Genomic DNA, 458,347 nt, shown 5'->3' with positions numbered 1-458,347 from the left:
CCGAGGCGGCGGACCCGGCGCGCCCGGCGCCTGCGGAGACGGACCGCTAGCGCCGCGCTGGCTCGGCCGGCAGCACGAGCCCGACGAGCTTCACGAGGAACCGGTCCGCCTGCTCCGTGAAGGGCGGCCACGCGACCTCGGGCTCGTTGATCCGCAGCGACAGCATCCCGACGACGGCCGTCCGCAGGTCGAGCGCGACGGCCGCGGCGTCACCGGGCGAGGCGACACCCGCGGACATGCACCGCTGCACCGCAGCGACCGTGCGGGTCAGCAGCACCTCCTTGAAGGGCATGCCGACCGTGCTCTCGTGCATCACCTTGTACAGACCCGGGTGCTCCTGCACCCACGCGGCCTGCGCGAGGACCCTGGCGCGCAGCGCGAGAGCTGGATCGGCCTCGGCCGCCTCGGCGTCGTCCGCCGCCTGCACCATCTCCGCGTGGCACCGCTCCATCGCCGCCGCCACGAGCGCGTCCCGGTCGGGGAAGTACAGGTAGACGGACGTCGGCGAGATCGACACAGCTCGTGCCACGGCGCGCAGCGACAACGACTCGTCGTCGGCGAGGTCGCCGAGCATGCGCACGGCGGCGGAGATGAGCTCCTCGCGCAGCCGGTCTCCCTGGCCGCGCGCGTTCGGGCGTCGGGGGCCGGAGTCGGGCCGGGTCGGGTGGTCCACCGGCTCATCATCCCAGTGGATACCGCAGCGTCCGCAGGAGTACGGTCGTCCATGCAAGGACATCTGTCCACCTAACGAGGAGTCGTCATGCCGCTCACGCTCCAGGACGCACAAGCCGCGATCGCGGGCGGGCACGAGCGCGCCGCCGCGATGGGCATCCAGGTCACCGTCGCCGTCGTCGACGAGGGCGGCCACCTGCAGGCGCTCGGCCGCATGGCGGGCGCGCCGCCGATGTCGGCCCCGGTCGCCGAGACCAAGGCGTCCAGCATCGCGCTCTTCCGCCGGGACGGTGCCGCGCTGTGGAAGATGCAGGAGAGCTCACCCGGCTTCTTCGCGCAGCTCGACCGGGTGGCGCGGATGCCGATCCTGGCGGGCGCCGGCGCGGCGCTGGTCCGCCGGGATGGCGAGGTCGTGGGCGCGCTGGCCGTCAGCGGCGGGTTCGCGCCCGGGCAGGACGACGAGTGCGCCGAGGCCGCACTCGCGGTCCTCGCCGATTAGGTCGCACACCGCGCCGCCCGCCCGGCCCGGTCGAGCACCAACGAGCGGCGCAGCACACCACGAACCCCAAGGTCACGACGACCCAGATCGGCCGGGCGTCCCGGGTCGAAGCGTCAGGGCCGCGCCGCGCGCGTCGACTGCCGCACGATCAGGTGCGTCGGCAGCGGCGTGTCGACCGTCGCGCTGTCGGGCTCCTCGACCGCGACCAGCACCTTCTGCATCATCAGCTCGCCGAGCGCCGCGAAGTCCTGCCGCACGGTCGTCAGCGCGGGGTACAGGTACCCCGCCTCGGGGACGTCGTCGTAACCGACGACGCTCACGTCGTGCGGGACGCGCAGGCCCCGCTCGCGGAGCGCCGAGAGGACGCCGATCGCCATGTGGTCGTTCGCGACGAACACGGCCGAGCCCGGATCGACGTCGAGCTCGGCACCCAGCCGGTACCCGCTCGCCGCGGACCAGTCGCCGTGGATCGGGGCGACGACCTCGAGACGGCGCTCGTTGAGCTCGTCGCGCCAACCGCGCACGCGCTCGATCGCGTCGGGCGCCCGCTGCGGGCCGGCCAGGTGCACGATCCGTTCGTGCCCGAGCTCGGCCAGGTGGCGGACGGCTGCGCGGGCGCCGCGGTACTGGTCGATCGACACGAACTGCGGGCTGCGTCGGGCGGTGGAGGCGGCGGCGACGACGGGGATGCTGAGGTCGAGCCCGCGGACCAGCTCGAGCACCTCGACGTCGACCACGACGAGGACGATCGCGTCGACGCGCTGTCGCAGCAGGCTCTCGACGATCGCGCGGATGTTCGCGGGGTCGGCGTCGAGCGAGCTCACCGTCTCGACGCTGTAGCGCGCGGCGCGCGCGGCGACGTTGAAGTGCATCGCGATCGACGTCGGGCCGAAGTCCGCGGCCACCGGCGTCACGAGCCCGATCGTGCGCGTGCGGCGCGTGACGAGCGCGCGGGCCGCGGGCGACGGGCTGTACCGCAGCTGCGCGATCGCCTGCTCGACGCGCGCGCGGGTCGCGGGGCGCACGTTCGGGAGGTCGTTGAGCACGCGCGACACCGTCTGGTGCGACACACCCGCGAGCCGCGCCACGTCGAGGATGTTCGCGGTGCGCGAGCCCCGGTCGCCGCTCACGACTCGTCCTCCTCGGGACGCGCCACCAGGGCGAGCAGCGAGTCGGTGGTGAGCCCGTCGGACGGCAGCACGTCGACCACGCGGCCGTTCTGCAGGATCGCGACGCGCGTGCCGACGCGCAGCACCTCCTCGAGCTCCGCCGAGATGAACACGACGGAGAGCCCGGTGTCGGCGAGCTCGCCGACGAGGTTCTGGATCTCGACCTTCGCGCCCACGTCGATGCCGCGCGTCGGCTCGTCGAGCACGATCACGCGCGGCGACAGGGCGAGCAGCCGCGCGAGCAGCACCTTCTGCTGGTTCCCGCCCGAGAGCGTCCCGACCGGGCGGTCGATGTCGGGCGGCCGGATGTCGAGCGCCTCGACCCAGCTCGCCGCGAGCTCGCGCTGGCGCGCCGACCGGATGCGGCGCAGGATCCCCCGCTGGGCCTGCAGCGCGAGCGTGATGTTCTCGAGCACGCTCAGCTCGCCGATCAGGCCCTCGGTGCGCCGGTTCTCCGACGAGTAGACGACCCCGACGGACAGCGCGCGCCGCGGGCTCGACAGCCGCGTCGCCTGCCCGTCGATGCGGATGATGCCCGCCTCGAGCCGGTCCACCCCGGTGAGCGCTCGCGCGAGCTCCGAGCGCCCCGAGCCCAGCAGGCCCGCGACGCCGAGCACCTCGCCCTCGACGAGGTCGAGGTCGGCGTCGGCGATGCCCGGCAGGACCGTCACGCCCCGGGCGCTCAGCGTGACCGACGGGTCGGGGTCCTCGTAGCCGTCGAGCCGCGGCCGGGCCGCGAGCGCCGCGGCGGAGCGTCCCAGCATCTTCTGCACGAGGTCGATGCGCAGCAGCTCGGTCGTCAGGTACTCGCCGACGAGGCGGCCGTTCCGCAGCACGGTGATGCGGTCGCAGATCTCGTAGACCTGGTCGAGGAAGTGCGACACGAACAGGATCGCGACGCCTCGCGACTTGAGCTCGCGGATGACGCGGAACAGCTCGGCGACCTCGTCGAAGTCGAGGCTCGAGGTCGGCTCGTCGAGCACGAGCACCTTGACGTCGGTCGAGATGGCGCGCGCGATCGCGACGAGCTGTTGCACGGCGAGCGGGTGCGTGGCGAGCACCGACGCCGGGTCGATGTCGAGCCCGAGGTCCGCGAGCGCCTCGCGCGCGAGCCGCCGCATGGCCGGCCAGTCGATCGAGCCCAGCCGGCCACGCGGCTCGCGGCCGAGCGCGATGTTCTCCGCGACGGTGAGGTTCGGCAGGAGGTCGATCTCCTGGTACACCGTGCTGATGCCTGCGAGCTGCGCGTCGTGCGGGGTCGCGAACTGCACGGTCCGGCCGTCGAGGGTGATGACGCCTGCGTCGAGCGGCAGAGCGCCGGTCAACGCCTTGATGAGCGTCGACTTGCCCGCGCCGTTCTCGCCCATGAGCGAGTGCACCTCACCCGCGAACATCCGGAAGTCGACGTCGTCGAGCGCGGTGTCCGACTGGAAACGCACGGTGGCACCGGTGACCTGCACCAGCGGCAGCGCGTTCTCCATGGCGCTCATCATGCCGTGGGAGGGGCGGCGTCCCCGCTCACGGCACTGGTCTACCGCCGTCGTGCCGACCTCGCGACGATCACGCGCTGCACGACGACGAACAGCAGCAGGAGCCCACCGATGGTGATGCGGGTCCACGACTGGTCGACGCCGAGGAAGTTGATGATCGTCTTGATCATCCCGTAGACGAACACGCCGATCATCGAGCCGACGACGAACCCGCTGCCGCCGATCAGCAGCGTGCCGCCGATGACGACCGCCGCGATCGTGTCGAGCTCCGTGCCGATGCCGTTGAGCGGGTACGCCGCACCCGTGTACGCGGTGAAGACGACGCCCGCGAGGCCCGCGCACGTGCCGCTGACGACGTACGCGAGGAGCTTGGTCCGCGCGACGGGCAGACCCATGAGCCGCGCCGACTGCTCGTTGCCGCCGACCGCGTAGATCGTCCGGCCGAACCGCGTGTACGCGAGCAGGAGGGCGCCGACGGCGACGACCAGCAGCGCGAGGATCCCGGTCGCCGTCACGTACCAGTCGCCGAAGTGCCAGCGGGTCCGCTGCAGCCAGAGGATCGACGAGTCCGTGACCTTGATCGAGTTGAGGCTCACGACGAAGCCGAGGCCGCGCGCCAGGAACATGCCCGCGAGCGACGCGATGAAGGGCTGCACGTCGAAGTACTGGACGAGGACGCCGATGCCGAGCCCGATGAGCGCGCCGCACGCGAGCATCACGGGCGCGACGACGCCGGAGGGCAGGCCGTCCCGGAGCAGGCTCGCACCGAACATGCCGGTGAACGACATGACCGCGCCGACCGACAGGTCGATGCCGCCCGTGAGGATCACGAACGTCATGCCCACGGCAAGGATCAGCAGGTACGAGTTGTCCAGCAGGATCGACGAGATCAGCGGCGGCGACAGGAAGTCGCCGTCGAAGTAGATCTGCGCGCCGATCACCATCGCCACGAGGATCGCGATCGCCGCGAAGACGGGGATCCACGAGGCGTGACGCGTCATGAACCGGTGCCGGCTGCTGACGACGTGCGACTCGCGCGCCGGCGCCACCTGGGTGCTCGTCACGACGCGGCCTCCGCTCCGTCGGGCGTGCGGGACGTCCAGGTGCGTAGTCGCGCCGGAAGCCGTCCCATGAAGCGCCGGAACCGGCGCGACTGGACCAGGACGACGACGACCACGACGGCCGCCATGAACACGGGAGTGACGGCCGGCGGCACCCCGAGGAAGGTGATCGTCGACTTGAGCGTCTGGATCGTGAACGCGCCGACGACGGTGCCGGCGATGCTGAACGTGCCGCCGGCGAGCGACGTCCCGCCGAGCACGACCGCGAGGATCGCGTCGAGCTCGATGTAGAGGCCGGCGGCGTTCGCGTCGGCCGCCATGATGTTCGAGCTGTAGAGGATGCCGGCGAAACCCGCGAGCAGGCCGCTCGCCGCGTACGCGCCCCAGATGATGCCGCGGGCGCGCACGCCTGCGAGCCGGCTCGCCTCCGGGTTGATGCCGACCGCCTCGGTCAGCATGCCGAGGGCGGTGCGCCGCTCGATGAGCGCGACGATCGCGATCGCCACGAGCGACACGTAGAACGCGAACGGCAGCCCGAGCACGTACCCCTGCGCCATGAACTTGTACGGGTCGCTGTTGATCGTCGTGATGAAGCCGCCCGTGATGAGCAGCGCGATCCCGCGGCCCGCGAGCATCAGCACGAGCGTCGCGATGATCGGTTGGATGCCGAGCACCGAGATGAGGAAGCCGTTCCACAGGCCGCACACGAGGCCCGCGCCCACCGCGGTGCCGATCGCGACGGCCAGCACCGCCGGGTTCGCCGGGTCGCCCGAGTCCTGGATGATCGTCAGCGCGACCGCGCCGGACACCGCCATGATCGCGCCGACCGACAGGTCGATGCCGCGGGTCGCGATGACGAGCGTCATGCCGAGCGCCACGAGCATCAGCGGCGCGCTGTTCCGCAGGATGTCGATGAGCGAGCCGTACAGCCGCCCGTCGTGCACGGTGATCCTGACGAACGACGGCCGCGACACCGTGTTGAGCAGGATCAGTGCAAGCAGCACCACGAGGGGCCAGAACAGCCGGTGCTTCATGACGGCGCTCACGCCGCTCCCTCCTGGCCCTCGTGGGCGATGAAGTCGATGACGGCGTCGACGTCGACGTCGTGCGACGCGAGCTCGCCGATCTTGCGCCTGTCGCGCATGACGACGATCCGCTGCGAGAGCCGCAGCACCTCCTCGAGCTCCGAGGAGATGAACACCACCGCGAGGCCGCGAGCGGACAGCTCGGCGACCTTGCGCTGGATGTCCGCCTTGGCGCCGACGTCGATGCCGCGCGTGGGCTCGTCGAGGATGAGCAGGGCGGGGGCGGTCGCGAGCCAGCGGGCGAGCAGCACCTTCTGCTGGTTGCCGCCCGAGAGGTTGCGGATCAGCGTGCTCGGGCTCGCGGGACGGACGCCGAGGGCAGCGATGTACTCGGCCACGACGGCATCCTGCTCGGCCTTGCGCAGCTTGCGCCATCCCCTGCGGGCCTGGATCCCGAGCACGATGTTCTCGGCGACGGTCAGGTCGCCGAGGATCCCCTCGGCGCGGCGGTCCTCGGACGAGTAGGCGATGCCGTGGTCGATCGCGCTGCGCGGGTTCGCCAGCCGGGCCGCCTTGCCGGCGACCTCGATCTGGCCGGAGTCCGCGTGGTCGGCGCCGGCCAGCAGCCGGGCCAGCTCGGTGCGGCCCGAGCCGAGGAGGCCGGCGATGCCCACGACCTCGCCGGGGTAGACGTCGATGTCGGTGGGCTCGATGACGCCCTTGCGGCCCGTGCCCGTCGCGCGCACGACCGGCGCGCCCGAGCGGTCGACGTGCCGGTCGGCGACGCTCGACAGCGCCTCGAGGTCGTCGAGCTCGCGCCCGAGCATGAGCTGCACGAGCGAGCCGGGCGTCAGGCTCGGCAGCGGGTACTCCCCGACGAGGCGACCGTTGCGCAGGACCGTGCACCGGTCCGCGATCTCGAAGACCTGGTCGAGGAAGTGCGTGACGAACAGGATCGCGACCCCGCGGGCGCGCAGGTCGCGCATGACGCTGAAGAGCTGCTCGACCTCGCTGCGGTCGAGGCTCGACGTCGGCTCGTCGAGCACGAGCACCTTCGCGTCCGTGACCATCGCACGGCTGATCGCGACGAGCTGTTGCACCGCGATCGAGTGCGTGCTGAGCGACGTGCGGGTGTCCAGCTCCACGCCGAGGTTCTCGAGGTGCTCGGCGGCCGCGCGGTGCGTCGCGCGCCAGTCGATCCGGCCGCCGCGGCGCAGCTCGTGGCCGAGCATGACGTTCTCGCCGACCGAGAGGTTCGCGCAGAGGTTGACCTCTTGGTACACGGTCGAGATGCCGGCCGACTGCGCGTCGGCGGTGCCGTGGAACACGCGGGGCTCGCCCGCGACCGTGATGGTGCCGGCGTCGACGGCGTACTCGCCGGTCAACGCCTTGATGAGCGTCGACTTGCCCGCGCCGTTCTCGCCCATGAGCGCGTGGACCTCGCCCGCGCGCAGGACGAGGTCGACGCCGTCGAGCGCCTTGACGCCCGGGAACTGGATGGTGATGCCGCGCATCGCGACGAGCGCGTCGCTCGCCGTCTCGGCGTCGGAGTGGGACATCGTTGCTGCTTCCTTCACGCGGACGGGGCGGGGGCCGGCGTGGCGCCGACCCCCGGCCCGTCGACTGCGGGACCGAGCGGACTCAGTGGTTCGAGCGGACTCAGTACTTGCGGTCGGGCAGGGCTGCCTTCGCCTGCTCCTGCGTGAAGGACTGGTCGGTGGCGACCTGGGTCTTCGGCACGGACTCGCCGGCGACGACCTTCTTGACCAGGTCGGCGACCTGGGGGCCAAGCAGCGGGTTGCACTCGACGACGTAGTTGAACTTGCCGTCAGCGAGGGCCTGCAGGCCGTCGTGGGTCGCGTCGATCGTCACGATCTTGATGTCCTTGCCCGGCGTGAGGCCGGCGGCCGTGATCGCGTCGAGCGCGCCGAGACCCATGTCGTCGTTCTGGGCGAACAGCATCTGGATCTTGTTGCCGTACTTCTGGAGGAAGCCCTCCATCACGGTCTTGCCGTCGGCGCGCGTGAAGTTGCCGGTCTGCGAGTCGAGCGTCGTGATGGGTGCGCCCGTGGCGCCGGCCTTGAAGCCGGTCGCGCGGTCGAGCGCGGGGGCCGAGCCCGTCGTGCCCTCGAGGACGACCATGTTCGTCGGGCTCGTCGCGGTCTGCTTGGCCCAGGCGCCCGCGGTCTCGCCCTCCTTCTTGAAGTCGTCGCCGACCCACGCCGCGTACAGGCTGTCGTCCGAGACGTTGATCGTGCGGTCCTCGAGGATGACCGGGATCTTGGCGTCCTTGGCCTCCTTGAGCACGTCGTCCCAGCCGTCGACCGTGATCGGCGCGATGACGATCGCGTCGACCTTCTGGTTGATGAAGCTGCGGACGGCCGCGATCTGCGCCTCCTGCTTGTTGTCCGCGGCGTTGAAGATCAGCTTGAAGCCGTTCGCGTCGGAGAACGCGTCCTTCATGGACTGCGTGTTCGCCGCGCGCCAGCCCGACTCCGACCCGGTCTGGGCGAAGCCGACCGTGAGGGTCTTGCCGCCACCCGAACCGCCGGTGCCGGACGAGCCGGCGTTGTTGTTGGAGCTGGAACATCCGGTCGTCGCCAGCGCGAGGGCCCCCGCAAGTGCGAGCCCAGCGAGCAGTCGCTTCCTCATCCTCAAAACCTCCTCGTTTTGAGTCCGGCCACGCTGCCGGACAGAGCCCCGAACCGTGCTGAGCCAGGTCCGTGTGCGCCGATGTTAACGGTCACAATCTCCCGGCCGGAAGGATGTGAGCGGTCACATTTCCGTAACGCCCGGGTTGTGAGGCGACTTCGGCGAGCGCCGCGGCACTCGTGGTGCCGCGTTGGTGTGATCGTTCACATCGCTCGCTCGGGCTACTGACGGGCAGCGGACCGACGGCGAGGGAACGCGGTGCGACTACCGTGCGTCCGCGTCGTGCAGGTTCGCCAGCAGCGCCTCGACCGTTCGCGTCAGGTCGCGGGCGTCCAGGTCGCCGACCAGCGCGGCGGACACGCGGTCGAAGATCGGTGCCAGGCGGGGCACCAGAGCCGCGCCGGCGGGGGTCGGCGAGACCCGGACGGCGCGACGGTCGTCCGGATCGGCTGCGCGCGTCACGAGGCCCTTGCGCTCGAGCCGGTCGAGCATCCGCGTCATCCCCGCCGTGTCCACGCCCAGCAGGCCGGCGAGCTCCTTCGGGCTCGTGGCGCCGGTGACCATGTGGATGAGCAGTGCCGCCTGCTGCGAGGTGAGGCCCAGGTCGTCGAACGCCCGGTCGAGCGCTGCCCGGAGCTCGCGCGCGAGGCGCATGACCGCGGTGGAGACGGCGACGGACGGCCCGGGCATCGGCGGCTCCCCTCTGGTGACCAGCGCCTCGCATGGTGTCACGCCGCGGTGGTTCACTTTAGTTGTCGCAACAGTTACTGTCGTAGCCCTCAATCGACCGGAAGCAGGGAGCTGACATGTCGTCGTCGCACACCGCCGCGGAGGTCAGAGCCGCTCTCGAGACCATGTCGGGCAGCCGATCGACCGACGTGTTCCACGACCAGTTCCTTAGCCTGGACCCCGCGGCCGTGGCACTCGTCAGCCGCGACCAGCTGGCGCGTGCGCTCCCGGCGCGACAGGCGATGTTCGCCGCGATCGGCGCGACCGGCACCACGCTCCGCCACCTCGACGTGCACGAGCTCGACGACCGGCACGTGCTCGCCACGACGACGTGGGACGTCGACCTGGTCGACGAGGCCGCCGAGCCACTCACGCTCGAGTCCAGCTACCTGATGCGCCGCATGGACGGCGGCTGGCGCGTGCTCGTCTACCTGAACCACCGCGACATCGCCGCCGTCGTCGCCGAGCGGCGCCCGTGATCCGCGATCGACGCGGTCCGACGCCACCCGGCGACCCGCACGGCACGACGAAGGCCCCGTTGCGGCGTGACGCCGGGACGGGGCCTTCGTGGTTGCTGAGCCGCCTAAGGGAATCGAACCCTTGACCTTCTCATTACGAGTGAGACGCTCTGCCGACTGAGCTAAGGCGGCATCGCCGCGGCACCGGCCGGGCGAGCGCGCCTACTGTACCTGCCCCAGCCGCCGGGCTCCAAAGCGGCCGCACGCCGGCCCGGACGGCGTCAGCAGCGCTTGCCCTCGGCGGGGAGCGAGCCGGTCAGCAGGTAGCGGTCGACCGCGCCGTTCACGCACGAGTTGGAGCTCAGGTACGCCGTGTGGCCGTTCCCGACGTACGTCAGGAGCCGTGCGGACGAGAGCATCTCCGCCATCTGCTGAGCCCACGGGTACGGCGTCGCCGGGTCGCCCGTCGTGCCGACGACGAGGATCGGCGGGGCGCCCTGCGCGGCGTACGACGGCAGCGGCCCGACGGCCGGCACGGGCCAGTGCTTGCACTGGAGCGCGCCGTAGGAGAAGTACGGCGCGACCGTCGGCGCCACCTTGGCGAGCTCGGCCGCCTGGGCCGTCATGGCCGCGGGGCTCGAGTCGGTCGCCGTGTCGGTGCACGAGATCGCCGGGAACGCCTGCATGGTGTTCGTCGTGTACGTGCCGTCCGGCGCACGGTCGGTGTAGAAGTCGGCGAGCGCCAGCAGGATGCGCCCGGTGCCCTGCTTGATCGCCTCCGTGAGGCCGCGGGTCAGCGTCGGCCACAGCTTCGTCGCGTACAGCGCCTGTCCGATGCCGTTGTACGCGAGCGAGCCGGTGAGGTTGCGGCTCGTACCCGTCGGCAGCGGGCTGGCCGTCGCATGGTCGAGCAGCGACGTGATCTGGTCGAGGCCGTGCTGGACGTCGCCCGTCAGGGGGCAGCCCTTGCCGCCCTGGCAGTCCTCGACATAGGCGCGCAGCTCCTGCTCGAAGCCCTTCGCCTGGCCGATCGTGATCTCGTCGGACGTCAGCGTCGGAGGCATCGCGCCGTCGAGCACCATGCGACCGACGCGCTGCGGGAACAGCGCGGCGTACGTGGCGCCGAGGTTGGTGCCGTACGAGAAGCCGAGGTACGCGAGCGACGCGTCGCCGAGCACGCCGCGGAGCACGTCGAGGTCGCGCGCGGCGCTCACGGTGTCGATGTGGGCGAGCTCGGCACCCATGTTCGCGCGGCAGCCGTCGGAGAACGACTGCCAGGACGCCTCGAACGCCTGCAGCCCCGCCGGGGTCGACTTGTCGACGTCGTCCTCGATGAGGTGGTCGAGCTCCTTGTCGTCGACGCAGTGCACCGGCGCCGACCGCTGTACCCCGCGCGGGTCGAACGAGACCAGGTCGTACGCCGCCCGGATCTCCTTCGGGATCTGGGGCGTGACGTCCTTGAGGAAGTCGACCCCCGAGACGCCCGGCCCGCCCGGGTTCATCAGCAGCGAGCCCACGGGGTGCTTGCCCGTCGACGCCTCGCGCGCGACAGCGAGGTTGATCGTGTCGCCCGTCGGGTTCGCGTAGTCCAGCGGCACCTCGACCGTGCCGCAGCTGCCCTGCGCGCACTTCTTCCAGCTGATCGTCTGGTCGTAGAAGCGCGCGAGGTCCGGGCTCGGGCTCGCCGCCGTCGCGCTCGGCGTCGGGATCGGCGACGGCGCGACGGTGTGGCCGCCGCCGGTGCACCCGGCGAGGGCGAGGACCGCGGCGAGCAGGCCGGCGACGACGCCCGCGCGCGCCGCGGACGGACGAGTCATCGGCATGCCGCCACGGTAACCGGTTCGCCCGATCCGCCGGGCCCACCGGCCACCATGCGAGGCCGTCGCCCCGGCCCGCCGACCCGCACGCGCCCGCGGACCGCCACCCACCCCGCGGCCGCTCCACGCGTCAGACCCGCGGGCCGCACGCCCCCGCGCGTCAGCCCGACGCGTCGCACGCCTCACGCGCGTCAGCCCTGCGGCCGCAGCGCCACCGCCATCGCCTCCACGGCCAGCAGCGGCGCGACGTTCCCCGACAGGCGGGTGCGCGCCTGCCCGACGGCGTCCATGCGGCGCAGGGTCTGCTCGGGCGTGCTGTCCGCGGCGAGCGCGCGGACCGCCTCGGCGTGCTCGACGTTGACGAGCTCGACCCCGGCACCCAGCTGGACCACGAGCACGTCCCGGTAGAGCGACAGCAGGTCGACCATCGCGCGGTCGAGGACGTCGCGCTGCGCCCGGGTCGCGCGGCGCTTCTGCTCCTCCTCGAGCCGCCGGACCTCGCCACGCACCGCGGGCGGCAGCGTCGCCGCACCGTCGGCGCCGAGCTGGTGCAGCAGCGCGGCGCGCTCGGCGGCGTCGCGCTCCTCGGTCGCGGCCTTCGCGTCGGCCTGCGCGGTCTCGACGAGCTTCCCCGCCGCGAGCACCGCGTCGCCGACGCCGCGGATGCGCGACGCGATCGCGAGCACCGCCGACCGCCGGGCGCGAGCCTCCGGGTCGCGAGCCAGCCGGCGCGCGATGCCGACGTGGCTCTGCGCGGCCCGCGCGGCGACCTCGGCGACGTGCGCGTCGACGCCGTCGCGCGTGACGAGCAGCTGCGTCACCGCCTCGACCGGGGGCACGCGCAGGGCGACCGACCGCGAGCGCGACCGGATCGTCACCAGCACGTCCTGCGGGCTCGGCGCGCAGAGCAGCCAGACCGTGCGCGGCGCGGGCTCCTCGAGCGCCTTGAGCAGCGCGTTCCCGCTCGTGTCGTTGAGCCGGTCGGCGTCCTCGACGATGATCACGCGCCACCGACCCTGCGACGGCGACCGCTGCGCGAGCTCGACGAGCGGCCGCGCGGTCTCCGCCCGGATCACGACGCCCTCGGTCGCGACCACCGTGACGTCGGGGTGCGTGCCGCCCAGCGTCGTCGTGCAGTCGTGGCACTCGCCGCAGCCGCCGCGCGTGCACTGCAGCGCCGCCGCGAAGGCGCGGGCCGCGTTCGACCGCCCGGAGCCGGGCGGGCCCGTGAGCAACCACGCGTGCGTCATGGCGCCGGGGTGCTCCACCGCGTGCCGCAGCACCTCGACCGCCGGCTCCTGACCCACGAGGTCGTCCCACACGCTCATGCCGCGACCCCCAGCAGCGCCGCGACGCGTGCGCGGACCGCGCCGGCGAGCTCGTCGGCGGGCCGCGTGCCGTCGAGCACGAGCCAGCGAACGGGGTCCGCCTCGGCGCGCGACAGGAACGCGGCGCGCGTGCGGCGGTGGAACTCGTCGCCTGCGCGCTCGAGCCGGTCGGGCTCGCTCGTCAGCCGCGCCTTGCCCAGCACCGGGTCGACGTCGAGCAGCACGGTGACGTCCGGCAGCAGACCCTCGGTGGCCCAGAGCGAGAGCCGCTCGACCTCGTCCGCGCCGAGGTCGCGGCCGCTGCCCTGGTACGCGACCGACGAGTCGAGGTAGCGATCGGTGACGACGACCGCGCCGCGCTCGAGCGCGGGCCGCACGAGCGACGCGACGTGGTGGGCGCGGTCCGTCGCGTACAGGAGCGCCTCGGTGCGCGCGTCGACGTGGTCGCCGTGCAGCACCGCGTCGCGCAGCAGCCGGCCGAGCTCGGTGCCGCCCGGCTCGCGCGTCAGCACGACCTCGTGCCCGATGCGCGTCAGCCACTCGCCGAGCAGGCGCGCCTGCGTCGACTTGCCGGCGCCGTCGCCGCCCTCGAACGAGACGAAGAGCCCGCGGTGCGGCACGGGCTCGGCGGCGGGGACCTCGGTCACGGCGTCAGGGTAGCCGCGGGCGCCGACACGTCCGACCGTCACTCCCCCGGGTAGACGACCCCGACCTGCCGGCGCACCTCGTCCATCGTCGTCATGACGTCGAGCGTGCCCTGCCACGACATCCGCTCCGACTCGTGGTCGCCCGCGGCCACGCGCCGCGCCACCTCGGCGGCCTCGTACTGCAGGCCGTTCGCGTACCGCTGGTCGAAGGTCCAGACGCGGCCGTCGCGGCGCTCGAGGCGGAACGACGTGGGCCGGTAGAACTCGCCCTCGACGAAGACGCGGCCCTCGGTGCCCGCGATCGCGGCGGTGGTGGGCGTCTTCGCCCAGAGCGTCGTGTGCAGCGTCGCCTGCCGCCGCTCGCCGTAGCCGAGCACGATCGAGACCTGCCCGTCGACCTTGGTCTCGGTCAGCGTCCCGACGGCCGTCACGGTGTCCGGGACGCCGAGCACGTCGTGCGCGAACGCCACCGGGTAGACGCCGAGGTCCAGGAGCGCACCGCCCGCGAGCGTCGGGTCGAACAGCCGCGAGTGCGGGTCGAACGCCATGAACTGCCCGTGGTCGGCAGCGAGGCTGACGATCTCGCCGATCTCGCCCGCCTCGATCACCTGGTGCAGCGCGGCGACGTGCGGCAGGAACCGCGTCCACATCGCCTCCATGACGAAGACGCCCGCCTCGCGCGCCGCGTCGAGGACCTCGCGGGCCTCGGCGACGTTGCGCGTGAACGCCTTCTCGACGAGCACGTGCTTGCCGGCGCGGATGGCGAGCAGCGCGTGCTCGCGGTGCTCGGAGTGCGGCGTGGCGACGTAGATGGCGTCGACCCGCTCGTCCTCGACCAGGCGCTGGTAGCCGACGTGCACCGTCGGGATGCCGTGCGCCGTGGCGAACCGCTCGGCGCGGTCCTTGTTCCGCGAGCCGACCGCGACGAGCTGGGCGCGGGTGAACTGGTTGACGGCCGACGCGAACTGCGCGGCGATGCCACCGGCGCCGAGGATGCCCCAGCGGATCGGCGGTGCGGTGCGGGGGTCCTCGGTGCGAGCCATGGCCGCCAACCTAGTGCCGCGCCGCCCACCGCGCGGCCGGGCCGCAGGGGGCGGGCCGCAGGCGGCCGGGCGGGTGGAGCGGGTCGAGCCCGCGCGGCGAACCCGGGGGCCGTGAGTTCCGCCAGGTTCCGTGAGTCACGACTCGCGGGATCGAGCGAGACTCACGGTTTCGGCAGGAACTCGCGGTGCCGCGCGGGAACGCCGGCGGGGGTGCGGCCGTGCGCTACTTCTTCGATGCCGCCTTCGTGCGGGTCGTCGCGCGGCGGGCGGGCGCCTTCTTCTTCGCCGGGGTCGACGCGCGCTTCTCCGCGAGGAGCTCGATCGCCTGCTCGCGCGTGATCGACTCGGGCGTCGTGTCGCGCGGGAGGGTGCGGTTCGTCGTCCCGTCCGTCACGTAGGCGCCGAAGCGGCCGTCCTTGACGACGATCGGCTTGCCGCTCGTCGGGTCGTCGCCCAGCTCGCGCAGCGGCGGGGTCGCGGTCGCGCCGCGGCCGCGCTTGGGCTGCGCGTAGATCGCGAGCGCCTCGTCGAGCGTCGTCGAGAAGAGCGCGTCCTCCGACGCGAGGGTCCGCGAGTCCGTGCCCTTCTTGAGGTACGGGCCGTAGCGGCCGTTCTGCGCGGTGATCTCGGCACCCGTCTCGGGGTCGACGCCCACCACGCGCGGCAGCGACAGCAGCTTGAGCGCGTCGTCGAGCGTGACCGTCGGGAGCGACATCGACTTGAACAGCGACGCCGTCCGCGGCTTCGGCGCGGCCGCGAGGGCCTTCTTGCGAGCCGCGGCCGAGAGACCCTCGTCGAGCTCGGGCTCGGGCAGCAGCTCGGTGACGTAGGGACCGAACCGCCCGTTGCGGGCGACGATCGTGGTGCCGGTCGACGGGTCCTCGCCGAGCACCTGGTCGCCGTCCGGCTGCGTCTCGAGCAGCTCGCGCGCCTTCTCGACCGTCAGCTCGTCGGGAGCCAGCTCCTCGGGGACCGACGCGCGCCGCGGCTCGTCGTCCGGCTGGAGCCCCGGCGCCTCGAGGTAGGGGCCGTAGCGGCCCACGCGCAGCACGATGCCGTCGCCGATCTCGATCGAGTTGACCTCGCGGGCGTCGATCTCGCCCAGGTTCTCGACGAGGTCGCGCAGGCCCTCGCCCGACTCGCCGCCCGAGGCGTCGCCGAAGTAGAACTGCGTGAGCCAGTCGACGCGGTCCTTGTCGCCGGACGCGATGGCGTCGAGGTCCTCCTCCATCTCGGCCGTGAAGTCGTAGTCCACGAGCCGGTCGAAGTTCTCCTCGAGCAGGCGGGTCACGGCGAACGCGAGCCACGACGGCACGAGCGCCTGCCCGCGGCTCGTCACGTACCCGCGGTCCAGGATCACGGAGATCGTCGCCGCGTACGTCGACGGGCGGCCGATGCCGCGCTCCTCGAGCGCCTTGACGAGGCTCGCCTCGGTGTAGCGCGGCGGCGGTGACGTGCGGTGGCCGTCGGCCTGCAGGTCGGACGCCGTCAGCGCGTCGCCCTCCGCCATGCGGGGCAGGCGCGCGTCCGGGCCGCCCTCGCCGGACCCCGAGCCGGGCTCGCCCGACTCGTAGCGCTCGACGTCGCGGCCCTCCTCGTACGCCGCGAGGAAGCCGCGGAACGTGATGACCGTGCCGGACGCCGAGAACACCGCGTCGCGACCGTCGGCCGTCGCACCGATCCGGACCGAGGCCGTCGACCCGCGCGCGTCGGCCATCTGCGACGCGACCGTGCGCTTCCAGATCAGCTCGTACAGCCGGAACTGGTCGCCGCTGAGCTCGCGCGCGACCTGCGCCGGCGTGCGGAAGTGGTCGCCCGCGGGGCGGATCGCCTCGTGCGCCTCCTGCGCGCCCTTCGCCTTGCTCGTGTAGACGCGCGGGGCGTCGGGCACGAACTCGGGTCCGTAGAGCTCGGCGGCCTGCCGGCGCGCGGCGTCGATCGCCTGCGTCGAGAGCACCGGCGAGTCGGTACGCATGTAGGTGATGTAGCCGTTCTCGTAGAGCGTCTGCGCCGTGCGCATCGTCTGCCGCGAGGCCATGCGGAGCTTGCGCGACGCCTCCTGCTGGAGCGTCGAGGTGGTGAACGGCGCGGCCGGGCGGCGCGTGTACGGCTTCGTCTCGAGGCTGCGGACGCTGAAGTCCGCCTGCTCGAGCGCCGTGACGAGCGCCTGCGCGGCGGCCTCGTCGAGCTGGACCGCGTCGCCCGTGAGCCGGCCGGCGTCGTCGAAGTCGCGCCCGGTGGCGACGCGGCGTCCGTCGAGCCCGGTGAGGCGCGCGGGGAACGTGGGCTCACCGGCGTCCTCGACGGCGAACGTGCCGGTGACGTCCCAGTAGTCGGCGGCGACGAACGCCATGCGCTCGCGTTCGCGCTCGACCACGAGCCGCGTCGCGACGGACTGCACGCGGCCGGCCGAGAGGCCCTGGCGGACCTTGCGCCACAGCACCGGGCTGACCTCGTATCCGTAGAGGCGGTCGAGGATGCGGCGCGTCTCCTGCGCGTCGACCAGCCGGTCGTCGAGCTCGCGCGTGCTCGACAGCGCACGCTGGATCGCCTCGCGCGTGATCTCGTGGAAGACCATCCGCTTGACGGGGACCTTGGGCTTGAGCTCCTGGAGCAGGTGCCACGCGATGGCCTCGCCCTCGCGGTCCTCGTCGGTGGCGAGGTAGAGCTCGTCGGAGTCCTTCAGCAGCTTCTTGAGCTCGCTGACCTTCTTCTTCTTGTCCGCGTCGACCACGTAGTACGGCGCGAAGCCGTTGTCGACGTCGACCGCGAACTTGCCGAAGGGGCCCTTCTTCATCTCCGCGGGCAGCTCCGACGGCTGCGGGAGGTCACGGATGTGGCCGACGCTCGCCTCGACGTCGTACTGGTCGCCGAGGTACCCGGCGATCGTGCGCGCCTTGGCGGGCGACTCCACGATCACCAGCTTGCGGCCTGCCATGCCCAGTCCTTCGCTCGTCGGGGGGAACCCTGCGGACTCTACGACCTGTCGTCAAGCACGTGGCAATCGTCCCGGCGCGGCCCGGCCGGGCACCGCCCGCGCCGGGACCGCCGAGTCGGACACCGCCGTGCGCAGCGCGAGCATCGCGGCGAACGTCAGGCAGCTCGCGGCCGTCGCACCCGCCGCGCCGCCCGCGTACGCCACCAGCAGGTCCGCGCGAGCGAGCGAGAAGTCCTGCGCCCAGGTGTGCCCGAGCGCGAGGACCGCGACGGCGCCGGCCGCGACGCCGAGCGTGACGAGCACCACCATGACGCCGCGACGCTGCCGGCGCGCGGCGTCCCGCGTGTCGTCGGCCGCCGCGCGCGACACCGCGGCGGCGTCGACCGCGCCCGTCGCCGGCCCCGAGAGCCGCGCGGGGGTCAGCGCCACGAGCGCGCACGTGATGGCCATCCAGCCGAGCACGACGAGCGTCGCGGCCACGACGTCGGACGGGCGGTGCCACTGGCCGATGAGGGTCGAGACGCCCGTCGCGGTCGTGTACGCCGCACCCGCGGCGGCCGCCCAGGGCCGGGCGCGCGCCGGGACGACGAGCAGCAGCGCGGCCGAGACGGACGCGGCGGCCGTGGTGTGGCCGCTCGGCAGCGTGTTCACGGACGGCGACGGGATGCCGAGGTGCGGGCGGTCGAACACGTCGTACTTGAGGACGTGCGTGGTCAGGTTGGCGCCCGCCATGAGCACCGCGACCTGCACCGCGAGGGACCATCGCCGACGCAGCACCGCGATGAGCATCGCCGCCACGAGCACCGCCGCGATGAAGCCGACCGAGACGACGCTCAGCACGCGCTCGGCGACGTGCCACAGGTGCGTCTGCCCGTAGGCCGCGCCGCGCAGCGCGGAGCGTTCGACCCGCTGGCCCCGCGTCGAGCCGACGAAGACCGCCCAGATCAGCCAGATGCCCAGGCCCGAGGCGGCAGCGACGGCGACGCAGACCGCGACGACCGGGCCGCGCGACCGCGTCCGGCGGGAGGTCACGTGGGCCGTCGGGTGCCCGGCGACGGGCCGGCCCGCCGGGTCGGCATCGGCGGGCGCGGTCGGTCCCGGACGCACGGGCACCGGGCCCGGCCAGGGCGTCTCGGTCCGCGGCTCGCTCACCCGCACCACCGTAGGTCACCCGTCCGGGCGCGCCCCCGCGTCGGCGGCTCCCTCACAGGCTCCGGCGAGGTTGCTCGCCGGTTCGTCACGCGTCACGCGGGTGCGCCCACCGGACGCGGCGCGCCCTGTCCGACGACCACCGCGTGCCGGCAGCCCGACAGGCGGGCGCAGGTGTCGTCGTCGGCGTTGACGCACAGCAGGCAGCCACCGCGCGCCTCGAGCTGCGCCGCGGCGTCGTCGATCGCGCCGGCCGCGCCCACCGCGCCGGCCGCCCGGAGGCTGGTGGCCGCGAGGTCGAGCACGATCATCGACGCGCTGGCCGAGAGGGCGTCGAGCAGCGCGCGCAGGCGGTCCACGTCGTCGCGGCCGAGCCGGCCGGCCGGGCGGACGTTCGCGGTGAGCCACGTGGTCTCGTCGATCGCCTGCACGGTCATGGCCGTCTCCTCAGGGTTGGTGCGCCGGCCCCTCCGCCGGCGCGGTACCCACGTCACCGGCCAGGTCTGTGCGCACGCTGGACGTGGCCGCCGGGCAGGCTATGAACCGGCGCCGGCGGCGCGCGGGCTGCGCCCCCGGCGCGATCGGTCGGGGCACCGGGCGGCCCTAGGACCCCGGGCGCCACTGGCTCGGTGCGACCCCGTGCTCGCGGCGGAACGCGCGGCTGAACGCCTCCTCGGACTCGTACCCGACGCGCCGCGCGACCGCGGCCACGCCGAGCTCGCGCGCGGCGAGCAGCTCGCGCGCCCGGTGCATCCGCCAGCCGAACACGTAGCGGATGGGCGCGACCCCGAGCACCTCGCGGAACCGCTCGTCGAGCGCCGACACCGAGACGTGGCTCGTCGCCGCGAGGTCCGCGACGGTCCAGCGGCGGCCGGGGTCGGCGTGGATCGCCGCCAGAGCCGGCCCGAGCACCGGGTCGTGCAGGGCGCGGACGAGCCGCGCGCCCGGTGCGCTCGACGACGTCAGGTGGATGCGGAGCATCTCGACCAGCAGCAGCTCGGGCAGGCGCGGCGGGGCCGCGATGCGGCCCTCGTCGTCGAGCGTGGTCCGGGCGAGCGCGTACTCGATGCTCGACCGCACCCAGTCGACCGCTCCGCCCTCGGCCGGCCGGACGACGAACGCCGGCGGCAGCAGGCGGGTCCGCCGGTCGAGCAGCGGGTCGTCCGACCGCAGGTACCCGCACACGACGCCGGTCGTCGGGCCGGGGCCGCCGTGCCGGATCACGGGCAGCTGCGTCCACGGGGGCGGCGCGAGGAGCCGCTCGATGGGGACGAGCTCCGCGTCGGCCGTGCCGCCCATCCGGTGCCGGTCGCCGTACGGGATGACGATCACGTCGCCGGCGTCGGCCCAGAGCCGCTCGCCGCCCTCGACCTCGATCCAGCAGCGGCCGCTCGCCACCACGTGGAACAGCACGAGGTGCTCGGGCTCGACGTCGAGCACCCGGCCCATGCCCTGCGTCGACATCGACTCGTACGCCCAGGCCTCGCCGTACTCGGCGCGCAGGAAGATCGCGCCGCTCAGCCGCAGGCCCGACAGCACGGCGTCGACGACGGCGGCCTGGTCCGCGGCGGCGTCCCGGTCGGGGGCGGCGGCGGGGCCGCGGTCAGGCACGGCGGCGACGCGGTCATGGTCGTGCGGGACGACGGGCACGAGTCTGAGTGTGTCAAACCGGACACATCCACCCGAGGGGGAAAGACCATGGCTCTCTACATGGACATGCACGACGCGCTGCCCGAGGGCGCGACGATCGACGACGTGCGCGCGGCGCACGCGCGCGACCTGGAGGTGCAGGGCGACTACGGCGTCCTCTACCACCGCTACTGGGTCGACGAGAGTGCGGGCAAGGTGTTCTGCCTCGTCGAGGCGCCGGACCCCGCGACGGCCGAGCGCGTGCACCGCGAGGCGCACGGCCTCGTCGCCGACCGGCTGTTCCCGGTGACCGAGGGCAGCTGACGCGCGGACGACCCGGACAGCGAGGCGCCGCCGGACACGAACGACGCCGCGACCACGTGACTGTGAAGTGACGTGGTCGCGGCGTTGTTCGTCGCCGGGCGGGCCGGCGTGGCGGGGGCGGCGTGGCGGGGGGGTCAGAGGGCCAGGCGGTCCGGGGCCGGGAGGGGTTCGAAGCCGCCGTAGCGGACCGCCTGCGGGTCGTGGCGCAGGCAGGCGACGAGCCGGCCCGGGGAGTCGCCGGGGACCGCGGGCGGCACGAGGCGCGGCGGGATGGCGGCGCAGGCGTCCCACGCGAACGCGCAGCGGTCGCGGAACGGGCACCCGGACGGCAGGTGCGCGAGGTCCGGCGGCGAGCCCGGGATGCCCGCGAGCTCGCGGCGCGGGCCGCGCAGCGGCGGGAACGAGTGCAGCAGGCCGTCCGAGTACGGGTGCCGCGGCCGCCGGTACACGTCCTGCGCGGGCGCGTCCTCGACGATCTCGCCGGCGTACATGATCGCGATGCGGTCGGCGATCTCGATCAGCAACGAGACGTCGTGCGTGATGAAGACGACCGCGAACCCGAGCCGGTCGCGCAGCTCCATGATCTGCTCGAGGATCTGCCGCTGCATGACGACGTCGAGCGCCGTGGTCGGCTCGTCCATGATCAGCACGCGCGGCTCGAGCGCGAGGGCCATGGCGATCATCACGCGCTGGCGCATGCCGCCCGAGAGCTGGTGCGGGAACGAGCTGATCCGGTTCGGCGCGATGCCGACCATGCTCAGGAGCTCGCGCGCCCGCTCCTCACGCTCGGGGCGCGTCATCTCGGGCCGGTGGGCCGCGATCGTGTCGGTGAGCTGCCGCCCGATCCGGTACACCGGGTTGAGCGAGTTCATCGCGCCCTGGAACACGATCGCCGTGTCCTGCCAGCGCGCGGCGCGCAGCGACCGCTCGTCCTGGCGCAGCACGTCGATCGGCTCGCCGCCGCCCTCGGGGTGGAACAGCACCTCGCCCGCCGAGATGTACCCGGGCGGCGCGAGCAGGCGCGTCGCGGCGTAGACGAGCGTCGACTTGCCGCAGCCGGACTCGCCGGCCAGGCCGAGCACCTCGCCCTCGTGGAGCGTCAGGTTGACGCCGCGCAGCGCGTGCACGCGGTCCTCCCCGTAGCCGTAGTCGACGACGAGGTCGCGGATCTCGAGGATCGGGCGGCGCTCGCGGGCGGCGGACGCCGGGAAGGCGGCGCTCGTGGTGGGGGCGGTCATCGCGCGGCCTCCTCGTGGTCGGCGGGTCCGGTGCTGTCGGGGGTCGCGCTCCGCCGCAGGGACGCGGGCGGCTCGAAGCCGGTCGGCGCGTCGACCGCGTCGGCGGGCAGCGACTCGTCGGCGGGCTCGTCGAGCTCCGTCACGGGCACGACGGCCGGCCGGGCGACGGCGCGCGGCGCGTCCTTGGCGACGACCGTGAACCCGATGCGCGGCCGGATCTTGCGGCGGCGCATCTCGCGCGGCGTCAGGCCGGCGAGGCGCAGCCGCGGGTTGACGAACTCGTCGATGCCGAAGTTGACGAGCGAGAGCGCCATGCCGAGCAGCGCGATCAGCAGGCCGGCCGGCACGAACCACCACCACGCGCCGCGAGCGAGCGCCTGGTTGCCCTGCGCCCAGTAGAGGATCGAGCCCCAGCTCCAGTCGCTCACCGACGTGACGCCGATGAACGCGAGCGTGGTCTGCGACAGCACCGCGAACGTCACGGTCGAGATGAAGCTCGACGCGATGATCGCGGTGAGGTTCGGCAGCGTCTCGAACCAGACGATCCGCCACGTCTTCTCGCCGCTCGCGCGCGCGGCCTCGATGAAGTCGCGCCTGCGCAGCGACAGCGTCTGCGCTCGCAGCAGCCGCGCACCCCACGCCCACCCGGTGAACGCGAGCACCAGCGCGACGACGAAGTTGCCCGCGTCCGAGAGCTGGCTGCAGATGATGATGATCAGCGGCAGCGCCGGGATCACCAGGAAGATGTTCGAGAGCGACGACAGCACCTCGTCGCCGACGCCGCCGAGGAACCCGGCGCTCACACCGACCGCGATGGCGAGCACCGTGGCGATCACGCCGGCCACCAGGCCCACGATCATCACGCCGCGGGTGCCGACGATGAGCTGCGAGAAGATGTCGCGGCCCAGGTGGTCGGTGCCCATCAGGTGGTGCCATGACGGGTGCACGAGCAGGTCGGCGGTCATCTCGTCGGGGTCGTACGGCGCGATCCACGGGCCGACGATCGCGATGACGGCGAAGACGCCGAGGATCACCAGCCCGGTGATCGCCTTGGCGCCGCGCAGGAACACGAACCGCTGGCGGCTCGGGACGACCGTGTCGACCTGCGCCGACTCGGCCGCGGCTGCGGCGTCGACGGGGACGACGTCCAGGGGCATGTTCGACATCTCAGGCCTCCTGGCGGGTACGCGGGTCGAGGATCACGTAGACGATGTCGGCGAGGATGTTCATCGCGAGCACCGAGAACGTGATGACGAGGAAGATGCCCTGCATCAGCGGGTAGTCCTTGCCGCCGATGGCTTGGAAGAGCTCGTAGCCGATGCCCGGGTAGCTGAACACCATCTCCATGACGAGCGTGCCGGAGACGACGAACCCGAGGCTCAGGGCGAAGCCGGACACCTGCGGCAGGATCGCGTTCCGCGCGGCGTAGCCGAACATCACGCGCCGCTCGGACAGGCCCTTGGCCTGCGCGACGGTCACGTAGTCCTCGCTCGTGACGGTCACCATCATGTTGCGCATGCCGAGGATCCAGCCGGCGACCGACGAGAGCACGATCGTCAGCGCCGGCAGGAGCGCGTGCTGCAGCACCGACCCCACGAACGCGGGCGTCCAGCCCGGCGTCAGTGCCGTGTCGTAGCCCTGCCCCGGGGGCAGCCAGCGCCACGTCACAGCGAACAGCGAGATGAACAGCAGGCCGAGCCAGAAGTACGGCACCGACGAGAAGAAGGTCGTGACGGGCACGATGCCGTCGGCCCACGAGCCGCGCCGCCACCCGAGGTAGACGCCGACCAGCGAGCCGCCGACCACCGAGATGATCGTCGCGATGCCGACCAGGCCGATCGTCCACGGCAGCGACTGCGCGATGACCTCCGAGACGGGCGTCGGGTAGTGCACGAACGACAGGCCGAGGTCGCCGTGCAGGATCTGCTGCCAGTACTCGACGTACTGCTGCCAGAGCGACTTCTTGGTGTCGAGGCCGAACAGCACGTAGAGCGAGTGGACCGCGCTCGACGGGATCGACCCCTGGTAGCGGTTGATCAGCGACTGCACCGGGTCGCCCGGGAGCATGCGCGGGATCAGGAAGTTGAGCGTGACGGCGGCCCACGCGGTGATCGCGTAGAAGCCGACGCGGCGGGCGAGGAACTTCATCGGGCCACCTCCGGGGCGCCGCGGCGGACGGGGGCCGCGGCGGCGCGGAGGTCGGGTAGGTCGGCGCGCGCCGGCGCGTCCGCGGGCACGCCGTCGAGCGCGCCCGGCACCCGCGCGGCGTAGCCCCAGCACGCCACCGTGCGGTCGGCGCCGATGTCGAGCAGCGGCGGGTTCTGCGTGCGGCACAGCTCGGTGGCGAACGGGCAGCGCGGGTTGAACCGGCAGCCGGCGGGCGGGTTCACCATGTTCGGCGGCTCGCCGCGCGCGCCCGTGTGGGCGGGGGCGCCGAGGTTCTCGGCGTCGGGCGCGGACCGGACGAGCAGCTGCGTGTACGGGTGCGCGGGCTGCTGCGTCACCGACTCGCTGTCGCCGGTCTCGACCGTGCGGCCCGCGTACATGACGTGCGTGCGGTCCGCGAAGTACCGGGCGGACGCGATGTCGTGCGTGATGTAGAGGATCGCGATGCCGAGCCGGTCGCGCAGGTCCTTGAGCAGGTTGAGGATCCCGATGCGGATCGACACGTCGAGCATCGAGATCGGCTCGTCGGCGAGCAGGACCTCGGGGTCCGCCGCGAGCGCGCGGGCGATCGCGACGCGCTGGCGCTGACCGCCGGACAGCTCGTGCGGGAACTTGTCGATGAACCGGTCGGGGTTCAGCTGGACCCGGTCCAGCAGCGCGCGCAGCTCGGCCTCGAGGGCCGCGCCGCGCAGCGTCGGGCGGTGGATCCGGACCGAGCGCGTCAGCACGTACCGCACCGTGTGCACGGGGTTCAGCGACGCGAACGGGTCCTGGAAGATCATCTGGGCGCGCCGGCAGTAGGCACGGAAGGCACGACCCTTGCGGGCCGTGACGCGCTCGCCGTGCAGCAGCACCTGGCCGTCCGTCTGCGTGTACAGCCGGGCCAGGAGGCGCGCGACGGTCGACTTGCCGGAGCCGGACTCGCCGACGAGCGCGAGCACGCGGCCGGAGTGCAGCTCGAGGTCGACGCCGTCGACGGCGTGCACGACGCCCTTGCTGCGCAGGCCGCGCACCGGGAAGTGCTTGGTCAGGCCGACGGCGGCCAGCACGGGGGCCGACGCGGGGGCCGCGGGGCGGCCGGGGTTACGGGGAGCTTCGTCGCTCATCGGTCACCTGGAGGTTCGTGGGGGCGGCGGTCGGTGGTCCCGCCCGGAGCGCGTGGCTCGCGCGGGACCACCGGGGCGGCCCGGCGCGGCGGCCCGAGGTGGGAGCCGCCGCGCCGGGTCGTTCGTCAGGAAGCCGGCTTGAGCTTCGTGAGGATCAGCGCGACGTTCGCGACCGTCGGCTGCGGGTTGGCGTACGGGTTGTCGTCGCTCGGCCACCCGTCGTAGTACTTCGACGAGAACTCGGCACCCGCGGGGCGGGCGTCGATGCCCAGCGCCGGCACCTCCGAGACGTAGATGTCCTGGAGCTTGTCGAGCGCCGTCTTGCGGCCCGCGTCGTCCGTGGCGTCGGTGTACGCCTTGAACGCCGCCTTCGCGTCGTCGTTCTGGTAGCGACCGTAGTTCCACGCCGCGACCTTGCCGACCGGCTGGTAGTACGCCGGGTCGAACATGTTGGAGTACATCTCCCACGGCGTGACGCCCGCGTTGGTCCAGTGCAGGGCCGCGTCGAAGTTGCCCTTGTTGACCGCGTCGGTCCAGGTGTCGGCGTTCGGCGTCTCGACCGAGGCGTTCATGCCGATGGACTTGGCCGCGTCCTGGATGAGCTTGAGCGACGTGATGTAGTCGTTCCAGCCTGACGGGTCCTGCAGCACGAACGACACCTGCTTGCCGTCCTTGCCCATGAGCTTGTCGCCCGAGTACGTGTAGCCGGCGTCCGTGAGCACCTTCTTGGCGCCCGCGACGTCGACCGCGTAGCTCTTGTCCTTGTACGCGTCGGCGATGAACGAGTCACCGGCGGGCGTCGGGATGGCCGTGACGCTCTTGAGCTCGGGGAAGATGCCCGCCTCGGCGATCTCGGACGCCTTCTTGCGGTCGACCACCAGGTTGAGCGCCTTGCGGACGGCGACGTCGTTGAACGGCGCCTTCGTCGTGTTGAGCACGAGCTGGTCGATGCCGAGGCCCGCCGGGAAGAACGCCTTGTTGTGCGCGGGGTCCTTGGCGACGTAGACGTTCTGGTAGTCCGAGATGAACGTCCAGCCCCACTGCGCGTCGCCCGTCGAGAGGGCCGTCGTCAGGGTGTCGTTGCCCGAGTACGACGTGTAGCGCAGCTGCGGCACGGCGAGCTTGCCGCCCCAGTAGGTCGGGTTCTGGTCGAGCGTCACGGCCTGCGGCGTCCACGTGGTGAGCGTGTACGGGCCCGTTCCGACCGGCTTCTGGTTCGTGTCGTGCTCCGGGTCCGCGATCGTCGACCAGATGTGCTTCGGCACGACGAACAGCTGGAGCACCTTGATCTGGTTGACGTACTGCCCGGAGTCGAAGTCGACGGTGACGGTGTCGCCGGCGACCGCGATGTTCTTGTAGGGCAGGCCCTCGTTGTTGAGCGCCGCGTGGTCCTTGCGGAGCTGGAGCGAGTAGGCGATGTCGTCGGCCGTGAACGCCTGGCCGTCCGACCACTTGACGCCGTCGCGCGCGACGATCTTGATCTGCGTGTAGTCCGTGTTCCAGGTCCACGACTTGGCGAGCCACGGGATCGGGTCCTGCGCGGGGCGCGTGTCGTTGACCTCGGCCAGCGGCTCGTAGATCGCGAACGCGTAGCCGAGCGAGCGCGCGGCGGACGTGTTGAGGAACGGGTTGCTGTTGTTGGTCTGCGTGCCGTTGGGCATGCCGATCGTCAGGGCCTGGCCGGACGCCTTGCCACCGTTGGTGCCGCCGCTCGTCGTGGGGTTGCTGGACGAGCCCGACGAGCAGGCCGTGGCGAGCATCGCCACCGCCGCCACACCGGCGACGAGCGTTGCGAGCTTGCGCGTTCTCACGAGTGCCTCCTTGCACTGCTGGGTACTTGCGGGATGGGAGCCGTGCGGGTGGTGCGGTGCTGCCGTTGTGCTTCGTGCTCCGCGGCGACTGCGGACCGCCGCGGTGTTACGCGGGACTGACTCCGGGTCCGGACGGCGGGGACGCGGGGTCCACGTCGACCACGAGGCGTAGGTCGTCCGACGAACGACCGACGCGGATCGGATACGTCCCGGCCGGGGTGACCCAGCCGTGACGCGTCGTGTCCCAGGTCCGGAACGCGCGCGCGTCCACCCGGACCCGGACCGTCGTGCGGGCGCCGGCCTCGGCGTCCACGACGGCGAACGCGCCGAGCCACCGCACCGGGCGGTCGCCGACGGGCGACTGCGCGGGGGGCTCGACGTACACCTGGACGACCTCGCGGCCCGCGCGAGGTCCGTCGTTGACGAGCGTGACGTCGAGGTCGACGCCGTGCTCGCCGGTGCCCGCGACGACCACGTGCTCGTACGACCACGTGGTCCAGCCGAGGCCGTGACCGAACGGCGCGGCGGGCGTGCGGCCGAGGCGGAGCCACGACCGGTACCCGACGTGGACGCCCTCGTGGTACTCGACGACGCCGTCCGCAGGCACGGCGTGCGGCACGGGGACGTCGGCCTCGTCGGCCGGGAGCGTCCACGGCAGGCGGCCGCTCGGCTCGGTCACGCCGGTGAGGACGTCGCCGAGCGCGTCCGCCCACTCCTGCCCGCCGAGCCACGACCACAGCACGGTCGGGGCCTCGTCGAGCCACGGGAGGACCACGGGTGCGCCGGCGTTGACGACGACGACGGTGCGGGGGTTCGCGGCGAGCACGGCGCGCACGAGCTCGTCCTGCGTGCCCGGGAGCGCGAGGCTCGTGCGGTCGTACCCCTCGGACTCGATCTCCTCGTTGGTGCCGACCACGACGATCGCGAGGTCGGCGTCGCGCGCCACCGCGACCGCGTCGGCGAGCAGCTCGTCCGGCGTCGCGCCGGGCAGGCGGTGGACCAGGTCGGCGCGCGCGAACGAGCGGTAGCCGACCGGGTGGGCAGCCTGCACGGTGGCGTCGATCTCGACCGTGCGCGGCTCGGTGGCGTCGATCGTCAGGAGCGCCGGGACCGGCTGGTTGACGCTCGAGTCGAGGATGACGTCCTCGCCGACCACGCGGTCGCCCGTCGAGACGACCTGGCCGTCGACGACGATGCGGTGCCGGCCGACCGTGCCGACGCCGACCTCGTGCCGGCCGGGCTCGTCGAGGCGGACCGTGGTCCGGATGCGGAGGGCGACCGCGTGCTCGGGCACGTCGCGGCGCCAGCCGTCCCAGCTCGTCACGTCCCCGCCCTCGACCACGGCGCCGTCGGCGTCCAGCAGCTCCATCAGCGCGCCCGGGCGGCCGTCGGGCGTCGAGCAGCGGGAGACGAGGTCGAGGGCCGGCGGGACGAACCGCGAGACGGCGCCCGCGCGGAGGTCGACCTGCGCGCCGCCGAACGCCGCGGCGATCGCGTCCGGGAGGCTCGCGGTGCGGTCGGGGCGCACGTAGCTCGAGCCGCCGCCCTGCACGAAGGGGGCGACCGCGTTCGGACCGAGCAGCGCGATGCGGCGCGCGTCGCCGTCGGCCGCGGCGAGGACGGGCAGCGCCTGCGCGTCGTCACGGAGCACCACCATCGACCGGGCCACGAGCTCGCGCAGCGTCGCCGCGACGTCGATGCTCGCGACGTCGTCCCGCTCGGCACCCTCGGGCGCGAAGCCGTCGAGCGCACCGACGCGCTGGGCCATGCGCAGCACGCGCAGCACCTTGTCGTCGAGCACGGCCGCGCTCACGGTGCCCGCCTCGACCGCGGCGAGCAGTCCCTCGCCCCACGGGCCGTCCGGCCCGGGCATCTGCAGGTCGAGACCGCCCTCGGCCGCCTCGACCACGGAGTTGGTGGCGACCCAGTCGCTCACGACGACACCGTCGAAGCCCCACTCGTCCTTGAGGACGCCCTGCAGGAGCGGGGCGTGCTCGAGCACCGGAGCGGCGACCGCGCCGTCGTCGACGCCGGAGTACGCGCCCATGACGGACCACGCGCGCGCCTCGTCGACCAGGCGCTCGAACGGCGCGAGGTAGACCTCGCGGAGCGTGCGCTCGTCGACCCGGGACAGGTAGGTGGTCCGCTCGGTCTCGGAGTCGTTGGCGACGAAGTGCTTGACGCACATGCCGACGCCGCGGTCCTGCGCCGCCTTGACGACGTGGACCGCGATGCGGCTCGTCAGCTCGGGGTCCTCGGAGTAGCACTCGAAGTGGCGGCCGCCGACCGGGGTGCGCTGCAGGTTGACCTGCGGGGCGAGCACCACGTCGACGCCGTGCCGGCGGGCCTCCGCGGCGAACGCGCGGCCGACCTCGTCGGCCAGCCGGACGTCCCACGTCGCCGAGAGCGCGCTCGGCGCGGGGAAGGACGCCGACGTCTCGACGCCGTCCTCCGAGACGCCGCGCACGCCGGCGGGGCCGTCGGACAGGTGCATCGCGCGCAGGCCGATCCGCGGGATCGCCGTCGTCGCCCACAGACCCGCGCCGACGACGAGGGACACCTTCTCGGCGTCGGTCAGCTCGGCGACGAGCGCCTCGAGCGACCGGGGCCGCACCGCTCCGCGGCGCGAGGCGCCGACCACGTCGGTCACGTCGGGCGCGGCGGCGGGCTGCGCGTCGGCGGCGGCCGGCCGCGGGTCGGCGTCGGCCGACGGGCGGGCGGTGGCGGTGGTCGACGCGGCTGGCGCGGTGGCCTCGGTCGGCAGGTCGAGCGGCACGGGGTGGAGCTCCGATCGGGACGTCGTCGTTGTCGTCTGACGTCGATCTAAGCACGACTTACTAACTTGTCAGTAAGTCCGTAGATCACGATATGGTTTCGGCCATGGACGACGCCGTGCCATCGACGCCCGCGACCGGGCGCACGCCGCGCAAGCCCCGGCAGGCCACGGTCGAGCGCCGCCAGGAGATCCTGCGTGCGGCCGCGAACACCTTCGGCTCGAAGGGCTACAAGACGGGCTCGCTCGCGGAGGTCGCGGAGCAGGTCGGCATCACGCACGCCGGCGTCCTGCACCACTTCGGCTCCAAGGAGCAGCTGCTCATCGAGGTCCTCGAGTACCGCGACAAGGAGGACGTCGAGAACCTCGAGGGCAAGCACATCCCCGGCGGCCTCGAGCTCTTCCGCCACCTCGAGCGCACCGTCCGCGCGAACGCGCACCGCCGCGGCATCGTCCAGGGCTACTCCGTGCTGACCGGCGAGTCCGTCACGGAGAACCACCCGGCGCGCGGCTGGGTGCGGAACCGCTTCACGATCCTGCGCGGCGAGATCGCCGGGGCCGTGATGGAGGTCGGCGAGGGGCGCGTGCCGGAGTCGCTCGCGGCGCTCGCAGCCAGCGCCATCATCGGGGTCATGGACGGCCTGCAGGTGCAGTGGCTGCTCGACGACAGCGTGGACCTGCCCGAGTCGACCGCGTTCGCCATCGAGGCGATCCTCGCGGCCGCCGTCGCCGGCTCGCCCCGCCCCTACCCGCTGGACTGACCCCTCCCCCGCCCGAGTGACGGCCCGGGGCCGTCCGCGTCGCCCGGACGCCCCGCCGCGGCGTCACCCGGACGCGTGACGGCCGCTCCGTCTTCCGGGCGAATGCCGGGTCGGGCTCAGACGAGCCGCACCCGCGCCACCCGCCGCGCACTCAGTGCTTTCCCAGGTTCGCTCCAGGCGCACACCAGGATCCGCGCCGACCCTGGGCGGCATGACGACCTCGACCATCCGCCGCCCCGACGCCCTGCTGCGCGCGGACGGCTCCCCGGTTCGCGCCCTCGTGGTCGACGACGAGCCGACTCTCGCCGAGCTGCTGTCGACCGCGCTGCGGTACGAGGGCTGGCAGGTCGACCACGCGCTCACCGGGCACGCCGCGCTCAAGCAGGTCAAGACGCTGGACCCGGACGTCATCGTGCTCGACGTGATGCTCCCCGACCTGTCCGGCCTCGAGGTGCTGCACCGGGTCCGCGCGACGCACCCGCACGTGCCGATCCTGTTCCTCACGGCCAAGGACGCGGTCGAGGACCGCATCGCGGGCCTGACGGCGGGCGGCGACGACTACGTGACGAAGCCGTTCAGCCTCGAGGAGGTCGTCGCGCGGCTGCGCGCCCTGCTCCGCCGGGCCGGCGCCGTCTCCGCCCGTGACGAGGCCGTCCTCGTGGTGGGCGACCTGATGATGGACGAGGACAGCCACGAGGTGACGCGCGGCGGCGACGACATCCGCCTGACCGCGACCGAGTTCGAGCTGCTCCGCTACTTCATGCGCAACCCCAAGCGTGTGCTGTCGAAGGCGCAGATCCTCGACCGCGTGTGGCAGTACGACTTCGGCGGCCAGGCCAACATCGTCGAGCTCTACGTCTCGTACCTGCGCCGCAAGATCGACAAGGGGCGCGCGCCGATGCTGCACACGCTGCGCGGCGTGGGGTACGTCCTCAAGCCGGCCTGATGGGCTCGCGACCCACCGGGGCGTCCGGCCCGCGCGACGACGGTCGCCGGGACGGGCGCCCCGCGGCGCGTCGGGCTGGCGCGGCGCCGGCGTCCCTCGCGAGCGCGTCCCCCCGGCGCTCGCGCTGGACGCTGCGCCGCCGGCTCGTCGTCGGCGTCGTCGGGCTGGTCGCCGTCGTGGCCGCCGCGATGGGCGTCGTCTCGACGCTCGCCCTGCGCTCGTCGCTGATCGCGCAGATGGACTCGCGGCTCTCGGTGGCGAGCAACCGCGCCGCCAACGCACCCGACGGGTACGGCAACCGGGGCACGCCGGGCCGTCGGCCCCCGCCGGCGAGCCTGCAGCTCGGGCAGGCGAGCGGGACGGTCAACGTGTTCGTGCCGGGGTCGTCGTCCGGCGACACGACCGCCCGCGCCGGCTACGTCGACGAGTCCGGCCGGTTCCGCACGCTCACGCCCGCGCAGACGCAGACGCTGCTCGACGTCCCCACCGATGGTGAGGCGCACGGGGTCCACCTCGACGGTCTCGGTGCGTACCGCGCCGTCGCTATGGTCACGCCCGACGGCGCGCACCTCGTCACCGCGCTCCCGACCGAGCCCGTCACCAACACCGTCACCGGCTACGTCGCGGTGGAGGTCGTGGTCGCGGCCCTCGCGCTCCTCGTCGCGGGCACCGTCGGCCTCGTGCTCGTGCGTCGCGAGCTGCGGCCGCTCGACCGCGTCGCCGCGACCGCGCGCCGCGTGGCCCGCCTGCCGCTCGACCGGGGCGAGGTCGTCATCGCCGAGCGGGTCCCCGTCGCCGACACCGACCCGAGCACCGAGGTCGGGCAGGTCGGCGCGGCGCTGAACACGATGCTCGGGCACGTCGAGTCGGCGCTCACCGCGCGCCACGAGTCCGAGCTCCAGGTCCGCCAGTTCGTCGCCGACGCGAGCCACGAGCTGCGCACCCCGCTCGCGTCGATCCGCGGCTACGCCGAGCTGGTCCGCCGCCTGCCCGAGGAGCTGCCGCCCGGCGCGCTGCAGGCGATGGCGCGCGTCGAGTCGGAGTCCGAGCGCATGACGGGCCTCGTCGAGGACATGCTGCTGCTCGCCCGCCTCGACGCGGGCCGCCCGCTCGCGTCCGAGCCGCTCGACGTCGCCGTGCTCGCGATCGACGCCGTCACCGACGCGCACGCCGCCGGCCCGGAGCACCGCTGGCAGCTCGACCTGCCCGAGGACGACGAGCTGCTCGTGGTCGGCGACGACCACCGCCTGCGCCAGGTGCTCGCCAACCTGCTGTCCAACGCCCGGCTGCACACGCCCGCCGGCACGACCGTCACCGTGCGCGCCCGTCGGGTGCGCGGCGACATCGTGGTCCACGTCGCCGACGACGGCCCCGGCATCCCGCCCGAGCTGCGCGACCGCCTGTTCCAGCGGTTCACGCGCGGCGACGCGTCCCGCGCGCGGACGTCCGGGTCGACCGGCCTCGGGCTCGCGATCGTGCACGCGGTCGTCACGGCCCACGGCGGGACGATCACCGTCTCGTCCTCGGCGCGCGGCGCGACGTTCACCGTGACGCTGCCGGCGGCGCGCGTCGCCGCGCCCGAGCGCCCCCTGCCGGTCCGCAGCGCCGCGCCGACCGATGCCGCCGGCGTCGCGTGGCGCGCGGTCGGAGCGACGAGCGCCTAGCCCGACCCGCTGGCAGCGCGGAGGGCCGGCGTCCCGCTCCGGCATCTCGTCCGGCCGTGCGCGGGCCGCGGCGGCGTCGCAGACTGGGCCTCCTACCCCCGGCACGGAGGCGTGACGCATGACGGACCTCGGCACCAGCTTCAGCGGCTTCTCGGTCGACGACGTCGAGAAGGCGCAGGCGTTCTACGGCGACACGCTCGGGCTCGACACCTCGGTCGACCACGGCATCCTGACGATCCGGTTCGCGGACGGCTACCACGTGATCGCGTACCCCAAGGGCGACGCGCACGTGCCCGCGACGTTCACGATCCTCAACTTCCCGGTCGACGACGTCGCCGCGACGGTCGCCGAGCTGCGGGGGCGCGGCGTGCCGTTCGAGCGCTACGAGGGCACGCCGACGCAGACCGACGACGACTACGTGTTCCGCGGTGGCGGGCCGCTCATCGCGTGGTTCACCGACCCCGCGGGCAACGTCTGCTCGATCATCGCCGCCGGGTAGGTCGGGCGGGGTTCGTCCGCCGACGCGCTGCCGGGTGCGTCTACTGCTGCTGCCCGAAGCCCGTCGGCCCGGGACCGGCTTGCACCTGGCCGTAGCCGGGCGGCGTCTGGCCCTGCTGGCCGTAGCCGGGCTGCCCAAACGCCGGCTGGCCGTACGCCGGCTGACCGTAGCCGGGCTGACCGTAGCCCTGCGGCGCCTGGCCCTGCGTCCCGAGTCCTTGCGGCGCACCCACCGGCGCCGGCGGCCCCCACGACGGCCCGCCGCCCAGGTCGAACGGCGGCAGCGCCGCCGGGTCCTCGTCGTGCGACCGGCGGTGGCGACGCCGCACCAGCAGCAGCACGACGGCGAGCACGACGAGGAGCGCCACGCCGCCACCGATCCCGGCGAGCAGCCACGGGAACGGCTTCGCGCCGTGGTCCTCGGCGGTCGCGGTGAGCTCGAGCTTCGACGTCGCCGAGCCGCTCCACTCGACCGTGTTGCCGTCGATCTTCCCGTTCGACTCGAGCACCTTGCCCGGGAAAGTGAAGGCGACGTGGACCGACCCCATGCCGGCGGGCAGCGTGGTGCCGGACTGCCCCGCGTCCTGCGCGCCCGACGCGAAGTCGAGCAGGCCCGTCAGCACGTACGTATCGCCGACATGCTCGAGCGCCATCGAGTCGTCGCCGTCGTCCTGCTTGTTGAACTGCGCGAGCGTCATGCCGTGCGCCGTGAACGTGCGGCCCACGTACTCGCCGTCGTCGTAGGGCGCGGAGGACTGGTCAGCCACGCCGTCGAACGGTCCGTCGCCCTCCGAGAAGCCCTGGGCGAACACGTCGGCCGCCGACTGCCCCGTGCTCTCGAGCAGCGCCTTGCTGAGCCCGATGGTCATCGAGCCGTCGATCGTCTCGTCGGCATTGACCGTCATGGTGATGTCGGCCTTGAGACAGCCGGACAGCGTGAGCATGGCGACGGCGGTCACGGCGGTCGCGGCGAGGGCGCGACGGAGGCGGGTCGTGGTCGGGCGCATGCGCGTGTGCTCGGCAGGCGCACAGCGCGCACTGAGGAGACTCCCAGCCGGTCACCCGCCCGGCTGCGCCGCAACCCGGGACGAACCGCGCGCGGCGTCCGCCGAGCGGGCCACCCGGACGGGTGACGCGGACCCTCAAAGGCGCAGCACAGACGCGCCACATCGCGCGGCTGGGCAGGCCGCGCAACGTCGAGGCATGGACACGACGACCCGCGACCCGATGCCCGAGACACCCGCCCCCGCCACCGGCGCGCCGCCCGTCGGCCCGGTGCTCGACCTCGTCATCCCCGTGCACGACGAGGAGGTCGGTCTCGAGCGGGCCGTGCGCGCCGCGCGCTGGTTCCTCGACACGCAGTTCCCCTACACCGCGCGGCTCACGGTCGCCGACAACGCGTCGACCGACGGCACGTGGGCGATCGCGACCCGCCTGGCCGACGAGCTGCCCGGCGTCAGCGCCGTGCACCTCGACGCGAAGGGGCGCGGGCGGGCGCTGCACACCGCGTGGCTCGGCTCGGACGCCGCGGTGCTCGCGTACATGGACGTCGACCTCTCGACGGACCTGTCGGCGCTGCTGCCGCTCGTCGCGCCGCTCGTCAGCGGGCACTCGCACCTGGCGATCGGCACGCGGCTGACCCGGACCGCGCGGGTCGTGCGGGGGCCGAGGCGCGAGGTCATCTCGCGCTGCTACAACCTGCTGCTGCACGGCGCGCTCGCGGCGCGGTTCTCCGACGCGCAGTGCGGCTTCAAGGCGATCCGCGCCGACGCCGCCCGCCGGCTGCTGCCCCTCGTGGCGGACAACGGCTGGTTCTTCGACACCGAGCTGCTCGTGCTCGCCGAGCGCGCCGGGCTGCGCATCCACGAGGTGCCGGTCGACTGGGTGGACGACCCGGACTCCCGCGTCGCCGTCGTCGCCACCGCGACCGCCGACCTTCGCGGCGTCGCGCGCCTGGCCCGGGACCTCGCGGCCGGCCGCCTGCCGCTCGACGAGATGCGTGCCGCCCTCCCGCTGGTCGGGGACGCGTCCGCCGACGCGTCCGCGAGCGCGCGGCACGTGCTGCTGCGACAGGTCGTGCGGTTCGCGCTCGTGGGCGCCGCGTCGACGCTCGCGTACGTCGCGCTCTACCTGCTGCTCGCCGGCCCGGTCGGCCCGCAGTGGGCCAACCTGCTCGCCCTCCTGATCAGCGCCGTCGGGAACACGGCCGCGAACCGGCGCCTCACGTTCGGCGTGCGCGGCCGCTCCCGCGCGGTGCTGCACCAGGGCCAGGGGCTCCTCGTCCTCGGGCTCGCCTGGGCCCTGACCTCCGCCTCGCTCGCGGCGCTCCACGCCGTCGCTCCCGGGGCGTCGCGAGCCGTCGAGCTCGTCGTCCTCGTCGTCGCGAACCTCGCGGCGACCGTCCTGCGGTTCGTCCTGCTGCGCGGCTGGGTCTTCCGCGCCCGCACGTCGACCGCCCCCACCGAGGAGGTCGCCCGATGACCACGACGCACGCCGCGTTCCTGCCTCCGCCGCCGAGCGCCGCGAGGGACGACGTACCGACCGGGCCGCTGCCTACCGAGCCGACGGTCCCCGACCCGCCCGCTCCCGCCGACGGGGCACCCGGCCGGCACGCCCGGCCCCGGTGGGAGTGGCCCGCGCTCGGCGGGCTGCTGCTCGTCACCGCGGCGCTCTACCTGTGGGACCTCTCGTCCTCCGGCTACGCGAACCAGTTCTACGCGGCAGCGGCGCGGGCCGGCGCGGAGTCGTGGAAGGCGTTCCTCTACGGCGCGTCGGACGCGGGCGCGTCGATCACGGTCGACAAGCCACCGGCGTCGCTGTGGGTCATGGGTCTGTCGGTGCGGATCTTCGGCCTGTCGTCCTGGTCGGTCCTCGCTCCGCAGGCGCTCATGGGGGTGGCCACGGTCGGCGTCCTGTACGCGAGCGTGCGACGCCGGTTCTCGGCCGGTGCCGGCCTGCTCGCGGGAGCGGTCGTCGCGCTGACGCCGGTCGCGGCGCTCATGTTCCGGTTCGACAACCCGGACGCGCTGCTCGTGCTGCTGCTCACGGCGTCGGCGTGGGCCACGCTGCGCGCGGTCGAGGGTCCGCGCACCACGCGCTGGATGGTCCTGGCCGGGGTCCTCGTCGGGCTCGCGTTCCTCACCAAGCAGCTGCAGGCGTTCCTCGTGCTGCCCGGCATCGCCGTCGCGTTCCTGTGGGCGGGCCCCGTCTCGCTCGGCAGGCGCGTGCGTGACGGGCTGCTCGCGGTGCTCGCCACGGTGGCCTCAGCCGGGTGGTGGGTCGCGCTCGTCGAGCTCGTGCCCGCGTCGGCCCGACCGTACGTCGGCGGGTCGCAGAGCAACTCCTTCCTCGAGCTGACCTTCGGCTACAACGGCCTGGGCCGGATCAGCGGCGACGAGGTCGGCTCGGTCGGCGGTGGCGGCCGAAACGGCGGCGGCGGCTGGGGCGCGACGGGCATCACGCGCATGCTCGGCGCCGAGGTCGGCGGCCAGATCGCCTGGCTGCTGCCCGCGGCGCTCGTGCTGGGCGCGGCGGCGCTGGTGCTGCTCGCGCGGGCGCGGCGGACGGATGCCCGGCGTGCGGAGGTCGTCGTCTGGCTCGGGTGGCTGCTCGTCACCGGCCTGACGTTCTCCCTCATGGCCGGCATCTTCCACGCGTACTACACGGTCGCGCTGGCCCCGGCGATCGGTGCGCTGGTCGGGATCGGCGGGTGGCTGCTGTGGCAGCGGCGCGCCGAGCTGTGGGCGCTCGCGCTGCTCGCGGCTGTGACGCTGCTGACGAGCCTCTGGTCGTTCGCGCTCCTCGACCGGTCCTCGCAGTGGCTGCTGTGGCTCCGGTGGATCGTGCTCTCGACCGGCATCGCGGCGTCGGTGCTGCTGCTCGTGGCGTTCGCCGGCGGCGCGGCGGTGGCGCGGGTCGGCGCGGCCCTGGCCCTCGTCGCGGGGCTGCTCGGGCCGGCCGCGTACACGCTGCAGACCGTCGCCACCGCGCACGCCGGTTCCATCCCGTCGGCGGGGCCGACCGTCACGGGAGCCTTCGGCGGGCCGGGCGGCGGGGGTCCGCGCGGCGGGTTCGGCGGCGCGGGCGGCCCGGGCGGCCCGCAGGGAGCGCGGGGCGGCCCGAACGGGACCACGCAGAACGGTGGCGGCCCGGGCGGCGGCGGGATGCGCGGCCTGCTCGACGGCGCGTCAGTCAGCGCCGAGCTGACCGCGCTCCTCGAGCGCGACGCCGGCCGGTACACGTGGGTCGCCGCGACGGTCGGCTCGCAGAACGCCGCGAGCTACCAGCTCGCCGCGCAGGAGTCCGTCATGGCGATCGGCGGCTTCAACGGCTCCGACCCGTCACCGACGCTCGAGCAGTTCGAGGCGTGGGTCGCCGACGGCAAGGTGCACTACTTCGTCGGCGGCCAGGGCGGTGCAGGCTTCGGCGGCGCGAGCGGCGGCGCGGACGTCGGCTCGCAGATCGAGGAGTGGGTCGCGGCGCACTTCACGGCGCAGACCGTCGGCGGGGTCACCGTCTACGACCTCACGCAGCCGTCGTCCTCGTCGAGCTCGACGACCTCGGCCGCCTGAGGGGGTCGCGCCGGGCTGCCTCCCCGGCCGACCCGGTGCGACGAGCGGGACGCCATCCCCTGGGCGTCCCGCCCGTCGTCGCACCGAGGCGCGGCGAGCCGACGTCCGTCAGAGCGGGTACGCGGCGTAGACGTTCGCGATGTCCGCGACCGGCGCCGTCGCGCGGAAGACCGTCGTGCCGTTGTTCCAGACCGCGACGCCGGTGCCGTCGCCGGCGTCGACGATCGTGTAGGCGCCGGCCTTCTTGCCGCCGACCGTGACGTCCCCGGACACCGGCAGCGACGGTGCGGGAGACGCCGTGGGCGCGGCCGACGACGTCGCCTGGGGCAGCGCGGCCACCAGGGTCTGCGCGAAGGCGCTCGCCGCGTCCGTGGTCTCGAACTGGCCCGCGGTCACCGTGACGGTGCCCGACCCGCCGTCGGTGTACGTGTCGGTGTACGCCTCGATCGCACCCGCCTTGACCCACTCGTCGTTCGGCACGGACGTCTTGAGCGCGTACTGCAGCACCGAGCTCGGCAGGGCCTTGGCGAACGGGGTCGACGCCTGACGCGACGCTGCCGGGACGGTCGGCGTCGGCGAGGGCAGCACGATCGTCGCGGCGTCGGTCGGCGTCTCCTCGGCACTCGCACTGCCGTGGCGGGTCGCGATCGCGACGACGACGACCGCGACGAGCAGCACGACGACGACCGCCACGAGCGGCACGAGCCAGCGCGGGCGTGACGAACCGCCGCCGCGCGAGCCAGAACGCCCGCCGCGCGACCCGCCGGACCCGGCGCCGCCGGGCGCACCCGCGCCCGTGGCACCACCTCCAGGCGCGCCACCCCCAGGTGCCGCGCCACCACCGGGCGCGCCACCCGGGCCACCCGGGCCAGGCGGTGTCGCGCCGCCGCCCGTCGGGCCGGCACCCGAGGCGGCCACGCCGACGGCGCCGGCCGCGGCGGCGGACCACGAAGCGCGGGCGTCGGTCCCGTCGGACCCCCCGGCGCGGGACCAGACCTGGCCGGGCTCGGACGTCGCCGCACGCTCTGCACCCGCGCGCGCCCACGCGCCGGGCGGCGTGCCGCCGCCCGTCGGCCGCGCCGCACCTGCGGCGCTCGCCGCGGCCGCGGGGCCCGCCGCGGTCGGTACGCGCACCACGGCGGGCGGCGGTGTCGCGGTGGTCGTCGCGTACGTCGACGAGTACGGCGACACGGGGGCCTGCGGCGAGACGCCGCTGGGGGCTGCGGGCGCCGGCGGCGGGACCGGGCCGGGCGCCGTGGGGGTCTGCGGGGCGACTCCTGGCTGCGCGGCCGGGGGAGCGCCGTCGGCCGCCGCGCCGGGCGTCTGCCCGGTCGGTGCCCAGGCCGGCCGGTACGCGCGGTCGGGCTCGGGCCGTCCGGTCTCGCTCATCGGGCTCCCCTCGTCGCACGACCGGCCCCTGCCGGACGCGCGCCACCCTATCGACGCGGCCCATGCCCGCGGCGGCACGCCGCACCGGCCGAGCCGGTTCGCCCGCGCTCGTCGCACGCGTGCCCACCACGGGCCCCCGACCCGCGACTGACGGGCGACCGGAGCGGGTCGCCGACGCTCGTCGCGGGGCCGCGCCACCCTGGCCCACCGACGGCCGCGGGGCCACGCTGGGCGCATGACGATCTCTGACGACGAGATGCGCGCGATGCTGACCACGACGGCGCCGTACACGGCCGTGCTGCTCCGCCACGGGTCGGCGTACGGCAGCCCCGAGACCCCTGCCGTGGTGTGGGAGCACGGCCGCCGCAACTTCGAGCTGCGCGCGGACGGTCGCCTCGCGATCGTGCTGCCGGTGCGCGACGACTCGGACCTCGCGGGCATCGGCATCTTCGCGCTCGACGAGCCCGCCACCCGGGCCGTGATGGACGACGACCCGGGCGTGCGTGCGGGCGTCTTCACCTACGAGGTGCATCCCACCCGGAGCTTCCCGGGCGACGCGCTGCCGCCGGCTCGCGACTGATCCGACCGCCGCTCCACGCGTCGCCCGCGTCGTGTCGGTGGCCGCGTCTAGCGTGCAGCGCGTGAGCACGACGACCGTCAAGCGCGACCGCAACGCCCGCCCGCCCTACCGGTGCTCGGAGTGCGGGTGGACGGCCTCCAAGTGGGTCGGCCGCTGCGGCGAGTGCCAGGCGTGGGGCACGGTCCTCGAGGACGCGGGGCCGGGCGGCGGCGCCCCGCGCACGGCGGCCGTCGCGCCGACCCGCGCGCCCGCACGGCCGATCAGCGAGATCTCGGTCGACACCGCGCTCGCGCGCCCCACCGGGGTCGAGGAGCTCGACCGCGTCCTGGGCGGGGGCATCGTGCCCGGCGCGGTGGTGCTGCTCGCGGGCGAGCCGGGCGTGGGCAAGTCGACCCTGCTGCTCGACGTCGCGGCCCGCGCGGCACGCACGGGCCGGCGCGTCCTGTACGTGACGGGCGAGGAGTCGGCCGCCCAGGTCCGGCTGCGCGCGGGCCGGATCCGCGCGCTCGACCCGAACCTCCTGCTCGCGGACGAGACGGACCTCGCCACCGTGCTGGGCCACGTCGAGGCGGTCGATCCCGACCTGCTCGTGCTCGACTCGGTGCAGACCATCGCCTCGGCGCAGGTCGAGGGCACGGCCGGCGGCGTCGCGCAGGTGCGCGAGGTCGCGGCCGCGCTGATCGCCGCCGCCAAGTCCCGCGACCTGCCGGTCGTCCTCGTGGGCCACGTGACGAAGGACGGCTCGGTGGCCGGTCCGCGCACGCTCGAGCACCTCGTCGACGTCGTGTGCCAGTTCGAGGGCGACCGCCACTCGCGGCTGCGCATGCTCCGCGCGACCAAGAACCGCTACGGGCCGACGGACGAGGTCGGCTGCTTCGACCTCTCGGAGCAGGGCATCGTCGGCCTGCCCGACCCCAGCGGCCTGTTCGTCTCCTGTGCGCAGCACCCGGTGCCGGGCACGTGCCTGACCGTCACGCTCGAGGGGCGCCGTCCGCTCGCCACCGAGGTGCAGGCGCTCGTCGCGCCGTCCGCGGTGCCGAACCCGCGCCGCACCACGAGCGGCGTCGACTCGAGCCGCCTCGCCATGGTGCTCGCGGTCCTGCAGCGGCGGCTCGGTGCGCGGCTCGCGGACCAGGACGTCTACGTGTCGACGGTCGGCGGTGCGCGGGTCGTCGAGCCCGCCGGCGACCTGGCCCTCGCGCTCGCCGCGATCAGCTCGCGCGAGAACGTCGCGCTGCCGCGCGGGCTGGTCGCGGTCGGTGAGGTCGGGCTCGCGGGCGAGATCCGCACGGTCGCGGGCGTGGGCCGGCGGCTCGCCGAGGCGGCCCGGCTCGGCTTCACGCGCGCGGTCGTGCCCGCCGGTTCGCTCGACGGGATCGCGGCGCCGGACGGCATGACCGTGCTCCTGGCGGCCGACCTCCGGGAGGCGGTGGCGGCTGCCGGCGCGGGCCAGGACGAGCGCCGCTGACCGCACCGCCGGCTCGTCAGCCGCTCATGCCCGGACGGCCAGCGCGTCCACCGGCACGGTCGCGCGCAATCGGTCCCGCGCCGCCGCCGGCGCACCCACGGCGTCGAGACCCAGCAGGGCGGCGCCGACCACGGGTCGGTCCACCACGACGACCGGCCGCGCGCCGGGCGCGCCGTCCGCGAGCCGCGCCGCGATCGCGTCGAGCAGCACCGCGTCACCGGACGCGAGCACCCCGCCGCCGAGCACCACCGGCACCTCGGCGCCGCGCAGCCCGAGCCGCTCGATCGCCACCAGGGCGAGCGTCGCGACCTCGTCGGCCTGCCGCAGGACGACGTCCCGCGCGACGGCGTCGCCGTCGGCCGAGGCGGCGAGCACCACGGGCGCGAGCGCCGGGATGGTCCGCACGGGCAGCCGGCCGAAGTGCAGGTCGGCCGTCACCTGGTCGATGTCGTCGCGCCCCAGCGCGGCCGGCACCAGGTGCTCGAGCCGGGTCGCCGGACCGCGACCGTCGTGCGCGCGCACGGCGTGCCAGATCGCGAGCTCGCCGAGCTCGTAGCCGCCACCCCAGTCGCCCGAGATCCGCCCGAGCGCGGGGAACCGCGCCGTGGTCCCGTCGGCGCGTCGCCCGACGCAGTTGATCCCGGTGCCGCAGACCACGGCGACGCCCTGCGCGGCGTCGGTGCCCGCGCGCAGCAGCGCGAACGTGTCGTTGTCCACCTCCGTCGAACGCGCGCCCGCGAACCAGTCGAGCCCCGCGAGCGCGGCGGTGAACGTCTCGACCTCGACGGGCAGGTCGAGGCCGGAGAGGTAGACGCCCGCGCGCGCCACCCCACCCGCTCCGACGTCCCGGAGCACGCCCCGCACGAGCCGGTCGACCACCGCGAGCGCCGCGTCCACGCCGATGACCTGCGGGCACGACCCGCCGTCGCGCGCGTGCGCCAGCACGGTGCCGTCGGCGGCGAGCGCGAGCACGTCCGTCTTGCTCCCGCCGCCGTCGACCGCGACGAGGACCTCGCCGCTCACCGCGCCCACGCCAGGTGGCGCGCGTTCGCAGCGAGCAGCAGGTCCGCGAGCCGCGAGGCACGGTCGTGCTGCCCGACCAGGGGGTGCGCGAGCAGCGCGCGCACCACCCGGTCGCGTCCGCCGTGCACCGCGGCCTCGAGCGCGAGGCGCTCGTAGCCCGCGACGTGGGCCACGAGCCCGGCGGCCCCCGCGTCGAGCGGCGCGACCGCGACCGGCCGGATCCCGTCCGGCCCGACCACCGCCGGCACCTCGACCACGTGGTCGTCGGGCAGGAACGGCAGCGTCCCGTCGTTGCGCACGTTCACCACGCGCACGTCGCCGTCGCCCGCGGTCAGCGACGCGAGCAGGTCGACCGCAGCCTCAGAGTAGAACGCGCCCCCCCGGCGGGTGAGCGGCTCGGGCTTGGTGTCGACCGCGGGGTCGGCGTAGAGCGCGAGCAGCTCCGCCTCGACGTCCATCACCGCCTGCGCGCGCGAGCGCGCCCCGGGCGCGAGCTGCTCCGCGAGCACCTCGTCGTGCGCGTAGTAGTAGCGCAGGTAGTACGACGGCACGCACCCGAGCAGCGCGAGGAGCGACGGCGCGAGCTCGACCTCCGCCGCGAGCTCGTCGAGGTGCCGCGCGAGCAGGCCGGGCAGCCGGTCGACGCCGTCCACCACGGCCGCCCGCTCCCACGTCAGGTGGTTGAGCCCGACGTGGTCGAGGGCGACCTGGTCCGGAGCGACCCCGAGCAGGGCCGCGAACCGCCGCTGGAACCCGATCGCGACGTTGCAGAGCCCGACCGCGCGGTGTCCCTCCGAGAGCAGCGCACGCGTGACGATCCCGACGGGGTTCGTGAAGTCGACGATCCACGCCTCGGGAGCGGCGTGCCGCCGCACGACCTCGGCGATGTCGAGCGCGACGGGCACGGTCCGGAGCGCCTTCGCGAGGCCGCCCGGGCCGGTCGTCTCCTGGCCGAGGCACCCGCACGCATGCGGGAACGTCTCGTCGCTGTGCCGCGCCGCCTGGCCGCCGATGCGGAGCTGCAGCAGCACGGCCGCCGCGCCGTCGACCCCGGCCGCGAGGTCGGACGTCGTCGTCACGCGCACCGGGTAGCCGGCCCGCGCGAACATCCGCTGCGACACGCCCGCCACGAGGGACAGCCGCCCCGCGTCCGGGTCCACCAGGCAGAGCTCGTCGAGCGGGAGCACCGCGCGCAGCCGCGCGAACCCGTCGACCAGCTCGGGCGTGTACGTCGACCCGCCGCCGACGACGGTGAGCCTCATCCCTTCACCCCCGTGAGCGTGACGCCGCGGACGAACGCGCGCTGCGCGAGCAGGAACACGAGCACGACGGGCACCATCGCGATCAGGGTGGCGGCCATGGTCAGGTTCCAGTCGACCGACCGCGACCCGCGGAACTGCGCGAGCGCGTACGACACCGGCCACGCCGACTCGTTCTCCGACGTGTACAGCAGCGGCCCGTAGTAGTCGTTCCACGACGCGAAGAACAGGAAGATCGACGTCGCCGCGATGCCGGGGCGGGCCATGGGCAGGATGACGCGCCACAGCGTGCGCAGCTCGCCGCACCCGTCGATCCGCGCGGCCTCGCTGTACTCCGCGGGGATCGTCAGGAAGAACTGCCGCAGCAGGAAGATCGAGAACGCGTCGCCGAGCAGGTTCGGCAGGATCAGCGGCCACAGCGACCCGGTGAGCCCGAGCCTGGACCACATGACGTAGAGCGGCACCGACGTGACCTGCGGCGGCAGCAGCATCATCGCGATGATCGCGAAGAAGTACAGGCGCGAGCCCCGGAACCGGATGCGGGCCAGCGCGTACCCCGCGGGCACCGAGGAGACGAGCATGAACAGCGTCGCGAGCCCGGCGTAGAGGAACGAGTTGCCGAAGTACTTGAGCATCGGCAGCTTCTCGAAGACCTGCGCGAAGTTGTCCCAGTGCCACGACGTGGGCCAGCTGAACGAGGTCCCCGCCTGCTCGGGCGACATCACGGCGGTGAGCAGCACGAAGACGAACGGCGCCACGAACATCACCGCGAGCGCGATCAGCAGCGCGTGGTCGGCGACGAACACCAGCGGAGAGCGCCGCCGCCACGGGGTGCCCTCGACCACCCGAGTGCGCCGCCGCGGTGCCGCACCCGACGCCTGCGGCCGGGTCAGGGTCGACGCGCTCACGCCGCGACCTCCGGCGTGAAGGACGAGAACCGCCGCAGCAGCACCGCCGTCACGACGCCCGCCGCGACGAACAGCACGACGGCCATCGCGGAGGCGTACCCGAACAGGTTCGCGCCGAACGCCTTCTGGTAGAGCAGCTGGCCGTACGTCAGGGTCGACTGGTCGGGCCACCCGAGCATGCCGGACGCGCCCTCGCCGACCGCCGCCTTGCCCATCGCGGTGGACGACGCGACCGCCGGCTCGGTGAAGTACTGCAGCGCGGCGATGATGCCGGTGATCAGCGAGAACATGAGCACCGGCGCCATGTTGGGGATCGTGATGTGGCGGAACCGCTGGGCGCCGTTGGCGCCGTCGAGCTCGGCCGCCTCGTACTGCTCGACGGGCACGTCGAGCAGCGCCGCCAGGAAGATGATCATGATGTCGCCGAGCACCCAGAGGCCGAGCAGGACGAGCGACGGCTTGGCCCACGCCGGCGACGTGAACCACCCGGGCCCCTCGATGCCGACGGCGCCGAGCAGCTTGTTGACCGGCCCGGTCGCGGGGTTGAGCAGGAAGACGAACGCGATCGTCGACGCCACGGGCGGGATGAGCGCGGGCAGGTAGTACAGCGTGCGGAGCGCGCCCGACGCCGTGCGGGCGCGGGTCAGCGCCCAGGCGACGAGCATGGCCCCGGCGATCCGGACCGGCACCAGGATGGCGACGAACCACAGCGTGTTGAACGTCGCCTGCCCGATCAGCGGGTCCCCGCCGAACAGGAACTTCCAGTTCGCGAACGAGTTCCACCGCGGTGGGTTCGACAGGTCGAAGCTCGTGAACGAGTAGTACACGGTCATCACCAGCGGGAACACGAAGAACACCAGCATGCCGAGCACCGACGGGCCGAGGAACCCCCAGGCCACGCGGGTGCGGCGGCGGCCGATCGCCGAGGCCATGCGCGTCAGCTCCCGGCCTGGAGCTTGACGGCCGCGTCGATCTCGGAGTCGACCTGCTTGAGCATGCCCGGCAGGTCGGCGACCTTGCCCTGCTGCCACTTCGCCGTGTGCGTGCCGAAGATCGTCTGGTACTCCGCGCCGATCGAGCTGGGCGGCGTCGTCGAGGAGTGCTCGTTCTCGAAGATGTCGAGGAACGTCTTGAACTGCTCGGGCAGCTGGAGCTGCGGCGACGTGATCGCGTCGTGCGTCGTCGGCACGTTCTTGAGCCCGTTCGCGAGCTTGACCTGCGCGTCGGTGTCCGTCGTCAGGTACTTGATGAACGCCCACGCGGCCTCGGGGTTCTTCGAGCCCTTGCCGATGCCGACGATGTTGCCCGTGATGTACCCGCCGCCGTAGGTGCTCTCGAAGCCCTGGGCCGACGGGAAGGGCGCGGTGCCGTAGCTGAGCTTCGGCGCCTGGTCCGCGATGAACGCCGTCCGGTACTCGCCGTCCAGGTTCATGGCGACGCGGCCCGTCTGGAAGTCGTTCTGCGCGGAGAACTCCTCGCCGAGCGCGGCCTGGAACTTCGCGAGCTTGGCGTACCCGCCGAGCCGCTCGATCAGGTCCTTCTGCCAGGTGAGCAGCGTCTGCCAGCCCGGCGACGAGCCGATGGCCGACGTCCCGTCCTCCTTCAGCCACTGCGCGTCGGCGGAGGGACCCCAGTGCGCCTCGGCGTTCTCGTAGTAGCCGAGCAACGGCATGAACCCGAGCTGCTTGATCGAGCCGTCGGCGTTGTACTTCGTCAGCTTGACGGCCATGTCGGACAGCTCGCTCAGCGTCTTCGGCGGCTGGGTGTAGCCCGCGGCGGAGAGCAGGTCCTTGTTGTAGTAGAGGCCGTAGACGTCCGCGAGCGCCGGCATCGAGCACCGCTTGCCCGCGTACGCGGTGTAGCCGAGCACGGTCTTCGGGATCTGCGTCAGGTCGACCTTGTCGCGCTCGATGAACGGCGTCAGGTCGGTGAAGTCGCCGGAGCTGCACAGCGGACCGACCTGGTCGGTCGAGTACGACAGCGCGACGTCGATCGGCTGACCGGCGGAGATCGCCTGCCGCATCTTCTGGTCGTCCTGTCCGCTCTTGACGACGACCTTGACGCCGGGGTTCGCCTTCTCGAAGTCGTCGACGACGCCCTGGATGACGGTCGCCTCGCGGTCGGTGAAGAAGTGCCAGAACTCGATGGTCCCGGACACGGTGGGCGGCGCGCTGGCGGCGGCGGTGGGTCCGCCACCACCGGACGAGCCGCCGCACGCGGCGGTGCCGACGGCGACGGCGGCGACGAGCGCGGGGATGACGATGCGGGTGCGCGTTCTCAACGGGTGCTCCGATCACTGGTCGAGGCCGCGACCGCTCCGAGGGTGTGCTGCAGGAGCGTCCGTCGGCCGTGGTGGTGCCGGGACGTGGCTGTGGTGCGTGTGGGGTCAGGTGACGAGGTCGAGGAACCGCTGACGTAGCTCCGCCGCGACGAGCGCACGCGCGCCGCGGAGCACGGGCTGGTCGGGGACGGCGCTCGCGACGACACGCGGCGCCCACCGGGTGGCCCGGCGCACGTGCGCGCGGACGAGCTCCGCGAGGGCGGCGCCGCCGGACGCACCCGTCGCGCCGCCGAGCACGACGAGCTGCGGGTCGAGCACGGCGAGCAGGGGCAGCACCCCCACCGCGACGCGCGGCGCGATCTCGGCGAGCACCGCGTCGCGCGCGGGGTGGTCGCCGAGCGCCTCGAGGACCGCGCCCAGCGTCCGGCCGTGCACGCCGTGCGCGCGCGCGATCCGGGTCACGGCGATGCCGCCGACGAGGTCCTGCAGGTCGCGAGCCTCGGCGTCGAGCGCGATGGCGGCGGTCGGCACCGGCAGGTACCCGATCTCGCCCGCGCCGCCGGACGCGCCGCGGTGCAGCCGCCCGCCGAGGTCGACCGCGACACCGAGGCCCTCGCCGATCCAGAGGAGGCAGAAGTCCGGGACGTCGCGCCCCGCGCCGAGGTCGCGCTCGGCGACCGCCGCGAGGTTGACGTCGTTGTCGATGGCGACCGGCACGCCCAGCCCCTCCTCGAGGCAGGCGCGCACCCGGCGGCGCGGCCACCCGGGCAGCAGGCCGGTGAACGTCAGGTCGTCGGTGCGCGGGTCGACGGCGCCCTGGAGCCCGACCATCACGGTGACGACGCCGTCGGGCCGCACGCCGGCCGCCTCGCACGCCGCCTGGATGGCGGCCGACACGTCGCCGACGGGCGAGCGCTGCGCCGCGACGCGCGGCAGCGCGACCTCGACCATCGGGTGCTCCGTGCCAGCCGCGTCGACGACCGTGGCGCGCGCTTCCTGCGGCCGGACGTCGACGGCCACGCCGAGCACGTGGCCCGGTGTCGCGCCGTAGGTCACCGACTTCGGCCCGCGCGCCGGCGAGTGCTCGCCGACCTCCCCGACCAGCCCCGCGTGCTCGAGCCGGCCGACGACCTGCGACACCGTCGGCTTGGACAGCCCGGTGAGCTCGCCGATGCGCGCGCGGGTCAGCGGCCCGTGCTCGAGGAGCAGCGCGAGGGCCGCGCGGTCGTTCATCGCGCGGAGGAGCCCCGGCGTGCCGGGCTGCTGCACGGACATCGGCCTCCGCTCGGGTCGGTCGCACCCGGTCGCCCTCGACCGGGTGCTCGGAAATTAACAGTTAGGTTTCCTAACAGTCAACGCCCTCGACGTCTCCGCGGTGTTGCCGCAAGGTCACGATCACGCATCACCCGCTCGGCGCGCGCGGCACCCCTGCGCGGCCCACCACGATCGATACGATGCGAGGCGTGGCGCACCCGCACTCCCCCGACGACCTGCTGCGATCGACCCTGGCCGCGGTCGCCCCCGGCGGCGAGCTGCGCGACGGGCTCGAGCGCATCCTGCGCGGCCGCACCGGCGCGCTCATCGTGCTCGGCTTCGACAAGACGGTCGAGAGCATCTGCTCGGGCGGCTTCGCGCTCGACGTCGAGTTCTCCGCGACCCGGCTGCGCGAGCTCGCCAAGATGGACGGCGCCGTCGTCGTCGACCGCGACATCAGCCGCATCGTGCGCGCCGGCGTGCAGCTGACGCCCGACGTCACGATCGAGACGTCCGAGTCGGGCACCCGCCACCGCACCGCCGAGCGCACCGCCAAGCAGACGGGCCTGCCCGTCATCTCGGTGTCGGCGTCGATGCGGATCGTCGCGCTGTACGTCGGCTCGACGCGCTACGTGCTCGAGGACTCCACGACGATCCTGTCGCGCGCCAACCAGGCGCTCGCGACCCTCGAGCGCTACAAGTCCCGCCTCGACGAGGTCAGCGGCACGCTCTCGGCGCTCGAGATCGAGGACCTCGTGACGGTCCGCGACGTCTCCGCCGTCGTGCAGCGCCTCGAGATGGTCCGCCGCATCTCGGAGGAGATCGAGGGCTACGTCGTCGAGCTCGGCACCGACGGCCGCCTCCTGACCCTGCAGCTCGACGAGCTCGTCGGCGGCATCGGCTCCGACCGCGAGCTCGTGATCCGCGACTACGTCGACACCAGCAAGCGCGACGTCGACGCGGTGCTCGCCGAGCTGGGCGCGCTCGACTCGACCGAGCTGCTCGACATCGCGCACATCGCGCGCGTGCTCGGGCTGCCCGGCGGCGGCGACGCGCTCGACGCCGCGGCCGGCCCGCGCGGCTACCGCCTGCTGTCCAAGGTCCCGCGCCTGCCCGGCGCGATCGTCGACCGGCTCGTCGCGCACTTCGGCGGCCTGCAGAAGCTGCTCGCGGCGGGCATCGAGGACCTCATGGCCGTCGACGGCGTCGGCGAGCAGCGCGCCCGTGCGGTGCGCGAGGGCCTCTCGCGGCTCGCCGAGTCGAGCATCCTCGAGCGCTACGTCTGACGCTGTCGGGCCGGTGCCGGCCTACGCCAGCCGGAACTTCGCCGCCTTGGCCGTCGCCCCGCCGACCGTGAACGCCACCTTGTAGGACCCGACCTTGGGCGCCGGCAGGTTCGCGGGGCAGCCCGCGGCGGTCCGCACGCGGTTCCACACGACGCGCTGCGCGTCCTTGCCGCCCGGCGGCAGCAGCAGCACGCGCGACGCGGTCGTCGACCTCGAGCAGTCCTGGCTCGACCACACCCGGTCCTTGCCCGAGCTCACGACGACCGCGCGGTGCGCGTCACCCGCGTCCACGAGGCACGCCTGCGTGCCCACGTTGGTGATCGTCACGGTGAACGCCGGGCTGACGCCGGCCGCGTACCTCGTCGCACCCGGCACCACGGTCACCGCGAGCGCCGCCGCCCCGCAGTCGGTGACGCCACCCGCGGTCGCAGTCGGCGTCGGTGACGAGCTCGGCCGGGACCCGCCCGACGTGCTCGCGTGCGCGGTCGTCGACGGGTGGGGGCTCGACGCAGCGCCGGGGTCCGCCTTGGCGTCGGACGATCCGCGGCCCGCGACCAGCCAGACGAGCAGCGCCAGCACGAGCACCGGCACGCCCAGCACCACGAGCCGCCGCCGCCAGTAGACGCGGCTCGGGAGCGGGCCCGACGGTCGCACCACGCCCACGTCGCTCCCCCTTCCGGCCGGATCCACCCGTCGGCGCACACGCTACGAGCCGCCCGGCCCGCACCGGCCGACCTCTCCCGGCGTGCCGGGGATCCGCCGTGCGACCCGTTGCCCGACGGCGCCGTCGGTGGGACAGGGCAGGATGACGCGGTGCCCTTCGTCGACCCCGCCGCGTCCACAGTCGCCGGCGCCATCGTCGAACCCGTCCTCGACTGGTACGACGAGCGCGCGCGTGACCTGCCGTGGCGCGCGGCCGACCGGACGCCGTGGGGCGTGCTCGTCAGCGAGGTGATGCTGCAGCAGACGCCGGTGGTCCGCGTCGAGCCCGCGTGGCGCGCCTGGCTGGCCCGCTGGCCGCGCCCCGTCGACCTCGCGGCCGCGAGCCCCGCCGACGTGCTGCGCGCCTGGGACCGGCTCGGCTACCCGCGGCGCGCGCTGCGCCTGCAGGAGTGCGCGCGGGCGATCGTCGAGCGGCACGGCGGCGAGGTGCCGGACGACGCGGAGGCGCTCCGCGCGCTGCCCGGCGTCGGCGAGTACACCGCCGCGGCCGTCCTGGCGTTCGCGTTCGGGCGGCGCGCGGTGGTGCTCGACACGAACGTGCGTCGCGTCCTGGCGCGCTCGGTCGGCGGCGAGGCGCTCCCGTCGCCGAGCCAGACGCGCGGCGAGGTGGCCCGCGCGGACGCGGTCGCGCCGCACGATCCGGCGCGCGCCGCCCGCTGGGCGGTCGCGTCGATGGAGCTCGGTGCGCTCGTGTGCACCGCTCGCTCGCCGCGCTGCGACGCGTGCCCGGTGGCTGCGGCCTGCGCATGGCGCGCCACCGGCTGCCCGCCCGACGCGCACGCGCACCGCCGCCGCACGCAGGCGTGGCACGGCACCGACCGGCAGGCGCGCGGTCGGATCATGGCGCTGCTCCGCGAGGCGATGGGTCCCGTGCCCGCCGCCGCGGTCGAGGCCGTGTGCCCCGACCGGGAGCGACGCGAGCGCTGCCTGGCCTCGCTCGTCGCGGACGGCCTCGTCGTCAGCCACCCGGCGAGCGGCCCGGACGAGGACCCGACGTACGCGCTCCCGACCTGACACCCCCCCGACCGTCCGCCTCGCACCCGCGCGCCACCCCGTTGACCCCGCGCCGGCGCGCCGTCCCTGTGGCCGCACGCGTGGTCAGACGCCGCGCGCCGCAGAACACCCCGTGGCGTCCAACCATGCGTACGACGACGCCCCCGACCCGGAGCGCCACCGCTTGACCCCGCGCCCGCGCGCCACCCCCTTTGACCCCGCGCGGGCGCCCCGTCCCTGTGGCCGCACGCGTGGTCGGACGCCGCGCGCCGCAGAACACCCCGTGGCGTCCAACCATGCGTACGACGACGCCCTCGACCCAGTTCGTCCGCGACCGAGGCGAACGCTCGGCACACCGCTAGTCCAGCTCGATGAGCATCCGCGTGTTGCCGAGCGTGTTCGGCTTCACGCGCGCGAGGTCGAGGAACTCCGCGACGCCGTCGTCGTGCGAGCGCAGCAGCTCGAGGTAGACGTCGGGCGTCACGGGGGTGCCCTCGATGGCGTGGAACCCGTGACCGACGAAGAAGTCGACCTCGAACGTCAGGCAGAACAGCCGGCGCAGCCCCAGCTCGCGCGCCCGCTCCATGAGCGCCGAGAGCAGCGCGTGCCCCACCCGGCGTCCCCGGTGCGTCGGCGCGACGGCGAGGGTGCGGATCTCGGCGAGGTCCGACCACAGCACGTGCACCGCGCCGCACCCGACCACGTCACCCGTCTCGACGTCCTCCGCGACGAGGAACTCCTGCACGGCCTCGTAGTAGCCGACCCACTCCTTGGGGAGGAGGATGCGCTGCTCCGCGTAGGGCTCGACGAGGTCGCGGATCACGCGGACGTCGGCGGGCAGGGCGGGTCGGATGCGCACGGCGGCGGGGGTCACGCGCCCACGCTAGCGACCGCCGACCCCACCGCCGCCCACCCGGGCCGCGCCCGCGATGCGCGTGCGAGGACATCGGGCTGTCGGTCGCGGCGAGCGACGGTTCGCTCAGATTCCTGCGAGGCGCGCGGCGGGAGGAGACGCGGCCCGCGCCGCCCTGCGTCAGGCGTGCGCGCGGGTGCGCCGGTGCACGTGCATCGGCTCGACCGCGTCCAGCAGGCCCGTCGCCGTGATCTCGTCGACCACGAGGTCCGTGACGACGCCGGCGCGCAGCGCGGCCAGGAGGGGAGCGACCTTGTTGTCCCCCGCGACCACGCACACGCGTCGCGCGATGCGCTGCAGCTCGACGGGCGTCGGGCCGGTCGCACGTTCGTTCAGGGGCACGTCCTGCCACGACCCGTCGGCCCGCAGGAACACCGTGCAGACGTCACCCACGACGCCCTCGTCGTGGAGCACGCGCACGTCGGCGTCGTCGAGGTAGCCCGCCGCGTAGACGTGCGACGGGACCGCGCCGGCCACCGCGCCGACCGAGAACACGGCGATGTCGGCCCGCCGCTGCATGTCCAGCACGCGCCGCACGGACCGCTCGCGCCACATGGCGGCCTTCGTGTCCGAGTAGTCGAAGAACGCGGGGACCGAGAAGTGGTGCACCGCGGCGCCGAACGCGGTCCCGAACGACGAGATGAGGTCCGACGCGTACTCGATGCCGCTCGTGCGCATGTTCGCGGCGCCGTTCAGCTGCACGACGTGGGAGCCGCGCGTCGGCTTCGGCGACAGGAACCGAGAGACCGCCGCGAGCGTGGTCCCCCAGGCCACGCCCAGCACCATGTTCGAGTCGAACCAGGACGAGAGCAGCTTCGCGCCGGTCATCGACACCTGGTCGAGGCGCTCGATGTGCGAGGCGGAGTCGGGCACGGGCACCACGTAGGTGTCGATGCCGAACGCCGACGCGATCGAGCGGCCGAGCCCGGGTGCACGCGTGCTCGCGGGGCGCAGCGTGATCTCGACGAGCCCGGCCTCGCGCGCCCTCTTGATGAGCCGCGACACCGTGGACCTCGAGGTGCCCAGGTGGCGCGCGATGACCTCCATCTTGAGGTCCTGCAGGTAGTACATGGACGCGGCACGCAGCACGTCCTGCTCCCGCTCGACGTACATCGACCCTCCCGTCGGGACCGCGTTCCCACTGCACGTTCGTGCAGTCCGGTTGCGCGTCCGTTCGCCCCGTGATGACGATAACCACGCCGCCGAAAAGCGGCGAGACGGACGAACGGGGGACCCCTCCATGAGGACCGCGCCGCTGACGGCCCAGGCCCGCACCGACGCTCTCGACGTACTGAGGGCATCCGCACAGAAGGGGAACGAGCTCGACGTCCTCGTCATCGGCGGTGGCGTCACCGGCGCCGGCATCGCGCTGGACGCCGTCGCGCGGGGACTTTCCACGGCCATCGTCGAGGCGCAGGACTGGGCGAGCGGTACGTCGTCCCGCTCCTCGAAGCTGGTCCACGGCGGGCTGCGGTACCTGCAGATGCTCGACTTCCACCTGGTGCGCGAGGCGCTCACCGAGCGCGACCTGCTGATCAACAAGCTCGCGCCGCACCTGGTGAAGCCCGTCAGCTTCCTGTACCCGCTCGAGAACCGCGTCTGGGAGCGCGCGTACGTCGGCGCGGGCGTCGCGCTCTACGACACGTTGGCCAGCGTCTCGGGCTCGAAGCGCGCGATGCCGATCCACCGGCACCTCACCCGCAAGGGCATGGAGCGCCTGTTCCCCGACCTGCGGCACGACGCCGCGATCGGCGCGGTCCGCTACTGGGACGCGAGCGTCGACGACGCGCGGCTCGTCTCGACCCTCGTCCGGACGGCCGTCAGCTACGGCGCGTACGCCGCGAGCCGCACGCAGGTGCTCGGGCTGCAGCGCACGACCGGCGGCCAGGTGACGGGCGCCGAGCTGCAGGACCTCGAGACGGGCGAGCACATCGACGTCCGCGCGAGCCACGTCATCAACGCCACCGGCGTCTGGACCGAGCAGACCGAGGCGCTCGCGGGCTCGGAGGGCGGCCTCCGCGTGCTCGCCAGCAAGGGCATCCACATCGTGGTGCCGCGCAGCCGCATCGCGGGCGACACCGGCCTGATCCTGCAGACCGAGAAGTCGGTGCTGTTCATCATCCCGTGGAGCCGCTACTGGGTGATCGGCACGACGGACACGCCCTGGGAGCAGCAGCTCGTGCACCCCGTGGCGACCGCGGCCGACATCGACTACGTCATCGAGCACGCGAACACCGTGCTCGCGCGGCCGCTCACGCGCGACGACGTCATCGGCACGTGGGCCGGCCTGCGGCCGCTGCTCCAGCCGGGCACCAAGGAGGGCACGAGCTCGGCCAAGGTGTCTCGCGAGCACACCGTCGCGAGCCCGGCGCCGGGGTTCACCGTGATCGCCGGCGGCAAGCTGACGACGTACCGCGTGATGGCGAAGGACGCCGTCGACTTCGCGATCGGCTCGCGCGCCACCTCGCTGCCGTCGCTCACGCACGACATCCCGCTCGTCGGCGCCGAAGGGCTCAACGTCATCCAGCGCCAGGCGCGCGCGATCGGGTCGCGGTTCGACTGGGACCGGCCCCGCATGGACCACCTCCTGCACCGGTACGGCTCGCTGCTCGGCGAGCTCATCGACCTGTGCGAGGAGCGCCCGGAGCTCGCGAAGCCGCTGCCGACCGCGCCCGCGTACATCGGGGCGGAGATCGTGTACGCCGCGAGCCACGAGGGCGCGCTGCACCTCGACGACGTGCTGCTGCACCGCACGCGCCTCAACTACGAGCAGGCCGACAAGGGGGTGGGCGCGCTCGACGAGATCGCCGACCTGGTCGGCCCGGTGCTCGGGTGGGACGCGCAGACGCGCAGCGCCGAGATCGAGGCGTACCGGGCGCGTGCCGAGGCGGAGCACGCCGCGGCGCTCGAGCAGGACGACGCGTCGGCGGAGGCCGTGCGGCTGCGGGCAGCAGAGCTCGCGCCGATGGTCGACATCGGCGACGACACCGCGGGCTCCGGCACCAAGCCGGGCTCGCCCGCGGGACACGGATCGTCAGGTCCCGTGGGGACCTGACCAGCGGGGGCAGCGATACCCCCGCGAGGGTGCGGGGCGCACGTGACAACGGAGTCCGTCAGAAGGGGTTGATCGTGTCCACACTCATGTCCCACGCATTCATCTCCGAGATCCTCGGAACAGGGATGCTCGTCATGCTCGGCACAGGCGTGGTCGCGAACGTGATCCTGCCGCGGAACAAGGGGTTCGACGGCGGCTGGCTGCTGATCAACTTCGGGTGGGGCCTCGCCGTGTTCTCCGGCGTGTACGTCGCGTTCAAGTCGGGCGCGCACCTCAACCCGGCGGTGACGATCGGCCTCTGGGTCGCCGACCAGCCGTTCTACAAGGTGACGGGCCCGGGCGGGCAGGTCACAGCGACGCTGAACCCGACGGCGGGCAACGCGGCCTGGTACATCCTGGCCCAGATGATCGGCGCGATCATCGGCGCGACCCTGTGCTGGGTCGCGTACAAGAAGCACTTCGACGAGCCGGCCGACCCGGCCACCAAGCTCGCGGTGTTCTCGACCGGTCCGGCGATCCGCTCCTACGCCTGGAACTTCATCACCGAGGTCATCGCGACCTTCGTGCTGGTGTTCGTCATCCTCGCGTTCGGCCCGACGCCCTCCGGCCTGGGCCCGCTCGCCGTCGCGCTCCTCGTGGTCGGCATCGGCGCCTCGCTCGGTGGCCCCACGGGCTACGCCATCAACCCGGCTCGTGACCTCGGCCCGCGCATCGCGCACGCGTTCCTGCCGATCCCCGGCAAGGGCAGCGGCGACTGGTCGTACGCGTGGGTCCCGGTGATCGGCCCGATCGTGGGCGGCGTCCTCGCCGCGCTCCTGGCGAACGCCTACATCTTCTGAGGCACGCCCCGCAGGTCCGGCCGGCGGGGCCGCGCGCACGGCGCGACCCCGCCACCGGGCCCGTCTCCCGAGGCCACGCGCCGGACGGGAGCACCCGTCAGTTCCACCAGCCATTTCGGAGGTAGTTCGTCATGCCCGACACCCAGTACGTCGTCGCCATCGACCAGGGCACGACCAGCTCGCGCGCGATCGTCTTCGACCACGGCGGGCAGATCGTGGCCGTCGGCCAGAAGGAGCACCAGCAGATCTTCCCGAGGGCCGGGTGGGTCGAGCACGACCCGGCGGAGATCTGGACGAACGTGCGCGACGTCGTCGGCCAGGCCCTCGGCCGCGCGAGCATCACCGCCAAGGACGTCGCGGCCGTCGGCATCACCAACCAGCGCGAGACCGCGGTGGTGTGGGACCGCAAGACCGGCAAGCCCGTCTACAACGCGATCGTCTGGCAGGACACCCGCACGCAGAAGATCGCCGACGAGCTCGGCGCGCTCGGCGGGGGCGCGGACCGCTACAAGTCCAAGGTCGGCCTGCCGCTCGCGACGTACTTCTCGGGCCCGAAGATCCGTTGGATCCTCGACAACGTGGACGGCGCGCGCGAGGCGGCCGAGCGCGGGGACCTCGCGTTCGGCAACACCGACTCGTGGGTGCTGTGGAACATGACGGGCGGCGTCGACGGCGGCGTGCACGTCACCGACGTCACCAACGCCTCGCGCACCATGCTGATGAACCTCGACTCGCTGACGTGGAACGAGGAGATCGCGGGCGAGATGGGCATCCCGCTCTCGATGCTGCCCGAGATCCGCTCGTCGTCCGAGATCTACGGGAACGACCGCGAGGGCGGCCTGCTGGCCGGCGTGCCGATCTCCGGCATCCTCGGCGACCAGCAGGCGGCGACGTTCGGCCAGGCGTGCTTCGAGGTCGGCCACGCCAAGAACACGTACGGCACGGGCAACTTCATGCTGCTCAACACCGGCACGTCGCCCGTGCCCTCGAAGAACGGCCTGCTGACGACGCTCTGCTACAAGATCGGCGACCAGGCTCCCGTGTACGCGCTCGAGGGGTCGATCGCCGTCACCGGGTCGCTCATCCAGTGGCTGCGCGACAACCTCGGGCTGATCACGTCGGCCCCCGAGGTCGAGGAGCTGGCCAGGAGTGTCGACGACAACGGCGGCGCGTACTTCGTGCCGGCGTTCTCGGGCCTGTTCGCGCCGTACTGGCGCGCGGACGCGCGCGGCGCGCTCGTCGGCCTGACGCGGTACGTGACGAAGGCGCACATCGCGCGTGCCGCCCTCGAGGCCACCGCGTTCCAGACCCGCGAGGTGCTCGACGCGATGAACGCCGACTCGGGCGTCGACCTCTCCGAGCTCAAGGTCGACGGCGGCATGGTGCAGGACGAGCTGCTCATGCAGTTCCAGGCCGACATCCTCGGCGTGCCCGTGATCCGGCCGAAGGTGGCCGAGACGACCGCGCTCGGGGCCGCCTACGCCGCGGGCATCGCCGTCGGCTACTGGTCGGGCGAGCAGGACGTCATCGACAACTGGGCCGAGGACAAGCGCTGGGAGCCCTCGATGGAGGACGCCGAGCGCGACCGCCAGTACCGGCTGTGGAAGAAGGCCGTGACGAAGACCTTCGACTGGGTCGACGACGACGTGAGCTGATCCCACGCTGCCGCCCTGCAGAGGGGCGGGGCGGCAGCACCACGGCGGGGGCCGGGGCTCTGGAGGGAGGGTTCCGGCCCCCGGCCGCGCCCCGGGGGGTCTGGGGTCCGTGCCGCGCGCGTGCGGGCGGTCCGTGGCGGGCGCGGCGTCAGGAGAACCAGGCGCCGCCGTTGACGTCGAGCGTCGCGCCCGTGACGAAGCCCGCCGCGTCGCCGGCGAGGTAGACGACCGCCGCCGCGACGTCGTCCGGGGTCCCCGCTCGCCCGACGGCCGACCCCGCGACCGCCGCGCGCTGCGCCGGTTCCGGGGTGTGCAGCGCGTGCAGCGGCGTGCCCGTGACGAACCCCGGGGCGACCGCGTTCACCGTGATCCGCCGGGAGCCGACCTCGCGCGCGAGGGCGCGGGTGAACCCCTCGAGCGCGGCCTTGGCGGTGGTGTACGCCACGAGGCCCGTCCCGCCGCCGGAGCGCGCCGCCTGCGCGGAGATGGTGATGATCCGGCCACCGTCCGGCATCGTGCACAGCGCTGCGCGCGTCGCGTAGAACGCGGTGGTCAGGTTGAGCTCGAGCACCGCGTGCCACGCCGCGTCGTCGAGCTCCGGCACGGTGCGGCGCTCGATGATGCCGCCCACGTTGTTGACGAGCACGTCGATGCCGCCGCCCAGCGCCTGCGCCGCGTCGCCGACTGCGTGGTCGACGTCCCAGCTGTGCCGCGTGTCGACCTGGAACGCGAACCCCTTGCTCCCCGCGTCGCGGATCTCGGTGAGCACGGGCTCGGGATCGTGCGACAGGTGGGTGATCGCGACGTCCGCGCCGGCCCCCGCCAGCGCGACCGCGACGGCACGGCCGATCCCCGAGGCGCCGCCCGTCACGAGCGCGCGCCGACCGCTGAGCTCCGACGTCACCGTCGACCTCCGGTTCGTCCCAAGGGCGCCGGACCGCACCCTGGTTGGGGCGGACGCTAGCCGCGGGACCTCACCGTTCTCAAGAGCAACCTGTGCGCGGAACGTCCGATTCGTCCGTCCGGGTGTGTCGGCGGCGGCCGGTAGCGTTCCGGCCATGCGGCTTGCCACCTGGAACATCAACTCCATCCGAGCGCGTACGGAGCGGGCGGTGGCGTTCGTCGAGCGGTCCGGCGTCGACGTGCTCGCGCTGCAGGAGACCAAGTGCAAGGACGACCAGTTCCCGCGCGAGCCGTTCGAGGCGCTCGGGTACGAGGTCGTGACGCACGGCTTCAGCCAGTGGAACGGCGTCGCGGTGATCTCGCGCGTCGGCGTCGACGCCGTCGAGCAGGGCTTCCCGGGCATGCCGACGTGGGGCGACCCGGCGGCCGCCGAGGCGCGCGCGCTCGGCGTCACCGCGGGCGGCGTCCGCGTCTGGAGCCTGTACGTGCCCAACGGCCGCGAGATCGGCGACCCGCACTACGTCTACAAGCTCGACTGGCTCGCGAAGCTGCGTGACGCGGCGGCGGGCTGGCTCGCGGCCGACGCCGGCGCGCAGGTGGCGCTCGTGGGCGACTGGAACATCGCGCCGCTCGACACCGACGTGTGGGACCCGGCCTTCTTCGCGGGACGCACGCACGTGACGCCCGCCGAGCGCGAGGCGTTCGTCGCGATCGGCGGCGCCGGGTACACCGAGGTGTCGCGCGAGCACGTGCCCGCCGAGCACACGTACACCTACTGGGACTACCAGCAGCTGCGGTTCCCCCGGAACGAGGGCATGCGAATCGACCTGACGTACGCCTCGCCCGCGCTCGCCGCCCGCGTGACGGGCGTGACGATCGAGCGCAACGAGCGCAAGGGGAAGGCGCCGTCCGACCACGTGCCCGTGGTGCTCGAGATCGCCGACTGATCTCGCCCGTTCGCGCGGCGGCGAGGGCGCGCGGCTTGGGTAGCCTCCGAGCATGAGCGACGAGCCCGGCACCAACCCGTTCGCGGCCCCCGAGGACCGGCCCAAGGAGCAGCCCGCGGGCCCGGGCGGGGCGCAGCCTGGCGGCGCGCAGCCTGGCGCTCCGGCGCAGCCGTACGGGTCCGCTCCCGCGCAGCCGTACGGGTCGACCCCGACCCAGCCGTACGGGTCCGCTCCCGCGCAGCCGTACGGGACGACCCCGACCCAGCAGTACGGGTCCGCGCCCGCCCACCCGTACGGGACGACCCCGACCCAGCCGTACGGGACGCCGCAGGGGCAGGCGGCGGCGAGCCAGCCCTACGGCGCGGCGCCCGCGCAGCACTACGGGTCAGCGCCGGCCCAGCCCGCCGCGCCCTACGGAGCCTCGTCCGGTCAGCCGTACGGTGCGCCGCCCGCGTACGGCTCGGGGAGCCAGTACCCGCCCCCGCCCGGCTACTCCGCCTATCCCGGCGCGTACCCCGGGAGCTACGGCGGCTACGCGCCGCCGCAGAGCACGGACCCCGTCGCGGTCGCGGCGCTCGTCACGGCCATCGCCGGTCTCGTGACGCTGGGCATCGCGTCGCTCGTCGGCCTCGGGCTGGGGATCTGGGGGCTCGTGCGCACGCGCCGGTCCGGGCGGCCGGGCAAGGGTCTGTCGCTCGCGGCGGTCATCATCTCCTCGGTGATCATCGGGGTGGGCGCACTCATCACCGTCGTGATCGGCATCGCGGCGTCGAACGGCGACTTCGACGAGTCCTCCAGCAGCTCCGCCGAGGCGCCCTCGTCCGACTACGACCTGCGCACCGACCTCACCGCGGGCTCGTGCCTCGACGTCTATCCGACGACCTTCCCGATGAGCGACGCACGCGTGGTCGACTGCGCGGTGCCCCACGGCGCCGAGGTGATCGCGCGCACCACCCTGCCCGGGCCGGTCGAGCTCGACGGCGAGGGCCAGCCGTCCGGCACCGTCTTCGAGAACGCCCTCGACCAGTGCGAGCAGAAGATCACCGTGCTGTCCCCCGACGCCGAGGAGGCCGGCGTGAGCGACGTCTTCTTCTCGGACCCTGACCACTGGCCCACGCAGCGCGCGGCCTACTGCGTGCTGGCGTCGCCGGACACGGACCTGACCGGCTCGGTCGTCGCGCACACGCTGACGGGCGCGGGCCTCTCGTCCTGACCGCACGCCGGCGGCGGCAGGGGCTCCGTCAGCGGGTCGGCCACTGCGTCGGAGCGGCGACCGCGGGCGTCGGTGCGGGGCCGGCGGCGACCGGCGCTGCCGGCGTCGCGCAGGCCTCACCCGCACGGGGCACGAGGTGGGTGGCGCGCTGGCGCACCACCAGCGTCTGCACGCCGAGCGAGACGGCGAGGTACAGCATCAGGCTCGCGCTCGCGAGGCCCGCGGCAGCCGCGTCGACGTGCTTCGCGTACTCGTCCGCCGCGAGGTGCAGCGCGACCGCCACGAGCCAGAGCCCGGCGGTGACTGCCGTGCCGCGTCGCAGCACGCGCCCGTCGGCCGCGCGCCACACCGGCTGCAGCCGCCCGCGCAGCACGCCGAACGCCGCCGACACCGCGAGGCTGCCGACCAGCACGCCGATCGCGACGGGCCGCACCGTGTGCGCGCCCAGGAACGAGACGACCTGCCAGAGCCCGACGCCGGCGATGATCGCGAACCCTCGCGGGCCGCGGTCGAACCGCACCTCGCGCGTCTGCGTCTGTCGCCAGAGGATCCAGGCGAGGACGAGGAGACCGAGCAGGGCGTCAGCAGCGGGGTTCATGACGACGATGCTGGCCGGGCGCGCGCCGCGGGACCGATGCGATCCGCCACTGCTGCGACCTGACATCTGTCACGCGCCGTGGCCGGATCCGGCGCGCGGCCACCCGCACGGCGAGCCGTCCCGCGCCCGTCGCTCACTCCCCCGGGTAGCGCACCCCCACCTGGCGACGGAGCTCGTCGGCCGTCTCGAGGATCGTCACGGTCTCGTCCAGCGGCAGCAGCGGCGAGTCGCGCCTGCCCTCGGCGGCCCACGTGGCGAGCGCGCACGCCTGGAACGCGAGGCCGCCGTATCCCTCGACCCGGTTCGCGTCCCACGTGCCGACCGCGTCGCCGATCGTCACCGTCAGCCCTGCGGGCGTGTAGCAGCGCTCGTCGACGTCGATGCGCCCCGCGTCGCCGAGCACGTGTGCCGTGTGTCCCGAGGGCGCGACGATCGACGTGAACAGCTGCGCCTCGGCGTCGCCGTACGCGAGCTGCATGCTGAGCTGCGCGTCCACACCGGTGTCGGTCAGCGAGCCGGCCCCCTGCACTGCCGTCGGCGCGGCGCCGAACCCCGCATGCCGCGCGACGAACGCCGCGAACGACAGCGGGTAGATGCCGATGTCGAGCAGGGCTCCTCCCGCGAGCGCAGGGTCGACGAGCCGCTGCGGCCGGTCGGGTCCGGCGAGCACGCCGTAGTCCGCGACGACGCGGCGGACGGTCCCGAGCGCGCCGTCCTCGAGCAGCTGCCGGATCACGTCGGTGTGCGGCAGGTAACGCGTCCACATCGCCTCCATGACGAGCACGCCGGCGGCGCGCGCGGCGTCGACCACGGCGCGCGCCTCGACGGCGTTGCGCGTGAACGCCTTCTCGACCAGCACGTGCTTGCCGGCGGCGATCGCGAGCAGCGCCTGGTCGCGGTGGTGGCTGTGCGGGCTCGCGACGTAGACGGCGTCGACCTCCGGGTCGTCGACCAGGGCCTCGTACGAGTCGTGCACGCGGTCGACGCCGTACCGCGCGGCGAACTCGGCGCCGCGCTCCGCCGACCGCGACCCGACGGCGACGACCCGCTGGCGCGTGTGGTCGCGCAGCGCCTCCGCCATCTTCCCGGCGATGTGCCCCGGGGCGACGACGCCCCAGCGCAGCGGCGGCGCGTCCGCCGGGTCGGGCGTCCGGGGCTCGGGCAGGCGGAGGTCGCGCGTCATGCGCGCCACCCTGTCACGCCCCGCCGCCGTCGGCGCCGCTCCACCGGTGGCCGAGCCCGGGACGTCGCGAGCCACCCAGCGGCGAACACCGAACAACGCCGCAGACCCGTGACTGCGCAGTGCCGTGTCGGCGGCGTCGTTCGTACTTCGGCGGCCGGGCCGCACGGGCCGTCGGGCCGCCGGGGCCGTCAGGCCGCCGTGACCGTCAGGCCCTCGTCGCCGCGGTCCACCTCGACCGTCTGGCCGTCGCGGATCTCGCCCGCGAGCAGTCGACGAGCGAGCCGGTCGCCGATCTCGCGCTGCACGAGGCGGCGCAGCGGCCGGGCCCCGTACGCGGGGTCGTAGCCCTCGAGCGCGAGCCACTCGCGCGCCGCGGGCGAGACGGACAGCGTGAGCCGCCGGTCCTCGAGCCGTCGGGCGAGCGCCTCCACCTGCAGGTCCACGATCCGCCCGATCTCCTCGAGCGACAGCGGGTCGAACAGCACGATGTCGTCGAGCCGGTTGAGGAACTCGGGCTTGAACGCCGTGCGCACGGCCGCCATGACGGCCTCGCGCTTGTCCGCGTCGGACAGCAGCGGGTCGACCAGGAACTGCGAGCCGAGGTTCGACGTGAGCACCAGGATCACGTTGCGGAAGTCGACGGTCCGCCCCTGGCCGTCCGTCAGCCGCCCGTCGTCGAGCACCTGCAGCAGCACGTCGAACACCTCGGGGTGCGCCTTCTCGACCTCGTCGAGCAGGACCACGGAGTACGGCCGACGGCGGACCGCCTCGGTCAGCTGGCCGCCCTCCTCGTAGCCGACGTACCCGGGCGGTGCACCGACGAGCCGCGCGACCGAGTGCTTCTCGGCGTACTCGGACATGTCGATGCGGACCATGGCGCGCTCGTCGTCGAACAGGAAGTCCGCGAGCGCCTTGGCGAGCTCGGTCTTGCCGACGCCCGTGGGTCCGAGGAACAGGAACGAACCCGTGGGGCGGTCGGGGTCCGAGATGCCGGCGCGCGCGCGGCGCACCGCGTCGGACACGGCGGCGACGGCTCGCGACTGCCCGATCAGGCGCTCGCCGAGCACCTCCTCCATGCGCAGCAGCTTCGCGGTCTCGCCCTCGAGCATCCGGCCCGCGGGGATGCCGGTCCACATCGAGACGACCTCGGCGATCTCGTCGGGCCCGACCTTCTCGGCGATCATCGGGGTGTCGTGCGCGACCACGTCGCCGTCGGTCTCCGCCTCGTCGGCCTCGGCCGCGGCGATCTCCTTCTCCACCTGCGGGATCTCGCCGTACTGGAGGCGGGCGGCACCCGCGAGGTCGCCCTCGCGCAGCAGGCGCTCGGCGTCGGCGCGCAGCTGGTCGAGCCTCGCCCGCAGGTCGCCGACCCGGTTGTGGCCCGCCTTCTCCTTCTCCCACCGCGCGGTGAGGCCCGCGAGCTCCTCGCGGCGGTCGGCCAGGTCGGCGCGCAGGCGCTCGAGCCGCTCGCGCGACGCGGGGTCGTCGGACTCGGAGAGCACGACCTCCTCCATCTCGAGGCGCGTGACGGCGCGCTGCAGCGCGTCGATCTCCACGGGCGACGAGTCGAGCTCCATGCGCAGGCGCGACGCGGCCTCGTCGACGAGGTCGATGGCCTTGTCGGGCAGCTGGCGGCCCGTGATGTACCGGTCGGACAGCGCCGCGGCGGCGACGAGCGCGGCGTCGGAGATCGTCACCTTGTGGTGCGCCTCGTACCGCTCCTTGAGGCCGCGCAGGATCGCGACGGTGTCCTCGACGGACGGCTCGCCGACGAAGACCTGCTGGAACCGCCGCTCGAGCGCGGGGTCCTTCTCGATGCGCTCGCGGTACTCGTCGAGCGTCGTCGCGCCGACCAGCCGCAGCTCGCCGCGGGCCAGCATCGGCTTGAGCATGTTGCCCGCGTCCATCGCGCCCTCGCCGCCGGCACCCGCGCCGACGACGGTGTGGAGCTCGTCGATGAACGTGACGACCTCGCCCTCCGAGCTCGTGATCTCCTCGAGCACGGCCTTGAGGCGCTCCTCGAACTCGCCGCGGTACTTGGCGCCCGCGACCATCGCCGCGAGGTCGAGCGCGACGAGGCGCTTGCCGCGCAGCGACTCGGGCACGTCACCCGCCACGATCCGCTGCGCGAGCCCCTCGACGACCGCCGTCTTGCCGACGCCGGGCTCGCCGATCAGCACCGGGTTGTTCTTCGTGCGGCGCGAGAGCACCTGGATGACGCGGCGGATCTCGGAGTCGCGGCCGATGACGGGGTCGAGCTTGCCGTCCCGCGCGCGCTGCGTGAGGTCGACGCCGTACTGCTCGAGCGCCTTGAACGTGCCCTCGGGGTTGGGGCTCGTGACGCGGCCGCTCCCCCGGACGGCCGGCAGCGCCGCGAGCAGCGCCTCACGCGAGGCACCCGCCGCGCGCAGCGCGTCGGCGACGCCCGACTGGCCGGACGCCAGGCCGATCAGCAGGTGCTCGGTCGAGACGTAGTCGTCGCCGAGCGTGCGCGCCTCGTCGGACGCGGCCTGGATGGCGGCGGACATCGCGCGGCTGGCGCTCGGCTGTGCCACGGAGGAGCCGGACGACGACGGCAGGTTGACGAGCACGGCGCGCACCGACCGGCCGAGCGCGGCACGGTCGGCGCCGACGGCGTCGAGCAGCCCGTTCGCGACGCCGCCCTCCTGCTGGAGCAGGGCGTTGAGCAGGTGCGCGGGCTCGAGCTGCGGATTCCCCGCAGCGGACGCCTGCTGGATGGCGTCGCCCAGGGCCTCCTGCGACCGGGTGGTGAACTTGGGATCCACATGGCCTCCTGATCGGGTCCTTGGTTGGCTGCTCATCCCAACCGCGACCGAAGTTGAGTCTATTCCGCTCAAGTCTTGCCCGCGCGGCGCGCCGGCGATCGTGGTCGCACGCAGCGCGGGAACGCCGGCGGCAGGGCCGCGCGCCGGATCTGACCGTCGGTGCGGAGGGCGCCGGCGCGCACGGCGTGTCGGCGCCCCGCGCGTCGATCCTCCGCACCGACGGCACCGACGGCTCCGACGGCTCCGCACCCCCGGACACCGGGGACCGCGCGCACCACCGGAACCGCCGCGCGCTCCCGGCCCACCCCGGTCGCCGTCACCCCGGCGCGCAGACGGCGACCGAGCCCACGCGTCGCGTGCGCGCGCGCCGCGCCGGGCGGCCCGTGGCAGCATCGCCTCATGGATGAGGAGGACGTCCTCGGGCCCGGCTGGACCGCCCGCACGCTGCAGCTCCGCCCCGACGGCCGCGATCCCGACCCGGTCGCGACGCTTGTCCACCGCACCCCCGACGGCCCCGCGCCGCGACGCGCGGTCCTCTACCTCCACGGCTTCGTCGACTACTTCTTCCACGCGCACGTCGGCGACGCGCTCGCCGCGGCCGGCCACGACGTGTACGCCCTCGACATGCGCGACTACGGCCGCTCGATCCGGCCCGGGCGCGAGCCCAACTACACGACCGACCTCGCGACCTACGCCGAGGAGATCGACGCCGCGTTCCGCATCCTGCTGCGCGACCACGACCAGATCGCGCTGCTCGGCCACTCGACGGGGGGCCTGATCGCGGCCCTCTGGGCCGACGCACGGCCCGGCCTGCTCACCAAGGTGGTGCTCAACAGCCCGTGGCTCGACCTGCAGGGCCCGCGCGCCGAGACCGCCGTCGCGGGTCCGCTCGTGCAGGTGCTGGGCCGCGTCGCGCCGCGCGCCAAGGTCCGCGACCTGCCGAGCCACTACGCCGGCGCGCTGCACGCCGACTCGGGCGGGGAGTGGCGGTTCGACCTCTCGTGGAAGCCGGCCGCGAAGTTCCCGGTGCGCGCGGGCTTCGTCCGGGCGGTGCTGCGCGCACAGGCGCGCGTCGCGCGCGGGGTCGACATCGACTGTCCCGTGCTGGTGCTGGCGTCCGCCGAGCGCGGCGACGGCACGCGCCCGCACGAGAACCTGCTGACGACCGACGTCGTGCTCGACCCGCGCCAGATGGAGGCGCGCGCGCCGCTGCTCGGCTCCGACGTGCGGTTCGTCTCGATCCCGGGCGGCGCACACGACCTCGCGCTCTCGCCGCAGCCGGCACGGGACCAGTACCTCGACACCGTGCTGAGGTTCCTGGACGAGCCGTGACCACGACGACCGATCGGTGGCGCTCCTGGGGCCTGCGCCGGTGGGCGCAGGTGCGCCGGACGTCGGTCGGGCGGCTGCTCGAGGACTGCGCGCTCGCCCTCGCCCGGATCGAGCTGTTCGACCGGGCGATGACGCTCGCCGCGCAGGCGTTCACGTCGATCGTGCCGATCATGCTCGTCACCGCCACGCTGCACCCGCGCGACGGGGGCAGTCTCGGGTCGGCGCTCGCCGAGAGCCTGGACCTCCCCCAGTCGGTGCGCTCCACGCTGCAGGCGTCCATCCCGTCCGACGCGACCGTGGAGAGCGGGATCGGCGTGTTCGGCGTCGTCGTGGCGATCGTCAGCGCGACGTCGTTCTCGCGCGCGCTCGAGCGCATCTACCTGCGCATCTGGCAGGTGCCGCGGCCGAGCCTGCGGTCGTGGTGGCGGTGGTTCGCGGCGCTGATCGCGATCCTGCTCGCGGTCGGGCTGATCGGGCTCACGCGCCGGGCGTCGCGCGGCGAGGTGTGGTCTGGCTGGCTGCCGCTGCTCGTGCAGCTCGTGCTCTGGACGGCGGTCTGGACGTTCGCGCCGTGGGTGCTCGTGCAGCGCGAGGTCCGGTGGCGCCCCCTCCTCTTCTCCGGCGTCGCGACATCGGTGTGCCTCGCGGGGCTGACGCTGGCGGGGTCGGTCTACCTGCCGATCGTGCTCGTACGCGGTGCCCGCGAGTTCGGGGTGCTGGGCCTCGTGTTCTCGTACATCTCGTGGCTGTTCGCCATCGCGTTCGTCGTCATCGGGGTCGCGGTGATCGCCCGGGCCTGTGCGCAGGACCCGGGCCCGCTGGGCCGGTGGGTGCGCGGACGCGGGCACGCGTCGGTGTTCAGCGATCCTGAGACGGTGGCGGAGCCTGACCGGCGTCGCTGACGCTCGCGGGCGCGGGCGTCCCGGCGGGCCCGGGAGCGTCGGTGTCGGTCGCGCGCAGCTCGGGGCGGTTCGTCACCAGCAGCCAGGCCGCGAGCGTCGCGAGCAGGCAGGGCATCAGCAGCAGCGTGTCCGGCACGAGCGCGACGCCGAGGAACAGCGACAACCACCCGGACCGCGTCGCGGCGACCACGATCCCGACGACCGAGCACGCGACCGCGAGCGAGACCGGGACACCGGGCAGCCACGCGTGGATGCCGAACCCGATCGCCGCACCGGCGAACGTCGCCGGGAAGATGCGGCCGCCGCGGAACCCGGACGCGCTCGCGACGAGCAGCGCGGCGAGCTTGACGAGCGCGATGCCGAAGAACCACCCCGCGCCGTGCGCATCCGCGAGCCCGGGCAGCTGCTTCATCTGCTCGAGGCCCTTGAACAGCGTGATCGAGCCGCCCAGCGCACCGAGCCCGGCGAGGACGACACCGCCGAGCACGATCGCGACGAGAGGCCGCCCGGTCCGGCGGAACGCGCGGTGCAGCGGCGTGAACACGTACGCGCCGAGGAGGCCGAGCGCCGCGGTCGCCAGCGCGATCACGACGGCGAACCCGAGGTCGCGGAACCGCAGGTCGGTGTACTGCGGCAGGTCGAGCTGCATCGACAGGTCGGACGCGACCTGCGACATCGTGAGCGCGCCGGCGGTCGCCGCGACGAGCGGTGCGAACAACCGGTCCCACAGCGGGATGCGCCGGTCGCCGAGGTCGAGCTCGGAGAACATCAGCGCTGCCGCGACGGGCGTGCCGAACATGGCGCCGATCGTGGCGGCGGTCGAGAGGCTGATCCACAGCATCGCCGGCGTACCCCGTGCCACGCGCGCGCCGAAGACGGTCACGAGCGCGGCGTTGATCGCCATGATCGGGTTCTCGGGCCCGAGCGAGACGCCGCCCGCGAGCATCAGGACGAGCGCGACCGCGAGGCCAGGCAGGACGCGCATCGCGAGCGGCTTCTCGACGAGACCCGTCGTCGCCGGGTCCGGTCCCGCGTGCCCGGGCGCGTACGTGACGACCAGGCCGACCAGCACCGCGGTCAGCACGAGCATGATCGCGATCCACAACCGCGAGTCCTTCGTCAGGCCGAAGACGCCCGACAGGTCGTCCCACAGCACGTGCTCGAGCGCTCCCGCGAGGGACGACAGGCCCCACAGCGTCAGCGCGCAGCCGACCCCGACGACGACCGCCGGGACGGTCAGCTTGAGCAGACGGCGGACCGGCACGTGGAACTCGCCCGTCGGCCCGGGTCCGGGCGCGGGTGCCGCGTCGGGCGCGGTCGGTGCGACGGGGACAGGCCCCGGCTCGACCCCGGGTTCCTCCTGCTGCGTCATGGCGTCCCCTCCTGGCTGCGTGGCACGAGCGACGGCTCCTCGGGCTCGGACAGCGAGAGCACCGCGCCGACGATTCCGGGCGTGCTCGCGACGCGCCGCTCGAGCATCGCGAGCAGGTGCGACGCCTCGACCTCGTCCGGCGAGCCGGGCAGGTCGACCGCGCCGACGAGGAACATCTGCATCGCACCGACGACCTCGATGCGCAGCGACGTGACGCGCTCGACCTCGGGCAGCGCGAGCAGCGCGCGCAGCGCCGCGTCCCGCAGCGCCGGGTCCGCGCTCTGCCCGACGAGGAAGCGGCGGTTCCGCTCGATCAGCACGACCGCGACCACGCCGAGCAGCAGCCCCACGAGGATCGAGCCCACCGCGTCGGGCACGACCGAGCCTGTGACCTGGTGCAGCGCGATGCCGGTCCCGGCGATCACGATGCCCACGAGGGCCGCGGCGTCCTCGAAGAACACCGCGCGCACCGTCGGGTCGGACGTCGCGAGGATGTGCTCGAACAGGTCGCGGTCGCGCCGCGCCGCCGCGCGCCGGGCCTGCCGGTTGGCCTGCATGAACGAGACGCCCTCGAGCACCGCGGAGATCGCGAGCACCACGTACGCGATCACGAAGTCGCTCGCCGGCTCGGGGTGCAGCAGCTCCTGGATGCCGTGCGTGATCGACACGCCCGCGCCGACCGCGAACAGGCCGATCGCCGCGAACAGCGACCAGACGTAGACCTCGCGCCCGTACCCGAGCGGGTGGTCGTCGTCGGGCGGCCGCGCGGCCTTGCGCTGCGCGAGCAGCAGGAAGACCTCGTTGCCGGTGTCGGCCCACGAGTGCGCGGCCTCGGCGACCATCGACGCCGACCCGGTGACGGCCGCCGCGGCCGTCTTGGCGACCGCGATCAGCGCGTTCGCGGCGAACGCGACGACGACGGTCAGCATGCTCTCGCCGCCGGCGGGCGCGCCGCCGGGCCCCGTGGGCACGACGCCGTCGAGCGGCTGCGAGTCCTCCGCGGGCCGCGGCGTACGCGGCGGTCGCGGCTCTGGCACGAGGGGCCGGAGCGCGTCGCCCGGCCGCGTGCCGTCGTGCGGACGCGACGGCTCGTCCGGCCTCGGGCTCGCGGGCGCGTCCGCCATGGTCCGTGACTAGCACACGCCGCGACGCGTCGCGCGGGCAGGCTCGCCGTGCCGGTCGTCGTCGCGAGGTATGGGATGGGCACATGACGACCCGCGACCACCCGTGGCCCGCCGGCTCCCCGTGCTGGGCGGACATCGTCGTCGCCGACCTCGACGCGGCCCGCGCGTTCTACGGTCCCGTGCTCGGCTGGGAGTTCGAGGTCGGCCGGCCGGACAACGGCGGCTACCTCGTCGGGATGCTGGACGGCCGCCGCGTCGCGGGGCTGACGACGCCCGCGGCCGACGGCCCCGTCCCCGCCGCGGCCTGGTGCGTCTACCTCGCGACCCCCGACGTGGCTGCGTCCGTCGCGCGGGCGGTCGAGCTCGGCGCCGGCGTGCTGATCGAGCCGACCGCCGTCCTCGACCGCGGCACCACCGCGCTGCTCGCCGACCCGACCGGTGCGGTCGTCGGCCTCTGGCAGTCGGACACGAACCCGGGCTGGACGCTCGTCGACGCGCCCGGCGCCCCCACCTGGTCCGAGGTGTTCTCGCACGACCAGGCCGCCTCGCTGGCGTTCTACACCGGCCTGTTCGAGTACACGGTGCGCGACCTGTCGGGCGGCGGACTGACGTACGCGGTGCTCGACGTCGGCCACCATCCCGCGGCGGGCGTCGGCGCGTACGGCGCCGGCGCCGGGGGCGGCGCTCCCGCCGCGTGGACGCTCTACCTCGCGGTCGACGACACCGACGCGACGGCCGACCGCGTCGGCGCGCACGGCGGGAAGGTGCTCCAGGAGCCGGTCGACACGCCGTACGGGCGGGTGGCGATCGTGTCGGGCCCGTCGGGCGAGGTGTTCGCCGTGATGCACCCCGTGGCGTGACGCCGGACCTGGCGCAGCGCCGCCGCGCCCACGCCGCACCCCTCCACCGGCGGGATCACCGCGCGGCGACCCGGGGCCCGCGCGGTTCCGTAGGCTGGCTGACCGTGAGCCAGCCGTCCGACGCGTTCCGCCACGTCGCCGCGCGGCCGCACGCGCCGCTGCGCACCTTCCACCCGCGCCGCATCGCGCTCGGCAAGGACCGCCAGGACGCGCTGCGCCGGCTGTTCCCGCAGCTCGGGTTCTCGGTGCACGACGAGCCCTCGTTCCCGAGGCGCGCCGACGGCACGCTCGACGCGGAGGCGCTGTTCGGGCGGCGCGCGCCGCTCGTGCTCGAGATCGGACCCGGCATGGGCGACGCCACGGTCACGATGGCGGCGGCCGACCCGACCCGGGACGTGCTCGCGGTCGAGGCGCACGTGCCCGGCATCGCGAACCTGCTGGTGCTCGTGCGCGACGCGGGGCTGACCAACGTGCGCGTCGGCCACGGCGACGCGCTCGACCTCGTCCGCGACGCCATCGCGCCCGGCTCGCTCGACGAGGTGCGCGCCTACTTCCCTGACCCCTGGCCGAAGGCGCGCCACCACAAGCGCCGCCTCGTCCAGCCGGTGCACGTCTCGCTGCTCCGCTCGCGGGTGCGCGTCGGCGGCACGCTGCACGTCGCGACCGACTGGGCCGAGTACGCCGACCAGATGCTCGAGGTTCTCGTCGCCGACCCGGATCTCGACTGCTCGGGCTTCTCGCCTCGGCCCCCGCACCGGCCCGTGACGAAGTTCGAGGCCCGCGGCCTCGACCTGGGCCACGAGTCCCGCGACCTGATCGCGACGAGGGTCCGATGAGCGCACCGGAACCCGCCACGACTCCCGGGACCGGTGCCGGGGGCACCGCAGCGTTCCGCGTCGGCATCGTCCCCGGCGTCAACCCCGACCGCTGGCTCCGCGTCTGGCGCGAGCGGCTGGCCGACGTCCCGCTCGAGCTCGTGCAGCTCGAGGCCACCGACGCGGAGGCGCGCCTGCGGGCGGCCGACGCGGACGTCGCGCTCGTCCGGCTGCCGGTCGACCGCGACGGCCTCGCGGTCATCCCGCTCTACACCGAGGCGACCGTCGTGCTGGTGGCGCGCGACAACGTGCTCACCGCGGCGGACGAGCTGACGCCCGGCGACCTCGTCGACGACACCGTGCTCGTCGACGCGACGCTGACCTGGGACGACGCGCCGGGCGAGCGCTTCGCCGGCGCCGCGCCCGCCACCACCGAGGAGGCGGTCGACCTCGTCGCCGCCGGCCTCGCCGTCCTCGTCGCGCCCCAGTCGGTCGCGCGCCTGCACCAGCGCAAGGGGCTCGCCGTGCGTCCCGTGCCCGACGCGCCCGGCTCGCAGGTCGGCCTCGCCTGGCTCGAGACCCGGTACGACGACCTCGTCGAGGAGTTCATCGGCATCGTGCGCGGCCGCACGGCGGCCTCGTCCCGCGGACGCGGCGCCCCCCCGGCCGACGAGAAGGCGCGCACCCCCCGTCCGACGGGCGGCGGTCGGGCGCCGGCCCAGGGCCGCGGCGCGGGCAAGGGCCGCGCACCGGGCAAGGGCCGCGGCGACCAGGGCCGCGGCCGCCGCCGCTGACGCCGTCGCGCGGCCGACCGGCGTCACGATCGGCCGCCGGCCCTGCGAGTGCCCGTCCCCGTGCAAGCGCCGCGTCACGGACCCGGCGCCGCGGGGCGATTGTCACCGCCCGGCGTCGTCGCCCCAGGGGCCGAACCACCACTCGTGGTCGTCGGTGCTGATCGTCGGCGCCCCGAACGAGCCGAACCCGCCCGTCATCTCTGCCGACGTGCCGTCGGCCGCCCGGCTCACCGTGATCGTGAGGGAGATGATCCCGTCGCCCGGGTCGCCGCCGTTCTGGACCACCGACACCGCGTCGCTGGCGGTGTGGAACCGCCACTCGCCGTCGCCGCTGGTCGGCGCGCCGGGCAGGCAGACGACCAGCCGCGCGCTCGAGCCGAACGGGTGCCGGGCCGCCTCGTCGTAGTGGAAGCCCGCCCCGAGGCCGGGATCGCCGTGCACCGAGATGTGGTTGCAGTCGTCCAGCGTGGTGGGCAGCGCGGTCACCGGGACGCCGACGTGCCGCGGCTCGCCCGAGCAGCCGGCGCAGCCCACGACGACACCCACCAGCAACCCCGCGGTCAGCACGCGTCCACGCATGCGCATCACGGTGTCACCGCGGGCGGCGTCCCGACCGCGCGCCCGGTCGCGACCGCCCGTTCGCGCGCCCCTTTCACCCGCAGTCACGCCGAGCGGGAGCGACGTCGCCGGTCAGGAACGACCGCCCCTGTCCCCCGACGGCGCACGGTCGGCGCCGCCGGCTCAGCCCTACTCGGCCGCCGTGGCGCGGCGGGCCGCGTCGCGCTCCGCGATCCGCTTCTCCTCGCGGCGCACCTCGTCGAACGTGTGGCGCTCGCGGATCAGCCACTCCGGCGGGTCGGCGATCAGCGCGGTGATCTCGTCGGTCGTCAGCGGGTCGGTGATGCCGGCGCGCGCGAGCCCGCTCGTCGAGACCCGCAGGCGGGCAGCGATGACGCCGCGCGGGTGCGGGCCGTTGCGCCGCAGGTCGACGAGCCACTGTGGCGGGTTCGACTCGAGTGCCGCGAGGTCGTCACGCGTGATCGGCGACTCCTGGAACTCGGCCGGCGTCGCCGGCAGGTACACGCCGAGCTTCGCGGCGGCGGTCGACGGCTTGAGCTCCTGCGGCTTCTTGGGCACGCGCCCAGCCTAACGAGCGCCTGACGACGCGCCCGCGCCGCGACCGTCGGGCCGCAGCGCGCACCCGGCGGTCGTCGGCGGACGTCAGGGCCTCGTCGCCACCTGGCGCGCGTGCCAGATGCGGTCGAGGTAGTCGCGCATCGACCGGTCGGACGAGAAGAACCCGGCCCTGGCCACGTTGATCACCGCGGACCGTGTCCACCCCTCGGTGTCGGCGTAGGCGACGTCGACCCGGGCCTGCGCGTCGACGTACGCCTGGAAGTCCGCGAGCACCAGGAACCGGTCCTCCGAGAGCAGGTTCGACACGATCGGCTCGAAGACCGAGCGGTCCCCGCCGGAGAACGTGCCGCGCGCCACCAGGTCGAGCGCGTGCCGCAGGTTCGGGATCGACTCGTAGAACGACGTCGGTCGGTACCCGGCGGCCACGACCTTCTCGACCGCGGGCTCGTCGAGCCCGAACAGGAAGAAGTTGTCGTCGCCGACGAGCTGACGGATCTCGACGTTCGCGCCGTCGTCGGTGCCGATCGTCAGCGCGCCGTTGAGCATGAACTTCATGTTCCCGGTGCCCGACGCCTCCTTGCCCGCGAGCGAGATCTGCTCCGACAGGTCGGCGGCCGGGATCAGGCACTCGGCGAGCGTCACGTTGTAGTTCGCGGGGAAGACGATGCGCAGCCGGCCCTCGAGCGCGGGCTCGTCGTTGATCGTGCGGCCCACCGCGTTGATCAGGCCGATGATCTGCTTCGCCATCCGGTAGCCGGGCGCCGCCTTCGCACCGAACGCGAACGTGCGCGGCGTGACGTCCGCGATGTCGAGGCGACCCCTCGTCACCTGCTCGTAGAGCGAGATGACGTGCAGCAGCTTGAGCATCTGGCGCTTGTACTCGTGCAGCCGCTTGACCATGACGTCGAGCATCGTGTCGGGGTCGATCGTGCTGCCGTCGCGGTGCGCGAGCATGTCGACGAGGCGCAGCTTGTTGGCCGCCTTGACCTCGCGGAACCGGCGGCGGAACTCCGCGTCGTCCGCGAGCGGGAGCAGGCCCTCGAGCCGGTCGAGGTCCGTGACCCAGCCGTCGCCGATCGCCTCGGTGATCAGGTCGGAGAGGCCCGGGTTCGCGAGCTTGAGGAACCGGCGCGGCGTGATGCCGTTCGTCACGTTGGTGAACTTGTCGGGCCAGAGCTCGGCGAAGTCGGCGAGCACCTTGTCGCGCAGCAGCTGGCTGTGCAGCTCGGCGACGCCGTTCACCTTGACGCCGGCGACGGTCGCGAGGAACGCCATGCGGACCGCGCGCTCGGGGTGCTCGGCGATGATCGACATGCGCCGGAGGCGCAGCTCGTCGTCGGGCCAGCGTGTGCGGACGACCTCGAGGAACTCCTCGTTGATCCGGTAGATGATCTCGAGGTGCCGCGGCAAGAGGCGGCCGAGCAGCTCGACGGACCAGACCTCGAGCGCCTCGGGCAGCAGCGTGTGGCACGTGTAGGCGAAGACGCGCTGCGTGACGGCCCACGCCTCGTCCCACTTCCAGCCGCGCTCGTCGACCAGGATCCGCATCAGCTCGGGCACCGCGATGACAGGGTGGGTGTCGTTGAGCTGGAACGTGACGCGCTCGGGCAGGTTGTGCAGGTCGAAGCCGCGCAGCAGCACGCGGTCGAGGAAGTCGCGCAGCGAGCACGCGACGAAGAAGTACTGCTGCTGCAGGCGCAGCTCCTTGCCCTGGGGCGTCGAGTCCTCGGGGTAGAGGACCTTCGAGATGTTCTCGGCGAACGTCTGGGCCCGCACGGCCTCCTCGTAGTCGCCCGAGTTGAAGATCTGCAGGTCGAACGCGTGCGTCGCGCGCGCGCTCCACAGCCGCAGCGTGTTGACGCGGCCGTTCTCGTAGCCGGGGACCATGTAGTTGTACGGGACGCCGAGCACGTTCCAGGCGGGCACCCAGCGGCGGCGCTTCTCGCCGTCGACCTCGTGGTCCTCGGTGGTGCCGCCGAAGCCGACCTCGACGGCGGCCTCCGGGTGCGGGAACTCCCACGGCGAGCCGAGCCGCAGCCAGTCGTCCGCCTTCTCGACCTGCCAGCCGTCGACGAACGTCTGCTCGAAGATGCCGTACTCGTACCGGATGCCGTAGCCGACCGCCGGGATGTTCATGGTCGCGAGGCTGTCGACGAAGCACGCGGCGAGCCGGCCGAGGCCGCCGTTGCCCAGTCCCGGCTCGATCTCGGCGTCGCGCAGCTCGTCGAAGTCGATGCCGAGGCTCTCGACCGACGTGCGCGCGATGTCGGTGAGGTCCGAGGCCAGCAGCGCGTTGTCGAGCTGGCGTCCCAGCAGGTACTCGGCCGAGAGGTAGGCGACCGACTTCGCCTGGTGCTCCCACTGGTGGCGCAGCGTCTCGATCCACCGCGTCATCAGGTAGTGGCGCACCGTGCGCGCGAGCGCGAGGTAACGGTCGTTGACGGAGGACCGTTCGACGTCGACCCCCTGCCCGAAGTTGAGCTCCCGCAGGAACTCGCGGGTGAAGGCGTCGACCGTGCGTTCACGAATGGCGATGGGTGCCGTCTGCTGCGTCACGCTTGCCACCGTAGTAGGCGCCGCAGGGACGGTCATCACCAGGCGACCAGTCGTCACGTGCACGCATCGAGCCGGACACACGACGCGCCGCCCGCCGCCCCCGAAGCCGGACGCGCGTCCGAATCGTCCGGTCCCGTTCTCCTGCGCATCACGCCCGGCTCACCCGCTCGTCACGTCGGCTCGGTCAACTTCCGGTGCGCGGCACGTGCCGCGACTGAGACCCGACGAAGGGGATGCCATGAGGACTCGAGCCGTCCGTCCGATCGCCGCGGCCGCCGCAGCCGGCGCGCTGGTGCTGGTCGGCGCCACCGCGTGGGCCACGAGCAGCGACCTCACCGGCAACGGCGACGCGCGCCGTCTGCACGGTGACCAGACCTCCGCCGTGCGCAAGGCCATCGACGGGTCCGCGGCCCGCAACGTCATCCTGTTCATCGGCGACGGCATGGGCGACTCGGAGATCACGGTCGCGCGCGACTACGCCAAGGGCGCCGCGGGCCGGTTCGCCGGCATCGACGGGCTGCCGCTGACGGGCCAGTACACGACGTACGCGCTCGACAAGAAGGACGGCAAGCCCGACTACGTCACCGACTCGGCGGCCTCCGGCTCGGGCTGGTCCACCGGCACCAAGACCTACAACGGCGCGATCTCGGTCGACGTCGACGGCGACCCGCAGCGCACGATCCTCGAGATCGCGAAGGCCAACGGCCTGCGCACGGGCGACGTGACGACCGCGGAGATCCAGGACGCGACGCCGGCGGTGCTCGTCTCGCACGTGACCGACCGCTCCTGCTACGGCCCGTCGGTGACGACCACCAAGTGCCCGACGAACGCGCTCGAGAACGGCGGCCTCGGCTCGATCACCGAGCAGCTGCTGAACACCCGGCCCGACGTGACGCTCGGCGGCGGCTCGAAGACCTTCGACGAGACCGCCAAGGCGGGCGCGTGGTCCGGCAAGACGCTGCTGCAGCAGGCGAACGCGCGCGGCTACCAGGTGATCGGCGACGCCGCGGGTCTCGCGGCCGTGACGAAGGCGGACCAGAAGTCGCCGGTGCTCGGCCTCTTCGCGACGGGCAACATGCCGGTGCGCTGGACCGGTCCGCTCGCGACCCACACCGGTGGCGCCGAGGCGCCCGCCACGTGCACGCCCAACCCGGCGTACTCGTCCACGCGCCCGAACCTGCAGGCGATGACGAGCAAGGCGATCTCGCTGCTCGACGACAAGCACGCCAAGAAGGGCTTCTTCCTGCAGGTCGAGGGCGCGAGCATCGACAAGCAGGACCACGCCGCCGACCCGTGCGGCCAGATCGGCGAGACCGTGGACCTCGACGAGGCCGTCAAGGCTGCGCTCGACTTCGCCAAGAAGGACGGCAACACGCTCGTCGTCCTGACGGCGGACCACGGCCACTCGAGCCAGATCATCTACCCCGGCACGACGACGCCCGGCCTGACGCGGACGCTGCTCACGGCCGACGGCAAGCCGATGACGGTCGCGTACGGCACGGCCGACACCGGTGGCTCGCAGGACCACACCGGCACGCAGGTGCGCATCGCCGCCTACGGCCCGCGCGCCGCGAACGTCGTGGGCCTGACGGACCAGACGGACCTGTTCTTCACGATCCGGGACGCGCTCAAGCTGAAGTCGAACGCGCCGGCGCCGTGGGGGCAGCACGGCCACCACTGACGGCCGGCGCGCCTGCGGGCGCCCATCGAGCGAGGGCTCGTCGCTGCGGCGGCGGGCCCTCGCCCCGTCCCGAGTGACGCACCCCCACCGAACCTCGGGTGCGCGATCGCCGGCCGCGCGACGTCAGTGCGGAGCGGGGACCGTGATCTCGCCGGGTGCGGCGACCACGATCTCGCCCTCGCGCCGCACGACGAACCCGAGCGCCTCGTACAGCCGCAGCGCCCCGCCGTTGCCGGCCTCGACGTGCAGGAACGCGCGGTCGCCGCGCTCGCGCACGCCGCCGACGACCGCCCGCACCGCGCGCGCGGCGTACCCGCGGCCGCGGTGGTCCGGGTGCGTGCAGACGGCGCTGACCTCGGCCCATCCCGCGGGGTGCACGCGCTCGCCCGCCATCGCCACCAGCCGGCCGTCCACCCGGATGCCGACGTAGCCGCCGAGCTCGATGGTGCGCTCGGCGAACGGACCGGGCCGTGCGAGGTCGACGAGCTCGCGCATCTCCGGGACGTCGGCGTCGCCGAGCGGCACGACGCCGTCGGCGGCGGCCTCGACCGACACGTCGACCAGCTGGAGCACCCGGTAGACCCCGAGCGCCGACCAGCCGGCCGGAAGCACCGGGTCCGCGAGGCCGACCGCGTCGCCCGCGGGGACGAGCGCCGCCAGGTCGCGCCACGCAGCATCGTCGTCTGCGGCCGGTGTGGCGGCGAACGGCGAGACGTCGGTGCGGTAGCGGGCCGCCGCACCGTTGCGGATCGCGAACCGCGCGTCGGGGCCTGCGAGCGCGTGCGCGGCCGGGTTGTCGAGCACGCTCGGGTCGGCGTCGGGCATGCGGAGATCCTTCGCGTTCGGGGACGCGCTCATCGTCTCAGCCGGTACCGACACCTTTCCCGGGTGCTCGAGCCCGGGCTCAGGCCGCCGCGGGCTCGACCTCGCGCTCCCACCCGCCGGCTGCCTGCCGGAACCCGACGCGCTCGAGGTACTCGCGGTCCGCGCGGACCGGGCTCGTGACGAGCCGCCGCAGGCCGTGCGCCGCGAACACCCCGCTGCGCCGGTAGACGAACTCGCCGGGCGTGAAGTCGCGGAACCGCGGCGTCACCCAGTCGAGGTCGACGCGACCGACGCCGCCGCCCTCGTCGCTGACCAGCACCACACCGACGGTCTCGTCGCCGCGCACGACGAGGAACGCGGCGCCCGCGTCGCCCGGGGCCGGCGCGCCGGTCGGCGTGCCGCGGAACTGCGCGATGTCGTCGGCGTGCACCGCGAGGACATGGGCGAGGTACGCGTCGTCACGCGCCACCTCCACCACGCCGTACGCGCGGTCGTCGTGCCGCTCGCGCAGCAGCCGGACCAGCCAGTACACGTCGATCACGGCGATCGCCCCGTTCATGGCCGCGAACGGCCACACCTCGATGACCGCGTTGTAGACCGTCGCGATCGCGGCCCCGGCGAGGTTCATCACGCGGAACCGCAGCACGCGCGCCTGCATCAGCGACACGACGACGAGCACGGAGCCCGTCCACCCGACGACCTCGAGCCAGCCCATCAGGTGAGGCTATCGAGCCGGCGTGGCCGGTCTCACACCACCGTCGGGACCTCCGGCGCCGATTCATGGGACGACAAGACGCATGCTTGAAGCAACCGTCCGACACCCGGAGGTGACCGATGACGATGCTCGACCAGCTGCGCGCCGCCCGGCACCGGCACGGCGCCCGCCGTCCCGCCCCGCGCCCCGATCCCCGGCCGGCCCGCCCGGTTCGCCCGGCCCCGCGCCCGGGACCGGCCGTTCCCGCCGCGCTGCACCAGGTGGTGCGCACGACGTACGACCGCCGCCAGCTCTCGACGCTCCTGGCGTCCGACCACGGCCACCGGCCGCTGCGCGAGCTGACCGAGCACGACGTCCGCCTGCCCGGCGAGGACGAGCACCACATGGCCGAGGTCGTGGCCTCGATCCGCCGCCACGGGCTGCGCGAGCCCCTGCTGGTGCGCGTCCGCCCGAACGGCGAGCGCGTGCTGATCGACGGCCACCACCGCGCGGTCGCGGTGCTGCGCGAGCACCTCGCCGACCGCGTCCCGGTGATCGCCGTCAGCTGCCCGTGCACGATGGGCTGCGCCGTCATGTGGCGCGAGCTCCAGACGCTGCACGACCACGCGGTGGCCGACGGCTGGGCGTAGCGCGCCGCTCGAGTCCGCCATGCGGCAAACGCCTTGCGGGCGGCCGCGTGCGATCGATAGGAAGCGACGGTGCGTCGACGCCCGTTCCGAGTCGTCGCCGCGTGCGCCGTGACGGCCGCAGCGGCGCTGCTGAGCGCCTGCTCGAGCAGCACGGCGGGCGCGCACGGCTCGACGCCCACGCCGAGCCCGACGCCGTCCGTCGACCCGTTCCTCGCGGTCGAGCCCCTCGGCTGCCTCCCGTCGGGCGCGCAGGCCGCGCGGCTCGGCGAGCACGGGGCGCACACGGTCGTCGCGTGGTCCGCCCCGACCGGCACGCGCGGCGTGCTGCTCGCCCCGCAGATGGGCGACACCGCGTGCGAGTGGTCACAGGAGTGGATCGCGCTGCGTCAGCAGGGGTACGTGGTCGGCTCGTTCGACTGGGGGCCCGACGACCAGGACTCGATGCGGCTGGCGGCGCAGAAGCTGCGCGACCTCGGCGTCACGCAGCTCGCGCTCGTCGGCGCGTCGAAGGGCGGCACGTTCGTGGCCGCGATGGCGCGCGACCTCGACGCCGTCGCCGTCGTCGCCCTCAGCCCGCCCTCGGTGTTCGGCACGGGCGACGCGGTGAACACCGGCTACACGGGCCCGCTGCTCGTCTACGCGTCGAAGGACGACGGCGCCGTGCCACCGAGCGACTCGCGCCTCGTCGCGCGCGACCCCGCGACGCAGTTCCACGTGCTGCCGGGCGACGCGCACGGCGTCGCGTTGCTGCAGGGGCAGTACAACACCGACGTGCAGAAGGGCATCGACGCGACGCTCGCGGCGGGCTTCGGCGGCTGAGCCCCCCGCAGGCGGCGCGGCTGCGCGCGGACCGTCCGGTGGGCCAGCCGCGCGCCTGCTGACGATCGCGCCGGCGGGCGCACGTTGGTCGTACCGGGTGATACCGACCGGGACCCTCGTGGATCTGAACGTTTGTCCAGTACGCTGCGCGGCACCATGGCCGACCAGACATCGCCGTCTTCGCCGGGGCGTACGCCGCTGCGCCGCCCCGAGGTGCGCGCCGCCGTGTCCGGGACGCTCACCCTGCTCGCGCTGGTCGTCCTGCTGGCCGTCGTGGACCCGTCCGCCGGTCTGCTCGCGCCGGTCGGGGGCCACGGGCTACCCGTCGTCGCCGGCGGAGCCGCGTTCCGGTGGTCGGGGTTGGCCGTCGGGCTGCCGGTGCTCCTCGCGGCGACGGCGCTGCCGATCCTCGCGCTGACGCGCGCCGGACGGTCGGGCCGGGTGCTCGTCATCAGCGGGGTCGTGGTCGGCGCGGCGGGGGCGGTGTCGGCGGCCGCGGCCGGGTTCGTCACCGCGCTACCCCTCGTCGGCGCGCACCTGAGCCTCGGTGCCGCGCTGCACTACGCGTTCGTCACCTGCGGGTTCGCGGGGGCGAAGCTGCTGCTGGTCGGGCCGCTCGTCGGCGCCGCCGCGGCCATCGCCCACCGGACCGCCTCATCGCCGGCCGTCGCGGTTCCTCCCCCCGGGGCCGCGGCGGTCGGCCTCCCGCCGGCGCGGTCCGACGACGAGCCCCGCCGCGCCCGATCGGTCACGTCGCCGTCGCGGCACGCGGCGCTCGTCATGCTGGTCGTCGCCTGCGTCTCGGCCGTGACGCTTGCCGCCTCGTCGTGGCGGGGTGGTCCGCTCGGGTACGCGTTCACGGGGCCGCTCGTCGCGCCGACGGTCGCCGCGGGCCCGCTGGGCGCTCTGGCGGGGCTCGCGGTGTACCTCGGGGTCTTCGTGCTGGCGGTCCGCGCGCTCAGCGGGCGGCTGGGCGAGCCCGTCGCGGGCCGTCATGTCGCGGCCGCGTCGTGGGTGGCCGCAGCGGTCGGCGGGCTCGCGCTCGGCGTCGTCGACGCGCTCGTGGCGGCGCTGGGACCGTCGGCGCACCTCGCCGACGCCGGACCCGACTCGTGGTGGATCGCGACGTCGCTGCTGTCGCTCGCGGCGGGCCTCGGCTACGGCGTCACGGTCGGTCTCGTCGGTGCGGCCGTGGCCGGGCCGACGTGGACGTGGCTCTCGCACCGCGCCGATGCCGCCGTGGCTCGAGCCTCGGCCGATCGACGTCGCGGCCTCGTCGCCGTCGGCGCCGCGGGTGTCGTCGCGCTTGTCACGCTCCCCGTCGTCGTCGCCGCGCCCGCGCCGGCGGCGCCGCCTGCGCCCGTCGTCGCCGACACGACCGGCACCCTGACGCGGCTGCAGCTCGTCCCGGCGCACACGCAGGGCGGCCTGCCGACGATCGGCGACGCGGCAGGCCGCGAGGTCCTGCTCCGCGGCGTCGACGTCAACCAGCTCGTCGACTACTACCTCCGCGACCTCGCCGTCCCCGCCAACGGCGCGCTGACCGACGCAGACTTCGCGCAGATGGCGTCGCTGGGGTTCGACGTCGTGCGGCTCGGCATGTCGTGGTCGCGGCTCGAGCCGGCGCGCGGGCAGTTCGACGACGCGTACCTCGCGCAGGTCCGGGCCGCCGTCGACTCCGCCGCGGCGCACGGCATCTACACGGTGCTCGACATGCACGAGGACGCGTGGGGCAACGCGCTCGCCGCCCCGCACCAGGCCTGCACCGGCGGCACCTCGCCGACCACGGGCTACGACGGCGCGCCGTCCTGGGCGACGACCACCGACGGCACGCTGCACTGCCAGTTCCTCGCGCGCGACCTCGCGCCCGCCACGGCGACCGCGTTCAGCAACTTCTACGGCGACCGCGACGGCATCCAGACCGAGCTCGTCCGCACGTGGGCCCACGTCGCGCACGAGTTCGCCGACGAGCCCGCGGTCGCCGGGTACGACCTGCTCAACGAGCCGGGCATCGGCGCGACACCCCCGATCAGCTCTGGCCTGCTGCTGGGCCGCTACTACGACGCCGCGATCACCGCGATCCGCGCGGCCGAGTCGTCGGGCGGCGGCTTCTCGCACCTCGTCTTCTTCGAGCCGAGCGTGCTCTGGTCCGGCCTCGGCTTCGACGCCGCCCCGCCGCCCGGGTTCACGCACGACCGCCAGCTCGTCTTCGCGCCGCACCCGTACTCCGAGTCGATCACGATGGACCAGAGCTTCGGCCTGACGATCGCGTCGATCGAGCGCAACCTCACCGTCTCGTCCCGCGCCGCGGCCGCGTACGGCGCCGCGCTCTGGGCCGGCGAGTGGGGCTGGTTCGGCGACCCGTCGGTCGACGGCGCGAAGGTCCAGCGGTTCGTGGCCGCGCAGAACCGGCTCCGCGTGGGCGGCGCGTTCTGGGTCTGGCGGCAGGGCTGCGGCGCGCCCGAGACGGACGCCGACGCCACGTCGTCCGGCAACTTCGTCAAGGTCGACTGCGCGACCGGCGAGCTGACGCAGCCCCCCGCCGGGTTCGCGGGGCCGCTGAGCAGCGCCTACCCGCGCGCCACGCCCGGGCGGCTGACGGCGATCGAGCCGACCGACGCCGGCCTCGTCGTGACGGGGACCGTCGACGGCGTCGGGTGCGGGCTCGACCTCTGGGTGCCCGGCTCCGCCCGGCCGGCGGTCGAGGCGAGCGGGGCGAAGGACACCGTGGTGCAGCAGGTGCCGGGCGGGTGGCGCGTGACCGGCTGCCTGACGGGCGCCTACCGGCTGACGATCACGCGCTGACGACCCTGGCGCCCGAACGCCGCCTGCACCACAGCCCGCATCGGACCGTGCGACTCCGTGAGTTCTGGCAGCTTGCGTGACTCGCGACTCACGGAAACCAGCCGAACTCACGGTGTGGGCGCGCGGGGCGGGTGCCCCGGAAACAGCAACGGCACCCCGTGGGGTGCCGTTGGTCTGTGCGCGCGAAGGGACTCGAACCCCCAACCTTCTGATCCGTAGTCAGATGCTCTATCCATTGAGCTACGCGCGCAGGTTGTCGACCCGACGAGGCGGGCCGCAGACGAGGATACAGGCCGCACGGTGCCCGCCCAAACTGGATGGCCGTGACGCGGCGCACGTCGGCCGGGTGTCGCCGCCGTCTGCCAGGATCGCGCGCATGACGACGGCGCGGGACGCGGCTGCACGGTGGCTCGCGCGGGTCGGGCTGCGCACCGACCTGCTGCGTGACGACACCCGCGACGACTCGGCGCGCGTCGGGTACGTCGAGCTGTTCTTCGACCTCGTGTTCGTCTTCGCCATCACACAGCTGTCGCACACGCTGATCCACCACACCGACGCGACGCACCTGCTGCGTGTGCTCGTCCTCGCGTGGGCGGTCTGGTGGCTGTGGATCGACAGCACGTGGGTGACGAACTGGCTCGACCCCGAGCGGGTGCCGGTCCGGGCGATGCTCGTCGTCATGATGGCCCTCGGGCTGCTGATGTCGAGCGCGATCCCCGAGGCGTTCGGCGAGAAGGCGCTGCTGTTCGCGATCCCGTACGTGACGATCCAGGTGGGCCGGACGGTCTTCACCACGCTCGCGATGGGCCGCGTCTGGACGGACAACGCGGTGAACTTCCTGCGCATCACGACCTGGCTCGTCGCGTCGGGCGTGCTGTGGGTCGCCGGCGCGCTGGTCGACGAGCAGGCGCGCACGGTGCTCTGGGTGCTCGCGGCGCTGATGGACCTCGCGAGCCCGCGAGCGCTGTTCTGGGTGCCGGGCCTGGGCGCGTCCGACGTGCACACGTGGGCGGTGCGGAGCGGGCACATGGCGGAGCGCGTGTCGCTCTTCGTCATCATCAGCCTCGGCGAGTCGATCGTCGTCACCGGGGGGTCGTTCTCGGAGCTCTCGGTGTCGGCGGCGACGGTCGCGGCGTTCCTCGCGGCGTTCACGAGCACGGTGCTGATGTGGCTCCTGTTCTTCGACCGGTCCGAGCGGTCCGCGACGCGGTTCTTCTCGCGGCAGTCCGAGACGGGCATGGTCGCGCAGACGGCGTACACGTACGTCCCGTACGTGCTGGTCGTCGGCATCGTGCTGACGGCGGTGGGCGACGGGCTGGTGCTGGCGGGCGAGGACGCGCACCGCGGCTGGACCGCAGCGATCGTGTGCGGGTCGGCCGCGGTGTACCTGGTGGGCAACGCGCTGTTCCGGCGCACGACCGGCGGCGGGTGGTCGGTGCCGCACCTGGTCGGCGCGGCGGTGGCCGTCGCGCTGGTCGCGCTGGCGGGCGTCGCGACGGCCGTCGAGCTCTCGTGGGCGGCCAACGTCGTGATGCTGGCGGTGCTGGTCGCCGACGTGGCGATCGCGCGACGTCGCGTCGCCGCCGAGCCGCCCGCCGACGTCTACTGAGCGAGCAGCTCGCGCACGCGCGGGACCACCCGCGTGCCGTAGAGCTCGATCGCCGTCACGAGCTGCTCGTGCGGCATCGTGCCGTTCGCGTACTTGAGGTCGAACCGCTGCACGCCCAGCGAGCGGACCGTCTCGGCGATCCGGCGTGCGACGGTCTCGGGCGACCCGACGTGCAGCGCGCCCGACGCTGCCTCTCGCTCGTACTCGCCGCGGGTGACGGGCGGCCAGCCACGCTCGGCACCGATCCGGTCGCGGTTCGCCTTGAAGTGCGGGTACAGCAGCTCGAGCGCCTCGTCGTCGGTCTCGGCGACGAAGCCCGGCGAGTGCACGCCGATCGGCGGGACCACCGCGTCCGGGCCGTGCAGCTCGCGGACCGCGCGCCCGAACAGCTCGACGTACGGCCGGAACCGCGACGGAGCGCCCCCGATGATCGCGAGCATCAGCGGCAGGCCGTGCCGCGCGGTCCGGACGACGGACTCGGGGCTCCCGCCGACGCCCACCCAGATCGGGATCGACCCGCGCTCCGTGGTCGGGTGGACGCGCTGGGCGGTCAGTGGGCCGCGCGTCGTGCCGGTCCACGTCACAGTGCCCTCGTGGCGCAGCTGCGCCAGGAGCTCGAGCTTCTCCTCGAACAGCACCTCGTAGTCCGCGAGGTCGAAGCCGAACAGCGGGAACGACTCGACGAACGAACCGCGGCCCACCTGGATCTCGGCGCGGCCGCCGGACACCGCGTCGACCGTGGCGAACCGCTCGTAGACGCGCACCGGGTCGTCCGAGCTCAGCACCGTGACGGCCGAGCCCAGCGAGATCCGCTCGGTGCGCGACGCGACCGCCGCGAGCACGACCTCGGGCGCGGAGACGGCGAAGTCGTCGCGGTGGTGCTCGCCGACGCTGAAGTGGTCGACCCCGACCCGGTCGGCGACGACCGCCTGCTCGACGACGTCGCGGATCACCTGGTGCGCGGGCAGCCGCTCGCCGTCGGGACCTGCGGTGACGTCGCCGAACGTGTCGAGGCCGAAGGTCACCTGCTGCGGGGTCTCTGCGGTCACAGCCTCGACAACGCCCGTTCCGCCCGGGCTGTTCCGGCGGCGAAGTGGCACGTCGAAACGCCCTCCGAGGCACGAACCAGAGCGCTACCTTGCCGTCGACACGAGGCGCACCGACGGGGGCAGTGATGACGACGACGGAGCTGCCCGCGGCGGAGCTCGCGCCGGCGTCGCCGCGGCGCCCGCGTCGCTCTGTGGCGCGCGCGGTCGTCTGCGCGCTGGTGGTCCTCGCACTCGCCGCGCTGACCGGGTGGCAGGTCGTCGGCCGCCGACCGCATCTCGACTCGGGCTACGCGACCTGGGCAGATCCGCGCGCGGTGCACGAGCGGGGCGACGTCACGGGCAACGACATCGGCAGCACCTGGTCGATCGACGCGGGCGACGGGACGTACTGGTCGTTGGTGCGGAACAAGGGTCGCGTTCCCGTCACCCTCCACGGCGGGACTCGCCCAGGCGGGCTCAAGCAGACGATCACGTTCGCGCCGATCGTCGAGGCCTACATCCGCTTCGGCGCACCGGTGAGCTCGATCACGGTGTCCCCGGGGCACGAGGTTCAGGTGCTCATCCGGCTCGAGCTCTGCGGCGACGACTGGGCCGCGGGTCCCGGGAGCTCGACCTCGATCGAGGGGGTGGACGTCGAGGCGACCACGTGGGGCCTGAACCGCAAGGTCCACCTCGACGTCGGCGGTTCGTACGGCTTCTACGACAAGGTCGGCGCGACGCTCCCGCCGTCGCCCGACTGCCCCACCTTCCCCTGAAGAGCGACGCCGTGAGCGTCACCGCGCCACCTCCGCGCCGCCGCCGTCGCCAGGCCGTGCGGTGGCTCGTCGCGATGGCCGTCGTGGTTGCGCTCGTGATCTGCACCTGCCGGCCTGATCGGTCGGGATCAACTAGCTGAGGGGTGCAGGAACCCCCCGGACCCTTTCAGTCCTGGTCAAACGCCCCGAACACGTCATCACCGCCGCTACTGTGCGCACCGAACGTGCAGGCCAGAGCACCGCCACCCCGAGAGGCGACGATGACGACCACGCGCACCGACCCGTCCGACACCACCGAACGATCGACGCCACGGCGCCTCGGCCGGCGCGGCTGGATCCTCGTCGCGGTCGCGGTCGTCGTGGCTGTCGCCCTCACGGTGTGGCTGTCGATCGGCCTCCGGCCCGACGTCGCGAACACCGGCAGCGGCGGAGTCCTCGACAAGGTGTCGGTCCCGACCCGTGACGGCGACACCGACCGGCTCTGGTGGGTGGGGAAGTCGGACGGCGGGTTTTGGGTCGCGGTGCGCAACGACGGCCCGGCCGCGGTGACGCTCCGCGGCGCCGAGACGAGCGGAACGCTCGACGTCCGCATCCAGTTCGCCCCGGTGGAGCGCGAGTACGACCGGTTCGGCACCGCGGTCGACTCGTACACGCTGCAGCCCGGTGCCGAGGTGCAGGTGCGAGCGTCGCTGCACGTCTGCGGCCCTGTCGTCAGCGGCAGCAGCGTCTCGGTCGACCAGGTCGACCTGCACGCCACCACGCTCGGTGTCACCCGGACCGTGCACGTCACGTCGCTGCAGCAGTACGGGTTCTACCCCGACGCCGTCGGCGGCCTGCCGAGGTCCAAGGCCTGCTGAGCCGCGGGACGCGGGCAGTCAGCCGGCCGTCAGCGCGCGCAGGTCTCGCACGCCGGAACGGATGAGCTCGGCCAGGCTCGTCGCACCGCGCTGCGCGACCCACTGCGCGAACGCGACGCGGAACACGGCGACGCCCGAGTCCGCGGCGAGGCTCGCGCCCGGTTCGGCGACGCCCCGCTCGCGCAGCGCGCCGGCGGCGGCCGCGGCGAGGTGCGCCATCTTGAGAAGCTCGCGCTCCTGCAGCTCGGGGTGCGCGGCGACCACGGTGGCCCGCCGCATCGCGATCTCGAGTCGGTCGGCGAACAGGCCGGTGGCGAGCCGGTCGAGGCCGAGCGCGACCGCGTCGAGGGGCATGGTGCCCTCGGGCGCCTCCCGGATCGCGGCCACGAGCTCCTGCTCGAGCACGGCTCCCCCGGCGAAGAGCACCTCGCGCTTGTCGGCGAAGTACCGGTAGAACGTGCGCTCGGTGACGCCGGCGCGGGACGCGATCTCCGCGACCGTCGTCTGGTCGTACCCGCGCGTGACGAACAGCTCGAGCGCCTCGCGTTCGAGCCGCGCCTGCGATCCGGGCTGCCACCGTGCCATGGCCCACATCGTAGTGATGTCGCATTCTGACATCGACGGGCGTACGGTGATGTCACAACCTGACATCAAGGAGCTCCCCATGCGCGTCTTCGTCACCGGTGCCTCCGGGCACGTCGGCTCGGCCCTCGTCCCCGAGCTTCTCGCCGCGGGCCACGAGGTCGTGGGCCTCGCCCGCTCCGACGAGTCCGCCGCCGCGCTCGCCGCCCTCGGCGCCGAGGTGCGACGTGGCGACCTCGCCGACGTCGACGGGCTGCGAGCAGCCGCGACCGACGCCGACGGAGTCGTCCACCTCGCGTTCCGCCACGACCTGATGCAGCAGGGCGACGGCGCCGGTGCGGCGTCCGCCGACCTCGCGGCGGTCGGAGCGATCGGCGACGCGCTCGCCGGGACCGGCAAGCCGTTCGTCGGCACGAGCGGCACGTTGCTGCTGGTCGCGACCGCGCAGGGCCGCGGCGGCACGGAGAAGGACACGCTGCCCGGCGGCTACCGGATCGACGCCGAGAACCTCGTGATCGGCCTCGCCGACCGCGGCGTGCGGTCGTCCGTCGTGCGGCTGCCCCCGACGGTGCACAGCGACCTCGACCACCACGGGTTCGTGCCCGGCCTGGTCGCGCTCGCGCGCCGGACCGGCACCTCGGGCTACGTCGGCGAGGGCGCCAACCGGTGGCCCGCGGTCCACACGCGCGACGCTGCTCACCTGTACCGGCTCGCGCTCGAGAACGCACCGGCGGGCACGCGGCTGCACGCCGTGGCCGACGAGGGCGTGCCGTTCCGCGAGATCGCCGAAGCGATCGGCCGCGGCGTCGGCGTGCCCGCGACGAGCGTCGCGCCCGAGGCTGCCGCCGAGCACTTCGGGTACCTCGCGTTCGCGGTCCAGCCCGACAACCCGACCTCCGCCGCTGCGACGCGCGAGCTCATGGGCTGGGCACCAGCGCACCCGGGACTCATCGACGACCTCGCCGCGGGGCACTACTTCACCGCGTGAGGCGGGGCGTCGTCGCGCCCACCTCGTCGGGCGTGACGCTTGGCGCCGTCGTGGGGCCGCGCCCGCGCGCGGGCGATCAGTCCGCGGCCGTCGCGGCCTCCGACCGGCGCGCGGCCCCCGACGGCCGGGCCTCGAGGAACCGCGGCGGCGCGAACCCCTCCGCCGCGTAGGCGCCCTCGACGGCACCGGCCACCGCGTCGACGCGGTCCGCCCGCACGAGCGCGATCGCGCAGCCGCCGAACCCGCCGCCCGTCATGCGCGCCCCGAGCGCCCCGGCGTCGAGCGCCGCCGAGACTGCGACGTCGAGCTCGCGGCACGACACCTCGTAGTCGTCGCGCAGCGACGCGTGCGACGCCACCATGAGCGCGCCCGCTGCGTCGAGGTCGCCGCGCTCGAGCGCCTCGACGAACGCCTCGACCCGCGCGATCTCGGTGACGACGTGGCGCACGCGCCGCCGCACGACGTCACCGGCCGACGAGCCTCCGTCCGCGAGCGCGACGCCACCGGCCAGCCGCTCGAGCGCCGCGTCCAGCCCGTCGCACCCGACCTCGCGCAGCGTCGCGACCCCGAGCTGGACCGCCGCGGCCTCGCACTCGGCCCGGCGGCTCGCGTACTCGCCCCCCGCGTGCGTGTGCGCGACACGGGTGTCGATGACGAGCAGCGTCAGCCCGTGCTCGTCGAGCGCGAACGGGACGTGCCGGTGCGAGCCGTCGCGCATGTCGAGCAGCAGCGCGTGCCCCTCGCGCGCCAGGAGCGAGGCCGACTGGTCCATGCCGCCGGTGCGCGCGCCCGCGACCTCGTTCTCGCCGCGCACGCACGCCTCGACCAGCTCGGCCCGGCCCCCGTCGGACGCGCCGAGCCCGAGCGCCGCGACCTCGTCGAGCGCGACGGCCGTCGAGCACTGGATCGCCGCGGACGACGACAGCCCGCTCCCCAGCGGCACGCACGAGTCGAACACCGCGCGGAAGCCGCCGGGCAGGACGTCGTGGTGCTCGCCGAGTGCCCACAGGACGCCCGCCGGGTAGGCGGCCCATCCCGCGACCGCGCCAGGGCACGCGTCGCCGCGGGGTGCGCGCCACGGCTCGGGGGACGCGCTCGAGGCCAGCTCGACCACCCCGTCGGCCGCGGCGCCGAGTGCCACGTACGTGCGGTGCCGCAGCGCGAGCGGCAGGCAGAGACCGCCGTTGTAGTCGGTGTGCTCGCCGATGAGGTTGACGCGGCCGGGCGCGGACCACACGCCGTCGGGCTCCGCTCCGAACCGCGCGCGGTACGCGTCGGCGACGCGGCGGGCGGCTTCGTGCTCGTCCCAGCCGGCGTCGAGCGTCATCGGGCGTGCTCCTCGGCGGTCGCGTCGTCCTCGCGGGCCAGCTCCTGCAGGCGCGCGGCGATCCGCTCGGGGGTGGTGTCGCTGATCCACGCGGCGAGGCCGGACTCGATGCCGGCGAGGTACTTGAGCTTGCCGGGGGCCCGCAGCACCGAGAACACCTGCAGGTGGAGGCGGCCGAGCTCGCGGCCCTCGCCGACGACGGCCTGGTGCCAGCCGGCGATGTAGGGCAGCGGGATGGGCCGGCCGCTGTCCGGGTCGACGAAGAACCGGTCGAGCCGGCGCAGCAGCGTGAGGTACACGTGGGCGAGGTCGTCGCGCTCGGCGTCGTTCAGGCCCTCGAAGTCGGGCACGTCCGCGCGCGGCGCGAGGTGCACCTCGACAGGCCAGCGCGCCGCGGCCGGCACGTACGCGACCCAGTGCTCCGACTCGAGCACCACGCGGGTGCCGGCGCGCAGCTCGGCGGCCAGCACGTCGGCCAGCAGCGAGCGGCCGGCGGTGCGGTCGCGGTACCGCGCGGCCTCCCGCAGCATCGCGTCGGTGCGCGGCGGCAGGTACGGCAGCGCGTAGATCTGGCCGTGCGGGTGCGGCAGCGTCACGCCGATCTCGCGGCCGCGGTTCTCGAACGGGAAGACCTGCCGGACGCCGGGCAGACGCGACAGCTCGGCGGTCCGGTCGGCCCACGCGTCGATGATCGTGCGGGCGCGCTGCGGGCTCAGTCCGGCGAACGACGCGTCGTGCCGCGACGAGAAGCAGACGACCTCGCACCGGCCCGCCGCCGGGCGCGAGGGCCACAGCGGCTCGTCGTCGACGAACGCCGTCTCGTGGGCGACGCCGGGCACGTCGAGCAGCGCCGGGAACCGGTTCTCGAACACGGCCACGTCGTAGTCGGTGTCGGGGATCTCGCCGTCGGAGTACTCGGCGCCGGGCCGCGCCGGGCAGAGCGGGCACGCGTCCGCAGCCGGCAGGAACGTGCGGTTCATCCGGTGCGACGCCATCGGGATCCAGTCGCCCGTCAGCGGGTCGCGGCGCATCTCGGGGCCCACGGCCGGCGCGTCCGGCGCGAAGCGCGGGCCGAGCGGGCGCGGGTCGTCGAGGCGGCGGGTCGACGCGCCCGAGACGTACGGCTCGGAGTCGTCGAAGTAGAGGAGCTCGCGGCCGTCCGCGAGCCGGGTCGACGTGCGACGCACCGGCGTCAGCTCCCTCCACTCCGCGCCGACGCGCCGCCGTCGGGCGTCGAGGATGTTGACGTTAACATGCCGTGACCGTGCGCGGCCAGTACCGCTGCTCGGCGCGGGGACCGACGCCTATGCTGCACAGATGACGGACGCGACCTCTCGACGCGGTGCGGGACCAGGCCGTGTCGCCTCCTCGATTGGCGACGTCGCCAGGCTCGCCGGTGTGTCGACCCAGACCGTGTCCCGCGTCGCCCACGGCGCACCCTCCGTGCGGGACGAGACCCGTCGCCGCGTGCTCGACGCGATGGACCGGCTCGGATACTCGCCCAACGCCGCGGCGCGTGCGCTGCGGTCCGGCGCGTCCGGCACGATCGGCGTCATCGCGCACCAGCTCGCGCGGACCGGCGAGTCCCGCACGGTCGAGGCGGTCGTCGAGGCCGCACGCCGCGAGGGATACACCGTCAGCCTCGTCGACGTGCAGACTCCCGGCTCCGACGACGTCTCCGCCGCCGTCCAGCGGCTCAGCCACCAGACCATCGACGGCCTCGTGATCATCCGGGCCGAGACCGCGACCCCCACGACGCTCGCGCTGCCCCGGCGGCTGCCGGTCGTCGCCGTCGACTCGCGCTTCGTCGGCCACCACCCCGCCGTCGGTGCCGACCAGGCGGGCGGCGCGGCAGCCGCGGTCCAGCACCTGCTCGACCTCCGCCACGCGACCGTGCACCACCTGGCGGGGCCGGCGGCGTCGGTGCCCGCGTCGAGCCGCGTCGACGGCTGGCGCGACGCGCTGGTTCGCACCGGCCGCCGCGTGCCCCCCGTCGTGGTCGGCGACTGGTCCGCCGAGTCCGGGTACGCGCTCGCGTCCGAGCTGCTCGCCGACCCCGAGCTGACGGCCGTCTTCTGCGGCAACGACGAGATGGCGAGCGGCCTGCTCCTCGCGCTCCACGAGCGCGGCGTGCGCGTGCCGCAGGACGTCTCCGTCGTGGGGTTCGACGACATCCCGCTCGCGCGGTTCCTGTGGCCGCCGCTCACGACGGTCCGGCAGGACTTCGCGGCGATCGGAGAGCGGCTCGTCGAGCTGCTCCTGGCCCAGGTGCGCGACGGGGCCGTGCTGGCCAACCGGCACGTGACGGTGCCGGCGCCGCTCGTCGTCCGGGCGAGCACGGGACCCGCGCGGGCCTCCGGCGCTTCCTGAGGCGGCCGCAAACAAGAGCTCCCGGCCAGGACGCCCTGGACCGGGAGCTCGACGCGGAGACGGTGGGATTTGAACCCACGGAAGGCTTGCGCCTTCACGACCTTAGCAGGGTCGCGCACTAGACCTGGCTATGCGACGTCTCCAAGTGCGGCCCCAGGGTACCTGGGCTCGGGCCGCCGTCCAAAGCGAGCGTCAGTGCTCGAACCCCCAGTCCCGATCGGTCAGCATCCGGGCCACCGCGAGGCCGATCGAGAGGGCCACCACGACCAGCGCGGCCTGCACGCCGTAGACGAGCGCGTCGGCCGTCTCGCCCTCGGAGAGCGCGAAGACGGCGCGGTACGCGGTGACCCCCGGGACCATGATGACGACGGCCGGGACGGAGATCGTCACGCGCGGCACGTCCAGCCGCGGGCCCGCATAGGTGCCGACGAGGCCCACCAGGAGCGCCGCGATCGCCGCCGCCGCCTGCACCACGACCCCCGCGTCGACGAGCTCCAGCCGCACCACGTTCGCGACCATGCCGACGGTGGCCGCGCCGACGGCCATGCGCCACGGGCTGTTGAACATCAGGGCGAACCCGAGCACGCCGAAGAAGCTCGCGGCGAACCGCAGCAGCAGGAGCACGCCCCACGGCAGCGCGATCGGCCGCAGCGTCCCCGGCTCGAGCCCCACCACCGCCGAGACTCCCCAGAGCGCGAGCGCCGCGGACGTCAGGATCATCAGCGCGTACGTCAGGCGCGCGAGACCCGCGGAGAAGTCGAGACGCGCGAGGTCGAGCGCACCGGTGACGAGCGCGAACCCCGGGATGAGGAAGAGGACCGCGGACACGTAGCCGGCCTCGTGCCGCGTGGTGATCACGTCCAGCGCGTGCAGCGCCTCGACGAAGCCGAGGTAGGTGAACGCGGCGGCTGCGGCGGCGAGCATCGTGACGCCGAACTGGTTCCAGCCGCGGTGCAGCAGCTGACGACGCACCGCCTGGCCGAGCGTCGCACCGATGAACACGCCGAGGATCTCGATCCCGCCGCCGTTGTTGAGGAACGCGAACGCGGCGCACGCGATGCCGGACCACAGCGCGTTGCGCACCGCGCCGTAGAGAGCAGGGGTGGCGGCCAGCTCGTCGAGACCCGCCTCGACCTCGTCGACGGGCACCTCGCGTCCCGTGTCGTCGTGCTCGCGCTCGTAGCGCGTGACGAACCGCTCGATGCGCGCCAGCCGGTCGGCGTTGATGCCGACGGTGCGGACCTCGGTGACCTCGGTGCGGAAGCTGTGGCCGCGGTGGCTCGTCGCGGTGATCTCGGTGAGGGTCACGTGCGCCTCGTGCCGGTCGACGCCGAGCGCGCGGGCCAGGCGCGCCATCGACGCCTTGACGCGGTACGAGCCGGTGCCGGCCGCGAGGCTCAGGCGTCCGACGCGCAGCGCGGCTCCGGAACGGCGGATGAGCGCGAGCTCGTCGGCGTCGGGCTCGCGCGGCACGGTCGGCACCCGCTCATCATGGCGGGACGCCGCAGGTGGGCGCAGGACGTCGGGCCCGGGTGCGGACACCCGGCGGAGGTTCGCCCTGGGCGCAATCCTCTTGACCAGGCCCGACGCGTCGCGTGTGCTGGCCGAACGGCCCCCGGGTGACGGACGGCCGGCCCCCAGGAGGCGTGTCAGCGGCGTGTCAGTGGTCGCCGATAGCGTCCTGGCGCAGCACTTCTTCCCGGCGATGACGCCGAACCCAGTCCCTGAGCACCCAGGAGATCGCCGTGTCCGAGCCCGTCGTTGCCCCCACCACATCCCAGGCGGCAGCGCCGCCACTCGACCCGCACCGCTGGCGGGTCCTCGCCGTCATCGCCGTGACGCAGCTGATGATCATCCTCGATGCGTCGATCATGAACATCGCGCTGCCCTCGGCGGCGAAGGACCTCGGCATGGCCGACGCGGACCGTCAGTGGGCCGTGACGGCGTACACGCTGGCCTTCGGCGGTCTGCTGCTCCTGGGCGGGCGCATCGCCGACTACGTCGGCCGCAAGCGCACGCTGCTCATCGGCCTCCTCGGGTTCGCGCTCGCGTCCGCGCTCGGCGGCGCGGCTCAGAGCGCGGGCATGCTGTTCGGGGCGCGCGCGCTGCAGGGGGCGTTCGGCGCACTGCTCGCACCGGCCGCGCTCGCGATCATCACCGTGACCTTCACCGAGCCGCACGAGCGCGCGAAGGCGTTCGGCGTGTTCGGCGCGATCTCGGGCGGTGGCGCGGCGATCGGTCTGCTCGCCGGTGGCGCGCTGACCGAGTACCTCAGCTGGCAGTGGTGCCTGTGGGTCAACCTGCCGATCGCCATCGTGACGTTCTTCTTCGCCGTGCCGATCCTGCGCGAGTCGCGCGCGGGCGGCGACCGACGGCTGGACATCCCGGGCGCGATCCTGTCGAGCGTCGGACTCGTCGCCCTCGTGTACGCGTTCACCGAGGCCGCGAAGCAGAAGACCGGCGCGGACGGCCTGCCGCACGCCGTCGGCTGGACCGACCCGCTGGTGCTCGGCCTGCTCGCGTTCGCGGCGGTCTGCCTCGTGGCGTTCGTCGTGCTCGAGACGCGTGTCGCGAACCCGCTCCTGCCGATGCGCGTCGCGCTCGACCGGAACCGTGGCGGCGCCTACCTGATCTTCCTGCTCGTGGGCGCGGGCCTGTTCGGCATGTTCCTGTTCATGACGTTCTACTTCCAAGGCGTCCTGGGATACACGCCACTGAAGGCCGGCTTCGCGTTCCTGCCGTTCAGCCTCGGCATCATCTTCATGGCCGGCCTCGTCGCGCGGTGGCTCCCACAGGTCGGTCCCCGGCCGCTGCTGCTCGTCGGTCTGACCATGGCCGTCGTCGGCATGCTGCTGCTGATCCGGACCACCGAGACGTCGCCCTACTGGACCACGGTGTTCCCGGCACTGGTCGTCATGAGCGTGGGCCTGAGCATGGTGTTCATCCCCGCGGCGAGCACGTCGCTGATCGGCGTGCAGGGCCACGACGCGGGCGTCGCGTCCGCCCTGCTGAACACGTCGCAGCAGGTGGGCGGCTCGCTCGGTCTGGCACTGCTCAACACGTTCGCGCTCACCGCGACCGCGAACAAGGTGACCGACCTCGTGCAGGGCGGTGCGAGCCCGAAGGACCCGGCCACGATCGTGACCGCGCAGCTCGCCGGGTTCCACGTCGCGTACCTGGGCGGCGCCATCATCCTGGCGCTCGGGCTGTTCGTCACGTGGCTGCTGATCCGGGCCAACAAGGCGGACATCCCGGCTCAGGGCGGTGGCGCGGCGGTTGCCGCCTGACGCCTCCGCCTGACGCGTCACCGCGTGGCGCCGGTCCCTCGGGCCGGCGCCACGCGCCGTTTCCGCGGCTCGCCCGGCGGGGCCGCGGCCGGTCAGCGCGGTTGCTGGTGCGCGGGGACGCCTTGCTCCGCGAGGCGTGCTGTCTCGTCGATGCGGGCGGCGCGGGTCGCCGGTCGTCTGGCCTCGAGCAGCCAGCGCAGGATCGTCCGTCGTGCTGCGGGGCGGAACGCGTCCCAGCATTCCCGGGCGCCGGGCCGGGCTGCTAGTGCGGCCGCCAGGTCGGCCGGGACCACCAGGTTCTCGACGTCGTCGAGCACGGTCCACGAGCCGTCGGCCTTCGCCGCCTCGATCGCCGCGCGGCCCGGAGCAGCCAGCCGTCCGGCCGCGTCCACCCGCGCCGCACGCGCCTTGTTCGTGCCCGACCACGGGCTGCCCGGCCGCCGCCGCGTGAACCACAGCATCGAGCGCTCGGCGTCGAGGCTCGCGCTCTGCGAGTCGACCCAGCCGTAGGCGACGCCCTCCTCGATCAGCTGCTCGTACGTCACGACCGGCCGGCCGCTCGTGGCCCGCCACAGCACGACCCACACGCCGGGCTCGGGGTCGTCGTGATGCTCGGCCAGCCACGCACGCCACTGCGCCGCCGACTCGACCGCGACCTGCGGCGCGTCCGTGCGCATCACGCGCCGCTCGGCGCAGCGGGGGTCGCCGAGGCGAGCTCGAACCGCACGGACCGGTCTGCAGGCGACGCCGCGACGAGGCGCACGCTCACGTCGGAGCCGAGCGGCAGGCCCTCGCCGTCGATGCGTGCCCGCACCACGGGGTCATGCAGCTGGACGACCCCGCGCCCCTCGCGCGCGTCGACCACCATGCCGTCGAACACCTCGCCCTCGCGGCCCTGCAGCAGCACGGCCTCCACCAGGTCGAGGCAGCCCCGCTCGTACTCGGCGGCGCGGCGGTCGGCGCCGGCCATCAGCTCGGGCACCGTCGGCAGCGCCGCGCGCACCCAGTCCGGCACCTCGCGACCCGCGCACAGGGCGACGCAGGCCTCGCCGACGAACCGGTCCACGAGCCGGCGCAGCGGCGCCGTCGCGTGCGCGTACGGAGCGGCGATCGCAGCGTGCTCGACGTAGTCCGGCACCTGCCCGTCGAACGCGACGTAGGCCGCGCCCCGCAGCAGCGTCGTCGCCTCGGTCAGCAGCGCGGCCTGCGCCGGGACCGACGCGTCGAGGCGGCGGATCACATCCGCGTCGGGACCGTCCCACGGCACGCCGAGCGCCGCGGCGGTCCGATGCAGGCGCGCGACGTCGCGTGGGTCGGCCTGCGGCAGCGTGCGCAGGATCCCGACGCGTCCCTCGAGCATCGTCGCGGCGGCGCGCATCCCCGTGAGCAACGAGATCTGCGCGTTCCACTCCTCGACCGGAAGCGTGCTGCGTGACGCGAGGGTCCACCGGTCGCCGACGCGCTCGACCACCTGCTCGGGCATCGGCAGCGTGATGCCGCCGCGGGCGCGCTCTGCCGCCTGCCGCAGCGTGCCGATCTCGCGCAGGAGCACGAGGACGTCGTCGGCCGTGCCGGCGTCCAGCGCGCGCTGGACCTCGTCGTACGCGAGCTTGGCGCGGCTGCGGACCGTCGCGCGCTCGACGCGCGCCGAGTCGGGCTCACCGTGCTCGTCGAGGTCGATCGTCCACAGCAACGCCGGTCGATCGCCGTCGGGCAGGAGGCTCGCGGCGCCGTCCGTCAGCACCGGCGGGTGCAACGGCGTGCGCTCGTCCGGCGCGTAGAGCGTGACGACCCGCCGGCGGGCCTCGCCGTCGATCGCGCCGCCCGCCGCGACCCACGAGGCGACGTCCGCGATCGCGTATCGCACGCGGTAGCCCGAGCCGCGCCGTTCGAGGTGCAGCGCCTGGTCCAGGTCGGTCGAGGTCGCGGGGTCGATCGTCACGAACGGCACGTCGGTCGCGTCGACGGGCTCGCGACCGTCCGCTGCCCGTCCGGCCACGGCGGCCGCCTCCGAGAGCACGTCCGGCGGGAACTGCTCGGGGACCGCGAGCTCCTGCCGTAGCCGCTCGAACCCCGCGCGGATCGCGCCGTCCTCGGTGGGGACGGGGAGGCGCACGCGACGACGGGGCACGGACCGAGCGTACGGGCGGCTCGCAGCGCTCGCGCGGAGTCACCGGAGGCTCGACGTCACCCGTCCGGGTGGCGCCGGTTGCCCGACGCACCCGGCAGACTTCGCGTCACACAGCCGGCCCACAGGGATGGATCAGATGTCTCGCTCGCCCCGCCTCCGTTCCGCCTTCCTGACCGGGGCCGCCGTCGTGACGATCGCCGCTCTCGCCGGCTGCGGTGGCGGCAAGCCGGCCGCGAGCGAGAAGGAGCCCGCCGCCTCTCCGTCGGCGTCCGCCGCGGCCGCGCCGTCGACCGCTCCGACCGACCCGGCACCGGCGGGTACGTCGGACGCGCCGCCGAGCGCGCCGCCGAGCGCCGCGAGCACGCCCGCGACGACGAAGGCCGCCTCCGGGAAGCTCTCGCTGACGTCCGCACAGATCAAGAAGGCACTGCTCAAGCCGTCCGACCTGGGCTCGGGCTGGGTCAAGGACACCTCGGGCCTGGACCTCTTCGGCGACGACGGGGGCGACGACGGCGACGCACGCATCACGCCGACCCGCTGCGAGAAGCTCGGCGACGCGCTCGACGCCTCGAGCGGCAAGCCGACGGGCCGCGGGCACGTGTCGTACATGACGGCCGACGGCTCGGCGATCGTCGGCGAGTCCGTGGAGACGATCAAGGGCACGTCGCCCGCGGACATCGCCGCGCTCGAGGCGCTCTTCACGCAGTGTCCCCAGATGATCGAGACCGACTCCGACGGCACGACCGTCACGATGCGGATCACCCCGCTGGCGTTCCCGAAGATCGGCGACGCGAGCACCGCGATCCAGCTCACGATGACCGCCGGCGGCATGCAGCTGCCGTTCACCATGGCCTTCGTCGCCAAGGGCAACGAGCAGATCTCGGTGATGGCGCTCGGCGCCGACGCGGCGACCGTGGCCAAGGCCGCGAAGGCGGCGACGAAGCGGATCGCCGCCGCGGGCTGAGGCAGGCGTCGGCGCCGCCACGCCGCACGCGAGGCGCGACGGTGGCTGTGGGAGACTCGTCGCCGCGCCGCGTGCGGCGTTGGAGGGCTGGCTGAGCGGCCTAAGGCGCTCGCCTTGAAAGCGAGTGAGGCGCAAGCCTCCGCGGGTTCGAATCCCGCGCCCTCCGCCGGTTCGGTCGACTCCGGTCGAGATGCGGGGCCTCGGCCCGCGAGCCCCCGCCCTCGCCGGCCGGCCGACACGCTCGGCCGGCGCGGCGCGTCAGGCGCCGAGCAGGGCCTCCGCGCGTCGGGCGAGCCGCTCGGCGGCTCCTCCGCGTCGGCCGGGTCGCTCCGCGGCGCCGGGCGTCAGACGCCGAGCCGGGCCTCGACGCGGCCCTCGTCGATCGCCGCGGTGAGCCCGGCGTGGTCGCGCTCGGTGCGGTCGGCGTACGTCGCGGCGAAGTCGGCGAGCGCCTCGTCGGCTCCGTCGCCGTGGCCGAGGTAAGCGGCGATCGCGATGCGGTCGCCCGACCTCGCGTGCGCGCGTGCGAGCGTCCAGCCGCACAGCCGCCCGTACGCGAGCAGCCCCGCGGGTGCGAGCTCCTCGACCGGCACGGCGCCCTTCCAGTCGCGCAGCTGCCGGACGTAGAAGTCGCGCGAGACGCCGTCGAGCCCGGTGACGCGCCGCCACCCGAGCAGCACGTCGCTCGCCGCCTGCATCAGGCGCTGACCCTGCACCACGCGCTCGCCGTGGTTCTCGTAGCGGCTCGCACCGACGTACTGCTCGAGCACCGACGCCTGCGCCTCCTTGGCCTGCAGCAGCAGGCAGTCGTCGGCGTCCTGGCCCTGCATCAGCAGCACCCACGCCCGCGTGCCGACGCTCCCCACGCCGACGACCTTCCGCGCGATGTCGACGAGCCGGTAGCCGTGGAGCAGCTGCTGGCGGTCGTCCTGGAGCGTGGCCTGGTACGCGACGACGAGGCTGTCCATGCCGGCCTCGAAGAGCGCGGCCTCGTCGGCGGACAGCATCTCCGGCGCACGGACGACGAGCGGCGGGTCGTCGACGAACACGCGCCGGCCGTCCACCACGGTCGTCAGCTTCTCGACGGAACGGAGCTGGTCGCGTCGGCGCGCCTTCTGCACGGCCTCCCGTGTGAGCCGCGCGTCCAGGTCGTCGCGCCGGGCGAGGCTCTTCGCGGCCTTCTCCGCGTCGATGTGCGCGTACCAGACGTCGATCAGCCGCTGTCCGGCGAACTCCGCCATCGCCTCGCGGTACGCCGCGACCGCGCCGACCGTCAACGAGCGGCGCACCTTCCGCTTGAGCTCGTGCTCGCGCGCCGAGACCTCGATGCTCGCGACGAGCCGCTTGAGGTCCCACTCGAACGGGCCGGGCAGCGTCTCGTCGAAGTCGTTGACGTCGAACAGCAGCCGCCGCTCCGGAGATCCGTAGACCCCGAAGTTCGCGAGGTGCGCGTCGCCGCACAGCTGCGCGTCCACGCCCGTCCGCGCGGTCGCGGCGAGGTCGGCGGCCATGACGAGCGCCGCGCCGCGCAGGAACGCGAACGGCGACGCGGCCATCCGGCCGTGCCGGATCGGGAGCAGCTCGGGGACGCGCGAGCCGGCCTGCGAGAGCAGCAGCTCGACGGGGTCGGGGCGACCCTCCTCCGGGCCGGCGTCGGCGAGCCTCTCGTGCGGGACCTCCCGGCGGGCAGCGTGACCGCGCTCGTGGCTCTCCTCGCGGCTCGGCGGCCCGGCGGACGCGCCGACCATGGCGTCGTCCCACGGACGACCGGCTCCCGGGGCTGGCGGTGCGACCTCGGGCGGCGAACCGGCCGGCGCGGACCCGCTCGCCACGGGCGGTGGCGCGGTCTCGGGCGTGCCGACGGTGGTTCGTGCGGGCTCGGCGGCCATCCTCGGACCGTACGTCGCACGGGTTCAGGCGTCATCACCCGGTGCGGGTCAGGGGGTCGTGCCACCCACGAGGTGCCGGGGGCCGGGCGCCCTCGGGCACCGACCAGCTCCCTCCTCAGCGCGCGTGGCACGCGCCCCGGCGTCAGCTCCAGGGCGTCGGGTCCCGCTCCCACCACTTGTCCGGCCAGCCGGGGGTGACGACGCGCAGGCCGTAGATCGCCGCGACGCGGGCGAGCTTGACGTCGTACGTCGCGACCGCGACGACGTCGGGGTGCGCGAGCGCCGCGCCGAGGTGGAGCGCCAGGAACGGTGAGAGCACGCTCGTGACGGAGCTCGCCTTGCGCAGGGTCTGGTCGGAGAACCGCGCGACCTCGATGCGACTCGACACGTCGTGTGCGGTGCCGTGCGCGTCCATGCCTCGCGGCTGTGCGATCCGGCGGAGCTCCGTCAGGCCGAGCGGCGTCGTCACGAGCTCCGCCTCGTGGTCCTCCGTCCACGCGAGCCAGGCCTCGCGCGCGGGAGCGCCGGCCAGGTAGCGCGACAGCGCGGAGCCGTCCGCGTACACGCGGGGCGTGGCCGGAGGCGCTAGGTGGCCGCTCGGCGGCGTCGGGACGTCGGCCGAGACCGGCGTGCCGGCCGCCGGCGTCGCGGCGTCGTCGGGCTCGGTGGGCGATCCTGGCCCCGGCATCGCGGGGTCGACGATCGGCGGGCCCGCTGGAGGTGTCACGGGGTCGGTCGCGATCGGCGCACCGGGCTGCGGCGGCGGCGACTCGGCGGCGACCGCTTGGCCCGGCGGTCCGGTCACGGGGTCGACGGCGGTCGGCACCCGCACCGACGAGGCCCCAGGCTTGCCGGACGGCGGCGGGCTGGCCGGCGGGCTGGCCGGCGCGGCGGTTGCCGGTGCCGTACGCGGCGGGCCAGCGGGCGCCTCGGGTGCTGGCGGCGCACTGGTGGTCGGGGACCACATCGGCGTCACGCTGGGTGCGGCGGCCACGGTGACGGGTGCCCACGGAGGCGCGGCGGCCGGCGGCGGCGCGGCGGCCGACGGAGGCGCTACGGCTGGCGGTGGCGCTGCGGCCGGCGACGGCGGCTCGGCGGCTGACGGTGGCTCGGCGGACGACGACGAGGGCGCCGCGGACGGGAGCGCCGCCTCGGCGGGCGCCGGGTCCTCGGCCTCGTCGCGCACGACCGGGATCTCGGCCGTGTCGTCCATCGCGGCCTGCGGGTTCGGCACCCGAGGAGCACCGTCCGACGGCCCCGCCCCCGGTGCGGGAACGGCGTCGGACGTCATGCGTCCATGATCCACCACCACGCGAACGGCGACCGGCCCCGAGGCAGGGGAGGGGCCGGTCGCCGTCGTCGTGGGAGCCGTCGGATCAGCGGTTGCGCAGACGCTCCATCGCGAGCTGCACGAGCGAGATCAGGGCCTGCTTGGTCGCGGCACGCGAGCGCGCGTCCGTGTAGAGCACCGGGACGTGCGCCGGGATGGCGAGCGCCTCGCGGACGTCGTCGAGCTGGTGCTTGGCGACGCCGTCGAAGCAGTTGACGCCCACGACGAACGGGATGCCACGGCTCTCGAAGTAGTCGACCGCCGGGAAGCACTGGTCGAGTCGGTCGGTGTCCACCAGCACGACGGCGCCGATGGCGCCGCGGACCAGGTCGTCCCACATGAACAGGAAGCGGTCCTGGCCCGGGGTGCCGAACAGGTACAGCCACAGCTGGCCCGGCAGCGCGATGCGTCCGAAGTCCATGGCGACCGTGGTGGTGGTCTTGCGGTCCGACACGCCACCGGCGTCGTCGACGCCGACGGAGTGCTCGGTCATCGCGGCCTCGGTGTTGAGGGGCTCGATGTCCGAGATGGAACCGATGAAGGTCGTCTTGCCGACGGCGAACCCGCCGGCGACGACGATCTTGACGACGGTAGGGGCGACGGACGGGGCGGTGCCGGCAGGAGCGGCCACCGCGGCGTCAGAGGGCGGAAATGCCATTGAGAACACTCTCCAGCACGCTCAGGGACAGGGCGGGGGACTCACCGGTGTTGACCTCGACCGGCTGTGAGGTGTGCACGCGCACGAGCTGCTGGTCGGCCATGTCGGACACCAGGATCCGGATGACGCCCAGCGGCAGGTGGAGCAGGGCGGAGAGCTCTGCGACGGAGATGTAGGTGTGCGCGGCGTGCTGCAGGATCGCGCGCTTCTCAGGCGTCAGACCCGTGCTCGTGACGGCGCTCGGCATCGCCTCGACCAGTGCCTCGAGAGGGAGGTCGCTGCGCGCGGAGCGCACGCGGCCCCCGGTCACGGCATACGGCCGGACCGTGCGGGCCTCGTACTCGATGTGCTCGCTCATGTGTCGGCTCAGGCCACCGGGGCTCGGGTCGAGCCGTCGACGGGCAGCTGGCCGCGCATCTCGGAGATGAGCTGCGGGGTCAGCGTCGCCTCGGTGCGCGAGACGAGCATCGCCATCTCGTAGCCGATGAGGCCGACGTCGCAGCTCGACTCCGCCACCACGGCGAGGACGGAGCCGTTCGAGACGCTCATCAGGAAGAGGAACAGGTTGTCCATCTCCGTGATCGACTGCCGCACCTCCCCCGCACGAAGCTGTCGGGCGGCACCGCGAGTCAGGCTCGACATGCCGGAGACGATGGCCGCGAGCTGGTCGCCGCTGGTGCGGTCGAGCTGCTCCGACATCGCCATGAGAAGACCGTCCGCCGACACCACGAGGGTGTGTCGAGTGCCGGGCACGGTCCGGACGAAGTTGTCCAGGAGCCAGCCGAAATTGGCTGCCTCGGTGCTGAGCGCGGTCACACTTCCTCCTTGCTGGTGCAGCTCGGATTGGCTGCGGTTTGGGTCGTCGCCGGGGCGTGGACGACGGTGCTGACGGTGGCGTTGATCATGACTGCTGACCCTCCTCCGGGGCGTCCGTCGCGGCGCGGCGGCCGCGGGCGGAACCGGACTGGAAGCTCGACAGCCGCGAACGGAGCTGCTCGGCGTCGCGCGGCGCGGCGCCGGCGGCCTGCTCGGCGACGGGCTCGGCGGCCGGCACGGCCGTCGGCACGCGCTTCGTGAGCCGCTCCGACTCGCGCACGGCGCTCGGTCGGTACGTCGAGAGCTGGCTCAGCTCGGCGAGCGCCTGCTCCTGGATGTCCGAGCGGAGCGCGAGCATCGCCGCGACCTCGTCGTCGAGGGCACCGACGCGCGGCGCCTCCGACGGCGGCATCGCGGGGTGCGGCACCGTCGAGATCGCGGGCTGGCCCGCCGGTCCGGCGGTCCACTCGGGCGGCGTCCAGCTGCCGGCGACGGGCGCGGCCGGCTGCGGGGCCGGGGCGACCGGTGCGGGCGCGGCCGGCGCGGGGGCCTGCCAGCCGGCGGCGGGCCTGCCGGACGACGCGGCCGGAGCCGCGGGCGCCTCGGCGGGCGCGTCGGCGACCCACGCCGACGTCCGCACGGGCAGCGAGGCCTCGGGGGCGGGAGGCGTCGGCGTGTAGGCCGGAGCGACCTCCGCCTTCTCCTCCTTGCGACGGCCGAACAGACCGCGACGCTTCTTCTTGCCCGACTCCTCGGGGGCGGGAGCGACAAGCTCGTGGAACGCGACGTCGGCCTGCGGAGCGGCGGGCACCGTGCTCGGCGCCCACGACGGGACCGCGGCACCGACCGGAGCCGGCGCCGGGGGCTCGACCGGCTCGGGCTGAGCGACGGGCTCCGGTGCGACCGGGGCGGCGGCCGCGATCTCGTCCGCGACGGGCACGAACAGCTGCGTCGGCGACTCGACGTCGGACTGGGCCGTCTCGGGCGTCGGCCACGCCGGCGCGTCCCACGCGGCGACGGGCTCGGCGATCGGCTCGGCCTCCAGCGCCGGGACCACGAGCTGCTCGGGCTCGGGCGCGGGGAGCGCCTCGGGCGCCTGCTCGGGCTCGGGCGCCTGCTCGGTCTCGACCGCGACGGCCGCGTCCTGGGGCTGCTCGGCGGGCTGCTCCCACGTCGGGGCCTGCCACGTCGGCGGCTCCCACGTCGGCCTCTCCCACGAGGCGACGGGCCAGGCGGTCTCGGCGTCGGCCGGGGCGGGCTCGGCGGACTCGGCGACGGGCTCCGGCGTCGGCTCGACCTCGACCGGCTCGACCGGCGCCGGCGCGGCGTAGGCGGCCTCGGGCTGCACGGGCGCGGGGACGAACGGCAGCGACGCGGACGCAGCCTCGGCGGCGCGCGAGTCGGCGCCACCGCGGACGACCGGGATCGCGCCCGTGTGCCAGGCGCGCGCCTCGTCGAGCGTGCGCTCGAAGTCGTGGCCGGTCAGCGGTGCGCCGCTGAACGCGCGGGCGGCCTGGCCCGACCATCCGGCGTAGCCGCTGTAGCCCGTGAACGCCGTCGGCGCGGGAGCCGCCGCGGGAGCCTGCTCCTCGACGACGGCCTGGGCGGCGAACGGCTCGGCGACGACCGCGGCCGGCTCCTCGAACGACGGGTCCCAGGCGGGCTCGGTGGCGGCCTCGAAGCTCGGCGCCCAGGCGGGCTCGGCCTCGGCCTGCGCCTCGGCGGCGGGCTCGAACGACGGGGCCTGCTCGGCGACGAACGCCGGCGCTGCCTCGAAGGACGGGGCGGCCTCGAAGGACGACGCGGCCTCGTAGGACGGGGCGAGCTCGTGGGACGGCGCAGCCTCGGAGGACGGGGCGGCCTCGTCGGTCGGCACGGGCTCGTACGACGGCACAGCCTCGGAGGACGGGGCCTCGAACGACGGCGCCCACACGGGCTCCGCGTCGGGCTCGGGCTCCACGACAGGCGCGGCCTCGGCGACCGGCGCGGCCTGGCCGGCATCGAACGACGGCACCCAGGCGGGCTCGGCAGGAGCGGCGGGCTCGTCGACCTCGACCGGCGCGGCGACCTCGAACGACGGCGCCCACGCGGGCTCCGCGTCCCCGACCGGCGCGGGCTGCGACCAGGTCGGCTCGTCGGCGACGTCCGCCTGCTGGACCGGCTCGGCCACCGGCGCGTCCTGCTCGGTGGCGAAGGTGGGAGCCCACGCCTCGGCGACCGGCCCGGCGGGGGCCGCGTCCCACGCGGACGCGGGCTGCGGGACGTCGACCGGCGCGGACGCGGCCTCGGCGGCCTGCGGCGACCACGGCTCGTCGGCGGCGGGCTCGGCCGGCGCATCGGCGTCGCCGTTCTCCGCGAAGCCGGGCACCCAGACGTCCTCGGCCGCGTCGGCCGGGACCTCCTGCGCCGCCGCGTCGGACACGACCGACTGGTCGGCCTCGTCGTCGTCCGGCGCGAAGCCGGGTACCACCACGGGCTCGACGGGTGCGGCGTGCGCACCGCCGAGCGCCATCCACGGCGCACGGACCTGGCTCGCGGCGTCACCGTCGGGAGCGAGACCGGGGACGGCCTGCTGCTCGCCCGACGTGCCGTCGGCGAGGTCGCTGCGGCCGCGGAACCCGGAGAACAGACCGGCGCGCGCAGCGGGGGATGCGGGGGCGGGCTGCGCCGGGGACTCGTCGGCGGGCGCCTGCCACGCCGACGTCGAGGCGCGGCTGCGGCTCGGCAGACCGCTCGGGGCGGCGGCGACGACCGGCGGCGTCCACTCGGGCGCGGACGACGAGAGGTCGGGCGACAGGTTCGGCGCGGGAGCGTCGGGCAGGACGATGTTGTTCTCGTCGAACGTCTTGCGCGGGCGCGTGGGCAGGCCGCTGTCCGGGGCGGAGAGCGCGTTCGGCACCGGGATCGCGCCCGAGTCCGTGTCGTCGCCGTCGCCGCGACGGCGGCGGGGCAGGCCCTGGGGCGTCTGGCCGTCGGTCAGCGCGGCGAGGTCGACCTCCTCGACGACCGGCACGTCGACCTGCGGCAGCTCCTCGGCGACCGGACCGACCGCGGAGATCGCGGGCGGCGCGCCGAAGTGCGACGTCTCGGCCGACGCGAACAGCGTGGCGGGGAAGCGCACGACCGTCTCGGTGCCGGTGCCGCGCGAGCTCTTCATGAGCGTGACGTCGGCGCCGAGGCGCTGGGCGATGCGGCCGACGACGAAGAGGCCCAGGCGCTGGGCGCCCAGCGCGTCGCTCGCGCTGGTCGACACGATCTTGGTGTTGGCGGCCTCGATCTCGGCGTCCGTCATGCCGAGGCCGTGGTCGATGATCCGGACGACGACCGACGGGCCGGAGATGCCGGTGGTGACCGTGACGGGCGTCTCCGGCTCGGAGAAGATCGTCGCGTTCTCGAGCAGCTCCGCGAGCATGTGCGCGGCGCCGAGGGCGTTGAAGCCGAGCATCGGCGGGTCGGCCTGCAGGTCGAGCTCGACGCGGTCGTACTGCTCGATCTCGGACGACGCCGTGCGGATCACGTCGGAGAGCGGCATGGCGTCGCGCAGACGACGGCCCGTGTCGATGCCGGCCAGGACGAGCAGCGACTCGGCGTTGCGGCGCATCCGGGTGGCGAGGTGGTCGAGGCGGAAGAGGTTCGCCAGGGTCGACGGATCCTCCTCCGCGCGCTCGAGCGAGTCGATGAACGACAGCTGGCGGTTGAGGAGCACCTGGTCGCGGCGGGCGACGTTGACGAACATCTCCGCGATCGAGCCACGGAGGGCCGCCTGCTCCTGCGCGACCTGCACGGTCGTCGCGTTCACCGCGTTGAACGCCTCGGCGAGTCGACCGACCTCGTCGCGCGAGCGGACGGGGATCGGGTCGAGCGCGATCTCGGGGCCCTGACCGGGGACGGCCATCTGCTCGACGAGGCGCGGCAGCTCGTCACGCACGTCGGCGGCGGCGCGGGTGAGGCGGCGGAGCGGGTTGACGATCGCACGGGAGACGGTGAACGCCACGAGGATCGACAGGGCGGCGGCCAGCGCCGCGAGCGCGATCGTGAGGAGCGCTCGGCTGCGGGCGTCGCTGGCGGCCTGCGACGCCACGTCGATGCCCGTCGCGAGCGACTGCTTCTGCAGCGCGTCGAGGCTCGCGAGCTGCGTCTGCATGTCCTTCGCGTAGCCCTCGAAGTCGACGAGCGCGAAGGACGCGGGGTCACCCGACGTGAGCTGGATGCGCCAGTTCAGGAGGTTGTTGCTCGGGTCGCCGCTCGGCAGGACGAGCTCGTCGCTGTCGAGCGAGTAAAGCGCGCCCTTGGCCTGCGTGCGCGCGAGCTCGGTCGCCGCGGCGAGCGCCGCGTACTGCTGGCCCTCCTGGACCGGGGCGACGCTGAGCGGCAGCTGCACACCCGAGATCAGCTCGGTGACGATGCCCGCGGAGAGCGAGCCGAGCGAGTTGATCGCGCTCAGGTAGGCGGCGGCGTCGCGGTTCTTGAGGGCGTTCGCGAAGGCGACACCGACCTGCATCTGCGGGTTGATCGCGGCGAGGTACGCCTCGTCCTGACGCTTCTTGTCGGCGGGCAGCAGGCGGGCGACCTTGGTGTTCGCGGGGCCGGCCTGGAGCGCGTTCTTCAGGGCGGTCGTCACCGACGGCGGGAACTCGCCCTGGCTGACCTTCTGGGCCTCGTCGGCCCAGGCTGAGTACGCGGCGTCGACCGTGCCCTCGGCCTGCTTGAGGTCCGCGTCCTTGGCGCCCGTGAGCGCGGCGATGCGCTCGGCCATGAGCGCGTCGGTGTAGTCGATGAGCTGGTGGCCGGACGAGATGGCGACCTTCGACGCGGCGGCGTACCGGTAGTCCTGGATGGCGCTGTAGGAGATGTACACGCCGGCGCCGAACAGCACGAGCATGGGCACGGCGAGAACCGCCAGCACCTTGGCGCGGATGCCGAGCCGTCGCAGCATGTCGTTCCCTTCGTCACCCGGCGCCCCAGGGGCTCCGGGTGTGGTGTGTGCCGCACGCCGTGGCGAGGCGCAAGGCTTCCCGTTCGCACCTCATCGGCTGTTGGACGCTAGACCATTAGCCCGCCGCAGAGTTTGCCATGGACGTCACCCGCCCGGAACCGGCCTCCTCAGGCACAGATGTCCCGTTTGCGGCGGCCCGCTAGCGTCGCGCTGTGCGAGCTGTCGTGGTGAGGGAACCGGGTGGGCCGGACGTGCTGGCGGTGCAGGACGTCGCGGCGCCCGAGCCAGGCCCCTCCGACCTGCTCGTCGCGGTCGCCGCCGCCGGCGTCAACCGCGCTGACCTGCTCCAGCGGCAGGGCCACTACCCCCCGCCCGAGGGCGCTCCCGCGTGGCCGGGCCTCGAGGTCAGCGGCACGGTGACGGCCGTCGGCCCGGACGTCGCGGGGTGGCGGGTCGGGGACCGGGTGGCCGCGCTGCTGGCCGGCGGCGGGTACGCCGAGCAGGTCGCCGTGCCCGCCGACCTCGCGCTGCGCGTGCCCGACGACCTCGACCTCGTCTCGGCGGCCGGGCTGCCCGAGGCGCTCGCCACGGTGTGGTCGAACCTGCGTGCGGCCCGGCTCGCCCCCGGCGAGTCCGTGCTGGTGCGCGGCGGCTCGGGCGGCGTCGGCTCGATCGCCGTGCAGCTCGCGCACGCGCTCGACGCGCAGGTGCTCGCCACGGCGGGCGGCGCGGAGCGCGTGGCGCGCGTGCGCGAGCTCGGGGCCGACGTCGTGCTCGACCACCGCGCGCCGGGGCTCGCCGACCGTGTGCTCGCCGCGACCGACGGGCGGGGCGTCGACGTCGTGCTCGACGTGCTCGGCGCCGGCGGCCTCGCGCAGAACCTCGCGGTGCTGGCCGACGACGGCCGACTCGTCGTCATCGGGCTCCAGCAGGGCCGCCGCGGCGAGCTCGACCTCAGCCTGCTCCTGGCGAAGCGCGCGGCCGTGATCGGGACGATGCTGCGCTCACGGCCCCACCACCAGAAGGCAGCGATCGTCGACGGCGTGCGCCGCCACGCCTGGCCGCTCGTCGGGTCGCGGGCGGTGCGGCCCGTGGTGCACGCGGTGCTGCCCTTCGACCGCGCGCCCGAGGCGCACCGGCTGCTCGAGACCGGCGAGGCCTTCGGCAAGGTGCTGCTCGTCCCCGCGGCGGAGGACTCGTGACGCCGACGCGTCGTGCGCCCCTGCGGATGTCGGACCCGCGGGTCAGACTGACCGCATGACGGAGGACCGCAGCACGCACGCCGCCGACGGGGACACCGCCGGGGACACCGCCGAGACGCCGACCCCCGACGACGAGCACCGCCAGCGGCCGTACGGCGGGCCGACGACCGGCCCGCACATCGTGGTGGTCGAGCAGCCGGGCCGCAGCGCCGACGCCGAGCCGGACGACGACGCGCCGGAGGCCGAGGGTGAGGACGCCGCCGACCGCAGCGAGGACCCCACGACGCTCGTCGGCCAGCCGGCGAAGGTGATGCGGATCGGCACGATGATCAAGCAGCTGCTCGACGAGGTGCGCAGCGCACCTCTCGACGATGCCGCCCGGGCACGGCTCGCGGCGATCCATGAGCGCAGCCTCCACGAGCTCGAGGAGGGCCTGTCGCCCGAGCTCATCGACGAGCTGCACCGCATCACGCTGCCGTTCGTCGACGACTCGACGCCGTCGGACGCCGAGCTCCGGATCGCGCAGGCGCAGCTCGTCGGCTGGCTCGAGGGCCTGTTCCACGGGATCCAGACGGCGCTCGTCGCGCAGCAGATGGCGGCCCAGGCGCAGCTGTCGCAGATGCGCCGCGCGCTCCCGCCCGGCGCGCAGCCCGGCCCCGGCGGCCCGCAGCGGGGGTTCGTCATCCCGGTCGGGCCGGGCGACGACCAGCAGCCGACGTCCGGCACGGGTCAGTACCTGTAGCGGTCCGCCGGTCCACGTCTCACGCCGGCGGGGGCGCCTCCTCGGGTGCCGACGCGGGCTGCTCGCCGGCGGTCAGCGCGATGGCGCCCGAGACGAGCACCAGGCCCAGCACCTCCAGGCCGTGCGGCACCTGCTGGAGCATGACGGCCCCGACGACCGCCGCCGTCGCGGGCAGCATCGCGAGCAGCACCGCGAACGTCGCGGGCCGCACCCGGCGGAGCACCACCTGCTCGATCGCGTACGGGACCACCGACGAGCACACCGCGATCGCGACGATCTTCGCGGCGAGCGCGCCGTCGTCCAGCACCGGCGCGGCACCCGCGGCGAGGAACGGCGCGAACACGACGGCACCCGCCGCCATCGCCACCGACAGCCCCGTGACGCCGGGCACCGCTGCGCGCGCCACGCGCCGCCCGAGCAGGATGTACGCCGCCCAGCAGGCGGCCGCGACGCCGATCGCGACGAGTCCCGCCTTCGCCTCCGGACCGGCGTCGAGCGAGACGCCCGCGAGCAGCACCACGCCGACCGCCGCGACGCCGATCGCGACCCGGTCGCGCCAGCCGCGGCCCGTCACCGCCGCGACGGCGACCGGGCCGATGAACTCGATCGCGACGGCCGTGCCGAGGGGCAGCCGGTCGATCGCCGCGTAGAACGCGACGTTCATCGCCGCGAGCGTGACGCCGAACAGCGCGGCCGTCCCGAGCGCGCGCCGCGTCCACGACGATCGCCACGCCCGGCCCCACGGTCGCCGCCACAGCAGCAGGACGACCGCCGCGACCGCCACCCGCAGCCACGCCACGACCGCCGCGGGCAGGACGCCGAACACCCGCACCGCGATCGCCGCACCGACGTACTGCGTCAGCCCGGAGACGACGAACAGCAGCGGCGCAGGCACGGCCGTCACGCTAGCCCCGCCACGGCCCGGGCCCGAGGTCTGCCCGGGCCCGAGCCCCGCGTCAGCCCTTGACCGACCCCGCGAGCAGACCGCGCACGAAGTACCGCTGCAGCGACAGGAACACGATCAGCGGCACGAGGATCGACACGAACGCCCCCGCCGTCAGCAGGAACCACTGGTTGCCGCGCTGCCCGGTGAGGTTGAACAGCGCGACCGTCATCGGCGCCACCTCGTTCGACGAGCCCGCGAACGTGAGCGCCACCAGCAGGTCGTTCCAGACCCACAGGAACTGGTAGATGCCGAAGGCCGCGAGCGCCGGCTTGAGGATGGGCAGCATCAGCCGGAAGAAGATCGTCACGTGCCCCGCACCGTCGACACGCGCCGCCTCGACGAGCTCGCCGGGGATCTCCCGCATGAAGTTGTGCAGCAGGAACACGGCGAGCGGCAGCGCGAACATCGTGTGCGAGATCCACACCGACCAGAACGACCCCGCGATCCCCGCCTTCACGTACAGCGAGAGCAGCGGGATGAGCGTCACCTGGATGGGCACGACCTGCAGCGCGAACACCCCGATGAACAGCAGGTTCTTGCCGCGGAAGTTCATCCAGGCGAACGCGTACGCCGCGAGCGACGCGATGAGGATCGGGATGATCACCGCGGGCACGGTGATCACGATCGAGTTGACGATGAACGGCGCGAGCGACGAGCTGGAATCGCTGCCGAGCACCGCCTTGTAGTTGTCGAGCGTGAACACCGGGTTGGACAGGACCGTCCACCAGCCGGTGGTGTTGATGTCCTGCTCGGGCCGGAACGAGCTGACCAGCAGCCCGAACGTCGGGAGCGTCCAGAGCACCGCGAGGATCACGGCGGACAGCGACGCCCACGGCCGGCTGAGCCGCTTGTGCGCGGCGTCGGCGGCGTGCAGCGCGCTCGGGCCGGCCTTGGGGGCCGCGAGGCCCGTCGGGACGGTGTCGATCGACAGGTCGGTGGGGTCGACGGTGCTCATCGCTGCTCCGCCTTCCGGAGGGTCCGCACGTTGTACACGACGATGGGGATGACCAGCACGAACAGCAGCACGGCCAGCGCCGCGCCCAGGCCGACGTTGCCGGCGCTGAAGCTCTGGTCGAAGAACTCGTTGGCGACGACAGACGTGCCGTAGTTGCCGCCCGTCATGGTGCGGACGATGTCGAAGACCTTCAGGCAGCCGATGGCGATCGTGGTCAGGACCACCACGAGCGTCGGTCGGATCGACGGCACGGTGATGAACCGGAACATGCCCCACGTCGAGACCCCGTCGAGCCGCGCCGCCTCGACCATGTCGGACGGGATGGCCTTGATCGCGGCGGAGAGGATCGTCATCGCGAAGCCCGCCTGGATCCAGATCATCACGACGATCAGGAAGAGGTTGTTCCACGGGCTGTTGATGAGGAACTGCTGCGGCGTGCCGCCCAGCCACACGATCACCTGGTTGACGAGCCCGATCTGCGCGGGGTTGTTCTGCACGCTCGGGTCGTAGAACCGGTACTCGTACATGAACTTCCAGATGATCGACGCGCCGACGAACGAGATCGCCATCGGCAGGAAGATCAGCGCCTTCGCGAACGCCTCGCCGCGCGCGCCGTCGACGACGAGCGCGTAGACGAGGCCCACGAGGGTCGCGACGACCGGTGCCACGAGCACCCACAGCACCGTGTTGCGCAGCACGATCAGGTCGTCGCTGGACGTGAAGATCGTCGTGTAGTTGTCGATCCCGACGAACTTCGTGCCGTTGGCGTCCTGGAACGAGGTCCAGATGGTGCGCAGCGCCGGGTAGATGAGGCCGACCAGGACCAGCAGCACCGTCGGCCCGACGAAGTACCACGCGACCCGCTTGGTCCCGCGGCGCTCGACGAACGAGACGACCAGCAGGACCGCACCGATCACGGCGGCGAACAGGACGAGCGAGGCGACCATCAGGCCGAGCTTGTCCGCGTAGTTCATGGCGACCTCCGTTGGTCGACGAGGACGTTCGGCGCGCAGCCACGCGCGCGGCGAGCGCGGCTCGGACCGCGCACCGCTCCGTGCCGGGCGGTGCGCGATCCGAGCCGCGGTGTCACATCAGGACTTCGGCCACGCGGCCTCGATCTTGTTCACCGTGTCCTGCGTCGACTGCCCCGTGATCCAGGCGGTCGCCTGCTTCCAGAAGGCGCCCGAGCCGACCGCCGCCGGCATCTGGTCCGACCCGTCGAAACGGAAGACCGTGTTCGGGTCCTTCAGGATGTCGACCGACAGCTTGTCGATCGGGTTGACCAGGTTCGACGCGTCGAGACCCTTGTTGGCGGAGATCCAGCCGCCCTCGGTGTCCGCGGAGCTCGCCTTGGCCTTGAGGTTCGCCCACGTGTCGGTCGACCAGAAGGTCTGGAGCGCCTTGACCTCGGGCGCGTCGCGGAACGCGAGCACGAACTCGCCGGCGCCGAGCACCGGGTGGTCCTGCGCCGTCTGACCCGGCAGGTAGAACGCGAACACGTTCTTGTCGGACGTGGCGTCGGGACCGATCGTCACGTTCTTGTCCGCGTCCTTCCAGTTCGCCGCGTAGAACGACGCCTGGCGGTGCATCGCGCACTGCTGCTGGAGGATCGGGAACCCGCCGATCTGGAACGCGGTCGAGGCGATCGACTTCACGTCGCCGTACCCGCCGTTCACGTACTGCGGGTTCTTCAGGTACCCGCCGACGCCGTCGAACGCCGTGACGACCGACGGGTCGTTGAACGGGATCTGGTGGCCGACCCACTTGTCGTAGTTGTCAGGGCCGGAGAGCCGGAGCATGAAGTCCTCGACCCAGTCGGTGACCGGCCAGCCGGTCGCGGTGCCGGACTCGATGCCCGCGCACCACGGCTTCATCTTCCCGGAGCTCGCGATCTGGTCGGACAGCGCCTTGAGCTCGTCGAGCGTCGTCGGGACCTTCCAGCCGTTGTCCTGGAACGTCTTCGGCGAGTACCAGACCAGCGACTTCACACTCGCGCCCGAGGGTGCGGCGTAGAACTTGCCGTCGACCGTGCCGTACTTCTTCCAGTCCGGCCCGAAGAACTTGTCGACGTTGTCGGACACGGCCTGCGGCGGCTCGACCGCCTTGCCGGTCGCGACGAGCTGGGCGAGCAGGCCGGGCTGCGGCACGATCGCGAGGTCCGGCGGGTTGCCGGCCTTGGCGCGCACGAGCACCTGCTGCTCGAAGTTCTTGTCCGCCTGGTAGTTCACCTTGGCGCCGGTGCACTGCTCGAACGGCTTGAACGAGTCGATGTACGGCTTGTCCTCGGGCGTCGTGATGCCCGCGTAGATCGAGATCGTCTTGCCCTTCAAGCTCCCGAACTGCGAGTACGGGGCGCAGTCGGCAGCCGCCGCGGTCCCCGTGCTCGTCCCGCCGCCGCCACCACCTCCGCCCGAGCATGCCGAGAGCACGAGAGCGAACCCCGCCCCCGCCGCTGCGATCGCGATCCCGCGACGCCTGCGCGTGCCGTTCATGAGACCTCCACGTCGTCATGTCGGAGGTACGCGAGGGGGTCGCCCCGCGTCCTTGCTGGCCAGGCAATCCCGGACCGGAACAAGACGCAACCGGAGCAACCGGGCAAGTCGGTCACAGTTGGGTCACATCCCGGGCACTGCCACCGGCGGGACCGGTGCGCGGGCGGACCGCGTCAGGCCAGGAGGCTCCGGAGCACGGCGACCACGCCGTCGTCGTCGATCGTGCCCGTGACCTCGTCGGCCGCGAGGCGAACCGCGTCGGCCGCGTGGCCCATCGCGACACCGCGCGCCGCCCACGCCAGCATCTGCACGTCGTTGCCGCCGTCGCCGACGGCCATCGTCGCGAACGGCTCGACGCCGAGCCGTCGGCGCACCGCCTCGAGCGCGCTCGCCTTGGTGACGCCCTCGGGGGAGAGGTCGAGCCAGGCCGTCCAGCCGATCGCGTACTCGACCTCGTGCAGGCCGACGCGCTCGACGATCTCGCGGAACTCGTCCGGCGTGGCGCCGGGGGCCCGGATGACGACGCGCGTCGCCGGGCCGTCCGCGAGCTGGTCGAGCGTGACGACCGTGTGCTCGCCGGACAGCTCGCCCGGCGGGAAGTCGCCCGAGACGCGGAACCCGACGCCGAGCTCCTCGACGGCGTAGAGCGCGTCGGGCAGCTCGACCGCGAGCGCGCGCAGCGCCGGGCCGGGGTCGAACGTCACGACGTCGACGACCTCGTACCCGTCGTCGAGCTCGGGGTCGAGGCGCACGGTCACGGCGCCGTTGGAGCAGACGACCCACCCGTCGGTGAGTCCGAGCTCGCCGGCCACCGGCACGGCGGAGTGCACGGACCGGCCGGTCGCGAGCACCACGTGCAGCCCCGCGTCGCGCACGTCGGCGACCGCCCTGCGGGCGTCGTCCGAGATCACGCCGTCGTAGGACATGAGCGTCCCGTCGACGTCGAGCGCGACGAGGCGGCAGCGGCTCATGGCGTCAGCACCTCCAGGCCGCCCAGGTAGGGCCGCAGGCCCTCGGGCACGCGCACCGAGCCGTCGGCCTGCTGGTGGTTCTCGAGGATCGCCACGATCCAGCGCGTCGTCGCGAGCGTGCCGTTGAGCGTCGCGACCGCGCGCAGCGACCCGTCGGCGGTGCGCTCGCGGACCCCGAGGCGGCGCGCCTGGAAAGTCGTGCAGTTCGACGTCGACGTCAGCTCCAGGTAGCGCTGCTGGCTCGGCAGCCACGCCTCGCAGTCGAACTTGCGCGCCGCGCTCGAGCCGAGGTCGCCGGCCGCGGTGTCGATCACGCGGAACGGCAGCTCGGCCAGCGCGAGCATCTCCTTCTCCCAGCCGAGGATGCGGCGGTGCTCGTCGGCCGCGTCCTCGACCGTCGTCCAGCTGAACGCCTCGACCTTGTGGAACTGGTGGACGCGGATGATGCCGCGCGTGTCCTTGCCGTACGACCCCGCCTCGCGCCGGTAGCAGGCCGACCAGCCGGCGTACCGCTGGGCGCCGCCGGACAGGTCGAGGATCTCGCCGCTGTGGAAGCCCGCGAGCGCGACCTCGCTCGTGCCGACGAGGTACAGGTCGTCCGCCTCGAGCCGGTAGATCTCGTCGGCGTGCGCGCCGAGGAAGCCGGTGCCCGCCATCACCTCGGGCTTGACGAGGGTCGGCGTCATCACGGGCGTGAAGCCGAGCTGCACGGCCTTGTCGAACGCCGCCGTGAGCAGCGCGAGCTCGAGCCGGGCGCCGACGCCGGTCAGGTAGTAGAACCGCGCACCCGAGACCTTGGCGCCGCGCTCCATGTCGATGGCCTTGAGGCGCTCGCCGAGCTCGAGGTGATCGCGGACCGCGAAGTCCGGGCCGTACTCGGCGGCGAAGTCGCGCGGCGTGCCGACGTGCTCGAGCACCACGTAGTCGTCCTCGCCGCCCTCGGGGACGCCCGGCTCGACGACGTTGCCGATGCGGCGGGACAGCTCGTCGGCGCGGCGCTCCGCCTCGTCGGCGTCGGCCTGCAGCGCCTTGACCTGGTCCGCGAGGTGCTTCGCCCGGGCGAGCAGCGCCTGCTTCTCGTCACCCTGGGCCTGCGCGACCTGCTTGCCGAACGCCTTCTGCTCGGCGCGCAGCGTCTCGAACTCCGTGAGCGCGGACCGGCGGCGCGCGTCGGCGTCGAGCACCTCGTCGACCAGGTGGGGGTCCTCGCCACGAGCCTTCTGGCTCGCCCGGACGACGTCGGGGTCCTCGCGGAGCAGCCGCAGATCGATCACGGCGACAACCCTACCGACGTGCCGCCGACGGCTCCGTGCCGAGGCGGGCGCGGGCGCCGCACGCGGGCGGGACGAACCGGACACGTCCCCGTCTGCCGGGCAATGAAGGCCCCGGTCCGGGTCCCGGGGCAATAGATTGCCGAGCATGTCGTGGCAGGCCTGGGTGGGCGTGCTCGTCCTCTGGGTCCTCGCGCTGGCGCTGCTGGCCGCGGGCTGGGTGCTGCTGCACCGGACGCGGCTGCGCCGGAGCATCTACCGGGCGCGGGGCCGGGGGGCGGGCTCGGAGCGTGCGGTGCGCGACGCCCGCCGGCGCGGGCACGTGGTGGCGTTCGTCGCGAACCCGACGAAGCCCGACGTCGCGCAGCTCGGCGCGCTGATCCGTCGGTACCGCGCCGAGCGCGGCCAGCCCGAACCCCTGTGGCTCGAGACGACGGCCGCGGACCCGGGTGTCGGCCAGACGCGCGCCGCGGTCGAGGCCGGCGCCGACCTCGTGGTCGCGATCGGCGGCGACGGGACGGTGCGCGCGGTCGCGGAGGGTCTCGTGGGCACGAGCGTGCCGATGGGGCTCATCCCCCTCGGCACCGGCAACCTGCTGGCCCGCAACCTCGACATCCCCGTCGGCGATCCGGTCACCGCGCTCGAGATCGCGCTCGCGGGTCGCGACCGCGAGATCGACGTCGGCTGGCTCCGCGTGCTGCGCTGGGAGTCCGACGTCGACGACGACGTGGCCCGCGCGGCCGAGCCGGGGCCCGACGACCAGCCCCGCGACCACATCTTCCTGGTGATCGCCGGGGTCGGCTTCGACGCCGCGATGGTGGCCGACACCGACGAGCACCTCAAGGCGCGCGTCGGCTGGGTGGCGTACTTCTTCTCGGGCATCCGCCACCTGCACGGCTCGCGGGCGCGCGTGCACGTGCGGCTCGACGACGGCGCGACGCAGACCACGCGGCTGCGGAGCCTGCTGATCGGCAACTGCGGGCGGCTGCCCGGCGGGATCACGCTGCTGCCGGACGCCGTGGTGGACGACGGCTGGCTCGACGTCGCCGCGATCGACACCCGCATCGGGCTCGCGGGGTGGGCGCAGCTGTTCGGCGAGGTCGTGCTGCAGGGCGTCGGGCTGCGCAACGACCTGCCCGCCAAGATCGGCCGGATCGACCACACCCGCGCCCGCACGGTCCACGTCGTGCTGCCCGGCGGAGAGCACGTGCAGGTGGACGGCGACGTCGTCGGGCGCGTCACCGAGGTGGCCGCGCGGGTCGACCCCGGCGCGCTCGTCGTCCGGGTCGCGGCGGACGCGGCGGCAGGCTGACGACGACCCCCGCGCGCGGCGTCAGGTCGCGGCGCCGCCGCGGATCGCGTCCAGCCACGCGCGGGCCGTCACGAAGTCGTGGTCCGACGTGCCGACGTGCACCTCGGTCTGCTGCGCGTCCGCCCGCGGGTACGAGCCGAGGAACCGCACGTACGGGCACCGCCGGTGCAGGCCCATGAACGCCTCGCCGACCCGCTCGTCGGCGATGTGGCCCTCGGCGTCGATCGAGAACGAGTACCGCCCGAGCGCGTCCCCGATGGGCCGCGACTCGATGCGCGACAGGTTGACGCCGCGCGTCGCGAACTGCTCCAGCATCGCGAGCAGCGCGCCGGCCTCGTTGTCGGGCAGGTGCACGACGAGCGTCGTCTTGTCGGCGCCGGTCGGGGCCGGGACCTCGCCGGGGTGGCCGACGACGACGAACCGCGTCTGCGCGTCCGGGTTGTCGCCGACGTGCTCGGCCAGCGGCGTCAGCCCGTACGTCTCGACCGCGGGCGGCGGCACGAGCGCGGCGTCGAACCCGAGCGTCAGGGGGTCCTCGCCCGCCGCGAGCCGCTCGGCGATCAGCGCCGCAGGCGCGGTGTTCGACGTCGCGGGCACGTGCACGACGCCCGGCAGGTGGCGCGCGAGCCAGCGCCGGCACTGCACCCACGCGTGCGGGTGCGCGCTGATTCGGTGGACGTCGTGCGGCGTGACGCCCGGCGCGGCGGCGAGCGTGAACTGCACGGGCACGAGCACCTCGCGCAGCAGCACGAGCGGCTCGCCGACCGCGAGGCTGTCCAGCGTCGCGGTGACGCCGCCCTCGACGGTGCTCTCGATCGCGACGACCGCGTAGTCGGCCTCGCCGGTCCGGACCGCCTCGATCGCCGACGAGACGTCGGCCTGCGGCAGCTCGACGCACGCGTCGGGGCCGACCACCTGGCGCAGCGCCGCCTCGGTGAACGTCCCGGCCGGCCCGAGGTAGGCGTAGCGGGGCAGCGCCATGGTTCCTCCCGTGGGTCGGTGCGGGCCGGTGCAGGCCCTGTTCGTGCAGGTCGCGTGCGCGCGGCGTGGACGACGCCCGAGGACCGGTCACCGCCGCCGGGTCGAGGGTAGTGCGCCCGTAGGCTGGTTCGGTGCCGAGCCCCGCCCTGACGCGCCCTGACCTGCGCGCCCGCACCGCCGTCGCGTCCTCGAAGCGTCCGGCCGCGGTGCGCGCGCTCGTCGCCGTCGTCGCCGCGGCGCTCGTCGTGCTCGCCGGGCTCTGGCTCGGTGGGCCGGCACGGGCCGACGGCCCCGGTGGATCCACGTCGGCCGGATCCCCGGGCGCGACCCCCGGCGGGTCGAGCGCCCCCGTCGTGTTCGTCGGCGTCACCGGCCTGCGCTGGGACGACGTCTCGACGCTGACCACGCCCACGCTGTGGAACCTCTCGCGCGACGCGTCCGTCGGGCTCGTCACCACGCGCAGCGTCGCGGCGCGCGGCTGCCCCGCGGACGGCTGGCTCGCGGTCAGCGCGGGCGATCGCGCGGCCGACCAGCGCGGCCCCGGTGGGGTGTGCCGCACGCTCGTCGAGCCCGGCACCGACGGCACGGTGCCCGCGTGGTCGGACTACGCGGCGGCGGTCGCCACGCAGCCGTACGACGCGCACCTCGGCCTGCTCGGCGATGCGCTCGCGAAGGGCGGCACGGACGTGACGGGCATCGGGCCGGGTGCCGCCATCGCGCTCGCCTCGTCGTCCGGCACGGTCGTCGGCACGCACGTCGACGCGCCGTCCGCCGCGACGACGCTGACCGCCGAGGTCGAGGACGCGCTGACGCACTCGCGGCTCGTCGTGGTCGACGCGGGCGTCATCCGCGACACCGGCTTCGCGACGCAGGCGCGCGCCCCCGGCGCCACGAGCTCGCCCGACGACACCGACCAGCAGGGGCTGATCCCCGGCGACACCGTCGAGCCCCCGCCGCTCACGACGCCCGAGGTCATCACGCAGCCGGCGCGCGCCCAGCAGGTGCAGGACGTCGACGCGCGGATCGGCGCCGCGATGGCGGGCGCACGGGCGTCGGGCGCCACCGTGCTCGTCGTCTCGATCGCCGACTCCGGGCGCACGTCGCTGCAGCTCGCGGCCGCGACGGGCGTCGCGCCGAACGGCGGCACGTACGCGGAGAACCTGCTGACGTCGGGCTCCACCCGGCAGAGCGGACTGATCCAGACCGTCGACGTGACTCCGACGCTGCTCGACGCGATGGGGCTCGACGCCGCGGCGGCCGACCTCGGCGGCGCGACGATCGTGCCCGTCGCGGGTGCCGCGTCGGCGACCGCGCGCATGGCGGGGCTGCTGAGCATGCAGCACCGCTCGTACTGGATCACCAAGGTGTCGGGCGCGTTCACGACGCGGATCGTGCTCGGGCAGGCGCTGCTCTTCGTCGTCGCCGCGATCGTGCTGACGCGGCGCGGGCGCGCCGACCGACGGCCGCTGCGCCCGGCGCTGCGCGTCGTCCAGGTCGCGGGCATCGCGCTCGGCGCGGCACCCGTCGCGTCCTTCCTGACCGGGCTCGTGCCGTGGTGGAACGTCGACCACCCGATCCACGCGTTCTGGTGGACGCTCTACGCCTGGGTGGCCGTGATCACGCTCGTCGCCTTCGCGGGCCCCTGGCGCCGGTACGTGCTCGGGCCCGCGGGCGTCGTCGCGCTCGTGACCGTCGCGACGTTCGTGATCGACCCGTTCACCGGCTCGCACCTCGTGATCGACTCCGCAATGGGCGCGCACCGCCTGCTCGCCGCGCGGTTCTACGGCATGAGCAACCAGTCGTTCGCGCTGCTGCTCGCGGCCGGCGTGCTGCTCGGCGTCGTGATCGGCGACGTCCTGCTGCGCCGCGACCGTCGCCGGCTCGCGGTGGTCGCGGTCTCGCTGCTCGGCCTGCTGTGCGTCGTCGTCGACGGGACGCCCGGGCTGGGCAGCGACTTCGGTGGGCCGCCCGCGCTGATCCTCGCGTTCGCGATGCTCGCGGTCTCGATCAGCGGGCGGCGGGTCAACTGGAAGGTGCTCGCGATCATCGTCGGCGCGGGCGTGCTCGTCGTCGGCGGGTTCGCCGTGATCGACTACCTCCGCCCGCCGGCCGACCGCACGCACCTCGGGCGGTTCGTCGCCTCGTCCCTCGACGGCGGCCTGGGCGACACGATCGGCCGGAAGCTCTCCGCCAACCTGCGCGTGCTGACGTCGTGGCGCTACCTGCTGCTCGCCATCGCCGGAGTCGGGCTCACCTGGATCGTCGTCGCGAACCCGCGCCCCCGGCGCGGTGCGCTGCTCGGGCGCGGGAGCCCGCTCGCGGGGCTGCGCCGGGCGGTGCCCCTGCTCCGGCCGGGCGTCGCCGCGATGGGCTGCGGCCTGCTCGTCGGGTTCCTGATCAACGACTCCGGCATCGTGGTGCCCGCCACCGGGATCGCGGTCGCGGTGCCGTGCCTCGTCGCCGCCGCCGCGCAGTGGCGGCTCGACCACCCGACCGAGGACCCGGACGACGAGGAGCCCGCGCCCGACGCCGCGCCGGTCGAGCTGACGACCTGAGGCTGCCTGCCGCGCTACAGGTGCGTCTGCGGCGGGCGCTTGCCAGGCTGGACCGTGCGCTTCACGGCCGAGGCCGCGCCGCGGATGCGTCGCGCGTTCGCCGCGAGCTGCACGTCGCGGTACTGCGCGGCGCGGTGCATCTGACCCTTCAGGTCGGTGCCCGACGGGCGGTGGCGCAGGTCGCACGGCACCTCGACGACCCGGAAACCCTGGCGGAGCAGGTCGATCGTCATGCCGGTCTCGACGCCCCAGCCGTGCGCGAGCGGGGTCGCGGCCTCGAACGCCTCGCGGGTCAGGCAGCGCATGCCGGAGAGCGGCTGCGTCGGCGTCCAGCCCGTCAGCGACTGGATCGCGCGGCGCGCGGCGCCCACCACGAAGCCGTGACCGCCCGCGCCCGGCTGCGGCGGGATCAGCGCGATCGCCAGGTCCGTGTGGCCCTCGAGCACCGGCGGGACGAGCGGCGCGGTGTTGACCGCCGTCTCGCCGAGGTCGCCGTCGATGAACAGCAGGATGCGCGGCTGACGGTCGGGCGCGTCGCGCATCGCGACGACGGCGGCACCCGTCTCCATCGCCGCGGCCTTGCCGCGGTTGTGCGAGTGCCGGACGACGACCGCACCGGCCTCGCGCGCGACGTGCTGCGTGTTGTCCTCCGAGCCGTCGTCGACCACGAGCACGAGGTCGACGTGCGGGATGGCCTTCGCGCTGCGGACGGTGGCCGCGATACGGCGGGACTCGTCCTTCGCCGGGATGATCACCGCGACGCGCTGGCGCGTGCGGTGCGGCTGCGGGTCGGTGTGGCGGTCGGCGGGCGTGGCGTGCGACGACTTCGCGGTCTCTGCCCGCGCGTGGGCCGCGGCGACGGTGTCGGCGGCGAGCTGTGCGGTGTCGGTGACGTCGCGGACCGGGTCGGCCGCGGCGGCCTTCTTCCTGCTCGAGGTCGTCCGGGAGCGCGGCTTGCGGGTGGACGGCGCCTTGGCCTCGGCCGGTGCCTCGGGGGTCGTGTCGCCGGCGGCCTGGGAGCCGTCGGGCTCGGCGGGCGCGGTGCCGGTGGGCGCGGTGCCGGTGGGCTCGGTGGGCTCGGCGCCGGTGGGCTCGGCGGGCGCGGTGCCCTCGGGCTCGGCGGGCGCGGTGCCGGTGGGCTCGGCGGCCAGGCCCCGAGCGGCCTCGGCGGCCGCCGGCGCAGCCGCGACGTCGGCGTCGTGCTGCCCCTCGGGCGCGCCCGATTCCGCCGGCTGGTCGGTGGCCTTGCCACCGCGTCGTGTCACGGCCTGAACCCTATCGACCCGCGGGGGCTCGTCAGCGCAGCGTGACCTGCCGAGCCACCAGGCCCGCACGGGCGCGTCGCTCGTTCGCGTCGAGCGGGGCGTCGTTGGCCAGCGCCTCGGCGAACGCGGGCGCGAACGCGGCGACGGGCGCCTCGATGTCGTCGGCCTCGCTGCCGCGCGCCAGCTCCCAGACCGGCACGACGATGCCGCTCGAGCGGAAGTAGCCGACGAACTTCGAGCCGTCGAAGCCCGACGCGCGGCGCGCGTGCAGCCGGGCCAGCGCGTCGAGCACGACCTGCTCGTCGTGCGGCTGCGCCCAGCGCAGGAACTCCTTGGCGCCGAGCCGCGCCCAGTACGCGGCCTCGACCCCGCCGAGCTTGACGGTGTCGATGATGCCGGCGTCCGCCTCCTCGATCGCCGCGTCGAGGTCGGACGTGCGCTCGACGTCGGACGCGAGCCAGTAGTCGAACGACTCGCGGACCGTCACCTCGAACGGGACCGACGTGTCGAGCACGTCCTGCAGCCGCGGGCCGGCGGTCGGCAGCCCGATCGACTCGATCGCGGTGCCCGGCTCGGCGTCGAGCGCGGCCAGCAGCGCCTGCGAGAGGTCGCGGCTCGAGTCGCCCGAGCTGGTGCCCGTCTGGAGCGCCAGCAGCACGACCCCGTCGGACCGGTGCAGCGCGGGCCACGCCTGCGGCAGGACCGTGGTGACGACCACGTCGCGCGCGCCGTGCCCCTTCGTCGTGCGCGCCGTGGCGGTCGCCGCGGGGACGAGCTCCTTGAGCGCGACCCAGTCGGGCTCGCCGGGGAGGCCCTCGAACGGGCGCAGCACGAAGTCGGTCGGAGTCTTGGCCATGCGCGCAAGGCTACCGGCGGCGTGCGGTCCGCTCCCGGCGTGGACCGAGGGCGGTGTGCGGCCGGAACGGGGCTGGAACGCCGCCGCGACCGGACCGTCCGTGCGGACCGCTGCGCGCCCAGCCGCGACACGCCGTGCGGCAGCGGCACTCTCCGCACCGACGGTCCGCACGCCCCCGCGCCCCGCGCGCGGGACGTTCGCACCCGTGCGTCCGGCGCGGCGTTGGGGGAGGATCGCGGCATGCACCCGCGCGCCGGAACCCCCGCCCTGCCCGAGGACCTGGTCGACGTCGATGCGCTGACCAGCGCCTACTACGACCGCGAGCCCGACCTCGACGATCCCGCGCAGCGCGTGGTGTTCGGCACGAGCGGCCACCGCGGCTCCGCGCTCGACGGCGCGTTCAACGAGGCGCACATCGTCGCGATCACCGCGGCGATCGTGGAGTACCGCCGCAGCCAGGGCACCGACGGCCCGCTGTTCATCGGCCGGGACACGCACGCCCTGTCGCGGCCGGCGTTCGACTCGGCTCTCGAGGTGCTCGCCGCCGCGGGTGTCGAGGTCCACGTCGACGCGCGCGACTCGTGGACGCCGACGCCGGCCGTCTCGCACGCGATCCTGCGGCACAACGGCGCGGGCACGTCCGAGGGCGTCCGGACGCACGGCCCGGGGCTCGCGGACGGCATCGTCGTGACGCCGAGCCACAACCCGCCGCGCGACGGCGGGTTCAAGTACAACCCGCCGCACGGCGGCCCGGCGGGCTCGGACGCGACCGGCTGGATCGCGGACCGCGCCAACGAGATCCTGCGCCAGGGCTGGCGCCACGTGCCGCGCGTGACGGTCGAGCAGGCGCTCGCCGCCGACACCACGGCGAAGCACGACTACCTGACGAGCTACGTCGACGACCTCGTCAACGTGCTCGACGTCGAGGCGATCCGCGCGTCGGGCGTGCGCATCGGAGCGGACCCGCTGGGCGGCGCCTCGGTCGAGTACTGGGGCGCGATCGGCGAGCGATACGGCCTCGACCTCACGGTCGTGAACCCGACGGTCGACCCGCAGTGGGCGTTCATGACGCTCGACTGGGACGGCAAGATCCGCATGGACTGCAGCTCGCCGTACGCGATGGCGTCGCTGGTCAGCCGCATGACGGGCCATGGCGACGACGCGCCGTTCGACATCGCGACGGGCAACGACGCGGACTCCGACCGGCACGGGATCGTGACGCCCGACGGCGGGCTGATGAACCCGAACCACTACCTCGCGGTCGCGATCCGGTACCTGTACGGCGGCGCGCGCCCGGGCTGGCCGGCCGGGACGGCGATCGGCAAGACGCTCGTCTCGTCGTCGCTGATCGACCGCGTGGCGCGCGACCTCGACCGCCGCCTGCTCGAGGTGCCGGTCGGGTTCAAGTGGTTCGTGCCGGGGCTCGTCGACGGGTCCGTCGGCTTCGGCGGCGAGGAGTCGGCGGGCGCGTCGTTCCTGCGCAAGGACGGCACCGTCTGGACCACCGACAAGGACGGCATGCTGCCGGCGCTGCTCGCCTCGGAGATCCTCGCGACCACCGGCAAGTCCCCGTCGCAGCACCACGCGGAGCTCGTCGACCGGTTCGGCGAGTCCTGGTACGCGCGGGTCGACGCGGCGGCCACGCGGGAGCAGAAGGCGACGCTCGCCGCGCTCTCGCCGGACCAGGTCAAGGCGACGACGCTCGCGGGCGAGGAGATCACGGCGCGGCTCGTCGACGCGCCCGGCAACGACGCGCCGATCGGCGGCCTCAAGGTCGTGACGGAGAACGCGTGGTTCGCGGCGCGGCCGTCCGGCACGGAGGACGTCTACAAGATCTACGCCGAGTCGTTCGTCTCGGCCGAGCACCTCGCGCAGGTGCAGGCGGAGGCGAAGGACGTGGTGTCCGCCGCGCTCGACGCCTGACGACGCCGCGACCCGGCCGGCCCCGGCCGGGTCGCCACGTCACGCGTGGTGCAGCAGGTCCGCGTAGTCGGGGTGCCGGCCGATCCAGGCCTTCACGTACGGGCACAGCGCGATGACGTCGCGCCCGGACGCGCGGACCGAGTCGAGCGCCGCGCGGACGAGCACGCCCGCGATGCCCTGACCCTCGTACGCCGGGTCGACCTCCGTGTGCGTGAACGCGACGCTGCCGCCGACCAGGTCGTAGTACGCGGCGCCGAGCAGCGTGCCCTCGGGTGACCGCGCCTCGTACCGGTCGCCCGCGTCGTGCACCTGGATCTCCGTCATGGGCCGATCGTGCCGCGTGCGAGAGTGGGGCGCATGCTCCAGCCGTACCGTGGCGTGCTGACGCGCCCGGGCACCCTCGCGTTCTCCGCCGCAGCGCTCGTCGCGCGGCTGCCGATCTCGATGATCGGGATCGGCATCGTGCTCGCCGTCTCGTCGCTGTACGGCTCGTACGGGCTCGCGGGGCGCGTCTCCGCCGTCTACCTCGTGGCGCAGGCGGTGTGCGCGCCGCTGCTCGGGCGGTGGGTCGACCGACGCGGCCAGGCGCGGGCCATGCGACCGACGCTCGCGGTGTTCGCGGTGGCGCTCGTCGGGCTGGTCGCCGCGGCGCAGGCGCACGCCGACCCGCTCGTTCTCGACGTGGCGGCCGCGGTGACGGGTGCGACGCTCGTGCCGTTCGGGTCGCTGGTGCGCGCGCGATGGAGCCACGCGCTCGGTGACGACGCGCACGCGATGCACACCGCGTACTCGCTCGAGTCGGCCCTCGACGAGGTCGTGTTCGTGGTGGGACCCGTCGCGGCGACCCTGCTGGCCACGAGCGTGTCGCCCACGGCGGGGCTCGTCGTGCCCCTGGTCGCCGCGATCGCGGGCGGGCTGTGGTTCCTGCAGCAGCGCGCGACCGAGCCACCCGCGGCGGCACCGGGAACCGTCCGCGCGGGCGGCTCCGTCATGCGCAACCCCGGCATGGTGGTGCTCGCGGTCGTGTTCGTCGCGATGGGCGCGATCTTCGGCGCGACCGACGTCTCGACCGTCGCGTTCGCCGACGAGGCCGGCCACAAGGGGCTCGCCGGGCCGCTGCTCGCGGTGTTCGCGGCGGGGTCGCTCGTCGCGGGGCTCGCCTACGGGTCGCGGCAGTGGCACCGGCCGCTGCACCTGCGGTTCGCGGTCGGCATGGTGGGGCTCGCGGTCGGGTCGAGCCTGCTCGTGCTGGCGCAGACCCTGTGGATGCTCGTGCCGATCATGTTCGTCGCGGGGCTGGCGATCGCACCGACGCTGATCAACGGCAACGGGCTCGTGCAGCAGCTCGTGCCGGCCGAGCGGCTCACCGAGGGGCTGACGTGGGTGACGACGGCGCTCGGCGTCGGCGTCTCGGTCGGCTCGTCGGTCGCCGGCCAGCGGGTCGACGCGGACGGCGCGCACGGCGGGTACCTCGTGGTGGTCGGCGCGGGGGCGTTCGCGCTGGTGGCGACCGTCGCGGCGTACCGGACGCTGCGGGCGCCGACCCCGGGTGCGCGCGCTGCGGCGGGGCCGGGTGCGTGCGAGGACGAGTCCCCGTCGGCGTCCGCGGGCGCCGCGGTCGCGGCCGTCGAGGTGTCCCGCGTCGCGGAGCCACGGGACCGCTGACCAGCCCTTACGCTCGCCCGCATGACGACCACGCCCACCGACGTGTCCGTGCCGCTCGACGCGTTGCGGGCGGTCGTCGCACCGGTCGGCCGCGCCACGTCGGCCGAGCGCCTCACCGGCGGGCTGTTCGCCATGACGTACCGCGTGCACCTCGACGACGGGCGGCGCGTGGTCGTCAAGACCGCGCCGACGGGCACCGACCGGCTGCTGTCCCACGAGCACGACCTGCTGCGCGCCGAGGCACTCGTCTACGAGCTCGCCCACCCGCGCGGGATCGCGGTGCCGCGCGTGCTGCTGACCGACTGGTCGCGCACGCACCTGCCCGGTGACGCGGTCGTCGTGACGCACCTCGACGGCGTGCCGCTCGACGGCGCGGACCTCGAGGGGGACGCGGCGACGACGGCCCGTCGCGGCGTGGGCGCGGCGATGGCGCAGCTCCACGCGATCGAGCGCGCACCGTTCGGGTACCCCGACAAGCCCGAGCTCGGCGGCGCCACGTGGCGCGAGGCGTTCGGCCGCATGGTCGAGGCCCTGCTCGCCGACGCCGGCCGGTGGGGGGTCGCCCTGCCCGCCGACGAGATCCGGCGCGAGCTCGTCCGCCACGGTGCGGCGCTCGACGACGTCACGCGCCCGTCGCTCGTCCACACCGACCTCTGGCCCGGCAACGTGTTCGTCGACCCCGTCTCCGGCCGGCTCACGGGCGTCATCGACCCCGAGCGCGCGATCTTCGGCGACCCGCTCGTCGACGTCGTGGGGTGCGACCCGTTCGGGCGGTCGCAGGACGACGCCACCCTGCTCGGCGGCTACGCCGAGGCGGCGGGCGCACAGCTCGACGTCACGTCGCCGTCGGCGTGCGCCCGGCTCGCGCTCTACCGGTTGTGGCTCGCGATCGTCATGAGCGTCGAGCGCGTGCCGCGCGACTACCAGGGCGACTGGGTGGCGGGGTACGACGCCGAGGTGGACCGGATGCGCGCGGTGGCGTTGGCCGAGATCCGCAGCTGATCCCGACGGGGCCCTCGCCCGTCAGCTGCCGTCGGCGAGCGCCATGCGCATGACGGTCCGGACGATCCACGGGTGCGCCGTGTCGTCCTCGACGCGCGTCATGCCGAGCTTCTCGGCGACGCGCACCGACGCCGCGTTCTCGGGGTGCGGGATCGCGTAGAGCTCGGGGAAGCCGGCGGCGCGAGCCAGGTCGCGGCACGCGGTGGCGGCCTCGGTGGCGTACCCGCGGCCCTGCAGGTCGGCGCGCACGTGGTAGCCGACCTCGAGCACGCGCCGGCCGTTGACGCTCTGCCACGTGAGCCCGCAGTCGCCGACGAACTCGCCGTCGTGCGTCTCGACGAGCCACAGGCCGAAGCCGTTCTCGGCGTAGCTCGCGCGCGACCAGCCGATCCAGCCCGCCGCCTCGTCGCGCGTCTTCGGCGCGGGGTAGAACCGCATGACGTCGGGATCGCCGAGCAATGCGGCCATGGCGTCGAGGTCGTCGGGCGTCAGCTCGCGGAACCGCAGCCGCGCGGTCGGGCCCGGGATCACGGCACCGGGTGCTTCGCGTCGTACGCGAGGAACGACCGCTGCACGCGGACGAGCACCCACAGCAGGACGACGCACAGCAGGCCGCCGAGCGTCACGGCCCACGCCTCGCCGACCCACCGCGACAGCGTGCCGACCCACAGGTCGCCGAGCCGGGGGCCGCCCGCGACGACCACGATGAACACGCCCTGCAGGCGGCCCCGCATGTCGTCCGGCGTCGCGGTCTGCAGGATCGTCTGCCGGAACACGGCGCTGATCGCGTCCGCGCCGCCCGCGACCACGAGCATCAGGAACGCCGCCGCGAGCGCCCACCAGATGACGTGCGCGGGGCTCGTCTTGCCCACCGCCACGAGCACGAACCCGAACGCCGCGACGGCGAGCCCCCAGCCGGTGATCGCGAGGGCGATGACGCGGCCCTGCCAGCGCACGCGCGTCAGCGCGCCGGAGAACAGGCCCGCGAGCATCGACCCGACCGCGATCGCCGCGGTCAGTGCGCCGGTGGTCGTCGCGCCGCCGCCGATGTAGAGCAGACCGACCGCCGGGAACACGACGCGCGGCATCGCCGTGATCATCGCGATCAGGTCGACCGCGAACGTCATGCGCACGTTCCGCTGCGTGCCGAGGTAACGGAGCCCGTCGACCACCGATCCGATGCCGACGCGCTCGCGCCGCCCCGCCGACGGCTCGGGTGGCACGGGCGGGAGCCGCAGCAGCGCCGTGAGCGCGAACGTGAACAGCACCGCGTCGACGGTGTACGCCCACCCGAAGCCGATGGTCGCGACGAGGGCCGCGCCGACGAGCGGCCCGATGGTCAGCGCGACGCTGAACCCGATGGTCTGCAGCGCGTTCGCCGCGGGCATCAGCCGGGCCTCGAGCAGGCGCGGGATGATCGCGGACCGCGCGGGCGAGTTCACCGCGTTCGCGCCCGACTGGATCGCGACCAGCGCGAACAGCCACCCGACCCGCTCGTTGCCGGCGAACGCCTGCACGACCAGGCCGAGCGTCGCGCACCAGCTGACGACGGACGCGACGAGCGCGACCCGGCGGCGGTCGTAGTGGTCGGAGATCGCGCCGCCGTAGAGCCCGAACACGACGAGCGGCACGAGCGCGAACATGCCGAGCACGCCGACCGAGAACGTCGATCTCGTGAGGTCGTAGACCTGCAGGCCGACCGCGACGACCGTCAGCTGCGTGCCGAGGTTGGCGATCGACAGTCCCGCCCACAACCGGCGGAACGGGGGGCTGACGCGCAGCGGCGTCGTGTCGACGACCAAGGAGGGCATTGCTCGGATTCTAGTTGCCCCGGCGGACGGTCCCGCCGCATGGAAAGGTGCTGCCTGTGAGCGAGGCGGAGCACATCGTCGTCATGGGCGTCTCAGGGACCGGCAAGACCACCATCGGGCGCCTGGTGGCCCGCAAGCTGCACCGGGACTTCATCGAGGGTGACGACCTGCACCCGACGGCCAACGTCGCGCAGATGCGCGCCGGCGTCCCGCTCACGGACGCCGAGCGGCTGCCCTGGCTGCGACGCGTGCGCGACGCGATGTCCGAGGCAGCGGCCGACGGCCGCTCGACCGTGGTGGCGTGCTCGGCGCTGCGTGCGTCGTACCGCGACGTGCTGCGCACCGCCGAGGGTCGCGTCCGCTTCGTGCACCTCGCCGTGCCGCGCGCCGTCCTCGAGCACCGTGTCGAGCACCGCGAGGGGCACTTCATGCCCGCGTCGCTGCTCGACTCGCAGCTCGCGACGCTCGAGCCCCTCGGGGCCGACGAGGACGGGGTCGAGGTGCCGGTGAGCGGGCGCGCAGGGCTGACGGTGCGCTCGGTGCTGGCCGCGCTCGGCTGACCGCGCGGCGCCGCGCCCCGTTCAGCCCGCCGCGGCGTCGATCGCGTCGAGGTCTCGCACGGCGTAGCGGTGGTGCTCCCACTCCTCCTCGAGGATCGTGTGCAGGCAGCTCAGCGTCGTCTCCGGCGCCTCCGCGGACCACGGGTTCGGCCGCGGCACCGCGAGCACGTCCGGCGTGACGCCGGCGAGGAAGTCCCGGACCATCGCGACGTGCGCGGCCCTGACCTCGAGCACCTCGGCGTAGCTCGGGGCCCGCGTCGCGAACACCGCCATGTCGTTGCCGTCGAGCGCGTACTCGGCGTTCGGCTGCCCGAGCGGGTGGAACGGCCGCTCGACGCCGAGCACCGACCCGCGCAGCCACGCGTCCGTCGCCATGACGAGGTGCCGCAGCGTCTGCGCGAACGACCACTCGCCGTCGACCTGGACGTCCGGCGTGCCCGCCGGCATCGAGTCGACCCGCGCGAGGGTCGCGGCCCACGTCCGCTCGACGGCCGCCCACGCGTCGCGCAGCCCTTCCGGGTCGTCCGCCCGCCGGAGCTCGCGACCCGGGAAGCGGCGGTCGAGCTCCGCGTCCACGAACGGCACCACGTCGACGCCGTTGACGAGCAACGAGCCCCCCGGCTCGAGGAGCCACGGCGCGTCGATGTCGGCCCCGTCGACCACGACCCCGCGCATGACGACGCCCGGCAGGAACGACCGCACGAACCGGGCACCCGCGAGGTCCGCGTCGACGAACGACGTGCCGCGCAGGTCGCCCGACTGCTCGGCCACGGCGGCTACAGCTCGCCGAGGATGCGGATGCGGGCGGCCGCGTACTCGTCGGCGTTGACGACGCCGCGACGGTGCAGGTCCTCGAGGTCGGCGAGGCGCTGCTCGACCGAGCGCGCGCCGGCCGAGGCCCCCGTGGCTGCGCTCGGCGCCGCGGCGTACCCGGGCGGGATCCCGGTAGGACCGCCCATCGGGTCGGCGCCGGGGTACGCGGGCGGCACGGAGTAGCCCGGGTGCTGGCCCGGGTCGGCCGGCGCCGGGTATCCCGCCTGGCCCGCGTAGCCGGCGGGCGGCCGACCAGATCCGCCCGGGGGCTGTCGGCTCGCGCTCGTGACGAGCGCGACCACGAGCACCACGACTCCCAGGACGACGAGCGCGAACACCCCGAGCAGGCCGAGGTGCCAGATTCCCAGCCCGTTCACGTACACGGCGCCTCCCGTCGCATGCCACCAGCATGGCCCCTCGGCCGCGGCGCTGCGCGGAGGTGTGGAGGGTCAGGCGTCGGGCGCCGGGTCACGACGCCGGGGTCGACGCACAGCGTCCGCGGGACTCCCGCGGTGGCCGGCAGGCGGTGCGGAGCAGCGACGTCGTGGCCCGTCAGGCCGTGCGGAGCACGGACGCGACCGTCGCCGGGCCGGGTGCGGCGACCTCGATCCGCGCGCACGTCGTCGCGTCGAGCGCGAACCGGTCCGCGCCGACCGCGACGACGCGACCGCCGAACGCGGCCCGGTGGGTGATGCGCACGAGCGATCCGGGTCGGACGCCGAGCTCGCCGAGCCGAAGTCGATGGCGCCGGTCGAGGTCGACGCTGACGACTCGGCCGGCTGTGGCCACGGGCCACTCGCCCAGGTTCATGCTCGCGAACCTACGACTGAGGCGAGGCTCCCCTCCTGGGACCGAGGTCCCGCCTGCTCCGGCTGGCGGCGGCCTACGGCCGGCTCGGCGCGAGGGGGAGGACGCGGCTGCCGAAGTCGTCGATCGTGTACGTGCCGCAGTCGACGCGCCGCGCGTCGGCGGTCGTCGCGCCGCCGGGCAGCACCCACGGCGCGGTGCGCGGCCCCGAGACGAGGAACGTGACGTCGGCCCCGTCGCGGTCCGCGCGGTTCGTCAGCCACGGATAGACGCCCAGGTGCGCGTCGACCTGGACGAGCCGGCGCGGGTCGGCGATCTCCGCCTTCGGTGCCCGGACGGTCCAGTACTGGCCGGCGCCGGTCCGCCCCGACGCGTCGACCCAGCGGACGACGCAGCGGACGTCCGCGTCGGCGGCCGGCGCGGGAGCGAGCCGCGGGACGGCGAACGCGGCGGCGACCACGAGCCCGAGCGCCAGCGCGGAGACGATGCCGATCGCGGCGATCGCCGGCGACTCGCGCGGCAGCGTGCCGGGCGCGCCCGCGCGCCGCTCCTCGGGTACGAGACCGGGCACCGCCGTGAGTGCGACCGCCGGGAGGAAGACCCACGGCTGCAGGTACCGCTCGGGGGACGCCCCGGCGGCCACGACGGCCATCAGCACGACGACCGGCGCGACGACCGCGACGAGCGCGACGAGCGCCGCGCCCGCCGACGGTCGTCCGCGGCGCAGCAGCACGACGCCCAGCGGCACGCACGCGAGCCACGCACCGACCGTCAGCACGAGCGAGGCGATGCCCGCGACCGAGCCGGCGGTCTGCGTGACGAGCCCGCCGTAGTGCGCCAGCGACCGTGTCCAGTGCGAGAACCCGACGTAGTCCGAGTCGTCGGCGACGATCCAGCGGCCGAGCGGCAGGCGGGCCACGCCGCCCACGGCCGTCGCGCCGACGAGCACGAGGCCGAGCGTCAGCGCGTCCCGCCGCGCGATCCGGCGGCGCAGCGCGAGCCCCGCGAGCACGAGCGCGGCGGGAGCGGTGGCCCACCCGGCGTACAGCGGGTTGGTCAGGGTCGAGAGTGCCGCGACCAGCGCGAGCGCGACCTGGGTGCCGCGGACCGGCCCGCGCGGCCGTCGGGGGTCGGTCGCGTCGACGACGCGGCGGAGCAGCCCGACCGTGAGCACCGTGGCGATCACGGTCCCCGCGTAGTACGTCGTCGACGCGAGCATCGACGGGAGCTGGTAGCCCGCGCGGCCGGGCCCGCCGTCGAGCAGGGCGAGCAGGCAGAAGAACCCGAACCCCGTCAGCGCGCCCGCCACCGGTCGCCTCACCCGGCCGCGCGCGCCGGCGGCGACCCGGATCGCGCCGTACAGCGCGACGAACGTGACGAGGGCCGCGAGCGTCAGCGTGGTGCGAGCCGACTGGCCCAGCAGGGAGAGCAGCCCGTACTCGGCCGTCTCGGGCAGGAACAGGACGGGCGACATCGCCCAGTCCTGCGGCTGGCCCACGGCGAGCGAGCGCGTGATCAGCGCGGTGGTGAACGCGTCGCCGTTCTCGAACAGGAACCACGCCCGCGCGTGCACGAGGTGCGCGACGACGACGACCGCCATCAACGCCGCGGCCGCACACCCCGCCGCCTCGACGCCGACGACGCGCCACCGCGCGCGGGCGCCCGAGCGTGCCGCCGCCTCCACCCCCGCCGCAGGAGTCACGGCGAGCCAACGTACGCGAGTGCCCTGCGCATTCGCTCGCGGCGCCGCTCGGGCGGGACGGCGACGGCGGGCCCGGTCTCCCGAGGCCCGCCGTCGTCGTGGAACCGTCCTGATCGACCCGTCAGTCGACGAGCGCGTCCTCGCGGCGGACGACGCCGACCGGCTGGTCGCGCTGCTCGAGCTGTTCGTCGCCGCCTACGGCCGCGCCGTGCACGCCGACCAGGCCGAGCGACCCGGGGTTCCCTGAGCCGGTGCTCCCGGAATTGGTGCTCCCTGAGTCGGTGCTCCCTGCGTCGATGCTCCCGACTCGGCGCCCCCCGGCCCGGTGTTCCCGAGTCGGCGGTCTCTGACTCGGCGCCGGCTCGCCGTCAGAACGGCGGGGGTGGGTCCGCGCCCTTCGAGGGGTTCGAGAGGGCGGGGAGCGCGCCGTGGGCGGCTCGCGGCAGGGCGCGCTCGAACGCCCCGCGGGTCAGCAGGACCGTCGTCGCGAGCCGGACGTAGGTGATGCCGTCGGGGCTCGTGGTGTGGACGTCGCCCGTGACGCGGTCGCGGTGCATGTGCCAGTCGTGGTGCGTCTTCGAGCGGTGGTGATGTCGGCACAACGGTTGCAAGTTCGCGGCGATCGTCTGCTCGACCGCGCTGCGCTCCCCGTCGAATGGCTCGACGTGGTCGAGGTCGCAGCCGTCGGCGGGCCGGCGACAGCCCGGGAACATGCACGACTCGTCGCGCGCGACGACGAACCGCCGCAGCTCGGCGCCGGGGCGGTACCCGGTCGAGGGCGGTGGCGGACGGAGCGGCGATGCCGCCGGCGGCGCGCCGGGCGATCGGGTCGGCGCGGGACGATCTCGGAACGGGATCGCGTGCGTCCCCAGCCCCAGGAGGTGGCCGTCCTCGTCCATGAGCGCCGGGCGGTAGCGGTCGGCGCCGGCGGCGAGGTCGCGCGCGATCGGCGCGGGGATCGGGCCGTACCCGGCGAGCTCGCCCGGCAGGTCGTCGTGCCCGGCCAGCGTCGAGGCGGCGAGCGTCAGGTGCACGCCTGCGGCGCGGCCCTGCCGGGTCGGCACGCGGGTCCCGTCCGGGGTGCCGCCCGTCGCGAGGATCGTCTCGAAGATCCCGGAGAACGCGTCCGCGCGCCGCTGCGCGAGCGTGCGGTCGTCCTGGGCGGCGGCTGCGACATCGGCCAGGAGGTCGACGACCGAGAACACCGCCACGGCCTCGGCTGCCGGCAGCAGCGCGGCCACCCACGCCATCGAGTCGGAGGCCCAGTCGAGCCGCACGCAACGCTCGGCGCGGGACTTCTGCGCCCGCTTGGCCGCCGCGTCCGGGTCGACCGCGGAGACCAGTCGTCGCGTCGTCCGACGTAGCAGCGGCGCGGTGAGGCCGTCGGCGTCGGCCACCGCTGCGCGGAGCACGTCGTCGGCGTCGTCGCGCGGCAGGCGCGCCATCTCGTCCAGCAGCACGTCGACCTTCCGCTGGTCCAGCACGCCCGACCGCAGGCCGTCGGCCAGCACCGGGTGGGTCGCCAGACCGTCGGCCCGGGACACGAGCGCGCTCGCCGCGTAGGACGTCGTCGACAACCTGCAGGCGAGGTCGTCCACCGGGCGGGACGGCGTCCGGGGCCGACGCGCGACGAGCTCGCTCACGACCGCGGCCTGGGCAGCCGTCGCCATGCCGATCAGCTGCTGCCACCCGGCGACGACGCCGAGGACGTCGGTCTCGGGCAGGTCCGCGACGTCGAAGGCGAGCAGGAGGTCCAGCAGCGCACGTGGTCCGACGTCAGACGCGGGGAGGTCGCGCGGCCGGGGTGGCACGAGCCCGGGCGCCGACGACCGGTCCGGTGGAGACGCCGCGAGCGCGAGCCGCGCTCGGGACGCCAGGCGCGGGACATGCGGGCGGTCGGCGCCTGCCGTCCCCAGCCGGTCTGCCAATGCGCCCACCCGCCCTTCCTTGGTATCGAACAAATGTACCAAATCGGGCGCTGAACTGCACCGGCATCACGTACGCCCACGGCGAACAGGTCGCCGGGCCAGCGGCGTCACCCCTCGATCGGGCGCTGCTCGACGAGCCCGACCAGGTTGCCCTCGCTGTCCCGGAAGAACGCCTGCCACTCGGCCGTCCCGGCCGGCCCGAGTCGCGTGTCCAAGTGCTCGAAGATCACGTGCGGCTCGCTCTCCACGGGCACGCCCAGCCCCCGGACGCGCTCGACGGCCGCGTCGATGTCGGCGACCGCGAGGTAGAGGACCGACGGGGGGGCGCCACGCTCGAGCAGCAGCCGCACGCCGTCGAGGTCGAAGAACAGCAGCCCGGGCGGGTCGAACATCCCGCGCGGCGTCGCTCCCGTCAGCTGCTCGTAGAACGCTGCGGCGCGTTCGAGGTCGTCGGCGTGCTGGGCGATCTGGACCAGGCGCACGGCTCGCTCCGTTCCGGACGGGTGGCGGACGCTCACATCGTCCTCGCCGTCAGCCCTGGTGGGGAGCCCCTTCGGGCGGCAGATCCCGGACGACCACCGGCGACGGCTCGCGCGCCGGCCGCCACATCGCGTACGGCGACGCACCCGGCCACACCGTGATCGGCCGCAGCGTCCCGAAGCCGTGGCGCCGGTACAGCGCGCCGGTGCGCGCGGTCGACGACTCCAGGTACGCCGCCTGCCGCGCGGCGTCGACGGTCGCGAGGCGGTGCGCGAGCAGCGCGGACCCCACGCCGGCCCCGCGCGCCGTCGGCAGGACACCGATCGCCTGCAGGTACCAGTGCGGCACGTGCGGGTGGTACGCGGCGACGTCGGTGGTGACACGCGCCGCGTAGCGGATCCGGCCCGCGCCGAACGCGCGCAGGTACCAGCGGAGCTGCGGCAGCTGGCGCAGCACCGACGGGCCGCCCCGGCCGGGCGCGTACCAGATCGCCGCGCCGACCGGCCCGTCGTCCGTCCGCGCGACGTCGATCGTCCCGTCGCGCAACGGCGCCGCGAGGAGCATCCCGCGGTACAGCGACTCGGCGCGCTCCCGCAGGTCGTCACGGGCGCCCACGAGCGCGCGCATCGGCGGGTCGTCGAGGAACGCCTCGGCCAGCAGCGCGGCGAGCTCGCCGACGTCCGATCGTCGGGCGGGCGTCACGGTGGGCGCGGTCGGCATCGGCTCTCCCTCGCAGCGGCGGCGATGCGACGCTCCCAGGCCCGAGCCCCGCGCGCCTGGGACCTAGGGCTCGACACGTTCGCCCAGGTCGCGGGCCCGACGACGGCACGCGGCCCGCCGCGGTGCACGCCGCGGCGTGCGATCCGTGCGAGGCTCGGCGTCGCACCCACCAACGACGGAGGAGCCGCCATGCCCACCGAGTACCACGTCGCCGTCACCGGCTCGGACCAGGCCGCGGGCACCGCGGACGCACCGCTGCGCACCATCGACCGCGGCGCGCAGCTCGCGCAGCCGGGCGACACGGTGACGGTCCACGCCGGCGAGTACCGCGAGTGGGTGCGGCCGCGGCGCGGCGGCCTCAGCGACGCACGGCGCATCACGTACCGCGCGGCGCCGGGCGAGCACGTGGTGATCAAGGGCTCGGAGCGCGTCACCGGCTGGACCCACGTCGACGGGGGCGTGTGGGAGGTCGCGGTGCCGAACGCGCTGTTCGGCGACGTCAACCCGTTCGCGCAGCCGATCTGGGGCGACTGGGTGGTGCGCCCCGGCCGCGGAGAGCCCGTCAAGCACCTGGGCGACGTCTACCTCGACGGCCGCTCGCTCGACGAGGTCACGACGCCCGACGAGGTCACCGACCCGCCCCGCCGCACGGAGCTCGTCGACGACTGGACCGGCACGACCGTCGCGCACCCGGACCCCGATGCCACGCGCTACGTCTGGCACGCGTCGGTGGGGGAGGCCGCGACGACGATCCGCGCGAACTTCCAGGACTCCGACCCGAACGAGGCGCTCGTCGAGATCAACGTGCGCCGCTCGGTCTTCTCCCCCGAGCTGCACCACTGCGACTGGATCACCGTCCGCGGCTTCGAGCTGGCACAGGCCGCGACGCCGTGGGCGCCCCCGACGGCCGACCAGCCCGGCCTGATCGGCCCGAACTGGGCCAAGGGCTGGATCATCGAGGACAACGAGATCCACGACTCGAAGTGCTCGGGCGTCTCGCTCGGCAAGGAGGCCTCGACGGGCGACAACTGGTCGGCCGTCCGCGGCGACAAGCCCGGCTACCAGTACCAGCTCGAGTCCGTCTTCGCGGCCGAGCAGATCGGCTGGGACCGCGAGCACGTCGGCTCCCACGTCGTGCGCCGCAACCACATCCACCACTGCGGCCAGACGGGCGTCGTCGGCCACCTCGGCTGCGTGTTCTCGACCATCGAGGACAACCACGTCCACGACATCGCGACGCGGCGCGAGTTCTACGGCCACGAGATCGCGGGCATCAAGCTGCACGCCGCGGTCGACGTGACGATCGCCGGCAACGACATCCACGGCTGCTCGCTGGGCATCTGGCTCGACTGGCAGACGCAGGGCACGCGCGTGACGCGCAACCTGCTGCACGGCAACAGCCGCGACCTGTTCGTCGAGGTCTCGCACGGCCCGTACGTCGTCGACCACAACGTGCTCGCGTCGCCGGTCGCGATCGAGATCTTCAGCCAGGGCGGCGCGTACCTGCACAACCTCGTGGCGGGCACGGTGCGGCTCGAGCCCGTGCTCGACCGCGCGACGCCGTACCACGTGCCCCACTCGACGCAGGTCGCGGGGTACGCGAACATCCCGGGCGGCGACGACCGCTGGGTCGGCAACGTCTTCGTCGGCGGCGACCGGCTGCCCTACGCGCCGGGCCACGAGCCGGCGACGTTCGGTCACGGCACCGCGGGCTACGCGGGTCGCCCGGCGTCGTGGGACGAGTACCGCGCCCGCCTCGAGGCGGCCCCCGCGGGCGACCACGCGCGGTTCGCGGGCGTCGCGCAGGCCGTCTACCTGCACGACAACGTATACGCGGGCGGTGCCGCACCGTTCGAGGGCGAGGCGCGGGCCACGGTGCTCGAGGGTCCGGCGTCGGTCGAGGTCGTCGTGGACGGCGACGGCGACGGGCGGCGGCTCGAGGTCACGCTGCCGGACGGCTTCGACGCGGTGCGGCTCGCACCCGTGGGTGGCCTCGACCTGCCGCCGGTGCGGTTCGTCGGCGCGGAGTTCGAGGAGCTCGACGGCACGCCGCTCGTCGCGACGACGGACCTCGTGGGGACGACCAAGGACGCCGACGCGACCTACCCGGCCGGTCCGCTGGCCGGGCTGGCGAGCGGGACGACGCGGCACCGGGTGGGCTGACCCCGGGCACCGGCACGGCCCCGCGGGCACAGTGGGCGGATGGAGACGCCGCAGGACTACCTGGACACGCTCGACGACCCTGCGCGCAGCTGGGTCGCCGGGCTCGTCGCGTACGCCGAGCGGCGCTCGGGCATCGACGCCGTGCTGTTCCGGTCGCGTCCGATGGTCAAGCTGGGCCGCACGTACCAGGACGGGTACGTGCTGGTGACGGCGGCGAAGGCGCACGGCACGGTGCACGCCATCGACTTCGACCTGGTCGACGAGATGCGCGAGATCCTGCCCCGCGCGGCGTTCGGCAAGGGCAGCGTCAAGGTCCCCTACGACGACGCGGCCGCGCTGCCCGAGCTGCGCGCGTTCATCGACCGCGTGCTGGTCCGGCACGGTGTCACGCCTCGGGACTGACCGGGAGGCACCGGAGCGGGACGTGACGAACCCGACCTCCCGCCGGCGCCCCGGCGGGACCTCGGCGGGTCCCCACGGGCTCCGCGGGACGTAGGGTCGAGACGTGGCCACGTTCTCTGCGGTGACTCGTCAGCACCTCCTCCAGGCGATCGCGGAGTACGACGCCCGCGGCGCCGACGACTTCCGCGGCGTGTACGGGTTCGCCGCCTCGACCGCCTACCCGCTGGTCCACGAGGGCCGCGAGTACGACTCGCTCGCGGTGCTCGGCGTCGCGCACCGGTACGCGACCGGACGGCTCGCGACGGCCGACGAGTTCGGCGACGGACCGGCCGCGCTCGCCGCCCTGCTGCGCCGGCGCGGCTTCGAGGTGAACGAGCCCGCGGGCGTGGCGGTCGCCGCGCCGGCTCGCACCCCCCGGGCCCCGCGAGCGCCGCGTGCTCCCCGCCAGACGGCGGCGCCCACCCGGCGCGCGGCCGCACCCGAGCGCGAGGCAGCCATCTGCCCCACGTGCTCGACGGCGCTGCCCGCGACGGGGGTCTGCGACTACTGCGGCTGACACCTGCGGCTGACGCGCCCGCGGCGGCGCGCGCAGCGTCCGGCGGGCGTCGTCAGCCGCGCGCCGCGCGCCTCGCCCGGAGGCCCTTGAACAGGAGAAAGCCGCCGACGCTGATCTCGCCCGCGCGCACGATGAACGTCCACAGCGACAGGACGAACACGAGCCCGCCCGCGCCCGCGAACACCCAGAAGATCATCTGGAGCATCTTCTCGGGCGCGATGCGCGCATCGGCGGGGTTCGCGAGGTTGTAGATCACCTTCACGTGCGTCCCGACCGCCGGGCAGGTGCTCGAGCTGCCGTTGCTGCCCGCCGAGTACACCTGCCCGCCCACCACGAACTGCGCCTCGGGGGAGCACATGCGGCCGTCGTCGCCGACGTGCGAGTGCTGGTCGACGACGGTCCCCTGGATGGAGGCCTCGCCGGGGTGCGTGGACCCCGGCTCGAGCGCGATCGGTCGGATGACGACCATCGAGATCAGCACGAACAGCGCGCCGAAGACCATGCCGCTCAGCGCACCCCCGATCCCCTGACGGTTCCGGCCGATACCGATGACACCGTCGGCGACGAGTGCGCCGCCGACGGCGGCCGTCCCGGTCGCGCGGCCCTCGTCCGTCCCGGCGTACTGGCGCACCTGACCCAGGACCTGGCCGAGCTGCTCGGCGAGGTCCGGCGTGTGGGGTCGCGGAACCCCGGTGTGCGGGCCGCCGAACGACCAGCCACCCGCCTGCCCGTAGGACGCGTCCGGCTGCGGGTAGGCGGTCCCGGGCTGCGGGGACGTCGTCGGCGGCTGGGGCACCCACCCGCCGGCGCCGACGGGCGCGGGCTGCGGTTGCGGCGCCGCCGGCACGGGCTGGACGTGCTGCGTCCACCCGGTCCCGTCCCAGTAGCGCACGCTCCCCGGACCCTGCGGGTCCGGGTACCAACCGGCCGGTGCGGCCATGTCGTCGTCCTTTCGCGGTGGACGCGCACGCCGAGCGGCATGCCCCCGCCTCTTCCTCGTCACGAAGGCTCCTCGGCATGAGCGCCCACGCCAGCTGCCCGGCGCCTCCGCCGTTCCACCGGGCGATCAGGTGAACGGCTGCTCTGCCGGACGGGTGACGACCCGAGCCCAGACGTCCGGGACACCCGTCGCGGGGTTCGCGGGATGCCGACCACGCACGCGACGCGCGGCCCCCCGGTTCGAGGTCGGGTGATGGCAGGCGCATGCGACACACGCGCGGCGGATGTGGGTGGCGGCTGGCACCCTCCGGGCATGCCGATCACCGCCGACGAGCTCCGCCGCCACTTCCTCGCCGCCTGGGGGCCCGACACGTGCTACCCGAACGCGAGCGCCGAGTGGACGCCGGACAACCCGTCCCGGGACCAGTGCGGCATGACGGCGCTCGTCGTGCAGGACGTCCTCGGCGGCGATCTCGTCCTCGCCGCGGTGCACGTGGACGGCGTCAAGGTCGGCCACCACTACTGGAACCGCCTGCCCGACGGGTCCGACGTCGACCTCACGGGCGACCAGTTCCGGCCGGACGAGGTCGTGGTCGGTGGCGAGGTGGTCGTGCGGCCGCCCGACGCCCCGCGGTACCACCGCGAGCAGTACGAGCTGCTGCGCGGGCGGGTGCTCGCGTCGCTGGCCGCGGAGCCGAGCGCCTGACCCGCCGGCAGGCCCGTGGACCGGGCACCCGTGCGCGTCGAGGCGATCCCGCGCGCACGACGCCGCGGACCAGCGACGGCTCTGGGACCTGTCCGAGGGGCTGACGGGCGTCCGATACCCGGTCGGCACCGGGTCGAGCACCATCGGCGAGGGCCCCGGACGTGCAGCGCCCGGACAGGGCCTGCCAGAGGGGTAGACGCACAGCGGGCCGAACGCTCACGGCACGAGGACCGGCCCCGCGGCGGTCTACCGGCGCAGTCGCGCCGCGAGCGCGTCGAGCGTCGCGGCCGCGGGCGCGAAGCCCACGAGGTCGAGGTGCCCGTGCGGCACGCCCGCCCGCGTCACCACGTCCACCTCGACGCCCGCCGCCCGCAGCTGCTCGGCGAACAGGTCGCCGCTCGCGCGGAAGCCGTCGAACTCGCCGTTCTCGACGTACGTCGGCGGGAACACCGACAGGTCGTCGGCCAGCCCGGCGTACGCGTACGGCGTCGCCGTCTCGGGACCGCCGCCGAGCATGTTCCGGTCGACGGCGCCCGACATCTCCGGCGGGAAGGCCAGCGCGGGCGGGGCCGCCGCGAGCGCCTCTGCCAGCTCGGCGTCCGGCGCCGGCACCCGCGGGTGCAGCAGCGCGTACACGAGCAGCGCCTGCCACGGCGCGCGCCCCTCGGACCCGCGGCGCCAGGCCACGCCCGCGGCGAGCGCCGCCCCCGCGCTCGCGCCGCCGATCGCGACCCGCGCGGGATCGACGCCGAACCGCTCGGGCTCGGCGCGCACCGCGTCGAGGACGGCCGCGCAGTCGTCCTGCGGCACGGGGTAGCGCACCGGCAGACCCCGCTCGTCGACCCGGTCGCCGACCGTGCCGCCCAGCTCCGCCGGGACGGGGCACAGGTGGTAGTCGACCGAGACGACCACGGCGTCGGCCCGGCCCGCGACGCCGCGCGCGACCTCGTGCGCCTCCGGCATGTCGAGGTCGCCCCACGCGAACGCGCCGCCGTGCATCCACACGAGGCACGGCCGGCCACCGCTCGGCGCGGGCGTGCGCGGCGTGTAGACCCGGACGGGCACGTCGCCGTGCGGGCCGGGGATCGCCACCTCGGTGATGTCGAGGTCCCACTCCTCCGCGGGACCCAACGGCGCCTTCCACTGCGCGTTCACCTCGTCGGGCATCTCGCGGAAGTTCGCGTAGCCCTCGAGGAGGTGCCGGCGAGCCTCGAGCTCGGGCACGAACGTGCGCGCCGCCGGGGTCATGCGCGCGCCAGCCGGATGACGGACCACGAGACGGGCGGCAGCTCGATGCCGAGCCGGCCGTCCGTGATCGTCGCGGTCGCGTTGGCCTCGGGCAGCACCGACGTCGAGTCGTCGGCGGTGGCGGTCCACGTGTGGTCGGGGTTCGCCAGCGTCAGCGCCTCGGTCACCGCCAGGTCGCCGAGCCGGGACAGGTCGACCTCGAGCGCCGTGGGCTCCGACGTCGACCGGTTGACCGCGAGCACGACGAGCCCGCCGGTCTCGGCGTCGTGCGTGACGACGGCGTCGAGCACCGGGACCTCTCCGTACTTGGCCGTCTCGACCGTCGGCGAGTCGATCGCCGCGCGCAGCACCTGGCCCGCCGCGTGCCGCGCCGTGAGCGCGAACGGATGGAAGATCGTCTGCTTCCAGACGCGCCCGCCCGGCTCCGTCATGATCGGCGCGATCACGTTGACGAGCTGCGCGAGCGACGCCGCGTGCACGCGGTCGGCGTGCCGGAGCAGCGAGATCAGCAGGTTGCCGACGACCACGGCGTCGGCCACGTTGTAGCGGTCCTCGAGCAGCACCGGCGCGATCGGCCAGTCGTCGCCCGACGGCGGCTGCGACTCGGCGCGGTGGATGTACCAGACGTTCCACTCGTCGAACGAGATGTTGATCCGCTTCTCGTGCTTGCCGGCGGCGCGCACCGCGTCGGCCGTCGCGACGACGTCCTCGATGAAGCGGTCCATGTCGACGGCCGAGGCGAGGAACGACGTGAGGTCGCCGTCCTCCTCCCAGTAGTAGGCGTGCGCCGAGACGAGGTCGACCTGGTCGTAGGCCTCCGTCAGCACGACGTTCTCCCACGTGCCGAACGTCGCCATGCCGCGGCCCGACGACCCGCACGCGACGAGCTCGATGCCCGGGTCGATCATCCGCATGGCGCGGGCCGTCTCGGCCGCGAGACGCCCGTACTCCTGCGGCGTCTTGTGGCCCGTCTGCCACGGGCCGTCCATCTCGTTGCCGAGGCACCACAGGCGGATGCGGTACGGCTCCTCGGCGCCGTTCGCGCGGCGCAGGTCGGAGAAGTGCGTACCGCCCGGCACGTTGCAGTACTCGAGCAGGTCGAGGGCGTCCTGCACGCCGCGGGTGCCGAGGTTGACCGCCATCATCGGCTCGACGCCCGCCTTGCGGCACCACCGCATGTACTCGTCGACGCCGACCCAGTTCGGCTCGGTCGAGTGCCACGCCAGGTCGAGGCGGCGCGGCCGGTCGGCCACGGGACCGATGCCGTCCTCCCACCGGTACCCCGACACGAAGTTGCCGCCCGGGTAGCGCACCGTGCTGACGCCCAGCTCGCGGGTCAGCTCGATGACGTCCTCGCGGAAGCCGTCGGCGTCCGCGGTGGGGTGGCCGGGGTCGTGGATGCCCGAGTAGACGCAGCGGCCGAGGTGCTCGACGAACGAGCCGAAGAGCCGCGGACGGACGGGACCGAGGGCGAACGCGGGGTCGATCGTGAGGACTGCCGAGTGCATGTGATCAAGCCGTTCGGTGGTTCGGGGACGGGTGGAAGTTGCGATTCGACGCACGCAACTTAACGCGCCGGCAGGGGTGCCCCGCGCACGGGCCGCTCGCGGCGCGGCCCGACGGCTCGGGTCGCCGCCGCGCCGTCCGGGTCAGCTGCCGTAGAAGCTCTTGAGCAGCTCGAAGACGACGATCGCCGGCCAGACGATCGCCTTCGGGATCGCCAGGACGAACTCCCAGAAGGTGTCGGCAGCCCAGAAGTAGTAGACCGCCCCGCCGATCAGGCCGAGGCCGTAGACCGCCCCGCCGCCGGCGCCGGCGCGCGCGTTCCCGCTCGTCATGGCGTCTCTCCTCGTCGTCGACCGCCGGGGACACCGTTCACCCGGGGGAGGGCCGGGTCAAGGGACCTGGTGCCCGCACCGGTCGACAACGCCCCACCCGCGGTGCATCGTCGGCGCAGAGCCAAGGGAGGTTCGCGTGTTCACCAGCCCGCTCGGCGACGTCGACATCCCCGCGGTCAGCGTCTACGACTACCTGTTCGGGTCGCTGACGGACGACGAGCTGGACGACGTCGCGCTGATCGACCCGGCGACCGGCGCCGAGACGACGTACCGCACGTTGCGCGGGCAGGTGCTCGCGCTGGCCGGGGCGCTCGCGGCGCGCGACGTCGGGATCGGCACGACCGTCGGCCTGCTGTGCCCCAACGTCCCCGCGTTCGCGACGGTGTTCCACGGCGTGCTGCGTGCGGGCGCCACCGTCACGACGATCAACTCGCTGTACACCGCCCGCGAGATCGAGCAGCAGCTCCGGGACGCGCGGGCCTCGTGGCTCGTCACCGTGACCCCGCTCCTGGCCGCCGCGCGCGCGGCGGCGGACGCGGCGGGCATCACCGACGACCGCCTCGTCGTCCTCGACGGCGCCGAGGGCCACCCCGACCTGCGCGAGCTGCTCCTCGAGGGTCGCGCCGCGCCCGACGTCGTGTTCGACCCGGCCACGCACGTCGCGGTGCTGCCCTACTCGTCGGGCACGACGGGGGTGTCGAAGGCGGTCATGCTGAGCCACCGCAACCTCGTCGCCAACGTCGAGCAGTCGCGCGCGGTCATCACGCTCACGCCGGCGGACCGCGTGCTGGCGGTGCTGCCGTTCTTCCACATCTACGGCATGACCGTGCTGCTGAACCTGGCGCTGCGGCAGCGCGCGAGCCTCGTCACGATGCCGCGGTTCGATCTGACGGAGTTCCTGCGGGTCGTCCAGGACCACCGGTGCACGTACCTGTTCGTCGCGCCGCCGATCGTCGTCGCGCTCGCCAAGCACCCGCTGGTCGACGAGTACGACCTCTCGTCCGTGCAGACGGTCCTGTCCGGCGCGGCGCCGCTCGACGGCGACACCGCGGAGCTCGCCGGCCGCCGGGTGGGTGCCCGGATGCTGCAGGGCTACGGCATGACGGAGCTCAGCCCGGTGTCGCACGCTATCCCGCGCGAACGGCACGACATCCCTGTCAGCTCGGTCGGCATCGCGGTGCCGAACATCGAGTGCCGGCTCGTCGACACCGAGACCGGCGACGAGATCACCGAGCTCGGCCCGGACGGCCGGACGGCGCCGGGAGAGCTCCTGGTGCGAGGCCCGAACGTGATGCTCGGCTACCTCGACGACTCGGAGGCGACCGCGCGCACGATCGACTCCGACGGCTTCCTGCACACCGGCGACGTCGCGGTGCTCCACGCGGGCGGCTGGTTCGCGATCGTCGACCGCGTCAAGGAGCTCATCAAGTACAAGGGCTACCAGATCGCGCCGGCCGAGCTGGAGGCGGTCCTGCTCGGGCACCCGCAGATCGTGGACGCGGCGGTCATCGGCGTGCTCGACGAGGACCGGCAGGAGATCCCGAAGGCGTTCGTCGTCGCGGCACCCGGCGCCACGCTGACGGCGGACGACGTCATGGCGTTCGTCGCGGGGCAGGTGGCGCCGCACAAGAAGGTCCGCCGGGTGGAGCTCGTCGAGGCGATCCCGAAGTCGGCGTCGGGGAAGATCCTGCGCAAGGAGCTCCGGGCCCGCGAGGCACCTGCGACCTAGAGCGCGTGACCCACCCCGCGCCCGCCGCGCGCCGGGCCGACGCGACCGGATCACCCGCGCGTCCCGTGGCTCTGCTCTCGAACCGACCGCGAGCGCGCGTCCCCGTCGTTAGGCTCGCGACGCGCACCCGACCGGGACGAAGGAGCCGACATGCGCGTCCTGATGCTCGCCGGTGCCATCGCTGTCGCGTCGGTCCTCGCCGGGTGCACCGCGGCCCCCACGCCGCACCCCGACGCGCTCGAGCCGGCCCCGTCGCAGTCACCGTCGCCGACGGTGAGCACGTGCGCACCGGACGCCGGCAGTGCCCGGCTGGCTGGCAAGGCCGTGCTCGGCCCGCGCACGATGATCGCCGTCGACGTCGACACGTACCGCCACGGCCGGCTCGTCTCGACGACGGGGCACACCACGGACGTGACGCCGATGCACGTCACCTGGGACGGCAGCGACCTCGCGCTCGGCGCGGACGACCTCCTCGGCGGGGACACGCTCAGTGAGCAGCTCTCCGCCGCCCACCTCTGGCTGAGCACACCCGACACGGGTCACCCGCACGACGGCCTGACGATCGAGGACCCGGGCAGCAAGACGTACGTCGCCTACCGGACGGCGCAGACCGTGAGTGTCCCCGTCACGGTGACGTGCGACGGGCGCACGTGGCACGGCACCATCGAGGCGTACACGATCGTCGGCGACGGGATCGCGGAGTGCGGGTACCGCCCGCCGCAGCCGACCGACGGCTCCCGCCTCGCGCAGAAGGCGTGCGCCGACGCCTAGCCGGACGCCGTCACGCCCCGAGGCTGCCGCCGGTCGGGTCGTACGTGACGGACAGGGAGACCTCGGTGTCCCCGGCGGGTCCGCGGCGTGTGCTCGCGCCCCACGTGTACTTCCCCTGGCCCGTGTCGTCATCGTGCGCCCCGGTGCTCAGGATCCCGCCCTCGCCGCCGGTGCTCTCGGCGAACGCGACGCATGCCCGCACGATCTCCTGCGGGTCGGCAGCGCCCGACGACAGGCCCGCGTCGATCCAGTCGAACCAGGTCCCGGCACCTTCGCAGAGGCTGCGGACGTCCGCCGCGGACGCGTCGCCGTGCACGTGCCGGTCGTATCGGACCGTCACGACCTCGTCGTGGTGGCCGTCGCCGTGGTCCCGGAACAGCACCGGCACGCCGTTGACGTCACGCACGTGCGCGTTCGTGTCGTCGGCGCCGTCCTCGGCGCCGATCATCGCCACCCACCCCGCCGGTCGGTACGTCGAGGTCAGCACGTCGGCCGCCCGGTCCGAGGCGCTGGGGCGCGACGAGCACGCCGACGCGAGCAGCACGGGCAGTGCGACGGCGACCACGCCGGCTCTGCGGACGTTCCCCACGATGCCTCCGTCGTACCGCCGCTGCTTGGGTGGTCGTTGTGTACCACCACGACGCGACGCGCATACGGTGAACGACGATGCGGTTCTCCTGGAACCGCGGCCACACCGGCGTCAGACCAGCTCCGGACGCCCCTCGCGCCAGTAGCCCATGAACGCCACGGCCTTGCGGTCGACGCCGCACTCCTTCACCAGGTGGCGCCGCAGCGTCTTGATGACGCCCGCCTCGCCCGCGAGCCACGCGTAGAGCTCGGCGTCCGCGCGCAGCGGCTGGTTGTGCGCGTCGACCGGCACCTCCCACAGGAGCGAGCGCTCGACGTCGACGTCCTCCAGGTCCGCGTCGCGCGCGACGCCGGCGAGCGGCAGCAGGCGGGACGTCGCCTCGCGGACCGCGGGGACGAGCACCGAGCCGTGCGCGCGGCCGTCACGGGCGAGCCAGCGGACCGCGACGCCGTCGGGCGCGTCGATCGGCAGGTGGTCGTCCGGGTGCGGCATCTCGATCAGGGCCTCGCCGCGGGCGTCGCGCGGCAGGCGCTCGAGGATGCCGGCGATCGCGGGCATCGCCGTCTCGTCACCGGCGATCAGCAGGCGGTCGGCGTGCGCCGGCGGGACGAAGTCGACGCCACCGTGCGGCGCTGGGTGGGCCGCGTCGGGGCCGAGGATCAGCAGCCGGTCACCGACGGCGGCCGTCGCCGCCCACCGGGACGCGGGGCCACCGTCGCCGTGAAGCACGACGTCGACGTCGAGCTCGCGCAGGTCCTGGCGGACGGTGCGCGCGGTGTACGTGCGGAGCACGGGGCGGACGTCGTCGGGCAGTGCGCGCCAGGCGGCGTACCAGTCGGTGACGTCGATCTCGGGGACGTCCTGGCCGACCGGCAGCACGAACTTGATGCGCTGGTCGAAGCCGTTGTCCGCGAAGCGGTCGAGGTCCGGGCCGCGGAACGTCACGCGGAGCACGCTCGGGCACAGGCGGACGCTGCGCGCCACCTGCACGTCGAACAACCTGAACGTCATGTCGGACTCCCTCTCGGGCGCCAGAGTAGACGAGTGAGGTTAGGCGTGCCTCATTCGTGGCAGACGTCTCAGCGCCGGGCCGTCAGGGTGAACGTCGCCGGCATGCGCTCCGGGCGGTCGCGGAGCCGGAACTCGCCGGTCGCCTGGTCCTCGACCATCAGCCCGGGGAGCGCGTCCCAGGGTGCGCTGTCGTGCTCGACGAGCGACGTGAGCTCGAGGCCCGCGTCGAGCACGGCCGTGACGATCTCCGCGAGGCCGTGGTTCCACTCCATCGAGCGCGGCTGCGCGACCTTGTCGACGCCCGCGTAGCTGTGCTCGTCGTGCCAGACGAGCGGCTCCGGCTGCTCGAAGTACGGCAGCTCGAGCGCCGGCGTCAGGCCGCGCGGGCCCGTGATCCACGGCTGCTGTGCGCGCTCGTCGTGGTCGGTCGCCACGGTGACGGCGAGCGCGGAGAGCATCACCGGGTGGCCGTCCCGGATGAACAGCCGGCCACCGGGCCGCAGCGGCGTCGCGACCGTCTCCGCCCAGCGTCGGATGCTCGGCAGCCAGCAGATCGCGCCGATCCCCGTGTAGACGAGGTCGAACGTGCGGCCGTCGAGCGCCTGCGGCGCGGAGTAGACGTCCGACTGGACGTACTCGATGGCCGCGCCGGCGCGTTCCGCCAGGTCGCGGGCCTCCGCGAGCGACCCGCCCGACAGGTCGACCCCCGTGACGCGAGCGCCGAGCCGGGCCAGGCTCAGGGTGTCGGTGCCGATGTGGCACTGCAGGTGCACCACCTCGAGGCCCGCGACGTCGCCGAGCCGCGGGACGTCGAAGCGGACGACGTCGGACAGGCGGTCGGGGTCCGCCAGGAGCGCGTCGAGGCCGTACGCACGCGCGTGCACGGTCGCGCGGCTGTCCCAGTTGGCGCGGTTCGTCGTCAGGTACTCGTCCTCGGCCACGCGCCCGCACGCTACCGGCGAGGCGGCGGATCGGCCCGACGGCCTGGCCCACCGGCGAACGGCGGCCCGGGCTCGTTCAGGGCCGGCGGATCACGGCCCGGCGCAGCCGCGGATGGCGGTCGATGAGCCGGGCGCGCCGCTCCGAGACGCGCCGCCACACGGTCTGCTGCAGCAGCAGCGTCGCCCACCCCGCCACCGCCATGCCGGTCAGGTTCACCACGAGCTGCAGCGCGCTGCCGCGCACCTCCGCGAACGCGCCGAACGCGAGACCGAGCGCGACGTTGCCGGCGGCCGGGATGGTCGTGACCGAGATGAAGACGCCCGTCAGCCCGCCCATCCGCGCCGAGGTCAGCGACAGCACGCCGGCCGCCCCCGCCACCACGGCGACGATCACGGACCACTTGTCGGGCTCGTAGATGAACGCCGTGCCGGGCCGGGAACCGCTGACGTCGGCGGGCGTCACCCAGCCGAGTCCCCGGCCGACCAGCGCCGCCACGCAGGCGAACGCGATCGCCACGACGAAGCCCACCACCAGCGCGCGCACCGCCAGCCGCAGCAGGTTCACGCGGCGCCGCACCAGCGCGACCCCCAGCGCAGCGACCGCGCCGAACTCCGGGCCGAGCACCATCGCGCCGACCACGAGGATCTGCGAGTCGACCACGATCGCGATGCTCGCCATCAGCGTCGCGAGGCACATGAAGCTGACGAACGTCCAGTTCAGCTCGGTGTCGGAGTACGCGCGGAGCGTGACCTCGGGCCACACGACCGCGTCGGCGGACGCGCCCGGTGTCCGCGTCTCGGCGTCGCGCCCGGCGCGCGACATCCACGTCTCGACGTTCTCGACCTGCAGCGTCCCGACGCGGTGCAGGTCGAGCGCGAGCAGCCGCTCGACGACGGCGTTCGTGCCCTCGCGCGCGACGTCCGCCGTGACGACGTCGCCCGCCGGGGTGATCGACGCTCCGCGCATGCGGGCGAGCGCGCTGACCGACGGGTCGTCCGCGAGGGTGGCGACCACCTGGTCGCTGAGGTCGGCGGGGACCGACATCCGCAGGCGCAGCACCGCGTCAGTCTGTCGCGCGCGAGGCGGCCGCCGCGGGCAGCGCGCCGCGCGGCCGCCCGACGCCGCGCGTCCGGACCGCTGGACCGTGTCGCTACACCGTGCCGCCGAACGCGAGGCCGAGCACGTAGGTCGCCGCCGCCGCGCCGTACCCGATGGCGAGCTGGCGCAGCGCGCGCTTCGCCGGGGACGCGCCCGACAGGAGGCCGACCGTCGCGCCGGTGCCGAGCAGCGCGACACCCACGAGGGCCGCGGACCAGAGGATCGCGGTGGTTCCGGTGGCGCCCAGCAGGTACGGGACGACCGGCACGAGGGCACCGGAGGCGAAGAAGCAGAAGCTCGCGACCGCGACGTTCATGGCCTGCCCGACCGTCTCGTGCTCGTCGACGGACTCCTCGTCCGGCTCGGCCACCGACGACGGCACCCCCGCCAGGCCGCCCGCCTCGACCGGCAGGGACAGCGCGCTCGACGGCAGGTCCCGGCCCGCGCCGATCGCGGTCAGCGACGCGAGGACCCGGTCGGCGCGCGCCTGCGCCTCGTCGGCCGCCATGCCGCGCGCCCGGTAGACGAGCGCCAGCTCGTTCGCGTCGACGTCGAGGTCCGGCAGCGCGGCCCGCGCCGCCGGGCTCGGACGCGACGCCTCGAGCAGCTCGCGCTGCGAGCGCACCGACACGTACTCGCCGGCACCCATCGACAGCGCGCCCGCGAGCAGCCCCGCGAGGCCCGTGAGCAGCACGAGCTTGGCCGACGCGCCGCTCGCGCCGATGCCGAGCACGAGGGCGAGGTTCGAGACGAGCCCGTCGTTCGCGCCGAACACGGCCGCGCGGAACGTGCCCGACATGCGGTTCCGGCCGCGCGTCGCGAGGCCGCGCACGACCTCCTCGTGGATCCGCTCGTCGGCGGCCATCTGCGGGGTCGCGTCGGCGTCCTCGCCGTACTCCGAGCGCGCCTCGGCGCGCTGCGCGAGCGCGAGCACGAACACCGAGCCGAACCGCCGGGCCAGCCAGCCGAGCACGCGTGTGCGGACGTCCCCACGGCGCGGCTTGCCCACGCGGTCGCCGAGGAGGTCGAGCCAGTGCTGCTCGTGCCGGCCCTCGGCGTCCGCGAGCGCGAGCAGGATCGCGCGCTCCTCGCCCGTCCGGCGGCCGGCGAGGTCGCGGTAGACGGCGGCCTCGGCGCGTTCGTCGGCCAGGTACTGCCGCCAGCGGCGGATCTGCGCGGGGGTCGGCGTGCTCGTCACGCGTCCATGCTGGCAAACCCGAACGGGACGAACGCGACATCGGGCCGGTTTCGGGTTCCCGAATCGCGGGATGCCGCTGCCCGTGCCGCGAGACGCCGGGCGACCACCGGCGACCACCGGCACCGACCACGAACAACGCCGCGAGTCCGTGAGTGCGCAGTCACGTGGTCGAGGCGTCGTTCGTGGTCAGAGGTCGCCGGCGCGCGGTCCGCGTGGCGGCTCAGGACTCCCAGGGCGGCGTCTCGTCGAGCTTCGCGTAGTACTTGGCGAGGTGGCTGCGGACGCGGTCGCGGTCCTTGTCCGGCAGGTCGACGCCGCCGCGCGAGCCCTGCATCACGGCGGCCGCGGCGAACACCCCACGAGGAACGGCCTCGAGCCGGCCGCCGACGACGTCGGCGATCAGCAGCTTGTACGCGGTGAAGTTGTCCTTCGCGTCGGCGTCGTACCAGACGTGCGCGTCGCGGTACTTCTCGTTCGGCTCGTCCTGCGCCTTGGCCCACGCGCGGACGCGCTTCTCGGCGGCGGCACCGTCCCACTCGCGGTCGCGGTCGGCGAGCGGCAGGTCCTGGAACGCGGTCACAGCCATGGGGTGCTCCTTCCGATCGGGTCTCGTCTCGACCCTCGCGCGGGCCGCGCGTCGGCGCATCTCGGGCGGTGGCGGCGACGCGGGCGCTCGCGCCCTTGACGGCGTCCGGTCTGGGCGTCTATGCCTGGTTTGTCCCTCGTCCGGGTGAAGACGCTCCGAGGGTGGCGGCGACGCGGGGGGCAGCGATGGCAGGGCTGTGGGACTCGATCCCGGGCGGGTCGCAGGGTGCGCTCGGCGCGCTGGAGCCGCTGCTCTCGTCGGTCCCGGGTACCACCGAGTCGCAGCGCACCGAGAGCGACGGCGACTGGAAGATCTGGTCGAACACGCTCGGCGGCGACAAGCCGATGGACCTCGACATGTCCACGGGCGCGTTCACGCACGGGATCGGGTCCGGCGCCGGGAACGACGGCGTCCTGGAGCTCTCGGGTGGCCTCGGCGTCGAGCTCGGGCTGCACCTCGACTCCGGAGGCGACCCCGACGGGCCGGTGCGCGTCGTCCTCACGGTGCCGTCGTCGTCGCTCCGGCTGCCGTTCCTGCGCGGCGCGGCGCTCGACGGGCAGGGCCAGCTCCGCGCCGACCCGGCCCACGCGACGGTGAAGTTCCTGCTCCCGTCGCTCAAGGTCCGGCTGCTGCGGCCGGCCGACGGCGGCCTCAAGGTCGACCTGCTCGACGCGAGCGGCGCGGTCGACGACGACCCGGTGCTCAACCTCGTCCGGATGGACCCGCCGTACGCGCTCGTCGGACCCGACGACGTCGTCGGCTTCGCGTTCCGCGCCGCGGTGCTGGACCTCTCCGGCACGGCCGGACCGACCGGTGTCCCCGACGGCGCGCGCACGATGCCCGACGAGTGGCAGGGGCTCTACCTGCCCGAGATCCGGCTGTTCGTCTCGCCGAACGGCCTCTCCGGCCTCGCGGTGAGCGCCGGCGTGCGCGACCTGTGGATCGGCTTCGGGCGCTTCGCCGGCGTCACGGGCGTGTTCAACGCCGAGGTCGTCAACCGGGGGTCCGCGCCGAACCTGCGGCTGCGGTTCCAGACCGCCGCGGGCGAGTGGATCGGCGTCAGCGACACGGACCCGATCGGCGACGTGGATCTCCCCGAGCACGTGACGCTGTACGCCGACGGCGGCGGCGGGGTCGCGCCGCTGTCGTTCAGCCTGACCGTCGACGGGACCGTGACGGCCTCCGACCGCGCGCCCGTGACGGTGCCGGCCTCGGGGAGCGTCAGCATCTCCGCGAGCTGCACCGACGCGGGCTCGCACACCACGACGCGCACGCTCACGGTGTCGCGCCGCAGCGCCGCCGCGATCACGGACGGCACGAGCCAACCGGTGACCCCGGCGACGACGTCGTCCACGGGGTACGTGCTGCTCACCGCGCCGTCGACCGCCACGGCCGTCACCGTCAGCCTGTCGCCCGACCCCGGCGGCACGGTGGCCTGGACGTGGGACGGGCAGACGACGCCCGTCACCGGGGCGACGGCCGACATCCCGGTCACCGCGGGCACGCCCGTGCACGTGACCGCGACCGTCACGCGCACCACGGCCGAGACGACGACCGTCGACGCCTACTTCGAGTTCGACCACCCGTCGCCGCAGGAGCTGACCTCCGGCCCGTCGACGCGCTGGACCGACAACCCCGACAGCACCACGTCGAGCCAGTGGGCGAGCCGGCACGACAAGGGGTCCGCGCCACCCCTGCTGTCCGCCGAGGGGCTGCAGCGCCTCGCGGCGCTGCCCAAGTCCACGGTGTTCTCCGTCGAGGGCTGGGCGTCCGCCGAGCTCCCCGGCAACACGACCAAGCAGGAGTACAACCTCCACCTGTCCGAGCGTCGGCGAGACGCCCTGATCGCGATCCTCACGTCGACCGCCTACCCGGAGCTGGGCTTCGCCGCGCCGACCGCGGTCCCCGGCCACGGCCAGACGGACGCCGAGGGCGCGTCGGGCCAGGCCGCGCAGCAGTCGCCCGGCTGGTGGCACGCGCGCGCGACCGCGCACCTGAACGAGACCGTCACGGTGACGGGCACGCTGACCCGCTCCGCGAACCCCCCGGACCCGCAGCACACCGACCCGCGGCCGACCCCACCGCCCACGCCGGACTGCTTCCGCAAGATCGGCGTCACGGTCGAGCTCGTCCGGTCGACCTTCGTACGCGCCGAGATCTACGGCGAGTTCGACATCCAGACGGCCGCCGAGCAGCGCCTGTCGGCGTCCGACCCCGGCGCGACGATCCCGCCGCGCGACAACCCGAGCGACGGCATCTGCCAGTTCCTGCTGCGGCTGCGGATCGCCGAGGACCGCTCGTCGTGGGAGGTCGACGCGCAGTTCAAGGCGATCGACGCCGACAAGGACGGCCTGCTGCAGAAGACGGGCGACGGGACGGCGACGGGCCTCAACATCCTCGGCGCGCTCGCGGTGCTGTCCCCGCTGCTCGCGACCGCGACGCCCGCGAGCCCGACGGCCGGCGAGCTCGTGCCGATGGCGCTCGCGACGGGCGGCGTCGTCGCGCTCGGGGCGACCGGCGTCATCAAGACGATGAAGCTCACGCTGCACGGCGGGCAGCTCGTCGTGACGAGCGGGCTCGTCGACCCGTCCACCGGGGACGGGCCGCGGGCGACGTCCATCAGCATCCTCATCGACGTCGAGACGTCGTTCACCTTCGACGTCTCGCCGCTGCTCAAGGTGGACCCCGCCAAGCCGCTCACCGCGCGGTACAAGGCGGTCGGCATCCGCTCGTCCTGGCGCTCCGACCCGCAGCCCGACGGGACCGTCCAGTACGTGCCGCTGCCCGTGTTCGACCCCAGCCAGGGGTACTCGCTCGACATCCCGACCGGCTCGCTCATCGGGCCCAACGCGCTCAAGGACATCCTGCGCGTGCTCGGCGGCAAGATCAGCAAGGACAACCCGACCTACCTCGAGGTCGAGGTCGGCCTCGGCGTCGACCTCGGCATCGTCACCGTCGACACCGCGCGCGTCCGCGTCCGGCTCGACCAGCCCGACGTGCCGCAGCTGACCGCGCTCGGCGCGCACGTGACGATCCCCGACGTCCTGCACGGCGGCGGCAGGGTGTCGATCGACCCGGGCGGCTTCTCCGGCTCGTTCGACCTGACGATGGACTCGCTGAACCTGCGCGTCGCCGCCCAGCTCGCCGTGCACCAGGAGGGCGGCGTCACCGGCGTTCTCGTCGGCGCCGAGGTCCAGTTCCCCGTCGCCATCCCGCTCGGCAGCTCGGGCCTCGGGATCATGGGCTTCCTCGGCGGCGTCGCCGTCAACTACGCCCGCAACGAGACCCCGTACGCGAGCGAGCAGGTACCCGCGCTGGCGTGGATGAAGGCGCAGCTCACGGACCCGAACGGCTCGATCATGAAGCCGGACGGGTGGCGGTTCCAGGCCGGCGCGTACGCCGTCGCGGGCGGGATCCTGCTCGGCACCGCCGAGGGCGGCTTCATCGTGCACCTCAAGGGCATGGTGCTCGTCGAGGTCCCCGGCCCGCGGCTGCTGTTCGCGATGAAGGCCGACGTCATCTCGCCGCCGCCCGTGCTGTCCGACGCCAACGCCGAGGCCACGTTCGTCGCGGTGCTCGACATCAACATCGGCGCGGGCACGATCACGCTCGGGCTCGTCGCCGACTACACCGTGAAGTCCCTGGTCAAGGTGCACGTCCCCGTCACGGCGTTCTTCGACACGAACCACGTCGACGAGTGGCTCGTCGACCTCGGCACCTACGACGTCCCCGTCACCGTCAGCGTGCTCGACGTCTTCACCGGCACCGGGTACCTGATGGTCCACGGCGACGGCAGCACGGTGCACATCCCGACGCTGCCGATCGTCGCGAACGGCCTGGTCATCGCCGTCGGGTTCCACATGCAGGTCGTCCTGATGGGGAGCAAGGCCGTCGGCCTGTACCTCGAGGTCGACGCCGGCTTCGACGCGCTCGTGTCGTTCTCGCCCCCGGGCATCGCGGGGTTCATCCACGTCAAGGGCGAGCTGCGGCTGTGGATCATCGGCATCTCGGTGAGCGCGTCGCTCACCGTGGTCGTCGGGACGATGCTCGACGCGCACGGCGCGCCGCAGGACGTCGTCTACGTGCACGGCGAGGTCTGCGGCGAGGTCGACTTCTTCTTCTTCAGCGTCAAGGGCTGCGTCTCGCTGACCATCGGCGACCCGGACGTGCCCGCGCCCGTGCCGCCGCCGCTCGTCAAGGGCGTGAACCTGGTGTCGCGGTCGCCTGCGCTCGTGCTCGGCAGCGCCATCGACCGGTCCGTCGACGGCGTCATCGGCACCGCGGTCGAGGTCGGCGCGGCCGGCGACCTGCCCAGCGTCCCGCTCGACGCCATCCCGGTGATCGGCTTCGAGACGCCACCTCTGGTCAAGGGCGGCGACATCGTGCTCGGCGGCGTCGCGAACGGCAGCAGCGGTGCGCCCGCGAACCCGTGGGTCAAGCACGGCGACACGTGGTGGCGGTACCGGCTGACGAGCGTCCAGCTCAGCGGCGCGCTGCAGCCCGCGGCGCCGGACGGCAAGACGCCCGCCACGTGGTGGGCCTCGGCCTCGCCCGACCCGAGCCACGGCGCGTCCCTCGCGCTGCTCTCGTGGATCCCCACCGCGACCCCGCGCGCCGTGACGCTCGGGCAGTCGCTCACGACGACGGTGACCGAGACGTGGGGCACGGTCTGCACCCCGGTCGCGGACGCCGCGCCGGTCCTGTGGACCTTCGACGACCAGGCCACCGGGCCGTCCGCCGCCGGCTGGGACCTCGTCGGCGTGCCGTGGCCCGACGAGCCCGGGACGCAGCGGTCGGTGCCGGCCGACCTGCGCGCGCACGTGTCCGAGCCCTGGCGGACCGGGGACGCGCTCGCCGACCTGCTGCAGGGCACCAGCCCGGCGCTGGTCGTCGGCGACCTCGTGCGGTGCGGCCGCGAGCGGGGGCAGACCCGGCTGATGGCGCTCAGCGCGGCGTCCAGCGTGTCCGGCGCGGGCGCGTCGTTCGGGTCGCTCCCGATCGCGGGCGCCTCGTCGCAGGACGTCGTCGACCTGCTCGCTGCCGGCACGTCGCTGCAGGACCTGCCCGCCGCGTGGGCGCTCGCGACCGTCGGGGGCGCCACGGCCGGCGCGCCGTCGTGCCGGGGCGCGATCCTGCGCTCGCCCGTCGGCGACGAGCCCGAACCCGCGCCGCACGCCCTGCCGCCGCAGCGGGACGTCGTGAAGAAGGTCTGGGACGCGCAGGGGTTCGCGCCGTCGGACCTGGGCGATGCCGTGGTCCTGCACGCGTCAGGCGGCTTCGCGTCGCTCGACGCCCTCGTGCTCGTGCCGCGCAAGGCTCTCGAGCGCGGGCTCGTGGTGCACTTCCGCGACGCGAGCGGCGCGCTGCTCGACGAGTACCGGGCCACGGGCGCCGACCTGCTCTCCGCGTCGCACAGCGTGCCGCCGAGCTGGGTCGACGCGTCCGGCCCGTGGCTCGACCCGGTGCTGCGCGCCGCGCAGGTCGGCGCGCGCGTCGTCGGCGGGTCCGGCGCCTACGCGTACGCCGTGCTGTCGCCGAAGGTGCCGCACGGGACGGTCGACGTCGAGATCGGCTGGGACCGGAAGCTCACGGCGTTCACCGGGATGGCGTTCTGGCTCGTCGCGTTCGGCGCGACCACCACCGCGGAGGTCGACCGCCAGGACTGGGACACCCAGACCGTCGACAGCGACAAGAGCAGCGTCACGAACGCCGTCGAGCAGGACCCGGACGACCACGCCCTGCTCGTCCCGGGCCAGACCTACACCGTGCACGTCGAGTGGGAGGCGCAGAGCAAGCAGCAGGACGACCAGCCGTCCGCCGCCGAGCCCGAGGCCTACGCCGCGGGCGACCCCCAGGAGTTCCAGTTCGTCGCGGACGGGCAGGCCGACGCACCGCAGCGCCTCGACCCGTGGCTCCTGTCGACCGCGCCCGACGTGGGCGAGACGGGGTTCCTGCTCGGTGAGCCGCTCCAGGTGGCGCTCGCGACGCAGAAGGTGTCGGACCTGTTCGACGCGTACGGGCTCGAGATCCGGATCGTCGTGCGCGCCGCCTCCGGGCGGCACCCGAGCCCGCCGGGCGGCGGCGCACCGGGCCAGTTCGTCACGGTGCCCGTCGGTCTCGGGGGCGTCCTGCAGGCCGCCGACCCGGGCCTGCAGGTCATGACGCCGTGGCAGCAGACGGTCACCGCGCTGCTCGACGAGCTGCCGTGCGTCGACGGCTCGGGCTCGACGACGCACCACTCGGTGATCACGCTCGACTACGCGCTCGAGCCGCTCACGGACTACCTGCTCGACGTGTACGCCGTGCCGAAGGGTGCGCCCGACGACGCGACCGGCACCCGGCTGTACCGCGTGCCGTTCACGACGTCGCGGTTCACGGCGGTCGCCGACCTGGCTGCGCTCGTGATCGCGGCACCCGTCCGGGCGTCGCTCGTGCCGACGCCGGCCGGCCTCGCGACGCTCACCGCGCGGCCGACGGGCGACCAGCTCGACGCGGCGTTCCAGGCCGCTGGGCTGCCGGTGCCGCAGGTGCCGCGCTACCCGTCGGTCACGGTCCTGTGGTCGCCCGACGCGGTGCCGCAGCCGGTGGCCGTCGTGATCGAGGGCGGCGAGACGTTCTGGCGCGCGCGGCCGGTGCCGACGTTCGTCACCGGTCTCGTGGTCGACGACCCGACGCAGGGCTGGTGGGTCGCGGAGGACACCGACTGGCTCGCGCTGCAGGTGTCGACGTCCACCCCAGGCGCCGGCGACCTGCCGCGCGCACCCGTCACCCGGCTCGTGCGCGCCCCCGGCGACACGCGCGCGGTCGTGCTGCTCGGACCGTCCGCGCGCGGCACCGAGCTCGTGCTCGACCTCGTGCGCGCCGCCGACCCGCTGTCCGGCACGGCCGGCTCGACCGCGACCGCCGCCCGCGTGCCGCTCGTCCGCGCGCCGTGGGAGATGGAGGACTGATGGCCACGCGCATCGCCCGGCCCTACCTGTTCCACGGGCGCACCAGCGTCGTGCCGTGGCTCGCGGTGCTGCGCGGGCAGCTCTCGCACGTCTCGCTGCCGCAGCAGCCGGTGCTCACGCGCGGGCCCGTCCTCGGCCCGTCCGCCGGGCTCGCGACGCACGTGACGCCTGCGGCGGGCCTCGCGCAGCAGGCCGCCGCGCTCGAGAAGCGCGGCTCCGACGTGCAGCTGCGGTGGATGGTGTCGAAGACGCTCGGCACGCCGTTCGGCCCGTTCACGGTGTGGTTCCGCCGCTCCACGGACAAGCCGGCGCCGGTCGACGTCTCGGTGGTCGACGTGACCGACCACCTCGGCTTCTGGCTGCCCGACGTCGCCGCGACGGTCGTGGTCGACTGCCAGCCGATCGACACGTCGCACGCCGTCGGGCTCAGCGGCACGTACTTCGGCGGCGGGCTGCTCGAGTCCGTCGGCGCCACCGCGGTCGCGGCGCCCGCCACCGGGCGCGTCACGCTCGTGCTGCGCACGTCCGGGGCGCAGTACCTGGAGCTCTTCAACGCCACCGACCCCAAGGTGCAGGTCGTGTGGCTGCAGGACGCGATCGACGCCGCCGACTGGAAGCCGCTCGAGCTCGTCGGCCTGCCCGCGGACGACCCGTGGAACGGCACGGGGTACGACACGTCGCCGCAGGGCCTGGTCTCCGCTCCCACGGACCCGGTGAGTGCGGCGGTCGACCGGCTCACGCGCGGCGGACCGCCCACCGGGTACGCGCCGCTGACGGCCACCGGGCGCGTCGTCGACCCGCCCTGGCGCTCGCCCGACCCCGACCTGCTGGTCAAGGAGGTCGTCGCGACGCTGCTGCCACGCATCGAGCGGATCTACCGCCCGACGCTGACGCCGGCCGACCAGGCCGCCCTCGTCGACACGCCGCCCGTCGACCCGCCGTCGCGCGGCTCGACGACGTCGGACCTCGACACCTCCGCCTCGCTCTCCCCGCTGGCCCTGCTGCTGCTGCCCGCGTCGGCCGACCCGTTCCTCGCGCTCGCGACCGGCTTCGGGACGGCGTACCCCGCGGCGGCGTTCGCGAGCAGGTCGCTCGCCGCACAGGGTGGCGCGGTCGAGTTCCTCGTGACCGCGCCGTACCCCGACACCCCCGAGGGCACCGGTCCGGTCGAGATGGCCGTCTACCTGCCGAACCCGCGGCAGCACGTCGCGACCGCCGCGCCCGCCGGCACGACGACCGCGCGGTCCGGCGTCCTCGCACCGACGACGATCGACGCACCCTGGCGCGAGTCGGTGCGCGTCCAGTGGGACCGGCTGCTGCCGTCGGCGGCGATGTCGCTCCCGACGAGCGCCGTCGTCGCCCGGTACGACGCGGCGCCGTCCACCGCGCAGGTGCTGCAGGAGGAGCGCGCCGCGGGCGACCGCCGGCCGCTCGTCATCGTGCCGGACTCGCCGCTCGAGAGCTCGCCGCTGTTCCGCCGCGCCTCGATGACGGACGCGGACCAGGAGATCCCGCTCGGCAGCGGGGGGCGGCACGTCGGGTACGCGGTCGCGGTCCAGGACGTGTTCGGCGTGTGGTCGCCGTGGAGCGACGAGCCGTGGGACGGCACCGAACCCGCGCCGCCGGGGGCGCACGTCGTCTCCATGGCGCTGACCAGCACGTTCGCGGGATCGACGACCTGCCCGGCGACGCTCGTGGTCGAGGTGGCGGTCGACTGGGACACGCGCACGCCCACGTCCGTCTCGATCGCCGGCGTGTTCTTCCCGTCGGCCACGAGCCACGACCCGGCGCCGTCCGGGACCGATCCCGTGAGTCCCGCGCCAGCCGGCGCGTTCCGCCGCGACGTCGTGCTGCCGTTCGTCGGCGACGAGCTCACCGGGCCGTCCGACGTCACGATCGTGCACCTCGACGACACGGGCACCACGAAGGTCGACCCGGGGACCGACCAGGGCACGCACGCCCGGCGCTACCGGCTGACGATCCCGGTCGCGACCCTCGACTTCTCCGCGACGCCGCGCTGGGGCGTCAAGCTCTGGGCGCGGTCCGCGCTGGCCGTCGTCGCCGACGCCGGCTGGCAGCCCGACCCCGCGCCCGTGCCGCCGGCGGTCGAGCACCCCGCGCTCGCGTACGTCGCGAGCCCGGTGCCGGTCCCGCCGATCCTGCCGCCGCCTCCGCCGGGCGTCCCGCTGGGCAGCACGCCGGACGACCGCAACCGCAGCCACGCGCGCATCCACTGGTCCGTGGCGTCCGGCGCCGCGCTCGACGCGACCGGCGGCTGCGTGGTCTGGGAGTGCGCCGAGACGGCGCTGCGCACGCGCGCCGGGCTGCCGGTGCGCGCGCCCGACGGGACGCTGCCCGGCGTCCGGCTGCAGCAGCTGTGGGACGCGTACGACGCGATGGACGCCACCGAGCAGCGCGCCGCCTTCCGCCGCCTGCTCGTGCTGCCCGGCACGGCCCGTGACGCCGACGTTGCGCTCCCCGCCGGCACGACGGACATCCACCTGTTCACGGTGACGACGCAGACCGCGACCCACGTCGACTCCGACTGGCCGACCGACTCGCCGCCGCACCTCGTGCTGCAGGCCGTCGCAGCTCCGCGCCTGCGGCGGCCCGGCGCTCCCGTCGTGCGGAGCGTCATCGGCGCCGGCGGGACGGTGACGCTCTCGCTCTCGTCGGACTCGGACGTTCCCGTCGCGTCGTTCGTGCTCTACCGGACGCGGTCGCCCGAGGCCGCGATGCGCGTCGAGACGATGGGGCCGTCGTTCGCCTCCGTGGCCGCGACCGGGCCCGGGTCGACGCCCGACCCGGCGTCGGGGCTGGACCTGTACACCGCCTCGTGGTCGGGGGCGTTCGACCCCTCCTGGGACGACTGGTCCGTCCGGGCGGTCGCCGTGCCGGTCGACACGGTGCCCGTCGAGGCCGTGCGCGGCCTGCCGTCCCGCGCGTCCGACGTCGTCACCGTCCGACTGCGACCGACGACCCCGCCTGACCTCGCACCGCTCGGGACCGACGTGTGGGGCGGCGGGCACGACGGGGTGCTCGTCACCACCTCGACGTCAGCGCCCGCGCGCCCGCTGCCCGACGGGGTGTTCCGCGTCTCCGCGACGGTGTCGGCCGCGCAGCCGACGGGCGACCCCGTCGACGTCGCGCCCACCGAGCTCGGCTCGGTCGTCGCGGGGGCGGTGACCGTGGCGGGCGGACCCCCCGCAGGGGCGTCGAGCGGCGTGCTCGTGCGCGTCGGGACCCGGTCCGGCGGTCGCCTGCCGCTCGCCGTCTGGTTCACGCGGCCGGTCGCCGCCGACCCGGTCGACGTCACCGTGCGGCTCATGGACCCGCTGGGCGGCCAGACCACGCAGAGCGTCACGGTGCCGGGCTGGGTCGCCGCCGCGCCGCCGACGCTCACGATCCTCGGCGTGACGAAGCTCGTCGGGCGCGTCGTGGTCCGGCTCGCGTCCGACGCACCCGTCGACGCGTCCCGGCCCGTGACGATGACCGTCGTCGTGACCAGCAAGCCGCTGATCGGCCCGCTGCCGCTGCCCGTCGACCGAGGGCTCCACCTCGGTGCCCACGCCGCCGACCTCGCCGGGGCGGCGCACGGGGACGTGTCCGAGGCGGTCCGGGAGGCGGTCCGCGGCCGCACGCCGGCGCGGCCCGCTGCCGGCGAGGCGAAGCTCGCGCCCGACCTCGGCGAGATCCTCGGCGAGCGCGGGGCCGGGCTCGGGCTTCCGCGGCGGACGACGTTCACCATCCGGCTGGACCAGGTCCCGACCGTCGCGTTCCCGTCCACCGCGCCGATCCAGGTGGTCCGCGTCGGCCACGTCAAGCCGCCCGAGTACGACGTGGTGGTCCGGATCGCGACGCCGTTCGGGTTCTCGGTGACGCTCGACGCGTCGGACGGGGGGCACGCGCAGGCGTCGCAGACGGTCAGCTGACGGCCGCGGCCGACGCCCACGCGCGCCCGGCCGGGCACGCCGGCGGCCGCGTCGGCGCGGGCGCAGCGTGGGCTCAGGCCGGCGGGCGCCACGACAGGATCGGCTCGAGCTGGCGCATCGCGAGGCGCGCCGCGAACGGACCCGTGAGCCGCATGCCCGCCTCGCGCAGCGCGACCACCGTCCGTCCGGTCCACGCCGTCGGCGCGCCGACGCGAGCCGAGGCGCGCGCCACCCTCGTCGTCCGCGGCACGCGCACGACCGAGTAGGCCGCGAGCGCCGTCCGCACGTCCGGTCCGCGCGCGAGGAGCGCCGCGAGCGTCACGCCGTCCTCGAGCGCCTGGCACCCGCCCTGTCCGAGGTTCGGCGGCATCGCGTGGGCCGCGTCACCGAGCAGCGCCACGCGGCCCACGTCGAAGCGCGGCAGCGGCGTCGCGAGCCAGCGCAGGTCGTGGTGCAGCACACGCCCCGGCTCGAGGTCGGCCAGCAGGGCCGGGATCGGGTCGTGCCAGTCGGCGAAGCGCGCCCGCAGCTCGGCCGCGTCGTCGTCGAACCGCGTGCCCTCCGGGAGCGCCGCGGTCAGGTAGCCGTAGACGCGGCCGTCGGCGAGCGGCGTCAGGCCGACGATCGACCCGCGGCCCCACGTCTCGGCGGCCTCGACGACGACGGGGCCGTCGGTGACGAAACGCCACGCCGTGACGCCGGTGTACGTCGGGCCGGGGTGGCCGGGGAACAGCGCGGCGCGGGTCGGCGAGTCGATGCCGTCCGCCGCGACGACGAGGTCGGCGTCGAGCCCGGTGGGCGCGGTCCCGCGGGCGGACGGTTCGCCGGCGGCGGACGCGGCGGGCGCGGTCTGACGAGCGGACGGCTCTCCGGCGGCGGGCCCGGTCTGACGAGCGGACGGCTCTCCGGCGGCGGACCCGGCGGGCGCGGTCTGACGAGCGGACGGCTCGACGGCGGACCCGGCCGGTGCCGTCGCGACGTGCGCGCGGGTGTCGCGGTCACCGGGCACGACGCCCGTTACCCGCACCCCCAGGCGGAGCGCGCCGTCAGGCAGCGCCCGGCGCAGGAGCTCGACGAGCTGCGCGCGGTGCAGGATCACGGTCCGCTCGCCGAGGCGGTCGCCGGCCGCGTCGACGCTCGCGCGGACGAGCCACCTCCCGTCGGGGCGGCGGAGCCCGGCGTCGCCCTGGAGCGCGGCCATCGAGCGGACCTCGTCGGCGAGGCCCACCGCGTCGAGCGCGCGGATCGCGTTGGGCGCGAGCGCGATGCCGGCCCCGACCGGCTCGAGCGACCGGGACTGCTCGAGCACGGTCACCGACCACCCGCGCTGCGCGAGCGCGACGGCGGCGGTCAGCCCGCCGATCCCGGCCCCGACGACGACGGCGTCACCCATGCGGGCCATCGTGCCGACGCCCGGCCCGCCGCGCCACGGCCAGCCCACCCGCCGCGGCGTCGCAGACGACGAACGTTGCCACCGACACGTCAGCTCGCACGCACGTGATGGCGGCGTTGTTCGTCGCCGGAGCCCCGGCGGGCGGCGACGACCCGCCGGGGTGCTGCGAGGCGGCTTGCGCCGGCCTCGTCAGGCGGCGGCCCAGGGCTGGGCCTCGACGTGGACGGGCTCACCCGTGCGTGACGCCTCCTCGATCGCGAGGCCGAGCAGGTGGTCCTGGCACCCGTCGGCCAGCGGGTACGGCTCGGGACCCGTGCCCGCCACCCAGGCACCCGTCCGCGTCAGGAGGTCGGCCACGGCGATGTCGTCGTCGGCGAGCCGGGCCCCGTTCCACTCGTTGCGGTACAGCACGCGGCCGTCGAGCGAGATGTGCTCGAGGTCGAACCCGTCGAGGTTCTGCTCGAGCCCCGACACCCGGCGCTCGAGGCGCGAGGACAGGACCGTCCGCTCGTCGACCACGCGCGTGAACAGGTCGTCGACCAGCTCGCCGTGCGACCCGCGGACCACGATGCGGTTGGTGCGCAGCGGGTTGTGCCACTGGTTGTCGCTGAAGTCGTAGAGCGCGTACCGGCCCTCGCCGAAGTCGAGGGTCGCGAGGATGTTCCAGCGGTCCTGCGGCTGCGTCTCGCCCGTCCAGCCCCAGCGGCCGAGCGGCTCGAGCAGCGGCGCCGTGAACGTCGTCGCGCGGACCGTCACGGGGCCTCGACCGGTGTGCAGCATGCGGCGGATCAGGCCGACCGCGTGGTACAGGTGCGTCGAGCTGATCTGGACGCTCGTCGGCGTGCCGATGATCCCGGCGTCGAGCGCCGCGATCCGGGCCGCGTGCGACGGCATCGAGGGCGAGTGCTCCGCGACCTGGACGAGGCCCGACGCGCCGACGTCCGACCAGAGCGCGCGCAGCCCGTCCGCGTCGGGCGCGGGCGGCGTCTCGGCGAGCACCGGGACGTCCATCGCGACGAGCTCGCGCGTCGCCTCGGGCGTCACGGGCCACGGCACGGCGACGACGACGAACTCGGGCCGCTCGGCCCCGCCGACGACGAGCTCCTCGACGGTCCGGACGGTCGGGACACCCCAGGCCGCCTCGACCTCGGCGCCGCGCTCGGCGGTGCGCGTGACGATCCCCGTGCACTCGAACCGATCCGGCATGAGGCGCGCCATCCGCGCGAAGAACTCGGCGCGCCACCCGCTGCCGACGATGCCGTACCTGATGGGAGCCATGCCGCCGTCCTCGTCCTCGAATCCATCCGACCGCCGTCGACCCTAGCCCGCGAAGGGGCGACCCCGGCGCACGGCCCGCTCGCGCCGAGCACTGTGCACGGACGAGAGACCTGTGGTTGGAAGCACAGGTGTCGCGCCCCGGTGCGGGGCGGCTCGCGTCGGCGGGGCGGCTCGCGTCGACGGGGCGGCTCGCGTCGGCGGGGGCGTGCGGCCCGAGGGGCTCAGGCCGTGGGCGGTGCCGGCGGGAGGGACGCGCGGAGGCCGTCGGCGAGCGGGGTCGTCGGGTGGCCGACGAGGGTGCGCAGGTCGCTCGTCGCGTCGGCGAGCGCGCCCGCGGCGATGTCCGCGTCGAGCGCGACGACGAACGCCGCCGCGGCCTTCGGCAGCTTCGCGCGCAGGAGCACCCGGCGGTGCTCGTTCGGCGTCACCGCGCGGTGCACCACCGTGCGGCCCACCAGGGCGGACGCGACCTCGGCGAGCTCGTCGAACGACCACGCGACGTCGCCCGACAGCTCGTACGCGCGGCCCTCGTGCCCGTCGGTCGCGAGCACGACGGCCGCCGCCTCGGCGAAGTCCGTGCGCGACGCCGAGGCGACGCGCCCGTCACCGGCGCTCGTCACGATGACGCCGCTGTCCTTCGCGTTCAGCAGGGTGCCGACGTAGTTCTCCGTGTACCAGTTGTTGCGCAGGAAGGTCCACGGCAGGCCGGACGCGAGGACCAGCTCCTCGGTGGCCTTGTGCTCGGGCGCGACGGAGAGCCGCGTCGTGTCGGCGTGCGGTGCGCTCGTGTACGCGATGCGCCGGACGCCCGCGGCGACCGCGGCGTCGACCGCCGCCTGGTGCTGACGGACGCGCCGGCCGACCTCGCTCGCGCTGACGAGCAGCAGCGCGTCGGCGCCGGCGAACGGCTCGACGAGCGACTCCGGGTCGTCGAAGTCCGCGCGCGCGACCCGCACGCCACGCTCCGCGAGGTCGTCGAGCGCCTCGACGCGCCGGCCGGTCGCGGTGATCGACGCGGGCTCGACCCCCCGGTCCAGCAGGTGCTCGACGACGAGCCGGCCGAGGTGGCCGGTGGCTCCGGTGACGACGACGGACATGGTGGGTCCCTTCGTGGAGGTGGCGGCGGGCGCACCCACGGGCGAGCGCCTCGACTCGTCAGCCTGCAACGACGCCGGGCCGGGGAACGTTCCGCGGCTGCTCCCGCGGTCCGCGCCTCAGCGCACCAGCGGGCGCGGCACCGCCGCCACGATCGTGCCGAGCAGGCGACCCCACTCCCACGCCCGGTCCAGCTCGCCGGCCACGAGTCCCGCGTCGCGCCCGGCGACGACGAACGACTGCGGTGCCGCAGCGCGCCGTGCCCCGGCGGCGCGGAGCCGCTGCCCGATCCGGTGCGCCGCCGACCCGGCGAACCGCGACGCGACCGCGGTGTCGAACGCGACCGCCCGGACGCCGACCGCCGACGTCCCGAGCGCGTCGAGCCATTCGCGCACGCCGTCCGCCGGCGACACGGTGGCCCGGCCCTCGGCGCGCGCCCGCTCGCGAGAGCGCGCCGACGACATGCCGCGGTTGTGGGTCGGCCCGCCGACGACCAGCAGCGCGACGCCCTCGCGCAGCCGCGGCTCGCCGGCGCGGCCGACCTCGGCGACCGTGACGAGCTGTCCGGCCGACGCCAGCCCGGCACCGATCGCCTCGGCGACCGACTGGGTGCTGCCGTACATCGACTCGAAGACGACGAGGACCGCCATGCCGCCCACGATCCTCGACGTGGTGCGTCGCGCACCGGCCGAAGGTCCCGACTCGACCGCGGGGGACGACGCCCACGGGCTGCCCCGAACCGGCGGCGGGGACCGCGCGGGCGGCGCGGAGATCCTGTGACGAATCGTTCCGGCAGGTGGCCCGCTCAGCGGACGTCCAGGCGGGTCGCGTACCGTCGCCGGGTCCACCGCCTGTCGGGCGGGACCCGATCAGACCCGGAGGACCCCGTGCGCCGCACGTCCCTCGTCCGCGCCGCTGCCGCGGCCACCGTCGCCATCGCCGTCGCCGGCGGGCTCGCCGCCTGCGGCGGCTCGGGCGGCTCGTCCGACGCCACCGGCACCTCGACCGCCGGCGCGACCCCGTCGCCCAGCGCCTCGGCCGACCACCCGGCGGACGTCGCGGCGGTCGGCAAGATCGTCGTGACCGGTGACGCCGGCAAGGAGCCGAAGGTCACCCTGCCGAGCAAGCCGTTCAACGTGACGACCACGGTGGTCCGCACGGTCTCCGAGGGCACCGGCCCAGTCGTCAAGAAGGGTCAGCTCGCCACGCTGCACGAGTTCATCGTGTCGGGCGCGGACGGGTCGACCGCGCAGTCGTCGTACGCGAGCACGCCGCTGAGCATCACCATCGGCGAGTCGAGCGGCCTGACCGAGTTCGACGCCGCGCTGGCGACGGCGCACGTCGGATCGCGCATCGTGGTCGCCGACGCGCAGAACGGCCCGACGTACGTCTACGTCTTCGAGCTGACGGGCGCGAAGGACATCCCGGCGCGCGCGTCCGGCACGGCGGTCGCCCCCAAGGCCGGCCTGCCGAAGGTCACGCTCGACAAGGACGGCAAGCCGTCGATCGCCAAGCCGACGGGCACCGCGCCGACGTCGCTCGTCGTGCAGCCGCTCATCAAGGGCAAGGGCGCGGTCGTCAAGAACGGCCAGACCGCGATCGTCAAGTACACCGGCTGGCTCTGGAACGGCACGAAGTTCGACTCGTCGTGGGACAAGGGCTCGACGTTCCCGTTCACGGTCGGCAAGGGCCAGGTCATCCCGGGCTGGGACAAGGCGGTGGCCGGTCAGACCGTCGGCAGCCAGATCCTCGTCGTCGTGCCGCCGTCGGACGGCTACGGCTCGACCGCGCAGGGCAGCATCCCGGCGAACTCGACGCTCGTCTTCGTGGTCGACATCCTCGCCGCGAGCTGACGCCCGCGGACGTCACCGGCTGACGTCACCGGACACCGAGGCCCGGGCCCGTCCACGCGACGGGACCCGGGCCTCGTCGCGTCCCGCCGCCGTCCCACATCGGGCCGTCGTCGGCAAGGGCGCATCGTCCTCTGGCGCCGTCCACGCGCGTGGCTAGGGTGGGCCCATCGGGTGCCCGGGACCGACGGGCGCCGACCGGGAGACGACATGGACCAGGCAGCGACGCCGCGGATCCGCACGGTGGCCCTGGTGGGCGCCGCCGGCTCCGGCAAGACCACTCTCGCCGAGGCCCTCCTGCACCGCGCCGGCGTGCTCACGCGCCCCGGCCGCGTCGAGGAGGGCTCGACCGTCACCGACCACGAACCCGAGGAGATCGCGCGCGGCATCTCCCTCGGACTGGGGGTCGCCCCCTTTCGATGGCGCGCTCCCGACGGTCAGGACTACGACCTGACGCTGCTCGACACCCCCGGCTCGCCCGACTTCGCCGGCGCGGTCGACCAGGCGCTCGCCGCCGCCGACCTCGTGCTGCTCGTGGTCAGCGCGGTCGACGGCGTGCAGTCCGGCACGCACGTCGCGTGGCGCGCGGCCGCCGAGGCGGCCCTGCCGGTGATCGTCGTCGTCACGAAGGAGGACAAGGCGCGCGCCGACTTCCGGCTCGTGCTGGCGGACCTGCGCGAGACGTTCGGCGACGGGCTCGTCGCGATCGAGCTGCCGCTCGGCGAGGAGTCCGCGTTCCACGGCCTCGCCGACGTCATCTCGCAGGAGGGCTACGAGTACGAGCCCGACGGCCACCACCACAGCGAGCCGCTGCCGGACGACGTGGCCGACGAGGAGCACCAGCTGCACGACGAGGTCACCGAGGAGATCGTCAGCCACGACGACGAGCAGCTCGAGCGGTACCTGTCCGGTGACGAGCCCACGGCGGTCGAGCTCGAGCGGACGCTCGCCCACGAGGTGCGCGACCGCGAGGCGTTCCCGGTCCTCGTCGTGTCGGGCGCCACGGGGGTCGGCGTCGACCGGCTCGCGGACCTGATCTGCGAGCTCGGCCCCTCACCGGCGGACCGGCCGGGGCGCGTGCTCGCGGGCGAGACGGTCGTCGAGGTGAGCGTCGACCCCGCCGGGCCGGCGCTCGTGCACGCGTTCCGCACCGTGGCCGACCCGTTCGTCGGCCAGGTGACGCTGCTGCGCGTGCTGTCGGGCACCATCAAGCCGGGCGACCGGCTGATCAACACGCACACACGGACCGAGGAGCGCCTGCCCGGGCTGTTCCTGCTGCGCGGGAAGGACCACGTGCCCGTCGACGCCGTCGTGGCCGGGCAGGTCGCGGCGGTCGCGAAGCTCACCGGCACGCCGACCGGCTCGCTGCTGGCCGACCGCTCGGGCCCGGGCGCCGCGATGCGCGCGCCCGCGCCGCGCGTTCGCCAGCCCGTCTACGCGGTGTCCCTCGAGCCCGTCTCGCAGTCCGACGACGACCGGCTCTCGGCAGCGCTGGCGCGCCTGCTGGCCGAGGACCCGACGCTCGCGATCGACCGCACCGGGGACCGCACCGTGCTGCGCGGCCTCGGTGACGTGCACCTGCAGGTCGCGCTCGAACGGCTGGCCCGCGTGTTCGGCGTGCACGTCACGACGTCGACGGTGCCGGTGGGCTACCGCGAGACGATCCGCCGGCCCGTCGAGGCCGAGGGCAAGGTCAAGAAGCAGTCCGGCGGCCACGGGCAGTACGCGGTCGTGCAGCTGCGCGTGTCGCCCCTGCCGCACGGCGAGGGCTTCGAGTTCGTCGACTCGGTGGTCGGGGGCGCCATCCCGCGCAACTACATGGCGGCCGTGCAGAAGGGCGTCGTCGAGGGCATGGCCGCCGGCGGCCCGCACGGGTATCCCGTGGTCGACCTGCGGGTCGAGGTCTACGACGGCAAGGCGCACTCGGTCGACTCGTCCGACATGGCGTTCCGCACCGCGGCGGCGTCGGGCGTCAAGGAGGCGCTCGTCGCGGCCGGCACGCAGGTGCTCGAGCCGATCAGCCACGTCGAGGTCGTGGTGCCCGCGAGTGCGCAGGGCGACGTGATGAGCGACCTGTCGTCGCGGCGCGGGCGCATCGCGGCGACGACGTCGCTCGACGACGGCACCGTGCGGATCGAGGCGGCCGTGCCCGAGGCGGAGCTCGCGCGGTACGTGCTCGACCTGCGCTCCATCACGGGAGCGCGCGCCGAGCTGACGATCGCGCCCGACCGGTTCGAGGTCTGCCCGGACCACCTGGTCCCCGCCTGACGACGGCCGGCGTGCGCGCGACGCCCCGAGAGGCGTACCGCGCGGCCGCCGTGCCGCTTCGCACGGCGACCACGCAGGACGCACGCCGGACCGGCCGTGTCAGCGGTCGACCGGTCCAGCGCCGCTCCGACCCGCGCGCAGGGGCGCGGGGAGCGTCGGCGCGGGCCGGAGGGAGGGCGGCCCGCGCCGGGTGCAGCAGCACGCGCGACGCCCCGTCCGGTCCTCCTCGGCCGTGACGCCCTTCGTGCGGTACGAGCATCTCCCGGGGGTTCGCCGGGAACGTGGGACCTTGGGGGAACCGCGCGCTCCGGCGGGTGTGAGGCCCGTCTCGTTCGTACAGTCGACGCCATGGCGCGCTACCTGGACGTGCACCCCGTCGACCCGCAGCCGCGGCTCGTCGCGCAGACGGTCGACCTGCTGCGCAAGGACGCGGTGATCGCGTACCCCACCGACTCCTGCTACGCGCTCGGCGCGCGGATGGACAACCACGAGGGTGCCGACCGCATCCGGCGGATCCGCCACCTCGACGACCGCCACCACTTCACGCTCGTGTGCGCCGACTTCGCGCAGCTCGGTCACCTCGTCGTCCTCGACAACAACGAGTTCCGCGCGATCAAGGCCGCGACGCCCGGGCCGTACACGTTCATCCTCCCGGCGACGCCCGAGGTGCCGCGTCGGCTCGCGCACCCCAAGAAGCGCTCCGTCGGCGTGCGCATCACCGCGCACCCCGTGGCGCAGGCGATCCTGCGCGAGCTCGGCGAGCCGCTGCTGTCGTCCACGCTGCTGCTGCCCGGGTCGGACTGGCCGCTCACCGAGGGGTGGCAGATCCGTGAGGAGCTCGACCACGACCTCGACGCCGTCGTCGACGCGGGCGACTGCGGCACCGAGCCGACGACCGTCGTGGACTGGACGTCCGGCGTGCCGGAGGTGGTGCGGGTCGGCGCCGGGGACCCGGAGCGGTTCTCGTGACGAGGGCCGCCGAGGACCGCGGCGGCGCGACCGGCGCCGCCTACGTGGCGGTCGTCGGCCCGGGCGACGCGACCGAGGCGGAGACTGACGTGGCGCACCGGCTCGGCCACCTGCTCGCGAGCGCGGGCCACATGCTGCTGTGCGGCGGGCTCGGGGGCGTCATGGCGGCGGTCGCCCGGGGCGCCGCCGACGCGGGCGGCGTCGTCGTCGGGCTGCTGCCCGGCACCGACCGGCACGCCGGTGCCCCGCACCTGACGGTCGCGCTCGCCACCGGACTCGGCGAGATGCGCAACGCCCTGCTGGTCCGGGCGGCCGACGTCGTCGTCGCCGTGGGCGGCTCGTGGGGCACGCTCTCGGAGGTCGCGCTGGCCGTCCGCACCGGCGTGCCGGTGGTGGCGATCGGCGGCTGGACGGTGACGACCCCTGACGGCGGGCACGCTCCGGGGGTGCACCACGTGGCCGACGCTGCGGAGGCCGCGGTCGCCGTCGGGCGGCTGGTGGCACGCCGGTGACGACGCGCCCGGGCGCCGGGCCGTCGAGTCGCGAGGGCGCCGACCTCGTCACCCCCGCCTCGCCCGACTCGCCCACGTTCCCGCTCGTCGCGGCGCTTGCGCGGACGGCCGGAGAGCTCGACGAGCTCGTCACCCACTGCCGGGCGTGCCCGCGGCTCGTCGCGTGGCGCGAGCAGGTCGGCCGCGAGCGCCGCGCCGCCTTCCGGGACGAGACCTACTGGGCGCGGCCCGTCCCCGGGTTCGGCGACCCCGCGGCGAGCGTCCTCGTCGTCGGCCTGGCGCCCGCCGCGCACGGCGCGAACCGCACGGGCCGCATGTTCACGGGCGACCGCTCGGGCGACTTCCTCTTCGCCGCCCTGCACCGCACCGGGTTCGCGTCGCAGCCGACGTCGACGAGCGCGGACGACGGGCTGACGCTCACCGGCGTCCGGATCACCGCGCCCGTGCGCTGCGCCCCTCCGGCCAACGCGCCGACGCCCGAGGAGCGCCGCCGCTGCGCGCCCTTCCTCGCCGCCGAGCTGCGCCTGGTCCAGCCCCACGTCGTCGTGGTGCTCGGCGGGTTCGGCTGGCAGGCACTGCTCGACACGCTCGCCGAGCTCGGCTGGCAGGTGCCGCGCCCGCGGCCACGGTTCGCGCACGGCGCCGAGCTCGTGCTCGAGCACCGGGACGGTCGCGCCGTCACGCTGCTCGGCTGCTTCCACGTGAGCCAGCAGAACACCTTCACCGGGCGGCTGACTCCCGCGATGCTCGACGCCGTGCTGGTTCGCGCCCGGGAGCTGGCGGGCTGAGGTGCCGGCGGTGCGGGTGCGCGGCCCAGGCGTCCGACGCTTCGCCCGCCCTCAGCCCAGCAACAGCTTCCAGCCGCCGACGCCGATGACCCCGGCGAGCAGCGGCGCCGCGACCGGCACCCACGAGTACCGCCAGTCCGACGACCCCTTGTGCGCGAGCGGCCACAGCGCGTGCACGATCCGCGGGCCGAGGTCGCGCGCCGGGTTGAGCGCGGGCCCGGTCGGCCCGCCGAGCCCCGCGACGAGCCCCCAGACCAGGAACCCGACGGTCACGTGCGCCACGCCGGGCTCGTTCGTCGTCAGCGGCGAGTGGACGATCGCGAGCGCGCACGAGAACAGCACCACCGAGCCGAGCAGCTCGTTGGCGAACCCGTTCAGCCGGCTGTGCGCCGCGTTGACGGTCGAGAACGTGGCGAGGATGTCGGCCGGGTCGTCCGTCTGGCGGTAGTACGGCGCGTGCGTCACGACGATCGCCGCCTGGCCCGCCATCGCGCCGAGCATCTGCGCCACGACGTACGGCGCCACGTTCGACCAGGGGAACAGGCCCCACGTCGCGAGCCCGATGGTGAACGCCGGGTTGATCTGAGCGCCGCTGATCCCGCCGAACATGACCGCGGGGATCATCACGCCGAACCCGTAGCCCATCGCGATCAGCGACCAGCCGCCGCGGTACCCCTTGGAGCCCTTGAGGTGCACGTTCGCGACCGTGCCGTTGCCCAGGATGATGAGGATCGCCGTGCCGATGAACTCGCAGGCCACGCGGGTCCACAGGTCGTACGACGGGTTCATGCACCCAGCCTGGCAGGGGTGCGCCGGTGAGGCGAGGCCCCCGCGCGGCGGGTCTGGCCGCGGCCGCGGCTCCGGTCGGGGAATGCGGCCCGGAGGCGCAGACTTGCAGGTCGGAGGACGTCCGCGCGCCGTCGCGCCCCGCACGAGAGGCACCACCCTGAGCACCCCAGCCCCCACCGCCGTCGGTTTCCGCTCCGAGCGCGGGCCCATCCTGGTCGCGATCATGGTGACGACCGGCCTGGTCGCCATCGACTCGACGATCCTCGCGACGGCCGTCCCGACGATCGTCCGCGACCTCGGCGGGTTCTCGAGCGTCCCGTGGCTGTTCTCGGTGTACCTGCTGACGCAGGCCGTCACCGTGCCGATCTACTCCAAGCTCGCGGACACGATCGGCCGCAAGCCGGTGGTGCTCGTCGGCGTCGGCCTGTTCCTGCTGGGCTCCGTGCTCTCGGGTGCGGCGTGGAGCATGGGCGCGCTCATCGCGTTCCGCGCGGTGCAGGGCCTCGGGGCGGGCGCCGTGCAGCCGATGGCCATCACGATCGCGGGCGACATCTACACCGTGGCCGAGCGTGCGCGGGTCCAGGGCTACCTCGCGTCGGTGTGGGGCATCTCGGCGGTGGTCGGGCCGACGCTCGGCGGCGTGTTCTCGCAGTTCGTCTCGTGGCGCTGGATCTTCTACGTCAACGTGCCGCTCTGCGTGCTCGCCGTCTGGCTGCTGCTGCGGCACTTCCACGAGTCGGTCGAGCGTCGGCGCCACCGCATCGACTGGACCGGCGGCGTGCTGCTCACGTCCGGGCTCACCCTGCTGATCCTCGCGCTGCTGGAAGGCGGCGAGGCGTGGGCGTGGGACTCGGCGTGGTCCGTCGGCGCGTTCGCGCTCGGCGCTGCGCTGCTCGTGGCGTTCGTGCTCGTCGAGCGGCGCGCCGACGAGCCCGTGCTGCCGCTGTGGGTGTGGTCGCGGCGGCTGCTCGTGACCACCGCGCTGGTCTCGGTCGGCGTCGGCGCGATCCTCATCGGGCTGACGACCTACGTGCCGTCGTACCTCGAGACGATGCTCGGCTCGACGCCCATCGTCGCGGGCCTGACGCTCGCGCTGCTGACGATCGGGTGGCCCATCGCCGCGTCGCAGGCCGGGCGGCTCTACCTGCGCGTCGGGTTCCGGACGACCGTCCTCGTCGGGTCGGGCGTCGTGGTGCTCGGGACGGCGTGGCTCGCGGCGACCGCGCCGCACCCGTCCGTGGCGTACGTCGGGCTCGGGTGCTTCGTCGTCGGGCTCGGCCTCGGTCTCGTCGCGACGCCGAGCCTGATCGCCGCGCAGTCGAGCGTCGACTGGGGCGAGCGGGGCGTGGTGACCGGCGCGAACCTGTTCGCGCGCTCGATGGGCAGCGCGGTCGGCGTCGCGGTGCTCGGGGCGCTCGTCAACGGGATCCTGCGGGGAGCCGCGCCCGGCGCGGCGACGGACCGCTTCGACCACGCCGTGACCTGGGCGTTCACCGGCGTCGCGGTGGCAGCGGTGCTCATGACGGTCGCGGCGGTCGCCATGCCGCGGGATCGCGCGGCAGGGGCCGCGGCCGCGCCGGGGGCGGCCGGCGCGGACGAGCCGGTGGCGACGGCCTGACGGCTGTCGGTGCGGACGAGCCGGTCGCGACGGCCCACGCCTGACTCGCGGGGCGGCGACGGCGGCCGGAGCGCGCGCCCGACGCCGGCTCAGCCGTGCGAGGCGTGCTGGACGTGCACGTCCGGCCCCGGGAAGACCAGCGCCTCGTGCCCGTCCTCGAACCGGACGAGGAACGGCGGCTCGCCGTCCTTGCCGTGCGCCTCGAGCACCGTGCCGACCCGCTCGTGCTCGCCGACCGTGCGGCTGTGCATGATGACCCTGTCGCCTGCCGAAGCCTGCATCGCACTCACCTCACCGCCAGCGTAGGACGGTCCGGCGGGCCGCGTGGATCCGCGCCGCGGCTCTCGGGCCGCCTCGCGGGAGCCGCCGTCTCGCCCGCCGTCCGGAATGGACCGCGCGCGTCGCAAGGTTGCTAGCGGCATGCCCCTCTCCGGTGAGTACGCCCCCAGCACGTCGCAGCACTCGCGCCGTCAGGTCGAGCTCTTCGAGCGCACCGACGGCCGCGAGGGGAACACGATGCGTGGGCGCCCGATCATCGTGCTGTGGACGCTGGGCGCTACGAGCGGCAAGCTCCGCAAGACACCGCTGATGCGCGTCGAGCACGACGGGCACTACGCGGTCCTCGCGTCGATGGGCGGGGCGCCGACCCACCCGCTCTGGTACCACAACCTCGTGGCGCACCCGCAGGTCGAGCTGCAGGACGGCGCCGTGCGGCGCGACTACGTGGCGCACCAGGCGACCGGTGCCGAGTACGACGAGTGGTGGGCGCGGGCCGTCGAGACGTGGCCCGACTACGACGCGTACCAGGCGCGGACCCAGCGACGCATCCCGGTGTTCGTGCTCGACCCTGCCTGAGCAGCAGCCGGGCAGCTCGCCCGACCGTTCCGCCCACAGCCCACCGTCCCGGGTCCGCGTCCACCGGCACGCACCACCGACGGTCACCATGAGGCGCCGTCCGCGATCGTCGGCGACGGCGACGTGGGCAGCGGAGGGACGGGTCGGTGGCAGCAGTCGGCTGTGCGCGGGTGGCCCGGCACCTGCCGGTCGCCGCGGTGGTGGTGCTCGCGGTGGCCCTGGTCGTCGGGCTCGGGGGACCGGCGTGGCAGCGCGAGCGCGCGTCGTCCAGGTACCCGGTCAGCGCGGTCGACCTGGCCGCGGGTCGCAGCGCCCTCGCCGCCCTGCCGGTCCGTGCCCTCGCATCGGACGACGGGTACTCGCGCGAGCAGTTCGGCGCCGCCTGGACGGACGTCGACCGCAACGGCTGCGACACCCGCGACGACGTGCTGCGACGCGACCTCGCCGACGTCGAGCTCGATCCGGCGACGCACGGCTGCGTCGTGCTGCGCGGCCGGCTCGACGACCCGTACACGGGGCGCGTCATCGCGTTCGCGCGGGGGCCGACCTCCGCGACGGTGCAGATCGACCACGTCGTCGCGCTCGACGACGCGTGGCGGACCGGCGCACAGGCGTGGTCGGCGCAGACGCGCCTCGCGTACGCGAACGACCCCGCCGTGCTCCTCGCGGTCGACGGCGAGGCGAACCAGCGCAAGGGTGCCGGTGACGCGTCCCAGTGGCTGCCGCCCGACGGCGGGTACCGGTGCGTGTACGTGCTGCGTCAGGTGCGCATCAAGGCGGCGTACGGCCTCTGGGTGACGCCGGCGGAGCACGATGCCATGGCACGCGCGCTGCGCTCGTGCGTCGTCGCCGGCTGAGGGCCGGGTCCGGTTGTGGCGGCGATGCCCAGGTTCGTCGTGGCTTGCCCTTCGGCCGCCGCGTTCGTACGGTGTCGCGTCGTCGACGGGCCAACGGTGAGCGGGCCCCGACAAGGACGACCGCACGACGGTCACGGGCAAGCTCGGCGGGAGGTGCGCGCGCATGTGGGTGTCCGTCGCGCGCGCCGCGTAGTGCTCGACGACTTCGAGGGCACGCTCGCGCGGGCGCAGGCCGGTGCCGCCGACGCCTTCGGCGCGATCTACGCCGACCTGGCGCGCCCCGTCGCCGCGTACCTGCGGGCGCGCGGAGCGGACGACGTCGAGGACCTGACGAGCGAGGTGTTCATCGCGGTGCTGACCGGGGTTGGCCGGTTCCGCGGCGACGAGCGCGCGTTCCGGTCGTGGGTGTTCACGATCGCGCACCGCCGGGCGGTCGACTCGTGGCGCCGGCGATCGCGGTCGCTCCCGGTCGAGCCGCTCGACGACCCCGACGCCGGACCGGTCGTGGCCAGCGCGGAGGAGGGCGCGCTCGCGACGCTCGGGCGCGAGCGCGTCGTCGCGCTGCTCTCCACGCTGACCGACGAGCAGCGCGACGTGCTCACGCTTCGGCTGGTCGCGGACCTGACGGTCGAGCAGGTGGCCGAGGTCACGGGCAAGCAGGTCGGCGCGGTCAAGGCGCTGCAGCGCCGCGGGCTCGCCTCCGTCCGGCGAGCCATCGAGCGGGAGGGCGTACCCCTGTGAGCCCCTTCGACGATGGCCAGGATGTGTGGCGCATCTCTGACGACCGGCTGATCGCGGGCGACGACGTGCCCGGCGAGGCCGACCTCGTCGCGTTCGTCGCCGCCGTCCGCGCGACGGCCGACGACCCCGCGCCCGCACCGACACCGGCGCTGGCCGCCCTGCTCGAGGGCGGCCCGCCCGCTGCGCCGGGGCGCCACGACGGGACCTCGACGCCGGCACGGACGGACGAGGTCCCGTCGCTGGCCGGGCGTCGCCGGCTCCGTCGGGTCGGCGCGGCGGCGGGCATCGTGGTCGCCGGGAAGATCGCGCTCGCCGGTGCGGCCGCCGCGGCCGGGATCGTGGGCGTCGCCAACCTCGACGGCGCGCCGGCCGTCGTCCGCGAGCCGGCGCAGTCCGTGGTGCACGCGGTCGGCCGCGCCTGGAACGACATCACGGGCGGCGCGTCCACCCCCGTGCCGGCCACGCCGACGACGCCCGGCCACACCTCCCACGACCAGCCGGGCCACACGACCGCGCCGTGCTCGACGGACTGCGCCGCGATCCCGGCACCCGTCCAGACGCACGGCCGGGGCGCGTCCGCCGGCGCACCGGGGCACGCCGTGTCGCCGACGGGTCGGCCGACCACCAGTCCCGGCAACGGCTCGGGCTCCGGCAAGGCGACTCCCGCGCCCGGGCGCACCCACGGGAGCTCGAGCCACGCCGGCAACCCGCCGGGGCAGGACCACCGGCCGACGTCGGCAGCCACGCCGCGGTCCCACGTGCCCGCCGGTCGCGGCTGAGGCGCACTCCCGCGTCCCACGTGCACGCCTGGCACGGCTGAGGCACACTCCCGCGTCCCACCTGCCGGCCAGACCGGCTGGGGCTCGTCCGCGCCCCCACCACGTCCCGCCGCGGCCGAATCCGGCTGAGGCTCGTCCGCGCCCTCCCCGCGTGCCGCCCGCGGACACGGCCGACGCTCGTCCGCACCCTCCCGCGGCCCACGTGCCGCCGGGGGCCGCTGAGCCGCGTCCGCGCCGCCCGGCAAATGTCTCTCGCGCGACCCGTACCCCTACGGCGTGGAACGGCGATGGCTCCCACGAGAGGCGTCGTCCCCCGTCCCGCCCGGGACGAGCACGCGGGAGACGCCCGACTCAGGAGGTACACGCATGAGCTCCACGACCTTGGCCGCCGTCCTGGCCAAGCTGGCCGGCCTCAGCCTGCCGGCGAAGGCTGCCGGCGTCGCCGTGGCCATCGGGGTGATCGGCGGGGTGCCCGCCGCCGCGCATGCGGTCGGAACGCCGCACGTCCGGGTAGCGGTCGACGAGACCCCCGCGCCCACCGCGTCGTCCACGGACGGCACGTCGACCGGTGCTCGGGACGACGAGCAGGGCGACTCGCAGGGCGAGGCGACCGAGGACCCGGCGTCGCAGCCGACCGCGACGGACGCGCCGACCGCGGGCCCGACCCCGGCGCCCACGCACACGCTGCCCGCCTCGGCGGCGTTCGGTCAGCGCGTCGCCGCCGATGCGCGCGACGGCGGCGTCGACGGCCACCAGATCTCGCAGGAGGCGCGCGCCAAGTCGGCCAGCGCCACGGGGCTCGCCCACCGCCACGGCGCGCAGGCACCGGGCCGCACGGCGAAGCCGGCGCCGACGGCGCAGCCGACCCCCGAGGTTCGGCCTACTCTCCCGGCTCCGGCCGAGACCCACCCGGGGAACGACGACTGATCCCCGCACCGACCTCGCGAGCTCGGCGGACCGCCCCCTGGAGCTGAGCTCGCGAGGCGGTCGACGGCGAGCCTTCATCGGCCCGTCGTCGCCCGCCTACCGCGCGGCCCGAGCAGCCTCCCCGCAGCTCGGGCCGCGCGTCGTCGTCGGAGCGACAGGGGCCGCGCGTCGTCGGAGCTCTTACAACGTCACGCCCACCAGCCACGCGCCACCCACGACGGCACCCGCGAGGCACACCAGCAGCAGGATCGCGACCCACACCAGGCCCGGCAGGTGCGTCAGTGCTCCGAGCTGACCGGCGTCGGACGTGTCCGGGCGGCCGGTGCGGCCGGTGCGCGACCGGCCGCGCTGCATCTCGACCACCGCGCGCGGCGCGCCGAGCAGGAAGAACCACGTCACGACGTGCGCGAACACCGACTGCACGCCCGGCGCCGCCCACACCGTCACGCCGACGACGAGCGCCGCGCTGACGAGGACGGCCCACAGCCCGTACCAGTTGCGGATCTGGACGAGCACCAGTGCGAGCAGGACGACGAGCGCCCACAGCACCGCGACGGCGTACCCGCGCGAGAGCAGCCACGCCGCGCCGACGCCCAGCAGCGCGGGTGCCGGGTAGCCCGCGGCGAGCGTCGCGACCATGCCGGGTCCCCGCGGCTTGCCGACCGAGATCGTCAGGCCCGACGTGTCGGAGTGGACGCGGATGCCGGAGATGCGCCGGCCGACGAGCCGGCCGACCGTCGCGTGGCCGGCCTCGTGGACGATCGTCAGCGCGTGCCGCGTCAGGTGCCACAGCCACGGGACGACGAGGCAGACGAGCGCCGCGCCGCCGCAGAGCAGCACGGTCGCTGTGGACGGCAGCGGCTGCGCGGTCGTGACGTGCTCCCACGCCTGCCCGATCCAGTCCACCCGGCCTCCCGTCGTCGCCGGTCGGACCCTACCCGCCGAGCGCCGGGCCAGCCGTGACCGGGTGGCGCACCCGCCGCCTCAGCCCTCCGTGGGCTGCTCCAGCGCGACGTGCTCGCCTGTCGCCGTCACGCGCAGGCCGTCGTCGATCACGGTGACGTCCGCGAGGCCCATGCCGGCGGGCAGGCCGGTGACGGGGATCGTCACGTCCTGAAGCCGGTCGCCGATGCCGCCCGGCAGGTCGTCGACCGAGACCGTGAGGCCGGCGATCGTCACCTTCTGGACGTCGACCTTGAGCTTGCCGTCCACGGCGTGCGGCTCGAGGTCGGCCGTGAGGGTCACACCCAGCACCGAGCCCGACGCGCGCACCGCACCGTTGGTCACCGCCAGGTCGACGTCGAGCCCCGTCTGCTGGTCGACGAGGTGCTGGACCGACTCCGTGGGCAGCGTCGCCGTGACCGTCGCCTTGCCGACCGTGTACGGCTGGGCCGTCGTGACGTCGCGCCCGTCGAACGTGACGTCCTGCGCGGTGACGCCGCTCAGCGTCGCGCCGTCGATGGTCCCCGTGACGTGGTCGAGCGACCCCGCGGCGAGCTGCGTCAGGAACGGGAAGCCTTGGACGTGCACCTGCGGCGTGCCGACCACGCCGTCGAGGTTCTGCTCGATCGCCGCAGACAGCTGCTGCTCGGTGTGGTGCGCGGTCACGCGGTCCACCACCACGAACGCGCCGCCGGCGACGATCGCGACACCGACCACGGCGCCCACCACGGTCAGCGCGCGCATCGGCGCTCCTGGCTCGTCTCGCGCACGGGCGCTCCTCGGTCGTCCTGGCCCAGCTCCGGGCCCCACCGTAGAGCCCTGCCCGGCCCGCGGCCCGCCGGAGGGTCCGCGCGTGCGGCTCGACGCCCGCGCGGGGTCACGGCCCCGACCCGCGGGCGGCGGGGCTCGACCACTGCGGGCCGCCGCGCCGGGGCGCGTTCAGGGCCTGGACTCGCAGGCGACGCCGTCCCCGTCGCGGTCGAGCCTCGGCCCGTAGCCGGGGTCGCCCCGGTGCAGCGGCGCGGCACCCGCCGCCCAGGCGGCCGCACAGTTCGCGTAGACCGCCGTCCCGCCCGACGACGAGCCGGTCGACCCCGTGCCGCTTGCGGACGACGAATCACCGGACGCGCCGCCGCCCGGCTCCGAGCCCGTCGACCCCGCACTGGAGGACCCCGCGCCGCCGGTTGCGCCTGTGCCCGAGGCGCCGGCCGCCGCGCGCGGGTTCGCCGGCGGCACCGCGGAGCCCGCGGGCAACGGCTGCCCGGGGCACGCCGCGAGGATCCGTGCGATCGCGTCGTGCTCGGCCTGCGTCACCCAGAGCCCGTACGTGTACTTCACCGCGACCTGCCGCGCGACGTACGCGCAGCGGTAGGCCTTCCGCGGCGGCAGCCAGGTCGCGGCGTCGCCGTCGCCCTTCTGCGCGTTCGTCGGACCGTCAACAGCGAGCAGCTCGAGGGGGTCGTTCGCGAACGCCGTCCGTCGTGCGGCGTCCCACTGCTGGGCGCCCTTCTGCCAGGCGTCGCCGAGCGCGACCACATGGTCGATCTGGACCCGCTGCGAGGTGCCGACACCGCGGACGAAGTCGATGGTCGTGCCCGTGTAGGGGTCGTGCAGCGTGCCGGACGCGATGACGCACGCGTCGCGGCGCACCGGGTCGTCGAGGTCACGCGCGAGCACGTCGTCCCGGGTGTCGCACCCGTTGCGGTCGACGTCCTTCCACGCCGGGCCGAACTCGTCGCGCGTGTAGCCGGTCATGGGGGCGCGGCCCTTGATCCGCAGGAGCGCGAGGGCGGCGAGCGCGGTACCCGTCCGTCCGGCGTCTCCCGCGGTGGGCGAGCCGCCTGTTGGTGCCGGGGACGAGGCCGCGGGCGTCGAAGCCGCGTCGGCGGGCCCGCCGGGGCCGGTCGTCGAGCTCGCGCTCGGGGGGGCACCGGTCGGGCTCCCGGCCCCGCCGACCGGGCGGCCGCCGTGCTCGCGCGTGAGCCCGGCATCGGTGGCGGCCGGCTCGCACCCCGCGAGCAACGCGCTGCCGAGCGCGGCGACTGCGATCCAGCGGCGTGCGCAACCGGTTCGGAGCGGGCTCATACGTGGTGCATCGGCACGCCCGCGCGCGTTCTGCACCGCGCCCGTGCGACGCCGCGCGAACGGCCCGCGGGGGTCGTCGCCGAGCGGCCGTCCCACGGGCGCGCCGCGTTCGAGATCGCCCGGTTTCGTCGCCATTTCGCGGCCGGAACTTGATGGCGTACGTCACAGTCGCGACCTAGCCTGAGGGCAAGGCACGAGGAAAGAACGGGCACGATGGCGTGGCTCATGCTGGGAATCGTCTTCATCACGCCGGCGCTCGTCTTCAAGGGGTTCTGCTTGCTGTTCCCCACCGCTGACGAGCCGCCGCGATGGCGGATCAAGCTCGCGCGCCGGCTCGACCGGCTCGCGTCTCGGCTGCGCCGCGAACCCGCCGCCGAGACCGACCCGTTCACCGCGCTGCGCGTGCAGGAGCGCCTCGGCGCGGTCGCCGACCACGTGCGCTCGCTCGAGATCGACGTCCACACGTTCGCGCGGGCCGAGCGGATCATCGCGTCCCAGCTCGCGTACGACCAGCTCCTCGCCGAGGCGTGCCAGCTCGCCGGCGTCGAGGTCGAGCAGCACCCGACCGGTGATCCCGCCGAGCGGTTCCGCGAGGAGGTCGAGCTCGCCTCCCGCGGCTGGACCTGGTGACCGCCCGCGCGCGCGGACTGCTCGCGGGTGCTCAGCCGGCCCGGACCGTCAGCCGCGACGGACCGTCGGCCGTCGGCCGCACCTCGATCCGGTCGGCGATCGACTGCTTGAGCGCCTCGACGTGCGACACCACGCCGACCACCCGGCCGCCGGCGCGCAGCCGTCCGAGCTCGACGAGCACCTGGTCGAGCGTGTGCGGGTCCAGCGAGCCGAAGCCCTCGTCGACGAACAGCGTGCCGAGGTCGATCCCGCCGGCCTCGGCGGTGACGACGTCGGCCATGCCGAGCGCCAGGCAGAGCGACACGTAGAACGTCTCCCCGCCCGAGAGCGTGCGCGGGTCGCGCAGCTGCTCGGTCCGGTGGTCGAGCACCCGCATCGCCAGGCCGCGGCGCCGGCTGGACACGTCCTCCTTCTCGTCGCTGCGCGCGAGCTCGAACCGGCCGTCCGACATCGCGACGAGCCGGTCGTTGGCCGCCGCCACGACGTCCTCGAACCGCCGGGTCAGCACATAGGTGGCGAGCGAGAGGCTGTGCGCGTTGTCGCCGCCCGTGCCCGACGCGAGCCCGGCGAGCCGCGCGACCGGCGCCGCGGCGGTGCGGGCGTCCTCGAGGTCGAACGCGCACTTCGTCGCGCCGGCGACCGCGGCGGACGTCGCGTCGGCCAGCTCGCGCGCGAGAAGTGCCGCACCGGATGCGACGTCGGCCTCGGTACGAGCCGCCTGCTCCGCCGCCCTTGCGGCATCGAGGTCGACCGTCGCATCCGGCGCGAGCGCTGCGATGGCGTGGTCGGCGCGCGCGCGGCGGTTCGCCTCGACGGCCGCGTCGAAGTCGGCGACGGTGCGCGCGAGGGCCGCGACGTCGGCAGGCTCGAGCCATGCCGCGGCCGCGTCGTCCGCAGACGGGAAGCCGTGCTCGGCCAGCGCCGCGTCCAGCTCGACCCGTCGGGTCAGCTCGGCCGCCTCGGCCGCCTGCTGGGCGGCGAGCGCGTGCGCGAGACCCTCGGCGGCGTCCGCCCGCTCCGCGACCGCCGCATGCCGGGCCGCGACCGTCGGGAAGCCCTCGCACGCGCCCGCGACGCCCGCCTCGTCAGCGCCGAGCGCCTGCTCCGAGGCGAGCAGCTGCGCCTCTGCGGCGCTCGTACGCGCCGCCGCGGTGTCGCGCTCGTCGCGCCGGCGGCCCGTCTCCGTGTCGTGGGCGGCCGAGGCCGCCTCGAGCGCCGCGACCTCGTCCAGGCCGGCCCGCGCCTCCGCGAACGAGGCTCGCGCCCCGACGAGCTCGGCCGCGACCGACTCCGCCGTCGCCGAGCCGACCACCTCCTCGAGCCCGGCCACGCGCTCCCGCAGCGCAGCGACCTGTGCCGACGCCTGCGTCAGCGCGCTCTCGGCGGCCTTGCTCGAACGTTCCGCATCGGTGACCTGCTCGGCAGCGACGTGATCCGAGCCGAGCCGAGCCTTGTGCGGGTGCTCCGGGGAGCCGCACACGGGGCACGCGTCCCCGGGCGAGAGCCGCTCCGCCAGCTCGCCGGCGAGCCCCGCGATCCGGGCCGCGCGGAGCTGGGTCTCGACCTCGAGGGCCTCGCGCGCCACCTCGGCCGCCTCGCGGACGGCCCGGTCGCCGGCGGCGAGCTCGTCGCGCGCGGCGTCGAGCGCCAGGACACGCTGGGCAGCCGCCTCGATCTCGCGGACGCGCGCCTCGCGCGGTGCGGCGAGGGCACCGAGAGCGCGCGCCGCGTCCAGGCGCGTCACCAGCTCGGTGCGCTCGGGCGCGCGGCGGGCGAGCCATGCGTCGTGCGCCGCCACCTCCGCCTGCAGGTCCTCGACGCCGATCCGCGCCGCCTGCACCGCGCGTCGGGCGGCGACGAGCCCCGCCTCGACCCGCACCCAGTGCTCCAGCGCGGCACCCTCGCCGAGCGCGGCGTCGCGCGCCGAGCGCAGCGCGGACTCGTCGGGCGCGAGCGCCGCCAGGTCGGTGGGCGCCGCGTCGCATGCGGCCTCGAGGTCCTTGCGTGCGGCCTGCGCGGCGACCCGCGACGCCTCGGCCGCCGTCAGGAGCGGCCGCACCGCCTGGGCCGAACGCGCCGCCGCGACCCGCGCACGCGCCGCCTCGCACTGTGGCGCCGCCCCCGCCAGCTGGCTCGCCTCGACGGCCAGCGCCTCGCGGCGTCGCAGCAGCCCGTCGAGCTCGACGGCCGCGTCGAGCGCGCCACGCGCCAGCCGGCTCGCCGCCTGCGCGTCGACAGCGACCCGCGCCGCGGCGTCGGCCTGCGCCACGAGCGCCGAGGCCCGCGTCGTCAGCTCCGCACGGACGGCGTCGGCCGGCGAGGCCACCAGCGCCGTGACGGCCTCGGCGTCCTCGCCGGACACCCGCGCCGCACCGACCACGTGCGCGAGCGACACCGCGAGCTCCGCGCGCGCCGCCTCCACCGCGCGGTCCGCCTCGCGGCGGAGCTCCGCGAGCCGCTGCCCGATCCGGTCGTAGACCTGGGTGCCGAAGATCCGCTGCAGCAGACCGCGCCGGTCCTCGGGGTCGGCCCGCAGGAACTTCGCGAACTCGCCCTGCGGCAGCACGATCGTCTGCACGAACTGCGCCCGGTCGAGGCCCACGACCCGCTGGAGCTCGGCGCCCGCCTCGTCGAGCCGCGTCGCGAGCACCTGCTCCTCGCCGTCGGGCGACACGCGCCAGAGCACGATCGACGCCTGCTGGAGGGTCGTGCCGGAACCGCGCCTCTTGGCGCGCTGGTACGCGGGGGTGCGCCGCACGCGGAACGTGCCGGCCTGCACCTCGAACGTCAGGTCGACGACGCTCTCGACGTCGTCGCCGGCGTACGCGGACCGCAGCCGGTCCTCGCTCGCGTCGGCGGACGCGACCTTCCCGTACAGCGCGAACACGACCGCGTCGATGATCGTCGACTTGCCCGCGCCCGTCGGCCCCTCGAGCAGGAACAGGCCTCCGGCGGCGAGCGCGTCGAAGTCGACCGTGTACTGCTCGGCGAACGGTCCCACGGCCTGCAGGGTGAGCGATCGGAGTCGCATCAGGCGCTCCGCTCCGCCGCGGCGACGTCCTCGTACGCCCGCCGCAGGACGGCGAGCTCCTCGGCCGACGGCGCGCGACCCGTGACGTGCCGGACGAACTGCGCGGAGACCTCCACCGGGTCGGCGGCCGCGCTGACGTGCGCGGCGCGCGCCGCTGCCTCGGCGACCGGCGGCCGGTGCTGCACCACGAGCGCGTGCGGGAACCGGGCCCGCACGCGGGCGAACAGGTCCGCGGGGCGGTCGGGGTCCGTGACCGTCACGCGCACCCAGTGGTCGACGTGCGGCTCCCCGGTCGCGCCGAGCAGTGCCTCGAGGTCGCCCGTGACGTCCGCGAGCCGCCTCGGCACGGGCGCGGGCTCGAGCCGCGTCGTCACGCCCTTCGCCCCGAGCTCGACCACGACCGTCGACTTCGCGTGGTGCTGCTCGGAGAACGAGTACGCGAGCGGCGAGCCCGAGTAGCGCAGCACCGTGCCCGCGGGGCCGGTGAGCCCCTGCGGTCCGTGCAGGTGACCGAGGGCGACGTAGTCGGTGCCGGCGAAGACACCGGCCGGCACGTGGTCGACGCCGCCGACCCGGATGTCGCGCTCCGATTCGCTCGCCTCGCCGCCGACGACGAACGCGTGCGCCGCCACCACCGACCGCACGCCGCGCCGCGCGGCGTCGGCCCGCACGCGCCCCATCGCGGCCGTCATCACCGCCTCGTGCGAGCGGGCCAGCGGCTCGTCGCCGCCCAGCTCCGCGCGGACCGCGTCGGGGTCGAGGTACGGCAGACCGTAGACCGCGACGTCACCGAGAAGCACAGGGGAGTCGAGCTCCGCGACGCGCGTGCGCAGCCGCACCCGCTCGCGCATGAGCGGCGCGCCGAACCCCAGCCGCGTCGCCGAGTCGTGGTTCCCGGACGTCAGCACGACGGCCGTGTGCTCCGTCAGCCGGGCGAGCGTCTCGGACAGCAGCGTGACGGCCTCGACCGGCGGGATCGCGCGGTCGTACACGTCCCCCGCGACGACGACGGCGTCCACCCGCTCGTCGCGCGCGAGCCCGACCAGGTGGTCCAGGTACGCCGCCTGGTGGTCGAGCAGGTCGACCCCGTGCAGCGACCGGCCCAGGTGCCAGTCGGACGTGTGCAAGAACCGCATGCGGGGACCGTAAGCCCCGCCACCGACACGACCGCGTCAGCCGACCGGCACGTCGTCAGGAAGGGTGTGGACGTCGGTCACGTCGCCGCTCGACGGGCTCGCGACCTCGTCCTCGAGCTCGGCGCCGAGGCCGACCATGTCGAGCACGTCACGCATCACGCGGTGCGGGTCGTGCAGCGTCAGCGGGATGCCGGCCTCCGACGTCGCCAGGTGCAGCTGCAGCACGAACGCCAGGCCCGACGAGTCCACGAACGTGGCACGCGACGAGTCGACGACCACCGGCAGCCCGGTGACGAGCGCGGCGCCCATCGACGCGCTCGCCTCGGCGCGGAGCGCCGCGTCGACCTCTCCGACGAAGACGATGACCGTCCGCGTCTCCTGCGCCTCGACCCGGATGGTCCCGGCCGGCGCATGCTCGATCGCGCTCATGGCTCCCTCGTCCTGACGGCTGCTGTCCCGGCGACGCTGCCGGCCGCGGTCCGTCTCGTCCAACGTACGCCAGCCCACCGACGTTCCCGTGACGCCGCAGGTGGCGCCAACCAGAGTGGGGGTGCGGCGGCGGATGCGCCAGTCGAACGGCCTGGTCAGCCCTCCGCCGGCTCCGTGACGTCCGCCACGGTCGCGGCCAGGGCCCGCACCAGGTCCGACCCCGCGAGCGTCGCCGCGACGCCGTGCGCGCCCGCACCGATCGACACCGGCCGCCCCGGCACGCGCGAGTCGCTGACCACCGGCAGCTCGCGCAACGAGCCGAACGGGGTGATCGTGCCGCGCTCGTAGCCTGTGACGCCGCGCGCGGTCCCCGCGTCGGGCATCGACAGGCGGCTCACGCCGAGCAGCGCGCGCAGCTTGGGCCAGCTGATGGCGCGGTCACCCGGCACGAGGACGAACAGGTAGTCCTCGTCGCCGCGCCGCACGACGATCGTCTTGATCACGTCCGCGGGCTCGACGCCGCGCGCGGCCGCCGCCTCCGCGAGCGACGACACCGGCCCGTGCCGGGTGAGGTCGAAGGGGACGCCGGACGACTCCAGCGCGGCGCGGGCGCGGCGCTCGCCGTCCGTCGGGCGCTCGGTGACGGGCTCGCTCATCGCGCCAGCGTAGGACGGCTGCGCGCACAGCGCCGGTGCGCCGGTCGGCTGACCGTCGGTGCGGAGAGTCCGCGCGCGAGCGGCGGTTCGACGCCCGCCCGGCGCGCGGCGACTGCGCTGTCCGCACCGACGGACGCGCACCGACCCGCCGCTCGGCGCGATAACCGCTCGGTGCGCCTGGGAGAATGGTGCGTCGTGACCACGCCCGCCTCCTCGCCGTCGCCCGACGGCCGCCGCGCCCCTCGCCGGGCCGGCCGCGGCCGCGGGCACGCGCACGGCGGCCGTCCCGGTCAGGCGGGGCCCGCGTCGCACGGCGCCGACGCCACGAGCGGGCGCGACAGCCGCCGCGACGCAGGGCGTGATGCCGAGGGCGCCCGTCGCGGCGCCCGCGACGACGCGCGCCGTGCCGCCCTGGCTCGCGCACGCGAGGCCGTCGCCCTCCCGCCGATCGCCTACCCCGAGCAGCTGCCGGTCAGCGCGCGCCGGGCCGACATCGCGGCGGCGCTGCGCGACCACCAGGTGGTCGTCGTCGCCGGGGAGACGGGGTCGGGCAAGACGACGCAGCTCCCCAAGATCGCGCTCGAGCTCGGGCGTGGCCGCGCCGGCCAGATCGGCCACACGCAGCCGCGGCGCATCGCGGCCCGCAGCGTGGCGGAGCGGATCGCGGAGGAGCTCGGCACCCCGCTGGGCGAGGCCGTCGGCTACCAGGTCCGGTTCACCGACACGTCGAGCGACCGGACGCTCGTCAAGGTCATGACGGACGGCATCCTGCTCGCGCAGATCCAGCGCGACCCGATGCTGCTGGCGTACGACACGCTGATCATCGACGAGGCGCACGAGCGCTCGCTGAACATCGACTTCATCCTCGGCTACCTGACGCGCCTGCTGCGGCAGCGGCCGGACCTCAAGGTCGTCATCACGTCCGCGACGATCGACTCGGCGCGGTTCGCCGCGCACTTCGCCGGCCCGCCCGATGACGAGCACCCGGACGGCGTACCGGCCCCGGTCGTCGAGGTCAGCGGCCGCACGTACCCCGTCGAGATCCGCTACCGACCCCTGTCGCCCGACGCGCTCGGCACCGAGGACGACGACGACGAGGGCGCGTCGGCGCGCGCGACCGCCCGAGCCCCCCGCGCCGCCCGCGGCGAGCAGGACCGCGACCTCATGACGGGCATCACCGACGCGGTCGACGAGCTGTGCACGCTCGGCCCGGGCGACGTGCTCGTCTTCCTCTCCGGCGAGCGCGAGATCCGCGACGCGGAGGACGCGCTGCGGACGAGCCTCGGGGCGCGCGCGACCGACCCGCGTCACCCGCAGGCCGTCGAGCTCCTGCCGCTCTACGGCCGCCTGTCCGCCGCCGAGCAGCACCGCGTGTTCGAGGCGCACGGCACGCGCCGCGTCGTGCTCGCCACGAACGTCGCGGAGACGTCGCTGACCGTGCCGGGCATCCGCTACGTCGTCGACCCGGGCACCGCCCGGATCAGCCGCTACTCCAAGGCGACGAAGGTCCAGCGGCTGCCGATCGAGCCGATCTCGCAGGCGTCGGCGAACCAGCGTTCCGGGCGCTGCGGCCGCGTGGCCGACGGCGTCGCGATCCGGCTCTACTCCGAGGACGACTTCGCGGCCCGCCCGCGGTTCACCGAGCCGGAGATCCTGCGCACCTCGCTCGCGTCGGTGATCCTGCAGATGATCGCGGTGGGCGTCGCCGGCAGCCCGGAGGACGTCACCGACTTCCCGTTCGTCGACCCGCCGGACGTGCGCGCGGTCCGCGACGGCGTGCAGCTGCTGACGGAGCTCGCGGCGCTCGAGACGGTCCGCGACGACGCGGCCGCCGCCGTTCCCGCGCCCGTTCCCGGGCCCGAGCCGGACGCCGAGAACGGTGTCGCCACGGCGGGCACCCAGGCCGACGCCGGCCGCGCGCCCAGCCGCGTCGTCACGCGACTCACCGAGACCGGGCGCGCGCTCGCGCAGCTGCCGATGGACCCGCGCCTCGCGCGGATGATCGTGGAGGGCGGCCGCCGCGGGGTGGCGCGCGAGGTCGTCGTCATCGCCGCCGCGCTGTCGATCCAGGACCCGCGCGAGCGCCCCGCCGACGAGCGCGACCGCGCCGACCAGCTGCACGCGCGGTTCGCCGACCCGACGTCGGACCTGCTCGCGTACCTCAACCTGTGGCACTACCTGCGCGACCAGCGGCGCGAGCTGTCCGGGAACGCGTTCCGCCGCCTGTGCCGCGCCGAGCACCTCAACTACCTGCGCATCCGCGAGTGGCAGGACGTGGTGACGCAGGTCCGCGACCTGACGAAGCCGCTCGGCATCCGCTGGACGCCGGACGGCCCCGCAGCCCCGGCTCCCGCCCCGGCCACGCACGCCCAGACGCGCACCTCTCGGCAAGATGCGCACACCGATGTGCGCGGGTCGGCGGGAATTGCGGAGCTCGACGGCGCGCCGGACGCCGGCGTCGAGGCCCCCGACCCGCTCGCCCGGGGCGCGCTGCGCCGCGAGTGGGACGCCGACCGCATCCACCAGAGCCTGCTCGCCGGTCTCCTGAGCCAGATCGGCATGCAGGAGGCCACCGAGGTGGCCGCGCCGCGTGCCGGCGCCCGCCCGCAGCCGGACCGCCGCAAGCCGCGCCCCCGCAACGAGTACCTCGGCGCCCGCGGCGCACGGTTCGCGATCTTCCCGGGCAGCGGGCTCGCCAAGCGGCCGCCGTCGTGGGTGATGGCCGCGGAGCTCGTCGAGACGTCGCGGCTGTGGGCGCGGGACGCGGCGCGGATCCAGCCCGAGTGGGCCGAGGAGCTCGCGGCGCACCTCGTCAAGCGCACGTACTCCGACCCGGGCTGGTCGTCGAAGCAGGGTGCCGCGACCGCGACCGAGCGCGTGCTCCTGTACGGCGTCCCGATCGTCGCGGGCCGGCGCGTGCTGTACGCGAAGGTGGACCCGGCGGCGGCGCGCGAGCTGTTCGTCCGGCACGCGCTCGTGCAGGGCGAGTGGACGACGCACCACCAGTTCTTCCACGAGAACCGGCGGCTGCTCGCCGAGGCCGAGGGACTCGAGGCGCGGGCCCGCCGGCGGGACCTCGTGGTCGACGACGACGTGCTCTTCGACTTCTACGACGAGCGGCTGCCCGACGACATCGTCAGCGCGCGGCACTTCGACCAGTGGTGGAAGGGCGCGCGCCGCCGCGACCCCGACCTGCTCACGTACACGCGCGAGCTGCTCGTCGGCGACGAGGCGATCGACGAGTCCGCGTTCCCGAGCCGCTGGCCGCAGGGCGACCTGTCGCTGCCGCTCACGTACCAGTTCCAGCCGGGCACGGAGGCCGACGGCGTGACGGTCCACGTGCCGCTGACGGCCCTCCCGCGGCTGACGCCCGACGGGTTCGACTGGATGGTGCCGGGCCTGCGCCACGAGCTCGTGGTCGCGACGATCCGGTCGCTGCCCAAGCCGCTGCGCGTGCAGCTCGTGCCCGCGCCCGACGTGGCGCGGGAGGTCGACGAGTGGCTGACGGCGCACACCGCTGCGTGGGACGACACGGTCCGCGCGGGTGACGCGGCGCCCTCGTTCCACGACGCGTTCCGCTCGGCGGTCCGCGCGGTGCGCGACGTCGACGTGCCGGCCGACGCCTTCGAGGACGACAAGCTGCCGCCGCACCTGCGGATGACGTTCCGCGTGGTCGGCGACCGCGGCGGTGTCGTCGACGAGGGCAAGGACCTGCAGGCGCTGCAGCGGCGTCTCGCGTCTCGCACGCAGGAAGCCGTCGACTCGGCGGTCCGGACGGCGGTGCGCGCCGCGATGGAGGAGGCGCGCCGCGCGGCCGGCCCGGCCACGGGCGCGGGAGCGGGCACCAGCACCGGCGGCGCGTCCGCCGACGCCGCGACGTCGGGCCGAGCTCGTGGGTCGGCACGGCCGACGTCGGGGGCTCGCGCCGCGCAGGAGTCCGCCGAGCGCGCGGCTGTCAGCGCTCTCGCACGCACGGGCCTGACGACCTGGCCGGCGGACCTCGCCGCGCTGCCCGACGTCGTCGAGGCGGGCGCCGTGCGTGCCTACCCGAGCCTGGTCGACGAAGGCGGCACGGTCGCGATCCGCACGCTCGCCGACCCCGCGACCCGCGACCGCACGCACCGAGCCGGGCTGCGCCGCCTGCTGCTGCTCGACGTCGGGCTCCAGCCCGCCCGCATCACGTCACGCTGGACCGGCACGCAGGCGCTCGCGCTCGCGTCGAGCCCGTACAAGGACACGAACGCGCTGGTCACCGACGTGCAGCTCGCGGCGATCGACCGCCTGATCACGACGCCGGCCACGACCGCAGCGGCCTACGCCGAGCTGCGCGCGCACGTCCGCGCCCGCCTCGAGGACGAGGTGCACGCGCTGGTCGGCACGCTCGTCCAGGTGCTCACCGCGTGGCGCGAGCTCGACGCCGACCTGCGAGGCGCCACGAGCCTCGCCCTGCTCGCGACCGCACAGGACGTGCGCGCCCAGCAGCAGCGGCTCGTCCATGGCGGCTTCGTCGCGGAGGTCGGCGCCGACCGTCTCGCGCAGCTGCCGCGCTACCTGCGCGCCGCCCGCCACCGGCTGACGAAGGCCGCGGAGAGCCCGCAGCGCGACGCCGACCTCGCGTGGCAGGTGCGGGACGTCGAGGACGCGCTCGACGCCGCGCGCCGCGCGCAGCCCGACGACCCCGCGCTGACCGAGCTGCGCTGGCTCGTCGAGGAGCTCCGCGTCAGCCTGTTCGCGCAGCAGCTCGGCACGCCCGTGCCGGTGTCGCCGCAGCGCATCCGCAAGGCGCTCGCCGCGGCGACCCGCTGAGGCGGCGTCACGGCATCGGCTGGACCGGCCCGTCGCGCCCGGCCACCAGCTCGCCGCACGACACCTCCGACGCTGTGACGACGACCGGAGCGTCCGCCTTCGCGCCCCGCGCGACGACGACGCGGCTCTCGTTCGTCGCGTGCCGCGCGCCGGCGTCGAGGTCGATGAACGTGCGGGACACGTCGTAGGTGCCGTCCGGGTTGCGCACCGCGTCGAGACCTGCGAGCCGGAGCGCACCGCCGACCAGCGTGCACCCGGCACCCGTGCCCTGATCGCCCATGCCGCGGTCGAAGGTGTACGGCAGGCCCTGCGCGTTCAGCACCTCCGTCACCGCGCACCCCGCGAGCGAGTACACCTGCGCCGACCGGCTGAAGTCGACGAGCGCGATCGGCACGTGGTCCGACTGGACGAGCTGCACGACGGCCGACGCCTGGATCGGCGACGCGCTCTCGATGTCGATCCAGAACGTCGCTCCGGAGGCGGTCGTGATGCCGAACCGGCGCTGACCGTCGTCCTCGGTCGCGAGCCACGCGCGATCCGGCCGGCCGTCGCCGTCGACGTCCACGACCTGCCGGACGTCGGCTCCGACCGGCACGCCCCCGCCACCGGGCGAGCAGCCCGCCGCGGTCGGTGTGGAGGTGAAGGTGGGGGTCGCGGCGCCGCTCTCCGTCGGTTCCGGGTCCGCGGACGGCTCCGGCTCCCCGGTGGGCGTCGGGCTCGACGCCGCGGTCGAGCCCGTCGCGGCAGGCAGCGGCGGCTCACGGTCCCCGGGTGCGCCGAGCCACACGACCGCGCCGACGACGCCGACCGCCGCGACCGCACCGACACCCTCGCCCCAGTGCCGGAGCGTGCGGCGTCGGCGGACGAGACGCTTCGCGCGCGCCACGGCACCCGGCGCGGCGGCACGTCCGGTGTAGCCGCTCTCGAGTGCGCGCTCCGCGCGCCAGAGCATGTCGCCGAGATCAGGCATCGCGCGTGCTCTCCGTTCTCACGAGGCGGACGGGCGTCCGGTCGGCGTCGGCGGTGGCCCCGAGGTGGGCCGCGAGCAGCGCGAGCCCGTCGGAGGTGTAGCGCTTGACGGCCCCGTCGCTCAGCCGGAGGGCCGCGGCGGTCTGCGCGACGGACAGGTCGTCGAGGTGCCGCAGCACGACGCAGGCGCGCTCGCGCGGGCCGAGCAGGTGCAGCGCCGCGACCAGGTCCCGGTCGACGCCCGCGAGCGCCGGCTCGGCCGCCGCGGCGTCGGTGCGCCCGGCCAGCCGCTCGACCGCCCGGCGCTCGCTGGTGCGCGAGCGGGCCCGGTCGATCGAGCGGCTGACGATGGCGCGACGCACGTACTGCTCGGCCTGCTCGACCGAGCCGAAGCGGGCTCGGCCGCCGAACGTCGCCACCAGGGCGTCCTGCACGAGGTCCTCAGCCTCGGCAGGAGTCGCCGCGACGAGCGCGGCCCGCGCCAGCAGGCGCGCGTACCGCTCCCTGACCAGGGTCTCGAGCAGCGGCTCCCACCTGCCCACGGGACCTCCCTCGAGTCCGTCGCGACCGTCGCTCTCCAGACAACGGATCGGGCCGCGATCCGGTTGGGCCACGCCGTCCTCAGCGTGGCGCACACCCGGCCCGCGGCCCGCCCGCTGCTACGTGGCGCGCCGGAACAGCAGCGCCGCCGCGGCCCGGCCGACCACGAGGATCCCGACGCACCATGCGAGGGCTGCGACCCATGTGCCGGTCGACACGGGCATGCCGAGCAGCAGGCCGCGCACGGTGTCCGTCACGGGCGTCACCGGGTTGTACCCCGCGATCGTCTCGAGCACCGCCGGCATGGTCGCGGGCGCCACGAACGCGCTCGAGACGTACGGCAGGAACAGGATCGCGAACGTGAACCCGCTGGCCGCCTCGGGGCCGGACGCCACCAGCCCGATCGCCACGGCCACCCACGTCAGGGCGAGCACCCACAGCGCGACGAGCCCGAGGGCCGCGACCCACGCGCCGGCGGACGCGTCACCGCGGAACCCGACGAGCAGGGCGACGCCGATCACGAGCGCCGTCGAGATCGCGTTCTTGGCGAGGCTCGCGGCGACGTGGCCGGTGAGCACTCCTGTCGGCCGGATCGGCATCGACCGGAACCGGTCGACGATGCCGCCGGTCGCGTCGGTCGCGACGTCGACGGCCGTCCCGGCGGCGCCGTACCCGGACGTCAGCAGGATGATGCCGGGCACGACGAAGTCGACGTACCGCCCGGTGGAGTCGATGGCCCCGCCGAACACGTAGACGAACATCAGCAGCAGCATCACGGGCAGCAGCACCGAGATCAGCACGGTGTCGAGCTGCCGCGTCGAGTGGCGCAGCGAGCGTCCGACCAGCGCGAACGTGTCGCCGACGCCGGGGCGGGCCGCGGCGGGGACCGGCGCGGTGGCGCGTGGTCCGGTGGTGAGCGTGGTGGCGGTCATCGGGGCTCCCGGGTCGTGACGAGGACGGGTGAGGGGTCGACGTCGGCGTCGGGCGCCGAGTCGCGCGTCTGGCCGACCGCCGGGGTGTCCGGCGCGCTGCCGGTGAGCTCGAGGAAGACGTCGTCGAGCGTCGGCGTCCGCACGGCCCAGCGGTCGACGGCGATGCCGCGTCGCTCGACGTCCGCGAGGATGCGCCGCACGTCGGGCACCGAGCCGTCGGTCGCGATGCGCTCGACCCCACCGCCCGCGACCGCGAGCTCGACGTGCGCCGAGCCGACCGTCTGCTTGAGCTCGGCGGGCGTGCCGCGCGCGATGACGCGGCCGTGGTCGATCACCGCGACCGTTCCGGCGAGCCGGTCGGCCTCCTCGAGGTACTGCGTCGTCAGCAGCACGGTCGCGCCGTCCGCGACCACGCCGCGGATCACGTCCCACAGCCCGTTGCGGCTGCGCGGGTCGAGGCCGGTGGTCGGCTCGTCGAGGAACACGACCTGCGGCCGCGCGAGGAGTCCCGCCGCGAGGTCGAGCCGGCGCCGCATGCCTCCCGAGTAGGTCTTGACGACGCGGCGCGCGGCGTCCTCGAGGTCGAACAGGGTGAGCAGCTCGGCGACCCGCGCGCGGATCGAGGTGCGCGGCAGGTGTGCGAGCCGCGCCATGAGCCGCAGGTTCTCCTCGCCCGTCAGCAGCTCGTCGACGGCCGCGTACTGCCCGGTGAGGCTGATGGCCGCGCGCACCGCGCCCGGCTCGTGCACGACGTCGTGCCCCGCGACGCTCGCGGTGCCGCCGTCGGGGCGCAGGAGCGTCGACAGGATCCGGACGGTCGTGGTCTTGCCGGCGCCGTTCGGGCCGAGCAGGGCGAGCACCTCGCCCCGGCCGACGTCGAGGTCGACCCCGTCGAGCACGGTCAGGTCGCCGTAGGCCTTGCGCAGCCCCCGGGCGACGACGACGTTCTCGGTCATCGCGATCTCCGTTCTGTGTACGTCGTAAACTGTGTGTGTATGTCATACACACTTATAGGATCAGCGGTCAAGGAGGTACCGATGGCTCAGCAGGACGAGGCCGCCGCGAGCGAGGACGAGCGCCGGGAGGCGGAGGCCGCACGGCGCGAGGCCGAGGCGCTGCGCCGCGACCGCGAGAAGGCCGACGCCGCTGCGGCGAAGGAGGCCGCTCGGCTCGACCGCGAGCGCGAGAAGGCCGAGCGCCAGCGCACGCGCGACGCCGAGAACGCGCAGCGGGAGCGCGAGAAGGCGGCCCGCGACGCGGCGAAGGAGGCCGGCCGCGCGCACCGTGAGGCCGCGAAGGCGCAGCGCTCCGCGGCGCTCGCGGAGCAGCGCGCGAACCGCGAGGCCGAGCGCGCGCTGGCCCAGGCGCGGCGCGCGGAGGGGCCCGACGACGGCGCCGAGCTGCGCGCCGACCTGCCCCCCGACCTTGCGGTCCTCTGGCGCCGGCCCGCCGCACCTCGCCGGGGGCCGCGGCCCGGGCTCACGGTCGAGCAGATCGCCGACGCCGCGATCCAGCTCGCGGACGACGAAGGGCTCGACGCCGTCTCGATGGCGCGGCTCGCCGAGTCGCTCGGCTTCACGACGATGTCGCTCTACCGGTACGTGGCGTCGAAGGACGACGTGCTGATGCTGATGTCGGACCGCGCGGCGGGTGTGCCCGTCCCGTCGGGGCCCGAGGTCGGCGACTGGCGTGCGCGGCTCGAGGTGCTGCTCGAGCAGATGCGGCCGATCCTCGCGTCGCACCCGTGGATGAGCCGGACGACGAACCTGCTGTTCGCGGTCGGCCCCAACCGGCTCGCGTGGATGGAGGCGCTGGTCGACGCGCTCGACGGCACGCCGCTCACCGAGACCCAGAAGCTCCAGGCAGCGGGCGCCCTGAGCAGCCACCAGCTCGAGTGGGCGCGGCTCGTCGAGGCGGACCAGAGCCGGCGGCGGGCGCTCGCACGCACGCGCGGCGGATCCGAGCCGACCGGCGAGGACGACCCGAACGCCGTGATCGTGCGGCTCGTGACGCCCGACGAGCACCCCGCGCTGATGCGCGCCGTCGCGGCCGGGGTGTTCGACGCCACGGGGCCGGGCGGCGGGCAGGAGGCCGAGGCGCTCGACTTCGGGACGACGCTGATCCTGGACGGGATCGCCCGGCTGGTGGAGGGCGCCGAGGGCTGACGAGCTGGCGGGCCCCGGCGCGCCGAGCGCTGGACGACGGGCCGACGAGGGGGCGACCGCGCCGAGCGACGACCGTCCCTGCCGCGCCGAGCCGCCCACAGCCCCGGCCCGGAGGCACCCCTCCCCGGCGGCGCGACGCCGGGCCACCGTGTCGGTCCCGGGGGCCCGACGCGACGCATGCCCGGACTCGCCGCCGCCCGTCCCACCCTCGACCCGACCGCCGTGCTCGGCCGCTGCTTCGGCGACGGCGACCCGCTCTACGCCGCGTACCACGACGACGAGTGGGGCACCCCGGTCCACGACGAGCACGCGCTGTTCGAGCGGCTCGCGCTCGAGGGGTTCCAGTCGGGCCTCGCGTGGATCACCGTGCTGCGCAAGCGCGAGGCGTTCCGCTCGGCGTTCGCCGGTTTCGACCCCGAGGTCGTCGCGACCTACGGCGAGGCCGACGTCGCCCGGCTGATGGCGGACGCCGGCATCGTCCGCAACCGCGCCAAGATCGAGGCGACGATCGCCAACGCCCACGCCCTGCGCGCCCTCCACGAGGCAGGCCGCACGCTCGACGAGGTGCTGTGGTCGCATGCCCCCGCCGCCACAGACCGCCGGCGACCTGAGACGTGGGCCGACGTTCCGGCCGTGACGCCCGAGTCGCGCGCGCTGGCCAAGGAGCTCAAGTCGCTCGGGTTCCGCTTCGTCGGTCCGACCACGGCGTACGCCGCGATGCAGGCCTGCGGCCTCGTCGACGACCATCTCGCTGGCTGCCCGGTGCTGGTTGGTCCCATCGGGTGACCTTCGTTCACCCTGCTCGGCTTCGGGACGGGCTCCGGACTACCGTGCTTTCGCATGACCGAGATGCCCGACGCGCACGACCGCAACGACGCGGTCCGCGGTGCGCGCGAGGCGCTGCTCGGCTCGACCGACCCCGACGCGCACCTGCTGGAGGCCGTCCAGGACGGGCTGCTGTCCGTCTCCGCCGGCTCGCCGACGTCGTGGTTCGACGTCCCCTCGCAACGCAGCCCGCGCCACTACCGCCACCTCACCCCGCGCCGCCCCGACTGACGCGAGTCAGCCCCGGACGGCGGCGAGCGCGCCCGTCAGGAACGCGCGCTCGGCGCCGTTGTCCGTCAGCGCGATCGCCCGCTCGTACGCCTCGGCCGCCTCGGGCCGCCGGTCGCAGCGCCGCAGCAGATCGGCGCGCACCGCGTGGAACGCCACATACCCGTCGAGCGGCAGCGGGTCCACGAGCGCCAGCCCCACCTGGGGCCCGTCGAGCTCCGCGACCGCGACCGCGCGGTTGAGCGCGACGACCGGCCCGGGCGCGACCGTCATCAGCTGGTCGTAGAGCGCGACGACCTGCCGCCAGTCCGTCGGAGGCTCGCTGTGCACGGCCTGGATCGCAGCCTGCAGCTGGTACGGCCCCGGGCGCCCGATCCGCAGGCACCGCCGCACCAGCGCGCGGCCCTCCTCGGCGAGCGCGGCGTCCCACCGCGCGGGGTCCTGGTCGGCGAGCAGCACGAGCGACCCGTCGGCGGCCCGGCGCGCGGCCCGGCGCGAGTCGGAGAGCAGCAGCAGCCCGAGCAGGCCGAGCACCTCGGGCTCGTCGGGCATCAGCTCGGCGAGGAGGCGCGCGAGCCGGATCGCCTCGGCCACGAGGTCGGCGCGCGCCAGGTCGTCGCCGGCGGTCGCGGTATGCCCCTCGGTGAAGACGAGGTACACGACCGCGAGCACGGCCGGCAGCCGGTCGGGCAGGTCGGCGTCGCGGGGCACGCGGTACGGGATGCGCGCGTCGCGGATCTTGGCCTTGGCCCGGACGATGCGCTGCGCGAGCGTGGCCTCGGGCACCAGGAAGGCGTGCGCGATCTCCGGGGTGGTCAGGCCGCCGAGCAGCCTCAGGGTCAGCGCCACCTGTGCGGGCTGCGCGAGCGCCGGGTGGCAGCACGTGAACACGAGTCGCAGCCGGTCGTCGCGCACCGGACCCTCCTCCTCGTCGCCGGGCTCGGCGCCGTCCGGCGCGGCCAGCAGCGCCGCCTGGGTGTGCTTGTGGTCGCGAACGGCGTCGCGCCGCAGGCGGTCGATGGCCTTGCGGTGCGCGGTCGTCAGGATCCAGCCCGCGGGGGCCGGGGGCAGACCGTCGCGCGGCCACCGCTCGAGCGCGACCGCGAACGCCTCCTGGACGGCGTCCTCCGCGACGTCGAGGTCGCGGAACCGGCGCGTGAGCACCGCGACGGCGCGGCCGTGCTCGGAGCGGAACACGGCCGCGACGTCTGCCGCGGTGGCCGTGGCGATCAGCTGCCGGGCCCGTCGCGGAACGGGCGCACCTCGATGCGCAGGGTCGTCGCCCGGGCCAGCCGGCCGCCCCAGTCGAGCGCGGCGTCGAGGTCGGGCACGTCGATGATCGTGAAGCCGCCGAGGTGCTCCTTGCTCTCGGCCCACGGCCCGTCGGTGGCGACGACGCTGCCGTCCTGCGCGCGCAGCACGGTCGCGGTAGCCGGGTCGTGCAGGCCGCCGCTGAACACCCACACGCCGGCGTCGCGCATCTGGGTGTCGACCTCGACGACGTCACGGATGATCGGGTCGAGCACCTCGGGCGCGGGCATCGGTCCGTCGGGCTCGATCACGCTGAGCAGGTACTGGGCCATGTCGGGACCTCCTCGTCTGCCGGTGGCTCGGTGCCACCGTCTCGCGCCCTACACGAACGCGCGCGCCGCGAATCGACAGCCCACCGGCACGGCGTGCGCGCCCATTCTCGCGAGGTCGCCGCCCCCGGGGCCTTGATACCTGCCGCATCCACGCGCGCTCGCGCACACTGGGAGGACAGATCGGACCGAGTGCCTGCGTGGCGAACGGCGGCGTCTCGACATGCGGAGGCGGTTGCTCACGATGTGGTCGGGCGTCTAGCATCGCCGCAACCATCCAGAGCGGCCGAGAGACCTGGCTCGTCGACGCCGCAGCAACCCCCCTCGTCACCGAGGGTGTCGGGTGCTTCCGCCAGGACCGATGGAGTTGAGACGCGATGCCCGCACCCCGCCGACGGACGGCACGGCCGTGAGCGCCGCCACCGCCGACCCCGCGACGCCCACCGGGCAGGCCGCGGCCGTCGACCCGGGCGCGCTGCTCGCGCAGACTGCCCTGGTGGACGTTCGCACCGACGTCGCGCACGACCTCGACGAGGCCGTCGCGCGCGAGCGCCCGCGCGGCGCGGTCGACCGTCCCACCGTCTCGTTCGAGCTGTTCCCGCCGCGCAACGTCGAGGCCGCGCCCCGCACGTGGGAGACGATCCGCGCGCTGGAGGCGGCGCAGCCCGACTTCGTCTCGATCACGTACGGCGCGTCGGGCCGGACCCGCACCACGAGCCGCGCGCTCGTCAGCCGCCTGCTCCGCGAGACGAGCCTCAACCCGATCGCGCACCTGACCTGCGTGGGCACGAGCCGTCACGACATCACGACGATCGTCGAGGAGTTCCTCGACGAGGGCGTGCGCTCGTTCCTCGCCCTGCGTGGCGACCCGCCGGCCGACCAGCCCGACTGGCGCCCCCACCCGGACGGCGTCGACACCGCCGCCGGCCTCGTCGAGCTGCTCCGCGAGATCGAGCAGCGCCGCTGCGCCGGTAGCGCGGCCCAGGCCGTGCGCGCCCGCGTCCGGCCGCTGTCGATCGCGGTCGCGGCCTTCCCGCGCGGCAACGCGGCCACCGGCGGCACGCGCGCGCAGGACGTCGCGGCGCTCCTCGCCAAGCAGGAGGCGGGCGCGGACTTCGCGATCACGCAGGTGTTCTTCGACGCCGACGCGTACCTCGGTCTGGTCGCGGAGGCCCGCGAGGCCGGCGTCACGATCCCGATCATCCCGGGCATCATCCCCACCACCGACCCCGCCCGGCTGCTGCGCGTGCAGGAGCTCACGGGCGTCGAGGTGCCGCGCGACCTGCTCGACCTGCTCGGCACCGCAGAGGACGAGCTCGACCGGCACCGCCGGGGCATCCGCGCGAGCGTCGACCTCGTCAACGGCGTGCTCGACGGCGGGGCACCCGGCATCCACCTCTACACGTTCAACCAGCACCACCCCGCACTGGACCTGCTCGAGGGCGCGAACCTCGACGGCGGAGCCCGCCGGCAGGCCGACCGACCCACGAGGGACTGATACACCATGACGCACGCTCGCCTTGTCGAGTTTCCTGCCGGCTCCGTCCTCGGGTACCCCCGCATCGGGCCGCGCCGCGAGCTGAAGAAGGCCCTCGAGGCGTTCTGGGCCGGCCGCAGCACCGCCGACGAGGTCGAGGCCGTCGCGGCCGACCTGCGCCGCCGCACGCGCACCCGCCTGGCCGAGCTCGGCCTGCGCACCGACGTGCCCGCGATCCCCAGCGCGTTCTCGTTCTACGACCACGTGCTCGACGCGTCCGCCGTGCTCGGCGCCGTGCCGGCCCGGTTCGCCGACCTGCAGGACGAGCGCGGCGGCCTCGACCTCGCGGGCTACTCGACGGTCGCGCGCGGCCGCGGCGACGACCTGCCGCTCGAGATGACCAAGTGGTTCGACACGAACTACCACTACCTCGTCCCCGAGATCGGCCCGGAGACGACGTTCCGCTACGCCAGCGACCGCCCGGTCCGCGAGTTCGCCGAGGCGCTCGCCGACGGCGTGCTGACCCGACCGGTGCTCGTCGGCCCGGTGACGTTCCTGGCGCTGGCCAAGGCGACCGAAGGCGCGCCCGACGACTTCTCGCCGATCGACCGCCTGGCCGACGTCGCCGCGGTGTACGCCGAGGTCCTCGCCGACCTCGCCGAGGCCGGTGCGACGTGGGTGCAGCTCGACGAGCCGGCGCTCGTCAGCGACTCGATCGAGGTCCCGGCCGAGCGCCTGTACGCGGCGGTCGTCGAGGCCTACAAGACGCTCACCGCGGTGCCGAACCGGCCCGCGATCCTCGTGGCGGCGCCGTACGGCGACCTCGGCGCGGCCCTGCCGGTGCTCGCCGCGACGGATGTCGAGGCCATCGCGATCGACCTCGTCAAGGGCAGCGCACCCACCGAGCTCGTGCCCGGTCTCGAGACGAAGACGCTGGTCGGCGGCGTGATCGACGGCCACAACATCTGGCGCGCGGACCTCGACGCGAAGCTCGCGATCCTCGAGCAGCTCGAGTTCCTCGGCGCGGGCGGCCTCAGGGTCGGCACGTCGACGTCGCTGTTCCACGTCCCGCACGACACGGCCGACGAGCCGCAGCTGGACGAGACGCTGAAGAGCTGGCTCGCGTTCGCCGACCAGAAGGTCGCCGAGGTCGTCACGCTCGCCGAGGGCCTCACCGAGGGGCGCGAGGCGATCCACGAGCAGCTCCTCGCCGCGTCCGACGCCGTCAGCTCGCGCCGCACGGCGCCGGGCGTCGTGCGGCCCGAGGTCCGCGAGCGCACGGCCGCCCTGACGGCCGACGCGTTCAACCGCGGCGACTGGGACACGCGCAAGGAGTCGCAGGCGGCGCGCCTCGACCTCCCGCCGCTGCCGACGACCACCATCGGCTCGTTCCCGCAGACGCCCGAGATCCGCAAGGCCCGCGCGGCGTTCGGCAAGGGCGAGCTGACGGCGGAGCAGTACGAGGACGAGATGAAGGCGGAGATCCGCCGCGTCGTCGAGCTGCAGGAGCAGATCGGCCTCGACGTGCTGGTGCACGGCGAGCCCGAGCGCAACGACATGGTCCAGTACTTCGCCGAGAACCTGGACGGCTTCGCGGTGACGCAGAACGGCTGGGTCCAGTCGTACGGCTCGCGCTGCACGCGCCCGTCGATCCTCTGGGGCGACGTCTCGCGGCCCGCGCCGATCACGGTGGCGTGGGCGCAGTACGCGCAGTCGCTCACCGAGAAGCCGATGAAGGGCATGCTGACGGGTCCGGTCACGATCCTCGCGTGGTCGTTCGTGCGTGACGACCAGCCGCTCGGTGAGACCGCCAACCAGGTCGGCCTCGCGCTGCGTGACGAGATCAACGACCTCGAGGCCGCGGGCATCGCGATCATCCAGGTCGACGAGCCCGCGCTGCGCGAGCTCCTGCCGCTGCGCGCGGAGGACCACGAGGCGTACCTGCAGTGGTCGGTGAACTCGTTCCGCCTGGCGACGGCCGGCGTGCGCGACGACACGCAGATCCACACGCACCTGTGCTACTCGGAGTTCGGCCAGATCATGGGCGCGATCGACGGCCTCGACGCCGACGTCACGTCCATCGAGGCGGCGCGCTCGAAGATGGAGATCCTGGGCGACATCGCCGCCGAGGGCTACCCGCGCGGCATCGGCCCGGGCGTGTACGACATCCACTCGCCGCGCGTGCCGAGCGAGTCCGAGGTGACCGAGCTGCTGACCGAGGCCGTCAAGGCGCTCCCGGTCGACCAGCTGTGGGTCAACCCGGACTGCGGCCTCAAGACGCGCCGGTACGAGGAGGTCTCGCCCTCGCTCGAGCACATCCTGGCGGCGACCCGGACGGTCCGCGCCACGCTCTGACGCGCTCCCGTCGACGCACCACGCCGAGAGCCCCGGCCCCCGCAGAGGGGACCGGGGCTCTTCGCTGGTCGGGCGAGCTCGCCGGCCGGGCGGACCCGACACCTCGCCCGAGACGGCCCGACGCGCCCGCCGCCCGTCGGCCGCGGAGTGCTCGTCGCGGGCGTCAGGCCGGCTGGTCGGCGTTCGCGGTGATCTGCGTCGACGCAGCCTCGCCATGGCGCACCTCGATGCGGCGGGGCTTGGCCTCCTCGGCGACGGGGATCGTCAGCGTCAGCACGCCGTCGGTGTACGTCGCCTGGATCGCGTCGAGCGCGAGCCCGCGGCCGACGGCGATCTGCCGTGCGTACGTGCCGGCGGGGCGCTCCTTGGCCAGCCACTGCACGTCTTCTTCGGTGTGCGGGGTCCGCTGCGCGCGGATCGTGAGGACCTGGTCCTCGACGTTGACGTCGATCGAGCCGGGGTCCACGCCCGGCAGGTCGACGTTGAGCACGTAGTGGTCGCCCACGCGGCACAGATCCATGGGCATGACGGCCGCGCTTCTGTCGGCCGTCAGCACCTGCCCGAGCAGACGGTCCATCTCGCGGAACGGGTCGAATCGCGTAGCCACGCCGCTCACCTCCTCCAGCGGGACCCGGACCTCCCGGGACCCCAGCGCCCCGCGGAGACCAGCCCCGCGAGGTCGGCTACAGCTCCTGTGTTAGCACTCTCGACACGCGAGTGCCAAGAGGTCGTCGTGGCCGTTCGCGCCGAGCGAACCGCACCCGAGCGCGGCCCCGTGGCACGCTGCCGGGGTGACGTCACCAGGGGAGCCGGGCACCGGCAGGGACGAGCCGACGACGGCCGACGACGACGCGGTCGAGGCGCCGCCCCCTCGAGGCCCGGGTGCCGCGAGAGGCGGCCCGGGCGCGGCCGCGGCGTCGATCGGTCCCGCCGCGGTCGTCGCCTTCCTCTCGGAGCTCGCCCTGCTCGGCCTCGCCGTCGTCACGGGCTGGCGGCTGGGCACGCCGCCGTGGACGTCCCTGCTCCTCGCGGTCGTGCTGGTCGCGGTCGTCGTCGCGGTCTGGGGCCGGTGGTTCGCGCCGACGTCGGCGCACCGCGTGCGGGCGCGCGGCCGGCGCCTGGCGGGTCAGGCTGCGCTGCTCGTCGCGGTCGGCGCGCTCGCCGCGGTCGCGGGCCTGCCCTGGTGGGGCGCCGCCGTCGCCGTCGTGGGCATCACGGCGTTCGCGCTCGCGGGCTGACCGCGGGCGGGGTTTCGGGTGCGGGCGTCGGGTGCGGGAAAGGGGCTCAGGCCACGGACGCTCGGCCGACGTGGCCGATCAGCGCGTCGACGATCCGCACGTCGGCGTCGAGCCACGGCACCTCGCGCCACCGACCGGCACCGAGCCACCGCAGCGCGTCGTGCTCGACGAGGGGTGCCGGGGTGCCGTCGACGATCTCCGCGAGCCAGAGCCGCATCGCGTACCGCTCCGTCAGCACCCAGGCGCCGTCGTCAGGACCGACGAGCTCCGGGCCCAGGGCGATCGGCACGCCGAGCTCCTCGCGGATCTCGCGGTGCAGCGCGTCGACCGGGTCCTCGCCCTGGTCGACCTTGCCGCCCGGGAACTCCCACCGGCCGGCGAGGCTCGCGGGCGTGGCGCGCCTGGCGGCGAGGAGCACGCGCGGCTCGTCGAGGTCGTCCACGATCGCCGCTGCGACCACGAGCCGGCGAGGTTCCATGGGACCCGAGTCTGCCAGCGCCGAGGGCCCGCCCGTCGGCTGCCGACGGCGCGTCGGGTTCCGGACATGACAAAGGTGCAGGCCGCTGCTGGACCTGCACCTCTGAGCGGAGCGACGTTGCTCCACGAAGGACGAGGGACTCCTCGCCGACACGCGCGGGTGGGCCTCCCGCAGCGGCGTCAGCGGATGCCGTGCGCCTCCGCCCACGCGACCGCCTCGGAGCGCGTGGAGACGCCGATCTTGCGGTAGACGCTGCGCACCTGCGACTTCACGGTGTTGCGGGTGACGAACAAACGGGTCGCGATCTCCTCGAGGGTGACGTCCTCGGCGAGCTCCGCGAGAACCACTCGCTCCCGGCGGGTGAGCGCCTCGGTGGCGATCGTCCCGCTGCTCTGCATCGTGCTCATGATGTCCTCCGGTTTGCTGCTGGCCGCCGGGCCGGGCCGGCCGAGCTGGGCTGCGTACCGGGTGAGAGGGTCCAGATTCGCGTCTATGACGCGGTTTTCGAGACCTTCATCACCGGCGAACCCCCCGATCCGCCGAACTGGCTGGTGTCCACAATGAACGCCGCCGCCTGCGGGTGATACGCCCACCGGGTGGTCGGGTGAGAGTTTCACCCGAACGCATGAAGCACGTCGCAGGTGCTGGCACCCGCCACGTCCCTCATCCGGCCGAACGCGCCGCGTACTCGTCGGCGGTGAGCACAGGACCGGCCTCCGTCACGTCGACCTTCAGCAGCCATCCGGCGCCGTACGGGTCGGAGTTCACGAGCGACGGGTCGTCGACCGCGGCGTCGTTGACCTCGACCACGGTCCCGGTGACGGGGGAGAACAGCTCGGAGACGGACTTCGTCGACTCGATCTCGCCGACCACGGCGCCCGCCGTGACGCTCTCGCCGACCGCGGGGAGCTCGAGGTAGACGATGTCGCCCAGCGCGTCGGCGGCGACGTTCGTGATCCCGACGGTCGACGGGCTGCCGTCGCGGAGCCACTCGTGCTCGACGGTGTAGTGGAGATCGGTGGGCAGCGACATCGGTGGCTCCTGGTCGGTCGGCGGTGCGCGGGTCGGGATCGGGTGGTCGCTGCGCGGGTCAGCGAGGACGACGGTAGAAGGGCAGGGCCACCACGCGCACGTTCTCGAGGCGGCCGCGCACGTCGACGCCGAGCTCCGTGCCCGGCTCGGCCAGGTCGGGGCGCACGTACGCCATCGCGACGGGGTGCCCGAGCGTGGGCGAGGGCGCGCCCGACGTGACGACACCGACGGGCACGCCGTCACGCGTCACGACCGGGTAGCCGTGGCGGGCGGCGCGGCGGCCCTCGCCGACGAGGCCGACGAGCGCGCGCGTGGGTTCGGCCGTCGAGCGCGCCTCGAGCGCCGCGCGGCCGACGAACGGCGTCGGCGTCCCGTCGGTGCACGCCTTGTCGAGGCGCACCACGCGGCCCAGGCCCGCGTCGTACGGGGTCGTGCCCGTGTCGAGCTCGTTGCCGTACAGCGGCATGCCGGCCTCGAGACGCAGGCTGTCGCGCGCCGACAGCCCGGCGGGGACGAGCCCGTGCGGGGCGCCGACCTCGAGCAGCCGGCGCCACAGCGCGGGGGCCGCGGCGGCGTCGACGAACAGCTCGAAGCCGTCCTCGCCGGTGTAGCCGGTGCGCGCGACGAGCGCGTCGACGCCGTCGACGGTGGTCGTCACCGCGGCGTAGTACTTGAGCGCGCGCACCGCGTCGGCGTCGGGCGTCAGGCTCGTGACGATGCCCTCGGCCGCCGGGCCCTGCACGGCGATGAGCGCGGTGTCGAGCGAGCGGTCGCGGAGCCGGACCACGAGCTCGACGTCCGCCCCGAGGCCGCCCTCGGGTGCCTCGGCCTCGAGGTGCAGGAAGGCCGCGAACCGCTCCGTCAGAGCCGCGCGGACGACGGTGACGTTCGACGCGTTCGCGACGACGACGAACCGGTCGGGCGCGAGCCGGTAGACGACGAGGTCGTCGAGGACGCCGCCGTCCTCCGCGACGATCATCGTGTAGCGCGCGCGGCCCGGCTCGAGGGCCGACAGGTTGCCGACGAGCGCGCGGTCGAGCGCCTCGGCGGCGCGCGCGCCCGTGACCTCGAGCTCGCCCATGTGCGAGAGGTCGAACAGGCCCGCGGCGGTCCGGACCGCGGTGTGCTCCGCGATGTCGGACGTGTAGCGCAGCGGCATCTGCCAGCCCGCGAACGACGTGAGCGCCGCGCCGAGGGCGACGTGCTCGTCGTGCAGGGGCGAGCGCAGGTCCTCGGTCACGGCGGCCTCCTGGGCGCTGGTCGGGTGGGGGGTCGGGTGGGCGGTCGGGTCTGCGGTCGGGTCGACGGTCACTCGGCGAACGCCTCGACGGGCGGGCACGAGCAGATGAGGTTCCGGTCGCCGCGCGCGCCGTCGATGCGGCGCACGGGCGGCCAGTACTTGCCGTCCCGCAGCGCCGGCGCGGGGAACGCGGCGAGCTCGCGGCCGTACGGGTGGGTCCACTCGTCGCGCGTGACGCTGGCCGCGGTGTGGGGGGCGTTGCGCAACGGCGAGTCCTCGAGCGGCCAGGTGCCCGCGGCGACGGCGTCGATCTCGCCGCGGATCGCGATCATCGCCTCGACGAAGCGGTCGAGCTCGCCGAGGTCCTCGCTCTCCGTCGGCTCGACCATGAGCGTGCCCGCGACCGGGAAGCTCAGCGTCGGCGCGTGGAATCCGTAGTCCATGAGCCGCTTCGCGACGTCCTCGGCCGTGACGCCCGTGGCCTTGGTGATGTCGCGCAGGTCGAGGATGCACTCGTGCGCGACGAGCCCGCCGGGGCCCGCGTACAGCACCGGGAAGTGGTCGCGCAGGCGCGTGGCCAGGTAGTTCGCCGCGAGGACGGCCGTCGTGGTCGCGTCGGTCAGGCCGTCGGGGCCCATCAGCGCGACGTACGCCCAGCTGATCGGCAGGATGCCGGCCGACCCCCACGGAGCCGCCGAGACCGGGGCCACCGCGCCCGGCGTGACGGCCGCAACCGCGCCCGGCGTCGGGTCGCCCGGCAGGAACGGCGCGAGGTGCGCCGCGACGGCGACCGGGCCCACGCCCGGGCCGCCACCGCCGTGCGGGATGCAGAACGTCTTGTGCAGGTTGAGGTGGCTGACGTCGCCGCCGAGCTCGCCCGGCCGCGCCAGGCCGACCAGCGCGTTGAGGTTGGCGCCGTCGATGTACACCTGGCCGCCCGCGGCGTGCACGAGGTCGCACACCTCGCGCACCTCGGCCTCGTAGACCCCGTGCGTCGAGGGGTATGTGATCATGATCGCCGCGACCTGGCGGCCGTGGGCGTCCAGCTTGGCTCGGAGGTCGTCGAGGTCGATGGAGCCGTCGTCGGCCGTCGCGACCACGACGACGCGCAGGCCCGCGAGCGCCGCCGACGCCGCGTTCGTGCCGTGCGCCGACGCGGGGATCAGGCAGATGTCGCGGTCGGACTCGCCGCGCGACGCGTGGTACGCGTGGATCGCCAGGAGGCCGGCGAACTCGCCCTGGCTGCCGCCGTTGGGCTGGACGCTCACCGCGGCGTAGCCCGTGATCTCGGCGAGCCAGTCCTGCAGCTGCGTGACGAGCTCCGCGTAGCCCTGTGTCTGGTCGGCGGGCGCGTACGGGTGGATGTCCGCGAACTCGGGCCAGCTGATGGGCTCCATCTCGGCCGTCGCGTTGAGCTTCATGGTGCACGAGCCGAGCGGGATCATCGTCCGGTCGAGCGCGAGGTCCTTGTCGGACAGGCGACGCAGGTAGCGCAGCATCGCGGTCTCGCTGCGGTGCAGGTGGAAGACGGGGTGCGTGAGGTAGCCCGTGGTGCGGGTCGCCCAGTCGGGGAGCATGGCGGCGGTGTCGTCGAGCGTGAGCGTCAGGACGGACGCGAAGCCGTCACCCTGGACCGGCACGTCGGTGACGCCGGCCGCCACGAAGGCGAGCAGGACCGCGCCGACCTCGTCGACCGTCGTCGTCTCGTCGCACGTGACCTGGACGTGGTCGTCGTCGGTCGCCCAGAGGTTGATGCCCTGCTCGACGCCGGCGGCCACCACGGCGCGCGCACGACCTGGGACGACGGCGCGGACGGTGTCGAAGAAGACGTCGTGCTCGACCGTCACGCCGTGCTGGCCCAGCCGGTGCGCGAGGGCCGCGGCCTGCGCGTGCACCCGCTGCGCGATCGCCCGCAGGCCGTCGGGGCCGTGGTAGACGGCGTACATCGACGCGACGATCGCGAGCAGCGCCTGCGCGGTGCAGATGTTGCTCGTCGCCTTCTCGCGTCGGATGTGCTGCTCCCGCGTCTGCAGCGCGAGGCGGTAGGCCGCGGCGCCGTCGGCGTCGACGGACACCCCGACGAGCCGGCCCGGCAGCGTGCGCTCGAGCCCGGAGCGCACCGCCATGAACGCCGCGTGCGGACCGCCGCCGAACAACGGGACGCCGAACCGCTGCGCCGAGCCGACCGACACGTCCGCGCCGAGCTCGCCCGGGCTGACCAGCAGCGTCAGCGCGAGCAGGTCGGCCGCCACCGTGACGAGCGCGCCCTTCTCCTTCGCCGCCGCGACGACCGGCCGCAGGTCGCGCACCGCACCCGACGCGCCGACCTGCTGCACGACGACGCCGAGCAGGTCGCCCTCGACCTCGGGCAGGCCGCCGGACAGGTCCGCGACGACGACGGGCAGCCCGATCGCCTTCGCGCGGCCGAGCGTGACGGCCAGCGACTGGCCGAACAGGTCGGCGTCGAGCACCACGGTGCCCGGCTTGTTGCGCTGCGCGCGCCACATGAGCGCGACGGCCTCGGCGACCGCGGTGGCCTCGTCGAGCAGCGAGGCGTTCGCGACCGCCAGGCCCGTCAGGTCGGCGACGACGGTCTGGAAGTTGAGCAGCGCCTCGAGCCGGCCCTGGCTGATCTCCGGCTGGTACGGCGTGTAGGCCGTGTACCAGGCGGGGTCCTCGAGCACGTTGCGGCGGATGACGGGCGGCGTGATCGTGCCGTAGTAGCCCTGGCCGATCATCGGCGTGAGCACGCGGTTCTTCGCCGCGATCGCGCGCAGGTCGCGCTGCACGCGGCGCTCGTCGCGCGCCGCCGGGAGGTCGAGGGCGCGGTCGGTGCGGATCGCTGCGGGCACCGCGGCGTCGATCAGCGCGTCGAGGCTCGGGTAGCCGACCGTCTCGAGCATCCGCAACGTCTCGGAGCCGCGCGGGCCGATGTGGCGGTCGGCGAAGTCGCGCGCGGCGGGGGTGTGCTCGACCGCCGTCACCGCGACGGAGGGCGCCGTCTCGACCGGGGGGATGGCCGGGTGGCCGGCGCCGGGGATGTCGCCGAGGTGGATCTCGCTCACGGGCTGCTCCGCTGTGCTCGCCCGGCGGGGACGCCGGGGCCGATGGGGGCTCCCCGCTCTGTCATCCGTACCTGAGAGTTTTGCCGGTCCGCCCGTCGGGGCGCGCCGGCTTGCACCGTCGGTGGGGCGCCCTCGGGCGCCCGCTTTCCAGAGTTGCCTCGCCTCGGCGGTACAGGGGCCTGAGAGATTCCCGGGGAGGGTTGCTCCTTCGGCGCCCCGCGACCCGGTGGTCGGGCCTGCGGGAGCTCTCCCGCCGCGGTTCGAGCAGCGTCTTGAGTTGTGCCGCCAGGGTACCTGCCGCGCCCCGCCGCCCGCGCGCGCGTCCATGGCCGGTCGCCTCCGTGGCCGGCGCGAGCCGTGCCCGGGCGCTCAGGCTGGTCGCACCGCACGGATCGTCGCGACGAGGGCCGCGACGTCGGGCTCGGACGCGGGCAGCAGCCCGCCGTCGACGCGCGCGCACGGCACGACGACCAGGCGTGCGTCGTCGACCGTGTCGAGGACGACGGCGGGGCGCGGGCTCGACGCTGCGGCGCCGCGGCCGGCCGTCACGGACCCGAGACCGCCCCAGGGCACGACGACGAGCGGGTCCGCGTCGCCGCCGCGCCACAGCGCGACGCCCTGCAGCGACCACCCGAGCGTCAGTCGCGTCCCCCCGCGGAGCCGCCGCACCCACCGGCCGCCGCGTGCGAGCTCGGCGCGCAGCGTGCGGTCGGCCCACACCTCGTGCAGCGACCAGTCGGCGAGGCGCGCCTCGAGGGCGTGGTGCCGCGCGCGCGTGCGGCGCAGGCCCCACCGGAGCACGACGGTGAGCACGGCGCCGAGGAGGAGCAGCACGACTGCCGCGCCGACCAGGGCGGGCCCGAGCGCGCCGGGGCGCGCGAGCGAGCGCCAGGTGCTGAGGGCGACCGCCACCACGCCCAGAGCCGCGAGCGCGAGGCCGACCGTGCGGGCGCGCATCAGCCCGCGGCGCCGCGGGTGCGGGCGTCGGTCGCGCCCGGTCGGTCCTCGGCCGCGGCGCCGGGGCCGTCGTCCACCCCGACCTCGTCGTCCACGGGTGCGACCGCCAGCGTCGCGACCACCGTCTCGAACAGGTCGAGCAGCGGCGCCGCCAGCGCGACGAGCGGCGAGCTGAAGGTGAGGTTCGTCAGCGTGCCGTCGCCGGCGTCGAGCCAGTAGTCCGCGACGAACAGCGTCTGGTCCTGCGCCTCGAGCTCCTCCGGGCCCGGCGCGAGCCGCAGGCGGCGGACGACCGGGCCGTGCTGACCCGCCCGGACCTCGACCTGCGGGAGCGCCGCGGGGTCGTCGCCGGCGGTGGACGGCTCGTCGCCTGCGGCGGAGGACGGCTCGTCGGAGCCCGCCGAGCTCGCGTCACCAGAGCGGTCGTCCGCCGCGAGCTCGCCCTCGAGGAGCGCCGCGAGCTCGCCGGCGTCGGCGTCCGTCATCGCGTGCCGGCCCACGCGGTACACCGCGAGGCTCGCGGGGATCGGCAGATCGCCCGCGGTCATGGTGGAGATCGCGAGCAGCACGCCGCCCGCGGTCGCCGTGCGCTCGGCGGTCAGCTCGAGCTCGCGCCGCAGCTCGCCGCGCAGCGCCGCGTGCTCGTCCGCGCGCCCGACCTGCCGTTCGACCAGCTGCGCGATCGAGCGCCTGCGCGCCTCGACGTCGGCGAGCCGGATGGTCCACCAGGCGCTGGGCAGCAGGAGCCCGACCTCGCCGAGCGCGGTCCCGGCGTCGCCCGCGGCGCTGTCCGTCATCCGGCGCCGACCGTCACGTCCAGGCCGTTGACCACGAGCACGCTCTGCTCGCCGAGCGCGTCGGCCACGGCGGAGATCGGCGTGGTGAACAGCAGCTGGAGCGACTCGTCGGCCCCGGGAGGGAACACCGTCCACTCGGCGGAGATCACCACCTGACCGCCGCGACGCGGCGCGATCGTGTGCGTGACGAGCACCGCGGGGCCCGCGGGGGTCTCGCCGCCGACGGCCTCGTAGTGGAACACCTTGACGCCGCGCTGACGGGGCTTGCGCTGCGCCGAGCGCAGGTACTCCTCCGCCGTGACGTACTGACCCGGAGGGGCCACGAGCACCTCGATCGAGAACCGGCCGAGGGCCTCGCCCGAGCTCGGGTCCGGCACCCAGATGCCGTTCTCGACGACCATGCCCTCCTGGGCGCCGTCGAACGCGAGGACCGCCTCGCGGACGCGCGCCTGCGCCTGCTCGCCCTCACCGAGCGCTGCGGCGATCTCGTCCGCCCGCGCGGCGCCCTCACCCGGGCGCCAGCTCTGCCAGCGGTCCGGCAGGGTGAGCGTGTAGCCCTCGATGATCGTCACGCGGTGATGCTCCTCGTCCTGGTCGTGCGGCGGTGCGGAACCCGGCGCCGCTGGCGCGAGGGTGTCACGGCAGGTGCAGGCGGTCCACGGGGCTGGGCGCCCACAGCGACGGCACGTCCGTGAACGGCGACAGGATCGAGACGGACAGCGGCGTGCCGTCGTGCACGGCGTCGACCATCCCGCGGATCCCGACGGTGGTGTCGACGCTCCCCAGGGTCGTGAAGCCCGACAGCGCCGTGAACGCCACGTTCGCGTTCGTCATCGCCGCCCGCGCGCCGGTCGAGTGCTCGAGGATCACGGCGGACGTCTGGCCGACGCCGGTGCCGAGGTTCGTCAGCGCGGTGTCGCCCTGGAGCGCGCCCGCCATCGCGCGCCAGTCGCGCAGACCCGCACCGAGGTTCTGCGCCCCCTGGCCGAAGCTGATCTCGTCGAGCCGCGTGAAGAGGCCGAAGATCTCCTTCGGGTGCAGCGTCTCCCACGTGCTGCCCTGGCGGAGCGCGCCGAGGAACGTCGTGGCCGACGTGCGCAGCTGCGTCCGCGCCACGAGCCGCGACGCTGGCGCGCCCTCGCCCAGCAGCGAGCGGAACGCGCTCGGACCCGCCTGCCGCGGCAGCCCCGCGTTGACGCGCTGGAGGCGCGACATCGACCGCATGAGCGCGGTGCCCTCGATCCGCGCGACCGCGCGGCTGCCGGTCCCGACGCTGCGGGCAGCGACGCCCAGCACGCGACCCGCACCGAACGTCGCGAGCGCGAACACGTCCCAGCCGACGTCGCCCCACGAGCCCTTGCCGTCCGCGACGAGCCCGAGGTCCGCGAGCAGCTTGACGGCCGTGGCGATCGCGGCGACGGCGGCCAGCACCTCGCCGAGCACGGGCACCCAGCACAGCACCAGGGCGAGCACGCCGGCGACCGACGCGATGATGCCCGCGATCTTCGAGATGACGGCGCAGTAGGGCGCGATGGTCGCGGTGAAGTTCTTCCACCACGAGTCCTTGAGGCCGTCGGCCTTGACCGCGTCGCGGATCGTCTCGGTGGCCTGGCGTGCCGCGCGGTCGCGGTCGTCGGTCGCCGCGTCGAGCTTGCGCCGGGCCGCGGCGAGCGCCGCGTCGGCGTCGTCGCGGTCGTGCCGGGCCGAGGTCAACGTACGGTCGAGCCGTGCCAGGTCGTCGTCGGTCGCCGTGTCCGGCGCCGAGTCGGCGGCGGTCGACGCGCGCGTGACGCGGGCCGCCGCCGAGTCGAGGTCCGACTGCGCCGCCTGCGCGTCGTAGTACGCCTGGAGGGAGTCCGACTGCGCCCGCGACAGTGCGGACGCGTACGTGCCCAGCGCCTGCCCGACGGCGACGTACCGGCCGTGCGCCCGGTCGATCTTGCCTGCCACGTCGGACGCCTTGTCCGCCACCGCGGCGACGGCCTTCGACGTGTTCGCGCGCAGGTCGGCGATCGCTCGGAGCCGGTCGGCCGCCGTCTTGATCGCGTCCGCGACGCTCGCGTAGTCGGACGCCGCCTGCGCGACGACGCTCGGGTCGCCCGGGACGGGGTCGCTTCCCGCGAGCGGGTACCAGTGCGCCGGCCGGCTCACGCGTCACCCCGCAGCGCGGCGGCGAAGTCGGTGTCGATCTTCTCGAAGCCGTCGCCGATGCCCTGGCACGCGTCGGCGAGGCCCGCGATCGCGTCGACCATGTCGGCGCGCGTGTCGTCCCAGCCGTGCGCGAAGTCGTGGATCGCGTCGCGCAGGCCGTCGTGGCCCACGGCACCCGCGACCGAGTCGCTGCGGGCGTTCGCGTCGTGGAACTCCGTCGCGACCGTGCGGAGCGTGCGGCCGGCTTCCTGGAGCTGGGCGGTGTCGAGCTGAAGGTCGGTCATCGCGCTTTCCTTCGCCGGGCGGGACGGCGGCGGGCCGCGGGACAGTCGTCCGCGCGGCCCGCCGGCCAGGTGTCCAGTCGGATCAGCCGCGCAGGCCGGAGGCCAGCTGCGTGTCCGCGTCCTCGAGGGTCTGCGCCGCCTTGCGCAGGTAGTCGCCCAGGTTGGTCAGCGCGGCCACCGTGCTCGTCGCGCCCTGCGTGAACTGCTGGTAGGACTCGCCGAACGCCACGGACGCCTGGTCGGTGACGAAGCCCGAGCTGATCAGCGACTCGATGAACGACTTCAGCTCGTTGAGCTTCGAGGTGATCTCGTCCTGACCGGTCGTCAGCCGCGACGCCGCGTCGCGCATCTCCTGGTACGAGACATTCAGGTTCGCCATCACAACCTCCACGTCGAGTCGTGCCCCCGCGACCGCGACAAGCACCGGCGGCCCACCCGCCGGGTAGCACCGTAGCGGGCCGAACGGACGAAACGCCCGCGATGTCCACCGCCTGTCACCCGTTCGGTTGCTCGAGGCCCGCGAGAGCGGCAGCCGGGCGCGACGAGAGCCGCGGCGCTCACTCCGCCACGGGCACCTGGACCCGCCGGAGCCGTCCCTGCTCGACGTACACACCGCGGCCCGGCGGGAACTCGGCCCGACCCATGCGCGGGAAGGGCGTCCGGAACAGCGTGTCGCCGTCGAGGTGGTCCGGCTGGAGGACGAGGCCCCGACGGCCGCCCCGCACGTCGGCGACGAGCGGCCAGGAGGACCCCCACGCGCCCGTCTCGCCCTCGGCGAGCACGAAGTGGTCGTTGCGTCGCGCGGTCTTCACGACCTCGGCGAGCACCTGCTCGGCCGGGCCGCCGAGGAACTCGGACAGCGTCTCGACCACCACCACGACGGGCTTGTCGGGTGCCGCGAGCTCGCCGAGGTCGGGCAGGATCGCGCGGGCGAGCGCCGCGGCCTGCTCGGGGTCGAGCGCCACGTCGTCCCAGACGCCCGCCGCATGCACGGGCGAGCGGCGGTTGCCGACGTAGTACAGCCGCGCGTCGGGCATCGCCCGCCGCATGGACGTCGCGAGCGTGCGCAGCACCGTGGTGCGGCCGCTGCCGGGCATGCCGGCGAGCACGAACGTGCCGTGCGGCTCGAACCCGATCGGCTCGAGGGTGTCGTCCGCGACGCCGAGGACCGGCAGCCCGTCGACGCTCTCGGGCAGCGCCGCCAGGTCGACCCAGCTCGCGAGCCGGCGGACCGGCGGCGCGGGCACGACGCCGTCGGCGCGCATCCGCTCCGCGAGACGCTCGAGCGCCTGCGCCTGCTCGGCGGGGGCGGCGGCGCCACCCGGAACCGCGACCTGCAGCTCGTCGTGCTCGCCCGCGAACACCCCGCGCCCCGGTGCCGACGACGGCCCGAGCACGTCCTTGGGCACGTCGAGCACGCCGTACGTCGCCTCGTCGGCCTGGCGGAGCACGAGCCGGCGCTGCACCGACCCGGCGAGCGAGGTCGGCAGCGCACCCGGGCGCTCGCCCGCCATGACGACGTGCACGCCGAGCGGCCGGCCTTCGGCGACGACCCGCTGGAACGCGCTCCAGACGAGCGTCCGGCCGGCGTCGGCCTCGTACGCGTCGCGGAACGCGGAGAGGCCGTCGAGCAGCAGCAGGATGCGCGGCTCGTCGGGCCGGCGGGCGAGCGCTCGGTACTCGGTGATCGTCCCCGCATGCACCTGCGCGTAGCGCGCGGCCCGCTCGTCGAGGTCGTCGCGCAGCCGCCGCAGCAGGCGCGTGACCCGCTCGGTGTCGGATCCGTCGACCACGGACCCGACGTGCGGCAGGACGTCGATCATGGCGAGCCCGCCGGCGCCGAGGTCGAGCCCGTACACGTGCACCGGGCCGCCGCTCGCCGCACCCGCCGCGGCCGCCATCGTCCGCAGCACGGTGGACTTGCCCGAGCCGCTCGTGCCGAGCACCACCACGCTGCCGTCGACGTCGGGCCGGTAGTGCAGCACGCGCTGCGCCTGCTCGGACGGGACGTCGGCGACGCCGAGGGTCAACGCCTCGTCCGTCGACCGGCCGAGCTCCGCCACGTCGATGAGCCCCGGCAGCTCGGGCAGCCACGGCTTGCGGGGCGCCGGGACGCGCTGGGCCTGCGCCGCCGCCCGCACGGTGCGGACGACCCGCGCGATGTCGGTCGGCCCCGCGTCGTCGACCTCGACGGCCGCGGGGGCGGCGGGGACGTCCCACGTCTCGCCAGCGCCGAACGTGAGCGACTCGATGCCGACCGCCGCGCGCCGCGCGACGGCCGACGTGCGGCCGCCGGCGTAGCCGGCCTGGAACAGCGCGATGCGGCCGGGACCGGTGCGGACCGCGCCGCGACCCGGCACGGCGGGGTCGAACTGGCCGGCGAGCGGCGAGCCCAGCACGTCGACCGAGTCGTGCTCGTCCGCCATGCGCAGGGCCACGCGCAGGTTCGTGTTCGCGCGGAGGTTGTCGCGGATGACTCCCGCCGGCCGCTGCGTCGCGAGGATCAGGTGCAGCCCGAGCGAGCGACCGCGCTGCGCGACGTCGACGACCCCGTCGACGAACTCCGGCACCTCGGACACGAGCGCCGCGAACTCGTCGACCACGATCACGAGCGCGGGCGGCGTCTCGGGGTCGCCCAGCCGCTCGAGCGCCAGCAGGTCCTTGGCCTTCTTGCGGTTGAGCAGGTGCTCGCGGTGGCGCAGCTCGGCCCGCAGGCTCGTGAGCGCGCGGCGCACGAGGTGGGGCGACAGGTCCGTGACGAGCCCGACCGTGTGCGGCAGGTCGACGCAGTCGGCGAAGGCCGCGCCGCCCTTGTAGTCGACGAACAGGAACGAGATCCGGTCGGGGCTGTGCGCCGCGGCGAGGCCGAGCACCCACGACTGGAGGAACTCGCTCTTGCCCGCTCCGGTCGTGCCGCCGACCAGCGCGTGCGGGCCCTGGCTGCGCAGGTCGAGGACGAACTCGCCCGAGGCGCCGAGCCCGACGAGCGCGCGCAGCCCGGCGTCCTGCCGCCGTCGCACCGGCGGCGCGCCCGAACGGTCGACCAGCGACCCGGTCTCCCGCCACCGCTCGACCACCGCGGTCGGGTCCTGCGCGATCTCCGAGCCCGCGAGCGCGAGGTAGCCGACGCTCCGCGGCAGGTCGGACTCGTCGATCACCGGCGCGCCGGCGTCCACCACGGACGCGAGCCGGCGGCCGAGGTCCGTCGCCGTCGGGACGTCGAGCAGCTCGCAGCCGACCGGCGTCCACCGCCCCGTCCCGACCGCGCCGAGCCGCATCGAGCCGTCCGTCTCGACCGCGACGAACGCGCGGCACACCGCGGGCAGGCGCTCGGGCTCGGCGGCGCACCAGAGCACGTGCACGCCGACCGCCGGGCCGTCCTCCGCGAGCCGGACGAGGCGGCCCCGGTCCGCCTGCGCGTCGTCCTCGACCACGACGAGCACCGCCGGGATCGTGCCGGTCCGCGCGCCTCCCGCCGCGCGCGCCGCGACCAGCTCCTCGAGCCGGGTGACGAGGGTGGCCGCGGCACCCGGGCTCGACGCGAGGTGCATGCCGCCGATCGGGCTGTGCGGCGAGTCGACGTGCGGCATCCACTTCAGCCAGTCCCACCGCGCGAAGCTCGCCGCCGACGCGATGCCGGTGACGACGAGCTCCGCGGGCGAGTGCAGGCACGCGAGCTGCGCGACCAGCGACCGGGCCACCGAGTCGGCGATCTCGCGCGGGCCGGCCACCCCCACCGCGCCGGACTCGCGCAGGTCCACGACCAGGGGCACGCCGTCGACCTGCTCGAACCGTTCGGCGAGCTGCTCGAGCTCGGCGCGCAGCTCGGCGACGGCCTTGCCGCGTGGCGGGAGCTTCAGCGCGGTGCGCGACGGCGCGGCGCCGAGGCCGACGCGCACGCGCAGGAACCCCGCGTGCTCCGGTCGGCGCGACCAGAGCAGGGAGCCCAGCTCGACCGCGGACGCCACGACGTCGGCCGTCGAGGGCATCTCCGTGAGCCGGACCTCGCGCTCGCGTTCCTGGCCGGTGGTCAGCTCCGACTCGAGCCGGGTCAGTCCGTCGTGGAAGTCCGCCGTGAGCTGCGCGAGCCGCTTGCGGTCCGTGATCCGCTTGTCGAGCCACGTGCCGACCATGATCAGCGGGCTCAGCGCCACGAACACGAGCGACAGGGTGCTGCGCGTCGTCGCGTACAGCACGGCTCCCATCGCGAGGGGCGCCGCCAGCGCGACGAGGGGGAACCGGCCCGGTGACGCCGGGTCGGGCACGGCCGGCGCCTCGACCGTCCGCTCCTCGTACGTCGGGACGACGCGGGGCGAGCGGTTGAACCGCAGCGTGGCACCGTCGCCACCCCGGGTGTCCGCGGGTCGCAGGCGCTCGACGCGCACCACGCTCTCGCCCAGCAGCACGTAGTCCGACGCGCTGAGCACCGCGCGCTCGACGCGGCTCCCGCCGATCACGACGCCGTTCGCCGAGCCGGCGTCGACGACCTCGACGGTCTCGCCGACCACGAGGCGCGCGTGGAGCTTCGAGACCATCTGGTCGGCGAGCCGCACGTCGTTGGCCTCGCCGCGCCCGATCGTCGTGACGCCCTGCGGCAGGTCGACGTGCAGGCCGGCGGCGGGCCCGGTGACGACGGACAGCCGCGCGAACGCGAGCCGCGGATCGAGGCCCGGCTCGGCGTACCGGTCGGACGCCGGCACGACCGCGATGGTCGAACCGGCACGGAGCCCCGCGTCGGCCAGGCTCGACCGGGTCACGGCCGTGCGCGCCTCACCGCCCTCGGGCGGCTCGACCAGCATCGTGACGCCCTCGGTCCGGGGGAGCCCCTCGGACCGTGCGATCGCCTCGGCGACGTCGCCGATCGTGGCACCCGCGTCGGTGGTGATGGTGAGGTCGGCCGTGACGCCGCCCGTTCTGCGGAGCGTGACCCGTGTGCGCACCCGTCGTCCCCTTCGTCCCGAGGGAGGGTAGCCAGGTCGGCGACGTCGCGGGCCCGGCGTCCGAGTGAACGCGCGGCGGACCCGGTTTCCACGGGACTGGCGAGCCGGGCACCGGACGCGCCTCGTAGGCTGGACAGATGCCAGCAACGGGTCCGGCGGTGCGCGCGGCGGTGGTCGTCGTGTCCGACCGGTCGGCCGCCGGTCAGCGGGAGGACCGCAGCGGCCCGGTGGCCGTCGAGCGGCTGACGGCGGCCGGCTACGCCGTGGGCGCCGCCCGCGTGGTCCCGGACGGCGCGCCCGAGGTGTCGCGCGCGATCCGGGACGCCGTCGCCGAGGGCGCCCGCGTGGTGGTGACGTCCGGTGGCACCGGTGTCGGTCCGCGCGACGAGACCCCCGAGGGCACGCGCCACCTGCTGGTGAAGGAGCTGCCCGGCGTGGCCGAGCTGCTGCGCCGGTCGTCGGCCGTGCCGACAGCGGCTCTCTCGCGCGGCCTGGTCGGGGTCACGGGCGACGGCTCGTTCGTCGTCAACCTGCCAGGATCGCCGAACGGCGTGGCCGAGGGGCTCGACGCACTCCTGCCGCTGCTGCCGCACGTGCTCGACCAGCTCGTCGGAGGTGACCACGCATGATCTGGAGCACGATCTCCGACCAGCCGCTCGACCTGCTGTTTCACGTGGAACACGCGAGCCGGGCCGCGGACGGGTCGGCCGGCGCCGTGGCGACGTTCGTGGGTCAGGTGCGGGACCACGACCCGTCGGTGACGGGACGCGTCGTCGCGCTCGAGTACAGCGCGCACCCGGACGCCGCCGACGTGCTGCGGCGCCTCGCACAGAAGGCGGGCGCCGAGGCGGACGTCCTCGGGCTCGCGGTGTCGCACCGCGTCGGCCGGCTCGCGGTGGGGGAGGCGGCGATCGTCGCGGCGGTCGCGACCTCGCACCGGGCCGAGGCGTTCGACGTCTGCCGCGCCCTGGTCGAGAGCGTCAAGGCGGAGCTGCCCGTCTGGAAGCGCGAGATCCTCGCGGACGGCACGCACCACTGGGTCGGGCTGTGACGGCCGGCGAGCTGGTCGACCGGTTCGGCCGGCGGCACCGCGACCTGCGCATCTCGCTGACCGACCGCTGCTCGCTGCGGTGCACGTACTGCATGCCCGCGGAGGGCGTGCCGTGGCTGGCGCGCGACACGATGCTGAGCACCGACGAGCTGGTCCGGGTCGCGCGGGTCGGCGTCGGGCTCGGCATCGACGAGATCCGCCTCACCGGCGGCGAGCCGCTGCTGCGGGTCGACGTGATCGACGTGGTGCGGCGCCTCGCGGCGCTGCCGGTCGAGCTCTCGCTGACGACGAACGCGCTCCGCCTGCCGTCGCTCGCCGCGCCTCTGCGAGATGCGGGGCTCGCGCGCGTCAACGTCAGCCTCGACACGCTCGACCGCACGAAGTTCCGCGAGCTGACGCGCCGCGACAAGCTCGTCGAGACGCTCGCGGGCCTCGCCGCCGCGGATGCCGCGGGCCTCGCGCCGATCAAGCTCAACGCGGTCGCGATGCGCGGCGTCAACGACGACGAGATCGTCGCCCTGACCCGGTTCGCCGTCGAGCACGGCTACCAGATGCGGTTCATCGAGCAGATGCCGCTCGACGGCGGCCACACGTGGGACCGGCACGCGATGGTGACGCAGGCCGAGATCCTCGACCGGCTGTCGTCGGCGTTCACGCTGACCGAGGTGCCGGGCCGTGGCGCCGCGCCCGCCGAGCTCTGGTACGTCGACGGAGGCCCGGCGACCGTCGGCGTCATCGCGTCGGTGTCGGCGCCGTTCTGCTCCGCGTGCGACCGGTTGCGCCTGACGGCCGACGGCCAGCTCCGCGCCTGCCTGTTCGCGCGCACCGAGACCGACGTGCGAGACCTGATACGCGAGGGTGCGGACGACGACGCGATCGCCGACGCCTACCGTCGCTGCCTCGCGGGCAAGAAGGCGGGGCACGACATCGGCGAGCCGACGTTCGTGCAGCCGGACCGGCCGATGAGCGCGATCGGCGGCTGACGCACCGCCCTCGCGGCGCCGTGTCGCGGCGCTCCCGTCAGCCGCCGGCGAACGGTGGCAGCACGTCGAGCGTCACGCCGTCGGCCACGTGCTCGTCGTCGGCCGGGCGCTCGCCGTCGGCCAGCAGCGCGCATCGGGGCAGCACGGCCTGCAGCGCGTCGTGACGCGCCAGGATCGCGGCCCTGACCTCGGCGAACGTGCCCGACGGCAGGGCCTCCTCGTCGAGCCCCGCGGCCTCGGCGGCGGCGGCGAAGTACCGGACGCGGATCACTCGGCCTCGTCACCCCATGCGGTAGCGAGGTCGGCGACGCGGTCGAGGATCGGCGCGGGGTCCGACCCGCCGGCGGCCGCCAAGCCCGCGACGAAGAGCGACACCGGCACGGCCGGGCGTGCCACGCCGTGCGCGACGTCGCTGGCCAGGTCGAGGATCCGGTCCACGTCGACCAGCGCCGCGTCGACGCCGAGCGCGCTCGTCAGGCTCGCCACCCAGTCGGGCAGGTCGGCGCCGGGGGCGCGGCGGGGGTCGTCGCTCATCGTCGGGCTCCATCCGTCGGGGCTGCATGGTCGGCATGGTCGGGTCGCCCGGCCTGGCCGGTCGGGGCGGCCTGCGCGGGTTCGTCGGCCGGCTGGGCCGCCGGAGACCCGGCGGGACCCGCACCGGAGCGCGCGGCCGGGGGCGGTCCGTCCTCCTGATCGTGCCACCACGGCGCGCGACGCAGCCGGGCGACGTCGTCCCAGGTGTCCGCGTCCAGTGAGGCGTCGTCGAGGTCGGGCACGTCGACGAGCCGGAGGCCCGCGAGCGCGCGGCGCATCGAGACGCCGTGGGTCGAGGCCAACGCCTCGAGCGCCGCCGTCAGCGGACCACGCCGATAGGCGGCGACGAGCGGCTGCACCGACCCGTCGGCGGCGACGAGCCGAGCGCCGTCGACGCCGCCCGCCGCGGCGGCGGCCACCAGCGCAGGCACCGCGCTCCCGGCACGCGGCACGTCGCAGGCGAGCACGACCACCACGTCGGGCGCGAGGTCACCTGCGGTCGCGGCCCGAGCGGGGGTCAGCCCGGCGACGTCGGCCGCGACCGCAGCGGTGGGGGTCGCGAGGCCGTCGTCGGTGAGCGCGGCCAGCCCCGCGGCGAGCCCTGCGACCGGGCCGCCGCCCGGTGGGTCCTCGAGCACCGTCGGCACGCCTGCTCGCGCCACCGACGCGGGTGCGACGAGGACCACCCGCCTCGCGTCCCGCACGCCGTCGAGCACGTGGTCGACCAGCGCACGCCCGGCGACCAGCACCTCGGGCTTGCTGGGGCCCCCGAGCCGTGACCCGCGCCCGCCGGCGAGCACCACGGCGTCGTACGGGATCGACGCGCCGGTCCTGCCGGGGTCCGGCGGCGGCGTCACCCCTCGCGCCGCCACTCGCCCGACCGCCCACCGGACTTGGCCTCGAGCCGCACGTCGGCGATCCGCACCGAGCGGTCGAGGCCCTTGACCATGTCGACGACCGCGAGCGCCGCGACCGACACGGCCGTCAGCGCCTCCATCTCGACGCCCGTACGGTCCGCGGTCCGCACGGTCGCGGTGATCGCGACCCCGTCGTCCTGCACGGTGAGGTCGACGACGACGCCGTGCACGCCGATCACGTGCGCGAGCGGCAGCAGCTCCGGTGTGCGCTTCGCGGCCGCGATGCCCGCGACCCGCGCCACCGCGAGCACGTCGCCCTTGGGCACGTCCCCGGAACGCAGCGCCGCCACGACGTCCGGCGCGCAGAGCACGCGCCCCGACGCGGTCGCCGACCGGACGGTCGGCTGCTTGGCCGTCACGTCGACCATCCGCGCGTGGCCCGCGTCGTCCAGATGCGTGAACCCGCTCATGTCCTCACCCTCAGCACGCGCAGCACGTCGCCGGCCGCGACCTCGTCCACGTCGGCCGGCACGACGGCCAGCCCTTCCACCAGCGCGAGCCGAGTCGCCAGGTGCGACCCCGACCCGCCGTCCGTCGCACGCCGCACGCGGTCCGGCGCGACGAACCGCACGGGCATCAGCTGCGCGCGACCCGCGGGCGACCGCCAGCCGTCGTCCGTGGTCGCGACGACCTCGGTGCGCCGCACGTCCGCGACGTCCACGCCGCGCATGCGCAGCAGCGCCGGCCGCACGAACACCTCGAACGACGTGTAGACGCTCACCGGGTTGCCCGGCAGCGCGAACAACGGCGTTCCGGCGGGCAGGCGGCCCAGCCCCTGCGGCTTGCCGGGCTGCACCGCGACGGCGACGAACTCGACGCCGGTCCCCGCGAGCGCCGCCTTGACCACGTCGAACGCACCGGCGGACACGCCACCGCTCGTCACGACGGCGTCGATCGTCGGGTCGTCGTCGAGCCGCGCGAGCGCGCCGAGCAGCGCGTCCGGGTCGTCGGGCAGCGGGCCGAGCCGCACGGGGTCCGCGCCGGCCTCGCGCACGGCCGCGGCGAGCAGCCACGAGTTCGAGTCGGGCAGCTGACCGTGCGCCGGCGGCTCGCCCGGGGCGACGAGCTCGTCACCCGTCGCCACCACCGCGACGCGTGGCCGCCGGTGGACGGACAGCCGGTCGCGGCCGACCGACGCCACCGCGCCCACCTGAGGCGCGCCGATCAGGGTGCCGCGGGCGACGACGACGTCACCGGGCCGCGCGTCCTCGCCGGCGCGACGCACGTGCATGGCGCGCGGGACGCCCGCCCGGATCCGCACGGTGGGCGTGACCTGCGGGAACACCGCGTCGGTCTGCTCGACGGGCACCACGGCGTCGGCACCCGCGGGCAGCGGGGCGCCCGTCATGATCCGGATCGCCGTGCCCGGCTCGACGGTCGCGCTGGACGGCGCACCGGCCGGCGCGTCGTCCAGGACCCGGAGCGTGACGGGGGTGTCGGGGCTCGCGGGCTCCACGTCCGCGGCGCGCACCGCGAAGCCGTCCATCGCCGAGTTGTCCCACCGCGGCAGCGGCGCGTCGGCCACGACGTCCTGCGCCGCGACCAGTCCGAGCGCGTCAGCGAGGCCGACCTCGACCGGCGGCAGCGGGGCGGCCAGCGCGAGCGCGGCGTCCTGGTGCTCGGTCAGCGTCCGCACGCCTCGATCCTTCCACGCGCGGCCGGCGCGCCCGGACCGCGCGTGGGTCAGGCGTCAGCGACCGGTCGCCTGCCAGGCGCGGATCCCGCCCTCGAGGTTCGTCGCCTCGAACCCCGCGGCGCGCAGCACCTCGACCGCCGCGGCGGACCGCGCACCGACCGCGCAGTGCACGACGATCTCCTGGTCCCGCGGCAGCTCGTCGAGAGCCGAGCCGTCCAGCACGCGCGCGAGCGGCACGAGGCGGGCGCCGGGGATCGACGCGAGCGCGGCCTCCGCAGGCTCGCGGACGTCGATGAGCTCGAACCGGTCGCGACCGTCGGTGCGGAGGGCGAGCCGATCCGCGAGCGTCGCGGCGTCGATCGAACGGGCGGCCGCGGGCGATTCCGGCGCGCTCCGCACCGACGGGCGCGTAGCCGCGGGCCGCACGCGCACCGGCACCTCGGACCACCGCGCGCGCAGCGCGTCCACAACGAGCACCCGTCCGAGCAGCGGCTCACCGATCCCGGTGACGAGCTTGACCACCTCGGTCGCCATCACGGAGCCGACCTGCCCGCACAGCGCGCCGAGCACACCGGCCTCCGCGCACGAGAGCCCGTCCTCGGGCGCCGAGGGGAACAGGTCGCGCATCGTGACGCCCGCGGCCGCCCACGACACCGACACCTGCGCGTCGAACCGCAGCACCGACCCCCACACGAGGGGCACGCCGAGCCGCTCGCACGCCTCGTCGACCAGGTAGCGCGTCGGGAAGTTGTCCGTGCCGTCGACGACGAGGTCGTGGCCGGCGAGCACCGTGTCGACGTCGGCGCTGGTCAGGCGCGTGCGGACGGCCCGGACCTCGATCGAGGGGTCGATCCGTGCGATCGCGTCCCGCGCGGAGTCGACCTTGGGCCGGCCGACGTCCGCGACACCGTGGATCACCTGGCGTTGCAGGTTGGACGCGTCGACGACGTCGTCGTCGACCACTGTCAGCGCGCCGACCCCTGCCGCCGCGAGGTACTGGAGCACGGGGGCGCCGAGGCCGCCCGCGCCGACCACGCACACCCGCGCGTTGCGCAGCCGTCGCTGCCCCGCGTCGCCGACGCCCGGCAGCAGCAGGTGCCGCGACGAGCGCTCGACCTGCTCGGCGGTCAGCGGCGGTCCGGGCTCGACCAGGGGCTCCACCCGGCCACGGTAACCCCGCCCCGACCGGTCCCGGACGCCCGCGCACGGCCCCGTGCCGCCAGTCGGGCGGCGCGATACTCGCGCGCCCAGCGCACGGACAACCCATCGGCGCGTACGAAGGGTGTGGCCGAGCGTCGGCTCGCCGCGCGTCGCGGGTCCGACACGTCGTTCGCGGCGCTCTCGCCCGCACCACTGGCACACCCGCACCCGCGGCGCTCGCCTGTACCTTCCGCCCACCCGGGCCCGCACCGGCATCGCGGCGCGGCCGCGTCCCGGCGTCAGCCCCGCCCGGCCCCCAGCGTCGCCTGCCACGCCACGATCCGGTCGACCGCCTCGCCGACCACGTCGACCGACGTCGCGAACGACAGCCGCACCCACCGGTGCCCGTCCACGGGGTCGAAGTCGGTGCCCGGCGTCAGCGCCACACCGGCCTCGTCGAGCAGCCGCGCGCACCAGACGCGCGAGTCGAGCCCCGACGACGACACGTCCGCGTACAGGTAGAACGCCCCGTCGGCCGGCGCGACCCGCGACCAGCCGAGCTCGGGCAGCCGGTCGAGCAGCAGCGCGCGCGACAACGCGTATCGCGAGACGTTGGCGCGCGCCGCGGCCAGCCCGTCCTCGCTGAACGCCGCGACGCCCGCGTGCTGCGCGAGCGCCGGCGGGCACAGCGCCACGTTGCCGGCGAGCGCGTCGACGGGCGCCACGAGGTCGTCCGGCAGCACCAACCAGCCGAGCCGCCACCCCGTCATCGCCCAGTACTTGGAGAACGAGTTCACGACGATCGCGCCGCTGCCGAGGTGGTGCGCCGCGGTCGCCGTCTCGGGCGCCGAGCCGTACGTGATGCCGTGGTAGATCTCGTCGCTGACGAGCCGCACGCCGTTGTCCCCGCACCACGCCGCGAGGTCCGCGAGCTCGTCGGGGGCGATCATCGTGCCCGTCGGGTTGGCCGGGCTCGCGACCACGAGGCCGTCGACGGGCCGGTCGAGCGCCGCGAGCTGCGCGACCGTCGGCTGGTACCGGGTCTCGGGCCCGCACGGCAGGGTGACGACCTCGCACCCGAGCGCCGCGAGGATGTTCGCGTACGCGGGGTACCCGGGCACGGCGAGCGCCACGCGGTCGCCCACGTCGAACGCCGCGAGGAACGCCAGCAGGAACCCGCCCGACGAGCCCGTCGTCACCGCGATGCGTGCCGGGTCGACGTGGACGTCGTACCAGCGGCGGTAGTGGTCGGCGATCGCGGCGCGCAGCCCGGGCGCCCCGAGCGCCTCGGTGTACCCCAGGTCGCCGGCGGTCAGCAGCTCGACCGCGCGCTGCCGGACCACGTCCGACGCGCCGGTCGACGGCTCGCCCGCGCAGAGGTTGATGACGTGCTCGCCCGCGGCCCGGCGTGCGTTGGCCGCGGCCAGGATCTCCATCACGGCGAACGGCGGCACGTGCGAGCGCGACGAGACCTTCATGCCGTCATCCTGCCGGACCTCGCCGGGGCGACGCCGGGCGGGGTCCGCCGCCGTCGGCCCCCGCGCTGTCGAAATCGGCACGCCCCGCTCGTCATACGGGTGACGACACCCCACCGCGAAGGACGGCCGGATGCGCGCGAGGAACGGGCTCTCAGCCCTGGTAGCGGAGCCCGTCGAGGATCAGCCGGATGACGCGGCGCGCGCGCTCGGGGTCCTGCGCCTCGGCCTGCGCCATGCAGACGCCCGACACGGCACGCATGACGTCCGACGGCTCGACGTCGCGGCGGATCGAGCCGTCGACCTGCGCGGCTTCGATGAGCCGACCGGCCGTCGCCTCGAACTTGCCGCGCGCGGTGTGGAACACCGCCGCGGACTCCGGACCGAGCGCCGCCTTGAGCGCGGACGCCATGCCGCGCTTACGCGCCACGTAGCCGACGAAGCCGAGCAGCCACGCGTCGAGCGCGTCCCGCGCCGGGAGCTCCGCGGCCAGGCGGTCGGCATCGGCGCACAGCTCGTCGGCGCTCGCGCGGTAGACCTCGGCGATGAGGTCGGCGCGCGTCGGGAAGTGCCGGTAGAGCGTGCCGACGCCGACGCCGGCGGTCCGCGCGATGTCCTCGAGGGACGCCTCGGTGCCGTGCTCGGCGAACGCGTCGGCCGCGACCTCCAGCAGGCGCTGGCGGTTGCGTGCAGCGTCGGCCCGCAGCGGCCGGCTGGCCGACGGCGTCGCCGTCGTCGTGCCCTGGCTCACGTTCCTCCACCTCTCCCTCGACCCGTCGGAACCCCGTCAGGAAAACAGGTCGACAGAACGGTTGCGTAACCGGAGGATGCCTCCGTATAGTCCTTCGTATCCGGAGGCTCTCTCCACTTCAGACAATCCTACGACGCGGAGGTCCGCGTGTCTGCCCCAGCTCTTGTGCCTTCGACGAATCCCACGACCCGGTCTCGTACCGCCTCGCCGGCTCTCGTCCTCATCGCCATCCTCACCACGCAGCTCATGATCGTGCTCGACGCGACGATCGTGAACGTCGCGCTCCCCGACATCCAGCGCGCCCTCGGCTTCACGCCGACCGGCCTGTCCTGGGTGCTCAACGCCTACACGCTCGCGTTCGGCGGGCTCCTGCTCCTCGGAGCGCGCGCGGGCGACCTGCTCGGTCGTCGTCGCATGCTGCTCGTCGGTGTCGGCCTGTTCGTGCTCGCCTCGTTCGTCGGCGGGTTCGCGCAGTCGCCCGGCCAACTCCTCACCGCGCGCACCGTCCAGGGAATCGGCGCGGCACTCGCTGCGCCGTCCGGCCTGGCCCTCCTGATCGGCCGGTTCCCCGAGGGCCGCGAGCGCGCCCGCGCGCTCGGCTACTTCTCGGCCGTCTCGGTCGGCGGCGCGGCCGTCGGCCTCATCGCGGGCGGCATCCTCACCGAGTACGTCTCGTGGCGCTGGGTGCTGTTCGTCAACGTGCCGATCGGCATCGCGCTGATCTTCGTGGCGCGCATGGCGCTCACCGAGACGCCGCGTCACCCCGGCCGGTTCGACATCGCGGGCGCCGCCACGGCGACCGTCGGCATGACGTCGCTCGTCTACGGCTTCGTCCGTGCGGCGACCGAGGGCTGGTCCGACACCGAGGCGGTCACCGCGTTCGTCACGGCCACCGTGCTGCTCGCCGCGTTCATCGCGATCGAGCTGCGCGTCTCGGCGCCCATCACGCCGCTGCGCCTGTTCGCCGACCGCACCCGCGCCTCGGCGCTGGCCGGCCGGGTGCTGCTCGTCGCCGCGATGTTCGGCATGTTCTTCTACCTGACGCAGATCCTGCAGGACGTCTACGGGTACACCCCGCTCGTGACGGGCCTCGCGTTCCTGCCGCTCACGGTGATGCTGTTCGTGATGTCCCGGATCTCCGCCGGGCTCATGGAGCGCGTCGGCATGCGGACCCTCATGGTCGGTGGCCTGACGATCTCGACGGTCGGCATCCTGCTGCTCACCCGGCTGACGGTCGACAGCAGCTACGTCGCCGTGCTCGTCCCGCTGCTGCTGTTCGGCACCGGCAACGGGCTCGCGTTCGTGCCGCTCACGGCGGCCGGTCTGGTCGGGGTCGAGCCGCGTGACGCGGGTGCCGCGTCGGGCCTGGTGAACGTGGCGCAGCAGGTCGGCGGGTCCGTCGGGCTCGCGGTCCTCGTGACGGTCGGCGCCGCAGGCGCGCGGCACGCCCACCCGACGGGCTCGACGCCGGCGGAGGTCGCGCAGCACGCGTTCGTCGCCGGGGCCGACCGGGCGTTCCTCGTCTCGGCGCTGCTCCTCGCGGCGACCGTGGTGCTGCTCGCGGTGGCGACCCCGTCGCTGCGCCAGGAGCGCGTGCGCCGGCTGGCCCGCGCGATCGACGAGGAGCTCGAGGCGGAGCTCGAGCTCGCGGAGGCCGTCACGGTCGACTGACCGGACGACACACCAGGCGGAGGCCCGGGACGCGTGGAGGGACGCGGCCCGGGCCTCAGTCGTGCTCGCTGACGGCGCGGCGCCGATCCCTACTGCCACCGGTCCGGCGCCGTGAGTTCCGGTCGGCGCCGTGAGTCCCGCCGGTTTCCGCGAGTCGCGATTCGCGGAAACCGGCGAGACTCACGGACTGGGCTCCGGCCGCGGGCGCCCGGGGAGGAGGCCAGGCCGCGCAGCGGGTGGCGCCGATCGTCGAACCGGTGGCGGCGGGGCGGTCAGTGCCGAGCGCCGCGCGGCGAGCGCGGTGGCCGTCAGTCCGCGCCGAGCGCCGCGCGGACGTGGTCGACGATGCCGTCGGCGGCGGCCTCGACCTGCGCGAGGCACGCCTCGAACTCGCGCTGTCCGCCGTACCAGGGGTCGTCGATGTCGAGCAGGTACTCGGGGCCGCCAGGCGCGACCTCGGGCGCCGCCGGGTCGAACGAGCGGTAGAGGACGACGCGCTCCGCGGCCTCCGGCGTGGGGGCCAGGCGCCGGAGTGCCCGCGCGTGCGTCGCCGTCATCGCCAGGACCAGGTCGCGCGACTCGAGCTCGGCGCTTGTCACCTGGTGGGCGCGGTGCAGGTCGGCGGTCGGGTACCCGTGCTCCCGCAGCACGGCACGCGCGCGCCGGTCGATCGGGTTGCCCTCCTCCTCGTCGCTCACGCCGGACGAGTCGACGACCACCTCGCCGTCGAGGCCGGCGGCCGCAAGGCGCTCGCGCAGCACCACCTCGGCCATGGGCGAGCGGCAGATGTTCCCGGTGCAGACGGTCATGACGCGGTACGGCACGGCGCCCATCCTCCCGGACGACCGGCGCGGGTCGGTGCGCAGCGGGCGCACCGTGTCCCCGAGCCGATCGCCGACGGGGCTTGACGCGATACAAACGCGATATATTCTGGTTAGAGCATTCGACATCGGACAGGAGGCGCAGACGTGGCCCGCAGCCGCAGCAACCCGCTTGCGCTCGCCGTGCTGGCGCTGCTCTGGGAGCGCCCGATGCACCCGTACGAGATGTCGATGACGCTCCGCGAGCGCGGCAAGGACGAGTCGGTACGCCTCAACTTCGGCTCGCTCTACTCGGTGGTCGACTCGCTCGAGAAGCACGGCCTCGTCGCGGCCGCGTCGACCGAGCGCGAGGGCAACCGCCCGCAGCGGACCGTGTACCGCATCACGGACGAGGGCTCGCGCGAGGTCGTCGACTGGTTGAGCGACCTGCTGCGGACGCCGACCAAGGAGTTCCCGCAGTTCGAGGCCGCGCTCTCGTTCCTGCCGCTGCTGCCGCCCGACGACGCGGTGCGCCTGCTCCGCCTGCGCGTGGTCGCGCTCGAGCGCCGGCAGGCCGCGCTGCGCGGCTCGCTCGACGAGGCCGTCGCCACCGGGCTCCCGCCGCTGTTCACCGTCGAGTCCGAGTTCGAAGGCGCGCTGCTGCGCGCCGAGCTGGACTTCGTCACCGACCTCGTCACGCGGCTCGGTGACGGCACCTACCCCGGCGTCGACCTGTGGCGCCGCTTCCACGCCGACGCGGGCCCCGACGGCCGCATCGACCAGACGGCCGTCGAGGAGGCGGTCACCGCGTACATCCAGTCCGTGCGCTCCGGCCCCTAGCCGGGCGGCGAAACAGGTCGGCCCAGGTGCTGGAACACCCGGGCCGACCGACCACGAACCGACCAGGAACACCTGCGCGATCCGCCGCACGAATCAGCATAGGTGGCGCCTCGGTCGGACTCACCGGCCGTCCCCCGGACGGCCCGACCAGAGGGAGCACCATGCCGCTCGACCTCGCCGTGGACGCCCACGGCCTCGTCAAGACCTACCCGGGAGGCCGCGGCCAACCGGACGTCCGAGCCCTCGACGGGCTCGACCTCGCCGTGCCCGCGGGCACGGTCCACGGCCTGCTCGGCCCGAACGGCGCCGGCAAGTCCACCACCACGAAGGTGCTGACGACGCTCGCCAGGGCGGCCGAGGGCACGGCACGGGTCGCCGGGTTCGACGTCGCGCGCGACGCCGCGGCCGTGCGCCGCCGGATCGGGTACGTCTCGCAGGGCACGGGCGCCGACGGCCTCCTCACCCCGCGCGAGAACCTCGCGATGGCCGCCCGGCTTCGCGGGGCGTCCCGGGCTGACGCGACCGCGAGGGCGCGCGAGCTCGTCGACCGGTTCGGCCTCGGGGAGGCCGCCGACCGTCGCACCACCTGCCTCTCGGGCGGCACCCGCCGCAAGCTGGACGTCGCGCTCGGGCTCGTCGACCGGCCGCAGGTGCTGTTCCTCGACGAGCCCACCACTGGCCTCGACCCGGAGGCGCGCGCGTCGATGTGGGCGGAGATCCGGCGCCTCGCCGGCGAGGACGCGCTCACCGTCGTCCTCACCACGCACTACCTCGAGGAGGCGGACCGGCTCGCCGACGCCGTGTCGATCGTCGACCAGGGCCGGGTGGTCGTCGCCGGCTCGCCCGACGAGCTCAAGTCGACGCTCGCGGGCGACACGCTGACGGTCGAGCTCGTCGAGCCCGACGCAGACGCGGTCCGTTCCGCGGCCGCGCGGGTCGCCGGTCTCGACGACGCGGTCGTCCACGTCGAGGGCCCGACGGGCCGGCTCGTGGCCCGCACCCCGGACGGCTCGGCCGTCGTCGCCGCGGTGATCGCGGCGCTGCGTGACGCGGGCGTCCGGCACGGCGCGGTCGCGGTCTCGCGGCCGACGCTCGACGACGTCTACCTCCGTCATGCCGGCCGCTCCTGGACCGCAGCCGACGCCACCTCGAAGGAGGCCGCGCGATGAGCACCGCGACCCTCGACCGCACCACGGCACCGGCCCCGACCACCGCGCGCGACGCCTCGTGGCCCGCGCAGGTCGCGCACGTCTCGTGGCGCTGGTTCGTCAACCTGCTGCGCCAGCCGTGGGGGCTCGGCGTCGCGATCGTCCAGCCCGTCATCTGGATCGTGCTGTTCGGCAACGTGTTCAGCGCGGTCGGCGACCTGCCCGGGTTCGGTGGCGCCGACTACCTGACGTTCCTGGTGCCCGGGATCGTCATGATGACGGTCCTCTACTCGGGCGCGTGGGCCGGCACGGGGTTCATCGACGACATCCGCTCGGGCGTCATGGACCGGCTCCTGTCCTCGCCGGTGCACCGGTCGGCGCTCGTCACCGGGCAGCTCGTCCAGCAGCTCGCGGTCTCGCTCGTGCAGGGCGTGTGCGTCATCGGGATCGGCTGGCTCGCGGGTGCCCGGTACGACGGCGGGCTCGTCGGCATGGCCGTGGCGCTCGGCGTGTCGTTGCTGCTCGCGGCCGCGTTCTGCTCGCTGTCGGCGGCCGTCGCGCTGCTCGCGCGCGACCAGACGGCGCTGATCGGCATCTCGACGATCATCGTGCTGCCCGCGACGTTCGTGTCGACTGCGCTCATGCCGCCCGCGCTGCTGCCGAGCTGGGTCGAGACCGCCGCCCGCTACAACCCGCTGACGTGGGCCACCGAGGCCGCGCGCACGGCGATGTCGACCGACGTCGACTGGGGCCTCGTGGGCACGCGCAGCCTGTGGCTCGCGGTCCTCGCGGCGCTGGTCGCGTGGTGGTCGGTCCATGCGATGCACGCGTACCAGCGGTCGCTGTAGCACCCGCCGGACCGAACGTGCGGCCGAGGCGCCGCCCCTGCGGGGACACGCCGACGACACTCCGGGAGTCGAGCGCCCGGCCGCACGTCCGGTACGCGACCGTCAGTCGCGAGCCGTGAGGACGACGGGCCCGTCCTTCGTCACCGCCACGGTGTGCTCGGCGTGGGCGGCCAGCGAGCCGTCGGCCGTGCGGATCGTCCAGCCGTCGGGGTCGATCAGGTAGTCGTCGCCGCCCGCCATGAACCACGGCTCGATCGCGATGACGAGCCCCGGCTTGAGCTTGAGCCCCGAGCGAGGCCGGCCGAGGTTCGGCACGTGCGGCTCCTCGTGCATCGTGCGCCCGACGCCGTGCCCGCCGAAGTCGCCGTTGATGCCGTACCCGGCGGCGGCGCCGACCGCGCCGATCGCGGCCGAGACGTCGCCCATCCGCGCGCCCGCCCGCGCAGCGGCGATGCCCGCGTCGAGCGCGCGCTCGGTCGCGGCGATCAGCCGCTGCGCCTCGGGCGTCGTGGTGCCGAGCTGGAACGTCAGCGCCGAGTCCGCGACCCAGCCCTGGACCTCGGCCGCGAAGTCGATGCTCAAGACGTCGCCGTCCTGCAGCACGTACGACGAGGGCAGCCCGTGCAGCGCCGCGTCGTTGACGGAGGTGCAGAGCACGCCGGGGTAGGGCATCGCGCCGAACGACGGGTGGTAGCCGAGGTACACCGAGCGGGCGCCGGCGTCGTCGATCATGCGGTGCGCGTGCGCGTCGAGGTCGGCGAGCGTCATGCCGGTGCGGGCGACGTCGCGCAGCGAGGAGAGCACCCCGGCGACGAACTTCCCGGCCGGGCGCATCTGGTCGATCTCGGCGGCGGTCTTGAGAGCCATGGACCCAGCCAATCACGGCCGGCGGGCATCCTCGCCCGCGCTCCCTCGCGCGGTCCGCCACTGCGGACCCGTCGCCGGGCACGGGAGAGCCCGTGGGCCGGAACCCCTGACGGGGCCCTGCCGCGATGGACGAGGTCGCGGCTCCCACGGGCTTCGGTGACTGCCGGAGATTCGCTCGCCGCCCTCCCGGTGGTCCGGGGGCCTGCGGGCGGATCGGCAATCCGTCCCGAGACTGGGGCGACTAGCGGACAGCCACCTCACGCGTCCTGGAAGACTTCATGTTCCGGACCACCTCCTTTCCCGTGTTCGACGACGGTACGTCCGGCCCCGCGCCAGGTCCAACCGATTTCGCTGCCCGCGATCGCGTTCCGGTGGCGGCCCCCCGCGACCGCCCCGACCCTTGTCCGGTGATCACCGGCTTCCACGTGCTGCTGCCCAGCGACGACCCCGCCGCGGACCGTGAGTTCCTGCGCGACCGGCTCGGCTGGCCGTGGGTCGAGGACGCCGCGTCGGGCGACGGCTGGCTGATCTTCGGCCTGCCGCCCGCGGAGCTCGGCGTGCACCCGGGCGCGAGCGGCCTGCTCGGTCAGGGCGCGACGCTGTTCCTGATGTGCGACGACCTGGAACGCACGCTCGCCGACCTCGCCCGTCGCGGCGTCGAGCCCGAGGCGCCGCCGCGCGAGGCGGGCTACGGGCTCGTCACGAGCATCGCCCTGCCGAGCGGCGCGACGCTCGGGCTCTACGAGCCGCACCACGAGAGCCCGCTGACGAGCGGCGCCACCGTCTCGGACGCGCGCCGGGACGCCGCCCCGCGCCTGCCCACGCCGACCCGCCACGCGAACATCGAGGTGACGCTGGTCTCGACGGTGCTCGAGTGCCTCGACGCGCGCGAGCTCGCCGACTTCTACGAGCGTCTGCTCGGCTGGACGCGCGTCTCCGAGGACGAGGACTGGGCGCAGCTCCGGCCGCCGGCGGGCGGCTCCGGCCTGTCGTTCTCGTCCGACCCGCGGTACCGGCCCCCGGTGTGGCCCGCGACGGACGACCACCAGCAGATGGAGCTGCACCCCGACTTCCTCGTGGACGACCTCGCGCGCGGCGTCGAGCACGCGCTCGCGTGCGGCTCGCGGCTCGCGGACTTCCAGCCGCAGGAGCACGTGCGCGTGCTGATCGACCCGGCGGGTCACCCGTTCTGCTTCTTCGACGCGGCCGGTTAGCCCCAGCCGGTGCAGAGTCGCGGACGCCGGGCCGGCGCGCATGGCATCCTGCTGGCGGCCGCGACGGTGTGCTCGTCCGCCGGCGGCCTCAGCCGGACGAGCACACCCAGGGGGTAGTCCCGTGCGTCGTCCCGTCCGAGTCCTCACCGTCGCCGCGAGCGTCGCCGTCGTCGCGCTCCTCGGCGCCTGCGACGCCGGCAGCCACGATGCGGCCGCCGACCCCACGCGTGCCCACGCCGGCGCCTCGGCCACGCCGACGCCGACCGCTCCGGTCGAGCTGACCGCGGCGACCTTCGCCGACACGCTCGGTGCGGCCATGACGAAGGCCGCGAGCTACGACTTCACCATGAACATGACGGCGCAGGGTCAGGCCGTCACGGCGCGCGGCTCGGCCGAGGTCGGGACGTCGGCGGCGACGCCCACCCTCGCCATGACGATGGACATCGCGGACCAGGGCACGATCGAGATGCGGTTCGTGGGCGGCAAGGCGTACATGTCGATGCCGCAGCTGACGAAGGGCAAGTTCTTCGTCATCGACCCGAAGGACACGTCGAACCCGCTCGCCTCGTCGTTCGACCAGCTCACCCAGCAGTCGGACCCGGCGCAGAGCATCCGGGAGATCCAGGGCGCCGTCGTCAGCGTCGCGAAGGCCGGCGCGCCGGTCCAGCTCGACGGCGTCGCCGCGCAGCCCTATGACGTCACGCTCGACACGAGCAAGATCGCGTCGCTGCAGTCGCAGCTCGGCTCGACGGACGTCAAGCTCCCGGCCACGCTGACCTACCGCTACTGGGTCGGCCCCGACAACCGGCTGCGCAAGGTGACGACGTCGGTGCTCGGCACGACGGTCGACATGACGTTCAGCCACTGGGGCGCGGGCGCCCCCGTCACGGCGCCGAGCGCGGACGAGATCACCGACTCGCCGTTCTGAGTGTTCGCGCAGCCATCCGTCGGGACGGCGGCACCGAACACCCATCGAGCCCGTTGTCGCCGGGCTCGATGGGATCGTCCGGAGGTGGTGGCGATGCTCGGCGTGGCGCGCATGCGACCCGTCACCGGCCACGGCAGCGCGTCCGAGCTGCGCCGGGCACGGCGCCCGCGGTCGGCGCCGCGCGCGCGTGCGCGAGCGGGGTGCGTGAGACTGGCGGGCGTGCCGCAACGACCTCAGGTGCCCGCCGCCGTCGACGCGCGCGGGCCGGAGGTGACCGCGGACGCGTTGCTCCGTGACGTCGCCGCCGGCGACGAGGCCGCGTTCGAGCGGCTGTACGACCGCCTCGGCGCTGCCGTCTTCGGCGTGTGCCTGCGCGTGCTGCGCGACCCCGACCACGCGGCCGAGGTCGCGCAGGAGGTGTGGCTCGACGTGTGGCGCACCGCACCGCGCTTCGACGCCGCGCGCGGGTCCGCCCGAGCCTGGGCGCTGACGACCGCGCACCGGCGGGCCGTCGACCGGGTGCGTGCCGTGCAGGCGCAGCGCGACCGCGACCAGCGCGACCTCGACGCCGAGCCCCGGCGACCCTTCGACGAGGTGGCCGACGGTGTCGCGGACGAGCTCGAACGAGCGCGGGTGCGCGACTGCCTCGGCTCGCTGACCGCCACGCAGCGCGAGGCCGTCCTGCTCGCCTACTACGGCGGTCGCACGTACCGCGAGGTCGCGGACGAGCTGGGAGCCGCGCTCCCGACCGTGAAGTCGCGGATCCGCGACGGGCTCATCCGGCTGCGCCTTTGTCTGGGGGTGACGGCATGAGCGAGGACGACGAGCTGGCCCGCGACCTGCTGGCGGCGTACGCGCTGGACGCCGTCGACGACGACGAGCGCCGTGCGGTCGAGCGGCTCCTGGCCACGGACCCGACCGCGGTGCGCGAGCTCGCGGGGTTCCGCGAGGTCGCCGCCCGGCTGGCGGCGACCTCCGCGACGCCCCCGCCGCCGCAGCTGCGTGCCGACGTGCTCGCGGCCGCGCGGCGGACGCCTCAGGTCGAGCCCGAGGCCCCGCAGGCGGAACCTCGCGCGCCCCGGCCCGCGACCGTCACGCCGCTCGACTCGCGGCGACGGACGCCCGTGCGGTGGGTGGCGATCGCGGCCGCGTTCGTCGTCGGCGCGGCGATCCCCACCGCGATCGCCGTGCAGCAGGCGCACCGGCTCGATCACGTGGAGCAGCAGCAGGCCGCTCTGGCGGGGCTGCTCTCGGACCCGTCGGCATCGGTTGTCCACGGCGACGTGTCGGGCGGCGGCCAGGCGACTGCCGTCGTCACCGGGGACCGCGCACTGTTCGCGGTGACCGACCTGCCGGAGCCCGCACCGGGGCACGTCTACCAGCTCTGGGTGCTCGCCGACGGCACGCCAAGGTCGGCCGGTCTCATGCCCGACGGTGGTGACCAGCACGCGCTGGTCGCGGACGGCTTCAGCGCGGGCGACTCGCTCGCCATGACGCTCGAGCCGGCGGGAGGGTCGCCCCAGCCGACCACTGCGCCGCTCGTCGTCCTCTCCGCCTGAGCCGCGTCCCACTCCGAACAGCCCGCGCGAGGGCCCGGCTCGGCGTCGCCCCGGCGAGCCCGCGGACGCCCGAACCGGCACGGGCACGCCGCAGCCCCCTCGCCGTCCTGTGCAAGGGGGCTGCGCGGGCCGGACGCCGGGCGCGTCGGCCGGAGCCGGTCGCCGCGGCGACCGGGAGTCAGGTCGGCCGGCTCGCCGCCGGCTCGAGGTCGTCGTCCGTCGGCGTCACTTCGCGGGCATCAGCACCGAGTCGATGAGGTACACCGTGGCGTTGGCGGTGTGCACGCCGCCGCAGACCACCTTCGCGCCGTTCACCATGAGGTCGTCGCCGGAGCCGGTGACCTTGACCATGCCGCCCTCGACCGTCTTGTGGTCACCCACGACCTGGCTGGGCGAGAGCTGACCGGGCACGACGTGGTACGTGAGGATCGTGGTCAGGGTCTTGTCGTCGGTCTTGAGCGAGTCGATCGTCTTGGCCGGGATCTTGGCGAACGCGTCGTCGACCGGCGCGAACACCGTGAACTCGCTGCCGTCGAGCGTGGAGACCAGGTTCACCTTCGGGTTGAGCTTGCCGGAGACGGCTGCCGTGAGGGTCGTCAGCATCGGGTTGTTCGAGGCGGCGACCGCGACGGGGTCCGTCGACATGCCGGTGATCGAGCCGGCGCCGGTCGGCACCTTCGCGGCGTAGGCCGCGCAGCCGGGCCCGACGAGGTCCGCCGCCGCCATCGCGCTGCCGTCCGTGCTCATGGGTGTCGACATCGGGCTGGACATCGGCGTCGACATCGGCGTGTCCTGCATCGCGGGCGACGACGCGCCCGATCCCGTCGAGCTGCCGTTCGACGAGCAGGCCGCGAGGCCGAGGCTCGCGAACCCGGCGACGGCGACTGCGGTGATCCGTGTGCGGGTGCTGGTGCGCATGTCGACTCCTCGGTCCGTTCGGGTACGCGCCCCACCGGGGCGTCGTGAGGAGTTCGGAACCGGCGCCGTCGCGGATGGCTGCGTCTTCCTGCGGACCCGGCGATGCCCGGGCGGCGCCTCGCAACGAGGCGGTCGCACCCATCCGCGCGGCGCTCCGCAGCGAACCGGGGGCATGAGTCTGCTCACGCTCGCGATCGTCGGTGTCGTCGGAGGCCTGATCACCGGCATCTCGCCGTGCATCCTCCCCGTGCTCCCCGTGGTGTTCCTCGCGGGCGGCGTGCAGGGCGCACGCACGCCCGCCGTGTCGCGGGGCGAGGCAGCAGTGACGGTGGGCGCGCTGGCGCAGCCGGCCTTCCTCGCGGGCAACCACGTAGCGGCCGGCGCGGGGACGCGCCCGGCTCCGGGGCCCGTGCCGAGCGCCCTGCAGCCGAGCGCCCTGCAGCGGACCGTGACGACCGGGCGGCAGGAGAAGCCGCGCGGCGGCCGCCCGTACCTCGTCATCGCGGGGCTCGTCACGAGCTTCACGCTCGTCACGCTCGTCGGGACGTTGCTCCTCCACGCGCTCGGACTGCCTGAGGACCTGCTGCGGTGGGCGGGCATCGCGGTGCTGGCCCTCCTCGGCCTCGCCCTTCTCGTCCCACGCCTCGAGGCGGTCGTCGAGCGCCCGTTCGCGCGTCTAGCCCCGAGGCGCGCGCCGGGCTCGGGCCGCGGGGGTTTCGTGCTCGGGCTCGGCCTCGGGGCGGTCTACGTGCCGTGCGCCGGCCCCGTGCTCGCCGCGATCACCGTCGCCGGCGCCACGGGATCGGTCGGGGTCGGGACCGTCGTCCTGACGGTCTCGTTCGCCGTGGGCGCGGCGATCCCGCTGCTGCTGCTCGCGCTCGCGGGGCGCCGCGCCGCCGAGCGGATCGCCGTGTTTCGCACGCACGAGCGGACCGTGCGGGTCGTCGCCGGCGCGCTCATGCTCGCGCTCGCGGCCGCGCTGGCGTTCAACGTCACCGACGCGGTGCAGCGTGCACTGCCCGGGTACACCGACACGCTCCAGTCGAAGGTCGCCGCGAACGGCACGGTCCGGCGAAGCCTCAACCTCGGCGGCCTCGTGACCAGCGAGAACGCCGGGCTGAGCCGGTGCGACAACGACTCGCCCACGCTGCAGGACTGCGGGCCGGCGCCTGCCCTCCAGGGCATCGACCACTGGATCGGCTCGCCACCGGTCGACCTCGCGCAGCTGCGCGGCAAGGTCGTGCTGATCGACTTCTGGGCCTACTCATGCATCAACTGCCAGCGCTCGGTGCCGCACGTCGAGGCGTGGTACCGGACGTACGCGAAGGCCGGCCTCGTCGTCGTCGGAGTGCACACCCCGGAGTACGCGTTCGAGCGTGAGACCCGCAACGTCACCGAGGGCGCTCGCCGGCTCGGGATCACGTACCCCGTCGCGCAGGACAACGGCTACGCGACCTGGACCGCCTACCGGAACCGGTACTGGCCCGCGAGCTACCTCGTGGACGCGCGCGGCACGGTGCGTCAGATCTCGCAGGGAGAGGGCGGGTACGCGACCACGGAGCAGCTGATCCGCGACCTCCTGGAGCAGGCTGACCCGAGCCTCAGGCTCCCCGCGCCGACCGACGTCGCCGACACCACGCCGCGCTCGGCCACGACTCCCGAGACGTTCCTCGGCATCGGCAAGCGGAGCAACGTCGCGGGCGCGTACCACGACGGCGCAGGCACGTACTCGCTCCCTGCCGACCAGCCCCCCGACACGGTCGCGCTGGGCGGCGCGTGGACGACCGACCAGCAGGGCGCGACCGCGGGCGACGCCGCGGAGGCACGGCTGCGCTACCACGCGACGCTCGTGCAGTCGGTCCTCGGCGGCGCGGGGAACGTCCGCGTCACCGTGCGCGACGCGTCGGGTGCAGTGGCCTCGTCGCGGACGATCGCGGTCGACGGCGAGCCCAGGTCCTACCCCGTGGTCGACGCGGGCGGCCCCAGGCGCGGGACGGTCGAGCTGACCGCCGACCCGGGTGTGGAGCTCTACTCGTTCACGTTCGGGTGACCGCGCACGCACCCGGCCCGTGGGCCCGCGTTTGCACTCTCGGACCCAGAGTGCATACGGTCGCCCGGTGCCCGCACCCACCGACCGTCGCGCCGTGACGGCCCGTCGGGTCGTCGCCGGCGCCCAACGCCTGACCCTCGAGCGCGGCCTCGACGGCTGGACCATGGACGAGCTCGCCGCGACCGTCGGGCTGTCCCGCCGCACCGTGTTCAACCACGTCCCGAGCAAGCTCGAGGCCGTCCTGGCGGTGCCGTGCCGCCCCGACGAGGACGACCCGCGCACGCGAGCCGCCGTCGACGCGTTCCGCGCGGGGGGGCCGACGGGCCGGCTCCTCGACGACGTCGTCCACCTGGGGAGCGCCCTCACGGCGTTCCCGGACGAGATCGACCCGGACCTGCTGCGCACGACACGCGCCGTCCTGGCGCACGAACCGCGCGCCGCGCAGGCCGAGCACGCGCGGTTCCACCAGGCGTCGGAGGACCTCGTCGCACTGATCCTCGAACGCGAGGGCGACGGCTTCGGCGCGGAGCGCGCCCGGCTCGCGGTCAAGCTCCTCGTCACGGTCTTCGACGCCTCGATCGACCAGTTCCTCGCGCCGGAGGAGAGCCGCACGCTCGCCGAGCTCTTCGACGCGACGCTGCACGCGGCCGCCGAGCTCTTCGCCTGACGCCCACCGGCTCGCCACGCTCGCGGCGACACCCGACCCACCCTTCACCCCACGACGCACCACGCGACGAGAACCCCCGGAGCTCCTCATGGCCACCCTGCTGCACCGCCTCGGCCGCACCGCCTACCGGCGCTGGCCCGCCTTCGTCGTGGGGTGGCTCGTGCTCCTCGTCGCCGTCGGTGGTCTCGCCGGCGCGCTGCACAAGCCGATGACGAACACGCTGTCGATCCCGGGCATCCCCTCGGAGCGGGCGGCCGACCTGCAGAAGGAGCTGTTCCCGCACGCCGTCGACGCCGCGAACGAGGTCAACGTCAACGTCGTCGTCGCGGCGCCTCAGGGCAAGAGCCTCGCCGACGCGCCGTACGCGGGCGCGGTCGCCGCGCTCGTCGGTGACCTGCGGGCGCTGCCGCAGCTCGCGTCCGCGGACCGGATCGCGGGCCCCGTCGAGGCCTCGGCCGCGCAGGCGCAGCAGCTCGTCCAGGCATCGGTCGCGGCGGGCATGACCCAGCAGCAGGCGGAGGCCAACGCGCAGGCGCTGTCACCGCTCTCGCAGGACGGCCGCACCGGCACGATCTCGTTCGACTTCGCCGTCGAGACGCAGGCCGACGTCGCGGACGCGACGCACGTGGCCCTCGACGACGCCCTCGCGAAGACGCGCGCGGCGGGCCTGACGGCCGAGGCGAACGGCACCGGTGCGCAGGCCGGCTTCGAGGCGGGCGGCTCGGCCGAGGTCGTCGGCGTCGCGATCGCGCTCGGCGTGCTGCTCCTCACCTTCGGCTCGCTCGTCGCCGCGGGCCTGCCCATCCTCACGGCCCTCGTCGGCGTGGGCGTCGGCGTGGGCGGCATCGAGATCCTCACGCGGTTCATGGACATCACGGCGACGACGCCGCTGCTCGCGACGATGATCGGCCTGGCGGTCGGCATCGACTACACGCTGTTCATCCTCGCGCGGTACCGCTCCGAGCTGGAGCGCACGAACGGCGACCGGCAGGAGGCCATCGGCATCGCGGTCGGCACGGCGGGGACGGCGGTCGTGTTCGCGGGCCTCACGGTGCTGATCGCGCTCGCGTTCCTCTCGGTGGTCGGCATCCCCTTCCTCGGCGCGATGGGCATCGCCGCGGCGGCCACCGTGCTCGTCGCGGTCCTCGTCGCGCTGACCCTGCTGCCGGCGATCCTCGGCATGCTCAAGTCGAAGGCGTTCGCCGGGCGGGTGCGCAAGGACGAGCCGAAGCGCGAGGCCGACGGCCGCGTCATCAACAACGGCACGCGCTGGGCGCGGTTCGTCCGGCGCTGGCCCATCCCCGTCGCGCTGCTCGCGGTGGTGCTCCTCGGGGCGCTCGCGCTGCCGGCCCGCGACCTGCACCTGGCTCTGCCGAGCGACTCGACCGCGTCGTCCGACACCTCGGCGCGCCGGGCGTCCGACCTGATGAGCGAGGCGTTCGGCCCGGGCCGCGAGGGCCCGCTGCTCGTGGTCGTCGACGCGCGCTCGGTCGACGCCGCGGACCGGCCGGCCGCGTTCGGCGGCGTCGTCGCGTGGGCCTCTGGCCAGCCGGGTGTGGCGAACGCGCAGGTCGTCGGCCAGAACGCCGACGGCACGGGCGCCCAGGTGCTCATCCAGCCGACCACCGGCCCGGACGACACCGCGACGTCGACCCTGCTCGGCAAGCTGCGCGACCAGCAGGCGTCGATCGAGCAGAAGACCGGCACGACGATCGGCGTCACCGGCCTGACCGCGATCCAGACCGACGTCTCCGACAAGCTCGGTGCGGCGCTGCCCGTGTACCTCGCCATCGTCATCGGCCTCGCGTTCGTGCTGCTCGTGCTCGTGTTCCGGTCGATCCTCGTGCCGCTCACCGCGACGCTCGGGTTCCTGCTGTCGATCCTCGCGACGCTCGGCGTCACCGTGCAGGCGTTCCAGAAGGGCACCGGCGGCCTGGTCGAGGGCGCGCCGATCATCAGCTTCATGCCGGTGTTCCTCATCGGCATCGTGTTCGGCCTCGCGATGGACTACCAGGTGTTCCTCGTGACGCGCGTCCGCGAGGCGCACGTGCACGGCATGGCGATGCGCGACGCGGTGGTCGACGGGTTCCGCCAGTCGGCGCGCGTCGTCGCGGCGGCGGCCACGATCATGACGGCGGTGTTCGCGGCCTTCATCCTGATGGACGAGCCGATCATCAAGTCGATGGGCTTCGCGCTGGCCGCGGCCGTCGTGCTCGACGCGTTCGTCGTGCGGATGGCGCTCATCCCGGCGCTGCTCTACCTGATGGGCGACAAGGCGTGGTGGCTGCCGCGCTGGCTCGACCGGGTGCTGCCGGACGTCGACGTGGAGGGCGAGAAGCTGCCGCGTCCGTACGTCGTGCACGCCGAGGCGACGCCGGCCGCGCCGGACGGGGAGACGGTCCCGGCCTGACGCGGGCTCACCCCGGGCACGCGGCCGGCACGCTCGCCGCGCCGCGCGCCCGGGTGACCGACGCGGAGCGACGTGGCGCGGGTCGCAGCACGCGGACGAGACCGAGGCTCGCCACGATCGCGACTGCCGCGGCGGGCACCGGCACGGCGTCCGGGCCGGCGCCGGCCACGAGCGCGCTGCCCGCCGCCGCCCCGACCGCGATCCCGAGGTTGAACACGACCGGGATGACGGTCCCGGCGGTCGCGCGGTGCGCCGGGCCGGCCACGCGCAGGATCGTCGGCTGCGCGAGCGGCGGGAGCGCGCCCGACGCGAGCCCCCAGGCCGCGACGAGCAGCACGGTCACCACGGGGTGCGCGCCGACGACCAGGAGGCTCGCGAGCGCGAGGCCCACGGCCACGCCCGCCCCCACGAGGGCCGCGTGCAGGCGGCGGTCCCCGAACCGGCCGACGAGCACGACCGCGAGCGCGGAGGTGCCGCCGAACAGGAGCAGCAGCCCGCTGACACCCCCCGGGAGCGCGTCGGCGGTCGGCGCGACGAGCCGCGTGATGAACGTGTACGCCGCGAAGTGGCCGACGAGCACGAGCCCGACGAGTGCCGACACCGCCACCACGGTCCGTAGACCGCGACCGGCCCCCGCCGCCGGTGCGTCGAGGGCGGCAGGTGCGGCCGAGTCGTCGTCCGCGCCCCCGGCGCGGCTGCCCGCGGCGCCCGCCGTCCCCTGGACCACGGCCCGGACCAGCACCGCCGCCACGACCGTCGCCCCGGCCAGCAGCCCGAAGGCCACCCGCCACGACGCGACCCGCGCCACGAGGCTCGCGACGGGAGCGCCGAGCACCATGCCGAGCGTGGCCCCACCGAGCACCACCGCGACCGCCCGCGCGAGCAGCCGCTCGTCGACGAGGTCCGCGACGTGCGCGTTGACCGCGGACCAGAGCAGCCCGCACGCCGCCGCGCCGAGCACCCGGCTGACCAGCGCGACGTCGTAGCCCGGCGCGAGCGCGGTCAGCACCGCGGACGCACCGAGCGCCAGCAGTGCCGCAGCGATCACGGCCCGGCGCTCGTGGCGCCGCGTGAGGCGCGCCAGCGGGAACGTCGTGACGACGACCGTCGCGGCCCACACCGCCACGAGCGCGCCGCCGCGCGCCGTGCTGACGCCGAGGTCGGTGCTCATGGGTGTCAGGACGGCGGTCGGCAGCATCTCGGCGCTCACCATCGCGAACGTCGCGCCGCCGAGGACCAGCAGGCTCGGCCAGGGAAGAAGGGGCATGCCGTCGACGCTAGGGATTGACATCAGTGTCAAGGTCAAGGGGAACGCGATGAAGATCGGTGAGCTCGCGAGCAGGACCGGTGTCTCGACCCGCATGCTGCGGCACTACGAGGCGCAGGGGCTGCTGGCGCCGGGCCGTGCGGCCAACGCGTACCGGACGTACGACGAGGCCGACGCCGAGCGCGCCGTCCGCGTGGCGGGCCTCGTCCGCGCGGGCGTCCCCACCCGGCTCGTCAAGGTGCTGCTCGACCTCGAGAACGTGCCCGACGACGAGCTCGTCGCCGCCTGCCCGCGATCCGTCGCCGAGCTGCTGCACACCGAGCTCGAGGGCCTCGACGAGCGGATCGCCTGCCTGTCGCGCAGCCGCGCGACGCTGTGCTCGTTCCTCGAGCGCGCCGAGGCCGCCGCGGCCGACCTCGAGCCGACACCCGTGCCCGCGCGCGTCTGAGGTCGCCGACGCAGCGACCCGGCAGGACTGCCCGAGATCCGACGCACCGCCCATTCCGGCCGGGATCTGGCAAATGGGGTAACTGGTCAGTAACGTGCACCGGGCGCGCCGTCACGACGTCGTGACTCGGCGCGCTAGTCGATTCGCACGAGCCAGGGGAAGTTCATGCCACGTCGCCGTCTGATCGCCTCCGCCACCGCACTGTCCGTCGCCCTCGGCACCGCCGTGCTCGGCGCGCAGGCCGCGTCCGCCGCCCCTCCGACACCGCCACCACCGCACGCGGGCGACTCGGCGAAGCTCGACCGGGCCGCGGTGGCGAAGGTGCACGACGGCCTGCTCACCGCGAAGGGCCACGTCACGGCGTTCGTCCAGCTCGACACCAGGTCGGGCGCGCAGGTCGCCGCCGCCGGAGGCAGCCCGAAGGCCGTCAAGGCGGCTGCCGCGACGACCCAGGACGTCGCCGCCGACGTCGTCCCGACGAAGGCGACCCGTGCGAACGCGCGCTCCGCCACGCCGAAGCGCCTCGGCACCACCACGAACCTCGTCGCCGGAACGCTCGTCACGGGCGACGCCGCGCAGGTCAGCGAGCTCGCCGCGTCGCCTGACGTGGTGGCCGTCTACCGCGTGGTCCCCAAGGAGGCCGCGACCAAGAACACCGACACCTTCACGCGCGCCCTGCAGACCTGGCAGGACACGGGCGTCACGGGCAAGGGCGTCCGGATCGGCATCATCGACACCGGCCTCGACTACACGCACGCCGACTTCGGCGGCGCAGGCACGGTCGCGGCGTACCAGGCGGCGTACGGCAAGGACGGCACGCAGCCGATCCCCGCGGGCTCCTTCGACCCCGCCAAGTTCGCCGGCGGCTACGACTTCGCGGGCCCGAACTACGACGCCGACCCCAGCTCCCAGCTGCCGGGCGCCACCACGGTCCCCACGCCGGACCCCAACCCGATCGACGCTCCGACCACGTCGGACAACGTGGGCCACGGCACGCACGTCGCCGGCATCGCCGCCGGGTACGGGGTGCAGCCGGACGGCACCACGTTCCGCGGCGACTACTCGTCGCTGACCGACCTCTCGACGTGGGTCGTCGGACCGGGCGCGGCGCCCAGCGCGGAGCTGTACTCGCTCAAGGTGTTCGGCGACATCGGCGGCGTGACGAACCTCGTGACGCTGGCTCTGGACCGCGCCGCCGACCCGAACGGCGACGGCGACCTGTCGGACCGCTTCGACGTGCTCAACATGTCGCTCGGCAGCAGCGGGTCGCCCGCGGACGACCCCGACAACCTGCTGGTCGACCAGCTGACCCAGCTCGGCACGGTCGTCACGATCTCGTCCGGCAACTCGGGTGACGTCACCGACATCGGCGGCTCGCCGGGCAACTCGCCCAGCGCGATCACCGTCGCGAACTCGGTCGGCGACCCCCAGACGCACGACGGCATCGACGTCACCGCGGCGTCCGACTCGTCGCTGCTCGGCCTGCACGCAGCGCAGAACTCGACCAGCTACACCGGCCCGGACGTCACCGCGCCGGTCGCGTACGTCGGCGCGCGCTTCGACGGCTGCGCGAAGTTCACGGCCGACCAAGCCGCCACCGTCAAGGGCAAGATCGCGTACCTCTGGTGGGACGACGACGACACGACGCGCGTGTGCGGATCCGCCGCCCGGTTCAACAACGCACAGGCCGCGGGTGCGGTGGGGGTGCTGCTGCCGTCGAGCGTCACGGTGTTCTCCGCGGGCATCCTCGGCAACACCGGCATCCCGGGCGCCCAGATGACGCGACCCACCACGGAGGCGCTGCTGCCCGAGATCGAGGCCGGCACGCTGAGCGTCAAGATCGGTCCCTCGCTCGCGGGCGCGGTCACCGAGTCGGTCGTGGGTGACGCGCTCAACCCGAGTTCGTCGCGCGGTGTGCACGGCTCGCTCGGCCTGGGCAAGCCGGACGTCGCCGCCCCCGGCACCGACATCCAGTCGGCCGGCTCGGGTACGGGCAACCAGTCCGAGACGCTGAGCGGCACGTCCATGGCGGCCCCGCACGTCGCCGGGATCGCGGCCCTGGTCCGCGCGGCCCACCCGTCATGGGAGCCGACGCAGGTCAAGGCGGCGATCGTCAACACGGCCACGCACGACGTGTGGACCGGCCCGCACCAGACCGGCACGGCGTACGGGCCGCAGCGCGTCGGGTCCGGCCGCGTCGATGCGCGCGACGCGGTCGGCACGAGCGTGCTCGCGTACGACACGCAGACGCCCGAGGCCACCTCGGTGTCGTTCGGCGTCGTCGACGTCGGCGCCACGACCGTGACCAGGAAGAAGACCGTCACGGTGAAGAACCTCGGCACGACGAGCGCGCGGTACTCGACGTCGTTCGTCGCGTCGCAGACGTCGGGCGCGTCGGTCTCCGTCTCGCCGGCCTCGTTCACGCTGGCGGCCGGCCGCTCGACGATCGTCACGCTGACGTTCACGGCGGACCCGGCGAAGCTCGTCCGGCAGAACGACCCGACGTCCGCCGACGTGCAGGACGGCGTGCCGCGCGAGTACGTCGCGGAGACGGCCGGCCGGCTCGTGCTCACGTCGTCGTCGCAGCAGCTCCGCGTGCCGGTCGAGGCAGCGCCGCGGCTGGTCAGCTCGCTGTCCGCGAAGCCGGTGACGTTCGCGAGCCGCGCGGCGGCGACCGCCGGCCTGGCCCTCACGGGTCGGGGCGTCGCGTCGGGCGGGTGGTACTCGCTCACCACGCCGCTGGTGCTCGGCGCGACCAGCCCGCGGCTCGAGGACGACCCGTCCCTGGTGACGTCCCCGTCCGTGCGACGGTCGGCCGACATCCGGTACGTCGGCTGGGCGTCGACCGCACCCGCGGTCGAGGCGGCCGGCGGCGACGCGGCGGACGGCCTGCTCGGCATCGGGATCGCGACCGACGGCGACTGGGCCGACCTCGTGTCGGGCGGCGCGACGGCGTCGACGTTCCAGCCGGTGATCGACATCGACGTGGACGGCGACGGCACCGACGACCTCGAGACCGTCGTGCAGAAGCTCGCCGACGAGGCCGACGTCACCGTGGCCGCCACGTTCGACGACGCGACCGGCGACGTGGTCGGGGTCGAGCTCGTCAACGAGTTCGCCGGCGACGTCGAGTCGGGCATCTTCGACAACAACGTGCTCGTCGCGCCGATCCCGCTGTCGGCGATCCCGGCCGGCTCGACGCCGCGGATCACGGTGTCGACCTACTCGGGCTACGCGCAGAACGACACGGGCCTGCTCGACTCGGCCCGGCCGTTCACGGTCGACCCGTACGACCCGCCGTTCTGGTTCGAGAACGACATCGAGGGCACGTTCTCCACGCTGGGCGACGGCGGCACGGTCATCCCGGTGCACCGCGGCACGGGCGCCACGACGGGCCGGCTGCTCGTGCTCCAGCACGGCAACGCCGACGCGCGGTCGCGGGCCCAGGTCGTGCGCGTCACTGTGCCCGCGGCCAAGCCGACGAGCACCACGCTCGCCGTCAGCGGCGGCGGCACGGCCGGCTCGCCGGTCCACCTCCGAGCCACGGTCGCGCCCTCCGTCGCGGGCAGCGTCACGTTCCTCGACGGGTCGACCACGCTCGCCACCACGGCCGTCAACCACGGCCGGGCCGACGCGACGGTCCGGCTCGGCGCCGGCAGGCACGCGGTCTCGGCGGTCTTCACGCCGTCCGACCCCGCCTACGCCGGCTCGACGTCGCGGACCGTGACGGTCAAGGTCGCCAAGTCGGCGTCGGCGACCTCGGTGCACCTCTCCCGGTCGTCCGTGCCGGCGGGTGCGGCGGTCGCGGCGACGGTGCCGGTGCGCGGGTGGACGGTCGCACCGAGCGGCACCGTCCAGCTGCGTGAGGGCTCGACCGTGCTCGGCACCGGGACGCTCACCGTGTCCGGCCTGACCGGCACGGCGACGATCGACCTGCCGCGGACGCTCAAGCCGGGCTCGCACCGGCTGACGGCCGTCTACGCCGGCTCGGCCGACGTGGCCGGCTCGCAGGCCACGGCGACGCTGACGGTGCACGCGGCGAGCTGACGCACGGGACGAGGCTCCCGGTCGGACGGTCCGGCCGGGAGCCTCGTCACGTCGGGGCACGTCGGGCGCCCCCGCGGGCCCCGGCCACAGGGGTCAGGCGAGGAACGCGCGCACGCCCTCGACGGCCAGCGCGTGGTCGTCGACCTGCGGCAGGCCCGTGACCACGACGACCCCGACCAGCCCGACGGACGGGACCCGGATCGGGAACGCGCCCCCGTGGGCGGCGTACTCCTGCAGCGGCAGCTCGTGCTGCTCGGCGAACGTGGTGCCGCGCGCCTGCGCCCGCAGCCCGACGAGCAGCGACGACGCGCCGAACCGCTCGACCACGCGCGACTTGCGGTCGATCCACGTGTCGTTGTCCGGCGTCGTGCCCGCACGTGCGGTGTGGAACAGCCGCTGACCGCCGCGCCGGATCGCGATCGCGACGGGCAGGTCGCGCTCGTCCGCGATCTCCCGCAGCAGGCAGCCGAGCCGCCACGCGTCGTCGTGGGTGAAGCTCGGGAAGACGAGCTCGCGCTCGTCGTGCTCGATCTGCGCGATGCGGGCGGTGATGTCGTCGTCGGCCATGCGCCCATCGTGCCGCGCCCCGCGGCACAGGACCCGCGGCCAGCAAGGCGAAGGGCCCCGGTCGTCGACCAGGGGCCCTTCGAATGTGTGCGCGAGGCGGGATTTGAACCCGCACGCCCTTTCGGACACTGGCACCTGAAGCCAGCGCGTCTGCCGTTCCGCCACTCGCGCGCGCCGCAAAGATTAGCACGGTGGCGCGGCGCCCCTGGACGCCCGGGCAGGGTGCCCGGATCGCCCCCGGAGGACGGCGCGACGCCCGTCGTCGGGTGGACGCGCGTGCCCGGTACGTCCACCCCTGGGGCGATCCTGGGCCGCCGTCCGGTCGTTCACCGCAGGTCACAGTTACGATCGAGGCGGATCGTCGCCGTGCGCCCGGGATTCGGGCGCGCCTGACAGCGCGGAGGGAGGCACGGGGTGGGCATCCTCGACCGGTTCGAGAGCAAGGTCGAGCGCGCCGTGAACTCCGCGTTCGCCAAGGCGTTCCACTCCGACCTCAAGCCCGTCGACCTCGTGCAGCGCCTGCGCCGCGAGGTCGACGACAAGGCGGCGATCGTCGGGCGCGACCGGACCGTCGTGCCGAACGAGTTCACGATCGAGCTCGCAACGGCCGATTACGACCAGGTGGAGTCCTGGGGCGCGGAGGCGCTCGCCGACGAGTTCGCCGCCAACGTCACCGACTACGCGGCGAGCCAGCGCTATGCGTTCGTCGGCCCGGTGACGGTGAGCTTCGCGGAGGACGTCGACCAGGACACGGGTCAGTTCCGCGTGCACAGCGCGACGGTGCGCGGTGCCGTGGCGCCCGCGACCAGCGTCGGCCCGACCGCGCGCCACCCGTTGATCGACATCGACGGCCAGCGCTACATCCTGACCGGCGCCGCCACGGTGATCGGCCGCGGCTCGGACGCCGACATCATCGTCGACGACCCGGGCGTGAGCCGCCGCCACCTCGAGATCCGCGTGACGCCCGACGGCGTGGTCGCCACGGACCTCGGGTCGACGAACGGCCTGTTCGTCGAGGGCCACCAGGTGCCGGCGGCGACGCTGCTCGACGGCAACACGCTGACGATCGGCCGCACGCGCATCCTGTTCTGGACGGGCGGCGAGCCCGACGCCGACGAGTGACCCGCCCGCATGAGTGAGGTCACCGTCACCCTGCTGCGGCTGGGCTATCTGGCACTGCTGTGGGTGCTCGTGCTGTCGGCGATCGCCGTGCTGCGCCGCGACCTGTACGGCACGCGGATCGTGGACCGCCGCCGGGCGAACCGCGCGCAGCGCAGCGCGGCCCCCGCGCCGGCGGCACCCGCGCCCGCGGCGAACGGCACGCCCCCCGCCGCACCGCCGCAGCGCGTGTCGCGCTCGGCCCGGTCGGGCTCGGGCCCGACGAAGCTCGTCGTCACCGAGGGCCCGCTGCGCGGCACGATCGTGCCGCTGGGCCCCGCCGCGGTGCTGGTCGGGCGCGCGCCCGGCTGCACGCTGGTGCTCGACGACGACTACTCGTCCTCCCGCCACGCGCGCGTGTTCCAGCAGGACGGCCAGTGGTTCGTCGAGGACCTCGGCTCCACGAACGGGACATTCGTGGCGGACCAGCGCGTCGAGGGCCCGACGCCCGTCCCGACCGGTACACCCGTCCGCGTGGGTCGCAGCGTTCTCGAGCTCCAGAGGTAATCCGTGTCCGTCGCACTCAGGTACGCGGCTCGGTCCGACGTCGGTCTGGTCCGCTCGAACAACCAGGACTCGGCCTACGCCGGGCCGCACCTGCTCATGGTCGCGGACGGCATGGGCGGCCATGCCGGCGGCGACGTCGCGAGCTCGGTTGCGGTCGCGGCGTTCGCGCCGCTCGACGGCGAGTCGCACGGCCCGGACGACGCGCTGGACCGGCTCGAGGCGGCCCTCGAGGACGCGCGCGACGAGATCATCGCGCGCTCGGAGGCCGACCCCGACCTGACGGGCATGGGCACGACCGTCATCGCGATCCTGCGCGCCGGGAACAAGCTCGCGATGGTGCACCTCGGCGACAGCCGCGGCTACCTGCTGCGCGACGGCGTCCTGACGCAGGTGACGACGGACCACACGTTCGTCCAGCACCTCGTCGACATCGGCCGGATCACGCCCGAGGAGGCCGAGCACCACCCGCAGCGCTCGGTCGTCATGCGCGTGCTGGGCGACTTCGACTCGGAGATCACGCCGGACCTGTCGGTGCGCGAGGCGCGCACCGGCGACCGGTGGCTGCTCTGCTCGGACGGGCTGTCGGGCTTCGTCAGCGCGGACACGATCGAGAAGACGCTCGCCACGGTCAAGGACGTCGACGCGTGCGCGGACCGGCTGGTGCAGCTCGCGCTGCGCGCGGGCGGCGGCGACAACGTGACGGTCGTCGTCGCGGACGTCGTCGAGCTCGACCAGGTCGCGGACGGCGAGGGTCCGTCGACGGCAGCGACGGTCGTCGGCGCCGCCGCGGTGAACCGGCACGACCCGACGTCGGCGGCGGACGGCCCGGCCGCTCGCGCGGCGGCGCTCTCGCACGCGGCCGCCGCCACCGGCGCGGGGACGGGAGACGCGGCGGACGACGAGGACGACGCGCCGCGTCGGCACGTCGGGCGCGTCTGGATCGTCGTCGGTGCGCTGCTCGCCGTGCTGCTCCTGTCCGGGTTCGCGGGCTACCGCTGGACGCAGACGCAGTACTACGTCGGCGCCGAGAACGGCGAGGTCACGATCTACCGCGGCATCCCGCAGGAGCTCGGGCCGTTCGACCTCTCGACGCCCGTCCAGCGCACGGGCACGACGCTCGACGACCTCGGCTCGGACTACTTGCGCGAGCGCGTCGACCAGACGATCCGCGCCGACTCGCTCGCGCAGGCGCACGCGATCGTCGCGAACCTCGTGGCGGACGCGGCGTCCCAGGAGCCGACCCCCACGGCGACGCCCGAGCCCACGCCCGCCACGTCCGCACCGGCCCCGACCACCTCCGCACCGACACCCGCCGTGACGCCGTGATGGCGACCGTCCAGCCGCACCGGGTCCGGGCCGGCCGCGGCACCGAGCTGGGTCTGCTGGTCCTCGCCCTCGCGATCGGCATCGGCGGCTACGTGCTCGTCGGCATCGGCACGCAGGACAGCGTCCCGTCGGACGTGCTCGGGTACGGGCTGGGCCTTGCGGGGCTCGCGTTCGGCCTGCACCTCGCGCTGCGCTGGCGCGCGCCGTACGCCGACCCCGTCATCCTGCCGATCGCGGTCGCGCTCAACGGCGTCGGCCTGGCGATGATCTACCGCCTCGACTATGCGTACCGCGCGAAGGGCCGCGTCGGCGGGTTCGCGGAGAAGCAGCTGGTCTGGACGGCGCTGTCGATGGCGCTGGCCGCCGCGGTGATCATCCTGCTGCGCGACCACCGCACGCTGCGCCGGTACACGTACACCGCGATGGTCCTCGGCCTCGCTCTCGTCGCGCTGCCGCTCGTTCCCGGGCTCGGCGTCTCGATCAACGGCGCGCGCATCTGGATCCGGTTCGGCAGCGTCGGCCTGCAACCCGCCGAGCTCGCCAAGATCGTGCTGGCCGTGTTCTTCGCGGGCTACCTCGTGACGCACCGCGACACGCTCGCACTGGCCGGCCCGAGGCTCGCGGGTCTGCAGCTGCCACGCGCGCGTGACCTCGGGCCGATCCTCATCGTCTGGGGCGCGTCGCTCGCGGTGCTCGTCCTCGAGCGCGACCTCGGCACCTCGCTGCTGTTCTTCGGCCTGTTCGTCGCGATGCTGTACCTCGCGACGGAGCGGCTCAGCTGGGTCGTCATCGGCCTGCTGCTGTTCCTGGCCGGTGCGTGGTTCGTCGCGAGCACGTTCGCGCACGTCGGCGCGCGGTTCGACGCGTGGCTGCACGCGTTCGACCCCGCCGTCTTCGACAAGGCCGTCGGCGGGTCGGGCCAGCTGGTGCGCGGGCTGTTCGGGCTCGCGTCCGGCGGCCTCTTCGGCACCGGCTGGGGCCAGGGGCGCCCGGACCTCGTGCCCTACGCCGAGTCGGACTTCATCGTCGCGTCGATCGGCGAGGAGCTCGGGCTCACCGGCCTGTTCGCGCTGCTCATGTGCTACCTGATCCTCGCGCAGCGCGGCCTGCGGACCGCGATCGGGGTCCGTGACGGGTTCGGCAAGCTGCTCGCGGGCGGCCTCGCGTTCGTCGTCGCGTTCCAGACGTTCGTCGTCGTCGGCGGCGTCACCCGGCTCATCCCGCTGACCGGCCTGACGACGCCGTTCCTCGCGTACGGCGGGTCGTCGCTGCTCGCGAACTGGATCATCGTCGCCCTGCTGCTGCGCATCTCCGACGAGGCCCGCCGGCCCGCCCCGGCGATCCGCGCCACCACGCCGGGCATCGGCACGCCGGTCGTCGTCGGCTCCGGCCCGTCGGACTCGCAGCCGACCGAGCGGATCGAGGGCGTCTCGTGAACACGCCCCTGCGTCGCCTCGCCAACGTCGTGCTCGTCATGTTCGTGGTGCTGCTCGGCGCCGTCACGTGGGTGCAGTACCTGCAGGCGTCGTCGCTCGACAGCGACCCGCGCAACGTCCGCACGCTGTACCGCGAGTACGGCAACGCGCGCGGACCCATCGTCGTCGCCGGCAAGGCGGTCGCGTCGTCCGTCAAGGTCGACGACGCGTTCGGCTACCAGCGCACCTACAGCGACGGGTCGCTGTACTCGGCCGTCACCGGCTTCTACTCGGTGGTCAACGGACGGACGCAGCTCGAGCAGGCCGAGAACGACGCGCTGACGGGCCGGGGCGACCAGCTGTTCTTCACACGCATCCGCGACCTGCTCACGGGCAGGCGGCCCGAGGGCGCCGCGGTCGAGACGACGATCCTGCCCGCGGCGCAGAAGGCGGCCTACCGGGGGCTCGGAGACCAGCAGGGCGCCGTCGTCGCCATCGAGCCGTCGACGGGCAAGATCCTCGCGCTCGTGTCGACGCCCGGCTTCGACCCCAACAAGCTCGCGACGCACGACCTGGCCAAGGCCGGTGCGGCGTACACGAAGCTCGCCAACACCGAGGGCAACCCGCTGCGCAGCAACGCGACCCAGGAGATCTTCCCGCCCGGCTCGACGTTCAAGCTCGTCACCACCGCCGCGGCGGTCGAGTCGGGGCAGTACACGCCCGACACGAAGATCGACTCGCCGCGCGTCCTGCAGCTGCCGCAGAGCAGCGCGACCCTGCAGAACTTCGGCGGCGAGAGCTGCGGCGGCGACCAGGTGACGCTGACGCAGGCGCTCGTCGTCTCGTGCAACACGGCATTCGCCAACCTCGGCATGGACCTCGGCGACGACGCGCTGCGCGCCCAGGCGGAGAAGTTCGGCTTCAACACGCCGCTCGCGATCCCGATGAACGTCGTCAAGAGCGTGTTCCCGCCGGACCTCGACCAGCCGTCGACCGCGCAGTCGGCGATCGGCCAGCGCGACGTGCGCGCGACGCCCATGGAGATGGCGATGGTCTCGGCGGCGATCGCCAACGGCGGCACGCTGATGAAGCCGTACCTCGTCGACACGATCCGGTCGGCGGACCTGTCGGTCGTCTCGAAGACGCAGCCGTCGGTGTTCTCCACGGCGGTCTCGTCGCAGACCGCCGCCGAGCTGACGCAGATGATGGTCGACGTCGTGCAGCACGGCACGGGCACCGCGGCGCAGATCCCGGGCGTCGAGGTCGCCGGCAAGACGGGCACGGCCCAGACCGCCGACGGCAAGGCGCCGCACGCGTGGTTCACCGCGTTCGCGCCCGCGTCGAACCCGAAGGTCGCCGTCGCGGTGCTCGTCGAGCACGGCGGCAGCCTCGGCAGCGAGGCGACGGGTGGTGCGGTGGCCGCGCCGATCGCGAAGGCCGTCATCGAGGCGGTGCTGGGCAGGTGAGGACCGCCACGGGAGTCGCGCTCGGCGACCGCTACCGCCTGGTCAAGCAGATCGCGGTCGGCGGCATGGGCGAGGTGTGGGAGGGGTACGACGAGTCGCTCGCGCGGCCCGTCGCCATCAAGGTGCTGCGCGCCGAGTACGCAGGCGACCGCGGGTTCCTCGAGCGGTTCCGCACCGAGGCGCGCAACTCCGCCGCGCTGAGCCACCCGAACATCGCGCAGCTCTTCGACTACGGCGAGCAGGACGGCTCCGGCTACCTCGTCATGGAGCTCGTGGTCGGCGAGCCGCTGTCCGACCTGCTCGAGCGCGAGCCCGTGCTCCCGCCGGTGCGCCTGCTCCCCGTGCTCGCCCAGACGGCCCGCGCCCTGCACGCGGCGCACGAGGCGGGCGTCGTCCACCGCGACGTCAAGCCGGGCAACATCCTGCTGGGCCGCGGCGGCCGCGTGAAGATCACCGACTTCGGCGTCTCGCTCGCGCAGAACCAGGCGACCATGACGGCGACCGGCATGGTGATGGGCACCGCGCAGTACCTGTCGCCCGAGCAGGCCGTCGGCCACGCCGCGACGCCGCTGTCGGACCTGTACTCGCTCGGCGTCGTCGCGTACGAGGCGCTGGTCGGGCACCGGCCGTTCACCGGGCCGACGGCGGTCGACATCGCGGTCGCGCACGTGAACTCTCCGGTGCCGCCGCTGCCCGCGGCGGTCGACAAGCGCGTCGCCGCGCTCGTCATGCGGCTGCTGTCGAAGGACCCGAGCAAGCGGCCCGCGACGGGCGCCGAGCTCGCGGCCGAGCTCGACCGGCTGCTGCCGCGCACGCCCCCGAGCGGTGTGCCCGTCGTCGTGACGACGCCGACGCCCGTCGCGCCGCCTGCCGTGACGGGGCGCGCGCCGGGCACGGCCGCCGCACCGCCGCCGTCGTACCCGCCGCGGCGCGCGCAGCGCGAGGACGCCGTCCACCGGGCGGCGCCCGCCGCGCGGCGCACCTCGACGACGACCGGCGTCCGGCTCGGTCGGCGGGGGCGCCTCTCGTGGCCGCTCGTCGCGCTGATCCTGCTGCTCGTCGGGCTGCTCGGGGCGGCGCTCGCGCACGCCGTGACCCGCGCCGACGGCCCGGGACCTGCGACGGTGCTGGTCGCGACGGCGACCACGCCCGAGACCGACCAGTACCCTCGTGGCGGCGGGGTCGATGGAATGATCACAGCCAACGGGTCTGACGCCGACGCCGGCGCTCCCGCACGGACGGAAGTGAAGGACGCCTAGTGGTGGACGACGGACACAGGATCCTCGCCGGCAGGTACGAGGTCGGTGAGCTCATCGGCCGAGGTGGCATGGCCGAGGTGCACATCGGCCACGACACCCGGCTCGGCCGCACGGTCGCGATCAAGATCCTGCGCTCGGACCTGGCACGCGACCCCTCGTTCCAGAACCGGTTCCGGCGCGAGGCGCAGGCCGCCGCGGCGCTGAACCACCCCGCGATCGTCGCGGTCTACGACACCGGCGAGGACATCGTCACCGAGGCGACGGGCGTCGTCGCGCACGTGCCGTTCATCGTCATGGAGTACGTCGAGGGCCACACGGTCCGCGACATCCTGCGCGACGGCAGCGCGGTGCCGATCGAGGAGGCGGTCGAGATCACGGCCGGCGTTCTCTCGGCGCTGGAGTACTCGCACCACGCGGGCATCGTGCACCGGGACATCAAGCCCGCGAACGTCATGCTCACGCCGACGGGCGCGGTCAAGGTCATGGACTTCGGCATCGCGCGCGCGGTCGCCGACTCGGCCGCCACGATGACGCAGACGCAGGCCGTCATCGGCACCGCGCAGTACCTGTCGCCCGAGCAGGCACGCGGCGAGCAGGTCGACGCGCGCTCCGACCTCTACTCGACCGGCTGCCTGCTGTTCGAGCTGCTGACGGGCCGCCCGCCGTTCACCGGCGACTCGCCGGTCGCCGTCGCGTACCAGCACGTCCGCGAGATCGCGCCCGTCCCCAGCGCGTTCGCGTCCGACGTCCCCGAGTCGCTCGACCGCGTCACCGCCAAGTCGCTGACCAAGGACCGCGACGCGCGGTACTCGACCGCCGCCGAGTTCCGCTCCGACCTCGAGGCGGTGCTGCGCGGCGGTGCCGTCGCGGCACCCGCGGTCGGCGCTGCCGTGATCCCCGCCGCGGCGGGCGAGGCGACGCAGGTGATGGCCCCGGCCGCCGCTGCGACGCAGACGCTCCCGCCCGCGAGCCCGCCGTGGGCGACCACCGGGCTGCCCGCGGTCGTCGAGGGCCCGATCGACGAGGAGCAGGAGGGCGGCCCGCGGCGCTGGGTGCTGTGGACGCTCATCGCGATCGCGGTCCTCGCGGTCGCGGGGATCATCGCGCTGCTCGTCGCCAACGCCAACAAGGCCGACACGTCGCACGTCGCGGTCCCGGACGTCGTGGGCCTCACGGAGGCGCAGGCGCGCACCAAGATCGAACAAGCGGACCTGGTCTTCCAGCGCGCCGAAGCCGCGTCCGACACCGTCGACGCCGGCAAGGTCATCAAGACCGACCCGCCCGCCGACGCGTCGGCCGAGAAGGGCTCCACCGTCCAGGTCACCGTCTCGACGGGCGCGGGCACGGTCACCGTTCCCGACGTCTCCGGCAAGAGCGAGGAGGAGGCCACCCAGGCCCTCACCGACGCGCACCTCACGGTCTCGCCGGCCCGCAAGCAGGACGACAACCCGAACTTCCCGGAGGGCGAGGTCACCAAGACCGACCCCGCCGCCGACCAGACGGTCCCGGCCGGGACCCCCGTCGTCCTGTACGTCTCGACGGGCAACGTCCACGTGCCGAACGTCGTCGGCAAGACGCAGGACGCCGCGGAGACCGCGATCACGAAGGCGAAGCTGACGGTCGTCGTGGAGACGATCGAGTCCGACAAGCCCGAGGGCACGGTCGTCTCGCAGAGCCCCGACGCCACGACGCTGGTGCGGCAGGGCGCCAAGGTGACGATCCAGGTCGCGCAGGCGCCGCAGCAGGTGACGGTGCCGAACGACCTCGTCGGCCTGACGTACGACCAGGCGGTCGCCCGGCTCGCCGACGCGGGCCTGACGAACGTCAAGAAGGTCGCCGACCCGTCCGCCCAGCCCCAGGACACGGTGTTGTTCACCAACCCGTCCGGCGGCCAGAAGGTGGACCCGGGCACGCCGATCGAGATCCACGTCTCCGACGGCAGCGGAGCGGGCGGAGACCCCACCGGCGCGCCGACCGGAGGCTGACGCCCACCGACGGGGAGGGCCCGGTCCCGCCACACCAGGCGGGCCGGGCCCTTCGCTGTCTACGCGGACGAGCGCCGGGTCAGAGCCGGACGAGCGGGTGCAGCCCCTCGGACCGGGCGACGGCCTCGCGGTCGCCGCACAGCTCGAGCCAGTTCGCGAGCAGCCGGTGGCCGCCCTCGGTCAGCACCGACTCGGGGTGGAACTGAACGCCGTGCAGCGGCAGCGTCCGGTGCTGCAGTCCCATGATGATGCCGTGCGTCCGGGCCGTGACGACGAGCTCGTCGGACACGGTCCCGTCGACCACGGCGAGCGAGTGGTAGCGCGTCGCGGTGAACGGCGACGGCAGCCCGCGCAGCACCCCGGTGTCGTCGTGCTCGACGGCGCTCGTCTTGCCGTGCATCAGCTCGGGCGCGTGCGTGACGGTGCCGCCGAACACCTCCCCGAGCGCCTGGTGGCCGAGGCACACGCCGAGCATCGGCGTCCCCGACTCGGCGCACTCGCGGATGACGCGGATGCTCGCGCCGGCCTCGGCGGGCGTGCCCGGGCCGGGCGAGACCAGCACGCCGTCGTAGCCCTGCTCGCGCCAGTCGTCCGGCACGGCGTCGTTGCGCACCACGATCGTCTCGGCCCCGAGCTGCTGCAGGTAGCCGACGATCGTGTAGACGAACGAGTCGTAGTTGTCGACCACGAGGATCTTCGTCACGGCAGAGCTCCTGTCACGGCTGCGCTCGGAGTCACGGCGGTGACCGATCAGTTGCCGACCGTCGTGTCGTTGAAGGGCATGAGCGGCGCGAGCGCCGGGTAGACCCAGGCGAAGCATGCTACGAGCACCGCGGCCGCGAGCACGAGCAGGATCAGCACGCGGACCGCCACCGGACCCGGCAGGTGCCGCCACAGCCACGCGTACATCAGCGCCCCCCGAGGGTCGACGTGGACGTCGGCATCGACGTCAGCCCGGCGTCGGCGAGCGAGGGGTTGCCCTTGGTGCCGAGCAGCTCGACGGGGATCCCGCTGCTAATGGGCGCCCAGTAGTCGAGCTCGCCGTGGACCACGTACCGCTGCGCGGCCGAGTACATCGGCGTGCAGCTCGTCATGGTGATCATGCGCTTCGTCGGCTTCTTGCCCGGCTGGTCGGGCACGGGCGCGATCACCCCGACGTCGTTCGGGTACACGATCTCCTTGGACACCATCCGGTACACGTACCAGGTCGTCTTGGTGCGGATGACGATCGGGTCGCCGACCTTGAGCTCCGCGATCCGGTGGTACGGCTTGCCGTACGTGGTCCGGTGGCCGGCCGTCGCGAAGTTGCCGACGTCGCCCGGCATCTGCGTGCCCGGGTAGTGCCCGACGCCCTTGGGGTTGAGCACGGTCGCGCGGTCGATGCCCTCGCTGATCGGCTTGGCGCCGATGCCGTGCCACCGCGGCACCTGGACGGTCGCGAACGTGACGGCGTGCGCGGGCGCCTTGTCGACCGGCGGCTCGTCGTGCCGCGGGGTCGCGATCTTGACGCGGGCTGCCTCGCCCGCGACCGTCGGCGTCGTGGTCGGCACCGGGTCGGTCGCGAAGTCGTCGACGATCTGCGCCTGCGCCTTGTCGCCCTGCACGTCGGTCCACCACAGCTGCCAGGCGAGGAAGCCGAACAGCAGCACCCCGGCCGTGATCAGCAGCTCGCCGATGACGCCGACGGTGCCGAACACGATCGAGTGGGCGCGCGACGGACGGGCCTTCACGCTGGGTGCGCCCCGCTCGTCACCGGGCGCAGGCGATCCGGGAGCCGCAGGCTCGACGCGGGCGGCCCCCTGCGGGTCGACCGGCACGCCGGCGTGCTCGGGCGCGCTCACCGGTGGGTCCCGCGGGTGGGCAGGGCGTCGGACGAGGTCGGGGTGGGGCTGGCGCTCGGCGACCCCGACGCCGGCGCGAGCTTCGCCTCCGCACCGGCGGCGTCGAGACCCGGCAGCACCGGCGTGCCCGGAGGGACGGTCGCCGCGGTGAGGTCGGTGGCGCCCGAGTAGGCGGGCAGCTCGAGCGGCGAGGACGCGTTCGTGACGGACCAGCCGAGCCCGACCTCGTCGGCGTCGCGCAGGTAGGCCTGCACCGCGGGCGAGGCGTCGAGCGCGGCGCGCAGCCGGGTGGGGTCTCCGATCGCGCGGACCTCGTACGGCGGCGAGTAGAGGCGGCCCTCGAGCCGCAGCACGTTGCCCACGCACCGGAACGCGCTCGTGGAGATGACGCGCTGGTCCTCGAGCGCCATCGCCTCCGCGCCGCCGGCCCAGAGCGCGTTCATCACGCCCTGGATGTCCTGCTGGTGCACGACGAGGACGTCGGGGCTGACGTCGTCGCGCAGCGGCGCGTCCTGCGGCGCGTCGTCGAGCCGCACGGTGACGCCCGGCCCCGTCACGGGCACCGCGCCGCCCTCGACGACGTACCCCGCGCCGGGCGAGCCGATCAGGTCGCCGTTCGCGACGTTCTCGCGGTCCGTGAGCTGCGCGACCTGCTGGCTCAGCCCGTCCACCTGCTTCGACAGCCGCGTGACGCGATCGGTCTCGACCTTCGTCAGCCCGGCCAGGTCCTCGGGGTCCCGGCCGCCGCCCTGCGCGTGCGCGAACTTCGCGTTCGCCGCGAACAGGGCACCCGAGAGAGCGAGCACCAGAGCGACCGTCAGCGTGCCGCGCGCGACGAGGCGACGGGCCCGGTGGGGGTGCTCGTTCACGGGGGGCTCCTTCGGGGGTCCGACCCTCGTCGGGTGCCCACTAGGCTAGGTCACCAGACTGTGCGGTCCGTGGGCCGTACGGCTGACCACACGAGTTCCACCCAGGATCTCGGCGAAGGAGCCGAGATCGTCCGTGGCCGTCGAGCCACCCCGCTTGGACAGGAGCGAGCCAGTGCCCGAGTCTCGGTCGCGCAAGAAGGCCACCTACACGCCGCCGGCCGCGAAGTCGGCCGCGCCGAAGGTCAACCCGCCGTGGTTCGTCCCGGTGATGGTCGGCCTGATGGTCGCCGGCCTCGCCTGGATCGTCGTGACCTACCTGTCGCAGAGCAAGTACCCGATCCCGGGCATCGAGCAGTGGAACCTGGCGATCGGCTTCGTGCTGATCATCGCCGGGTTCGGCATGACGACGCGCTGGCGCTGACCTCACCCTGACGACAGGGACGGCGGACCCGCGCCGTCCCCAGCGGTGGACACAGCTGTGGATAACTACACCGGTGTAATTCCACAGCTGTGGTCAGACCTGGGGACGGCCGCGGGACGCGCGGAGTCGCGCACAGCTCGCCTGGGGACGACGGGCGGGCGCTCTGGGGACGGCCGGTACGAAGCCCGACGAGCGACGAGCGGTCAGAGGCCGGCGGCCGCGTACGCCGCCCGCAGCGCGAGCACCAGCAACGCGACCACGACGATGGGCGCGACCCACGCCGTGGCCTTCTGCCACTTCCTCGGCGCGTAGGCGTACGCGGCGGCGAGCACGGCACCGGTGACGAGGCCGCCGACGTGCGCCTGCCACGAGATGTTCGCGACCACGAACCCGAGCACCAGGTTCAGCACGATCAGCGTGAGGATCGAGCGGATGTCGCCGCCCATGCGGCGCATGACGGCGAACACCGCGCCGAACAGGCCGAAGATCGCACCCGACGCACCGACGACCCCCGACGGCCACGAGTGAGTGAGCTGCGCGATCACCACGACACCGACGGACCCGCCGAACGCGCAGACGAGGTACAGCACGGCGTACCGGATGCGACCGAGCGCGTTCTCCAGGAACGGGCCGACGAACCACAGCGTCACCATGTTGAGGCCGATGTGCGTGATCGACGCGTGCAGGAAGGCCGTGCTCAGCATGCGCACGTAGTCGTGGCTGTCGATCCGCGGGCTGAAGATCCAGTGGCTGGTGAACCCCGGCACGACCTGCTGCAGCACGTACGCCGCGATGTTGATGACGATGATCGTGATGGTGACGACCGGCGCACCGGCGCGCACCTGGCCGCCGAGCACCGTGCGCGGCTGTCGCGTCTGCGCGGCCGCCTCCGCGACGCAGTCGACGCACTGCACGCCCACGGCGGCGGGCCGCTGACAGTCGGGGCAGACGGGCCGGTCGCATCGCTGGCACCGCACGTACGACACCCGGTCGGGGTGTCGCGGGCAGACCGGCGGCGCGACCGGCGCGCCCGGGGCAGGGGTGGAGCTGCTGATGGTCAGTCCTCGACGGTGACCGAGCTGATGACGACGTCCTGCACCGGGCGGTCGCCCGGACGGACCGGCGTCTCGGCGATCGCGTCGACCACCGCACGGCTCTCGTCGTCCGCGACCTTGCCGAAGATCGTGTGCTTGCCGTTGAGCCACGTGGTCGGCGCGACCGAGATGAAGAACTGCGAGCCGTTGGTGCCGCCGACGCGGCCGGTCGCCGGGTCGAGGCGCTTGCCCGCGTTGGCCATCGCGAGGAGATAAGGCTCCGAGAACGTGAGCTCGGGGTGGATCTCGTCGTCGAAGTTGTAGCCCGGGCCGCCGCGGCCGGTCCCGAGCGGGTCGCCGCCCTGGATCATGAAGCCCGAGATGACGCGGTGGAACACGATGCCCGCGTAGAGCGGGTCGGTGCGCTCGGCGCCCGTGGCCGGGTCGGTCCACGCCTTCGAGCCCGTGGCGAGCCCGACGAAGTTCTCCACGGTGCGCGGCGCGTGGTTCGGGAAGAGCTCGATCCGGATGTCACCGGCGGTCGTGTGCAGGGTCGCGAACATGCGCCCAGTCTCGCACGGGCATCGCCGCAGGCGAGGGGTCCGTCGGGCCCGGATCCGCCTGCCGGAGCGGAACCCGGGCGGCGGTGGCAGAGTGTGGGAAACCACGACCACGAGCCGGGAGCCCGCCATGAGCATGAGTAACCGCCGTTCGATCGAGGACCAGGCCGCGGACCTCCGCGCTGCGATCGCGCACGCCGCCGGGAACGCGGCCGGCGCGAGCAGCACGGCCAAGGACGCTGCGGCCGGTGCCAAGGAGGCAGCCAAGGAGGCGGCGGCCAAGGCGAGCGACGCAGCGAGCGCGGCGAAGGACTGGACGACCCCCAAGGTCGAGTCGTTCATCGACTGGCTGCTGCCACGCGTCGAGCACCTGTACAAGGAGAGCGTGAAAGCCGCTGCGCCTCGCGTCGAGAAGGCCGCCGAGTACGCGACCCCCGCGATCGACACCGCGCACGACAAGCTGGTCGACGACCTCATCCCTCGCCTGGTCGACGCGATGAACGACGCCGCCTCGAAGGCCGGGGCCGCCGTCGAGAAGGCCGCGACGCAGGCGGCGGACGCCGCGAGCAAGTCGTCCACCAAGGCCGCGAAGAAGGCCGCCAAGCGCGCGGCAGCGGCAGCCGCGGCGGCGGCCGCAGCCGTCGACGAGGAGAAGCGCCGGCACACCGGCCGCAACGTGTTCTGGCTGCTCCTCGCCGTCGCCGGTGCGGGGGCGGCGATCGCCGCGTGGACCCGGTCGCGCACCACGATCGACCCGTGGGCCGAGCCCTGGGACCCGGGTGAGCCCGCACCGCACCGCAGCGACTTCACGGCGACGGTCGGCGACGCAGCGGACGCGCTCGGCGAGGCCGCGGGCACCGCGGTGGCGAAGGGCCGCGAGGCCGGTCGCCGCGCCGCCGAGAAGGTGGGCGACACGGTCGACGACCTGCAGGACAAGGTGGCCGACGCCAAGGACCAGGCGACGCAGACCGCGCGCAAGGTCACGCGACGCAAGTCCGAGACCAGCGGCGACGCGGCCGGCGGGACGTCCGCCGACGACGACACCCCCACCGGCGAGATCTGACCCGCGCGGGACCGCAGCCCGCAGCTCGCAGGGCCCCCGGCGCCACCGCGTGCCGGGGGCCCCGCGCTGTCCCGCGGCCCCTCCCGCCTGCTCACGCCACCGGCGAAACGCTTCAACCGCTGTCCGCCCGACGCGCGGCCCCGGACGATCGTCCAGCGCCGTGCCGAGGCGGTCGCACGTCCCTGCGCGGCGCCACTCACCCCGCCGCGGAAGAGGACGACATGCCACGTTCAGCGCCCGGCCGTCGACGGCTCGCCGTCGCCGGCGCCACCGCCCTGGCCATCACGGCCGGGATCTTCGTCATGCCCGGATCGGTCGCCACCGCGGCCGACACCGGCCCTGCGTTCAACTACGCCGAGGCCCTGCAGAAGTCGATGTTCTTCTACGAGGCTCAGCGTTCGGGCAAGCTTCCCGCCGACAACCCCGTGTCCTGGCGGGGCGACTCGGGCCTGCAGGACGGCGCCGACCACGGCGTCGACCTGACCGGCGGCTGGTACGACGCCGGCGACCACGTGAAGTTCGGCCTGCCGATGGCGTTCTCCGCCACGATGCTGACCTGGGGCGCGCTCGCCGCGCCCGGCGGCTACACGAGGTCGAGCCAGCTCGACGAGCTGAAGTCGAACCTGCGCTGGGCGGACGACTACTTCCTCAAGGCCCACACCGCCCCGAACGAGCTCTGGGTCCAGGTGGGCGACGGCGAGGCGGACCACAAGTGGTGGGGCCCGGCCGAGGTCATGGCGATGGCCCGGCCCTCCTACAAGATCGACGCGAGCTGCCCCGGCTCCGACGTCGCGGGTGAGACGGCCGCCGCGCTCGCCAGCGGCTCGATGCTCTTCAAGTCCGACGACCCGACGTACTCGGCGAAGCTCCTGACGAACGCCAAGCAGCTGTTCACGTTCGCCGACACGTACCGCGGCAAGTACTCCGACTGCGTCACGGCCGCCGCGGCGTACTACAAGTCGTGGTCCGGCTACGAGGACGAGCTCGTCTGGGCGGCGTACTGGCTGTACAAGGCCACGGGCGACGCCACCTACCTCGCGAAGGCCGAGACCGAGTACCAGAAGCTGTCGTACGCGAACCAGACGACGGTGCACTCGTACGCGTGGACCGTCGCGTGGGACGACAAGTCGTACGCCGACTACGCGCTCCTCGCGATGGAGACCGGCAAGCAGCAGTACGTCGACGACGCGAACCGCTGGCTCGACTGGTGGACGGTCGGCTACAACGGCCAGAAGGTCACGTACTCGCCGGGCGGCCAGGCCGTGCTCGACTCGTGGGGCTCGCTGCGCTACGCCGCGAACACCGCGTTCGTCGCGCTGCTCTACTCGAAGTGGACGACGGACGCGACGCGCAAGGCGCGGTACCACGACTTCGGCGTGCGACAGATCAACTACGCGCTCGGTGACAACCCTCGGAAGTCGTCGTACGAGATCGGCTTCGGCGCGAACCCGCCGACCAAGCCGCACCACCGCACGGCGCACGGGTCGTGGCTCGACAGCATCGACAACCCCGTCAACGACCGGCACGTGCTGTACGGCGCGCTCGTCGGCGGCCCGTCGTCGGCGAACGACCAGTACACCGACAGCCGTTCCGACTACACCTCGAACGAGGTTGCGACGGACTACAACGCGGGGTTCTCGAGCGCGCTGGCCGTGCTGACCGACGAGTGCGGCGGCACGCCGCTCGCGAGCTTCCCGGTCGCGGAGAAGCCGGACCAGGACGAGATCTTCGTCGAGGCGCAGCTCAACCAGCCGCAGTCGGGCAGCTTCACCGAGATCAAGGCGACGATCCGGAACGAGTCGGCGTTCCCGGCGCGGTCGCTCACGAACGGCACGCTGCGCTACTGGTTCACGCTCGACTCGGGCGACTCGGCCTCGGGCGTCACGCTCTCGTCGAACTACAGCGAGTGCGGCTCGCAGGGCGGCTCACCGGTCAACGCGGGCGGCACCCTGTACTACGTCACGATCAGCTGCGTCGGTCAGAACATCTACCCCGGCGGCCAGTCGCAGCACCGCCGCGAGATCCAGTTTCGCGTGACCGGCGGGTCGCACTGGGACGCGACGAACGACCCGTCGTTCGCCGGGCTCTCGACGACCGCGTCCGTCAAGACCAAGGCGATCACGCTCTACGACGGCGGCAAGCTCATCTGGGGCACGGAGCCCACGGGAACGACCACCCCGCCGCCCACCTCGCCGACGAGCCCGCCGCCCGCCGACACCACGCCCCCGAGCACGCCGGGCAAGCCGGCCGTGTCGAACGTGTGGACCTCGGGCGCGACCCTGACCTGGTCGGCGTCGACGGACTCCGGGTCGGGCGTCGCCGGCTACGACGTCTACCGGCTGTCGGGCACGACGTCGACGCTGGTCGGCAGCACGTCGACCACGACGTACACGCTCACCGGCCTGACGCCGATGACGACGTACTCGTACGCCGTGGTCGCCCGGGACGCCGCGGGCAACGCCTCCGCGGCATCGCCGACGGCGTCGTTCACGACGTTCGACGCCACGATCTCGCCGAGCCCGACGACCCCGCCGCCGTCCGGCGGCTGCAAGGTCGCGTACTCGACGAGCGACTGGAGCAGCGGCTTCACGGGCTCGATCCACCTGACGAACACCGGGTCGACGCCACTGACCTGGCAGCTCGCGTTCGCCTTCACCGCCGGTCAGAAGGTCACGCAGGGCTGGAGCGCCACGTGGTCGCAGTCCGGCGCCAACGTGACGGCGACCGGGCTCGACTGGAACAAGACGCTCGCGGCCGGTGCCTCGACGGACATCGGCTTCAACGGCACCCACACGGGGACCGACCCGAAGCCGACGTCGTTCACCGTCAACGGCCAGGCCTGCACGCTGGGCTGACAGCGCCGACGACGCCCGCGGTCCGGTGGCCGCGGGCGTCGTCGCGCCCGGCCCGTCAGTCGAGGAAGAGCGCGCGCAGCCGCTTCGCGGTGAAGGTGATCCCGACGGCGATCATCACGACGAAGTACGTGAGGTGACCGAGCATCGCGCCGCTCAGCGCGCCCGTCGTGAGCCCGCGGATCAGCTCGACCGCGTGCCAGAGCGGGAACGCCTTGACCACCCACTGCACCGGCTCGGGGTACACGGTGATCGGGTAGAACGTGGCCGAGAACAGGAACATCGGCAGGAGCACGGTGTTGATGACGTCCATCTGCTGGATCGTCGTCATGTAGCTCGTGATCGCCATGCCGATGCTCGCGAAGCCGAACGCGATCAGCAGCACCGCCGGGACCGCGAGCAGCGCCCACGGCGAGAGCACGAGGCCGAGCACCTGCATGATCACGAGGAACGCCGCGGCGTACGCGCCGCCGCGCAGCAGCGCGAACGCGATCTCGCCGAGCGCCACGTCGAGCGGGCCGATCGATGTCGTCAGCATCGACTGGAACAGCCGACCGCCCATGTTCATCTTGAAGAACACGTTCCACGTCGAGTCGTAGACCGCGCCGTTCATCGCCGACACGGCGAGCAGACCCGGAGCGATGAAGGCCGCGTAGCTGACGACCTGGCCGCTCGGCAGCGTCACGTCGCCGATGAACGCGCCGAGCCCCTTGCCCATCGCGAGCAGGTAGAAGACGGGCTCGAAGAACCCGGACAGGATCACGGTCCAGGTGGTGCTGCGCGTCGCGGCGAGCTCGCGGCCGAGCACCGCGCGCGCGTTGCCGGCGTACAGGGCGCGCACCGCGCTCTGCCGCCGCACCTCCGGGCCGCGCGCGTCTCCGGTCGTCCGGGTGCTCGTCATCCGCGCAACCTCCGGACGAACACGCGCCGCGCCGCCACCCACCCGGCCACGCACAGCGTGAGCAGCACGACGACGTGCCACCCGACGGGCCACGACCCGGGCGAGCGTCCGTAGGAGGCCGCGCGCCCGATCTCGCTCGCGTGCCAGAGCGGCGAGACCCAGCCGATCCACTGCAGCCACACCGGCAGCGTCGCGAGCGGGTAGAACGTGCCCGAGAACAGGAACATCGGCGTGAACACGAACCGGTTCACGAGCGCGAACTGTCCCTTGTCCTCGGTGATCGTCGCCGAGTAGGCGAGCAGCGGCAGGCCGAACGCCATGCCACCCAGCAGCCCGGCGCCCGCGACCGCGAAGGCGGACCACGGGTCGCCCAGACCGCCGAACAGCACCGCGATGGCCGCGAACGCCAGGGTCGAGAACAGCATCCGACCGGCGACGGCGAGCACGAACCCGGTGACGATCTGCGGCGGCTCGACGGGCGAGTCGTTCATGCCCCAGAACAGCCGGCGCCACTTGAAGCCCATCATCACCGAGTACTGGAACTCGTCCGACGCGACGGCGACGCCGGCCGAGGCGACGAGCGCCGGTGTGACGAACAGCAGGTAGCTGACCGGCCCGTCCGGCCCGTCGGCGATGGGCCTCGTCATGAAGGAGGCGAGCCCGAAGCCGATGCCGAGCAGGTACAGCAGCGGGCTGCCGATCGTGTTGACGACGACCACCCACAGGTACCGGCGCATCTGCCGGAACTGGTGCTCGGCGATGTACCACCAGCCGAAGCGCCGCGGCCCGCGAGCGGCGGCGACGAGCTCGTCGCGCGTCGCGGTCATTCGATCAGGCTCCGTCCCGTGAGGCGCAGGAAGACGTCCTCGAGGCTCGACCGGCGCACGAGGCTCGTGGTCGGGCGCATCCCCTCGCGAGCCACGTGCTCGAGCAGGCGCTCGCCGTCGTCGGTGTAGAGCAGCACGCGGTCGGGCAGCACCTCCACGCGGTCGGCGGCGCTCTCGAGACGGGCGCCTGCGTCGGCGTTCCGGTCGGTGCCGAACCGGAGCTCGACGACTTCGCGCGTCGAGTACCGGCGGATCAGCTCGGCCGGGCTGCCCTCGGCCATGATGCGGCCGTGGTCGACGACGATCAGCCGGTCGCACAGCTGCTCGGCCTCGTCCATGTAGTGCGTCGTGAGCACGAGCGTCGTGCCGCGCTCCTTGAGCCGGAACAGCCGGTCCCACAGCACGTGCCGCGCCTGCGGGTCGAGGCCCGTGGTCGGCTCGTCGAGCATCAGGACGCGGGGCGTGTTGATGAGCGCCCGGGCGATCGTCAGCCGCCGCTTCATGCCGCCCGACAGGTCGTCGACCTTCGCGGTCGCCTTGTCCTCGAGCTGGGCGAACGCGAGGAGCTCGTCGGCCCGCCGCAGGCACTCGGCGCGCGAGATGCCGAAGTAGCGCCCGTAGACCACGAGGTTGTCCCGCGCGCGGAGCTCGAGGTCGAGGTTGTCCTCCTGCGGCACCACGCCGAGCTGCGCGCGGATCTCCGGACCGTGCGTGTCGGGATCGAGCCCCAGGACCGTCAGGTCGCCGGCCGTGCGCGCCGAGACCGCTCCGACCATCCGCATCGTGGTCGACTTGCCGGCGCCGTTCGGTCCGAGCAGCCCGAACGACTCGCCCGCGGGCACCTCGAAGTCGATGCCGTCGACCGCCGCGAGGTCGCCGTAGCGCTTGACGAGCCCGCGGGCCGAGATGACGGTCACGAGGAGCAACCTAGGACGGACCTCCGACGTCCGGCACGTCGGGAGCCCCCCGTCGACGAGCGACAGCCCGTCCTGGTCGCCCGGGGCAGCACCACCGCGCGGCGTTTCCCGTTTGACCGGCTGCGACCCGGGGCACCACCCTCGCGGGCATGGACCCGCTCGACGTCTGGCCTTTCCCCGCCCTCCGAGTCACGAGCGGCGACCTCGAGCTGCGCTATCTCGACGACGACCTGCTGCTCCAGGCCGCGCTCCTGGCTGCCGACGGGGTGCACGCGGCGGACGCGATGCCGTTCACCGTGCCGTGGACGCGTGGCACGCCGGCCGAGGTCGCGACCTCGGTGCTGCGTTACCAGTGGAGCCGGCGCGCCGAGCTGTCGCCCGAGCGGTGGGTTCTCGAGCTGGCCGTCCTGCGCGGCGGCGAGCTGGTCGGCCTCCAGGGCGCGCAGGCGACGGAATTCCGCGTCACGCGCCAGGCCGAGACGGGCTCCTGGCTCGGCCTGCGCTTCCAGGGTCAGGGCATCGGCACCCGGATGCGCCGCCTGATACTCCACCTGCTGTTCGAGGGTCTCGGCGCGGAGCGCGCGACGACGACCGCCTTCGCGGACAACGCGCGCTCCAACGGCGTCACCCGCCGCGTGGGCTACCGCGAGAACGGCCGCGACGTGCTGCCCCGTGAGGGCGCGGCCGCCGAGTCGATCCGCTACGTCCTGACGCGGGACGCGTGGGCCGCGGACCCCGACCGGCCCGAGGTCGCTCTCGACGGCGTCGCCGCCGTGCGCCGTCACCTCGGCGTGCCGGACTGACCCGCGGTCGGCAGCAGCTGGTCGCGGAGGCACGCGGCGAGCCACTCCGCGTACGCGTCGTCGCTCCAGGCGCACCCGTCCGTCGCCGCCAGGTAGACGTGCAGTCCGGTGAGGATCCACGCGCGGTCGAGCAGCGTGTCGGCCGCGACGTCGGTGCGCAGCTCGAGTGACGCCAGCAGCTCGCGCAGCCCTTCGCGACGATGCTCGTCGCCGAGCCTGCCGAGCTCGACGATCGCCGGGTCGGTCACCGCGTCGCGGGCCGCCGAGATCACCGCCTTGCTCGAGGACAGCAGCGCCGCCGTCCACCGCGCGAAGAGGGTGAGCTTCTCCGCAGACGACTCCGCCGCCTCGATGCGCACCCACCACCCGTCCGCGTCCGCGTCGTCCTCGAGCTGACTCAGCAAGGCCGCGACGATCGCTCCCTTCGACCCGTAGGTCGCGTACACCGTCGGCACCGCGACGCCCGCGCGCCCGGCGATGGCTGCCACCGTGGTGCCGGCGAAGCCGTGCTCCGCGAACAGCTCACGTGCCGCGAGCGCGATCCGTGCCCGCGTCGCGGCCGCGCGAGCGGCCCGCACCGGTGACCGGTAGCGCGACGTCCCGCTCGTGCCGCCGCCCTGGTGCGCTTCCATATAGCGCACTATATTGAATTCTGAGCACGGGGGGAGCCATGGAGGGATCGGTGGACGCCCGCGACGCCCACGGCGGGCGTGGGCAGTGGATCGGGTCCTGGATCGGCGCCGCGTTCGGGCTCGTCTACGTCGAGGTGAACGCCGCGCCGCTGTCGGCAGGGCCGCGCGTCGCCGTACGGGTGGCGGGCATCGCCGCGTTCGCCGCGGTCGCATGGTTGCTGGTCCGCCGTCGCCCCCGCGACACCGGCGACGACGGCCCCGGACGACCGGTGTTCGGCCGCGCCTACTGGCTGATCGTCCTCGCGGAGGTCGTCGCGCTGTTCGTCGGCGTCCGCGTGGTCGCCGGGCCGCTCGGCATGCCCGACGCGGGCGTCGCGTGGGTGTCGCTCGTGGTCGGCGCGCACTTCCTACCGCTCGCCGCGCTCTTCCGCGTCCGGCCGTTCTGGTGGCTGGGCCTCGGGATCGCGGCGTGTGGCGTGGCCGGCCTGGCTCTCGCGGTCGGTGACGCGTCCGCCGCGGCGATCGCCGTGGTCGGCGGTCTGGTGCCGGGCGTGTTGCTCCTCGCCAGCGGATGGCTCGGGGGGTGGACGCTTCCGCCGGCCGCGCCCCTCGACGCGATGACGACGTCCGTCGGCTCGGACGACGCGCGTCCCTGACGGCGCTCGCTCCCGTCCGCCCTCCGGTGGACAGCACCGGCGCGCACCACCACCCTGGTTCTGGGCCTCGAGCAACGGTGCCCGACGCCCGCCTGGGGGTGAACCATGAAGCTGAAGCGCGCTGCGTTCGTGATCCTGGCGGCGGTCGGCCTGACCGTCGCGGCCGCCGGCCCGGGCCAGGCGGCGTCGGGCGACATCAACGCGACCTGGTGCTGGCTCGCGCACTGGTACTCGATCTACCCGACCTGCAACGCCTACGGCGACTTCTACGCCGACGGCGAGTCGTTCAAGCTCCAGGACACCCGTGCGGACGGCCACTCGGTGGTCATGCGCATCTGGATCGACGGCGACCGCAAGTCCGACCTCTGGAACAAGTACGGCGACGGCCAGTACGTCTACCGCGACTACGCGCTCGCCGAGGGCACGCCCGTGAAGTTCCAGCTCTGCATCGGGGAGTACTCGACGAAGACGGTGCTCGACTGCCAGGACAAGACCTGGTCGGGTCACGCCTGAGCGCTACCGCTCCGCGACCCGCCGTCAGCGGCTCGGGTCGTAGCCCAGCACGTCACCGGGCTGGCAGCCGAGCTCCCGGCAGATGGCCGCGAGCGTCGAGAACCGCACCGCCCGTGCGCGTCCGTTCTTGAGCACCGAGAGGTTCGCGAGCGTGATGTCCACGCGCGCGGCCAGCTCGGTGAGCGTCATGCCGCGGGCCTCGAGCAGCGCGTCGAGGTGCACGACGATCCCGGCGTCGTCGTCCGCGTCTGTCGCGGGCGTCACACCAGCCCCTCGACGTCGCGCTGCATCCGCACGCCGAGCCGCAGCACCTCGGCGCCGCCGGCCAGCGTGAGCCCGACGACCAGCGGCACGAACGACACGGACCAGCTCGGCTCGACGTACCCCGCGAGCCGCGGCGACTCGAGGATCCCGACCCGACCCCAGGCGCCGAGCACCTGCGCGAGCATCCCGCCGAACCCGACCACCACCGCGGCCGCGTAGACGCGCCGCAGGTTCGCCGCCCGGAACAGCCGGCCGCGGCGCAGGTCGCGCACCACCAGGAGCGCGAGCGCCAGGGCGACGGCCACGACGACGCCGGTCAGCAGCGCGGAGCCGCCCAGCCCCGCGGTCTGACGCAGGTCCGGGTCCCACGCCTGGATCTCGACGCTGTTCGGCAGCGTCGACTCGACGGCCTCGCCCCGGTGGTACTCACCGTCGCCGAGGCCGCGAGCGAGCGCCGCCGGCAGCGTTCCCCCGAGGTCCGCCGCGGCCCTGGCCCACACGTCCGGGGACAGGTCGGCGCGGATCTCGCGATCCATCCCCCAGTACGGGCCCTGGCCGATGCCGAGCATCGACGGGCCCACCAGCGGCCGCACCACCTGCGTGACGATCACGACCGCGAGCAGCACCCAGAGGGTGGCCTCGAGCAGCCCGGCCACCACCCGGGCGCGCGCCGGGTTCGGCTGCACCCGCAGGTCGTCGTCGATCGCCGTCGTCTGCATGGCCGTCCTTATCGTTATTCGATGTTATCGATCAACGATAAGACCGCGATCGTTCGGGCGCAATGATCCAGCGGGTGCCAGCGGGTGCACCGACCGCGCTGGGCCGCGAGGAAGCGACCGGTCAGGCCGTCCGTGCCCCCGCGCGACCCATGCCGAACGGGTAGAGCTGACGCACCAGCGCCACGAGGTCCGGCGTCGGGGCGACGCCGAGCTCCGCCTTGAGCGCACGTGAGAGCCGCTCGAACTGCCGGAGCGCACCCGCGGGGTCACCCCGGCGGGCGTGGATCTCGATGAGCACCCGGTTCGCCGACTCCGACCACGGCTCGACCGCGACGGCCGCGAGCCCGTACGGCAGCGCCGCGGCGGGCCGGCCGAGCGAGAGCAGCCTCGTCGCGGCGGTCTCGAGCGCCTGTCCGATCAGCACGTGCCACCGCTCGCGGTGGTCCCGCGACCACTCGTCGTCCCACCCCGCGAGGAGCTCGCGCCCGACCTCGGGCGGCGGGCCAGCGTGCTCGTTGGCCGGCGCGTCGTCGTAGATCGTCGCGTTCACCCACGTCATGACGTCGTCGACGTCGACGTGGACGTCGTCTGCGAGCGCGAGCACGGGGCCGCCGACGTCGATGACGCCGGGCGCCGCGCGCCGCAGCCGGGACAGGCCGGTGCGCAGGTTGGCGAGCGCGCGGACCGTCGGCGCGTCGGGCCACATCCGGTCGGCCGCTCGGTCGCGCGACATCGGGCCGTCGAGCGCGAGCGCCGCGAGGAGCCGCGCCGTCGGCTGGGCGAGCGCCACCCGCCTGCCGTCGGCCCGCAACCGGAGCGGTCCGAGCAACGCCAAGACATGACCCATCAAGCCGCCCCCCGCTCGCTCCCCGTGGCGTCAAGGTATCGGCCGCGGCGCCACCCGACTGGTCCGGACACGGAGCCGTCACCCCGTGAAGCGTTGCCGTCACGCCGCCGTGACGCGGGGCGACACGCGAGTGACTCCCGCGGTGCGCGGCCGTCACGCGAGGGCGACGCCGGATCGGTGGCATGGGCTCGCCGGGACGGACCCGGCGACGTCACCACGGGGAGGAACCATGACCACCACCGCAGAGAGCGCGGCCGCGGCACTGGACGCGATCGACCTGAGCGGCATCGAGGAGCACCCGGCGCTGAGCGACACGCTCGCCGTGGCCGCCGGCGGCGCGTCCGACCAGCAGGACGACACCGCGAGCGCCACCGTCGTCGGCAACTCGCTCGTGTCGTTCTCCGCCTACGTCTCGGCGCAGCACAAGGACGACCTCAACAACTCGCTCGCCCTCGCGCAGCTGTCGGGCGTCAAGGCGGGCCACGTGCCGACGAGCGACCCGATCGGCTACTACACGTACGTCACGACGCTGCTCCAGCAGATCGGCTACACGGCGCAGGCGATCGACTTCGGCAGCTACCAGACGAAGACGGCGACGGTCGAGATCGACCAGGTCGTGCTCGAGATCCTCGGCGCGATCATCGCGCCCGCCGAGCTCGGCATCGTCGAGGCCGCCGTCAACGCGCTCAAGGGCTCGGCCGACGACTCCGGCGCGCCGTGGGCGATCTACTCGTCGTCGTCGACGTCGAACAACGCGGGCACGTTCTCGGTCGGACTCGCGAACGAGACGAACGGCTCGGTGGCGCTCCAGCTCGGAGCGTTCGCGTTCACGGGCACCGCCGACACGACCAAGTTCCTGTGGATGACGTACTCGTCGACCTCCGTGTCGATCCAGGACGGCTCGACCAGCCTGTCGCTCAACGACGCCGTCTACTCGAAGGTCCGCAAGGAGGTCCAGAAGAAGCTCGGCGAGCACGCGAAGAACTACATCGCGAACCTGCCGGACCTCTGATGGCCCGCTACGCCTGTGTCGCGGGCGTGGCGGTCGAGCTCCCGACCGGGACGAAGCCGGGCGACCCGGTGGTCGACGCGCTGCTCTACGCGCTGACCGCGGCGCAGCGGTCCGCGACCACGCAGCCGCTGCTCGACGCGGTGGTCGCCGACCTGGCCCTGCTCGGCTTCGCGACCGGCTCCTCGACGTCCTCGTCGACCACGCTCCGCCCGCGCGACGTCCCGCTCGCCCGGGCGTCGGCTGCGCCGCCGTTCGTCAGCGCCACCCTGGCGGCGGTCCGACGGGCACCGGCAGCCGTCCGCGCGGCGTTCGCGGGCTTCGCGGCGTCGGAGGCGGGCGCTGCGACCACCCGCGCGTGCGCGCAGGTGACAACCGCCGCGGGCGAGGTCGGGATCGTCCTCGCCCTGCTCGCGCTGAGCCCGCCGGCCGAGGACGCGGCGGCCTTTCCCTGGGCTCCGGTGACCGCGCCGGGGACCCTCACGCTGCGCACCGCGAGCCTCGCCGCCGACCCGGTGGTGTGGACGCCCCCGGTGGCTCGGCAGCTCGCCCAGAAGGTCGCTGCGCTCGAGCACAGCGTCCTGACGTTCCGCTGAAGTCGAAGGAGATCACCATGAACGGAGCACCCGAGGTCGAGGTCGGCGGTGTCGTGTTCAAGTACGCCGAGCTGCGCACGGGCTCACGCGGCATCAAGATCTGGACCGCCGCCGCCAAGCCGGTCGAGTACAAGCTGCGGCCCGACCCGCACGAGAGCCGCGAGTACAACAAGAAGCCGGAGAGGTTCTACCTCGAGGTCGCCACCGCGATCGGCGGCCTCTTCAACGCCGCGCCCGGCGCGTGGCCGCCGTACGGCACGCAGGTGCACGTCGCCCTCACCGACGAGGACTACGCGCTCGACCAGCCGTGACCGGTCGCGTCCTGTGAAGCACGAACGCCCCGCCGACCATCTCGGCGGGGCGTTCGTCGATCGCGTGGAGCCAAGGGGACTCGAACCCCTAACCCCCTGCTTGCAAAGCAGGTGCGCTACCAATTGCGCCATGGCCCCGACGGGACGCGCGCGCCCCGGGGTGGAGTGTCTCGCCGGAGCGAGCCGCTCACTCGAAGGTGTCGGTGACCTCTGCCCACAGGTCCCGCTCGTCGCGGTCCTGCGTGATCTTCTGGTACACGACGTAGCCGGCGGCCGCGACCGCCAGGAGGAGCAGGAGCTTCTTCATCGGGTCCCCCACGGGTGGTCGGGAGTGGGCCTAACAGGACTTGAACCTGTGACCTCTTCCTTATCAGGGAAGCGCTCTAACCGTCTGAGCTATAGGCCCGTTGGCGCGGACGTCACCGCCCTCGCGCGCCGGACGAGACTACCCCAGGCCAGGTGCCCCGCCCAAACCGAGCGTCGGCTACTCGTCGGTCATCGTGACGTGCAGGCCACCGACCAGTGCAGCGACGATGTTGTACAGGAAGGCCCCGATCGTCGAGAGCGCTGTCAGCAGGAAGACGTCGATCACCGCGATGAGCGTCGCGCCGGACACGACCCGCTTGAAGGCGACGTACTGCAGGATGTTGACGCCGCTCTCCTTGCCGGTGACCTGGATGATGAAGTCGTTCACCTTGGTGAACACGTGCAGGCCGTCGAGCGTGAACCACACCGCCGCCGCGGCGACCACGAGCATGATGCCCGCAGCGACCGAGAGCAGGAACGACAGCTTCATCACGGACCACGGGTCGACGCGCGAGATCGCGAGTCGCACGCGGCGGGGCCCGCCCACGGCGGGGATGCGGCCGGTGGCCGGGCGCGCGGTGCTGCCGAGGCCGGCCGGACCGGAGCCCGCGGCACGCGGCGCAGACGCGGGGGCCGCGGCCGCGGAGGGGGCGCTCGCGGGGGCGGGCGCCGGCGGGATCGTCGTCATCGGGGGTTCCTCGGTGCGGGGGCGGGTCATCGAGCCGATCGCGGCACCTGTGGCGGTGGCCGCCTTCCGAACCCAGACAGTCGCCGTGTCGACGGCAGTCTGGAGCGGCGAGGGCGGTTCGTCGTCGTCGGTCGGTGCCGGGAAGTCGGCGTCACTCCGAGTCTGCGGGGTGTCGATGGGCTCCCGCGCAGGGCGCGCGGGTGAGTTCGGTGGAGATCCCGGGGAGACGGTCGTGGCGCCGGTGGCACCGTGGCCGTTCGAGGCGAGCGCCGGGGCCGCCGAGGCCGAGGCGCTCGCGGCGGCCGCGGCCGTGCCGTTCGGGCGCTGCTGCGTCCCGTTCGGTCCGGACGGCGCGCCACCGGAGCCGGACGCCGATCCGGTCGACGTCCTGCCGTTCTTCGACGTCGCGGTCCGCCCGGTCACGCTCGTGCGGACGGGCCGCGTCTCCTCGGGCGTGTCCCACGCGACCGCGGACCCGGTCTGCGCACGCGACGACGTGGGCTGACGGGCCTCGCCCGACGGCTCGGTCGGGCGCTGGCGCGGGGGGATCGACGGCGGGGTGGGTTCGGTCATGCGTCCTGTCCTGAGGCCTCGGCGTCGGCGGGTCCGACGCCCTCAGCTGCGTCAGACGCGCCCGGAAGGTCCGGGTCGCTGTCGGCGCCCACGGTACCGGCATCGTCTGCGAGGTGCCGCTCGGTGTTCCGAGCGACCGCGATGATGCGGTCGCCGCGGTCGGGCTTCGCGAAGATGACGCCCTGGGTCGCGCGACCCGTCGCGTGCACCTCGGCGGTCGCGGAGCGCACGATCTTGCCGCGCTCCATGATGACGAGCACCTCGTCGTCGGCGTCCACGACGAGCGCGCCGACCAGGTCGCCGTTCGCCTCCGGCAGGTTCGCCACCTTGATGCCCAGGCCACCACGACCCTGCTGCCGGTAGTTCTCGACCGTGAGCGCGGTCCGCTTGGCGATGCCGCCCTCGGTCACGGTGAAGAGGAAGGCGTCCTCGCGCACCACGTCGGCCGCGAGCAGCTCGTCGTCCGCGCGGAAGCTCATGCCCTTGACGCCCGACGCCGGCCGGCCCATCGGCCGCAGCGCATCGTCCGACGCGGTGAACCGCACCGACTGACCCTTGCGGCTGACGAGGATCAGGTCCTGGTCGGCGTTGACGATGCGCGCCGAGACCAGCTCGTCGGGCAGGCCGTTCTCGTCCTCGCGCAGGTTGATCGCGATGATGCCGCCCGAGCGGTTCGAGTCGTACTCGGTGAGCTTCGTCTTCTTGACGAGGCCGCGCTGCGTGGCGAGCACCAGGTACTCCGCCTGCTCGTAGTCGCGGATGTCGAGCACCTGCGCGATCTTCTCGCCCGGCTGGAACGCGAGCAGGTTCGCGACGTGCTGGCCCTTCGCGTCGCGGCCGCCCTCGGGCAGCTCGTACGCCTTGGCGCGGTACACGCGGCCGAGGTTCGTGAAGAACAGCAGCCAGTGGTGCGTCGTCGTCACGAAGAAGTGGTCGACGATGTCGTCCTCGCGCAGCTGCGCGCCGCGCACGCCCTTGCCGCCGCGGCGCTGCGCCCGGTAGTTGTCGCTGCGCGTGCGCTTCGCGTAGCCGCCGCGGGTGATCGTGACGACCATCTCCTCCTCGGCGATGAGGTCCTCGATCGAGACGTCGCCGTCGTAGGGGAGGATCGTCGTCCGCCGGTCGTCGCCGTACTTCGTGACGATGTCCGCGAGCTCCTCGGAGACGATGTCGCGCTGGCGCTGGTCGGAGGCGAGGATCGCGTTGTACTCCGTGATGAGCGCCTCGAGCTTGGCGTAGTTGTCGAGGATCTCCTGGCGCTGGAGGGCAGCCAGCCGGCGGAGCTGGAGGTTGAGGATCGCCTGCGCCTGCGGCTCGTCGATGTCGAGGAGCTCCATCAGGCCGCTGCGCGCCTGGTCGGCGTCGGGCGAGCGCCGGATGAGCGCGATGACCTCGTCGAGCGCGTCGAGCGCCTTCAGGTAGCCGCGGTAGATGTGGATCTCCGACTCGGCCTTGTTCAGGCGGTAGCGCGTGCGGCGCTGGATGACGTCGATCTGGTGCGCGGTCCAGTGCCGCACGAACGCGTCGATGCTCAGCGTGCGCGGGACGCCGTCGACGAGCGCCAGCATGTTCGCGCCGAACGTGTCCTGCAGCTGCGTGTGCTTGTAGAGGTTGTTGAGCACGACCTTCGCGACGGCGTCGCGCTTGAGCACGATCACCAGGCGCTGGCCCGTGCGGCCGGACGTCTCGTCGCGGATGTCGGCGATGCCCTGCACGCGGTTCTCGCGGACCAGGTCGGCGATCTTGCGCGCGAGCGTGTCCGGGTTCACCTGGAACGGCAGCTCGGTCACGACCAGGCAGATGCGGCCCTGGATCTCCTCGACCTGCACGACCGCGCGCATCGTGATCGAGCCGCGACCCGTGCGGTACGCGTCCTCGATGCCGCGGTGGCCGAGGATCGTGGCGCCCGTCGGGAAGTCGGGACCCTTGACGCGCACGAGCAGCGCCTCGAGGAGCTCCTCCTTCGAGGCCTCCGGGTGCTCGAGGTACCACTGGACGCCGTCGGCGACCTCGCGCAGGTTGTGCGGCGGGATGTTGGTCGCCATGCCGACCGCGATGCCGGCTGAGCCGTTGACCAGCAGGTTCGGGAACCGGCTCGGCAGGACGGACGGCTCCTGGGTGCGGCCGTCGTAGTTGTCCTGGAAGTCGACGGTGTCCTCGTCGATGTCGCGAACCATCTCCATGGCCAGCGGCGCCATCTTGCACTCGGTGTACCGCGGGGCCGCGGCGGGGTCGTCACCGGGGCTGCCGAAGTTCCCCTGTCCCGCGACGAGCGGGTAGCGCATCGACCAGTCCTGCACGAGGCGGACGAGCGCGTCGTAGATCGCGGTGTCGCCGTGCGGGTGGTACTTGCCCATGACGTCGCCGACCACGCGGCTGCACTTCGAGAACTGCCGCTCGGGGCGGTAGCCCCCGTCGTACATCGCGTAGAGCACGCGCTTGTGCACCGGCTTGAGGCCGTCGCGGACGTCCGGCAGCGCACGGCCGACGATGACCGACATCGCGTAGTCGAGGTACGACCGCTGCATCTCGAGCTGCAGGTCGACCTGGTCGATCCGGCCGTGCTCGATGCCGTCGGATCCGGTGGTCTCGCTCACGTGTGTCCTTCGTCAGGTGGTGCGGGAGGTTGTCGTGGGTGCGGGGCGCGCGCGAGCACGCCGCGGCCTCAGATGTCGAGGAAGCGCACGTCCTTGGCGTTCTGCTGGATGAACGAGCGGCGCGACTCGACGTCCTCGCCCATGAGCACCGAGAAGATCTCGTCCGCCGCGGCCGCCTCGTCGAGGTTGACCTGCAGCAGCGTGCGGTGCTCGGGCGACATGGTCGTCTCCCACAGCTCCTGGTAGTCCATCTCGCCCAGACCCTTGTAGCGCTGGATCGCGTTCTCCTTGGGGAGCCGCTTGCCGTTGGCCGTGCCGTCGGCGATGAACGCGTCGCGCTCACGGTCGGAGTACACGAAGTCGTGCTCGGCGTTGCTCCACTTGATCCGGTAGAGCGGCGGCTGCGCGAGGTACACGTGACCGTTGGTGATGAGCTCCGGCATGTACCGGAAGAGCAGCGTCAGGAGCAACGTGCAGATGTGCTTGCCGTCGACGTCGGCATCCGCCATCAGCACGATCTTGTGGTAGCGGAGCTTCGCGAGGTCGAAGTCCTCGCCGATGCCCGTGCCGAAGGCTGTGATCAGCGACTGGACCTCCTGGTTGCCCAGTGCCTTGTCGAGACGCGCGCGCTCGACGTTCAGGATCTTGCCGCGGATCGGCAGGATCGCCTGCGTGCGGGGGTTGCGGCCGCGGACCGCCGAGCCGCCGGCGGAGTCCCCCTCGACGATGAAGACCTCGCACTCCTCCGGGCGGTTGCTCTGGCAGTCCTTGAGCTTGCCGGGCATGCCGCCGGACTCGAGCAGGCCCTTGCGACGGGTCGCCTCGCGCGCCTTGCGGGCCGCCATGCGGGCCGCGGCCGCCTGGATCGACTTGCGGATCACGTCGCGCGCGTCGTTCGGGTGCGAGTCGAGCCAGTCGCCGAGCTTCTCGTTGACGACGCGCTGCACGAACGTCTTCGCCTCGGTGTTGCCGAGCTTCGTCTTCGTCTGGCCCTCGAACTGCGGCTCACCGAGCTTGACGGAGATGACGGCGGTCAGACCCTCGCGGATGTCGTCACCCGTGAGGTTCTCCTCCTTCTCCTTGAGGATGCCCTTGTCGCGCGCGTACTTGTTGATGAGCGTGGTGAGGGCCGCGCGGAACCCCTCCTCGTGCGTGCCGCCCTCGGTGGTCGAGATCGTGTTCGCGAACGTGTGCACCGACTCGGAGTAGGCGGTCGTCCACTGCATCGCGATCTCGACGGAGATGCGCTTCTCCGTGTCCTCGGCCTCGAAGTCGATGACCTCGGGGTTGACCAGCTCGACCTTCTTCGCGGCGTTCAGGTGAGTGACGTAGTCGAGCAGCCCGTTCTCGTACTTGTAGGTGACGACCCGGACCTTGGGCGCCTCCTCCTCGCCGACGACCTCGTCGCCCTCGACGACGTGCTGCGGACGCTCGTCGGTCAGCGTGATCTGGAGGCCCTTGTTGAGGAACGCGTACTGCTGGAACCGCGCGCGCAGCGTCTCGAAGTCGTAGTCGATGGTCTCGAAGATGCTCGAGTCGGCCCAGAAGGTCTGCGTCGTTCCGGTCTCGTCGGTCGGCTCGCCGCGGCGGAGCTCGCTCGCGGGCTTGCCGCCGTCAGCGAAGTCCATCTCCCACGAGTAGCCGTCGCGCTTGACGACGGACTCGACGCGCGTCGACAGCGCGTTCACCACCGAGACGCCGACGCCGTGCAGCCCGCCCGAGACGGCGTAGCCGCCGCCGCCGAACTTGCCGCCCGCGTGCAGGATCGTCATCACGACCTCGAGCGTCGGCTTGCCCTCGGTCGGGTGGATCGCGACCGGGATGCCGCGGCCGTTGTCGACCACGCGCACGCCGCCGTCCGGCAGCAGCGTGACCTCGATGTGGTCGCAGTAGCCGGCCAGCGCCTCGTCGACCGCGTTGTCGACGATCTCGTAGACCAGGTGGTGCAGACCGCGCGCACCGGTCGAGCCGATGTACATGCCGGGCCGCTTGCGGACCGCCTCGAGGCCCTCGAGAACCGTGATCGCGCTGGCGTCGTAGCCGCCGTTGGTCGATCCGCTCTTGGTCGGGGTGTCGGGCTTGTTCGTGCTCTGCTCGGCCACGTGCGGGCTCGCTCCTGTCGACTCACAAGCGCCGCGGAGCGCGCCGCCGGACCCGAAGGAGGGCGGATCACTCCATGACGCTGGAGTTCTCGTCTCTGTACCGGCACCGATGCGCCAGGAATGACCTGTCCAGTCTACCTGCCGGACCCCCCGAAACCCGGGTTCGGGGCCGCCCTGTTCACCGTCAGCCGTACGTGTCGCGCTCGCCGCGGCCCCGGACGCGCTTCGGGCCGCGGCCGAATCTCGGACCGCCGGGCCCCAGGACGGTGATCTCGAGGACCGCGTCGGCGCCGAGATCCTCCGCGAACCGGGCGAGCATCGTCGGGACCAGGAGCCGCAGCTGGGTGGCCCACGCGGTCGAGCTCGCACGAACGGTGAGCGCGCCGCCCTCGAACGACTCGAACGCGCACTTGTCCGCGACCTCGGCGCCGACGAGCTCGGCCCAGCGGTGCTGGATCGAGCCGCCGAGCCGGTCCGACGAGGACCCGAGCCCAGCCAGCACGCCGTCGAGCGTGTCGCCGATCGATCGCGGGTCGCGCGGGCCGACGCCCGGCGCGCCGGCCGGGGCGTCGAACGAGGGCCGACGCCGGGGTGCGTCGCCGGGGCGGATGCCACGCGCGCGAGCCGCCGCCTTGGCGCGGCCGAGCGCGGCGGCGGCCACCCGATCGGGCGGCGTCAGGTCGGCGACCACGTGCAGCGGCGTCCCGTCGTCCGCCGAGCGGGCCGGCGCAGGCAGCAGCGCGTCGTCAGAGGACACGCGCGACCTCGCCGCCCATGACGTCGACCCGGGCGCCGGCCAGCGGCTCCGGCACGTCGTCGGCGACGGCGGCCGTGATCAGCACCTGACGCGCGGGGGCGACGAGCTCCGCGAGCCGGTCGCGACGCCGGGCGTCGAGCTCGGCGAACACGTCGTCGAGAATCAGCACCGGCTCGCCGTCGTGGCCCCAGCCGAGGGCGTCGTCACCGCCGTCGGTGAGCAGCGCGTACGACGCCAGGCGGAGGGCGAGCGCGTACGACCAGGACTCACCGTGGCTCGCGTACCCCTTGGCGGGCATGCCGCCGAGTGCGAGGACGAGATCGTCACGGTGCGGGCCGACGAGGCTGACGCCGCGGTCGATCTCCTTGCCGCGCAAGCGCCCCATCGCCTCGAGCAGCTGCGCCTCGACGAGCTCGACCGACGCCCCTGCCGCGGTGATCACGTCCTCGTCCTGCTCGAGCACGGCGTCGAGCGACGCGCGGTACGTGATGACGGCATCGCCCTGCCCCGCGCTGACCTGCGCGTACGACTTCGCGACGTGCGGCGCGAGCTCCGCGACCAGCGCACGGCGGGCCACGACGATCTCCGCTCCGGTCTGCGCGAGCTTGGCGTCCCACACGTCGAGGGTCCGCAGATCCGCGCCGCCCCGAGACCCGCGCACCGCGGCACCCGCCGACTTGAGCAGGGCCGAGCGCTGACGCAGCACGCGTTCGTAGTCACCGATCGTCGCCGAGATGCGCGGCGTCCGTTGCACGAGCAGCTCGTCGAGGAACCGGCGTCGTCCGTCCGGGTCGCCCTTGACGAGAGCGAGGTCCTCGGGCGCGAACAGGACCGTCCGGAGGATGCCCAGCACGTCGCGGGCGCGGGTCGGCGACGCACCGTTGATGCGCGCGCGGTTCGACCGGCCCGGCGTCACCTCGAGCTCGACGAGGGTCGCGCGGGACTCGCCACGCTCGTCGTCACGCACGACGCGCGCCCTCACGATCGCCCGCGACGCACCCTGCCGCACCAGGGCCGCGTCGCTCGGCACACGGTGACTACCCAGCGTCGCGACGTATCCGATGGCCTCGACGAGGTTCGTCTTGCCCTGACCGTTCGGGCCGACCAGCGCCGTGATGCCCGGCTCGAGCGGCAGCTCGACCTGCGGGTAGGAGCGGAAGTCGGTGAGCGACAGGTGGGCGACGTACATCGGGTGGGGCTGGGATCGCTCAGGCGTTCGGGGGCACGGCGGCGGCCCGTGCGGGCGTGCTGCTCGATGCGGCGGGACCGGTCGTGCCCGCCGGCTTCACCGCGTGGCCACCGAACTGCTGGCGGAGCGCCGCGACGGCCTTCATCGCGGGGGACTCGCCCTGACGCGACGCGAACCGCGCGAACAGCGACGCGGAGATGACGGGTGCCGGCACCGCGAGGTCGATCGCCTCGTCGACCGTCCAGCGGCCTTCGCCCGAGTCCTCGACCCAGTCGTCGATCGCGCCGAGGCCCGGGTCCTGCTCGAGCGCCTTGACCAGTAGCTCGAGCAGCCAGGAGCGCACGACCGTGCCGCGCACCCAGGCCTTCATCGTGCCGTGGACGTCGGTGACGAGGTCCTTCGCCGCGAGGAGCTCGTAGCCCTCCGCGTACGCCTGCATCAGGCCGTACTCGATGCCGTTGTGGACCATCTTCGCGAAGTGTCCGGCGCCGACCGTGCCCGCGTGCACGAAGCCCTCCTCGCGGGGACCCTCAGGCCGCAGCGCGTCGAACACCGGCATCGCGCGCTGCACGTGCTCGACGTCGCCGCCGACCATCAGGCCGTAGCCGTTCTTGAGACCCCACACGCCGCCGGAGACGCCGGCGTCCATGAACCCGACGCCCTTGGCGCCGAGTCGCTCTGCGTGCGGCAGGTCGTCCTGGTAGTACGAGTTGCCACCGTCGATGACGAGGTCGCCCTCGCTCAGCAGGTCGGCGAGCTGGTTGATGACGTCGTCCGTGATCTCGCCGGACGGGACCATGACCCAGACGACGCGCTCTCCGGCCGGCAGCGCCTCCACCAGCGCCTCGAGGCTCGGGACGTCGGTGACGTCGGGGTTGCGGTCGAACCCTGTGACCTCGATGCCGGCGCCCCGCATGCGCTCGCGCATGTTCGCGCCCATCTTGCCCAGACCCACCAGACCGACGTGCATGGCCGTCCGCCCCTCCTCGTTCGGATTCGAGCCGCGTCTTCCGAGGCCCGGAGCCACTGTGCACCCGCGACGTGCGACCGCGCACACCGACGCCGGGTGCCGGCCGTTGCCGCCGTCAGCTCGCGAAGCGGATCGGCACCAGCAGGTAGCGGTAGTCCTGCTTGTCGTCGCCGTCGGCCGACTCCTGGCCCGTGAACTCGACGGGCTTGTTGGGGTGCGTGAACGACATGCGCACGAACGACGTGTCGAGCGCGCCCAGGCCGTCGAGCAGGAACTGCGGGTTGAACGCCACCGAGATGTCCTCACCGACGAGCGTCGCCTCGAGCGCCTCGGACGCCTGCGCGTCGTCGCCCTGGCCGGCGTCGAGCACGACCTGGCCCTCGGTGAACGACAGCCGGATCGGCGTGTTGCGCTCGGCGACGAGCGCGACGCGCTTCGCGGCCTCGGCCAGCGCGTGCGTCGCGACGACGGCGTGGATCGGGGTCTCGTCAGGGAACAGGCGACGCACCGCGGGGTAGTCGCCGTCGACGAGCAGGCTCGTCGTCTGCCGGCCCGCGGCCTCGAACCCGATCAGGTCGACGCCGGCGCCGGTCGAGAGCGCGACCGTGACCGAACCGGCGCCGCCCAGCGACTTCGCGGCGTCGGTCAGAGTCCGGGCGCGCACCAGCGCGACGGTCGAGACGTCGGGCGACGCCGGCTTCCACGTGAGCTCGCGCAGCGCGAGGCGGTACCGGTCCGTGGCGAGCAGCGTGACCTTCTCGCCCTCGATCTCGACGCGCACGCCCGTGAGCAGGGGGAGCGTGTCGTCACGGCTGGCGGCGACGGAGACCTGCGCGACCGCGTGCGTGAGCTCGTCGCCGTCGACCGTGCCCGTGGTCGGGGGCATGGTCGGCAGGTTCGGGTAGTCCTCGACCGGCATCGTCAGGAGAGTGAACCGGCTGGCGCCGCAGGTGACGACGACCTTCGTGCCGTCGAGCACGACGTCGACGGGCTTGTCGGGGAGCGCCCGGGAGATCTCCGCCAGCAGCCGGCCCGACACCAGCACGGTGCCCGGGTCGCTCACGTCGGCCGGGATCTGGGACCGGGCGGAGACCTCGTAGTCGAAGCTCGAGAGCTGGATCGTGCCCGTCGAGTCCGCCTCGATCCGCACACCGGCGAGGACCGGCACGGGCGGACGGGTCGGCAGGCTGCGCGCCGTCCACGTCACTGCGTCCGCGAGAACGTCACGCTCGACCCGGAACCTCATGCCTCACCTCTCGTCGTCACGCACGTCGGACCTCGCCCGTGCTGCTGCCCGCCGGTCGCCCCAGGGTCTGGGGATCCGTCGAGCAGCTCTCGGGCGCGTGCCTGCACGAGTGCCTTGAACGGGTGTGCTCAGAGCACTGCAGAGTCAGGCTGCGGCCGGCGTCAGCCGAACATTACGCGAGAGGTCCGACACGCGGGTACGACCGGGCCTGCCGCGTTCGTGTGAGCCCAACGGCGGTGTGTGGATCTCGGCGAATGACAAGTCTCGTCGTCGTCATCGGTCGTGTGGATGGTGTGGATGACAGGCGTTGTCGCAGGTGGTGCCGAGAATCGGGTGTGGAGGCGCGATGTGAGCCGGCCGCCGCCACCGGTGGACGCCTCGGGACGACGCTGGAGCCGCCCGTGAGCGTCCACCGGATGCAGCCTGGTGTTCCACAGCTCCAGACACTCGATCCACCGTGATCCACAGGTGTGTACACAGGTGTGGAGATTCGTCCCATGCATGTTTCACCCGGAGCCTGAGTGTTGCCGCCAACTGCCGCGAACCGTTTCGGCCGTGAGAACTCGTTCATGGCATCGGGCCCCGTCGGGCCGGCGCCGAGGCCGTGAGCAGGCGTCATGCCAGGTCACCGGGCCGCGGCCCCTGCGCCCGGGTCGCATCGCGTCGGTCCTCGGGCCGGGTACTTCGTCCCCAGCCAGCCTGTGGGTACTGTGGATAAACGTTCGCCATAGTGGGACGAAACCGGGCGAACGGTTGTGGGTGACGCGGCGGATGTGCACAGGGCAGAGCGGCGCGGGCACGCTTCCCGCGCGTGGTGCGGCCAGGGGTCAGGACCGGCTCTGCTGCTTGATCCGGTTCGTCAGCTCGGTGACCTGGTTGTAGATCGAGCGCCGCTCGGCCATCAGCTCACGGATCTTGCGGTTCGCGTGCATGACCGTCGTGTGGTCGCGTCCGCCGAAGGCCTGGCCGATCTTGGGCAGGGAGAGGTCGGTCAGCTCGCGGCAGAGGTACATCGCGATCTGCCGGGCCGTCACGAGCACGCGGGAGCGGGACGAGCCGCACAGGTCGTCGATCGTCAGCCCGAAGTACGACGCGGTCTGCCCGATCACCTGCGTTGCGGTGATCTCGGTCGTCTGGTCGTCCGTGATGAGGTCCTTCAGCACGATCTCGGCGAGCGAGAGGTCGACCTGCTGACGGTTGAGGTTCGCGAACGCCGTGACGCGGATCAGCGCACCCTCGAGCTCGCGGATGTTCGTCGAGATCTTGCTCGCGATGTACTCGAGGACGTCCGGCGGCGCCTGCAGGCGCTCCGAGCCGGCTTTCTTGCGGAGGATCGCGATACGCGTCTCGAGGTCCGGCGGCTGGACATCGGTGATGAGGCCCCACTCGAAGCGGGACCGCATGCGGTCCTCGAAGCCGTTCAGCTGCTTGGGCGGCAGGTCGGACGTGATCACGACCTGCTTGTTCGCGTTGTGCAGCGTGTTGAACGTGTGGAAGAACTCCTCCATCGTCTGTTCCTTGCCCTGGAGGAACTGGATGTCGTCGATGAGGAGCACGTCGACCTCGCGGTAGCGGCGCTGGAAGGCACCGGCCTTGCCCTCGGAGATCGAGTTGATGAAGTCGTTGGTGAACTCCTCCGAGTTCACGTACCGCACGCGAACGCTCGGGTAGAGGTTCTGGGCGTAGTGGCCGATCGCGTGCAGCAGGTGCGTCTTCCCGAGGCCGGAGTCGCCGTAGATGAAGAGCGGGTTGTATGCCTTGGCCGGCGCCTCGGCGACCGCGACCGCGGCGGCGTGCGCGAAGCGGTTCGAGCTGCCGATGACGAAGGTCTCGAACAGGTACTTCGGGTTGAGGCGCGCCGGCTCGGGGTTGGTGCGCCGCGGGTGGGCCGGGCGGTCGTCCTGCGACGGGGGCGGGGGCGCGTCGCCCTGGCCGGTGCTCTGCTGGATGTCGCGCGGCTCGATCGCGGTCAGCGGCTGCTGGGGTGCGGGCATCGGCAGCGGGGTGTCGCCGTCCAGGTCCGGGTCGACCGTGACGGCGAACCGGGCGTCCCGTCCGAGAGCCTCCGTCAGGGCGCCGGACACCTCGGAGCGCACCCGGGACTCGAGATAGTCCTTGGTGAGGTCGTTGCCCACGGCAAGCAGCAAGGTGCCGTCGAGGAGGCCGAGAGGACGGGCGAGCCGGACGAAGGCCAGCTGGCGCGGCGTGATGTCGGGGCTCGTCTCCAGGCTGCCGACGACGTGGCCCCAGACCCGGGCGAGCTCTTCGTCCTGTGACACGTCCTACCTCATGCAGTTCTGTCGGCGCGGGTGGTCGAGTCTGGCATGCGGCGTCCTTGTCCACATACTTGTCCACACCTGTGAGCGGTGATATGGAGCCTCGGAACGGCGCCTGACGACCTGCATCGTGCCGGGCTGCCGCCGGAGTGATCGCGCCGGCCCGGCCGTCACCTTTCCACAGCCGAGCGGTGCGGGACGAGGAGCGATGCTAGTCAGGCCCGCACCGGGACGACAGGGGGCGAACGGGTGATGACGGACAGGTGTCCAACTCATGGGACGCAGCGTCGACCGAGGGCGGCGCGAGGCCCATTTGACCGTCCTCCAAGGGGCGGCGTACCGTTGTCCAGCCTTCCTGATGGCTCCTGCTGGCGCGCCCTGAGTGGCGACGCCGCGCGCGCGGCGCGTGCGTGGAGCAGTCGAGCTCGGCACACGGACCTGGTCGCGCGCATCGCTGCGCGGCCCACGCGAAAGACAGTTGGAGACCCTCGTGACCAAGCGCACGTTCCAGCCGAACAACCGGCGTCGGGCGAAGACCCACGGCTTCCGCCTTCGTATGCGGACCCGCGCGGGCCGCGCGATCCTTTCGGCTCGTCGCCGCAAGGGCCGCGCGGAGCTCTCGGCCTGACCTCAGCGTCGGTGTTGCCCGCAGCGCACCGGATGCGCCGCGCTGCCGACTTCGAGCAGGCGGTGCGCCGGGGTGCGCGCGGCGGGCGCGACACCCTCGTGGTGCATCTGACGACCCGAACCGACCTCGGTCCGCAAGGACCGGTGGTCGGTTTCGTCGTGTCCAAGGCCGTGGGGAACGCGGTGACACGAAACCTGGTGCGTCGCCGACTCCGTGGCCTCGCGGCAGAGCGGTTGTCGTCGCTGCCGGCCGACGTCGGTCTCGTCGTCCGCGCGCTGCCGCCGGCGGCGGCACGGCCCTACGCCGAGCTCGCGGACGATCTCGACGCGGCCCTGGCGGTCGCACAGCGTCGCGCGGCTCGGAGGTGACCGGGGTGCGCTCCGTGCTTCGCGTCCTTCGACGCCTCCCGGCACTGCTGCTCGTCGGGCTGCTGCGCGGCTACCAGCTGTTCGTCTCGCCGCTGACGCCGCCGTCGTGCCGGTACTACCCCTCGTGCTCGACGTACGCCGTACGCGCGATCCAGGTGCACGGTGCCGTGTACGGCACCTGGCTCGCGGTGCGTCGGGTGCTCCGCTGCCACCCCTGGGCGGCAGGTGGCGTCGATGACGTCCCGCCTGCTCGCCCGCACACCCATCACTTCGTGGCCCCGTCCACGCACTGATCCCCGAAAGAGGAGCTCTGCCCCATGTCGTGGTTCGACGGCCTGCTCAAACCGATCATGGTGGTTGTGGCCTGGATCATGGTCCAGTTCCACAGCCTGTTCTCCGCCATCGGCCTGGACCCTGACGGGGGCGCCGCCTGGGCGTTCTCGATCATCGGCCTGGTGATCGTGATGCGGATCCTGCTGATCCCGCTGTTCTTCAAGCAGATCAAGGCGTCGCGTGGCATGCAGCTGCTCGCGCCCGAGATGCAGGCGATCCAGAAGAAGTACAAGGGAAAGACGGACCCGGCGTCCCGCGAGGCGATGAGCCGCGAGACGATGGAGCTCTACCGCAAGCACGGCACGAACCCGTTCGCGTCCTGCCTACCGATCCTGCTGCAGTCGCCGATCTTCTTTGCGCTGTTCCGGGTGCTGAACTCGCTGCCCCAGCTCGCGGACGGGCAGTACCACGGCGGTACGCACATCGGCCCGATGACGGGCGAGCTGGCGAAGTCCGCGGAAGGCGCCACGATCTGGGGCGCCCCGCTCTCCGGCGTGTTCGCGCGCGCCGACGGCAACGTGCACATCCAGATCGTGGCGGCGGTCCTCATCGTCGCGATGGTGGCGACCACGTTCCTCACGCAGCGTCAGCTGACGATGAAGAACATGCCGCCGAGCGCTCTGCAGGGGCCGATGGCCCAGCAGCAGAAGGTGCTCATGTACGTGATGCCGCTGATCTTCGCGTTCTCCGGCGTGCAGTTCCCGATCGGTGTCCTCATCTACTGGACCACGACGAACCTCTGGTCGATGGGCCAGCAGTTCTACACGATCAGGCGGATGCCGGCCCCCGGCTCCGAGGCCGAGCGACTGATGAAGGAGCGCAAGGCGCGCAAGCTCGCCGAGCGCGGCGGCATCGAGGAGGGCCCGTCCGCGGTCGCCACGATCGAGGAGGCTCCGCGGCCCAGCGGTCAGCGGGAGCAGCCGAAGCGGAAGTCGCGGAACAAGCCTCGACCCACCGGCGCCGGGACAAGCCCCGCGAGCGCGCGCATCGAGGATGGCCCGGCTCAGCCGCCTGCCACCTCGCCCAAGCCCGCAGGACCGACGCCGGGCGCGAAGTCGACGCCTGCGAAGTCCGCATCCAAGCCCAAGAAGAAGTAGCGCCTCGGCGCCCAGAGCGGAGAAGACGCATGACGACATCTGACGCACCGGCAGAGCCCACGCGTGCCACGCGCCTCGAGGAGGAGGGCGAGATCGCAGCGGACTACCTCGAGGAGCTCCTCGACATCGCGGACCTCGACGGCGACATCGACATCGACGTCGACCACGGCCGTGCCGCGGTGGAGGTCGTGTCCGAGGATGCAGCCGACCGGTCCCTGCGCCGCCTCGTCGGCCGCGAGGGGGAGGTGCTCGACGCACTGCAGGAGCTGACCCGTCTGGCGGTGCAGACGCGGACGGGCGAGCGTAGCCGGCTGATGCTGGACGTCGCTGGGTACCGCGCGGCCCGCAAGACCGAGCTGGTCGCCGTCGCGCAGGAGGCGATCGAGAAGGTGAAGACGTCGGGCACCGCCGTGGCACTGGCCGCGATGAACCCGTTCGAGCGCAAGGTCGTGCACGACGCCGTTGCGGCGGCGGGCCTGAGCAGCGACTCCGAGGGGGTCGAGCCCCAGCGGCACGTGGTGGTTCGGCCGTAGTCCGTTGATCGCGGAAACGGGAAGGTGCCTCGTGCACCTTCCCGTTTCTTGTCTGTGGGTGCGCCGGCGGTCGCGCTGTTTCACGTGAAACGGCGGGGGTTCGCGGCGTCACGGGGGGTTGCGCCGGGCGACGCCTGGCGCGCCTCGGGGCGGCGGCGGTGGGCGCGGGTCGACATGACCGCTGTCGCCGGTCGGCAGATCGCCGGTCCAGGTGGAACGGTCCCGGGCGCCACATTGAGACGGCCGTTTCACGTGAAACAGGTGCCATGCTGGTGCTTGGCTGACCTCTTCACGCGACGTCGGCGGGGATGTGTACTCGAGTCGGGGGCGGCGGGTCGATCCGGGGATCCGGACAGGGGCCCCTACGCGATGCGACCGCGGTGTCCGGGGGCTTCCACTCGCGTTGAGGCGCTTTGTTTCACGTGAAACAGCGCGCCGCGCCGATGCACTGGCGTGCACCCCGTCGCGAACGGGCCGGGATGCCAAGCGCCTTGCCATGCCAGAGACTGGCTGGCCGGGCCGCGAGGCGACTTGTAGCCGGTGGTTCCTGACGTGGGGGCGAGCCGCTGTTGAAGGCACCTCGGTCCCGGTGGACGCAGCCGGTGCTTCGCATCGAGGGCTGCGTCGGTTCACGGAAGTCGGGGCGATGCGATCCGTCCCGCGAGTGGGGACGGTTGCCGGTGGGTGCTCTCGCCCATGGCTGGCACCACCGCCCGATCCGTTCCGCGACTCAGAACGTGTGGCCGATGCGTGGTCTCGACCACGGCCGGCACCATCGGCGCCCACCGATTCCTGCACGGGCAGTGGTGTCTGGCCCGGGTTCCGAGACTTGGCGCTACGGTCCCGGGGATGTCGGCGTTCGGTTCGGGTTCGGACGCGCCGGCCGGTCTCGCCCTGGCACGGAGAGCTACCCGGCCGGTCCTCGCCCTGCCGCGGAGAACTATCCGGAGCCCGTGTGTCTCACGTGAAACGGGATGGCCCGGGGGCGGCGCGTGTTGGCGCCGAATCTGCGCGGTGGCGGGCCTCCGCGCAACCGGTAGCAGGTGGGGATGTCGTCGACGGTTGGGCTGCGTCAGCCGATAGGGTGACGAGGCCCATCCGGGCAACGTGGCCGCGCGAGCGAGGGAGCGTGTCTGTGACGGTGGCGGACGAGCACCTGGATCCTCTCAGCGGCGACCCCCGGCTCCCCACCTTCTTCGGCGCCGCATGGCCGCAGATCTCGTCGTTCGACGCACTGCTTCGACGCGAAGGCCCGGTTCGTGGCCTCGTTGGTCCGCGCGAGCTCGGGCGGCTCTGGGAACGGCATCTGTTGAACTCCGCGACGGTCGCGGGGCTTCTCCCGGCGCGCGGTCGTGTGATCGACCTGGGGAGTGGCGCAGGCCTGCCCGGTGTCGTCGCAGCGGCGATGCGTCCGGACCTCGAGGTGGTGCTGCTCGAGCCGATGCTCCGGCGAACCGAGTGGTTGACCGAGGTGGTCGAGACGCTCGGCTTGACGAATGCGCGGGTGCTTCGAGGCCGAGCGCAGGATGTGGCCGGCGCGATCGATGCCGACGCCGTGACCTGCAGGGCAGTCGCGGCACTGGACAAGCTCCTCGCCTGGAGCGCGCCGCTGCTGCGGCGCGAGGGGCGGCTCGTGGCCCTGAAGGGCGAGCGGGCCCCGGAAGAGCTCGACCTAGCGAAACTCGCCTTGAGGAAGCTCGGGTACGTGGATGCCCAGGTCAGGCAGGCGGCGAGCATCGACGGGATCGAGCCAACCCACGTGGTGCTCGCGACCTGGGAGGGCACGCGTGTTCGGTAGGCGGAAGTCGCGGCCCGAGTCGCCTCAGCAAGACGGCCACGACCGCGATGCAGGTGTCGCGCAGACGGATTCCGCCGCGCACGAGGTGGCAGCGCGATCAATCCAACCAGCCGAGGCTGCCGGCGGGGCCGAGGCGGTCGAGCCTGCCGGCGAGGTGAACCGGGCGACGACGGTGGCCGAGGACCAGTCCGCCTGGCGCCACGCGTGGACGACTCGTCCGGCGCCGGATGTGTTCTTCGAGTCCGATGAGTCGGCGACCGCTGACCCAGGTGTTGGCGCCAACCCGCCGTCACCGTCGCAGTTCCGGCCGGATGGCTTGCGACCGGGCCCGTCATCGGTTCAGGGCGCGAGCACCGGGGCGCCCGGAGTCGCGCTCGACGCAGCAGCGCAGATGGCCGCCAGCGATGTTTCACGTGAAGCCGGCCCTGCCCAGGACTCTGACGCCCAGGCGGGCGACGGACAGGCGCGGGGCCGCACTGAGCCGGGCGCGGTCGAAGATGACCACTCAGCGCCCGTGGCAGGAGCCCCCGGCGGCGTCGGTCGAACCCAGCGGGTCGGCTTGGCTCCGACCGGACAGGGCACGACTGTGCCGACCCTGGCGTCGCCCGAGGCACGACCGACGGGCTCCCAAGCGCCGGCGTCCCCCGTTTCACGTGAAACCACTCGCGGCACCCACGACGACGAGCCAGCAGCCCGGGACTCGAGCGGCGACGCTGCAGCGCTCGCACAGTCACCCGGACGAGCGTCGGAGATCGTCGTTTCACGTGAAACGATGACCGCCGAACATCGCGAGGTTCGGACCGCGGGTCCTCCGTTCGAAGGTCGACCCCTCACCGCCGGGCGGACGCCAGCCGAGCGGGCGCCCGAGGTGTTCGCCCCTGACGTGGACAGCGATGCGGCGGGGCCTCACGCGCCGAACCTCGGCGCTGAGATCCCCGGACAGAGGAGTGGAGTGGACGCGGACGAGAAGCGCAGGGCCGCGCTGGTCGAGAGCCTGCCAGTCGCGAGCGAAGACACGCCCCTGATGGCCCAGCTTCAGGAGGACGCGCGGCGGCGCATCGAGCTGCGGGGACGACAGTTCCCCAAGCCTGCGCACACGCGGGTCATCACCGTTGCGAACCAGAAGGGCGGTGTCGGCAAGACGACGACGACCGTCAACCTGGCGGCCGCGCTGGCGCAGTCCGGGCTGAACGTGCTCGTGCTCGACAACGACCCGCAGGGCAACGCCTCGACCGCGCTGGGGATCCCGCACCACGCGGGTACGCCGTCGATCTACGAGGTCCTCGTCGAGGGTGCGCCGTTGTCGGAAGCTGTGCAGGAGAGCCCGGACGTCCCGAACCTCTGGTGCGTGCCGGCGACGATCGACCTCTCGGGCGCGGAGATCGAGCTCGTCTCGCTCGTGGCTCGCGAGACGCGGCTGAGGAACGCGCTCGACCAGTACCTCGCGTGGCGCATCGAGCAGGGCCAGCAGCCGATCGACTACGTGTTCGTCGACTGCCCGCCGAGCCTCGGCCTGCTCACCGTCAACGCGTTTGTCGTCGCGCGTGAGGTGCTCATCCCGATCCAGTGCGAGTACTACGCGCTCGAGGGTCTGAGCCAGCTGCTGAAGACCATCCAGCTCATCCAGGCGCACCTGAACCGCGAGCTCCACGTGTCGACGATCCTGCTGACGATGTACGACGCGCGCACGAACCTCGCGCAGCAGGTGGCGGCGGAGGTGCGAACCCACTTCCCGGAAAGCACGCTTCGGACCACGGTTCCGCGTTCGGTCCGGATCTCCGAGGCGCCCAGCTACGGGCAGACGGTCATGACGTATGACGCGGGTTCCACGGGCGCGCTGGCGTACCTCGAGGCCGCGCGCGAGCTCGCGGAGCGCGGTGCGCCGAGCGCGGGCGTGTCGGGCACCGGTGCGCCGGACGAAGCGAGCACCATTCAGCAGGCAACGGCGGCCAGCACGGTCGAACTGGAGGCGCAGTGAGCGACAAGCGACGTGGACTCGGTCGAGGTCTCGGGGCCCTGATCCCGACGGGGGCAGACGGGCAGCGTCCGAAGGGCGAGCGGCCCGTCGACGTGTTCTTCCCCGGACCGTCGAACGGGAGCGCCACGGCAACGGCCGTCGTCGACGCCCCCGCCGACCCTGAGGCGCTCACCGACCCGCAGGACGACGGGACCGCGGCGCGGACGGCGGAGGCCGACCTCCCCGCGGCATCCGCCGCGGGGGATTCCGACCACGCCGGCGAGGGCGTGGCGCAGACGCGTGCCGAGAGCGCATCGGCCGACACCGCGACAGCCCACGCGCCGTCCGGAGACGACGGCCTCGTCCCGGTGCCCGGCGCCCGCTTCGCTGAGCTGCCGGTCGAGTCGATCCGGCCGAACCCACGCCAGCCCCGGACGGTCTTCGAGGAGGAGGCGCTCGACGAGCTCGTCGGGTCGATCCGCGAGGTCGGCGTGCTCCAGCCCGTCGTGGTCCGGGACGTCGGAGACGGCTACGAGCTGATCATGGGCGAGCGCCGGTGGCGCGCCACGCAGGCCGCCGGCCTCTCGACCATCCCGGCGATCATCCGCGAGACCGACGACGGCGACCTGCTGCGAGACGCGCTCCTCGAGAACCTGCACCGGTCGCAGCTGAACCCGCTCGAGGAGGCCGCTGCCTACCAGCAGCTGCTCGACGACTTCGGCTGCACGCACGACGAGCTCGCGACGCGCATCCAGCGCTCGCGGCCCCAGATCTCGAACACGCTGCGCTTGCTCAAGCTGCCGCCGCTCGTGCAGCGGCGCGTGGCCGCGGGTGTGCTCTCCGCGGGACACGCGCGGGCGCTCCTCGGCCTGAACGACGCGGCTGCCGCCGAGCGGCTGGCGCAGCGCATCGTTGCCGAGGGACTCTCGGTGCGCACGGTGGAGGAGATCGTCGCCCTTGGCGGTGACCCGGAGAAGCCCGCTCGCCGAGCCGCACCTCGCGCCGGCGAGAGGAACGTCGCGCTCGACGACCTCGCGTCGCGCCTCTCCGACCGCTTCGACACCCGGGTCAAGGTCAGCCTCGGCAAGACGCGCGGACGCCTGACCGTGGAGTTCGCCTCTGTCCAGGACCTCAACCGGATCCTCGGCAGCCTCGCTCCGGAGGATCCCGGTCTCCTGCGCGGCTGACGCAGACATGGGACGACTCGCCGACGCAAGACGCCCTCGGTTGATCAGCTGCATGCGGCGTTCGACGGGCACGTGCGTGACGAGACGTCCCTGCGGGGGTAAGGCCGCAGGTCAGCGCAGAGAAACAGGGGCGCCGCGCCAAGCGGCGGAGACGACGTCCCGGTAGAGCTCGCCGAGGTTCAGCGCCGCCGCCTCGGCTGCCTGCGGGAACAGCGACGTCTCCGTCATGCCCGGAGCGACGTTCACCTCGAGGAACCATGGCACGCCGTCGGCGTCGACGACCAGGTCGGTGCGCGACAGTCCGGAGAGCCGCAGAAGGGCGTGCGCCCGCACGGCGACGTCGGCGGCGTCGGCCGACGCGGTCGCGGACAGGCGTGCCGGCGTGAAGTACTCGACGCGCCCCGGGTTGTAGCGCGCGTCGAAGTCGTACGGCCCGTCGACGACGACCTCGACCGCCGGCAGCGCCACGGGACCCGATCCGGTGTCGACGACACTCACAGCGACCTCGGTGCCACGGACCGCGCGCTCGACCAGGGCCGTGTCGCCGTACGCGAAGCACTCGACCATCGCGCGGGGCAGGTCTTCTGCGACCTCGACGAGCGACACACCGAGCGCTGATCCACCGCGCTCGGGCTTGACCACGAGCGGCAGCCCGAGCCGGTCGACGAGAGCGGCCAGCACGGCAGGTGCGTCGAGCTCGCGGAAGAGGGCCTGGGGAAGCGTCACGAACTCCGGCGTGCGGATGCCCGAGGCGGCGAGCAGGGTCTTGGCCACCGGCTTGCTCCAGGCGACGCGGCTCGCTCGGGCGTCGGACCCGACCAGCCGGAGACCGAGCAGCTCTACGACGTCGCGCACCGATCCGTCCTCGCCGGTCGCGCCGTGCAGGAGCGGCCACACGACGTCGGGTCGCAGCTCGCTCAACGCCGTGACGAGGTCGGCGTCCACGTCGTGCACGGTGACCTCGACGCCGACCGCACGGAGCGCGTCGGCGACGCGACGGCCCGATCGGAGCGACACGTCACGCTCGTGCGAGAGGCCACCCGCGAGCACGACGACCCGCGGAAGAGGGCGCCCGCGCGCCGAGCTCCCAGGTCCGGGACCAGCGGAGACCCGCCGCCCGGCCGCCGGGCTCCGAGCCTCGGGCGCACTGGGCGCCTGCTGCCCATCGGTCGCAGCGCCATCCTCAGGCGCATCGGCCGCCCGCCGATCACCGATCGACGCCTCCCGCGGAGGCGTGGCGAGCTCTGGCGGATCGCCCGGCAACGCGTCGGGCCCGGGAGCCTCGGGAACCGGCGCAGTCACGACAGGTCGGGCGACGGCGCCTGGACGTCGCCACCACCGGCGACGCCGCCGGTGCCGAACAGGTCCACGAGCTCACGCTCGCCGGACACGACGCCGGCCAGACGACGCACGCCCTCACGGATCCGCTCGGGCGTCGGGTAGCAGAACGACAGGCGCAGGTGGTCCGAGCCCGCACCGTCGTAGTAGAAGGCGGTGCCGGGCACGTAGGCGACGCGCGCGGTGACGGCACGCGGGAGCATGTCACGCGAGTCGAGCCCGTCGGGCAGACGCACCCACGTGTAGAAGCCGCCCTCCGGCACGTTCCACGACGCGGACGGCAGGTACTCGGACAACGCCGAGATCATGGCGTCGCGCCGTTCCCGGTACTGCTCGCCGTAGGACTTGACCTGCCCCCGCCAGTCGAACGTCTGCAGGTACGCCGAGATGGCGAGCTGCGATGCGTTCGAGGGGCAGAGGATGGCGGACTCGGACGCGAGGACGAGCTTCTCACGGACCGCGTGCGGAGCGACGACCCAGCCCACGCGGTACCCGGGCGCGAACGTCTTGGAGAACGAGCCGAGGTAGACGACACCGTCCTCCTCGAGCGCGCGGAGCGCGTCACGCGGCGGCGCGTCGAAGCCGAGCAGGCCGTACGGGTTGTCCTCGACGACCAGCACGCCGTGGCGGCGCGCGATCTCCAGGACGCGCGGCCGACGCGCGGCCGACAGCGAGACACCAGCCGGGTTGTGGAAGTTCGGCACGGTGTAGAGCAGCTTGACGGTCCGACCTGCCGCGGCGAGCTGCGTAAGCGTCTCGTCGAGCGCCTCGGGCACGAGGCCGTCGGCGTCGATGGGCACGTGCACGACGTCCGCCTGGTAGGCGCGGAAGACGCCGAGCGCGCCGACGTACGAGGGCGCCTCGGCGACGACCACGTCGCCCGGGTTGACGAAGATGCGCGTCACGAGGTCGAGGCCCTGCTGCGAACCGGTGGTGACGACCACGTCGTCGGCGTGCGCGCGGATCCCCTCGAGCGCCATCACGTCGAGGATCTGCTCGCGCAACGTCTCGTCACCCTGGCCGGAGCCGTACTGGAGCGACGTGAGGCCGCGCGTCGCGACGACGTGGGAGGCGAGGGCGGCGAGCTCCTCGAGGGGGAGGCCCTCGAGGAACGGCATGCCTCCTGCCAGCGACACGACCTCCGGTCGGTTGGCGACGGCGAACAGGGCGCGGATCTCCGAGGCGCGCATGCCGTGGGTGCGGTCGGCGTACGAACCGAGCCACGGGTCGAGACGAGTGCCGGCGGCGGCCGCGGACGGGGTCATCTGGCCCGACGTCTCGCGGTCGGGCACGGGCTGTGTCGTCATCCGCGCAGTCTCGCACGTCGGCGGAGCAGCACGTCAGAACCACAAGTGGTCGAAGCGTGGACATCCGGGGCCGAGACGCGAGATGACGCCGGCCCGGGCGCGGAGACGACGAGGCCCCGGCGGCACCTGTCGGCGCCCGGGGCCTCGTGCGACGAGCGACTCAGACGGCCGCGAGCACGCCCTCGATCTCCTCGGCGATGAACGCCTTGGGACGGGCGCCGATCACGGACTTCACGAGCTCGCCGCCGGCGTAGAAGTTCAGCGTCGGGATCGAGACGACCCCGTAGTCGGCCGTGACCTGCGGGTTCTCGTCCGAGTTGAGCTTGACGATCTTGACGCGGCCCTCGTACTGCGAGGCGAGCTCCTCGAGCACGGGCGCGACCATGCGGCACGGACCGCACCACGGCGCCCAGAAGTCGACGAGGACGGGGACGTCCGATCCGAGGACCTCGGCGGCGAACGTGGCGTCGGTGACGGGGCTGGTGGCGCTCATCGGTGGTCCTCCACGAGGGTCAGGGCCTCGGACTCGGGCACCGGGTCGACCGTGTCGCCGAGCGAGGCGAGGTAGTGCTGGGCGTCCAGCGCCGCGGCGCAACCGGAGCCGGCGGCGGTGATCGCCTGGCGGTAGGTGTGGTCGACGACGTCGCCCGCCGCGAACACGCCCGTGAGGTTGGTCTGCGTGGTGCGGCCGACGACCTGGATGTAGCCGTCCTCGTCGAGCTCGACCTGGCCGAGCACGAGCTCGGTGCGCGGCACGTGGCCGATCGCCACGAACACCGCGCCGGTCGGGCGCTCGGTGGTCTCGCCGGTCACGGTGTCGCGCAGCGTCACGCCGCTGACCTTGCCGTCGCCGTGGATGTCCACGACCTCGGCGTTCCACACGAAGTCGATCTTCGGGTCGGACGCCGCGCGGTCGGCCATGATCTTCGAGGCACGGAGCTGGTCGCGACGGTGGACCATCGTGACGCGCTTGCCGAACCGCGTCAGGAAGGTGGCCTCCTCGACGGCCGAGTCGCCGCCGCCGACCACCACGATCTCCTGGTCGCGGAAGAAGAACCCGTCACAGGTCGCACACCACGAGACGCCGCGCCCCGAGAGGCGCTTCTCGCTGGCGAGGCCGAGCTCGCGGTACGCCGAGCCGGTCGCCAGGATCACGGCACGCGCGCGGTACGTCTCGCCGCCGGAGACGGTGACCTCCTTGACCGGGCCGACGAGCGAGAGCGACGTCGCGTCGTCCCACAGCACCTCGGCACCGAACTTCTCGGCCTGCTGCTGCAGGTTCTCCATCAGCTCGGGGCCCTGGATGCCGGCGGGCCAGCCGGGGAAGTTCTCGACCTCGGTGGTGTTCATCAGCGCGCCACCGGCCGTCACGGAACCGGCGACGACGAGCGGGGCGAGCCCCGCGCGCGCCGCGTAGATCGCGGCGGTGTATCCGGCGGGGCCGGAACCGACGATGACGAGCTCGCGGACGGACTGGTCGCTCACGGTGATCCTTGCGGTCGGCAGGCCGGGCGACGCCCGGCAGGGCGGCTCGGCGGGGGCTGTCGGGTCAACCGATCCTAGGCCGGATCTGTTCCGCGCCCCGGGCCGTCCACACGGCGGGGCGCGCGATCTCAGGAGATCTGGACGTCGTAGACCTCGAGCCGGTTCGCGCCGTTAGTCTGGGGGAGCTCGTCGATCCAGATCGTGACCGAGTCGAGCTCCGTGGGCTTCGACAGCGTGAAGGTCGTCGTGCCCGACACCGGACCGTGCGCGAGCGTCTCGCCGCCCTTCGGCTTGTCGGCCGAGCCCGCGCGGATCTTGACGTCGCCGCCCTCGCTCTTCGTCACGAGCGTCACCTTCGAGACGGTCGCCGGCTTGTCCAGCGTGATGGTGAGCGCGACGCCGGACTTGATGCCGGAGAAGTCGGGCCGCTTGTAGGTCAGCGTGTACCAGGCGGTCTTCTTGCTGTCGTCGATCGCCTTCTTGACGAGCTCCTCGTGCTCGCCGTCGGTGTCGGACGGGTCGTACGTGGTCGCCGACGCGATGACGGGAGCGGCGCCGCCCGCGGGGGGCGTGGTCGGGCTGGGCTTGCCGCCGTTCGTCGCTGACGCGCTGGGGCCGCTCGTGTGCGTGGCCGACGAGCCGCGGTGCTCGATCGACGAGAACAGCTCCTTGCCGGCGATGACGACGCCGACGAGCACGACGAGCGCGACCAGCACGAGCACGAGCGCGGTCGGGTCGAACCGGCGGCGGCGCACGTCGTCGTCCCGGCTCCGGACGACGTCCTCGAAGACGAACGGCGTCTCGCCCGTGGGCAGCTGCTGCTCGACCGGCTCGCGGGGCGGGAACGCGGGCAGGGGCTGGGTGCCGAACGCGCTGGTGCGCACGGGAGCCGCGGGCGGCGGCGTGCCCGGCCGGTTGGTGCCCGTACCGGGGGTGTCGAACGCGCTGCGCACCGATTGGCGGTGCACCTGGACGGGCTGCGTGTCGTGCTGGTCGTCGTCCACGGACGCCTGCGTGCGCGCGCCCGCGGCGGCACCGGCCGCGGCCGCCACGGCGCCGGCGGCGGCCACCGGCTGGTCGGCGGGACCCGCCTCGGGCTCGGCTCCGGGGGCGGCAGCAGCGAGGGCGGCAGCGGCGGGGGCGGCGCCCTCCGGCGAGCCGGTCGAGGGCGCCATCACGCCCGTCGGCTGGATCTCGCCCCACGGCGCGAGCTCGTCGACCAGCTCGCCCGGCGTGTGCGGGCCGTCCTCGTGCCGGCCGAGCGTCACGGCGCACAGCGTGTCGAGGTCGTTCGGGACGTCGGCGACGAGCTCGGCGGGCGGCACCGGCAGGCCGTCGCGCGTCGGCGCCGCGGGCAGCGCGCCAGGCCCCGGCGTCTCGGGGGCGTTCGGGTCCGCCGGCCAGTAGCCCGTCAGCGCGGCGTAGAGCAGGCGGACGAGGCCCACGGCGTCGGCGCGCGACGTGAGGCGGGCGTCGCGGCTGGAGGTGCCGAGCACGGCCGCGTCGAGCGCGAGGCCGCTGACCAGCACGCGTCCGTCGCCGCCGACGTGCACCGCAGCAGGGCGCAGCGCGAGGTGGTGCACACCGCGCCGACGCGCGACCTCGAGGGCGCCCGCCGCCTCGCCGACGACCGCACGCGCCTGGTCGGCCGTCAGCGGACCGCGCTGCGCGAGCCGGCCCAGCGAGAGCCCGGCGACCTGCTCGGTGACGACGTAGCCGAGGCCCTCGTGCGTGCCCACGTCGAGCACGCGGACGAGCCGGGGATCCGTGACGAGGGCCGCGCGCCGCGCCGCGTCGAGAGCGACCGCCGAGCCGCCCTCGAGCACGCGCACCTGCACCGTGCGGTCGAGGATCTGGTCGCCCGCCGTCCAGAGCGAGGAGCCAGGGAGGTCCGAGGGCAGGGGGTCCAGCACGCGGTACCGGCCGGCCAGCACGGTGCCGCGAAGGACCTCGCTCACCGGCGGCACCTCCCCGACCTGCACTCTCGTCGGCCTCATGCTAGACGGACCGCCTCGCCGCAGCCCCCCGGGAACGAGCCGGAGCAGCGGCCCGACGAGCCCGTCGATCTCGCGCACCCGCATCGCCCGCAGCGCACCGACGTAGAGCACGCACATCAGGGTGCCCACCGCGGCGCACTCCACGATCGCCGCCACGTGGCCGCCGCGGAGCGCGTGCCGGAGCACCGCGAGGAGTCCGAGGCCGACGAGGGACGCGAACAACGCGGCGACGGTCGCCTGGACGTGCAGCCGCAGGATGCGCGGACCGTCGACCGTGCCGAGGCGCCGGCGCAGCAGCCAGCCCGCCCACAGGCCGCCGACGAGGTACGACACGCTCATGGACAGGCCGGCGCCCGCGACCCAGAGCCGCGGCGGCGCGGCCGCGCGCGACAGGAGCGTGCCCGCGACCACGACGGCGCACATGCCCACCTGGATCGGCACCATCGTCCTGGCGTCCTCGTACGCGTAGAACGCGCGCTGGAACATGGACCAGACGCCGTACGGGGCGAGGCCGAGCATCATCGTGACGACGACCCCGGCCACCGCGTTGACGGATGGTGGTGCCGCGGTCCACAGCACCAGGTCCGTGACCGGTCGGGCGAGCACCACGACGACCGCCGTCGCGATCACCGTGAAGAGGCCGACGACGCGCACGCCGTAGGACAGGGTGGCGCGCGCGCCGTCGACGTCGCCGTCGTGCGCCTGCTCCGCGAGGCGCGTGAACAGGGCCGTCGCGAGCGACACCGTCACGAGCGAGTGCGGGAGGATGAAGATGAGGAAGGCGGCGTCGTACGCGGCGTTGCCCGCGATGCCGCCGATCCCGGCGTGACAGCCGGTCGCGCCGCCCGCGGCACCGGGAGCGGCGGACGCGGCGCGCGACACCACGATGTAGCCGAGCTGCCCCACCGCGAGGCCGACGAGCGTCCACGTTCCGACGGTCCCGGCCCGGCTCAGGCCCACGCCGCGGACGCCGAACCGGGGACGGTAGAAGACGCCCGCCGCGCGCAGCGCCGGGAGCAGGATGAGCGCCTGCGCGATGACGCCGAGGGTCGCGCCGCCCGCGAGGACCGCGATCTCGGTGCCGCCCCACTGCGACGCGTGCCCGAGATCGCTGTGCTTGATCCCGCCGAACAGCACGATGAAGACGCCGAAGCCGGCGATCGACACGATGTTGTTGACGACGGGCGCCCACATGTACGGCCCGAACGAGCCCCGCGCGTTGAGCACGATGCCGAGCAGGCCCGACACCCCGTAGAAGAACAGCTGCGGGATGCACCAGAACGCGAACGCCGTCGCGAGGCCGAGCTGCGCGCTGCTGCACGGGTCGGCGTAGATGCGGACGAGCAGCGGCGCGGCCATCGTCAGCAGCAGCGTCGCCAGCGCGAGGATGCCGAAGCCGAGGGTCAGCAGCCGGTCGACGTACTCCTGCCCGATCTTCTGCCGGTACGCGCGCACCACCTGCGGGACGAGCACCGAGTTCAGCGCGCCGCCCGCGAGCAGCAGGTACAGCACGTTCGGGAGCTTGTTCGCGACGGCGAACGCGTCGGCCGCCTGGCCGGTCGCGCCGATCGCGGCGACCAGCACCATGCCGCGCAGCAGGCCGAGCGCGCGCGAGGTCGCCGTGCCCGACGCCATGAGCGCCGACGCACGACGCAGTGCCCGGGCCCCGCCGGGCGTCTCGGTCACCGCGGAGCCTCCGGCGGGCTCGGGTCGGCCGGCATCCCGGCCGTCGAGGTGCCGGCCGCGGGGGTTCGCGGGCTGCCCTCGTCCTCGGGGCGTGGCTCCGTGACGCCGCCGAGCGGCGCGAGGGCCAGCGGGGCGTCGTCACGCGTGGCCTCCGCCTGCAGGCGCGCACCGCGGCGCGCGCTCTGGCCGCGCCGGACCGTCCGGACGATGCCGAGCACGAGCCCGATCGCGAGCAGCACGCCGACCACGATCGTTCCGACGCTCTCGATGGTCGGCGCCACGCGTGCCTGGAACTGCACGGGCGCCGACACCACCTGACCCGCCGGGTTCGTCAGACCGGCGAGGACGGTGACCTCGCAGTTGGCCGTCGCGTGGAGCACCACGACGACGTTCTTCTCGTCGTGCGCGTCGACGGTCAGCGGGTCCGTCTGGTCGGCCTGGAGGCACGCCTTGCGCGGCGACACGACGAGGTGGACGGTCGCGGGCACGGCGAGCGCGTTGCGGACGGTGACACGCAGCTCGCTGCGCGCGCTGATGACGTTCAGGTCGCTGAGCGGCGCGATCGAGAGGCCGGACGTGCGCGCCGTGACGGTCTCGTCGACCGCGTCGACCAGCGCGGCGCGCCCCGCGGGGTCCGCGCGCCAGGCGACCGCGAGGGGCGCGAGCACCACGTCGTCGACGTCGCGCATCGAAGTGTCGGGGTTGCTGGTGACCCCCGCGAACGCGCGGGCGCGCTCGCGGGCGTCGGCGAGCCGCTCGACGTCTCGCGGCGCGAGCTCCGAGTCCGCGACCACGGTCGACGCGAGCTTGCGCTCGGGGGCGTCGCCGGCGTTGTTCAGCAGCGCGGAGATCGGCGTGAGCGACACCCACGGCGCGTCCCGGACCGTCGCGACCTCCGACGCGACGAGCGCGGCGTCGGGCTGCCAGCCGCGGCCGGGCGCGACGAGCGCGACGGGGGCCGGGGAGTCGCGCCGCGCGAGCACCGCGAGCTCGGCGAGCAGCCGCTGGCTCGCGGTGGCGGTGGTGGCGCCGGGCTCGATCGTCGCGGGGTCGGTGAACAGGCCGGTCAGCACGGGGTCCGGGTTGAGCAGCCGCGCATCGCCGTTACCGGTGGGGACGGTCTGCACGCCGCTGATCGCCTGCTTCTGCGCCGCCGCCGACGTGACGCTCCCGACCGGGGCGACGAGACCGGCGAGCGCCTTGCGCGGCACGAGCGCCGCGGTCCGCGCGTCCGGCTTGCTCGGAGCCCACAGCAGCGTGCCGACGTGGCCGCCCGGGACGTCGGCGCTCTTCGACCGCTCGATCGCGAGGTCCGCGAGGCCCGTCTCCTGCGCGTGGACCGTCGCGGCGACGTCGACGTCGGCCCACGGCAGCGTCGCGACGTCGCGCAGGGCGAGCGTCGCGTCGACGCCCTCCGCCCACGCCTTGGCCGTCCCGCCCACTGTCGCCGCCTGCGCGAGCAGCCGCGGGTCGACGGCGGCTCCGATGCCGGGGTCGCTCTCGAGCACCGCGAGCGTCGAGGTCAGCCGACCACCCGGGGCCGTCAGCGCACGGAGGGCATCGGCGGTCGCGGGGTCGACGCCTTCGTCGCCCGTGATCGTCGGCGTGACGGGGGTCCCCGCGGTCGCGGTCGGGCCGGGATTCGCGGTGGGGCTCGGGACCGCCGCGGCGGGGGACGTCACGGGCGTGGTCGGGGGGCCGGTAACCGGCACGAGCACCGAGAGCGACGCCTGCGGCATCGGCCCGGCCTGCGTCGGGAGCCAGAGCACGAACGAGCGCTGGATGCCGAGCACCGAGCCCAGCGACGAGCCCTCGACGGCGATGCCCCGCGGCCCCCACGCGTCCTGCGTGTCGATGAAGCCCACCTGCGCCGCAGGGACGGTCAGGTGCACGGACACGCTGGCGCCCGGTGCGAGCGGCTGCCCGGTGCCCGCCTGCGCGGTCGGCGCGTCGAGCTGGTCGTCGTGGCCCCCGGCCGCGAACGTCGCGAGGTCCGCGCGCTGCGTGAAGTTGAACCGGCGGATCAGCAGCGTGGCCGTCGGGTCGTCGATGGGTCGGTCGGTGTCGTTGTGCAGCGTCGCGTCGACGTTGAGGTCGTCGCCCGGCTGGAGCACCGCGGGCGCCACGTTCGTGATCTCCACGGTGAGGCCGGGCTGGCCGTCGTCCGTCTCGGCGACCGCCGGTGCGGCGGCGAGCGTGAGCCCGGCCGCCAGCGCCAGCACCGCACCCGCCGCGCGGCGCCAGGTCCCTCGTCGCGTCATGCCTGCTGGGCGAGCACGACGAGCGCTGCTTCCGCGAGCCGACGCTCGTTCGGGTAGGCCAGCACGCGGTGCAGGTCGGCGACCGGCACCCACGCGGCGTCCTCCGCCTCGCCGTCAGGGTCGCCCGCGACCGAGAGCTCGCCACCCGTCGCGCCGAGCAGGAAGTGGTGCACCACCTTGTGCACGCGGCGGTCCTCGCCGCTGAACCAGTAGTCGATCGAGCCGAGCCGGCGCAGCACGCGGCCGACGATGCCCGTCTCCTCGGCGATCTCGCGCACCGCGGCCTGCTCCGGCGTCTCCTCGCCCTCGAGGTGCCCCTTCGGGAGGCACCACTCGAGGCGGCCCGCTCGATTGCGGCGGGCGATCACGGCCGCGTGGTACGCGCCGTCGCGCAGCGCGACGACCAGGCCGCCGGCCGACGTCTCGTCCACGACGGGCAGCGGCACGGTCGACACGCGGGCCGCGAGGTGGGACGGGTCGATGCGGAGCGGATGGCCGCCCGGCGGAGCCGGCACACCCCCGGGCACGGGGTGGTGTGCGGGACTTGACATATCGACACTGTAACGAAGCAGCACGCTGGTCCCGGACCGCCGGTCGGGCGGTTCGCCGCGATCTGGCAGGCTTGGACGGGTGCCGATCGTCTCGCCCGAGCCCTCCTCCGAGCCCGCCACCGGGCCCGTGCCCGCGCAGGCCGACGACGCGCGACCCGCGGTCCGCGCCCTGCAGGAGCGGGCGCTCTCCGTCCTCGCCGGGCTGCCGGCGGACGCGCTCGAGCTCGGCCGCCTGTTCGAGGCCGCGGGGCACGAGCTGGCCCTGGTCGGCGGTCCGGTGCGCGACGCGTTCCTCGGCCGCCTCTCCGCGGACCTCGACTTCACCACGTCGGCGACGCCCGACGAGACCGAGGCGATCCTCGCCCGCTGGGGCGACGCGCACTGGGACATCGGCCGCGAGTTCGGCACGATCGGGGCGCGGCGGTTCGCGCGGGCCGGCGCGCCCGACGTCGTCGTCGAGGTGACGACGTACCGCACCGACGCGTACGACCCGTCGTCGCGCAAGCCCGACGTGGTGTTCGGCGACACGCTCGAGGGTGACCTCTCACGCCGCGACTTCACCGTGAACTCGATGGCGGTGCGCGTGCCGAGCCTCACGTTCGTCGACCCGTTCGACGGGCTGTCCGACCTCGCGCGCGGCGTGCTCCGCACCCCGGTGGACCCGCGGCAGTCGTTCGACGACGACCCGCTGCGCATGATGCGGGCGGCGCGCTTCGCGGCCCAGCTCGACTTCGCGGTCGACGACGACGCCCGCGGGGCGATCGTGGAGATGGCCGAGCGCATCGCGATCGTCAGCGCCGAGCGCGTGCGCGACGAGCTCGCCAAGCTGCTGCTCTCCGCCAACCCGCGCGCGGGCCTCGAGGTGCTGGCGGACACCGGTCTCGCCGAGCACGTGCTGCCCGAGCTGCCGGCGCTGCGCCTCGAGATCGACGAGCACCACCGCCACAAGGACGTCTACCAGCACTCGCTCACCGTGCTCGAGAAGGCGATCGCGCTCGAGACGGGCGCCGACGGGCCCGTGCCGCGGCCCGACCTGGTGCTGCGCCTCGCCGCGCTGCTGCACGACATCGGCAAGCCACGCACCCGGCGGTTCGAGGACGGCGGCGGCGTCAGCTTCCACCATCACGAGGTCGTGGGTGCGAAGCTCGTGTCGAAGCGCCTCAAGGAGCTGCGCTTCGACAAGGCCACGGTGCAGGCGGTCTCGCGCCTGACCGAGCTGCACCTGCGCTTCCACGGCTACGGCGACGGCGAGTGGACCGACTCGGCCGTCCGCCGCTACGTCACGGACGCGGGCCCGCTGCTCGAGCGCCTGCACCGCCTGACGCGCTCCGACTGCACGACGCGCAACGTCCGCAAGGCGGCGCGTCTGTCGGCCGCGTACGACGACCTCGAGGAGCGCATCGCGCGCCTCAAGGAGCAGGAGGAGCTCGACTCGATCCGGCCCGACCTCGACGGCACCGAGATCATGGCGATCCTCGGCATCGGCCCGGGGCGCGAGGTCGGCGCGGCGTACAAGCACCTGCTCGCGCTGCGCATGGACCGCGGACCGCTCGGCGAGGACGCGGCGCGCGACGAGCTGCTCGCCTGGTGGGGCGAGCGCGAGGGCTGACGCCTCCGCGCCGTCAGGGCCGGCGGACGACGAGCAGGCAGAGGTCGTCCTCCTGCTGCGCGCCCACGAGGTCGCGCACGAGCGTGTCGACGAGCGTCTGCGCGTCGACGTCGTCGCCCACGGACTCGAGCGAGTGGACGAGCTCGTCGATGCCGCCCCGCAGCCCGCGGTCGCGGCGCTCCACGAGACCGTCGGTGTACAGCACGAGCATCGCGCCGGGCGGGACGCTCACGGCGCCGTCGCGGACCGAGTCGCTGACGGGCCCGACGCCGAGCGGCGTGGTCCCACCGCCGTTGAGCACCCGGACCTCGCCACCGGGCAGCCGGAGCATGGCGGGCGGGTGGCCGGCGCGCGCATAGGTGACGAGCACCGCGTCGTCCGCCGACTGCCACCGCGCGTACACGCACGTGGCGATGTCGGCGATGTCCAGCCCACGCACGAGGGTGTCGACCCGCGCGATCACGGCGGCCGGGGAGCTGCCCTCCCACGCCGCGGACCGCAGCAGCGACCGGAGCTGGCCCATCGCCGCAGCGGCGCGCATGTCGTGGCCCACCACGTCGCCGACCGCGAGGCCCAGCGACCCGTCCGCGAGCGGGAGCACGTCGAACCAGTCGCCGCCGACCTCCGCCGATCGCGCGGACGGCACATAGGCGGCGGCGACGTCGAGCCCCTCGACCTTCGGGATCGCGGGCAGCAGCCGGTGCTGGAGCGTCAGCGCCGCGGACCGCTCCGCGAGGAACAGCCGCGTGTTGTCGAGCGCGAGCCCGGCGCGCCGCCCCAGGTGCGCCGCGGTGACGACCACCTCGGGGCTGAACGCCTCGAGGTCGCGGCTGACGAACGCGATGACGCCGAGCACCCGGTCGCGCCCGCGCAGCGGGAGCACGAGCGCGCTCCCGAGCCCGAGCTCCTCGAACAGCTCGTACTGCCGCTGCGACGCGTAGTCGCGGATGCCTGCCCGGGCGACGCGGTAGGGCGCGGCGATGAAGCCCGGGCCGCTCGTCAGCGCCGCCGTGACGCTCGGCGCGCCGTACAGCCAGCCGAGGTCCTCGTTCGCGAGCTCCTTGATCGCCGCCGCGAGGTCGGGCTCGCTGGTCGCGAGGTGCACGTGCTCGTACCGCCCACGGTCGTCCGTCACCGCGACGAACCCCCACGTGGCGAGCGCCGGGACGGCGAGGTCCCCGAGCGCGTCGACGGCGTCGTGGTAGTCGAGCCGAGCGGTCAGCTCGTCGCTGACGCGGGCCAGGAGGTCGAGGCGGATCGTGGTCTCGCGCTCGACCCGCGCGCCCGCGTCACGCGTGAGCGCGGCCTCGACCGAGTCCGTGACGTCTGCCTGGACGCCGACCCGGTAGGTCACCTGCCCGGACTCGTCGCGGACGTTGCCGATGACGACGCGGTTCCAGAACGGCGAGCCGTCCCGCCGGTAGTTGAGCAGCAGCTCGGAGACGACCTGCCCCTGCGCGAGCCCCTCGCGCAGCCGCATGAGCGAGGTGCTCTCGGTGCGCGGTCCCTGGAGCAGGCGGCAGTTGCGCCCGAGGACCGACTGGGCGTCGTAGCCGGTCAGCCGCGTGAAGCCCTCGCTGACCCAGATGATCGGGTCGTCAGGCTGGCGCGGGTCGGTGACGACGACGGACAGCCCGTCGGTCACGACCGTGAGAGCACCGACGGCGTCAGCGGCGTCGGCGGGAGGGGGTACTGCAGGCAAAGGCGGTCCTGTCTTCGACTGCCCCGGCTTCTCCACGGCGACTCGAGCCTTTCACGAAAACCTTCCCCCAGGTAGTGGCGGACTCTAGACCGCCTGCCGCTCGAGCTCGACCCGGGCGGGTGTGCGTCGCGACGCCGCGCCGTACACGACGGCTCCGGCGGCGTATCCCGCGGCGAGCGCCGCGAACAGGGCGCGCGAGTACCCCGTGTCCGGCAGCAGCGCGGCGGCCAGCGCGGCGGCGCCCACGAACGCCGCGTTGTAGAGCACGTCGTAGATCGCGAACGCCCGGCCGCGGAACGCGTCGTCGGTGTCGCGCTGCACGATCGTGTCGACCGCGATCTTCGCGCCCTGCGCCGCGAGCCCGAGCGCCGCCGCCGCGACGAGGATCACGGGCAGCGAGTACCAGGCGACCAGCACCGCCTGGCTGACGGCCGCCAGGGTGAGGCACAGCACGATCCAGGTGTGCGGGCCGACCTTCGGCGTGACGACAGGCGTGAGGATCACGGCCGCGAAGAAGCCGACGCCGGACGCACCGAGCACCGACGCGAACGTCGCGAGGCCGGCGTTCGCGTCGAGCGGGTCCGAGAGCAGGTTCCGCGAGATCAGCAGGCTCGCGATGAAGACGACGCCGTACAGGAACCGGTGCACGGCCATGATGCCGAGCGCGCGCGCCGGCGTGCGCCGTTCCACCAGGTGCCGCGCCCCGGCGACCAGCCCTCGGGCCAGCGTGCCGAGCGCGGCGCGCAGCTGCGCGGCGTCAGCCCGCGCCTCAGGCCCGAGCCGGTCCCGCCCGATGCGCGCCGCCAGCGCGGCCGCGCACGCCATGACCGCCGCCGCGAGCACGAGCGCCGACGCGTCGCGCACCCTGCCGGTCGGCAGCACCATGCCGAGCAGGAAGCCGATCCCGCCGCCCGCGACGGAGGCCGCGGTGCCGAGGGTCGGCGTGAGCGAGTTCGCCGTCAGCAGCAGCGGCCCGTCCACGACCCGCGGCAGCGACGCCGACAGCGCCGCGAGCAGGAACCGGTTGATCGAGAGGTTGACCAGTGCCAGCACGTACACCAGCGGCGTCGCACCCTGCGTCACCATGACGAGCGCGATCACCGACGTGACGACGACCCGCGTGAGGTTCCCGTAGAGCAGCACCTGACGGCGCCGCCACCGGTCGAGGAGCACTCCGGCCCACGGTCCGACGATCGTGAACGGCAGCAGCAGCACCGCGAACGCCGTCGCGACGCCCACCGCCGTGGAGGCCTTCTCGGGCGAGAAGAAGAACAGGGTCGCGAGCCCGACCTGGAACATGCCGTCGCCGCACTGGCTGACCAGCCGGACGGCGAAGAGCTTGCGGAAGTCCCGGAGCGGCCACAGGGCCTTCAGGTCGTCGATCACCTGCACGCCGCCATCCTCGCACCCGGCGGACGGGCGTCCCCGTCGACCGCCGCGGTTCGGGCGCGGCGCCCCCAACCGGCGGTGCCACGCCGTTCGTTCTCCGGGTGGGACCGTTGAGGCGGGAGGCCGGGACGCGATGGCGCGGTGGGAGCCGATGCTCGAGCAGGTGGCGCGCGAGCGCTACCCGGGCCTCGTCGCGCGGGCCATGCTCCTCGTCAGGTCGCGGGCCGAGGCGGAGGACCTGGTGCAGGACGCGCTCGTCGCGGTGTTCGGAGGCCGTGCGCGGTTCGCGACCCCCGCGGAGGCCGAGCAGTACGTGCGGCGCGCGATCTTCACGCGGTTCGTCGACGGGACGCGGCGCCACCAGCGGGAGCGAGCCGCGGTCGAGCGCGTCGGCGGGTGGCGCGCCCAGGTCGACGTCGGGCCCGAGGCGCGCCTCGCCGACGAGCTCGCGGGCCCGCTCGAGGCCGCACTCGCGCGCCTGAGCCCCCGGCAGCGCGCGTGCGTCGTGCTGCGGCACGTCGAGGACCTCTCGACCGCCGAGACCGCCGCGGTGCTCGGCCTCAGCGAGGGCGCCGTGAAGCGCTACCTGTCCGACGGCGTCGCCGCGCTCAACGCGGCCCTCGGCACCACGGCGCCGCGCGACAGCGTGCCCGTGCTGCCCTCGACGGAGGTGCGTCATGACGCGTGACCTCGACGACCTGATGGCCGCGGCCCTCGCGGCGCGCGAGCGGACGCTCCCCGGCCTGCCCGAGGACGCGACCGCGTGGACGGCGACCGTGGCGCGCGTGCGACGCCGGCGGCGGGCCCGCCACACCGCCACGACCGTGTCGGCGCTCGCGGTCGCCGGCCTCGTCGCCGGGGCCGGCTGGCTGGGCGTGACCGCGAAGGAGCACCCGGCGCCCGCTGTCCCGCCGCCGAGCGTCACGTCGACCCCCACCTCGGCACCGGCCGTCCCGACGCCGGCGTCTCCCACGGTCGGCGCGGTGCTGACGTCGCCGGGCGTGCCGGACGCGCGCCCGCTCGACGCCGCGGTGCTCGCCGGGACCGGCCCTGGCTGGGTGGTGGCGACGTACTGGCCCGCGCGCGACGGGTCCGACGGTCCGGTCCCCGCGACGCCGGCGGTCCTCGTCGTCTCGCCGACCGGCGAGCGCTACCGCGCCCACGCGCTGCCCCCCGGCATCGTGCCGCGCGTCCTGTCCTGGCGGTCGGGCGCCGCGCAGGTCCGCGTCGAGGTCGTGCCGACGGATCCCCGCGTCGCCGCCTCCCTGCCGGGCGCCACGACGACGGGCACGCTCGACCTGCTCACCGGTGCCCTGACGACCGACCAGGTCAACCCGCCCGACGGCGCGACCTACGTCGCGACCACCCCCGCCGGCGTCGAGCTCTGGTCGGACGGCACGGCACTGCGGGCGTTCCCGCCCTCGGGTGCGCCGCGCGACCTGGGCGCGACCGCCGCGTCGACCGCCTTCCTCGTGAGCCCCGACGGCTCCCTGGTCGCCCAGACGACCGACGACGCCACCGGGGTGTACCTGTTCCACGTCGACGGCGGTCCCCGCACGGAGGTCCGCACGGGCGTGACCGACGGCGCGTGCCAGGCCGTCGCCTGGCACGACGCGACGAGCCTCCTCGTGTCCTGCTTCGACTTCACCGGCGGCGGAGGCGTGCTCGACTGGAACCCGCGCCTCGAGCTCGTCACGACCTCCGGCGACACGACGCCCCTCGGGCGGCTCCGCGCGGGTGCGCCGTTCCCCGTCCGGCCGTTCGGCACCTACGTGTCCGACGGCGTCGTCGCGACCGCCGGCGCGGCCCTGAGCCCGGCCGTCGCGACGGCGGACGCGTGCGCGACCGGCGCGTACCTGCTCCAGGGCTCAGCCGCGACGCTGCTGCAAGGCGCCGGGTCGAGGCACGACACGTTCTTCCGGCTCGCCGCCGTCGGCGGGACCGTCTACGTCGAGTCCTCGCACGACTGTGCGGCGGCCGACGCGCCCGCGGTGCTCACCGCGCACCGCGTCGGGACCGGGGCGTCGGTCGTGCTGGCGCCCGCGCCCGCGGCCGACGGTGGGGCGCGGTGGGTGGCGGGGCTGGCCTCGTGGGTGGTCGGTGGTGCCGTGGGCTGAGGGGCGGGTGCGGCGAAGGACGCCGCCCGGGTGGGGCGACGGCCTTGGCTGGGTCTGCGGTGTCGGGGCGCGTTCTTCCTTGGGTCGCGCCGCCCTTCCACTCCGCTACGGCGAAGGGCCGCCCCCTCACGGGGACGACCCTTCACCTGCGCTGCGTTGCAGGTCAGCGCTCGACCTCACCGCGGATGAACGCCTCGAGCTGCGCGCGGCCCTGCGTGTCCTCCATCTGGACCGGCGGCGACTTCATGAAGTACGTCGACGCGGACAGGATGGGGCCGCCGATGCCGCGGTCCTTGGCGATCTTCGCCGCGCGGACCGCGTCGATGATGATGCCGGCCGAGTTCGGGGAGTCCCAGACCTCGAGCTTGTACTCGAGGTTCAGGGGCACCTCGCCGAACGCGCGGCCCTCGAGGCGGACGTACGCCCACTTGCGGTCGTCGAGCCACGCGACGTAGTCCGACGGGCCGATGTGGACGTTGCGGTCCTCCTTCTTGCCGGCGAGCGGGCCGGAGAGGTTGGAGGTGACGGCCTGCGTCTTCGAGACCTTCTTGGACTCCAGGCGCTCGCGCTCGAGCATGTTCTTGAAGTCCATGTTGCCGCCGACGTTCAGCTGGTACGTGCGGTCCAGGATGACGCCGCGGTCCTCGAACAGCTTCGCGATGACGCGGTGCGTGATCGTGGCGCCGACCTGCGACTTGATGTCGTCGCCGACGATCGGGACACCGGCGGCCTCGAACTTCGCGGCCCACTCCGGGTCGGACGCGATGAAGACGGGCAGCGCGTTCACGAAGGCGACACCGGCGTCGATCGCGCACTGCGCGTAGAACTTGTCGGCCACCTCGGAGCCCACCGGCAGGTAGGAGACCAGGACGTCGACCTTGGCGTCCTTGAGCGCCTGGACGACGTCGACCGGCTCGGCGTCCGACTCCTCGATCGTCTGCTGGTAGTACTTGCCCAGACCGTCGTTCGTCACACCGCGCTGGACGGTCACGCCGAGCGGCGGGACGTCCGAGATCTTGATGGTGTTGTTCTCCGAGGCGAAGATCGCCTCCGAGAGGTCGAAGCCGACCTTCTTCGCGTCGACGTCGAACGCCGCCACGAACTCGATGTCGCGCACGTGGTAGTCGCCGAACTGCACGTGCATGAGACCGGGGACGGTCCCGTTCGGGTCGGCGTCGGCGTAGTAGTGGACGCCCTGGACCAGCGACGCGGCGCAGTTGCCGACGCCGACGATGGCGACGCGGATGGAGGTCATCCTCGCTCCTTCTCGGTGTTGCGCGCCGCGTCGGCCGAGGCCGGTGCGGCAGCAGGTGAGTCGGCAGCGGCCGGACGACCGGTGCCTGTGGGACGCGCGCGGCGCACGCCACGCTCGTTGTCGATGAGCCCGTCGAGCCAGCGGACCTCGCGCTCGACCTGTTCGAGGCCGTGACGCTGCAGCTCGAGGGTGTACTCGTCCATGCGCTCGCGGGTGCGGGCCACGGACTGGCGGATCTGCTCGAGTCGCTCGGTCAGGCGCGTGCGCCGACCCTCGAGGATCCGCAGTCGGGTCTCGGCGTCGGTCTGCCCGAAGAAGGCGAACCGGACGTCGAAGTTCTCGTCCTCCCAGGTGGAGGGACCGGACGACGCGAGCACCTCCTGCAGGTGCTCCTTGCCGTCAGCGGTCAGCTGGTACACGATGCGTGCACGCTTGCTCGTCACGGCGTGCGGCGCACCCTCCGGAGACTCGGAGCCCACGATCCACCCTCGGTCGGCCAGCGACTTGAGGGCGGGGTAGAGCGAGCCGTAGGAGAGAGCGCGGAACGAACCGAGGACGAGGTTGAGGCGCTTGCGCAGCTCGTAGCCGTGCATCGGCGACTCGTGCAGCAGGCCGAGGATGGCCGGCTCGAGCACGTCGCTGCGACCGCGCACGGCACCTCCCCGGAAGACTGGACGGACGGCCGCGGGACGGAGGGTCCAGCAGCCAGGTCTCGACCATGTTCTGATCGATGTATCAAGTCGATACATCTGGAGAGTATGTCGAGCCGAGGCTTCGAGGCAAGCGCCTCGGCCGTCGGCCGCGTGTGACCTGGGCTCCTGCTGTGGCCGCCGCCACACGGACCCGCCCGACGGCGGCGCCGGTGGCCACGTGCCGTGCCGATCGTGTGAAGGCTGGTGGCGGAGCGGCTCCTGCGGGCGAGACGCACGGGTGGCCCGGCCATACTGACGAGCGGCTGACGCATGCCTGGTCGTCGCCGGCGCACGTCGCCGGCGCGCGGGCGGACCGGCCACCTCTGTCGTCGTCCAGGAAGGCATCACGTTGGCGGACACCAACGGACGCTCCTCGCGGCCGCGCCGCGCGCCCGCCCGATCGAGCCGCCCCGCGTCGGGGCGCGCGTCGTCGGGCGGCTCGTCGTCAGCGCCCGCGTCGTCGCGCGGCTCGGCCGGCACGTCTCGGCGTGCCGCGGCCGGTGCGGCTGCGGGAGGCGCTGCCGCGCGCAAGCGTCGTTTCTTCGACTACCCGCGCTCCGGCTACACGGGCCTGCACCGCTGGCTGCCGTCGTGGCGCTTCGTGATCGGTGCCTTCCTGGCGGGCTGCTTCCTGCTGGCCGGTGGCGTCGTCGCCGCCTACGCGACCGTCAAGGTCCCCAAGGTCGGCGAGGACATCAACGCGCAGACGACGAAGGTCTACTTCGCGGGCTCGACCGCGGACAAGCCGGGTCCGCTCATGGGCAAGCTGCCCGGCGTCAACCGCGAGATCGTCGACTACTCGACGCTCCCCGAGTACATCGGTCAGGCCGTCGCGGCGGGCGAGGACAAGACGTTCTTCACGAACCGCGGCGTCGACTTCAAGGGCATGGCGCGTGCCATGTTCAAGAACGTGACGACCGGCACGCGTCAGGGCGGCTCGTCGCTCACGCAGGAGTACGTCGAGCGGTACTACGTGGGCAAGACGACGACGAGCTACACGGGCAAGGTCAAGGAGACCCTGCTCGCGCTCAAGATCGGGCGCACGCAGAGCAAGGACGAGATCCTCGACCGCTACCTCAACACCATCTACTTCGGTCGCGGCGCCTACGGCATCCAGGCGGCGTCGCAGGCCTACTTCGGCATCGACGCCAAGGACCTGAGCGTCTCGCAGGCCGCACTGCTCGCGGGCATCATTCCGTCGCCCAGCTACTGGGACCCCGCCGTCAGCCCGGACCGCGCGCAGGCGCGCTGGGGCACGATCCTCGACTCGATGGAGTCGATGGGCTGGATCTCGGCCGCCGACCGCGCGAAGCAGGAGTTCCCCGAGACGATCGCGGTCAAGAACAACGAGACGTTCAAGGGCACCAACGGCTACCTGCTCAAGATGGTGACCAACGAGCTGCTCAAGCACGGCTTCACCGAGGACCAGCTCGAGCGCGGCGGCTACACGATCGTCACGACGATCCAGAAGCCGGCGCAGAAGGCCGCGGTCGCCACCGCGAAGGACGTCTGGGACGGCACGCTCGGGCAGGGCAACAAGCCGAACAAGAACCTGCGCATGTCGATCGTCTCGATCGACCCCAAGGACGGCGGCATCGTGGCGCTGTACGGGGGCAAGGACTTCCTGACGGACCAGCGGAACTCCGCGACGTACGACAACGTCCAGCCCGGCTCGACGTTCAAGCCGTTCACGCTCGTCGCCGCGCTGCAGGACGGCATCGGGCTCGGCACGCGGTTCAACGGCCGCTCGCCGCAGACGGTGCCGGGCTGGGGCTCGAGCCCGGTCACGAACTACAGCCACGAGTCGTACGGCACGATCGACCTCGTCACGGCCACCGAGCACTCGGTGAACACGGTGTACGCGCAGCTCAACAACAAGATCGGCTACGACGCGACCGCCGCGGCCGCGCGCACCGCGGGCGTCGACTCCTCGGTGCCGCTCGTGCCGTCCAACGTGCTCGGCACCGCCGTCGTGCACCCGATCGAGATCGCGGACGCGTACGCGACCTTCGCCGCGCAGGGCAAGCACTCGTCGGCGTTCATCGTCCGGAAGGTGCTGAACCACAACGGCACCACCGCCTACGGCGTCAAGCCCGACACCAAGCAGGTGTTCGACAAGGACGTGATGGCCGACGCGACCTACGCGATGACGCAGGTCGTCAAGCACGGCACCGGCGAGACGTGGATCGGGTCGATGGACCGCCCGATCGCCGGCAAGTCCGGCACCACCAACGAGACGAAGGCGGCGTGGTTCGTCGCCTACACGCCGCACATCGCGACCGCCGTCGCGCTCAGCCAGGACGGCAAGGACGGCAAGTCGCAGGTCTCGATCACGCCGTTCGAGCCGAGCCTGCTCGGCGGCGAGGTGACGGGTGGCACGACGCCCGCGCACATCTGGAACGAGTACATGTCCCAGGTGTTCAAGCTGCCGCAGTTCGCCGCCAAGACCGAGTTCCCGGACCGGTCCGAGATCGGCGCGCAGCCGACGTTCACCTCGCGCCCCACGGCGACCACCGCACCGAGCGAGCAGCCGACGCAGGCGCCCACGACCGTGACGGTGCCGACCGGCCTGGTGGGTCGGCTCGAGGGTGACGCGTCCGCGCTGGTGTACGCCGCGGGGCTGTCGCCGAGCATCTCGTCGGCGCCGTCGGACACCGTCGGCGTGGGTCGCGTCATCTCCGTGTCGCCTGGTGAGGGATCCAAGGTGAAGTCCGGCGCCGCGGTGACGCTCGTCATCTCGACCGGGCCCAAGACCCCCGCGACGCAGCCGCCCACCCAGCAGCCGACCTCGACGCCGACCCCGAAGCCGACGTCCGGCGCGGCGGGCGGCAACGGGAACGGCACCGGCGGGGGCGGCGACACCGCCGGCGGCGCCGGACCCGGCGGCCAGCCCAACCCGGGCTGACGTCGTCGGGGGCTCGGTGCGGAGCACGTCCGCGCCGGGCTCCCGTGGTCGAGGTCCTGGCCGTGGACGCGCGATTTCGGGCGCGGCACGCGGACCGGTACTCTGGACCGCTGCTGTGCCCGCACGCCCGCCGCAGATCGGTGGGTGCGCCCGACGGAGACGTGAGTCTGCGTCAGGCGACGCGGGACCCGGCCCTCGGGCCGGACCAGCGACGCACGAGAACCCTCCTGTCACGGACAGACCGTGACCGCGAAGACCAGAGGAGGTGGGTATGAGCCTGCGTCAGTACGAGATCATGATCATCCTCGACCCCGAGATCGAGGAGCGCACCGTCGCCCCTTCGCTCGACAAGTACCTGTCGGTCGTCAAGACCGACGGTGGCACGGTCGACAAGGTGGACATCTGGGGCCGTCGTCGCCTCGCCTACGACATCAAGAAGAAGTCCGAGGGCATCTACGCCGTCGTCAACTTCTCGTCGGAGCCGGCCACCGCCAAGGAGCTCGACCGTCAGCTCGGCCTCAACGAGGTCGTCCTGCGGACGAAGGTGCTGCGCGCCGACGCGTGACGCATGTCAATGTCGGCGGGTGCGCGTAGCGTGCCCGCGACGACAGACGAGCAGATTCGGACGACTAGGAGACGCGCATGGCCGGCGAGACCGTCATCACCGTGATCGGGAACCTGACCGGGGACCCGGAGCTGCGGTTCACCCCCTCGGGTGCCGCGGTCGCCAACTTCACGGTCGCGTCGACCCCGCGCACGTTCGACCGCCAGAGCAACGAGTGGAAGGACGGCGAGACGCTGTTCCTCCGCTGCTCGATCTGGCGGGAGGCGGCCGAGTCGGTCGCCGAGTCGCTCACCAAGGGCACCCGCGTCATCGTGACCGGTCGGCTCGTGCAGCGTTCGTACGACACCCGCGAGGGTGAGAAGCGAACCGTTGTCGAGCTGCAGGTCGACGAGGTCGGCCCGTCCCTGCGCTACGCCACGGCCAAGGTCACCCGGACCCAGCGTTCGGGTGGCGGCGGCGGTGGCTTCGGCGGGGGCGGCGGCGGCTTCAGCGGCGGTGGCGGTGGCAGCTACGGCGGCAACGCCGGTGGTGGCCAGCAGGACGACCCGTGGGCCACGCCCGCGGGTGGCGCCGGCGGCTACTCCGACGAGCCCCCGTTCTGATCGGTAGCCCGCACCCCAGACACATCCCATCCCCGGGTATGGCAACGCCCGGGGCTCCAGAGACAGGAGCACCACGATGGCCAAGGCCGTGGTCCGCAAGCCCAAGAAGAAGCAGAACCCCCTCAAGGCAGCCAAGATCGAGGTTGTCGACTACAAGGACACCGCGCTGCTGCGCAAGTTCATCTCCGACCGCGGGAAGATCCGCGCTCGCCGGGTGACCGGGGTGTCCGTCCAGGAGCAGCGTGCGATCGCGCGCGCCGTCAAGAACGCCCGCGAGATGGCTCTCCTGCCGTACTCGTCGTCGGCTCGCTGAGGAAAGGAGACCTACTGATGGCGAAGATCATCCTGACCCACGAGGTCACCGGCCTCGGCACCCCTGGCGACGTCGTCGAGGTGAAGGACGGGTACGCCCGCAACTACCTCGTCCCGCGCAACCTGGCCACGCCGTGGACCAAGGGCGCGGAGAAGGACGTCACCGCGATCCGCAAGGCCCGCAAGGCCCGCGAGATCGCGACGCTCGAGGACGCCAAGGCCGTTCGCGACTCGCTCGAGTCGAAGACGGTCGTCGTGTCGGCGAAGGCCGGCCAGGCCGGTCGCCTCTTCGGTGCCGTCACGACCGCCGAGATCGCGGAGGCCGTCAAGGCTTCGGGCGCCCCGGCGATCGACAAGCGCAAGATCGAGGTCGCCCAGGCGATCAAGTCGCTCGGCGAGTACACGGTGTCGGTCCGTCTGCACGCGGACGTCGCCGCCAAGGTGACCGTCAAGGTCGTCGCGGCCTGACCCCGGCTCCCGCCTGACGCGAAGCGCCCCGCCCCGGTTCGACCGGGACGGGGCGCTTCTGCGTTCAGGGAGACCCGCGCGTCGTCAGCCGTCAGGCCGCGCCGCGGGTCCGGTCCAGCGATGCCGGGCGTCAGGCGACGCCGAGGTACGCGCGCTTGACCGCCGGGTCGGCGAGCAGCTCCTTGCCGGGGCCGCTCGTCGAGACCTCGCCGGTCTCGAGGATGTACGCGCGGTCCGAGCGAGACAGGGCCTGCTGCGCGTTCTGCTCGACGAGCAGCACGGTGGTGCCGGCCGCGTTGATCTCCGAGATGGTGCGGAAGATCTGCTGGATCATCTGCGGCGCGAGGCCCATCGACGGCTCGTCGAGCAGCAGCAGCCGCGGGCGGGCCATGAGCGCCCGGCCGATCGCGAGCATCTGCTGCTCGCCGCCGGAGAGCGTGCCGCCGGCCTGCTTCTTGCGCTCGTCGAGCCGCGGGAAGAGCGCGAACACGCGCCCGAGCGCGTCGTCGTGCTCCGCCTTCGAGTCGAACTTGCGACCGTAGGCACCCATGTCGAGGTTCTCGAGCACCGTCATGCCGGGGAACACGCCGCGGCCCTCGGGCGCCTGCACGATGCCGGCGAGCACGCGGTCGTGCGCCTTCATGCGCGTGATGTCGCGGCCGTCGAACCAGATCGAGCCGCGCGCCAGTGGACGGATGCCGGAGATGGCGCGCATCGTCGTGGTCTTGCCGGCGCCGTTGGCCCCGATGAGCGTGACGAGCTCGCCCGGGTCGACGGTCAGCGAGATGCCGCGCACGGCCTCGATGCGGCCGTAGGCGACGGTGACGTCGCGGAGCTCAAGCAGTGGCATCGTCGGGGACCCCCAGGTAAGCGGCGATGACGGCCGGGTCCTGCGACACCTCGGTCGGAAGGCCGTCGGCGATCTTCCGGCCGAACTCCAGCACGACGACACGGTCGGTGACGCCGAGGACGAGCCGCATGTCGTGCTCGATCAGCAGCACGGTGAAGCCGTCGTCGCGGATCTTCTGGATCAGCTCGGACAGGTCCTGCTTCTCGGCCGGGTTGAAGCCGGCCGCAGGCTCGTCCAGGCAGAGCAGCTTCGGCTCGGTGGCGAGCGCGCGGGCGATCTCGAGGCGGCGCTGGTCCCCGTACGGCAGGTTGCGTGCCTGCTGCGTGGCGCGGTTGCCGATCCCGACGAACTCGAGCAGCGCCATGCCGCGGTCGATCGCGTCGCGCTCCTCGACGCGGTGCCGCTTCGAGCGGAACACCGCGCCGGGGACGGACGTCCGGTGTCGCGCGTCAGTGCCGACGATGACGTTCTCGAGCGCCGTCATGTCGGAGAACAGCCGGATGTTCTGGAACGTGCGCGCGATGCCGAGCTGCGTGATCGCGTGGCGCTTGATCGCGCCGATCGGCCGGCCGTCGAACACGACCGAGCCCGCCGACGGGCGGTAGATGCCCGTCATCGTGTTGAAGCACGTCGTCTTGCCGGCACCGTTCGGGCCGATCAGGCCGAGGATCTCGCCACGCTTGATGTCGAACGTGACGTCGTCGAGGGCGACGAGGCCGCCGAACCGGACCGTCACGCCCTGCATCTGCAGGAGCGGCTCGCCCTCCGCCGCGCGGACGTGCCGGTCGGCCGCGACGAGCTCCGCGACCTTGCCCTCGTCGGCGAGCTCGGGGTGGATCGACGCGACGTCGACCTGGAGCTCGGGGATCTCGCCGCCGTCCGGCAGGTACTGCTCGGGCGTCGACGTCTCGAGGTAGTCGTCCGTGCCGCGGAACTGCTCGCCGTGCTCCGAGCCGGCACCGATGCCGCCGGGCTCGGTCATGACGCACCTCCCTGCTCGGTGGTCGGTTCGGGAGCGGGCTTGCCGTAGCCGGCGGCCCGCCGCGCGGCGACGTAGAGCTCGCGGCCGTACGTCAGCAGCTTCTGGCGCGCGGGGAACAAGCCTTGCGGCCGGAAGATCATCAGCACGATGAGCGCGAGCCCGAAGAACAGGTACTTGTAGTTGGCGATCGTGTTGCCGTCGATCGGGATGCCGAGCAGGCTCGTCCGGCCGAGGAAGAAGTTCGGCAGGTAGACGACGATGAAGGCGCCGGCGATGACACCGAGCTTGTTGCCCTGGCCGCCGAGCACGACCGCGCACAGGAACAGCATCGAGTTGATGACGTTGAACGACGACGGCACGACGAACTGCACCTGGCCCGCGTAGAGCGCGCCGGACAGGCCACCGATCGACGCACCGATCACGAACGCCCACAGCTTGAAACGGAACGTCGGAACGCCCATGATCTCGGCGGCGTCCTCGTCCTCGCGGATCGAGACCCACGCGCGGCCGACCCGCGACCGCTCGAGGTTGCCGATGAGGATCAGCGTGATCGCCAGCAGGATCAGGCTGAGCCAGAACCACCAGACGCCGTAGGTCGGGGCGTGCTGCGTGTTGCCTGCGGAGAACACGCCGAACGGCCGTTTCTCGCTGGTGCCGACCACCGGGTACGCGATCGACGAGAGGCCGCGGCCACCGCCGGTGATGTCCGACAGGTTGTCGGCGAGCAGGCGGACGATCTCGCCGAACCCGAGCGTCACGATGGCGAGGTAGTCGCCCCGCAGGCGCAGCGTCGGTGATCCGAGGATCAGCCCGGACACCGCCGTGATGGCGATCGCGATCGGTAGCGCGAACAACCAGCCCCAGCTGCGGGACAACCAGTCGTCCGTGAGGTTCCACGGGCTGTTCGGGCTCGTCAGCAGGGCGACCGTGTAGGCACCGATCGCGTAGAAGCCGACGTAGCCGAGGTCGAGCAGACCGGCCTGGCCTACCACGACGTTGAGGCCGACCGCGAGGAGCGCGTACATGCCGAACTGGGCGAGCACGCCGCCGAAGTCGGTGCCGACGGTCGTCAGGACCGGCGGGCGCAGCACGGGCAGCGCCGCGACGAGCGCGAACGCGGGGATGCCGAAGAGCCACTGCGTCTGGCGGGGCAGGGCGTCCCACCACAGCCGGACGCGGTCGCCCGTGCCGCCGTGCGGGCGGTCAGCGGTGCGGGGCTTGCCGATGGCGGTGCCGGTCATGCGCGTGCCCTTCCGAGCGACTCACCCAGGATGCCCGTCGGCCGGAACATCAGCACGAGGATCAGGAGCACGAACGCCACGACGTCGCGCCACTCGGTGCCGAACAGGGCCTGGCCGTAGAGCTCCATGACACCCAGCAGCAGGCCGCCGAGCAGCGCGCCGCGGAGGTTGCCGATGCCACCGAGCACGGCGGCGGTGAACGCCTTGATGCCGAGGATGAAGCCGCCCGAGTAGATGATGCCGTTGGGCACCCGGAGCGTGTAGAGCAGGGCCGCCGCGCCGGCGAGCACGCCGCCGATGAGGAACGTCAGCATGATGATGCGCTCGCGCGAGACGCCCATGAGCGTCGCCGTCACGGGGTCCTGGGCGACCGCGCGGATGCCGCGGCCGAACTTGGTGGCGACGATGAACTGGTTCGTCGCGAACGTCAGGATCAGCGCGGCGGCGACGATGATCAGCTCGATGTTCGTCACGGACGCGCCGAGGAACGTGAACTGCACGCTCGGCACGACGAGCACGATCGGCTGCTGCGCGTTCGCGCCGCCGAGCTCGTTGTTCGTCAGCTTCGGCAGGATGAAGTGCACGAACTCCTGGAGCACGAACGAGGCGCCGATGGCGGTGATCAGGAAGGCGAGCGACGGGGCGCCGCGCTTGCGCAGCGGCCGGTACGCGACTCGTTCGAGGCCGACGGCCGTGCCGCCCGACACGATCATGCCGCCGAGCATCGCGATCCCGAGGTAGACGATCGTCAGGAGCGTGCCCTCGGAGTACGCGTTCCCGCTCGGCGCGAAGCCGAGCAGCATGAGCGTCGCGTACTGGCCGAACATGCCGAACATGAAGACCTCGGAGTGCGCGAAGTTGATCAGTCGCAGCACGCCGTAGACGAGGGTGTAGCCGGTGGCGACGAGCGCGTAGATCGCGCCGTACGTCAGGCCGTCGACGGTCAGGGCCCAGAAGTTGTGCGCCAGGGCATCCACGTTGAAGCCGATGACGCCGTCCGCGAGGACGGGGGTGGCGAGCAGCAGTGCGCTCATGGAGCTCCTTCGAGCCGGGTCAGGCGGACGAGCGACGGCGGCCGGGCCCGTACGAGCCCGGCCGCCGTCCCGAGGTCACTTGACCTGGTAGATCCAGATCAGCGCCGAGGCGAGCTCACCGTCCGCGTTCCACTTGTAGTGGCGCGCGAGGCCCTGGCCGTCGTAGTTCTTGACGTAGTCGATCAGGCCGGCACGGTCCTTGATGCCCGAGTCGATGCCCTTGAGCATGATCGTCGCCAGGTCGTACGCCTCGACGGAGTACACGCCCGAGTCGACGTTGAACTGCGCCTTGTAGTCGGCCGCGAACTTGTCCGGAGCGGGGCCGCAGGGGCAGGACAGGTAGGCGTCCTTCGACGCGGCGCCGGCCTGCTTGACGAACTGCGGGTCGTTGGTGCCGTCGGCCGAGACGAACGCCGACTTCACGCCGCCCGAGCGCAGCTGCGAGACGAACGGAGCCGCCTCGGCGTAGTAGCCGGCGTAGAACACCGCGTCGGCGTTCGCGCTCTTGACGATCTGGACGGTCGCCGAGAAGTCCTTGTCACCGGTCTTGACCTTCGCCGCGCACGACGAGTCCGCGGCGCTGCCGAGACCCTGCGTGATCTGCTCGGCCAGGCCGACGCCGTAGTCCGAGTCGTCCTGGACGACGCAGACCTTGCTGTACTTCAGCGTGTTGACCATGTACTTCGCGACCGACGGGCCCTGGACCGCGTCGTTGGCCAGACCGCGGAAGAAGTTGTTCCAGCCGTTCTTCGTCAGGTCGGGGTTCGTGGCCGACGCCGTGAGCGAGAGCAGCCCGTTCTGGTTGAAGACCTGGCCGGTGGCCTTGGTCTCGCCCGAGAACGCCGGGCCGAGGAGCCCGATGATGCTCTTGTCGCTGACGATGCTCGGCGCGACCTGGGTCGCCTTCTGCGGGTCACCCTCGGTGTCGAACTGCTTGATGTCGACCTGGCAGTTCGGGTTGGCGTCGTTGTGCTGCTTCAGGGCGAGCTTGGCGCCGTTGAGGATGTTGATGCCGAGCGCCGCGTTCGGGCCCGTGAGGGCGCCGGCCATGGCGAGCGACACGCCCGAGCAGGTGGCCTTGCCGTCACCCGCCGGGTTCGCGGCGTCCGTCGAGCCGCTGCTCTTGACCTCCGCACCCGACTGGTCGATCTGGACGAGCGGCTGGATCGACAGCGAACCGCCACCCGCCGTGCCCGTGTCGGTCGATCCGCTGTTCGACTTCGAGCTGCAGCCGGCGACCGCGAGGCCCGCGACCACAACCAGCGCAACGCCCGCCATCCGCGATGACGTTCTCCGCATCCCTCTACCTCCGTGACTGGTGCCGCTGGCCCGCGACGTTGCGTCGGCGGGCTGGTCGGACCGTAGAGGCCCGACGTTTCGGTGGAGTAACCACAGCACACGCATGCGCCGTTCGCACAGAGGCGCCGCGCAACGAAGCGGTCACGAGACACGGGAATTCGTACCTGTGACGGGCTTCTGCGGCGGTTTCCGCACGTCGCCGGGGCGGCCTCAGGACGACGCGCCGACCACCGTCCAGGCGTTTCCACGGGCGCGCACGCCGTTCGCGACGCACCGCGCGACGAGGTAGACGCCGACGAACGCGGCCCACAGCCACGCGAGCCCCGCACCCCCGGCGGGCGCCCAGGCGCGGACGGCGAGGGCCGCCGGGACGTAGACCGCGAGCGTGACGACCCCGACGCGCGCGAGGAACCGGCCGTCGCCCGCGCCGATCAGCACCCCGTCGAGCACCCACGCGAAGCCGCCGAGCGGCAGGGCGATCGCCGCGACGACGAGCGCGGCGACCGCGGCCTGGCGCACCGCGGGGTCGTCGGTGAACAGCGGGACGTACGCCCACGCGAGCCCGCCGACGAGCACGCCGGCGACGGCGCCGGCACCGACGCCCCACTCGAGCGTGCGGCGGAGCAGCGATCGGACCAGCGGGACGTCGCTCGCGCCGAGCGCGTGCCCGACGAGCGCCTGTGCGGCGATCGCGAGCGCGTCGAGCGCGTACGCCGAGAGGTTCCACACCGCGTTGACGACCTGGTGGCCGGCCAGCGCGGTCGCGCCGAGGCCTGTCGCGACCCAGGTGGTCAGGAGCAGCGCCGCGCGGAGCGAGAGCGTGCGGACGAAGAGCGGCGCGCCGGCGCGGGCGTTGGCCCACAACCCCGCGCGGCCCGGGCGCAGGTCTGCGCCGGCCGACCGGGCCCCGCGTGCGACGACGGCCGCGAGCACGGCGGCCATGCCGAGCTGCGTCGCGGCCGTGCCCGCTCCCGAGCCGGCGATGCCGCGGTGCAGGCCGAGCACGAGCACGACGTTGAGGATCGCGTTGACGACCGCTCCGGCCACCGCGACACCGAGCGGGGTGCGCACGTCCTGCAGGCCTCGCAGCGCGCCGGTCGCCGCGAGGACGAGCAGCATGCCGGGCAGGCCGGGTGCCGACCACTGCAAGTACGTCGTCGCGTGCTGTGCGACCTCGCCCGTCGCGCCCAGCGCGGTGACGAGCCGCTCGGCCGACGCCCACGTCAGGACGCCGAGCACGGCGCCCAGGCCGAGTGCCAGCCACATGCCGTCGACGCCGGTCCGCAGGGCGCCTGCGGCGTCGCCGGCACCGAGTCGGCGCGCGACCGCGGCGGTCGTCGCGTAGGCGAGGAAGACGCACAGCCCGACGATCGTGAGCAGCACGGTCGAGGCGAGCGAGAGGCCCGCGAGCGGGTCGGTGCCCAGGCGCCCGACGACCGCGGAGTCGACCAGGACGAAGAGCGGCTCGGCGACGAGCGCACCGAGCGCGGGCACCGCGAGCGACAGGATCTGCCGGTCCACGGACCGGGGGTGTCCACCAAGTGAAATGTCGGCAAACCTCCCGGGGATCCACACCCGGTGGATCGCGAAATGGCGGGTGAACGGGCACATCCGTGGCGGCGACCTGCTCAAGTATCCACACCCCTGTCCACCACCTGTGGACGGTGGGCGATTCTTTCCACACGCGGTCAACACCCCGCAGACGACCGCTCCACAGGCCTTGCGGGGGTTGTCCCCACCTCGTCCCCAGGGCTGGGGGCGCTCCTGGACGCGAGGCCCGCGGGCGCCTACGGTCGGCCTTCGTTCGTGGGCACCGAGTCGCACGGCCTCGTGTCGGGGCGGCGATGTCACACCCTTCTGTGAACATCAGTTCGAACAACGACGAGGGGTCATCAGGGTGTCGATCGAGGAGCTCGAGTACGGGGCGCCGCCCGAGGCTGGGCGCGGCTACGACCGCACGCCCCCGCAGGACCTCGAGGCCGAGCGCAGCGTGCTCGGCGGCATGATGATCAGCAAGGACGCGATCGCCGACGTCATCGAGCAGCTCCGCGGCACCGACTTCTACCGGCCGGCGCACGAGGTCATCTACGACGCGATCCTCGACCTCTACGGGCGCGGCGAGCCGGCGGACGCGATCACCGTCGCGGACGAGCTCAACAAGCGCGGCGAGATCGGCCGCATCGGCGGCGCGCCCTACCTGCACACGCTGATCTCGACCGTCCCGACCGCGGCCAACGCGGGGTACTACGCGCGCATCGTGCGCGAGCGGTCGATCCTGCGGAAGCTCGTCGAGGCCGGGACGCGCATCGTGCAGCTCGGCTACGCGACCGAGGGCGGCGACGTCGACGAGCTCGTCAACAACGCGCAGGCCGAGGTGTACGCGGTCACCGAGCGGCGCGCGTCGGAGGACTACCTGCCGCTGGGCGAGATCATCGGCGGGACGGTCGACGAGATCGAGGCCGCGGGGCACCGCGGGCAGGGGATGATCGGCGTGCCGACGGGGTTCTCGGACCTCGACCGGCTGACGAACGGTCTGCACCCGGGCCAGATGATCGTCGTTGCCGCGCGGCCGGCCATCGGCAAGGCGCTCGCGCTCGACACGCCGCTGGCCACGCCGAGCGGGTGGACCACGATGGGCGACGTCCAGGTCGGTGACGAGCTCGTCGCGGCCGACGGCACGCCCACCCGCGTCGTGGCAGCAACCGGCGTCATGTCGGGCCGCCCCTGCTACCGCGTCACGTTCGACGACGGGACGACGATCGTCGCCGACGCGCAGCACGAGTGGGAGACGCGGACGCGGGCCGACCGCAGGCTTCCCGGCGGCGGCTCGGCGGGCATCTGGACCACCGAGGAGATCCACGACACGGTCCGGTGCTCGACGGCGGACCGGCGGGCCAACCACTCGGTCGAGGTCACCGCTCCCTTCTCGTTGCCTGAGGCGGACCTGCTGGTCGACCCGTACCTGCTCGGCGTCTGGCTCGGCGACGGGCACGCGGCGTCGGCCCGGTTCACGTCGGCTGACCCCGATATCGCGATGCGGATCGAGGGTCGCGGCTACCTGGTGCAGGGGCGCGCCGGTGTCGGGGCTGCGCGGCTGTACACCGTGCGGCTCGACGAGGAGCCGGTCGCCGCTCGCTCGTGCGAGGTCTGCGGCGTGGAGTTCGTGCCGCAGCGGTCGCAGGTCCGCACGTGCGGCCGCTCGTGCGGCGGCAAGGCCAAGACGCCGTCGGCGCCGGTGGCTGCGCCCACCTGTCCTGACTGCGGCCGCGTCACCAGTGGCCTGCGGCGCTGCCAGGACTGCCACGACCGGTTCGGCACGGTGCAGGGCCGCCTCCGGACGCTGGGCGTCCTCGGTGACAAGCACATCCCCGCGCAGTACCTCCGCGCGAGCGAGCAGCAGCGCCGCGATCTGCTCGCGGGTCTGCTCGACACCGACGGCACCGTCAACCCGACGGGCAGCGTGCAGATCGCGCTCACGGACGAGCGGCTGATCCTCGACGTGCGGGAGCTGATCCACTCGCTCGGATACCGCACCGGCCTGTCCACCAAGCGGGTGCGTGGCCGCAACGAGGGCCGCTCGACCTGCTTCACGCTCACGTTCACGACCGACGACGACGTGTTCGCGCTCGAGCGCAAGAAGCTCGTCCACAAGGACCGTCGGCGCCCGTCGACCGCGCGCCTCACGCAGCGATTCATCGTGGATGTCGAGCCGATCGAGAGCGTGCCCGTGCGGTGCGTGCAGATCGACCACGAGTCGCACCTGTACTTGGCGAGTCGGTCGATGGTCCCCACGCACAACTCGACCCTGGGAATCGACGTCGTCCGGTCGGCGTCGATCAAGCACAACATGACGTCCGTCGTGTTCTCGCTCGAGATGAGCCGGAACGAGATCACGATGCGACTGCTCTCGGCCGAGGCGCGCGTGCACCTGCAGAAGATGCGCACCGGTCAGATGGGCGAGGACGACTGGGCCAAGGTCGCGGCGACGATGGGCAAGATCTCGAACGCGCCGCTGTTCATCGACGACTCCCCGAACATGTCCCTGATGGAGATCCGGGCCAAGTGCCGCCGCCTCAAGCAGCGCCACGACCTCAAGCTCGTCGTCATCGACTACCTCCAGCTCATGACGAGCGGGAAGCGCGTCGAGTCACGGCAGCAGGAGGTCTCCGAGTTCTCGCGTGCCCTCAAGCTGCTCGCGAAGGAGCTCGAGGTGCCGGTGATCGCGATCTCGCAGCTGAACCGTGGTCCCGAGCAGCGCACCGACAAGAAGCCGCAGATGAGCGACCTGCGCGAGTCGGGTTCAATCGAGCAGGACGCCGACATGGTGATTCTTCTTCACCGCGAAGATGCCTATGAGAAGGAGTCGCCTCGGGCCGGCGAGGCGGACCTCATTGTCGCCAAGCACAGGAATGGGCCGACGGACACGATCACCGTGGCGTTCCAGGGGCACTACTCGCGGTTCGTCGACATGCAGGCGTAGTTGCTGCGTCGCTGTCGACAAGCACCACATGTGAACGCCCGCTTGCGCCGGCACGGGCGTCGAGATGCAAGGCGACCTGACCACAGGGGATGTCAGTCACGAGTGGCAAGGTCCGGCCATGGCACTCACCGTTGATCAGCCACGCCGGCACTTCCTCACGGCCCGGAGACCCGATGCCTGCCGTCCCGACAGCGCCGGGGAGTGGTCTCCCGAGGCGGACTTCACGGCACACCAGTTCCGGCCGGACAAGGCGGTGGGCGGGAGGATCGTCGTTCGACCGTCCGATGCTCCGCGTCGGCACCGGGAGCTGTACGAGATCCAGCGCCCCCGGGTCTTCGATGCGCTGGCGGTGGACTGAACGATGGCGGTCATCGACGACGTTCGAGCGCTGGGTACACAGCTGGAGCGTTCCTACCCCGTCTACGTACGCGGGCAGCTGAAGTTCCGCGTCGGTCAGATGGTCTACGTGGCTTTCTCCCTCGACGAGGCGGTGATGGGTTTCGCCTTCCCGAAGGAAGAACGGGCAGCACTGGTCGGAGGAGATCGACGCAGGTTCCGGCTCCCCGCGCAGTCGGACCTGCGCTTCAACTGGGTCCACGCCGATCTCGCGGCGCTGGACCCCACGGAGGCCCGCGAGCTCGTCGTGGATGCATGGCGCAGGGTCGTACCGCAGAAGCTCTCCCGCGCCTACGACCTCGCCCATCCCGATGGCCCACTCTGACGACCGACCGCGCCGCCACGCCATCCGTCCACGTCTTTCCTCGGAGGACCGCTCGGTGCCAAGAGGGTCAGTCACGCTATCGGTCGGCTCGCCGCGGTGGCCGACTCGCCTAGATGCGGGGTGAAGAGTCGGACCGCGCTGTCCGCCTCGAAGCGGGGCAGCTCCTTGTGTCGACCGGAGTTGGCGTGCAGCGACTTCTCGCTTGAGGCGAAGGCGGCGAACGGCGCCAGCCCCGTCCTCACGGGAGATGTGCTCGTCGTCCCACTTCCGGTCCACGGTGAACGACCAAGCAGTCGGTCGACAATCGGCGCGGATCGAGGTTGCCTGGACGCGTGCCCGTCCCCCCGGCCCCTCGCCTCGTCGTCGAGCCGGTCACGGCCGCCACCTGGCCGCTGCTCGTCGACCTGCTGGACCAGGGCGGCCCGGCGGCGCGCTGCTGGTGCGCACTGTGGCGGGTCGGCGCGGACTACCGTCACCGACCCGCGGAGCAGAACCGCCGCGTGCTCGAGGAGGAGGTCGCGTCCGGGCCACCGCCGGGGCTGCTGGCTCTGCGGGACGGCGTCCCGGTCGGCTGGTGCCAGGTCACACCACGGAGCTCGCTCGCCGCGATCGACCGGCCCTGGCGCCTGCGCGCCGTCGATGACGTCCCGGTGTGGGCGGTGACCTGCTTCTACGTCCGCAAGGGATACCGCCGGGAGGGAATCGCCCGCGCGCTGCTCGACGCCGCCGTCCAGCACGCTCGCGCCTCCGGCGCCCCTGCCGTCGAGGGCTACCCACTCGACGGCACGCGCTCGCCGAGCGCGACGAGCACGGGATACGCCTCGACCTTCGCGGCCGCCGGCTTCGTGGAGGTGGCCCGTCGCTCGCCCGAGCGACCGGTCATGCGGCGGACGTTCGACGCGACGTGAGCCGACGCGCGAGGATCACCGCGACGCAGCCGTCTCTCCGGCGGCGACGCGGCCGACGGCATCGGCGGGGCGCCCTGAGCGAGTTCCGCCGCCCGTCTGCTGCGAGCAGCGGCCGCGGTCGCTGACGTCTGCACGGGCGCGTCCTACGGTGGACGGACGCCGAGCCGAGGGTGGTGCCGCGATGACGACAAACGAGTCCACACCTGCAGCTCGACCGCTCGCGGGTGCGCACGCGCTGCTCGTCGGGGCCAACGGCCTCATCGGCAACGCCGTGGCGCGCCTGCTCGTCGAAGCGGGCGCCCGCACGACGATCGCGGCCCGCGACGCCGACGCGCTCGACGCGCTGCGCACTGCGCTCCTGGGGGGACGGCCCGGCGCGGAGGTCACCGTCCACGCGGTCGACGTGCGCGACGACGCTGCGGTCGCGGACCTCGTCCTCGACGCGTCCGGGCCCGACGGGCTCGACGTCGCCGTCAACAACGTCGGGCTGTCGCACCGGCCGGCGCCGCTCGAGCAGCTCGACCTCGCGGTGATCGACGACGTGCTCGCGGTCTCGCTGCGGGGTGTCCTGGTGTGCTTGCGGGCCGAGCTCGGGGCGATGGCGGACGGCGGGTCGATCGTCAACGTGGCGTCGTCCGCGGGGCTCGCGGCCGCGCCGGGCATGTCCGCGTACGTCGCGGCGAAGCACGGTGTCGTCGGGCTGACGAGGACCAGTGCCGTCGACCATGCGGCGCGAGGCGTACGCGTCAACGCCGTCGCGCCGGGCCCGATCGAGTCCGGGCCGATCATGCGGCTCGGTGCCGAGGAGCGCGACCACGTGGGGCAGCACGTGCCGCTGAGACGGATGGGGAGCGCGAACGAGGTCGCGCAGGCCGTCGTCTGGCTGGCGTCGCCCGCGGCCTCGTACATCACGGGCACCGTGCTCGCGGTCGACGGCGGCAAGCGCGCCGGCGGTGCCTGAGTGGACACATCCGGCGGCTCCTCATGGCGCCTCAGGTCGTCGGTCGTCGCTCGGCCTCATGGGGCTCGGACGCGCGGGTGAGGCTCGCCGCGAGACGGCCCACGAGAGCTGGGCCGCGGCGGCCGGAACCCGCCGGGCGTGCCGCCGCCCCGAGCGCCGCGGCTCACAGCAGACGTGAGTCCTGTCGAGACGCAGGCGTTGTCGAGGCAGGTGCGGGTCAGTCGAGCGCGATGACGCCCGCCTGGATCAGGTGCGGCTTGGTGGGGTCGAACGAGTCGTTGAACGTCGGCCCCGTGATCACGAAGGCGAGCCCGGGGCGCTGCCACGACCCGGGGCTGTCGAGCGGCACGGTGAACCGGCTGTAACCCGCGGGCATCGGCGAGGAGAGCCTCGTCCACTTGTCCGGTGCTCCGAGGTCCCTGTTGATGAAGAAGTCCTGGGCGTCGGCGTCCGAGACCACGAGCGTTCCGCGGGGACTGCCCGAGTTCGACCACGTCACGGTGGGAGCGGCGTTCGGGGCGTGGCCGGTCTGGTCGACGAGCGCGACGGCCTTGGAGTGGCGGAAGTCCTCCGGGTCCTTCGCGATCCGGTAGTGGACGGGGTACGTGCCGTCGGGCAGGCCGAGCTCGTAGGTCATGATCCAGAGGTTCTCGTTCAGCTGCGCGACGGTCGTCATCCCGGGCCGCTGCACGTACTCCGTGCCGGTCGCGTCGTCGACGACAGGACCCCACGTGCGCAGGTCCGTGCTCGTCTGGTGTGCGAGCTTCTGGCCGTAGCTGGGGTCGCGCTGGTCGGAGTAGTAGCAGATCAGGCGGTTCTTGTGCAGGAGGAGGAACGGCTCCCAGACGGGGGTCGCGCCGTTCGTCGTGTCGGGCGGCCCGCCCTGCGCCACCATGCTCACGAACGTCCAGGTGAGCCCGGCATCGGTGCTGGCGTACAGCTGGATGTTCGTGCTGCTGATCGAGTTGTTCGTGGGATCGAAGGGCCAGTAGTTGCACGCGAAGAGGAGCGCACCCTTCGGCAGGCCGGCGAAGGCTCGCGGGAGCTCGTACAGGTGCGGCTGGACGTAGAGCCCAGGGGCGGCCGTCGCCCCGAGGATGGTGCCCTGCTGCGTCCAGGTCCGGCCGTCGTCGTCGCTGCGGAAGAGCGGGAAGGCAGTGCCGCCGAAGCTCTGGTAGGTCGCGAGGAGCGTGCGCGAGCGGCCCGGCCGCGCGGTGCTGAGCCGCACCGCGCGCGCGTAGGACGCGCCCGCGGCACCGCCGTCCGTCACGGTCACGGGACCGAACGGCACCTCGTCGCGCGGCTTCCCACGGCCACCCGTGCCGAGGGCGGGGGGCACGGCAACCGCCGGTCCGGAGGCGCTGAACACCGAGAGGCCGACGCCGGACAGCCCTGCCGCGACTGCCCCGGCGCGGATGAAGGTGCGCCGCGAGAACGCGGACGAGTGGCTGGCCGATTCAGGGCTGTCGTGCACGAGTACCTCCCCGTCGAAGCAGTCGTCCGCGGTCGTGGACCTCGGTGTCCGCACCGCGCGCAAGGGCGACTTCGCGACCCTAGAAGGGGATTAGTTTCGCGGCAAGCCGTAATTCGGTCGGAAGCCCGCGAACCGGATCCGGCCGGAGCCGTGACGCCTCAGGTCGCCAGCAGCGCGGCCGCGCCGACGACGGGCAACGACGCTGGTGCCGCGCTCGCGAGAAGCGGGTCGTCGGGTCAACGACGACCGTGCAGCCGCGTCGGCCGCCTTGCGGCGGTCTCTGAACCTCGCGCCGAACGGCTGCGTGCTCAGCAGGCCGTAGCCGAACGGCCCGCGTGTCGGTGGGGCGCGGTTCACTGGCGGGGACGAAGGAGGACGCCATGACCGACAACGTCTCGCCCGGGCTCGCCACCGAGCTCGCGTACTTCCAGGCGTGGACCACCGAGGACTTCGACGTCGCCATGCAGTACATCGCCGACGACATCGTCTGCCGCACGCCCGGCGGCCCGGTGACCGGCGCGGCTGCGTTCCGCGCCTTCATGGAGCCGTTCGCGCGCAGCGTCGTGCGGGCGGAGGTGGTCGCCGGCTTCGGTGAGGGCGACACCGCGGTGCTCGTCTACGACACGGAGACGACGCTCGTCGCCGACGCACCGGGCGCGGAGCACGTGACCGTCGTGGACGGGCGGATCGCGCAGATGCGGATCATCTTCGACCGGCTGCCGTTCGACGCCGCCCGGCGGGCCGCGGGCTGATCCGGACGGTCGTCCGACCACGGGAGGCGGGCGACGGCGTCATGCCCACGTCAGCCACGGCCCACGGCTCGCGCCGCGGTCCGCCGGCGCGCGTTCGGTCAGGCCGCCAGCACCCGCTCGCCGAGCCGCCCGTCGGTCATCTCCAGCACACGGTCGCAGTGCTCGAGGACGTCATGGTCGTGCGTGACCATGACGACCGCGACCCCCGCCTCGTGGGCGCGTGCGGCGAGCAGCCGGACGACGTCGTGGCTGCTCGCGCGGTCGAGTGCTGCCGTCGGCTCGTCGACCAGCAGAAGACTCGGGTCGTTGACGAGCGCCCGCGCGATACCCACCCGCTGACGCTCGCCGCCCGAGAGCTGGTCCGGCCGGTGGTCGGCGCGGTGCGCCATGCCCACGGAGCCGAGGAGCGCGGCGGGGTCGGCCGTCCTGTTGCCGGCGAGACGGGCCGCGAGGCGCAGCTGGTCCGTCGCCGTGAGCGCGGCGATCAGGTTGCCGCTCTGGAACACGAAGCCGATCGTCGTCAGGCGGAAGCGCGTCGCGGCGCTCTTCGCCAGCGCCGTCACATCGGTGCCGTGGACGCGGACGATGCCGCTGTCGGGCTTGGCCAGCGCGCCTGCCACCGCGAGCAACGACGACTTGCCGGAGCCCGACGGGCCGACGACCGCGACGATCTCGCCGGGGTCGACGCGCAGCGACACGTCGTCGAGCGCGTGGACGCGGGCGTCGCCGTCGCCGAGCTCGAGCCGGGCGCCGACGATCTCGAGCGCGGGGGTGGTGGACGGGGTGCTCATCGGTGTCCTCCGAGGGCGGTGACGGGTTCGACGCGAGTGACGCGCAGGATGGCCACGCCCGCACCGCCGAGGCCGAGCACGACGGTGACGATCGAGGCGAGCGCGACGGGTACCGGCTCGAGCGAGAACGGCATGCCGTCGGGCATGAGGGCGCCCATGCCGACGCCGGCCGCGACGCCGAGGACGGTGAAGCCGAGCAGCAGGACCAGGCTCTGCGCGAGGCCGTCGCGCAGCAGGTAGGAGGTCGACGCCCCGACGGCGCGCAGCACAGCGATCTCGTGCGTCCGCTGGATCGTCCAGACCGTGAAGAAGGCGCCGACGACGAGGGCGCAGATGGCGTAGAGGAACGCCCGGATCATGGTCAGCGTCATCGTCTCGGCCTGGTACCCGGGCGAGGCGTTGAACGCCTCCGTGCGCGTCATCGACATGGTGCCCGCCGCGGTGTCGGTGCGGGCGGTGTCGAGCGTCGCGTCGTCCCCCGCCTGGACCGCGATGACGCTCGAGTACGGATAGTGCAGCGCGCCGATCTGCTGCGGCGTGGGCGCGCCGGCCTGAGCGCTCCCCGAGGCGATCAGGCGCCACGTGTCGATCGGGAGGTACGCGACGTCGACGTGCCCGAACGTCGCCTGAGCCGCGGTGAAGCCGACGACCGTGAGCTCGACGCCCGAGCGGTCCAGCGTCACCTTCGTGCCGAGCGCGAGACCGGCGCTCGCGGCGGTCTGGGACACGACGATCTCGCCCGGTCCGGCCGACCGAGCGCCGCTCGACACGGCCGGCGACAGGAAGCCGTCGGGCTCGACACCGAAGAGCGTGAGGTCGACCTGCCGACCCGCGTCGGTCGTGCCGTTGACGATGCTGACACCCAGCGGCTCGGCGGCGCGCACGCCGGGTGCCGCGCTCCACGTGGCGAGCTGCTCGTCGTCGACCACGGACCGGGTGAACGCGTTGTCGGTGATCGTGCCCTTGTCGAAGGCGAACGACATGACGCGCATGGCCTTGAGGCCCGAGACCCCGTCGTTGACGAGGCCCGCCGACAGGCCCGAGAGCAGGACGACGAGGACGGCGACGAGGGCGATGACGACGCCCATGAGCGTGAAGCGGCCGCGAGCAAAGCGCAGCTCGCGCAGACCGAGGAACATGCAACCCCCTACGGACACGGCCGTGGCGACGTGCCGACACCGTGTCGGCAACTTACCGACACGGTGTCACGAAAAGCAGGCGAGGGTCAAACCGCGCGCGTCGACAGCCCGTTCGTGAGGAGCGCCGTCACGTGCGCGGCGACGACGTCCGGGTCGACGCCGTGGCCCGCGAGCTGCATGCCGGCGCCGAGCGCGCCCTGGGCCAGCGCCGCCTGGATGTCGACGTCGGGCACGCCCGAGTCGCGCAGGATCGCGCGGAGAGGTTCGAGCAGCGTGGTGTGCAGCGCCATCACGGCCTCGCGGTCGCTCGGCGCGAGGTCCGTCTCGCGGAGGGTCGAGGCGATCCCGTGCCGGCCGTCGGCGGTCATGCGCATGGTCGCCTCGACGTAGACCCGCAGGCGGTCGGCGTCGTCGACGCCGGCGAGCGCCGCGTCGATCTCCGCGGCCCAGCGGTCGAAGGCCGCGACAGCGACGGCCGCGAGCACGTCGTCGCGCGACGGGAAGTACTCGTAGAACGTCGAGCGCGCGAGACCCGCGCGCTCGGCGACGGCCCGGGGCGTGACGCCCGCGACGCCCGACTCGGGCAGGAGCTCCTCGGTCGCCCGCAGGAGTGCTGCGCGTTGCGCGGCCCGGTGCTCGACGACCGTGGCGGCGGAGATCTTGGGCACGGTCGCATTATCCCGGTGGGTGGGGACCCCCGGCGCGGTACCGGCCGGGGGTCGTCCCGACGATGCCGGCGAACGCCGTGATGAAGCCGCTCGGGTTCGCCCAGCCGCACCGGAACGAGGTCTGCGTCGTGTCGAGACCCTCCGCGAGCAGCACGAGCGCGTGGTAGACGCGCAGGTGGGTGCGCCACTCGCGGAACGTCATGCCGAGCTCGTCGTGGAGCAGCCGGCTCAGCGTGCGGGAGCTCGCACCGACGGCGCGCCCGAGCTCCGCCAGCGAGGCGTTCTCCCCCGGGTCGTCGGCCAGCATCGCGGCGAGCGCGCGCAGGCGGTCGTCGCGCGGTTCGGGCAGGTGGAGCCGCTGCTCGCTGGTGTCGCGCAGCTCGTCGACGAGGACGCGCAGCAGGCGGGCGCGCGCGGTGTCGGTGCGGGCCGTGGCGGGGTCGTCGTCGCCGCCCGTCAGCGCGAGCGTGACCGCCCGCGCGACGCCCGAGGCCAGGAAGACGGCGGGCCGGTCCGGCAGGTGCCGCGCGAGCTCGGGCGTGACGAAGAGGATGCGCATGTCCGTGTCGCCGTGCGCGCGGTGGCGGTGGGCGATGCCGGCCGGGGTCCAGCCGATGCGGTCGGCCGGGACCACCGAGGTCCCGCCGGCCGTGACGACCGCGAGGACGCCGGTCGCGGCGTAGACGAGGTGGCCGTGCTGGTGCGAGTGCGACTCGCTGACCCCGCCCGAGGGCCAGAGGTGGCGGCCGCCCGCGGGCCAGATCTGGGACTGCAGCGGCGCGGCGACCGGCTGGCGACTTTCGGGCACAGCCCGGCAGGTTACCGGTGGTCGGCCACGCCCGGCGGCTGGTGGTCTTGAGCCTCGTGAGCGCGTGCCGCAGTCACCGGGGCCGTGGTCGGCGCGCTCCGCGAAGAGAGGGGAGCACCGGATGACGACGTTCGTCCTGGTACCCGGCGCCTGGCACGGCGGGTGGGCGTACGAGGCGGTGGTGCCGTTGCTGGAGCGCGCGGGCCACGCGGTCGTCGCGCTGACGCTGACCGGTCTGCGCACCGACGACGACGCGGTGACCGTCGCCACCGCGAACCTCGACACGCACGTCGCCGACGTGCTCGCGTGCCTCGACCGGGTGGACGCGCGCGGCGTCACGCTCGTCGGCCACAGCTACGGCGGCCTCGTCGTGGCCGGCGCCGCCGACCGCGCCGACGGTCGGGTCGAGCGGCTCGTCCACCTCGACGCGTACGTGCCGCGCGACGGCGACTCGTGCTGGTCGGCGACGACCGAGGCGTACCGCCAGGCGTTCGTCGCGGGCGCCGCGGGTGAGGGCTTCGCCGTCCGCCCGCCCGAACGGCCCGGGCGCGACCCCCGGCGCCGCCCGCACCCGCTCGCGTCGCTCGTGCAGCAGCTCCGGCTCGACGGCGGCTTCGACCGGGTGCCGCGTCGGGAGTTCGTCTTCTGCTCGGGGTGGGAGGGGACGCCGTTCGCGGAGCAGCGCCGCCGGCTCGAGGCCGACCCCGGATGGCGGGTCCACGACCTGCCGACGGCGCACGACGCGATGCGCGAGGCGCCGGCCGCGGTAGCGGCGCTGCTGCTCGGGAGCGGGACGCCCGGACCCGGCTCGGCGTGACGCGCGAGCGTCGGACGGGACGGCCGTCGGTGGCGGGCCCTACCCTGCGGGTGCAGGTTCGTCCGACGAAGGGGACCGCTCGTGTCCGAGAGCACTCTCGAGGCCTTGGGTGGCGGTGCCGCGCGTCCCGCCGAGTTCGGGCACGACGCGCTGGTCGTCTGCGACAGCCTGGTGCGGATCTTCCAGTCCGGCAGCGTCGAGGTGCAGGCGCTGCAGGGGCTCGACCTGATGGTCGACGACGGCGAGATGATCGCGGTGGTCGGCGCGAGCGGGTCGGGCAAGTCGACGCTGCTCGGCGTGCTGTCCGGCATGGACGCCCCGACCGCGGGGCGTGTGCGGGTCGGCCGCTGGGACCTGATGGCCGTCGGCACCCGGGAGCGGGTCGCCTACCGGCGCGAGATGGTCGGCTTCGTGTGGCAGCAGACGTCGCGCAACCTGCTGCCCTACCTGAGCGCCCGGCAGAACGTCCGGGTGCCGATGACGGCGGGCGCCCGCCGCGCGCGCGCCGCCCGGGCCGACGAGCTGCTCGACCTCGTCGGGGTCGGGCACGTGGCCGACCGGCGGCCGCAGGAGATGTCGGGCGGCGAGCAGCAGCGGGTGGCGATCGCCACGGCGCTCGCGAACGAGCCCCAGCTGCTGCTGGCCGACGAGCCGACCGGCGAGCTCGACACCGCGACGGCGCAGGACGTGTTCGACGCGCTGCGCACCGCGAACCTCGAGGCCGGCACCACGGTGGTCGTCGTGACGCACGACCCGGCCGTCAGCGCGCAGGTGGAGCGCACGGTCGCGATCCGCGACGGTCGGACGAGCAGCGAGGTGCTGCGCCGGGACGCCGACGGCGACGTGACGCACGAGGAGTACGCGGTGATGGACCGGGCGGGTCGCGTGCAGGTGCCGCGGGAGTACCGCGAGGCGCTCGAGCTGACTCGCCGCGTGCGGCTCGCGCTCGAGGGCGACCACGTGAGCGTCCGGCCCGACGGCGGCGCGCGGTCCGGCAGCCGCCGGGAGGTCGTCCGATGAGCGCGGAGCCCGTCGACGCGGCTGCCGCCGGCGCGCGACCGGGATCGGCGGCCCGCGAGCCCGGTGCCGCGGTCCAGGTCAGGGGCGTGCACCGGACGTTCGGCCGCGGCAGGTCCGCGGTGCACGCGCTGCGCGGCGTCGACCTCGACGTGTCGCCGGGCGAGCTCGTCGCGCTCGTCGGGCGGTCCGGCTCGGGCAAGACGACGCTGCTCAACCTCGTCGGCGGCCTCGACCGGCCCGACCAGGGCACCGTGCTGGTCGACGGCGTCGACGTCGCGGCGCTCGGCGACGACGAGCAGGCCGAGCTGCGGCGCGACCGCGTCGCGTTCGTGTTCCAGACGTTCGGGCTGATGCCGGTGCTGACGGCGGCGGAGAACGTCGGGATCCCGCTGCGTCTGCGCGTCGCGCCCGTGGCCGAGCGCGAACGCCGCGTCGAGCTGCTGCTCGACCTCGTCGGGCTCGCGCCGCACGCGCTGCAGCGCCCCGACGAGCTCTCCGGCGGTCAGCAGCAGCGCGTCGCGATCGCGCGGGCGCTCGCCGGGTCGCCGCGGCTCCTCGTGGCCGACGAGCCGACCGGTCAGCTCGACACCGAGACGGGCCTGTCCGTCATGGCGCTGATCCGCGGCGTGGTCGAGGCCGAGGGCATGACGGCGCTCGTCGCGACGCACGACCCGCTGATGATCGCGCTCGCGGACCGGGCGGTGCGGCTCGTGGACGGCCGGCTCGTCGGGGACGCCTGACGTGCGGGAGCTCGTGTGGGAGCGCGGGCGCGCGCAGCTCGGCGTGCTCGCCGCGGTCCTCGCCGTGATGATCGCCGGCTCGGCGCTCGTGGGCGCGTGCGTGCTGCTGACGACGGCCTCGCCGCAGCGCGCGCTGCAGCTGGCGATGGTGCACGCGCCCGACCCCGACGTGCAGGTGTCGGTCGCGCTCGGCTTCCCCGAGGACCCGAACGACTCCAGCATCGACGCGCGCATCGCCGCGACCGCGCGCGACGCCTCCGCCGCCGTCGCCCAGGCGTCGTCGATGCTGACCAAGCCGTTCGGGGCGCTGCCGACGACCCTCACCACCTGGACGTCGACCGTCATGGAGTACCTGCCCGACACGGGCGACGCTTTGCGCCTCGGCTACCTCGCGGAGCTCGACGACCGCGACGCCCGGGGGACGCTCACGGCCGGCCGGTGGCCGACCGCGCCGGGCGAGGTGGCGCTGCCTGCGTCGTCGGCGCAGGCGCTACGACTGCCGGTGGGCAGCACGACGTCGCTCGCCGCCACGGGTGGCGGGCAGGGCGCCGAGCTCCACGTGGTCGGGACGTTCGTGCCGCGGCCTGCGGCCGCGTGGGACGAGGACCCGCTCGACGGCACGGGAATCGGCCCGAACTACCGTGGCTACATCTCGGCGTACGGACCGTTCGTCGTCGCGCCGGGGCAGCTCGCCGTGAGCGGCGTGCCGCTGCGCCGCGTCACGCTGCGCGCGCAGCCGGACCTCACGCACGCGAGCGCGGCCGAGCTGACGCGGGCCGGCGCGGCCGTCAACGCCCTCAGCGGCGACCTGAGCAGCGCGCTCGGCGGCCTGACGCAGAACCTCGTGGTCGACCGCCCGTACCAGCGCACGCTCGACGACGCCCGCCTGCAGCGCGGCGTGACGGGCTCGGGCGTGCTCGCGGTGGCGCTGATGGGCGGCGCGCTCGCGGCCACCACGGTGGTGCTCGCCGCCCGGCTGGTGGCCGCCCGGCGCGCGCCCGAGGCCGCGCTCCTCACCGCGCGCGGCACGTCACGCTCGCGCCTGGTCGCGCAGGCGGCGGTCGAGGCGGGCGCGCTCGTGCTGCTCTGCGTGGTGCCCGCGACGCTGCTCGCGCTGCTGCTGTACCGCCTGCTCGCCGACGCGGTGGGCCTCGGGCCGACCGGCGTGCCCGAGGACGGGATCGTGCCGCTCGTCGCCGTGGTCGCGCTCGTCTCGCTCGTGCTCGGCTGCCTGCTGGTGCTGCCGTGGCTGCGCAGCGGGTCGCCGCGCGGCACGCGCGAGGACCGCGTCGGCGTCGTGGCCCGCTCGGGCGCCGACCTGCTGCTCATCGCGCTCGCGGTGCTCGCGTACTTCCAGCTGCGCGACCACGGGATCTCGGCCGGCGCGACCGCCGACCCCGTGCTCGTCGTCGCGCCCGTGCTGTGCCTCCTCGCGGGGGCGGCCCTCACGCTGCGGCCGCTGCCGCTGCTCGCCCGGCGGGCCGACGCCCGGGCGGCGTCGTCACGCTCGCTCGCGCTGCCGCTCGCCGCGTGGGGCGTCGCGCGTCGACGGCAGGGCGCCGCCGCCGCGTTCCTCATGGTGCTCGCGACGGCCTGCGCGACGTTCGGCGTGGGGTTCGCCGCGACCTGGTCGCAGTCGCAGCGCGACCAGGCGGCGGCGACGGTCGGCACCGATCTCTCCGTGCCCGCGCGGCTCGACGCCCTCGGCGCGGGGGCCGCGATCCGCACGGCGACCGGGGGCCGGGTCAGCCCGGTGACGAGCCGCGTCGTGACGCTCGGCTCGCGCGTGCAGCGCGGCGACGGCGTGCGGCTGGTCGCGGTCGACACGCGTGACGCCGACGCGCTGCTGCGCGGACGCCCGTCGTCGGGCACGTGGTCCGACACCACCGCGGGGCTCGCGCCGACCGGGCCGGTCGGGGGCGTGCAGCTCACGGGCACGAGCGCCGACCTCGTCGTCACGGGCCGCGTCGAGGACCGCGTGCCGATGAACGCGGACCTGAGCCTGGTGGTGCAGGACGCGGACGGCGCGCGCGCCGGGCTGCCCGCGGGCACGGTCCCCCTGGACGGCGCACCGCACCCGCTCGCGGTCGCGGTGCCCGCGGGCGTCCGGCTCGTCGGCGTGAACGCCCGGCTCACCGCCGTCGGCGACGCCGGCGACCCCGACCAGCAGAGCTCGACCGACGTCACGATCGACGTGATGGTGCACGGCGCGACGCTCCCCGCCGGCGGCACGTGGTCCGTCGCACTCACCCCGAGCGACGACTACGTGGTCGCGTCGCTCGACCGGATCACTGCCGCCGAGGTGCCGGGCGGCGTGCGCCTGACGCTCGACGGGTCAGCCTCGCTCCCGGGGATCTACTGGTCGGACGGCGTGCTCACCGCGCTCGCGTTCACGCCCGTCGAGCAGGTGCCGGTCGTCGTCTCCAGGCGGCTGGCCGACGACCTCGGCCTCAAGGTCGGCCAGGGAGTCCAGCTCAAGCTCGACCTGACGCCCGTGATCGCCAGGGTCCGCGCGATCACCGACTACGTCCCGTCGCAGCCGCGCGCCGCCGCGCTGCTCGCCGACGTCGACACCCTCTCCCGCGCGGCCCTCACCCAGGGCAGCCTGACGACGCTGACGGACGCGTGGTGGGTCGGCGGGACGATCCCCGCGGGAGCGGCCGAGACGCTCGAGGCCCAGGGGCTCGGTCCGGCGACGGAGCGGAGCGCCGTCGCGCAGGAGAGCGCCGACGGCCCGCTGCGGGCGGGGCTGCGTGCGGCGGCGGCGCTCCTCGTCGTCGCGGCGATCGCGCTGGCACTCGTCGGGACCGCGCTGCACTCGACGACCGCCCTCGAGGCGCGCGAGCTCGACGTCGCGCGGTTGCACGGGCTGGGCGCGCCGCGGCGCTCGGTGCTCGCGTCGGTCCTGACCGAGCAGGCCGTGTTCACCGGGGTGCCGCTGCTCGCGGGCGGTCTGCTCGGCGCGCTGGCCTGCTGGGCGATCGGACCGCTGCTCGCGGTCTCCGCGCAGGGCCTCGCGCCCGTTCCGCCGGCGGTCGTGCGCTGGCCGATGACGCTGCAGGCGGGGATCGTGGTCGCGCTGCTGCTCGGGTGCGCCGCGCTCGTCGTGCCGCTCGCCGCCCGCGCGGTGCGCCGCGCGACGATCGCGCAGCTGCGGATGGACGCGGCCTCGTGAGGGTCGCCTGGCGCCGGGCCCGCGCCGACCTGTGGCCGTTGCTCGTCACCGTGCTCGTCGTCGCGCTCACGGTCGGGCTCACCGACGCGGTGCCGCGGCTGCTGACGAGCCGGTCCGACGCCGCGGTGCGGGACGCGGTGGAGCGCGCCGACCCGCCCGCGGACCTCGTCGTGACGAGTACGTACGGCGCCGGGATGTCCAACCCCGAGTCCGGCGAGGCCGAGACGCGCGCGGGCGTCGACGACGCGGCGGTCCGGATCCAGCAGGCGATGCCGCGGTCGCTCCGGCCGCTGCTCGGGCCGCCCGCCGCCGACGCGACGAGCATCGACCTCACGCTCAGCACGCCGAAGGTGCCGAGCGGCGGCGTGCTGTGGATGACGTACCTGTGGGCGGGCGGCGAGCCCGCGGTGCGCTGGACCTCGGGCGCGGCGCCCGGTCCGGGGGCCGACGGGACCGTGCGGCTCGGGCTCTCGGGCGCCGTCGCGCGCGTCCTCGGTGTGGGCGCCGGAGACCGGTTCGAGGCGAAGAAGCCCGACCACACGGTGGTCCCCGTGCTCGTGACCGGCGTGTTCGAGCCGCAGGACCCGCACGACCGGGTGTGGGCCGCGCGGCCCGAGGTGCTCGAGCCGCGCATCGTGGGGCCCGACGGGGCGCCGACCACGGTGGTCGCGGGCCTGCTCTCGGCGGCGTCCCTGCCGCCGGCCCGTGCCGCACTCGAGCCGGACGGCGTGACGCGGACCTTCCGGTTCCCGGTCGACGCGCGCGCTCTCGACTACGCCGGGTCGCGCGCGATCGTCCAGAAGCTCGCCGCCCTCGAGTCGTCGCCGGACAGGCTGAACGCACCGGGGCCCGAGCCGCGGCTCACGACCCGGCTCGGCGACGTGCTGACGCAGGCCCGGCAGCGCGTCTCCGCGACGTGGTCGCAGGCCATGGTGGTGCTCGCGGGGCTCGCGGGCGCCGCCGTGCTCGTTCTCCTCGTGTCGGCCGACCTGCTCGCGCGCCGGCGTTCGACCGCTCTGCGCACGCTGCGCGCCCGGGGGCGGTCGCTCACGGACATCGCGGCGCGCTCGGCCGCCGAGTCCGCCGTCGTCGTCGGCGCGGGCGCCGCGGTGGGGCTGGCGCTCGGCGCCGCCGCGGCTCGCGGCCCGGTCACGTGGCCGTGGGTCGTGGTCGTGGTGGTCGCCGGCGTGCTCGCGCCGCCCGCGTTCGCAACCGTGACGGCGGCGCGCAGCGAGGCCCGACGCGTCCCGACGGACCGGCACCGGCGCCGCATGGCGCAGCGCGTCCGCACCGTGCGGCGGCTCTCGGTCGAGGCGGCGCTCGTGGTCCTCGCGCTCGCCGCGCTCGCCGCGCTGCGGCACCGCGGCGTCGTGTCGTTGTCCGGACCCGCGGACCTCGCGCTCGCGGCCGCACCCGTGCTGGTCGCCGCGGCGGGCGCGCTGCTGCTCTGGCGTGCGGTGCCCCCGCTCCTCGGTGGTGCGCTCCGCGTCGCGCGCCGGTCGCGGCGGGCCGGTGGGCTGCTCGCGCTGGCGCGCGCCCGGTCGACCGGGGCGGTCCTGCCGTTCGTCGCGCTCGTGGTCGTCACGACGCTCGTCGCGCTGTGCGGCGCGCTCGCGGGCACGGCGCGCGCCGGGCAGACCGACGGCTCGTGGGACAGCGTCGGCGCCGACGCGCTGGTGCGGACCCCGACGCCGAGCTCGACGCTGCCGGACGTCGCCGCCCGGCTCGCGGCAGCCCGCGGCGTGGACGCGGTGGCCGTCGGCCGGGTGCAGGCGCGGGCCAACCTGTTCGACGCGCCAGGAGTCGACACCGTGCGGGTGCTCGCGGTGGACCCCCGTGCGTACGGCGAGCTCCTCGCCCGCACGCGGTTCGGTGCCGCTCCGCAGCTCGCGACGCTCGCCGGGGCCTCGCGCGAGGCCGCCACGCGCACCGAGCCCGGCCCGCTGCCGGCGCTCGTGCCCACCTCGCTCGTGGGCGCCCACCCGTCGCTGCGATGGGCGGGTGTCACCGTCGACCTCGCGCCCGTCGGCCCGGCGCCCGCGCTGCCGGCGCAGCAGCCGGACGGCTCGTCGGCTGCGCCCACGGTCGTGGTGGACCGGACGGCGCTCGCGGCGGTGGCCCGGGCAGTCGCGGCGGCGCGCGCCGCGCAGACCGGGGTGACGCTCGTCGGGCCCGAGTCGCCCGTGGCCGACCCCGACACGATCTGGGCCGTCGGTCCGGGCGCCGCCGCGGCCGCGCGTGCGGTCGCGCCGACCGGTGCGGACGTGGTCGGCCGCGCGCAGTGGCTCGCGGACCGTCGCGCGGACCCGCTCGCGGGCGGCCTGCTCGCGCTCGTCGCGCTGGTCGCCCTGGTGTGCGCCGGGCTGGCCGCGGTCGTGGTGGTGCTCGACGCCGCGGCCACGGCACCGGACCGGGCGCGCTCCCTCGCGACGGCCCGGGTGCTCGGACTCCGCGGGCGGGACGCGGCGCGCGTGGCCACGGGCGAGCTGCTGCCGCCGACGCTCGTCGCCGCGGTGGGCGGCGTGCTGCTCGGCGTGCTGCTCGTGGGCGCGATCGTCGCGCCGCTCGCGCTGCGGCTCGTCACCGGCCAGGCCGGCGACCCGGGGGTCGTGCTGCCGTGGTGGGCGGTCGTGCCGGTCGCGCTGCTCACGGCGACGGTCGTCGCGGTCGTCGCGGTCGAGTCGTCCGCGCGTCGGCGCGAGCGGCTCGGGCAGGTGCTGCGGGTCCGCTGACCGGTCGCGCTCCGCGGCGAGCGAGCTCTCCCCGGTCGTCGGCCGCGCCTTTCGGTGCGACGCTGCGGTGACTGGCTCCGACAGGGACGAGGTGGTGACTGTGGCGAGCACCAAGCCGCTCAGTGACGCGTTCTCGCGCGCCGTGGCGTACGGGACGGATGTGGTGACCGACGAGCACGTGCGCGCGAGCGTGCGCCGGCTCGGCTTCGCGGTGGTCGACGTGGGCAAGGCGGTCGTGGAGGCCGGCCGCAACCGGCCGGCGGCCGACGCCGGGCGCACGGTGTCGGTGCCCCCGCAGGGCTGACGGCGGTCCCGCGCGGGCTGACGCTTCGCCCGCGCGGGCCCGAAGGCACGCGCGAACCCGCTGGCCGCGGGCGCGTCCTCAGCGCACGGCACCTCCGCGCGGCGGGAGCCGGTGCAGGACCACGTCCTCGAGCCGCCCGTCGCGCGCGGTCGCCGTCAGGTACGTCGCGGTCGGCTGCCGGCGGCGGTCGGTCGGCGAGCCCGGGTTGAGCAGCCGCATGCCGCGCGGCGTCACGGTGTCCCACGGGATGTGGCTGTGCCCGAAGACGAGCAGGTCGAGGTCCGGGTACGCCGCGTCGCAGCGCGCCTCCCGCCCCGCGGCCGTCCCCGTCTCGTGGACCACGCCGACGCGGAGGCCCTCGAGCCCGACGTGCGCGACGAGCGGCAGCCGCGCGCGGAGCGCCGGACCGTCGTTGTTGCCGTAGCAGCCGACGAGGCGACGGGCACGTGAGTCGAGTGCGTCGAGCAGCGCCACGTCGACCCAGTCGCCGGCGTGCACCACCACGTCCGCCTCGTCGACGGCCGCCCACACGGCGGCAGGCAGGTCCCGCGCGCGCGCCGGCACGTGCGTGTCCGCGAGCAGCAGCAGGCGGGTCGGCATGCGCTCAGCCCGCGGCGTGCGTCCGGTCGACCGCGCGCCGCACGACCTCGGCGTCGTCGGCACCTTCGTCGCGCCACGTGAGCTGCTCGAGCGCGCCGTTGCCGCGGCTCAGCACCTGCTCGACCTGGCGCTCGACCCAGTCGAGGTCGCCTGCGTCGGCGAGCGCGTCGCGCACGTGGTCGACGAGCTCGCCGATCACGTCGGCCGCGGGCCGCGGCTGCCACGCGACCGGGCTGACGAGGTCGCCGGCGAGCCCCGAACGCGCGGCGCGCCAGTTCGCGGCCCGGACCAGCTCGACGCGCGGCGGCTGCGCGGGGACCGCGTCGGCACGCGTGGCGGTCTCGGCGAGCCCGCGCACGAGCGCCGCCTGCAGCACCGCGTCGGTGGCGTCGAGGCACACGTCGGCGACGCGCACCTCGACGGTCGGGTACCGGTCCGAGAGGCGCGCGTCGAAGTAGAGCATGCCGCGGTCGAGCACCGCGCCCGTGCTGAGCAGGTCGTCGACCAGCGCGCGGTAGCCCGCGGCGTCGCCGAACGGGGACGTCGGGCCGGCCGAGGGCCACCGGCCCCAGACCTGCGACCGGTAGCTCGCGTACCCCGTGCGAGAGCCCTGCCACCAGGGGCTGTTCGCGCTGAGGGCGAGGAGCACGGGCGTCCACGACCGGAGGTGGTCGAGCACGCGCACGCCCTCCTCGTCGTCCTCGACGGACACGTGCACGTGGCACCCGCACGTCAGCTGCTCGCGGGCCGTCTGGCCGAACTCGGCGCGGATCCGGTGCGCGCGCCGGTCGGCGAGCACCGTCGACTCGACGGCCTGGGGAGCGGTGCCCAGCGCCGCGACCCGGGCGCCAGCGCGCTGGGCGTACTCGTCGGCCAGCGCGCGCCCGGCGCGGACCTCGTCGAGCAGGTCCGCGAGGCTCTCGCGCGGGTGGGTCGAGACCTCGACCTGCTCCTGCTTGAACTCCTTCTCGAGAGCGCCGCCGGGCTCGTCCGGCTCGTCGGGCTCGACGGCCGCGGCGTCTCGCGCCGCCGCGCGGAGCACCGCATGCGCCACCGCCTGCGGCTCGCCCTCGGGGGTGACCAGCAGGAACTCCTCCTCGACTCCCAGTGTTCGCACGCGGACAGTCTGCGGGGAGGGCCCACGCGCCGCGCGCCGAACGGCGCATGGCGACCGCGGACCACCCGTCACGGCGGCACGGCGCGGCTCGCACCGATGCGGCCGGCGGCCGGCGCCGCGGCCCGCGCTCGGTCAGAGGCGGACCGTCTCGTTCTCTCCGCCGTCGTAGCGCTCGCCCGTGACCTTCGCCTTCACGAGGCTGATGGCCGTCGTCAGCCGGTTGCCGGGCGACTCCCAGTACTCCGCCGTCTCGCCGTGCAGCACGAGGAGCACCAGGCCCGGCGTCTCGGGGCCGTCCGGGAACCACGCCTCCGCGACGGGGTTCCACAGCTCGCGGGCCTTGGCGACGTCCCGCACGACCTCGGCGGTCCCCGAGACGGACACCCACGACGTGGAGTCGGCGAAGGCGGCGTTCGCGGGGGCGCCGCCCTCGACCTCGTGCGCCTTGTGGCTGTCCGCGTCGGCGAAGAACCACAGGTCCCCGCGGAAGTCGGCCTCCTGGACGCCCATCGGGCGGCTCACCAGTCGACCGTCGGGCGCGATCGTCGTGAGCATCGCCACGTTCGCCTTCTTGACCAGCTCGGTGACCTTCTCGATCTGACTCTCGACCGTGCCGTGCTCGTCGTGCCCCATGACTGCCTCCGTCCGCGCGCGCTGCGCGCCGACGACCCGACGCCCGGTCACGGTAGGTCCGCGGATGCGCACCCGCACTCGCGGGGCGCGACGCCGCCCGCGCGGCGTCAGGGGTGCAGGCCGGCGATCAGCGCGCCGATGGTGAGCGCAGCTCCCGCGATCCACAGCAGGGTCGGCCAGCGGCGGCTCACGTGCGCACCACCTCGCCGTCCTCGACCGCGACCGGGACGGACGCGAGCGGGCGCGTCGCCGGGCCCTGCAGCACGGCGCCCGTCGTGGCGTCGAACCGGCTGCCGTGGCACGGGCACCGGATCTCGCCGTCGTGCACGTCGCGGACGAGGCAGCCGAGGTGCGTGCACACCGCCGAGAAGCCGTGCACCTGCGAGCCGGTGCGGGTCAGCACCACCCGCTGGTCGGCAAGCACGACGCCGCCACCGTCGGGCACGTCCGCGAGCGGTGCGAGCGCCGCGCCGCCCGCCCCTGTGGTCGCCGCCGGAGGCTTCGGCTCGCCGCCGGTGATCCCGTACGTGCCACCACCGGGGGTGGGCGCCGCGACCCGGAAGCCGACGTACCCCGCGACCCCGGCGACGACCGCCACCGCCGCGACCTCGACCACGGCCCGGCGCTCGACGCCCTCGCGGCCGTCCTCGGCCCCGACGCCGGCCATCAGAGCTTCACCACGTCGGGCTGGCCGAAGAACCACAGCGCGGACGTGAACCACGCGACGACCAGCAGCGTCACGAGCACCGCGCCGAGCACCGGCACGACAGCCGACGGCAGCCCGCGCACGCGCAGCGCGAGCATCTTCGCCGCGAACACGCCGTACAGCAGGCAGCCGGCGACCGAGTGGACGAGCGTGCGCGCCGAGGTGTCGGAGAAGCCGAGCGACCACACGCAGTGGAACATCACGGGCAGCGTCAGCAGGAACGCCGCGGTCCCGCTCCAGCGGTGCAGCCCGGCCACCCACGGCGGCGGAGACGTGACGCGGGGCAGCCGGCCGTACATCGCGAGCGCCGACAGGACCTGGACGACGGCGAGCAGGAGCGCGGCGGTCGCGAGCCACGCCTTCATCTGGAGCATGCCGCTGAACCACAGCGTGGTGAGCGCGGCGCCGTCGCCGGGGTGCACCCGCGCGTAGGCGGCGAGGAGGGCCGCGACGGCCAGGACGACGACGCCGAGCCCGGCGAGCGCCCAGCCGCGCGGCGGGGTGCGTGCGGGTGATCGGGGTGCGGCCGCGGGTTCGGCCATGGCGGTCCTCCGCTCGACCGTCCAGGTATCCACCCGGTGCCCGCACGGGCGCAAGGGGGTCCTGGGTGGAACCCCCACGCGGTCAGGTGCCGTCAGCGCCGTCCGGCCGCGTCCCGGCACGCGCGACGACGGCCAGCAGCCGGCGCAGCTCGTCGGCCTCGGCCGGGCTGAGCCCGCGGACGACGATCTCCTCGGCGGGTCCGGGCGCGCCGGCCGCGAGGACCGCGGAACGTCCCGACGCCGTCACGGCGACCTCGAGCCGGCGACGGTCGGCGGCGTCGGGCGTCCGTGTGACGTAGCCGGCGCGCGCCAGCGTCGCGACCGTGCGGCTCATGGTCTGCTCCGAGACGTCGACCGCGACCGCGAGCTCGCGCTGGGTGCGTGCGCCCTCGAGCAGCAGGAAGAGGACCGGCAGGCTCGCGTGGTTCAGGTCCCACGCGGCGAGGTGGGCGTTCCACTCGCGCTCGACGCGCCGCGCGGCGGCCGACAGGAGACGACCGACGGGCCACCGCGCGGGGTCGTCGTCGCGGGCCGCCGGGCTCATCCGTCCTCCCATTTGCTTGCTTGTCTAGCGAAACGCAGAATGCTCAGCATGCTGAGTATGCGCCGCACCCACCTGCTCCGGGCCCTCGTCGTCGCCGTCGTGCTCCTGGTGTGGCTCGCCGTCGGTGCCGTGGGCGGCCAGGCGCAGGGGTCGCTGTCGCAGGTGCAGAAGAACGACGCCGCGGCGTTCCTGCCGGCCTCCGCCGAGTCCACGCGCGCCGCGGAGGCCGCCGGCGCGTTCGTCGACGAGGCCACGCTGCCGACGCTCGTCGTGCTGGAGCCGGCGGACGGGGCGGCGGTGAGCGACGCGCAGACCGCCGCCGTCCGGGCCTGGGCGCCGACGATCGGGCAGGCGTCGGCGCCCGGTGGGGGCGCGTGGGCCGACGACCTCGCCGGCGAGCCGACCGTCGTGCCGGCGCAGGACGGGAGCGCGCTGCTCGTCGTCCTGCCGCTCGACGCGGCGACGGCCGACCGCGTGCTGCCGGACGGCGAGCGCGTAACCACAGCATTCGTCGCGGCGGTGCGGGACTCGCTCGAGCGCGAGCTCGGCGCGACCGCCGACACCGCCGGGCAGGCCGGGCTGCACGCCTGGGTCACCGGACCCGCGGGCTTCGTCGCCGACCTCGTCACGGCGTTCGGCGGGATCGACGGCGTGCTGCTGCTCGTCGCGCTCGGGGCGGTGCTGCTGATCCTCGTGCTGGTCTACCGGTCGCCGCTGCTGCCGCTCGTCGTGATCCTCACGCCGGTGTTCGCGCTCAGCCTCGCCGGGCTCGTCGTCTACCACCTGGCCGACGCGGGCACGCTCGTGCTCAACGGGCAGTCGCAGGGCATCCTCTCGATCCTCGTGGTCGGCGCGTCGGTGGACTACGCGCTGCTGCTGGTCGCCCGCTACCGCGAGGAGCTGCGCACGCACGAGCACCCGTGGGACGCGCTGCGCACCGCGCTGCGGGCGTGCCTCGCACCGATCGCGGCGAGCGCCGGCACCGTCATCGCGGGCGTGCTCTGCCTGCTGCTGTCCGACCTGCGATCGAACCGCAGCCTCGGTCCCGTGGCCGCGATCGGCATCGCGTCGGCGTTCGTCGCCACGATGACGCTGCTCCCGGCGCTGCTGATCGTGGCGGGTCGCCGGTCGCGCGCGCTGTTCTGGCCCCGGGTGCCGCGGTTCGACGCCGGTGCGGCCGACGCCGACCCCGTCGCCGTCCACGGTGTCTGGGGGCGCCTCGCGCGGTTCGTCGGCCGGAGGGACCGGGTGGTGTGGGTGGTCACGGCGCTCGTGCTGGTCGGCGCGGCAGCGTTCCTGCCCACGCTGCGCGCCGGCGGGACCAGCCAGGCCGACGTGTTCCTGACCCGCGTGGACGCGGTCGACGGCGAGAAGGTGCTCGCGCGGCACTTCCCCGCCGGAGCGGTGCAGCCGGTGACGATCGTCGTGCCGCAGGACGAGGCCGACGCGGTGACCCAGGCGGTCCGCGACGTCGCCGGCGTCGAGGCCGTCGCGCCGTACACGGGCGCCGCGGCGGGGGCCCCGGCGGGCGGCGGCGAGCCGGTCGTCGTCGACGGCCGCGTGCGGCTCGACGCGACGACGCGCGCACCCTCCGACTCGCAGGAGGCCGTCGCGGTCGTCCGGGAGGTGCGGGACGCCGCCCACGGGGCCGCACCCGACGCCCTCGTCGGCGGTGCCGCCGCGGAGAACCTCGACACGCAGCGGGCGAGCGAGCGCGACCTCGGGGTGATCGTGCCGGTCGTCCTCGCCGTGATCGGCGTGATCCTGATGCTGCTGCTCCGGTCGGTGGTCGCCGCCGCGCTGCTGCTCGCGGCCAACGTGCTCTCGTTCGGTGCGGCGCTCGGCGTCAGCGCGCTCGTGTTCAACCACGTGCTGCACCTGCCCGACGCCGACCCCGCGGTGCCGCTGTTCGCGTTCGTGTTCCTGGTCGCCCTCGGCGTGGACTACTCGATCTTCCTGATGACGCGCGTGCGGGAGGAGTCGGTGCGCGTCGGGACGCGGGACGGCGTGGTGCGCGGGCTGGCCGTGACGGGCGGCGTGATCACGTCGGCCGGCGTGGTGCTCGCGACGACGTTCGCGGCACTCGGCGTGATCCCGCTGCTGTTCCTCGCGCAGATCGCGTTCGTCGTGGCGTTCGGGGTGCTGCTCGACACGCTCGTGGTGCGGAGCCTGCTCGTGCCCGCGCTGGTGCACGACATCGGCCGGCGGACGTGGTGGCCGAGTGCGCTGGGCCGTGTCGGGGGCGGCCGGTAGCGTCGTCGGCGCGACCGCGCGGGCGGTGCGGCAGCCGCCGCCCTGGCGTGTGGCGGCGCGTCCGTGGAGCGAGGAGAGCTGAACGACGATGAGCTTCGACACCCCCAACGGCACCCGCGGCGCGCGCCAGCCGTCCGGCGCGATCATGCGGTGGGTCAACGACCGCCAGGTGCACCGCATCCGCAAGAAGGGCGGCCGCGGCGTCGTCGGCCTGAACGCGCTCGCGCTGACGACCGTCGGCGCGCGGACCGGCCAGGAGCGCCAGGCGCCCGTCGCGTGGTTCCCCGCGCCCGACGGCGGCTGGCTGATCTCGGCGTCCGCGGGGGGCGCCGCCCGCCATCCCGCCTGGTACCACAACCTCGCGGCGCACCCCGACCGCGTGCGCATCGACGTCGACGGCGAGTCCTACGACGTGGTGGCCGAGCAGCTGCACGGCGAGGAGCGCGAGCGCGCGTGGGCGCAGATCGTGGCGGCCGCGCCGCGGTTCAACGGGTACACCACGAAGACGGACCGCGAGATCCCCGTCATCCACCTGCGGCGCAAGGCGGGGTAGCCCGGGTACCGGTGCGCCCTTCGGCCGGCGGCGCGCCCGAGCCACCCGGCTCAGCGCGTGACGGTCCGAGCGGCCCGCCACTCCGTGAGCGTCACCGTGCCCAGACGCGCCGCGCCGGTCGGCACGATCGTCGTCGCGCCGAGCAGGGCGCCCGCGTACCGCGCCTGCGGGTCGCCGACGACGGGCCGGGGGTCACCGGCCGCGGCGAGCTCCGCGCGGAGCAGCTGGTCCAGCGCGAAGCGCTCCGGCCCGGCCACGTCGACGACGCCGCCGAGCGGCGGGCCGAGCGCCAGGTCGACGACCGCCTCGACGACCTCGCTCGCGGCGACCGGCTGGACCGCGCCCGTCGACGAGCGCACCACGCCGTCGTGCGTCTGCCGGTCGGCGATCGCCGCGAGGAACTCGAAGAACTGCGTCGCGCGCAGGATGGTGAACGGCACGTCCGCCGCCTCGACCACGCGCTCCTGCGCCAGCTTGGCGCCCAGGTACGGGCTGTCCGCGGCCCGGTCGACGCCGACGATCGAGAGCACCACGTGGTGCCGGACACCCGCCGCGCGCTCGCCGGCCAGCAGGTTCCGGGTCGACGTGGTGAAGAACGTCAGCGGGTCGAGCCCCGACGCCGGGGCGTTCGACACGTCGACCACGACGTCCGCACCGGCGAGCGCGTCCGCGAGCCCGGCACCCGTGTACGCGTCGACCCCGGCGCTCGGTGACGCCGCGACCGCCTCGTGGCCGAGGGAGCGGAGCTGCTCCACGGCCGCGGCGCCGATGCGCCCGGTCCCGCCGATGACGACGAGCCTCATGGTGACCTCCGGTGGGTGGTGGCGGCTCTCGTCACGACCCTCACCATAGGAGCCCGGACCTCCCAGGTCAGCGGGTCGCGACCTCGACCGCCCCGGAACACCGCGTCGCCGTGCGTCACCTGGGCGTGGCGCCCTCCACCGATCGGTGGATCCCGTGGCTCCACCCGGGCGCGCCGAACGCTGGCCGGCCGGCGGATCCGCCGCAGCCGGGCGCGCTGCGAGCGTGGACGCCATGACAGCGGTGATCGAGGTGCAGGGGCTGCACAAGCGGTACGGGGACACCGTCGCGGTCGACGACGTGTCGTTCACCGTCGACGAGGGCGAGATCTTCGGGATCCTCGGCCCCAACGGCGCGGGCAAGACCACGACGGTCGAGTGCGTCGAGGGCCTGCGCGAGCGCGACGGCGGAATGGTCAGGGTGCTGGGCCTGGACCCGGCGCGCGACCGCGCGGAGCTGACCCAGCAGCTGGGTGTGCAGCTCCAGGACGCGCGGCTCCCCGAGCGGCTGCGGGTCGACGAGGCGCTCGACCTCTACCGGTCGTTCTACCGGGCCCCCGCGGACCCGGACGCGCTCCTCGAGGCGCTCGGGCTCGACGGTGCCCGGCGGACGCAGTTCGGCAAGCTCTCGGGCGGCCAGCGGCAGCGGCTGTCGATCGCGCTCGCGCTGGTCGGCAACCCGCGGGTCGCGGTGCTCGACGAGCTGACCACCGGCCTGGACCCGCGGGCGCGGCGCGAGGCCTGGCGGCTCATCGCCGACGTCCGCGCACGTGGCGTGACGATCGTGCTGGTCACGCACTTCATGGAGGAGGCCGAGCGGCTGTGCGACCGCGTCGCCGTCATCGACGCCGGGCGCGTCGTCATCGTCGACAGCCCGGCCGCGCTCGCGGCCCGGGCAGCGGCCGAGCTGGGGGTCGAGCGCGCGAGCCTGGAGGACGCGTTCGTGGCACTGACGGGATCCGGGGAGGACGACCATGTCGACTGAGGCCTTGCGGCGGCTGACCGCCACCGAGCTCACGCTGTTCCTGCGCGACAAGGTCGGGCCGGTGTTCGGCCTGGCGTTCCCCGTCGTGCTCCTCTCGGTGTTCGGGAACCTCGACTTCTTCACGGACCCGGCGCACGGCATCGACGGCGTCCCGCTCCTGCGGGTCTACGTGCCGATCCTCGTGTGCTTCGTCATCGCGATGCTGTCGCTCAACACGATCCCGCCGACGCTCGCCGGGTACCGCGAGCAGGGCGTGCTGCGCCGGCTGCGGACGACGCCCGTCGGGCCCGCGCGCGTGCTGGTGGCGCAGCTCGCCATCTGCACGGGAACCGCGGTCGTGGCCGTTGCGCTGCTGCTCGGCGTCGCCCGCGTGTTCTTCGACGTGCCGCTGCCGGCCGCGCTCGTCGCGTTCGTCGTGACCGCGCTGTTCGCCGTGCTCGCGCTCGTCGGGCTCGGCCTGCTCGTCGCCGCGGCGGCGCCGACGGGGAAGGCCGCCAACGCCGTCGGGTCGGTGCTGTTCTACGTGCTGACGTTCTGCGCCGGCCTGTGGTTGCCGCTGGCGGCGATGCCGACCACGCTTCGTCACGTGAGCGAGGCGACGCCGCTGGGCGCGGCGGTCCAGGCGCTGACGCAGGCCACGCAGGGCGACTGGCCCTCGCCGGGCCGGCTCGCGCTGCTGGCAGGCTACGCGGTGGTCGGCCTCGTGCTCGGGGTCCGCCTGTTCCGATGGGAGTAGGGATGCGGCACCCGATGCCACTCGAGGTCGTCGACGACCGGACGGCACGCCTGCTGCCGGTCGTCGACGTCGCGCCCTACGCGCTGCTGACGATCGTGGGCGCCGCGACCGCGTTGCTCGACCCCGGCCCTGACGACGCCGTCAACCTCGGGCTGTGCGTCGTCGCGATGGCGTGGGTGCTCGTCATGTACACGCTCCGGCCGGCGTGGCGGGTGCGCCGGGTGCCGATGGCCGTCTTCTTCGTCGGGTTCCTCGGCCTGCTCGCGGTCCTCGTCCTGCGGCAGCCGGCCTTCGGTTTCGTGACGCCGGCCGCGTACTTCTTCGCGTTCGGCCTGCTCGCCTGGCCGTGGCGGGTGCTCGGCGTCGGCGCGGTCGCGGTCGTGGCCGGCATCGCGCAGGCGTCGGGCATCCCGCTGACGGACGCGGGGGGCATCGCGCTGCACGCCGCGATCATCCTGGTCAACGTCGTCCCGCTGTGCGCGTGGGCGTGGCTCGACTGGCGCGGCGACCAGGAACGAGAGGAGCGCGCCCGCACGATGGACCAGCTCGAGGCGTCGAACCGCCGGCTGGCGGCGTCGCTCGCCGAGAACGCCGCGCTGCACGACCGGCTCGTGGCCCAGGCCCGCGAGGCCGGGGTGCGCGACGAGCGGCAGCGGATGGCCGGCGAGATCCACGACACCCTCGCGCAGGGCCTCACCGGCATCGTGACCCAGCTGCAGGCTGCCGAGCAGGCGGTCGACGACCGCGCGCGGTGGGAGCGGCATGTGACGGCGGCGATCGGGCTCGCGCGCGAGAGCCTCCGCGAGGCCCGGCGGTCCGTCGAGGCGCTGCGGCCGGAGCAGCTGCGTGACGGGCGGCTCGCGGGGGCGCTGGCGAGCGTCGCGCGCGAGTGGTCCGCACTGCACGGCATCCCGGTCGAGCTGACGCGCACGGGCCAGGAGCGGCCGCTGCCGCCCGACGCCGAGCTCGCGCTGCTCCGCACGGCGCAGGAGGCGCTCGCCAACGTCGCGGCGCACGCCGGCGCGACCCGCGTCGGCCTCACGCTCTCCTACCTCGACGGCCAGGTCGCGCTCGACGTCCGCGACGACGGCCGCGGCTTCGACCCAGCCAGGCCGCCGGTGTCGGCCGGCGGGTTCGGGCTGGTCGCGATGCGGCAGCGCATCGAGGGCCTCTCGGGCACGCTGCAGGTCGAGTCCGAGCCCGCGGCCGGCACGGCGATCTCGGCGGCGGTGCCGGCATGATCACGCTCCTCGTGGTCGACGACCACCCCGTGGTGCGCGACGGTCTGACGGGGATGCTCGCGAGCGACCCCGACTTCGACGTCGTGGGCCAGGCGGCCGACGGCGCCGAGGCGGTGCGGCTCGCGCGGACGCTGCGGCCCGATGTCGTGCTGATGGACCTGCGCATGCCGGGCACCGACGGCGTCGCCGCGATCGCCGAGCTCACGCGCCTCGGTGTGCCCAGCCGCGTGCTCGTCCTGACCACGTACGACGCCGACGCGTACGTGGTCCCGGCGATCGAGGCGGGCGCCACCGGCTACCTGCTCAAGGACGCGCCCCGCGACGAGCTGCTGCGTGCGGTGCGCGCCGCGGCCCGCGGCGAGTCCGTGCTCGCGCCGTCGGTCGCGGGGCGGCTGATGCACCGGGTCCGCACGCCGGGGGCGGGTCCGCTGAGCCCGCGGGAGCTCCAGGTGCTCGAGCTCGTCGCCGCGGGCCGCAGCAACCACGAGGCGGCGGCGGACCTGTTCATCAGCGAGGCGACGGTCAAGACGCACCTGCTGAACATCTACGCGAAGCTCGGCGTCGGCGACCGGGCCGCCGCGGTGGCGGAGGCGTTCCACCGCGGGCTGTTCACGCCGAACGGCTGACGCGCACACCCGCCCGCCCGCGACGCGGGCCGTCTCTCAGCGACGGGTGCGGAACGGCGCGAGCGTCTCGCGCACGATGCCGGCCGCACCCCAGTCGTCGTCGAACTGCGCGATCACCGCGAGGTGCTGGCGCAGCTGGAGGATCGGCATCCGCTCGCGCCAGCCGGCGTCGAGCCCCGTCAGCTCCGCGTAGAGGTCGAAGAACGACGCGGCCTCGGGCGGCGGCACGGTCGTCCACAGGTGCGCGAGGTCGACCTCGGCCCAGGTGTACGAGACGGCCGGGTCGATGAGCGCGGGCCGCTCGTCGGGCGTCGCCATGACGTTCGCCATCCAGAGGTCGCCGTGCGCCAGGCACGCGGGCCGCTCGGGGAGCAGCTCGGGCAGCCGGCCGCAGAGGCGCTCCAGCGCGGCGCGGTCGTCGGGCGCGAGCGCCGCGTCGACGCGCGGCTCACCGAGCCAACGCAGCAGCCGGTGCCGCGCGAAGAACGTGAAGCCGTCGTCCTCCCACGTGTTGACCTGGCGGCGCCGGCCGAGCCAGTTGTCGCGGTGCCAGCCGAACCGGGCGTGGACGGTGCTCGTGTGGAGCCGGGCGAGCTCGTGCGCGAGCCGCTCCCAGAGCGCCGCGGTCGCGGGCCGCGGCTCGAGCACGGACAGGACGAGCAGGTCGGGGCTCGCGACGAGCACCTCGGGCGTGGCGACGCCGCCGAGCTCGCGCAGCGCGACCAGGCCCTCCGCCTCGGTCGCGAACGCGTCGGGGAGCTCGTGGTCGAGGAACGCCTTGACGAACACGCGCGAGCCGTCCGGACGGGTCGCGATCCCGGCGGTGGCGGCGAGCCCACCGGTCGCCGGCTCCACGGCGGTGACGTCGGTCAGTCCGGCCCCGTGCAGGCGCGTCAACAGCTCGGTGGTCGTCTCGGTCACCGGCTCACCTTGCCAGGCGGCAGCCGTGGTCCGTGTCTTCGGTCCGTGACGCGAAGACGGCCGGGTTGCCCCGGCCGTCCTCCTCCTTCTCAACGTATAGCGAGCCCGGGGGCTTGTGGCAAGGCCCCGGTCGAGGCGAAGAATCGCCGCTCGGCCGTGCGCCACCGTCCGCGCACGCGCCGCCCCCGACGCCCCGGAGCCTGCCCGTGAACCGTGCGACCACGTCCGCCTTCGACCTGCCGGAGCGCCTCGCCGCGAAGGCGGACCCCGAGCTGATCGCCGCCGACGAGCACCATTTCGCGACGATCGGCGCGAGCCTCGCCGAGCAGGTGGCGGAGCTCGAGGAGCGGCTCGCGGCCGCCCGCCGAGCTCCGGCCCGAAGCGGCCAGGCGGCGCTCGACCGCGACCAGGAGGTGCACCGGCTGTCGGCGCGGCTGCGCACGCTGCGGCGGTACGGGCTGGACCTGTGCCTCGGCCGGATGGTCGACGAGACGGGCCTCGCGGTCTACGTCGGGCGGCTCGGGCTGACGGACCGCGCAGGGCGGCGCCTGCTCGTCGACTGGCGCTCGCCCGCTGCCGAGCCGTTCTTCGGCGCGACGCGCGCGGACCCGATGCGCCTCGTCAGCCGCCGCCGCTACCGGTGGACCGCGGGCCGCGTCGTCGACTACTGGGACGAGGCGTTCACGGTCGACGGAGCCGTGCACCTGGCGTCCCTCGACGACGAGTCGGCGTTCCTGGCGAGCCTCGGCGGCACCCGGACCGCGCGCATGCGCGACGTGCTCGGCACGATCCAGTCCGACCAGGACGCGATCATCCGGGCCGGGTCGCGCGGCGCCCTCGTGGTCGACGGCGGCCCTGGCACGGGCAAGACGGTGGTCGCGCTGCACCGCGCGGCGTACCTGCTCTACTCCGAGCCGCGGCTGTCGGCCCGCCGCGGTGGCGTGCTCGTCGTCGGGCCGTCCGACCCCTACCTCGCGTACGTCTCGGACGTGCTGCCGAGCCTCGGCGAGGAGGGCGTGCTGACGTGCACGCTGCGCGACCTCGTGCCCGAGGGCCCGTCGGCGCTGCCCGAGCCCGACCCCGAGGTGGCGCGACTCAAGGCGTCCGCCGCGATGGTCGAGGCGATCGAGCCCGCGGTGCGGTTCTCCGAACGACCCCCGACGGAGGGCGTGAGCGTCGAGACCGAGTGGGCCGACGTCTGGCTCTCCACCGCCGACTGGGCGGAGGCGTTCGCGGCGCCCGACCCGGGCACCCCGCACAACGAGGCGCGCGAGCAGATCTGGGACGCGCTGGTGGAGATCCTCGTCGACAAGCACGGCGACGAGGCCCCGGCCGACCTGGTTCGCCGCTCGCTGACCCGCAACCGCGAGCTGACGCGCGCGTTCAACGGTGCGTGGCCCGTGCTCGAGCCCACCGAGCTCGTCGGAGACCTGTGGTCCGTGCCCGCGTACCTGCGCCTCTGCGCGCCGTGGCTGACGACCGACGAGGTGCGGCTGCTGCAGCGCGACGAGCCCGCGCGGTGGACGACGTCCGACCTGCCGCTGCTCGACGCTGCTCGCCTGCGGCTCGGCGACCCGGAGGCCGGCGGACGGCGCCGGCGGCAGGAGGCGACGCGCGCCGCGGAGCGCGAGTATCGCTCGCGCGTCGTCGACGACCTGATCGCGTCCGACGACAGCGAGATGCTCGTCATGACGATGCTCCGCGGTGAGGACCTGCAGTCCGCGCTCGACGACGACGCGTCCGTGCCGACCCCCGAGCCCGACCGGCTCGCCGGCCCGTTCGCGCACGTCGTGGTGGACGAGGCGCAGGAGCTGACCGACGCCGAGTGGCAGATGCTGATCGCGCGCTGCCCCTCGCGGAGCCTGACCGTGGTCGGCGACCGCGCGCAGGCGCGGCACGGGTTCACCGAGTCGTGGCACGATCGGCTCGAGCGCGTCGGGCTCGGCGAGGTCGCGCAGGCGTCGCTCACCATCAACTACCGCACGCCGGCCGAGGTGATGGCCGAGGCGGAGCCGGTGATCCGGGCCGCGCTGCCCGACGCGAACGTGCCGACGTCGGTGCGGACGTCCGGCGTCCCCGTGCGGCACGCGCGCGTGGCGGAGCTCGACGCGGTCGTCGGCGCGTGGCTCGAGGCGCACGACGGCGTGGCGTGCGTGGTCGGTGCGCCGGGGTTCGGGCTCGCGACCGTGGAGCGGGACCGGGTGCGCTCGCTGACGCCCGAGCTCGTCAAGGGGCTGGAGTTCGACCTGGTGGTGCTCGTGGACCCCGCAGCGTTCGGCGACGGCGTCGAGGGCGCGGTCGACCGGTACGTCGCGATGACCCGCGCCACCGAGCGGCTCGTCGTCCTGACCCCCTGACGTCGCCCCGCCCGCGCGGGATGCGTGCTCCGCGCGGGTGACGCGGCGCCCCGGGACCTTGGTTCATAGCGCCGTCCCAGGTGCCGGGCCTACCGTCGAGTGGTCGCTACGAGCGCTGGAGACGCCATGGATCCCGACCCGACGCCGGACGCGAACGCGAACGCCGCCGTTCCGCCGACCACCCCCGTCCCGCCTGCGCCGGGCAGCGTCCCGCCCGCGCCGGGCAGCGTTCCCCCGGCACCGCCGCGGGGCGCCTACCCGCCCGGTGGCTACGGGCCGCCCGGGGCCTACGGCACCCAGCCGCCGCTGCCGCGGCAGTACCCCGCACCGATCGGCTGGGTGATCGCGGCCGTCATCGTGTTCTGGCCGACCGCGATCCCGGCGCTGCTCGCGTCGCACCGGTCCGCGCGTGCCGCGGGTGCGGGCGACGTGGTGACGGCCGACCGCGAGGCCGCGTCGGCGCGGCGCTGGGGGATCGTCAGCGTCTGCGTCGGCGGCGCGATCATCCTGCTCTCGCTGATCGCCACGTTCGTGTGGGCGCTCGTCATCGCCGTCGCCGTCCACGACCACCGCGACGGCTTCGGCTGGGACGACCGCGACGGCTCGTCGCGGATCGAGCCGTACGGCGGCCCGGGCGTCGTGCCGCACCGGCCGGGTCCCGGGCAGATGATGCCCGGCATGCCGGGGTCGGGGAACGGGTTCGGCAAGGGGTACGGCGACGGCGGAGGCCGCGGCTTCGCGCCGCCGTCGCCCGGCCAGGGCGGCGGCCCGGCGACGCCCAGCCCGGCGCCGACCGCGTCGAACGGCTGACCTCCTCGACCGGCTGACCTCCTCGACCGGCTGACGCCCGCGACCGGCTGACCCCCTCGACCCGTCGACCTCGTGGCATACCGCCACGACCCCGGCGCCGCTAGCGTGGACCCGCCTGGGAGGTGGCATGGGCCCGCACGGCGAGGCAGTCGCGGCACCGGCGCCGTACCGGCGCACCAGGCGGCTCGGCTGGGCCTGGGGCGGCCTTGCCGCGACGGCGGTCGTGCTGCTCGGTGCGGGAGCCGCCCTCGTGACGACGGACTGGTTCGACGGCATCGTCACGCACGAGACGATCCGGCTGACGCTCGGTGGCCTGGTGACGATCGACCTGCCGAGCGGCGCGGTGCTGCTGGCCGCGGTGCTGCTGTCCGCGTCCCTCGCGGTGGCGGTGGCTGCTGCCGAGCTCGGCCGCGCGCAGCAGGCGCTCGCCGCCAAGGCGAACCGGCCCGGCCCGCCGGGCGCACCCGTACGGGCAGGCGAGCGACCGGGCGCGCCGGTGGCGGGCCGCGGTACCCGCGGCCCGACCGCGGCGGCGCACATCACCGCGCTCATCCCCGCCCACGACGAGGCGACGACGATCGGCGCCACGATCGACAGCCTGCGCGCACAGCGCCGCCCGCCCGACGCGATCGTCGTCGTCACCGACCGGTGCACCGACGCCACGGAGGACATCGCGGCGGACCGCGGCGCGCGCGTGCTGATCACCCGCGGCAACACCGGCCGCAAGGCCGGCGCGCTCAACCAGGCGCTCGCGGAGCTGCTCCCGAGCGCCCGTGAGGAGGACGCGATCCTCGTCATGGACGCGGACACCGTGCTCGCCCCGGACTTCCTGGCGGTCGCGGAGTCACGCCTCGAGGCCGACCCGGACCTCCAGGCGGTCGGCGGCGTCTTCATGGGCGACCCGGGCGCCGGCCTCGTCGGCCAGCTGCAGCGCAACGAGTACGTGCGCTACGCCCGGACGATCGCTCGGCGCAAGGGCCGGCGCGTCACCGTGCTGACCGGCACGGGCTCGCTCTTCCGCGCCCCCGCGCTCCGGGCGGTCGCCGCGAGCCGCGGGTCGTCGGTGCCCGGGACGCCCGGGGACGTCTACGACGCGTCTGCGCTCACCGAGGACAACGAGCTCACGCTCGCGCTGCGCACCCTCGGCGCGCGCCTCGTGTCCCCCCGGGAGTGCCGCGCCGTCACCGAGGTGATGCCGACCTGGCGGCACCTGTGGCGCCAGCGCGTGCGGTGGGACCGCGGCGCGCTCGAGAACCTCGGTGCGTACGGCCTCACGCTCAGCTCGGCACGGTACTGGTGGCAGCAGATCGGGCTGGCGTACGCGACCGTCGCGGTCAACCTCTACGTGCTGCTCGTGCTGCTGACCTGGCTGGCGACCGGCACGCTCGTGCTCGGCCTGCGCTGGTGGACCGCCATCACCGTGATCTTCGTCGTCGAGCGGCTCGTCACGGTGTGGCGCGCCGGGTGGCGCGGCCGGCTGCTCGCGCTGCCGCTCGCCGTCGAGCTCGCGTACTCGGAGCTGATCCTCGTCGTCTTCGTCCGCGGCCTCGTCGACGCCGTGCTGCGCCGGCAGGCCGTGTGGGGGCACGTCGACCGGGCGAGCCTCTCCGGGACCGCCGCGGTCGCCGCGCCGGTGGGCGCGCTCGCGGTGCTCGGAGAGCCCGTCGTCAGCTGGGCGGCCGCGGGGTCGACCGGCTGGATCGCCACGCTCAGTGCGGTGGTCGCGTTCAACACCGTGGTGTTCGCGGCGCTCGCTCTGCTCGAGCTCGTGCCGCGCCGGCAGGCCTGACCCGTGCCCCGTCGGGTCAGCCGCGGACAGTGAACCCCGCGCGCAGCAGGTCGGCGTCGCGCGACGACGCGCCCACGAGCAGCTCGAACGCCCCAGGCTCGACCACGCGCACCCCGCGGGCGTCGACGATCGTGCAGTCGGCGGCCGCGAGGTCGATCGGCACGGTCGCCACCTCACCGGGCGCGAGCTCGACGACGCGGTACGACTTGAGCTCCTTGTCGGCCCAGCTCGCCGACGTCACGACGTCGCTCACGTAAACCTGCACGACCTCGCGCGCCCGGCGCGCACCGGTGTTGGTGACGACGACCTGGGCGCGCACCACCTCGTCACGGTCGACCTCGGGCGTGAGCACCTCGAGGTCGCGGTACTCGACCGTCGTGTACGTGAGGCCCTCGCCGAGCACGAACGCCGGCTCCTGCGTCAGGTCGGCGTACCGGTCGCCGTGCTGGCCGCGGATCTGGTTGTAGTACGTCGGCTGCTGGCCCACGTGGCGCGCGAACGAGATCGGCAGGCGCCCGCTCGGCTCGACGAGGCCCAGGAGCACCTCGGCCAGCGCGCGGCCGCCCTCCATGCCGGGGTTCGCGGCCCACACGAGCGCCGCCGCCGCCATCGCCGACGGGGGCAGCACGAGCGGCTTCGAGGCCAGCAGCACCACGACCATCGGCGTCCCGGTCGCGGCGAGCGCGTCGAGCAGCGCGACCTGTCCGCCGACGAGCTCGAGCGTCGCGGTCGAGCGGCCCTCGCCGATCAGCTCGATGCGGTCACCGACGACGGCGACGACGTAGTCCGCCTCCTGCGCCGCGGCGACGGCCTCGGCGATCAGCGCGTCGTCCGGAGCGCACGGCACGACGACCTGCGGCCGCGGCTGGCCGTCGGGGAAGAAGGCGCCGGCGGGGTCGGTCTCGAGCGTGAGGATGTCGGCGCCGCGCGCCGTCGTGACGGTCCAGCCCTCGGGCGCGGAGCGCCGCAGGCCGTCGAGGACGGTGGTGATCATGTCGCGCGGCTGGCCGTCCGGCAGCCAGTCGGCCTGGCCCGACGAGCCCGCCCAGTCGCCGAGCTGCGTCTGCGCGTCGTCCGCGAGCGGGCCGACCACGGCGACGCGCTTCGGGGCGCCCGTGCCGGCCGCGCGGCCGGTCTTGGCGTCGGCCGTGAACCCGCCCGCCAGCGGCAGCACGCCGTCGTTGCGCAGCAGCACGAGCGAGCGCCGCGCGATGTCGAGGTTGAGCGCCCGGTGCTCGGCCGTGCCGATGGTCGACGCGATGCGCGCGGGGTCCGGCCGGCGCGGGTCGTCGAACAGCCCGAGCTCGAACTTGAGCGTCAGGATGCGCGACACGGCCGCGTCGAGGTCCGTCTCGCCGAGCATCCCGGCCTCGACCGCCTCGAGCGCGCCCTCGAAGAAGCCGGGCGTCGTCATGACCATGTCGTTGCCGGCCTTCACGGCGGCCGCCGCGGCGTGCGCGTAGTCGGGCTGGACCTTCTGCTCCCAGACCATGCGGCCGACGTTGTCCCAGTCGGTGATGAGCGTGCCCGTGTAGCCCCACTCGCCGCGCAGCACCTCGGTGAGCAGCCAGTCGTTGATCGTGATCGGCACGCCGTCGGTGGTCTGGTACCCGAGCATGAACGTGCGGCAGCCCTCGCGGGCCACGCGCTCGAACGGCGGCAGGAACCAGGAGCGCAGCTTGCGGCGCGAGATGTCGGCCTCGGACGCGTCGCGGCCGCCCTGCGTCTCGGAGTAGCCGGCGAAGTGCTTGGCGGTCGCGAGGATCGCGGTCGGGTCGGACAGCCCGTCGCCCTGGTAGCCGCGGACCATGGCGGACGCGAGCTCGCCGATCAGGAACGGGTCCTCGCCGAACGTCTCGGAGACGCGGCCCCAGCGCAGGTCGCGCGTGATGCAGAGGACGGGCGAGAACGTCCAGTGGATGCCGGTCGCGGCGACCTCGACGGCCGTCGCGCGGGCGACACGCTCGACCAGCGCGGGGTCCCAGCTCGCGGCCATGCCGAGCTGCGTCGGGAAGATCGTGGCGCCGACCCAGAACGAGTGGCCGTGGATGCAGTCCTCGGCGACGAGCAGCGGGATGCGCAGGCGCGTGGCCTCGGTCAGCTCGTGCGCCTCGATGACGCGCTCGGGCGACGTGTGCAGGATCGAGCCGACGTGCAGGTCGTTCACCAGGTGCGGCACGCCCTCGCGCGCGTCGAGCTGCAGCATCTGCCCGACCTTCTCGGACAGCGTCATCCGCGCGACGAGGTCCTTGACGCGCTGGTCGACCGGGATGCTGGGGTCGAGGTAGGGCAGCAGGGCGCTCACGGGGCGGTCCTCTCGCACGGGCTGGGGTACGGGCTGGGGTACGGGCTGGCGGGGCTCAGGAAGGTCAACGCGCGGGCGCCGTGGCGGCGATGCCACGAATCGATTCGACCCTCGCACCGTCCACGGTAGCGCAATTACTTACCGATCTGTAAGCGTTTGGTCCCGATCGGCTGACGTCGGGCTGTGAGGTGCGTCAGGCCGGCTGCCAGAGCTCGATCCGGTTCCCCTCGGGGTCCGTCACCCAGCCGAAGCGGCCCACCCCGTCCATCTCCTGCACCTCGGCCGCCACGTCGGCACCTGCGGCACGGAGCTGCGCGAGCATCGCCTCGAGGTCGCGCACCCGGAAGTTCAGCATCGTGCGCTGCCCGCGCGAGCCGAAGTAGTCGGTGTCGGGGTCGAACGCGGCGAACACGGTCGGCCCGTCCGCCTGCTGCCAGAGGCCCTGCGCGTCGAGGTCCATGCCCAGCACGTCGCGGTACCAGGCGCCGAGCGCCGTGGGGTCCGACGCGCGGATGAAGTACCCGCCGATCCCGAGCACGCGTTCCATGCCGCCAGCCTGCCAGGCGGGGCCGGCGGTCGTCAGTGGACGGCGGCGAGCAGCACGCCGACGCCGACGAACAGCCCGCCGAAGACGCGGTTGACGGTGCGCCGACCCGACTCCCGCGCGGTCAGTCGCGCGAGCCCGCGCGCGGCGGTCGCGAAGAAGCACCACATGACGAGGACGTCGACGGTCACGACGGTCGCCGTGAGCACCACGTACTGCGGCAGCAGCGGCTGCGCGGGCCGGACGAACTGCGGCAGGAACGCGAGGAAGAACACGATCGCCTTGGGGTTCGTCAGGTTGACGAGCAACCCGCGCCGGAACATCGACCACGCGGGCTCGCGGAGCTCCTGCGGGGGGCTCGCACCGACCGCCGCGTGCGAGCGCAGCTGCCGGATGCCGAGGTAGACGAGGTACGCGGCGCCGATGTACCGGATCACCTCGAAGGCGACGTGCGAGCGGCTGACCAGGGCGCCGACGCCCGCCGCGACGATGGCGATGTGCACGACGAGAGCGAGCTGCTGCCCGAGGATGCCCCAGATCGACCGCGCCCACCCGGCTCCGAGCGAGTTGGCCATCGTGTTGATGGCGCCCGCCCCGGGCGTGCAGGAGATGACGAGGCACGCGCCGAGCAGCGCCAGCCACAGCGACAGGCTCATGCGCCTCGCACCACCACGATCACGCGCCGATCATCTCCCGCGCGGCGGCGTGCACCGAACCCGGGCGCTCAGACCGCCGTGCCGCGCGTCCACCCCTGCTCGTGCAGCCGCGCGAAGCCGTCGAGCATGAGGTCGAGCGCGAACTCGAACTCCGCCTGGTCGTCGCAGCCGGATCCGACCACGGTCTCGCCGTCGTGCCGCGCGGGCAGCGCGACGGCCGCGACGTTCGGGAAGGCGGCGGCGAGCGCGCGCAGCGTGGCCTCGTCGGGCACCGGGGCCGGGGCCGCGCCGGGTGTCGCGCCCGCGTCGTCGAACAGCTCCTGCGTGAACCCCCACATGCGGCTGCCGAGCGCGTGCATCACGTGGTGCGTCAGCTCGTCGGAGAACCCGCCGGCGCGGAACATCCCGATGGTCGAGTCGGTGTACGCGAGCACGGCGAACGTCCGCTGGGTGCGGGTCTCGAGCACGCGGCGGGCCCACGGATGGCGCAGCAGCACGCGGCGCGCCGAGAGCACCCGGCGGCGCACGGCCTCGCGCCAGCCGACGTCGCCGGCGGGCGGGTCGATCTGCGCGATCAGGTGCTCCACCAGCCCGTCGAGCAGCTCGTCCTTGTGGGCGACGTGCTTGTACAGCGCCATCGGCACGACGCCCAGCCGGTCGGCGAGCCGGCGCATGCTGAGCGCGTCGACGCCCTGCTCGTCGGCGAGCTCGATCGCGGCCGTCAGCACGCGCTCCCGGTTGAGGCGCTCGCGCTGGGCCTGCGTCGTCATCGGCGGCTCCGTCGGACCGTTGACAGGTGTACGCCGTCCACCCTACGCTCCCGACCACGAGGTGTACGCCGTACACCCAGTGCCGAGGGAGTCACGATGGACGCCACCCGCCGCGCCGCCAGGACCGCCGGCGCGCTCTACCTGCTGACGTTCGTGGCGTCGATCCCGGCGGTCGCGCTGCTGCAACCGGCGCTCGACGGGCCCGCGTACGTGGCCGGCGCCGGCCAGGACACGCGCGTGCTCCTCGGCGGGCTGCTCGACGTGGTCAACGCGGTCGCGTGCATCGGCACGGCGGTCGTGCTGTTCCCGGTGCTGCGTCGCTGGAGCGAGGCGCGCGCGCTCGGGTTCGTCGCGTCGCGCGTCATGGAGGCGGCGATCATCCTGACCGGGGTCGCCAGCATCCTCGCGGTCGTCACGCTGCGGCAGCAGGTCGCGTCCGGGGACCTCGGTGTGGCGTCGGTGCAGGGCGTGGCGGCGGGGCTCGTCGAGGTCCGCGACTGGACGTTCCTGCTCGGGCCCGGCCTGGTCCCGGCGGTGAACGCGGCGCTCTTCGGCTCGGTGCTCCTGCAGTCCCGCCTCGTGCCGCGCTGGATCCCGATGACGGGCCTGGTCGGCGCTCCGCTGCTCGCTGCGTCGGCCGTCGCGACGGTGCTCGGCGCGAACGAGCAGTCGTCCGCGCTCTCGGCGGTCCTGACGCTCCCGATCTTCGTCTGGGAGCTCTCGGTCGGGCTGTGGATGCTCGTCAAGGGGTTCCGCGACGTCGAGCCGCCCGCGTCGGGTCCGGTCGGCGACGACGCACCGCCCCCGGCACGGCGCGCCGCCGCGACCGTGTGACTCCGCGCGGGTGCTCGCGGAGGGCCGCGGCATACCGCCCCGGGCCGCGCGGCACCCGCGCCGGACGTCGCGTCAGCCGGCCGACGCCGACGGCGCGGGCGTCGCGGGCGGCTGACCCTCGTCGGACGTGAGCGCCCCGAGCGCCTTCTCGAAGGCCGCGACCGTCGCCGCGTCCACCTCGCCGGTCGGCTCGACCCCCAGATCGTCCTGCGCCTTCTTCAGCGCGTCCTCGAGCTCCGGCGTCCACGTGCCGTCGACCGGACCGTCCCAGTAGCCCGCGAGGTGCAGCGTCTGCTGCAGCGCCGCCGTCGAGGTCAGGTCCGCGCGCGCCGTCGCGCCGCCCTTCGCCGTCACGTCGGCGCGGAGCGCGGCGTCCGTCGCCTTGTCGACCGTGCCGGTGAGCGGGAGGCCGTGCGCCTTCTGCAGCGCCTCGACGGCCGCCACGGTCTTCGGGCCGTAGGTCCCGTCGACGTCGTCGTCGTAGTACTCGGCGTCGGCGAGCTGCTGCTGCAGCGCCTTCGTGTACGCCGCGGCCTGCTTCTGCGCCTCGACGGCCTGGTCGTCGGTGAGGCACCCGGCGTCGACGACGAGCTGGAGCCACGACATCTCGAGCGCGACCGCCGCGGAGTTGAACGCGACCGCCGCCTGCCGCAGCGGCGTCGAGTCGGAGACGCCCTGCATCGCGGCGGTGAACTCCTCGTCGGCCTTCTGCACCCGCGCCACGGCGTCGGCGGATGCGACGGGCGTCGCCGTGACGTCGGGCAGCGACGCCTGCGGCGCCGTGGTCCCGGACGCGGTCGCCTGGGCCTGCGCGAGGTCGGCCTGCGCCCGGGCGAGCTCCTCGTGCGCCGTCGCCACCTCCTCGCGCGCCTGGACCGCGGACTGACCGGCCGAGACCGCGTCTCCGCGCGGCGCCGCCAGGTCGCCACCGGCAGTCCGGACGTCACCCACGGTCGTCGTCTCCGTCGTGAGGAGGTCGCCGTAGCGGTCGATCGCCCGCACGTAGTCGGTGCCCGCGGAGCAGAACGCCGCGGTCGTCTTCGTCGCGTTCGCCTCGGCGTCGTCGAGCGCCTTCTGCTTGGCGGAGACCTGGGCCTCGGCGCGCGCGACCGCCGAGTCGGGGTCGCCCGACGAGCACGCACCCGTCAGCAGCGCGGCGGTGGCGACGGCGACGAGCAGCGCGGTGCGCGCGCGGGGTCGGGTGTGCTGCACGAGGACCTCCGGCTGTGCGGTGCGTTCGCGAGCGCCACCCTGACCGCCGACGGTGGCGGGGCGCCGATCAGCAGTCTTTGCGGGCGCGCCCCGCCGCCCACCACCCGGAGCGGGTAGATCGGTGGACGTGCGTCGCTACGGTGACGCCATGACGACGACCGTGGACCACACGTCGCTGCACGTCGACCGCGCGGCGCTGGTCGTGATCGACGTGCAGACCGACTTCGTCGACGGCTCGGCGACCGTGCCCGGCACCGCCGAGGTCCTGCCGCGGCTCGCCCAGCTGATCCGCGCGTTCCGCGCCGCGGGTCGGCCCGTCGCCCACGTCGTGCGGCTGTACGTGCCGGGCAGCGCGGACGTCGACACGGTGCGGCGCGCGGCGGTCGAGGGCGGCGCACAGATCGTGGCACCCGGCACGCCGGGCGCGCAGATCCCCGCCGTCCTCACAGGTGGCGCGGCGGTCGAGCTCGACGCGGGCCTGCTGCTCGCGGGCGGGCTGCAGGAGCTCGGCGCGCGCGAGGTCGTCGTGGGCAAGCAGCGGTGGAGCGCGTTCCACCGGACCGGGCTCGACGCGTGGCTCGCGGCCCAGGACGTCGACTCCGTCGTCGTCGCCGGGTGCAACCTGCCCAACTGCCCGCGCGCGACGCTCTTCGACGCGTCCGAGCGCGACTACCGCACCGCGCTCGTCGTCGACGCGACCTCGCAGACGACGCCCGAGCGCCTCGCCGACCTCACGCTCATCGGCGTCAACCTCGTCACGACGGACGAGCTCGCTGCTCGGCTCCTCGCACCCTGAGCCTGGGCCGGCGGCCCGCGCGGGTGTCGAATGGTCCGGGCGCGGCGCGAGGGGTGCCGGCCGGGAGGGTGGCGGACATGGACTGGTGGATCTGCGCGACGTGCGGCGTCGAGTCGGCGACCGAGGCGGACGTCTGCCCGATCTGCGCCGACGAACGGCAGTGGGTGCCGGCCGACGGGCAGGCGTGGACGACCCTCGCCGAGCTGCAGCGCGAGGGGCACCACCTCGAGATCCGGGAGCTCGAGCCCGACCTGTTCGGCCTCACGGTGACCCCAGGCGTCGGCATCGCGCAGCAGTCGAAGCTCGTGCGGACGCCGGCCGGGCTGCTGCTCTGGGACCCGATCGGCTACGTCGACGCCGAGGTGGCGGCGGCGGTGCGCGACGTGGGGCCGGTCGTCGCGGTCGCGGCGAGCCACCCGCACATGTTCGGCGTCCAGGTCGAGTGGGCCCGCGCGCTCGGCGGCATCCCCGTGCTCGTCTCGGAGGCCGACGCCGGCTGGGTGCAGCGACCCGACCCGGCGATCGAGACGTGGTCCGGCGAGCGCGAGGTGCTGCCGCACGTGGTGCTCTCGCAGCCGGGCGGGCACTTCCCCGGCAGCGCGGTCGTCCACTGGGCGGCGGGCGCCGAGGGCCGCGGGGTGCTGCTGAGCGGCGACACCATCTTCGCCAACGCCGACCGCGCGTCGGCCAGCTTCATGCGCAGCTACCCGAACCACCTGCCCCTGTCGGGCGCGGTCGCGATCCGCATCGCGGAGCACGTCGCCCGGCGGCCGTTCGACCGGCTCTACAACAACTTCCAGGGCGTCATCCCGCAGGACGCGCGCGGCATCGTGCTCCGGTCGGCGCAGCGGCACGCGGCGTGGGCGCGCGGTGACCACGACGACCTGACGTGACCTGACTCGGCGGCGCGAGCGGCTGCGCGGCGGGCACGGGCATCGCGCGGCGCGGCCGATCGCAGGTGAGACTGGCCCGATGAGCGACTGGAACCAGCAGATCATCGACGAGTTCCGCGCGAACGGCGGGTTCGTGGCGACCAACGGCTTCGGCAAGGGCCTGGTGCTCCTGCACCACCGCGGCGCGCGCACCGGCACCGCCCGGGTCAGCCCCGTCGCCGCGATCCCCGACGGGTCCGGCGCGTGGTTCGTCGCCGCCTCGAAGGGCGGCGCGCCGCAGAACCCCGCCTGGTTCCACAACCTGCTCGCGCACCCGGACGTCGAGATCGAGACGCCCGACGACGGCACGGTGCCCGTTCGCGCGGAGCGGCTGACCGGGCAGGCACGCGACGACGCGTGGGAGCGGTTCACGCAGCGGTCGGAGGGGTTCCGGTCGTACGAGCAGAAGACGACGCGGACGATCCCTGTGCTGCGGTTGACGCGCCGCGACGGCTGAGCGGAGCGCGGGCCGCGGCAGCTCCGCGAGCTCGGACGGCCGTCGGCGGCGGCCGGTCGTCAGCGGCGGACGTCAGCCGACGGTCGGTACCTCCCGCCGGCGCGCCCGCAGCACCGCGTCGTGCACCGTGACGGGGTTGCCGTCGGGGTCGACGGCGTCGCGCGGCTTCGTCGCCGCGGTGACGATCTCAAACGCCGCTGGGTCGAGCAGCGCCGCGAGCTCGGCCGCCTCCGCGAAGAGCTCCGGCGCGTCGGGCCTCGGGACCACGGCGATGTCCGACACGTGGTGCCCCACCACGAGCAGCCACCCGCCCGGGGCGACGAGCTCCGCGACCGAGGCGAGCCACGGCTCGCGCGTGCCGGCCGGCAGGTGCAGGTACGCCGAGGTGACGAGGTCGAACCGCTCGTCCGTCCGCCAGGTGCGCGCATCGGCGCGGACCCACGTGATGCGGTCGCCCACGCCGCGGTCCGCCGCGTGCGCCGCGCCGCGGTCGACGGCGGCCTGCGCGTGGTCGAGCGCGGTGACCCGCCAGCCGAGCTCCGCGAGCCAGATCGCGTCGCCGCCCTCGCCGGCAGCGACGTCGAGCGCGCGGCCCGGCGTCAGGCCGACCACCTCGTCGACCACCGCGCGGTTCGGGTGACCGGACCAGACGCGGTCGGCCGACCCGTAGCGCTCCTCCCAGAACTCGCGCGTGTGGAGGCGCGCGAGGTCGTCCGCCGATCCGCCGTGCGCGCCGCCGTGGGTGTGGCCGCCGCCGGCGTGGCCGTGCGCGGGGTCCTGGTGGCCGGCCATCAGCGGCCCGCCGTGGTCGCGACGTCGACCTCGTTGCCCTCGGGGTCGGCGAGCGTCCACCAGTGCGGCGCGAACTCGTCGCTGACCAGACGCCCGCCCGCCGCGAGCGCCGCGTCGATCCGCGCCTGCGCGACCTCGGGCGCGACGCACACGTCGACGTGCACGCGGTTGCGCTGCTGCCGCGGCTCGTCCGTCCGCTGGAACCAGATCGCGGGCCACCGTCCGAGCGGGTCGGCGAGCTCGTCGTCGTCCACGGGATCGAACGCCAGGACGGCCTGCCAGAACGGCCGGAGGGCGGCGACGTCGAGCGCGTCGATGGTGAGCTGCATCGTCTGGGTGGCGGTCGGGTCCGCCTCGATGTCGAGAGATCGCGCGGCGGTCGAGATCTGCCGCGCGAGCGCGACGTCCCGGTCGGTCACCTCCCCGACCTCGTGCGTGGCGAGCCGGACGCCGACGGTGGGGTAACGCAGCTCGACGTCGGGGTGGTGGTTCGCCGCGTCCGCCAACCGCCCGATCTCGTCGACGAGGGCGACGCCCGCCGCGAACGAGCCGGTGCGGAAGACGGTGGCGATGCCGCCGAAGACGTAACGCCAGTCCTCGACGCCGGTGGTCGCGTGGAAGTCGTCGGGGCGGACAGTCTCAGGCATCGCGTCACGCTCCTTGCAGTCGGCGGGGCCGTACGTCCGCCAGCGGGGCGCGGGCAATGGGGGACCCGCCCGAGGGGACCGTCCCGACGCTACCCATCCGCGCGGTCGGCGCCCACCGCGCCCGCTGCCGGCCCCGCGGCCGAGCGTGCCGGTTGCGGGTACGGCGTCTCGCCCCGGGCCAGCATGTCGACGAGCCGCGCGAGCCGCCGCGCCCGCGTCGCGTCGTTCGGCGCCGTGACGATGCGGTGCAGCACCGCGAAGCGGTTCTGGCTGTTGAGGCCCGCGAAGGTCGCGCCCGCCGCGGGCGACACGGCCAGGGCCGCCTCGAGGTCGGGCGGGACCTCGATCGTCGCCGGGCCCGCGTAGGCGCGCGCCCACCGGCCGTCGGCCTGGGCGGCGTCGACCTCGGCCAGGCCGCGCGGCCGCAGGCGTCCCTCGGCGGCGAGCCGTTCGACGAGCCCGATGTTGCGCTGCGACCAGATCGACCGCGCGCGCCGCGGCGTGAACCGCTGGACGAAGCACGTCCCGTCGACACCTCGGCGCTGGCCGTCGATCCAGCCGCTGGCCAGCGCCTCGAGGAGCGCCTCTTGGTAGTCGATCGTGGTCGGCGCCGTCGTGCCCCGCTTCGCGAGGAGCAGCCACACGCCGTCGGACGTGTCCTCGTGCTCGTCGAGCCACGCGCGCCACGAGGCGAGGTCGGGGAGCACGAACGGTTCCGGTCCGGTCACGTGGCGAGCGTAGGTCGCGCCACCGACACGGGGGTCAGCCACCCGGACAGCGCACGCGGCCCCGGCGCCGACACACGGAATTAACACCCGTGGAAACGCCGCGACATGCGCGGACCCCACGATCGTCCGCACGTACCTGTCAACCGACAGGTAACGGCCAGGCGTCCCGGTGGAGGCGGCCCGTGAGCACGACGCAGACCCAAGAAGCACCGGCAGTCCGCCGGTGGACCCGACCGGGGCAGGACCACCTGCCCGCGCACGTCGGCTACGAGCAGGAGCTGCACCGCGGGGTCGGGACGTTCGCGTCCTTCGCCGCCGGCTTCTCGTTCGTCTCGATCCTCACCACGGTCTTCCAGCTGTTCGGCCTCGGCTTCGGCCTCGGCGGCGCAGCGTTCTTCTGGACGTGGCCCGCGGTGTTCGTCGGGCAGCTGTTCGTCGCGCTGAACTTCGCGCAGCTCGCCGCGCGGTGGCCCGTCTCGGGTGCGATCTTCCAGTGGTCGAGCCGGCTGGCCGGCACGACGGCGGGGTGGTTCACCGGCTGGATCATGGTCATCGGCCAGGTGCTGACGGTCGCGGCCGCGGCCATCGCCGCGCAGGCCGTGCTGCCGAGCATCTGGTCCGGCTTCCAGATCGTCGGCGGCTCGGGCGCGGACCCGTCGCTCACCTCCACCACCGGCGCGCAGAACGCCGTCGTGCTCGGCATCTGCATGCTCGTGGTCACGACGATCGTCAACGTCAGCGGCGTGCGGCACATGGCCGCGGCGACGAGCGTCGGCGTGATCGTCGAGCTCGTCGGGGTCGCCCTGCTGGTCGCGGTCCTGTTCTTCCTCCCGGAGCGCGGGCCGTCGGTCGTCATGACGACGACGGGCTGGACCGGCGGCGGCCGGTACATCTGGGCCTGGCTCGCGTCGTCGCTGATGGCGGCCTACGTCATGGTCGGGTTCGACTCGGCCGGCGAGCTCTCGGAGGAGACCCGCAACCCGCGGCGGACCACGCCGCGCACGATCCTGCGCGCGCTGCTGATCTCCGGCGTCGGCGGGGCGCTGCTGATCCTCGGCGCACTGATGTCGGCGCCGAGCCTCACCGACGGCAACCTCGCCACGGGCGGCCTCGCGTGGGTCATCACGTCGCAGCTCGGTGACGTGGCGGGTCGGCTGGTGCTCTGCACCGTCGCCGTGGCGGTGTTCGCGTGCACGCTCGCGGTCCAGGCCTCCGGCTCGCGGATGGTCTACTCGATGGCTCGCGAGAAGGCGCTCCCCTTCCACCGCGCGCTCGGCGCCGTGTCGCCGCGCACCGGGACGCCCGTCGCGGCGTCGATCGTCGTCGGCGTGGGCGCCGCGCTCGCGCTCGCGGTGAACATCCACCAGGCCGCGATCTTCACCGCCCTGTCGAGCCTCTGCATCGCCATGCTGTACCTCGCCTACCTCGGCGTGACGGGCCCGCTGCTCGTGCGGCGCATCCGCAAGCAGATCGACGGCGGCCTCGACGAGGACGGGCGCAAGCTCTTCTCGCTCGGCCGGTGGGGCGTGCCGGTCAACGTCGCGGCGGTCGCGTTCCAGCTGGTCATGGTCGTCAACCTGCTGTGGCCTCGGGCGGAGATCTACGACCTGACGGGCGACTCGTGGTGGCTGCAGTGGAGCGCGCTGCTCTTCATCGGGTTCTCGCTCGTGGTCGGTGCGGCGTACTTCGTCTACAAGCACCGCGTGCACGGGCACATCCAGCTCCGTGACGTGCCCACCACGCACGTCCCGGCCGGCTCCGCGGCGGTGGAGCCGGCGTGAGGACCCCGACGTCCGTCGCGGGCGAGCACCTGACCGACTCCGTCGCGAACGCGCGCGCGGACGCGCGGGCGCAGGGCGACCGCACGAGCGAGCACATGCCGTACGTGCCGGCCTCGACGAGCCCGCACGGACCGCCGGGGGTGGACCCGTCCCTGCTGACGTGGGCCGAGACGGTGGCGCCCGGCGGGTACACGCACCGGCTGGTGGCCCGCGGCACGCGGCTGCGGTTCGACGACCCGACGGGGGAGGCGTGCGCGCACCTCGTGGTGCTCAACGCGCGCGAGCCGGGCGAACGGCTCAACGTCGCCGACACCGGGAAGATCCCGTGGCAGGCGTACCTCGGCGCAGGCCACCCGCTGCTGTCGGGCGACGGCCGCGTGCTCGCCACGATCGTGGCGGACACCTCGGGGCGGCACGACGCGTTCTGCGGCACGTCGACCGACGCGTGGGTGCTCGAGCGGTACGGCGACGCGCGTCCCGAGGGGCCCAGCCCCTCGGGGCGGGCCCTGCTGCTCAAGGCCGCCGCCAGGCACGGGCTCGACGGCCGGGACCTGCCGCCGTCCGTGAGCTTCTTCCAGGGCGTGCGCGTCGACCCGGACGGCGGGCTGGCGTGGCAGGGCTCGGCCGGCCCGGGGGCGTCGATCGAGCTGCTCGCCGAGCTGCCGCTCGTCGTGCTGGTCGCGAACGTGCCGCACCCGCTCGACCGGCGTCCGGCGTACACCGTGGGGCCGCTGCGCGTGCACGCGTGGCGCGCCCGGCCCACGGGCCCCGGCGACGAGCGGTTCGGCGCGACGCCCGAGCTCCGGCGCGCCTACCTGAACACGATCGACTACGCGGAGGCGGCGGGACTGTGAGCAGGCTGACGACGACCCCCCGGCCGCTGCCGCCGCGGACGACCGTCCCGGTCGGCGCGACCTTCGCGCCCGGCACCGCGCTCGACTGGTCCGGGCCGCTCGTGCCGGGCCGGATCGTGCTCGACGAGCGCGTCGAGCCGAACGCGTCGTGGTCGGCGGTCGTCCGGGCAGGCGACGTGCTGACGATCGTGGACGTGGGCGGCAACCAGTCGGCCGACTGCCTGCTCTTCGACGCGCACGACACCGCCGAGCGGTACTCGGTGCCGGACACCGTCGCGTGGCAGGGCAACGTCTACGTCCGCACGGGGACGGTGCTGCGCTCGAACCTCGGCCGGCCGATGGCGACCGTCGTCGCGAACGAGGTCGACCGGCAGGACACGATCGGCGGCGCGTGCTCCAAGGAGTCGAACACGCTGCGCTACGGCCAGCACGTCGCGTACCAGCACGCGTGCCGGGAGAACTTCCTCACCGAGGGGGCGCGGCACGGGCTCGGCGTGCGCGACCTCGTCTCGAACCTCAACTGGTTCATGAACGTGCCGGTCGAGGCCGACGGCTCGCTGGGCATCGTCGACGGGATGTCCGGGCCGGGGCGCCGCGTCGCCTTCCGGGCCGAGCGGGACGTGCTCGTCGTCGTCTCGAACTGCCCGCAGATGAACAACCCGTGCAACGACTTCAACCCGACGCCGCTGCGCATGATCGTCACGAGGGACCACGCATGAGCTTCGACACGATCCTCGTCGCGAACCGCGGCGAGATCGCCCGCCGCATCCAGCGCACGGCGCACGCCCTCGGCATGCGGACCGTCGCGGTGTTCTCGGACGCGGACCGGGCCGCGCCGCACGTCCGGGAGGCGGACGTCGCGGTCCGGCTCGGGCCCTCGCCCGCGCGCGAGTCGTACCTCCGCGGCGACGCGATCGTGGAGGCCGCGCTCGCCCACGGCGTGGGCGCGATCCACCCGGGCTACGGCTTCCTCTCGGAGAACGTCGACTTCGCCCGCGCGGTCGAGGCCGCGGGCATCGCGTTCGTCGGGCCGACCCCGGAGCAGATCGTCCGGTTCGGCGAGAAGCACACCGCACGCGAGCTCGCGCGCGCCGCCGGGGTGCCGATGCTCGCCGGGACGGCGCTGCTCCGGGACGTGGACGAGGCCGTCGCGGAGGCCGAGCGGATCGGCCTCCCGGTGATGGTGAAGGCCACCGGCGGCGGTGGCGGCATCGGCATGAAGGCCTGCGCCACGGTGGACGAGGTGCGCGAGGCGTTCGCGGCCGTCGCGGCGCTCGCGGCCGCGAACTTCGGCTCGGCCGGCGTCTTCCTCGAGCGGCTCGTCCGCCCGGCGCGGCATGTCGAGGTCCAGCTGTTCGGCGACGGGGAGGGCCGCGTCGCCGTGGTCGGCGACCGCGACTGCTCGCTGCAGCGGCGCAACCAGAAGGTCATCGAGGAGGCGCCGGCACCCGCGCTGCCGGACCACGTGCGCGCGCGCCTGCACGAGTCGGCGCGGGCGCTGGCAGCGGCCGAGCGCTACCGCAGCGCGGGCACCGTCGAGTTCGTCTACGACCCGGTCCGCGAGGAGGCGTCGTTCCTCGAGGTGAACACGCGGCTGCAGGTCGAGCACCCCGTCACCGAGCAGGTCTACGGCGTCGACCTGGTGGCGCTCATGCTCACCCTCGCGCGGGACGGTGCCGCGGGGCTGGACCCGGCGCTGTTCGAGCGGGACCCGAGCCCGTGCGGTTTCGCGGTCGAGGCCCGCGTCTACGCCGAGGACCCGGCGAAGGGCTCGCTCCCGTCGTCCGGCCTGGTCACGCGGGCCGTGTTCCCGGGCGACGGCGCGCCCGCGATCACGGACGTGCGCGTGGACGGCTGGGTCGAGACGGGGACCGAGGTGTCCGCGTGGTACGACCCGATGCTCGCCAAGGTCATCGCGACGGGGCCGACGCGCCACGACGCGCTCGACCTGCTCGGCGAGGCGCTCGACGCGAGCCAGGTCGACGGCATCGTCACCAACCTCGGCCTGCTGCGCTCCCTCGTCGACGAGCTCGAGCTGCGCGCCGCGGTGCACTCGACGTCGACGCTCGACACCACCGACGACCCGCAGCCACGCATCGACGTGCTCGCACCCGGCGCGCTGACCACCGTGCAGGACCTGCCCGGCCGGCTGGGCTACTGGCAGGTCGGGGTCCCGCCGAGCGGCCCGTTCGACGCGCTGTCGTTCGCAGAGGCGAACCTCGCGGTCGGGAACCCGCCCGGCGCGCCGGGCCTCGAGGTCACGGCGACGGGCCCGACGCTGCGGTTCTCGGTCGCGTCCGTGGTCTGCGTGACCGGCGCGCCGACCGACGTGCTCGTGGACGGGCTCGCGGTGCCGCAGTGGGAGCCGGTCGAGGTCCCGGCGGGCGGCACGCTGGCGATCGGGGCGGTCGACGGCCCGGGCCTGCGGGTGTACGTCGCGGTGCGCGGCGGGCTCGACGTCCCCACGTACCTCGGCAGCGCGTCGACGTTCACGCTCGGCGCGTTCGGGGGCCACGCCGGCCGCGCCCTCGTCGCCGGCGACGTGCTGCGGCCGGGAGAGCCCGACGCGAGCGCACCCCACCCTGCCTTCGCGGCCGACCAGGTGATGGGTCGGCTCGGCGGCCCGACCCCGCCCGAGCGCCGGCCCGCGTTCACGCACGCCTGGCAGGTGGCGGTCGTCGAGGGTCCGCACGCCGCGCCGGAGTTCTTCACGCGCGCCGACCTCGACGAGCTCTACGCGACGAGCTACGAGGTGCACCACAACTCGGCGCGCACGGGCATCCGGCTCGTCGGACCGAAGCCCGCGTGGGCGCGCGCCGACGGCGGCGAGGCCGGCCTGCACCCGTCGAACATCCACGACACCCCGTACGCCGTGGGGGCGATCGACTTCACGGGCGACACGCCGATCCTGCTCGGCCCGGACGGCCCGTCGCTCGGCGGCTTCGTGTGCCCGGCCGTCGTGGCGAGCGGCGACCTGTGGAAGCTCGGCCAGCTGCGGCCGGGTGACACGGTCCAGTTCGTGCGCGTGCGCGAGGAGGTCGCCGCCGCCCGCGCGCTGGCGTGCGCGACGCCCCTCGTCCGGTCCGCCGGCGGCGACGGCGACGACGGCGTGCTCGGCCGGCTCGACGCCGACGACACGCGGCCGGCGGTGACGTACCGCCGCGACGGCGACGACAACGTGCTCGTCGAGTACGGGCCGATGACGCTCGACCTCGGCCTGCGCATGCGGGTCCACGCGCTCCAGCGGCTGCTCGTCGACCAGGCGGTCCCCGGCGTGCTCGACGTGACGCCCGGCATCCGGTCGCTCCAGGTCCACACCGACGCCCGCGTGCTGCGCGCCTCGGACATGGCACGCCTCCTGCGCGAGCTCGAGGACGAGGTGCCGCCGACGCACGAGCTCGTCGTCCCCTCGCGCACCGTGCGCCTGCCGCTCTCGTGGGACGACCCCGCGACGCGGCTCGCGATCGAGCGGTACATGGCGGGCGTCCGCGACGACGCGCCGTGGACGCCGTCGAACATCGAGTTCATCCGGCGCATCAACGGGCTCGACACGGTCGACGACGTGCAGCGCACGGTCTTCGACGCGTCGTACCTCGTGCTCGGCCTCGGCGACGTGTACCTCGGCGCGCCCGTCGCGACGCCGCTCGACCCGCGCCACCGGCTCGTGACGACGAAGTACAACCCGGCCCGCACGTGGACCGCGGAGAACTCGGTCGGCATCGGCGGCGCCTACCTCTGCATCTACGGCATGGAGGGCCCTGGCGGGTACCAGTTCGTCGGGCGCACCACGCAGATCTGGAACCGGTTCCGCCGCTCGGGGCCGTTCGCGGAGCACCCGTGGTCGCTGCGGTTCTTCGACCGGATCGAGTGGTACCCCGTGAGCGCCGACGAGCTGCTCGAGCTGCGCGCCGAGACGGACGCGGGCCGGTTCACGCCCGAGACGACGGACGGCACGTTCTCGATCGCGGAGCACGAGGCGTTCCTCGAGGCGCACGCCGGCTCGATCGCCGAGTTCCGGGAACGGCAGGCCACCGCGTTCGCGGCCGAGAAGGACCGGTGGCGCGCCGCCGGCGAGTTCGACCGCGTGCACGAGCCCGCCGCCGCGCCCGCGGCCGACGTCGAGCTCCCGGCCGGCTCGGCGCCGGTCGTGGCGCCGTTCACCTCGACGGTGTGGCAGCTCGCGGTCGAGCCCGGCGACCTGGTGGCGACGGGGGACCGCATCCTGTCCGTCGAGGCGATGAAGATGGAGGCGCGCGTCGACTCGCCGCACGACGGCGTCGTGCTCGAGGTCTACGTGCGCCCCGGCGAGCAGGTGGGACCCGGCCAGGTCCTCGCGGCGATCGGCGCGGCCCGATGACCGCCGCCCACCTCGCGTCGAGCGACCGCGTCCGTGCGGCGTACGCGCGGATCCGTTTGGCCGAGCGCCCGGAGGTCTGGATCGCCCTCCGCTCCGAGGACGACGCCCTGCGGGAGGCCGCCGCGGTCGACGAGCGCGTCGCGGGCGGGGCGGACCTGCCGCTCGCGGGGCTCGTCGCGGCGGTGAAGGACAACATCGACGTGGCCGGCCTGCCGACCACGGCGGGTGCACCGACGTACGCCTACCGCCCCGCGCGGGACGCCACCGTCGTCGCGCGCCTCCGGGCGCTCGGTGCGGTGGTCGTGGGCAAGACGAACCTCGACCAGTTCGCGACGGGCCTCGTCGGCACGCGCAGCCCCTACGGCGCGGTGCGCAACGCGTGGGACCCCGCACGGATCTCCGGCGGCTCGTCGTCGGGGTCGGCCGTCGCGGTCGCGCTCGGGATGGTCGACGTCGCGCTCGGCACGGACACCGCCGGCTCCGGGCGCGTCCCGGCCGCGCTCAACGGGATCGTCGGGGTCAAGCCCACGCGCGGTCTTCTCCCGACGACGGGCGTCGTGCCCGCCTGCCGAGGCCTGGACTGCGTGAGCGTGTTCGCCCGCGAGCTCCGGCTCGCGCGGCGGGTCAGCGAGCTGCTCGCGGGACCGGACGGCCTCGACCCGCTGGCGCGCATCCCGAGCGCGGCGCCGCCGGTCGCCGGCGGCGGGCGCGGTCGCATCGCCGTGCCGCTCCCGCACCAGCTCGGCGACCTCGCGCCCGGCTGGCGGGCGGCGTTCGCCGCCGCGGTCGAGCGGTTCGCCGCCGCAGGCCTCGAGGTCGTCGAGGTCGACGTCGAGCCGCTGCTCGAGGCCGCCGAGCTGCTCTACGGCGGCGCGTTCGTGGCCGAGCGGTACGCCGCCGTGGGCGCCCACCTGGAGGCGCACCGGGACGAGATCGGCGGCGACCTCGACCCCACCGTCGCCCGCATCGTGCTCGCGGGTGCGCTGCCCTCGGCAGCGGACCTCCTCGCCGATCGTGAGCGGCTCGACCACCTCGCGGCGCGGGCGCGCGACGCGCTGGCGGGCACGCTCGCGCTCCTCACGCCCACGACGACCTCGCACCCGACCCTCGACGAGGTCGCGGCCGACCCCGTGGCCGTCAACACGAGGCTCGGCCGGTTCACCAACTTCGCCAACCTGCTGGACCTGGCGGCGCTCGCGGTGCCGGCCGGCCACGTGGCGGGCCTCCCCTTCGGGGTCATGCTCACGGGGCCGGCGTTCAGCGACGACGTCCTGGCGGCGCTCGCGCACAGGGCCGCCGACGTGACGCTCGAGCTCTTCGTCGTCGGTGCCCACCTCGCCGGGCAGCCGCTCAACCGCGAGCTCGTCGCCGCCGGTGGCAGCTGGGTGCGGGACGCGCGGACGGCCCCGCTCTACCGGCTCTCCGCGCTCGGCACCACGCCTCCGAAGCCCGGCCTGCTGCGGGTCTCGCCCGACGACGACGAGCCGGGCGGGTCCGTCGTCGGCGAGGTGTGGCGGCTCCCGGCCGCCGGGTACGGTGCCTTCGTGGCCGGCCTCCGCGCGCCGATGACGATCGGCACCGTCGTGCTCGACGACGGCTCGGAGGTCTCGGGCTTCCTCGTGGAGCCGTACGCCGTGCGGGGTGCGCGTGACATCACCGCGTTCGGTGGCTGGCGCGCGTACCTGGCGGCCGGCGCCCCGGCGGTGGAGGCGCGTCGGTGACGGCGCGCCCGGGTCCGGGCCGGCCGCGCGCGACGCCGACGGAGCTGGCCGGCACCGGGCGCGAGCAGATCCTCGACGCCGCGGCGGCGTTGTTCGTCGAGCAGGGGGTCGCCGCGACCTCGACACGCCAGATCGCCGAGCGGGTCGGGATCAGGCAGGCGTCGCTGTATTACCACTTCGCGGGTAAGGACGAGCTCCTCGCCGAGCTGCTGACGACGTCGGTGCGGCCCAGCCTCGAGTTCGTGCGCACGGTCGAGGCGCGCGTCCCGGACGAGGTGAGCCCCGCCGGCGCGCTCTACGCGCTCGCGCAGGCGGACGTCGCCACGCTCGCGGCGACGCCGCACAACATCGGCACGCTGTACCTGCTGCCCGAGGTCGACAGCGAGCGCTTCGACGCGTTCCGGGCGGCGCGCCTCGAGCTGCAGCAGACGTACGGCCGGCTCGCCGCGGCGGCCGGCACCCCGGCGGTGCGTGCCGCGCTCGGCGCGGACCTCCTGGGTGCGTTGCTGATCCAGCTCGTCGAGGTCGTGATCCCGCTGCGGCGGGCGGGCGAGGAGAGTCCCGACGCGCACGCCATCGCCTCGACGTGCCTGCGTGCGTGCGGCCTGGACGCTCCGGCCGTCGCGACCGCGCGCGCCGCGGCGGAGGCGCTGCTCACACCCACGAGCGGCGCGGCCGGCCGGCTGGGCTGACGCTCGGCCACGCTGGCCGGCTGCGCGACCGCACGCGACGGTTCAGCCGCGCACGCCGACGACCACGGTCGCCTCGAGCTCGTCGTCCGCCAGCACGCGTACGCCCCGGAGCCCCGCGTCCTCGAACGCCGCCACCGTGGCGGCCGCCTGCCGGTCGCTCGTCTCGATCAGTAACGTCCCCCCGGGCGCGAGCCACCGGGGCGCCACTGCAGCGGCCCGGCGCTGCACGTCGAGCCCGTCGGCGCCTCCGTCGAGCGTCACGAGCGGCTCGAACAGGCGCGCCTCGGCGGGGAGGAACGGGACGTCGCCGGTCGGCACGTACGGCGCGTTGCAGACGATCACCGCGACCCGGCCGGCGAGCCGTTCGGGCAACGGCGCGTCGAGGTCCCCGAGCAGCGCGTGCCCGCCGACGCCCACGAGGTTCTGCCGCGCGCACGCCACCGCGGCGGGTTCCACGTCGACTGCCCACACCTCGACCCCGGGCACCCGCGCGGCGACGACCGCCCCGAGCGCGCCGGACCCGCAGCAGAGGTCGACCACGACGTCTCCCGGCCGCGCGGCCGCGACCGCCGCGAGCGCGAGCAGCTCGCTCCGCCGGCGCGGCACGAACACGCCCGGTGTGACCGCCACGCGAAGCCCGCACAGCTCGGCCCACCCGACGACGAGCTCGAGCGGCTCCCCGGCCACGCGCCTCGCGACCAGGTCGTCGAGGTCGGCGACGCTCGTCGCCGACTCCCGCAGCACGGCTGCCTCGTCCTCGGCCCAGACGCACCCCGCGGCGCGCAGCCGGGCGACGAGCGCGGCGTCGTCGTCGGACGAAAGGGTGAGCGGCACGCCGTCATTCTGCGCGGCGCCACGTGGCGCGGCCGCCGAAATCGGCATGGCAGCGTTTCGATACCGATGTCGGCATCACTTACAACGCGGTAAGGGTTGACACGCGCCCGGCGGCGGCTACGTTGGCAGGCACCGGGCGGAATGCCCGTTTTCTGGCGCCAACGGCGGCGCCCTCCGCGGTCGTGGAGCGCCGTCGGCCGGCGTCTGGATTCGTGCGGAGAAAGGTTCCCCGAGTGATTCCCTCGTTGCTTCGCCATGCCCGTGGACGGGTCGCTGCCGTGGCCGTGCTCGCCGTCGCCGGGACGCTCGCCGTCACCGGACCGGCCTCCGCGCACGGTCCCGGGAACGGCGCACCCGGCGCCGACCTCGGTCCGAACGTGATCGTCCTCGACCCCTCCATGCCGCAGGACCAGATCCAGGCGAAGGTCGACGCGATCGCGAACCAGCAGGTCCCGAGCCAGTTCGGGGACGCCCGCTACGCGATCCTCTTCAAGCCGGGCACGTACGGCTCGGCCGCGAACCCGCTGCGCTTCCAGGTCGGGTACTACACGGAGGTGGCGGGCCTCGGGCAGGACCCGGGCGACGTCGTCATCAACGGCGCGGTCCAGGTGTTCAACCAGTGCTTCGACGACGGGTGCACCGCCCTCGTCAACTTCTGGCGCTCCCTCGAGAACCTCACGATCAACGTGGCCGGCGGCGAGGGCTGCCAGACCGCGACGGAGTTCTGGGCCGTCTCGCAGGCCGCGCCGATGCGTCGCGTCGCGGTGAACGGCAACTCGTCGCTCATGGACTACTGCTCGGGGGGCCCCCAGTACGCGAGCGGCGGCTTCATCTCCGACTCGACGTTCTCCGGCAACGTCGTCAGCGGCAGCCAGCAGCAGTTCCTCGTCAAGAACGGGACGCTCAACGGCTGGTCGAACGGCGTGTGGAACCAGGTGTTCTCGGGCGTCGTCGGAGCACCGGCGACCTCGTTCGGTCAGCCGGGCGGCCAGCCGTACACGACGCTCGACACGACGCCCGTCACCCGTGAGCGGCCGTACCTGTACCTCGACGCCCAGGGGAAGTACCAGGTCTTCGTCCCGGCGGCGCAGCGGGACAGCCGCGGCGCGAGCTGGGCGGACGGCCACACGCCGGGCCGCTCGGTCCCGCTCGACAAGTTCTACGTCGCGAAGCCGAGCGACAGCTGGGGCCGCCTCAACGGCGCGCTCATGTCGGGCAAGAACCTGCTGTTCACGCCCGGCGTCTACCGCCTCGACAAGACGCTCACCGTGTCGCACCCGAACGCGGTCGTCCTGGGCCTCGGCCTCGCGACGATCTCGCCGACGCGCGGCAACGTCGCGATGCAGACGCTCGACGTCCCGGGCATCGACATCGCGGGCCTGATCTTCGACGCCGGCGAGCAGAACAGCCCCGCGCTGCTGCGGCTCGGCACGGGCCTGTCGACGCTCGACGGCACGCTGCGGCACCCCCTGCTCAGCAGCGCGTCCAACCCGACCGCGCTGCAGGACGTGTTCTTCCGCGTCGGCGGCGAGCACGTCGGCAAGGTGACGCAGGCACTCGTGGTCAACACGAACAACACCGTGCTCGACGACATCTGGTCGTGGCGCGCGGACCACGGCACCGGCGTGGGCTGGACCGTGAACACCGCCCGCAACGGCGTCGTCGTCAACGGCAACGACGTCACGGCGACCGGCCTGTTCGTCGAGCACTACCAGCAGTACAACGTCATCTGGAACGGCGAGCGCGGGAAGACGGTCTTCTTCCAGAACGAGCTCCCGTACGACGCGCCGAACCAGGCCGCGTGGATGAACGGCTCGAAGCCGGGGTACGCCGCGTACAAGGTCGCCGACGGCGTGAAGACGCACGAGGCCTGGGGCCTGGGCGCGTACATCTACACGAACGTCGACCCGACGCTCCACGCGTCGAGCGGCTTCGAGGTGCCGGTCCGGCCGGGCGTCACGCTGCACTCGGTGCTGACGATCTCGCTGAACCACGCGGGGACGATCGACCACGTGGTGAACGACGTGGGCGGCGCCGTGACGCCGGACTTCCAGGGGCCGGCGTTCCTCGTCACCTTCCCGTCGCCGTGACGGCGCGGGCCGCGACCGCCTGACGAGGAGGGCCGGGCAGGTCGCACGGAGCGGGTCGGGTGTGGGTCACCCGGCCCGCTCCGTCGTGCCCGGACGGCGGCGCAGGGTGCCGCGGCGGTGCGTCCCGCGCAGATCCGCTCGCCGAACCGCGTCCCTTCGCACGCGGCAGTCGCTATCGTCGCGGCGACGACGCGCCCGTCTCGCCCGGGTCGTGTCGGTCCCGTGAAGGCTCGTCCACCGACGGGCGTCGGTGGTGACACGAACCGCCCGGATCGGGCAGGTTGAGCCGGGCAACCCACGCGGACGACCGGACGTCCGCACGTGACGGGGCAGGCACGAGGCAGGGGGAGACGTCGGTGGCAGAGGTGGCACGCGCGCGGCGCGCGGCGCGGTGGTCGGGCGGAGCGCTCGCGGCGCTCCTGGTGGCGACGTCGCTCACGGCGTGCGGGTCGCAGCCCCCTGGACCCCAGGCAGCGGGCAAGGCGCTCGCCGCCGCCGTCGGCTCCGGCACGTTCGACGCGGTCCACTTCGCGCCCGGCACCGACGCCACCGCCGCGGCGGACGCGCGCACCGCCGCGTACGACGGCCTCGCGCCGTGGGCGCCGAAGGTCGTCGCGACCACCACCGCCGCGGCCGACGACAAGGACCAGGCCACCGCCAGGCTCGCCTTCACGTGGGACGTCGGCGCCGCCCGGCCGTGGACGTACACGACGCAGGCATCGCTGTCGCGCGACCCGCACGACAAGAAGGTGTGGCTCGTCACCTGGAACCCCGCGATCCTCGCGCCGGACCTGACGGACGGCGAGAAGCTGGTCGACAAGCGTGAGCGCGCCACCCGTGCCGACATCCTCGACGGCGACGGCAACCCGCTCGTCACCCCGCGGCCCGTGCACGCGATCGGCATCGACAAGACGCGGATCGCCGCGGCGCAGCAGGCCGCGGCCGCGAAGGCGCTCGCGAAGGCCGTCGGGATCGACGCCGACGCGTACGCCGCGCAGGTCGCGAAGGCGGGGTCGAAGGCGTTCGTGGTCGCCATCACGGTGCGCGACAGCGACCCGGACTTCGACATCCCGAAGCTCGCCCGCATGGCGGGCGTCAACGCCGTGCCGGGACAGCTGCCGCTCGCGCCGACCCGGACGTTCGCGCGGCCGGTGCTCGGTTCGGTCGGCGACGCGACCGCCGACATCGTCACGAGCTCGCACGGCGCGATCGTCGCGGGCGACCAGACGGGCCTCAGCGGGCTCGAGCGGCAGTACGACGCGCAGCTCCGGGGCACGCCGGGGCTGACGATCCGGGCGGTCGCGCAGGACGGCAGCGCGGCACGCGACCTGTTCCACGTCGACCCGAAGCCCGGCACGCCGCTGGGTACGACGCTCGACGTCGACACCCAGAAGGACGCCGAGCGCGTCCTGGCGGACGTGAAGCCCGCGAGCGCGGTCGTCGCGATCCGCCCCTCGACCGGCGCCGTGCTCGCCGTGGCCAGCGGGCCCGTGACGAGCGGCCAGTCCGTCGCGACGCTCGGCGAGTACGCCCCGGGCTCGACGCTCAAGATCGCGACCGCGCTCGCGATGCTGCGCGACGGCGCGACGAAGCGCACCACGATGGCGTGCGCGCCGAGCGTCACGGTCGCCGGCCGCGAGTTCAGGAACACCCCGGACTACCCGTCGAGCAAGCTCGGCTCGATCCCCCTGACCACCGCATTCGCGCACTCGTGCAACACCGCGTTCATCGGCGAGCGCGACACGGTGTCGCAGGGCGACCTCGCGGCGGCCGCGGCGTCCCTCGGTCTGACCGGGACGCCGTCCTTCGGGCTGCCCGCGTTCCTGGGCGACGTCCCCGCCGAGGCGAGCGGCACGGACCACGCGGCGTCGCTGATCGGGCAGGGTCGGGTGGTGGCGTCGCCGCTGGGCATGGCGACGGTCGTCGCCTCAGTCGCCGCCGGTCACACGGTCAACCCGTCGGTGGTCGACCGGGCGTCGGTCGTGGCCGGCGCCGGCGGGGCGGGCGCGACGGGCGGGACCGGCGCGACGAGCACCGCGGCCGCGTCGGCACCGGCCGCCCCCGCGAAGCCCCTCACCGCCGCCGAGGCGAGCACGCTGCGCACGCTGATGCGCGGGGTCGTCACCGACGGCACCGCCACGCTCCTGCAGGACGTCCCCGGCGGCCCGGTCCTCGCCAAGACGGGCACGGCCCAGTTCGGCCCGACGGGCGACACGAAGAACCACGCGTGGCTCGTGGCGATCCAGGGCGACCTCGCGGTCTGCGTCTACGTCGACGAGGGCGACTTCGGCGCGACGACCGCCGGCCCGATCCTCAAGCGCTTCCTGACCCTCCTGCACGGCTGACACCGCCGCGATCTCTCGCCAGACACGTACATCCCGCCGAACCCCGTCCCTGGAGGTACGCGCCCCGGCGGGACGTACGCATCTCGGCGCACAGTCGGCGCGCCACCGCGTCGGCCGACGCGCGCCGTTACCCGCCCGCGGGCTCGCTCCGCGACGCGTCGTGCGCTGAGATGGGGGCGACCCCCGAGGAGGACACACCATGACCAGCCCGTTCGCGCCCGGCACGCCCGGGTGGATCCGCTCGCTCGAGCGCACCGATCTCCAGGTCTCGGCCGTCTGCCTCGGGGGCTCGCCGCTCGGCAGCATGCCGCGCCTGTACGGGCGGGACGTGCCCGCCGACGAGGGCGTCGCGACCGTCCTCGCGGCGCTCGACAGCCCGATCCGGTTCATCGACACCTCGAACGGCTACAGCGACGGCGAGAGCGAGCGCCGCATCGGTGCCGCGCTCACCCTCGCGGACGGCAAGCCCGACGACGTGACGATCGCGACGAAGGTCGACCCGTCCGGCAGCGACTACTCGGGCGCCCGGGTGCGCGCATCCGTCGCGGAGAGCCGCGAGCGCCTCGGCCTCGACTTCCTGCCGCTCGTGCACCTGCACGACCCGGAGTTCTTCGACTTCGACGAGATCACGCAGCCGGGTGGCGCGGTCGACGCGCTGGTCGAGCTCCGCGAGCGCGGCCAGGTCGGCGCGATCGGCATCGCGGGCGGGCGCGTCCAGGAGATCGCGCGGTACGTCGCGCTGGACGTGTTCGACGTGATGCTCGTGCACAACCGCTGGACGCTCCTCGACCGCAGCGCCGGGCCGCTCATCGAGGACGCGCTCTCCCGCGGCATGGCGGTGCTCAACGCGGCCGTCTACGGCGGCGGCATCCTCGCGGCGGCGCCCGGCACCGGCCCGAGCACGTACGGCTACCGGGAGGCCCCGCCCGAGGTGCTGGCGGCGGTCGACGCGATGCACCGGGTGTGCGCCTCGTACGGCACGGACCTGCGCACCGCGGCGCTCCAGTTCTCGCTGCGGGACTCGCGGTTCACGTCGACGATCGTCGGCATGAGCAGCCCGGCCCGCATCGCGTCGACGCTCGAGGCGGCGTCGCTCGACCTTCCGGACGACCTGTTCCGCGACCTCGAGAAGCTGCTCCCGCCCGAGCACACCTGGCTCGACGCCGACTGACCCACCGTCCCGGCCCGAGCCCCGCGACCCCGGGTACGGTCGAGCGCATGACGCGCGTGGTGGTGACCGGTGGCAGCGGCAAGCTCGGACGGGCGGTGGTCACCGACCTCGCCGAGCACGGCTACGAGGTGGTGAACGTCGACCAGGCGCCGCCGCCCGCGGGTCAGCCCGCGGCGTTCACGCGCGTCGACCTGACGGACCTCGGCCAGGTGGTCGAGGCGCTGTCGGGCATCGACGACCGGTACAGCGGCGTCGACGCCGTCGTCCACCTCGCGGCGATCCCGGCGCCGGGCCTGCGCCCGAGCGGTGCGACGTTCGCCAACAACGTGGTCGCGACGCACCACGTCTTCCATGCCGCGAAGGTGCTCGGCATCCGCAACGTCGTGTGGGCGTCGAGCGAGACGGTGCTGGGCCTGCCGTTCGAGACGCCGCCGCCGTACGTGCCGGTCGACGAGGAGTACGCGGTCCGCCCCGAGAGCACGTACTCGCTCGGCAAGGCGGTCGAGGAGGAGATGGCGCGGCACTTCACGCGGTGGGACCCGCAGCTCAAGCTGATCGGGCTGCGGTTCTCCAACGTCATGGACGTCGAGGACTACACGGAGCTCGGGTTCCCCGGCTTCGAGGACGACCCCCAGCGCCGCATCTGGAACCTGTGGGGCTACATCGACGCGCGCGACGGCGCGCTCGCGGTGCGGCTCGCCCTCGAGTCCGACCTCACGGGGTTCGAGGCGTTCGTCATCGCGTCCCCCGACACGGTGATGACGACGCCGTCGGCCGAGCTCGTCGCCCGCTGGTTCCCCGGCGTCCCCGTGCGCCGCGAGCTCACGGGCACCGAGACGCTGCTCGGCATCGACAAGGCCCGCCGCCTGCTGGGGTACGACCCGCGCCACACGTGGCGCGACCACGTCTGACGAGCAGCCGGACCCGGTGAAAGCCGTCCCCGGAACCGGCCACGAGCGCCCGTCGCTTCTGCCACGATCCGCGCATGACGACGGAGCAGCCGCGCCAGCCGGGGATCCTGACCCAGGACGCGCCGCGGCTGCCGCCGGGTGGTGGCGCGGTCCCCGGGGCGGCGACCGCGCAGCCCGCTCCCCGGCCTGACGCGCGCCCACCCTTCGCGCACTGGTGGCGGCGCGTCGCGGCCGCGCTGCTGGACGGCTGGATCGTGGCGACCGTCAGCTTCCTGCTCGGAGGGCGGTTCGACACCTCCTGGAGCGTGAGCCTCGCGAACGAGCCGCGCGTGCACGCGCCCGTGGCCGGGTGGTTCGTGAGCGTCGCCGCTCTGCTGGTCCTGCAGGCGTACACGGGCTCGACCCCGGGCAAGCGCGCGATGGGGATCGCGATCGTGCGCGAGGCCGACGACCGACCGCTCGGGCTGCTCCGCACCGTGGGCCGCGAGGTCGCCCACTTCCTCGACGTGCTCCTGCTGGTCGGCTACCTGCGACCGCTGTGGCACCCCCGCCGGCGGACCTTCGCCGACTCGCTGGCGTCGAGCGACGCCCGGCTGACGCGTGCGCCGGAACGCCACCCCGCGGTGGCGTGGCTCGCCGCGCACCGGGTCCCCCTGCTCCCGGGCACGGTCGCGACGTCGCTCGCCGGCGCGGCGTGCACGGTCGCCCTCCTCGCGCTCCTCGCCGTCCACGAGGCCGGGTCGGGCGCCGACGCGACGTGCCAGGGCGACCTGAGCATCCAGGCGAGCGCGAACGGCGGCCCGGCGCTCGGGTACATCGGACCGACGCCCGGCGGTGGCTGGACCGAGGAGACGACGCGCGTCGACGAGAAGTGGCTCACGTCGCCCCGGCTGCGGCTGCTCGAGGCGCGGCTGATCACGCAGGGCTGGACGGCCGAGACGCGTCTCGGCGTCCGGCGGAGCTGGTCCGACCAGGGCGAGGCGATGTTCTGGTGGGTCTACGGCGGGCCGGTCACGACGTTGACGGCCGTCCTCGGGCCGGCTCGATCCGACGCCGCGGGTGTGCCGGACGACGCGCGCTCGATCCACCTGAGCGTCGACGTGAGCCGTGGGCCGAATGTGACGGAGGCGGGCATCGACCACGGCACCGTCCGGGTGTCCTCGCTGGCGCCGGGGATCATCGGCGTCTCGTTCGTGCCGGACCGCGCGCTCGTGGTCGACGACGACTTCGTCTGGCGCGCGGCCGTCGAGCCGGCGGCGGGCGCCGGCACCGCGTGCGGCGTGGCCTGATCGATCGGGCGATTCACCCACCCCCGGGCAACCGTCCGGATGCGACCCCCGAGACCCCCGCGTAGCGTCGAGAATCCCTCACACCCCTCAGGAGGAAGCCATGGGTCTCGACGACAAGATCTCGAACGCCGCTGAGAACGCGAAGGGCAAGGCCAAGGAGGCCACCGGCAAGGCGACGGACGACGAGCGCCTCGAGGCCGAGGGCAAGGTCGACCAGTCGAAGGCCGACCTCAAGCAGGCCGGCGAGAAGGTCAAGGACGCCTTCAAGTGACCCTCGGCAGCAAGATGGCGGTCCCGACCTAGGGACTCCCGACGCAGGCGCCGGCCCTCTGACCGGCGCCTTCGTCATGTCGGGGGGCCTCTCGCGCCCGGGATTGCTCCGAGAGGGTGAATTGGACCGATGTCCGTATTTGGGTGGTGCGCGGGCTTCCGTCAGGATCCGTCCCTGCTCTACTGTCTGACCTGTCAGCGAAACGGCAAACCCTCCGCAAGGAGGGGACGCAAAGCCACGGGACCCACGGGGTCAGCCGGGCTACCGAACAGACAGGAAGGTCACATGGACCAGCGTGGGTTCTCAATCGACCCGTCCGAGACCGCTTCCCCCCTCACCCCGGCCGTTCCCGTCGCGCGCATCCGCGACTGGGCAGCTCTGGCGTCGCGTCGCGGCGCGACGGAGCTCCTGCCGGCGCAGCGGGACCACGCGGCCGCCTGACGCCCCCGCGGCACCTGCCGCGCCCGGGGAGCGCAACCCGCTCCTCTCACCGATCGCCGGTCGACCACGTGTCGGCCGGCGATCGTCGTTCCCGGGCCGCGGCTGGGGCGGCTTCCCGTCGGGCGGGCCGGGCGGCTGGTCCGTCGACACGGCACGGCGCCCGGTACGCCCGGTGCGTGCCGGTTCGCGCCTTCTTCCGTTAGCCTCGCTGCACCGGGCCCGAGCGCCCGCCACCGATCGAGGAAAGGTTGGGCTCGATGACTTTCTGGAACTGGGTGGAGCTGCTGATCTGGTGGTTCCTGTTCTTCGCCTACCTCGTGATCCTCTTCCAGATCCTCGGTGACCTGTTCCGGGACCACGCGCTCAGCGGGTGGTGGAAGGCGGTGTGGATCGTCTTCCTGATCATCTTCCCGTTCCTCACCGCGCTCGTGTACGTGATCGCCCGCGGGCGGGGCATGGCCGAGCGGACGCAGGGCGCCGCGCTCAAGGCCAAGCAGGACACCGACAGCTACATCCGCACGGTCGCCGCCGGCAAGTCGCCCGCCGAGCACATCGCGGACGCCAAGGCGCTGCTCGACGCAGGCACGATCTCCGAGGAGGAGTTCGCTCAGCTCAAGGCGAAGGCGCTCGCCTGATCCGCTGACGAGGCCGAACCGGCCCGGTGCGCACGCCGCACCGGGCCGGTTCGCCGTCGGGAACCAGGGGAGGCGACGTCCGCTCAGAGCTCGCCGCGGCGCTGGAGGTAGCGCATCGCGACCCACCCGAGCGGGATCCGCAGCCAGTACGTGAGCACGCGGAACAGCACCGCGATCGATGCGGCGATACCGGCGTTGATGCCGGTCACGGCGGCGAGCGTGCCGCCGAGGGCCAGCTCGACGGTCCCCATGCCGCCCGGGGTCGGGATGATGGCGCCCGCGGTGTTGCCCGTCAGGTAGATGAGGGCGACCTGCACGAGGCTCGCGTGCTGCCCGAGGGCCTCCATGCACGCGGCGAAGGCGCAGACGTAGCCGAGCGTGTTCAGCAGGTTGCCGGTGACGGCGAGCAGCAGGCGCCACGGCTGCCCGAGGACCTCGATGAGCCGCGGCCACACCTGCGCGATGATCGGCATCACGCGCGCCGCGACCCACTGGCGCACCTTCGGCACCAGCAGCAGCGCGGCGACGCACGCCACGACGAGGCCGATGATCAGCAGCACGAGCGGCGAGATGGGCAACGACTCGTGCTGGCCCGACACGAGCGAGAGCACGAGCAGCAGCAGCACGGTGACCACGAACTGCAGCACCTGCACGAGCGCGGCGGTCGCGGCCGAGAGCGACGAGCTGACGCCCCGGCGCTGGAGCATCCGCAGGTGCAGCGCCGCGGGCCCGATGCCGGCGGGGACGGCGAGCGCGACGTAGGTCGCGGCGGTCTGCATGAGCGTCGCGTGCCACGGCGTCACGCGCACCGGCGAGAGCGCGACGACCGCGAGCCCGGCGCCGAACAGCGTCAGGAGACCGAGCGCGAACGCCAGCGCGATCCACCGCCAGTCGCCGGTGGTCAGCGCGTTCGCGATCTGGTCGACGTTGATCGTGGTCAGCACGACGAAGATCGCGACGGTCGTCAGCACGATCGACATCACGGTGCGCGCGCCGAACCGGACCAGCTGCTGCGGCTCGACGTCGGCCTGCGGCAGGCGCGCCACCAGCGCGGTGCGCAGCTCGGCGAGCACCTGCTTGTTCGCCCGCAGCTCCTCGCGCGTCTCGCGCGGCAGGGCGATCGTCTGGAGCAGCGGGCCGACCGCCGCGATGTCGTCGTCGGGCAGCACCGCGACGGCCGACTCGAGCGCGCGCTGCGCCCCGACGCGCAGCGCGAGGAGCGCGACGAGCTGCGTCACGTCCATGCGGCGCGCGAGCTCGGACGACGCGACGTCGCCCTGCTCCCACCCGGTGAGCCAGACGATCGGTCCGTCGTCGGTGCGCTCCGCGAGCACCACGTCGCTCGTCAGTGCGCGGTGCGCGATGCCCGCGTCGTGCGCGAGCTGCAGCTGGCGCCAGATCTCGCGCAGCACCCGGTCGGTGAGCCGGTCGGCGGGGATGTCCGCCAGCGGCACGGCGTGCCCCGGCCGCTCCTGCACGAGCAGCATCGAGTCCTCGGCCTCGGCGACGCTGAGCAGCTTGGGCGTCCGCACGCCCGCGGCGCGCGCCGCGTACGCGAGCAGCGCCGCGCGCTCCGTCGCCTGCCGCAGCGACACGACCGAGCGCCCTTCGATGCCGCGCATGCGCAGCGACCGCCACGCGCGGCTCAGCATGCCGACGACCTGCCGGTCGCCGTCGATCACGACCACGTCGAGCCCTTGGCCGTCGGCCGTCTCGAGCTCGTACACGCGGTGCATGGTCGAGCGGGTCAGGGCGCGCGCCGCCGGGGCGTCGCCGAGCTCGGGCGCCGGGGTGCCGCGCCGCTCGGCGGCCTCGTCGGTGGACTCGTCGGCGACCCTCGTCAGCCGCACGGGCTCGAAGCCGGCCCGGCGCACGCCCGCCACGAGCGCCCCGCCGTACGCCCGCTCGGACTGCACGCCCGACAGGTAGCGAGTGGCGAGGCCGACGAGGCGCCCGATCAGCAGGGAGACGATCAGGCCGGGCAGCGAGACGCGCGCGGTGATGAGGTCGACGCCCGCGGCGACCCAGAGCAGGTTCCAGCCCGCCGCGACGACGCGCCGGCGCCCGCGCGGCCCGACGACCGTCAGCAGGCCCGACACGATCGCGACGTAGAGCGGCAGCGTGGTGACCCAGTCACCGCCGCGGTGCACGGACAGGCCGCGCTGCAGGTCGGTGCCGACGAACTCGTTGACGACCCAGAGCACGAGCTCGTTGAGCGCGACCGCGGCCGCCGTCGCGGCGAGCGCCTCGAGCACCTGCCGGCCGAGCCGCCGGACCGCGAGGTTGCCGAAGACCAGGATGATGTTCGTCAGCAGCACGAGCGCCGCGAGCACCTGCGCCGGCACGAAGAGGATGCGCTGCAGCACGGCGGAGAAGCCGTGCACGTCCTCCGCGACCCCCGTCGTCGTGTTGGGCGCGAACGTCGCGACGCCCATCACGAGCACCAGGCCGACCACCGACAGCACGACGCCCAGCAGGTCGCTCGGGTGGTGCACGCGCAGCGCCGGGACGTCGTCGACCGTGATGCCCTCGTCGGCGTCCTGCGGCGGCGTGCCGGTCAGGCGTGGCAGCGCGGGTGGCGCGCCCGTGCTCCGCGACCCGGCGTGGACCACGCCGACCGCGCCTGCCGACTCGGCGATGAGGTCGCGCGCCCGGTGGGGGGTGAGCGCCTCGTCGGACGTGGGGGCGCCCGCGGACGCGCCGTCGGCGGCCGCGCGACCGGCGGGCGTCGCGGACATAGGGGCGAGTCTAGGCAGCGGCCCCGCGGCGACGCTGGCAGTCGGCGGTGGGATCGCCCGGGGCGTCCGTCACAGGCACCCGCCGACGGCTGCGCACGGCCGTGGGCGATTCATCCGGTGCGTGACGGTGCCGGTCGCTACGGTGCGAACGTCGGGTACGCCGTCCACCGCGGTCTCGGGTCCGCGCGTCGTCCCGCCGGGAGGTCCGATGGCCGACGAAGTCGCCGAGCTCTCCGCCGGGCTGCGCCGCGTGTGGTGGCTGCCCGTGCTGCGTGGGGCGATCCTCGTGATCCTGGGCGCGCTGATGCTCGCGCACCCGATCAACACCGTGCACGCGCTCGCCTGGGTCTGGGGCGTGTTCACCGTGATCGACGGTCTCGTCTCGCTCGTCCACTGGTGGATCAACCGGAAGGTCGACGGGTCGATGTGGTGGCTCGCCACCGGCCTGGCGGAGATCGTCATCGGTGTCGTCGTCATGGCGTGGCCCGAGGCGACCGTGAGCGTCGTCTTCTACCTGATCACCATCTGGATCCTGGTGCTCGGCATCCTCGGGATCATCGGATCGGTGACGCTCTACCGGGTGCGCGACATCAGCTGGTACTGGGTGCTGACGTTCGGGCTCGTGTCGTTCCTGTTCGGGCTCCTGCTGCTGCTGAACAAGCAGACGTCCCTCACCGTGATCATCGTGATCCTCGGCCTGTTCGCGTTCGTCGCCGGCGTCGTGCTGATCATCAGCGGGTTTGCCACGCGGAGCCTCGCGCAGCAGATCCAGCCCGCGCAGCGCGAATGACGCCCCCGGGCGGGTGCGCCGGTCCCGGCGCGCCCGTCACGAGAGGTGGAGGGCCTCCCGGATGTGCGCCGGGATCAGCGCGTAGCCGATGAACACGACCATGTCCATGATCGAGTGCGCGACGACGAGGGGCATGACGCGCCTCTTGCGGCGGTAGTACTCCGCGAAGACGAGGCCCATCACGGCGTTGCCGAGGAACGCCCCGAAGCCCTGGTACAGGTGGTACGAGCCGCGCAGCAGGGCGCTCGTGACGACGACCGCGGGCGCGCTCCAGCGCAGCTCGCGCAGCCGTTCCATCAGGTAGCCGACGACGACGACCTCCTCGAGCAGCGCGTTCTGCACGGCCGCGAGGATCAGCACGGGCACGGTCCACCACGCGGCGTTGAGCGCGGACGCCTGCACCTGGACCGAGATGCCGATCGCCCGCGCGAGCGCGTAGAGGCCGAGCCCGGGGATGCCGATCAGCGCCGCGAGACCCACGCCGATGCCGAGGTCGCGCCACGGCCGCGTGACGTCGAGGCCGATGCGCCGGAACGCCGAGCGGCCGTTCGCCGACAGCAGGTAGAGCGCGAGCGCGACGGGCACCAGCGCGAACCCGATGCCCAGCAGCTGGTAGGTGAGGTCGAGGTAGGGCCGCGGCGAGACGCTCGGGTTGAGGGTCGCCGTCTGGGAGGCGAGCGGCTTGCCGGCGGTCAGCTTGGCGACGAGCGCGACGACCGCGTAGACCGCCGACTGGCCGAGCGACAGGCCGAGCACGATCCAGATCTCGACCGTGAGGCGGCGGCGGGTCGCGCGCTCGCTCGGCGGCGGCGCCGACGCGGACCGTGTCGCGGTGCCGCTCCCGTCGCTCGGGCCTGCGGCGGCGTCCGGCATCGCGGTGGCGAGCCCGTCGCCGGGTCCGGTGTCGGGCGCGTCCGGCTGCGCCGCGGGGCTCGTCATGGCCGGAGCCTAGGCCGGGTCGCTGGACGTCACCTGGGCGTGCGGTGGACGGAGGCAGGGCGCCGCCGGTGGCGTGGTGCTGGTGTCGTCCACACCCGACGGGGCAGCGCAGCTTCGGGGACGGCACGTGCCTTTCGACCGACCTCTTGCCACCTGAGGCTGTACAAAGTAGTTTGTGACGCAAAGCAGAGCACTCCGAGGGGACACGACATGAACGAGCAGGAGACGGACCGCGAGAGGGACGACCTGGCGCCCGACCCGGCGGCGGCGCTCGCGATCATCGAGCGGCAGCGGCGGCAGGCGGCGCTCGCACGGCCGTCGAACGCGGTGCTGTTCACCGTGTGGGGGCTCGCCTGGCTCGTCGGCTACGGCGGCATGTGGCTGTCCGGTCGGCACGGCGAGGTGTCGCCCGCGTCGGCCATCGTGTTCGGCGCGTGCGTCCTGGCGGGACTCGTCGCCACGTTCTGGCACGTGCGGCGGCGGCTGCACGGCGTCGCGGGGAGCGGTCCGCGCACGGGCGCGCTCTTCGCCGGGGCCTGGGTCGTGGGCTACGCCGCGCAGGGCATGACGATCGGCGGGCTCGCGAACGCCGGCGCGTCGGACGACGTGGTCCAGCTCGTCGCGAACGCGACCGGCGCGCTCGTCGTCGGGCTGCTGTTCCTGGCCGGCGGCATGATGTGGCGCTCGCCCGGCATGTACGGGCTCGGTGCGTGGATGTGCCTGGTCGCGGGCGCCGCGGCGCTCGTCGGGCTGCCCGGCTCGTACCTGGTGATGGCGCTCGCGGGCGGCGGCGGCATGCTCGTCGCCGGCGCGCTCGAGGCCCTGCTGCAGCCGGGGGCACGCCGTGGCTGACGAGCTCGACCCCGTGATCCACGCCCAGGCGCGGCTGCGCGTCGTGGCGACGCTCGCACCCTTCGCGCCCGGCGACAGCATCTCGTTCCCGCGGCTGCAGAAGCTGCTCGACATGACGGCGGGCAACCTGTCGACCCACCTGCGCAAGCTCGAGGAGGCCGACTACGTCGCGGTGACGAAGACCCACGAGGGCCGCGTGCCCGCGACGTACGTCGCCCTGACGCCGACGGGCCGCCGCGCGTTCGAGGCGTACACCGAACAGCTCCGCGCGCTGCTGGGCTGACGCACGAGCCGGTCGACCCGGTCGCAGGTGTCGACCAGGTCGACCGGCTCGTCGGCGCCGGCGTCAGGAGAAGCGGCGCAGGCGCAGGCTGTTCGTCACGACGAGCACCGACGAGAACGCCATCGCAGCACCCGCGATCATCGGGTTGAGCAGCCCCAGCGCGGCCAGCGGGAGCGCCGCCACGTTGTACGCGAACGCCCAGAACAGGTTCTGCTTGATGACGCGCAGCGTCGCCCGCGAGAGCCGCACCGCCTGCGCGGCCGAGCGCAGGTCGCCGCGCACGAGCGTGAGGTCGGCGGCCTCGATGGCGACGTCGGTGCCCGTGCCCATCGCGAGGCCGAGGTCGGCCGCCGCGAGCGCCGCGGCGTCGTTGACGCCGTCGCCGACCATCGCGACCCGCCGGCCCTCGCCCTGCAGGCGCCGGACGGTCGCCACCTTGTCCTCCGGCCGGACGCGCGCCACGACGTCGTCGATGAAGACCTCGCGCGCCGTCGCGCGTGCCGCGCCCTCGTTGTCGCCCGTCAGGAGCACGGGCCGCAGCCCGAGCGCCCGCAGCTCGTCGACCGCGTCGCGCGACGACGGCTTGACCGGGTCGCGCAGCACGAGGACACCGCGCGCGCGGCCGTCCCAGGCGGCGACCACGGCGGTCGCGCCGTCCGCCTCCGCCGCGCGCACGTCGTCCGCGACCGCGCCGGTCGCGACACCCTGCGCGCCCAGCCAGCCGACCGTGCCGACCAGCACGCGCCGCGCGAGACCCAGGCCGGAGTGCGCCGTGCGGACGACGCCCTCGACGCCGGAGCCGGCCTCGGCGCGGAAGTCGAGAACCTGGTCGGAGCCGATGACGACGCCGTCGGCTCCGCGAGCCGTCTCGCCGCCGTCGCCGGCCCCGATGCCGAGTCCGGGTGTCGAACCCGGCCCCGGCGCGCCGCCGTCTGATCCGGCCGCGGCCGCGATGGCCCGTCCGATCGGGTGCTCGGCGTGCGCCTCGACGGCCGCCGCGTAGCGCAGCACCTCGTCACCACGCTCGCCGTCCGCCGGCAGCACGTCGACCAGCGCCATGCGGCCCTGCGTCACGGTGCCCGTCTTGTCGAGCACCACGGTGTCGACCGTGCGCGTCTGCTCGAGCACCTCGGGCCCCTTGATGAGCACGCCGAGCTGTGCGCCCCGCCCCGTCCCGACGAGCAGCGCCGTCGGCGTCGCGAGCCCGAGCGCGCAGGGGCACGCGATGATCAGCACAGCGACCGCCGCGGTGAACGCCTGCTGCGCGCCGGCGCCGGTCGCGAGCCACACCGCCAAGGTGCCGAGCGCGAGCACGAGCACGACGGGCACGAACACCGCGGAGATGCGGTCGGCGAGCCGCTGGACGGGCGCCTTGCCCGTCTGCGCCTGCGCGACGAGCCGGCCGATCTGGGCGAGCCGCGTCTCGTCGCCGACCCGCGTCGCGCGCACCACGAGCGCCCCCGACGTGTTGATCGTCGCGCCGGTCACCTCGTCGCCGGGGCCGACGTCGACGGGCACGGGCTCCCCGGTCAGCAGCGACTCGTCGAGCGCGCTCGTGCCGCGGACGACGACCCCGTCGGTGGCGACCTTCTCGCCGGGCCGGACGACGAACTCGTCGCCGACCGCGAGCTCCGTCACCGGGATGCGCCGCTCGACGCCGCCGCGCAGCACCGCGACGTCCTTCGCGCCGAGGTCCAGCAACGCGCGCAGTGCGTCGCCCGCGCGCCGGCGTGAGCGGTGCTCGAGGTACCGCCCGGCGAGCAGGAACGTGGTGACGACCGCCGCGACCTCGAAGTACAGCTCGGGTGCCGTGCCCTCGTGCGCGGCGCGCGGCCACAGGCTCGGCGTCATCGTCATGCCGAGCTCTCCGGCGCCGCCCAGCAGCAGCGCCCACAGCGACCACCCGGTCGCCGCGACGATGCCGATCGAGACGAGCGTGTCCATCGTCGACGCGCCGTGTCGCGCCGCGCGCGCCGCCGCTCGGTGGAACGGCCACGCCGCCCACGCCGCGACCGGCAGCGCGAGCGCCGCGACGACCCACTGCCAGCCGCGGAGCTGCAGGGCAGGGATCATGGAGACGGCGACCACCGGGACCGTCAGCACGGCGGCGACCCGGAGCCGCCGGCGCAGGTCCGCGCCGCGCGCGTCGGTCGGGGCCGACGTGTCCTCGTCGGGGTCCATGTCGTGCCCCGGGGCCATCGAGTGCCCGGAGAGCGCGTGCTCCATCGGGTCCATGCCCGCCATGCCCGTCGTGCCCGTCGTGCCGGCCATGCCCGTCGTGCCGGCCATGTGCGCCTTGCTGTCGTGGCCCGTCGTCGCGCCGGTGGTCCGAGGCGTGCGGCGCGTCAGGACGTGGGCGTCGTAGCCCGCGGCGCGGACGGCGGCGACGAGTGTCGCGTCGTCGGCCGGGGCGCCGTCCGCGGCGGGCCGCAGCTCGACGTGCGCCTGCTCGAGCGCGAGGTTCACGCTCGCCGTCGCGCCCGGCACGCGGTTCAGCCGCTTCTCGACGCGCGCGACGCACGACGCGCAGGTCATGCCCTCGACCGCGAGGTCGATCAGGGCGACCGGCGCGTCCGCGGGTCCGCCCGCCGAGACGTGCGCGTCCTGCGCAGGGCTCTGGCCGGGGTCGTTCGTCATGCTCGTGCCTTCCCTTCCGCGGGCGCGACGGCCCGCCGCCGTGCCGGCCGCTGCGAGCGTGTGCTCAGAGCAGCGAGCGGCGCGGCGTCAGCGCGTAGCCCGCCTCGTCGACCGCCGCGGCGATCGCGTCGTCGGCGACCGGCTCGTCGGACGTCACCGTCACCTGGGACGACCCGCCGACGACGAGGTCGATCGCGACGTCGGTGACGCCGGGGATCGCGGTCAGCTCCGTCGTCACGTGGTGCACGCAGTGGCCGCAGGTCATGCCGTCGACGCCGAACGTGGTGGTGCTCATGGGTTGCTCCTCGGAGTGTGGGTGTCAGCTGCGGACGAGGCGGGCGATCGCGTCGGACGCCTCCCGGACCTTGGCGGCGCCGGCCTCGGGCGACTGGCGCGCGGCGTCGACCACGCAGTGGCCGAGGTGGTCCTCGACGAGGCCGATGCTCACGGCCTGCAGCGCCTTGGTGACGGCCGCGATCTGCGTCAGCACGTCGATGCAGTAGGTGTCCTCGTCGACCATGCGCGCGATCCCGCGCACCTGGCCCTCGATGCGGCGCAGCCGCTTGAGGTAGTCGTCCTTCGCGTCCGTGTAGCCGTGCACAGGTTCCTCCTCGGTTCGTCCGCGCAACACCATACCCCTAGGGGGTATTCCTGACGACCGGTGCTGCGAGAATCGGCGCATGCGGGTCTCGGCGAAGGCGGACTATGCGGTGCGCGCGTGCGCCGAGCTGGCGGCGTCGCCGCACGGCGACCCGGTCGCGGCGGAGGTGCTGGCCGACGGCCAGGGCATCCCGGTGAGCTTCCTCGAGCGCATCCTCGGCGACCTGCGCCGCGCCGGCATCGTCACCAGCGTGCGCGGTCGGTCGGGCGGCTACCGCCTCGCGCGCGGCGCCGACGCGGTGACGCTCGCCGACGTCATCCGCGCGGTCGACGGCCCGCTGGTGACCGTGCGTGACGAGCGGCCGCCGTCCCTGGCGTACGAGGGGTCGGCCGCGGCGCTGCTCGAGGTGTGGGTCGCGCTGCGCTCGAGCGTCCGGCAGGTGCTCGACGAGGTGACGCTCGCGTCGCTCGTCAGCGGGAAGCTGCCCGCCGGGGTGCACGCGCTGGCCGAGGCCGAAGGGGCCTGGGAGAACCCGTAGCCGGCGCGGCCGGGTCGACCGGCCGCCGCCCACTCTACGACGCGGCGACCCCGCGCGGCCGCTGTGCCGCCGACCCCCGCGCGACGACGACCCCGGCCACCGCGACTGGGGCCCGGCGGTGGTACGAGCTCCGGGCGGGCGACGCCCCGGCGCGCTGCCGAGACCGCGCCGACGGTGGGCGCCCACGTGGCGGACGCGCATCTCGCCATGTGGGCGGGGGATTGAGATGCACCAAGACGGTCGGGATTATCGATCAATTGCGTTCCCGATCTGAGGCGGTCCCCCCGTGCCCTCGCTCGTCCTGCTCGCCGTCGTGGGCCTGCTCGCGCAGCTGGTCGACGGCAGCCTCGGCATGGCGTACGGCGTGACGTCCTCGACCCTGCTCCTCGCGATCGGCACCAACCCGGCAGCGGCGTCCGCCACGGTCCACCTCTCGGAGATCGGCACGACGCTCGCGTCGGGCGTCTCGCACTGGCGGTTCGGCAACGTCGACTGGAAGGTCGTGCTGCGCGTCGGCGTCCCCGGCGCGATCGGCTCGTTCCTCGGCGCCACGGTGCTCTCCCGGCTGTCCACCGACGCTGCCGCTCCCGTGATGTCCGCGATCCTGCTGGCGCTCGGCACCTACCTGCTCGTGCGGTTCACGCTGTTCGGGCTGCGCAAGGACCGCGTCGGCCTGCCGCTCCGCAAGCGGTTCCTCGGCCCGCTCGGCCTGTTCGCGGGCTTCGTGGACGCGACCGGTGGCGGCGGCTGGGGACCTGTCGGGACGCCCGCCCTGCTGGCGTCCGGACGGATGGAGCCGCGCAAGGTCATCGGCTCGATCGACACCTCCGAGTTCCTCGTCTCGATCGCCGCGAGTGCCGGCTTCTTCCTGTCGCTCGGCTCCGCCGGCATCGACTGGAAGTGGGTCGCGGCGCTGCTCGTCGGCGGCGTCGTCGCGGCCCCCATCGCCGCGTGGCTCGTGCGCGTGATCCCGCCGCGCATCCTCGGCTCCGCCGTCGGCGGCCTCATCGTGGTGACGAACGTGCGGTCGCTGCTGCACCACACCGCGCTCGGCGGCACGCCCGCGCAGGCGGTCGTCCTGGCGCTCGTCGCGGCGGTGTGGGCGGCGGCGATCGTGTGGTCGGTCCGCGCCTGGCGCCGCGAGGAGGCGGCCGAGACGGCGGAGCTCGAGGCGATCGCCTCAGCCGACGAGCCCGTCGCGAACGCCGCCATCACGGCCTGAACGCCCAGGCGGCGACGCACCCCACCGGGCCCCGAGGTCCCTGCCCGTTCTCGAGCCACGCCGCACTTCGCCCGCCGACGTCGAACAACGCCGCCGACGCGTGACTTCACAGTCACCTCGTCGCGGCGTTGTTCGTTGCCGGACACGTGAGCGCGCCGAGGCGCACCCCGACGCGCGGATCCCGGCGCGAGGGGTGCGGCAGGGTGTCTAGGCCGCCGGCGCGGTGGCCTTCGCGGCAGCGCGCGCCGCCGCCGGAAGGGCCTCCTCGATGCGCGACAGCGCGGCGTCGTCGTGCGCGGCCGAGACGAACCAGGCCTCGAACGGCGACGGCGGCGCGTACACCCCGGCGTCGAGCAGCGCGTGGAAGAACGGCCGGTACCGCCACGACTCGGTGGCGAGCACGGACGCGTAGTCGCGGGCCCCCTCGGAGGCGGCGGCGTCGCCGAACATCGTGCTGAACAGGCTGCCGGCCCACTGGACGGCGTGCGGGACGCCCTCGGCGGCGAGCGACTCGGACAGCGCACCGCGCAGGCGCGCGGCGGCGGCGTCGATCGTGGCGTAGACGTCGAGGCCTGCGAGCCGCAGCGTCGCGAGCCCGGCGGCCGTCGCCACGGGGTTCCCGGACAGCGTGCCCGCCTGGTAGACGGGACCGACGGGCGCGAGCTGGCGCATCACGTCACGCCGACCACCGACGGCCGCGACCGGCAGGCCACCACCGATCACCTTGCCGAACGTCAGCAGGTCGGGCGCCCAGCCCTCGGCGAGCCCCTCGAGCCCCCACCAGCCGGAGTACCCGACGCGGAAGCCGGTCAGTACCTCGTCCTGGATCAGCAGCGCGCCGTGCTCGGACGTGATGCGGCGCAGCTCGGCGTTGAAGCCGGGCAGCGGCGGGACGACGCCCATGTTGGCGGGCGACGCCTCGGTGATGACGGCGGCGATGCGACCGGGCTGCGCGGCGAACGCCGCCTCGACGGCGGCGAGATCGTTGTAGGGAAGAACGATCGTCTCGGCGGCGACGGCGCTCGAGACGCCGGCGGAGTCGGGGAGCGCCAGCGTCGCGACGCCCGAGCCGGCCGACGCCAGCAGCGCGTCGACGTGCCCGTGGTAGCAGCCGGCGAACTTGACGACGAGGTCGCGGCCGGTGGCCGCCCGCGCCAGGCGCAGCGCCGTCATGGTCGCCTCGGTGCCGGTCGAGACGAGGCGGACCTGCTCGGCCGGGGGCACGCGGTGGCGGACCTCCGCGGCGAGCTCGATCTCGGCCTCGGTCGGCGCGCCGAAGCTCAGTCCGCGCGCCGCGGCGGCCTGCACGGCGTCGACGACCGCGGGGTGCGCGTGCCCGAGCAGCGCGGGGCCCCACGAGCCGACGAGGTCGACGTACTCGCGCCCGTCGACGTCCGTCACGTACGCGCCCCGCGCCGACGCGAGGAACCGCGGCGTGCCGCCGACGGAGCCGTACGCCCGCACGGGTGAGTTCACCCCACCGGGTGTCACGTGGCGCGCACGGTCGAAGGCTGCGTCGCTCGCGGACGTGGCCGAGCCCTCCGGCTCCGCGTCATCGGTCCACGACGCCGTCGTCACGCCCGCCTCGCTCGTCATCGGATCTCCTCCGCCAGCCAGCCGGCCAGCTCCAGCGCAAAGTACGTCAGCACATGATCGGCACCGGCGCGACGGATGCTGAGCACGGACTCGACCACTGCCCTCTTTCGGTCGATCCAGCCCTGCGCGGCGGCGGCCTCGATCATGGCGTACTCGCCGGAGACCTGGTAGGCCGAGACCGGCACGGGAGACGACGCGGCGACGTCCGCGAGCACGTCCAGGTAGGCGAGCGCGGGCTTGACCATGACGACGTCGGCGCCCTCCCCGACGTCGAGGAGCACCTCGCGCGCCGCCTCACGACGGTTGGCCGGATCCATCTGGTAGGTGCGGCGGTCGCCCTCGAGCGCGGACTCGACGGCGTCGCGGAACGGCCCGTAGAACGCCGACGCGTACTTGGCGGCGTAGGCGAGGACGAGGGTGTCGTGGTGCCCGGCCGCGTCGAGCGCGTCGCGGACCACGCCGGTCTGGCCGTCCATCATCCCGGAGAGCCCGACGAGGTGGGCGCCCGCCTCGGCCTGCGCGAGAGCCATGTCGGCGTACCGGACGAGCGTCGCGTCGTTGTCGACCCGCCCGCGCGCGTCGAGCACGCCGCAGTGGCCGTGGTCGGTGAACTCGTCGAGGCACAGGTCGGCCTGCACGACGAGCGCGTCGCCCGCCTCCGCGACCGCGTCGGCGATGGCGAGGTTGAGGATGCCGTCGGGGTCGGTCGCCGCGGAGCCGACCGCGTCGCGGTGCTCGGGGACCGCGAACAGCATGACGCCGCCCAGGCCGGCGCCCGCGGCCTCGGCGACCGCCTTGCGGAGCGAGTCGCGCGTGTGCTGGACGACGCCCGGCATCGACGGGATGGGCCGCGGCTCGGCCAGCCCCTCGCGGACGAAGACCGGGAGCACGAGCTCGGCCGGGTGGACGCGCGTCTCGGCGAGCAGCCGACGGACCGCGGGGCTCTGCCGCAGGCGACGCGGGCGGATGCGTCCGGGACGGCCGGTGGGGGGCGTGGTCACGGCGTCTCCTCGGTGACGGGGGGCGGGGTCGGAATGGCATGGGCGGCGGCGCCGACGAGCGCGTCGACCAGGCCGGCCATGGTCTGCTCGGTCGCGACGGCAGCGAGCGGCAGCCCGAGCCGCTCGGCCTCGCGGGCGGTGCTCGGGCCGATCGCGACGAGCAGCGTGCCGGGCGGCGGGGCGCCGAGCGCGTCGACGAGCGCTCGGACGGTGCTCGCGGACGTCAGGAGCGCTGCGCGCACCGTCCCGTCGGACCAGGCGGTGCGGACGTCGTCGGGCGGCGCCGCGGCGGGCACCGTCCGGTAGGCGACCACGTCGTCGACGTCCCACCCGCGCGCCCGCAGGCCGTCGGCGAGCGTCGCCGCAGCGAGGTCGCCGCGAGGGAAAAGCACGTGCGTCGGACGCTCCGGCTCGGGTGCGGGCCACGCGTCCAGCAGGGCCGCGGCGCTCGAGGCGCCGGCGGGGACGAGGTCCACGGCCACGCCCGCGGCACGGAGCGCGCGCTCGGTGCCCGGACCGACGGCGGCGACGTGCACACGGCCGTCGGCCACGAGCTCCGCCAGCGGCTGTCCGACCTCGGCGGCGCGGTCGACGAGCACCGGCACGGCCGCGGCGCTCGTCACGACGAGCCAGCCGTACCAGCCGGAGCCGAGCGCGAGCAGCAGGTCGTCGAGCTCGGTCGGGTCGTCGGGCGGCACCGTCTCGATCAGGGGCACGACGAGCGGCTCGGCGCCCACCGCGGCGAGCGCGGCGACGGCCGGGCTCGAGGCACCGGACGGCCGCGGCACGAGCACGGGCCAGCCTGCGATCGGGCTGGCCGCGGGGTCGATCTCGCCGCGCGCGACGCGATCCGCCCACGCCGTCAGGGCGGGCTGGCTCAGCGGCGTGCGCGGCACCCTCATCGGCTCGCCGCCAGGTCGGCGAGCTCCGCCGCGCCGGCCGCGAGCAGCTCGTCCGCGACCTCCGCTCCGAGCGCGCGGGCGGCCGCCTCGTCGGATGCGCGGGCCGCGTCGTCGTCAGCGCGGCCGTCCTCGTCTGCGACGGGTGTGAGCGCGGCGGTCGCCTCGCGGCGCAGGCTCGCCGCGCCGTCGGGCCGGACCACGACCGCCTCGAGCCGCAGCACGCCGTCGTCGCCGAGGGCGGCCGCCGCGCCGACGGGAGCGGCGCACCCCGCCTCGAGCCGTGCGAGCAGCGCGCGCTCCGCGAGGACCGCGAGCCGCGTGGGCCGGTGGTCGAGCGCGCGCAGGGCCCGCGCGAGCTCGCCGGCGGGATCCACGTCCGAGCGCACCTCGACGGCCAGCGCGCCCTGCCCGGGTGCGGGCGCGAGCACGTCGGCGTCGAAGACCTCCGTGACGGCTTCGAGCCGGCCGAGTCGCGCGAGCCCCGCGCGCGCGAGCACCACGGCGTCGAGGTCGCCCGGCCCGGCTGTCGAGCCCGCGACGCGGCCCAGGCGGGTGTCGACGTTGCCGCGGATGTCGACCACGTCGAGGTCCGGCCGCGCGGCGCGCAGCTGCGCGGCGCGGCGCGGCGCGCCCGTGCCGACGCGCGCACCCGCGGGCAATCCGGCGAGCGTGAGGCCGTCGCGCGCGCACAGCGCGTCCCGCGGGTCCTCGCGCGGCGGCACCGCCGCGATCGTCAGGCCGGGCGCGTCGGCCGTCGGCAGGTCCTTGAGCGAGTGGACGGCCACGTCGCAGCGCCCCTCGAGCAGCGCGTCGCGCAGCGCGGTGACGAAGACGCCGGTGCCGCCGAGCGACGCGAGCGAGCCCGTCAGGCGGTCGCCGTCGGTGCGGACGCGCACGGTCTCGACGGTCAGGTCGGCGAGCGACGCGAGGTCGTCGGCGACGTGGCCGGTCTGCGTGAGCGCGAGCGCGCTGGCGCGCGTGCCGATCCGGACGAGCTGGGGCATGGCACCCAGTCTCCCTCCGCCGCCGGGCAGGTGTCGAAATCGGCGGGTGGACTGTGAGGAATGTGACCCCCGACACTGTTCTGACGAGCCGTCAGGAAATGCGCCGGAGAATGTGACGTGCGCCATTTCGTGGCGTGTTCGCGACGTATTGTCAGAACGAATTCCGACGCGCCAGTGCACGCGCCGCCTCGCGGGCGTCCGGGACGACCGACGCGAGCCCGTTGCCCGCGACCCACGCGCCGCACACGGCCACGCCGGGCAGACCGGCGACGGCACGCCGGACGGACGCGACCGCGTCCCGATGGGCGGCGCTCGGTCGGGGCAGCGACTGCGACCAGCGGACGATCGCGTGGCCCGCGACGCGCTGCGCGTCGAGCGGGACGCCGAGCAGCACCGACGCGTCGGCGAGGGCCGTCTCGACCAGGGCGTCGTCGCCCGGCTCGGGCCCGGTGCCGCCGCGCGGGGTGCGGGCCGTCGCGTCGGCTGCCGTGGCCCCGCCGGCCGCCCCCGTGGCCGCGCCCGGGGCAGTCTCGTCGTCGGCGCGCCCGTACGACAGCCGCACCACGTGCCGGCCGGCCCCCGCCGCGCGAGCCGTCCACGCCCACTTCGCGGTCGCGTGCGTCAGCGCCTTGGCCTGCACGTCCCGCGCCTCGCGCGCGACCAGGACCCCGGTGCCGCGCGGCGCTCCGTCCAGTGCGGGCTCGTCGAGCACGAGCGTGACGAGCGTGACCAGCGCGCCGTCGTCGAGCCGCACGTCGGCCAGCGCGGGCGCCAGACCCGCCGCGAGCGCGGGTGCCGCCGGCGTCGCGAGCACGACGCGGGGCGTCACGATCGCGGAGGTGCCGGTCCGGCCGCGCGCCTCGACGCGGTACGCCTGGCCGCCCGGGTCCTGCGTCAGCGACGTCGCCGAGGTGCGCAGCCGCAGCTCGCCGCCGCGGGCCGCGAGGTCCGCCGTGAGCGCGTCGACCAGCACGTGCAGCCCGCCGTCGAGGCCCAGCACCGCCGAGCCCGCGGGCGCCGCGGACCGCAGCCGCACCACCGCGCGGGCCAGCGACCCGCCGCTCGCCGCGCGTGCCGCGCTCAGTCCGGGCGCGACCGCGTCGATCGCGAGGCCGTCGGGCTCGGCTGCGTGGACGCCGCCGACGATCGGCCGCACCAGCCGGTCCAGCACCCGCCGGCCCATGCGCGCGCGGACCAGGTCGCCGAGGGTCGTGGCACGCGCCCCGATGCGCTCCGGCAGCAGCAGGTCGAGCCGTGCGCGCCACGCGCCGAACGCGCCGAGGGTGCGCCGCACGTCGTCGGCCCCGGGCTCCGACGGGATGCCGAGCAGGCCGGTGCGCGGCAGCGGTCCGTCGCCCGAGGGCAGGTGGACCCACGAGCCACTGGGCTCGGGCGCCGCGAGCCGGCCGGCGAGGCCGAGCTCGTCGACCAGCGCGGCGACCGTGCCGCCCCGCGTCGCGAAGGACTCCGCGCCGGCGTCGAGCCGGATGCCGGCGACCGTGTGTGCGCGCACCGCGCCGCCGGCCGCGTCGCGCGCCTCGAGCACGAGCACCCGCAGGCCCGCGATGCCGAGCTCGCGCGCCGCGACCAGACCGGCCACGCCGCCACCGACGACGACGGCGTCCCAGCGCTCGACGGTCCCGGCGGGCGTCGGACCGGCCGTCGTCGTCACGGCCGGTCGTCGAGCGGCAGGTCGTGGACCAGCTGGGCGACCCGCGTCAGCACGTCGGGGTTCGTCTCCGGCGGCACGCCATGGCCGAGGTTGACCACGTGGCCGGGCGCCTGCGCGCCGCGCGTGACGACGTCCCGCACGTGCGCCTCGAGCACGGGCCACGGCGCCGCGAGCAGAGCCGGGTCGATGTTGCCCTGGAGCGGCGTGGTGCCCCCGAGCCGGCGGTTCGCCTCGTCGAGCGGGAGCCGGTAGTCGACGCCGACGACGTCCGCGCCGACGTCACGCATCGCGCCCAGGAGCTCGCTCGTCCCGGTGCCGAAGTGGACCTTGCGGATGCCGAGGTCGGCGACGTGGGAGAGCGCGCGGGCGCTCGCCGGCGCCACACGGTCGACGTAGTCCGCGAGGCTCAGCGCGCCGGCCCACGAGTCGAAGAGCTGCGCCGCGCTCGCGCCGGCGAGCACCTGCGCCCGCAGGAACTGGCCGGTCACGTCGGCGGCCCAGGTGGTGAGCGCCTCCCAGGTCTCCGGGTCGGCGTGCATCAGCGTGCGGGCCGCGAGGTGGTCACGCGAGGGCCCACCCTCGACGAGGTACGCGGCCAGCGTGAAGGGCGCGCCGGCGAACCCGATCAGCGGTGTCCCGCCCAGCGCCGCCACCGTCCGGGCGACGCCCTCCGCGACCGGCGTCAGCGCGTCGGGCGTCAGCGCACCGAGCCGCGCCACGTCGTCAGCGGTGCGGACGGGCGCGCCCATGACGGGCCCGACGCCCGGCTTGATCTCGACGTCGACCCCCGCGAGCCGCAGCGGCACCACGATGTCCGAGAAGAAGATGGCGGCGTCCACGTCGTGCCGCCGCACGGGCTGCAGCGTGATCTCCGACGCCATCGCGGGGTCGAGGCACGCGTCGAGCATCGGGACGTCGGCGCGCAGCTCGCGGTACTCGGGCAGCGACCGCCCGGCCTGTCGCATGAACCACACCGGGCGTCGGCTCGGGCGGGCCCCGGAATATGCGGCGACCAGCGGAGAATGCGTGGTGCGGCCGTCGATCAGCGGATGGTTGTCGGGAAGGCTCACGTGGGCGATTCTGCCCGACAAATCCTGGGGTGATTAAATCGGCCCCGTGGTGCTGCTGTCCCTTGTCGCGAGCCACCACGACCTCGACCTCACCGTGCTGGAGCGTCTCTCCGCAGACACGCACGCCGTCGGCCGGGAGCTCGTGGCGGCCTCGCCCTCGATCCGGGGTGCCGTCGTGCTCGCGACGTGCAACCGGTTCGAGCTGTACCTCGAGGTGGACGACGCGCAGCACGCCGAGGCCGCCCGCGCCGCCGCCGCGACCGCCGTCGCCGGCCGCTCCGGCTACGCGCCCGAGCGAGTCGCCGCGCATCTCCCGGCGCTGCTCGACACCGACGCGGCCGCGCACCTGTTCGCCGTCGCGAGCGGGCTCGAGTCGATGGTGGTGGGCGAGCGTGAGATCGCGGGCCAGGTGCGCCGCGCGCTGACGGCGGCCCGCCGGGACGGCACGACGACGGGCGGCCTCGAGTCCCTGTTCCAGGCGGCCTCCCGCGTGTCGCGGTCGGTCGAGGGCGCGACGGGGCTCGGCGCGACCGGGCGGTCCGTGGTCGGTGTCGCGCTGGACATCGCCGAGGACGGACTGCCCGACTGGTCCGAGGTCTCGTGCGTCCTCGTCGGCACCGGCTCGTACGCGGGTGCGTCGCTCGCGGCGCTCAAGGCCCGCGGCTGCGGCTCGGTCCGGGTGTTCTCCGCCAGCGGGCGGGCCGCCCAGTTCGCGTCGGCGCGCGGCGTCGCCGCGATCCGGCACGGCGCGGACCTCGCGACCGAGGCGGCGGGCGTCGACCTCGTCGTCTCGTGCAGCGGCGCCGCGGGCTCACTGCTCGAGGTCGGGGCGCTCGCCGCGGCGCGCGGCGGGGACGCCAGGCCGCTGACGGTCGTCGACCTCGCGCTGCGGCACGACGTCGACCCCGGCGTCGGCGACCTGCCCGGCGTGCGGCTCGTCACGCTGATGTCCGTCGCGCAGCAGGCGCCCGCCGAGCACGCGGCCGTCGCGGGCGCCCGCGACCTCGTGCGCACTGCCGCCGCGGACTACGAGGCCGACCGCCGCGTGCGCGAGTGGAACCCGGCCGTCGTCGCCGAGCGGACGCGCGTGCTGGGGGCCCTGGAGGCGTCGCTGGGCGCCGCGCCGGCCGACGAGCGCGCGGCCCGGTCGCTGCGGCGCCGGACGCGCACACAGCTGCACGGCCCGACGGTCCGGGCCCGCGAGGCCGCGCGGGCCGGGGACACCGCGGCCTACGCCGCGGCACTCGCCGAGCTCGCGGCGATCGAGGCGCCCGTGGTCGACGCGGCGGCCGCGCCCGAGCCGACGCTCGTCTGACCCGCCGGGTCGCTCACAGCTCCGCGGCGCGCTCCACCCGGCTCGGCAGCTCGCGCCACAGCCCCGCGTCGAGCCAGGTGCCGCCGACGAGCACCTCGACCCCCACGAATCGCGACGGCCACACTGGCTCGGCCTCGAGGTGGGTGTCGAGCGTCGCGAAGGCCGCCTCGTCCGTCCGCGCGGTGAACGGTGCGCCAAGAACGAGGCCCTTGTCCGTGACCGCACGGTAGGTGGGCACGTCAGCACGGTAGCGGGCGGAATCGGGCGCGTCGATGCCCGTGGCGCTGGGCCCGCGGCCCGCCCAGCCGGCAGCGACACGCGCGTGCGGGCGTGACGAAGGGAGGAGCGCGCCGGGCCCGGACGGGGGGGAGGGCCGGGCCCGGCGCGCGTCCCGCGGGGTCACGACGACGACGGCGTGGCCCGGTCCGGGAGGCGCTGCACGCTCAGGTGCGCACCGTGTGGCGTGTCGCGGGGCCGGGGGCCCACGTGTGCGGCACGACCTGGTTGGTCTGGATGTCCGTCAGCTCCGCGGCGTAGACGACGCCCTCGTAGACACCCGCCTCGAGGCAGTCGAGCTGGAGCCGCTCGGCGCGGTCGATGTCGTCGCCGAGGTGCGAGATGCGCGCGACGACGTACCGCTGCGCGTCCTGCCACTGGTCGACGACGCGCACCGAGAGGCCGTTCCACCGCGCCGTCAGGTCGAGCTCAAAGAGCTCCGTCACGTCCTCGCGCGCCACGCGGCGGTACCACCGGCCGGAGGGGGCCTGGTGGAAGCCGGTCTCGGCGAGAGGCGGGTTCGCCAGCGCGAGGACGACGGTCGAGCCGCCGTCCACGACGTCCGCCTCGAGGTAGGCGTTGTGCCACTTCGCGACCGGTCCGACGCACCGCGACAGCGACGCGAGCGCGGGGCGGGGGGCGCCGAGCTGCGTCACGGTCCACCCGGTGCCGACGTCGCCGTAGCGCGCGAGCAGGCGCTGCGTCCCGTCGTCGAAGATGCGCACGAGCTCGGCGCCCGGGGGGATGCGGGAGTGCCGGAGCCACCACAGCGGGAGGATGTAGCCGGGCACGTCGCGGTACTGGAGCTGCGGCGACGACTCGAAGCGCAGCACGTCGATCGAGCGGTCGTACGGGCTGAAGGGGGAGCCCGCGTAGCCGAGGCCGTGGACCTCGAAGAGCTGCGCCGGAGTGGTCGCGAACGCGACGTCCTCCGCGCGCACGACATAGCCCGCCACGCGGTCGTGGCCCGCTGTCAGGTGGGCCCTGGACAGCGTGGGCGTGATCGCCTTCTGCATGAGGGTCACGAGGCGTCCTTGCCGATGCGAGTGAACGGATGCGAAACCGGAAGAAATCCGACGGATCGGTCGCGCCGATTGTGCCGAACGACCCGGGCGTATGTCCAGGTCGCGTTCACGTGCCGGGAGTGGCGGCGTCGAGCGCGTCGTCGCAGGTCGGAGCGGCCTTCACTCGGACGGGTGACGAATCGCGCGATGAGAGGACTCTCACCGCGCGGTGACCTCACTCGTCGAGGAAGGCCACCAGCTCGGCCGCGAGGCCCGTGTAGGAGCCCGGCGTGAGCGCCGCGAGGCGGGTCTCGACGTCGGACGGGAGGCCCAGACCGCCGATGAAGTCGCGCATGTCGCCGGCCGTCAGGCGCCGGCCGCGCGTCAGCTCCTTGAGCCGCTCGTACGGGTTCTCCATGCCGGTGACGCCGGCGACCGAGGCGGCGCGCATCGCGGACTGCACGGGCTCGCCGAGCACCTCCCAGTTCTCGTCGAGCTCGCGCGCCAGCAGGGCGTGGTCGACCGAGAGGGCGCGCAGGCCGCGGCGCACGTTGTCGATCGCGAGCAGGCTGTGGCCGAAGGCGGGGCCGATGTTGCGCTGCGTCGTCGAGTCGGTGAGGTCGCGCTGCAGCCGGCTCGTCACGAGCGTCGCCGAGAGCGTGTCGAGGAGCGCGCACGAGAGCTCGAGGTTCGCCTCGGCGTTCTCGAACCGGATGGGGTTCACCTTGTGCGGCATGGTCGACGAGCCGGTCGCGCCGGCGACGGGGATCTGGATGAAGACGCCGCGGCTGATGTACGTCCAGACGTCCGTCGCGAGGTTGTGCAGCACGCGGTTGAAGCGCGCGACGTCGGCGTAGAGCTCGGCCTGCCAGTCGTGCGACTCGATCTGCGTGGTCAGCGGGTTCCACGTCAGGCCCAGGTGCTCGACGAACGTGCGGCTGACGACCGGCCAGTCGGCGCCCGGCACCGCCACGACGTGCGCGCCGAACGTGCCCGTCGCGCCGTTGATCTTGCCCAGGTACTCGTCGGACGCGATGCGGCGGAGCTGGCGGCGCAGCCGGTGCGCGAGCACGGCGAGCTCCTTGCCGAGCGTCGTCGGCGTCGCGGGCTGCCCGTGCGTGAGCGCGAGCATCGGCACCTCGGCGTGCTCGTGCGCCAGCGCCGCGACCTCGTCGACGAGGCCGCTCGCCGCGGGGAGCCACACGTCGCGGACGGCGCCGCGCACCATCAGCGCGTACGAGAGGTTGTTGACGTCCTCGCTGGTGCACGCGAAGTGCACGAGCTCGCCGACGAGGTGCAGCGCCGAGCCCTCGGGCGCCGCGGCGAGGCGGCGCTTGAGGAAGTACTCGACGGCCTTCACGTCGTGCACCGTGGTCCGCTCGATCTCCGCGAGCTCGGCGACCTCGTCGGGCCCGAACGTCTCGACGACCCCGCGCAGGTACGCCTCGTCCTCGGGCGTCAGCGACGGCGCCCCGGGCACCACGCCGTGCGCGGTCAGGTGGATGAGCCACTCGACCTCGACGTGCACGCGCTCGCGGTTGAGCGCCGCCTCCGAGAGGTGGTCCACCAGAGCGGCCACCGCGGCGCGGTAGCGGCCGTCGAGGGGCCCGAGAGCGATCGGCGGGGTGACGTCGGCAAGGCGGACACGACTCATGACGCCATTGTCCCAGAGCACGGTCCTGCGCCGATCGGGTGTCCGCGGCCCGGGCCGTCGGTGCGGCTCGCTAACCTTGCCGGGTTGCCGACGGGGGCGGCCGGCACGGGGTCGCCGCGACGGCGCGCGCGGACCCCGAGAAGGAGCGGCATGACGACGAGCAGGCGGGGTCAGACGCCCGCGCTCGTGGCGTCGCTGGTCGTGCTCGTGGTGCTCGGCGCGGCGCTCGCCGGGCCGTGGCACGTGCGGTCGCACCCGTTCAACGGGTTGTTCTCGGGTGCGCTCGACCTGCCGTCGCTGCCCGCGCAGCAGCCCCTGCCGACGCAGACCCAGGCGCCTGCGGCGTCGGGCCACGACCCGTTCCTGTCGATGTACGTGGTGATCGGCGCGATCGTCGGGACGATCCTGCTCGTGCTGGTCACGCGCTGGCTCGCGCGCGTCATCCGCGACCACCGCCCGCAGGTCGGCGCGGACGAGGCGGACGCCGGCACCGAGACGGGCGTGGACCGGATGGCGACCCTGCCGGCACTGGCCGAGGGTGTGCAGGACGCGCGTCTCGCGCTCGGCCAGGACGTGCCGCCGGGCGACGCCGTCGTCGCCGCGTGGGTCGCGCTCGAGCGCGCCGCGCAGCGGACGGGCGTCTCGCGCGACCCCGCGCAGACCCCCACCGAGTTCACGGTCGCGGTGCTCGACGAGACGCGCGCCGATCCCGCCGCGACGCGCTCGCTGCTCGAGCTCTACCTGCGCGCGCGGTTCTCCGAGCACCCGCTGACGGCGGCCGACGTGACCGCCGCGGGCGCGTACCTCGAGACGTTGAGCGCCGGGGTCGGGCACCGCCGACGCGGCGACGAGCCGGGGGCCGGCGCATGACGGTGCTGCGCCGGATCGTGGGCTTCGCGACCGTCGGGGTGTTCGTGATCATCGCGGGGGTCCTCGCGGCGTTCGGCGTGTCGGTCGGCTCCGCGCTGCTGGTCGGTGCCGTCGCCGCGGGCGCCGTGCTGCTGTTCCAGCGGCTCGACCAGCCGGCGGACCCCGACTTCGAGCACCTGCGCGTCGACCACCGCGACGGCGCGCGCGGCGACCTGCAGGAGCTGACGTGGGCGATGGTCGCGCGCGACGGCCGCGTCGGGGAGCGCGTGCTGCGCCGCATCCGGCTCGTCGCCGCCGGCCGGCTCGCGCGCCACGGCCTGACGCTCGGCGAGGCGGCCGACGAGGCCGTGATCCGGGCGCTGCTCGGCGACCGCGCCTACGAGACCCTCACCCGCCTCCGCTCGCCCCTGCCGTCGATCGCCGACGTGCGGCACACCGTCGACCTGCTCGACCACCTCGGTCCCAACCCCGGGAGGACGTCATGACCCAGCCCGCCACGCCCGCCGAACCGCTGACCGTCGCGCAGGTGTCCGCGCGCGGCGAGGCCGTGCTCGAGGAGGTGGCCACGGCGGTCGTCGGCATGGAGCAGCCGCTGCGGATCGCGCTCGCGGCCGTCCTCGCCGGCGGGCACGTGCTGTTCGAGGACGTGCCCGGCCTGGGCAAGACGCTCGCTGCGCGGAGCCTCGCGACGGCACTGGGGCTCGAGTTCAGCCGCGTGCAGTGCACGCCCGACCTGCTGCCCTCCGACATCACGGGCTCCAGCGTGTTCGACCCCGCGTCGGCGGAGTTCCGGTTCCGGCCCGGCCCGGTCTTCACGGGGCTGCTGCTCGCCGACGAGATCAACCGCACCGCGCCCAAGACGCAGTCCGCGCTGCTCGAGGCGATGGCCGAGCGCCAGGTGACGGTCGACGGCGAGACGTACCCGCTGGAGCAGCCGTTCCACGTGGTCGCCACGTCGAACCCGGTCGAGTACGAGGGCACGTACCCGCTGCCGGAGGCGCAGCTCGACCGGTTCATGGTCCGGCTCGCCGTCGGGTACCCGAGCGCGGAGGCCGAGGTCGACGTGCTCGCGCGCCGCCTCGCGCGCCGTCACGAGTGGGCGACCGTCCGCAAGCTCGTCGACGCGCAGACGCTGCTCGCCATGCAGGCCGGCGTCGAGGCGGTGCCCGTCGACGCGGACATCTTGAGGTACTGCGTGGACCTCGCGGCCGCGACCCGGCGGCACGACGCCGTCGAGGTGGGCGCGTCGCCGCGTGGCTCGCAGGCGCTCGTGCTGGTCGCGCGCGCGCTCGCGGTGCTGGGCGGGCGCGACTTCGTGACCCCCGAGGACGTCAAGGCCGTGGCCGTGCCCGCGCTCGCCCACCGTCTGTCGCTGACGCCGCAGGCGTGGGCGACGGGCCTCGCGCCCCAGCGCGTGGTCGAGGAGGTCGCGGCCCGCGTCCCGGGCCCGACGACGGCGCGGCGGGCGTGACGAGCCGGCCGTCTCCGCCCGCGCGCCGGTCCTGGGGCCGGACGCGCGTCAGCGTCGCGGCCGCGTACGTCGGCGGCGCGCTGCTGCTGATCGGCGCCGTGACCGGACGCCCCGACGTCGCCGTGCTCGGCGCAGCGCCGATCGTCAGCGCGACGTGGGCCTGGGCGCGACGCCCGGTCGGGTCGGTGCTCGTGGATGCCGGCGAGGCCGGCCCCGAGGTGCCGTCCGGCACCCTCGAGACCTCGCTCTGGATCGACGGTCCGCCCGGCACGGTCGCGGCGCTCGTCAGCCTGCGCCGCCGCGCGCGCGAGGTGTCGGAGGTCCTGGTCGCGACGCCGACCGGCCATCGGAGCCTCCCGTTGCGCGTGGTGACCGTGCGCACCGGGCCGCAGGAGGTCGCGACGCTCGACGCGCAGGGGCTCGGCGGCGGCCTCGGATCGATCTCGGCACCGAGCGAGCCCCGCACGCGTGCGGCGCTGGTGCTCCCGACGACGCGGCCGCTCGACGACCTGCCGCTCCCGCCGCGCCTGCGCGGCCTCACCGGGTCGCACGACTCCCGCCGCCCGGGCGAGGGCGGCAGCCTGCGCGACGTCCACCCGTTCGCGCCGGGCGACCGGCTCCGCCGGATCGACTGGCGCGTCACCGCCAAGCGCGCGCCCGACCTGCACGAGCTGTACGTGCGGCGCGAGCACGCGCTCGCCGAGGCGGTCGTCATGCTGATCGTCGACTCGCGCGACGACGTCGGCCCGGACCCGCGCACGTGGCGCGGCTCGCTGCAGCCGCGCGCGCAGGACGCGACGTCGCTCGACCTCGCGCGGCAGGCCGCCACGTCCGTCGCGCAGGCCTACCTCTCGATGGGTGACCGCGTCGGGCTCGACGACCTCGGCGCGCGCCGGCGCGCGCTGACCCCGGGCGGTGGACGCCGCCAGCTCGACCGGGTGCGGCACGCGCTGGCGCTGACGAAGCCCGAGGGTGAGCCGCTGGCGCGCGTGCGACCGCCGCAGCTGCCGTCGGGCGCGCTCGTCATGGTGTTCTCGACCTTCCTCGACGACGGCGCGGCGCAGGCCGCGGTGCAGTGGCGGCGGTCGGGCCACCGGGTGGTCGCGGTCGACGCGTTGCCGACGCTGCGGACGCGCGGGTTCGACGACCGCGAGCGGCTCGCGCTGCGGCTCGTCCGGATCGCGCGCGAGGACAGGCTCGCGGGCCTCCAGGACCACGACGTCGAGCTCGTGCACTGGCGCGACGCGCCCGCCGTGGCGCTCGCCGGCCTCGCGCGGCGCGGGCGCCGACGGCCGGGAGCGGCGTCATGAGGCGGCGGCTGCGGGCGTTCGTGCGGCGCTGGCTGTGGGCCGAGCCGCCCGACGACGTCGTGGTCGGCGTCGGCCGGTGCGTGCCCGGCTCGCTGGTCCGCCTCGCGGCGGCCCTGCTGGCGGCGGCGCTCCTCGCGACGTTCGCGTTCGCGGTCGTCGGCTGGTCGGCACGCCTCGGCATCGGGTTCGCGCTCGGGGCGGCGATCCTCGTGGCATGGTCGCCGGGCATGGTGTCCGTGCCGATCGGGCTCGTCGGCGTCGGCGTGCTCGTCGACGGCGTCCCGCCGGTCGGCCTGCTGCTGGCGCTCGTGCTGCTCGTGCACCTGGTGGTCGTGGCGGCCGTGCTCGCGGCCCGGGTGCGGTTCGACACGCTCGTCGAGTGGCGCGTGATCGGCCGCCTCGGGCGCGAGTTCGCGGTGGTGCAGGTGGGCGCGCAGGTGCTCGCGCTGGGTGCCGCGGCGCTCGCGGGTGCGGACCTGCGGGCCGGTGACGGGGTCCGGGCGGCCGCGCTGCTGACGACGCTCGTGGTGCTCGTGGTCGTGCTGCCGCGCTTCGAGCGCGTCGAGGTGCGGCGGCGGGACTGACGCGGCGGGTCCGACGGCGGCCGACGCGCGCCGATCCGCCCACAGCCCGCGTCCCGGAGCGGCGCCCCACGGCGCGGCCCGACCTCGGCCGCTGCCGGCTCGGGCGCTCCTAGCGTCGCGGCATGGCGGGTTCCGAGGTGGCGGGGTTCGTGCGCTGGGCGCTCGACGACGTGGAGGCGGCGCTGCGTGTGGTGCTCGACGCGCGCGGCGTCGAGTGGCGCTCGCCGGCGGCCGAGCGGTACCGCGCGGCGCTCGACGACGTCGGTGCTCGGCTGCGGCTCACCCGGGCACGGGTCGCGGCGGCGCTCCACGCGGCAGCGGCGCTCGACGCCGCCGTCGACGGGTCGGTGTGGCGCGGCTCCGCGCTCGACGCGGGTGAGGTGTGGCTCTGAGCGCCGACCGACCGGCCCTGTGGCTGCGTGGCGTGGGGCGTGCACCCGAGGTCTGCCTGTCGTCGTTCGACGAGCTGCCGCCACCGGTCACCGACCCCGGGACGCTGGGCGCGGGCTGGTCCGGGGGCATCCGGGTCTACGGCGGCAGCCGGCCGACCTCGGTGGACCTGGACGACCTCGACACCATGACGCGCACGCTGCGCGTCGCCGCGGACCGCCTCGATGCCGCGGCCACCGCCCTGCGCCGCGCCGCCGCGCTGTGCAGTGCGCACCTGGTCCACGAGCCCGGAGCGGCTCGCCCGGCGTTCGACGCCGTCACTGCCGCCGGTCAGGGCGTGCACGGACCGGGCGTGTGCGCCGACGAGCTGCGCGACCTCGCCGTCCGCGTCCGGCACGCGGTCGCGTCGTACGACGGTGCCGAGTCGTTCGTGGCCGGGATGGCGCGGGCCGAGCTCGCGCGCGACGCGGCGCTCGTCGGCAGCTCGCCGCTCCTCGCAGCGACGGTCGCCGTCGGTGCGGCCGCGCTCGCGGCCACGGGCGTCGCGGTGCTGGCCGGCACGCGCGGACTCCTGTGGGTCACGTCGCCGCTGCGCCGATCCGGTCACGGCGACGACCCCCTGCTCGCCGCGTTCGACCGGTCGGTCGGTGACGCGCTCGGTCCGCTTCCCGCGCTGCCCGACCGGCTCGCCGCCGACGGCCGCGGCACCTGGGAGGTCACCGCGGCCGCCGCATTCCTGCAGGCCGCGCTCGGCTCCCGGGTGGCCGTCCCGCTGCTGCGCCACCCGGTGCCCGCGACCGCCCGCGACCTCGCGAGCCGGCTCGGCGACGCGCCTCCGACGGTGGTGGTCCCGCGCGTCGACCCACCGCAGCTCGACCCGCCCCGGACGACCGCGGACGTGCTGGGCGACGTGGCCGCGACGTACACGCCGGGCAGCGGCGGCAGGCCCGGCACGCCGCCCGGGACGATCACCGTCCAACGGCTGGAGCACCCGGACGGCACGGTCGGGTGGGTCGTCGCGGTGCCGGGCACGCAGGCCTGGGTCCCGGGAGGCGCCGCGCCGACGGACCTGACCACGAACCTGCGGGAGGTCGGCGGCGTCGCCGACGACATGACGACCGCGACCGTCGAGGCGATGCGGCTCGCGGGCGTCCAGCCCGGCGACCGGGTGCTCGTCGCGGGCCACAGCCAGGGCGGCATGACGGCGATGAGCGTCGCGGCGGCCGTCGGCGGGTACTACGACGTACGGGCCGTCCTCACCGCCGGCTCGCCGGACGTGCCGGGACGGGTGCCGCCGGGCGTGCAGGTGCGGGCCTACCGGCACACGGAGGACGTGGTGCCCCAGCTCGACGGGCGCCCCGACGAGGGCGGCCGGCAGCAGTCGGTCGTGACGCGCCGGCTCGCCGCGACAGGCGGGCCTGCGCACCCGACGGTCGCGCAGGCGCACTCGATCCGGGAGTACGTCCGCACGGCGAGGCTCGCGGACCGTGACCTGGCGGGCAGCCCCGCGATGCGCGCGTACGACGAGGCGCAGGCGCAGGTGCTCGGCCCGCCGGGCACCACGCAGACGACGCTGCAGTTCCAGGCGACGCGCGACCCGGCGCTGGCCGCGACCGACCCGGCGACCGGCCTGCCGCGGCCGCCACGGATCGAGCCGGTCTACCCGGTGGCGCGGTGAGCGCCGCGGGTCAGTCGCGGTGCGGGCCGGGGATCAGCAGCGAGAGGACGAAGCTGACGACCGAGATGATCAGCGCGGCGATCACGGCCGTGCCGAAGTTGTTGATCTCGAGGCCCCAGTGGGTGCCCGACGTGATCCACGCCGTGAGCTCCAGCAGCGCGGCGTTCACCACGAGCGTCAGGAGCCCGAGCGTCAGCACGTACAGCGGGAACGCGACGACGTGGATGATCGGCTTGAGGATCGCGTTGACGATCCCGAAGACGAGCGCGATGCCCAGGATGACGAGCACCCTCTCGCCGCCGCTCGAGTCCTCGGGCTTGATGGTCAGCCCGGGCACGATCAGCGTCGTGAACCAGATCGCGATCGCGTTGATCACGACTCTCAGGACGAATGCCATGGGCCGATCCTGCCAGGCCGACGGCCCGAGGACGGGGCGGACTCGCGCGTGACCACCGTCGTGCGCAGGGCTCGCGCACCGGCGACGCCGCAGGTCGCGGGACGTCGGGCCGTCGGGGCGCGCTCCCGCGGATGGCATGCTGGGCGCGTGACGCGCGTCCCCCTCCGCCACGCCCTGGCCGACCTGCCGCCGTACGTCCCCGGGGGTCGCGCCCCGGTCGGTGCGGCCGCGTTCAAGCTGTCCTCGAACGAGAACCCGTACCCGCCGCTGCCGTCGGTGGTCGCGGCGATCGCGGACGCGGCGGTCGACGTGAACCGGTACCCCGACATGTACGCCACCGAGCTCACGGCCGCGGTCGCCGACTCACTCGGCGTGGACCCGGCGGGCGTCGTCATGGGCAACGGCTCGGTCGCGGTGCTCGCGCACGTGCTGGCCGCGGTGGTGGAGGCGGGCGACGAGGTCGTGTACCCGTGGCGCTCGTTCGAGGCGTACCCGATCGCCGTGTCGCTCGCGCACGCCGCCGGCGTGCCGGTCCCCGTGGCGGCCGACGGCCGGCTCGACCTCGCGGCGATGGCGGCCGCGGTCACGCCGCGCACCCGGGTCGTGCTCGTCTGCACGCCGAACAACCCGACGGGTCCCGCGGTCCACGCCGACGAGCTCGCCGCGTTCCTCGCCGCCGTGCCGGGCGACGTGCTCGTGGTGCTCGACGAGGCCTACGTCGAGTTCGTGCGGGACCCCGACGTGCCCGACGGGCTCGCCGTGTTCGCCGAGCATCCGAACGTCGTACTGCTGCGCACGTTCTCGAAGGCGTACGGCCTCGCCGGCCTCCGGGTCGGGTACGCCGTCGCGCGCCCGCGGCTCGCGACGGGCATCCGGGCCGCGTCGACGCCGTTCGGCGTCTCGCACCTCGCCCAGCTCGCGGCTCTCGCTTCGCTGCGCGCGCGCGACGAGCTGCTCGCCCGGGTCGACCGCGTGGTCGCCGAGCGTGCCCGCCTGCTCGGCGCGCTCCGCCGCCAGGGGTGGACGCTGCCGGACAGCCAGGCGAACTTCGTCTGGCTCCCGCTGGGCGACCAGGCGACGGCGTTCGCCGAGCGCTGCTCGCGCGCGGGCGTCATCGTCCGGCCGTTCGCGGGCGACGGCGTGCGGGTGAGCGTCGGCGAGCCCGAGGCCACCGACCTGTTCCTCGAGGTCGCCGCGGAGTCCCACCCGCGCTGAGCGCGCGGCCACCGTCGCCGGGCGGCGTCGAGCGACGCTGCCGGCGCCCCCGCACCCCACTCCCGAGGGGTGATCTTGACGCGGTCGTTCCTGCCGCGCCCGCTTGCTCCCCCGCTTGCGCGGGCGCCCGCGGGGCCAGGAGGCCACGATGGCGCCATGCTGCTCGCCACCGACTCCGACTCCAGCTCCCTCCTCGCGTCCGGCCTCGCGATCTTCTGGGTCGCGCTCGTCGCGTTCATGTGGGTGGTCGTGCTGGTCGCACTGATCCGCGTCATCCAGAAGGCCGGGTACTCCGGCTGGTGGGTGCTCATCGGCCTCGTGCCGATCGTCAACCTCGTGATGTTCCTGGTCTTCGCGTACGGACGCTGGCCCGTCCTGGAGGAGAACGCGCGGATGCGGCACCGGCTGGAGCTGCCGCCGGGTCGTTGACGGCAGCGCCGCGGACGGCGCGCACCCACCCGCCGAGGCTGTCCGCGTCGGGCGGCACGCCGGTCCCACGGTCCGAGCGCCCGCGGGGGTCCGCCCTGTCGGAACCCGACAAGCCGCTCCGTCGAGCCTTGTTCGCGTGCTGCGCTCGTAACCTACGGTCGCGTAGCCTACGCTGACGTAGGTTCGGGGCCCCGGGTCCCGGACGACCCCAGTCCCGGCACGCAAGGAGTTCGCGCGTGAGCTCGACGGATCCCTCGACCGGAGGTCCCCTGACCGACGACGGTCTCGTCCAGCTGCTGACGCCCGAGGGCGAGCGCGTCAGCCATCCCGACTACGACGCGCGGGTCGCGCACCTGACGGCCGACGACCTGCGCGGCATGTACCGCGACATGGTCCTGGTCCGCCGGTTCGACACCGAGTCGACGTCGCTGCAGCGCCAGGGCGAGCTCGCCCTGTTCGCGCAGGCGCTCGGCCAGGAGGCCGCGCAGATCGGCTCGGGCCGCGCGCTCGCGGCGCAGGACCACGTCTTCCCCAGCTACCGCGAGCACGGCGTCGCGCACACGCGCGGCGTGGACCTCACCGAGGTCCTGCGCCTGTTCCGCGGCGTCGACCACGGCGGGTGGGACCCGGTCGCGAACGGGTTCCACCTCTACACCCTGGTCATCGGATCTCACGCCCTGCATGCGACCGGCTATGCGATGGGCGTGCAGCGCGACGGCCGTGTCGGCACGGGCGACCCCCAGCGAGACACGGCCGTCGCGGTTTACTTCGGCGACGGCGCCACCAGCCAGGGCGACGTCAGCGAGGCGCTCGTCTTCGCCGCGGTCAACAACGCGCCGCTCGTCTTCTTCTGCCAGAACAACCAGTGGGCGATCAGCGAGCCGACGACGCGCCAGACGCGCGTCCCGCTGAGCCACCGCGGCACGGGGTTCGGCATCCCGTCCGTGCGCGTCGACGGCAACGACGTGCTCGCGAGCTACGCGGTGACGGCCGAGGCCCTCGAGCGCGCACGGTCCGGCGGCGGCCCGACGTTCATCGAGGCGTTCACGTACCGCATGGGCGCGCACACGACGTCGGACGACCCGACCCGGTACCGCTCCGCCGCGGAGGAGGAGTACTGGCGCCGGCGCGACCCGATCGACCGGCTCGCCGCCCACCTGCGCGCCACTGGCGAGCTGTCGCCCGAGTTCGAGGCGCAGGTCTCGGCCGAGGCCGACGCGCTGGGCGAGCGCATCCGCACCGCCGTCCGCTCGATGGGCCGGCCGGAGGCCGTCTCGATGTTCGAGCACGTCTACGCCACCTCCCACCCGACGGTCGACGCCGAGCGCGCGTGGTTCGAGGCGTACGAGTCGTCCTTCCTGGATTCCGCCTCCGAGGGGAGCCACCGATGAGCACCACGCTGGACGCCGTCCACGCACCGACCGCCGCGGCGCCTGCGCCCTCGCGCGTCGGCCAGAAGATCACGTTCGCCAAGGCGATCAATCTCGGCCTGCGGCGCGCGCTCGAGCAGGACGCCAAGGTCCTGCTGATGGGCGAGGACATCGGCAAGCTCGGCGGTGTCTTCCGCGTGACCGACGGCCTGCAGAAGGACTTCGGCGAGGACCGGGTGGTCGACACGCCGCTCGCCGAGTCGGGCATCGTCGGCACGGCCATCGGCCTCGCGATGCGCGGCTACCGGCCCGTGTGCGAGATCCAGTTCGACGGGTTCATCTTCCCCGCGTTCGACCAGATCACGACGCAGCTCGCCAAGATGCACTACCGGTCGAAGGGGCGCCTGACGCTGCCCGTCGTCATCCGCGTGCCGTTCGGCGGCGGGATCGGCGCGGTCGAGCACCACAGCGAGTCGCCCGAGGCGCTGTTCGCGCACACCGCCGGCCTGCGCGTCGTCAGCCCGTCGACGCCCGGCGAGGCGTACACGATGATCCAGTCGGCGATCGCGTCGCCCGACCCGGTGCTGTTCTTCGAGCCGAAGGGCCGCTACTGGGAGAAGGCCGACGTCGACCTCGACGGCGAGCCGTCGCTGGGGCTCAACAAGGCGCGCGTCGTGCGGGCCGGCAGCGACGTCACGATCGTGGCGTACGGGCCGACCGTCCTGACGGCGCTCAAGGCCGCGGCGACCGCGGAGGCCGAGGGGACGAGCGTCGAGGTGGTCGACCTGCGCTCGATCTCGCCCATCGACGTCGACACGGTCGTCGAGTCGGTGCGCAAGACGGGTCGGTGCGTCGTCGTGCACGAGGCGCCGGTCGCGTTCGGCGCGGGCGCCGAGGTCGCGGCACGCGTCACCGAGCAGTGCTTCTTCCACCTGCACGCACCGGTGCTGCGCGTCGGTGGGTTCCACGCGCCCTACCCGGTCGCCAAGATCGAGCACGACTACCTGCCGAGCCTCGACCGCGTCCTCGACGCCGTCGACCGCGCCATCGCCTACTGACCCGCACGCCCCGCCCGTACCCCGTCTGCTCGCCCGACCGCGTCCCTCGCGTCCAGATGCGCACCCGTCGGTGCGTACCTCGACGACACGGACGTGGTCGGCGGGCTCTGCTCAGGCCGATCAGGAGAAGCCCGTGCCGACCTTCCACCAGTTCCCGCTCCCGGACGCCGGCGAGGGGCTGACCGAGGCCGAGATCGTCGCGTGGCACGTCGCCGTCGGCGACACGGTCGCGGTGAACCAGACGATCGTCGAGATCGAGACGGCCAAGTCGCTCGTCGACCTGCCGAGCCCGTGGGCCGGCGTCGTCACCGCCCTGCTCGTCCAGCCGGGCACGACCGTCGAGGTCGGGACGCCGATCATCGAGATCGACACCGACCCGGACGGCGCGGGTGCGCCCGACGACGCGGCCGGAGGTGGCGCGGCGGCTCCGGCCGGTGGCGCGGTGTTCTCGCCCGACGAGCCGGCACGCGGGCACCGCCGTGGCGCGGACCGGTCCGGCATCGAGCCCGGCGGGGCCGACGAGATCGAAGCGGCGCGCGACGCCGAGGGCGGGGACGACGGCGGCCGCACGGCCACCACCGACGGCACGGACGGCGCTGACGGCACGGACGGGGCCGACGGCACGGACGGCGCCGAGGGCGTCGCGGCGGCCGCGCCGGACGTCGTCACCGCCACTGCGGGCGCCGGCTCGGCGGGCGCCGCCTCGACCGGCGCCCCGAGGGCCGCAGCGGGCACCCCGAAGGCCGCCGGCGCCGCACCGGCCGAGCGCGAGGCGGTGCTCGTCGGCTACGGCCTCGCGGACGACGCGGCGGGACGCCGCCCGCGCCAGCAGGGCGCCGGCAGGGCGCACGCGCTCGCCAAGCCGCCGGTGCGCAAGCTCGCTCGTGAGCTCGGCGTCGACCTCGACGCCGTCGCGGCGACGGGACCGGGCGGCATCGTCACGCGCGAGGACGTGCTCGCCCACTCGGCGCAGGCCGAGGGGCGCACGCTCGCCACCTACTCCGCGGACGACTCGCCGTGGCGCGCGTCCGGCACGGTCTCGGCCGACGGTCGTCAGACGCGCGTACCGGTCAAGTCGGTGCGCAAGCGGACCGCCGAGGCGATGGTCACGAGCGCGTTCACCGCACCGCACGTGACGGTGTTCCACACGGTCGACGTCACGCGCACCATGCGGCTCGTCGAGAAGCTGCGCGCCGACCGCGAGTTCTCCGACGTCCGCGTCACCCCGCTGCTGATCGCCGCGAAGGCGCTGCTCATCGCGGTGCGCCGCCACCCGGAGATCAACGCCTCGTGGGACGACGCGGCGCAGGAGATCGTCTACAAGCACTACGTGAACCTCGGTATCGCGGCCGCGACGCCGCGCGGGCTGGTCGTGCCGAACCTCAAGGACGCGCACCGGCTGGGCCTGCACGACCTCGCGCTCGCGCTCGCGGAGCTGACCGGGACGGCGCGTGCCGGCAAGACGTCGCCCGCGGACATGGCGGACGGGACGATCACGATCACCAACGTCGGCGTGTTCGGCATCGACACGGGCACGCCGATCCTCAACCCCGGCGAGGCCGCGATCCTCGCGTTCGGCGCGATCCGCGAGCAGCCCTGGGTGCACAAGGGCAAGATCCGGCCGCGGCACGTGACGCAGCTCGCGCTGAGCTTCGACCACCGGCTCGTCGACGGCGAGCTCGGCTCGCGCGTGCTGGCCGACGTCGCGGCGGTGCTGGCGGACCCGGCGCAGGCTCTCGTCTGGGGCTGACGCGGCGCGGCGAGACCGTGAGGCCGGTCCGAGGCCGTGAGGTCTGCCGGGTTCCGTGAGTCGCGGCTCACGGAGACCGGTGGGACGTCACGGTCTCGCGGGCGTCGGCATCGGCGTCGGCGGCGGCGGTGTTCAGGTGCGGGCGGGGAGCTCGACCGCGAGCACGGCGATGCCGCCGAGGATCGCCACGACCTCGGACGCGAACGCGAGCCAGACCGGCACGCTCGCCCAGCGCTCGTGCACGTGGAAGAGCCCGCCGGGCATCGTCGACCAGAGGAACGCCCCGAGGGTCAGGACGCCGAACCCCACGGCGAGCAGCGGCGACACCCACGACCGCCACGCCAGGAGCAGCACCGCGATGACGATGCCGCCGATCGCGTTGACGAGGAAGGCGGGCCCGATGACGTCGAGCAGCCGGAACCCCGTCGCCCAGAGCTGGAAGTGCACGGCCGCGGAGAGCAGCACGCCCGTCGCGGTCAGTGCGCGCAGGATGTCCGACGCGAGCTCGGTGCCGGAGTGCGTCGTGCCCGTCCACGACTGACGGCCCCACCTGCGCTCGGCGTGCTGCGCCGCGGACTCGGGCTCCGGGTCCGCACGCCACTGGAACTGCGGCTCCGTCATGGTCACCACACCGTCCGTCCCGGACCCTGGCGCGCCTCGACGGTGCGCCCTCGGGCCGAGGCTAGCGGCGCGGGCGCGCTCACGGCCCGACGAGCGGCGCCGGCGCCGCGCGCGTCGAGTCGACGGCGGATCAGCGGCGGACGCGCGGCCGCTCGACCCAGAGGATGACGAGGCCGAGCACCACCGCGACGACCTCCGCGACGAAGCACGTCCAGATCGCCCAGCCGGACCACTCCTCGTGCACGTCGAAGAACCCGCCGGGGGTCGTCGACCACAGGAACGCGGTGAGCGTCGAGACGCCGAACCCGAACGCGAGGAACGGCGGCACCCAGTGGTGCCACGTCGTCAGGAGCAGCCCGATGACGATGCCGCCGATCGCGTTGAGCAGGAACGCGGGCCCGACGACGTCGAGCACCTTCATGCCGCCGGCCCAGAGGTCGAGGTGGATGACGCCCGACAGCATGACGGCCGCGGCCGTCACGCCGCGCAGCAGGTCGGACGTGCGGGTGCGGGGCGTGTCCCACGTCGTCAGGCGTCCCCGCATCGTCGACGTCGGGGCAAGGGTCTGGGTCATCGTCATGCCTTCCCTGCGAGCACTTCGCCGTTGCTAACGTGCACGTCGACCGGTGCGAGCGGCCGCGGCGCCGGCCCGGACTGGTTCTGGCCGGTCAACGAGTAGGTCGAGCTGTGGCACGGGCACTTGAGCTGCTTGCCGTCCGGCACGACCGTGCAGCCCATGTGCGTGCAGATCGCCGTCATCGCGACGATCGTGCCCGCCTCGGGCTGGGCGATGATGATCGGCTTGCCGTTCGCGTCCTTCGCCGAGACCGCGCCGCCGACCGGGACGGCCGAGACCTGCGCGAGCGAGCCGTCCGCGCCGGCCTTCGCCTGCCCGCCCCCACCGGCGCCGCCGCCCGACGAGCCCGAGCCGCACGCCGCGAGCACGCCCACCACGGCCGCACCGAGGCCGACCGCTCCCGCGCGCTGCAGGACCTGACGGCGGTCGAGGCAGCCTGCGCAGCTGTGCGCGTCCTCGGGCGCGGCGTCCTCGGTGCGGGGGGTGTGCGTCAGGCGGGGCATCGCGACCTCCGTGCGGCGGTGGGCGGACCCCGGTCGAGACCCGTCAGCCCTTCTTACGGCCTCCGCCCCGCCAAGGTTCACCGCCACACCTGGGCGCGGCCTGAGAGGTCGCCGCGCCCCGCACCGCGTCGTCACGCCTTGCCGAGCACCACGACGCCGTCGGCGACGTGCACGTCGACCGGTGCGAGCGGCGTCTTGGCCGGTCCGGAGACGTTGCCGCCCGTGAGCGTGAAGATCGACGCATGGCACGGGCAGAGCAGGTCCTTGCCGTCGGGCTTCACCTCGCAGCCCTTGTGCGGGCAGATGGCCGTCAGCGCGACGATCGTGCCGGCCTGCGGCCGGCTGACGATGATCGGCGTGCCGTTCGAGTCCTTGGCCTTCACCGCGCCGCCGACCGGGATGTCGGCGACCTTGGCGAGAGCTCCGGCGGCCGCCGCGGCTGCGGGCGCTGCCGAGCGGGGCTCGTCGCCGTCGTCGTCCGCGCCGGAGGACCCTCCGCACGCCGCGAGCAGCCCCACGGCGGCGACGCCCAGACCGGCGGCGCCCGCGCGGGCGAGCAGCTGACGGCGGTCGAGGCAGGACTCGCACGCGACGTCGTCCTCCGCGCCCGCGGGCGGCACGGGCCGTGGTGCTTGCGTGCGGGAGGGTGCCTCGGGTGCGGCCGGGGCGGGCGCGGCGACGGGGGTGCGCAGCAGGGTCATCGTCGACCTCCGGGGATCGGCCCACGAGCGGGGCACGGTCGGGGCGGGACGCCGGGCGTCCGGGTCCCCGGAGGCTAGGCCGCGGCGGCGAGGCCGCGGACGGGGGCGAAACGCTTCCACGTCGGCCCGAAACAGTCGGAGGGCGGACCGTGTGCCGGTCCGCCCTCCGCATGCTCGTCGTCGCCGGTCAGGCCGAGCCGTCGGGCCCCGCCTCGCTGCGCTCGACCGCGGCACGGTCCGCCACGATCGACGCCACGCCCGCGACTGCCGTGACGGCGGTCGCCGCCTGCGCGGGCGGCTCGACCGTCGCGCCCACGGGCTCGAGCACCGCGTCCTCCGGGGCAGCCGTGGCAGCAGCCGTCGCGGGACCCGCTGCGTCACCCGCCTGCTCGGCCATCCGACCCTCGAGACCCGAGAAGGACCGGAGCGGCAGCTCGGGCATGAGGATCACCAGCACGATCGCGACGACCATGATGATCGCGGCGAGCAGCAGCACGGTGTCGACCGACTCGGAGAAGCCGACCTGGAACGGGTGCGCCAGGCGGTCGTCGATCTGGTTGATGAACGACGAGTTGTCGAGCGAGAAGCCGCCGGTGCTCTGCCCGTTCGCCACGGCCTTGATGCCGGCGATGATCGGGCCGTTGAGCTTGTCGCCGATCAGCGTCGGGTCGTTGAGCGCAGCCTGGAACTGCGGGGTCGCGTACGCGCGCTTGAGCGCGTTCGTGATGTTCGTGCCGACCGTCGAGAACAGCACCGACAGGAACACCGCGGTGCCGAGCGTGCCGCCGACCTGCCGGAAGAACAGCGAGGACGACGTCGCGACGCCCATGTCGCGCACCGGCACGGCGTTCTGCACCGCCAGCACGAGCGGCTGCATCGTGAAGCCCAGGCCCAGGCCGAACACGACCGAGATCGCGAAGATCGTCGGCAGGCCGGAGTCGGCGTTGAGGCGCGAGAACAGCAGCGAGCCGAGGCCCATGAGGATCGTGCCGGCGACGGGGAACACCTTGTACCGCCCGGTGCGCGACGTCGTCTGACCCGCGATCACCGAGCCCGCCATGATGCCGAGCGTGAACGGGATGAGCGTCAGGCCGGCCTGCGTCGGGCTCTGGCCCTTGACGATCTGCAGGTAGAGCGGCAGCGTCGCGAGGCCGCCGAACATGCCGAGGCCGATCACGGTGTTGGCGCCTGCGCCCATCGAGAAGACGCGGTTGCGGAAGAGGTAGAGCGGCAGGATCGCGTCCTTGCCCGCGCGGCGCTCGAACAGCAGGAACAGCGCGAGGCCGACGACGCCGGTCGCGTACGCGGCGACCGCCTTCTGGGACGTCCAGCCCCACTCGCGCCCCTGCTCGGCGACGATCAGCAGCGGCACGAGCGTGATGACCAGCGCGACGGCGCCCTGCCAGTCGATCTTGTGCGCGACCTTGTGGAGCGGCGGAAGGTGCAGCACACGCGACACGACGACGAGCGCGACGATGCCGATCGGCACGTTGATGAGGAACACCCAGCGCCAGCCTGCGATCCCGAGGATCGTCTCGGTGCCGGCGAAGAACCCGCCGATCACGGGCCCGAGCACCGACGAGATGCCGAACACCGCAAGGAAGTAGCCCTGGTAGCGCGCGCGCTCACGGGGTGCGACGAGGTCGCCGAGGATCGTGATGGCCAGCGCCATCAGACCGCCCGCGCCGAGTCCCTGGATGCCGCGGTAGAGCGCGAGCTCGTACATCGAGGTCGCGGACCCGGAGAGCAGCGAACCGAACACGAACAACGAGATGGCGAGCAGGTAGAACGGCTTGCGGCCGTAGATGTCGGAGAGCTTGCCGTAGAGCGGCGTGACGATCGTCGACGTCAGCAGGTACGCCGTCGTGACCCAAGCCTGCAGGGGCAGGCCCTTCAGGTCGTCGCCGATCGTGCGGATGCTCGTCGCGACGATCGTCTGGTCGAGCGCGGCGAGGAACATGCCGAGCATCAGGCCGCCGAGGATGGTCAGGATCTGGCGGTGCGTCGGCGGCGTGAACCCGGCCGGCGGGGCGTCGAGGGTGGTGCTCTGCTGCGACATCGGACCTTCTCTGGGGGGCGCGCGGGCGCGGCGGGGAGGGCAGTCGTGGAGCGCGGACGCGAGGCGGGGACGCGCGACCGGGAGAGGGACCAACGTCCCGCATGTTGACCGCAACAACCAATCGCATTCGATGTGTTCCCGGTCACCGCGGGTGAACCGGGAGCGCGGGCTACCGTGTGCGCATGCCGTCCCCCGCCTCCGGTCCGCTGCGCGCCGCGCGCGCGGCGCTCGTGGCGGCGGCGACGGTGGCGCTCGGTGCGCTGGCGCACGTGCTCGGTGGCGGCGCGCCGCCGTCGGCCACCCTGCTCGGTGCGCTCGCTGCGCTCGGGTTCGCGCCCGCCGTGCTCGCCACGCGTCGCCGCCTCGGCCCGCTGCTCGCGGTGGGCCTGCTCGGCGCCGGCCAGGCGATCGTCCACCTCGCGCTCGGCGTCGTCGGGCCGATGACGTGCGTCGTCCCCGGGGTCGCGGCGGGCCCGCACGCGGGGCACGGAGTCGCGGGCGCCGCCGCCCGGCTCACGGAGCTGTCAGCCGGAGCGGGCGGCATGGCCGTCCCCGGCGGCACCGGTGCGGGCTGCGCGCCCGCCGCGGTCCACGTGGTGCTCGGCGGCGGGACCATGCTCGCGCTGCACGTGCTCGCGACGGTCGTGACCGGCCTGCTGGTCGCGGGCGGGGAGCGCGCGCTGTGGTGGTTGGCCGCCTGGCTGCGGCCGCTCGTCGAGGTGCTCCGGCCCGTCACGGTGCCCGCGCTGCGGCGGGTCACGGTCGCGCCGCGCGCCGGACGCCTGCCCGCCGCCCGACGCGCCGAGTCGTGGTCGCTGCGGGGACCACCGGTCGCAGCGCCGGCGTTCGCCTGACCGCTGCCCGACCGGCCCGTGCACGGGTCGTCGTCGGCCGCGCGGCACGGCGTCGTCGGCGCACCCGGGCGTGCGTGACCACGTCGCGGCCGCCCGCGTCCCGTGACCCCCGACCCTGCCGAGCCTGCCCGTCATCCCGGGCCGCCGGCGCCAGGACGAAGGAAACCCGACCTTGCCTGACTCCCCTGCCACCCACGCGCCCGCGTCCGCCGGCCGCACCGCGCTGGGCTTCCCGCCCCGCCCGGAGCACCCGGCGCGCGGGGCGATCCTGGAGGGCGTGACCCTCCGCACCGCCGCGCGCCGGCTCGGCGCGCTCGTCGCCGTCCTGCTCACCACGGGCGGCGTCCTCGTCGCCGGGGCGGCGTCGGCCCAGGCGCACGACGAGCTGGTCGGCACCGACCCCGCCGACGGCTCGACGGTCGCCGTGGCGCCCGACCACGTGACCCTGACGTTCGGCGAGCCCGCCCAAGAGCTCGGCACCGAGATCGTCGTCACGGCCGCGGACGGCACGCGCGTCAGCGTCGGCCGGCCGAGCCTCGCGGACGACACCGTGACGCAGGCGCTCGCCGACTCCCGCCCCGACGGCAGGTACACGGTCAAGTGGCGCGTCACGTCTGCCGACGGGCACCCGGTCAGCGGGACCTTCACGTTCACCGCGGTCGGCGCGGCCGCCGTCGTGCCCGACACCGCGACGGCGCGGCCGACCGCTGCCACGGCGCTCCCGACCGCCACGTCGACGCCCACCGCGGACCCGAAGGCCTGGGGCGACGGCGACAACCACGTGCGGCCCGCGCTCATCGGGTTCCTGCTGCTCGTCGTCGCGGTCGGCGTCGGCCTCGCGACCTGGCTCGTCTCGCGGCGCAACGAGCAGTGACGACCGCGCCCGCGCCCACGAGCGCCCGGCCCTGGTGGGTCGCGGCGCTCGCGGTCGCGGGCGCGGTCTGCGCGCTCGTCGGCGTCGCGTTCTCCGGTGCCGTGCTCGCACCGGTGCTGCGCGACCCGGGCGCCGTCGTGCGGTGGGGGCTGCCGGCGACGAGCACCCTCACCGAGCTCGCCGGGTCCGTGACGCTCGGTGCGCTCGTGCTCGCGGTCGGCGTGCTGCCGCGCCGGGTCGCGAACGACCGCCGGGCGGGCCGCCCGTCCGCGCGGTTCGGGGTCGCCGACGGGTCCGCCTACCCGCGGTCCCTCGTCGTGGCGGCGTGGGCCGCGGGCGTGTGGACGGTGCTCGCGATCGTCAACCTCGTGCTCGAGTACGCGACCGTGGCCGGCACGTCACCGACCGCGAGCACGTTCGGCTCGCAGCTCGGGCTGTTCGTCACGCAGATCCCGCTGGGTCGCACGCTGCTGTTCGTCGTGGTCGTCGCCGCGCTCGTCAGCGGGCTGGCGCTGGTGTCGAGCACGCCGACCGGCGCCGCCTGGGCGACCGTGCCCGTGCTCGCGGCGCTCTGGCAGCAGGCGCAGCTCGGGCACGCGGCGGGCGCCGCGGGGCACTCGCTCGCGGTGTCGTCGATGGTCGTGCACCTCGTCTCGGCCGCCGTCTGGATCGGCGGGCTCGCCGCGCTGACGCTCGTGGTCCGGCGGCTCGGGGCGGACATCGCGGCGGCGGTGGCGCGCTACTCGGTGATCGCGGGCTGGTGCTACGTCGGCATCGCGGTGTCCGGGCTCGTCAACGGCGTCATCCGCGTGGACGGCTGGGACGACCTGCTGACGAGGTACGGCCTGCTGCTGCTGACGAAGGTCGCGCTCTTCGGCGTGCTCGGCGTGATCGGCCTCGCGCACCGCGGGCGCGTGGTGCCGCGACTGGTCGCGGACCCGGCGCGGCGCGGGCTCTTCTGGCGGCTCGTGCTCGTGGAGCTGACGGTGATGGGCGCCGTCTCCGGCGTGGCCGTGGCGCTCGGCGAGACCGCGCCGCCGGTCGCCGAGGTGCCGCCGCCCGACCCGACGCCCGCGTACCAGCTGACGGGTCACCCGCTGCCGCCGCCGCTCGTGGCCGTCCGGTGGTTCACCGAGTGGGACTGGGACCTGGTGCTCGCGTTCGCCGCCGGGGCGGCGATCGTCGTCTACCTGCGGTGGGTCTGGCGGCTGCGCCGGCGCGGCGACTCGTGGTCGTGGGCGCGGACGGCGTCGTGGGTCGTCGGGATGCTGCTGTTCGCGTGGGCCACCTCGGGTGCGCCGAACCGGTACGGGCACGTGCTGTTCAGCGCGCACATGGTGCAGCACATGGTGCTCGCCGCGGTCGTGCCGATCTTCCTGGCGCTCGCGGGGCCGGTGTCGCTCGCGCTGCGCGCGCTGCCCGTGCGGTCCTCGCTGCTGGCCGGCGACGCGTCGCGCGGGCCGCGCGAGTGGATCCTCGTGCTGGTGCAGAGCCGCGTCGGGCAGTTCCTCGCCCACCCGGTGGTCGCGGCGGTCAACTTCGTCGCGTCGATGATCGTCTTCTACTACTCGGGCCTGTTCGAGTGGTCGCTGCGCACCGGCGTCGGGCACTACGCGATGGTCGTGCACTTCACGCTGGTGGGGTACCTGTTCGTCAACGGCATCGTCGGGGTCGATCCCGGGCCCAAGCGGCTGCCGTACCCGCAGCGCCTGCTGCTGCTGTTCGCCACGATGGCCTTCCACGCGTTCTTCGGCGTGACGCTCGTGGGCGGCGACGCGCTGCTCGTCGCCGACTGGTACGGCCTGATGGGTCGCACGTGGGGGCCGAGCGCGATCGCGGACCAGCAGGCCGGCGGCGCGATCACGTGGGGCATCGGCGAGATCCCGACGCTCGCGGTCGCCATCGGCGTCGTCTACGCGTGGTCGCAGGACGAGGAGCGCGCGGCGCGCCGACGCGACCGCAAGGTCGCGCGCGAGGGCGACCTCGAGCTCGACGAGTACAACGCGATGCTGGCTCGCCTCGCGGAGCGCGACTCCGACGACCGGGGCACGCACCCGGGCGCGTGAGCCCCGACCGAGCCCGCGAGTCCCGTCCGAGCCCGTCAGTCTGGTTCGAGCCCGTGAGACCCGCTCGAGCCCACGCGTCCCGCTCGAGCCCGCGCGTCCCGCTCGAGCCCGCGCGTCCCGCTCGAGCCCGCGCGTCCCGCTCCAACCCGTGAGTCCCGCTCGAACCCGCGAGTTCGGTCGGTTTCCGTGAGTCGAGACCCGCGCAAGCCGGCGGAACTCACGGGGTCGACGGCCGGTCGGGGCCGGGGCCGCGGGGTCGGGGCCGCGCGGGCGTCCGGTGCGCCTGCGAGCGCGTGATAGGACGGACCGGTGACCGATGCGACCCCGTTCCACAGCCTCGACTCCTACATCGCCCTGCCCCGCATGTCGGGGCTCACGCTCTCGCCGGACGGCACGCGACTGGTCACGGCCGTCGCGACGCTCGACGAGAAGCGCACGCGGTACGTCACCTCGCTGTGGGAGGTCGACCCCGCGGGCGAGCGACCGGCGCGGCGCCTGACGCGCGGTGCGAAGGGCGAGTCGAGCGCCGCCTTCACGCAGGACGGCGACCTGCTGTTCACGTCGGCCCGTCCCGGCGGTGACGACGACGAGCCGGTCCCGGCGCTCTGGCTGCTGCCGCGCGACGGCGCCGAGGCCCGCGTGGTGGCCGAGCGGAAGGCCGGCGTCGGCGGCGTGCACGTGGCGCGCGAGGCCGACGTCGTCCTCGTCACGAGCGACCTGCTGCCCTCGGCGAAGGACGCGGCCGACGACGAGCGCCTGCGCGGCCTGCGCAAGGAGCGCAAGGTCGCGGCGATGCTGCACGACGGCTACCCGATCCGGCACTGGGACTCGGACCTCGGCCCCGACAGCCCGCACCTGCTCGCCGGGCGGCTGCCGTCGTCGGCGCCCGCCGCGGCCGGGGACGAGGAGCCGCGCGTCGAGCTCACCGACCTGACCGCGGGCCAGCACAACGCGCTCGTCGACCAGGCGTCCGCGATCTCGCCGGACGGCGCGACGGTCGTCACGGGCTGGACGCGTCGCGAGGCTCGCGGTGACTCGCGCTCCGTGCTCGTCGCGATCGACGTCGCGTCCGGGGAGCAGCGGGTGCTGGTCGACAACCCGGACGCGGACCTGTGGCATCCGGTCGTCTCGCCCGACGGCGCGTGGGTCGCGTTCGCCCACGAGGCGCACTCCACCCCCGAGCGCGCGCCGCGCGTGACGTTGCGCGTCGTGCCGCTGGCCGGCGGCGAGGCGCGCACCCTCGGCGCCGACTGGGACCGCTGGCCGGCCGAGATCGGCTGGCTGCCGGACTCGTCGGGCCTCCTCGTCGTCGCGGACGACGACGGACGGGGGCCGGTGTTCCGCGTCGACCTCGAGTCGGGCGACGTGCGCCGCGTGACGAGCGACGACGCGGCGTTCAGCGACGTCCGCGTCTCGCCGGACGGCCGCACGGGCTACGCGATGCGCACGTCCTACGCGGCGCCCGCCCACCCGGTGCGGATCGACCTGACGTCGACCGAGCCCGTCGCGGCGCAGCCGCTGCGCGCTCCCGCGCCGCTGCCCGAGCTGCCGGGCCGCCTCACCGAGCTCGAGACGACGGTCGAGGACGGCCGGCGCGTCCGGGCGTGGCTCGCCCTCCCGTCCGGCGACGGCCCGCACCCGCTCCTCCTGTGGGTGCACGGTGGCCCGCTGAACTCGTGGAACGCCTGGTCGTGGCGCTGGAACCCGTGGCTGCTCGTCGCGCAGGGCTACGCCGTGCTGCTGCCCGACCCGGCTCTGTCGACGGGCTACGGCCAGGACATGATCCAGGCGGGCTGGGGGCAGTGGGGCGCCGCGCCGTTCACCGACCTCATGGCGATCACCGACGCGACCGTCGCGCGCGACGACATCGACGAGACGCGCACGGCCGCGATGGGCGGCTCGTTCGGCGGCTACATGGCCAACTGGATCGCGGGCCACACGGACCGGTTCCGGGCGATCGTCACGCACGCGAGCCTCTGGGCGCTCGACCAGTTCGGCCCGACGACCGACGGCGCGTACTACTGGGAGCGCGAGCTGTCGCCCGAGATGGCGCGGGCGAACTCGCCGCACCTGCACGTCGAGCGGATCGTGACGCCGATGCTCGTGGTGCACGGCGACAAGGACTACCGCGTGCCGATCGGTGAGGGGCTGCGGCTCTGGTACGAGCTCGTCTCGCGGTCGGGGCTCGCGGCCGACGACGAGGGGCGCACCCCGCACCGGTTCCTCTTCTTCCCCGACGAGAACCACTGGGTGCTGAGCCCGCAGCACGCCGTCGTCTGGTACGGCACCGTGTCGGCGTTCCTCTCCGAGCACGTGCTGGACGAGACGATCGCGTACCCCGAAGTCCTCGGATAGTCGATCACCCGAAAGTGTGATCGAGCCGTCTCGGCGTGCGAGCCGCCGGGCGAGCGGTCAGCCTGGTGCACCAACAGCCGGGACCCCCTCGCCCGGCGGGAAGTGAGGACTCGACATGGGCATCGGTGCTGGCATCTTCCTCATCGTCGTCGGCGCGATCCTGTCGTTCGCCGTGAGCGACCACGTCTCCGGGGTCGACCTGACGGTGATCGGGTACATCTGCATGGGCGCGGGCGTGCTCGCGCTGATCCTCGCGCTCGTCCTCAACGCGCAGCGCTCGAACACGACGCACCGCGAGGTCGTCGACGTCGAGCGTCGCGACGTGCCCCCGGCGCCGCCGGCGGTCTGAGCCCCAGCGGCCGGGCGGCAGGCGCACGACACGCCCCGCCCGGCCGGTGGTTCGTCCGGGCGGGCCGCCCGACCAGGGGTGCCGTGCCCGGAACGTGAGATTCGTGCTCGTCGGTGTCGGTGGCGACCGCTACGTTCCGGCCATGCGGACCCGGTTGACGAGCTGGTGGCAGAGCGCGGTCGTCCCGCGCCGCGGAATCGCGCAGCTCCTGCCCGCGGCCGGCTGGCCCCTCGTGGTCGGGCTGACGGTCCTCGACCTCGTCGTCGGGCTGCTCCCGGTGGCGTTCGTGCTGCTGACGAGCGTCGTGGTGGGAGCGGTCCCATCGGCCGTCGAGGGCGGCTCCGGCTCGCCCGAGTGGGCGCATCTCGTCCGCGTGTTCCTCGCCGCCGCCGGCGTCTTCCTGCTGCGGCAGGTCCTCGCGCCGCTGCAGACGGCGGTCGGTGTGCGCATGCAGCGGGCCGTCGACGGTGCGTTGCGGGAGCGGGCCATCCGCGCGACGCTCGGCACCGTCGGCATCGCGCCCCTCGAGGACCAACGGGCGCTCGACGCGCTCAGCGAGGCGACGCGCGAGTTCGACAACGACTTCCACAGCCCCGGCGCCGCCTGCGCCGGCCTGCTCGCGCTGCTCGGCCGGTACGTGCAGCTGGTCGGGTACGCGGTCGTCGTGGGCGTCGTCGCCTCGTGGTGGGCCGCCGCCGCGCTCGTCGTCGCGGTCCTGGTGTTCCGGTACGGCCAGCGCGGCGGCCTGCGGCGGTACTCCACCGCCTGGAGCCTCGTCACGGGCCACCGGCGCCGCGCGACCTACCTGCGCGAGGTCGCGATGGGCCCGGCCGCGGCGAAGGAGATGCGCGTCTTCGGCCTCGCCGGGTGGTTCTCCGACCGCTACACCGAGGCCGTCACCGCGATGCTCGGGCCGGTCACCGAGCAGCGCCGCCGGATCTACTTCGCGCCCTACCTGCTCTACACCGCGATCGGGCTCGTGGTCGCCGCCGGGGTGCTCGTCTCGATCGGACGCTCGGCGGCCGCGGGCGACATCGGGCTCACCGCGCTCGCGCTCGGCATCCAGTCGGTGGTCGCGGCGATCGCCCTCGGCGGGTACTACCCCGAGTCCGACGTGCCGACCCAGTACGGGATGCAGGCGGTGTCCGCGCTGCGTGCCTTCGAGGCGCGCGCCGCCGAGGTCGAGGCCGCGGAGGAGGACCGGGACGGGACGCGCGGCGCGGTCCCCGAGCGCGTCCACCTCGCACCCGAGGCGCCCGCCGCTGCGCTCCGGTTCGAGGGCGTCACGTTCGGGTACCTGGGCAGCGACCGGCGCGTGCTCGACGGCCTGGACCTCGAGCTGCCGGCCGGGCTGTGCACCGCGATCGTCGGTGTCAACGGCGCAGGCAAGACGACGCTCGTCAAGCTGCTGACGCGGCTGCACGAGCCGACGGGCGGCCGCATCACCGTCGACGGGACGGACCTGCGCGCGGTCGACGCGCACGAGTGGCGCCGGCACGTGAGCGTGATCTTCCAGGACTTCGTCCGCTACGAGCTCTCGGCGGCGGACAACATCGCGTTCGGTGCCGTCGCGACCGCGCGCACCGACGCCGCGGTCCGGGACGCCGCCGAGAAGGCGGGCATCCTGGACGTGGTCGACGGGTTGCCGAGCGGGTTCGAGACGCCGCTGTCGCGGTCCTACGAGGGCGGCGCCGACCTGTCGGGCGGCCAGTGGCAGCGGATCGCGATCGCGCGGTCGCTCTACGCGCTCGGGGCGGGCGCGCGCGTCCTGGTGCTCGACGAGCCGACGTCGGCGCTCGACGTCCGGGCCGAGGCCGCCTTCTTCGAGCGGTTCGTCGAGCTGACCCGCGGCGTGACGTCCGTGCTGATCTCGCACCGGTTCTCGAGCGTGCGCCACGCGGACCGGATCGTCGTGGTCGACGGCGGTCGGGTCGTCGAGCAGGGCACGCACGACGAGCTGCTCGCCACCGGCGGCACCTACGCGCGGCTCTTCCACCTCCAGGCCGAGCGGTTCGCCGCGGGCCTCGACGCCGACGGCAACCGGATCGAACCCGACGACGAGCTGACGGAGGCGCGCGCATGAGGCAGACGGTGAGCGGTGCGGCGCAGCTGTTCGCGATCGCGTGGCGCGTCGGGCCGGGCAAGCTCGCGCTGTCGACGGTGCTGATGGTGCTCGAGGCGGTCGCGATGCCGCTCGCGGCGCCCGCGCTCGCGGCGCTGACCGACGCGGCGGTGCGTGGTGACGCGCGCGGTGCGACGGTCGCGGCCTGCGTCGTGGCGGTGCTCGTCGTCGCGGCGCTGACCGCGGGGCACTTCGCGCACATCTTCTACTTCGAGCTCGGCGACCTCGCGGTGATCCACCTCGAGCAGGAGCTCGTCGCCCTGTCGCACGACTCGCCGGGCATCGAGCACCACGAGCGGCCCGAGTACGCGGACCGGCTCCAGGTGCTCCGCAGCGAGCTGAACCGGTCCGGCTGGGGTGCCATGCAGGCGCTGCTGTCGTCGATCGGGCTCGGCGTCGCGCTCGTCATCACGGCCGTGCTGCTCGCGCGGCTCAACCCGTGGCTGCTGCTCCTGCCCATCGCGGCGGTCCCGCCGCTCGTGCTCGGTCGCCGGGCCGAGAAGGTGATCGGCGACGCGCGCGCGCAGTCCGCGTCGGACAACCGGCTGGCGCGGCACCTCTTCATCCTCGCCGGCGACGCGGGCGCCGCCAAGGAGCTCCGCGCGTGCGGGCTCGAGGACGAGGTCGCGGCGCGCCATCGCGGCGCGTGGGACTCCGCGAGCCGGACGCTGTGGCGCGGCGAGGTGCGGGCCGACGCTCTGCGCGTCGCGGGTCAGCTGACGTTCGCGGTCGGGTACGTGCTCGCGACGCTCGTCGTGGTGCGGGACGCCTTGCGTGGCGACCGGACGGTCGGCGACGTCGTGCTCGTCATCACGCTCGCCGCCCAGGTGAACCAGCAGGTCACCTCGGCGGTGACGATCCTGCAGCAGCTCCAGCGGATGGCCCGCTCGCTCGCGGACCTGCGGTGGATGCGCGCGATGGTGCGTGCCCAGGGCGGCTGGCGGCGCGAGGCGACGGTCCCGATGCCGGCGGGCCTCACCGACGGCATCCGGTTCGAGGGCGTCTCGTTCGCGTACCCCGGCACCGACCGGCCCGTGCTCGAGGGCGTCGACCTGCACCTGCCCGCCGGGTCGAGCGTCGCGATCGTCGGCGAGAACGGCGCCGGGAAGACGACGCTCGTCAAGCTGCTGTGCCGGTTCTACGCGCCCACCGCGGGCCGCGTGACGGTGGACGGCGTCGACCTCGCGGACATCGACCCGCTCGCCTGGCGTGACGCGACGGCCGCCGGCTTCCAGGACTTCTGCCGGTTCGAGCTGCTCGCGCGGCACGCAGTCGGTGTTGGCGACCTGCCGCACGTCGACGACGACCCGGCGGTGCTCGACGCGCTCGACCGCGCGCACTCCGCGGACGTCCTCGAGCGGCTCGAGAACGGCCTCGACACCTCGCTCGGCACGAGCCACACGGCCGGCGCGCAGCTGTCGGGCGGCCAGTGGCAGAAGCTCGCGCTCGGACGCGCCATGATGCGCGAGGCGCCTCTGCTCGTGGTGCTCGACGAGCCGACGTCGGCGCTCGACGCGCAGGCCGAGCACGACCTCTACGAGCGGTACGCGGCACACGCGGCGGCCGTCGGCCGGGCGACCGGGGCGATCACGCTGCTGGTCTCGCACCGCTTCTCGACGGTGCGGATGGCAGACCTGATCCTGGTCGCGGCCGACCACCGCGTGGTCGAGGCGGGCACCCACGAGGAGCTCATGGCGGAGGGTGGCCTGTACGCCGAGCTGTACGACCTGCAGGCGGCGGCCTACCGGTGACCGATTTGCGCGTTTGGGTGATCTCACCGACCTCTCACGGGTGACCTGCATGGCGGTTGCTCCGCGAGGGTCGATGATGTTCCGGTGACGCGATCGTCGGGCCGGGCACGGCACGTCAGCGTCGCCGCGTCCACGGCTGCGGCGACGCGCGCCGACGTGCGCGCGCTCGCGATCGCCGCGCACGGGCTCGACCGGTGCCGCGACCTCGACGACGTCGCCCACGCGGCCACCGAGCTCGGCGTCGAGATCCTGCAGGCCGGCACGGTCGCGCTGTGCCGCATCGAGCAGGAGACGTGCCGCGTGCTGCGCGCGTACCCGGAGCCGACGGAGCCGCGCGAGGTGTGGGTCATGCGCACGGCGTTCCGCGCCGACGACCGGCCCGCGCTGCGCGCGCTCATCCGCGACCGCGCGAGCTGGGTGGCCCACGCCGTCGACACCAGCGGCGAGCCGACTGCCCCCGACGACGCCGACGCGGGCGACCCGGCCGAGGTCGCGACGCTGCGCGAGCTCGACTCGGCCTCCGGACTCGCGGTGCCCGTGATCGTCAACGGCGCCGTCTGGGGCCTGCTGTACGCGACCCGGTCGCTCGGCGCCGACCTCTTCCGGGTCGACGACGTCGCGCGCGCCGAGGTGCTCGCCGCGCTCGTGGCCGGCGCGGTCGCACGCGTCGACCTCGAGGCCCAGGTGCGGCACCTCGTCGCCGACGACCCGCTGACCGGCCTGGCCAACCGCCGCGTCGCGGACGCCTCCGCCGAGACGGCACTCGAGTCGGGCCACGAGACGTGCGTCGTCATGTGCGACGTCGACGGGCTGAAGCGCGTCAACGACGAGCTCGGCCACGATGCGGGCGACGACCTGCTCCGCTCCGTGGCTGACGTGCTGCGCCGCGCCGCCGAGGCGCTGCCCGGCACGACCGCCGCGCGCATCGGCGGCGACGAGTTCTGCCTCGTCACGGTGGGACGCCGTCGGGCGGAGGTCGCCTCTGTCGTCGCCGAGACCATCTCTGCGTTCCCGCTCGCGCACGGCGCCGCCATCTCCTACGGCATCGCGTCGACTGCGGTCACCGGCCCGGTGTCCGCGCGCCACCTGTTCCGCCAGGCCGACTCGGCGCAGTACCGCGCGAAGCGCGCCCGCGCGCGGGCCGCGAAGGCCGCCATCGCCGTCGAGGCGGACCCGACGGTCACCGCCGAGCGGGTCGTCGTCTCCGGCTCGGCCGCGATCGCGGCCGCGCAGTCGGGCGTCGTGCCGCGGCTGTGCGCGTTCGCCGCGGCGGTGACCGAGACGCTCGGCGGCGCCGAGTGGGCCGTCCTGATGCGCCGAGCCGAGGGCGAGGCGGCGTCGGCGATCGCGCGCGGCGGCAGCCCGGCCGAGCTGGGCCGCGCCACCCGGACCACGGTGGTCGAGCACGACACCTGGGTCGTGGAGATCGGGGCGGCGGAGGCCGCGGCGACCGACGCGCCCGTGCGGACGGCGCTCGACGCGCTCGTGGCCGTCGCGGTGGTCGGCGCGACCTGACGTCTTCCGCGGTCCGACCCCGGCCCGCCCGGGCGCGGGTCACGCGCGACCGGCGCGCGTGACCTTTCTTCTGACCCGGGCGCGCAGCGCGCGGGTCGCGACCGGTCCGAGGCCGTCGACCGTCTCGGCCACCACGCCGAGCACGCGGAGGGCGTCGGTCGCCGACCGTGCACCTGCGGGATCGACGCCCTCGTACAGCTGCAGCCCGATGAACGCCGCGGTGACGGCGCGTGCGGCTCCCGCTGCGTCCAGCAGCCCGCCGAGCGGCGACGTCTCGAGGACGCGCGCGATCACGGCCTCCACCTCGGCGGCCCAGGCGTCGATCGCGTACCTCGCCGCCTCCGCGAGCCGCGGCTCCTGCTGGGCGCCGGCCATCACCTGGGCCATCTGGGCGACGTTTCCGCGGTCTCGCTCGACGGCCTGCAGCGTGTCGCCCAGCGCGAGCAGCTCCGAGAGGGTCGAGACGTCCGCCAGCCGCCGCCGGTAGTCGGCGACGGACTCGTCGACGGACCAGCGGACCGCGGCGGCGAGAAGGTCGGCCACGCTCTCGAAGTGGTAGAAGACGAGCGCCTGGTTGACCCCGGCGCGTGCGGCGATCGAGCGGCCCGAGATCGCGCTGACGCCCTCGGCCGCCAGGGCGTCAGCCGCCGCGGCGAGCAGCTTGTCGCGCGTCTTCACTCGGCGGCGGACTGGCGGTGGGAGACAGCGACGAGAACGGCGCCGACACAGCTGCCGAGCAGCAGCCCGAGCACCCCTCCCGCGATGCCGCCCTCGATGAAGGCGAACCACGCCGTGGGCGGGTGCTCGAGCCCCAGCACGAGCCCGACGATCCCGCCGACGAGCCCGGTGACGAAGGCGGTCGTGAGGGCCGTCAGCCCGAAGAGCCGCCAGTTGCGCTGCGAGGCGCTCGTCGGGTGCGCGCGCAGCAGCCAGACCTCGCCGACGGCCGCCAGGCCGACGGGGCCGAGCGTCACGGTGGCCGCGACGGCCGCCACGATCCAGGGCGTCGTGGAGCGGGCCGGTCTCGAGTGCGCCGCGCTGGAGGGAGCCGGAGCGGGCTGGTCGATCATCGCGGCCTCCTAAGCGGATTTGAGCGCCTGCTCAAGTCTTACCAGGAGTTGAGCGAGTGCTCAAATCTGGAGCACGGGCCGCACCGTGAACCCGCTCCGCGTCTTGACGCCCCACGCGAGCACGGCGGCGGACGCGGCCGCCCAGCAGGCGTCGCCGGTGCCGAGCCGCACGGACGCCTCATACGCGCGGTGCCCGGCGGGCGGTTGCCAGCGGGCCTCGGCAGGCACCGTCGCGCCCACCAGGTCGTACGTCAGAGGGCGCTCGTCGAGCGGCCCGCGCACCACGGCGTCGTCCGTCAGCCGTGCAGCGGCAGCGTCAGCTCGGCCGGCGCGCCCGCGACGACCCGCACCGGCACGCCCCAGTCCTGGCTGTTCAGGTGGCAGGCCGGGTACTCGATCGCGGGGTCGGCGTCGCAGCTCGCGGCCTGCGCCGTCACGTGCAGGACGCCCTCGGCGACCGCGGGGTCGAGCCGCAGCACGCGGTGCAACGCCACGTCGTCGCCCGCACCGTCGAGCAGCAGCCCGGGCGGTGTCGACGAGACCTGGAGGCGCGTGGACGGTCCGTAGCGGTCGTCGTACTTCTGGCCGGAGGCGGGCGTGAACACGACGTCGAGCCGCACCTCGCCCGGCGCGAGCTCCGTCACGGGCCGCTGCGTGCGGTGCGTGCCGCCGTCGACCACGGCGCCGACGCCGTCCGGCAGCGCGACGCGCGTGATCCGGTGCGCCGCCGACTCGACCACCAGCAGCGTGGGCGTAGAGGAAGGGTCGGGGGCAGGCACGACGACGAGCCCGGACGGCTCGGCGAGCCCGGTGGCGACCGTCGTCACGACCCCGGGCGTCCCGTCGGCACCCGGTTCGAACCGGCGGACCGCCCCGTTGTACGTGTCCGCGATCGCGACGGATCCGTCGGGCAGCACCGCGACCCCGAGCGGGTGCTGCAGCCGCGCCTCGTCCGCGGAGCCGTCCCGGTGGCCGAACTCGAACAGGCCCGCACCGACCGCCGTCGTCACCGTGCCGCCGTCGGGCGAGACCCACCGCAGCGCCGACGTCTCCGAGTCCGCGAGCCAGATGCGCCCGTCGGGCCCGACCGCGAGCCCCGACGGCTGCGCGAACCACGCGTCGGCCGACGCCCCGTCGACGAGCCCCTCGTTCATGGTGCCCGCGAGGTGCTCGAGCGAGCCCTCCTTGCCGTCGAACGCCCACAGCGTGTGGTTCCCGGCCATCGCGACGACGAACGCCGCCAGCCGCGGGGACCAGACGACGTCCCACGGCGAGGAGAGCTTCACGTCGAGCGGCGGACCGTGGTAGCCCACGCCGCCGCGGTCGCGCGGCTCGTCGTCCGCCCACGGCAGCACGTTGTCCGCCGCCCCGACCATGTACTGCTCGCCGGTCCCGGCGAGCGTCGTGACCGTCCCGTCGGCCAGCCGCACGCCGCGCAGCACGTGGTTCGCGGTGTCCGCGACGACGACGTCGACGCCCAGCCACGGCCGCAGCTCGTCGGGCACGAGGCACAGCCCGTTCGGCTCGGCGAACCGCGCGACGGCGGGCCCGCCGTCCACGAGCCCGCGCGACCCCGAGCCGATGCGCCGCACGAGCGTCTCCGCGTCGGGCGCCAGCTCGACGATCGAGTGGTGGCCCGCGTCCGCGACCAGCAGGTTGCCGTTCGGCAGGGCGACCGCCTTGGCCGGGAACCGCAGCGTCCCCGCGACCGGCTCGGGCGCGACGTACGGCCCGTCGCCGCGGTGCAGCGTGCCCTTCGCCTCGTGCTCCGCGACCAGCTCGTCGACCAGCACCGCGAGGTTGTGCGCGTGCCCCTCGCCGGCCATGTGCGCCACGACGTAACCCTCCGGGTCGACCACGACGAGGGTCGGCCACGCGCGCGCCGTGTACGCCTGCCACGTGACGAGCTGCGGGTCGTCCAGCACGGGGTGGTGCACCTCGTAGCGCTCGACCGCTGCCGCGAGCGCGTCGGGGTCGGCCTCGTGGACGAACTTCGGCGAGTGCACGCCGACGATCACCAGGACGTCACGGTGCTTCTCCTCGAGCTCACGCAGCTCGTCGAGCACGTGCAGGCAGTTGATGCAGCAGAACGTCCAGAAGTCGAGGACGACGATCTTGCCGCGCAGGTCCTGCAGCGTCACCGTGCGGCCACCGGTGTTGAGCCAGCCGCGCCCGACGAGCTCGGACGCACGGACGCGAGGCAGACGGGTGGGGGAGCTCACCCAGCCATTGTCCGTCAGCCCGGCTCGTGTCAGTGGTCCGCGGGATGCTCGGGCGATGGCTGACACAGCGGTGCACGTGGTCCTCGTCCCTGGCTTCTGGCTCGGCGGCTGGGCATGGGACGACGTCGTCGGCCCGCTGCGCGATGCCGGGCTCGTGCCGCATCCGGTGACGCTGCCGGGCATGACGGACGACGCGCCGGACCGTGCCACCGTGACGCGTGAGGACCAGGTCGAGGCGGTCCGCGCGCTCGCGGCGGGGCTCGACGGGCCGGTGGTGCTGGTCGGGCACTCGGGCGGTGGCGCGCTCGTCGGGGAGGTCGTGGACCGTGATCCCGGCCGGTACGCGCGCGTCGTGTACCTCGACTCCGGGCCGCTCGTCGACGGCGCCGCGCTGAACCCGCCGCTGCCGCCGGGCGTCACCGACATCCCGTTGCCCGCGTGGGAGGAGCTCGAGGCGCAGGGGTCGAGTCTCGCCGGGCTCGACGACGGTGCGCTGACGCGGTTCCGCGAACGCGCGGTGCCGCAGCCCGGGCTCGTGGCGACCGGGGTGGCGCGGATGGCCGATCCGGGCCGGTTCGCGGTGCCGGTCACCGCGGTGTGCACGAGCATCTCGGCGGAGCAGCTGATGGCGCTCGCCAGCCACGACGCGCCGTTCCACACGGAGCTGCTCGACTACCCGGACCTGACGTTCGTCGACCTGCCGACCGGCCACTGGGCGATGTTCTCGCGGCCGGCGGAGCTCGCGGCCGCGCTGGTCCAGGCCTGCCGCGACTGACTCACGCGCGGTGGACCGCGACGACATGCATCGTCGTGTCGCCAGGACGCCGGGGTGTCCGATTCCTAGGGTGGGCTTGCCGGCGTTCGCCGGCGGACGTCGGCACCGCCGATCGACGGCCTGACCAGCGACGGGACGTGCGCCATGACCACCCAGGGCTCGCACCAGCTGGGGGAGCTCGCCCGCGCGTCGATGGCCGAGCGCGCCGGCCGCCGGGCCGTCCTCTGGGCTGTCGTGCGCAGCGCGCTGGGCGTCGTCGCGGTCCTCGGCGGCTACTACCTCGTGACGTTCGACGAGCGCCGGCCCACCGGCACGCTCGCGGTGCTCGAGATCCTGCTCGGCGGCCTGCTGTTCGCCTTCGTCGTCGTCATCGAGGTCCGCGCGATCGTCCGCGCCCGCTATCCCGTGCTGCGCGCGGTCGAGACGGCCGTCGTCTCGCTGTTCCTGTTCCTCGTGATCTTCGCGGTGATCTACCTGACGATGTCGCACGCCGACCCTGAGGCGTTCTCGGAGTCGCTCGACCGCACCGGCGCGCTCTACTTCACGATCGTCACGCTCGGCACCGTCGGCTACGGCGACATCGCGCCCGTCGACCACGCGGCACGCGTCGTCGTCAGCGTCCAGGTGCTGCTCGACCTGGCGTTCCTGGCCGTGCTCGTGCGGGTGGTGATCGCCGCGGCGCGGCGCGGGCTCACGCGCGAGGTCGCGGACGTGGGGCCCGCCGCGGCACCGAACGCCGAGCCGGGTGCCGACTGACGGGGTGTGCCACGATCGAGCCGTGACGGTCGGACTCGTGCTCGGCGGCGGAGGTGTGCGCGGCGCAGTGCAGGTCGGCATGCTGCAGGCGCTGTTCGAGGCGGGCATCCGGCCGCAGCTGGTGGTCGGCACGTCGATCGGCGCCATCAACGGCGCGGCCGTGGCCAGCGACCCGACGCCGGCGGTCGTGGAGCGGCTCGTCGAGGCGTGGGCGTCACCCGCGGCGGCGGCCGTCTACGGCGACTCCTGGCCCCGCCAGCTCCGGCGCCTCGCCAAGTCGCGGACGCACCTCAACGACCCCGCACCGCTGCGCGAGCTGCTCGACGGGATGGTCGGCGCGGGCACCACGTTCCGCGACCTCCGGACGCCGCTCGCGGTCGCCGCGGCGTGCATCGAGACGGCCGGCGAGCGCTGGTTCGACTCCGGGCCGGTGGTCGACGCAGTCCTCGCGTCGGCGTCGGTGCCGGGTGTCCTGCCGCCGACCGAGATCGACGGCCAGCACTTCGTCGACGGCGGCATCGTGAACTCGATCCCGCTCGGCGAGGCCGTCCGCCGCGGCGCCACGGAGATCTACGTGCTGCAGGTCGGACGCATCGAGGAGCCGCTCGCGGCGCCGACGGGGCCGGCGGACGTCGCGCGGATCAGCTTCGAGATCGCGCGCCGGCACCGGTTCACGCGCGAGATCGGTGCGGTCCCCGACGGCGTCGCGGTGCACGTCCTGCCGAGCGGCGGCCCGCAGCCGGGCGACGAGAAGCTCGGCTCGTACCGACGGATGGACGCGACACGGACACGGATCGAGACGGCGCACGCGGCGACGGTCGCGTACCTCGAGAGCCTCGCCTCGTGACCTGGCGGCTGCCCCCGCGGTGGTTGCGCCGGCTCACGCTGGCTCCTGCGTTGGTGGCCCTCGCGGTGCTGCTGGTCCCGACGAGCCTGATGCTCGTGATCCTCGTCGGAGGCGTGCTCACCTGGCTCACGCCCGGCCGGTTCCGCACCCCGCGGATGCTGTGGATGGCGAGCTTCTACGTGCTCTGGGACGCGGCGCTCGTCGTCTCGGCGTTCGTGCTGTGGATCGCCTCCGGCTTCGGGTACGCGATCCGCCGCCCGGCGTTCGAGCACGCGCACTACGTGATGGTCCGCCGCGCGCTGCAGATCCTGTTCTGGCAGGCGGCGTGGACGCTGCGCCTCGAGGTCGACGTCGTGGACGCGGACCTCGGCCGGGTGTTCGCCGGGCGGCCGATCGTCGTCGCGAGCCGGCACGCCGGGCCCGGCGACTCGTTCATCCTGGTCCATGCGCTGCTCGACCGGTTCGACCGCGAGCCGCGCATCGTCCTCAAGGACACCCTGCAGTGGGACCCCGCGATCGACATCCTGCTCAACCGCCTGCCGGCGACGTTCGTCACGCCGCGGGGCAGCCGGCGCGAGGGGACGCCCGGTCTGTCGGGAGCGGTGGGCCAGCTCGCGCGGAGCCTCGGCCCGCGCGCGGCGCTGCTGATCTTCCCCGAGGGCGGCAACTTCACGCCCAGGCGCCGGCTCGCGCGGATCGAGGCGCTGCGCAGCCGCGGGCGCGCTGAGCTCGTCGCAGCCGCCGAGCGGATGCACAACGTCATGGCCCCGCACGCGGGCGGAATCCTCTCGGCGCTCGACGAGCAGCCGGACGCGGGCGTCGTCTTCGTCGCGCACACGGGCCTGGACCGACTCGTCACCGTCCGCGACGTCTGGCGCGAGCTGCCGATGGACAAGCGACTCGTCATGAAGGGGTGGGCCGTCGAGCCGGCGGACATCCCCGACGACGCGGACGCGCAGGAGGCATGGCTGTTCGCGTGGTGGCTGCGCGTCGACGAGTGGATCTCCGACCACGAGCCGGCGACGCTCGAGCCGCCGCCGCCCGGGGTGCGGCGCACGCCGCGCTGGGCGTCTGCCGCGCTGCCGCCGCAGCCGTTCGCCGACGCGCCGGTCGCCGCACTGGTCGACCCGTCGCCCGCGCTCGCGTCAGACGCGGTCGAGCACGAAGACGCGCGGGTGGTGGCCCTTGGCGAACACCCGCAGCTCGTCGCGCAGCTGCCAGAGGTGGCCGGCGTCCCGCAGGCAGCGGTGCATGACGCGGACCTCGTGCGTGAGGACGAGGAGCCGAGCGCCCGGCCGTGACGCCGCGTGCGCCGCGCGCAGCAGCCCGGCGTGCAGCGCCTCGTTGGTGGCGTGCTCACCGTGCAGGCCGCCCCACGGCGGGTCGGCGAGCAGGAGGTCGTAGCCCGGGCCGCCGCGCGTCCACGCCGCCGGGTCCAGCGCGTCGCCCGTGACGAGCCGCACCGGCCCGTCGCCGTCGGACGGCTCGAGGCCCGCCGCGACGAGGTTGGCCCGCGCAGCCTCGACGGCGTCGTCCGCGACGTCCACCGCGACGGCTGCGGCGGCCGGACCGGCGAGCAGCCGCTCGACCAGGAGCGTCCCCGAGCCGCACATGAGGTTCGCGACGCGGTCCCCGGCCCGCACGCCCGCGAGCCGCACCATGGCCGCCGCGATGGTCGCGTTGGCGGCGCCCGGGTAGTCGACGACCCGCCACGGTCGCGCCGACAGCGGCCGCGGCCCGATCCGCACGAGCACGTCCCAGCCCGGGTCGACGTCCGAGCCCGGCGACCGGTGCGCGCGCCGGACCCGGATCACCAGCTCGCCGTCGACGGGGTCGTGCGTCAGCCCGGTGGCCTGCGAGACCAGGCTCGCGAGCCGCGTGAACACCGCCGAGTCGGCGCCCGCGGCCTCGAACCGGAAGGAGCGCGACGACACCGACCGCAACGACAGCCCGACCGCGTCGACGACCCGCGCCAGGTGGTCGCCGCTCGTCAGGGACCGCGGCCGCGGTACGTCGAAGTGCAGGCTGACGAAGGCGGCGACGGCGGTCCGGAGGCGCAGCGCGTCGGACACCCGACCCTCGTGCCGGACGACGAGCGCGTCGTCGCGGCCGGGCGCGGGCCGGGCGTGGCGCGCGGGGTGCAGCACCTCGTCGACCTCGTCGCGCAGGACGTCGCCCAGGCCGGGCAGGAACGTCAGCTCGAGGTCGACGCCGTGGCCGCGCGACGCGTGGCCGGACCGGCGGGTGTCGGCCGCGGGACGGCCGTGCTGGCGCCGTGCGGGCTCCGACTGCCGGGCGCTGGGTCGCCGACCCGGCACGGGCCGCTCGTCACGACCGGCACGCGCGGGTCCGCCACCGGAGCCTCCGGCACGGCTGCCGCGTCCCGCCGCGCCGCCGCGCCCGTCGTCGCTGCCGCCGCGCCGGGCCGGCCGGCTCAGGCCCGCACCGGGGCGGTCGCCCCCACGGCCCGCAGCACGAACGCCTCCGTCTGCTCGAGCGCGCGCTCGCGGCCCGCGGCGTCCTCGGCGACGCCCCGCCCGGACAGGCACGCGTTGACGAGCGGCACGGT

The 458,347-nt window shown here is 74.3% G+C and carries 406 protein-coding genes, 7 tRNA genes, 1 pseudogene and 3 riboswitches (2 of these 417 only partly in view); of the genes and pseudogenes, 190 read left to right on the top strand and 224 right to left on the bottom strand.

The annotated features are described in order from the left end of the window. Positions 1 to 50, top strand: the end of a protein-coding gene (locus QRT04_RS10155; protein WP_289455097.1) for an MFS transporter. The gene continues 1,213 nt to the left of window position 1, outside the view; the window shows 50 of its 1,263 coding nt (coding positions 1,214-1,263); its start codon lies off the left edge, out of view; its stop codon occupies positions 48 to 50. On the opposite strand, the gene QRT04_RS10150 is transcribed toward QRT04_RS10155, so the two are convergent. Further along, positions 47 to 673 carry a TetR/AcrR family transcriptional regulator gene (locus QRT04_RS10150; RefSeq protein ID WP_289455095.1) on the bottom strand — a complete coding sequence of 209 codons (627 nt, stop codon included), beginning with the start codon at positions 671 to 673 and terminating at the stop codon, positions 47 to 49. The two genes, QRT04_RS10155 and QRT04_RS10150, sit on opposite strands and share 4 nt — an antisense overlap. 87 nt (positions 674 to 760) lie before the next feature. Here QRT04_RS10150 and QRT04_RS10145 point away from each other — a divergent pair, with 87 nt between their 5' ends. After that, the gene (locus QRT04_RS10145) at positions 761 to 1,171 is read left to right on the top strand and encodes a GlcG/HbpS family heme-binding protein (RefSeq protein ID WP_289455094.1); all 411 of its coding nucleotides are present in this window, start codon (positions 761 to 763) and stop codon (positions 1,169 to 1,171) included. A gap of 113 nt (positions 1,172 to 1,284) precedes the next feature. Here the strand turns inward: QRT04_RS10145 and QRT04_RS10140 are convergent, their stop codons facing one another. The 7 genes from QRT04_RS10140 to QRT04_RS10110 all read right to left on the bottom strand — a co-directional run bounded on the left by QRT04_RS10140 (position 1,285) and on the right by QRT04_RS10110 (position 9,258). Next, positions 1,285 to 2,301, bottom strand: a complete 1,017-nt coding sequence (locus QRT04_RS10140) for a LacI family DNA-binding transcriptional regulator (protein ID WP_289455092.1) — start codon at positions 2,299 to 2,301, stop codon at positions 1,285 to 1,287. Then, the gene (locus tag QRT04_RS10135; protein WP_289455091.1) at positions 2,298 to 3,830 is read right to left on the bottom strand and encodes a sugar ABC transporter ATP-binding protein; all 1,533 of its coding nucleotides are present in this window, start codon (positions 3,828 to 3,830) and stop codon (positions 2,298 to 2,300) included. The genes QRT04_RS10140 and QRT04_RS10135 overlap by 4 nt, the downstream gene beginning before the upstream one ends. A gap of 41 nt (positions 3,831 to 3,871) precedes the next feature. Further along, a complete protein-coding gene (locus QRT04_RS10130; RefSeq protein WP_289455090.1) occupies positions 3,872 to 4,894 on the bottom strand; it encodes an ABC transporter permease subunit in 1,023 nt (340 codons plus the stop codon). Beyond that, positions 4,891 to 5,937, bottom strand: coding sequence for an ABC transporter permease (locus tag QRT04_RS10125; RefSeq protein ID WP_289455089.1), 1,047 nt, complete (start codon positions 5,935 to 5,937; stop codon positions 4,891 to 4,893). The genes QRT04_RS10130 and QRT04_RS10125 overlap by 4 nt, the downstream gene beginning before the upstream one ends. Further along, entirely contained in the window at positions 5,934 to 7,475 is a 1,542-nt protein-coding gene (locus QRT04_RS10120; RefSeq protein WP_289455088.1) for a sugar ABC transporter ATP-binding protein, read from the bottom strand. Before QRT04_RS10120 ends, QRT04_RS10125 begins: the two co-directional genes overlap by 4 nt. A gap of 100 nt (positions 7,476 to 7,575) precedes the next feature. Continuing rightward, positions 7,576 to 8,568 carry an ABC transporter substrate-binding protein gene (locus QRT04_RS10115; RefSeq protein WP_289455087.1) on the bottom strand — a complete coding sequence of 331 codons (993 nt, stop codon included), beginning with the start codon at positions 8,566 to 8,568 and terminating at the stop codon, positions 7,576 to 7,578. Between the two features lie 264 nt (positions 8,569 to 8,832). After that, positions 8,833 to 9,258, bottom strand: coding sequence for a MarR family winged helix-turn-helix transcriptional regulator (locus tag QRT04_RS10110; RefSeq protein WP_289455085.1), 426 nt, complete (start codon positions 9,256 to 9,258; stop codon positions 8,833 to 8,835). 116 nt (positions 9,259 to 9,374) lie between these two features. Between QRT04_RS10110 and QRT04_RS10105 the strand changes: the two genes are divergently transcribed. After that, complete coding sequence (locus QRT04_RS10105; RefSeq protein WP_289455084.1) at positions 9,375 to 9,776, top strand: nuclear transport factor 2 family protein; 402 nt, start codon at positions 9,375 to 9,377, stop codon at positions 9,774 to 9,776. 98 nt (positions 9,777 to 9,874) lie between these two features. On the opposite strand, the gene QRT04_RS10100 is transcribed toward QRT04_RS10105, so the two are convergent. The 9 genes from QRT04_RS10100 to QRT04_RS10060 all read right to left on the bottom strand — a co-directional run bounded on the left by QRT04_RS10100 (position 9,875) and on the right by QRT04_RS10060 (position 20,327). After that, positions 9,875 to 9,947, bottom strand: a tRNA-Thr gene (locus QRT04_RS10100). 89 nt (positions 9,948 to 10,036) lie between these two features. Continuing rightward, complete coding sequence (locus QRT04_RS10095; RefSeq protein ID WP_289455083.1) at positions 10,037 to 11,578, bottom strand: alpha/beta hydrolase; 1,542 nt, start codon at positions 11,576 to 11,578, stop codon at positions 10,037 to 10,039. 185 nt (positions 11,579 to 11,763) lie between these two features. Beyond that, positions 11,764 to 12,900, bottom strand: coding sequence for a DNA polymerase III subunit delta' (locus QRT04_RS10090; protein WP_289455082.1), 1,137 nt, complete (start codon positions 12,898 to 12,900; stop codon positions 11,764 to 11,766). Further along, positions 12,897 to 13,547 (bottom strand): dTMP kinase, encoded by a 651-nt coding sequence (gene tmk, locus QRT04_RS10085; protein ID WP_289455081.1) that lies wholly within the window; start codon positions 13,545 to 13,547, stop codon positions 12,897 to 12,899. Before tmk ends, QRT04_RS10090 begins: the two co-directional genes overlap by 4 nt. A 38-nt stretch (positions 13,548 to 13,585) precedes the next feature. Continuing rightward, positions 13,586 to 14,590 (bottom strand): Gfo/Idh/MocA family protein, encoded by a 1,005-nt coding sequence (locus QRT04_RS10080; RefSeq protein ID WP_289455080.1) that lies wholly within the window; start codon positions 14,588 to 14,590, stop codon positions 13,586 to 13,588. Positions 14,591 to 14,813: 223 nt separating this feature from the next. Next, complete coding sequence (topA, locus tag QRT04_RS10075; protein WP_289455079.1) at positions 14,814 to 17,528, bottom strand: type I DNA topoisomerase; 2,715 nt, start codon at positions 17,526 to 17,528, stop codon at positions 14,814 to 14,816. Between the two features lie 51 nt (positions 17,529 to 17,579). Further along, positions 17,580 to 18,680, bottom strand: a complete 1,101-nt coding sequence (locus QRT04_RS10070) for a phosphatase PAP2 family protein (RefSeq protein ID WP_289455078.1) — start codon at positions 18,678 to 18,680, stop codon at positions 17,580 to 17,582. Positions 18,681 to 18,772: 92 nt separating this feature from the next. Beyond that, complete coding sequence (locus tag QRT04_RS10065; RefSeq protein WP_289455077.1) at positions 18,773 to 19,114, bottom strand: hypothetical protein; 342 nt, start codon at positions 19,112 to 19,114, stop codon at positions 18,773 to 18,775. 166 nt (positions 19,115 to 19,280) lie between these two features. Further along, on the bottom strand, positions 19,281 to 20,327 hold the full coding sequence (locus tag QRT04_RS10060) for an AraC family transcriptional regulator (RefSeq protein WP_289455076.1): 1,047 nt from the start codon (positions 20,325 to 20,327) through the stop codon (positions 19,281 to 19,283). Positions 20,328 to 20,375: 48 nt separating this feature from the next. Between QRT04_RS10060 and QRT04_RS10055 the strand changes: the two genes are divergently transcribed. Then, the gene (locus tag QRT04_RS10055; protein WP_289455075.1) at positions 20,376 to 20,630 is read left to right on the top strand and encodes a DUF4242 domain-containing protein; all 255 of its coding nucleotides are present in this window, start codon (positions 20,376 to 20,378) and stop codon (positions 20,628 to 20,630) included. Between the two features lie 134 nt (positions 20,631 to 20,764). On the opposite strand, the gene QRT04_RS10050 is transcribed toward QRT04_RS10055, so the two are convergent. The 6 genes from QRT04_RS10050 to QRT04_RS10025 all read right to left on the bottom strand — a co-directional run bounded on the left by QRT04_RS10050 (position 20,765) and on the right by QRT04_RS10025 (position 29,727). After that, complete coding sequence (locus QRT04_RS10050) at positions 20,765 to 21,868, bottom strand: ABC transporter ATP-binding protein (RefSeq protein ID WP_289455074.1); 1,104 nt, start codon at positions 21,866 to 21,868, stop codon at positions 20,765 to 20,767. Continuing rightward, positions 21,865 to 23,025 (bottom strand): ABC transporter permease, encoded by a 1,161-nt coding sequence (locus QRT04_RS10045; RefSeq protein WP_289455073.1) that lies wholly within the window; start codon positions 23,023 to 23,025, stop codon positions 21,865 to 21,867. The genes QRT04_RS10050 and QRT04_RS10045 overlap by 4 nt, the downstream gene beginning before the upstream one ends. A gap of 10 nt (positions 23,026 to 23,035) precedes the next feature. Then, complete coding sequence (locus tag QRT04_RS10040; protein ID WP_289455072.1) at positions 23,036 to 24,016, bottom strand: ABC transporter permease; 981 nt, start codon at positions 24,014 to 24,016, stop codon at positions 23,036 to 23,038. Beyond that, positions 24,013 to 25,140: an ABC transporter ATP-binding protein gene (locus tag QRT04_RS10035; protein ID WP_289455071.1), complete on the bottom strand. Its 1,128-nt coding sequence runs from the start codon at positions 25,138 to 25,140 to the stop codon at positions 24,013 to 24,015. The genes QRT04_RS10040 and QRT04_RS10035 overlap by 4 nt, the downstream gene beginning before the upstream one ends. Before the next feature lie 125 nt (positions 25,141 to 25,265). Continuing rightward, the gene (locus tag QRT04_RS10030) at positions 25,266 to 26,951 is read right to left on the bottom strand and encodes an ABC transporter substrate-binding protein (protein ID WP_289455070.1); all 1,686 of its coding nucleotides are present in this window, start codon (positions 26,949 to 26,951) and stop codon (positions 25,266 to 25,268) included. A 106-nt stretch (positions 26,952 to 27,057) separates the two neighbouring features. After that, positions 27,058 to 29,727 (bottom strand): beta-d-glucosidase, encoded by a 2,670-nt coding sequence (locus tag QRT04_RS10025; protein ID WP_289455069.1) that lies wholly within the window; start codon positions 29,725 to 29,727, stop codon positions 27,058 to 27,060. A 104-nt stretch (positions 29,728 to 29,831) separates the two neighbouring features. Between QRT04_RS10025 and QRT04_RS10020 the strand changes: the two genes are divergently transcribed. The 4 genes from QRT04_RS10020 (at position 29,832) to QRT04_RS10005 (ending at position 33,594) form a co-directional block, all read left to right on the top strand. Next, on the top strand, positions 29,832 to 30,485 hold the full coding sequence (locus QRT04_RS10020; RefSeq protein ID WP_289455068.1) for a TetR/AcrR family transcriptional regulator: 654 nt from the start codon (positions 29,832 to 29,834) through the stop codon (positions 30,483 to 30,485). Positions 30,486 to 30,696: 211 nt separating this feature from the next. Further along, positions 30,697 to 31,431: a response regulator transcription factor gene (locus QRT04_RS10015; protein ID WP_289455067.1), complete on the top strand. Its 735-nt coding sequence runs from the start codon at positions 30,697 to 30,699 to the stop codon at positions 31,429 to 31,431. Beyond that, positions 31,431 to 33,095 (top strand): sensor histidine kinase, encoded by a 1,665-nt coding sequence (locus QRT04_RS10010; protein WP_289455066.1) that lies wholly within the window; start codon positions 31,431 to 31,433, stop codon positions 33,093 to 33,095. Before QRT04_RS10015 ends, QRT04_RS10010 begins: the two co-directional genes overlap by 1 nt. Before the next feature lie 118 nt (positions 33,096 to 33,213). Beyond that, on the top strand, positions 33,214 to 33,594 hold the full coding sequence (locus QRT04_RS10005; RefSeq protein WP_289455065.1) for a VOC family protein: 381 nt from the start codon (positions 33,214 to 33,216) through the stop codon (positions 33,592 to 33,594). Positions 33,595 to 33,634: 40 nt separating this feature from the next. On the opposite strand, the gene QRT04_RS10000 is transcribed toward QRT04_RS10005, so the two are convergent. Beyond that, entirely contained in the window at positions 33,635 to 34,600 is a 966-nt protein-coding gene (locus QRT04_RS10000) for an LppM family (lipo)protein (protein WP_289455064.1), read from the bottom strand. 196 nt (positions 34,601 to 34,796) lie between these two features. Here QRT04_RS10000 and QRT04_RS09995 point away from each other — a divergent pair, with 196 nt between their 5' ends. Both QRT04_RS09995 and QRT04_RS09990 read left to right on the top strand, forming a co-directional pair. After that, entirely contained in the window at positions 34,797 to 36,074 is a 1,278-nt protein-coding gene (locus tag QRT04_RS09995) for a glycosyltransferase (protein WP_326522462.1), read from the top strand. Then, positions 36,071 to 38,164, top strand: coding sequence for a glycosyltransferase family 39 protein (locus QRT04_RS09990; protein ID WP_289455063.1), 2,094 nt, complete (start codon positions 36,071 to 36,073; stop codon positions 38,162 to 38,164). The genes QRT04_RS09995 and QRT04_RS09990 overlap by 4 nt, the downstream gene beginning before the upstream one ends. 108 nt (positions 38,165 to 38,272) lie before the next feature. On the opposite strand, the gene QRT04_RS09985 is transcribed toward QRT04_RS09990, so the two are convergent. Beyond that, on the bottom strand, positions 38,273 to 39,553 hold the full coding sequence (locus QRT04_RS09985; RefSeq protein WP_289455062.1) for a hypothetical protein: 1,281 nt from the start codon (positions 39,551 to 39,553) through the stop codon (positions 38,273 to 38,275). A gap of 235 nt (positions 39,554 to 39,788) precedes the next feature. Between QRT04_RS09985 and QRT04_RS09980 the strand changes: the two genes are divergently transcribed. Further along, on the top strand, positions 39,789 to 40,133 hold the full coding sequence (locus tag QRT04_RS09980; protein WP_289455061.1) for a YciI family protein: 345 nt from the start codon (positions 39,789 to 39,791) through the stop codon (positions 40,131 to 40,133). 61 nt (positions 40,134 to 40,194) lie between these two features. After that, positions 40,195 to 41,601 (top strand): DNA repair protein RadA, encoded by a 1,407-nt coding sequence (gene radA / locus QRT04_RS09975; RefSeq protein ID WP_289455060.1) that lies wholly within the window; start codon positions 40,195 to 40,197, stop codon positions 41,599 to 41,601. Positions 41,602 to 41,625: 24 nt separating this feature from the next. Here radA and QRT04_RS09970 read toward each other — a convergent pair whose 3' ends face one another. The 6 genes from QRT04_RS09970 to QRT04_RS09945 all read right to left on the bottom strand — a co-directional run bounded on the left by QRT04_RS09970 (position 41,626) and on the right by QRT04_RS09945 (position 48,347). Further along, positions 41,626 to 42,624 (bottom strand): N-acetylglucosamine kinase, encoded by a 999-nt coding sequence (locus QRT04_RS09970; RefSeq protein WP_289455059.1) that lies wholly within the window; start codon positions 42,622 to 42,624, stop codon positions 41,626 to 41,628. Further along, positions 42,621 to 43,886, bottom strand: coding sequence for a 6-phospho-beta-glucosidase (locus tag QRT04_RS09965; RefSeq protein ID WP_289455058.1), 1,266 nt, complete (start codon positions 43,884 to 43,886; stop codon positions 42,621 to 42,623). Before QRT04_RS09965 ends, QRT04_RS09970 begins: the two co-directional genes overlap by 4 nt. Next, the gene (locus QRT04_RS09960; protein ID WP_289455057.1) at positions 43,883 to 44,791 is read right to left on the bottom strand and encodes a carbohydrate ABC transporter permease; all 909 of its coding nucleotides are present in this window, start codon (positions 44,789 to 44,791) and stop codon (positions 43,883 to 43,885) included. Before QRT04_RS09960 ends, QRT04_RS09965 begins: the two co-directional genes overlap by 4 nt. Beyond that, the gene (locus tag QRT04_RS09955; protein ID WP_289455056.1) at positions 44,788 to 45,723 is read right to left on the bottom strand and encodes a carbohydrate ABC transporter permease; all 936 of its coding nucleotides are present in this window, start codon (positions 45,721 to 45,723) and stop codon (positions 44,788 to 44,790) included. Before QRT04_RS09955 ends, QRT04_RS09960 begins: the two co-directional genes overlap by 4 nt. Positions 45,724 to 45,728: 5 nt before the next feature. Then, entirely contained in the window at positions 45,729 to 47,072 is a 1,344-nt protein-coding gene (locus QRT04_RS09950) for an ABC transporter substrate-binding protein (RefSeq protein ID WP_289455055.1), read from the bottom strand. 105 nt (positions 47,073 to 47,177) lie between these two features. Beyond that, positions 47,178 to 48,347, bottom strand: a complete 1,170-nt coding sequence (locus QRT04_RS09945) for an ROK family transcriptional regulator (RefSeq protein ID WP_289455054.1) — start codon at positions 48,345 to 48,347, stop codon at positions 47,178 to 47,180. Between the two features lie 188 nt (positions 48,348 to 48,535). Between QRT04_RS09945 and disA the strand changes: the two genes are divergently transcribed. Then, positions 48,536 to 49,612: a DNA integrity scanning diadenylate cyclase DisA gene (disA, locus tag QRT04_RS09940; RefSeq protein ID WP_289455053.1), complete on the top strand. Its 1,077-nt coding sequence runs from the start codon at positions 48,536 to 48,538 to the stop codon at positions 49,610 to 49,612. Positions 49,613 to 49,633: 21 nt separating this feature from the next. Here disA and QRT04_RS09935 read toward each other — a convergent pair whose 3' ends face one another. Then, positions 49,634 to 50,275 (bottom strand): hypothetical protein, encoded by a 642-nt coding sequence (locus tag QRT04_RS09935; protein WP_289455052.1) that lies wholly within the window; start codon positions 50,273 to 50,275, stop codon positions 49,634 to 49,636. Positions 50,276 to 50,425: 150 nt separating this feature from the next. Between QRT04_RS09935 and QRT04_RS09930 the strand changes: the two genes are divergently transcribed. Then, complete coding sequence (locus QRT04_RS09930) at positions 50,426 to 51,349, top strand: HhH-GPD family protein (RefSeq protein ID WP_289455051.1); 924 nt, start codon at positions 50,426 to 50,428, stop codon at positions 51,347 to 51,349. Positions 51,350 to 51,686: 337 nt separating this feature from the next. On the opposite strand, the gene QRT04_RS09925 is transcribed toward QRT04_RS09930, so the two are convergent. Both QRT04_RS09925 and QRT04_RS09920 read right to left on the bottom strand, forming a co-directional pair. After that, positions 51,687 to 52,202 (bottom strand): amino-acid N-acetyltransferase, encoded by a 516-nt coding sequence (locus tag QRT04_RS09925; RefSeq protein WP_289455050.1) that lies wholly within the window; start codon positions 52,200 to 52,202, stop codon positions 51,687 to 51,689. Positions 52,203 to 52,361: 159 nt separating this feature from the next. Next, on the bottom strand, positions 52,362 to 53,354 hold the full coding sequence (locus tag QRT04_RS09920; protein WP_289455049.1) for a sugar-binding transcriptional regulator: 993 nt from the start codon (positions 53,352 to 53,354) through the stop codon (positions 52,362 to 52,364). Between the two features lie 127 nt (positions 53,355 to 53,481). Here QRT04_RS09920 and QRT04_RS09915 point away from each other — a divergent pair, with 127 nt between their 5' ends. From QRT04_RS09915 to glpK, 3 genes are all read left to right on the top strand, one after another. After that, positions 53,482 to 55,296: a glycerol-3-phosphate dehydrogenase/oxidase gene (locus QRT04_RS09915; protein WP_289455048.1), complete on the top strand. Its 1,815-nt coding sequence runs from the start codon at positions 53,482 to 53,484 to the stop codon at positions 55,294 to 55,296. 86 nt (positions 55,297 to 55,382) lie between these two features. Further along, positions 55,383 to 56,135, top strand: a complete 753-nt coding sequence (locus tag QRT04_RS09910; RefSeq protein ID WP_289455047.1) for an MIP/aquaporin family protein — start codon at positions 55,383 to 55,385, stop codon at positions 56,133 to 56,135. Positions 56,136 to 56,266: 131 nt separating this feature from the next. Further along, positions 56,267 to 57,790 carry a glycerol kinase GlpK gene (gene glpK, locus QRT04_RS09905; RefSeq protein ID WP_289455046.1) on the top strand — a complete coding sequence of 508 codons (1,524 nt, stop codon included), beginning with the start codon at positions 56,267 to 56,269 and terminating at the stop codon, positions 57,788 to 57,790. A gap of 148 nt (positions 57,791 to 57,938) precedes the next feature. Here the strand turns inward: glpK and QRT04_RS09900 are convergent, their stop codons facing one another. Then, a complete protein-coding gene (locus QRT04_RS09900) occupies positions 57,939 to 58,694 on the bottom strand; it encodes an SDR family NAD(P)-dependent oxidoreductase (protein ID WP_289455045.1) in 756 nt (251 codons plus the stop codon). Between the two features lie 154 nt (positions 58,695 to 58,848). Here QRT04_RS09900 and QRT04_RS09895 point away from each other — a divergent pair, with 154 nt between their 5' ends. Next, positions 58,849 to 59,640, top strand: a complete 792-nt coding sequence (locus QRT04_RS09895; RefSeq protein ID WP_289455044.1) for an exodeoxyribonuclease III — start codon at positions 58,849 to 58,851, stop codon at positions 59,638 to 59,640. Positions 59,641 to 59,692: 52 nt separating this feature from the next. After that, positions 59,693 to 60,853 carry a hypothetical protein gene (locus QRT04_RS09890; RefSeq protein ID WP_289455043.1) on the top strand — a complete coding sequence of 387 codons (1,161 nt, stop codon included), beginning with the start codon at positions 59,693 to 59,695 and terminating at the stop codon, positions 60,851 to 60,853. A 28-nt stretch (positions 60,854 to 60,881) separates the two neighbouring features. Here the strand turns inward: QRT04_RS09890 and QRT04_RS09885 are convergent, their stop codons facing one another. From QRT04_RS09885 to clpB, 3 genes are all read right to left on the bottom strand, one after another. After that, positions 60,882 to 61,451 carry a hypothetical protein gene (locus QRT04_RS09885; protein WP_289455042.1) on the bottom strand — a complete coding sequence of 190 codons (570 nt, stop codon included), beginning with the start codon at positions 61,449 to 61,451 and terminating at the stop codon, positions 60,882 to 60,884. Positions 61,452 to 61,584: 133 nt separating this feature from the next. After that, positions 61,585 to 62,634, bottom strand: a complete 1,050-nt coding sequence (locus tag QRT04_RS09880; protein ID WP_289455041.1) for a Gfo/Idh/MocA family protein — start codon at positions 62,632 to 62,634, stop codon at positions 61,585 to 61,587. Between the two features lie 188 nt (positions 62,635 to 62,822). After that, a complete protein-coding gene (gene clpB, locus QRT04_RS09875; protein ID WP_289455040.1) occupies positions 62,823 to 65,420 on the bottom strand; it encodes an ATP-dependent chaperone ClpB in 2,598 nt (865 codons plus the stop codon). A gap of 399 nt (positions 65,421 to 65,819) precedes the next feature. Here clpB and QRT04_RS09870 point away from each other — a divergent pair, with 399 nt between their 5' ends. Next, the gene (locus tag QRT04_RS09870) at positions 65,820 to 66,752 is read left to right on the top strand and encodes an alpha/beta hydrolase (protein ID WP_289455039.1); all 933 of its coding nucleotides are present in this window, start codon (positions 65,820 to 65,822) and stop codon (positions 66,750 to 66,752) included. Beyond that, positions 66,749 to 67,654, top strand: a complete 906-nt coding sequence (locus QRT04_RS09865) for a YhjD/YihY/BrkB family envelope integrity protein (protein WP_289455038.1) — start codon at positions 66,749 to 66,751, stop codon at positions 67,652 to 67,654. The genes QRT04_RS09870 and QRT04_RS09865 overlap by 4 nt, the downstream gene beginning before the upstream one ends. On the opposite strand, the gene QRT04_RS09860 is transcribed toward QRT04_RS09865, so the two are convergent. Both QRT04_RS09860 and QRT04_RS09855 read right to left on the bottom strand, forming a co-directional pair. Beyond that, entirely contained in the window at positions 67,611 to 69,026 is a 1,416-nt protein-coding gene (locus QRT04_RS09860) for an ion channel protein (RefSeq protein ID WP_289455037.1), read from the bottom strand. The genes QRT04_RS09865 and QRT04_RS09860 overlap by 44 nt on opposite strands. After that, positions 69,023 to 69,955 (bottom strand): cation diffusion facilitator family transporter, encoded by a 933-nt coding sequence (locus QRT04_RS09855; protein WP_289455757.1) that lies wholly within the window; start codon positions 69,953 to 69,955, stop codon positions 69,023 to 69,025. Before QRT04_RS09855 ends, QRT04_RS09860 begins: the two co-directional genes overlap by 4 nt. A 278-nt stretch (positions 69,956 to 70,233) precedes the next feature. On the opposite strand from QRT04_RS09855, the gene QRT04_RS09850 reads away from it, so the two are divergent. The 3 genes from QRT04_RS09850 to QRT04_RS09840 all read left to right on the top strand — a co-directional run bounded on the left by QRT04_RS09850 (position 70,234) and on the right by QRT04_RS09840 (position 72,619). Then, positions 70,234 to 71,010 (top strand): VOC family protein, encoded by a 777-nt coding sequence (locus QRT04_RS09850; RefSeq protein ID WP_289455036.1) that lies wholly within the window; start codon positions 70,234 to 70,236, stop codon positions 71,008 to 71,010. Between the two features lie 104 nt (positions 71,011 to 71,114). Then, the gene (gene trmB / locus QRT04_RS09845) at positions 71,115 to 71,846 is read left to right on the top strand and encodes a tRNA (guanosine(46)-N7)-methyltransferase TrmB (protein WP_289455035.1); all 732 of its coding nucleotides are present in this window, start codon (positions 71,115 to 71,117) and stop codon (positions 71,844 to 71,846) included. Then, positions 71,843 to 72,619, top strand: a complete 777-nt coding sequence (locus QRT04_RS09840) for a LysR substrate-binding domain-containing protein (RefSeq protein WP_289455034.1) — start codon at positions 71,843 to 71,845, stop codon at positions 72,617 to 72,619. The genes trmB and QRT04_RS09840 overlap by 4 nt, the downstream gene beginning before the upstream one ends. 102 nt (positions 72,620 to 72,721) lie before the next feature. Here QRT04_RS09840 and QRT04_RS09835 read toward each other — a convergent pair whose 3' ends face one another. From QRT04_RS09835 to QRT04_RS09825, 3 genes are all read right to left on the bottom strand, one after another. Further along, positions 72,722 to 73,198, bottom strand: a complete 477-nt coding sequence (locus QRT04_RS09835) for a hypothetical protein (protein WP_289455033.1) — start codon at positions 73,196 to 73,198, stop codon at positions 72,722 to 72,724. Between the two features lie 168 nt (positions 73,199 to 73,366). After that, complete coding sequence (locus QRT04_RS09830) at positions 73,367 to 73,756, bottom strand: DUF5997 family protein (RefSeq protein ID WP_289455032.1); 390 nt, start codon at positions 73,754 to 73,756, stop codon at positions 73,367 to 73,369. A gap of 84 nt (positions 73,757 to 73,840) precedes the next feature. After that, a complete protein-coding gene (locus tag QRT04_RS09825) occupies positions 73,841 to 76,348 on the bottom strand; it encodes a glycogen/starch/alpha-glucan phosphorylase (protein ID WP_407653612.1) in 2,508 nt (835 codons plus the stop codon). Positions 76,349 to 76,550: 202 nt separating this feature from the next. On the opposite strand from QRT04_RS09825, the gene phoA reads away from it, so the two are divergent. Continuing rightward, positions 76,551 to 77,993, top strand: coding sequence for an alkaline phosphatase (gene phoA / locus QRT04_RS09820; protein WP_289455030.1), 1,443 nt, complete (start codon positions 76,551 to 76,553; stop codon positions 77,991 to 77,993). Positions 77,994 to 78,116: 123 nt separating this feature from the next. On the opposite strand, the gene QRT04_RS09815 is transcribed toward phoA, so the two are convergent. Both QRT04_RS09815 and QRT04_RS09810 read right to left on the bottom strand, forming a co-directional pair. Continuing rightward, entirely contained in the window at positions 78,117 to 78,818 is a 702-nt protein-coding gene (locus tag QRT04_RS09815; protein WP_289455029.1) for a GNAT family N-acetyltransferase, read from the bottom strand. 79 nt (positions 78,819 to 78,897) lie between these two features. Further along, a complete protein-coding gene (locus QRT04_RS09810; protein ID WP_289455028.1) occupies positions 78,898 to 79,533 on the bottom strand; it encodes a hypothetical protein in 636 nt (211 codons plus the stop codon). Between the two features lie 119 nt (positions 79,534 to 79,652). On the opposite strand from QRT04_RS09810, the gene QRT04_RS09805 reads away from it, so the two are divergent. From QRT04_RS09805 to QRT04_RS09795, 3 genes are all read left to right on the top strand, one after another. After that, the gene (locus QRT04_RS09805) at positions 79,653 to 80,162 is read left to right on the top strand and encodes a ParB/Srx family N-terminal domain-containing protein (RefSeq protein WP_289455027.1); all 510 of its coding nucleotides are present in this window, start codon (positions 79,653 to 79,655) and stop codon (positions 80,160 to 80,162) included. Between the two features lie 69 nt (positions 80,163 to 80,231). Further along, positions 80,232 to 80,981, top strand: a complete 750-nt coding sequence (locus QRT04_RS09800; RefSeq protein WP_289455026.1) for an alpha/beta hydrolase family protein — start codon at positions 80,232 to 80,234, stop codon at positions 80,979 to 80,981. A gap of 225 nt (positions 80,982 to 81,206) precedes the next feature. Continuing rightward, the gene (locus QRT04_RS09795; protein ID WP_289455025.1) at positions 81,207 to 83,786 is read left to right on the top strand and encodes a glycoside hydrolase family 5 protein; all 2,580 of its coding nucleotides are present in this window, start codon (positions 81,207 to 81,209) and stop codon (positions 83,784 to 83,786) included. Positions 83,787 to 83,963: 177 nt separating this feature from the next. Here the strand turns inward: QRT04_RS09795 and QRT04_RS09790 are convergent. Beyond that, positions 83,964 to 84,036, bottom strand: a tRNA-Arg gene (locus QRT04_RS09790). A 126-nt stretch (positions 84,037 to 84,162) separates the two neighbouring features. Between QRT04_RS09790 and QRT04_RS09785 the strand changes: the two genes are divergently transcribed. Then, the gene (locus tag QRT04_RS09785) at positions 84,163 to 85,395 is read left to right on the top strand and encodes a low temperature requirement protein A (protein WP_289455024.1); all 1,233 of its coding nucleotides are present in this window, start codon (positions 84,163 to 84,165) and stop codon (positions 85,393 to 85,395) included. Here QRT04_RS09785 and QRT04_RS09780 read toward each other — a convergent pair. Continuing rightward, a complete protein-coding gene (locus tag QRT04_RS09780) occupies positions 85,389 to 86,444 on the bottom strand; it encodes an LLM class flavin-dependent oxidoreductase (protein WP_289455023.1) in 1,056 nt (351 codons plus the stop codon). The genes QRT04_RS09785 and QRT04_RS09780 overlap by 7 nt on opposite strands. Positions 86,445 to 86,569: 125 nt before the next feature. Here QRT04_RS09780 and QRT04_RS09775 point away from each other — a divergent pair, with 125 nt between their 5' ends. Both QRT04_RS09775 and QRT04_RS09770 read left to right on the top strand, forming a co-directional pair. Further along, positions 86,570 to 87,199, top strand: coding sequence for a hypothetical protein (locus QRT04_RS09775; RefSeq protein WP_289455022.1), 630 nt, complete (start codon positions 86,570 to 86,572; stop codon positions 87,197 to 87,199). Between the two features lie 260 nt (positions 87,200 to 87,459). Then, entirely contained in the window at positions 87,460 to 88,056 is a 597-nt protein-coding gene (locus QRT04_RS09770) for a hypothetical protein (protein WP_289455021.1), read from the top strand. Between the two features lie 18 nt (positions 88,057 to 88,074). On the opposite strand, the gene QRT04_RS09765 is transcribed toward QRT04_RS09770, so the two are convergent. Then, a complete protein-coding gene (locus QRT04_RS09765) occupies positions 88,075 to 88,641 on the bottom strand; it encodes a TetR family transcriptional regulator (RefSeq protein WP_289455020.1) in 567 nt (188 codons plus the stop codon). A 79-nt stretch (positions 88,642 to 88,720) separates the two neighbouring features. Here QRT04_RS09765 and QRT04_RS09760 point away from each other — a divergent pair, with 79 nt between their 5' ends. Further along, positions 88,721 to 89,626: an SDR family oxidoreductase gene (locus QRT04_RS09760; protein ID WP_289455019.1), complete on the top strand. Its 906-nt coding sequence runs from the start codon at positions 88,721 to 88,723 to the stop codon at positions 89,624 to 89,626. Between the two features lie 76 nt (positions 89,627 to 89,702). Here QRT04_RS09760 and galK read toward each other — a convergent pair whose 3' ends face one another. Then, positions 89,703 to 90,953: a galactokinase gene (galK, locus tag QRT04_RS09755; protein ID WP_289455018.1), complete on the bottom strand. Its 1,251-nt coding sequence runs from the start codon at positions 90,951 to 90,953 to the stop codon at positions 89,703 to 89,705. Continuing rightward, positions 90,950 to 92,140, bottom strand: coding sequence for a galactose-1-phosphate uridylyltransferase (gene galT, locus QRT04_RS09750; RefSeq protein WP_289455017.1), 1,191 nt, complete (start codon positions 92,138 to 92,140; stop codon positions 90,950 to 90,952). Before galT ends, galK begins: the two co-directional genes overlap by 4 nt. A 52-nt stretch (positions 92,141 to 92,192) precedes the next feature. Between galT and QRT04_RS09745 the strand changes: the two genes are divergently transcribed. Continuing rightward, positions 92,193 to 93,323 (top strand): LacI family DNA-binding transcriptional regulator, encoded by a 1,131-nt coding sequence (locus QRT04_RS09745; RefSeq protein WP_407653585.1) that lies wholly within the window; start codon positions 92,193 to 92,195, stop codon positions 93,321 to 93,323. 54 nt (positions 93,324 to 93,377) lie between these two features. Here QRT04_RS09745 and QRT04_RS09740 read toward each other — a convergent pair. Together QRT04_RS09740 and QRT04_RS09735 are read right to left on the bottom strand one after the other, a co-directional pair. Beyond that, positions 93,378 to 93,466 (bottom strand) — tRNA-Ser (locus QRT04_RS09740). 49 nt (positions 93,467 to 93,515) lie between these two features. Beyond that, complete coding sequence (locus QRT04_RS09735; RefSeq protein ID WP_326522460.1) at positions 93,516 to 94,805, bottom strand: threonine/serine exporter family protein; 1,290 nt, start codon at positions 94,803 to 94,805, stop codon at positions 93,516 to 93,518. Positions 94,806 to 95,068: 263 nt separating this feature from the next. On the opposite strand from QRT04_RS09735, the gene QRT04_RS09730 reads away from it, so the two are divergent. Beyond that, the gene (locus tag QRT04_RS09730; RefSeq protein ID WP_289455015.1) at positions 95,069 to 96,610 is read left to right on the top strand and encodes an MFS transporter; all 1,542 of its coding nucleotides are present in this window, start codon (positions 95,069 to 95,071) and stop codon (positions 96,608 to 96,610) included. Between the two features lie 92 nt (positions 96,611 to 96,702). Here the strand turns inward: QRT04_RS09730 and QRT04_RS09725 are convergent, their stop codons facing one another. Together QRT04_RS09725 and QRT04_RS09720 are read right to left on the bottom strand one after the other, a co-directional pair. Then, a complete protein-coding gene (locus QRT04_RS09725; RefSeq protein WP_289455754.1) occupies positions 96,703 to 97,287 on the bottom strand; it encodes a YdeI/OmpD-associated family protein in 585 nt (194 codons plus the stop codon). Continuing rightward, positions 97,287 to 98,741 (bottom strand): RNB domain-containing ribonuclease, encoded by a 1,455-nt coding sequence (locus QRT04_RS09720; protein WP_289455014.1) that lies wholly within the window; start codon positions 98,739 to 98,741, stop codon positions 97,287 to 97,289. Before QRT04_RS09720 ends, QRT04_RS09725 begins: the two co-directional genes overlap by 1 nt. A 136-nt stretch (positions 98,742 to 98,877) precedes the next feature. Here QRT04_RS09720 and QRT04_RS09715 point away from each other — a divergent pair, with 136 nt between their 5' ends. Beyond that, positions 98,878 to 99,705 carry a hypothetical protein gene (locus tag QRT04_RS09715; RefSeq protein WP_289455013.1) on the top strand — a complete coding sequence of 276 codons (828 nt, stop codon included), beginning with the start codon at positions 98,878 to 98,880 and terminating at the stop codon, positions 99,703 to 99,705. 81 nt (positions 99,706 to 99,786) lie between these two features. Next, positions 99,787 to 99,871, top strand: a tRNA-Ser gene (locus QRT04_RS09710). A 178-nt stretch (positions 99,872 to 100,049) separates the two neighbouring features. On the opposite strand, the gene QRT04_RS09705 is transcribed toward QRT04_RS09710, so the two are convergent. From QRT04_RS09705 to QRT04_RS09680, 6 genes are all read right to left on the bottom strand, one after another. Further along, entirely contained in the window at positions 100,050 to 101,594 is a 1,545-nt protein-coding gene (locus QRT04_RS09705) for a DUF2252 domain-containing protein (RefSeq protein ID WP_289455012.1), read from the bottom strand. A 142-nt stretch (positions 101,595 to 101,736) separates the two neighbouring features. Continuing rightward, positions 101,737 to 102,399, bottom strand: a complete 663-nt coding sequence (locus QRT04_RS09700; protein WP_289455011.1) for a PIN domain-containing protein — start codon at positions 102,397 to 102,399, stop codon at positions 101,737 to 101,739. 571 nt (positions 102,400 to 102,970) lie between these two features. Beyond that, a complete protein-coding gene (locus QRT04_RS09695) occupies positions 102,971 to 103,582 on the bottom strand; it encodes a GTP-binding protein (protein ID WP_289455010.1) in 612 nt (203 codons plus the stop codon). Continuing rightward, positions 103,563 to 103,940, bottom strand: a complete 378-nt coding sequence (locus tag QRT04_RS09690; RefSeq protein ID WP_289455009.1) for a DUF742 domain-containing protein — start codon at positions 103,938 to 103,940, stop codon at positions 103,563 to 103,565. The genes QRT04_RS09695 and QRT04_RS09690 overlap by 20 nt, the downstream gene beginning before the upstream one ends. A gap of 8 nt (positions 103,941 to 103,948) precedes the next feature. Beyond that, positions 103,949 to 104,398 (bottom strand): roadblock/LC7 domain-containing protein, encoded by a 450-nt coding sequence (locus tag QRT04_RS09685; protein WP_289455008.1) that lies wholly within the window; start codon positions 104,396 to 104,398, stop codon positions 103,949 to 103,951. 85 nt (positions 104,399 to 104,483) lie between these two features. Beyond that, the gene (locus tag QRT04_RS09680) at positions 104,484 to 109,334 is read right to left on the bottom strand and encodes an ATP-binding protein (RefSeq protein WP_289455007.1); all 4,851 of its coding nucleotides are present in this window, start codon (positions 109,332 to 109,334) and stop codon (positions 104,484 to 104,486) included. Between the two features lie 212 nt (positions 109,335 to 109,546). Between QRT04_RS09680 and QRT04_RS09675 the strand changes: the two genes are divergently transcribed. Both QRT04_RS09675 and QRT04_RS09670 read left to right on the top strand, forming a co-directional pair. Further along, complete coding sequence (locus tag QRT04_RS09675) at positions 109,547 to 110,536, top strand: NAD(P)H-quinone oxidoreductase (protein WP_289455006.1); 990 nt, start codon at positions 109,547 to 109,549, stop codon at positions 110,534 to 110,536. A gap of 55 nt (positions 110,537 to 110,591) precedes the next feature. Further along, positions 110,592 to 111,278 carry a bacterial proteasome activator family protein gene (locus QRT04_RS09670; RefSeq protein WP_289455005.1) on the top strand — a complete coding sequence of 229 codons (687 nt, stop codon included), beginning with the start codon at positions 110,592 to 110,594 and terminating at the stop codon, positions 111,276 to 111,278. A 19-nt stretch (positions 111,279 to 111,297) separates the two neighbouring features. Here QRT04_RS09670 and QRT04_RS09665 read toward each other — a convergent pair whose 3' ends face one another. From QRT04_RS09665 to serS, 6 genes are all read right to left on the bottom strand, one after another. Then, positions 111,298 to 112,173, bottom strand: a complete 876-nt coding sequence (locus tag QRT04_RS09665; RefSeq protein WP_289455004.1) for an EamA family transporter — start codon at positions 112,171 to 112,173, stop codon at positions 111,298 to 111,300. Positions 112,174 to 112,234: 61 nt separating this feature from the next. After that, complete coding sequence (locus QRT04_RS09660) at positions 112,235 to 113,179, bottom strand: carbohydrate ABC transporter permease (RefSeq protein ID WP_289455003.1); 945 nt, start codon at positions 113,177 to 113,179, stop codon at positions 112,235 to 112,237. Further along, positions 113,176 to 114,153, bottom strand: a complete 978-nt coding sequence (locus QRT04_RS09655) for a carbohydrate ABC transporter permease (protein WP_289455002.1) — start codon at positions 114,151 to 114,153, stop codon at positions 113,176 to 113,178. The genes QRT04_RS09660 and QRT04_RS09655 overlap by 4 nt, the downstream gene beginning before the upstream one ends. Positions 114,154 to 114,270: 117 nt before the next feature. Then, a complete protein-coding gene (locus tag QRT04_RS09650) occupies positions 114,271 to 115,671 on the bottom strand; it encodes an ABC transporter substrate-binding protein (protein ID WP_289455001.1) in 1,401 nt (466 codons plus the stop codon). 173 nt (positions 115,672 to 115,844) lie between these two features. Further along, the gene (locus QRT04_RS09645) at positions 115,845 to 116,642 is read right to left on the bottom strand and encodes an HAD family hydrolase (RefSeq protein WP_289455000.1); all 798 of its coding nucleotides are present in this window, start codon (positions 116,640 to 116,642) and stop codon (positions 115,845 to 115,847) included. Further along, positions 116,639 to 117,916 (bottom strand): serine--tRNA ligase, encoded by a 1,278-nt coding sequence (serS, locus tag QRT04_RS09640; protein WP_289454999.1) that lies wholly within the window; start codon positions 117,914 to 117,916, stop codon positions 116,639 to 116,641. The genes QRT04_RS09645 and serS overlap by 4 nt, the downstream gene beginning before the upstream one ends. Positions 117,917 to 118,061: 145 nt before the next feature. Here serS and QRT04_RS09635 point away from each other — a divergent pair, with 145 nt between their 5' ends. After that, positions 118,062 to 119,225 carry a diacylglycerol/lipid kinase family protein gene (locus tag QRT04_RS09635; protein WP_289454998.1) on the top strand — a complete coding sequence of 388 codons (1,164 nt, stop codon included), beginning with the start codon at positions 118,062 to 118,064 and terminating at the stop codon, positions 119,223 to 119,225. A 21-nt stretch (positions 119,226 to 119,246) separates the two neighbouring features. Here the strand turns inward: QRT04_RS09635 and pheA are convergent, their stop codons facing one another. Further along, entirely contained in the window at positions 119,247 to 120,206 is a 960-nt protein-coding gene (gene pheA / locus QRT04_RS09630) for a prephenate dehydratase (RefSeq protein ID WP_289454997.1), read from the bottom strand. A 131-nt stretch (positions 120,207 to 120,337) separates the two neighbouring features. Here pheA and QRT04_RS09625 point away from each other — a divergent pair, with 131 nt between their 5' ends. Continuing rightward, complete coding sequence (locus tag QRT04_RS09625) at positions 120,338 to 122,761, top strand: hypothetical protein (protein ID WP_289454996.1); 2,424 nt, start codon at positions 120,338 to 120,340, stop codon at positions 122,759 to 122,761. A gap of 14 nt (positions 122,762 to 122,775) precedes the next feature. On the opposite strand, the gene QRT04_RS09620 is transcribed toward QRT04_RS09625, so the two are convergent. Next, positions 122,776 to 123,516 (bottom strand): glycosyltransferase family 2 protein, encoded by a 741-nt coding sequence (locus QRT04_RS09620; protein WP_289455753.1) that lies wholly within the window; start codon positions 123,514 to 123,516, stop codon positions 122,776 to 122,778. Between the two features lie 541 nt (positions 123,517 to 124,057). After that, positions 124,058 to 124,882, bottom strand: coding sequence for a DUF5926 family protein (locus QRT04_RS09615; RefSeq protein ID WP_289454995.1), 825 nt, complete (start codon positions 124,880 to 124,882; stop codon positions 124,058 to 124,060). A 240-nt stretch (positions 124,883 to 125,122) separates the two neighbouring features. On the opposite strand from QRT04_RS09615, the gene pgm reads away from it, so the two are divergent. Continuing rightward, complete coding sequence (pgm, locus tag QRT04_RS09610; RefSeq protein WP_289454994.1) at positions 125,123 to 126,805, top strand: phosphoglucomutase (alpha-D-glucose-1,6-bisphosphate-dependent); 1,683 nt, start codon at positions 125,123 to 125,125, stop codon at positions 126,803 to 126,805. Between the two features lie 39 nt (positions 126,806 to 126,844). Here the strand turns inward: pgm and QRT04_RS09605 are convergent, their stop codons facing one another. Further along, positions 126,845 to 127,129, bottom strand: coding sequence for a GNAT family N-acetyltransferase (locus QRT04_RS09605; RefSeq protein WP_289454993.1), 285 nt, complete (start codon positions 127,127 to 127,129; stop codon positions 126,845 to 126,847). Between the two features lie 33 nt (positions 127,130 to 127,162). On the opposite strand from QRT04_RS09605, the gene QRT04_RS09600 reads away from it, so the two are divergent. Next, positions 127,163 to 128,470 (top strand): MFS transporter, encoded by a 1,308-nt coding sequence (locus QRT04_RS09600; protein WP_289454992.1) that lies wholly within the window; start codon positions 127,163 to 127,165, stop codon positions 128,468 to 128,470. Between the two features lie 21 nt (positions 128,471 to 128,491). Further along, entirely contained in the window at positions 128,492 to 129,472 is a 981-nt protein-coding gene (locus QRT04_RS09595) for a phosphotransferase family protein (protein WP_289454991.1), read from the top strand. Positions 129,473 to 129,493: 21 nt separating this feature from the next. Here the strand turns inward: QRT04_RS09595 and QRT04_RS09590 are convergent, their stop codons facing one another. After that, positions 129,494 to 130,003 carry a GNAT family N-acetyltransferase gene (locus QRT04_RS09590; protein ID WP_289454990.1) on the bottom strand — a complete coding sequence of 170 codons (510 nt, stop codon included), beginning with the start codon at positions 130,001 to 130,003 and terminating at the stop codon, positions 129,494 to 129,496. Further along, positions 130,000 to 131,283: an MFS transporter gene (locus QRT04_RS09585; protein WP_289454989.1), complete on the bottom strand. Its 1,284-nt coding sequence runs from the start codon at positions 131,281 to 131,283 to the stop codon at positions 130,000 to 130,002. Before QRT04_RS09585 ends, QRT04_RS09590 begins: the two co-directional genes overlap by 4 nt. Positions 131,284 to 131,339: 56 nt before the next feature. Here QRT04_RS09585 and QRT04_RS09580 point away from each other — a divergent pair, with 56 nt between their 5' ends. Continuing rightward, positions 131,340 to 131,843 (top strand): gluconokinase, encoded by a 504-nt coding sequence (locus QRT04_RS09580; RefSeq protein ID WP_289454988.1) that lies wholly within the window; start codon positions 131,340 to 131,342, stop codon positions 131,841 to 131,843. A gap of 21 nt (positions 131,844 to 131,864) precedes the next feature. Here QRT04_RS09580 and QRT04_RS09575 read toward each other — a convergent pair whose 3' ends face one another. The 4 genes from QRT04_RS09575 to QRT04_RS09560 all read right to left on the bottom strand — a co-directional run bounded on the left by QRT04_RS09575 (position 131,865) and on the right by QRT04_RS09560 (position 135,165). After that, on the bottom strand, positions 131,865 to 132,614 hold the full coding sequence (locus tag QRT04_RS09575; protein WP_289454987.1) for a DinB family protein: 750 nt from the start codon (positions 132,612 to 132,614) through the stop codon (positions 131,865 to 131,867). A 5-nt stretch (positions 132,615 to 132,619) separates the two neighbouring features. Next, positions 132,620 to 133,039 carry a hypothetical protein gene (locus tag QRT04_RS09570; protein ID WP_289454986.1) on the bottom strand — a complete coding sequence of 140 codons (420 nt, stop codon included), beginning with the start codon at positions 133,037 to 133,039 and terminating at the stop codon, positions 132,620 to 132,622. A gap of 169 nt (positions 133,040 to 133,208) precedes the next feature. Further along, positions 133,209 to 133,466: a FeoA family protein gene (locus QRT04_RS09565; RefSeq protein WP_289454985.1), complete on the bottom strand. Its 258-nt coding sequence runs from the start codon at positions 133,464 to 133,466 to the stop codon at positions 133,209 to 133,211. Between the two features lie 73 nt (positions 133,467 to 133,539). Continuing rightward, entirely contained in the window at positions 133,540 to 135,165 is a 1,626-nt protein-coding gene (locus tag QRT04_RS09560) for a hypothetical protein (protein WP_289454984.1), read from the bottom strand. Positions 135,166 to 135,184: 19 nt separating this feature from the next. Here QRT04_RS09560 and QRT04_RS09555 point away from each other — a divergent pair, with 19 nt between their 5' ends. Beyond that, positions 135,185 to 135,412, top strand: a complete 228-nt coding sequence (locus QRT04_RS09555) for a hypothetical protein (RefSeq protein WP_289454983.1) — start codon at positions 135,185 to 135,187, stop codon at positions 135,410 to 135,412. Between the two features lie 121 nt (positions 135,413 to 135,533). Here the strand turns inward: QRT04_RS09555 and QRT04_RS09550 are convergent, their stop codons facing one another. The 3 genes from QRT04_RS09550 to QRT04_RS09540 all read right to left on the bottom strand — a co-directional run bounded on the left by QRT04_RS09550 (position 135,534) and on the right by QRT04_RS09540 (position 138,293). Next, the gene (locus QRT04_RS09550; protein ID WP_289454982.1) at positions 135,534 to 137,102 is read right to left on the bottom strand and encodes an HNH endonuclease signature motif containing protein; all 1,569 of its coding nucleotides are present in this window, start codon (positions 137,100 to 137,102) and stop codon (positions 135,534 to 135,536) included. A 98-nt stretch (positions 137,103 to 137,200) separates the two neighbouring features. After that, the gene (locus QRT04_RS09545; RefSeq protein WP_289454981.1) at positions 137,201 to 137,575 is read right to left on the bottom strand and encodes a VOC family protein; all 375 of its coding nucleotides are present in this window, start codon (positions 137,573 to 137,575) and stop codon (positions 137,201 to 137,203) included. A gap of 49 nt (positions 137,576 to 137,624) precedes the next feature. Next, positions 137,625 to 138,293 (bottom strand): GNAT family N-acetyltransferase, encoded by a 669-nt coding sequence (locus QRT04_RS09540; RefSeq protein ID WP_289454980.1) that lies wholly within the window; start codon positions 138,291 to 138,293, stop codon positions 137,625 to 137,627. Positions 138,294 to 138,482: 189 nt separating this feature from the next. On the opposite strand from QRT04_RS09540, the gene QRT04_RS09535 reads away from it, so the two are divergent. The 3 genes from QRT04_RS09535 (at position 138,483) to QRT04_RS09525 (ending at position 141,414) form a co-directional block, all read left to right on the top strand. Beyond that, a complete protein-coding gene (locus QRT04_RS09535) occupies positions 138,483 to 140,456 on the top strand; it encodes a right-handed parallel beta-helix repeat-containing protein (RefSeq protein ID WP_289454979.1) in 1,974 nt (657 codons plus the stop codon). Between the two features lie 39 nt (positions 140,457 to 140,495). Continuing rightward, a complete protein-coding gene (locus QRT04_RS09530; protein ID WP_289454978.1) occupies positions 140,496 to 140,858 on the top strand; it encodes a hypothetical protein in 363 nt (120 codons plus the stop codon). 103 nt (positions 140,859 to 140,961) lie between these two features. After that, a complete protein-coding gene (locus QRT04_RS09525; protein WP_289454977.1) occupies positions 140,962 to 141,414 on the top strand; it encodes a hypothetical protein in 453 nt (150 codons plus the stop codon). A 52-nt stretch (positions 141,415 to 141,466) separates the two neighbouring features. On the opposite strand, the gene QRT04_RS09520 is transcribed toward QRT04_RS09525, so the two are convergent. After that, positions 141,467 to 142,354, bottom strand: coding sequence for a DUF2510 domain-containing protein (locus tag QRT04_RS09520; protein WP_289454976.1), 888 nt, complete (start codon positions 142,352 to 142,354; stop codon positions 141,467 to 141,469). A gap of 312 nt (positions 142,355 to 142,666) precedes the next feature. Between QRT04_RS09520 and QRT04_RS09515 the strand changes: the two genes are divergently transcribed. Further along, positions 142,667 to 143,059, top strand: coding sequence for a YunG family protein (locus QRT04_RS09515; RefSeq protein ID WP_289454975.1), 393 nt, complete (start codon positions 142,667 to 142,669; stop codon positions 143,057 to 143,059). A gap of 246 nt (positions 143,060 to 143,305) precedes the next feature. Here the strand turns inward: QRT04_RS09515 and QRT04_RS09510 are convergent, their stop codons facing one another. The 3 genes from QRT04_RS09510 to QRT04_RS09500 form a co-directional block, all read right to left on the bottom strand. Then, positions 143,306 to 144,307, bottom strand: coding sequence for an alpha/beta hydrolase (locus QRT04_RS09510; RefSeq protein ID WP_289454974.1), 1,002 nt, complete (start codon positions 144,305 to 144,307; stop codon positions 143,306 to 143,308). Beyond that, positions 144,304 to 145,815, bottom strand: coding sequence for an arabinosylfuranosidase ArfA (gene arfA, locus QRT04_RS09505; protein WP_289454973.1), 1,512 nt, complete (start codon positions 145,813 to 145,815; stop codon positions 144,304 to 144,306). The genes QRT04_RS09510 and arfA overlap by 4 nt, the downstream gene beginning before the upstream one ends. Before the next feature lie 141 nt (positions 145,816 to 145,956). After that, complete coding sequence (locus QRT04_RS09500) at positions 145,957 to 146,145, bottom strand: hypothetical protein (RefSeq protein WP_289454972.1); 189 nt, start codon at positions 146,143 to 146,145, stop codon at positions 145,957 to 145,959. A 136-nt stretch (positions 146,146 to 146,281) separates the two neighbouring features. Between QRT04_RS09500 and QRT04_RS09495 the strand changes: the two genes are divergently transcribed. Then, positions 146,282 to 147,874, top strand: a complete 1,593-nt coding sequence (locus tag QRT04_RS09495) for an AMP-binding protein (RefSeq protein WP_289454971.1) — start codon at positions 146,282 to 146,284, stop codon at positions 147,872 to 147,874. Positions 147,875 to 148,024: 150 nt separating this feature from the next. After that, on the top strand, positions 148,025 to 148,645 hold the full coding sequence (locus QRT04_RS09490) for a hypothetical protein (RefSeq protein WP_289454970.1): 621 nt from the start codon (positions 148,025 to 148,027) through the stop codon (positions 148,643 to 148,645). 10 nt (positions 148,646 to 148,655) lie between these two features. Here QRT04_RS09490 and QRT04_RS09485 read toward each other — a convergent pair whose 3' ends face one another. The 6 genes from QRT04_RS09485 to QRT04_RS09460 all read right to left on the bottom strand — a co-directional run bounded on the left by QRT04_RS09485 (position 148,656) and on the right by QRT04_RS09460 (position 154,069). Beyond that, positions 148,656 to 149,234 carry a hypothetical protein gene (locus QRT04_RS09485; RefSeq protein WP_289454969.1) on the bottom strand — a complete coding sequence of 193 codons (579 nt, stop codon included), beginning with the start codon at positions 149,232 to 149,234 and terminating at the stop codon, positions 148,656 to 148,658. 111 nt (positions 149,235 to 149,345) lie between these two features. Next, positions 149,346 to 150,245, bottom strand: a complete 900-nt coding sequence (locus tag QRT04_RS09480) for a siderophore-interacting protein (RefSeq protein ID WP_289454968.1) — start codon at positions 150,243 to 150,245, stop codon at positions 149,346 to 149,348. A 68-nt stretch (positions 150,246 to 150,313) separates the two neighbouring features. Continuing rightward, positions 150,314 to 151,186, bottom strand: a complete 873-nt coding sequence (locus tag QRT04_RS09475) for a class I SAM-dependent methyltransferase (protein WP_289454967.1) — start codon at positions 151,184 to 151,186, stop codon at positions 150,314 to 150,316. A 76-nt stretch (positions 151,187 to 151,262) separates the two neighbouring features. Beyond that, positions 151,263 to 152,246, bottom strand: a complete 984-nt coding sequence (locus QRT04_RS09470) for a DUF389 domain-containing protein (protein ID WP_289454966.1) — start codon at positions 152,244 to 152,246, stop codon at positions 151,263 to 151,265. Between the two features lie 91 nt (positions 152,247 to 152,337). Beyond that, positions 152,338 to 153,483 carry a VIT1/CCC1 transporter family protein gene (locus tag QRT04_RS09465; RefSeq protein WP_289454965.1) on the bottom strand — a complete coding sequence of 382 codons (1,146 nt, stop codon included), beginning with the start codon at positions 153,481 to 153,483 and terminating at the stop codon, positions 152,338 to 152,340. 220 nt (positions 153,484 to 153,703) lie between these two features. After that, positions 153,704 to 154,069 (bottom strand): hypothetical protein, encoded by a 366-nt coding sequence (locus QRT04_RS09460; protein WP_289454964.1) that lies wholly within the window; start codon positions 154,067 to 154,069, stop codon positions 153,704 to 153,706. 161 nt (positions 154,070 to 154,230) lie between these two features. On the opposite strand from QRT04_RS09460, the gene QRT04_RS09455 reads away from it, so the two are divergent. Both QRT04_RS09455 and QRT04_RS09450 read left to right on the top strand, forming a co-directional pair. Further along, positions 154,231 to 161,019, top strand: coding sequence for a hypothetical protein (locus tag QRT04_RS09455; RefSeq protein ID WP_289454963.1), 6,789 nt, complete (start codon positions 154,231 to 154,233; stop codon positions 161,017 to 161,019). Further along, a complete protein-coding gene (locus tag QRT04_RS09450) occupies positions 161,019 to 164,951 on the top strand; it encodes a hypothetical protein (protein WP_289454962.1) in 3,933 nt (1,310 codons plus the stop codon). The genes QRT04_RS09455 and QRT04_RS09450 overlap by 1 nt, the downstream gene beginning before the upstream one ends. Positions 164,952 to 165,024: 73 nt before the next feature. Here the strand turns inward: QRT04_RS09450 and QRT04_RS09445 are convergent, their stop codons facing one another. The 4 genes from QRT04_RS09445 to QRT04_RS09430 form a co-directional block, all read right to left on the bottom strand. Then, on the bottom strand, positions 165,025 to 166,344 hold the full coding sequence (locus tag QRT04_RS09445; protein WP_289454961.1) for an FAD-dependent oxidoreductase: 1,320 nt from the start codon (positions 166,342 to 166,344) through the stop codon (positions 165,025 to 165,027). A gap of 189 nt (positions 166,345 to 166,533) precedes the next feature. Next, positions 166,534 to 167,622, bottom strand: coding sequence for a Gfo/Idh/MocA family protein (locus QRT04_RS09440; protein WP_289454960.1), 1,089 nt, complete (start codon positions 167,620 to 167,622; stop codon positions 166,534 to 166,536). A gap of 221 nt (positions 167,623 to 167,843) precedes the next feature. Then, entirely contained in the window at positions 167,844 to 168,719 is an 876-nt protein-coding gene (locus tag QRT04_RS09435) for an SDR family oxidoreductase (RefSeq protein ID WP_289454959.1), read from the bottom strand. 117 nt (positions 168,720 to 168,836) lie between these two features. Next, the gene (locus tag QRT04_RS09430) at positions 168,837 to 169,367 is read right to left on the bottom strand and encodes a flavodoxin domain-containing protein (RefSeq protein ID WP_289454958.1); all 531 of its coding nucleotides are present in this window, start codon (positions 169,365 to 169,367) and stop codon (positions 168,837 to 168,839) included. Between QRT04_RS09430 and QRT04_RS09425 the strand changes: the two genes are divergently transcribed. The 6 genes from QRT04_RS09425 (at position 169,366) to QRT04_RS09400 (ending at position 175,104) form a co-directional block, all read left to right on the top strand. Next, positions 169,366 to 169,497 carry a hypothetical protein gene (locus QRT04_RS09425; protein WP_289454957.1) on the top strand — a complete coding sequence of 44 codons (132 nt, stop codon included), beginning with the start codon at positions 169,366 to 169,368 and terminating at the stop codon, positions 169,495 to 169,497. The genes QRT04_RS09430 and QRT04_RS09425 overlap by 2 nt on opposite strands. Positions 169,498 to 169,604: 107 nt before the next feature. Further along, the gene (locus tag QRT04_RS09420) at positions 169,605 to 170,570 is read left to right on the top strand and encodes an FKBP-type peptidyl-prolyl cis-trans isomerase (RefSeq protein ID WP_289454956.1); all 966 of its coding nucleotides are present in this window, start codon (positions 169,605 to 169,607) and stop codon (positions 170,568 to 170,570) included. A 207-nt stretch (positions 170,571 to 170,777) separates the two neighbouring features. Then, on the top strand, positions 170,778 to 172,835 hold the full coding sequence (locus tag QRT04_RS09415) for an elongation factor G (RefSeq protein ID WP_289454955.1): 2,058 nt from the start codon (positions 170,778 to 170,780) through the stop codon (positions 172,833 to 172,835). A gap of 348 nt (positions 172,836 to 173,183) precedes the next feature. Continuing rightward, entirely contained in the window at positions 173,184 to 173,804 is a 621-nt protein-coding gene (locus tag QRT04_RS09410) for an L-threonylcarbamoyladenylate synthase (RefSeq protein ID WP_289454954.1), read from the top strand. Beyond that, positions 173,801 to 174,316: a TIGR00725 family protein gene (locus QRT04_RS09405; protein ID WP_289454953.1), complete on the top strand. Its 516-nt coding sequence runs from the start codon at positions 173,801 to 173,803 to the stop codon at positions 174,314 to 174,316. Before QRT04_RS09410 ends, QRT04_RS09405 begins: the two co-directional genes overlap by 4 nt. Beyond that, the gene (locus QRT04_RS09400) at positions 174,313 to 175,104 is read left to right on the top strand and encodes a uracil-DNA glycosylase (protein WP_289454952.1); all 792 of its coding nucleotides are present in this window, start codon (positions 174,313 to 174,315) and stop codon (positions 175,102 to 175,104) included. Before QRT04_RS09405 ends, QRT04_RS09400 begins: the two co-directional genes overlap by 4 nt. A 51-nt stretch (positions 175,105 to 175,155) precedes the next feature. Here the strand turns inward: QRT04_RS09400 and QRT04_RS09395 are convergent, their stop codons facing one another. After that, positions 175,156 to 175,893 carry an MIP/aquaporin family protein gene (locus QRT04_RS09395; RefSeq protein ID WP_289454951.1) on the bottom strand — a complete coding sequence of 246 codons (738 nt, stop codon included), beginning with the start codon at positions 175,891 to 175,893 and terminating at the stop codon, positions 175,156 to 175,158. 157 nt (positions 175,894 to 176,050) lie between these two features. Between QRT04_RS09395 and QRT04_RS09390 the strand changes: the two genes are divergently transcribed. Beyond that, a complete protein-coding gene (locus QRT04_RS09390; RefSeq protein ID WP_407653611.1) occupies positions 176,051 to 177,511 on the top strand; it encodes an MFS transporter in 1,461 nt (486 codons plus the stop codon). 89 nt (positions 177,512 to 177,600) lie between these two features. Here QRT04_RS09390 and QRT04_RS09385 read toward each other — a convergent pair whose 3' ends face one another. Beyond that, positions 177,601 to 177,792, bottom strand: coding sequence for a DUF1918 domain-containing protein (locus QRT04_RS09385; RefSeq protein ID WP_289454949.1), 192 nt, complete (start codon positions 177,790 to 177,792; stop codon positions 177,601 to 177,603). A gap of 139 nt (positions 177,793 to 177,931) precedes the next feature. Between QRT04_RS09385 and QRT04_RS09380 the strand changes: the two genes are divergently transcribed. The 5 genes from QRT04_RS09380 (at position 177,932) to QRT04_RS09360 (ending at position 181,670) form a co-directional block, all read left to right on the top strand. Beyond that, on the top strand, positions 177,932 to 178,366 hold the full coding sequence (locus tag QRT04_RS09380) for a nitroreductase family deazaflavin-dependent oxidoreductase (protein WP_289454948.1): 435 nt from the start codon (positions 177,932 to 177,934) through the stop codon (positions 178,364 to 178,366). A gap of 146 nt (positions 178,367 to 178,512) precedes the next feature. Continuing rightward, positions 178,513 to 179,223: an HNH endonuclease family protein gene (locus QRT04_RS09375; protein ID WP_289454947.1), complete on the top strand. Its 711-nt coding sequence runs from the start codon at positions 178,513 to 178,515 to the stop codon at positions 179,221 to 179,223. 165 nt (positions 179,224 to 179,388) lie between these two features. Next, positions 179,389 to 179,964 (top strand): RNA polymerase sigma factor, encoded by a 576-nt coding sequence (locus QRT04_RS09370; protein ID WP_289454946.1) that lies wholly within the window; start codon positions 179,389 to 179,391, stop codon positions 179,962 to 179,964. Positions 179,965 to 179,987: 23 nt separating this feature from the next. Continuing rightward, the gene (locus QRT04_RS09365) at positions 179,988 to 180,743 is read left to right on the top strand and encodes a hypothetical protein (RefSeq protein WP_289454945.1); all 756 of its coding nucleotides are present in this window, start codon (positions 179,988 to 179,990) and stop codon (positions 180,741 to 180,743) included. A 366-nt stretch (positions 180,744 to 181,109) separates the two neighbouring features. After that, positions 181,110 to 181,670, top strand: coding sequence for a hypothetical protein (locus tag QRT04_RS09360; RefSeq protein ID WP_289454944.1), 561 nt, complete (start codon positions 181,110 to 181,112; stop codon positions 181,668 to 181,670). A 180-nt stretch (positions 181,671 to 181,850) separates the two neighbouring features. Here the strand turns inward: QRT04_RS09360 and QRT04_RS09355 are convergent, their stop codons facing one another. The 3 genes from QRT04_RS09355 to QRT04_RS09345 all read right to left on the bottom strand — a co-directional run bounded on the left by QRT04_RS09355 (position 181,851) and on the right by QRT04_RS09345 (position 184,697). After that, positions 181,851 to 182,576, bottom strand: coding sequence for a M50 family metallopeptidase (locus tag QRT04_RS09355; RefSeq protein WP_289454943.1), 726 nt, complete (start codon positions 182,574 to 182,576; stop codon positions 181,851 to 181,853). 78 nt (positions 182,577 to 182,654) lie between these two features. Next, positions 182,655 to 183,356, bottom strand: coding sequence for an LmeA family phospholipid-binding protein (locus QRT04_RS09350; RefSeq protein ID WP_289454942.1), 702 nt, complete (start codon positions 183,354 to 183,356; stop codon positions 182,655 to 182,657). A gap of 195 nt (positions 183,357 to 183,551) precedes the next feature. Then, the gene (locus QRT04_RS09345) at positions 183,552 to 184,697 is read right to left on the bottom strand and encodes a GmrSD restriction endonuclease domain-containing protein (RefSeq protein WP_289454941.1); all 1,146 of its coding nucleotides are present in this window, start codon (positions 184,695 to 184,697) and stop codon (positions 183,552 to 183,554) included. A gap of 213 nt (positions 184,698 to 184,910) precedes the next feature. Here QRT04_RS09345 and QRT04_RS09340 point away from each other — a divergent pair, with 213 nt between their 5' ends. After that, positions 184,911 to 185,327: a hypothetical protein gene (locus QRT04_RS09340; protein ID WP_289454940.1), complete on the top strand. Its 417-nt coding sequence runs from the start codon at positions 184,911 to 184,913 to the stop codon at positions 185,325 to 185,327. Between the two features lie 31 nt (positions 185,328 to 185,358). Here QRT04_RS09340 and QRT04_RS09335 read toward each other — a convergent pair whose 3' ends face one another. The 4 genes from QRT04_RS09335 to QRT04_RS09320 form a co-directional block, all read right to left on the bottom strand. Next, positions 185,359 to 188,358, bottom strand: coding sequence for an AAA family ATPase (locus QRT04_RS09335; protein ID WP_289454939.1), 3,000 nt, complete (start codon positions 188,356 to 188,358; stop codon positions 185,359 to 185,361). Then, complete coding sequence (locus QRT04_RS09330) at positions 188,358 to 189,494, bottom strand: exonuclease SbcCD subunit D (RefSeq protein ID WP_289454938.1); 1,137 nt, start codon at positions 189,492 to 189,494, stop codon at positions 188,358 to 188,360. The genes QRT04_RS09335 and QRT04_RS09330 overlap by 1 nt, the downstream gene beginning before the upstream one ends. Before the next feature lie 36 nt (positions 189,495 to 189,530). Further along, positions 189,531 to 189,923 carry an STAS domain-containing protein gene (locus QRT04_RS09325; protein ID WP_289454937.1) on the bottom strand — a complete coding sequence of 131 codons (393 nt, stop codon included), beginning with the start codon at positions 189,921 to 189,923 and terminating at the stop codon, positions 189,531 to 189,533. A 155-nt stretch (positions 189,924 to 190,078) separates the two neighbouring features. After that, the gene (locus tag QRT04_RS09320) at positions 190,079 to 190,579 is read right to left on the bottom strand and encodes an aminoacyl-tRNA deacylase (protein ID WP_289454936.1); all 501 of its coding nucleotides are present in this window, start codon (positions 190,577 to 190,579) and stop codon (positions 190,079 to 190,081) included. A 195-nt stretch (positions 190,580 to 190,774) separates the two neighbouring features. Between QRT04_RS09320 and QRT04_RS09315 the strand changes: the two genes are divergently transcribed. Further along, complete coding sequence (locus QRT04_RS09315; RefSeq protein WP_407653581.1) at positions 190,775 to 195,385, top strand: DUF3418 domain-containing protein; 4,611 nt, start codon at positions 190,775 to 190,777, stop codon at positions 195,383 to 195,385. 7 nt (positions 195,386 to 195,392) lie between these two features. On the opposite strand, the gene QRT04_RS09310 is transcribed toward QRT04_RS09315, so the two are convergent. The 4 genes from QRT04_RS09310 to QRT04_RS09295 all read right to left on the bottom strand — a co-directional run bounded on the left by QRT04_RS09310 (position 195,393) and on the right by QRT04_RS09295 (position 198,782). Continuing rightward, complete coding sequence (locus QRT04_RS09310) at positions 195,393 to 196,355, bottom strand: hypothetical protein (protein ID WP_289454935.1); 963 nt, start codon at positions 196,353 to 196,355, stop codon at positions 195,393 to 195,395. Continuing rightward, on the bottom strand, positions 196,348 to 196,896 hold the full coding sequence (locus tag QRT04_RS09305; protein WP_289454934.1) for a sigma-70 family RNA polymerase sigma factor: 549 nt from the start codon (positions 196,894 to 196,896) through the stop codon (positions 196,348 to 196,350). Before QRT04_RS09305 ends, QRT04_RS09310 begins: the two co-directional genes overlap by 8 nt. A gap of 117 nt (positions 196,897 to 197,013) precedes the next feature. Then, complete coding sequence (locus tag QRT04_RS09300; protein ID WP_289454933.1) at positions 197,014 to 197,826, bottom strand: ABC transporter permease; 813 nt, start codon at positions 197,824 to 197,826, stop codon at positions 197,014 to 197,016. Then, positions 197,823 to 198,782: an ATP-binding cassette domain-containing protein gene (locus QRT04_RS09295; protein ID WP_289454932.1), complete on the bottom strand. Its 960-nt coding sequence runs from the start codon at positions 198,780 to 198,782 to the stop codon at positions 197,823 to 197,825. Before QRT04_RS09295 ends, QRT04_RS09300 begins: the two co-directional genes overlap by 4 nt. Positions 198,783 to 198,863: 81 nt before the next feature. Between QRT04_RS09295 and QRT04_RS09290 the strand changes: the two genes are divergently transcribed. From QRT04_RS09290 to QRT04_RS09280, 3 genes are all read left to right on the top strand, one after another. Continuing rightward, the gene (locus tag QRT04_RS09290) at positions 198,864 to 199,991 is read left to right on the top strand and encodes a TetR/AcrR family transcriptional regulator (RefSeq protein WP_289454931.1); all 1,128 of its coding nucleotides are present in this window, start codon (positions 198,864 to 198,866) and stop codon (positions 199,989 to 199,991) included. 177 nt (positions 199,992 to 200,168) lie between these two features. Continuing rightward, a complete protein-coding gene (locus QRT04_RS09285) occupies positions 200,169 to 200,777 on the top strand; it encodes a DNA-3-methyladenine glycosylase I (protein WP_289454930.1) in 609 nt (202 codons plus the stop codon). Between the two features lie 54 nt (positions 200,778 to 200,831). Beyond that, the gene (locus tag QRT04_RS09280) at positions 200,832 to 201,047 is read left to right on the top strand and encodes a hypothetical protein (RefSeq protein WP_289454929.1); all 216 of its coding nucleotides are present in this window, start codon (positions 200,832 to 200,834) and stop codon (positions 201,045 to 201,047) included. Positions 201,048 to 201,053: 6 nt separating this feature from the next. Here QRT04_RS09280 and QRT04_RS09275 read toward each other — a convergent pair whose 3' ends face one another. Next, entirely contained in the window at positions 201,054 to 202,241 is a 1,188-nt protein-coding gene (locus tag QRT04_RS09275) for an RNA polymerase sigma factor (protein ID WP_289454928.1), read from the bottom strand. Positions 202,242 to 202,273: 32 nt separating this feature from the next. Further along, positions 202,274 to 202,627: a YciI family protein gene (locus tag QRT04_RS09270; protein ID WP_289454927.1), complete on the bottom strand. Its 354-nt coding sequence runs from the start codon at positions 202,625 to 202,627 to the stop codon at positions 202,274 to 202,276. 267 nt (positions 202,628 to 202,894) lie between these two features. Then, a riboswitch (SAM riboswitch) is annotated at positions 202,895 to 202,992 on the top strand. Positions 202,993 to 203,033: 41 nt separating this feature from the next. On the opposite strand from QRT04_RS09270, the gene QRT04_RS09265 reads away from it, so the two are divergent. Further along, the gene (locus QRT04_RS09265; RefSeq protein ID WP_289454926.1) at positions 203,034 to 204,122 is read left to right on the top strand and encodes a methylenetetrahydrofolate reductase; all 1,089 of its coding nucleotides are present in this window, start codon (positions 203,034 to 203,036) and stop codon (positions 204,120 to 204,122) included. A 6-nt stretch (positions 204,123 to 204,128) separates the two neighbouring features. Further along, positions 204,129 to 206,456 carry a 5-methyltetrahydropteroyltriglutamate--homocysteine S-methyltransferase gene (metE, locus tag QRT04_RS09260; protein WP_289454925.1) on the top strand — a complete coding sequence of 776 codons (2,328 nt, stop codon included), beginning with the start codon at positions 204,129 to 204,131 and terminating at the stop codon, positions 206,454 to 206,456. Between the two features lie 163 nt (positions 206,457 to 206,619). Here the strand turns inward: metE and QRT04_RS09255 are convergent, their stop codons facing one another. Next, the gene (locus QRT04_RS09255) at positions 206,620 to 207,063 is read right to left on the bottom strand and encodes an Hsp20/alpha crystallin family protein (RefSeq protein ID WP_289454924.1); all 444 of its coding nucleotides are present in this window, start codon (positions 207,061 to 207,063) and stop codon (positions 206,620 to 206,622) included. Positions 207,064 to 207,247: 184 nt separating this feature from the next. Here QRT04_RS09255 and QRT04_RS09250 point away from each other — a divergent pair, with 184 nt between their 5' ends. Beyond that, positions 207,248 to 207,694: a DUF2568 domain-containing protein gene (locus QRT04_RS09250; RefSeq protein WP_289454923.1), complete on the top strand. Its 447-nt coding sequence runs from the start codon at positions 207,248 to 207,250 to the stop codon at positions 207,692 to 207,694. Positions 207,695 to 207,740: 46 nt separating this feature from the next. Here the strand turns inward: QRT04_RS09250 and QRT04_RS09245 are convergent, their stop codons facing one another. The 12 genes from QRT04_RS09245 to QRT04_RS09190 form a co-directional block, all read right to left on the bottom strand. Beyond that, positions 207,741 to 208,172: a (deoxy)nucleoside triphosphate pyrophosphohydrolase gene (locus tag QRT04_RS09245; protein WP_289454922.1), complete on the bottom strand. Its 432-nt coding sequence runs from the start codon at positions 208,170 to 208,172 to the stop codon at positions 207,741 to 207,743. 179 nt (positions 208,173 to 208,351) lie between these two features. Next, complete coding sequence (locus QRT04_RS09240; RefSeq protein ID WP_289454921.1) at positions 208,352 to 208,579, bottom strand: helix-turn-helix domain-containing protein; 228 nt, start codon at positions 208,577 to 208,579, stop codon at positions 208,352 to 208,354. A gap of 256 nt (positions 208,580 to 208,835) precedes the next feature. Next, positions 208,836 to 209,204 (bottom strand): glycine cleavage system protein GcvH, encoded by a 369-nt coding sequence (gene gcvH / locus QRT04_RS09235; RefSeq protein WP_289454920.1) that lies wholly within the window; start codon positions 209,202 to 209,204, stop codon positions 208,836 to 208,838. A gap of 58 nt (positions 209,205 to 209,262) precedes the next feature. Further along, on the bottom strand, positions 209,263 to 210,444 hold the full coding sequence (gene gcvT, locus QRT04_RS09230; RefSeq protein ID WP_289454919.1) for a glycine cleavage system aminomethyltransferase GcvT: 1,182 nt from the start codon (positions 210,442 to 210,444) through the stop codon (positions 209,263 to 209,265). Positions 210,445 to 210,512: 68 nt separating this feature from the next. Continuing rightward, positions 210,513 to 213,428, bottom strand: a complete 2,916-nt coding sequence (gcvP, locus tag QRT04_RS09225) for an aminomethyl-transferring glycine dehydrogenase (RefSeq protein WP_289455751.1) — start codon at positions 213,426 to 213,428, stop codon at positions 210,513 to 210,515. A 238-nt stretch (positions 213,429 to 213,666) separates the two neighbouring features. Beyond that, positions 213,667 to 213,772, bottom strand: a riboswitch (glycine riboswitch). Positions 213,773 to 213,878: 106 nt separating this feature from the next. Beyond that, positions 213,879 to 214,466 carry a hypothetical protein gene (locus tag QRT04_RS09220; protein WP_289454918.1) on the bottom strand — a complete coding sequence of 196 codons (588 nt, stop codon included), beginning with the start codon at positions 214,464 to 214,466 and terminating at the stop codon, positions 213,879 to 213,881. Next, positions 214,466 to 215,263, bottom strand: a complete 798-nt coding sequence (locus QRT04_RS09215) for a hypothetical protein (RefSeq protein WP_289454917.1) — start codon at positions 215,261 to 215,263, stop codon at positions 214,466 to 214,468. The genes QRT04_RS09220 and QRT04_RS09215 overlap by 1 nt, the downstream gene beginning before the upstream one ends. Then, the gene (locus QRT04_RS09210; RefSeq protein WP_289454916.1) at positions 215,260 to 215,835 is read right to left on the bottom strand and encodes a hypothetical protein; all 576 of its coding nucleotides are present in this window, start codon (positions 215,833 to 215,835) and stop codon (positions 215,260 to 215,262) included. The genes QRT04_RS09215 and QRT04_RS09210 overlap by 4 nt, the downstream gene beginning before the upstream one ends. A 64-nt stretch (positions 215,836 to 215,899) precedes the next feature. Beyond that, on the bottom strand, positions 215,900 to 217,414 hold the full coding sequence (locus tag QRT04_RS09205; RefSeq protein ID WP_289454915.1) for a hypothetical protein: 1,515 nt from the start codon (positions 217,412 to 217,414) through the stop codon (positions 215,900 to 215,902). Further along, the gene (locus QRT04_RS09200) at positions 217,411 to 217,698 is read right to left on the bottom strand and encodes a hypothetical protein (protein ID WP_289454914.1); all 288 of its coding nucleotides are present in this window, start codon (positions 217,696 to 217,698) and stop codon (positions 217,411 to 217,413) included. Before QRT04_RS09200 ends, QRT04_RS09205 begins: the two co-directional genes overlap by 4 nt. Before the next feature lie 82 nt (positions 217,699 to 217,780). Further along, a complete protein-coding gene (locus QRT04_RS09195) occupies positions 217,781 to 218,077 on the bottom strand; it encodes a WXG100 family type VII secretion target (protein ID WP_289454913.1) in 297 nt (98 codons plus the stop codon). 178 nt (positions 218,078 to 218,255) lie between these two features. Next, complete coding sequence (locus tag QRT04_RS09190) at positions 218,256 to 222,638, bottom strand: FtsK/SpoIIIE domain-containing protein (RefSeq protein WP_289454912.1); 4,383 nt, start codon at positions 222,636 to 222,638, stop codon at positions 218,256 to 218,258. Positions 222,639 to 222,775: 137 nt separating this feature from the next. Between QRT04_RS09190 and QRT04_RS09185 the strand changes: the two genes are divergently transcribed. Genes QRT04_RS09185 through moaA form a run of 3 tightly spaced genes read left to right on the top strand, consistent with a single transcriptional unit; the run spans position 222,776 to position 224,672 of the window. After that, positions 222,776 to 223,267 carry a MogA/MoaB family molybdenum cofactor biosynthesis protein gene (locus tag QRT04_RS09185; RefSeq protein WP_289454911.1) on the top strand — a complete coding sequence of 164 codons (492 nt, stop codon included), beginning with the start codon at positions 222,776 to 222,778 and terminating at the stop codon, positions 223,265 to 223,267. Next, the gene (locus QRT04_RS09180) at positions 223,264 to 223,689 is read left to right on the top strand and encodes a molybdenum cofactor biosynthesis protein MoaE (RefSeq protein ID WP_289454910.1); all 426 of its coding nucleotides are present in this window, start codon (positions 223,264 to 223,266) and stop codon (positions 223,687 to 223,689) included. Before QRT04_RS09185 ends, QRT04_RS09180 begins: the two co-directional genes overlap by 4 nt. Then, the gene (moaA, locus tag QRT04_RS09175) at positions 223,686 to 224,672 is read left to right on the top strand and encodes a GTP 3',8-cyclase MoaA (protein ID WP_289454909.1); all 987 of its coding nucleotides are present in this window, start codon (positions 223,686 to 223,688) and stop codon (positions 224,670 to 224,672) included. Before QRT04_RS09180 ends, moaA begins: the two co-directional genes overlap by 4 nt. Positions 224,673 to 224,709: 37 nt before the next feature. On the opposite strand, the gene QRT04_RS09170 is transcribed toward moaA, so the two are convergent. The 8 genes from QRT04_RS09170 to QRT04_RS09135 all read right to left on the bottom strand — a co-directional run bounded on the left by QRT04_RS09170 (position 224,710) and on the right by QRT04_RS09135 (position 231,125). Then, a complete protein-coding gene (locus tag QRT04_RS09170) occupies positions 224,710 to 224,943 on the bottom strand; it encodes a MoaD/ThiS family protein (RefSeq protein WP_289454908.1) in 234 nt (77 codons plus the stop codon). Then, positions 224,940 to 225,206 carry a DUF6457 domain-containing protein gene (locus tag QRT04_RS09165; protein ID WP_289454907.1) on the bottom strand — a complete coding sequence of 89 codons (267 nt, stop codon included), beginning with the start codon at positions 225,204 to 225,206 and terminating at the stop codon, positions 224,940 to 224,942. Before QRT04_RS09165 ends, QRT04_RS09170 begins: the two co-directional genes overlap by 4 nt. After that, positions 225,203 to 226,063, bottom strand: a complete 861-nt coding sequence (gene mobA / locus QRT04_RS09160; protein ID WP_289454906.1) for a molybdenum cofactor guanylyltransferase — start codon at positions 226,061 to 226,063, stop codon at positions 225,203 to 225,205. Before mobA ends, QRT04_RS09165 begins: the two co-directional genes overlap by 4 nt. Continuing rightward, the gene (moaC, locus tag QRT04_RS09155) at positions 226,060 to 226,533 is read right to left on the bottom strand and encodes a cyclic pyranopterin monophosphate synthase MoaC (RefSeq protein WP_289454905.1); all 474 of its coding nucleotides are present in this window, start codon (positions 226,531 to 226,533) and stop codon (positions 226,060 to 226,062) included. The genes mobA and moaC overlap by 4 nt, the downstream gene beginning before the upstream one ends. Continuing rightward, positions 226,530 to 227,759, bottom strand: a complete 1,230-nt coding sequence (locus QRT04_RS09150) for a molybdopterin molybdotransferase MoeA (protein WP_289454904.1) — start codon at positions 227,757 to 227,759, stop codon at positions 226,530 to 226,532. The genes moaC and QRT04_RS09150 overlap by 4 nt, the downstream gene beginning before the upstream one ends. A 54-nt stretch (positions 227,760 to 227,813) precedes the next feature. Then, complete coding sequence (moeB, locus tag QRT04_RS09145; RefSeq protein WP_289454903.1) at positions 227,814 to 228,920, bottom strand: molybdopterin-synthase adenylyltransferase MoeB; 1,107 nt, start codon at positions 228,918 to 228,920, stop codon at positions 227,814 to 227,816. A 278-nt stretch (positions 228,921 to 229,198) separates the two neighbouring features. Further along, on the bottom strand, positions 229,199 to 230,377 hold the full coding sequence (locus tag QRT04_RS09140) for a pyridoxal phosphate-dependent aminotransferase (RefSeq protein WP_289454902.1): 1,179 nt from the start codon (positions 230,375 to 230,377) through the stop codon (positions 229,199 to 229,201). A gap of 151 nt (positions 230,378 to 230,528) precedes the next feature. Further along, the gene (locus tag QRT04_RS09135) at positions 230,529 to 231,125 is read right to left on the bottom strand and encodes a TetR/AcrR family transcriptional regulator (RefSeq protein ID WP_289454901.1); all 597 of its coding nucleotides are present in this window, start codon (positions 231,123 to 231,125) and stop codon (positions 230,529 to 230,531) included. Between the two features lie 147 nt (positions 231,126 to 231,272). On the opposite strand from QRT04_RS09135, the gene QRT04_RS09130 reads away from it, so the two are divergent. Then, complete coding sequence (locus QRT04_RS09130; RefSeq protein WP_326522459.1) at positions 231,273 to 232,796, top strand: MFS transporter; 1,524 nt, start codon at positions 231,273 to 231,275, stop codon at positions 232,794 to 232,796. 308 nt (positions 232,797 to 233,104) lie between these two features. Here the strand turns inward: QRT04_RS09130 and QRT04_RS09125 are convergent, their stop codons facing one another. Next, the gene (locus QRT04_RS09125) at positions 233,105 to 233,629 is read right to left on the bottom strand and encodes a low molecular weight protein-tyrosine-phosphatase (RefSeq protein ID WP_407653578.1); all 525 of its coding nucleotides are present in this window, start codon (positions 233,627 to 233,629) and stop codon (positions 233,105 to 233,107) included. A gap of 135 nt (positions 233,630 to 233,764) precedes the next feature. Between QRT04_RS09125 and QRT04_RS09120 the strand changes: the two genes are divergently transcribed. From QRT04_RS09120 to QRT04_RS09110, 3 genes are all read left to right on the top strand, one after another. Beyond that, the gene (locus QRT04_RS09120) at positions 233,765 to 234,436 is read left to right on the top strand and encodes a PadR family transcriptional regulator (RefSeq protein ID WP_289454899.1); all 672 of its coding nucleotides are present in this window, start codon (positions 233,765 to 233,767) and stop codon (positions 234,434 to 234,436) included. Positions 234,437 to 234,597: 161 nt separating this feature from the next. Beyond that, entirely contained in the window at positions 234,598 to 235,605 is a 1,008-nt protein-coding gene (locus QRT04_RS09115; protein ID WP_289454898.1) for an ABC transporter ATP-binding protein, read from the top strand. Further along, on the top strand, positions 235,602 to 236,432 hold the full coding sequence (locus QRT04_RS09110) for an ABC transporter permease (RefSeq protein WP_289454897.1): 831 nt from the start codon (positions 235,602 to 235,604) through the stop codon (positions 236,430 to 236,432). The genes QRT04_RS09115 and QRT04_RS09110 overlap by 4 nt, the downstream gene beginning before the upstream one ends. 102 nt (positions 236,433 to 236,534) lie before the next feature. Here the strand turns inward: QRT04_RS09110 and map are convergent, their stop codons facing one another. Beyond that, positions 236,535 to 237,299: a type I methionyl aminopeptidase gene (gene map, locus QRT04_RS09105; protein WP_289454896.1), complete on the bottom strand. Its 765-nt coding sequence runs from the start codon at positions 237,297 to 237,299 to the stop codon at positions 236,535 to 236,537. Positions 237,300 to 237,706: 407 nt separating this feature from the next. Between map and QRT04_RS09100 the strand changes: the two genes are divergently transcribed. From QRT04_RS09100 to QRT04_RS09085, 4 genes are all read left to right on the top strand, one after another. Next, positions 237,707 to 238,513 carry a VOC family protein gene (locus QRT04_RS09100; protein ID WP_289454895.1) on the top strand — a complete coding sequence of 269 codons (807 nt, stop codon included), beginning with the start codon at positions 237,707 to 237,709 and terminating at the stop codon, positions 238,511 to 238,513. A gap of 121 nt (positions 238,514 to 238,634) precedes the next feature. Next, entirely contained in the window at positions 238,635 to 239,441 is an 807-nt protein-coding gene (locus tag QRT04_RS09095) for a LolA-like protein (protein ID WP_289454894.1), read from the top strand. Between the two features lie 219 nt (positions 239,442 to 239,660). Beyond that, positions 239,661 to 240,254 (top strand): ECF RNA polymerase sigma factor SigK, encoded by a 594-nt coding sequence (gene sigK, locus QRT04_RS09090; protein ID WP_289454893.1) that lies wholly within the window; start codon positions 239,661 to 239,663, stop codon positions 240,252 to 240,254. Continuing rightward, on the top strand, positions 240,251 to 241,000 hold the full coding sequence (locus tag QRT04_RS09085; protein ID WP_289454892.1) for an anti-sigma factor: 750 nt from the start codon (positions 240,251 to 240,253) through the stop codon (positions 240,998 to 241,000). Before sigK ends, QRT04_RS09085 begins: the two co-directional genes overlap by 4 nt. Before the next feature lie 225 nt (positions 241,001 to 241,225). Here the strand turns inward: QRT04_RS09085 and QRT04_RS09080 are convergent, their stop codons facing one another. Beyond that, positions 241,226 to 241,918, bottom strand: coding sequence for a fasciclin domain-containing protein (locus tag QRT04_RS09080; protein WP_289454891.1), 693 nt, complete (start codon positions 241,916 to 241,918; stop codon positions 241,226 to 241,228). 172 nt (positions 241,919 to 242,090) lie between these two features. On the opposite strand from QRT04_RS09080, the gene QRT04_RS09075 reads away from it, so the two are divergent. The 3 genes from QRT04_RS09075 to QRT04_RS09065 all read left to right on the top strand — a co-directional run bounded on the left by QRT04_RS09075 (position 242,091) and on the right by QRT04_RS09065 (position 247,045). Further along, entirely contained in the window at positions 242,091 to 243,968 is a 1,878-nt protein-coding gene (locus QRT04_RS09075) for a cytochrome c biogenesis protein CcdA (protein WP_289454890.1), read from the top strand. Positions 243,969 to 244,035: 67 nt separating this feature from the next. Further along, complete coding sequence (locus tag QRT04_RS09070) at positions 244,036 to 244,635, top strand: TetR/AcrR family transcriptional regulator (RefSeq protein ID WP_289454889.1); 600 nt, start codon at positions 244,036 to 244,038, stop codon at positions 244,633 to 244,635. A gap of 88 nt (positions 244,636 to 244,723) precedes the next feature. Then, entirely contained in the window at positions 244,724 to 247,045 is a 2,322-nt protein-coding gene (locus tag QRT04_RS09065; protein WP_289454888.1) for an MMPL family transporter, read from the top strand. 7 nt (positions 247,046 to 247,052) lie between these two features. Here the strand turns inward: QRT04_RS09065 and QRT04_RS09060 are convergent, their stop codons facing one another. Then, the gene (locus QRT04_RS09060; RefSeq protein WP_289454887.1) at positions 247,053 to 248,312 is read right to left on the bottom strand and encodes an MFS transporter; all 1,260 of its coding nucleotides are present in this window, start codon (positions 248,310 to 248,312) and stop codon (positions 247,053 to 247,055) included. Here QRT04_RS09060 and QRT04_RS09055 point away from each other — a divergent pair. After that, the gene (locus QRT04_RS09055; RefSeq protein WP_289454886.1) at positions 248,311 to 248,760 is read left to right on the top strand and encodes a MerR family transcriptional regulator; all 450 of its coding nucleotides are present in this window, start codon (positions 248,311 to 248,313) and stop codon (positions 248,758 to 248,760) included. The two genes, QRT04_RS09060 and QRT04_RS09055, sit on opposite strands and share 2 nt — an antisense overlap. Positions 248,761 to 248,925: 165 nt before the next feature. Further along, positions 248,926 to 252,807 (top strand): S8 family serine peptidase, encoded by a 3,882-nt coding sequence (locus tag QRT04_RS09050; RefSeq protein WP_289454885.1) that lies wholly within the window; start codon positions 248,926 to 248,928, stop codon positions 252,805 to 252,807. 93 nt (positions 252,808 to 252,900) lie between these two features. On the opposite strand, the gene QRT04_RS09045 is transcribed toward QRT04_RS09050, so the two are convergent. Then, positions 252,901 to 253,374, bottom strand: a complete 474-nt coding sequence (locus tag QRT04_RS09045) for a heme-degrading domain-containing protein (RefSeq protein WP_289454884.1) — start codon at positions 253,372 to 253,374, stop codon at positions 252,901 to 252,903. An 88-nt stretch (positions 253,375 to 253,462) separates the two neighbouring features. After that, a tRNA-Leu gene (locus QRT04_RS09040) sits at positions 253,463 to 253,545 on the bottom strand. 243 nt (positions 253,546 to 253,788) lie between these two features. On the opposite strand from QRT04_RS09040, the gene QRT04_RS09035 reads away from it, so the two are divergent. From QRT04_RS09035 to pknB, 7 genes are read left to right on the top strand one after another with little or no spacing between them, the layout of a single operon-like run. Beyond that, complete coding sequence (locus QRT04_RS09035; RefSeq protein WP_289454883.1) at positions 253,789 to 254,496, top strand: FhaA domain-containing protein; 708 nt, start codon at positions 253,789 to 253,791, stop codon at positions 254,494 to 254,496. 9 nt (positions 254,497 to 254,505) lie between these two features. Next, positions 254,506 to 255,039, top strand: coding sequence for an FHA domain-containing protein FhaB/FipA (locus tag QRT04_RS09030; RefSeq protein ID WP_289454882.1), 534 nt, complete (start codon positions 254,506 to 254,508; stop codon positions 255,037 to 255,039). 3 nt (positions 255,040 to 255,042) lie between these two features. Continuing rightward, positions 255,043 to 256,365 (top strand): Stp1/IreP family PP2C-type Ser/Thr phosphatase, encoded by a 1,323-nt coding sequence (locus QRT04_RS09025; protein ID WP_289454881.1) that lies wholly within the window; start codon positions 255,043 to 255,045, stop codon positions 256,363 to 256,365. Next, entirely contained in the window at positions 256,365 to 257,801 is a 1,437-nt protein-coding gene (locus QRT04_RS09020) for an FtsW/RodA/SpoVE family cell cycle protein (RefSeq protein WP_289454880.1), read from the top strand. The genes QRT04_RS09025 and QRT04_RS09020 overlap by 1 nt, the downstream gene beginning before the upstream one ends. Further along, positions 257,798 to 259,246: a peptidoglycan D,D-transpeptidase FtsI family protein gene (locus tag QRT04_RS09015; RefSeq protein ID WP_289454879.1), complete on the top strand. Its 1,449-nt coding sequence runs from the start codon at positions 257,798 to 257,800 to the stop codon at positions 259,244 to 259,246. Before QRT04_RS09020 ends, QRT04_RS09015 begins: the two co-directional genes overlap by 4 nt. Continuing rightward, positions 259,243 to 260,505: a serine/threonine-protein kinase gene (locus QRT04_RS09010; RefSeq protein WP_289454878.1), complete on the top strand. Its 1,263-nt coding sequence runs from the start codon at positions 259,243 to 259,245 to the stop codon at positions 260,503 to 260,505. Before QRT04_RS09015 ends, QRT04_RS09010 begins: the two co-directional genes overlap by 4 nt. Beyond that, positions 260,505 to 262,490 (top strand): Stk1 family PASTA domain-containing Ser/Thr kinase, encoded by a 1,986-nt coding sequence (gene pknB / locus QRT04_RS09005; RefSeq protein ID WP_289454877.1) that lies wholly within the window; start codon positions 260,505 to 260,507, stop codon positions 262,488 to 262,490. The genes QRT04_RS09010 and pknB overlap by 1 nt, the downstream gene beginning before the upstream one ends. A gap of 79 nt (positions 262,491 to 262,569) precedes the next feature. On the opposite strand, the gene QRT04_RS09000 is transcribed toward pknB, so the two are convergent. From QRT04_RS09000 to QRT04_RS08985, 4 genes are read right to left on the bottom strand one after another with little or no spacing between them, the layout of a single operon-like run. Further along, positions 262,570 to 263,193, bottom strand: a complete 624-nt coding sequence (locus QRT04_RS09000; protein WP_289454876.1) for an aminodeoxychorismate/anthranilate synthase component II — start codon at positions 263,191 to 263,193, stop codon at positions 262,570 to 262,572. Between the two features lie 47 nt (positions 263,194 to 263,240). Continuing rightward, positions 263,241 to 263,399 carry a hypothetical protein gene (locus QRT04_RS08995; protein WP_289454875.1) on the bottom strand — a complete coding sequence of 53 codons (159 nt, stop codon included), beginning with the start codon at positions 263,397 to 263,399 and terminating at the stop codon, positions 263,241 to 263,243. After that, complete coding sequence (locus QRT04_RS08990) at positions 263,399 to 264,331, bottom strand: class E sortase (RefSeq protein WP_289454874.1); 933 nt, start codon at positions 264,329 to 264,331, stop codon at positions 263,399 to 263,401. Before QRT04_RS08990 ends, QRT04_RS08995 begins: the two co-directional genes overlap by 1 nt. Beyond that, entirely contained in the window at positions 264,328 to 265,200 is an 873-nt protein-coding gene (locus QRT04_RS08985; RefSeq protein ID WP_289454873.1) for a DUF881 domain-containing protein, read from the bottom strand. The genes QRT04_RS08990 and QRT04_RS08985 overlap by 4 nt, the downstream gene beginning before the upstream one ends. Positions 265,201 to 265,372: 172 nt before the next feature. Between QRT04_RS08985 and QRT04_RS08980 the strand changes: the two genes are divergently transcribed. Next, positions 265,373 to 265,621, top strand: a complete 249-nt coding sequence (locus tag QRT04_RS08980; RefSeq protein ID WP_289454872.1) for a cell division protein CrgA — start codon at positions 265,373 to 265,375, stop codon at positions 265,619 to 265,621. A 203-nt stretch (positions 265,622 to 265,824) separates the two neighbouring features. Here the strand turns inward: QRT04_RS08980 and QRT04_RS08975 are convergent, their stop codons facing one another. Both QRT04_RS08975 and QRT04_RS08970 read right to left on the bottom strand, forming a co-directional pair. Next, entirely contained in the window at positions 265,825 to 266,541 is a 717-nt protein-coding gene (locus tag QRT04_RS08975) for a rhomboid family intramembrane serine protease (RefSeq protein ID WP_326522457.1), read from the bottom strand. A gap of 137 nt (positions 266,542 to 266,678) precedes the next feature. Beyond that, positions 266,679 to 267,218: a peptidylprolyl isomerase gene (locus QRT04_RS08970; RefSeq protein ID WP_289454871.1), complete on the bottom strand. Its 540-nt coding sequence runs from the start codon at positions 267,216 to 267,218 to the stop codon at positions 266,679 to 266,681. Positions 267,219 to 267,345: 127 nt separating this feature from the next. Here QRT04_RS08970 and QRT04_RS08965 point away from each other — a divergent pair, with 127 nt between their 5' ends. Continuing rightward, complete coding sequence (locus QRT04_RS08965; RefSeq protein WP_289454870.1) at positions 267,346 to 268,278, top strand: YtxH domain-containing protein; 933 nt, start codon at positions 267,346 to 267,348, stop codon at positions 268,276 to 268,278. A 221-nt stretch (positions 268,279 to 268,499) separates the two neighbouring features. After that, positions 268,500 to 271,133, top strand: coding sequence for a glycoside hydrolase family 9 protein (locus QRT04_RS08960; RefSeq protein WP_289454869.1), 2,634 nt, complete (start codon positions 268,500 to 268,502; stop codon positions 271,131 to 271,133). 55 nt (positions 271,134 to 271,188) lie between these two features. Here the strand turns inward: QRT04_RS08960 and QRT04_RS08955 are convergent, their stop codons facing one another. From QRT04_RS08955 to QRT04_RS08945, 3 genes are read right to left on the bottom strand one after another with little or no spacing between them, the layout of a single operon-like run. After that, positions 271,189 to 272,031, bottom strand: coding sequence for an ABC transporter permease (locus tag QRT04_RS08955; RefSeq protein ID WP_289454868.1), 843 nt, complete (start codon positions 272,029 to 272,031; stop codon positions 271,189 to 271,191). Then, positions 272,028 to 272,858 carry an ABC transporter permease gene (locus QRT04_RS08950; RefSeq protein ID WP_289454867.1) on the bottom strand — a complete coding sequence of 277 codons (831 nt, stop codon included), beginning with the start codon at positions 272,856 to 272,858 and terminating at the stop codon, positions 272,028 to 272,030. Before QRT04_RS08950 ends, QRT04_RS08955 begins: the two co-directional genes overlap by 4 nt. Then, the gene (locus QRT04_RS08945; RefSeq protein ID WP_407653576.1) at positions 272,855 to 273,775 is read right to left on the bottom strand and encodes an ABC transporter ATP-binding protein; all 921 of its coding nucleotides are present in this window, start codon (positions 273,773 to 273,775) and stop codon (positions 272,855 to 272,857) included. Before QRT04_RS08945 ends, QRT04_RS08950 begins: the two co-directional genes overlap by 4 nt. Positions 273,776 to 273,924: 149 nt before the next feature. On the opposite strand from QRT04_RS08945, the gene QRT04_RS08940 reads away from it, so the two are divergent. Further along, positions 273,925 to 274,578, top strand: a complete 654-nt coding sequence (locus tag QRT04_RS08940) for a GNAT family N-acetyltransferase (protein WP_289454865.1) — start codon at positions 273,925 to 273,927, stop codon at positions 274,576 to 274,578. Here QRT04_RS08940 and QRT04_RS08935 read toward each other — a convergent pair. After that, positions 274,557 to 275,210 carry a TetR/AcrR family transcriptional regulator gene (locus tag QRT04_RS08935; RefSeq protein WP_289454864.1) on the bottom strand — a complete coding sequence of 218 codons (654 nt, stop codon included), beginning with the start codon at positions 275,208 to 275,210 and terminating at the stop codon, positions 274,557 to 274,559. The genes QRT04_RS08940 and QRT04_RS08935 overlap by 22 nt on opposite strands. Positions 275,211 to 275,260: 50 nt before the next feature. Between QRT04_RS08935 and QRT04_RS08930 the strand changes: the two genes are divergently transcribed. Together QRT04_RS08930 and QRT04_RS08925 are read left to right on the top strand one after the other, a co-directional pair. Next, entirely contained in the window at positions 275,261 to 275,866 is a 606-nt protein-coding gene (locus QRT04_RS08930) for a hypothetical protein (protein ID WP_289454863.1), read from the top strand. A 105-nt stretch (positions 275,867 to 275,971) separates the two neighbouring features. Next, positions 275,972 to 276,379, top strand: a complete 408-nt coding sequence (locus QRT04_RS08925) for a hypothetical protein (RefSeq protein ID WP_289454862.1) — start codon at positions 275,972 to 275,974, stop codon at positions 276,377 to 276,379. Between the two features lie 24 nt (positions 276,380 to 276,403). Here the strand turns inward: QRT04_RS08925 and QRT04_RS08920 are convergent, their stop codons facing one another. The 3 genes from QRT04_RS08920 to QRT04_RS08910 all read right to left on the bottom strand — a co-directional run bounded on the left by QRT04_RS08920 (position 276,404) and on the right by QRT04_RS08910 (position 278,152). Next, positions 276,404 to 276,643, bottom strand: a complete 240-nt coding sequence (locus QRT04_RS08920) for a helix-turn-helix domain-containing protein (protein ID WP_289454861.1) — start codon at positions 276,641 to 276,643, stop codon at positions 276,404 to 276,406. After that, a complete protein-coding gene (locus tag QRT04_RS08915) occupies positions 276,640 to 277,362 on the bottom strand; it encodes a DUF2975 domain-containing protein (RefSeq protein ID WP_289454860.1) in 723 nt (240 codons plus the stop codon). The genes QRT04_RS08920 and QRT04_RS08915 overlap by 4 nt, the downstream gene beginning before the upstream one ends. 121 nt (positions 277,363 to 277,483) lie before the next feature. Next, positions 277,484 to 278,152 carry an AfsR/SARP family transcriptional regulator gene (locus QRT04_RS08910; RefSeq protein WP_289454859.1) on the bottom strand — a complete coding sequence of 223 codons (669 nt, stop codon included), beginning with the start codon at positions 278,150 to 278,152 and terminating at the stop codon, positions 277,484 to 277,486. Between the two features lie 286 nt (positions 278,153 to 278,438). Between QRT04_RS08910 and QRT04_RS08905 the strand changes: the two genes are divergently transcribed. The 3 genes from QRT04_RS08905 to QRT04_RS08895 are packed head-to-tail and all read left to right on the top strand — an operon-like array spanning position 278,439 to position 280,125. Then, positions 278,439 to 279,221, top strand: a complete 783-nt coding sequence (locus QRT04_RS08905) for a hypothetical protein (RefSeq protein ID WP_289454858.1) — start codon at positions 278,439 to 278,441, stop codon at positions 279,219 to 279,221. Continuing rightward, positions 279,221 to 279,814, top strand: coding sequence for a hypothetical protein (locus tag QRT04_RS08900; RefSeq protein ID WP_289454857.1), 594 nt, complete (start codon positions 279,221 to 279,223; stop codon positions 279,812 to 279,814). The genes QRT04_RS08905 and QRT04_RS08900 overlap by 1 nt, the downstream gene beginning before the upstream one ends. A 17-nt stretch (positions 279,815 to 279,831) precedes the next feature. Next, on the top strand, positions 279,832 to 280,125 hold the full coding sequence (locus QRT04_RS08895) for a hypothetical protein (RefSeq protein ID WP_289454856.1): 294 nt from the start codon (positions 279,832 to 279,834) through the stop codon (positions 280,123 to 280,125). A gap of 65 nt (positions 280,126 to 280,190) precedes the next feature. On the opposite strand, the gene QRT04_RS08890 is transcribed toward QRT04_RS08895, so the two are convergent. From QRT04_RS08890 to QRT04_RS08875, 4 genes are all read right to left on the bottom strand, one after another. Then, positions 280,191 to 280,263: transfer RNA gene (locus tag QRT04_RS08890), tRNA-Ala, on the bottom strand. A 49-nt stretch (positions 280,264 to 280,312) separates the two neighbouring features. Continuing rightward, positions 280,313 to 280,432, bottom strand: coding sequence for a DLW-39 family protein (locus QRT04_RS08885; RefSeq protein WP_289454855.1), 120 nt, complete (start codon positions 280,430 to 280,432; stop codon positions 280,313 to 280,315). 25 nt (positions 280,433 to 280,457) lie between these two features. Beyond that, positions 280,458 to 280,531: transfer RNA gene (locus tag QRT04_RS08880), tRNA-Ile, on the bottom strand. Between the two features lie 78 nt (positions 280,532 to 280,609). Further along, positions 280,610 to 281,119, bottom strand: a complete 510-nt coding sequence (locus tag QRT04_RS08875) for a DUF3566 domain-containing protein (protein ID WP_289454854.1) — start codon at positions 281,117 to 281,119, stop codon at positions 280,610 to 280,612. 232 nt (positions 281,120 to 281,351) lie between these two features. Here QRT04_RS08875 and QRT04_RS08870 point away from each other — a divergent pair, with 232 nt between their 5' ends. Further along, positions 281,352 to 281,624, top strand: coding sequence for a hypothetical protein (locus tag QRT04_RS08870; RefSeq protein WP_289454853.1), 273 nt, complete (start codon positions 281,352 to 281,354; stop codon positions 281,622 to 281,624). Positions 281,625 to 281,688: 64 nt separating this feature from the next. On the opposite strand, the gene gyrA is transcribed toward QRT04_RS08870, so the two are convergent. From gyrA to dnaA, 7 genes are all read right to left on the bottom strand, one after another. After that, complete coding sequence (gyrA, locus tag QRT04_RS08865; RefSeq protein WP_289454852.1) at positions 281,689 to 284,289, bottom strand: DNA gyrase subunit A; 2,601 nt, start codon at positions 284,287 to 284,289, stop codon at positions 281,689 to 281,691. Positions 284,290 to 284,357: 68 nt separating this feature from the next. Then, positions 284,358 to 286,391, bottom strand: coding sequence for a DNA topoisomerase (ATP-hydrolyzing) subunit B (gyrB, locus tag QRT04_RS08860; protein WP_289454851.1), 2,034 nt, complete (start codon positions 286,389 to 286,391; stop codon positions 284,358 to 284,360). 184 nt (positions 286,392 to 286,575) lie between these two features. Continuing rightward, positions 286,576 to 287,148, bottom strand: a complete 573-nt coding sequence (locus QRT04_RS08855) for a DUF721 domain-containing protein (RefSeq protein WP_289454850.1) — start codon at positions 287,146 to 287,148, stop codon at positions 286,576 to 286,578. Beyond that, a complete protein-coding gene (gene recF, locus QRT04_RS08850; RefSeq protein ID WP_289454849.1) occupies positions 287,138 to 288,337 on the bottom strand; it encodes a DNA replication/repair protein RecF in 1,200 nt (399 codons plus the stop codon). Before recF ends, QRT04_RS08855 begins: the two co-directional genes overlap by 11 nt. A gap of 19 nt (positions 288,338 to 288,356) precedes the next feature. Beyond that, complete coding sequence (gene gnd / locus QRT04_RS08845; RefSeq protein WP_289454848.1) at positions 288,357 to 289,307, bottom strand: phosphogluconate dehydrogenase (NAD(+)-dependent, decarboxylating); 951 nt, start codon at positions 289,305 to 289,307, stop codon at positions 288,357 to 288,359. Positions 289,308 to 289,422: 115 nt separating this feature from the next. After that, positions 289,423 to 290,553 carry a DNA polymerase III subunit beta gene (gene dnaN / locus QRT04_RS08840; RefSeq protein ID WP_289454847.1) on the bottom strand — a complete coding sequence of 377 codons (1,131 nt, stop codon included), beginning with the start codon at positions 290,551 to 290,553 and terminating at the stop codon, positions 289,423 to 289,425. A gap of 827 nt (positions 290,554 to 291,380) precedes the next feature. Continuing rightward, positions 291,381 to 292,832 (bottom strand): chromosomal replication initiator protein DnaA, encoded by a 1,452-nt coding sequence (dnaA, locus tag QRT04_RS08835; RefSeq protein WP_289454846.1) that lies wholly within the window; start codon positions 292,830 to 292,832, stop codon positions 291,381 to 291,383. A 487-nt stretch (positions 292,833 to 293,319) separates the two neighbouring features. Between dnaA and rpmH the strand changes: the two genes are divergently transcribed. The 8 genes from rpmH to QRT04_RS08795 all read left to right on the top strand — a co-directional run bounded on the left by rpmH (position 293,320) and on the right by QRT04_RS08795 (position 300,730). Continuing rightward, positions 293,320 to 293,457, top strand: coding sequence for a 50S ribosomal protein L34 (gene rpmH, locus QRT04_RS08830; RefSeq protein ID WP_263730993.1), 138 nt, complete (start codon positions 293,320 to 293,322; stop codon positions 293,455 to 293,457). Between the two features lie 11 nt (positions 293,458 to 293,468). Continuing rightward, the gene (rnpA, locus tag QRT04_RS08825) at positions 293,469 to 293,825 is read left to right on the top strand and encodes a ribonuclease P protein component (RefSeq protein ID WP_289454845.1); all 357 of its coding nucleotides are present in this window, start codon (positions 293,469 to 293,471) and stop codon (positions 293,823 to 293,825) included. Beyond that, positions 293,822 to 294,118 carry a membrane protein insertion efficiency factor YidD gene (gene yidD, locus QRT04_RS08820; RefSeq protein WP_289454844.1) on the top strand — a complete coding sequence of 99 codons (297 nt, stop codon included), beginning with the start codon at positions 293,822 to 293,824 and terminating at the stop codon, positions 294,116 to 294,118. Before rnpA ends, yidD begins: the two co-directional genes overlap by 4 nt. A 24-nt stretch (positions 294,119 to 294,142) precedes the next feature. Next, positions 294,143 to 295,255, top strand: coding sequence for a membrane protein insertase YidC (yidC, locus tag QRT04_RS08815; protein ID WP_289454843.1), 1,113 nt, complete (start codon positions 294,143 to 294,145; stop codon positions 295,253 to 295,255). 29 nt (positions 295,256 to 295,284) lie between these two features. Continuing rightward, positions 295,285 to 295,788: a Jag family protein gene (locus QRT04_RS08810; protein ID WP_289454842.1), complete on the top strand. Its 504-nt coding sequence runs from the start codon at positions 295,285 to 295,287 to the stop codon at positions 295,786 to 295,788. A gap of 1,135 nt (positions 295,789 to 296,923) precedes the next feature. Then, positions 296,924 to 297,586 (top strand): 16S rRNA (guanine(527)-N(7))-methyltransferase RsmG, encoded by a 663-nt coding sequence (gene rsmG, locus QRT04_RS08805; RefSeq protein WP_289454841.1) that lies wholly within the window; start codon positions 296,924 to 296,926, stop codon positions 297,584 to 297,586. Positions 297,587 to 298,358: 772 nt separating this feature from the next. Beyond that, positions 298,359 to 299,564, top strand: coding sequence for a ParA family protein (locus QRT04_RS17185; RefSeq protein ID WP_407653610.1), 1,206 nt, complete (start codon positions 298,359 to 298,361; stop codon positions 299,562 to 299,564). Beyond that, complete coding sequence (locus QRT04_RS08795) at positions 299,561 to 300,730, top strand: ParB/RepB/Spo0J family partition protein (RefSeq protein WP_289454840.1); 1,170 nt, start codon at positions 299,561 to 299,563, stop codon at positions 300,728 to 300,730. Before QRT04_RS17185 ends, QRT04_RS08795 begins: the two co-directional genes overlap by 4 nt. A 111-nt stretch (positions 300,731 to 300,841) precedes the next feature. On the opposite strand, the gene QRT04_RS08790 is transcribed toward QRT04_RS08795, so the two are convergent. The 7 genes from QRT04_RS08790 to QRT04_RS08760 all read right to left on the bottom strand — a co-directional run bounded on the left by QRT04_RS08790 (position 300,842) and on the right by QRT04_RS08760 (position 311,355). Continuing rightward, a complete protein-coding gene (locus QRT04_RS08790; protein ID WP_289454839.1) occupies positions 300,842 to 301,780 on the bottom strand; it encodes a D-alanine--D-alanine ligase family protein in 939 nt (312 codons plus the stop codon). 248 nt (positions 301,781 to 302,028) lie between these two features. Further along, the gene (locus QRT04_RS08785) at positions 302,029 to 303,375 is read right to left on the bottom strand and encodes an aminotransferase-like domain-containing protein (RefSeq protein WP_456064474.1); all 1,347 of its coding nucleotides are present in this window, start codon (positions 303,373 to 303,375) and stop codon (positions 302,029 to 302,031) included. Between the two features lie 160 nt (positions 303,376 to 303,535). Beyond that, entirely contained in the window at positions 303,536 to 303,868 is a 333-nt protein-coding gene (gene trxA / locus QRT04_RS08780; RefSeq protein WP_289454838.1) for a thioredoxin, read from the bottom strand. Further along, positions 303,865 to 304,860: a thioredoxin-disulfide reductase gene (gene trxB, locus QRT04_RS08775; RefSeq protein WP_289454837.1), complete on the bottom strand. Its 996-nt coding sequence runs from the start codon at positions 304,858 to 304,860 to the stop codon at positions 303,865 to 303,867. Before trxB ends, trxA begins: the two co-directional genes overlap by 4 nt. A gap of 128 nt (positions 304,861 to 304,988) precedes the next feature. Next, the gene (gene murJ / locus QRT04_RS08770; RefSeq protein ID WP_289454836.1) at positions 304,989 to 308,543 is read right to left on the bottom strand and encodes a murein biosynthesis integral membrane protein MurJ; all 3,555 of its coding nucleotides are present in this window, start codon (positions 308,541 to 308,543) and stop codon (positions 304,989 to 304,991) included. Beyond that, a complete protein-coding gene (locus QRT04_RS08765; protein WP_289454835.1) occupies positions 308,540 to 310,804 on the bottom strand; it encodes a DUF6049 family protein in 2,265 nt (754 codons plus the stop codon). The genes murJ and QRT04_RS08765 overlap by 4 nt, the downstream gene beginning before the upstream one ends. Next, on the bottom strand, positions 310,801 to 311,355 hold the full coding sequence (locus tag QRT04_RS08760) for an NUDIX hydrolase (RefSeq protein ID WP_289454834.1): 555 nt from the start codon (positions 311,353 to 311,355) through the stop codon (positions 310,801 to 310,803). The genes QRT04_RS08765 and QRT04_RS08760 overlap by 4 nt, the downstream gene beginning before the upstream one ends. A gap of 127 nt (positions 311,356 to 311,482) precedes the next feature. Between QRT04_RS08760 and QRT04_RS08755 the strand changes: the two genes are divergently transcribed. Further along, the gene (locus tag QRT04_RS08755) at positions 311,483 to 312,964 is read left to right on the top strand and encodes a CCA tRNA nucleotidyltransferase (RefSeq protein ID WP_407653609.1); all 1,482 of its coding nucleotides are present in this window, start codon (positions 311,483 to 311,485) and stop codon (positions 312,962 to 312,964) included. 13 nt (positions 312,965 to 312,977) lie between these two features. Here QRT04_RS08755 and QRT04_RS08750 read toward each other — a convergent pair whose 3' ends face one another. Continuing rightward, a complete protein-coding gene (locus QRT04_RS08750; protein ID WP_289454833.1) occupies positions 312,978 to 314,609 on the bottom strand; it encodes a SpoIIE family protein phosphatase in 1,632 nt (543 codons plus the stop codon). A 141-nt stretch (positions 314,610 to 314,750) separates the two neighbouring features. After that, positions 314,751 to 316,058, bottom strand: a complete 1,308-nt coding sequence (locus QRT04_RS08745) for an MFS transporter (protein WP_289454832.1) — start codon at positions 316,056 to 316,058, stop codon at positions 314,751 to 314,753. A gap of 148 nt (positions 316,059 to 316,206) precedes the next feature. Here QRT04_RS08745 and QRT04_RS08740 point away from each other — a divergent pair, with 148 nt between their 5' ends. After that, complete coding sequence (locus QRT04_RS08740; protein ID WP_289454831.1) at positions 316,207 to 316,743, top strand: RNA polymerase sigma factor; 537 nt, start codon at positions 316,207 to 316,209, stop codon at positions 316,741 to 316,743. Then, positions 316,733 to 318,172, top strand: a complete 1,440-nt coding sequence (locus QRT04_RS08735; protein ID WP_289454830.1) for a hypothetical protein — start codon at positions 316,733 to 316,735, stop codon at positions 318,170 to 318,172. Before QRT04_RS08740 ends, QRT04_RS08735 begins: the two co-directional genes overlap by 11 nt. Positions 318,173 to 318,335: 163 nt before the next feature. On the opposite strand, the gene QRT04_RS08730 is transcribed toward QRT04_RS08735, so the two are convergent. Further along, positions 318,336 to 319,427, bottom strand: coding sequence for an inositol-3-phosphate synthase (locus QRT04_RS08730; RefSeq protein WP_289454829.1), 1,092 nt, complete (start codon positions 319,425 to 319,427; stop codon positions 318,336 to 318,338). Beyond that, positions 319,424 to 320,080 carry a PadR family transcriptional regulator gene (locus QRT04_RS08725; protein ID WP_289454828.1) on the bottom strand — a complete coding sequence of 219 codons (657 nt, stop codon included), beginning with the start codon at positions 320,078 to 320,080 and terminating at the stop codon, positions 319,424 to 319,426. The genes QRT04_RS08730 and QRT04_RS08725 overlap by 4 nt, the downstream gene beginning before the upstream one ends. A 388-nt stretch (positions 320,081 to 320,468) precedes the next feature. On the opposite strand from QRT04_RS08725, the gene QRT04_RS08720 reads away from it, so the two are divergent. The 5 genes from QRT04_RS08720 to rplI all read left to right on the top strand — a co-directional run bounded on the left by QRT04_RS08720 (position 320,469) and on the right by rplI (position 324,971). Further along, positions 320,469 to 323,024, top strand: coding sequence for a transglycosylase domain-containing protein (locus QRT04_RS08720; RefSeq protein ID WP_289454827.1), 2,556 nt, complete (start codon positions 320,469 to 320,471; stop codon positions 323,022 to 323,024). 271 nt (positions 323,025 to 323,295) lie between these two features. Continuing rightward, entirely contained in the window at positions 323,296 to 323,589 is a 294-nt protein-coding gene (rpsF, locus tag QRT04_RS08715) for a 30S ribosomal protein S6 (RefSeq protein ID WP_289454826.1), read from the top strand. Positions 323,590 to 323,666: 77 nt separating this feature from the next. After that, positions 323,667 to 324,191 carry a single-stranded DNA-binding protein gene (locus QRT04_RS08710; protein ID WP_289454825.1) on the top strand — a complete coding sequence of 175 codons (525 nt, stop codon included), beginning with the start codon at positions 323,667 to 323,669 and terminating at the stop codon, positions 324,189 to 324,191. Between the two features lie 76 nt (positions 324,192 to 324,267). After that, entirely contained in the window at positions 324,268 to 324,504 is a 237-nt protein-coding gene (gene rpsR / locus QRT04_RS08705) for a 30S ribosomal protein S18 (RefSeq protein WP_013885186.1), read from the top strand. Between the two features lie 17 nt (positions 324,505 to 324,521). Then, complete coding sequence (rplI, locus tag QRT04_RS08700) at positions 324,522 to 324,971, top strand: 50S ribosomal protein L9 (RefSeq protein WP_289454824.1); 450 nt, start codon at positions 324,522 to 324,524, stop codon at positions 324,969 to 324,971. Positions 324,972 to 325,101: 130 nt separating this feature from the next. On the opposite strand, the gene QRT04_RS08695 is transcribed toward rplI, so the two are convergent. From QRT04_RS08695 to QRT04_RS08670, 6 genes are all read right to left on the bottom strand, one after another. Then, positions 325,102 to 325,821 (bottom strand): ABC transporter ATP-binding protein, encoded by a 720-nt coding sequence (locus QRT04_RS08695; RefSeq protein ID WP_289454823.1) that lies wholly within the window; start codon positions 325,819 to 325,821, stop codon positions 325,102 to 325,104. Next, entirely contained in the window at positions 325,808 to 326,803 is a 996-nt protein-coding gene (locus tag QRT04_RS08690) for an ABC transporter ATP-binding protein (RefSeq protein ID WP_289454822.1), read from the bottom strand. Before QRT04_RS08690 ends, QRT04_RS08695 begins: the two co-directional genes overlap by 14 nt. After that, positions 326,800 to 328,044: a branched-chain amino acid ABC transporter permease gene (locus tag QRT04_RS08685; protein ID WP_289454821.1), complete on the bottom strand. Its 1,245-nt coding sequence runs from the start codon at positions 328,042 to 328,044 to the stop codon at positions 326,800 to 326,802. The genes QRT04_RS08690 and QRT04_RS08685 overlap by 4 nt, the downstream gene beginning before the upstream one ends. Then, positions 328,041 to 329,078: a branched-chain amino acid ABC transporter permease gene (locus tag QRT04_RS08680; protein WP_289454820.1), complete on the bottom strand. Its 1,038-nt coding sequence runs from the start codon at positions 329,076 to 329,078 to the stop codon at positions 328,041 to 328,043. The genes QRT04_RS08685 and QRT04_RS08680 overlap by 4 nt, the downstream gene beginning before the upstream one ends. Positions 329,079 to 329,153: 75 nt before the next feature. Beyond that, positions 329,154 to 330,356, bottom strand: coding sequence for a branched-chain amino acid ABC transporter substrate-binding protein (locus QRT04_RS08675; protein WP_289454819.1), 1,203 nt, complete (start codon positions 330,354 to 330,356; stop codon positions 329,154 to 329,156). Between the two features lie 231 nt (positions 330,357 to 330,587). Further along, positions 330,588 to 331,898 (bottom strand): MATE family efflux transporter, encoded by a 1,311-nt coding sequence (locus QRT04_RS08670; RefSeq protein ID WP_289454818.1) that lies wholly within the window; start codon positions 331,896 to 331,898, stop codon positions 330,588 to 330,590. 376 nt (positions 331,899 to 332,274) lie between these two features. Here QRT04_RS08670 and dnaB point away from each other — a divergent pair, with 376 nt between their 5' ends. The 5 genes from dnaB to QRT04_RS08645 all read left to right on the top strand — a co-directional run bounded on the left by dnaB (position 332,275) and on the right by QRT04_RS08645 (position 337,447). Next, a complete protein-coding gene (gene dnaB / locus QRT04_RS08665) occupies positions 332,275 to 334,857 on the top strand; it encodes a replicative DNA helicase (RefSeq protein ID WP_289454817.1) in 2,583 nt (860 codons plus the stop codon). Between the two features lie 118 nt (positions 334,858 to 334,975). Then, complete coding sequence (locus QRT04_RS08660) at positions 334,976 to 335,215, top strand: hypothetical protein (RefSeq protein WP_289454816.1); 240 nt, start codon at positions 334,976 to 334,978, stop codon at positions 335,213 to 335,215. 3 nt (positions 335,216 to 335,218) lie between these two features. Beyond that, entirely contained in the window at positions 335,219 to 335,578 is a 360-nt protein-coding gene (locus QRT04_RS08655) for a hypothetical protein (RefSeq protein ID WP_289454815.1), read from the top strand. Between the two features lie 332 nt (positions 335,579 to 335,910). Further along, positions 335,911 to 336,486, top strand: coding sequence for a GNAT family N-acetyltransferase (locus QRT04_RS08650; RefSeq protein ID WP_289454814.1), 576 nt, complete (start codon positions 335,911 to 335,913; stop codon positions 336,484 to 336,486). 181 nt (positions 336,487 to 336,667) lie between these two features. Then, positions 336,668 to 337,447 carry an SDR family NAD(P)-dependent oxidoreductase gene (locus QRT04_RS08645; RefSeq protein ID WP_289454813.1) on the top strand — a complete coding sequence of 260 codons (780 nt, stop codon included), beginning with the start codon at positions 336,668 to 336,670 and terminating at the stop codon, positions 337,445 to 337,447. A gap of 217 nt (positions 337,448 to 337,664) precedes the next feature. Here QRT04_RS08645 and QRT04_RS08640 read toward each other — a convergent pair whose 3' ends face one another. Further along, positions 337,665 to 338,921, bottom strand: a complete 1,257-nt coding sequence (locus QRT04_RS08640; RefSeq protein ID WP_289454812.1) for a sialidase family protein — start codon at positions 338,919 to 338,921, stop codon at positions 337,665 to 337,667. A gap of 380 nt (positions 338,922 to 339,301) precedes the next feature. Here QRT04_RS08640 and QRT04_RS08635 point away from each other — a divergent pair, with 380 nt between their 5' ends. Further along, a complete protein-coding gene (locus QRT04_RS08635; protein WP_289454811.1) occupies positions 339,302 to 339,673 on the top strand; it encodes a nuclear transport factor 2 family protein in 372 nt (123 codons plus the stop codon). A gap of 98 nt (positions 339,674 to 339,771) precedes the next feature. Here the strand turns inward: QRT04_RS08635 and QRT04_RS08630 are convergent, their stop codons facing one another. The 4 genes from QRT04_RS08630 to QRT04_RS08615 all read right to left on the bottom strand — a co-directional run bounded on the left by QRT04_RS08630 (position 339,772) and on the right by QRT04_RS08615 (position 343,079). Continuing rightward, the gene (locus tag QRT04_RS08630) at positions 339,772 to 340,464 is read right to left on the bottom strand and encodes an ABC transporter ATP-binding protein (RefSeq protein WP_289454810.1); all 693 of its coding nucleotides are present in this window, start codon (positions 340,462 to 340,464) and stop codon (positions 339,772 to 339,774) included. Further along, positions 340,461 to 341,603 (bottom strand): ABC transporter permease, encoded by a 1,143-nt coding sequence (locus QRT04_RS08625; protein WP_289454809.1) that lies wholly within the window; start codon positions 341,601 to 341,603, stop codon positions 340,461 to 340,463. Before QRT04_RS08625 ends, QRT04_RS08630 begins: the two co-directional genes overlap by 4 nt. 86 nt (positions 341,604 to 341,689) lie before the next feature. Then, complete coding sequence (locus QRT04_RS08620; RefSeq protein ID WP_289454808.1) at positions 341,690 to 342,271, bottom strand: TetR/AcrR family transcriptional regulator; 582 nt, start codon at positions 342,269 to 342,271, stop codon at positions 341,690 to 341,692. A gap of 7 nt (positions 342,272 to 342,278) precedes the next feature. Further along, on the bottom strand, positions 342,279 to 343,079 hold the full coding sequence (locus QRT04_RS08615) for an AraC family transcriptional regulator (protein WP_289454807.1): 801 nt from the start codon (positions 343,077 to 343,079) through the stop codon (positions 342,279 to 342,281). Positions 343,080 to 343,200: 121 nt separating this feature from the next. On the opposite strand from QRT04_RS08615, the gene QRT04_RS08610 reads away from it, so the two are divergent. From QRT04_RS08610 to QRT04_RS08585, 6 genes are all read left to right on the top strand, one after another. After that, on the top strand, positions 343,201 to 343,896 hold the full coding sequence (locus QRT04_RS08610) for an alpha/beta fold hydrolase (RefSeq protein WP_289454806.1): 696 nt from the start codon (positions 343,201 to 343,203) through the stop codon (positions 343,894 to 343,896). Between the two features lie 81 nt (positions 343,897 to 343,977). Continuing rightward, positions 343,978 to 344,916 (top strand): ABC transporter ATP-binding protein, encoded by a 939-nt coding sequence (locus QRT04_RS08605; protein ID WP_289454805.1) that lies wholly within the window; start codon positions 343,978 to 343,980, stop codon positions 344,914 to 344,916. Beyond that, complete coding sequence (locus QRT04_RS08600) at positions 344,913 to 345,656, top strand: ABC transporter ATP-binding protein (protein ID WP_289454804.1); 744 nt, start codon at positions 344,913 to 344,915, stop codon at positions 345,654 to 345,656. The genes QRT04_RS08605 and QRT04_RS08600 overlap by 4 nt, the downstream gene beginning before the upstream one ends. 1 nt (position 345,657) lies before the next feature. Continuing rightward, positions 345,658 to 348,831: an FtsX-like permease family protein gene (locus QRT04_RS08595; RefSeq protein ID WP_289454803.1), complete on the top strand. Its 3,174-nt coding sequence runs from the start codon at positions 345,658 to 345,660 to the stop codon at positions 348,829 to 348,831. Further along, on the top strand, positions 348,828 to 351,563 hold the full coding sequence (locus QRT04_RS08590; protein WP_289454802.1) for an FtsX-like permease family protein: 2,736 nt from the start codon (positions 348,828 to 348,830) through the stop codon (positions 351,561 to 351,563). Before QRT04_RS08595 ends, QRT04_RS08590 begins: the two co-directional genes overlap by 4 nt. Positions 351,564 to 351,663: 100 nt before the next feature. Continuing rightward, a complete protein-coding gene (locus QRT04_RS08585) occupies positions 351,664 to 351,867 on the top strand; it encodes a hypothetical protein (RefSeq protein ID WP_289454801.1) in 204 nt (67 codons plus the stop codon). Positions 351,868 to 351,945: 78 nt separating this feature from the next. Here the strand turns inward: QRT04_RS08585 and QRT04_RS08580 are convergent, their stop codons facing one another. The 6 genes from QRT04_RS08580 to QRT04_RS08555 form a co-directional block, all read right to left on the bottom strand. After that, entirely contained in the window at positions 351,946 to 352,467 is a 522-nt protein-coding gene (locus QRT04_RS08580) for a metallophosphoesterase family protein (protein WP_289454800.1), read from the bottom strand. 4 nt (positions 352,468 to 352,471) lie between these two features. Continuing rightward, a complete protein-coding gene (locus QRT04_RS08575) occupies positions 352,472 to 353,584 on the bottom strand; it encodes a carboxylate-amine ligase (RefSeq protein ID WP_289454799.1) in 1,113 nt (370 codons plus the stop codon). Positions 353,585 to 353,716: 132 nt separating this feature from the next. Further along, on the bottom strand, positions 353,717 to 354,217 hold the full coding sequence (locus QRT04_RS08570) for a pyridoxamine 5'-phosphate oxidase family protein (protein WP_289454798.1): 501 nt from the start codon (positions 354,215 to 354,217) through the stop codon (positions 353,717 to 353,719). Between the two features lie 187 nt (positions 354,218 to 354,404). After that, positions 354,405 to 354,884, bottom strand: coding sequence for a Rieske (2Fe-2S) protein (locus QRT04_RS08565; protein WP_289454797.1), 480 nt, complete (start codon positions 354,882 to 354,884; stop codon positions 354,405 to 354,407). Next, on the bottom strand, positions 354,884 to 355,465 hold the full coding sequence (locus QRT04_RS08560; protein ID WP_289454796.1) for a DUF6529 family protein: 582 nt from the start codon (positions 355,463 to 355,465) through the stop codon (positions 354,884 to 354,886). Before QRT04_RS08560 ends, QRT04_RS08565 begins: the two co-directional genes overlap by 1 nt. Before the next feature lie 82 nt (positions 355,466 to 355,547). After that, positions 355,548 to 356,009: a MarR family winged helix-turn-helix transcriptional regulator gene (locus QRT04_RS08555; RefSeq protein WP_289454795.1), complete on the bottom strand. Its 462-nt coding sequence runs from the start codon at positions 356,007 to 356,009 to the stop codon at positions 355,548 to 355,550. Positions 356,010 to 356,048: 39 nt separating this feature from the next. On the opposite strand from QRT04_RS08555, the gene QRT04_RS08550 reads away from it, so the two are divergent. After that, complete coding sequence (locus QRT04_RS08550; RefSeq protein ID WP_289454794.1) at positions 356,049 to 358,262, top strand: MMPL family transporter; 2,214 nt, start codon at positions 356,049 to 356,051, stop codon at positions 358,260 to 358,262. 88 nt (positions 358,263 to 358,350) lie between these two features. Continuing rightward, positions 358,351 to 358,815, top strand: a complete 465-nt coding sequence (locus tag QRT04_RS08545) for a nitroreductase/quinone reductase family protein (RefSeq protein ID WP_289454793.1) — start codon at positions 358,351 to 358,353, stop codon at positions 358,813 to 358,815. Positions 358,816 to 358,865: 50 nt separating this feature from the next. Here QRT04_RS08545 and QRT04_RS08540 read toward each other — a convergent pair whose 3' ends face one another. Next, on the bottom strand, positions 358,866 to 359,618 hold the full coding sequence (locus QRT04_RS08540; protein WP_289454792.1) for an SDR family oxidoreductase: 753 nt from the start codon (positions 359,616 to 359,618) through the stop codon (positions 358,866 to 358,868). 232 nt (positions 359,619 to 359,850) lie between these two features. On the opposite strand from QRT04_RS08540, the gene QRT04_RS08535 reads away from it, so the two are divergent. From QRT04_RS08535 to QRT04_RS08520, 4 genes are read left to right on the top strand one after another with little or no spacing between them, the layout of a single operon-like run. After that, positions 359,851 to 360,600, top strand: a complete 750-nt coding sequence (locus tag QRT04_RS08535; protein ID WP_289454791.1) for an ABC transporter ATP-binding protein — start codon at positions 359,851 to 359,853, stop codon at positions 360,598 to 360,600. Beyond that, positions 360,590 to 361,336: an ABC transporter permease gene (locus QRT04_RS08530; RefSeq protein WP_289454790.1), complete on the top strand. Its 747-nt coding sequence runs from the start codon at positions 360,590 to 360,592 to the stop codon at positions 361,334 to 361,336. The genes QRT04_RS08535 and QRT04_RS08530 overlap by 11 nt, the downstream gene beginning before the upstream one ends. A 14-nt stretch (positions 361,337 to 361,350) precedes the next feature. Next, complete coding sequence (locus tag QRT04_RS08525; protein ID WP_289454789.1) at positions 361,351 to 362,577, top strand: sensor histidine kinase; 1,227 nt, start codon at positions 361,351 to 361,353, stop codon at positions 362,575 to 362,577. Continuing rightward, positions 362,574 to 363,203: a response regulator gene (locus QRT04_RS08520; protein ID WP_289454788.1), complete on the top strand. Its 630-nt coding sequence runs from the start codon at positions 362,574 to 362,576 to the stop codon at positions 363,201 to 363,203. The genes QRT04_RS08525 and QRT04_RS08520 overlap by 4 nt, the downstream gene beginning before the upstream one ends. Before the next feature lie 36 nt (positions 363,204 to 363,239). Here QRT04_RS08520 and QRT04_RS08515 read toward each other — a convergent pair whose 3' ends face one another. Beyond that, entirely contained in the window at positions 363,240 to 364,124 is an 885-nt protein-coding gene (locus QRT04_RS08515) for a fructosamine kinase family protein (protein WP_289454787.1), read from the bottom strand. A gap of 206 nt (positions 364,125 to 364,330) precedes the next feature. Here QRT04_RS08515 and helR point away from each other — a divergent pair, with 206 nt between their 5' ends. The 3 genes from helR (at position 364,331) to QRT04_RS08500 (ending at position 369,080) form a co-directional block, all read left to right on the top strand. Then, positions 364,331 to 366,481: an RNA polymerase recycling motor ATPase HelR gene (gene helR, locus QRT04_RS08510; RefSeq protein WP_289454786.1), complete on the top strand. Its 2,151-nt coding sequence runs from the start codon at positions 364,331 to 364,333 to the stop codon at positions 366,479 to 366,481. Positions 366,482 to 366,607: 126 nt separating this feature from the next. Further along, on the top strand, positions 366,608 to 367,291 hold the full coding sequence (locus QRT04_RS08505; RefSeq protein WP_289454785.1) for a CD225/dispanin family protein: 684 nt from the start codon (positions 366,608 to 366,610) through the stop codon (positions 367,289 to 367,291). A 127-nt stretch (positions 367,292 to 367,418) separates the two neighbouring features. After that, positions 367,419 to 369,080, top strand: a complete 1,662-nt coding sequence (locus QRT04_RS08500; protein WP_289454784.1) for a glycosyltransferase family 2 protein — start codon at positions 367,419 to 367,421, stop codon at positions 369,078 to 369,080. Positions 369,081 to 369,096: 16 nt separating this feature from the next. Here the strand turns inward: QRT04_RS08500 and QRT04_RS08495 are convergent, their stop codons facing one another. The 4 genes from QRT04_RS08495 to QRT04_RS08480 form a co-directional block, all read right to left on the bottom strand. After that, entirely contained in the window at positions 369,097 to 371,385 is a 2,289-nt protein-coding gene (locus QRT04_RS08495; RefSeq protein WP_289454783.1) for an exo-beta-d-1,3/1,6-glucosidase, read from the bottom strand. Positions 371,386 to 371,578: 193 nt separating this feature from the next. Beyond that, entirely contained in the window at positions 371,579 to 371,932 is a 354-nt protein-coding gene (locus QRT04_RS08490; protein WP_289454782.1) for a VOC family protein, read from the bottom strand. Positions 371,933 to 371,964: 32 nt separating this feature from the next. After that, positions 371,965 to 372,585: a LysE family transporter gene (locus tag QRT04_RS08485; protein ID WP_289454781.1), complete on the bottom strand. Its 621-nt coding sequence runs from the start codon at positions 372,583 to 372,585 to the stop codon at positions 371,965 to 371,967. A 68-nt stretch (positions 372,586 to 372,653) separates the two neighbouring features. Then, positions 372,654 to 373,355: a TetR/AcrR family transcriptional regulator C-terminal domain-containing protein gene (locus tag QRT04_RS08480; RefSeq protein WP_289454780.1), complete on the bottom strand. Its 702-nt coding sequence runs from the start codon at positions 373,353 to 373,355 to the stop codon at positions 372,654 to 372,656. Between the two features lie 96 nt (positions 373,356 to 373,451). Here QRT04_RS08480 and QRT04_RS08475 point away from each other — a divergent pair, with 96 nt between their 5' ends. Beyond that, positions 373,452 to 374,189, top strand: a complete 738-nt coding sequence (locus QRT04_RS08475) for a DUF4386 domain-containing protein (RefSeq protein WP_289454779.1) — start codon at positions 373,452 to 373,454, stop codon at positions 374,187 to 374,189. A 72-nt stretch (positions 374,190 to 374,261) separates the two neighbouring features. Here the strand turns inward: QRT04_RS08475 and QRT04_RS08470 are convergent, their stop codons facing one another. After that, positions 374,262 to 375,401 (bottom strand): peptidoglycan-binding domain-containing protein, encoded by a 1,140-nt coding sequence (locus tag QRT04_RS08470; protein WP_289454778.1) that lies wholly within the window; start codon positions 375,399 to 375,401, stop codon positions 374,262 to 374,264. 148 nt (positions 375,402 to 375,549) lie between these two features. Between QRT04_RS08470 and QRT04_RS08465 the strand changes: the two genes are divergently transcribed. The 3 genes from QRT04_RS08465 (at position 375,550) to QRT04_RS08455 (ending at position 377,586) form a co-directional block, all read left to right on the top strand. After that, a complete protein-coding gene (locus QRT04_RS08465) occupies positions 375,550 to 376,197 on the top strand; it encodes a cysteine hydrolase family protein (RefSeq protein WP_289454777.1) in 648 nt (215 codons plus the stop codon). Between the two features lie 77 nt (positions 376,198 to 376,274). Beyond that, complete coding sequence (locus tag QRT04_RS08460) at positions 376,275 to 377,090, top strand: MBL fold metallo-hydrolase (protein ID WP_289454776.1); 816 nt, start codon at positions 376,275 to 376,277, stop codon at positions 377,088 to 377,090. Positions 377,091 to 377,169: 79 nt separating this feature from the next. After that, positions 377,170 to 377,586 (top strand): nitroreductase/quinone reductase family protein, encoded by a 417-nt coding sequence (locus tag QRT04_RS08455; protein WP_289454775.1) that lies wholly within the window; start codon positions 377,170 to 377,172, stop codon positions 377,584 to 377,586. A gap of 72 nt (positions 377,587 to 377,658) precedes the next feature. On the opposite strand, the gene QRT04_RS08450 is transcribed toward QRT04_RS08455, so the two are convergent. The 3 genes from QRT04_RS08450 to QRT04_RS08440 all read right to left on the bottom strand — a co-directional run bounded on the left by QRT04_RS08450 (position 377,659) and on the right by QRT04_RS08440 (position 379,753). After that, the gene (locus QRT04_RS08450; protein ID WP_289454774.1) at positions 377,659 to 378,378 is read right to left on the bottom strand and encodes an SAM-dependent methyltransferase; all 720 of its coding nucleotides are present in this window, start codon (positions 378,376 to 378,378) and stop codon (positions 377,659 to 377,661) included. Continuing rightward, a complete protein-coding gene (locus QRT04_RS08445; RefSeq protein WP_289454773.1) occupies positions 378,378 to 379,025 on the bottom strand; it encodes a VOC family protein in 648 nt (215 codons plus the stop codon). The genes QRT04_RS08450 and QRT04_RS08445 overlap by 1 nt, the downstream gene beginning before the upstream one ends. Positions 379,026 to 379,114: 89 nt before the next feature. After that, complete coding sequence (locus QRT04_RS08440; RefSeq protein ID WP_289454772.1) at positions 379,115 to 379,753, bottom strand: YdeI/OmpD-associated family protein; 639 nt, start codon at positions 379,751 to 379,753, stop codon at positions 379,115 to 379,117. Positions 379,754 to 380,001: 248 nt separating this feature from the next. Here QRT04_RS08440 and QRT04_RS08435 point away from each other — a divergent pair, with 248 nt between their 5' ends. From QRT04_RS08435 to QRT04_RS08410, 6 genes are read left to right on the top strand one after another with little or no spacing between them, the layout of a single operon-like run. Then, positions 380,002 to 381,534, top strand: a complete 1,533-nt coding sequence (locus QRT04_RS08435; RefSeq protein ID WP_289455743.1) for an APC family permease — start codon at positions 380,002 to 380,004, stop codon at positions 381,532 to 381,534. Beyond that, positions 381,531 to 382,388 (top strand): urea amidolyase associated protein UAAP1, encoded by an 858-nt coding sequence (locus QRT04_RS08430; protein ID WP_289454771.1) that lies wholly within the window; start codon positions 381,531 to 381,533, stop codon positions 382,386 to 382,388. Before QRT04_RS08435 ends, QRT04_RS08430 begins: the two co-directional genes overlap by 4 nt. Positions 382,389 to 382,393: 5 nt before the next feature. Then, positions 382,394 to 383,107 carry an urea amidolyase associated protein UAAP2 gene (locus QRT04_RS08425; protein ID WP_407653608.1) on the top strand — a complete coding sequence of 238 codons (714 nt, stop codon included), beginning with the start codon at positions 382,394 to 382,396 and terminating at the stop codon, positions 383,105 to 383,107. Then, positions 383,104 to 386,745 (top strand): urea carboxylase, encoded by a 3,642-nt coding sequence (uca, locus tag QRT04_RS08420; RefSeq protein ID WP_289454770.1) that lies wholly within the window; start codon positions 383,104 to 383,106, stop codon positions 386,743 to 386,745. Before QRT04_RS08425 ends, uca begins: the two co-directional genes overlap by 4 nt. Then, positions 386,742 to 388,466 carry an allophanate hydrolase gene (atzF, locus tag QRT04_RS08415; protein ID WP_289454769.1) on the top strand — a complete coding sequence of 575 codons (1,725 nt, stop codon included), beginning with the start codon at positions 386,742 to 386,744 and terminating at the stop codon, positions 388,464 to 388,466. Before uca ends, atzF begins: the two co-directional genes overlap by 4 nt. Then, the gene (locus tag QRT04_RS08410) at positions 388,463 to 389,158 is read left to right on the top strand and encodes a TetR/AcrR family transcriptional regulator (protein ID WP_289454768.1); all 696 of its coding nucleotides are present in this window, start codon (positions 388,463 to 388,465) and stop codon (positions 389,156 to 389,158) included. The genes atzF and QRT04_RS08410 overlap by 4 nt, the downstream gene beginning before the upstream one ends. Before the next feature lie 42 nt (positions 389,159 to 389,200). Here the strand turns inward: QRT04_RS08410 and QRT04_RS08405 are convergent, their stop codons facing one another. Then, a complete protein-coding gene (locus QRT04_RS08405) occupies positions 389,201 to 389,992 on the bottom strand; it encodes a putative protein N(5)-glutamine methyltransferase (protein ID WP_289454767.1) in 792 nt (263 codons plus the stop codon). Positions 389,993 to 390,270: 278 nt separating this feature from the next. Between QRT04_RS08405 and QRT04_RS08400 the strand changes: the two genes are divergently transcribed. The 7 genes from QRT04_RS08400 (at position 390,271) to QRT04_RS08370 (ending at position 399,145) form a co-directional block, all read left to right on the top strand. Continuing rightward, entirely contained in the window at positions 390,271 to 392,082 is a 1,812-nt protein-coding gene (locus QRT04_RS08400; protein WP_326522455.1) for an adenylyl cyclase, read from the top strand. 356 nt (positions 392,083 to 392,438) lie between these two features. Then, positions 392,439 to 394,427, top strand: coding sequence for a penicillin-binding transpeptidase domain-containing protein (locus QRT04_RS08395; protein WP_289454766.1), 1,989 nt, complete (start codon positions 392,439 to 392,441; stop codon positions 394,425 to 394,427). A gap of 199 nt (positions 394,428 to 394,626) precedes the next feature. Further along, complete coding sequence (locus tag QRT04_RS08390) at positions 394,627 to 395,598, top strand: aldo/keto reductase (RefSeq protein WP_289454765.1); 972 nt, start codon at positions 394,627 to 394,629, stop codon at positions 395,596 to 395,598. 47 nt (positions 395,599 to 395,645) lie between these two features. Beyond that, a complete protein-coding gene (locus tag QRT04_RS08385) occupies positions 395,646 to 396,509 on the top strand; it encodes an NAD-dependent epimerase/dehydratase family protein (RefSeq protein ID WP_289454764.1) in 864 nt (287 codons plus the stop codon). 74 nt (positions 396,510 to 396,583) lie between these two features. Beyond that, complete coding sequence (locus QRT04_RS08380) at positions 396,584 to 397,798, top strand: RDD family protein (protein WP_289454763.1); 1,215 nt, start codon at positions 396,584 to 396,586, stop codon at positions 397,796 to 397,798. A 100-nt stretch (positions 397,799 to 397,898) separates the two neighbouring features. Further along, the gene (locus QRT04_RS08375; protein ID WP_289454762.1) at positions 397,899 to 398,069 is read left to right on the top strand and encodes a CsbD family protein; all 171 of its coding nucleotides are present in this window, start codon (positions 397,899 to 397,901) and stop codon (positions 398,067 to 398,069) included. 194 nt (positions 398,070 to 398,263) lie between these two features. Next, positions 398,264 to 398,338: riboswitch (cyclic di-GMP riboswitch) on the top strand. A gap of 429 nt (positions 398,339 to 398,767) precedes the next feature. Continuing rightward, positions 398,768 to 399,145, top strand: a complete 378-nt coding sequence (locus tag QRT04_RS08370) for an SHOCT domain-containing protein (RefSeq protein ID WP_289454761.1) — start codon at positions 398,768 to 398,770, stop codon at positions 399,143 to 399,145. Between the two features lie 83 nt (positions 399,146 to 399,228). Here the strand turns inward: QRT04_RS08370 and QRT04_RS08365 are convergent, their stop codons facing one another. Then, the gene (locus QRT04_RS08365; RefSeq protein ID WP_289454760.1) at positions 399,229 to 401,883 is read right to left on the bottom strand and encodes a lysylphosphatidylglycerol synthase transmembrane domain-containing protein; all 2,655 of its coding nucleotides are present in this window, start codon (positions 401,881 to 401,883) and stop codon (positions 399,229 to 399,231) included. 208 nt (positions 401,884 to 402,091) lie between these two features. Here QRT04_RS08365 and QRT04_RS08360 point away from each other — a divergent pair, with 208 nt between their 5' ends. Continuing rightward, positions 402,092 to 402,673, top strand: a complete 582-nt coding sequence (locus QRT04_RS08360) for an HdeD family acid-resistance protein (protein WP_289454759.1) — start codon at positions 402,092 to 402,094, stop codon at positions 402,671 to 402,673. Positions 402,674 to 402,709: 36 nt separating this feature from the next. On the opposite strand, the gene QRT04_RS08355 is transcribed toward QRT04_RS08360, so the two are convergent. Continuing rightward, a complete protein-coding gene (locus QRT04_RS08355) occupies positions 402,710 to 403,546 on the bottom strand; it encodes a CPBP family intramembrane glutamic endopeptidase (protein WP_289455739.1) in 837 nt (278 codons plus the stop codon). A 276-nt stretch (positions 403,547 to 403,822) separates the two neighbouring features. On the opposite strand from QRT04_RS08355, the gene QRT04_RS08350 reads away from it, so the two are divergent. Both QRT04_RS08350 and QRT04_RS08345 read left to right on the top strand, forming a co-directional pair. Further along, positions 403,823 to 404,464: a hypothetical protein gene (locus QRT04_RS08350; RefSeq protein ID WP_289454758.1), complete on the top strand. Its 642-nt coding sequence runs from the start codon at positions 403,823 to 403,825 to the stop codon at positions 404,462 to 404,464. After that, positions 404,457 to 404,747 carry a transcriptional regulator gene (locus QRT04_RS08345; protein WP_289454757.1) on the top strand — a complete coding sequence of 97 codons (291 nt, stop codon included), beginning with the start codon at positions 404,457 to 404,459 and terminating at the stop codon, positions 404,745 to 404,747. Before QRT04_RS08350 ends, QRT04_RS08345 begins: the two co-directional genes overlap by 8 nt. Positions 404,748 to 404,810: 63 nt before the next feature. Here the strand turns inward: QRT04_RS08345 and QRT04_RS08340 are convergent, their stop codons facing one another. The 3 genes from QRT04_RS08340 to QRT04_RS08330 all read right to left on the bottom strand — a co-directional run bounded on the left by QRT04_RS08340 (position 404,811) and on the right by QRT04_RS08330 (position 408,018). Next, positions 404,811 to 407,384 (bottom strand): heavy metal translocating P-type ATPase, encoded by a 2,574-nt coding sequence (locus QRT04_RS08340; RefSeq protein ID WP_289454756.1) that lies wholly within the window; start codon positions 407,382 to 407,384, stop codon positions 404,811 to 404,813. A gap of 64 nt (positions 407,385 to 407,448) precedes the next feature. Further along, entirely contained in the window at positions 407,449 to 407,679 is a 231-nt protein-coding gene (locus QRT04_RS08335; protein WP_289454755.1) for a heavy-metal-associated domain-containing protein, read from the bottom strand. A gap of 24 nt (positions 407,680 to 407,703) precedes the next feature. Beyond that, on the bottom strand, positions 407,704 to 408,018 hold the full coding sequence (locus tag QRT04_RS08330) for a metal-sensitive transcriptional regulator (RefSeq protein ID WP_407653572.1): 315 nt from the start codon (positions 408,016 to 408,018) through the stop codon (positions 407,704 to 407,706). Between the two features lie 46 nt (positions 408,019 to 408,064). Between QRT04_RS08330 and QRT04_RS08325 the strand changes: the two genes are divergently transcribed. Both QRT04_RS08325 and QRT04_RS08320 read left to right on the top strand, forming a co-directional pair. Continuing rightward, entirely contained in the window at positions 408,065 to 408,523 is a 459-nt protein-coding gene (locus QRT04_RS08325; protein WP_289454753.1) for an RrF2 family transcriptional regulator, read from the top strand. Between the two features lie 286 nt (positions 408,524 to 408,809). Further along, positions 408,810 to 409,745 (top strand): sulfite exporter TauE/SafE family protein, encoded by a 936-nt coding sequence (locus tag QRT04_RS08320; RefSeq protein ID WP_289454752.1) that lies wholly within the window; start codon positions 408,810 to 408,812, stop codon positions 409,743 to 409,745. Between the two features lie 207 nt (positions 409,746 to 409,952). On the opposite strand, the gene hemL is transcribed toward QRT04_RS08320, so the two are convergent. The 6 genes from hemL to hemE form a co-directional block, all read right to left on the bottom strand. After that, a complete protein-coding gene (hemL, locus tag QRT04_RS08315) occupies positions 409,953 to 411,341 on the bottom strand; it encodes a glutamate-1-semialdehyde 2,1-aminomutase (protein ID WP_289454751.1) in 1,389 nt (462 codons plus the stop codon). Continuing rightward, positions 411,338 to 412,342 (bottom strand): porphobilinogen synthase, encoded by a 1,005-nt coding sequence (gene hemB / locus QRT04_RS08310; RefSeq protein WP_289454750.1) that lies wholly within the window; start codon positions 412,340 to 412,342, stop codon positions 411,338 to 411,340. The genes hemL and hemB overlap by 4 nt, the downstream gene beginning before the upstream one ends. Continuing rightward, positions 412,339 to 413,244: a uroporphyrinogen-III synthase gene (locus QRT04_RS08305; RefSeq protein ID WP_289454749.1), complete on the bottom strand. Its 906-nt coding sequence runs from the start codon at positions 413,242 to 413,244 to the stop codon at positions 412,339 to 412,341. Before QRT04_RS08305 ends, hemB begins: the two co-directional genes overlap by 4 nt. Continuing rightward, on the bottom strand, positions 413,241 to 414,248 hold the full coding sequence (hemC, locus tag QRT04_RS08300; RefSeq protein WP_289454748.1) for a hydroxymethylbilane synthase: 1,008 nt from the start codon (positions 414,246 to 414,248) through the stop codon (positions 413,241 to 413,243). The genes QRT04_RS08305 and hemC overlap by 4 nt, the downstream gene beginning before the upstream one ends. 151 nt (positions 414,249 to 414,399) lie before the next feature. After that, positions 414,400 to 415,920, bottom strand: a complete 1,521-nt coding sequence (locus QRT04_RS08295) for a protoporphyrinogen/coproporphyrinogen oxidase (RefSeq protein WP_289454747.1) — start codon at positions 415,918 to 415,920, stop codon at positions 414,400 to 414,402. Then, on the bottom strand, positions 415,917 to 416,990 hold the full coding sequence (gene hemE / locus QRT04_RS08290; protein ID WP_289454746.1) for a uroporphyrinogen decarboxylase: 1,074 nt from the start codon (positions 416,988 to 416,990) through the stop codon (positions 415,917 to 415,919). The genes QRT04_RS08295 and hemE overlap by 4 nt, the downstream gene beginning before the upstream one ends. Positions 416,991 to 417,036: 46 nt before the next feature. Here hemE and QRT04_RS08285 point away from each other — a divergent pair, with 46 nt between their 5' ends. Further along, complete coding sequence (locus QRT04_RS08285; RefSeq protein ID WP_289454745.1) at positions 417,037 to 418,305, top strand: glutamyl-tRNA reductase; 1,269 nt, start codon at positions 417,037 to 417,039, stop codon at positions 418,303 to 418,305. Between the two features lie 13 nt (positions 418,306 to 418,318). On the opposite strand, the gene QRT04_RS08280 is transcribed toward QRT04_RS08285, so the two are convergent. From QRT04_RS08280 to purB, 3 genes are all read right to left on the bottom strand, one after another. Next, complete coding sequence (locus QRT04_RS08280) at positions 418,319 to 418,543, bottom strand: hypothetical protein (protein ID WP_289454744.1); 225 nt, start codon at positions 418,541 to 418,543, stop codon at positions 418,319 to 418,321. A gap of 205 nt (positions 418,544 to 418,748) precedes the next feature. Continuing rightward, positions 418,749 to 419,597, bottom strand: coding sequence for a hypothetical protein (locus tag QRT04_RS08275; protein WP_289455738.1), 849 nt, complete (start codon positions 419,595 to 419,597; stop codon positions 418,749 to 418,751). 223 nt (positions 419,598 to 419,820) lie between these two features. Beyond that, complete coding sequence (gene purB / locus QRT04_RS08270; RefSeq protein ID WP_289454743.1) at positions 419,821 to 421,239, bottom strand: adenylosuccinate lyase; 1,419 nt, start codon at positions 421,237 to 421,239, stop codon at positions 419,821 to 419,823. A gap of 150 nt (positions 421,240 to 421,389) precedes the next feature. Here purB and QRT04_RS08265 point away from each other — a divergent pair, with 150 nt between their 5' ends. The 7 genes from QRT04_RS08265 (at position 421,390) to QRT04_RS08235 (ending at position 427,542) form a co-directional block, all read left to right on the top strand. Beyond that, entirely contained in the window at positions 421,390 to 422,109 is a 720-nt protein-coding gene (locus QRT04_RS08265) for a DUF4129 domain-containing protein (RefSeq protein WP_289454742.1), read from the top strand. After that, positions 422,106 to 422,594, top strand: coding sequence for a hypothetical protein (locus QRT04_RS08260; protein ID WP_289454741.1), 489 nt, complete (start codon positions 422,106 to 422,108; stop codon positions 422,592 to 422,594). Before QRT04_RS08265 ends, QRT04_RS08260 begins: the two co-directional genes overlap by 4 nt. After that, entirely contained in the window at positions 422,591 to 423,580 is a 990-nt protein-coding gene (locus QRT04_RS08255; protein ID WP_289454740.1) for an AAA family ATPase, read from the top strand. The genes QRT04_RS08260 and QRT04_RS08255 overlap by 4 nt, the downstream gene beginning before the upstream one ends. After that, positions 423,577 to 424,890, top strand: coding sequence for a DUF58 domain-containing protein (locus QRT04_RS08250; RefSeq protein ID WP_289454739.1), 1,314 nt, complete (start codon positions 423,577 to 423,579; stop codon positions 424,888 to 424,890). Before QRT04_RS08255 ends, QRT04_RS08250 begins: the two co-directional genes overlap by 4 nt. Beyond that, positions 424,887 to 425,474, top strand: coding sequence for a hypothetical protein (locus tag QRT04_RS08245; protein ID WP_289454738.1), 588 nt, complete (start codon positions 424,887 to 424,889; stop codon positions 425,472 to 425,474). Before QRT04_RS08250 ends, QRT04_RS08245 begins: the two co-directional genes overlap by 4 nt. 122 nt (positions 425,475 to 425,596) lie before the next feature. Next, positions 425,597 to 425,866 carry a hypothetical protein gene (locus QRT04_RS08240; protein WP_289454737.1) on the top strand — a complete coding sequence of 90 codons (270 nt, stop codon included), beginning with the start codon at positions 425,597 to 425,599 and terminating at the stop codon, positions 425,864 to 425,866. Positions 425,867 to 425,898: 32 nt separating this feature from the next. Further along, the gene (locus tag QRT04_RS08235) at positions 425,899 to 427,542 is read left to right on the top strand and encodes a hypothetical protein (RefSeq protein ID WP_289454736.1); all 1,644 of its coding nucleotides are present in this window, start codon (positions 425,899 to 425,901) and stop codon (positions 427,540 to 427,542) included. A gap of 10 nt (positions 427,543 to 427,552) precedes the next feature. On the opposite strand, the gene QRT04_RS08230 is transcribed toward QRT04_RS08235, so the two are convergent. After that, positions 427,553 to 427,939 carry a phage holin family protein gene (locus QRT04_RS08230; protein WP_289454735.1) on the bottom strand — a complete coding sequence of 129 codons (387 nt, stop codon included), beginning with the start codon at positions 427,937 to 427,939 and terminating at the stop codon, positions 427,553 to 427,555. A 147-nt stretch (positions 427,940 to 428,086) separates the two neighbouring features. Between QRT04_RS08230 and hisC the strand changes: the two genes are divergently transcribed. The 5 genes from hisC (at position 428,087) to QRT04_RS08205 (ending at position 433,761) form a co-directional block, all read left to right on the top strand. Beyond that, complete coding sequence (gene hisC / locus QRT04_RS08225) at positions 428,087 to 429,154, top strand: histidinol-phosphate transaminase (protein WP_289454734.1); 1,068 nt, start codon at positions 428,087 to 428,089, stop codon at positions 429,152 to 429,154. A 156-nt stretch (positions 429,155 to 429,310) separates the two neighbouring features. Then, positions 429,311 to 429,583, top strand: a complete 273-nt coding sequence (locus QRT04_RS08220; protein WP_289454733.1) for a DUF805 domain-containing protein — start codon at positions 429,311 to 429,313, stop codon at positions 429,581 to 429,583. Positions 429,584 to 429,819: 236 nt separating this feature from the next. Then, entirely contained in the window at positions 429,820 to 430,974 is a 1,155-nt protein-coding gene (gene pdhA, locus QRT04_RS08215) for a pyruvate dehydrogenase (acetyl-transferring) E1 component subunit alpha (RefSeq protein WP_289454732.1), read from the top strand. After that, on the top strand, positions 430,971 to 432,011 hold the full coding sequence (locus QRT04_RS08210) for an alpha-ketoacid dehydrogenase subunit beta (RefSeq protein WP_289454731.1): 1,041 nt from the start codon (positions 430,971 to 430,973) through the stop codon (positions 432,009 to 432,011). The genes pdhA and QRT04_RS08210 overlap by 4 nt, the downstream gene beginning before the upstream one ends. A gap of 133 nt (positions 432,012 to 432,144) precedes the next feature. Further along, positions 432,145 to 433,761 carry a dihydrolipoamide acetyltransferase family protein gene (locus tag QRT04_RS08205; protein WP_289454730.1) on the top strand — a complete coding sequence of 539 codons (1,617 nt, stop codon included), beginning with the start codon at positions 432,145 to 432,147 and terminating at the stop codon, positions 433,759 to 433,761. A 132-nt stretch (positions 433,762 to 433,893) separates the two neighbouring features. Here QRT04_RS08205 and QRT04_RS08200 read toward each other — a convergent pair whose 3' ends face one another. From QRT04_RS08200 to QRT04_RS08180, 5 genes are all read right to left on the bottom strand, one after another. Beyond that, entirely contained in the window at positions 433,894 to 434,382 is a 489-nt protein-coding gene (locus tag QRT04_RS08200) for a hypothetical protein (RefSeq protein WP_289454729.1), read from the bottom strand. A gap of 130 nt (positions 434,383 to 434,512) precedes the next feature. After that, positions 434,513 to 434,956, bottom strand: a complete 444-nt coding sequence (locus QRT04_RS08195) for a hypothetical protein (RefSeq protein WP_289454728.1) — start codon at positions 434,954 to 434,956, stop codon at positions 434,513 to 434,515. Positions 434,957 to 434,958: 2 nt separating this feature from the next. Then, complete coding sequence (locus tag QRT04_RS08190; protein WP_289454727.1) at positions 434,959 to 435,462, bottom strand: QcrA and Rieske domain-containing protein; 504 nt, start codon at positions 435,460 to 435,462, stop codon at positions 434,959 to 434,961. A 131-nt stretch (positions 435,463 to 435,593) separates the two neighbouring features. Then, positions 435,594 to 436,163 (bottom strand): QcrA and Rieske domain-containing protein, encoded by a 570-nt coding sequence (locus QRT04_RS08185; protein ID WP_289454726.1) that lies wholly within the window; start codon positions 436,161 to 436,163, stop codon positions 435,594 to 435,596. Positions 436,164 to 436,350: 187 nt separating this feature from the next. Beyond that, positions 436,351 to 438,222 (bottom strand): MDR family MFS transporter, encoded by a 1,872-nt coding sequence (locus QRT04_RS08180; protein ID WP_289454725.1) that lies wholly within the window; start codon positions 438,220 to 438,222, stop codon positions 436,351 to 436,353. 182 nt (positions 438,223 to 438,404) lie between these two features. Here QRT04_RS08180 and QRT04_RS08175 point away from each other — a divergent pair, with 182 nt between their 5' ends. From QRT04_RS08175 to QRT04_RS08140, 8 genes are all read left to right on the top strand, one after another. Then, the gene (locus QRT04_RS08175; protein WP_289454724.1) at positions 438,405 to 439,076 is read left to right on the top strand and encodes a hypothetical protein; all 672 of its coding nucleotides are present in this window, start codon (positions 438,405 to 438,407) and stop codon (positions 439,074 to 439,076) included. A gap of 277 nt (positions 439,077 to 439,353) precedes the next feature. Further along, positions 439,354 to 439,950 (top strand): copper resistance CopC family protein, encoded by a 597-nt coding sequence (locus QRT04_RS08170; RefSeq protein ID WP_289454723.1) that lies wholly within the window; start codon positions 439,354 to 439,356, stop codon positions 439,948 to 439,950. Continuing rightward, a complete protein-coding gene (locus tag QRT04_RS08165) occupies positions 439,947 to 442,016 on the top strand; it encodes a cytochrome c oxidase assembly protein (RefSeq protein WP_289454722.1) in 2,070 nt (689 codons plus the stop codon). The genes QRT04_RS08170 and QRT04_RS08165 overlap by 4 nt, the downstream gene beginning before the upstream one ends. A 363-nt stretch (positions 442,017 to 442,379) precedes the next feature. After that, entirely contained in the window at positions 442,380 to 444,371 is a 1,992-nt protein-coding gene (locus tag QRT04_RS08160) for a S9 family peptidase (RefSeq protein ID WP_289455736.1), read from the top strand. Positions 444,372 to 444,486: 115 nt separating this feature from the next. Further along, positions 444,487 to 444,720, top strand: a complete 234-nt coding sequence (locus tag QRT04_RS08155) for a DUF6458 family protein (RefSeq protein ID WP_289454721.1) — start codon at positions 444,487 to 444,489, stop codon at positions 444,718 to 444,720. A gap of 142 nt (positions 444,721 to 444,862) precedes the next feature. After that, positions 444,863 to 446,803 (top strand): ABC transporter ATP-binding protein, encoded by a 1,941-nt coding sequence (locus QRT04_RS08150; protein ID WP_289454720.1) that lies wholly within the window; start codon positions 444,863 to 444,865, stop codon positions 446,801 to 446,803. Beyond that, on the top strand, positions 446,800 to 448,593 hold the full coding sequence (locus QRT04_RS08145; protein ID WP_289454719.1) for an ABC transporter ATP-binding protein: 1,794 nt from the start codon (positions 446,800 to 446,802) through the stop codon (positions 448,591 to 448,593). Before QRT04_RS08150 ends, QRT04_RS08145 begins: the two co-directional genes overlap by 4 nt. Before the next feature lie 84 nt (positions 448,594 to 448,677). Further along, entirely contained in the window at positions 448,678 to 450,108 is a 1,431-nt protein-coding gene (locus QRT04_RS08140; protein WP_289454718.1) for a GGDEF domain-containing protein, read from the top strand. Between the two features lie 39 nt (positions 450,109 to 450,147). On the opposite strand, the gene QRT04_RS08135 is transcribed toward QRT04_RS08140, so the two are convergent. Genes QRT04_RS08135 through QRT04_RS08120 form a run of 4 tightly spaced genes read right to left on the bottom strand, consistent with a single transcriptional unit; the run spans position 450,148 to position 453,400 of the window. Next, positions 450,148 to 450,786: a TetR family transcriptional regulator gene (locus QRT04_RS08135; RefSeq protein WP_289454717.1), complete on the bottom strand. Its 639-nt coding sequence runs from the start codon at positions 450,784 to 450,786 to the stop codon at positions 450,148 to 450,150. Beyond that, complete coding sequence (locus QRT04_RS08130) at positions 450,783 to 451,178, bottom strand: hypothetical protein (protein WP_289454716.1); 396 nt, start codon at positions 451,176 to 451,178, stop codon at positions 450,783 to 450,785. Before QRT04_RS08130 ends, QRT04_RS08135 begins: the two co-directional genes overlap by 4 nt. A gap of 60 nt (positions 451,179 to 451,238) precedes the next feature. Continuing rightward, entirely contained in the window at positions 451,239 to 451,463 is a 225-nt protein-coding gene (locus tag QRT04_RS08125) for a DUF1990 family protein (protein ID WP_289454715.1), read from the bottom strand. Positions 451,464 to 451,474: 11 nt separating this feature from the next. Continuing rightward, entirely contained in the window at positions 451,475 to 453,400 is a 1,926-nt protein-coding gene (locus QRT04_RS08120) for an NHL domain-containing thioredoxin family protein (RefSeq protein WP_289454714.1), read from the bottom strand. A 55-nt stretch (positions 453,401 to 453,455) separates the two neighbouring features. On the opposite strand from QRT04_RS08120, the gene QRT04_RS08115 reads away from it, so the two are divergent. The 4 genes and pseudogenes from QRT04_RS08115 to QRT04_RS08100 all read left to right on the top strand — a co-directional run. Beyond that, complete coding sequence (locus QRT04_RS08115) at positions 453,456 to 454,175, top strand: alpha/beta fold hydrolase (protein WP_289454713.1); 720 nt, start codon at positions 453,456 to 453,458, stop codon at positions 454,173 to 454,175. A gap of 144 nt (positions 454,176 to 454,319) precedes the next feature. Then, on the top strand, positions 454,320 to 454,931 hold the full coding sequence (locus QRT04_RS08110) for a potassium channel family protein (protein ID WP_289454712.1): 612 nt from the start codon (positions 454,320 to 454,322) through the stop codon (positions 454,929 to 454,931). Between the two features lie 22 nt (positions 454,932 to 454,953). Then, on the top strand, positions 454,954 to 455,778 hold the full coding sequence (locus QRT04_RS08105) for a patatin-like phospholipase family protein (RefSeq protein WP_289454711.1): 825 nt from the start codon (positions 454,954 to 454,956) through the stop codon (positions 455,776 to 455,778). An 89-nt stretch (positions 455,779 to 455,867) separates the two neighbouring features. Continuing rightward, positions 455,868 to 456,452 (top strand): annotated as a pseudogene (locus QRT04_RS08100) (1-acyl-sn-glycerol-3-phosphate acyltransferase); the annotation flags it as partial. A gap of 471 nt (positions 456,453 to 456,923) precedes the next feature. On the opposite strand, the gene QRT04_RS08095 reads toward QRT04_RS08100, so the two are convergent. Both QRT04_RS08095 and QRT04_RS08090 read right to left on the bottom strand, forming a co-directional pair. Further along, positions 456,924 to 458,096, bottom strand: a complete 1,173-nt coding sequence (locus QRT04_RS08095; protein WP_289454710.1) for a methyltransferase — start codon at positions 458,094 to 458,096, stop codon at positions 456,924 to 456,926. Between the two features lie 116 nt (positions 458,097 to 458,212). Then, a protein-coding gene (locus tag QRT04_RS08090; protein WP_289454709.1) for a TetR/AcrR family transcriptional regulator crosses the window boundary here: on the bottom strand, positions 458,213 to 458,347 show its 3' portion. 471 nt of this gene lie beyond the right edge of the window; 135 of the gene's 606 nt are visible here — the last part of the coding sequence; the start codon falls outside the window, past its right edge — the gene reads right to left on this strand; its stop codon occupies positions 458,213 to 458,215.

This window comes from Cellulomonas alba, assembly GCF_030362835.1.
Taxonomy (GTDB): Bacteria; Actinomycetota; Actinomycetes; order Actinomycetales; family Cellulomonadaceae; genus Cellulomonas; species Cellulomonas alba.
This window is presented reverse-complemented; position numbering and strand designations above follow the sequence as displayed.

Bases quoted from the DNA above. Each gene is read 5' to 3' on its own strand.
- QRT04_RS08900 (WP_289454857.1), top strand. From the start codon at position 279,221: ATGGCCCGCTACGCCTGTGTCGCGGGCGTGGCGGTCGAGCTCCCGACC.
- QRT04_RS09760 (WP_289455019.1), top strand. From the start codon at position 88,721: ATGCGCGTCTTCGTCACCGGTGCCTCCGGGCACGTCGGCTCGGCCCTC.
- QRT04_RS09945 (WP_289455054.1), bottom strand. From the start codon at position 48,347: ATGTCCGTGCAGCAGCCCGGCACGCCGGGGCTCCTCCGCGCGATGAAC.
- QRT04_RS08335 (WP_289454755.1), bottom strand. From the start codon at position 407,679: ATGAGCACCACCACGTTCGGCGTCGACGGCATGACCTGCGGCCACTGC.
- QRT04_RS09185 (WP_289454911.1), top strand. From the start codon at position 222,776: ATGCCAGCAACGGGTCCGGCGGTGCGCGCGGCGGTGGTCGTCGTGTCC.
- QRT04_RS09430 (WP_289454958.1), bottom strand. From the start codon at position 169,367: ATGGCGGTCCTCGTCGTCTTCGAGTCGATGTACGGCAGCACCCAGTCG.
- QRT04_RS09810 (WP_289455028.1), bottom strand. From the start codon at position 79,533: ATGGGCTGGCTCGAGGTCGTCGGGTGGACGGGCTCCGTGCTCGTCGTC.
- QRT04_RS08680 (WP_289454820.1), bottom strand. From the start codon at position 329,078: ATGAGCGCACTGCTGCTCGCCACCCCCGTCCTCGCGGACGGCGTCATC.
- QRT04_RS08190 (WP_289454727.1), bottom strand. From the start codon at position 435,462: ATGCCCCGCCTGACGCACACCCCCCGCACCGAGGACGCCGCGCCCGAG.
- QRT04_RS09050 (WP_289454885.1), top strand. From the start codon at position 248,926: ATGCCACGTCGCCGTCTGATCGCCTCCGCCACCGCACTGTCCGTCGCC.
- QRT04_RS09770 (WP_289455021.1), top strand. From the start codon at position 87,460: ATGACGACCACGCGCACCGACCCGTCCGACACCACCGAACGATCGACG.
- QRT04_RS09245 (WP_289454922.1), bottom strand. From the start codon at position 208,172: ATGGAACCTCGCCGGCTCGTGGTCGCAGCGGCGATCGTGGACGACCTC.
- QRT04_RS09410 (WP_289454954.1), top strand. From the start codon at position 173,184: ATGGCGCGCTACCTGGACGTGCACCCCGTCGACCCGCAGCCGCGGCTC.
- QRT04_RS09500 (WP_289454972.1), bottom strand. From the start codon at position 146,145: ATGACGAGCGGGAACGCGCGCGCCGGCGCCGGCGGCGGGGCGGTCTAC.
- QRT04_RS08660 (WP_289454816.1), top strand. From the start codon at position 334,976: ATGGCACTCACCGTTGATCAGCCACGCCGGCACTTCCTCACGGCCCGG.
- QRT04_RS09855 (WP_289455757.1), bottom strand. From the start codon at position 69,955: ATGCTGACCGTCGTCGTCGCGTTCGCCGCGAACGCGCTGATCGCGGTC.
- QRT04_RS08180 (WP_289454725.1), bottom strand. From the start codon at position 438,222: ATGTCGCAGCAGAGCACCACCCTCGACGCCCCGCCGGCCGGGTTCACG.
- QRT04_RS09240 (WP_289454921.1), bottom strand. From the start codon at position 208,579: ATGAGCACGATGCAGAGCAGCGGGACGATCGCCACCGAGGCGCTCACC.
- QRT04_RS09140 (WP_289454902.1), bottom strand. From the start codon at position 230,377: ATGAAGGTCTCGTCGCGCTCGCACGTGCCGCCGTTCGCCGTGATGGAG.
- QRT04_RS08325 (WP_289454753.1), top strand. From the start codon at position 408,065: ATGCGGGTCTCGGCGAAGGCGGACTATGCGGTGCGCGCGTGCGCCGAG.
- QRT04_RS09655 (WP_289455002.1), bottom strand. From the start codon at position 114,153: ATGAACTACGCGGACAAGCTCGGCCTGATGGTCGCCTCGCTCGTCCTG.
- yidC (WP_289454843.1), top strand. From the start codon at position 294,143: ATGTCGTGGTTCGACGGCCTGCTCAAACCGATCATGGTGGTTGTGGCC.
- QRT04_RS08580 (WP_289454800.1), bottom strand. From the start codon at position 352,467: ATGCCGACCCGCCTGCTGCTGCTCGCGGACACGCACGTGCCGGCGCGC.
- QRT04_RS09715 (WP_289455013.1), top strand. From the start codon at position 98,878: ATGTCTCGCTCGCCCCGCCTCCGTTCCGCCTTCCTGACCGGGGCCGCC.
- QRT04_RS08625 (WP_289454809.1), bottom strand. From the start codon at position 341,603: ATGTTCCTCGGTCTGCGCGAGCTGCGCTTTGCTCGCGGCCGCTTCACG.
- QRT04_RS09995 (WP_326522462.1), top strand. From the start codon at position 34,797: ATGGACACGACGACCCGCGACCCGATGCCCGAGACACCCGCCCCCGCC.
- galK (WP_289455018.1), bottom strand. From the start codon at position 90,953: ATGACGCTCGACGCCGGCTGGGACGAGCACGAAGCCGCCCGCCGCGTC.
- QRT04_RS08710 (WP_289454825.1), top strand. From the start codon at position 323,667: ATGGCCGGCGAGACCGTCATCACCGTGATCGGGAACCTGACCGGGGAC.
- QRT04_RS09680 (WP_289455007.1), bottom strand. From the start codon at position 109,334: ATGCTGCGACGGCTCGGCATCCGCGCCAAGGTGCTGGCGGTTCTCGCC.
- QRT04_RS09600 (WP_289454992.1), top strand. From the start codon at position 127,163: ATGCTCCAGCCGTACCGTGGCGTGCTGACGCGCCCGGGCACCCTCGCG.
- QRT04_RS08265 (WP_289454742.1), top strand. From the start codon at position 421,390: ATGACGACGAGCAGGCGGGGTCAGACGCCCGCGCTCGTGGCGTCGCTG.
- QRT04_RS08340 (WP_289454756.1), bottom strand. From the start codon at position 407,384: ATGACGAACGACCCCGGCCAGAGCCCTGCGCAGGACGCGCACGTCTCG.
- QRT04_RS08200 (WP_289454729.1), bottom strand. From the start codon at position 434,382: ATGACGGAGCCGCAGTTCCAGTGGCGTGCGGACCCGGAGCCCGAGTCC.
- QRT04_RS08460 (WP_289454776.1), top strand. From the start codon at position 376,275: ATGGACTGGTGGATCTGCGCGACGTGCGGCGTCGAGTCGGCGACCGAG.
- QRT04_RS09450 (WP_289454962.1), top strand. From the start codon at position 161,019: ATGGCCACGCGCATCGCCCGGCCCTACCTGTTCCACGGGCGCACCAGC.
- QRT04_RS09340 (WP_289454940.1), top strand. From the start codon at position 184,911: ATGGCGTGGCTCATGCTGGGAATCGTCTTCATCACGCCGGCGCTCGTC.
- QRT04_RS09540 (WP_289454980.1), bottom strand. From the start codon at position 138,293: ATGCCGACCGCGCCCACCGTGACGCCCGCCCGACGATCGGACGTCGGC.
- QRT04_RS08555 (WP_289454795.1), bottom strand. From the start codon at position 356,009: ATGAGCCCGGCGGCCCGCGACGACGACCCCGCGCGGTGGCCCGTCGGT.
- QRT04_RS08695 (WP_289454823.1), bottom strand. From the start codon at position 325,821: ATGCCACTGCTTGAGCTCCGCGACGTCACCGTCGCCTACGGCCGCATC.
- QRT04_RS08635 (WP_289454811.1), top strand. From the start codon at position 339,302: ATGACCGACAACGTCTCGCCCGGGCTCGCCACCGAGCTCGCGTACTTC.
- QRT04_RS08810 (WP_289454842.1), top strand. From the start codon at position 295,285: ATGACGACATCTGACGCACCGGCAGAGCCCACGCGTGCCACGCGCCTC.
- pheA (WP_289454997.1), bottom strand. From the start codon at position 120,206: ATGGCGCTGCCCCGCTACGCCTACCTCGGGCCGGCCGGGACGTTCACC.
- QRT04_RS09775 (WP_289455022.1), top strand. From the start codon at position 86,570: ATGACGACGACGGAGCTGCCCGCGGCGGAGCTCGCGCCGGCGTCGCCG.
- QRT04_RS09965 (WP_289455058.1), bottom strand. From the start codon at position 43,886: ATGAGGCTCACCGTCGTCGGCGGCGGGTCGACGTACACGCCCGAGCTG.
- QRT04_RS08675 (WP_289454819.1), bottom strand. From the start codon at position 330,356: ATGGCGGGCGTTGCGCTGGTTGTGGTCGCGGGCCTCGCGGTCGCCGGC.
- QRT04_RS09705 (WP_289455012.1), bottom strand. From the start codon at position 101,594: ATGGCCGCCGAGCCCGCACGAACCACCGTCGGCACGCCCGAGACCGCG.
- rpsF (WP_289454826.1), top strand. From the start codon at position 323,296: ATGAGCCTGCGTCAGTACGAGATCATGATCATCCTCGACCCCGAGATC.
- QRT04_RS08150 (WP_289454720.1), top strand. From the start codon at position 444,863: ATGCGGACCCGGTTGACGAGCTGGTGGCAGAGCGCGGTCGTCCCGCGC.
- QRT04_RS09880 (WP_289455041.1), bottom strand. From the start codon at position 62,634: ATGACGCGCGACCTCCGCCTGCCCGAGCCCCGGACGCCCGACCCGGCG.
- QRT04_RS10115 (WP_289455087.1), bottom strand. From the start codon at position 8,568: ATGAGGAAGCGACTGCTCGCTGGGCTCGCACTTGCGGGGGCCCTCGCG.
- QRT04_RS09825 (WP_407653612.1), bottom strand. From the start codon at position 76,348: ATGACCGTCCCTGCGGCGCCTACTACGGTGGCAAGCGTGACGCAGCAG.
- QRT04_RS09385 (WP_289454949.1), bottom strand. From the start codon at position 177,792: ATGCAGGCTTCGGCAGGCGACAGGGTCATCATGCACAGCCGCACGGTC.
- QRT04_RS08350 (WP_289454758.1), top strand. From the start codon at position 403,823: ATGAACGAGCAGGAGACGGACCGCGAGAGGGACGACCTGGCGCCCGAC.
- QRT04_RS09595 (WP_289454991.1), top strand. From the start codon at position 128,492: ATGACGACCACGCCCACCGACGTGTCCGTGCCGCTCGACGCGTTGCGG.
- QRT04_RS09110 (WP_289454897.1), top strand. From the start codon at position 235,602: ATGAGCACCGCGACCCTCGACCGCACCACGGCACCGGCCCCGACCACC.
- QRT04_RS08275 (WP_289455738.1), bottom strand. From the start codon at position 419,597: ATGCAGAAGGCGATCACGCCCACGCTGTCCAGGGCCCACCTGACAGCG.
- QRT04_RS08995 (WP_289454875.1), bottom strand. From the start codon at position 263,399: ATGTACGCGTGGCTGTGGCGGCACCTGCCGGGTCCGGTGGCGGTCCGC.
- QRT04_RS10110 (WP_289455085.1), bottom strand. From the start codon at position 9,258: ATGCCCGGGCCGTCCGTCGCCGTCTCCACCGCGGTCATGCGCCTCGCG.
- QRT04_RS09515 (WP_289454975.1), top strand. From the start codon at position 142,667: ATGCCGATCACCGCCGACGAGCTCCGCCGCCACTTCCTCGCCGCCTGG.
- QRT04_RS09690 (WP_289455009.1), bottom strand. From the start codon at position 103,940: ATGAGCGAGCACATCGAGTACGAGGCCCGCACGGTCCGGCCGTATGCC.
- QRT04_RS08450 (WP_289454774.1), bottom strand. From the start codon at position 378,378: ATGGCCGGCCACCAGGACCCCGCGCACGGCCACGCCGGCGGCGGCCAC.
- QRT04_RS08245 (WP_289454738.1), top strand. From the start codon at position 424,887: ATGAGGCGGCGGCTGCGGGCGTTCGTGCGGCGCTGGCTGTGGGCCGAG.
- QRT04_RS08685 (WP_289454821.1), bottom strand. From the start codon at position 328,044: ATGACCGGCACCGCCATCGGCAAGCCCCGCACCGCTGACCGCCCGCAC.
- QRT04_RS08220 (WP_289454733.1), top strand. From the start codon at position 429,311: ATGCTGCTCGCCACCGACTCCGACTCCAGCTCCCTCCTCGCGTCCGGC.
- QRT04_RS09295 (WP_289454932.1), bottom strand. From the start codon at position 198,782: ATGACCGAGAACGTCGTCGTCGCCCGGGGGCTGCGCAAGGCCTACGGC.
- QRT04_RS09080 (WP_289454891.1), bottom strand. From the start codon at position 241,918: ATGCGCACCAGCACCCGCACACGGATCACCGCAGTCGCCGTCGCCGGG.
- QRT04_RS08505 (WP_289454785.1), top strand. From the start codon at position 366,608: ATGGATCCCGACCCGACGCCGGACGCGAACGCGAACGCCGCCGTTCCG.
- QRT04_RS09320 (WP_289454936.1), bottom strand. From the start codon at position 190,579: ATGAGCGAGCCCGTCACCGAGCGCCCGACGGACGGCGAGCGCCGCGCC.
- QRT04_RS08735 (WP_289454830.1), top strand. From the start codon at position 316,733: ATGACGCGTGACCTCGACGACCTGATGGCCGCGGCCCTCGCGGCGCGC.
- QRT04_RS08230 (WP_289454735.1), bottom strand. From the start codon at position 427,939: ATGGCATTCGTCCTGAGAGTCGTGATCAACGCGATCGCGATCTGGTTC.
- QRT04_RS10040 (WP_289455072.1), bottom strand. From the start codon at position 24,016: ATGAAGTTCCTCGCCCGCCGCGTCGGCTTCTACGCGATCACCGCGTGG.
- QRT04_RS09815 (WP_289455029.1), bottom strand. From the start codon at position 78,818: ATGCCCGACGCCGACCCGAGCGTGCTCGACAACCCGGCCGCGCACGCG.
- QRT04_RS08355 (WP_289455739.1), bottom strand. From the start codon at position 403,546: ATGCCGGACGCCGCCGCAGGCCCGAGCGACGGGAGCGGCACCGCGACA.
- QRT04_RS09565 (WP_289454985.1), bottom strand. From the start codon at position 133,466: ATGAACCTGGGCGAGTGGCCCGTGGCCACAGCCGGCCGAGTCGTCAGC.
- QRT04_RS09920 (WP_289455049.1), bottom strand. From the start codon at position 53,354: ATGTACGTCGAGCGGGAGCAGGACGTGCTGCGTGCCGCGTCCATGTAC.
- QRT04_RS09445 (WP_289454961.1), bottom strand. From the start codon at position 166,344: ATGGGTGACGCCGTCGTCGTCGGGGCCGGGATCGGCGGGCTGACCGCC.
- QRT04_RS09650 (WP_289455001.1), bottom strand. From the start codon at position 115,671: ATGAACGGCACGCGCAGGCGTCGCGGGATCGCGATCGCAGCGGCGGGG.
- QRT04_RS08525 (WP_289454789.1), top strand. From the start codon at position 361,351: ATGCCACTCGAGGTCGTCGACGACCGGACGGCACGCCTGCTGCCGGTC.
- QRT04_RS09890 (WP_289455043.1), top strand. From the start codon at position 59,693: ATGAGCGACGAGCCCGGCACCAACCCGTTCGCGGCCCCCGAGGACCGG.
- QRT04_RS09310 (WP_289454935.1), bottom strand. From the start codon at position 196,355: ATGCCTGATCTCGGCGACATGCTCTGGCGCGCGGAGCGCGCACTCGAG.
- QRT04_RS17185 (WP_407653610.1), top strand. From the start codon at position 298,359: ATGACCGCCGAACATCGCGAGGTTCGGACCGCGGGTCCTCCGTTCGAA.
- QRT04_RS09850 (WP_289455036.1), top strand. From the start codon at position 70,234: ATGACGACCCGCGACCACCCGTGGCCCGCCGGCTCCCCGTGCTGGGCG.
- QRT04_RS09635 (WP_289454998.1), top strand. From the start codon at position 118,062: ATGTCGTGGCAGGCCTGGGTGGGCGTGCTCGTCCTCTGGGTCCTCGCG.
- QRT04_RS08785 (WP_456064474.1), bottom strand. From the start codon at position 303,375: ATGACGACACAGCCCGTGCCCGACCGCGAGACGTCGGGCCAGATGACC.
- QRT04_RS08570 (WP_289454798.1), bottom strand. From the start codon at position 354,217: ATGGGGCACGACGAGCACGGCACGGTCGAGAGTCAGATCGAGAAGGTC.
- QRT04_RS08195 (WP_289454728.1), bottom strand. From the start codon at position 434,956: ATGACCCAGACCCTTGCCCCGACGTCGACGATGCGGGGACGCCTGACG.
- QRT04_RS08500 (WP_289454784.1), top strand. From the start codon at position 367,419: ATGGGCCCGCACGGCGAGGCAGTCGCGGCACCGGCGCCGTACCGGCGC.
- QRT04_RS08645 (WP_289454813.1), top strand. From the start codon at position 336,668: ATGACGACAAACGAGTCCACACCTGCAGCTCGACCGCTCGCGGGTGCG.
- glpK (WP_289455046.1), top strand. From the start codon at position 56,267: ATGCCCGACACCCAGTACGTCGTCGCCATCGACCAGGGCACGACCAGC.
- QRT04_RS09045 (WP_289454884.1), bottom strand. From the start codon at position 253,374: ATGGCCGACGACGACATCACCGCCCGCATCGCGCAGATCGAGCACGAC.
- QRT04_RS08260 (WP_289454741.1), top strand. From the start codon at position 422,106: ATGACGGTGCTGCGCCGGATCGTGGGCTTCGCGACCGTCGGGGTGTTC.
- QRT04_RS09885 (WP_289455042.1), bottom strand. From the start codon at position 61,451: ATGAACCCCGCTGCTGACGCCCTGCTCGGTCTCCTCGTCCTCGCCTGG.
- QRT04_RS09425 (WP_289454957.1), top strand. From the start codon at position 169,366: ATGCCGCCCACGATCCTCGACGTGGTGCGTCGCGCACCGGCCGAAGGT.
- QRT04_RS08155 (WP_289454721.1), top strand. From the start codon at position 444,487: ATGGGCATCGGTGCTGGCATCTTCCTCATCGTCGTCGGCGCGATCCTG.
- gnd (WP_289454848.1), bottom strand. From the start codon at position 289,307: ATGCACGTCGGTCTGGTGGGTCTGGGCAAGATGGGCGCGAACATGCGC.
- QRT04_RS08375 (WP_289454762.1), top strand. From the start codon at position 397,899: ATGGGTCTCGACGACAAGATCTCGAACGCCGCTGAGAACGCGAAGGGC.
- QRT04_RS08255 (WP_289454740.1), top strand. From the start codon at position 422,591: ATGACCCAGCCCGCCACGCCCGCCGAACCGCTGACCGTCGCGCAGGTG.
- QRT04_RS09435 (WP_289454959.1), bottom strand. From the start codon at position 168,719: ATGTCCGTCGTCGTCACCGGAGCCACCGGCCACCTCGGCCGGCTCGTC.
- QRT04_RS08730 (WP_289454829.1), bottom strand. From the start codon at position 319,427: ATGACCTCCATCCGCGTCGCCATCGTCGGCGTCGGCAACTGCGCCGCG.
- QRT04_RS09345 (WP_289454941.1), bottom strand. From the start codon at position 184,697: ATGAGCCCGCTCCGAACCGGTTGCGCACGCCGCTGGATCGCAGTCGCC.
- QRT04_RS09725 (WP_289455754.1), bottom strand. From the start codon at position 97,287: ATGCGCACGGACGCGCCGCAGGTCGCGGTCGAGTCGGCGGCGCAGTGG.
- QRT04_RS09490 (WP_289454970.1), top strand. From the start codon at position 148,025: ATGCGCGTCCTGATGCTCGCCGGTGCCATCGCTGTCGCGTCGGTCCTC.
- QRT04_RS08935 (WP_289454864.1), bottom strand. From the start codon at position 275,210: ATGGAAGCGCACCAGGGCGGCGGCACGAGCGGGACGTCGCGCTACCGG.
- QRT04_RS08875 (WP_289454854.1), bottom strand. From the start codon at position 281,119: ATGACGACGATCCCGCCGGCGCCCGCCCCCGCGAGCGCCCCCTCCGCG.
- QRT04_RS10045 (WP_289455073.1), bottom strand. From the start codon at position 23,025: ATGCCCCTGGACGTCGTCCCCGTCGACGCCGCAGCCGCGGCCGAGTCG.
- QRT04_RS09480 (WP_289454968.1), bottom strand. From the start codon at position 150,245: ATGACGTTCAGGTTGTTCGACGTGCAGGTGGCGCGCAGCGTCCGCCTG.
- QRT04_RS08885 (WP_289454855.1), bottom strand. From the start codon at position 280,432: ATGAAGAAGCTCCTGCTCCTCCTGGCGGTCGCGGCCGCCGGCTACGTC.
- QRT04_RS09270 (WP_289454927.1), bottom strand. From the start codon at position 202,627: ATGGCCCAGTACCTGCTCAGCGTGATCGAGCCCGACGGACCGATGCCC.
- QRT04_RS08485 (WP_289454781.1), bottom strand. From the start codon at position 372,585: ATGAGCCTGTCGCTGTGGCTGGCGCTGCTCGGCGCGTGCCTCGTCATC.
- QRT04_RS09605 (WP_289454993.1), bottom strand. From the start codon at position 127,129: ATGACGGAGATCCAGGTGCACGACGCGGGCGACCGGTACGAGGCGCGG.
- arfA (WP_289454973.1), bottom strand. From the start codon at position 145,815: ATGCACTCGGCAGTCCTCACGATCGACCCCGCGTTCGCCCTCGGTCCC.
- QRT04_RS08455 (WP_289454775.1), top strand. From the start codon at position 377,170: ATGAGCGACTGGAACCAGCAGATCATCGACGAGTTCCGCGCGAACGGC.
- QRT04_RS09840 (WP_289455034.1), top strand. From the start codon at position 71,843: ATGAGCGCACCGGAACCCGCCACGACTCCCGGGACCGGTGCCGGGGGC.
- QRT04_RS08130 (WP_289454716.1), bottom strand. From the start codon at position 451,178: ATGATCGACCAGCCCGCTCCGGCTCCCTCCAGCGCGGCGCACTCGAGA.
- QRT04_RS08550 (WP_289454794.1), top strand. From the start codon at position 356,049: ATGCTCAGCATGCTGAGTATGCGCCGCACCCACCTGCTCCGGGCCCTC.
- QRT04_RS09915 (WP_289455048.1), top strand. From the start codon at position 53,482: ATGAGGACCGCGCCGCTGACGGCCCAGGCCCGCACCGACGCTCTCGAC.
- QRT04_RS10120 (WP_289455088.1), bottom strand. From the start codon at position 7,475: ATGTCCCACTCCGACGCCGAGACGGCGAGCGACGCGCTCGTCGCGATG.
- QRT04_RS10000 (WP_289455064.1), bottom strand. From the start codon at position 34,600: ATGCGCCCGACCACGACCCGCCTCCGTCGCGCCCTCGCCGCGACCGCC.
- QRT04_RS08655 (WP_289454815.1), top strand. From the start codon at position 335,219: ATGGCGGTCATCGACGACGTTCGAGCGCTGGGTACACAGCTGGAGCGT.
- QRT04_RS10090 (WP_289455082.1), bottom strand. From the start codon at position 12,900: ATGAGCGTGTGGGACGACCTCGTGGGTCAGGAGCCGGCGGTCGAGGTG.
- QRT04_RS09615 (WP_289454995.1), bottom strand. From the start codon at position 124,882: ATGGCCAAGACTCCGACCGACTTCGTGCTGCGCCCGTTCGAGGGCCTC.
- QRT04_RS09325 (WP_289454937.1), bottom strand. From the start codon at position 189,923: ATGAGCGCGATCGAGCATGCGCCGGCCGGGACCATCCGGGTCGAGGCG.
- QRT04_RS08330 (WP_407653572.1), bottom strand. From the start codon at position 408,018: ATGGTGTTGCGCGGACGAACCGAGGAGGAACCTGTGCACGGCTACACG.
- QRT04_RS08540 (WP_289454792.1), bottom strand. From the start codon at position 359,618: ATGAGGCTCGTCGTCATCGGCGGGACCGGGCGCATCGGCGCCGCGGCC.
- QRT04_RS09280 (WP_289454929.1), top strand. From the start codon at position 200,832: ATGACCGAGATGCCCGACGCGCACGACCGCAACGACGCGGTCCGCGGT.
- QRT04_RS08305 (WP_289454749.1), bottom strand. From the start codon at position 413,244: ATGAGGGTGCCGCGCACGCCGCTGAGCCAGCCCGCCCTGACGGCGTGG.
- QRT04_RS09460 (WP_289454964.1), bottom strand. From the start codon at position 154,069: ATGGCTGTGACCGCGTTCCAGGACCTGCCGCTCGCCGACCGCGACCGC.
- QRT04_RS08950 (WP_289454867.1), bottom strand. From the start codon at position 272,858: ATGACCGCGACGCGCGACGAGCTCGTCGCCGCCGCTCGCGGGCCGCGG.
- QRT04_RS08160 (WP_289455736.1), top strand. From the start codon at position 442,380: ATGTCGGGGCTCACGCTCTCGCCGGACGGCACGCGACTGGTCACGGCC.
- QRT04_RS08915 (WP_289454860.1), bottom strand. From the start codon at position 277,362: ATGCAGACGACGGCGATCGACGACGACCTGCGGGTGCAGCCGAACCCG.
- QRT04_RS09645 (WP_289455000.1), bottom strand. From the start codon at position 116,642: ATGAGCCGCTGCCGCCTCGTCGCGCTCGACGTCGACGGGACGCTCATG.
- QRT04_RS09115 (WP_289454898.1), top strand. From the start codon at position 234,598: ATGCCGCTCGACCTCGCCGTGGACGCCCACGGCCTCGTCAAGACCTAC.
- QRT04_RS09530 (WP_289454978.1), top strand. From the start codon at position 140,496: ATGGAGACGCCGCAGGACTACCTGGACACGCTCGACGACCCTGCGCGC.
- hemC (WP_289454748.1), bottom strand. From the start codon at position 414,248: ATGCCCCAGCTCGTCCGGATCGGCACGCGCGCCAGCGCGCTCGCGCTC.
- QRT04_RS10050 (WP_289455074.1), bottom strand. From the start codon at position 21,868: ATGACCGCCCCCACCACGAGCGCCGCCTTCCCGGCGTCCGCCGCCCGC.
- QRT04_RS08390 (WP_289454765.1), top strand. From the start codon at position 394,627: ATGACCAGCCCGTTCGCGCCCGGCACGCCCGGGTGGATCCGCTCGCTC.
- QRT04_RS08185 (WP_289454726.1), bottom strand. From the start codon at position 436,163: ATGACCCTGCTGCGCACCCCCGTCGCCGCGCCCGCCCCGGCCGCACCC.
- QRT04_RS08955 (WP_289454868.1), bottom strand. From the start codon at position 272,031: ATGACGAGCACCCGGACGACCGGAGACGCGCGCGGCCCGGAGGTGCGG.
- QRT04_RS08760 (WP_289454834.1), bottom strand. From the start codon at position 311,355: ATGTCAAGTCCCGCACACCACCCCGTGCCCGGGGGTGTGCCGGCTCCG.
- QRT04_RS09660 (WP_289455003.1), bottom strand. From the start codon at position 113,179: ATGAGCACCGTCGACCCCACCGACCTGTCGATCGACACCGTCCCGACG.
- QRT04_RS09055 (WP_289454886.1), top strand. From the start codon at position 248,311: ATGCCGTCGACGCTAGGGATTGACATCAGTGTCAAGGTCAAGGGGAAC.
- QRT04_RS10105 (WP_289455084.1), top strand. From the start codon at position 9,375: ATGTCGTCGTCGCACACCGCCGCGGAGGTCAGAGCCGCTCTCGAGACC.
- QRT04_RS09330 (WP_289454938.1), bottom strand. From the start codon at position 189,494: ATGCGGTTCTTGCACACGTCCGACTGGCACCTGGGCCGGTCGCTGCAC.
- QRT04_RS09670 (WP_289455005.1), top strand. From the start codon at position 110,592: ATGACGGAGGACCGCAGCACGCACGCCGCCGACGGGGACACCGCCGGG.
- QRT04_RS09695 (WP_289455010.1), bottom strand. From the start codon at position 103,582: ATGGCATTTCCGCCCTCTGACGCCGCGGTGGCCGCTCCTGCCGGCACC.
- recF (WP_289454849.1), bottom strand. From the start codon at position 288,337: ATGTACGTCGCCCACCTGTCGCTCACCGACTTCCGCTCCTACCCGCAG.
- gcvH (WP_289454920.1), bottom strand. From the start codon at position 209,204: ATGTCGCTGCCCACCGATCTCCACTACACCGTCGAGCACGAGTGGCTC.
- QRT04_RS08905 (WP_289454858.1), top strand. From the start codon at position 278,439: ATGACCACCACCGCAGAGAGCGCGGCCGCGGCACTGGACGCGATCGAC.
- QRT04_RS08365 (WP_289454760.1), bottom strand. From the start codon at position 401,883: ATGTCCGCGACGCCCGCCGGTCGCGCGGCCGCCGACGGCGCGTCCGCG.
- QRT04_RS10055 (WP_289455075.1), top strand. From the start codon at position 20,376: ATGGCTCTCTACATGGACATGCACGACGCGCTGCCCGAGGGCGCGACG.
- QRT04_RS10020 (WP_289455068.1), top strand. From the start codon at position 29,832: ATGGACGACGCCGTGCCATCGACGCCCGCGACCGGGCGCACGCCGCGC.
- QRT04_RS09745 (WP_407653585.1), top strand. From the start codon at position 92,193: ATGTTGACGTTAACATGCCGTGACCGTGCGCGGCCAGTACCGCTGCTC.
- QRT04_RS09165 (WP_289454907.1), bottom strand. From the start codon at position 225,206: ATGAGCGACGACCCCCGCCGCGCCCCCGGCGCCGACCTGCCCGACTGG.
- QRT04_RS08480 (WP_289454780.1), bottom strand. From the start codon at position 373,355: ATGACGACGCAGGCCCAGCGCGAGCGCCTCAACCGGGAGCGCGTGCTG.
- QRT04_RS08690 (WP_289454822.1), bottom strand. From the start codon at position 326,803: ATGACCGAGCCCGGCGGCATCGGTGCCGGCTCGGAGCACGGCGAGCAG.
- QRT04_RS09510 (WP_289454974.1), bottom strand. From the start codon at position 144,307: ATGACCCCGGCGGCGCGCACGTTCGTGCCCGAGCTCGAGGCTCGCCGG.
- QRT04_RS09765 (WP_289455020.1), bottom strand. From the start codon at position 88,641: ATGGCACGGTGGCAGCCCGGATCGCAGGCGCGGCTCGAACGCGAGGCG.
- rpsR (WP_013885186.1), top strand. From the start codon at position 324,268: ATGGCCAAGGCCGTGGTCCGCAAGCCCAAGAAGAAGCAGAACCCCCTC.
- QRT04_RS08765 (WP_289454835.1), bottom strand. From the start codon at position 310,804: ATGACGCGACGAGGGACCTGGCGCCGCGCGGCGGGTGCGGTGCTGGCG.
- QRT04_RS08445 (WP_289454773.1), bottom strand. From the start codon at position 379,025: ATGCCTGAGACTGTCCGCCCCGACGACTTCCACGCGACCACCGGCGTC.
- QRT04_RS09290 (WP_289454931.1), top strand. From the start codon at position 198,864: ATGGCTCAGCAGGACGAGGCCGCCGCGAGCGAGGACGAGCGCCGGGAG.
- QRT04_RS09195 (WP_289454913.1), bottom strand. From the start codon at position 218,077: ATGGCGAACCTGAATGTCTCGTACCAGGAGATGCGCGACGCGGCGTCG.
- QRT04_RS09440 (WP_289454960.1), bottom strand. From the start codon at position 167,622: ATGGCTCCCATCAGGTACGGCATCGTCGGCAGCGGGTGGCGCGCCGAG.
- QRT04_RS09520 (WP_289454976.1), bottom strand. From the start codon at position 142,354: ATGGCCGCACCGGCCGGTTGGTACCCGGACCCGCAGGGTCCGGGGAGC.
- QRT04_RS08535 (WP_289454791.1), top strand. From the start codon at position 359,851: ATGACAGCGGTGATCGAGGTGCAGGGGCTGCACAAGCGGTACGGGGAC.
- QRT04_RS10135 (WP_289455091.1), bottom strand. From the start codon at position 3,830: ATGAGCGCCATGGAGAACGCGCTGCCGCTGGTGCAGGTCACCGGTGCC.
- QRT04_RS09870 (WP_289455039.1), top strand. From the start codon at position 65,820: ATGGATGAGGAGGACGTCCTCGGGCCCGGCTGGACCGCCCGCACGCTG.
- QRT04_RS09860 (WP_289455037.1), bottom strand. From the start codon at position 69,026: ATGACGCAGCAGGAGGAACCCGGGGTCGAGCCGGGGCCTGTCCCCGTC.
- QRT04_RS09805 (WP_289455027.1), top strand. From the start codon at position 79,653: ATGACGATGCTCGACCAGCTGCGCGCCGCCCGGCACCGGCACGGCGCC.
- QRT04_RS09085 (WP_289454892.1), top strand. From the start codon at position 240,251: ATGAGCGAGGACGACGAGCTGGCCCGCGACCTGCTGGCGGCGTACGCG.
- QRT04_RS10015 (WP_289455067.1), top strand. From the start codon at position 30,697: ATGACGACCTCGACCATCCGCCGCCCCGACGCCCTGCTGCGCGCGGAC.
- QRT04_RS10080 (WP_289455080.1), bottom strand. From the start codon at position 14,590: ATGGCTCGCACCGAGGACCCCCGCACCGCACCGCCGATCCGCTGGGGC.
- QRT04_RS08965 (WP_289454870.1), top strand. From the start codon at position 267,346: ATGAGCATGAGTAACCGCCGTTCGATCGAGGACCAGGCCGCGGACCTC.
- QRT04_RS08490 (WP_289454782.1), bottom strand. From the start codon at position 371,932: ATGGAACGCGTGCTCGGGATCGGCGGGTACTTCATCCGCGCGTCGGAC.
- phoA (WP_289455030.1), top strand. From the start codon at position 76,551: ATGAGGACTCGAGCCGTCCGTCCGATCGCCGCGGCCGCCGCAGCCGGC.
- QRT04_RS08925 (WP_289454862.1), top strand. From the start codon at position 275,972: ATGAAGCTGAAGCGCGCTGCGTTCGTGATCCTGGCGGCGGTCGGCCTG.
- QRT04_RS09060 (WP_289454887.1), bottom strand. From the start codon at position 248,312: ATGCCCCTTCTTCCCTGGCCGAGCCTGCTGGTCCTCGGCGGCGCGACG.
- QRT04_RS08630 (WP_289454810.1), bottom strand. From the start codon at position 340,464: ATGAGCACCCCGTCCACCACCCCCGCGCTCGAGATCGTCGGCGCCCGG.
- QRT04_RS08895 (WP_289454856.1), top strand. From the start codon at position 279,832: ATGAACGGAGCACCCGAGGTCGAGGTCGGCGGTGTCGTGTTCAAGTAC.
- QRT04_RS09910 (WP_289455047.1), top strand. From the start codon at position 55,383: ATGTCCCACGCATTCATCTCCGAGATCCTCGGAACAGGGATGCTCGTC.
- QRT04_RS09980 (WP_289455061.1), top strand. From the start codon at position 39,789: ATGACGATCTCTGACGACGAGATGCGCGCGATGCTGACCACGACGGCG.
- QRT04_RS10005 (WP_289455065.1), top strand. From the start codon at position 33,214: ATGACGGACCTCGGCACCAGCTTCAGCGGCTTCTCGGTCGACGACGTC.
- QRT04_RS08545 (WP_289454793.1), top strand. From the start codon at position 358,351: ATGAGCTTCGACACCCCCAACGGCACCCGCGGCGCGCGCCAGCCGTCC.
- QRT04_RS08475 (WP_289454779.1), top strand. From the start codon at position 373,452: ATGGACGCCACCCGCCGCGCCGCCAGGACCGCCGGCGCGCTCTACCTG.
- metE (WP_289454925.1), top strand. From the start codon at position 204,129: ATGACGCACGCTCGCCTTGTCGAGTTTCCTGCCGGCTCCGTCCTCGGG.
- map (WP_289454896.1), bottom strand. From the start codon at position 237,299: ATGGCTCTCAAGACCGCCGCCGAGATCGACCAGATGCGCCCGGCCGGG.
- QRT04_RS09955 (WP_289455056.1), bottom strand. From the start codon at position 45,723: ATGGCCTCGGCGATCGGCCGCCGCCGCACCCGCGTGGCCTGGGGGTTC.
- QRT04_RS09300 (WP_289454933.1), bottom strand. From the start codon at position 197,826: ATGACCGCCACCACGCTCACCACCGGACCACGCGCCACCGCGCCGGTC.
- QRT04_RS09075 (WP_289454890.1), top strand. From the start codon at position 242,091: ATGAGTCTGCTCACGCTCGCGATCGTCGGTGTCGTCGGAGGCCTGATC.
- QRT04_RS08600 (WP_289454804.1), top strand. From the start codon at position 344,913: ATGAGCGCGGAGCCCGTCGACGCGGCTGCCGCCGGCGCGCGACCGGGA.
- QRT04_RS08175 (WP_289454724.1), top strand. From the start codon at position 438,405: ATGCCGTCCCCCGCCTCCGGTCCGCTGCGCGCCGCGCGCGCGGCGCTC.
- QRT04_RS08520 (WP_289454788.1), top strand. From the start codon at position 362,574: ATGATCACGCTCCTCGTGGTCGACGACCACCCCGTGGTGCGCGACGGT.
- QRT04_RS08240 (WP_289454737.1), top strand. From the start codon at position 425,597: ATGGCGGGTTCCGAGGTGGCGGGGTTCGTGCGCTGGGCGCTCGACGAC.
- QRT04_RS09895 (WP_289455044.1), top strand. From the start codon at position 58,849: ATGCGGCTTGCCACCTGGAACATCAACTCCATCCGAGCGCGTACGGAG.
- QRT04_RS10035 (WP_289455071.1), bottom strand. From the start codon at position 25,140: ATGAGCGACGAAGCTCCCCGTAACCCCGGCCGCCCCGCGGCCCCCGCG.
- atzF (WP_289454769.1), top strand. From the start codon at position 386,742: ATGACCGCCGCCCACCTCGCGTCGAGCGACCGCGTCCGTGCGGCGTAC.
- QRT04_RS09335 (WP_289454939.1), bottom strand. From the start codon at position 188,358: ATGCGACTCCGATCGCTCACCCTGCAGGCCGTGGGACCGTTCGCCGAG.
- QRT04_RS08145 (WP_289454719.1), top strand. From the start codon at position 446,800: ATGAGGCAGACGGTGAGCGGTGCGGCGCAGCTGTTCGCGATCGCGTGG.
- QRT04_RS09125 (WP_407653578.1), bottom strand. From the start codon at position 233,629: ATGGGCGCCGTGCCGTACCGCGTCATGACCGTCTGCACCGGGAACATC.
- hemL (WP_289454751.1), bottom strand. From the start codon at position 411,341: ATGACGAGCGAGGCGGGCGTGACGACGGCGTCGTGGACCGATGACGCG.
- QRT04_RS09585 (WP_289454989.1), bottom strand. From the start codon at position 131,283: ATGCCCTCCTTGGTCGTCGACACGACGCCGCTGCGCGTCAGCCCCCCG.
- QRT04_RS09990 (WP_289455063.1), top strand. From the start codon at position 36,071: ATGACCACGACGCACGCCGCGTTCCTGCCTCCGCCGCCGAGCGCCGCG.
- QRT04_RS09395 (WP_289454951.1), bottom strand. From the start codon at position 175,893: ATGAACCCGTCGTACGACCTGTGGACCCGCGTGGCCTGCGAGTTCATC.
- dnaN (WP_289454847.1), bottom strand. From the start codon at position 290,553: ATGAGGTTCCGGGTCGAGCGTGACGTTCTCGCGGACGCAGTGACGTGG.
- QRT04_RS10145 (WP_289455094.1), top strand. From the start codon at position 761: ATGCCGCTCACGCTCCAGGACGCACAAGCCGCGATCGCGGGCGGGCAC.
- QRT04_RS09220 (WP_289454918.1), bottom strand. From the start codon at position 214,466: ATGCGCGCCCGCACGGTCGGCCTCGCGCTCGCGGCTCTGGGCGTGGTG.
- QRT04_RS08610 (WP_289454806.1), top strand. From the start codon at position 343,201: ATGACGACGTTCGTCCTGGTACCCGGCGCCTGGCACGGCGGGTGGGCG.
- QRT04_RS09030 (WP_289454882.1), top strand. From the start codon at position 254,506: ATGAGTGAGGTCACCGTCACCCTGCTGCGGCTGGGCTATCTGGCACTG.
- purB (WP_289454743.1), bottom strand. From the start codon at position 421,239: ATGAGTCGTGTCCGCCTTGCCGACGTCACCCCGCCGATCGCTCTCGGG.
- QRT04_RS10065 (WP_289455077.1), bottom strand. From the start codon at position 19,114: ATGACCGTGCAGGCGATCGACGAGACCACGTGGCTCACCGCGAACGTC.
- trxA (WP_289454838.1), bottom strand. From the start codon at position 303,868: ATGAGCGCCACCAGCCCCGTCACCGACGCCACGTTCGCCGCCGAGGTC.
- QRT04_RS09180 (WP_289454910.1), top strand. From the start codon at position 223,264: ATGATCTGGAGCACGATCTCCGACCAGCCGCTCGACCTGCTGTTTCAC.
- QRT04_RS08380 (WP_289454763.1), top strand. From the start codon at position 396,584: ATGACGACGGAGCAGCCGCGCCAGCCGGGGATCCTGACCCAGGACGCG.
- QRT04_RS08565 (WP_289454797.1), bottom strand. From the start codon at position 354,884: ATGGCCGGCGTCGGGGCCGAGGACGGCCGCGAGGGCGTCGAGCGCCGG.
- QRT04_RS09065 (WP_289454888.1), top strand. From the start codon at position 244,724: ATGGCCACCCTGCTGCACCGCCTCGGCCGCACCGCCTACCGGCGCTGG.
- QRT04_RS08360 (WP_289454759.1), top strand. From the start codon at position 402,092: ATGGCCGACGAAGTCGCCGAGCTCTCCGCCGGGCTGCGCCGCGTGTGG.
- QRT04_RS08740 (WP_289454831.1), top strand. From the start codon at position 316,207: ATGCTCGAGCAGGTGGCGCGCGAGCGCTACCCGGGCCTCGTCGCGCGG.
- QRT04_RS09020 (WP_289454880.1), top strand. From the start codon at position 256,365: ATGGCGACCGTCCAGCCGCACCGGGTCCGGGCCGGCCGCGGCACCGAG.
- QRT04_RS09200 (WP_289454914.1), bottom strand. From the start codon at position 217,698: ATGACCGACCTTCAGCTCGACACCGCCCAGCTCCAGGAAGCCGGCCGC.
- QRT04_RS10010 (WP_289455066.1), top strand. From the start codon at position 31,431: ATGGGCTCGCGACCCACCGGGGCGTCCGGCCCGCGCGACGACGGTCGC.
- QRT04_RS08115 (WP_289454713.1), top strand. From the start codon at position 453,456: ATGGCTGACACAGCGGTGCACGTGGTCCTCGTCCCTGGCTTCTGGCTC.
- QRT04_RS09835 (WP_289455033.1), bottom strand. From the start codon at position 73,198: ATGCGTGGACGCGTGCTGACCGCGGGGTTGCTGGTGGGTGTCGTCGTG.
- QRT04_RS09785 (WP_289455024.1), top strand. From the start codon at position 84,163: ATGACGACGGCGCGGGACGCGGCTGCACGGTGGCTCGCGCGGGTCGGG.
- uca (WP_289454770.1), top strand. From the start codon at position 383,104: ATGAGCTTCGACACGATCCTCGTCGCGAACCGCGGCGAGATCGCCCGC.
- QRT04_RS08530 (WP_289454790.1), top strand. From the start codon at position 360,590: ATGTCGACTGAGGCCTTGCGGCGGCTGACCGCCACCGAGCTCACGCTG.
- QRT04_RS08960 (WP_289454869.1), top strand. From the start codon at position 268,500: ATGCCACGTTCAGCGCCCGGCCGTCGACGGCTCGCCGTCGCCGGCGCC.
- QRT04_RS08560 (WP_289454796.1), bottom strand. From the start codon at position 355,465: ATGGCCGAACCCGCGGCCGCACCCCGATCACCCGCACGCACCCCGCCG.
- QRT04_RS09360 (WP_289454944.1), top strand. From the start codon at position 181,110: ATGAGCTCCACGACCTTGGCCGCCGTCCTGGCCAAGCTGGCCGGCCTC.
- QRT04_RS09535 (WP_289454979.1), top strand. From the start codon at position 138,483: ATGCCCACCGAGTACCACGTCGCCGTCACCGGCTCGGACCAGGCCGCG.
- moaC (WP_289454905.1), bottom strand. From the start codon at position 226,533: ATGAGCGGGTTCACGCATCTGGACGACGCGGGCCACGCGCGGATGGTC.
- QRT04_RS09215 (WP_289454917.1), bottom strand. From the start codon at position 215,263: ATGACGGACAGCGCCGCGGGCGACGCCGGGACCGCGCTCGGCGAGGTC.
- QRT04_RS09285 (WP_289454930.1), top strand. From the start codon at position 200,169: ATGCCCGGACTCGCCGCCGCCCGTCCCACCCTCGACCCGACCGCCGTG.
- QRT04_RS09380 (WP_289454948.1), top strand. From the start codon at position 177,932: ATGCCCCTCTCCGGTGAGTACGCCCCCAGCACGTCGCAGCACTCGCGC.
- QRT04_RS08110 (WP_289454712.1), top strand. From the start codon at position 454,320: ATGACCACCCAGGGCTCGCACCAGCTGGGGGAGCTCGCCCGCGCGTCG.
- rplI (WP_289454824.1), top strand. From the start codon at position 324,522: ATGGCGAAGATCATCCTGACCCACGAGGTCACCGGCCTCGGCACCCCT.
- QRT04_RS10095 (WP_289455083.1), bottom strand. From the start codon at position 11,578: ATGCCGATGACTCGTCCGTCCGCGGCGCGCGCGGGCGTCGTCGCCGGC.
- QRT04_RS08210 (WP_289454731.1), top strand. From the start codon at position 430,971: ATGAGCACCACGCTGGACGCCGTCCACGCACCGACCGCCGCGGCGCCT.
- QRT04_RS08385 (WP_289454764.1), top strand. From the start codon at position 395,646: ATGACGCGCGTGGTGGTGACCGGTGGCAGCGGCAAGCTCGGACGGGCG.
- QRT04_RS08940 (WP_289454865.1), top strand. From the start codon at position 273,925: ATGGACCCGCTCGACGTCTGGCCTTTCCCCGCCCTCCGAGTCACGAGC.
- topA (WP_289455079.1), bottom strand. From the start codon at position 17,528: ATGGCAGGCCGCAAGCTGGTGATCGTGGAGTCGCCCGCCAAGGCGCGC.
- QRT04_RS08970 (WP_289454871.1), bottom strand. From the start codon at position 267,218: ATGTTCGCGACCCTGCACACGACCGCCGGTGACATCCGGATCGAGCTC.
- QRT04_RS08370 (WP_289454761.1), top strand. From the start codon at position 398,768: ATGACTTTCTGGAACTGGGTGGAGCTGCTGATCTGGTGGTTCCTGTTC.
- pgm (WP_289454994.1), top strand. From the start codon at position 125,123: ATGCACCCGCGCGCCGGAACCCCCGCCCTGCCCGAGGACCTGGTCGAC.
- QRT04_RS09350 (WP_289454942.1), bottom strand. From the start codon at position 183,356: ATGCGCGCGCTGACCGTGGTGGGCGCCGTGGTCGGTGTCGCGATCGTC.
- QRT04_RS09985 (WP_289455062.1), bottom strand. From the start codon at position 39,553: ATGAGCGAGACCGGACGGCCCGAGCCCGACCGCGCGTACCGGCCGGCC.
- QRT04_RS08465 (WP_289454777.1), top strand. From the start codon at position 375,550: ATGACGACGACCGTGGACCACACGTCGCTGCACGTCGACCGCGCGGCG.
- QRT04_RS09415 (WP_289454955.1), top strand. From the start codon at position 170,778: ATGGACCAGGCAGCGACGCCGCGGATCCGCACGGTGGCCCTGGTGGGC.